The organism is Kingella oralis, assembly GCF_014054985.1.
Lineage (GTDB): Bacteria > Pseudomonadota > Gammaproteobacteria > Burkholderiales > Neisseriaceae > Kingella_B > Kingella_B oralis.
The window spans coordinates 448729-893814 of record NZ_CP059569.1 but is presented as its reverse complement, the minus strand read 5'-3'; the positions used below and the strand labels follow the sequence as shown (position 1 = coordinate 893814).

The window sequence follows — 445086 nt, the reverse complement described above, 5'->3', positions numbered from 1 at the left end:
TGCGCCCGTTAATCACGCGTTCTTTTTCCACCACGCCCACGGCAAAGCCCGCCAAATCGTATTCGCCCTCGGGATACATGCCGGGCATTTCCGCCGTTTCGCCACCGATGAGGGCGCAGCCTGATTGCTCGCAGCCGGCCGCAATGCCTTTGATGACATCGGTGGCGCGGGCAACGTCTAACTTGCCGCAGGCGAAATAGTCTAGGAAAAACAAGGGTTCTGCGCCTTGCACGAGGATGTCGTTTACGCTCATGGCAACGAGGTCTATGCCTACGGTGTCGTGTTGGTCCCATTCAAAGGCGAGTTTGAGCTTGGTGCCCACGCCGTCTGTGCCGCTCACCAGCACGGGATTTTGGTATTTTTTGCTGATTTCTACCAATGCGCCAAAGCCGCCTAAATCGCCCAACACTTCGGGGCGCATGGTGCGTTTGGCAAAGGGTTTGATGTTTTCAACCAGTTGGTCGCCTGCGTCTATATCTACGCCTGCATCGCGGTAGCTTAGGGAGGTTTGGGTCATGGTGGGGCTTTCGTGAGAAGGATTGGGAAAAGGGTTTCAGGCTGCCTGAAACGGCTGCCGAAGCGGAATTTTACGCAAGTTTACAGGGGTTGTATATGCGGGGGGCGGATGAGGCAGCCTGAAAATAGCGTAATTCAAAATAGGAAGTAAGGTGTTATGGAATGGCTATGGTTTATCGCAAAAAATAGTGCATTGGGTGGGGCTTCGCGGATTGCCACGATGTCGGCGAGCCGCCGACGCTCCATTGCTATGATGGTGAATTTTGCTGTTTCAGGCTGCCTTTGGTGAGCACAAGCAAGCGGGATTGAGTGAAGTCCGCGCATCGCCAAAGGCAACCTGAAAATGCGTTTACCCCTCCGCTGTAAACAAACTCCGCCCCATCAACCAACCCTCTCATCCCTCTTTCAAAAACATCCCCAACGCGCTGTTGCGGTGTTCGTTGTGGGCGCAGGCAGCCTGAAAACCGGCTTCGTCGCCCCAATACACAAATTGCTGTTTGGCGCGGGTGATGGCGGTGTAGAGCAAGGCGCGGCTGTATGGGGCTTGCGCGGGGGCGGCAAACCACACTTGCTCGTATTCCGAGCCTTGGCTTTTGTGGGTGGTGATGGCGTAGGCGGTTTCGTGTTCGGGCAGGCGGCTGAGCGGGATGCTGCGGTAGCCGCTGCCGTTTGCGCTTTCGCTGGGGAAGCAGGCGCGCAGGTCGTTGCCGTCGTTTTCAGGCTGCATGATGATGCCGATGTCGCCGTTGTAGAGCTGTTGGCTGGGGGCGTTGCGGGTAATCATGATGATTTGCCCCGCATACCACGGCGATTGGGGGCGGGTGTGCCCGTGTTGTTGCAGCAGGGTGCGGTAAAGGTTGTTGATGTGCTCGGCATCGTGGCGCAGCGCGGTGAGCACAATTAGGCGGCTTTGTTCGGCGAAGGCAGCGGCGAGATTGCCTGCGCGGATGGCTTGCCAATAGGCGGTATGGTGTTGATAAAGCTGGGCAACGAGCGCGGCGAGGTTGCGCGGCTGGGCGAAAAGTTCGTTGGGATGCTCGGCGATGGCGTGCCACGCGCTTGCGCTGCCTTGTTGCACGGCGCGGGCGAGGTTGCCGATGCCGCTTTGGGCGTGGAAACGGTGGCTGATGGTGAGCCGCGCGTGTTGTTCGGCAAGCGTGGGAAAGTGTTCCACATCGGGCAGCAGTTGGCGCAGCGCGGTGGTGGTTTCAGGCTGCATCTGATGATTGTGGCTCAGCGCATCCAGCACCGCGCCCGCGCCAACAGATGGCAGTTGGTCGGCATCGCCCAGCAAAATCACGCGGCAATGGCTAGGCAGCGCGGCGAGCAGTTGATACAGCAGGTGGTTGTCCATCATCGAGGCTTCGTCAATCAACACGCAATCCAGCGGCAGCGGGTTGTGGGCGTGGTATTCAGGCTGCATTTGCGGCGGCTTTAAGCCCAGCAGGCGGTGCACGGTTTGCCCTGTGAGGCTGGCGAGGTAGCGTTGCGCCTCGGCATCCAAATCGGGGATGGCGGCGCTGGCGCGGTGCAGCGATTCGGTTAGGCGGGCAGCGGCTTTGCCCGTGGGCGCGACAAGGGCGGTGCGCGGCGCAGGCTGGCGGTGCAGCAGGGCGAGCAGCTTGGCAACGGTGGTGGTTTTGCCTGTACCCGGCCCGCCGCTAATCAGCACGAAATTTTTCAGCAGGGCAAGCGCGGCGGCGGCACGTTGGTCGCGGCTGGTGTCGTCGGCAAACCAGTTGGCAAGCAATTCGGCTAGGGGTTTTTCAGGCTGCCTTGGCGTGTGCGCGGAGAGGCGTTGGATTTCGGCGGCGAGCTGTTTTTCCAGATGCCAGTATTTGGCGATGAACAGCCGCCTGCCGTGCAACACAACGGGGCTGCTGGCATCGCTGCCCACCAGCGGCGCGGCTTGGGCGAGCGCGTCGGCTTCCGCTTGGCTGATGTAGATAAACGTGTTGCCATGCGACAGCGCGGCAAACAGGCGCTCCACAAACGGCGCAACGGTTTCGGCGGCGGCAGGCGCGATTTGCGCGAACAGGCGGTTCACGGATTGGGCGGCGGGGATGGAATCGGTGTCGGGGGTGTCGGTGATGTTCATAATTTTAGATAAGATAGGCAGCCTGAAAACGAAAGGGCGAAGTGCCGTTTTCAGGCTGCCTGATGCGCGGTGCTTACCCTGCCAAGGCAGCCTGAAACGAAATTCAGCGTAGCGAAAACAAAAAACACCGCCATTTTAGCGGTGTTTTCGGAAAGGCTTATTTTTTCAACGAATCGCGGATTTCGCGCAGCAGCAACACTTCTTCGCTCGGCTCGGCGGGCGCTTCTTCAACCGCCTCGGGCGCTTTTTTCAGCGTGTTGATGGCTTTCACCACCACAAAAATCGCCGTTGCCACAATCAAAAAGCTGATGATGGTGTTGATAAACGAACCCACATTCATGGTTACCGCGCCATCGGCTTTGGCGGCGGCAAGCGTGGCGTATTCCATGCCTGCGGTTTTGCCGTGTTTGAGCGTGAGGAACAGGTTGGAAAAATCGATGCCGCCCAACACAATCCCAATCGGCGGCATAATCACATCGTCCACCAGCGATTTCACAATCCCAGAAAACGCGGTGCCGACCACCATACCGACTGCCAAGTCGATAACATTGCCGCGCATGATAAAGTCTTTGAATTCTTGTTTAATTGACATTTGAAATTTCCTCTCAGCAAGGTTGTAAAGCGCGGCATGATACTGATTTTTTTGAACATGGGAATTTTTAAAATACTATTGTTGTATATTTTTTTATTGCATTTGACTATTTAAAGGCAGCCTGAAACGGATTTCCCGTTTCAGGCTGCCTTTAAAAGCGGCTGATTACTTAGCCAGTTTGCTGATGGCAAATCCCAGCGCAAAGCCCACTACCGCAGGCAGCAACCAGCCCAAGCCCGAGCCGTACAGCGGCAGATTCGCGCTGAAAAAATTATCCAAATTGCTCACAAAGCCCGATTTCATCTCCATAAAGCTTTCAAACGTTTTCCAGCCGTCAAACAGCGCCATCACGCCTGTTGCCAGCATGGTGGTGATGTAAACCACGCGCTTGCCACCAAAGAGCGGATGCAAAAACGCCAGAATAATAATCGCCATGGTGAGCGGATAAAGCAGCATCAACGCAGGAATGGATAATTTGATGATCTCTTTTAGCCCGAAGTTGGCAAAGCCAAACGACACCAGCGTAAAAATCACCACCCATTTGTGATACGAAAGCTGCGGCATCAGGCGGTTAAAGTATTCGCCGCAAGCGGTAATCAAGCCCACCGATGTGGACAAACACGCCAGCAACACAATCACCGCCAGCAAAACCTTGCCGCCCAAGCCAAAGTAAAACTCTGCGCTTTTAGACAACACGCTCGCGCCGTTTTCTTGCATGCCCAAGCCTGCCACGCTGGTTGCGCCCATGTAGGCGATGAAAATGTACACCAGCGCCAAGCAGCCCGCTGCCACCAAGCCTGCGCGCGTGGTCAGGCTTAAAACGTGCTTGGTATCGGTAACGCCCATGCTGCGAATCGCGTCAATCACAATGATGGCGAACACCAGCGAAGCCAGCGCATCCATCGTGCCGTAGCCCTCGATGATGCCTTTGGTGAATGCGCCCGCCTGATAGGCTTCGGCAGGCGTTTGCAACGCGCCCATCGGTTTCGCCGCGGCGGTCAGCACCAACACCGCAATCGCCAGCAGCAAAGCCGGGGTTAAGATTTTGCCAATCCGATCCACCAGTTTGCCGGGGGAAATCGACAGCCAATACGACAAACCAAAAAACACCGCCGCAAAAACCGCCAAGCTGATTTGTTTGGCGCTTTCAGACACATCGCCCAAAAAGGGCACCACGCCGATTTCAAACGACACCGTTGCGGTGCGCGGGGTGGCAAAAAGCGGACCAATCGACAAATACAGCAACACCGAAAACGCCACGCCATACCACGGCGCAACACGCGAAGCCAAATCCTGCACATCGCGCGAGCCAGAATAGCCAATCGCAATCACGCCCATCAGGGGCAAGCCCACGCCGGTAATCAAAAAACCGCTCAGCGCAGGAAACACCGCGCTGCCCGATTGCTGCCCCATCAGGGCAGGGAAAATCAAATTGCCCGCACCAAAAAACAGCGCGAACAGCATCAAACCAGTGGCAACAAATGCCGATTTTTGTGTATTACTCATTTTTATTCATTCTAAAAACAGGGTTATCAAAACAAGAAAAAAGAAAGGCCGCATCACACAGTCTTAACGCAATATAACAGGATTTTAACAAAAGGCAAACATTTTCGTTTGGCGAAAACGGGTTTTCCACCCTTTTCAGGCTGCCTCAGCAGCATGAAAACAACAAAGGCAGCCCGCATGCAAAGCGGCGCGGTAACGCCCCAACCCGTTTTCAGGCTGCCGCAGCGCCTTTGCTTTGCACACCAGGCGCAATCCGCGCAATCCACCCCGCCCTACCACAACCACGCTGCGGCAGCCTGAAAACAAACCAAGCGAGTTTCAGCGAAGCCCAAACCCAAACAACCGCCCGCCCCGCCCAAAAACAACAAACGCAGCCTGAAACTTGCCCGCACACCGCCCAAATCACTATAATCCACCCCCTAAAAATCCCCTGCCCCCATCCCATGCACCACACCCGATTCCTCCCCGACGAAGCCGCCACCCTAGCCTTTGGCGAGCGCACCGCCAGCCTGTTTCGCCCCCCCGTTGTCATCCACCTGCAAGGCAACCTCGGCGCAGGCAAAACCACTTTCACGCGCGGCTTACTGCGCGGCTTGGGGCACACAGGCGCAGTCAAAAGCCCCACCTACGCCATCGTAGAAAGCTACGCCCTGCCGCAAACCACCGTCCATCATTTTGACCTATACCGCTTCACCAGCCCCGAAGAATGGCTGGACGCAGGGCTGGACGACCTGATTCCCAACAGCATCGTGCTGATTGAATGGGCCGGGCAAGGCGGCGAATACGCCCCCGCCCCCGACTACATCATCCAACTGGAACCCCGCGACAACGGGCGGCAATGCACCCTGCAAGCCTGCACCCCCGCCGCCCAAAAGGAACTTGACCAATGGCAAAAATAAGCCGCCGCGCCCTGCTCGCCCTCCTCGCCAACACCTACATCGTCCGCAACGCATGGGCGGCGGCCGCCAACAGCTTCCTATCAGGCAAAATCACCCCGAGCGGCAAAAACACCCGCATCACCCTAGAAAGCGCGCAACGGCTCAAATACACCTATTTCCTGCTGGACAAGCCCAACCGCCTCGTTATCGATATGGCAGACATCGCCAACAACAACGCCCTAGCCGCCCTGCCCAAATCCATCAAAACCAACGACCCCTACATCAGCAGCGCACGTATCGGGCAAAAAAACGCCACCACCACGCGCATCGTCTTCGACCTCAAACAAACCACCGTCCCCAAATTCATCGCTCTTCCCCCCTCAGGCAGCCTAAAACACCGATTGCAAATCGATTTGGGCAACGAAGCCATCGCCGCCCCGCCCAGCCCCGGCAAAACCCCGCCGCCCAAAGCCTCCGCGCCACGCCCGCCCGCCAACGAAGCCCCCGCATCCGCCATCGGCGACGACCCGCTGATGGACTTGCTCAACAGCAGACAGCAGCAAGCCCAAAGCGCGCAACCACCCGCCACGCCGCCGCAAACCGTTCAACCGCCCGCCACCGAACCCCAGCCAAGCGGCAACCCTAAAACCAACCGCAAACCCGTTATCGTGCTGGATGCCGGACACGGCGGCAAAGACCCTGGCACAACAGGCACCACAGGCATCCACGAAAAATCCGTAGTACTCGCCACCGCGCTGGAAACCAAACGCCAGCTTCAAGCCAAAGGCTACACCGTGCACATGACCCGCAGCGGCGACAACTTTATCAAGCTCGCCGAACGCCGCGCCGTTGCCCAGCGCACCAAAGCCGATTTATTCATCTCCATCCACGCCAACGCATCCGCATCTCCCGCCAGCCAAGGCGTAGATGTGTATGTGTGGGGCAAGGCAAACAGCGAACAAGCCCGCCAAATCGCCCTCGCCGAAAACGCCGCCGACAAAATTGACGGCTTGCCCGATGTCGGCAACAAAAATGTCAACGCCATCATCAGCGACATGATGCAAGCCCAAACCAGCACCGACAGCGCAAAATTCGGCAAACTGCTGCTCGCCCAATTCGGCAAGTTCACCAAGCTGCGCAAAGGCAGCGTGGAAACCGCCGATTTTGTGGTGCTGCGCTCGATTAACGTGCCGTCCGTGTTGATTGAACTGGGTTTCCTATCCAACGCCGACGAAGAAAAACAACTCAGCAACAGCAACCAGCGCCGTCGCTTCGCCATCGCCATCGCCGATGCCGTGCAGCAATATTGGAAAACCGCCGCGCGATAATGTAAGCAAAAAGATATACCGCCGCGCGATGAGGTGAGGCAGCCTGAAAATGCAGAAAACACGTTTTCAGGCTGCCTTAAAGCAGATTTTCATCAACCAACCGTCCCAAAAAGAGTCCTCAAAAATGCTACATTTAACAGAAGCCGAAAAAGCAGAAATGCGCGAAGCCATCAAGCAAGTGGATGCCCTATTTGCGCTTGAAGGATTTGAAAAAACAGAACAAAGCAGAAAGATAGATGAAGCGGTATTAGCAGGCAGGGTTTCTAATCACCAAGTGATAGATGAAATGATTGCCTATGTGAAGGAACACAAAACAACGGATGGCTTTATTGAAAGCCGAGAGTGGCAATAAAAGGCAGCCTGAAAACGCAAAAGCGCGTGGCACCGTTTGAACCGCCCGCCCCAATGCCTTATCGCCCTTTTCAGGCTGCCTCAATTTAATTTTCCCGCCATCATTCAACCCCCTCATTCCATACCCCCTTATCCCGCCCAAAGGACATCCCATGCCCAAACTCCCCCTAGCCTTAACCCTGTTCACCCTCGCCCTTACCGCCTGCGGCTTCAAAGGCGACCTTTATCTGCCCAAAGAAAACGACAAAAACAAATTCGGTGTCATCCAAACAGGCATAGACTTCCGCCGCAGCGCATCCGAGCCTGCCGCGCCCGCTGCCGACCCTAACGACTTTATCCGCACCCCAAGCGACCCTCAACCAGAAAGCACGCAACATGAACAACACTAACTACCCACGACTCGCCGCCCAATATGGCACTCCGCTTTACGTTTACCACCAAGCAGCGCTCACCGCCGCCTTTGCCGCCTACCAAACCGCGTTTTCAGGCTGCCAACCGCTGGTGTGCTACGCCGTCAAAGCCAACGGCAATTTAAGCGTGATACGCCATTTTGCCCAGCTTGGCAGCGGCTTTGACACCGTGTCCGCAGGCGAAATTGCCCGCGTGTTGGCAGCAGGCGGCGATGCCAGCAAAATCATCTTTTCAGGCGTAGGCAAAACCGAAGCCGAGATGGAATACGCGCTGAACGCAGGCATCAAATGCTTCAACGTGGAAAGCCTGCCCGAGCTAGAACGGCTCAACGATGTGGCAGGGCGGCTGGGCAAAATCGCGCCGATTTCCTTCCGCATCAACCCCGATGTGGACGCGAAAACCCACCCCTATATCTCCACGGGGCTGAAAGCCAACAAATTCGGCATTGCCATGCGCGATGCCGAGCAAGCCTATCAACGCGCCGCCAGCCTACCGCACATCAAAATCATCGGCGTGGATTGCCACATCGGCTCGCAGCTCACCGACCTATCGCCGCTGATTGCCGCCTGCGAGCGGCTGATTGCGCTGATTGACAAGCTGTCCGCGCAAGGCATCGCGCTGCAACATTTGGATTTGGGCGGCGGCGTGGGCATTGTCTATAAAGACGAACACACGCCCGATTTGCACGCCTACGCGCAAGCCGTTGAACCGCTGCTCAAAGCGCGTGGCTTGTCGCTGGTGTTAGAACCCGGCCGCAGCTTGGTGGGCAACGCAGGCGTGCTGCTCACGCGCGTGGAATATGTGAAACACGGCGAAGAGAAAAATTTTGTGGTGGTGGACGCGGCAATGAACGATTTGATGCGCCCCGCGCTGTATCAGGCGTATCACGCGGTGGAAAACGTATCCCGCCCCGATGCGCCCCAAATCACCGCCGATATTGTTGGACCGATTTGCGAAACGGGCGATTTTATCGGCAAGGAGCGGCAAATTGGCGCGGCGCAAGGCGATATTTTGGCGATTCGCAGCGCGGGCGCATACGCTTCCAGCATGGCGAGCAATTACAATGCACGTTGCCGCGCAGCGGAAGTGATGATTGACGAGCAAGGCAACAGCCGCTTGGTGCGCCGCCGTGAAACGATGGACGATTTGCTGGCAACAGAACGGGAATATTTGTAACCGCCCAAGGCAGCCTGAAAATGATATTTCAGGCTGCCTAAAATTTTGGGGAAACGGCTAGCAATGGTTGGCAATTACCGTTGGAACAATCAAGCAACCATCTCGCCAATGATGCAGCCTGAAACAGGGAGAACAGCGTTTCAGACTGCCTTGATGATTGCCGCCGATGGTAAAATGGCACGGGGGTGCAGGGGTTTGCCCCTGCTCGCGGTAGGCGGCGAAACGCCTGCCCGGGCAAAAATAGGGCAATGGGCAGCCTGAAACGCGCTTTTTTATTTTTACTGAGGAGAACGAAGCATGGAAATCATCGTAGACAAAAGCATGGCGGCGCTGGGCATCACCGATGTCGTTATCGGCATCGCGCGCCATCTCAACCCCAATGCGCCGCTAGGAGAAGCCTTTGAGCAAAAGTTGTGCGAAAAAGAACAATGGGCATTGCAAGCCGATGCGGACGACATCGCACGCAACCCCGTTGTGGCGGGATACACGGAGATGCTGGGCAAGGTGGGCAGAAGCGCGAAGAAAAACCCGCCCACCATTTTGGCGTTGCTGAAAAACATCCAGCGGCGCGGCAATATTCCGCGCGTGAACAGCATTGTGGATATTTACAATTTCGCCGCCCTGCAATCGCTGCTGGCGATTGGCGCGCACGATTTCCGCAAGGTCGCCTTTCCGCTCAGCTTTGCCGTGTGCGGCAAGGAAGACACTTTTTTTGCCGATTGCCTCCACCGCCAAACACGTTGCCGAAACCGATTTCATCTACCGCGACACGCAAGGCATCATGGCGTGGCTGGACGTGCGCGATTCCGAACACTACAAACTGGACGAACACACGCAAGATGTGTTGTTTGTGATTCAGGGCAATGCACAAACCAGCGTGGCAATGCGGCTGGACGCGCTTGCGTGTATTGAAGCGGATTTAAAAGCGTGTATGCCGCTGGCGACGTTTGAAACGCAGGTGGTTCATGTGGCGGGATAAGTTAAGCGGTTTTAAGGCAGCCTGAAAGCGAATTTATAAGGTTGTAGTTTTTTAGGTTTTGTAAAGATTTCAGGCTGCCTGAAACCGCGTGCGCAGCCAAGCTGCACACCCTACGGCTGGTTTTCAGGCTGCCTAAACCCTCGCCGCCAATGCGCGAACCAAAATCAACCAACCAAAATCCACTATAATCCCACCCCATTCAAGGCAGCCTGAAACGGCAAATCTCGCTTTCAGGCTGCCTTAACCTTTTGAATTTCAATCACAACAAGGAATAGCAATGTCTGCAACACAACATGGAATGGACGTGCCGCATATTGTCGCGCTGTTGGGCGCGGCGGTGGTGGCGGTGCCGCTGTTTAAACGGCTGGGGCTGGGCTCGGTGCTGGGCTATTTGGCGGCGGGGCTGGCGATTGGCAAATTTGGGCTGGGGCTGTTTTCGGACGGGCAAACGATTTTGCACGTTGCGGAGCTGGGGGTGGTGATTTTTCTGTTTGTGATTGGCTTGGAGATGAAGCCGTCGCATTTGTGGTATTTGCGGCGGCAGATTTTTGGGCTGGGCAGTTTGCAGGTGGTGATTGCGGCGGCGTTGCTCACGGCGGTGGGCATGGCGTTTGGCTTTTCGTGGCAGGTGTCGTTTGTGGGCGCGGCGGGCTTTGTGCTCACGTCCACGGCGATTGTGATGTCGGTGCTGGGCGAGCGCAACGAGCTGGGCACATCGTCTGGGCAGAAAATCGTGTCTATTTTGCTGTTTGAAGATTTGCTGATTGTGCCGCTCTTGGCGATTGTGGCGTTTTTGTCGCCCGTGCGCATTGAAAGCAGCACGCCGCTATGGCTGGACATTGGCAAGGCGTTGGGCAGCGTGGCGATTATTGTGGCGGCGGGACGTTGGCTGTTGAATCCGCTGTTTAGTGTGTTGGCGCGCAGCAAGGCGCGGGAAGTGATGACGGCGGCAGCGTTGCTGGTGGTATTGGGCGCGGGCGTGTTGATGGAAAAAGGCGGGCTGTCTATGGCGATGGGCGCGTTTTTGGCGGGCGTGATGCTGTCGGAATCGCATTTTCGCCACCAGCTTGAAGCCGATGTGGAGCCGTTTCGCGGGCTGCTGCTGGGGCTGTTTTTCCTTGCCGTGGGTATGTCGTTGGATTTGAATGTGGTGGCGCAAAATTGGGGCGTGATTGTGTCGAGCGTGCTGGCGTTGATGGCGGGCAAAGCGGTGTGCATTTACGCGGTGGCGCGGTTGGCAAAGAGCAGCCACGATGAAGCGTTGGAACGCGCGATGCTGATGGCGCAGGGCGGCGAATTTGCCTTTGTGTTGTTTGCCGATGCCAACGCGCAGGGCGTGATTAGCGATGCCAACAACGCCAATATGACGGCGATTGTGGTGCTGTCTATGGTGCTCACGCCGCTGCTGCTGATTGTGCACAGCAAGCTGCCGAAAAAAGCCGCCGCCACGCGCCCAGACGATGCGATAGACGAGCAACGCGCCGTGTTGCAAATTGGCTTTGGGCGATTTGGGCAGATAGTGTATTACATTTTGGACGCGGCAGGCTTCGCGCTCACGATTATTGATAAAGACGAAAACCTGATTGCGGGCATGGAAAAATACGGCGTGAAAACTTATTTTGGCGACGGCTCGCGCCCTGAATTGCTGCTCACGGCAGGCATTGAAAAAGCCACGGTGCTGGTGGTAGCGATTGATAACAAAGCGGAGGCGGTGCAGATTGTGCGCTTTGCCCGCGAAGCCAATCCGCAGATTAAAATCGTTGCCCGCGCGTACGATCGCATGCAAACATTTGAATTGCACCGCGCGGGCGCAGACGAAATTATCCGCGAAACGTTTGACTCGGGCGTGCGCGCGGGCAAGCGGGCGTTGGAATTTCTCGGCTTGCCGCGCGACACGGCAGAATGTGCGGGCAATATTTTCTACCGCATGGATAGAAACGGCATGAAAAAAATGGCGTTGCTCTACGACCCCGAGGCAGGGGCGTTCTCCAACAAGGCGATGATGGACGAAGCCAGACGACAAGATGCGCGGGTGAAAGAGGTGGTGCAGGCGATGTTGAATGGGGAGAAGGATTGGGACGAGCGGGTGTAGCGGGTGGGTTTTAGCTACGCTGAACTGCGTTTCAGGCTGCCTATATGGGCGGGATAAAAGGCAGCCTGAAAATGGGAAACATGATTTCAGGCTGCCTTGGCTTTATCAGCACAACCAAAGGCAGCCTGAAAACGGGATGAGGCGTTTTCAGGCTGCCTATTTATGTAATATCCGCCAACCAAGCGCAAAACAGCCGCAGCGGTGCAGATAATCTGCGTTGCTGCGGCTGTTTGGCTTGGCTTTATTCCTGCTGCGGGGGGAAAAACAAAGCCGTGCCTTCAAACGCGAGCCGCACGGTGTCGCCGCTGCAAACGGGCGGCGCGTGCACGGTGTCGAGCGTGAAGCAGACACCGTTGATGTTGAGGGCAACGGCGGTATAGCGGCCTTTGAACTCGATGCTTTCCACTTTCGCGCCGAACACGGGCTGCGTGCTGTGCGGCGGCACGTTGGCTGTTTCCGTCAAAACAAACTGTTCGGGGCGGACGAGCAGTTTGCCTTCAATGGGATGTTCGGACGGCGTTTGCGGCGCGGCGGCCAGCGGAAATGTGCCGAGGGCGCATTGCGCCTGCGTGCCATCGCTGCTGCGCTGTGCGTCCAGCACAATGCTGTCGCCGATAAACTGCGCGGCGGTGAGGCTGCTGGGCGACCAATAGAGGCGGCGCGGGGTGTCGGTTTGCAGGATGCGGCCGTCTGAAAGCACGGCGATGCGGTCGGCATGGCTGAGGGCTTCGTCGCGGTCGTGGGTAACGAAGATGGCGGACGTGCCGCTTTGGCGCAGGGCGTGCAGCATTTCGCGGCGGATTTTCTGCCGCAGGTGTTCGTCGAGCGCGCTGAACGGTTCGTCAAACAAAATCAGCTCGGGTTCAGGCGCGAGGGCGCGGGCGAGGGCGACGCGCTGCTGCTGACCGCCCGAAAGCTGGTGGGGGAAGCGGTTGGCGAGTTCGCCGATGCCGGTGAGCGACATCACGGCTTCGATGCGCTGCCTGTCCTGCGGGCTGCTGCCTTTGCCGTTGCCCAAGCCGTAGGCGATGTTGCGGTAAACCGAAAGGTGCGGGAACAGCACGCCCTCTTGCACCACATAGCCGATGCGCCGCTGTTGTGTCGGCAGGGAAAAGCGGCTGTTGAAAATGCAGCGGTCTTTGAGCCAAATTTCGCCGCTGTCGGGCTGCTCGAAGCCGGCGATGGCGCGCAACAGGGTGGTTTTGCCGCAGCCTGAAGGGCCGAGCAGAAACAGCATTTCGCCCTGCCGCAGTTCCAGATTGATGTCGCGCAGCGCGGCGGTGGTGCCGAAGGTTTTGTTCAGGTTTCGGATGTGCAGAACGGGATTCATGTTATTGGAAGGCATATTTTTTCAGTAGAAACACGGGGATGCCCGAAAACAGGATGAGCATGGCGGCGTAGGGTGCGGCGGCGGCGTATTGCGCGTCGCTGGTGTACGACCACACGGCGGTGGACAGGGTTTTGATGTCGTTGGGCGTGAGCAGCAGGGTGGCGGTGAGTTCCTTCATCAGGTTGAGAAACACCAGCGCAAACGCGGCGGTAATGCCCGGCAGCATGGCGGGGACAACCAGCGTGCGGAAAATATGAATGTTGCCGCGCCCCAAGCTCTGCCCGACTTTTTCCATGTTTTCGGGAAGCAGCTCAATCGGGCTGCGCAAAGCTGTCTGCGCCACCGGCAGGTAGAGGATGAAATAGGCGGCGATGATGACGGCAAAGGTTTGGTAGAGCGGATAGGCGTAGTTGATGGTGAAATAAATCAGCGACAGCGCGATAACCAACCCGGGCACGGCGTGCAGCAGAAAAGGCAGGCGATCGAGCCACAGGGTGAACCTGCTGCGGTAGCGCACCGCGCACCACACCAGCGGCAGGGCGGCGTCCACGGTTAGCAGCGCGCCGAGCGAAGACATCATCAGCGAGTTGCCGAAGGCTTCCGCGAAGTCGGACAGGCTGTCGAGGCTGTTTTTGGAATTGCCCTCAACCAGCCAATAAGCCAGCGTGCCGACCGGAACGCCGATGCTGACCGCAAACAACGCCGTTAAAAACAACACCGCGGCGGCCTGCTGCCAGCCTGTGAGCGTTTTCACGGGATAGGGGCGAATCACGCCTTTGCCGCTGTGAAACAGCTTGGCTTTGCCGCGAAACAGCATTTCGCCGCCCACCACGATAAAGCAGATAAGCATCAATACGGCCGAAAGCAACGCGGCGGTATTGTTGTCGAAAGACATATCGTATTCTTGGAAAATGGCGGTGGTGAAGGTTTGGTAGTTCAAAATTGCCACCGCGCCAAACTCCACCAGCATGTGCAGTGCAATCAGCAGAATGCTGCTGCCGATGGCGGGTTTGAGCTGGGGGAAAACGGCAAACCAAAATGTCTGCACAGGGCTTTTGCCCAGCGACAGGCTGACTTCCTGCAAGGAGCGGTCGAGCCGTTTGAGCGCGGCGGCAACGGGCAGATAGGCGAGCGGCGCGTAGCTGAGGCTCAAAATGGCAATCGTGCCGAACAGCCCTTCCATGCGAAAAGTCAGGCTAATCCAAGTAAAACAGCTCACAAAAGCGGGAATGCACAGCGGCAGGGCAACGGTCGTCTGAAAAAACGGTTTGCCCCAAAAACGGCAGCGTTCCAGCAGAAACGCACAAACCGTGCCGACGGTAACTGCCACGGCGGTTACGCCCACCATCAGGTAAAGCGTATTGAGCAGCAGCTCCGCCATGCGCGGCCGCCATAGCAATTCGATGCTGCGTTCCAGCCCGACTTCATAACTGCGGAATATCAGATACAGGAAAGGCAGCAGCAGCGGCAGGCTGATGAAAACTGCGGTCAGCATCAGCCACAGAGGGGGGCGGGGGTGTTTCAAATCGGGCTTTCTTTCAAAACGGGTTTCAAGGGCGGATAACGGCTGCCGCAAAAAATGCCCTTTTGCGGCAAAGGGCATTTCGGCTTACCGGCGGCAGGCTTATTTCAAACCGGCGGCCTCGATGAGTTTTTTCGCCAAGGCTTCGTCTTCGGCGGTGGTAGCCGATACGACGGGGGCTTCCAGTTTGGCGTAAGGCTCCAAATCAAAGCCTGATTTCACGCCTGCGTGCAGCGGATATTCGGCGCGGGCGGCAGCCAAGACTTCCTGTCCTTTTTTGCCTGCCATAAAGGCGATGAATTTTTGCGCTTCGGCTTGGTTTTTAGAAGATTTCAACACCGCCGCGCCCGAATAGGAAACCAATGCGCCGGGGTCTTGGTGGCGGATAAAGTGCAGGCGAGAATTGAGGTTGGCCGCGCCTTTTTCTTTCGCCAGCGAGTACCAGTAGTAGTTGTTAATCAACGCGGCAGGCACTTCGCCGCGTTCTACCGCCTGCAATGCCACGCTGTTTTTGGCATACAGTTTGCCATAGGCTTTCAAGCCTTTCAGCCAGTCAAGCGCGGCTTTCTGCCCTTTCATTTTCACAATGGCGACCACCTGTTCCAAAAACGCGCCCGAAGTCGGCACATAGCCGATTTTGTCTTTCCAAGCGGGGGTGGCGAAATCCAATACCGATTTGGGGAAGTCTTTTTCGCTTAATTTGGTGCGGTCGTAAACCACCACGCGCGCACGACCGCTCAACGCAATCCAGTCTTTTTTAGCGGCGGTCGGCACGCCTTTTTGCGCGGTTTGCGCAATCACATTGGCAGGAATCTGCGCCAGCAAACCCGCTTTGGACAAATCGGCAAACGCGGCGGTCTGCTCGGTATAGAAAACATCGGCAGGGCTTTTTGCTCCTTCTTCTTTAAGCTGCCCCGCCAACTGCGCGCCTTTGCCGCTGTTGAGCGTTACTTTGATGCCCGTGTCTTGGGTAAAGGCGGCAACGAGCGCTTTGGTGGCTTCGGGATGCTGGCCGTTGTAAACGGTGATGTCGGCGAAAGCGGGGACAGAGCAGAGCAATGCGGCTGCGAGGGAAGCCAGTTTCAATTTGGTTTTCATGTTTTTTCCTTTGTTGGGTTTTGTAGGGAAATGTTAATCGGTGCAACAATTACGGGCTGAATTGTAAAATAATTGCACGAGAAATACAAATTATTATTATTATTTATGCTAAGTTTGCAAGTTAATGTTAAGGCATCGGTTTGGAATGTTGCCGTTTGTTAAATATTTGTTTTTATGCGGAGTGCTCGGATGCAAAGCAAACTCGCACGCTTCGCAGGCTATCTAATCCGCCGTCAAGCAGAGCGAAGCCGCATGGCTCAGGATAATCTGCGCCAGCCGCCCAATGATCATACAGCGGAAAAATGACTGCTGAGGCAGCCTGAAAACGCACTTGCCGATAACCGCAGGCTCATGCACGGCTGATATAATGGCGGCGATACGCCCTACTCCGATTATTTTCAAACCGTTATTTTCAAACCGTTCAGTTAAAGGTTATGCCATGAAATTATTGATTGTTGCCGCGGTTGCCGCGCTCAGCCTTGCCGCATGCGGCAGCACACATACAGAACGAACTTGGGACAAATCGCAAGAACTTCGCGGCGCGGATTGGGGCAAAACCCAAGCCGATTTAAACGCTGCGGGCAAAGGCAAAGTGCAAGCCAATTGGCAGCAAATGCGCGATAATTTGCGCAACGGCAATGCGGGGAAACCCAACGCAGCCATTAAATAAAATATAAAATCAATAGGTTACAAAATGCTTTTATTTATCGACAACTACGACAGCTTCACCTACAACATCGTTCAATATCTCGGCGAGCTGGGGCAAGACGTATCCGTGCGCTTCAACGATGCCGTCAGCTTAGCCGAAATCGCCGCGCTGAACCCGCGCTATCTGGTGATTGGCCCGGGGCCTTGCACGCCCAAAGAAGCGGGGATTTCGGTGGCGGCGATGCGGCATTTCGCGGGCAAAATCCCCATTTTGGGCGTGTGCTTGGGGCATCAAACCATCGGCGAAGCGTTTGGCGGCAAGGTGGTTCGCGCCAACACCTTGATGCATGGCAAAACTTCGCCCGTGTTTCACGAAAATTTAGGCGTGTTCAAAGGCTTGCCCAACCCTGTGGTTTGCACGCGCTATCACAGCCTGGTGATTGACCGCGCCAGCCTGCCCGAGCATCTGCACATCACGGCGTGGACGGAAGACGGCACCATTATGGGCATCCGCCACCGCGATTACGCCATCGAAGGCGTGCAGTTCCACCCCGAGGGCTTGCTCACCGAACACGGGCATGAAATGTTGAAAAATTTTTTGGACGAATTTGCGGCATAACGGGCGCGACAAAAAAGGACGTATGGATTACGTCCTTTTTGTTTTATGGTGCGGTGTTTTATGTGCGAATTGGTTTCAACGGCATTTGCGTCATGCCAAACCTATTTTCAGGCTGCCTCAGACCATCAATACTGCTGCGCCGCTTGCCGAGGCAGCCTGAAAATCCATCATCGGCTTCCGCGCCTTTATCCGCTGCTTACGCTTCGTTTTCCAACCAGATAATGCTCGCCATGCGCCCTGTCGCGCCGTCGCGGCGGTAGGAAAAAAAGGTTTCGCGTTCCAACACGGTGCAATGCTCGCCGCCAAAAATCTGTGTTACGCCCTCGCGTTGCAAAATCAGCCGCGCCAAGCCGTAAATATCGGCCAAATATTTGCCGCCGCCAATCGGTGCAAACATCCGCTCTGCCGCGTGGTTGCCCGTGCAAAACGCGTCAAACACATCCTGCCCCACTTCAAACGATTCCGCGCCAATCGCGGGGGCAAAATACGCCATGATTTCCACCGCGGGCACGCCCATCGCGGCAACGGTGTTTTGCAACACGCCATCCGCCAAGCCGCGCCAGCCCGCGTGCGCCGCCGCCACCACCGTGCCCGCGCGGTCGCAAAACAACACGGGCAAGCAATCCGCCGTCATCACCGCGCAAGCCACCTTGCCGCTCGCGTCCACCGAGGCATCGGCGTTGAGCGGCGCGGCAATGCTGTCGGCAGCCTGAACCACAATAGTGCTGTGCGTTTGCTGCAAATAGGCAATGGGAACAGGCACTTGCGTTTGCACATACGCGCGGTTTTCGGCGACGTGTTCGGGCTTATCGCCCACGTGCGCGCCCACATTTAGACTGTGATACGCGCCGCTGCTGATGCCGCCGTTGCGCGTAGTCATCAGCGTTTTCACATGGCGCGGGGCTGTCCAATTGGCGGTAAAAAAGCTGCCCTCAATGGGGCTAGGCAAATGGATGATGGAAGAAAGGGAGTTGTGCATAAGATTCCTTTTAGGGCGAATAGGCAGCCTGAAAACCATTTTGGGCGCGCGTTTGGGCTTCGTTTGTTTTCAGGCTGCCTTGTGATCGGCGCAGGCATGGCAACATTTGAACCGCTAGCCGATCCATTGATGCTGGATCAGCCATGATTCCACTTCCGCCAAAAATGGCGGATTGATTTCTTTATCGCCATGCAAAGGCAGCCTGAAAATTGCATTCGCCGTTTTCAGGCTGCCTTTTGTCTGCCGCTTAATGGCGGAAATGACGCACGCCCGTTACCACCATGGCGATGCCGTGTTCATCCGCTGCGGCAAACACTTCTTCATCGCGCACCGAGCCTGCGGGGTGGATAATCGCTTTGATGCCCTGCTCGGCAATCACGTCCACGCCGTCGCGGAAGGGGAAGAAGGCGTCCGATGCCGCGCACGCGCCGTGCAAATCCAAGCCTGCGTCTTGCGCTTTGCGGGCGGCGATGCGGGTGCTGTCCACGCGGCTCATTTGCCCTGCGCCGATGCCGTAGGTTTGCCCGCCTTTGCCGAACACGATGGCGTTGGATTTCACAAATTTCGCCACGTTCCAAACAAACAGCAAATCCGCCCATTCCTGCTCGCTGGGCTGCCGTTGGGAGACGACTTTCAAATCTTCGCGGGCGATGCGGTGGATGTCGGGCGTTTGCACCAGCAAGCCGCCGCCCACGCGCTTCAATTCAAAGCGGTTTGCACCTGCGAGCAGCGGGATTTGCAGCACACGCACGTTTTTCTTGGCGGCTAAAATTGCCAGCGCATCGGCGGTGAACGCGGGCGACATAATCACTTCCATAAATTGGTTGTCGGTGATTTGCTGGGCAGTTGCGCCGTCCACTTCCCGGTTAAACGCAATGATGCCGCCGAACGCGCTGGTGGTGTCGGTGGCATAGGCGAGGCGGTAGGCGGCGAGCGGGCTGTCGGCAACCGCCACGCCGCAGGGGTTGGCGTGTTTCACAATCACGCAGGCGGGCGCGTCAAATGATTTGACGGCTTCCCAAGCGGCATCGGCATCGGCGATGTTGTTGTACGACAATTCTTTGCCTTGCAGCTGGGTGTAGTTGGAGAGGCAGCCTGAAAACGGATAAACGTCGCGGTAGAACGCGGCTTGCTGGTGCGGGTTTTCGCCGTAGCGCATTTCCTGCACTTTGAGCCAGCTTTGGTTGAACTGGGCGGGGAAGATGCTGATTTCCGGTTCGCCCGATAATTTTTCGTCCGACACGCTGGTGAGATAGTTGGAAATCATGCCGTCGTATTGCGCGGTGTGGCTGAATGCTTTGCGGGCAAGGTTGAAGCGGGTTTTGTCCGACAGGCAGCCTGAAAGTTTTAATTCGTTGATTACGCTGTCAAAATCGTTGTTGTCGGTAACGATGGCGACGTGTTTCCAGTTTTTGGCGGCGGAGCGCACCATGGTCGGGCCGCCGATGTCAATGTTTTCAATCGCGTCTTCCAGCGTGCAGCCTGCTTTGGCGATGGTGGCGGCAAAGGGGTAGAGATTGACGCACACAAGGTCAATATTGCCGATGCCGTGTTCCGCCATTTGCGCGGCGTGGTCGCTCAAATCGCGCCGCCCGAGTATGCCGCCGTGGATTTTCGGGTGCAGGGTTTTGACGCGGCCGTCCAGCATTTCGGGAAAGCCCGTGTAGTCCGCCACTTCAATCACGGGGATGCCGACATCGGCAAGCAGCTTGGCGGTGCCGCCGGTGGACAGGATTTCTACGCCCATTTCGTGCAGGGCTTGGGCAAAGGGGACGATGCCTGTTTTGTCGGACAGGCTGATAAGGGCGCGTTGGATGCGGGGCATGTTTTTTCCTTTAAAAAGGGTTGGGGGAAAGGGGGATTCAGGCTGCCTTTGGGGTTAATGGCGGTGGTTGAGCGATTGGATGTGTTGCGCTAATCGCTCGGGCGTAGCCTCCCATTCGGATTGGGATAGGATTTTGCAGATACGCTGAATTTGCTCGGGCACGATAATAGTTTTTGTAAACTGTTGAACATAGGGGATAAATTGCTTGGTTAAGCAAACATTGGCGGGCAGCTCGGTGCGTAGTTGGCAATCACGATGCGTGAACACAACAATGGAGTGAAATCGGTTTTCAGGCTGCCTAATCAGTTGCTCTAAGGCTTTGATGTGGGCGTAGTTTTGGTGCAAGGGGTTTGTGAACGGATATTTTTCGTAACGGGATTTGGTATGCCACCATGTTTTTTGCTGCTTTCCGCCAAAAATCCAGCCTTCATAATATTTGGCTTCTATCACAAACACGCCAAACGGCGATACGATGATGTTATCAATTTGCGTGGTTGCGCCATTGTGCGGGATGATGAGATTGTGAAAATAGTGATACTGGCTGCGGTCTAGTTTGCCCAATGCTTCCACTTTGATAATTTGCTCGCCTACCGCTCCTTTTTTGATGTTGATATTTGCGATTTCAGGCTGCTTTTTGTTGGCTGGCGACTGCTGAACATTTTGGCGCGTAGCCATATTTTCAGGCTGCCTTTTATTGGCTGGCGACGATTTGGATTTTCGGTGTTTAGTCGTATGTTTAGGCGCGTTTTCGCTGCTGATGGCTTGGATAATGGCAAACAGCAAAACAATGAACACAAGGGCGTAAGCAAATAATTCCATTTTCAGGCTGCCTTATCGCTGCCGATACGCTTGCAGGCGCAGCTTTTCGCCTGTTTCGGTTTTCACGCCTGTTTCCAAAACCGAGCAGGCGGCGAGCAGGGCAATCAGCGTTAGAATAATGATTTTATTCATGTTTACACAATATTAAAGGCAGCCTGAAAATCTGCGCGGGGCGTTTTCAGGCTGCCTTGGGTTTAGTCAATCAACTGGTGCTGCAACAGCTTTTTGCGTAGCGTGTTGCGGTTTAAGCCGAGCATGTCGGCGGCTTTGGATTGGTTGCCGCCGCATTCGCGCAGCACATATGCCAGCAGCGGTTTTTCCACTTGCACCAATACCATATCGTATACGCCGCAAGGGGTTTCGCCGTTTAGGTCGCGGAAGTATTGGGCGAGGTTCTGGTGGATGCAGTCGGCAATATCGGGAGCGGTGGGCATGATGTGAATTCGGGTTAAGATTTTGGGGCGTATTGTAAACGATTTTGCGCGCGGTTTGGGTTTCAGGCTGCCGTTGCGCGCGACAAAGCGCGGGGTGAGGCAGCCTGAAACGCGGTTTACTCTTGGCTGCCGCCGGCGCTAGGGTGGGTTAAATCGTCCAACGCTTCTTGCGCCAAGCGCGACACGGCTTCGTTGCCGGTTTGCGCGGCGGCTTTGCGGTACCACTGGGCGGCTTTGATGGCGCTGGGCGCGACACCTTCGCCGTCGTGGTACATCGTGCCGAGAATGTATTGCGCCTCGGGATAGCCTTGCTCGGCAAGCGGCTGCACTTTGGCAAACGCGGCTTCGGCACGCCCTTCTTGCAAATCGGCGCTGATTTGGCTCATGGTTTGACCGTATTGGGCGTTGTTGGCGGGCGCGGCGTTATCATCATCAGCAGGCGCGGCATAGGCGAATGCGGCGGATAGCGCTAGGGCGAGGAATAGGGATTTTTTCATGGCGGTTTACTGTCTTTGAATCGGGGGTGGTTTTCAGGCTGCCTTTGAAGGAGATTGATGCGCCGCATCGGAGGCAGCCTGAAAGCGAGTTTGCGAGCTTCTGCGAAGCTAAAATCCTTTATCGGACAACAAAACAGTCGGGCATCGCACCCAACTGTTTTTGTTTCAGGCTGCCTATTGCATCGGGCAACGGATTACTTCCAATAACGCCACCAAGGCATATCGTCGGGCTTCCATTCTTGTTGCAAATAGGGGCTTTGCGGGAAGTTTTGCTGCAACACGCGTTTGGTGTCGTTGGCGGATTGCTCGTTGCCCATTTTGCCGTAGGTGTACGCCATGATGGCCAGTGCCTCTTCCACAAAGCGCGTGTTTTGGAACTGCTTGATGACTTCCTGCGCGCGGTTGTTGGCGGCTAGGTATGCGCCGCGTTTGGCGTAGTATTTGGCGATGGCGATTTGATGCCCGCCCAAAGCGTCCACCAGCTGTGCCATGCGTTTGCGCGCGTCTTCGGCGTATTTGCTGTCGGGATAGCGGGTAACCAATTCGTTGAACACGCGATAGGCGCGGCGGTTGGCTTGCGGGTCGCGGTCCGACCAATCTTGCGAGGCGAGTTTGCGTAAAAACGATTGGTCCTCGTCAAACAGCACCAAACCGCGCAGATACAAGGCGTAGTCCATGTCAATGCTGGCGGGGTAGTTATGCTCAAAGCGCGACAGCAAGGCTAGGGCTTTGGCGGGCTCTTCGTTTTTGTAATGCGCGTAGGCGGCATCCAACAGCGATTGCTCGGTGTATCGCCCGGGGGCTTGGCGCGCGCGCAGGATTTCGTAGAGCTTGTTGGCGCGGTCGTAATTTTTAGCGTTGAGCTCGCTGCGGGCTTCATTGTAAAGCTGGTCGTTGGACCAATTTTGCGCGGCAATCGTATCGCTATCAATTTTGACCTTTTTGGCTTTGTCTTTAAACGCGCAGCCCGTTAAGGCAACGGCTAGGGCAATGAATAGCAAAGATTTTTTCATTAGATTATTCATCCTCGTTAATAAAAAGTTTCTGAACCCGCAGTTTTAGGAACCCGTTGTCTAAAATTGCTACGCGGGATGTCCGCCGATGCAGACGAGTTCAGAGCAAAACGCAAGCTGTGTAGCGATTTCAAACAGCTTTTCAGGCTGCCTCATCTTCGGCGCGGTCTGTATTATCGTTGTCGGCATCCTCGCGCGTACGCGGTCTAATCATGCGGCACACCAACAATCCGCCCTCATACAGCAAAATCATCGGAATGGCTAACATAATTTGCGACAACACATCGGGCGGCGTGAGCACGGCGGCGATGATAAACGACGCCACAATCAAATACGGGCGCGCCGCTTGCAGTTGCGCGAAAGTAATCACGCCCATGCGATAAAGCAAAACCACCACCACAGGGATTTCAAACGTCATGCCGAAGGCAACAAACATCCCCAGCACAAACGACAGGTATTTATCAATATCGGTTGCCATGGAAACGCCCGTGGGCGTCATGCCTGCGAAAAATTTGAACACCACGGGGAACACCAGAAAATAGCAAAACGCCATGCCTGCGGCAAACAGCATCAGGCTGGACAAAATCAGCGGCACAATCAGCCGTTTCTCGTGTTGGTACAGCGCAGGGGCAACGAACGCCCAAATTTGATACAGCGTATTGGGCAGCGAAACCAGAAAAGCCGCCATCAGCGCCACTTTAATCGGCACAAAAAAAGGTGCAATCACATCGGTGGCAATCATGCTGGTGGTGGCGGGCAGCACCGCCATCAAAGGCTTGGCAACAAACGCATACAACGGCTGCGCAAACGGCACAATCGCAAAGAAACACAGCGCAATGCCCAATAATGCCCACACCAAGCGGCGGCGCAATTCCAGCAAATGTTCCACCAACGGCTGCGCCTGCCCGCCGACTGGCTCGGTAACTTGGCTCATCGGCGGCTCCTTAATTTGGGTGTGGCGCGGTGGCGCGGACGCATATCGCGTTTGCGCGCCATAGCTTGTTTACGCAAAGATTTAGCGTTAAGCGCGGCAATGGGCTGTGGCTGCGGCGTGTAGTCAAACGCGGGCTGCGCGGTTTCGCTGATGCCGAAATCGGCAGGGGTTTTCTGTTCGGGCAGTCGCTCCCATGCGGGGCGCGTGTCTTGCTGCGTTTGCTGGGCAAGCTCTTGCGTGTGCTGGGCGATGGTTTGCGTTTCTTGCTCAACCTGTTTGCCGAAATCGTGCAATTCTTGTTTCAAATCGGCAACGGTGCTGGTGAAATCTTGCTTCACTTTGCTTAATTCGGCGTATTCGCCGTTGGCTGCCAATTCTTGTTTAACACCTGCTGCCAAGCGTTGAATTTTGCCTACCCATTCGCCTGCCTTGCGCGCCACTTTGGGCAGGCGCTCCGGCCCCAATACCACTAGGGCGACCACGCCTGACAACAGCATTTCGGTGAAGCTAAAATCAAACATGATTAGGCTTGTTTATCGGTTTTTTGTTCGATGACTTCTTCTTTTTTGGCGGCGGCTTCGCTGCTGCCTTTTTCTAAGCCTTCTTTAAAGTCGTGCACCGCGCCGCCGAGGTCTTTGCCGACGTTGCGCAGTTTTTTGGTGCCGAATACGAGTACGACAATCGCCAATACGATAAGCCAATGCCAGATTGAGGTTAATCCCATGATTGAGTTCCTTGTGAAAGTTTGGGGTTGGTGAAAAGGGTTAGGCAGCCTGAAAAGCGGCTGCGCGGGTATTTGGTTTTCAGGCTGCCTGATGAGGCTCGCGCTTGATGAGCTTGGTCCAGTTGTAATAGCCATAGAGCGAGTTGCAGAGGTATGCGCCGTACATCAGATACATGGCGGGGGTTTCTGCCCACAATACGATGGAGAGAATGTTGAGCGCTATCCACAGCAGCCATTGTTCGCGGTAGCGCAAAATCATCATGGCTTGGGCAACGAAGGTAATCACGGTGGTTGCGCCGTCTAGCCCTGTTGAGCTGCCACCTGCGGCGCGTAGGGCTTGGATAAAGCCGAATGTGCCAATGCCGATAATGGCGAGCATGATTGCCCAGCCTTGGGGGGTGAGCGCTTTGGCGACGACGGTTTCGCCGTCCGTATCGTGGGTGGTGTGACTTTTCCACATGAAATAGCCGATAAATTGCGAGGGCAGATAGATATACAGCACGGAATTCATTTCGCCGATAAAGTTGGCGCGCCATGCGACGTAGAAATAAGTGTAGGCGAAAATCAAGCCGAAAAAGTAGTTGCTGATTTTGCCTTTGCTGACCAGCACCACACAAATGATACCTGCGATGCCTGAAATCATCCCGAGTATGCTGGTGGGGTCTTGCACATAGGCATACACTTGGGCGGCGATAAAGGCGAGCAGCCAGATGACTTCAAAGGGCTTCCAGCCGCTCAGTTCTTCTTTGATGAACTGGATGTATTTCTCTTGCGTTGCCATTTTGCTGCTCCTTTGTAGAGGGATGGAAATGGGTTTTTCAGGCTGCTTGTTGTTATTGTGGATTGCCGAGGATATGGATGTGTAGATGGAAGACTTCTTGCCCGCCGCCTTTGCCTGTGTTGATTTGGGTTTTGAAGCCGTGGCTTAACCCTGCTTGCTGGGCGATTTGGGGCACGCGCAGCATCATTTTGCCCAGCAGTTCTTGGTGTTGGGGCTGGGCGTGGGCGAGGGAATCAAAATGGGTTTTGGGGATGAGCAGCAGATGCACGGGGGCGGCGGGGTGGATATCTTTGAAGCAGAGCATGTCGTCGTCTTCATACACGATGCCGCTGGGGATTTGTTTGGCGGCGATTTTGCAGAATAGGCAATCGGTCATGGTTTGGTCCTTTATGGCTTTTCAGGCTGCCTGAAAAGGTGGCATTTTAATAGAGTTTAGTCTTTTGGGCGAGATGCTTTTTCGGCTAATCCTGATAACCCTTGGCGGCGGGCGAGTTCGGCGAGTACGTCGTTGATGCTGAGGTTGTGGTGGGCGAGCAGGATGATGCTGTGAAACCAGAGGTCGGCGATTTCGTAAACGATGTGTTGGGCTTCGCCGTCTTTGCTTGCCATCAGCACTTCGCCTGCTTCTTCTATGATTTTTTTGAGGATTTTGTCTTGCCCTTGGTGCAATAGCTGGGCGGTGTAGGATGTTTCGGGGCTGGCGGTTTTGCGCTCGTTGATGGTGGCTTGCAGTTGGGCTAGGGTGGATTGGGGCATGGTGGAGTTCCTTTGTTGGGTTGGGGATGATGGGACAGCCTGAAAAGGGGTTTTTGGCTACGCTGAACGGCGTTTCAGGCTGCCTATGGGTTTTTGCCGTAGATTTGCTGTTCGTCTTTGATAACGTGGTCTTGGATTTGCCAGTCGTTGTGTTGCCATTGGCGGTAGAAGCAGCTTTCGCGCCCTGTGTGGCAGGCGATGCCGCCGTTTTGTTGGATTTGCAGCAGGATGGCGTCGCCGTCGCAATCGGTGCGGATTTCTAACACGCGCTGGGTGTGCCCTGATGTTTCGCCTTTTTTCCATTGTTGTTGGCGGCTGCGGCTGTAATAGTAGGCGTAGCCTGTTTGGATGGTTTGTTGCAGGGCTTCGGGGTTCATGTAGGCAACCATCAGCACGCGCCCTGTTTGGGCGTCTTGGGCGATGGCGACGATTAGGTTGTTGTCGTCCCATTTTAGGTTTTGGATGGCGGTGGGAATGGCTTGTGGCATGGTGTTTCTCGTTTTCAGGCTGCCTTAGGCGGCAGCGTTGGCAGGTTTATTGTTTACGCGCTGATTTCGCATGCGCCAATGTGTTGAATGTTGTTGGCGGGACTGGATGCGGCGCTGGGTGGCGTGGCGCGGGCGGTGCTGTAACACGAGAGGGCGGATAGGGAATTTTTGGGCGAGCCTTCTATGATTTTGTCGCTGTACACCATGTAGGCAAAGGCTTTGCGTTTGGGGTCGTAGTAGCGGACGATTTGCAGGCTTTTGAAGGCGAAGCTGGCGTTGCGTTTGAACACTTGGCGTGGTTTGCTGACGGCGTTTTCGCTGTATGTGATAACGGGGGCGGTTTGCACGCAGGACACGCTGGCATCAGATGCGTCTTCTTCTAGGTTGACGGTTTCTTTGAGCCCGCCTTTTTTGGCGTAGGACAAAAAGCAGGAAACGCCGCGCACGTCGGGGTCGTCGAAGGCTTCTATTTCTATGCGGTCGTTTTTGCCGAGGAGGTTGAACACAGTGGAGGCTTCGCCGATTTTATCGGCGTTTTTGCCGCAGGCGGTGAGCAGGGCGAGGGTGGTGAGTAAGATGATTTTGCGCATGGGGGTTCCTTGTGGTGGTTTCAGGCTGCCTTTGGGGATGGGGTTGAGGCAGCCTGAAAATGTTTACTGCGGGGTTAGAACAGGTCGCTGATGAGCAACGCGGGCATCATCACCATGCCGCTGGTGATGTCGGCGGCGAGGGCAAGCGGGGTGAACAGGACGTTGCGGGTGAGCTTGCGGCGGCTGATGCTGACTTTTTGTTGTTCAAACACGAGCTCGGCGGGGATGGGCTGGGGCAGCGTGTGGCTGGTGCTGTTGCTGGGCGGGGTGTGGTACACCGTGCCGGTGGTGGCGATGCATTTGCGGTAGTGGTTGGGTGTGGCTTGGGGTTGGAATTTGAGTTGGGCTAGGGTGGTTTGTTCGCTTGGCTCTGTTGGGTTGCTTTGGGCGATGTAGTCTAGGCAGAAGTTGCTGATAAAGTGGTTTTGGTCGGTAATCAGGATGCGTAGATTGGGCTGGGGGATGCCGCTGTATGGTTGGGTGATGCGGTAGGGCTGGGGCAGCGGGGCGCGTAGGGTGGCGGCGAGGTCTTGCGACACGCGGGGGTGGATGGCGTACCAATAGTGTTCGCCTTGCAGGATAAGGCTGCCTGAAAGCTGGGGGTTGGCGTGGCGGGGGATTTGGCTGATGGCGTGGATGGTGTCGCTTTGGGTGCGGGTGATTTGGCGTTGGGTTTGGATGGCGCGGTCGGCATCGTATATGCCGCCGTTCCATAGCACGGAGGTGCAGGCGGTTTGAGCGAGCAGAAACGGGATAAGGAATGGGCGGGGCATGGGGAGATGGGCTGTTTACGGGGTTACAAAATTATGGGTTTACAAATAGGCGTTTCAGGCTGCCTATTGGTGTGCATTATCAGAAAGTAGTCGGGAGGCAGCCTGAAAATGGATTGAGCATTGCTAATGGCGTGGGTTGTTGAGATGGCGGGTGATATGTTTTCAGGCTGCCTATTGGTTTGCGCTATCAGAGGCAGCCTGAAAACGAGTTTAGCATTGCCAACAGCGCGGATTGATTAGATAAAGCGGGCGATGCGTTTTCAGGCTGCCTTATGTTTCGCGCCATCAGAGGCAGCCTGAAAACAAGTTTACCCGTTTAAAGCGAAAACCAAACCTACAACCGCACTTCAATCCCCGCCTGCCGCATCGCCCGCTTGGCTTCGCGGATGCTCACTTCGCCAAAATGAAAAATGCTCGCCGCCAACACCGCATCCGCCCCGCCCTGCAACACGCCCTCCACCAAATGCTGCACGTTGCCCACGCCGCCCGATGCAATCACGGGCACATCCACCGCGTCCGACACCGCGCGGGTGAGCGGCAGGTTAAAACCGATTTTGGTGCCGTCCCTGTCCATGGAAGTCAAAAGGATTTCGCCCGCGCCGCGCCGCTGCATTTCGCGCGCCCAATCCAGCGCGTCCAAGCCCGTATCGTTGCGCCCGCCGTGGGTAAACACATTCCATTGGCTGTTATCCTCGTTTACCGCCTTGGCATCAATCGCCACCACAATCGCCTGCGAACCAAAAAACGCCGCCGCTTCGCTCACCAAATCGGGGTTAGCAACCGCCGCCGTGTTGATGCTCACCTTGTCCGCGCCCGCATTGAGCAAGCGGCGAATATCCGCCACGCTGCGCACGCCGCCGCCCACCGTGAGCGGGATAAACACGCGGCCGGCAACGTCTTCAATCACATTTAAAATCGTGTCGCGGTTGCTGCTGCTGGCGGTGATGTCTAGGAACGTGAGTTCGTCCGCGCCCTCGTCGTTGTAGCGCTGCGCCACGTCCACAGGGCTGCCCGCATCGCGCAGGCCTACAAAGTTCACGCCTTTGACCACGCGCCCGTTGTCCACGTCTAAACACGGGATGATTCGTTTTGCCAATGCCATTTTTGTTTTCCTAAAAATCGTTTCAGCTTTGCCCCGTTGCGTTTTCAGGCTGCCCAACCAACCCCAAGGCAGCCTGAAAACGGCTTGGCGCGCTCGGGCGGAACGGAACGCCCTCAGCGCAAATAATCGCGCGGGTTCACCGCCTTGCCATTTTCACGCACTTCAAAATGCAGCAAGCCCTCGTTAGACTGAAAACTGCTGCTCATCGTTGCAATCTGCTGCCCCGCCGCCACCCGCGCATTATTGCTTACTAGAACGCCCGCATTGTTGCTATACGCCGTAATCAGAGCCGCATTATGGCGGATTAAAATCAAATTCGGATAACCGCGCACCTCCGTGCCAATATACACCACCTGCCCCGCAGCCGCCGCCAACACAGGCGCGCCCGCCTCGCCCGCAATATCCACCCCGCGATTGCCGCCGCCAAACTCGCGCACAATCCGCCCGTTGGCAGGCATCTGCAACGCAATCGGCGGCACAGCAGGCGCAGGCGCGTAAACGCCCGAGCGGGCAGACGAAGCCCCGCGCCCCACGCGCAACTTCTGCCCCACCGCCACCCGGTCGCCGCGCAGATTGTTCCAGCTTTTCAACTGGTTCACGCTCACGCCAAAGCGCAAGCCGATGCGATACAGATTATCGCCCGCTTTCACGCAATAAAACCCCTTGGCAGGGCTGCACCGCGCGCCCTGCGATGTGCCGCTGCCGGAACACGCCGCCAAGCACAACGCCGCGCCCCAGCAAATCCATAAACGAATAGCGATTTTCATAAAACAACCCACAAGGCAGCCTGAAACCGCCGATTATAACAGCATCGCGCCCAGCCCCGCACTTAACCGCATTTTACAAGCGCAAAACTTGTATAATCGCGCCCAGCCCCTATTTTCCGCCCATCGCAACCCTTCCCGAAAGACCGCCATGCAATACCTCGGAATCGCCCTGCTTATTCTCATCTTTGCCGAAATCCTCTCCATCGTCTTCATCGCCAAACTCATCGGCACACTGGCTGCCCTCTGCCTGATGATACTCGCCTTTATGTTCGGCTCGTTTCTGATGAAACGCAGCGCAGGGCTCTCGCAGCTGATGCTGGCGGGCGGCATCTTGCGCACAGGCGGGCAAATCTCGCTCTACCAAATGCTCTACCCCATCCGCATCCCCATCGCCGCCTTTTTGTTGATGCTACCCGGTTTTTTCTCCGACCTTATCGCCCTACTCCTGCTGCTCCCCTTTGGCAGCGCGCCCAGCCCAAACAGCCAACAGCAAAGCCCATTTAGCAACTACGACCCGTTCACCCAATCCCCGTTTACACGCGGCAGCGGCGATGACGGCGACATTATCGAAGGCGATTTTGTGGTGCGGGATGGCAAAGGGCAAAGGCAGCCTGAAAACAAACACCAGCCCGATTTAATTGAATACCAAAACAACGCCACAGAAAAATAGTTTTCAGGCTGCCTCATGCTTACCTGTTTACAAAGCATAAAGGCAGCCTGAAACCCACTTCACCTTCACACACAAGGAACTTCCCATGACCGAAACCGAATTTATCGCCCACAGCGAAGCCCTGTTCACCCACATAGAAGACAGCCTAGATTGCTACGATTTTGACTGCACCCGCGCAGGCAACGTGCTCACCATAGAAGCCGACGACGGCACGCAAATCATCGTCAACCGCCACACACCCAACCAAGAGCTGTGGATAGCGGCCAAAAGCGGCGGCTACCACTTCTCCGAGCGCAACGGGCAATGGCTCGCCACCCGCGATGGGCGCGAATTTTTTGCCGTGTTAAACGAAGCATTAAGCGCGGCGGTGGGGGAAACGGTGGCGATTGAAGCGGTGTGAAACCGCATAATGCAGAGGCAGCCTGAAAACCACTTTACCCGTTTTCAGCCTGCCTTATCCCTTGCCAAATCCCCAATATCCGCTATAATGCGCGACTTCATTGGCGGGTCTCCTCGCATGGTGATTTTGAGCAACGGGTCAGGGGCGGAAGCCAGCAGCCCACTTGGAAAAACCAGTGCCGAGGGTCAGGCTCGCCACCCCATACACACAATCCTGTTTCCCCGCGAAACAGGATTTTTTTAGAACCTGTGTTCACTATTTGCATAGGCAGATTTGATGACATAAAAGATACCTATGAATGAAAATAGTGAATACAGGTTCTTAGTAGGCAGCCTGAAAATGCCCCCACTCCACCTCGCCATCGTTGGGCACACCAACACAGGCAAAACCTCCCTGCTGCGCACCCTGCTGCGCGACAGCCAGTTTGGCGACGTGCAAAACGCCGCCGCCACCACGCGCCATGTGGAAACCGCCAGCATCAACATCCAAGACCAGCCCCAAATCCAACTCTACGACACCCCCGGCTTGGAAGACGCAGGCGGCGTATTAGACTGGCTGGAAGCCCACACCACCGCCCAACAAGACGGCATCGACCGCATCAACCAATTTCTCGCCAGCCTCGCAGCCCAAAGCGACTACGCGCAAGAAGCCAAAGTGCTGCGCCAGCTCATCAACAGCGATACCGCGTTATATGTGATTGACGCACGCGAGCCCATCCTCCCCAAATACAAAGACGAACTCACCATCCTATCGTGGTGCGCCAAGCCCATCATGCCCGTGTTCAACTTCACGCAAGGCAGCGACCTTGCCGCATGGCAAGCCACCCTTGCCCGCCGCAATCTGCACGTTATCAGCAGCTTCGACACCGTCGCCTTCGATTTCAACGGCGAAATCCAGCTCTGGCACAACCTCGCCACCATGCTGCCCAGCCGCCAAACCATCGACCGGCTCATCGCCCACCGCCAACAAGAATGGCAGCAGCTCAACCAAACTGCCCACCAAATCATCGCCGAAAGCCTCATCAACATCGCCGCCTACGCCCACAGCAAGCCCGACAGCGAGCCACTAGAAACCGCCCAAGCCACCATGCAAAACACCGTTCGCCAACACGAACGCCACACCCAGCAGCGCCTCAGCCAGCTCTACCGCTTCTATCAAAGCGACTGGGCAAGCCCTACCCCCTCCGCCATCCAAGCATTCAGCCAAGACCCCTTTGATACCGAGCAACTCAAAGCCTACGGCATCCGCACCGGCAAAGGCGCAGCCGCAGGCGCACTCATCGGGCTGGGGCTAGACGCGCTCACCCTCGGCACATCGCTGGGGCTGGGCAGCGCGGTGGGCGGCATCATCGGCGGCATCGCCACCAACTGGCAAAGCCTGTACAACAAAATCAACGGCACCGACACCCTGCACATCGACAACCCCACGCTCACGCTGATTGCCGCCCGCGCCCTCGCCCTGCTTGCCCTGCTGCAAACCCGCGGGCACGCCAGCCAAAGCCCCATCGCCCTGCAACACCCCGCCGCCCCGCCGTGGCAGCCTGAAAACCTGCCCGACCCGCTCAAAAAAGCCCGCGCCCACCCGCGCTGGTCCAGCCTAAACGGCGAGTTCAACAGCAAAAGCAAAATCCCCGCCGTTGAAAGCCTAGCCCAACAGCTCAGCCGAATCAGCAGCCCAATCAGCCAAAGGCAGCCTGAAAATGAGCAAAGCGAATTTCAGCGAAGCTAAAACGAATGCAACGAACATGGAGCGGCGGCTCGCCACCCTATTCCGCCTTTTCAGGCTGCCCATGGTTTCGCCAACCGCGATGAATACATATTGATTAAAAGCAGCCTGAAAACCCTTCTCCCCCAACCATCGTCTTATTTTTGCCAGCGCAGGCGTTTCGCCGCCTACCACGAGCAGGGTAGGGGCTGTTTATATTGGGTTTGCGAAGCGGATTTTGTGTCAGAAAGCAGGCTATGCAAGGCGCATACCGCAGCAAGGTTGAACACCTTGCGAGGATAGGCAACGCAGCAGAGCCTGTTTTCTGGCACAAAAGCCACCGCAATACCCAATATAAATAGCCCCGCTACCCCTGCACCCCACGCGCAAACCATTTTCAGGCTGCCCTACCTCATCCCCAACCACCCCGCAGCAAACACCGCCATGCCCCACCTTATCGCCAACCTCCAAGCCATCCGAAACCAAATCGCCCAAGCCGAAGCCCAAGCCCGCCGCCCTGCTGGCAGCGTGCAACTGATTGCCGTCAGCAAAACCTTCCCCGCCGATAACATCCGCACGCTGTATCAACACGGGCAACGCCACTTCGGCGAAAACTACATCCAAGAATGGCACGACAAAACCCACCAGCTTGCCGACTGCCCACACATCATCTGGCACATCATCGGCAATGTGCAATCTAACAAAAGCCGCCTTGTCGCCGAACACGCCCATTGGCTGCACACGCTCAACAGCGAAAAACTCGCCCGCCGCCTCAGCAACCAACGCCCCGCCCACCTGCCCGATTTGCAAGTGCTGATAGAAATCAACATTTCAGGCGACCCAGCCAAACACGGCATCGCGCCCGAAGAACTGCCTGCGCTTGCCCAAGCCATCGCCCCCCTGCCCCGCCTCAATTTACGCGGACTAATGTGCGTCGCCAGCCACACCGACAACTCCGACCAACTGCGCCAACAATTCACCCAAATGCACAGCCTGCTCGCCCAACTGCGACCCCACGCCCCGCAAGCCGACACCCTATCCATGGGCATGAGCAGCGACATGAATCTCGCCATTGAATGCGGCGCAACCATGGTACGCATCGGCAGCGCGATTTTCGGCAAGCGCGATTACCCTAACGCAGCCTAAAAGCCCAAACCCATGCACACTATGCACACCTCACTTGGCAAACTCACCGCCCACCCCATCCCGCAAGATACCCAATCCATCCTGTTAGCAGGCGAATACCACGGGCAACCCTTCCACATCTATACCACGCAACCCGGCAACCCCAGCCAACTGGATTACCCGTTTTACATCCAAATTCTCAACAACCTCCCCCGCTTTATCGCCCAAGCCGAACAACAATTACGCACCAGCCTCAGGCAGCCTGAAAACGGGTTTCAGCAAAATCAGACCCCAATCCTCGCCTGCCCCACCGCCCAATTCACACAAAACACGCACCACTGGGCACTCCACTTTGCCGAATGCACACTCCCCATCGGCGAGCCCTACGGCATCCTCTTTACCTTTGAACAACAAAAAATCATCGGCTGGGAAGACCTGTCCCAATCCGATGAAATCTGCGATTAAACAGCCCATGCCCGCAAAAAGCAGCCTGCGTAGCGAAGCGGAGTTGCGAAGCTAAAACATCCCAGTCCACCACCAAACAGCTTTTTCAGGCTGCCTCAATCGTAGCAATCAACCGCCTAAACCATAGCACCAAAAATTCTAAACCCACCCCCGCCATTCCATTACAATCCCACCCTTTCAACACCACTCAACATCACAAGGAAAAACCATGTTTAAACAAACACTTTTAGGCTTCTCCGTTGCCGTACTCCTCGCCGCTTGCGGCAAAGGTGGCGACGCGCCCGCTGCATCCGCCGTTGCCCCGCAACCTGCCGCTTCTGCCGCAGGCGCATCAGGCGGCAACCTGCTGGACAAACTCAACAAAAAAGAAACCATTCTCGTGGGCACAATGGGCACCTACGCCCCGTTCACCTACCACGAAAAAGACGGCAAATTAACCGGTTACGACGTGGAAGTAACCCGCGCCGTCGCCGAAAAACTGGGCGTGCAGGTGGAATTCAAAGAAACGCCGTGGGATGCCATGATGGCAGGCTTAAAAGCAGGACGCTTTGACATCGTCGCCAACCAAGTCGCGCTCACTTCGCCCGAGCGCCAAGCCATGTTTGACAAAGCCACGCCATACAGTTGGAGCGGCAAAATGCTGGTTGCCCGCGCCGACCACGCCGATGTCACCAAGCTAGAAGACATCAAAGGCAAAAAAACCGCCGTGATGCTCGCCTCCAACTACGACGAAGTCGCCAAAAAAATGGGCGCAGACCTCGTCCACACCGACACCATGGCGCAAGGCTTGCTCATCGTGCAACAAAAACGCGCCGAGTTCACGCTAAACGACGAACTCTCCCTGCTGGACTACCTGAAAAAAGACCCCAACTCAGGCTTAAAATCCGTATGGCGCACCCCCGCCACCGAAAAACTGGGCGCAGGCTTGGTGATTAACAAAGGCAACGACGAAGCCCTCGCCAAAATCAACGGCGCGATGGAAGAGCTGAAAAAAGACGGCACGCTGAAAAAACTGGGCGAGCAATTCTTCGGCGAAGACGTCAGCGTGCATTGATTGCGCCGCCGGCCAAACCTAAACCGCCATGCAAAAGGCAGCCTGAAAACGTGTTGATGCGTTTTCAGGCTGCCTTTTTAGCGTGCGCCGTGTTTATTCGCACTTCAACGCGCTCACCCGCGCGGGGAAATCGCGCTCGGCGACTTTGCACATTTCTACGCGCTGCAACGGGGTGGCGGCGGGCAAGGCTTGCACCAAAAATTTCACCACTTCGCGTGCGGGCGTAGCTGCCGTTTGGTTGGCTTTGGCAAAACACGCATCGGCGCGTTTGAAATAATGCTGGCACTCGGCGGGCAGTTGGTCGTAGGTAAGCGGTTTGGCATGGCTGATGCCGTGGTAATGCGCTTGGGACAATGCGCTTGCGCTCAATAGCAGGGCGAAAAGCAGGGGTTTGTGGGTTTGCATTTGCATGATGTTGTTCTCGCGGGTAATGAAAGGCGCGAATTATACGCTGATGTGCGCATTATCGGCAGCATGAAAAACGATTGGGCGATGAGGCGTTGTTGACGTTTGTTCCATTTTGCAGTTTCAGGCTGCCTTTGGGATTGGGCAAACGTTTCCAACCGCGTGCGCAGCCAAGCTGCACACTCTACACGCATTTTTCAGGCTGCCTCTGTTTATCCGCAAAGGCAGCCTGAAACTAGGTTAGTGCTTTGTGGTTGGCTTTTGGTGTAGTTTTAACCATGCGCTTCGTGCCAGCGGGGCACTTACTTTTCTTTGCTTCGCCAAAGAAAAGTAAGCAAAAGAAAGGCGACCCCGACGTGCAGGTCTGCTTCGCAGACTCTCCTCTCTCCGCATCCTTTTTTCGGCGCGTGCGAACTAGCCGCGCTGCGCACGTCGTCGGACAAGCGCACGCTTTTTCCCGAAAAAAGAATGCTCCGTTCGGCTGAACGTAGGGGAGAGAGCGGCAGTAGTAAACGTTTGTGATGGATTAGGCAGCCTGAAAGCCAATCCATCCAGCAAAAAAAATCGTTTAGCAGAACATCAAGCGGTTTTGGGTTTCAGGCTGCCTTTGGGATGGGGCAAAAGTTTCCAACTGCGTGCGCAGCCAAGCTGCCCCCCCTTACACTCATTTTTCAGGCTGCCTCTGTTTATCCGCAAAGGCAGCCTGAAACACATTCCCCGCTCACATCAACGCCAACGCATTCAAACACTTCTCGCGCAGCCCGTTTTGCGGGGTGAGCGTGAGGCTGGGCAGTTCCAGCGTGTAAGGCGCGCCTGTTTTATCGGCTTGCAACACGCGGTGGGCAAGCAGGCTGGCGAGTTTGTCGGGGGGCGTGCCTACGGGGTAATCCTGATACGAAATGATTTCGCTGTGCACGGCGGGCGGCGGCTCGTCAAACACTTTGTCCATCAGCTCGCCGCGCTTGGCGTAGGTTTTCCATGCGATGTGTTGCAGCGATGCGCCGTTAATATGCGGCTTCAAAAAGGCGATGTCGTCGCCGTGCATCCCTGCGCGTTGTGGCGTTTGCTCGGGGTCGGGCTGGGCAAGTGTGCCAAAATCGCTGTGCGGCAACGGCGCGGGATAGACTACGGCTTCGGTGTACCATTCGGCGCGGCATTCGGCGTGAAACATCCCAAACGGGGCGGATGTTGCCAAGCGCAGCAACAGCGGGCGGGGGAAATAGCCGCGCCGTTGCACGGGGATGCGCCAGCGCATCGGTTCGCTTTTCAGGCTGCCTGAAAGCTGGCAACGCTGCCACGCGCTGTGGTCGGCTTCGCTGTCTTCGTCCACCTCTTCGCGCGATTCGCTGCGCCACCAAAACACGCGCGCGCGTTTGCCCGAATGCTCGGTGCTGATTTCGGCTTCGGCGGTGTCGCCTGCGAACACTTCGCCTTCATAGCGAATGGTTAGATGCAAGCCAAGCAGTTGGCGGCGCGTCATCAGCGCGGCAATGCCGATAAACGCCAGCACCCAAAAGCAAATCGCATACGCCACGTTCACTTGATAATTGACCGCGCCCACCCAAATCGCCACGCTCAACGCCAGCATGCTGACGCATAACTTGGTGGGGCGCAGCGAAACGTGTCGCCCTGCGATGCGGCGCTCCTCTGCCAGCAGCAGCGTTTCTTTGGGTTGGCGATTAAACAGCGACATTTTCAGCAATTTCCATTAAGGCGTGGCTGCTGTTTTGCTGTTGCAACGACTGCAATCTATGGTTGCCCACGGGCACCCACACCGCTTTTACATCTTCGGGCAACACAAAATCGCGCCCTTCCAAAAATGCCCACGCCTTTGCCGCGTTGGCAATCGCCAAACCCGCGCGTGGGCTTAATCCCACGGCAAACAGCCCCGCGCGGCGCGTTGCCGCCACCAAGCGGAAAATATAATCCGCCACCGCTTCCGATAACGTGATGGCTTGCACCTGCTCTTGCCATTGCAACAAGGTTTCGGGCGAGCCCACCGCTTGCAGTTTGTGCAGCAGTTTGCGTCTATCACCATGAAAATACAGTTGTTTTTCTGCCTCTGGCACGGGATAACCCATGCTCAGGCGCATCATAAAGCGGTCTAACTGGCTTTCGGGCAGCGGGAACGTGCCCAGTTGTTCAGACGGATTTTGCGTTGCCACCACCAAAAACGGCTTGGGCAAGCGGTAAGTGCGCCCGTCCACCGACACTTGCCGCTCCTCCATCGCTTCCAGCAGTGCCGATTGCACCTTGGGCGAGGCGCGGTTAATCTCGTCTGCCAATACAAATTGGTGGAACACAGGGCCGGGATGGAACTTGAAGCTGCCCTCGTTGGGCTGGAACACGTTGATGCCGAGCAAATCGGCGGGCAGCATGTCGTTGGTGAACTGCACGCGCTGGTATTTCAGCCCCAACACGGCGGCAAGGCTGGTGGCGAGCGTGGTTTTGCCCACGCCCGGCACGTCTTCCAGCAAAATATGTCCGCCGGCGAGAATGCAGGCGAGCAGCTGTTTGAGCACGGTTTGTTTGCCGAGAATGATGGCGTTGAGTTGTTTGAAAACGGGGTCAAAGGCGGGGTTGGGCATGGTGTTCCTTTTGGATGAGGGGTGGATGGAAAAATGGGGTTGGGGGGTTGGATGGCGTTTTCAGGCTGCCTTTGCAAAAACGGCAACCGATGGAGCGTCGGCGGCTCGCCGACACCTTGCCAGCCAACAAACTATGTTGAATGAACCATTTGGCGACAAGCCGTCGTCGCGCTATTTTTATTTTCAGGCTGCCTTTGGCGTATCACTTGGCGGTTGAGGCAGCCTGAAAAGCCTGCGCAGCAGCCATTTAAACAAAGCAAACAGCGGAAACGACAACATAAAACACAGCAACACCTGCCCCAAGCCACTCAACGTTTTAAACGACAGCGGCACCACTCGGTTATCCGCCGTAATGCGGTATCGCTGGGACGATTCAAACCATTCGTTGTTCACATACAGCTCAAACGTGTCAGGCGCAAGCGGCTGCAAACGGAAGTATTCGCCGTATTCATCGTTTGCCACATAAGCCTCGCGCACCAGCGTTTCATTGCTTTGCCAGCGATTAAGCGCAACAGGCAGCACCTCGCCCGCCGTGTTGCGCACCAAAACGGAAAAGCGCGGATGAATTTCGCTGCCCTGCGTGTATGGCTCGGCGGGCAAATGGCGGAAAACCAACACCAGCGCGAACATCAGCGCATACCATGTGATGATGTGGGCGGCGGCGTTGAGTAGTTTAAGCAGGGCGGTGGTAAGCAAAATGCGTGGGGGCATTTTCAGGCTGCCTTAACGGGGGCGACGGCGGTTTCGCTGGTGTTTGCCGCATGCAAAGCAGCGTGGGCACGGTTGATTTGCTGGATGATGCGCAGCAGGAGCAAGGCGCAGGCAATATGGCATATCACGCTCAATATCGCCATTTGGTTTGCCCATATTTGGATATTGATGGTGTTAAGCAAATCATGCGCGTTGTGCGCAATGTTAGCCTCTTGCTCGGCGGTTACGGCAAAAGAGCGTGCCACGCGTGCCACTATCCCGCCAATCAGCCATGTTGCCCACCAAAGCGGCAGCAATGCAGCAGATGGCTGGGATTGCACACGTTTCAGGCTGCCTTGATAAAGCTGCTTCATAGCAATATAAGGCGCAAAAAAATTCACCAACGGAATGAAAAAGCTGCCCAATGCCCATGCAGGCGAATCAGGTAAATTTGGGATGCGAAATGATTGGGCATTGGCATGAGCGCGGAGTATCCAGCAAGCGATAAAAATCATGGAAACGAGAAACACCACGGTTTCGGCATAGTTCATCAGGTTGAGCACGGTATCTGTGATAGGAATATTCAGCCCAGCTAAACTGCGCTGGTTTGCTAACGCGGTTTGCATCGGCTGATACACAGCAATCAGCATCAACACACCAACAGCAACAACGCTTATTTTCAGCAGCACAAACAGCCACACCGCCGCCGCAACCCATTTGCCCAACCCCGCTGCCGGTTTATAGGTATAAGTTCGTTTCATCCGTATTCTCTTTTTTCAGGCTGCCTAATTGCGCTATCCAAGGCAGCCTGAAAATCATTCAATCAATCTTGATGTATTCCACCGCCAAAATCTCAATCTGCTCGCGCCCCTCGGGCGTGTTCAGCCACACGCTGTCGCCCTCGCGCGCTTTAATCAGCGCGCGGGCAAGCGGCGATTTCCACGAGATTTTGTTGTGCGCGGCATCAATTTCATCCTCGCCCACAATGCGGACGGTTTGTTCCGCGCCGTTGCCGCGTTCCAGCGTAACCGTGGCGGCGAAGAATACTTGGTCGGTGGGCTCGCGCGTTTCGGGGTTCACCACCACCGCGTCTTGCAGGCGTTTGGTTAAAAAGCGGATGCGGCGGTCTATTTCGCGCATTCGGCGTTTGCCGTATAGATAGTCGCCGTTTTCGCTGCGGTCGCCATTGCTGGCTGCCCAGTTCACAATTTGCACGATTTCGGGGCGTTCTTTGTTGACCAACTGATAAAGCTCGTTTTGCAGGGCGGCGTGTCCTGCGGGGGTCATGTAGTTTTTGATTTCGGACATGATGATGCAAGGCGCAAAAGAAAGGGCGTATTTTAGCCCAAAACGGTTTCAGGCTGCCTTGGGGGAGGGCAATCGGCAGCCTGAAAGGGCGATGGCGTGGTTAAAAGGTTGCAGAATGGGGCAAACAATGGCGCGTCGGCGGCTTGCCGGCATTTTGGCTCATCAGCGGCGGGTTTAATGCGCTATTGGGCGGCGAGCCGTTGCCGTTCTATTTTGGGTTTCAGGCTGCCTTCCTGTTTGCACGGTTAGGCAGCCTGAAACGCCGTTCGGCGCAGCTGAAACCTATTCCCCATCCGCCAGCAGTTCAATCCGCCGTGCAAAGCGTTCGCGCAGCACGGCTTGATGCGTGGCGCACAGCACGGCGGTTTGGGGCAATTCTTGCCGCAACAGTTCAAACAAATACACGGCGGAGGCATCGTCCAGCGCGGCGGTGGGTTCGTCCATTGCCAAAATTTGCGGACGATGCAGCAACACGCGGGCGATGCCGATGCGCTGCTGTTCGCCGCCCGATAAACGCGCCTGCCAATCGGTTATCGTGTCCAATTCGTCGTTCAGCCGCGCCAAGCCCACCTTTTCCAACGCGGCGCGGATGGCGTCTTCGGGCAACGCGGTTGCGCTGGGGTAGCTCAACAGGTTTTTCAGGCTGCCTAATGCCAAATAGGGCTTTTGCGGCAAAAACAGCACGCTGCCCGAAAGCCGCACGCTGCCGCTATCGGGCGCGGTTAAGCCTGCCAACACGCGCAGCAAGCTGGTTTTGCCCGCGCCGCTTTTGCCATCCAGCAGCACATATTCGCCCGCGCCAATCTGCGCGTTAATCGGGCGATTTTGCCGCACAACCATTTGCTCAAACTGCACCGATGCGGCTGCGTCATCTTGGGGTTGGGGCAACTCAGTTTCAGGCAGCGTGGGCACATCATCCAAGGCAGCCTGAAAATCCGCCAGCCGCGACACCACCGCCGCCCATTCCATAATCCGCTTGTAGTAGTCCATAAACCAGCCGAAGCCGTCTTGCACGTTGCCAAAGGCGGAGCGTGCCTGCATCAGCCCGCCGAAGGTGAGCGTGTGCGCCAGATACAGCGGCAGCGCGGCGGCGATGGGGATGAACTGCGTGATGCGCAGATAGGTGGCGGAAAAGGTTTCCAGCCGCAGCTCGCGCTCGATGAGCGCATGCCAGTTTTCGCGCACGGCGGCAAAGCGGCGGCGCAGGCGCAGATGCTCGGTGTTTTCGCCGCGGTAAAAGGCGATTTGCTCGGCATGGTCGCGCACGCGCAGCAGGTTGGCACGGTAGTCGGCTTCGCGGTGCTGGCGATCTATATTCAGCGGATGCAGCTTGCGCCCGATTAGGTGCGTGGCGAGCGTGCACACCAGCGTGTAGCCCAGCGCCACCCACACCAGATAGCCGTGCAGCACCCATATTTTGCCGCCGATGTCTATTTTCAGGCTGCCTGAAAGCTGCCACAACACAATCACAAACGCGCCGAGCTTGGCGGCGTTCATAATGAAATATTTAAATAAATCAATGCTTTTATCGGCAAGCAAAAAGCAATCTTCGGCGATGCGCTGGTCGGGGTTATCAGGCTCGCCCTGTGGCTGGATTTGCAGGCGATAAGCGCGATGGCGCGCCAGCCACATTTGCGTGAATTGCTCGGTGAGCTGCTCGCGCCAGCGGAACACGAGGATTTTGCGCAGCCAGTTGCCCAGCACCACAAAGCCCACCGTGAACGCGATGTAGCCCAGATATTGCCACAGCAGCGTGTAGAGCAGCGGGCGGTTGAATTGTTCCAGCGCGTCGTAGAAATCTTTGTTCCATGCGGTGATGTAAACGCTCACGCGCACAATCGCCAGCGCAAAACCGATGACAGCAGCCAGCAGCAACCACGCTTTCAGGCTGCCTTTGCCGCCCCAAAACGGGCGGGCGAGTTGGTAGAAATGTTTTAGGGTATTCATGGTGTTTGACGTGAGTAAATAGTTTATTTTATGATAGACAATCGCATTTAGCGATGTTTGAATAGCTCAAATGCTTGTTTAAAAAGGCAGCCTGAAACAGCAATCGCCTTTTCAGGCTGCCTTACTGTGTGCCATTTTGTTTACAAAGAAAGGTTGATTGATGGCGAAAAAACATCCCTCTATCAGACCGCACGAGGGCAAGGAGTTGGAATTGATGCTGTCTGGTGAAAAACCATTAGCACTCTATTTTTCCTTTTATCCTATTCCTGAGGAATTTGAACCTTATCTCGCCAGCGGGCAATTATTTCGCACCGATATATGTTCTATTTTTAATTATCAAGGTAAGCCTTATGATTACCAAATCGTCTCGCATTCACCTGATGACCCCAATATTCAAAAATTGGTTACACTCAAACAATTGAATGGTTTTGATGACGATGTAGAACGCACAATCGGTAAATTGCTGGGCTATAAGGCGGAGGATGTGGAATACTATATTCAGCATCATCGTGCCAGCGTGGAAAAATATCCGATGGCGCGGATTGACCCAATTCCCAATGCCAAAGCAATTTTGCAAGAATTGGGCTTTTAATCATTAGGTAGCCTGAAACCGCTTTTTCAGGCTGCCCAAACCAAAACCTAAATAGGCAGCCTGAAATGGATGTTTTCAGGCTGCCTCTGTGTTTTATTTAAACTTCCAATCTACTTTGAGCGAGATATTGCGCGGTTCGCCCAGATAGTTGTTGATGCCGTTGTAACGCACTTTGTTGTTTTCAAAATAGCGTTTGTTAAACAGGTTGTCGGCAATCAGGCTAAATTGCAAGTTTTCGCTGGGCGTGTATTTCACGTTGGCGTGCCAAAGCGCGTAGCCGCCTTGTTTCACATAGCCTAGGCTGCTGGTTTTGCTTTGCGCGCTTACACCGCCGCCAACTGTCCATTTGCGGCCGCCCCAAGGCAAATCATAGCTGGTATGCAGCCTGAAAATGTGTTTGGGCGTGTGGCGGCTGTAATTTGCGCCTTGCAAATAAGGCGATACGCTGTTGCGCCCGTTTTCGCCGCGCATATATTTGCTGTTGTTGAGCGTGTAGCCTGCAAAGATTTTCCAGTTTTCGGTGAGGTTGCCTGAAATCTCCAAATCCAAGCCGCGGCTGCGAACGTGCCCTACGTTTTCGTTGTACCACTTGTTGCGCGTGGGGAAATAAACTTGCACCGAGCGGTTTTTCTGGTCAATTTGGAACAAGGCAACAGAGGTGTTGAGCTTGCGGTTAAACCATTCGCCTTTCCAGCCGATTTCGTAGTTGTTGCCCACCACGGGTTTTAGATAACGCTCGTTGATGTCTTTGGCGCTGTTGGGTTTGAAAATGCTGGTGTAGCTGGCATACACGCTTTGGCTGGGCGTGATGTCGTAGGTGATACCGAAGTAAGGCACAAAGCGATTTTTGCGACGGATGCTGTGTTCATCGGGGTCGGAGTCGGGGCGGTTGTTCCACCAATCGTAATCCACTACGCCGTTGGCTTTCCATTGGGTGTAGCGCGTGCCCACGATAACGTGCAGGTTGTCTAACACATTCACGCGTGTGCCCAGCATTAAGCTGTTGGATGTGATGCGGTTGTGGTAGAACGTGCGGTCGTTGTAGTTTGCCCAGTTTGGCTCGGCTTGCTCGCCGCCTGTAAACGTGCGCGGGTCGTAGGCGCGGCTGTTGCGGATGCGTCGCCATGTGGTGTCGTTGTTTTCACGCGAATAGGTGTAGCCCAAGAACACATCATGCTTGCTCCCAAACAGGTCGTATTTGCCGTTTAGGTTAAGCTGAACGGTGGCTTGATGCCCGTTGTTTTGATAGTTTTGGAAATTTTGCGTGTTCAGTTTGCCGCCTGCCGGCAAGCCTTTGTATGTGGTGCTAGCATCATAGATTGCGCCAAGACGGCTGTTGGATTTGCTGTAAATATAGTTAAACTTGGCGGTCGCCACCCAATCGTCGTTGAAATAATGTTCTAACTCGGCAAAGGCGTTGGTTTTACGGAATTTGGCGTGTGTCCAATCGTAGCCCAGATAGGTGTCGGTGTTGAAACCTGCATCGCCGCCGCCCACGCTCATGGGCACGCCAAAGTAATAGGCGTTTCGGTGTGGCGTTGGTGGAGCAAGCCTGCGGTTACTTTGGTGTTCTCGCCGATGTGTCCTTCTAACACGCCGTAGAACAAGCCCAAATCGCCTTTATCGTCGTCTTTAAAGCCGCGGCTACGCTCGCCCACAATCACGCTGCGCCCGCGCAGTGTTTTAGACGCATTCAGGCTGCCTGAAACGTCTAGCGTGGCGCGGGCTTTGCCAAAGCGATCCACCAGCAAATCACCTTGAATTTGCGTTTGCGCGGTGGGTTTTTTGCGCACCGCGTTTACCGTGCCGCCCGGTTCGCCGTTCACTTGGGTTAAACCTGTTGCCCCGCGCACCACTTCAACGTGGTCATAAATCGCCATGTCATACAGGCTTTGCGCATCGCGGTAAGGGTTGCCCGAAGAGCCTGCCACAGTGGTGGCGATGCCATCTTCTTCAATTTGGTCCACATAAAAACCGCGCGATTGGAAACGATAACGCCCTGATTCGCGTAGCACGTTTACGCCTGTGGTGGTTTTCATCGCGTCTTTCAGGCTGCTGATACCGCGGTCGTTGAGCTGGGTTTTGGTAATCACGCTCACCGATTGCGGCGTTTCCTTGGGTGACAACGCCAAGCCCGTGGTGGTTTTCATCGCCGAGGTGGTGTAGGTGTCTTTGTTTTCGGTGCGTGTGCTGCGGTTAACGCCGGAAACGATGATGTTTTGCAGGGTTTGCGTTTGCGCGCTGCTTTCGGCAGCCGCAGTGGAAGTGGTTTCGTCTGCGGCTTGCGCTGCCAAACTGAACAAAGCGGCGGACACGCTGGCGGCGAGCCATGTTTTGCGGATGGTCATGGGAATTCTTTCAAAAACAGGGTTAAAAAACAGGGAAATCAAACAAAAGCGCGGCATTGTAATTCAACTTAATTAACGAATGATAACTATTCGTAAAATATTTTTGCTTTGCGTATTTTCAGGCTGCCTGAAATTTACGTTTCGTTACAAATGGTGTAACATTCGCGCTCATTTCGCATTTTTATCGCACGACAACGGCACAACCGTTGCCCGATTTGATAAAGCCGCCGTTTCCAAACGAGACTGCCCCTTTGTCAGGTAGGTGAAAATCAACCCGTTCTCTAATCTTTTGAAAGCAAAGGAAACCTCATGAAAGTTTATTACGACAAAGATGCTGATTTATCCCTTATCAAAGGCAAAACCGTTGCCATTATTGGCTATGGCTCGCAAGGCCATGCGCACGCTGCCAACTTAAAAGACAGCGGCGTAAACGTGGTGGTGGGCTTGCGCCAAGGTGCATCTTGGAACAAAGCGGTGGCGGCAGGTTTTGACGTGCGCACCGTTGCCGAAGCCACCAAAGCGGCGGATGTAGTGATGATTCTGTTGCCCGATGAAAACCAACCGCTGGTTTACAAAAACGAAATCGCGCCCAATTTGAAAGACGGCGCAGCCTTGGCGTTTGCCCACGGCTTCAATATTCACTACAACCAAATCGTTGCGCCCAAAGGCGTGGATGTGATTATGATTGCGCCCAAAGGGCCAGGGCACACCGTGCGCAGCGAATTTTTGAAAGGCGGCGGCGTACCTTCGCTGATTGCGGTGCATCAAGACGCAACAGGCAAAGCGCGCGATGTGGCGTTGTCTTACGCGGCGGCTAACGGCGGCACCAAAGGTGGTGTGATTGAAACCGACTTCCGCCAAGAAACCGAAACCGATTTGTTCGGCGAGCAAGCGGTGTTGTGTGGCGGCTTGGTTGAGCTGATTAAAACAGGCTTTGAAACGCTTACCGAAGCGGGCTACGCGCCTGAAATGGCGTATTTTGAATGCCTGCACGAGATGAAGCTGATTGTGGATTTGATTTACGAAGGCGGCATCGCCAACATGAATTACTCCATTTCCAACAACGCGGAATTTGGCGAATACGTTACAGGCGGCGAAGTCATCAACCAACAATCGCGCGAGGCGATGCGCAATGCTTTGAAACGCATTCAATCGGGCGAATACGCCAAAATGTTTATTACCGAAGGCGCAACCAACTACGCCAGCATGACCGCGCGCCGCCGTCAAAACGCCGCGCATCCTGTGGAGCAAATCGGCGCGCAACTGCGCGGCATGATGCCTTGGATTAGCAAAAACAAATTGGTGGATCAAGATAAAAACTAATCTGCGTTAATCAATTAGGCAGCCTGAAAAGACAAAACCGTTTGGTGTTCTGCCAAACGGTTTTTTATTAGATAGGGTGGGTTTCAGGCTGCCAAATCTATCAGCTACGTTTGATGCTACTGCCTCTCCCCTACGTTCAGCCGAACGGAGCATTCTTTTTTCGGAAACAAGCGTGCGTTTGTCCGACGACGCGCAAAGCGCGGCTAGTTCGCACGCGCCGAAAAAAAGAATGCAGCCTTCGGGAAGTTTGGCGCAGCCAAACCTGCACGTCGGGTTCGCCTTTCTTTTGCTTACTTTTCTTTAGCGAAGCAAAGAAAAGTAAGTGCCCCGTCGGCACGAGACGCATGGTTAAAGCTGCGTTCAAAGCTAACCACAATGCACTAATCTCTTGTTTTAACTTCGCAACTCCGCTGCGCTGCCTCTGGGTTTCCCATTTTCAGGCTGCCTATCCTATTTCGTTATCCATATTCCGCGCATTTCACCCCATGCTAGACATCATCATCCCCTGCTATAACGCCGCCCACACCCTGCCCCGCGCCGTGCAAAGCTGCCTCAATCAACCCGAAGCCGAGCGCATTTGGCTGATAGACGACGCTTCAACAGACAACACTTGGCAAACGATTGAACAGCTAAAACAACAGTTCCCCCACAAAATCCAAGCGGTTAGGCAGCCTGAAAACGGTGGCGCAGCGATGGCGCGCAATTGGGGCGCGATGCAAAGCCAAGCCGAGCTGATTGCTTTTTTGGATGCAGACGATGAATACCAACAAGGCGCGCTGTCTGCCGCCTGTTTTGCGTTTGCAAAATTTGATTTTTTAGGGCTGATTCGCCTGCGCTTGCACGCCGTGGGGCTGCCCGAACACTATCGCCAGCATCCCAATTTTGCGCGGGCGTGGCACAGCGTGCAGATGACGGTGGGCGGCAATACCGTGTTTCGGCGCGTGTTTTTCTTGGCGTGCGGCGGCTTTCCGCATGATGATTTGTTTCGCCAATTTGGCGGCGAAGATGGCGCGTTGGGCTTGGCAACGGTGGGCAGCAGCGTGGTGGGCACGCTGTTTGACGAGCGCGAGCCTGCGGTTTTGCATTATTGGCGCGATGATATTCACGCCGCGCATTTGCTGGATGCGATTTTGTTTAACCAAAATCCGCGCCATGTGACGGCACATGATATACAGCGCGCCAACCAAGTTACCCAGCACATCCAGCAGCAATTAGGCAGCCTGAAAACCATTTTGGCTGCGCCGCAAGCGGGGATGATGCCTTTGCTGGTGAATCGGCAATAGGCAGCCTGAAACGGTTGCCCGCCTATTGATTTAATCAACATCGCCCCGTGCGGGGGGGCGGTATTTTTGTTTTCAGGCTGCCTCTATGAAACCCTCGTTGATTTTTACCCTCGTTATCCTGCTGTTGATTTTTGTTGTGCTGCCGATTTGTTTACTGCGCAGGCGCAACAAAAATCCTTTTTTGGCGAAACACCCCAAGCTGCCTTATCTGCGCCGAGCGCTGATGACGGCAACGGAAATGGACGTGTATAGCACGCTGCTGGAAGCCTTGCCCGATTACATGATATTCAGCCAAGTGCAGGCTTCGCGCGTGTTGGAAGTGCCCAAGAGCCGCGAGACGTATTATTGGTTTAATTTTGTGAGCCGTTTGAGCTATGACTTTGTGATTTGCCGCGCCGATAGCACGCCGATTGCGGTGATTGAGGTGGACGACCGAACGCACGAATTGCCCGAGCGGCAAGAGGCGGATAATCGCAAAAACAAGGCGACGCAAGCGGCGGGCGTGGCGGTAGTGCGCTGGCTGGTGGGCGAAACGCCGAGCCATGAAGAGATTGCGAAGCTGATTCGGCGGATTGACAGGAAGAGCGATTAGCGGGCGCGGCGCGGACGGTTGACGGGAGACAACACTACGCCAAACTGCGTTTCAGGCTGCCTGATGCGGAACACATTCGGCAGCCTGAAACGCAGTTGCGCGCAGCCCGAACGGCTTACGCCATCAAACCGAGGTGTTCCAACAGGATAAACGTGCCGATGCCGATGAGCACGATGCCGCCGAACAGCTCGGCGCGTTTGCCGATAACGCTGTCTAACACGCCGCCCAGCTTGATGCCGATGACCGCCATCAGCGTGGTTGACGAGCCGATGGCCAGCGCGGTGAGCCAGATGTTCACCTCCAAAAAGGCAAGGCTCACGCCCACAATCATCGAATCGATGCTGGTGGCGACGGCGGTGATGAGCAGCAGCCATTTGGAAGGCATGGCGGCTTGTTTGTCGGCTGCGCTGCCGTCCGCTTCGGCTTCGTCTGCGGGCGACAGGCTTTCGCGTATCATTTTGCCGCCCAACACCAGCAGCAAGCCGAATGCAATCCAGTGGTCAAAGGCTTCGATAAACGGGGCGGCGATGATGCCTGCGCCGTAGCCGATAAGGGGGGTGAGCGTTTCGACGATGCCGAAGGTGAGTGCGATTTGGGCGACTTGCGCGGTGCGGAGTTTGCCGCTGCTGGCACCGCGCGCAATGGCGGCGGCGAATGCGTCGGCAGACATGCTGAATGCGAGCAGGGCGGTGGCGAGTGGGTTCATGTTAAACGGTATGATTGTTTTGGCAAAAGGCGCGGATTATACCGTTTTTTGTAATGGGCAGCCTGAAAACGCTTGCGCCCTGCCCGCGTATATTGGAGCGGCAAGCCGTTGCCGCGCCATTCAGGTTTTCAGGCTGCCGATTGAAGTTTGTTAAATATCGCCCATTGTTTATTAAGCCTTGTAAACTGGGAGTGATTCGCGTATCGTTTGGGGTATTTTTCAGGCTGCTTGCGGGCGGCGCCTATTGAGGCAGCCTGAAAACCGCGGGCGCAAGTTGCATCCGGCCGCCCTATTCTATTATCAGCGCCTGTATTCATAAGCCGTGCGGACAGATTTTGCGGCGCAACAGCTGCCGCGTGAAAAGCAGATACGGGTTTTAATTTTCAGGCTGCCTGTGGGGCGTGTGCGCCATTAACCTGCCCTTGCCGCGCCATTTCAACTTCAACTTCTAAGGAAACCATCATGAGAATAGCCATCCCCAAAGAATCCCTAAAAGGCGAAACCCGCGTTGCGGCAACGCCTAACACGGTTGCCCAGTTGCAAAAATTGGGCTTTGAAGTGGCGGTAGAACGCGGCGCAGGTGTGGCGGCGGGCTTAACCGATGCGGCGTTTGAAGAAGCGGGCGCGGTGTTGGTAAACGCCAAAGATGCTTGGTCTGCGCCGTTGATTTATAAGGTAAACGCGCCCAACGACAAAGAAATCAACCGCCTGCACGAAGGGCAAACGCTGGTGAGCTTTTTGTATCCGCGCCAAAACGAAGAGCTGGTGCAAAAGCTGAACGATAAAAAAGTCAACGTGTTGGCGATGGACATGGTGCCGCGCATTTCGCGCGCGCAGGCTTTGGACGCGCTCTCTTCTATGGCAAATATTTCGGGCTATCGCGCGGTGATTGAAGCGGCAAACGCGTTTGGTCGCTTTTTCACAGGGCAAATCACCGCTGCGGGCAAAGTGCCGCCTGCACAAGTGTTGATTATTGGCGCGGGCGTGGCGGGCTTGGCGGCGATTGGCACGGCAAATTCGCTGGGCGCGGTGGTTCGCGCGTTTGACACGCGCTTGGAAGTTGCCGAGCAAATTGAATCCATGGGCGGCAAATTCCTGAAACTGGACTTTCCGCAAGAGAACGGCGGCTCGGGCGACGGCTATGCCAAAGTGATGAGCGAAGAATTTATCGCCGCCGAAATGAAGCTGTTTGCCGAGCAGGCGCGCGAAGTGGACATCATCATCACCACCGCCGCCATCCCTGGCAAACCTGCACCCAAGCTGATTACCGCCGATATGGTTGCCAGCATGAAAGCAGGCTCGGTGATTGTGGATTTGGCAGCGGCAACGGGCGGCAACTGCGAATTGACCAAACCGGGCGAATTGTTCGTTACCGACAACGGCGTGAAAATCATCGGCTACACCGATATGGCAAACCGCTTGGCGGGGCAATCCTCTCAACTTTACGCCACCAATTTGGTGAACCTGACCAAGCTGCTTTCGCCCAACAAAGACGGTGAAATTGAGCTGAATTTTGAAGATGTCATCATCCGCAACATGACGGTTGCGCGCGACGGCGAGGTTACTTTCCCGCCGCCAGCCATCCAAGTTTCCGCTGCGCCGCAAGCGGTTAAGCAGCCTGAAAAAGCGGTTGCCAAGCCCGAGCCTGCGCCCGCGCCTGCATGGAAGCGCATCGCGCCTGCCGCGATTGCCGCCGTGTTGGTGTTGTGGGTGGGCGCGGTTGCGCCGGAAGCCTTTTTGCAGCACTTTATCGTGTTCGTGCTCTCGTGTGTGATTGGCTATTATGTGGTGTGGAACGTGAGCCATTCGCTGCACACGCCCCTGATGGCGGTTACCAATGCCATTTCGGGGATTATTGTGGTGGGCGCGTTGCTGCAAATTGGCGCGGGCGGCGTGGTGTCGTTCTTGGCGTTTGTTGCCGTGCTGCTGGCAAGCATCAATATTTTCGGCGGCTTTTTTGTTACGCGCAGAATGTTGAATATGTTTAGAAAAGGGTAAATCGGCGTTTTCAGGCTGCCTTTGGCTTTTCAGGCTGCCGCAAACCTTAAACCCTTTTGATTACATCTATCCCTCAAATTTCGGAGAACTCAAAAAATGTCCACAGGATTAGTAACCGCAGCCTATATCGTTGCTGCCATCTTATTCATCTTCTCGCTGGCTGGCTTATCCAAGCAAGAAACCGCCAAGCAAGGCTGTTATTCAGGCATTGCAGGCATGGCGATTGCGCTCGTTGCCACCATTTTTGCCGACAACGTTTCAGGCTTGGGCTGGATTATCATCGCCATGCTCATCGGCGCGGCGGCGGGCATCTACAAAGCCAAAAAAGTGGAAATGACCGAAATGCCCGAGCTGATTGCGCTGCTGCACAGCTTTGTGGGCTTGGCGGCGGTGTTGGTGGGCTTTAACAGCTTTATCGACGCGGGCAACGTTGCCGAAGAAATGCACACCATCCATCTGGTGGAAGTGTTCCTCGGCATTTTCATCGGCGCGGTAACATTTACAGGCTCACTGGTTGCCTTTGGCAAACTCAACGGCAAAATCAGCAGCAAACCGCTTAAATTGCCACACAAACACAAGCTGAACCTCGCCGCGCTGTTGGTGTCGTTTGTGCTGATGTTGGTGTTTGTGAGCGCGAACGGCAGCTGGTTTGCCCTGATTGTGATGACTGCCATCGCGCTGGCGTTTGGCTGGCATTTGGTGGCTTCCATCGGCGGCGCGGATATGCCCGTGGTGGTGTCTATGCTGAACTCGTATTCAGGCTGGGCGGCTGCGGCAGCGGGTTTTATGCTGTCTAACGATTTGTTGATTGTTACCGGCGCGTTAGTGGGCAGCAGCGGCGCGATTTTGTCTTACATTATGTGCCAAGCGATGAACCGCTCGTTTATTTCTGTGATTGCAGGCGGCTTCGGTACCGACGGCGCGGCTGCGGCATCAGGCAGCGAAGAAGTGGGCGAGTACCGCGAAGTGAAGCCTGCCGATGTGGCAGCGATGCTTAAAGGCGCGGGCAGCGTGATTATCACCCCGGGTTACGGCATGGCGGTGGCGCAGGCGCAATATCCGGTTGCCGAAATCACCGATTTGCTGCGCAAACAAGGCGTGAACGTGCGCTTTGGCATTCACCCTGTGGCAGGTCGCCTGCCGGGGCACATGAATGTGTTACTCGCCGAAGCGAAAGTGCCCTACGACATCGTGTTGGAAATGGACGAAATCAACGACGATTTCCCCGACACCGATGTGGTGCTGGTCATCGGCGCGAACGACACGGTGAACCCCGCCGCGCAAACCGACCCCAATTCGCCCATCGCAGGCATGCCTGTGCTGGAAGTGTGGAAAGCGAAAGAAGTGGTGGTGTTCAAGCGTTCCATGAACACGGGCTACGCGGGCGTGCAAAATCCGCTGTTCTTCAATGAAAACACCGTGATGTGTTTTGGCGATGCCAAAGGCACGGTGGATGAGATTTTGGCAGAGTTGAAGAAATAACGCTGCGCCATCAGCCGCAAAAAGCAGCCTGAAAACGAGTGAAATGCGTTTTCAGGCTGCTTTTTTTAGTTGGGCGATTTTATTGCTTGGCATGACGATATGGGTTTGCGCATTAAGGTAGCCTGAAACCTTGGCAACGTTGCAGCAAACGGCGCGGCGAAGGTTTGCCACCAAGCGACGGATGAAATCAGGCTGCGTTTTCTATCGGGCAAACTGCGCCATTTTGTGTTTCAGGCTGCCGAAACGCGGGGGCAATGTTTGGGCAGCCTGAACGGGTTTTGCGCGTGTGGTGCAGGGGCTTGCCCCTGCTCGTGGCAGGCGGCGAAACGCCTGCGCGGGCAAAAGGTCAGCTCCGCTTAAAGGCAGCCTGAAAACGAGCAAAGCGCGTTTCTGCAAAGTAAAAACAGCCGCCAAACACGTTTTCAGGCTGCCTTTGGGCTTGGATGGCGTGGGGTGCGATTGGCTGTTGTTGCCATGATTGAAGCAGCCTGAAATCTTTGCCAAACCTGCAAGCCACGGAGCAGCGGCGGCTTGCCGACAGTTTGCCGAATAAACAGCACCGCCCTATTCCGTACAACCATTTGGCGAGCCGCCGCTCCATTTTAGATTTCAGGCTGCCTTTTTTTGCTTTAAAATCGCGCATCTATCTTCCATTCCCGTTTTCAGGCTGCCTCAACCGCCATCCAAAAGGAATCCCAGCAAATGCTCACCACCCAAAATCTCAATTTTCATTACGACAGCCACCAAGTGCTGTACAACATCAACGTAGAACTGCCCGCGGGCAGCATCACCGGCTTAATCGGGCCCAACGGCGCGGGCAAATCCACGCTGATGCGCTGCATGGCGGGGCTGGAATGCCCCAGCAGCGGCGAAGTGTTGCTCGGCGGCAAGCCTATCTTGGCAAACCCGCGCGCGAGCTTCGCCCAGCTCGGCTATCTGCCCGACATTTTCGGCTTGCCCGAAGGCCTATCCGTTATCCAATGCCTAACCTACGCGGCAAAATCGCGCGGCGTATCCGATGGCGATTTGGCGCAAGCGGTGGGCGGCACGGTGCAGCTTTTGGGGCTGTCGGACAAGCTGTATAGCCGCGTGAGCAATTTGTCGCGCGGGCAAAAGCAGCGCGTGGGAATCGGGCAGGTGATTATCCACCGCCCCCAATTTCTGCTGCTGGACGAGCCGGCCAGCGGGCTGGACCCTGAAGCGCGGCACGAGCTGTCGCTTTTGCTGTTGCAATTGCAACGCGAGGGCATGACGATTTTGGTGTCCAGCCATATTTTGTCGGAGCTGGACGAATATTGCAGCCACATGCTCGTCATCAAACAAGGGCAAATTCAGGCATTCCAAGCCTTGCATGGCGAGGCGCAGTCGGCAACGCAAACGGTACGGCTGCGTTTTGCCAACCGCGCGGCGGCAGAAATGGCGGCGGCGGTGCGCGAATTGGCAGCGGTGCAATCGGCAGAGGCCATCGGCGATGCCTTGCACGTTGTCTTGCCTGCGGGCAATTTGGCGTGCGCGGCTTTGTTGCGCGATTTGGTGCAGCGCGAATTGCCTGTGTGTGCGCTGGAACTGGTGCGCGCATCGCTGTTGGAAAGCTATCAAAACACGTTGAATATTCAAAGGGATAAACTATGAACACGCCAAACATCAAAACGCCCAAAATTTGGGTCAACGCCGAATTTCAACGCCTGCTGTGGCTCAATTTAAGCTGGGGCATGATAGCGGGCGTGGCGATTATTTACGCGCTGTTTGCCTTTGCCAAATACGAATACCGCGCTTGGCACGACCATTTGGCAAGCATTGGCGGCATAGGCTTAATGCTTTCTGCCGTCGCAGGCTTTGTGTTGGTGGAACGCAGTCTGAAAAACGATATTGCCGCCAACGCCTTTGACCAGCTGCGGATGTCGGCATTATCGCCCTGGCAAATGACGTATTCGCGCATCATCGCCGCGCCCACCGTGGCTTGGGCGGGGTTTGTTATCGGCTGGCTGATGGTGGGCTACGGCGTATTTTTAGACAACCATCGCAGCACAACGGCTACTGACGCGGTGTGTTTGCTGCTGATGATGCCGTTTTGCGCGTGGGCATTTGCCTGCGTGGTGGTTGCCAATGCGTTGCAGTTTGGGCGCAGCAATCGGCAATATTCGGGCACGGTGATTCAGCTGATTTTGGCGTTTGTGGTGTGGAGTGTATTTATGTCGGACAGTGTTGATGCGCTGCGCGCTGTTTTTCCGTATGACCTTGAAAGCCAGCAATACACCAACCCGTATTATTCTATTGACGATGTGAGCACGCCGTTTACGCTGCTGATTTCATCCGTTATCACGGCTTTGCTCGCCAGCATCGCGGTGCGCGCGATTATGGCGTGGAAACTGCATTTGCAATCGCCGCGCTTTACCCTGTTGCTGCTGGCGATGGTGTCGCCCATTGTGTATTTTTGGGCGGCGGCGGATAAAAATGTGCTGCTGTTTTTGCTGGCGCAGCACTATGCGCTGCTGGGCTTTTTGTCGCTGGTAACGCAAGACAACCGCTATTTTGGCAAATGGGCAAGCTGGCGCGAAATGCCCGTGTGGCTGGTGGCATTGCCGCTGGCGATGTTGGCTTCCGCTCTGCTGGGCGGCGGGGCGTTGCTGGCGCCGTTTATGCAGATTTTGCTGTTTGCGGCGATTGCCTTACTGTGCGGCAATATCCTGTCGCTGCGCTATAACGCGGTTACGCTGGCGTTGTCGGTGTTTTTGCTGCTGCGCGGGCTGTGGGCGATGTTGCATTAGCTGCCTACTCCGTTCGCCATAAACCATAAAGGCAGCCTGAAAGCAGGTTGTTAAAACGTTTTCAGGCTGCCTCTCGCGTTTATCAAAAGGCAGCCTGAAAACAAAATGGAGCATCGGCGGCTCGCCGACATCTTTCCAATCAGTAAAACCTTACTCAACACCGCCCTTTGGCAACAAGCCATCGCCACTTTAATTTTTAGGTTTCAGGCTGCCACTCATCCCCAACTCAACCCAAAGGAATCCCCATGCCCTCCCCCGTTATCCAAACCGCCCTCGCCCACCGCTCCATCCGCAAATTCAAACCGCAAGCCATCGCCGCCGACACCCTGCGCAGCGTGCTATCAGCGGGGCAAGCCGCGTCGTCGTCCAGCTTTATGCAAATCGTCAGCATCATCCGCGTGAGTGACCCCGCCATCCGCGCGCAAATCCGCCCCATCTGCGCCGCAGGCGGCAAAGGCGGGCAAAGCTATGTGGAAACCGCGCCCGAGTTCATCGTGTTCTGCGCCGACACCACGCGCTATGCCCACTTTGCCCCCGATGCCCAGCTAGACTGGATGGAAGTCTTAATGATTGGTGCGGTGGACGTGGGCATTTTCGCGCAAAACGTGCTGCTCGCCGCCGAAAGCATCGGGCTGGGCGGCGTGTTTATCGGCAGCATCCGCAACGATTTGGCGCAAGTGGGCGCGCTGTTGGGCTGCCCGCAAGGCGTGGTGCCGATTGTGGGGCTGTGCTTGGGTTACCCCGACCAAAACCCGATGCGCCGCGAACGCCTGCCGCTGGATGCGATTCTGTCGGAAAACCGTTTTCAAGCTGCCTCTGCTGCCGATTTGCAAGCCTATAACGACAACGTGCAAGCCTATTACCGCACGCGCGAGGGCGCGGCGCAAACGGACTGGGCGCAACAAATCCGCAACCAATTTTGCCGCGAAGTGCGCCCCGATTTGCTGCGCTATTTGCAAGCGCAGGGCTTTGCCAAACGATAGGCAGCCTGAAAAACAATATGAAGCGGCGATGCTCCATCGGTTTCAGGCTGCCTCATATAAAAAACCCAAACAAAAGCAGCCTGAAAACGTCTCCAACATCGTTTTCAGGCTGCCTTTTGCCGCGCAGCGCAATCACCCGCGCCGCACAGATCACATTCGGCGGTTAAACCTTACCGCCGCTGGCATCTCACCGCAGGCTCCACCGCCACAGGGGTCAATTCGCCTTGCGCCCCCACTTCAAACACGCTCACGCCGCAACTACGCCCCTTGCTGCCCACTATCTCATAATCATGCCCCGCCTGTGGCACAAACGAAGCCATATTGGATGAACACGATCCTTCGTGCTGGATAATCGTGTGCGTCTCGGTGTGCAGCGTGTTGGTTAAGCCGATGTAAAACGTTTGCGCGTTCACAGGCTTGCCCGCAGGAATCGCAAATTCGCGGAAAAACGCACGCGAAGCCAGCCCATTCATTTTGCCCACATTTTTGCTGATTTCCGTTTCAGGAATGCCCATGCTTTGGCTACTGGATGCGCCCACCAGCGAGCCAAACGCATCGCCCAGCGAGCCGCCCACGCCAATTTTTGTGCCTTTGCGGTTGGTGTCGCAATCAATGCCCGTGTAGGCATAGCTCGGTTTGCCGTTTTGCCCATACAGGCGAATCCGCGCTTGGCTTTGGCTGTCGTAGCCCGCAGACGATTTTTGGTGAACAGGCGCATTGCTGGTGCAAGCCGCCAGCAACACAAGACTGGATAGATAAAGCAATTTCATAAAATTCCCTTTGTTTACAAGGTTAAACATCATTTCAGGCTGCCTCATATACACGCACAGAGGCAGCCTGAAAACTTATTGCACAATATTTTCCACCACGCTCCCATCCGCCCGATACAACACAGGCGCGTGATTATTTTCCACCACATCACGCGTAACCACCACCTTCGCTACATCCTTCAAATCAGGCAACGCATACATCGTTTCCAACAACACGCGCTCCACAATGGAACGCAAGCCGCGCGCCCCCGTTTTGCGTTTCATCGCCAGCGCAGCAATTGCCGCAAGCGCATCGGGTTCAAATTGCAAATCCGCGTTTTCCATCGCAAACAAGGCTTGGAACTGCTTCACCAGCGCGTTTTTCGGCTCGGTCAAAATCCGCACCAACGCCGCCTCGTCCAATTCCGCCAAGCTCGCCAACACAGGCAAACGCCCAATCAATTCGGGAATCAAGCCGAATTTAATCAAATCCTCGGGCTCAACTTGGGCAAACAATTCGCTGATGTTCGCGTTGTCGTCTTTGCTGTGCACCTGCGCGCCAAAGCCGATGCCGCCCTGCTCCGTGCGCTGGCGGATGACCTTATCCAAGCCCGCAAACGCGCCGCCGCAAATAAACAAAATGTTAGACGTGTCCACGCTGATAAACTGCTGATTCGGATTGCGGCGCCCACCTTGCGGCGGCACGCTGGCAATCGTCCCCTCCACCAGTTTTAACAACGCCTGCTGCACGCCCTCGCCCGACACATCGCGCGTAATCGACGGGCTGTCGGACTTGCGCGAAATCTTGTCAATCTCGTCAATATACACAATGCCGCGCTGCGCCTTGTCCACATCAAAATCGCAGTTGCCCAGCAGCTTGGTGATAATCTGCTCCACATCCTCGCCCACATAGCCCGCCTCCGTGAGCGTGGTCGCATCCGCCATCGCAAACGGCACATTCAATTTGCGCGCCAACGATTGCGCCAACAGCGTTTTGCCCGAGCCCGTCGGACCAATCAGCAACACATTAGATTTAGACAACTCCACATTCGCCAGCTCCGCCTTGCCGTTTTCAGGCTGCCGCAAACGCTTGTAATGGTTGTACACCGCCACGGCAAGGGCTTTTTTCGCCGCATCCTGCCCGATAACATGCTCGTTCAACTGCGCCACCAACTCGGCAGGCGTGGGCAGCGGTGCGTTATCCGCCGCTTCTTTTTGGATGGTTTTCTCGCCCGAAGCAGGCGCATCCGCCAACATTGCCGCGCATTCGCTCACGCATTCGTTGCAAATAAAAGCGTTGTCCTCGCCCTCAATCAAATGTTGCACTTCGTCTTTGTGTTTGCCGCAAAAGGCGCATTTTGGGGTTTGTTCAGTCATAAGTTCAGTTAGATTGTGTTAAAAAATAGCCGCGCAGTATAGCAGCCCAACTCAAAAAAAACCATTTTATAGTCGCTCCACACAGCCTTATACCGCGTTGGCTCATCTTGCTGTACTAGTTGTACTATCTGCGGCTCGCCGCCTTGTCTAAGGCTGTGTGGAACGACTATAACTCCGCTTCGCTACACAGGCTGCCTTAATCCGCTTCCGCTGATTACATTGAGGCAGCCTGAAAAACAAAATCCTGCTACATCGCTGTAACAGGATTTTTCATCTATTCAACAAGCATTAAGCCATTGCTTTAACTTTTGCTGACAAACGGCTTTTGTGGCGAGCCGCTTTGTTTTTGTGGAACACACCTTTATCAGCGATGCGATCCAAAACTTTGGTGCTTTCACGGTAAACGGCTTGTGCCGCAGCTTTATCACCCGCTTCAACCGCTTTCAACACTTTTTTCACCGCAGTGCGAAAAGCAGTACGCAAACTTGCGTTGTGTGCACGATTTTTCAAAGATTGACGAGCACGTTTACGTGCTTGTGCGCTATTAGCCATGTAGTTACTCCTAAAATAAAATCAAAGGCAGATTGGTAAAACGCGCCATTTTAAACAGCAAGCCATGCAAATGCAAGCATTTTCACGCTCAGCAAAGCAAGGCGGCAGCCTGAAAATCCGCCCAAGCCACCCCGTGCAATCCGCGCCACTTGCGAACAAGCATTCTAATAATTTTCAACACAATGCAAAATACTGTTAAAATAACACACTACAATTTTAAAACACGTTTGCAAACGCAAAAACCATGTCTTACCAACAAGCCAGCATTCCCGTTCCCGAAAGCCTTGCCGAGCTATTGTCCGATGCACTGATGGAACACGGCGCGCTGTCCGCCGCCATTGAAGATGCCCTTGCCGGCACAGAAAACGAACAGCCTATTTTTGGCGAACCCGATATGCCGCAGCAGCAAGTGTGGCAACAAAGCCTGATTATCGCCTTGTTTGACGAACACGCCGATGTCGCCCGAATCATCGCCGATGCGGCGGTCGGCATCGCTACCCAGCAGCCTGAATACAGCGTGGAAACACTGGAAGAGCAAGACTGGGTGCGCCTTACCCAATCGCAGTTTGACCCGATTAAAATTTCCGACCGCCTGTGGATTACCCCCACATGGCACGATGCCCCCGATGCCCGTGCCATCAACCTGCGCCTAGACCCCGGTTTGGCGTTTGGAACGGGCAGCCACCCCACCACCCACCTTTGCTTGCAATGGCTGGACAACAATTTGCGCGGCGGCGAATCGGTGTTGGATTACGGCTGCGGCTCGGGCATCTTAACCATCGCAGCGTTGAAACTGGGCGCGGGCAGCGCAACAGGCGTGGATATTGATCCGCAAGCCATCAAAGCCAGCAACGACAACGCCGTGCAAAACGAAGTTCAGGCTGCCTTTTATCTGCCCGATGGCTTGCCGCAAGGGCAGTTTGATGTGGTTGTTGCCAATATTTTGGCGAACCCTTTGCGCATGCTGGGCGATATGTTGGCAGGTCGCACCCACACAGGCGGCAGAATTGTGTTATCCGGCATCTTAGAAGAACAGATTGACGAGATGAGCGCGATTTACGCTCAATGGTTTGACCTCGCCCCGGCTATTGTGAACAACGGCTGGGCGTACATCACCGGCACCAAACGCTAAATTCCCCTTTCAGAGTACATTTATGAGCGAAGTTAAAGTTAAATGCCCCAAATGCAACCATATTTCGGTGTTGGATAGTGTTGATTTGAACAAAACGCAAGGGCGTGCCGTGTGTTCGTCTTGCAACCATATTTTTCAGCTAGTGAAAAAAAGCAAAAAAGCGCAGCAACCGAATGGCAAGCTAGATGCCAAACCCACAGAAAAAGCTGCGCCACAAGCGCAAGCCAATACAACCAAACCCACCGCACCCAAAAAAGAAACAGAAAAAAAAGCGGCATTGCAAGGCGAAGTGTTAGCCAAAGAAAAATCGACAGCCGATAAACTGCGCGAGCAAACCGCCAAATCGTTGGATGCTTTTTTCAACGACCATGATAAAAAGGAAACCACCGCGCCCAAAATCGCCAAAACAGTTCACGAAATCAGCAAGCAACAACGCCATGAACAACGTCCACTGGAATACCGCGTGCCACGTGCCGATGGCATGGCACATACCTTTGCCGAAGTAGGCAACGGCACCGCTTTTTCCTTGCTTGACCGCGACAGCATCAGCAGCCAACTACCGCAAATCGCCATGAAACCCGCCGCCAAAAACAGCAAAACCACCGCCGTAAGCGAAATGCGCACCGACGGGCAACAAAACAATATCACCATCCACACCGACAGCCTTGTGTTTACCCTGCTGGGCGACGGGCAAGGCGGCACCGGCATAGCACCCGTTGCCGCGCCCAACACGCTTGCGCTCGGCAATCACGCGCCCACCATTCCGCCCACAAAAAACGATGTTACGCTTTCCCCCAGCAGCGAATTTAACTGGATGGCTGCGTCCATTGTCGCGCTGATGGTGTTGATTATGCAGCTGTTTTACTGGGTGCTGGATATTCGCTAGCCCTTTCACTATTCAAAGCAGCCTGAAAATCAACTTTCAGGCTGCTTATTTGCTTTTTTACTTTATCTCATCCTATTTTCAGGCTGCCTTATGACTGCGCGCAAACGTTATCTGATTCTTACCATACTGTTTTCATTGCTCTTTATCGCATTATTGCTAACCGGCAGCTATCTGGTTCACATCGGCAGCAAGCAATTTGGCGTGGCGGCATTTTTGTTTGCCTTTGGCGCGGTGATGGGGCAATTTACCAGCCTTGCGCTGTATATCCGCCAAATCTCGCGCGAGCAGCTGGCCAAACAAAATGCCAACAATAAGGCAGCCTGAAAATGATGGTGCGGCAGTAATTCGCCAATATCTTGCCAACCAGCAAAGCCCTGTTGAACACATCTGGGTTTCAGGCTGAAATCTTTGCAAAAACCCAACGGCAGACTAAGATTTAAAATGGAACGGTGGCGGCTCGCCACCAAATGGCTGATTAAACAGAGTATTACTGTTTTGCCAAGATGTCGGCGAGTCGCAGACGCTCCATCGGTTGTGGGTTTTGCAAAGGTTTCAGGCTGCCTATTGCATTGCGTTAAGGCAGCCTGAAAACGAGTACACCCCCCGCCATTCAACCGTTTTCAGGCTGCCTCATGCCGCCCAACAAGGAAAACCATGCTCTCCCAAATCGTTCTCGCCAGCAACAACGCAGGCAAACTGCGCGAATTCGCCGCCCTGTTTGCCGCGCACCGCATCCAAATCCTGCCACAATCCGCGTTCAACACGCCCGAATGCGCCGAGCCTTACGGCACCTTCGTTGAAAACGCGCTTGCCAAAGCCCGCCACGCCAGCCAACACAGCGGCTTGCCCGCCCTTGCCGACGACAGCGGCATCTGCATCAACGCGCTGGGCGGCGCACCGGGCGTGCATTCCGCGCGCTATGCAGGCTGCAACCCCAAATCCGATGCCGCCAACAACGCCAAAGCATCCGCCGAGCTCGCGCCCCATGCCGACAAATCCTGCTACTACGTTTGCGTACTGGTTTTGGTGCGCCATCCCAACGATCCGCAACCCATCATCGCCGAGGGCATTTGGCGCGGGCAATGGCAGCCTGAAAGCGCAGGCGAACACGGCTTCGGCTACGACCCGCATTTTTATCTGCCCAAACACGGCTGCACCGCCGCGCAGCTTGCGCCCGAAATCAAAAACCAAATCAGCCACCGCGCCCAAGCGTTGCAAATCTTGTTAGACAAGATTCGGGCAGCCTGAAAAACCATAGCGCAACGCCGAACAACAGGGCGGGCTTTGGCGCACACGGTTAGCAAACGACCGCGTAGCCCAAAGCCCGCCCTGTTTCTATTTTTCAGGCTGCCCGCCCGTTCTTAACAAAACTTGTTGCTTTGTAAATTTTTTGTTAATATTTTCCCAGCCGCTTAAAAGCAAAACCATTTATGGCGGCGTTTTTCATAATTTTTCAAATACATACACAGAGGGCACGCTTATGAACCCCATGTACATCACATTCGGCTTATATTTAGTTGCCGTGCTTGGAATCGGCTTGGTTGCCTATTTTTCCACCAAAAATTTTGATGATTACATCCTCGGCGGGCGCAGCTTGGGCGCGTTTGTCACCGCCATGTCGGCGGGCGCGAGCGATATGTCGGGCTGGCTGCTGATGGGCTTGCCGGGGGCGATTTACCTTTCGGGCTTTTCCGAGGCGTGGATTGCCATCGGCTTAACCGTCGGCGCGTATTTCAACTGGCTTTGGGTGGCGGGGCGGCTGCGCGTGCACACCGAATACAACAATAACGCGCTCACGCTGCCCGATTATTTCTACCACCGCTTCGGCGGCAAAAGCGTGGCGATTAAATTAAGCTCTGCTTTTATCATTTTGTTTTTCTTTACTATTTACTGCGCTTCGGGCGTAGTGGCGGGCGCACGCTTGTTCCAAAGCCTGTTTCCCGATATGACTTATATGCAAGCGATGTGGTTGGGCGCGGGCGCAACCATTGCCTACACCTTTATCGGCGGCTTCCTTGCCGTGAGCTGGACGGATACGGTGCAAGCCACGCTGATGATTTTCGCGCTGATTCTCACCCCCGTGATGGTGTATTTGGCGGTGGGCGGCGCAGACCAAGTGTCCGCCGCCATTGCGGCTGCCGCTGCCGCCAACGGCAAGCAATACAACAGCCTGTTCACGGGCACCACCTTTCTCGGCATCGTCTCCACCGCCGCTTGGGGCTTGGGCTACTTCGGGCAGCCGCACATTCTGGCGCGCTTTATGGCGGCGGAAAACGTGAAATCGCTGACCAACGCCCGCCGCATCGGTATGACGTGGATGATTGTATGCCTGCTGGGCGCGGTGATGGTGGGCTATTTCGGCATCGCCTATTTTGGCGCGCATCCCGAGCAGGTCACCAGCATGCAGGGCAACCCCGAGCGCGTGTTTATTGCGCTGACCACGCTGCTGTTCAACCCGTGGATTGCGGGCGTGATTTTGTCGGCAATTTTGGCGGCGGTGATGTCCACGCTGTCGGCGCAGCTTTTGCTGTGTTCCAGCGCGATTACCGAGGATTTCTACAAAGGCTTCTTCCGCCCTAATGCCACGCAGCAAGAACTGGTGTGGATTGGGCGCGGCATGGTGCTGGCGGTGGCGGGCATTTCCATCATCATCGCCGCCAACCCCGAAAACCGCGTGCTGGGCTTGGTTGCCTACGCTTGGGCGGGCTTTGGCGCGGCGTTTGGGCCGTTGGTAATTTTGTCGCTCACATGGCGACGTTTAACCCAACGCGGCGCGCTCGCCAGCATGATTACCGGCGCGGTGGTGGTGGTGCTGTGGGCGGAAGCGGTCAATCCGCTGCTCAAACGCGCCGAACTGCCCACGATGTATGAAATCGTGCCCGGTTTTATCCTTGCCACGCTTGCCGCATGGCTGGTGTCGCTGAACGACCAAACGCCCGAAGAGAACGTGTTGGCGCGGTTTGACCAAGCGCGCAATGCGTATGAAAAAGCCAAGTAGCGCACAGGCAGCCTGAAACGTGTTGATGCGGTTTTCAGGCTGCCTTAATTGTTGATGGATGCTTGTGGATGGCTTTGGATGATTGCAAATGAGAGACAAAGCATTTTCAGGCTGCCTTAACCGCCTGATGCAGCCTGAAACCCATCGTAGGGTGTGCCACTTTGTTGCGCACGCGGTTGGCAAGCAGTATAAACCCGCAAACAAAACGACAATAGCGCGTTATTCCAAGCAATCCAACCTTTAAACCAATATTTTCAGGCTGCCTTAACCGCCTGATGCAGCCTGAAATCAGCCGTTGCGATTGGCAAACAGCCTAATGCAGCCTGAAACGCAGGTATCGCGTTGCACCACTCAATAAGCATGGCTAAAACTATGAATGGAACAACAACGGCTCATGGCTAAACGCCAAGCCGCGCAAACAAACCCTTTTCAGGCTGCCTTAACCACCTGATGCAGCCTGAAACCCATCGTAGGATGTGCCACTTTGTTGCGTATGCGGTTGGCAAGACAACCAAACCGCAAACCAAACCACAACGGCTTATCGCCCCCAACCACCCTACCCTATTTTCAGGCTGCCTTACCCCATGACCCAAAACGTCCTGCTCCTACACGGCTTGCACATGACCGCCCTTGTGATGAAACCACTGGGCAACCGCCTCGCCGCCCACGGCTTCACGCCCCACTATTTCAGCTACCCCACCACCAAAGGCAGCCTGAAAACCCACGCCATCGCCCTTGCTCACCACATCCAGCGCGAAAACATCCTGCCCACCCACTTCGTTGCCCACAGCCTTGGCGGCTTGCTGCTGCGCCACCTTGCCGCCCTCCACCCCGAGCTGTTGCAAGCTCGCGCCGTAACCCTCGGCTCGCCGCATCAAGGCAGCCAAACCGCCCAGCGCGTCAAACAAATCATGCCGCGCATGCTCGGCGACTCATGGCAAAACGCGTTAGACGGCAGCCTGCCCAACCAACCGCTGCCCATCGAATGCGGCAGCATCGCCGGCACGCTCTCCGCAGGATTGGGGCGGCTGGTAACCCAATTCTCCGAACCCAACGACGGCACAGTCGCCCTCGCCGAAACCGCCCTGCCCGACAGCCAGCAGCTGGTGGTGCCGTGCAGCCATTCGGGCTTGCTGTTTGACGAAACCGTCGCCCAACAAGTCGCCTATTTCTTGCAACACGGGCGGTTCTTGCCAACGGCAGCCTGAAAAGCCAAAAGCCAAACCGCTCCGCCCGCCTTGCCGCCGCACCCTTTCAGGCTGCCCAACAGCCCACTGCGCGCCCAAGGCAGCCTGAAACGCAGTTCGGCATAGCCCAAACCATTATTCCACCCGATAAGGACACGCCACCATGTTCCAATTCGCCCACCCCACCCAATCCCCCCTGCGCCAAGCCATCACCCAAGCCTATCGCCGCGATGAAACCGAAGCCGTAACCGATATGCTAGAACGCGCCCAAATGACCGAAGCCGAACGCGCCGCCGCCAGCGAGCTTGCCCGCAAACTGGTAACCCAAGTGCGCGCCAACCGCACCAAAGCCAACGGCGTAGATGCCCTGATGCACGAATTCTCCCTATCCAGCGCCGAAGGCATCGCCCTGATGTGCCTTGCCGAAGCCCTGCTGCGCGTGCCCGATGCCGCCACCCGCAACGAACTCATCCAAGACAAACTATCAGGTGGCAACTGGCAATCCCATCTAGGCAACAGCCCATCGATGTTTGTCAACGCCTCCGCATGGGGCTTGCTGCTCACAGGCAAGCTCACATCCCACAGCAGCGACACCCTAGCAGGCAGCCTGAAAAGCGTGTTAGCCAAAGGCGGCGCCCCCCTTATCCGCAAAAGCATGGACTACGGCATGCGCCTGATGGGCAAACAATTTGTCAGCGGGCAAACCATAGAAGAAGCCCTTGCCAACGGCAAAGAGCGCGAAAAAATGGGCTACCGTTATTCCTTTGATATGCTGGGCGAAGCCGCCATGACCGCCGCCGATGCCGAACGCTATTATCAAGACTATGTGAACGCCATCCACGCCATCGGCAAAGATGCCCAAGGCGCAGGCGTATATGACGGCAACGGCATCTCCGTCAAACTCTCCGCCATCCACCCCCGTTATGTTCGCGCCCAACACCGCCGCGTGATGAGCGAACTGTTGCCCAAGCTCAAACAGCTTTTCCTGCTCGCCAAACAATACGACATCGGGCTGAACATTGATGCCGAAGAAGCCAATCGCTTGGAGCTTTCCCTAGACCTCGTCGCCGCGCTGGTTGCCGACCCCGATTTAGCAGGCTTTAACGGCATCGGCTTGGTAGTGCAAGCCTACCAAAAACGCTGCCCCTTTGTGATTGACTACCTGATAGACCTAGCCCGCCAGCACAAACAACGCCTGATGGTGCGTCTCGTTAAAGGCGCGTATTGGGACAGCGAAATCAAATGGGCGCAAGTAGAAGGGCTCAACGGCTACCCCGTTTACACCCGCAAAGTCCACACCGACATTTCCTATCTCGCCTGCGCGCGCAAGCTGTTGAGCGCGCAAGATGCCATCTTCCCCCAATTTGCTACCCACAATGCCTACACCCTTGCCGCCATCTACCAAATGGGGCAAGGCAAAGACTTTGAACACCAATGCCTATACGGCATGGGCGAAACCCTATACGACCAAGTCGTCGGCGCGCAAAACCTCGGCAAACGCTGCCGTATGTATGCCCCCGTGGGCACACACGAAACCCTGCTCGCCTATCTGGTGCGCCGCCTGCTGGAAAACGGCGCGAACACCTCGTTCGTCAGCCAAATTGTGGATGAACACATCAGCCTAGACGAACTCATCCGCAGCCCGTTTGACACCATTGAGCAAGACGGCATCCAAGCCAACAGCCACCTGCCGCTGCCTGAAAACCTATACGGCGAAGCCCGCAAAAACTCGCGCGGCATAGACTTTGCCAACGAAATAGAGTTGCAACAGCTAGAAGGCAGCCTGAAAACCGCCTGCGCCCAAAGCTACGCCGCCACATCGCTGATTAACGGCAAGCCCGTTGCCGAAGGCAAAGCGCAAGCCGTGCGCAACCCCGCCGACCACAGCGATACAGTCGGCAGCGTAGTCTTTGCCAACGCACAAACCGCCAGCGCCGCCATTGATGCCGCACTCGCCGCGCAAACCCAATGGGCCGCCACCCCAGCCGCCGAGCGCGCAGGCAGCCTGAAACGCTTTGCCGACCTGCTGGAACAACACACCCCCGCCCTGATGATGCTCGCCGAGCGCGAAGCAGGCAAAACCCTTGCCAACGCCCTCGCCGAAGTGCGCGAAGCCGTGGACTTCTGCCGCTACTACGCCCACGAAGCCGAGCACACCCTTGCCAACCACGCCAGCGGCAAAGGCGTGATGATTACCATCAGCCCGTGGAACTTCCCGCTCGCCATCTTCACAGGCGAAACCATTGCCGCGCTGGCAGCAGGCAACACCGTAGTCGCCAAGCCCGCCGAACAAACCAGCCTAATCGCCCACTACGCCGTGCAACTGATGCACCAAGCAGGCATCCCCGCCACCGCCTTGCAGCTCGTGCTGGGCGCGGGCGACGTGGGCGCAACGCTCACCCAAGACCCGCGCATCGCAGGGGTCATCTTCACAGGCTCAACCGAAGTTGCCCAGCTCATCAACCGCACCCTTGCCCAGCGCGAAGACTACCCCGTGCTGATTGCCGAAACAGGCGGGCAAAACGCCATGATTGTGGACAGCACCGCCCTGCCCGAGCAAGTGGTCGCCGATGTTATCCAATCCGCCTTTGACAGCGCAGGACAACGCTGTTCCGCGTTGCGCATTTTGTGTTTGCAAGACAGCATCGCCGACAAAACCCTTGCCATGATTAAAGGCGCGATGGACGAATTAAACGTAGGCAATCCCGTGCTGCTGGAAACCGACATCGGGCCTGTTATCGATGGCGAAGCCCAAGCCAACCTGCTTGCCCACATTGAAAAAATGAAAAGCGTGGCGAAGTCGTATCACGAAGTCAAAATGCAGCCTGAAACCACCGAGCGTGGCACATTTGTCGCCCCCATTTTGTTTGAACTCAACGATTTGAGCGAACTCAAACGCGAAGTGTTCGGGCCTGTATTGCACGTTGTCCGCTATCGCAGCGAAGAGCTAGACCAACTGGTTGAACACATCAACCGCACAGGCTACGCGCTCACCCACGGCATCCACAGCCGCATAGACAGCCGCATCAACCAAATCCGCAGCCGCGTGGAAGCAGGCAATGTGTATGTGAACCGCAATATTGTTGGCGCGGTGGTCGGCGTGCAGCCATTTGGCGGGCACGGCTTATCGGGCACAGGCCCCAAAGCAGGCGGCGCATTCTATTTGCAACGCCTAAGCAGCCTGAAAAACTGGATTGCCCCCACCACCGAGCAAGGCTTCGCCCACGAAACCGCGCTCTACACCATCCAAGAGCTGCTGCCGCACATCCCGCTCACGCAGCCTGAAAAACGCCAAATCGCCGAAACACTCGGCACCGCCCGCGTGTTCAGCCTTGTCGACAGCAGCCTAGATTTGCCCAGCTGCACAGGCGAAACCAACACCCTCACATGGCGCAGCCCCGCCGCCGTGTGGCTCTACGGCGGCACACTCGCCCAAGCCATCGCCGCGCTTGCCGAAATCGGCGCAATCGGCAGCACCGTTGTCGTAAGCCCCGAGCATCCACTTGCCGCCTACGCCAACCAGCTAATCGGCTGCCTGCGCGTGGACGACACGCCCGAGCAATCCGCCGACATAGATGCCGTTGTCGCGCTGGAAGCCCTGCCGATTGCCACCAAGCAAGCCCTCGCCGCACGGCAAGGCGCAATCGTCCGCCTGATCGACGCCCGCGAAACGCTCAACACCTTGCAGCTTTATCACGAAGTCTCATGCAGCGAAAACACCACCGCCGCAGGGGGCAACGCTAGTTTGATGGCGATGGGGGATAAATAGCGCGAGGTGGGCTTAACGCCGATTGTTGCGCGTATATGATTTTCAGGCTGCCTCTGTTTATCCAACAAAGGCAGCCTGAAAACTAACCCTAAGTAGGTCGGGCATTTATGCCCGATGTTTTTAGTTGTGGTGTATCTAAAAGATAAACAGGTTTGTGTTTGTCGGGCATAAATGCCCAACCTACAAACTTGCCACACCCACCAAAGGCAGCCTGAAAACCTAAAAATGGAGCGTCGGCAGCTCGCCGACATTTGCTGTTTACATCCTCGCATGGTTGATGACACCAGCAGCCGTAGGGTGTGCAGCTTCGCTGCGCACGCCGTTTACACACCTTGCCACATCCACCAAAGGCAGCCTGAAAAACAAAACCGCTTGGTATTGAGCCAAACGATTTTCTACTGGATAAATTGATTTTAGCTTCGCAACTCCGCTACGCTTCGCAGGCTGCCTAACGCCTCACAAACGTTTACTACTGCCACCCCCTCCCCTACGTCCAGCCGAACGCAGCATTCTTTTTTCGGAAAAAAGCGTGCGCTTGTCCGACGACGTGCGCAGCGCGGCTAGTTCGCACGCGCCGAAAAAAGGATGCGGAGTGAGGGTAGTTCGCGCAGCGAACCTGCACGTCGGGGTCGCCTTTCTTTTGCTTACTTCTCTTTGGCGAAGCAAAGAAAAGTAAGTGCCCCGCTGGCATGAAGCGCATGGTTAAAGCTACATCCCAAGCCAACCACAAAGCAGCAACCCCTTTTCAGGCTGCCTCTACCCATTCAATTAAAGGCAGCCTGAAACCCAATTCGCCCAACAAAAACCACTTGCCACAACACCCAACAGTTTTATTTTCCACCCCACCCCTGCCCTACTCCCCCCATCTGTTAAAATCCCCACCATCCCAACCCTCCATCACCCCACCTAAAATGCACGAAATCAAATGCCCCCACTGCCACACCGCCTTCACTATCAACGAAGCCAGCTACGCCGACATCCTCAACCAAGTCCGCACCCAAGAATTTCAAGCCGAAGTGCATGAACGCCTTGCCCAAGCCCAAGCGCAAGCCAAAAGCGAACTCGCCGTCCAGCAAGCCCAAGACAAGCAACGATACAGCCAAACCCTCGCGCAAAAAGAAGCCCAAATCGCCGAGCTTGCCCACCAACTCGCCAACCACGAAAAAGACAACCAACTCGCCCTCGCCAACCTATCAGGCAGCCTGAAAAGCGAATTAGCCGAAAAAACCCGCCAAATCACCGAGCTGCAAAGCCAAAACCAAGCCCTCGCCCAACGCATGAGCTTAGAACGCGAACTTGCCATCCGCGAAGCCCTCGCCGCCAAAGAACGCGAACTCACCGAGCTTGCCGCCCAGCTCCAACTGCGCGACAGCCAAAACCAACTCGCCCAAAACGCCCTGCGCGAACGCTACGAAATCCAGCTCAAACACAAAGACGAAGAAGTCGCGTTCTACAAAGACTTCAAAGCCCGCCAATCCACCAAAATGGTCGGCGAAAGCCTGGAAGCCCATTGCGAAACCGAGTTCAACCGCATCCGCGCCATGGCGTTCCCGCAAGCCCAGTTCGGCAAAGACAACGATGCCGCCGGCGGCAGCAAAGGCGACTACATCTTCCGCGAGCAAGACGGCGCAGGCAACGAAATCGTCTCCATCATGTTTGAAATGAAAAACGAAAACGACGAAACCGCCACCAAAAAGAAAAACGAACACTTTTTCAAAGAGCTGGACAAAGACCGCCGCGAAAAAAACTGCGAATACGCCGTGCTCGTCTCGCTGCTGGAAAGCGACAGCGAACTCTACAACGGCGGCATTGTGGACGTATCCCACGCCTACCCCAAAATGTACGTCGTGCGCCCCCAGTTTTTCATCCCCATCATCTCCCTGTTGCGCAACGCAGGGCTCAACGCCCTCAAATACAAACAAGAAGTCGCCGCCATGCGCGAGCAACACATCGACATCACCAACTTTGAAAACGAGCTCGACGACTTCCGCGAAAAATTCGGGCGCAACTACCGCCTCGCCAGCGAGAAGTTTCAGGCTGCCATCAAACACATCGACGACACCATCCGCCATCTGGAAAAAACCAAAGCCGACCTCTTGGGCACGGAAAACAACCTGCGCCTTGCCAACAACAAAGCCGAAGAGCTAACCGTCAAAAAACTCACGCGCAAAAATCCGACCATGAAAGCCAAGTTTGATGCGCTGAAAAACGGCGATTTGGAATAACGCCAAAGGCAGCCTGAAAACCTGTTTTTCCGTTTTCAGGCTGCCTAAACAGCGCAAAACCCAAAGGCAGCCTGAAAACGCTTTTTTAAATGTTTAAATGCCGTTTTAGCTTCGCCGAAACGCGCTACGCTCGTTTTCAGGCTGCCTAAATCCCAGATAAAACCATGAATACCACGCTTAAAATCGATATTTGGCTCGTTCTATTCTATTTAATTGTTTTCCTGCCAGTTGCTTATTTCAGCATTCTCGCCGCAGTGTGGCTTGTTATGAATTCTAGTTGGCGGATACTGCTCACACCGATAAGCTGGGTTTGTGCTTTTTCTTGTAACATCTCAATTCGGTTTTCCTTTAAATGCTTGCGCGCTATCCTAACGCCAAACTGGATAGAAATCGGCAAAGATGGCATCCACTACCACACCCTGTTTTCTTTGCACAAAACCTTTGTTGCTTGGCAGGATATTGACAATTTTTATATCCGCGCCGTTCGTAGTAATCGTACAACAAGCTATTTTTTATTTTATATTTTGAAACAAGACCCCCATCCGCCAGCCAAATACTTTTGGCAACGAGAGAAGAACAAAGCAATCCCCCTAACCGATATGCTTCGTGGAGGACTACGTGGCGTTATCGCAGCCATCCGCGAACACTGCCCGATTGAAAGGCTAACTTCTTATATGTCGCCAGACGATTACCTTTCTCGTATGTCGCAACACGATTACCTTTAAAGCAGCCTGAAAACGCTTTTTAAAATGCTGTTTTAGCTTCGCTGAAACTCGCTACGCTCGTTTTCAGGCTGCCTCCCCCCTTTCCTCAACCATTCCAACAAGGAGCATCTATGTCCCAACAATACGTCTATTCCATGCTGCGCGTGAGCAAAGTCGTGCCGCCGCAGAAAACCATCATCAAAGACATCTCCCTGTCGTTCTTTCCGGGCGCGAAAATCGGTCTTTTAGGGCTGAACGGCGCAGGCAAGTCCACCGTGTTACGCATTATGGCGGGCGTGGACAAAGAATTTGAAGGCGAAGCCGTGCCGATGGGCGGCATCAAAATCGGCTATCTGCCACAAGAGCCGGAGCTTGACCCCGAAAAAACCGTGCGCGAAGAAGTGGAAAGCGGCTTGGGCGAAGTGGCCGCCGCGCAGAAGCGTTTGGAAGAAGTGTATGCCGAATACGCCAATCCTGATGCCGATTTTGACGCGCTGGCGGAAGAGCAGGGCCGCTTGGAAGCGATTATCGCGGCGGGGTCGTCCACGGGCGGCGGTGCGGAACACGAATTGGAAATCGCCGCCGATGCGTTGAGGCTACCTGAATGGGATGCCAAAATCGGCAATCTGTCCGGCGGTGAAAAACGCCGCGTTGCCCTGTGCAAACTCTTGCTTTCCAAGCCCGACATGCTGCTGCTGGACGAGCCGACCAACCACTTGGACGCGGAATCGGTGGAATGGCTGGAACAATTCCTCGTGCGCTTCCCCGGCACGGTGGTCGCGGTAACACACGACCGCTATTTCTTGGACAACGCCGCCGAATGGATTTTGGAGCTCGACCGCGGCCACGGCATCCCGTGGAAAGGCAATTACTCATCGTGGCTGGAACAAAAAGAAAAACGCTTGGAAAACGAAGCCAAATCCGAAGCCGCGCGCGTGAAAGCCATGAAGCAGGAATTGGAATGGGTGCGCCAAAACGCCAAAGGCCGCCAAGCCAAATCCAAAGCCCGTTTGGCGCGTTTTGAAGAAATGTCCAATTACGAATACCAAAAACGCAACGAAACACAGGAAATTTTTATCCCCGTCGCCGAGCGTTTGGGCAACGAAGTGATTGAATTTGTGAATGTTTCCAAATCGTTTGGCGACAAAGTGCTGATTGACGATTTGAGCTTCAAAGTGCCTGCGGGCGCGATTGTCGGCATCATCGGCCCGAACGGCGCGGGTAAATCGACGCTGTTTAAAATGATTTCGGGCAAAGAGCAGCCCGATTCCGGCGAAGTGAAAATCGGCCAAACCGTCAAAATGTCGCTCATCGACCAAAGCCGCGACGGCCTGCAAAACGACAAAACCGTGTTTGACAACATCGCCGAAGGCCGCGATATTTTGCAGGTAGGCCAGTTTGAAATCCCCGCCCGCGCCTATTTGGGACGCTTCAACTTCAAAGGCAGCGACCAAAGCAAAATCGCAGGGCAACTTTCGGGCGGCGAACGCGGGCGTTTGCATTTGGCGAAAACCCTGCTCGCGGGCGGCAACGTGCTGCTTTTGGACGAACCCTCCAACGATTTGGACGTGGAAACCCTGCGCGCGCTGGAAGACGCGCTGCTCGAATTTGCCGGCAGCGTGATGGTGATTTCGCACGACCGCTGGTTCCTCGACCGCATCGCCACGCATATCTTGGCTTGTGAAGGCGATTCGAAATGGGTGTTCTTCGACGGCAACTATCAGGAATACGAAGCCGACAAGAAACGCCGTTTGGGCGAAGAGGGCGCGAAACCGAAACGGATTCGGTATAAACCGGTTACCCGATAGTTAGACGGACAGGCAGCCTGAAAATATGTTTCAGGCTGCCTAAACATACAGAGAGGTTGAAAAATGAAAATCAAGCGATTGGAAATCAAAGGCTATAAAAGTATTGGACATTTAGTGCTGGAAGATGTGCCTTCTTTGATGGTGCTGGCTGGGGCAAATGGGGCGGGGAAGAGTAATTTGGTGGAGGCGTTGGCGTTTTTTGGGGCGGTAATACGTTATGGGTTAGATAGTGCTATTAAAGATTTTGGTGGATTGAGTGATATTTTGCCAAAGAGAAACGATAGTGAAGTATCAAAAGAAATGCTGTTAAAAATAGAAGTAAATTTAAATAGCGCAATTTTTTCCTATTTATCAAAATTAAGATTTTCAGAAGATGGAAATTTTATTATTGAAGAAGAATTATCAAAAGATAATAATATTGTTTTTATTAGTAATATTGAAAATACAAAAGAAGCTGAGGCTATTCTTAGTGAATATAAAAGTAATATGAATGAATTGGCAAATAAAATTAAGGAAGCAAGGAGTGATGTTGCACAATATTTAAATAACCATGCTTATGAAACTTTAAAAGAATTTCGTTTAACCAGCTCTAAACCATCTAAGTTTTCTACATTATTAATGATTGAAGATTTTGACTATATTGAGCTATTTGATTTTGTAACTAATATAAAAATTTTCCGTATTGACCCATTCACCGCTAAATATCCCAGCCGCGACATCATCAATTCAGATGAACTTAACCCCAATGGCAACAACATCACTGCCGTACTCGCCAAACTAGAAAAGGACGATGATTTCCGCGAAACCCTGATGGAATGGCTGGAACTCATCGTTCCGCAAATGCAAGAAATCAATGCCTCTGCTAATCGCTTGGATGGTTCGGTAGGTTTATCCTTTACAGAAGCCAGCGGTAAACAATTCCCTGCACACCTGATTTCAGACGGCACAATTTATGTGATTTGTATCCTAACTGCCATTCTAAGCCGCTATAACGAGTACGGAATTACGATTATTGAAGAGCCCGAGCGCGGCATTCATCCCAAAGCCATTGGCGAGATTATCGGCTTTATCCGCAACAAAATGGCAGAATCAGGCAAACACACGGTTATTCTGACCACTCACAGCGAATCTGTGGTACGGAATAGCGAAGTGGAAGAACTGTTTTTTGTGCAGCAGGAAAATGGAGCAACACAAGTGAAAAGTTTGCGGGGTTCAAGCGTGGATAAAAACAAAATTCCCTTAGATACCGCTTGGCTAACCAATATTTTGGGTGGAGGCTCGCCATGGTAAAAATCGGCTTTATCGTGGAAGGAGCAAGCGAAAAGAAACTGCTGGAAACATCACAAAATTTCCGTGATTTCTTTGCCAAATGCGGTTTTGAGTTGGTCAAAGTACAAGATGCAAAAGGCGGGGGGAATCTGCTGCCTGAATATATGGATTCACATTTGGCGGAATTTGCCAATTTAGGTGTGGAGAAATTATTTGTTTTGACTGATTTGGAAGATGATCCTTGTGCCGAAAATGTGCGCAAACGCATATCACACGAGAAGATTGAATTTATATTTATCGCCATTAAAGCATTGGAAGCATGGTATTTGGCGGACTCGCAAGCCATGTGCAATTTTTTACAAATTAGTCAATTCCATGAAGAATATCCCGAGCAGACACAAGATAAACCTTGGGAGCGTATTCGTGAAATCATCAACGAAAAAAGCGTGCGCGGCGTGGGTTCAAAACTAATCTGCGCTAACCGTATGGCGAAATATTGGGATTTCTCCATTGAACGCGCTGCACAACACCCCAACTGCCCGAGCGCAAAAGAGTTTGTTCAGTATTTCAATCCATCTGCCCAGTGAAAAGAGGCAGCCTGAAAACGGAAAAATGCTTTTCAGGCTGCCCGCACATTCTCCACCGCCACAAAGGAAAAATCATGCCCTTCACTGAAACCCAAACCGCCAGCCTGCTCGCCGTAAAAGGCGTGGGCAAAACCGTGTTGCAGCGTTTGCAGCAAATGGGCTTGGACGATGTCGCCAAACTGGCAACGGCTGACCCCACCGATATTTTGCAGCAAGGCGCTTTGCTCACAGGTTCAAGCTGCTGGAAAAACAGCCCGCAGGCCAAAGCCGCCATTACCACCGCCGTGGCATGGGCGCAGGCGCAGCAAAGCGGTGAGGCAGCCTGAAAACAAGCCAAAAACAAGATTTCACGTTTTCAGGCTGCCTCAACCCTTTTAGCTTCGCAGAAACCCGCTGCGCTCGTTTTAGCTCCGCTGAAACTCACTCCGTTCGTTTTCAGGTAGCCCACCCCCTTTGCGAAAGGACAACCCATGAACCTAAAACACTTCGCCCGCCTGTTTCACCTGCAATACCTTCCCCAGCCGCGCGAACTGCTGCCGCTGCCATACTTCCCCAACGGCATCGGCTACGGCGCACACCGCGTGCCGCACAGCGAATTGCCGGCTATGGGCAGCCTGCCCGAAAACATGGACGCGCTGGGCGGGTTTTACCGCCATATCCGCATCGGCAGATTGGACGAAAGCAGCGGTTTTTTGCCGTTGTTGGACGGATTGGTGGAATGGTTGGACTACGAAGAGCTGGCAGACGCACCGGAGGGCTGGTCTATCGTTGCGGACAGCAAAACCCACGAGCTTGTGCCAAACCTGCAATGGCAGCCAAGCTGGGTGATTTTTGCGCGGCTGGTTGATGATTCGGTGCTGTTCGCCGACACTGTCCAGCCCGAATGCCCTGTATTCTGGCTGCCGACAGGCTACGGCACGGTGGAAAACCGCACGAGCGTTGCGCCGAGTTTGGCGGCTTTTATGGATACGCTGGCGGCGTTGCGCGAATTGGAAACCGCATACGAGGGCAGCGGGCGGAAAATTTTCTGCGATGTCGGTGATGGCGGGTTTGCCGAAGAATGGTCGCAAGACGCGCGAGCGGTGGTGGAAAAATATCTGCCCGAACACCGGCGGGGTTTTGCGAGGCGTTGGCGGTGTGCGGCGCGAGATGAGTAGGTCGGTCATTTATGCCCGATGGGCAGACACCCGAACATTTAAAAAAAATGTCGGGCATCAATACCCAACCCACCGCAAACCGCAGCAAGCCGCAGGGCGTGTAGCTCCGCTACGCACGCGGTTTAAGGCAGCCTGAAAACCATGCCATACACGTTTTCAGGCTGCCTTCAAATGAATATCGGCAAGCCAATACCTTCCAATCCGTTTTCAGGCTGCCCTACCCCCATTGACAGCCTGAAACCTTTGCAAAACCTGTAACCGATGGAGCGTTGGCGGCTTGCCGACATATTTTCAATTAGCAAAACTGCTTTAAATCAACTATTTGGCGACGAGCCGTCGCCGCTCCATTTTAAATTTCAGGCTGCCACTGGGGTTTTGCAAAGGTTTCAGCCTGAAAATCCGCAACACGCCAACCATCCGATTGCCGCGCCACAATCCATGCGCCCCGCTCACTAACCACCCGCTATGGCTTGCCGAACCAAGCCCGCCATCAAATACACATACGCCGCGATGTTTATCCAGCCCACATACCAGCCCAATCGCGCCAAAGCCAGCCCGCGCGCGGGCGTTTCGCGCAATTCCAGCAAGGCAATGCCGCCAAAAGTTGCTGCGCACACGCCGCCCACGCCGATAAAGCAAATAAACGGCGGATAAATCCACGACAACACCGCAGCCAACGCGCTGATAACTGCGGCCTCGTTCCAAGATAGTTGGTTCATCGTTCTCTCCTGTTATGCTCAAAAATATTTTCAGGCTGCCTCTGTCTCGCCGCAAAGGCAGTCTGAAAACCTACTCCGCGTTCATCACCGCATCACATTCGCCCAATCCTGCTCAAAATACGCCACCAATTTTTGGTTATTCAGATAATTCGGTTCAACCTCGCGCCGCGCCATGTCGGCGGGGAAGCGGAACATTTGCGCCATTTCCGCCGCGTTCAAAAAACGGGTAGGCACGTCCACGCGGATGGGCAGCCTGAAATCGGCTTCTGCGCCCGCCAACACATAACCCCATTCGCCGAAGCTGGGCACATACACATGATACGGCGCGGTTTTCAACCCTGCCGCTTCCAGCGTCGCCACCACCGACCAATACGCATGGGGCGCAAAATAAGGCGAGGTGGATTGCACCACCATCTTGCCGCCCGCTGCCAAATGCCGCGCCACCAGACGGTACATCGGCACGGAATACAGCTTGCCCAGCGCAAAATTGGAGGGGTCGGGCAGGTCAATGATGATGACATCAAACTGCGCGGCGGTGTGTTGCAGCCATTGCGCGGCATCGTCGTTGATGATGCGCAGCTTGGGATGGTTGAGTGCGTTTTGGTTCAGGGCAACCAGTTTGGCAGACGTTTGAAAAGTGCGCGTCATATCGGGGTCTAAATCCACTAGCGTAACTTGTTGAACTTGCGGATATTTCAACACTTCTCGCGCCGCCAAACCATCGCCGCCGCCCAAAATCAACACGCGCTTGTGCTGCGCGGCGGCTTGCATGGCGGGGATGACAAGGGCTTCGTGGTAACGGGCTTCGTCGCGCGAGGAGAATTGCAAATTGCCGTTAATATACAAGCGGGTATCGTCTTTCCATTGCGTTACCACCAGCCGCTGGTAGGGCGAATGGCTTTCAAACACCACGGGGTCGCCAAAATAACGCTGCTCGGCTTGGAACACCCAGCGGTTGGCAAAAACAAAGGCAACCAGCAGCAACAGCAGCACGGCGTAGCTGCGCCATTTCAGGCTGCGATAGCGCGGCAGATGCAGCCTGAAAACGCGCGCGGTGAGCAGGGCAACGGCGGCGTTGAGCAAGCCGAACAGCAGCGCGGAGCGTGCCATGCCGAGCTTGGGCGCAAGGAAAAGCGGAAACAGCAGCGACACGGCAAGCGCGCCCATGTAGTCAAAGGTGAGCACGCGGGCAACGGTGTCTTTGAATGCGAGCCGTTGCTCGTTGAGCACGCGCATCACCAGCGGGATTTCCATGCCGACCACCGTGCCGATAACGGCAACCAGCGCATACAGCAGCGTGCGAAACGGCGCGGCGGCGATGCCGAACGCGGTAAACAGAAACAGCGCGGAAATACCGCCAATCAACCCCACCAGCAGCTCGATTTCTATAAAGCGGTGCAACACGTCTTTATCGGCGATGTAGCGCGTGAGGTGCGCGCCGATGCCCATGGAAAACAGATACAGCCCGATGATGAGCGAGTATTGGAAAATGCTGTCGCCCAGCAGATAGCTTGCCAGCGCGGCGGTGATGAGTTCATACGCCAAGCCGCAGCTGGCAACGATAAACACGGAGATGATAAGGGTGCGGTGGGGTTTCATGGGGCAGCCTGAAAATGGTGTGAGGGCGATTTTCAGGCTGCCTTTAAATAGGCAACAAAGGCAGCCTGAAACGCAATGGAGTGGCGACGGCGCATCGCCAAATGGCGTATGACAACGTGTATGAATGCGCAATATGGATAATCTGCCGCGTCGCTGATGACAGTGTGTAGGGTGTGTGCCGCAGGCACGCACGCGGGCTTGGGTTGAGATTTTGCAAACCGCGTGCGTGGCAAAGCCACACACCCTACTTGTGTCGTTGTTATTTTGCCTCGCTATAATTTCGTTGAACTGGGTTTTCAGGCTGCCTTTGAATGGGCAACAAAGGCAGCCTGAAAACTATTCGGGCAAGCCGTGCGCGTGCACGCCGCGTTCGTCCAGCAGCAGATAGCCGCCTTTGCCGTCGTGCCAATCTTGCAGCACATAGCGGCTGATTTCGCGCTGGCAAAAGGTGTGCACATGATGGGCGGGGCGGTGGGTGTGCCCGTGGATAATGATTTGCGCGTGCGGGTGGCGGGCTAAGGCAGCCTGAACGCCTTGTTCGGTTACATCGGCGATGGCGTAGTTTTCAGGCTGCCTTTTGCGCTCGCGGCTGGCGGCGCGTAGCTTGGCGGCAATGTTTTTGCGCGTGCGAAACGGCAGCGACAGCAGGATTTTTTGCACAATTTTGTTGCGCATGATTTTGCGGTAGCGCAGATAGCCCACATCGTCGGTGCACATTTCATCGCCGTGGGTGAGCAAAATGGTCTTTCCAAAATATTCAACGATTTGGTTTTCGGGCAGCAGCGTCATGCGGCATTGGGCGGCGTAGCGTTTGCCCAGCAAAAAATCGCGATTGCCCGCGATGAAATACACGGGTGCATCGGCGGCGAAGTCGGCAAGCTGCTGCGCTACTTGGGCGGCGGTGGCGCTGTCGTCGTCATCGCCCGTCCACGCGTCAAACAAATCGCCCAAGATGTAGAGCGCGGCGGCTTTGCCCTGCCAATCGCGCAGAAATCGGGCAAACAGGGCGTTGAGGCCGGGCGTGTGGTCGGAGAGGTGCAAATCGGCAATGAACAAGATGGGCATGGGGGCGGGCATAGAGACAGACATAGTTTTGGGCTGCCTTTGGGTGGGGATTAAGAGGCAGCCTGAAACAGCGCGGCATAAGCATCTGCGTCAAAGCCAACGGTAATCTTGCCACCACACACCAGCACGGGGCGTTTGATGACGCTCGGTTGCGCCATCATTAGCGCAATCGCGCCCGCTTCGCTATTGGCTTGGGCTTGCTGCTCGGGCGTGAGCTTGCGCCATGTGGTGCCGCGTTTGTTGAGCAGCGTGTCCAGCGGGATTTGTTTGAGGCAGTCTGAAAGCCATTCGCGCGTGGGGGCTTGGGTTTTGAAGTTGATGAATTCGTGCGCGATGTGGTGTTCGTCTAGCCATGCGCGGGCTTTTTTCACGGTGGCGCAGTTGGGGATGCCGTAGAGCTGGATGGTCATGTTTACATTTCCTTGCAAATAAAGCCACATTGTACGAAATCATGCTATTTTTGTCTTGTCGCAGGCGGGTTTTGCCGTTATCCTTGGCTCTTTCGCAAACTTTTGTAAACACGGAGTGAATCATGAAAAAATTGTGGGTTTTGAGCAGCGTGTTGTTATTGGCAGCTTGCGGCGGCGGCGACAAATTGTCTAAATCTACCGTGCAAAAAGCGGTGAATGCGTCGGTAAAATTTCATTCGGTGTGCGTGCCGTTTCAGCTGACGGTGGACACGCGCAAAGCGGGCGATAATCCCACACTGGGCTCGCCCGAAGTGAAGCTGGTGAAACGTCAAGACAATGGCAAACGCGCCAATTTAACCGCGATTGACCAAATGGAAGTGCTCACCGATGCGGGCTTGTATCGCCGCGATAAGGAGCAACGCGAGGGCGAGGGCGACAACGCGGTGCGCTACATGGTTTACAGCCTCACCAAAAAAGGCGAAGACACCTTCCAAGCCTTGCCCAACCAAGAAGCCTTGATGTGCATTGGCAACGAAAAAGTAGAAAAAATCAATTTCTTCACCGCGCCCACCCCCAGTAACGGCGTAACCATCACCCAAGTGTCTTACGAGGCAAAAATCAACGCCGAACGCTGGGCGAAAAAGCTGTTGAAAGACAGCCCGTATTACAACGGCCTGAACCAAACGCAAACCAAACACGCCACTTTGGTGAAAACCAACGACGGCTGGCGCGACATTATGGATTTGCGTAACCAATAATCAAATCAGGGGGCTGTTAGCAATCAACAACCCCCATTAAGGCAGCCTGAAAACGCCAACACGGTTTCAGGCTGCATCTTTTGCTTTATCCATCGGGCAGCCTGAAACATCGGGCAACCGCAAACGCCGTTTCAGGCTGCTTCATCATCACCCCCCAAGGAACACCATGCTTGACTACACCTCCGTCCCCATCCCCCTGCGCATCATCGGCATCCAACAGCGCACCACGCTAGACAAAGCCCACGAAACGCTGGGCGAAATGTGGCAGCAATGGGAAGGCAACCACAAAGCCAACCGCCTGCCCTCGTTCACCATGACGATTTACTGCGTGTACCAATATTTTGACGACGCACCCAACGACGTGCTCATCACCATCGGGCGCATCACCGCCACCGATTTCCCGCTGCCCAGCTTCGCCAGCGAAACCCACATCCCCGCGCAAGACTACGCCCGCTTTATCGTGCCCGAGCCAAGCGCGCAAAGCGTGTACCAAACATGGGGCGAAATTGAAGACAACGGCAGCCTGAAACGCACCTTCACCACCGATTTTGAAACCTATATGCTGGACGGTTTGCCGCGCATCTATGTGGGCGTTGAACCGCCCGCAGCCGAATAAGGCAGCCTGAAAATGAAACTCGCCCAATTTTTGCACCAAGCCGCATCCGTGTTGCGCCGCCTAGACGCATGGCTGCCGCCCGAAGCCATCGCCCCCGATTGGCAAGCCAGCATCGCCTATCGCTGGACAAAAGCAGGCAACGCAGGCGTGTTGCAAGGCTTGCCACGCCCGCACACCTTTCCGCTAGCCCGCCTTGCCGCCGTAAACAGCCAAATGGCGCGGCTGGTGCGCAATACCGAGCAATTTTTAGCAGGGCGACCCGCCAACAACGTCTTACTCACAGGCGCGCGCGGCACAGGCAAATCATCGCTGGTAAAAGCCCTGCTGCACGAATACGCCGAGCGCGGCTTGCGGCTGATTGAAGTGGACAAAAACGACTTGGCAACGCTGCCCGCACTGCTGATTTTGCTGGAAAGCCGTCCCGAAAAATTCATCGTGTTCTGCGACGATTTATCGTTTGAAGAAGGCGAAGACGGCTACAAAGCCCTGAAAACCGCGCTGGATGGCAGCCTATCGCGCCGCGCAGACAACGTGTTGGTGTATGCCACTTCCAACCGCCGCCACCTGATGCCCGAATACATGGACGACAACGCCAACACGCACACAGGGCGCGGCGGCGAAATCCATGCCAAAGAAGCGGTGGAAGAAAAAGTATCGCTGTCCGACCGCTTTGGCTTGTGGTTGAGCTTTTATCCGTTTGACCAAAATGAATACTTGGCAGCGGTGGAAAACTGGCTAGCAGATTTCAGGCTGCCTTTGGACGAAACCGCGCGACACGCCGCGTTGAACTGGGCGCAAATGCGCGGCAGCCGCTCGGGGCGCACCGCATATCAGTTTGCTTGCGATTGGGCGGGGCGATTGCCTGATGAGCGGCGGGTGTTTGAGTAGATTGGGATGGTGGGGATGGAAAGGCAGCCTGAAAACGTGTTATGCGGTTTCAGGCTGCCTTTTTGGTGTTTTGCGTGCTGGTAAACGAATGAATATGGGGCAGCCTGAAAATGGGTTTGCGCTTTGCGCTCGGCTTCGGATGTAGCCCCAACCATGCGTCTCGTGCCAACAGGCGCTTCCTTTTCTTTGCTGCGCCAAAGCATGAGAGCCTGCAAAATGGAACGTCGGCAGCTCGCCGACAGCTTGCTAACCAGAAAGCCTTATTGAATAGGCCATTGGAACGAGCTGTCGCGTTGCCGTTTTGGATTTCAGGCTGCCTTTTGTTTGCCATACATAGAATAGAATATGCCGCCTTGCCGTGCGCTCGGTTGAAAATATTTGCCCTTCGAGGCAGCCTGAAATCAGGCCGCAAATGGTTGATGCGGCGGCGGGGTGCAGGGGCTTGCCCCTGCTCGTGGTAGGCGGCGAAACGCCTGCTCGGGCAAAAGATTAGGATGTTTAAAGGCAGCCTGCGGAGCGCAGCGGAGTTGCGAAGCCAAAACCCAATCTATCCGACAAAAAACCATTTGGCGGAACACCAAATGGTTTTGCTTTTCAGGCTGCCTATAAACCAAACGGCAAGGGTTGGAGCAAACGACGCGTGGAACGAAGCTGCCCCTGCGGCGGCGCATGGATGATTGGGCAGCCTGAAACCGTTTGCAAGCGATGGCTCAAACCAGCCGCAGCCGCTGCAATTCGCTTTCCACATCGTCGCGTGTCCAGCGGTTGGCGGCGGCGAGCATCATTAGGGCGATGGCGGTTTCTAGGTTGCAGCGCCCGCCGTTGATGGCGCCTGCTTGGCGCAGGGCGTTGCCTTGGGCGTACACGGCGGCGGCGTTGCCGTGCGGCACTTGGCTGATGTTGAGCAAATGTTTGCCTGCTTGGGTGTAGCGTTGGATGGCGGTGAGCAGGGCGGGATGGGCGGGGGCGTTGCCGTGTCCGTAGCTGAGTAATATGGCGGCATCGCTGTGGTCGGGATTAAGTTGGGCGGCGGCGTTATCCAGCATATTGCTGGGGGTGAGGAGGATGGGGACGACGCGCGTGCGGGGGTTGAATTGGCGTTGCAGCAGGCTGCCGCCGAAGGGGGCTGGGGCATTTTCAGGCTGCCCATTTTCTGTTTGCCATGTGCCGAAATGTGGGTTGGCAAAGCCGTTGTCGTGTTCGGTGCTGGTTTTGCTGCTGCCGACGGGCGGGATGAGTTTGCCGTTGAAGGCGAGCAGCACGCCGTGGGTGCTGGGGTTTTGGATGGCGGCGAGGGCAGTGTGGAGGTTGGCGGGGGCATCGCTGTGGGCTGCGCCGAGGGGTTTTTGCGCGCCTGTTAGGATGATGGGTTTGCCGTGGGGGTTGAGGGCGAGGGCGAGCAGGTTGGCGGTGTAGGCGAGAGTGTCGGTGCCGTGCAGGATGAGGATGGCATCGTGTTGCGGCAGGGCGGCTTGCAGCAACGTGAGCCAGTTTGCCCAGTGCTGGGGAGTGAGGGCGGAGCTGTCGATTAGGGGGTCGCAGATGTGCCATGTGGGGTCAATTTCACACAAACTCGCTGCGCTTGTTTTCAGGCTGCCTGTGTGGGGTTGTAGGGCGGTGGTAACGATGTCGCGGCTGGGTTGCAAGCCTTGCGGGGTTTGCGTCATGCCGATGGTGCCGCCTGTGTAGAGGATGTAGAGGGATTTCATGGGGTGTGGATTGGGGGATGGATGAGGCAGCCTGAAAATGCGTTTTTTGGTTTTCAGGCTGCCTTTGGGGTTGGGAGAATGGGTGGCTTGGGCGATGGCTGCGTGGCTTGCCTTGCACTTTGGGGTTGTGCTTGGCGATAAATAAGCTGATTTTATTTTCAGGCTGCCTTGGGTATATGAGGCAGCCTGAAACCTTGGCAAAGAGTGCAAGCGATGGAGCGTTGGTGGCTCGCCGACATCTTGATAAGCCAGCCATGCTCTGTTTAATCAGCTATTTGGCAACGAGCCGTCGTCGCTCCATTATAGATTTCAGGCTGCCTCTGATGGCTATTGGAGGCAGCCTGAAACCGTCTGCGCATGGTTTACACGGCTGTGGTTCTTACACCTTGCCTGCGAACTTACGCTTGCGGCTGCGTCGCCATTCCCATGCGTAGCCGCCGATGATGGGCAGGGCAACCAGCACGGCTTTGAATGTCCATGTGGCGTACCACGGCTTGTTGAGCACAATCATGCTGGCGGTATCGGCGGCTGCGGTGTGGCGCAGGGCAAACCAGTCCAGCCACGGACACCAGCAGGCAACCAGCAGGCCCAGCAACACGGGGTAGAACAAAAAGGCTTTTTCGTGTGTCCACAGCCAGAAGTAGGCGGCGAGCCAAAGCAGCGTGCAGCCTGTAATCATCAGCGTGTATTTGAGCGAGGCGGCGGTTGCCCAGCCTGCGAGAAAGTAGGTGAGGGCAAGAAAGGCGATGCCGACTAGGATAAGGAGGATTTCTTCGGGGCGTTTGAACATGGGGATTCCTTTTTGTGTGGGGATGAGAGAGGTTAGGCAGCCTGAAAAGCTAAAAGGGGACAGGGTGGTTGGTGGACAACGAATTGCCCACCCTACGGGTTAAACGCGGGAATGGCGTTTAGGCAGCCTGAAAAGGTTGTCGCGTGGGGTGCTGGGGCTTGCCCCTGCTCGTGGTAGGCGGCGAAACGCCTGCGCGGGCAAAAAATAAGCAAGAGTGGGGCAATGCAATTAACCGCCGCTCGGTTCTCCCCCGCTTTCAGGCTGCCCCAAATCCCGCGCCAGCGTTTCCAGCTTCGCCAAATGCTCGGGGAACTCGCGTGCCAATTCGCGTTCGCTGCGGGTGGCAGACATGGCAACGCGGGTGCTGCCATCGGGGAAAAACAGCAGCCAAGCGCGTTTTTCGCGGACGTAAAACATAAAAATCGTGCCCAGCACCAGCAGCACCGAGCCAATATACACCAAGCTCGCACCAGGCGATTTGGTCATCTGCAAACCCGACATATTCACTTGCTTAAACGTGTCCATTTGCAGCAGCACGGGCGATTGGAATTTGGTGAGCGCGGTGTAGCCATCCATGCTGTTTAAAATAAAGCGATTGCGCGCCTCGCCCGCAGCCATAGTCGGCAGCCTGAAATCGTTTAACGCCTGCGTGAGCGCCACATCCATGCTGCTATACAAAATCTGATACATGATTTCGCCCGTTTTTTTCTGCGCTTCGGCGGGCACATTCTGCTGAATATGCTCGTTAATCGCGATGTAGCCGCCCTCGGCAAACTGGCGCAGCAGGTTTTCCACCGCCAGCTTGAAATCGCCGCGCATATTCTCGTTCACATTGCTCACCGCCGTTTGCACAATCTGCGCGCGTTTTTCAGGCTGCATCAAGGTGGCGCGCAACGCCATAAAGCTGTCTAGCTTGTTGTTTTGGTCGGCGGGCAGCATCAGCCAGCGATACGGCGCGTTGATGTCGCTGCGCTCGCCCGTGGCAAAAAACTTCGCCCCCTCGCGCTCCAACGGCAGCATATAGTTCACATACTCATGCGCCTGCCCAGCCGCATCGCGCAGCTTGAAACTAATCGTTGGACCTACGTTTTGAAACTGCTTGGGCTGCGCCACGCTGCGCACATCGTGCTGGGCAGTTTCGCCCGCCGCCGTGTTTTCCACGTTAAACACGCGCAGTTCGCCCAGCTCAAACTGATATTTTTCCGTGCCCATATCCAGCGGGAAGCTGCGCTGCGACACCGCATCCAGCGACACGGGCGGGTTTGCCCCGCGCAAATCCCAGCTTTGGAAGCGCACATCCGAGCCGCCATCGCCATAGGTGGATTGATAAATCGTGATGCCGTTGATGGTGAGCGGATGGTTCACGCGAATGGTCTGCGCCACGCGCTTGCCGCTTGCCTTATCGGTTACCACAATATCGCTGGCAAAATCTTTGGGCATGCCCGTGTTGTAAAAATCAATGTGAAACTTTTTCAATTCCAGCGTAAACGGCAACTCTTGCAGCAGCAAGCCCTTGTCGGCATTGATAAACGCCGCTTCTATTGTTTGCCCTTCCATCACTTCGGCATTGGCGCGAAACGATAAATTGCTCGCCGACAAGCGCGATGCAGCCTGAAAATCACGCGCGTATTGGCTGCTGGTATCGGGCACAATCTTGCCCGTGAGCATGCCGATTTTTAGCAGCAAATTGCTGTCCACCAAGCCGCCCAAGCAAATCACAATAATCGCCGCGTGGGCAAAAATATAGCCCCATTTGTTCATCGCGCCTTTTTTTGCCGACAGCAACACGCTGCCATCCTCGCGCGGCGTGATGCGCGTTTGAAAGCCGTTTACCTGCCAATATTTCGCCGCGATTTCCGTTTTTAGGCTGCCTATATCGCGAGGCAACAGCGCGGTGTGTTTCATGTGCGCGAGCGATTTGACGGTGGTGTTGGTGCGAAACGAGCGCATTTCGCGCAAAAACGGCGGCACATTGCGCCATAAGCATAAGCTCGTGCTCAACACCAAAAACAGCATAATCAGCGTGAACCACGCCGAAGCATACACGTCAAACAGCCCCAAAAATTCAAAGATTTCCGTCCAAAACGCGCCAAATTTGACCACATAATTTTGCTTGGGCTGATTTTGCTGCAACACCGTGCCGACAACAGAAGCAATCGCCAACACCGAAAGCAGCGCCACCGCAAAGCGCATGGAGCTGAAAAAAGCAAACCACGGGCGGCGGATAAAAGGGATTTTGGGCGGAGACGATAAAGACATGGCAAGAATGTTTAAAAAAGGTTAAGACGGCTCAGGCAGCGATTATAGGCAGCCTGAAAAAGCAATGCAAAATACATTTCAGGCTGCCTAACGCTGTTTACCATTAGGCAGCCTGAAAAGCATAAAACGATTATTTCAAGCCTTGGATATAAGTGCTCACCGCGCGGATGTCGTCTTCGCTCATGCGCGAAGCGATGTCTTCCATGATGCTGTTGGGCGATTTGCGCTCGCCTTTGGCATACAGATGCAGTTGGTCGGCGATATAGCCCTCATGCTGCCCGCCTACGCGCGGAAAACCTGAAAACGTTGTGCCGCCCGCAGGATAGCCCGCACCCGCAGGCCCGTGGCACGACATGCACGCCGGGATGCTCTTGCCGGGCAGGCCCGAACGGAAAATGGTTTTGCCTAACTCGGGGTTGGCTTTAGGGTTGGCTTCGCCCGCTTTGGCCTGCTGCGTGGCGAAATAAGCGGCGATGTTGTGCATATCGGCTTCGCTCATGTTTTGCACGATGGGCGCCATCACCGCGGAATTGCCGGTTTTGCGCTCGCCTTTTTTGATGTCCAGCATTTGTTTGAAAATGTAATCCGAATGCTGCCCCGCGATTTTGGGATACATGGCGATGGTGCTGTTGCCATCCACCATGTGGCAGCCTGAACAAACCATAGCCGCCTGCTTGCCTTTGCTTAAATCAGGCGCTGCCGAAGCCAAGCCGCAAGCAGCAAAAATTGCCAACAGAGTTAAACGTTTCATGAAAAGTGCTCCTGAATTTTTTATATTGTGTAGCGGTTCAAAACCGAGAATCTTTCAAACGTGGTATTCTATACCAAATTCACAAATCTTTACAGCCATGAACAATCTATTCCAAAACGCCCAATTTTTCACCACCGTAAACCACTTAAAAGACCTGCCCGACACGCCCGCCGAAATCGCCTTCGTGGGGCGCAGCAATGCGGGCAAATCCAGCGCAATCAATACGTTATGCAGCCATGTGCGCTTGGCGTATGTGTCCAAAACCCCGGGGCGCACGCAGCACATCAATTTTTTTGAGCTGGCAAACGGCAACTTTATGGTGGATTTGCCCGGCTACGGCTACGCGCAAGTGCCCGAAGCCGTCCGCGCACATTGGGTGAAGCTGCTGGGCGATTATTTGCAAACGCGCAAACAGTTGATTGGCTTGGTGTTGATTATGGACGTGCGCCATCCGATGAAGCCGCTGGACATCCAAATGCTGGACTTTTTCGCGCTCACGGGCCGCCCCGTGCACATCCTGCTTTCCAAAGCCGACAAATTATCCAAAAACGAGCAAATCAAAACCCTTGCCGCCGTGCAAAAAGCCTTGAAGCCGTTTGCCGAACGGCAAAGCGTTTCGGTGCAACTATTTTCCAGCTTGAAAAAACAAGGCACGGACGAAGTCAACGAAGTGGTGGCAGGCTGGTTTGAGACTTTTCAGGCTGCCGATGCCGGGCGCGAAGAACACGATGCCACGGGCGCATAGCCTTGCCTTTGCCCGCCCGTTTTGCCAACCGAACCGCGCGCGCCGGCTTTCAGGCAGCCTAAAAATGCTTTAAAATCCGCCCCGTCATTCAACCGCAGCCTGAACCGTTTTCAGGCTGCCTTTTATTGGAAATCGGAAACTTATGAACCCCTTATTGCAAGACCTCCAAGCCCGCGGGCTGATTGCCCAAACCACCGACATCAACGAACTCTCCAAGCTGTTGGACAACGAAAAAATCGCGCTCTATTGCGGCTTTGACCCCACCGCCGATAGCTTGCACATCGGGCATTTGTTGCCCGTGTTGGTGTTGCGCCGCTTCCAAAACGCAGGGCACACGCCCGTGGCGCTGGTGGGCGGGGCAACGGGCATGATTGGCGACCCCAGCTTCAAAGCGGTAGAACGCAGCCTGAACACGCCCGAAACCGTGGCAGGCTGGGTGGAAAGCATCAAAAACCAGCTCACGCCGTTTTTAAAATTTGACAGCGAAAACCCCGCCATTATGGAAAACAACGCCAATTGGTTCGGCAGCATGAACTGCTTGGATTTTCTGCGCGACATCGGCAAGCATTTTTCCGTGAACGCCATGCTGGCAAAAGAATCGGTAAAACAACGCATTGAGCGCGAAGACCAAGGCATCTCGTTCACCGAATTTTCCTACGCGCTGCTGCAAGGCTACGACTTTGCCCAGCTCAACCTGCGCCACAACGTGCAACTGGAAATCGGCGGCTCCGACCAATGGGGCAACATCACATGGGGCACGGAAACCACCCGCCGCCTCAACCACAAAACCGTGCACGGCATGACGCTGCCGCTGGTTACCAAAGCCGACGGCACCAAATTCGGCAAAACCGAAGGCGGCGCGGTGTGGCTCAACGCCGCCAAAACCTCGCCCTACCAGTTCTACCAATTCTGGCTCAAAGTCGCCGATGCCGATGTGTATAAATTCTTGAAATATTTTACTTTCTTAACCCTAGAACAAATTGACGCGATTGAAGCGGCGGATAAAGCCAGCAGCGCCAAACCCGAAGCACAACGCATCCTCGCCGAAGAAATGACGCGCCTGATTCACGGCGAAGCCGCGCTGGAAGCCGCGCAACGCATCACGCAAAGCCTGTTTTCGGGCGACGAAAGCAGCCTCACCGAGCAGGATTACGCGCAACTGGCGCTGGACGGCTTGCCCGCGCTGCACGTTTCCCATTCAGGCAGCCTGAATGTGGTGGAAGCGTTGGTGCAAGCGGGTTTGGCAAAATCCAACAAGGAAGCGCGCGGCTTTGTGCAAAGCAACGCGGTGTTGATTAACGGCAGCCCCGCCGAAGCCAACAACCCCAACCACGCCGCCGAGAAACCCGATGATTTGTATCTGCTCACCGACGCGCACAAACGCTTTGGCAAATACACCATTATCAAACGCGGCAAGCGCAACCATGCCTTGCTGGTGTGGGCGTAATCCATCGTTGGTTTTCCGCCGCCGCTTTGATGTTTGGGCAGCCTGAAAACCGTTTGCCGTTTTCAGGCTGCCTTAGTCTGTTGAATGAATGTTCCCGCTTTCACCACCATGAACAAAATCCGCCTCCAACCCCACATCATCCTTATCGCCCTCAACGTCGCCATTTTCCTGCTGCAAGAATCGGGCTTCGATTGGCGGACAGAAGGCGCGCTATGGCAGCCTGAAAACCCGAATTACCATATCTGGCAATGGTTTACCCACATGTTTTTACACGAAAGCCTGATGCATTTGGGCTTTAATATGTTTGCGCTCGGCTCGTTTATGCCGCCGCTGCTGCGCGTGTGGACAGCCAAGCGCGTGTGGGCGTTGTATTTTGCTTCGGGCTTGGCGGGCGCGGCGGCGTATTTGCCGTTTATGGGCAGCAACGGCTCTATGCTGGGCGCATCGGGCGCGGTGTTTGGCGTGCTGGCGGCGTTTTCTGCCGTGTATCCCAAAGCGCCGCTGTCGCTGATGTTTATCCCCGTGCCCGTGCAGGCGCGTTATTTGGTGGGCGGCATGGTGTTATACGAAGTGTTCGCCCAAGTGTCGGGCGTTTCGCTGTTTGGCGACAACATCGCCCACATGGCGCACGGCGGCGGCGCGTTGATGGGCTGGGCGTTTGCTTGGCAATGGCAGCGGCAGTTGCAACGTTAAAAGGCAGCCTGAAACCTTTGCAGAACCTACAACCGATGGAGCGTCGACGGCTTGCCGACATCTTGGCAAACCAATAATGTTCTATTTCATCAGCCATTTGGCGGCGAGCCGCCACCGTTCCATTTTAGGTTTCAGCCTGAAAACGAGCGAAACGGGTTTCAGGCTGCCTATATCGCCCATGCATGCCCAATCATCATCTTGCTTCCCCCATTCAACCCGTTTTCAGGCTGCCTCTTCAACTGTTAAACCCTGTAAAGCAGCCTGAAAACACGCTATAATCGCCCCCGTTTTTCAGCCCATCAAAAGAGACAAAACCATGAATCTGCTCATCATCGACCACCCCCTCGTCCGCCACAAACTCACCCTTATGCGCGAAGCCGATTGCAGCACAGGCAAATTCCGCACGCTCACCAAAGAACTCGCCCGCCTGATGACCTACGAAGCCACGCGCGATTTTGAAACCGAACAACACGAAATCGACGGCTGGTGCGGCAAAATCCAAGGCGAGCGCATCAAAGGCAAAACCGTAACCGTGGTACCCATTTTGCGCGCAGGCTTGGGGATGCTGGATGGCGTGTTAGACCTAATCCCAGGGGCAAAAGTGAGCGTAGTCGGCTTGCAGCGCGACGAAGAAACCTTGCAGCCCGTGTCGTATTTTGAAAAATTGGTGGACAAAATGGACGAACGTCCCGCGCTGATTATTGACCCCATGCTGGCAACAGGCGGCTCTATGGTTGCCACGATTGACTTGCTCAAACAAAAAGGCTGCCGCAACATCAAAGCCCTTGTGCTGGTTGCCGCGCCCGAAGGCGTGAAAGCCGTGAACGCCGCGCATCCCGATGTGAAAATCTACACCGCCGCGCTAGACAGCCATCTCAACGAAAACGGCTACATCATCCCTGGTTTGGGCGATGCGGGCGACAAAATCTTCGGCACGAAGCATTAGCTTGCCCATTTATCCCACGCTAAGGCAGCCTGAAAACAGCAAACCCCGTTTCAGGCTGCCTCAACCGCTTTCAACATCAATCGTTTACAAAGGAACATCATGTCATTTCAAGCCAACCTCGCCCAAATGCCCAGCATCGATCACCTAAGCGGTTTAAACGTATGCGATGCCGCAGGCAACGTGGTGCACCATATCCCCGCTGCCGAAGGCAAATTAGGCAGCCTGAAAGTGTATAACGCGCTGGCCGCCGAGTTTAACGGCGAACTGAACCGCTACGCCGCCGAGCAAGGCTTGATTTGGTTCAACGAACACGTTTTGGACGCGCAAAAACACGCGGGCAAGCATCCCAACATTGACTTGCTGTTTAAAGTGCAAGACGAAAACCTCACCTACACGCTGCAACCCGTCGCCAAATAATCCGCCTGCCGCGGCAGCCCGCAAAGCGCAGCGCAGTTACGAAGCCAGACGGGGTTTGCACACGTTACGCGCCCCCCCCAACATCGCGGCCCGCCCGCCCAATCCATCATCAAAGCAAACAGAGGCGGGTTTCATATCCGCCTTTGCTGCGACTGCCCGATTTCAGGCTGCCCTCATCTTGCTGCGCCACCCGAAAGCCCCCATGAACATCCTCTTTATCGCCGACCCGCTCGCCAGCTTCAAAACCTACAAAGACACCACCTACGCCATGATGCGCGAAGCCGCCGCGCGCGGGCACACCCTATTCCACACCCTCGCCGCCCAGTTGAGCGTGCAAAACGGCAGCGTGGTTGCCCAAGCCAGCCAAATTCAATTTCTAGGCGCAAAGGACGACCACGACCACGCATGGTTTCAGGCTGCCCCCGCCCAAAGCCTCGCTTTAACCGAGTTCAACGCCATCATCATGCGCACCGACCCACCGTTTAATATGCAGTACTTTTATTCCACCCAACTGCTCACCCTCGCCGAGCAACAAGGCGCGCGCGTGTTCAACAGCGGGCAAGCCATGCGCGACTACAACGAAAAACTCGCCATTTTAAACTACCCCCAATTCACCGCCCCCACCATCGTAACCACCCGCGCCGCCAACGTGCGCCAATTCCTCGCCGAGCATGGCGACATCATCGTCAAACCACTAGACGGCATGGGCGGCATGGGCATTTTCAGGCTGCGTGAAAGCGACCCCAACATCGGCAGCATCCTAGAAACCCTGATGCAGCTAGATAGCCGCACCATCATGGCGCAACGCTACCTGCCCGCCATCGTGCATGGCGACAAACGCATTCTTATCATCGACGGCGAAGTCATCCCCTATGCCCTTGCCCGCATCCCACAAAACGGCGAAACGCGTGGCAACCTTGCCGCAGGCGGGCGTGGCGTGGCGCAAGAATTATCCGAGCGCGACCGCGAAATCGCCCAAACCCTTGCCCCGCAGCTCAAAGCGCACGGCATCTTGTTGGCAGGGCTGGATGTCATCGGCGACTGCCTCACCGAAATCAACGTAACCAGCCCCACCGGCTTCCAAGAAATCATGAAGCAAACCGGCTTTGACGTGGCCGCCCAGTTTGTGGATGCGGTGGAGCGCAATGCGCAAGCGGTGTAAACGTTTCCATTATTTTCAGGCTGCCTAATCAGCTGAGGCAGCCTGAAAACCAAATCAAGAGAAAAACCATGCAACAATATTTAGACCTCATGCGCCACGTCCTACAAAACGGCGTAACCAAATCCGACCGTACAGGCACAGGCACGCGCTCCGTATTCGGCTACCAAATGCGCTTTGACTTATCACAAGGCTTCCCCGCGCTCACCACCAAAAAACTGCACCTCAAATCCATTATCCACGAGCTGCTGTGGTTCTTATCGGGCGACACCAATATCCGCTACCTCAAAGAAAACGGCGTGCGCATTTGGGACGAATGGGCAGACGAAAACGGCGACCTCGGGCGCGTGTATGGCGCGCAATGGCGCAGTTGGCGCGGCGCAAACGGCGAAACCATAGACCAAATCCGCAACCTTGTGCAGCAAATCCAAACCAACCCCGACAGCCGCCGTCTCATCGTATCCGCATGGAACCCCGCCGAAGTGGACAGCATGGCGTTGCCCCCCTGCCACGCGCTGTTCCAGTTCTACGTTGCCAACGGCAAGCTCTCCTGCCAGCTCTACCAGCGCAGCGCCGATATTTTCCTCGGCGTGCCGTTCAACATCGCCAGCTACGCCCTGCTCACCATGATGCTCGCCCAAGTCTGCGGCTTGCAAGCGGGCGAATTCATCCACACGCTCGGCGACGCGCATTTGTATCTCAACCATTTGGAACAAGCCCAGTTGCAGCTTACGCGCGAACCGCGCCCGCTGCCCAAAATGCACATCAACCCCGATGTGCGCGACATTTTTGCCTTCCGATTCGACGATTTTGAATTGGCGGATTATGACCCGCACCCGCATATCAAAGCGCAAGTGTCGGTTTGATTGCCCCCGCGATTGAATAAAGGCAGCCTGAAAACCGGTTTTCCGTTTTCAGGCTGCCTGCGCCGCGCAGCGAAGCCGCAAACCAACCCTTCCACCCCCCCCCAAAGGACACCCCATGACAACCCCACAAAAAACTTGGTCGGGACGCTTCAACGAACCCGTATCCGAACTGGTCAAACAATACACCGGCTCCATCGGTTTTGACCAACGGCTCGCCCGATGGGACATCCAAGGCTCGCTCTCCCACGCCCAAATGCTGCACGAAGCGGGCGTGCTTTCCGCCGACGACCTTGCCGCCATCCAGCGCGGCATGGCGGAAATCGCCGCCGAAATCCAAGCAGGCAGCCTGAAATGGTCGCTCGATTTGGAAGACGTGCACATGAATATCGAACGCCGCCTCACCGACAAAATCGGCGACGCAGGCAAACGCCTGCACACAGGGCGCAGCCGCAACGACCAAGTCGCCACCGACATCCGCCTGTGGCTGCGCGACGAAATCTCCACCATCCGCCGCCTGATTAAAGACCTGCAAACCGCGCTGGTGGATTTGGCCGCTGAACACGCCGCCACCGTGATGCCGGGGTTCACCCACCTGCAAGTCGCCCAGCCCGTCAGCTTCGGGCACCATCTGCTTGCCTATGTGGAAATGCTGGGGCGCGACGACGAGCGCATGGCAGACTGCCGCCGCCGCGTGAACCGCATGCCCTTGGGTGCCGCCGCGCTGGCAGGCACAACCTTCCCCATCCGCCGCGAAACCACCGCCAAACTGCTTGATTTTGAACAAATTTGCCAAAACTCACTGGATGCCGTCTCCGACCGCGATTTCGCCATAGAGTTCACCGCTGCCGCTTCGCTGGTGATGGTGCATTTGAGCCGCCTGTCCGAAGAGCTGATTGTGTGGATGTCGCCGCGTTTCGGTTTCATTGACATCGCCGACCGCTTCTGCACGGGTTCCAGCATCATGCCGCAGAAAAAAAATCCCGATGTGCCTGAGCTCGTACGCGGCAAATCGGGGCGCGTGATTGGGCATTTGATGGGCTTGCTGATGCTGATGAAATCGCAGCCCTTGGCGTATAACAAAGACAACCAAGAAGACAAAGAGCCGCTGTTTGACACGGTAAACACGCTGGTGGACACGCTGCGGATTTACGCCGACATGATGCGCGGCATCACCGTGAAGCCCGAAAATATGCGCGCCGCCGTGCTGCAAGGCTTCGCCACCGCCACCGATTTGGCGGATTATCTGGTGAAAAAAGGCGTGCCGTTCCGCGACAGCCACGAAGTCGTTGCCCAAGCCGTGCGCCATGCCGACGCGCAAAAATGCGATCTTGCCGACTTGCCGCTGGCGGTGTTGCAAGGGTTTAGCCCATTGATTGAAAACGATGTTTACCAAATTCTCACCCCCGAAGGTAGCCTGAACGCGCGCAACCACATCGGTGGCACCGCGCCCGAACAGGTGAAGGCGCAAGTGGCGCGCTGGCGGGCGTTGCTGGCGCAATAAGTACAGATGGCGGCAGCCTGAAAACGGTTGATGGCGTGTCCATTCCCGTTTTCAGGCTGCCGCTATGTTTTCGCCCATGCCTGCTTATGGTGTTCAGGCTGCAACCTTTGCCAAACCTACGCCCAATGGAGCGGCGGCCCGCCGATGTTGCCAACCGGTAAAACCCTGTTGAATACGTCATTTCAGGTTTCAGGCTGCCTAAGGGAATACGCCCTAGGCAGCCTGAAAACGTTTGACGGCGCACCCATTGCGTTTTCAGGCTGCCGCAAACCTATCCCGCCTACCCCAGCCGCAACATCTCAATCTGCTCCAAGCTGCGCCCCAAAAACCGCTCGCCGATTGTTTGAAAGCGCAGCGGAATATCCGACACATAAAAGCGGTAATCGGGCGCGGCGGTTTGCGTGTTCAGCAAATCGGCGGTGGCAAGAGCCTGCGCGGCGGCTTCGGCGGTGGTGGTGGAGCTGTCCACCAGCTCAATGTGCGGCGCTTCCTGCTTGATAAGCGGCTTTAACAGCGGAAAATGCGTGCAGCCCAAAATCAGCGTGTCAATTTTGTCTGCCAGCAACGGGCGCAGGTATTCGCGCACGGTGAGCCGTGTTACTTCGTGTTCCAGCCAGCCTTCTTCCACCAACGGCACCAGTAAGGGCGCGGCTTGCGACAGAATGCGCGTGTCGGCGTTGCGTGCGCTGATGGCGCGGGCGTAGGCATTGCTGTTTACCGTGGTGCTGGTGGCAATCACGCCGATGTTGCCGTTGCGCGTGGTCGCCAGCGCGGCTTGTGCGCCCGCTTCAATCACGCTTAACACGGGCATATTGCCCGCCATCTGCTGCACGCGCTGATGCGCCACCGCCGCAATCGTGTTACACGCAATCACCAAGGCTTTCACTTGATTTTGCAGCAAAAAATCCACGATTTGCGCGGTAAAGGTTTCAATGGTGGAGCGCGATTTCACGCCATAGGGCACGCGCGCCGTGTCGCCAAAATAAACGATATTCTCGTTGGGCAGGCGTTCCATCAGGGCGCGGACAACGGTTAAACCGCCCACGCCCGAATCAAACACGCCGATGGGATTAGTATTCATGGTTGCACTCAAAACAAGATTTCAGGCTGCCGTAAATAGACAGAGCAAAGGCAGCCTGAAAAACAAAAACGCGCATTTTACCCGCAAAGCCGTTTTCAGGCAGCCTGAAACCCAAAGCGTGTTGATTGGCTTTTCCGCCCCGGCAAAACACCCGCACAAACCCGTGCAAAAACCAAACCGATAGCGTATCATTCAGCCATTTTTGCCGCCCGCCGCCCGTTATCAAAGCTAACACATTGATTAACAAGCGATAGAGCAAACACGCTATCCCCATTTTGCGAGACGAAACCATGAAACCCATCTATCTAGATTTTGAACAACCCATCGCCGAGCTGAACAACAAAATTGAAGAATTGCGCCTTGTGCAAGGCGATTCTGCCGTGGATATTTCCGATGAAATCAAACGTTTGCAGAAAAAAGCCGCCGATTTAACCAAATCCATTTTCGCCAAACTCACCCCCGCGCAAATCTCGCAAATCTCGCGCCATCCGCAACGCCCCTACACCCAAGACTACATCAACGCGCTGTGCACCGATTTTCAAGAGCTGCACGGCGACCGCCATTATGCCGACGACCACGCCATCATCGGCGGCGTAGCCCGTTTTAATGGGCACAGCGTGGTGGTGATTGGGCATCAAAAAGGGCGCGACACCAAAGAAAAACTGCACCGCAACTTCGGCATGCCCCGCCCCGAAGGCTACCGCAAAGCCCTGCGCCTGATGCACCTTGCCGAAAAATTCCGCATGCCCGTGCTCACCTTTGTGGACACCCCCGGCGCGTATCCGGGCATCGGCGCGGAAGAGCGCAACCAATCCGAAGCCATCGGCAAAAATCTTTACGAATTAACCAAATTGCACACCCCCGTTATCTGCACCATTATCGGCGAAGGCGGCTCGGGCGGCGCGCTGGCGATTGCGGTGGGCGATTACATCAATATGCTGCAATATTCCACCTATTCCGTGATTTCGCCCGAAGGCTGCGCGTCCATTTTGTGGAAAACCGCCGAAAAAGCCCCCGAAGCCGCCGCCGCACTGGGCATCACCGCCGACCGCCTGCACAAACTCGGCTTAGTGGATAACGTGATTAAAGAACCATTGGGCGGCGCACACCGCGATTACGCCGAGCTGATGAACACCGTGAAAACCACGCTAGAACAACAAATTACCCAAGCGCAAGGCATGCGTTTGGACGATTTACTCTCGCGCCGCTTTGACCGCATTATGAACTATGGGCAATTTATTGACAAAAACAAGTAAACCACCCAAGGCAGCCTGAAACCCAGCCGCTCCTAAAACCAAACCATGTGCAAACCCGTGTTCGCAAGATGATTGTTAATGCGGGTTTTCGGCTTGATGGGTTTTCAGGCTGCCTCACGATTGCCCGCCATCAAAGGCAGCCTGAAACAAACATCCCCCGACTGTGCCATGAATATTCTCAACCTCACCGCCCGCCCCATCACCCTAACCGATGCCGACACCAGCCGTCCCATCGCCCTCACCCTAAACCAAATCCAACAACAGCTCACCCACTACCCGCCCAGCGACTACGCATGGGGAACCGCCATCCAAACCGTTGAAGACGCGCTCTACCCGCTGCGCGACTGGCGGCAAAACACCCAGCCCCTCGCCGTCCAAGGCGCAGAATTATTGCTCACCCTGCCCCACCAAACCCATCCACACGGCGCAACCATCACGCGCGACACGCTGGAACACGCCTTTGTCGTAGTCGCAGGTTATCGCCCGCAACACAGCTTACCGTCGCTGCCGCAAACCACCGCCTTTTGCGCCGTGTTGCTGCTGTTGCGCGAATGGGCGCACCACTTGGACTACGAAACCCTGATTTTGCTCAACGAATCCCAAAAGGCAGCCTGAAAACGCAAAAGCGCGGCGATGACTTGCGGTTTAACAGCCGCCCAATCCTTTTCAGGCTGCCTCAACCATCCAATGCAGCCTGAAACCCAAAATGGAACGGCGGCGGCTCGCTGCCACAAATAACAAGTAGGGTGTGTAGCTTTGCCACGCACGCCGTTCCCAATACCACAACTCACCGCGTGCGTGCCTACGACACACACCCTACACCGCCAAATCAGATATTGTTTTATTTTGGTTCACTATAAAGCCAAAACGAAAACAGCCCATCCCCCACCAACTGCGACGTAGGGCGTGTAAACGTGTTCATGCCCTACGTTTGGCAAAGCCAAATAGCACAACGGCAACGCCCTACTTATCGTTTTATTTTACGTCCCCATAAACCCCACCCCAAAAGGCAGCCTGAAAACCCCTGCCAACCACCACCCCCACGCTTTTCAGGCTGTCTCCCCCCCACCATGAAAAAATCCCGCACACAACGCCCCCAATCCCCCCTTATCCGCCGCCTCCTCTACTTCTGGCTGCCCCTCGCCGCCCTACTGCTCGGCATGGGCTACTTCTCCCAAGCCCGCTACAACCCCGCCAAAGAAGCCAAAGCAGGGCTAGACCGCCTCAACTACTGGCGCACCCAAGCAGGCTTGCAACCCCTCGCCCCCAACCCCCAACTGCAAAAAGCCGCCCAAAACCACGCCAACTACCTCAGCCGCCACCCCGAAGGCCACAACGAAACCCAACGCAGCCACCCCAGCTACACAGGCGCAGCCCCCCAAACCCGCGCCGCCGCCGCAGGATACAGCGCAGGCGTCGCCGAAAACCTCACCATCAGCAACTTCGCCCGCTCAGGCAGAACCAGCACCGACAGCCTCATGACCGCCCTCTACCACCGCCTCGCCCTGCTCACCCCCACCCACAACGAAGCAGGCGCAGCATGGGTGCGCGGCAAATACACCGCCTTCGTCGTAGAACAAGGCAGTAGCCACGAGCGCGAACTCTGTGCCCAAGCCGACCAACTCGCCCAAAACCGCAGCCGCTACCTGCTCACCCTACCCTGCAACGGCGAACGCACCAGCATCCCACTCGACGAACTCCCCCCCGAACACCTTGCCCCCGTCAAATTCCCCATCGGCAACAACATCGACCCCAGCTACGACGGCAAAGAAAACCCCAACCCCATGCCCACCCGCAACCCCGTTGGCAACCCCGTCAGCATCGCCTTTTACGGCAACCAAGCCCCCATCACCCTACACCGCTTCACCCTACGCAGCAGCCACGGCGAAATCGCCAACCCCACCATCCTCACCGCCGCCAGCGACCCCAACCACCAACTGCAACCCAACGAATTTGCCCTCTTTGCCCCCAAGCCCCTAGACTACAACACCGAATACACCGCCCAATTCGTTTACAGCCAAAACGGCAAACAACACACCGAAACATGGACATTCCGCACCCGCAAAAAACGCCATTGGTTTGAATAACCGCGCCCCAAAGCAAAGGCAGCCTGAAAATCCTTTAACTACACTCACACCCCCACCACCATGACCCCAGAATCCCTAATCGAAGCCGCCCTGCTCACCCAAACCGAGCCCCTCAGCGAAAAAGCCATGCGCGAACTCTGCACCCCGCCCCTTTCCCCCGACAAACTCATCGACGTATTAGGCAGCCTGAAAGCCCGCTGGCAAAACCGCGCCCTAGAACTCGTGTACAGCGCAGAAGGCTGGCGCTTCCAAATCACCCCCGCCGCCTACCCACAACTCGCCAGCCTCAACGACACCCGCACCCCCCACTACTCCCGCGCCGTCATGGAAACCCTCGCCATCATCGCCTACCAACAGCCCGTAACCCGCGGCGACATAGAAAACATCCGCGGCGTCAGCGTATCGCAAAACGTCATGCAAACCCTGCAAGAGCGCGGCTGGATAGAAATCATCGGACAGCGCGACAGCATCGGCAAACCCTCACTGTGGGCGACCACCGACCAATTTCTCAGCGACCTGCAACTCACCAGCCTCGCCGAACTCCCCCCGCTCACCGAGCTGGGCGAACTTATCCTGCCCGAAATCCCCGAACTGTTTAGCCCAAACGAAGAAGCCAGCAGTACAGCCGAACCCGAGCCCGTATAACCCCGCCAAGCCCCATTTTCAGGCTACCTTTCCCCTTGTTTACCAGCCATCTTTCAGGCTGCCCATTGCCTATTTTTCGCCCGCGCAGGCGTTTCGCCGCCTACCACGAGCAGGGGCAAGCCCCTGCACCCCGCGCAACATCAACCGTTTAAGCAACCCATCACCCACCACGATGGAATAACCAACACAAGCGCAGCTTATTCAAACGCGCGATTTTGGCGACAGCCGTCGCCGTTCCATTTTCAGGCTGCCTCATTCTGCACACAAAAGGCAGCCTGAAACCTTTGCAAAACCTGCAACCAATGGAGCGTCGGCGGCTCGCCGACATCTTGGCAACCAGCAAAGTTTGTTTAATTCGCCATTTCGCAACAAGCCCTCCTACACCATTTTCAGGCTGCCCCATTATGCAAACAAAGGCAGCCTGAAAAACAAAACCGTTTGGTATTGCGCCAAACGGTTTTTTTACTGGATAGATTGGCTTTCAGGCTGCCTAACGCTTCACAACTGCTTGATACTACTGCCCTCTCCCCTACGTCCAGCCGAACGCAGCATTTTTTTTTCGGGAAAAAGCGTGCGCTTGTCCGACGACGCGCGTAGCGCGGCTAGTTCGCACGCGCCGAAAAAAGGATGCAGCCTTCGGAAAGTTTGGCGTGCCAAACCTGCACGTCAGGGTCGCCTTTCTTTTGCTTTGAACCTGTGTTCATTATCCGCGTGAATAGATTTTGCGGCATAAAAGCATGGATACAAGGCGCAAAGCGCAGCAAGGTTGGATACCTTGCGAGCATTTGCAACGCAGTAGCCATGTTTTTAGGACGCGAAAGCTATCGCGTGGATGATGAATACAGGTTCACACTTTGGCGAAGCAAAGAAAAGTAAGTGCCCCGTCGGCACGAGACGCATGGTTAAAATCACACCCAAAGCTAACCACAAAGCACAAACCATTTTCAGGCTGCCTCATTCTGCACACAAAAAGCAGCCTGAAAACGCATCTCAACACATTTTCAGGCTGCCTCAACCACCTCCATCACTTAAACAGCAACATCAACACCAACACCAGCGCAATCACCCCCAGCCAAAAATTCTGCCGCCGCTGACTGTGAATCAAATGCAGCGTTGCCTGCCGCATTTCATCCTGTTTTTTCTCGTCCACCAGCGCGGCAACTTTGCGCGGCAGGCTGGGCAGAATTTCCGCCCAATCAGGGGCTTCGTCCTTCAAATTTTTCAGCAGCGCGCGCACGCCAATTTGGCTGTCCATCCATTTCACCAAAAACGGTTTTGCCGTTTTCCATAAGTCTAAATCGGGGTCTAGCTGTCGCCCCAAGCCTTCAATGTTTAACAGCGTTTTTTGCAGCAACACGAGCTGCGGCTGAATTTCCACATTAAAACGGCGGCTGGTTTCAAACAGGCGCATCAACACCATGCCAAACGAAATCTGCGACAGCGGCTTGTTAAAAATCGGCTCGCACACCGTGCGCACCGCCGCTTCCAAATCTTCCGCCCGCGTATCAGGCGGCACCCAGCCGCTTTCAATGTGCGCCGTTGCCACTCGATGATAATCGCGGTTAAAAAACGCCAAAAAGTTAATCGCCAGATAACGCTTGTCATACTCCGTCAGGCTGCCCACGATGCCGAAATCCAGCGCGATATACCGCCCGTCTGCCGCCACCAAAATATTACCGGGGTGCATATCGGCGTGGAAAAAGCCGTTGTTGAACACCTGCGTGAAAAAAATCTCCACGCCGTAACGCGCCAGCTGTTTCAAATCGATGCCCTGCGCTTTCAGGCTGCCGATATCCGAAATCGGCGTGCCGTCCATCCATTCAATCGTCAGTACCTCGCGGCTGCAATAATCAAAAAACACCTGCGGCACAATCAACTTATCGCTGTCGGCAAACTGCCGCCCCAGCTGGCTGGCGTTCGCCGCCTCGCGCATCAAATCCAGTTCATCGTGCAAATATTTGTCAAACTCCGCCACCACCTCGCGCGGCTTCAAGCGCTTGCCATCGGCAAACACGCGCTCAATCCACGTCGCCGCAAAGCGCATCAACGCCAAGTCCTGTTCAATCACGCCCAGCAAATTGGGGCGCAACACCTTCACCGCCACCGCTTCGCCGCTAAACAGCCGCGCCCGATGCACCTGCGCAATGGACGCGCTTGCCACAGGCTCGTCGCCAAATTCTGCATACAATTCATCAATTTGCCGCCCCAGCGACGCTTCAATCTGCTGGCGCGACAACGCTGCAGCAAACGGCGGCACTTTATCCTGCAACTTCGCCAGCTCCGCCGCGTAATCAGGCGGCAGCAAATCGGGGCGCGTGGACAGCACCTGCCCCAGCTTCACAAAAATCGGCCCTAGGCTTTCCAACGCCAAGCGCAGCCGCACAGGCAATGGCTCGCCCGCAAACTGCTGCGATTTGGGCAGCCGCAACGCCAGTTTTTGCAACCAGCGCAAGCGAATATGCGGCGTAACCATATCGGCCAAACCATAGCGATACAGCGTTTTCAGGATAACGGCGGGGCGGGAAAACCATTTCATAGCGGGCAATCGTAAACAGTGAACAAGAAAACGCGATTATAAAGGTTTTGCGGCGGCGAGATGGTTTTCAGGCTGCCTATCCATCCCCGAATAGGCAGCCTGAAAATCAACTTCACACTACTGGCTCAACACATCCACGCCTTTGGGCGGAGTAAACGTAAACGCGCCGCGCGATAAATGGGCGTTGGTGTTCACGCCGCCAAAGCTGATGCTGGTTTGGTTGCCGAAGCTGTCTTTCAGCTCCATCGCCGCCAGCGTGTCGCCTTTAAAGCCGATGCGGATAAATTGATAGCCCGCGTTGTTTTTCTTCGGTGTGGCGAGCACATAATCCACGCCGTTTTTGCTGCCGTCTTCTTTAAGCGAATAGCTGGCATCCAGCGCGGTTTTGTTAGACAAAATAGCCGCGGGGCTGTCGCCAATGGCTTGGTTTTGGTCGGACTTGGTAACTTGTTTTAATTCAATATCATACAACCAAATGGTTTTGCCATCGCCCACAATGGTTTGCTGATAAGGCTTGGTGTATTCCCAGCGGAACAGCCCTGGCCGCAAGATTTTGAAACTGCCCGAGCTGATTTGCGTTTTCTTTTTGCTGCGCACGGTTTGCGTGAACGAGCCGCTGATGCCGTCTGCATCGTCGTTAAACTTTTTCAGCGCATCAATCGCGCCCGCTTGGGCTTGAGCGGCAAACGCGGTGAACAAGGCAGCGGCAAATAGGGTTTTCCAAGTTTTCATCATTTAGTCCTTATAGTAGTTGCGTTACAATACAAGAACCTGCATTCAATTTGCAGGTTCTAACAAGCAGCGCGGATATTAGATACTTTCAGGCAGCCTGAAAAGCCTTTCACGCTGTGTAAAATGCATGATGCGCGATAACCCATTCAATCCAAACAACAAAATTCATTTTGGTTTACCCAATTTTAAATCATGACTCATTTTTATACGCAACTGGAACACGCTCTGCGCGAAACCAACCCCACGCGCAAATGCAAGCAAACGCTGGCGTTGTATCAACAATATCAAACAGGCAGCCTGAAAATCGTGAACGACAGCCCTGTGCACGATATTCAAATCGCAGGCCGCCCCGCGCGCCCCGAGCTGGTACCTGCCACGGCGGTGGACAAGCGCAAAACCAGCACCGCCGAAGGCTACGCGGCGATGTTGCACGCGATTGCCCACATTGAATTTAACGCGATTAACCTTGCGCTGGATGCGGTGTATCGTTTTCGCACGCTGCCTGCGCCGTTTGCTGAAAACTGGCTGCAAGTGGCAAAGGAAGAATGCGAACATTTTGCGCTGATGCGCGCACGGCTGAACGCGCATGGCTACGACTACGGCGACTTCACCGCGCACGCGCATTTGTGGGACATGGCATACAAAACGGCGTATGACCCTTTGCTGCGGATGGCGTTGGTGCCGCGCGTGCTGGAAGCGCGTGGGCTGGATGTTACCCCCGCCATTCGCGCCAAGGTGGCGCAGCGCGGCGATGATGAAACTTGCGCGGTGCTGGATATTATTTACCGCGACGAGGTAGGACATGTGCGCTTTGGCAACCATTGGTATCAACACCTTTGCCGCGAGCGCAATCTTGACCCGCAAGAGCTGTTCCGCCGCTTGCTGCGCCGCTACGATATGTTTATTTTTCGCGGGCACGTTAATCTGGAAGCGCGGGAGCAGGCGGGGTTTAGTGCGTTTGAACTGGCGATGTTGGAACATTTTGAGGCGAGTTTGAAGGTGTAGCACACGCTATTCAACAATAGGAAATAGATAAAATGAATACAGAGAAAATAACATTTAATGTTATGGTTATGGATTTAAACATATTGGAACAAGCAGTAAAGGAGTATAACGAAAGCCCTCACGCTCATGTTTATTTTGAAATTATTTCTGAAATTGAAGATGAATTGAATCTTGCAACTATTCAAGCCAGCGAAAATAACATTGATGAGGTGTTTAGGCTGGGTTATAGATTAGCCGTTCTTGAAAACGATTTACGCGACAAAGGCGAGTTTGATTTCTAAAAGGCAGCCTGAAAATGCCCCAACCCTTCTACATCGCCGCAGGCGCAATCATCGGCGCGCTTATCCGCTGGCAGCTTGCCGCATGGTTCAACCCAAGCTGGGCAGCATTGCCGCTGGGCACGCTGCTCGCCAACCTGATTGGCTGCTTCGCCATCGGTGCTGCTCTCGCGCTCAATCTGCCCACCAACATCAAACTATTCCTAATCACAGGCTTGCTCGGCAGCTTGACCACGTTTTCCACCTTTGCCGCCGAATTGGTGCAACTGAGCCAACGCCAGCAATGGCACAATTTGCTTACTGCGCTGCTGCTGCATTTGGGCGGCGGCGTGGGCGCGGTGGTATTGGGCGCGTGGCTGGTGGGCAAGCTGGCGCGATAATTACGCAATAGCCTGTTTGGTTCAACGCAAAGGCAGCCTGAAAACAGAAAAACCGTTTTCAGGCTGCCTTTATTGGCGTTAATAGCCATGTTTACATCGCGCCGTAATTCGCCCCGCCCCCGCCTTCGGGGCAAGTCCATTCAATGTTTTGCGTGGGGTCTTTAATGTCGCAGGTTTTGCAGTGCACGCAGTTTGCCGCGTTAATCTGCAACCGCGCCGCGCCGCCCTTTTGCACGATTTCATACACACCAGCGGGGCAATAGCGCGTTTCGGGCGAGGCGTATTCCGCCGCGTTCACATCCAGCATCAGGCGCGGATGGCGCAGGCGCAGATGCACGGGCTGGTTTTCTTCATGCGCCACGTTCGCCAGCTGCACGCTGCTGAGTCGGTCAAACGTAATCTTGCCGTCGGGCTTCGGATAATCAATCGGCTGGCAGGCGGCGGCTTTTTTCAGGCTGCCGTGGTCGGTGCCGTGGTGCTTAATCGTCCACGGCGCGCGCCCTTTGAGCAGGTAAAACTCCAAGCCCGAATAAATCATCGCGGGAATTAAGCCCCATTTAAACGCGGGGCGGATATTGCGCGCCTGATGCAATTCTTGATACAGCCAACTGTTTTGAAACAATTTTTCGTATTCATCGGCTTGTTTACCGCTTTCAGGCTGCCTATCGCCCAAATCGTCCAACAAGGGGAAAATAGCTTCTGCCGCCAGCATTGCCGATTTCATCGCCGCGTGCGAGCCCTTAATGCGCGGTACATTCAAAAAACCCGCGCAATCGCCAATCAACGCGCCGCCTGCAAACGCCAAATGCGGCAAACTCTGCAAACCGCCTTCCACCAACGCCCGCGCTCCATACGCCACGCGCCGCCCGCCTTCCAGCATTTTGCGGATGGCAGGATGCAGCTTCCAGCGTTGCAATTCTTCAAAGGGCGAGAGATAGGGATTGGCGTAATCCAGCCCAATCACCATGCCCAGCGCAATTTGGTTGTTGTCCAGATGGTAAACAAACGCGCCGCCATAAGTGCGCTGATCCAGCGGATAACCCACCGTGTGCTGCACGCGCCCCGCGTGGCATTGCTCGGGCGACACTTCCCATATCTCTTTGATGCCCAAGCCATAAGTTTGCGGCTGGCAATCGCGGTTTAGCGCAAATTGCGCCATCACTTGCTGCGTGAGCGAGCCGCGCGCGCCCTCGGCAAACAGCGTTTGCTGCGCGTGCAATTCCATGCCCGCTTGGAAATTTGCCGTGGGCGCGCCGTCTTTGCCCACGCCCATATCGCCCGTTGCCACGCCTTTGATGCTGCCGTCGGCGTGGAACAGCAATTCGGTTGCGGCAAAGCCCGCGTAAATTTCCACGCCCAAGCCTTCCGCCTGCTCTGCTAGCCAGCGGCACAGCTGCCCCAAGCTGATGATGTAGTTGCCGTGGTTATCAAAATTTGGCGTAACAGGCAGCCTGAAAGATTGCTCGGTGGTTAAAAACAACACTTCGTCTTCGGTAACGGCACGCGAAAGCGGCGCATTCAGCTCGCGCCAATTGGGCAATAATTCATTCAGCGCAATCGGGTCAAACACCGCGCCCGACACAATATGCGCGCCCACTTCGCTGCCCTTTTCCAGCACGCACACGCTGATGTCGCGCCCAGCATCCGCCGCCAGCTGCTTCAATTTAATCGCGGCAGACAAGCCCGCTACACCCGCGCCCACAATTACCACATCGTATTGCATCGCATCGCGTTCAGTTTGGTTCATGGTTGGATTCCTTGTTGATTATGTTTTTTCAGGCTGCCTTTGCGCCGCATTCCAAGCGCGGCATGGTTTTATTTTGGATAACGGCAGCACAAATTGAATAAAACAGATTTCAGGCTGCCTTATTACGGATTAGGGCAGCCTGAATGGTTGGTTATGATGGGCGCGATTTTAACATTTTTTACCGCCGCCAACCTTTATGCCCGCGCCAAATACTGCCAAAATACGCCGTTTTTTTAACCCAAGCGCACATCATCATGAACAAAATCGCCTTATTGCTCTGCGCCGCCCTGCTCGCCGCCTGCGCCGCGCCCACGCCACACAAAACCAGCCACCACAAACCGCGCAACAGCAGCAAAACCAGCCGCCCCGCCACCCCCGCCATCAGCGAAGTGGACACGCTCGGGCTCTTGCTGCAAGCCGAACAAAACACATCAGGCAAAACCCGCAGCGTGTTATACGAAGCCCGCCGCGCCACCTTAGACCACGGCACCGTTGTGCGCGGCAGCTGCTGGGACTACCTTGACCACATCTTCACCAAAGCGGGCGTGCCGCGCATCCTGCGTCAAACCGCCTACCAAAGCAAAAAATCCGGCCCCTACGCCGCGCCCAACCAAATCCGCGCAGGCGATTGGCTGTATTACATCAACTACGACTACCACAACATAGAACACAGCGGTCTGTTTATCGGCTGGACGGACTACGCCAAAAAACAAGCGCTGGTGTTGAGCTATGCCGGCAGCGGGCGCAACGAAGCCGCGCGGTATAAAATTTACGATTTGTCGGGCGTTTACCAGATAACACGCGCGCAGTAAGCCGTATCCGCCATCCAATCACCAAAAGGCAGCCTGAAAACGGGTTTAACCGCTTTCAGGCTGCCTTTTTTGTTGCGCCCGATCTGACTTTGGCGGCATGGCATGGTGGCATCGCGTTGCCCAATCGCGCAGCGCATGATTGGAAAGCCGCCGACACCTTATCCGCCATTAGCCGCCAAGAAGCCCCGCAACGTTTTCAGGCTGCCTTTGCGCCGCGCATCAATTCGCTCAACGCCCAGCGCGGCTTCACGTCAAACGCGCCCGCGGCTTGGGCAGCCTGAATGCCGTGTTGCAAGCGCATCGCGCCGGCAAAGGCAATCATCGCGCCGTTGTCGGTGCAAAAGGCGAGCGGCGGGAAATAGGTGCGCACGGCTTCGGGCGCGGCTTTGGGGTGCGATTGGACTTTCAGGCTGCCTAAGGTTTCGCGCAGTTTCCAGTTTGCGCCCACGCCGCCTGCCACCACCAAACGGCGAAAGCCTGTTTGCAGCAGCGCGGTTTGCGCTTTGGCGGCAAGCACGTCCACCACCGCATCTTGAAAGGCGCGGCAGATGTCGTTGCGCGTGGCTTCGGGCAGCGGTGCATCATCGGGCAAGCCGAGTTCGGCGCTGGTTTTTTCTACGGCGGTTAAGATGGCGGTTTTTAAGCCTGAAAAGCTCATTTGCAGGTCTTTGGAATGCAGCATGGGGCGGGGGAAATGGAATTTTTCAGGCTGCCCCAGCTTGGCAAGCTGCGATAATTCTGCGCCTGCGGGATAGCGCAAACCCAATAGTTTTCCTGTTTTATCAAAGGCTTCGCCTACGGCATCGTCCACCGTTTCGCCCAAGAGTTCGTAATCACCAAAGCCGCGCACCGCCATAAATTGCGTATGCCCGCCCGACACCAAGAGCGCTACAAACGGAAACGCGGGCTTATCCTCCGCCAGCAGCGGCGAGAGCAGATGCCCTTCCAAATGATGCACGGGCAGCACGGGCTTGCCCAGCGCGAGTGCCAAGCCGTTGGCATACGCCGCGCCCGCCAGCAACGCGCCGCCCAAGCCCGGCCCTTGCGTGTAGGCGATGGCATCGATGTCGGCGTAATCGGCGTGGGCTTCGCCTAGCGCGGCTTGGGTGAGCGGCACTAGGCGGCGGATGTGGTCGCGGCTGGCAAGCTCGGGCACAACGCCGCCGTATTCGGCGTGCATCGCCATTTGCGTGTGCAGTTGGTTGGCAACGAGGCCGCGCTCGGTGTCATAGAGCGCGATGCCTGTTTCGTCGCAGGAGGATTCGATTCCGAGGATAAGCATGGTGGGGTCTTTCGTGTAGCGTGTTTCAGGCTGCCTTGGGAGATGCGGCAGCCTGAAAATGAAACAAGGTTGGTTGGCTGATGGCGGGGCAACGATTTCAGGCTGCCGTTGGCGGGCGTTTGGGCAGCCTGAAAATGGAAGGGCGCGGCGGCTTGGATGGCGGCGGTTATCGTGGCAATTATTTAGGTTGCGATGCATGACGTTGTTTTTCCATGTGCTGCCGTTCAAGGTGTTGGCGCAAATCAAACGGCTTGGGTTCGTTTATCCATGCAAAAACGTGATACCACATCACCGCCGCGCCAAACAGGCTGACCGCATAAAAAAGCACGCTGTGATTGTGTTCGTTGAGCCACAGCAGGACAAAGCCGTAAACCGCCGCAAAGCCCAAGCAGGCAAACAGGCGGGACCAGCTAAAATCATCAATCAAGATGGCAACAGCAAAAAAAGCCGCGAAAAGATTAAACCTGAGAATAATCGTGTCCATTTTGTCGCTCCTTGTTTGCCAAAGGCAGCCTGAAACCCATGGGGCGCGGCAAGCATGTTTACCCTTTCAGGCTGCCTATCCGCCGCATCCGTCTGAACATCATCCCGCCCAAAAGCAGCCTGAAACGCCGCCCTACTGATTCTTCCGAATCCACCCCAGCCATTTCTCAAACAATTCAGGCTGCACCGCCGCCACCGCCGAGCGTTTAAACGCGTGCAAGCCGCTCCAAAATTCGTCGCCTTCCAGCGTTGCCAGCAAGCCGCCCGCTTCTTCCAAAATCAACGCGCCTGCCGCGTAGTCCCACAAATTCTGCCCGCCGTGCACATACACATCCAGCCGCCCCGCCGCCAAATAGCACCAATCCAACGTGCTGCTGCCCAAGCAGCGCAGCGTGCCAAACGGCGCAAAATGGTTGATGCTGTTCGCCAGCCTTGCCGAGCGCAAGCGTTTCACATCCACGCCCGCCAAGGCTTCGTGCAGTTTTTTTGGCGCACAGCGCAGCGGCAAGCGCGTATCGTTTAAAAACGCCCCGCCGCCGCGTTCTGCCGAAAACAGCTCGCCGCTAACCGGATTGAAAATCGCGCCCAGCTGCGCCCGCCCCTGCGCCACATAAGCCACCGACACGGCAAAATGCGGCAGCCCGTTCACAAAATTGTTTGTGCCATCAATCGGGTCAATCACCCACAAGCCCGAATGCGCGTGCTGCGCCCACAAAGCCTGCTGCTCGGCGGCGGCCATTTCCTCGCCCAACACCGGCGCAGCAATGATTTGTGGCAGCCTGAAAACCAATTTCGCCTGCGCCGCCAAATCCGCCTGCGACAACACGCTGCCGTCTTCCTTTCGCGCACTTTGCACACGCAAAAAATACGGCATGATTTCGTTTGCCGCCACCTCGCGGATTAAGTCGTGCAACAAGTTCATCGGTTTCATAGCGGCTTTTGGTAAAATGCAGGGAACGCAATTTTAACATATCCTTACGTTATGCCACGCTTCTATCTCCCCGCCCCCCTAGCTCCGCACACCACGTTTAGCCTGCCCGATAACATCGTGCGCCACATCCACGTTTTGCGGCTTAACGCAGGCGACAACATCACCCTATTCAACGGCACGGGCAGCGATTTTGACGCCACCTTGCAAGAAATCGGCAAACGCCACGCCGAGTGCCACATCACCGCCCAAAGGCAGCCTGAAAACGAAAGCGCCCTAAACATCACGCTGGTGCAAGCCGTTTCCAGCGGCGAGCGCATGGATTTCACCCTGCAAAAAAGCGTGGAACTGGGCGTGCGCGCCATCCAGCCCATGATTAGCGAACGCTGCGTGGTGCGGCTTAGCGGCGATCGAGCCGACAAGCGCGTGCAACGCTGGCAAGACATCGTCATCGCCGCCTGCGAACAAAGCGGGCGCAGCATCGTGCCGACTGTGTTGCCGATTGTGTCGTTTAGCGACTATCTGCGCCAAATGCCACCAGAATTGCACCTGATGATGAGCCTGCGCCGCGCCCAAGCCCTGCGCGACATCGCCCCCGTGTCGCAATCGCTGCGCCTGATGATAGGTCCCGAAGGCGGCTGGACACCTGCCGAAGAACAAGCCGCGCTGGATGCAGGCGTGCAAACCATCACGCTGGGCAAACGCGTATTGCGCACCGAAACGGCGGCGATGGCGGCGATGGCGGCGATGCAAGTGTTGTGGGGGGATTTTTGAAACGGGTGAGATTGGATTTTAGCTTCGCTGAAACTCGCTTCGCTCGTTTTCAGGCTGCTTAATCGGCGGGCAATGTTTATGTTCATCCATCGCGCCGAACGTGTTTCAGGCTGCCTTGTTGTGCAAACAATGGGCAGCCTGAAAGAAAATAAACGAATAGTAGGCTGGGCATGAATGCCCGACCTAATCATCTCTCCCAGTTTAATCGGGAGCGTAAGGGTTTCTAAATTTATAATGCGGTTCGTTCTGGGGAAAACATCCATCATGCCCGCTGCGAATACCAAGCAATCTAGACGGACTTATCCAAGAAGCCTCATTTGAAGGCATCCAAGTATATTTATATAGTGCAGTTTTGGCTTCCCAATCATAGTAAAGAATGCTATTTAACTTTGTGTAACTATTAAAGTTATTATATGAATAATAAATTAAAACTCGCTTATAGGTTACATCATGTAAATTATATCTAACCCCTCCAAAAATTAGATAATCGGGATATTTTTGTCGTTCTTCCTTAGATATGTCATACAAAACAGATTTAGTTCCATATTTGGCAAGTTCTGCCAAAGCATCGCGCCCACCTATCATTTCAACCCATTTTTCATACGGCACATAAACGGTTACTTTGGCTTGCTTGCAGGCTTCTTTGCCTGCTAAATAAACTTTATAACCGTCAATAACCATATATAACCACCAGATACCAAATGTCAGCATAAAGCCGATAAAGGCAGTAATGCGTGCGGCTCCTTTATCTTTGATACGAATTAACGGCAAAAATGTAGCAAGGCAAACAATGATGAACCACAAAGCCAAACAGAACAAAATGGCAAAACCTAGCATGATTTTCTCCTATTGGATTGAATAGTTTTGTAAACAAGTAAGTAGGTAGCATTTTGCCCAACGTTTTTAAATTGCTCAATATTTTTCGGGCATCAATGCCCAACCTACTTACTTCGGTTAGCATCATTTATCTGCGCCCAACTTTATTTCAGGCTGCCTTTGGAATGCTGGCACGCGGGCGCAAATATTGGGCAGCCTGAAACCATCATCCGCGCCCCCTACGGCTTGCTGGCAAGCCGTGCGCTGGCTTAAATCATCGGCAGCCTGAAATCTAAAATGGAACGGCGACGGCTCGTCGCCAAAATCGTGCATTGAATAATCTGTGTGCTTGTATTTGGTACAAATGTCGGCGAGCCGCCGACGCGCCATCGGTTGTCGGTTTTGCCAAGATTTCAGTCTAAAAAACAAAAAGCAGCCTGAAAACAGTTCTACCCATTTTCAGGCTGCCTTTAAGCGACTTCAATCAATCCAATTTCTTAAAGTGGCGACGGCGTTCCAGCTCGCTCAAATAACGCTTACGCAAGCGGATGGATTGCGGCGTAATCTCCACCAGCTCATCATCGTCAATAAACTCCACCGCGCCTTCCAGCGTCAATTTAATCGGCGGCGTTAAGCGCACCGCTTCATCCGTGCCGCTGGCGCGCACGTTGGTGAGTTTTTTGCCTTTGAGCGGGTTCACCACCAAATCGTTGTCGCGGCTGTGGATGCCGATAATCATGCCCTCGTAAATCTTATCGTTGGGCGACACAAACATCCGCCCGCGGTCTTCCAGATTCCACAGCGCATAAGCCACCGCTTCGCCCTGCTCCTGCGACACCAGCACGCCATTGTGGCGGCCGGGCATATCGGGTTTAACGGGCGCGTAATCGTCAAACACATGGCTCATCAGGCCTGTGCCGCGCGTCAGCGTCATAAATTCGCCTTGGAAGCCAATCAAACCGCGCGCGGGGATATGGTATTCCAAGCGGGTGCGCCCGTTGCCATCGCTTTCCATATTGGTCAATTCGCCACGGCGGCGACCCAATTCCTCCATCACCGCGCCTTGGTTTTCATCGGGCACATCCACGGTTAAATTTTCATATGGCTCGCATTTTTGCCCGTCAATCTCACGGAACACCACGCGCGGCTTGCCCACTGCCAATTCAAAGCCCTCGCGGCGCATATTTTCCAGCAAAATGGTTAAATGCAACTCGCCGCGCCCCGACACGCGGAACACGTCGGCATCCGCCGTGTCTTCCACGCGCAGGGCAACGTTGGTGAGCAATTCGCGCGTTAAACGATCGCGGATTTGGCGGCTGGTAACAAATTTGCCTTCCGTGCCCGCCAATGGCGACGTGTTCACCATAAAGTCCATGGTCAAAGTCGGCTCGTCCACGCTCAACATCGGCACGCCCACGGGGTTTTCTTTGTCGCAAATGGTGACGCCGATGCCGATTTCGTCAATGCCCGAAATAATCACGATGTCGCCCGCTTCGGCTTCCTCTTGCGGCACGCGCTCCAAGCCTTTGAAGCCAAGCAGTTGATTGATGCGCCCTGTGGCGATTTGGGTTTCGTGGTTCATCACGGCAACTTGCATCCCTGGGCGGATTTTGCCGTTCAAAATGCGACCGATGCCAAGGCGACCGGTGTAGTTGTCGTAATCCAGCTGCGAAATTTGCAGTTGCAGGGGGGCGTTGGCATCGCCGCTTGGCTCGGGCGTATGTTTCAAAATGGTTTCAAACAGCACGCGCATATCGGTTTCGCTGCCGTCTTCTTCCAAACGGGCAAAGCCACTCAAACCCGATGCGTACACAATCGGGAAATCCAGTTGCTCATCGCTTGCGCCCAAGCTGTCAAACAATTCAAAGGTTTGGTCAATCACCCAGCTGGCGCGGGCGGAAGGTTTGTCAATTTTGTTGATGACCACAATCGGGCGCAAACCCAGCGCAAGGGCTTTTTTGGTAACGAAGCGGGTTTGCGGCATCGGGCCTTCTTGCGCGTCCACCAGCAGCACCACGCAGTCCACCATGCCGAGTACGCGCTCCACTTCGCCGCCAAAATCGGCGTGACCCGGGGTATCGACGATGTTGATGTGGTAGCCGTTGTATTCGATGGCGGTGTTTTTGGCGAGAATGGTGATACCGCGCTCTTTTTCTAGGTCGTTGCTGTCCATCACGCGCTCTTCTACTTGCTGATTGGCGCGGAATGTGCCTGATTGACGCAAAAGTTGGTCAACAAGGGTGGTTTTGCCGTGGTCCACGTGGGCGATGATGGCGATGTTGCGGATGTTTTTCATGGCGATTGTTTTGCCTTTTTGATTGGTTTGTACTGGTTTACCAAAACAAAAGCCGCTTGGGGGCGGTGTTTGCGTAAACGAGAGGGTTGAAATAAGAAAACCGCGCATTGTAGCACGATTGTGGTTTTCAGGCTGCCTTTGCGTGCGCTCGGATGGCTAAGGCAGCCTGAAAAAAGGGAAGCGGGGTTTCAGGCTGCCGAAATATGGAACGGCTCGCCGCCATGCGTTTTCAGGCTGCCTTCACTATAAACATAAACGCATGACAAACCTAAATACATGGCGCGAACGGTAAGGCAGCCTGAAAATGCGTTCCTCCGCTTTCAGGCTGCCTTTTATTATTTGCCTTCTTCCGCCTCTTCGGGCTTTTCATAATCCATCAGCGACAAACCGTCCAGCGAGCCGTCTTCGCCCGCCGTGCCGTTTTTCTTGCTGTTCAGCTTGATTTGCAAGCGCAAGTCGTTTTCCGAATCGGCGTTGCGCAGCGCGTCTTCGTAGGAAATCATGTCGGCTTCGTATAGGTCAAACAGGGCTTGGTCAAAGGTTTGCATGCCGATGTCGCGCGATTTTGCCATGATGTCTTTGATGCCGTGCACCTCGCCGTGCAAAATCAGCTCCGAAATCAAGGGCGAATTGAGCAAAATTTCCACCGCCGCGCTGCGCCCTTTGCCCGTTTTGCGCGGAATCAGGCGTTGCGAAATAAAGCCTTTCAAGTTGAGCGACAAATCGGTCAAAAGCTGGGTGCGGCGCTCTTCGGGGAAGAAGTTGATGATGCGGTCAAGCGCTTGGTTGGAATTATTGGCGTGCAGCGTTGCCATGCACAAATGCCCCGTTTCGGCAAACGCCAGCGCGTAGTCCATCGTTTCGCGGTCGCGGATTTCACCAATCAAAATCACATCGGGGGCTTGGCGCAAGGTGTTTTTCAGCGCGGCAAACCAGTTTTGCGTGTCCACGCCCACTTCGCGCTGCGAAATAATGCAGTTTTTGTGCGGGTGCACATATTCAATCGGGTCTTCAATGGTGATGATGTGTCCGTTGCTGTTTTCGTTGCGGTAGTCAATCATCGCCGCGAGCGAGGTGGATTTGCCCGAGCCTGTGCCGCCCACAAAAATCACCAAGCCGCGTTTTTCCATCACCACGTCTTTTAACACGGGCGGCAGTTTCAAATCGTCAAATTTGGGAATATCGCTGGTAATCACACGGCAAACCAACGTTGCCGCGCCGCGTTGAATCATGGCGTTAATCCGAAAGCGCGACACGCCCGCCAAGCTGATGGCGAAGTTGCATTCGTTGGTTTCGGCAAATTCGATGGCTTGTTTTTCGTCCATAATGGAGCGGGCGATTTGCGCGGTGTGCTCGGCGGATAGCGGTTTGTCGCTTAATTTGGTTACTTTTCCGTCCAGCTTCATGGCGGGCGGATAGCCTGCGGTGATGAATAAATCCGAACCTTTGTTTTTCACCATGTGGGTCAACAGGTTATGGATAAATTTCTTCATTTCTTCGTTTACGGGGGCGATGGTGGTTGTCATGGTTTCTCGCGTTATGTCGGGTTAAAAAATGTGAATTTTAGCGATTTTAGAACCTGTGTTCACTATTTTCATCGGTAGATTTGATGACATAAAAGCGCGGATACAAGGCAAAAAGCGCAGCAAGGTTGAACACCTTGCGAGCATTTTTAACGCAGTAGCCGCGTTTTTAGGGCATGAAAGATGCCTATGAAAAGAGTGAATACAAGGTTCTTAGTAGCATTTGTCGTGCCAAAGTACCACGCTTTTATTTGTGTTTGTAACAAAGTTTCGCGCTTTAAAATTCTAATAAAATAACTTTTTTCAAACTATTGTGTGTTAAGTTTCGTTGATTTAAGATAATGGTTGAATAATAAAAATAAAGCGAAATACAGCTTCACAAGTTTTTTGGCTTTATTTGAGTAAGGAAACCATGCTATGCAACAAGCGGTTGTGTTAGACAAAATCGATTTAAAAATCCTGCAAGTGCTACAAGAAAACGGGCGGTTGAGCAATGTGGAATTGTCAGAGCGGGTTGCGCTGTCGCCATCGCCTTGTTTGCGCCGTTTGAAACAGCTTGAAGACAACGGCATCATCCGCCGCTATGCCGCGCTTTTGTCGCCCATGTCGCTGGGTTTGGGCTTGCAAGTGATGATTCGCGTAACCACCGACAAATCGGCGCAGGCGCGCGGTGAATTTGAGGGCGCGGTGCGGACGTGGACGGAAGTGTTAAGCTGCTTTGCGCTCACGGGCGAATCGGATTATCTGCTGCACGCCTTTTTCACCAACATGGATGCATTTTCGCATTTTGTGCTGGATGTGTTGCTTTCGCACAATTGCGTGTTGGATGCCAAATCAAGCTTTGTTTTAAAAGAGATTAAAAGCACCACCGCGCTGCCGCTGGGGCATTTGGCATAATGGCGGCACGGGCGTTTTCAGGCTGCCTTAAAGGCGGGCAAACTGTGTATAATTGCGCCATTGCATTGTTTGACAGCCTGAAATCATGTTAATCGCGCTCAACAAACCCTATGGCTATATCTGCCAATTTTCGCCACACGAAAAACACCCCAATTTGAAAGAATTGGTAAACGTGCCCCGTGTTTACCCCGCCGGGCGGCTGGATACCGACAGCGAGGGCTTGCTGCTGCTCACCGACAACGGTCAACAACAAGCGCGGATTGCCAGCCCAAAATTCAAACTTATCAAAACCTACTGGGCGCAGCTGGAAGGCACGCCCAATCCCGAACAAATCGCGCAATTGGAACAGCCCATGGATTTGGGCGACTTCATTGCCCGCCCTGCAAAAACTCGCTTGCTTACCCCCGCCGAAACCGCCCGCATCTGGCCGCGCAATCCGCCCGTGCGCTATCGCAAAACCGTGCCCGATTTCTGGCTGGAAATTCAAATTGCCGAAGGCAAAAACAGGCAAGTCAGGCGGATGGCCGCCAAAGCACACTATCCCTGCTTGCGGCTGGTGCGAACAGGCATCGGGCGCATCAATTTATTTGATTTAGACTTGCCACTCGGACAGTGGCAACCCTTAACCACTCTACCCTAACGGAAACCATCATGAAACTACACCAAACCGTAGCCGCAGAAGTACAAAAAGCCTTTGACGCAGCCCAACTTTCAGGCTGCCCCATCGCCCTGCAACCCGCCAAAGATGCCAAATTTGGCGATTTCCAAATCAACGGCGTAATGGGCGCAGCCAAATCGCTGAAACAAAATCCGCGCGAACTGGCGCAAAAAATTGCCGGTTTGCTCGCCGCCAATCCTTTGTTTACCGCCGCCGAAGTCGCCGGCCCGGGCTTTATCAACCTGCGCCTGAACCCCGAATTTATCGCCGCGCAACTGAGCGCCGCCGACAGCCGCCTGGGCGTTGCCACCGTGGCAAAAAGCAAAACCGTGGTGATTGACTACTCATCACCCAATCTTGCCAAAGAAATGCACGTGGGGCATTTGCGTTCCAGCATCATTGGCGACAGCTTGGCGCGCGTGCTGGGCTTTTTGGGACACAAAGTCATCCGCCAAAACCATGTGGGCGACTGGGGTACGCAATTTGGCATGCTGGTTGCCTATTTGGCGGAGCAGCAGCAAGACGATGCCAACTTCCGTTTGGCGGATTTGGAACAGTTTTACCGCAACGCCAAAGTGCGTTTTGACGAAGACGAAAATTTCGCCAACACCGCGCGCGAATATGTGGTGAAACTGCAAGGCGGCGATGAAACTGTGTTGTCTTGGTGGCGCAAATTCGTGGACATTTCGCTGCAACACGCCGAAACCGTGTACGAAAAACTGGGCTTGCTGTTGGAGCGCGGCGATGTGGCGGGCGAATCGTCTTACAACGACGATTTGCAAAACGTGGTGGACGAGCTGCTGCAACACGGCTTGGCGGTGGACGACAACGGCACCAAAGTGATGTTCTTGGACGAATTGAAAAACCAAGACGGCGACCCGCAGCCCTTTATCATTCAAAAACAAGACGGCGGCTTCCTATACGCCACCACCGATTTGGCCTGCGTGCGCCACCGTGTGCGCAATTTGCACGCCGACCGCATTCTTTATGTGGTGGACACGCGCCAATCGCTGCATTTCCAACAGCTTTTTGCCGCCACGCGCAAAGCAGGCTGGCTGCCTGAAAACGTGGAAGCCGAATTTATCGGCTTTGGCACGATGATGGGCAAAGACGGCAAACCGTTCAAAACCCGCTCGGGCGACACCGTGAAACTGGTGGAATTGCTGGACGAAGCCACCGAACGCGCCACCGCTTTGGTGAAAGAGAAAAACCCCGAACTGCCTGCCGACACCGCCGCGCAAATCGGTCGCGCCGTGGGCATCGGCGCGGTGAAATACGCCGATTTGAGCAAAAACCGCAACAGCGATTACATCTTCGATTGGGAAAACATGCTTTCGTTTGAAGGCAACACCGCGCCTTATCTGCAATACGCCTACACGCGCGTGCAAAGCGTGCTGCGCCGCGCGGGGGCTTGGAACGAAACCGCCCCCTTGCAAATCAAAGAGCCGCTGGAACAACAGCTTGCCGTTGAATTGCTGAAATTTGAAGACGTGCTCAACAGCGTGGCGGAGACTTCGTTCCCGCATTATTTGGCGAATTATTTGTATCAGCTTGCCGCGCTGTTTAGCCGCTTCTACGAAGCCTGCCCGATTTTGAAAGCCGAAGGCGCAACCCGCGACACCCGCTTGCAGTTGGCAAAATTAACAGGCGAAACGCTGAAAACAGGGCTGGGGCTGCTGGGCATTGAAGTGTTGGATGTGATGTAAGCAGCATGGTTTTAGCTTGGCTGAAACTTTTGGTTTTCAGGCTGCCTAATAAGGCGGCTGTGTAAAATAGGCTTTAACCTGCGCGTTGATGATGCGTGGGTTAAAGCCTACTCTGCGTTTATCCCATCATCTGAACAGCAAGGCATTAGGCAGCCTGAAACCTTTGCAAAACCCCAGCAGCAGCCTGAAAATCAAATCAACAAAATCAAAACGCATACAGCGCGTTTCAGCACATTCCCACCCTAACCCCTTTTGGAAACCACACCATGAAAAACATCGTTATCCTGATTTCCGGGCGCGGCAGCAATATGCAGGCGATTGTGAACGCGAACATCGCCAAAGCCCGCATCGCCGCCGTGTTATCCAACAACCCCGAAGCCGCAGGCTTGGCATGGGCGGCGGAACGCGGCATCGCCACCGCCGCGCTGAACCATAAAGATTTCGCCAGCCGCACCGATTTTGACCGCGCCATGATGCAGCTCATCGACCGATATTCCCCCGATTTGGTTGTGCTGGCGGGCTTTATGCGGATTTTAACCGCCGAATTTTGCGCCCATTACGCCAACCGCTGCATCAACATCCACCCCTCGCTGCTGCCCGCGTTCACAGGGCTGCACACGCACCAGCGCGCCTTAGACGAAGGCTGCCGCGTTTCAGGCTGCACCATCCATTTTGTAACCGCAGTGTTGGACAACGGCGCGATTATCGCGCAAGGCGTTGTGCCGATTTTGGATGGCGACACGGCAGAGCGCATCGCCGCGCGGGTGTTGCAAGTGGAGCATCAACTCTTGCCGCAAGCGGTGGCGGATTTTGTTTCAGGCAGCCTGAAAATCGTGGGCAAGCGGGTGGAACGCCGCACGCCCCGCGCCAATGCCGCCGCGCAACTGTTGGCATAAGGAGCAAGCATGAACCGCCTCGCCCTACTCGCCCTACTCGCCGCCCCCGTATTGCACGCCGAAATCCCACAATCCGCCCACGCCCAATACAAAGCCAGCCTCGGCATCCCCGCCACGCTGTCGTTTGAACGCGAGGGCGAGGGCTATCGCATCGTCGCCAAAATCAACGTGCCGTTGTATAAAATGCGCTTTGAAAGCGGCGGCACGATTGACGGCGGGCAGCTCAAACCGAGCTACTACCGCGACATCCGCAACGGTAAAGAATACGCCTCCGCGCAATTTTCAGGCAGCCGCGTGTGGCTGGGCAAGCCCGATGGCAAACACACCGAAACCGCCCACGGCACGGTGATGGATTTGTTTTCGCTCACTTGGCAGCTGGCGTTCGGCAACGGCAAACTGCCCATGCCGCTGGTGATTACCAACGGCAAAAAACTCTACCCCATCAGCCGCCTAACACCCGCCGGCGGAAAAGAAATGACCATCGGCAGCCTGAAAACGCGCACCCAAACCTACACCCTGCGCCACGGCAACGACACCATCTTGCTCGCCCTCGCCCGCGATTTGAACAACATGCCCGCGCTGATTCGCTACAATGTGGGCGGCAAAAAATACAGCCTAACGCTCAAAGCGGTGGAAATAAACCCGCAAAACGTGCCATAGGCAGCCTGAAACCGCCCCCCATTCAACAAACCATTTAAACCACCCCAAGGAACACCATGCAAAGCCTATACCTCCCCATCAAACACACCCACATGTTTTTCGTGGCGATAACCATCATCCTGTTTAACCTGCGCTTTTGGCTGCGCACCATGCAGCCTGAAAAACCGCTGCCCGTTATCCTGCGCGTGCTGCCGCACATCAACGACTCCATGCTGTTGTTTACCGGCATGCTGATGATGCAGATTGTGCCGTGGCAGCCGTTTGGCGCAAGCAAATGGCTGGGCGTGAAACTGCTGCTGGTGCTCACCTATATTTTTGTGGGCGCGTTTTGCCTGCGCGCCACGCCCCGCAGCGGCAAATGGTTCGGGCTCTATGGCGCGGGGATGTTGATTGTGCTGACGATTATTTATTTGGCGCACTGGAAGCCGTTGTGAAACGGTTGCAACGGCGGCAGCCTGAAAATGGAAACGGCATAGGACAAAATAGAGGCTAAAAACTTCTGCAAAGCTATCGGTAAAAAATCACCGTATCGTTTGCACAACGCGGTGATTTCTAACATCTAGATGCCATGCCACAAACGCAAAAAAACCGCTGGCGAACCAGCGGTTTTTTGTAAGCGCACCCGACTGGGATCGAACCAGCGACCTTCGGCTTCGGAAACCGACACTCTTCCAACTGAGCTACGGGTACAAGAAAGTGCGCAAGGATACCCGAAAATCCGCCTTTGCGCAAAAAAATCTCTGCTATTTTGACTTGGAAACCCAGCCGCAAATTCAGTATAATCACGCAAAATCATGTTAAGTTAAATTAACACCCACTTTGAACACAAACCCCTAATGGCGAGAAATATCCCATGAATTCAAAAAACAAAACCCAAGGCTCCGCCTTGTTCACACTGGTTAGCGGCATCGTAATTGTGGTTGCTGTTGTTGTATTGTTAATCAAATTGGCAAGCAGCGGCTCTTACGCCGATGTGGATGCCACCACCAAAGAGGCAACAGAAACGCGCATTATGCCTACCGGTCAAGTGGCGGTGGGTGCGCCCAAAGACATTGCCCCTGCGCCTGCTGCCACTCCTGCGGCAAGCGGTGATGCCTCTGCGCCTACTTCCGATGCAGCCGGTGCCTCTGCGCCTGCGGCATCGGGCGGCGCGGGTGATGCCCAAGCGGCTCGCGGCGCGGAAATTTTTAATCAAACCTGCAAAGCCTGCCACGGCGCAACTTCGCCTATCCCCGGCGCGCCCAAAGTAACCAAAAACGAAGACTGGGCACCGCGCATCAAACAAGGCGAAGAGACTTTGGTGCAACACGCCATCAATGGCTTTAACGCCATGCCGCCCAAAGGGGGCAACACCGCATTGAGCGATGACGACATCAAAGCGACGGTGCATTACATGGTGAAACAATCGGGCGGCTGACCGCACGCGCAACCATAACCGCATGGGCATACGTTTCATGCGGTTTTTCGTTTTCAGGCTGCCTAAGAACCCATATTCACAAGCATCATCGCCATTTTTTATCCCTTTTGGCACGACTACGGCGTTGAGCTTCTGCGCCAATAGTCTCGCCATTGGCTTGAACCTCGTCTTGCATCCGCACCAAAATGAATAAAACTGGCTATGCTGCTTATGAACATGGGTTCTAATTCCGCTATAATCCGCGCTTTGCCTACACACACAACAAGGAAACACCATGCCCAAAATAACCGTTTTGCCCCATGCCGAGCTTTGCCCGGAGGGAAAAATCATTGAAACCGCGCCCGAAGGCGAGACCATTTGCGATGTGCTGTTGGATAACGGCATTGAGATTGACCATGCTTGCGAAAAATCTTGCGCCTGCACCACTTGCCATGTGATTGTGCGGCAGGGGTTTGACAGCCTGCCCGAGCCGAGCGAGATTGAGGAAGACTTGCTTGACCAAGCATGGGGCTTGGAGGCGGAATCGCGGTTGAGTTGCCAAGCGAAGGTGTGCGATGAAGATTTGGTGGTGGAAATTCCCAAATACACGATTAACCATGCGCGTGAGGAGCATTGACTACAAAAAGGCAGCCTGAAATGGGCTGCTTTAATGTTTTCAGGCTGCCTAAAATGTTCCAATGAGCATCTTAGGCAGCCTGAAAAGCTGTGTATCGCGGTTTACCAATTAGTGCGCGTGTTTGGCTTCGCCTGCGCCGTGGTCATGCGCGGGCATTGCGCCTGCTTGCATGGGTTTCACGGTTACGGTGATTTTTTGCGGTTTGGCGTTTTTGAATTTGAGATTTAGGTCAAATTTATCGCCTTCTTGCAAAGGTTTTTTCAAGCCGAAGAACATGATGTGGTAGCTGCCGCGTTTGAGTTCTTGGGTTTGGCCTGCGGGCAAGGGGATGCCGCCTTTTACTTCGCGCATACGCATCACGCCGTTGTCGTTCACATGGGTGTGCAGTTCGATTTTGTCGGCAAATTGTTTGCTGGCAGTTGCACCGATAAGTTTGTCGTCTTTTTTCTCGGTGTTGGTAAGGCTTACGAACGCGCCACCTTGGGTCATGCCTTGAACGGTGGGGTATGCGTAAGCTTCGCCTGCTTCAATGCCGTGGGCGAATGCGGTTGAACACAATAATGCTGTGGCAAGAGTTAATACGGTTTTTTTCATGGTTTTGAATCCTTTGAAAACGGTTTTCAGGCTGCCGATTATGAGACAAGGGCAGGCGTTTGGCGAATTGGCCAAAGCGGGAGCGATTATAGTCTGATTACACTATAACGGCAATTTAAATTCCTAAATTCAGTTGCTTACTTGGGGTTACAGGTTTTCAGGCTGCCCTATTCCGCTTCGTGCTGATACGCGCGTTGCACGGGGCGCACGGCATCGGCGCGGGCTTCGTCAATTTTGATGGGGATTTGCTGGGGCTGGTGGGCGTATTGTCGGGCGATTGCGCCGGTGTCCACGCTTTGCGCGGCAGCAAGCAGGGCAAGGCAATGGGCGCGCTGCGGGTAATCGGCTTCGGCTTTACCCAGCCTGCCTTGCCGGTCGCATTGGCACACGTTTAAGGCAGCCTGAAAACGCTCGCTGCGGCGGAAGGCATCCGTTTTTTTCAGCAGATTGATGATTTTGCCCGCGCTTTTGATGCTGCCGATGTTGTGGATTTGGATATGGTATGCGCACACCAGCTCGGCGAGTTCGGCGCATTGCTTAGGCACGCGCCAGCGTTGGTTGATTTGGCGGATGGGGGCGATGCCGCGCGTATCGTGTCCGATGTGTTTGGGCAGGATGTCGGCGGGGGTGAGGGCTTTGCCGACATCGTGCAGCAGCGCGGCGTAGCGTTCGGGCAGGGTTAAGCCGAGCGCGGCGGCGCGTTGCAACACCAGCAGCGTGTGTTCGCCTGTGTCAATTTCGGGGTGGTAATCGACGCGTTGTGGCACGCCAAACAAGGCGTTCACTTCGGGCAACAAGATGGCGAGTGCGCCGCAGTCGCGCAGGATTTCAATCATGCGGCGCGGGTTGGCTTCCATTAAGCCTTTGGCTAATTCTTGCCACACACGCTCGGCAACCAGCGCGTCTGCTTCGCCCGCCGCCACCATGTCGCGCATCAGCTGCATGGTTTCGGGCGCAACGGCAAAACCGTATCGCGCGGCAAAACGGGCGGTGCGCAAGATGCGCACGGGGTCTTCGGCAAAGGCGGGCGAAACGTGGCGCAGGATTTTGTGTTGCAAATCGCTCTGCCCGCCAAACGGGTCAATGAGGCAGCCTGAAACGTCTTGCGCCATCGCGTTGATGGTTAAATCGCGGCGCAGCAGGTCTTGTTCCAGCGTGATGCTTTTGTCGGCATAAAAGGCGAAGCCTGCGTAGCCCTTGGCGGTTTTGCGCTCGGTGCGGGCAAGGGCGTATTCTTCGCGGGTTTCGGGGTGCAAAAACACGGGGAAATCCTTGCCCACGGGCTGATAGCCTTGCCGCAGCAATTCATCGGCATCCGCGCCCACCACCACCCAATCGCGGTCTTTCACGGGCAAGCCGAGCAGTTGATCGCGCACCGCGCCGCCAACTAGGTAAATTTGCATTGAGGTTGCTCCAAAAAACGATTCAGGCTGCTTGTGATGGCAGCCTGAAAACATAAGAAACCGGCATCAGCCAACGCTTACGCTATGGCGTCTTTGCCTGTTGGCTTTTCAGGCTGCCTTTTGTGTATGGCAAAGGCAGCCTGAAAACGGATGCTACGGCTTACGATACTTGGTCAGATAAGCCACCGTCAAAATCCCGAACCACACGGGCATATACAGCAGGCCTTGCAGCGTATCGTCATCGCGCGAAAACAAATACAGCGCAAACACCAAAAACGCCAAGCACACCCACGCCATCACCACGCCGCCCGGCATTTTGTAAATAGAAGCCTGGTGCAGCTCGGGGCGCATTTTGCGGTATTTGATGTAAGAGAGCAGAATCATAATCCACACAAAAATAAAGCCGATGCTGGAAATGGTGGTAACCACCGTGAAAATTTCCATGATGCTGCCCTCTTGGTACAGCAAAATCGGGCCCAAACACAAAAACGCGCAGGAGAACAGCAACGCAGGCGCAGGCACGCCGTTGATGTTCAATTTGCCGAAAATGCGCGGCGCAACGTTGTTTCTGGACAAGCCAAACAGCATCCGCCCTGTGGAGAACATCCCGCCGTTGGCAGAGGACAACGCAGAAGCCAGCACCACCAAGTTAATCAGGCTGGCGGCAATCGGGATACCAATCATGGTAAACATGTTCACAAACGGGCTTACTTTGGGGTTAACCACATCCCACGGCGTAACCGTCATAATCACCGCCAAAGCCAGCACATAAAATACAATCACGCGGATGGGAATGCGGTTAATCGCCGCAGGCAAATTGGTGTAAGGGTCTTTGGTTTCTGCCGCCGCCGTGCCCACCAGTTCAATCCCCAAAAACGCGAAAAACGCAATTTGAAACGCCGAGAAAAAGCCGCTGATGCCGTTGGGGAAAAACCCGCCGGGGCGCGCCCACAAATGGCTCAACGAAGCCTTTTCACCCGAAACGGGATCAACAAAGCCGATTAAAATCAAATACGCGCCGGTTAAAACCAAACCGATGATGGCGATGATTTTGGTTAAGGCAAACCAAAACTCCATTTCGCCAAACAGTTTCACGGTCAGCATGTTCATGCTCGCCATCACGATGACGCAAAACAGCCCCGGCAGCCAAAGCGGGATGTCGGGCCACCAAAACTGCATATAACCCGTGATGCCGACAATATCGGCAATGCCGATTACCACCCAGCAAAACCAATACGTCCAGCCCACGAAAAAACCTGCGCCGGAACCCAAAATATCGTGGGTGAAATCGGTGAACGACTTGTATTCCAAGTTAGACAACAGCAATTCGCCCATCGCGCGCATGATGAAAAACATGAAAAAGCCAATCAGGATATAAGTCAGCAGCACCGACGGTCCTGCCAAGTGAATGGTTTTGCCCGAGCCCATGAATAAGCCCGTGCCAATGGCGCCGCCAATGGCAATCAGCTGCAAATGGCGGTTTTGCAGATTGCGTTGTAAGCCATCGTTTTGTTTGTTGTGGTGTTGCGTTTGCATGATGGTTGCTCTTTTTAGTGTGTGTTGCAAACCGTTCCGGCCTTTTCAGACTGCCGAACTTTGCTTACAACGGGTTGAAACAAAAAACACAGCCGTTACGCCGTGCCATAAACGATATAATTAACCGCAATATAACCGATGCCAAAGCAAGTAAGCAAGCGTTTGGCATAAAAAAATTAACATAGATTAACAAAAGGCAGCCTGAAAACGGATAAGCCGTTTCAGGCTGCCCATGCCGACAGCGCGCCGCTACGCCAACCCTTGCTGCAACACGCGCATGTTCGCCGCAATTACGCGCTTGGATTTCGCAATCAAATCAAACCGCTCAGGCTCGTCAATCCAAATTTTAATCAGGCCCACCAAGCTGCTTTCCAAATAAATCGCCGCCAGTTCGATATCCGTGTTTTCAGGCAGCCTGCCCTGCTCGCGGCTCAATTGCAGCGCGTAAGCAATCTGCTTTTGGAACAGGCGGTGATAGCGGCACGCCAGTTCGGTAATCGTTTCATTGCCGGCAGTTTGCTCGCATTTTGAAAACATCACATTGCAAAATTTGTGTTTGGATTCTCTGGTTGCCAAGGTTTCAAACATGGCGGTTAGATTGTGTTGCAGATGCGTCCATACGTCTTGGTTGTCGCGCAGGGTTTGGTCGTTAAACGCGGCAAAAAAATCCGCATATTGCTGTTCAAACAGCGTTTCAAACAAATCTTCCTTGTTTTTGAAATGCCAATACAACGCGCCGCGCGTAACGCCCGCCTCTTGGGCAATCGCCTGCAACGAAGCGCGGGTTACGCCGTCGCGCCAAAAAACTTCTAATGCCGCATCCAGCAAATGCTGGCGTGTTTTTTGCGCTTCGGTTTTGGTTTTTCGCATTCGGTTGCTCCCTATGGCTTGTTTTTAAAAATTTTAATCAACATTCATCAATGTATGTATAATACCGCGTTTTATCCATCCTTAAAAGACAGCCTGAAAACCATTGCGTTTTTTCAGGCTGCCTGAAAATGTTTCAATCATCAGTTAAACAGGAAAACAAAGTTATGACCATACAACCTTGGCGTATCGCCGTGTTAGCAGCGGCTACATCGTTGGCCCTTGCAGCATGCGGCGGCAAAGACGGCGCAAGCGCACAGCAGCAAGGCGCAGGCGCAAAACAGCAAATGCCCGCCCCCACCGTGAGCGTGCTGACGGTTCATCCCGAAAACGTATTGCTGGAAACGGATTTGCCCGGCCGCTTGGAAGCCGTGCGTTCTGCGCCGATTATTCCGCAAGTGTCTGGCATTGTGAAACGCCGCTTGTTCCAAGAGGGCGACACCGTTCGCGCGGGTCAGCCTTTGTATCAACTGGATGATGCCAGCTACGTTGCCAACCTAGAAAGCGCGCGCGCCAGCCTTGCCAGCGCACAAGCCGCGTTAGCCAAAGCCAACGCCGATGTGTCGCGCTATCAGCCTTTGGTAGCCGCCGATGCCATCAGCAAACAAGAATGGGATGCCGCCCTTGCCGCGCAACGCTCTGCCCAAGCGCAAGTGAAATCCGCCAATGCTGCGATTAAAGCCGCGCAAGTGAACGTGAACCATGCACACATCACCGCACCAATTTCAGGCGTAATCGGGCAATCGCTGGTAACCGAGGGCGCGTTGGTAAACGCCAACAGCACACAAATGGCGTTGATTACCGAAAACGACTATTTGTATGTGAACATCAAACAATCCGCCAGCGATATGCTGAAACTGCGCAAACAGCTTGCCTCGGGCGACCGCGTGGCAAACGAAAGCGTGGAAGCGAGCGTGATGCTGGAAGACGGCACAGAATATCCACACAAAGCGCGTTTGCTGTTTGCCGATTCAACGGTAGACGAAAGCACAGGGCAATTCACCATCCGCGCCATCGTGCCCAACCCCGAACACATTTTGATGAACGGCTTATACGTTCGCGTGAAATTGCCGCTGGCGGGCGTAACCAATGCCTTTGTTGTGCCGCAACAAGCCGTTACGCGCGGTCAAACCGATACCGTGATGGTGGTGAACGCGCAAGGCGGCATGGAGCCGCGCGTGGTGAAAGTAACTGGGCAAAAGGGCAGCAACTGGGTGATTAGCGAAGGCTTGAAAGCAGGCGACAAAGTGATTGTGGACGGCACCATGATTGCAGGGCAAATGATTGCGCGAACCGGTGCAAACAAGGTGCAAACCAAAGAATGGCAGCCTGAAAACGCATCTGCGCCGCAAGCAGCCGCATCGGGCGCAAATTCCGCCGCCCCAACGCCTGCCGCCGCATCGGCAGAAAAAGCCGCCGCATCCGAAATTCAGGCAGCCTCTGCCGCCAAATAAGGAATAAAACATGGCTAAGTTTTTTATTGATAGACCGATTTTCGCGTGGGTTATTGCGATTTTCATCATGATTGCGGGTGTCATCGGCATCCAAAATCTGCCCATTTCGCAATATCCGTCCGTTGCCGCACCCAATATCACGCTCACCGCCACCTACCCCGGCGCATCGGCAAAAGTGATGGAAGACAGCGTATTGGCGGTGATTGAGCGCAATATGTACGGCGTGGAAGGCTTGGATTACATGACCACTTCCGCCGATTCCAGCGGCAGGGGCAGCGTAACGCTCACGTTCACGCCCGAAACCAACGAAGACTTGGCGCAGATGAACGTGCAAAACAAGCTCTCGGAAGTAACCGCCTTGCTGCCTTCCACCGTGCAACAAAACGGGATTACCGTATCCAAAGCACGCTCCAACTTCCTGATGGTGGTATTTTTGAACTCTGATACCAAATCATCAGAAGAAATGGCGGACTACGCGCAACGCAACGTTGTGCCCGAGCTGCAACGCATTGACGGCGTGGGCAACGTGCGCTTGTTTGGCGCGCAGCGCGCCATGCGCGTGTGGGTAGACCCTGCCAAATTGAAAAATTACAACATTTCCTTTGCCGACGTAACCGCCGCCATTTCCGCGCAAAACGCGCAGTTATCGGTGGGCGCATTGGGCGATTTGCCCAGCAGCCAAGGGCAGCAAATCACCGCCACCATCAGCGCGGAAGGGCAAATGAAAACCGCCGAAGAATTCGGCAACATTTTGCTGCGCAGCGACATCAACGGCGCAAACGTTTATTTGAAAGACGTGGCGGAAATCGGTTTAGGCAGCCAATCTTACAACGCATCTTCTTTCTTGAACGGCAAAAAAGCCGCAGGTATGGCGGTTTCGCTGTCTAACACAGGTAACGCCTTGGCAGCCGCAACGGCAATTAAAGCCAAAATGAACGAGCTGCAAAACTTCTTCCCACAAGGCGTAACATGGTCAGCCCCTTACGACACCTCCACTTTCGTATCTTTGTCTATTGAAAAAGTGATTCACACGCTGGCAGAAGCGATTGTGCTGGTGTTTATCGTGATGTTTATCTTCCTGCAAAACTTCCGATACACGCTGATTCCCACCATTGTTGTGCCGATTTCCCTGCTGGGCGCGTTTGCCGCGATTTCGTATCTGGGCATGTCAATCAACGTGATGACCATGTTTGCCATGGTGCTGGTAATCGGCATTGTGGTGGACGATGCGATTGTGGTGGTGGAAAACGTGGAACGGATTATGGCGGAAGAAGGGTTAAGCCCGAAACAAGCCACCAAAAAAGCGATGGGACAAATCTCGGGCGCGGTGGTCGGCATTACCGCCGTGTTGGTTTCGGTATTCGTGCCGCTGTCGCTGTTGAGCGGCGCGGCGGGCAACATTTACCGCCAATTCTCGCTCACCATGGTGTTTGCGATTGGATTCTCGGCATTCTTGGCGTTAACGCTCACGCCCGCCTTGTGCGCCACCATGCTCAAACCCATTCCCAAAGGGCATAACCACACCAAAAAAGGCTTCTTCGGCTGGTTTAACCGCGTGTTTAACGCAGGCACGCGCACTTATTCGGGCTGGATTGGCAAAACCTTGCGCAAAGCTGGTGTGATGTTTGTGATTTACTTGGCGTTGGGCGCGGGCGCATTCGTGTTGATTAGCCGTTTGCCCAGCTCGTTCATCCCCAGCGAAGACCAAGGCTTCATCATGACCACCGTGCAGCTGCCTTCCGGCGCAACCGCCGAGCGCACGGAAAAAACTTTGTCAACGCTGAACCAAGTGGCGCATTCTATGCCCGAAGTCCAAGATGTGATTACCGTGTCTGGATTTAGCTTTACAGGCAGCGGTCAAAACATGGGTATGGGCTTTATCATGCTCAAAGACTGGAGCGAGCGCACCCAAGCGGGCAGCGATGCCACTTCTGTGGCAGGCAAAATCACCGGCGCGATGATGAGCGGTGCCATCCAAGACGGTTTCGCGCTGGCGTTGAACCCGCCGCCAATTATGGAATTGGGTAACGACTCGGGTTTCAGCTTCTATTTGCAAGCGCGTGGCACATACAACCACGAAGAATTGGTTGCCCGCCGCGATGAGTTAATCCAAAAAATGCGCCAAAACCCTGCCATGTTTGACCCATCAAACGTGCGTGCCAGCGGCTTGGAAGATGCGCCGCAATTAAAAATTGAGATTGACCGCATGAAAGCGGCTTCTAATGGCGTGAGCTTTGCCAGCATTCGCAGCGTATTGGGCACCGCCTTATCGTCCACTTATGTCAACGACTTCCCCAACGATGGGCGTTTGCAGCGCGTGATTGTGCAAGCATCAGCCAAATCGCGGATGCAGCCTGAAGACATCTTGGCGTTAACCGTGCCTGCAGGCAATGGCACGCTGATTCCGCTGTCGTCTTTTGCCACCGCCAAATGGGAAAAAGGCGTTGAGCAAAGCGAACGCTTCAACGGCTATCCTGCCATGCAGATTACAGGCGCACCTGCTGCGGGCAAATCCACAGGCGAAGCGATGGCAGAAGTGCAAAAAATGGTGAACGACTTGCAGGGCAATTACAGCTTGGAATGGGCAGGTCAATCCCGCGAAGAAGCCAAAGGCACATCGCAACAAAACATGATTTACGCGCTGGCAGCGGTTGCCGTGTTCTTGGCATTGGCGGCGTTGTATGAAAGCTGGTCTATTCCGTTTTCGGTGCTGTTGGTTGTGCCACTGGGGATTTTGGGCGTGGCTTTGGGCGCAAAAATCCGCAATTACAGCAATGACGTGTATTTCACCGTGGGCATGATTACGGTAATGGGTTTGAGCGCGAAAAACGCCATTCTGATTATCGAATTTGCCAAAGATTTGCACGAATCGGGCAAATCCGTCGCCGAATCGGCATTGCGCGCCGCCAAGCTGCGTTTCCGCCCCATTTTGATGACTTCGTTTGCGTTTATCTTGGGCGTGGTGCCGATGTATATCGCCACGGGCGCATCGTCTGCCAGCCAACGCGCAATTGGCACGGCGGTGTTCTGGGGTATGCTGGTGGGCACGTTCCTATCGGTGTTCCTTGTGCCGATGTTCTACATCATCGTGAACCTTGTGGTGCGTTTCTTCACAGGCGGCAAACAGCCCCCCGTTCAAGGCGAGCTGGATTTGTTTGACGACGAAGAAGACATGGATGCCCAAGCGTTTGGCAAGCATTAACGGTTTTCAGGCTGCCTCAAAATGCAATACCATAGGCAGCCTGAAAATCATCTATGGAAGGAAAATTATGAAACCTGTTTTAAACTATTCATTCACAGCGGTTGCCCTAAGCATTGCCCTATCGGCGTGCAACCTTGCGCCCAAATACGAAAAACCCAATGTTGAACTGCCGTCCGACACCTTCAAATACGATGCGCAGCGCAACGGCGAACAAGCCTTTCAGGCTGCATCATTGGGCTGGCAAGACTATTTTGCCGACCCCCGCTTGCACGCCTTGATTGAAATCGCTTTGAAAAACAACACCGATTTGCGCACCGCCAATTTGAATGTGGAACAAGTCCGCGCCCAATACGCGATTACGCGCTCATCGCAGTTCCCGAGCCTCGGGGCAAACGGCGGCGCAAGCCGCAGCCGTGGCGACGTGGAAAGCTACAACGCAGGCTTGGGCATTTCTGCGTTTGAGCTGGATTTGTGGGGGCGCGTGCGCAACAGCAGCCAAGCCGCGCTGCAACAATATTTCAGCACCGCCGCCAGCCGTGATGCCACGCATCTGAGCCTGATTGCCAGCGTTGCCAAAGCCTATTTCAACGAACAATACGCCACAGCCGCGATGGCGTTATCCGAAAAAACTTTGGCGAGCTACCAAAAAACCTACGATTTGGCGAAAGTGCGCCACAAAGCAGGCGTGATTTCCGCGCTGGATTTGCGCTCGCAAGAAGCGATGATTGAAAACGCCAAAGCCAGCTACGCCGCCGCCGTGCGCGCCCGCGAGCAAGCGCGCAATGCGTTGGAATTGCTGATTAGCCAAAAAATCCCCGACGATTTGCCCGCGCCTTTGGCGTTGAGCAAGCAGTTTAAAATCCGCAACTTGCCCGCAGGCTTGCCATCCGACTTGCTGCTCAACCGCCCCGACATCATCGCGGCAGAGCACACGCTTAAAGCCGCCAACGCCAATATCGGCGTGGCACGCGCCGCGTTCTTCCCCACCATCAGCCTCACCAGCACTTTGGGCTTTGGCAGCAGCCAGTTGAGCAATTTATTTAACTCGTCCAATAAAACATGGTCTTACGGCGGCAATCTGTCGCTGCCCATTTTTGACTGGGGGCAACGCCGCAACCAGTTGAAAGTGAGCAAAATTGAGCAGGAAAAAGCCGTAGTCGCCTACGAAGCCGCCGTTGAAGGCGCGTTCCGCGACGTGGCCGATGCGCTGGTTGCCCGCGCCGCCATGAACACGCAATACGATTCCAACCTGGCGCAACAAAAAGCCTACAACGAACGCCTGCGCTTAACCACCCTGCGCTACAAACACGGCGTTTCCAGCGCATTGGATTTGCTGGACGCGCAACGCAGCAGCTATTCGGCCGACACAACCGTGTTGTCCACCCAGCTGAGCCTGCTGGAAAACTTGGCGGATTTGTATAAAGCCTTGGGCGGCGGCTTGAAACGCTATTCCAGCGACGATGCCACCACGCAGCGGGAAATCAAGGCGGCAAAAACCGCCGTGCAAACAAGCAAACAGGCAACCGCCCAATAACCTTGCGAACCAAAAGGCAGCCTGAAAACGGGTTTGATGTTTTCAGGCTGCCTATTTCGTGTGGCGACATGGCTGTTGCGTTGTCTTGTTGTGCTGCAGGTTGAATAGCTGAAACCGATGTTTGGCGTTGCTTATATTCATTACTACGGCAGCCTGAAAAACACTACGGCAGCCTGAAAAGCGATTGAACGCAGCCATCCATTCGTTAAACAAACATCAGCCCGCTCCATAAGTAAGGCAGCCTGAAACATCAACCCCCTTTTCAGGCTGCCCCACCCTACTCCCTTGGCAATAGCCGAGTTCGCAGCGCGGTTGGCCGGTTCCGCGGATGATTGGGCGTTGGAGCAGGCGCACCTGTTCGGGCTGGCCGGGCACGGCATAAGTGCTGACAACGCCGATAACGTGCGCCAACGCAAAGCAGCCTGCACCCTAATGACAAGCAGCAGCATCACAACAAGGATAATACCAAGGGGGTTGGTTGGTCAGGCGGGCGGGCATATTGGGCATGGTGCTCATGAAATATTGCAGGCTGCCCGATAATACACGAATCTATCGCTTTCGGGCAGCCTGCATGGGATGTTATTTGTTATTTATAGTACAGCCGCACATAGTCAATCTGCGTGGTCTGCATCGGGAACGGCTCTTGGATCGACGGCGGATCCAGATTGTCTTCCCATTCCACATAATCGTTTAAAACGAAATGCCATTTGTCGTTGCGGAGCACTTGTTCGACCAAATCGGGGTCGATTTGCAGCTTGGTGTAGTCCTCGTCGGGCATGGTGGAAACGTATGTACCGTCCGGCGTGAAACTGTGGTAGTCGGTCACATCGACCGTGCTGGAATCGTTCACGCGGTAATGGTGCACGGGAATCAGCTTGCCGTCCATGTAATAACGGATTTTGGTGCCATCATATTCGATGGCCCAAACATGCCAATCGTGCGTCAGCCAAGCGGAACGGTTGCGGATACGGTTTTCCAAGCGATGCACGAATACGCGCGTGCGCCATTCTTTGCCCGCCGTGCTATAATAGCAGCTGATGCTGGATGCAGGGAAGGCATAATCCGGCATGGCGGAGAACCATTCCAGAATCAGCAGCGAACCATAAGGCGCACTACCGCCGCCAGGGGTTTTGCAGGTGCGGATGCTGTCTTCGTTTTTATGTTTGTTCAGCCAAAGCGCAGTGCGCATACCGCGCAGCCCGTTCCAATTCATTTTGGCGCGGACTTCGGCACGGAACGGGCGGCTTGCATCCACCATGCCGATGGTTTCCAGCCGGCCGCTGGAATATTGGGTGACTTTTCCCGCCGGACATACGCCAGAGGTGGCGTTGCTGTCGTTCAAGGGGTCTCCTTCTTTATCAACGCAGTGGCGGCGCGTGGTCAGTTGGGCATAATCGCCGGCCACGAAAGAGATGTTGTCCGGCAGGTAGGACAGATAACTGTGCAAATGATTGCGGATTTCTTTGCTTTCCCAATCGGCAGGCACGCGCCCTTCCTTGAATTCATAGCATTTCTCGCTTCGCCATTGACCGGATTCATCGGTCGGATGTTCGCAGCCGTTTTCGGAAGGTGCGGGCGTGGGAGCCGGTGTGGGTGCTGGCGCTGGGGACGGCGTCGGTGAAGGGGTGGGTACGGGACTTGGCGCCGGTGTCGGATTAGGTGTCGGCACTGGAGCAGGCGCAGGACTTGGGGCGGGTGTAGGCGTTTGTGCGGAAGTGTATTCCCTTCCTCTGATTTTCGCATAGTTATTGTTATTGGAAGATGAGCCGGAGGTTGAGTTGGCCGTGGCTAAGCCTTTTGCTGTGCCCAGACCTGATTTTTCGTCTTCATTGCAGCCTGCGGTAAGTGCTGCCAAGCACATCACCACCAATAATTTTCTCGCATACATTCATTTGAACTTTCTGGCAAAAATTGATTTATCGGCTGAATGAAAACTCAATATCTACACATTCTCATTCAACACCAATGCAAGCATGTCCATACGCGCAAATATGCCGTTTTGTGCTTGTTCAAAGTAATAAGCATGCGGCGTGCCATCTACGTCGGGCGCAATTTCGTCCACGCGCGGCAGGGGGTGCAGCACACGCAGATTGGGTTTGGCATTGGCCAAAGTGGCGGCATGCAGGTTGAATTTGCCTTGGATTTTGGCGAATTCCACGCCATCGAAGCGTTCGCGCTGCACGCGGGTCATATACAGGATATCTGCCCATTCCGCCGCACTTTCCAAATTGGGCAGTATCTGCCATTTTGCGCCGGCTTCGTCCAATTCTTCGGTAATGTATTCGGGCATGGCCAGGCTGGGCGACGACACAAATGCAAATTCGCAGCCGAAGCGTTTTAAGGCTTGCACCAGCGAAAACTACCATGCCCAAACTCATTCTCGCCCCCATGCAAGGGCTAACTGATGCCCCCATGCGCGACCTGCTCACACGCATCGGCGGCTACGACGAATGCGTGAGCGAATTCGTCCGCATCACCCACACCGTCCATTCCCGCGTCACATGGCTGCGCCACGTCCCCGAAATCGCCCGGCAAAACCGCACCCCGTCGGGCATCCCCTGCACCACCCAACTGCTCGGCAGCGATGCCGACATGATGGCAAAAAACGCGCTGGAAGCCGTGCGCCTCGGCGTGCAAACCATAGACCTCAACTTCGGCTGCCCCGCCCCCACCGTCAACAAACACCAAGGCGGCGCCATCCTGCTGCGCGAGCCCGAGCGCATCCACCAAATCGTGCACGAGCTGCGTTTCAGGCTGCCCGAACACATCAACCTCACCGCTAAAATGCGTTTGGGTTTTGAAAACACCGATTTGGCCGTCGCTAACGCCCAAGCCATCGCCGCAGGCGGCGCCAGCCAAATCACCATCCACGCCCGCACCAAAGTGCAAGGCTACGAACCGCCCGCCCATTGGCATTGGCTCAAAACCATCCGCGAGCACGTTAACATCCCCGTCATCGCCAACGGCGACGTGTTCACGCTGGACGACTACCTCGCCATCCGCCAAACCAGCGGCTGCGACGACGTGATGATTGGGCGCGGCGCGGTGATGCGCCCCGATTTGGCGCGCCAAATCAAGCAACACCTGCGCGGCGAGCCCGTTCAGGCTGCCGCATTCAACGCGGAAATCATGGATTGGATACGGCTGTTTTTTGATTTGTGCCTCGCGCACGAGCCGCAAGGCAAATACGCCGTCGCGCGGCTCAAACAATGGCTCGGCATGATGAAAAAAGCCTACCCCGAAACGGCGCAACTGTTTGCCGCCGTGCGCACCTTGCGCGAAGCGAGCGAAATCCAATGCGTGTTGCAGGATTTTCAGGCTGCCTGAACCGCCGCCTATGGCAGCCTGAAACAAAAAACCCAGCGTTCATCCGCTGGGTTTCGTTTACATCAAGCCAAGCCCATCAAAGCTGGCTCATCTTCATCCGAATAAACTGCCGGTTGCCCGAGTTTTCAGGCAATTTATCCAACGCCAGTTTATACGCCTCGCCCGCCTCTTTAGCTTTGCCTTGCGCCGCGAACACATCGCCTTTGGTTTCGTTAATCAACGGCTGATACGGCTCGCTCACAGGCATGGCAAGCGTTTTAAGCGCGTCGTCGTATTTTTTCTGCTGAATATACACATTCGCCAAATTCTGCATCGCGGCAGCCTGAAAAACGGGCGTTTTGTCGTTTGCCAGCACCCATTGATACGCCTTTGCCGCATCGTCCAGCTTGCCCGCTTGGAACAACGCCGCCGCCGTTTGCAAGCTCGCCTGCGTGGTTGCCGTGTCTTTCGGGAACTGCTGTTGCAACGCCGCCAATTTCGCCGCATCGCCTTTCACCTGCGCCGCCAGTTGCGCCGCTTGCGCGCTGCCTTGGTGCACGCGCCCTTTATACGCCACATAGCCCACATAGCCCAACGCGCCCGCCACCAGCACCGCCGCCACCCATTTGCCGCCGCTGTGCCAAATATGCTTCGCCGTGTTGATGTTTTCTTGTTCGTCGTGATAACCCGCCATTATTGCGTACTCCATTCGTTTAATTGTTGAACTAGCTCATCGGCAGCAACGGTTGTTTGCCCGCGCTCGCCGCGTAAGTCTTTAATGGTAACCGTATTTTGCGCCACTTCGTTTTCCGCAATAATCACGGCAAACGTCGCGCCCGATTGGTCGGCGCGTTTAAACTGGTTTTTCAGCTTGGTGCTGCCTGAAAACTGCGCCACGTTCAGCCCCGCACCGCGCAAAGTCTGCGCGTGTTTCATCGCGGCTAACGTTGCGCCCTCGCCCTGCTGCATCACAAACACATCGGGCGCGAAATCGGCTTTCAGGCTGCCGTAATCGCGCACCAGCAGCAGCAGCCGCTCGATGCCCATCGCAAAGCCGATGGATGGCGTGGCACGTCCGCCCAATTCTTCCATCAAGCCATCATAACGCCCGCCGCCGCACACGGTGGCCTGCGCGCCCAGCTTGTCGGTGGTCCATTCAAACACGGTGTGGTTGTAATAATCCAAGCCGCGCACCAAGCGTGGGTTTTCTATGTATTTGATTTGCAAGCCATCCAGCAGCGATTTAAACGTGTTGTAGTGTTGCAACGAGGCTTCGCCCAGATAATCCAACAGGCGCGGCGCGGCGTTGCAAATGTCTTGCAAGGCAGGGTTTTTGCTGTCTAACACGCGCAGCGGGTTGGTGTGCAAACGGCGTTTGCTGTCGTCGTCCAACTCGGCTTCGTGTTGCGACAAGTAAGCAACCAACGCAGCGCGGTGGGCGGCACGTTCTTCGCGGTTGCCCAAACTGTTGATTTCCAGCGTTAATTGCCCGCTGATGCCCAATTCGCGCCACAAATCGGCGCACATGGCGATGATTTCCGCGTCAATATCGGGGTCGGCAAAGCCCAGCGCTTCAATGCCCACTTGGTGAAACTGACGATAACGCCCTTTTTGCGGGCGTTCGGCGCGGAACATCGCCCCCATGTACCACAATTTTTGCGGCGCGGCGTAGGTTAAATCGTGTTCCACCACCGCGCGCAGGCAGCTTGCCGTGCCCTCGGGGCGCAGGCTGAGGCTGGTTTCGCCCGCGTTGTCGTTAAACGTGTACATTTCCTTGCCCACCACATCGGTTTCTTCGCCGATGGAGCGTACAAATAGATTTGTGTGTTCCACAATGGGCGTGCGGATTTGCTTGTAGCCAAATCGTTGCGTCCATTTTTGTACTTGGTTTTCAAAGGCTTGCCAGAAATCGGCAGTGAGCTTGAAGTCTTTTTGTTCAACGGGCAGAAGGTCGTTCATGCCTTTAACGGATTGGATTTTTTGCGACATTTTGCGGCTTTCGGATAATCTAACTGGGTTTTCAGGCTGCCTGAAAAAAGCGCGTATTGTAACCGATTTCAGGCTGCCTATTTTGCTAAAATATCGTTCATGAAACCCAGCCCCCTGCCCATGCTAAACGGCATCAAACCCAGCTACCTCAACCTACCGCACGACAAGCAATACATCGGCAAACCGCTGCTGTGCTATTTGCGCGCCCGCTTTCCGTTTATCGCCGAAAATATTTGGCGCGCGCGGCTCAACAGCGGCATGGTGGTGAACCAGCGCGGCGAGCCGTTGCACGAAAATGTGTTGTACCAAGCAGGAGAAAAGATTTTTTACTACCGCGAAATCAGCCGCGATGCCGAGCCGCGCATTCCGTTTGACGAAAAAATCTTGTGGTTAGACAACGATTTAATCGTGGTAGACAAGCCGCATTTTTTGCCCGTTACCCCCAGCGGGCGGTTTTTGCACGAAACGCTGCTCACGCGCCTGCGGCTGCATCCCGATTTGCAGTATCTGAATACCGCCGACATCACGCCGCTGCATCGTTTGGACAAAGACACCGCAGGCGTAATGCTGTTTTCGCATAATCCCGCCACCCGTGCGGCGTATCACACGCTGTTCCCCAGCCATGCCATCCAAAAAACCTACCACGCGCTCGCGCCCACGCGCTTGGATTTGGCATACCCGCTCATCGTGCGCACGCGCCTTGTGCCTAGCGAGCCGTTTTTCTTGATGCGCGAGGCGGCGGGCGAAGCGAATGCGGAAACGCGCGTCCGCCTGCTGGAACCGCGCGGCGAAGCGAGCCTATACGAATTGCAGCCGGTTACCGGCAAGAAACACCAGCTGCGGGTGCAGATGATGGGGCTGGGCATGCCGTTGCTGAACGACGCGCTGTATCCCGTGGTGCAGCCTGAAAACGGCGACGATTACAGCAAGCCGTTAAAACTGCTGGCAAAGCGGTTGGCGTTTATTGACCCGCTGACGGGCGCGGCACGGGCGTTTGAAAGCGGGCAGGATTTGTGATTGGCAAACGGGATTAAGGCAGCCTGAAAGGTGTCGGCGACGGCGTTTTCAGGCTGCATGGGATACGTAAAGGCAGCCTGAAACGGTATGGTGCGTTTCAGGCTGCCTTTGTTTTTAGCAGCGCACGGCTTGCGGGCAAGCCGTAGGGGCGCGGATTGGCTTTTCAGGCTGCCAAACATCGCGCCCGCGTTCAGCGAAAGCCCGAAGGCAGCCTGAAATCCATGGTTGAAAACCTTTGGAGCGGTCTGCGTTGCGAAGCTGAAAGGCGGGGCAACGGCAGAGGCAGCCTGAAAACAAGAAACGCCGTCATGCCCGCGTGGGCGGGAATTTTGTTTGATATTCAGGAATAACCGTAAAAACAAACTGTTGCCGTAGGTCAGGCATCAATGCCCGACCTGCTTGCGTTTTGCCCAGATTTCAGGCTGCCTTAATGCGTTTGGGCAGCCTGAAACGGCAAACCTGTATTTGTATGGATGACGGCGCACACGGCTTTTATTCGTCTGCATCCCCGTCATCCCACGCGTGTTTCACGGCATGGTTGGCGGTGTCCAAATCAAAGCCGCGATAGACCAGAAAGCGCAGTTGCTTTTGTTTTTCGGCGTAATCGGCGGGCGGCGCGGGGTATTTTTTGCGCAGCACTTGGTTGGCATGCGCTTGCTCGACGCGGGCATCGGGCAGGTGTTCGCGGATAAGCGCTTCGTCGATGCCTTGCGCGGCAAGGGCTTGTTTGAGCCGTTGCGTGCCGTGTTTTTGGCTTTTGCTGTGGATGTAGGCTTCGGTGTAGCGTTCGTCGGATTGCCAGTTGCGCCGGGCAAATTCGGCGAGCACGGCTTCTAACTCGTCGGGGTCTTCAGCGTAGGGGGCGAGTTTGCGGTAGAGCTGTTGGCGGCTCACTTCGCGGCGGGAGAGGATGTCTAGGGCGCGGGCGCGTAGGGATTTGGTGGGTCGCATGGTGGTGGGGGTGATGGGGGTTGAGGCAGCCTGAAAAAACATATATACGGGGGCGTGGCTTTGCGGCGTAGCGTGGCATTTTGCCAAACGTTGCGTGGGCAAGCGCATACACTCGACGGGTATCGTTGTCATTTTGGCTTGTTGTAAAACGGTATTCGGAAATCTGTTTTCAGGCTGCCTGATCGGGTGTGTAAACAAGATTAGGCAGCCTGAAATCTAAAATGGCGCGGCAACAGCTCGTCGCCAAATGGCGTATTCAATGGCGTTTTGCCGGTTGGCAAGAAAATGTCGGCGAGCCGCCGACGCGCCATTGGTTACAGCTTTTGTAAAGGTTTCAGGCTGCCTTATGCGGGCGGATTACTCTTCTTCGGGCTTTTGCGGGCGCAGATGGGCGTAAATATCGGGCAGGGCGTTAATCGTCCAATCGGGCTTGGTGGCGGGGTTTTGGCTCAGTTGCGCCATGTCGCCGTAGCCAAAGGTTACGCCCACGGCGATGCTGCCTGCGGCTTTGGCGGAGAGGATGTCGTTTTTGGAATCGCCCACCATGATGATGTTTGCCACGTTCACGCCGAGCACTTGGGCGACGTGGCGCAGCGGCTCGGGGCTGGGTTTTTTGTGCGGCAAGGTGTCGCCGCCAATGACGATGCTGAAATAGCCATCCAGCTTCAAGGCTTTGAGCAGTTTCACGGCGAGGATTTCGTTTTTGTTGGTGATAACGGCAAGCGGGATGCGCAGCGATTGCAGCAACCCCAAACCTGCTTCGGTTTCGGGGTAGGCGCGGGTGTGGTCGGCGATGTGGTCGGCATAATGTTGGATAAAGGCGGTGTAGCCTTGTTGCCATTGCGCGTCAGAAGCGGTGCCTTGCGGGTTGTCGGTGAGGGCGCGGTGCACCAGCACGCCGATGCCGTCGCCCACATAGCTTTGCACGGCGGCATCGGGCAGCGCTGCCATGCCGAGCGTTTGGCGCATGGCGTTGGCGGCAGCGGCAAGGTCGGGGATGGAGTCGCAGAGTGTGCCGTCTAGGTCAAAGGCAACGGCTTGGATTTGAGTAGTCATGATTTTTCCTTTTGTAAGCAAGCTGTTGGGACAGCCTGAAATTTAACTTCGTTGAAGCCTGCGGTTTTCAGGCTGCCTTGGGCGTATTCGCCACCGCCGAAACCTTAATCTCCACCAGCCATTCGCCGTTTGCCAGCTTCGCTTCCACGCAAGCGCGCGCAGGCGGGTTTGCCGCATCTACCCAAGCGTCCCATGCCGCGTTCATCCCCGCATAGTCCGCCATGTTGGCTAAAAAAATAGTCGCTTCCACAATATGCGCCTTGTCCGAGCCGCATTGCGCCAGCCAAGCGTCAATCTGGCGCAACACATCCGCCGTTTGCGCCGTGATGTCGCCGCCCGTCTCGGGCACCATGCCCGATAAAAACACAAAACCATTGGCAACCACCGCTTCCGACAAGCGCGCGCCGCAGCCAAACCGTTCAACAGCCATCGCAAACCCTTTCGTTTACATCGTTTAACAAGCCTCCATTCTACCACGCAGCCTGAAAACCGTAGGCTTCAACAGCGTTAAAACAGCGCGCGGCGGCAAAGCGAAAACGCCCGCGCATCATGCTATCATTGCGCCCGTTGTTTCCCCACCCCAACCCGTTTTCAGGCTACCCACATGACCACCCCCGCCCCGCTCAACCCGCTCACCATCCCCGTTCACGGCACCCACCTTATCGAAGCCAGCGCAGGCACAGGCAAAACATGGAACATCGCCGCCCTGTTCACCCGCCTTGTGCTGCTGGAACAGCAAAGCGTAGAAAAAATCCTTGTGGTAACGTTTACCAAGGCCGCCACCGCCGAGCTCAAAACCCGCCTGCGCGCCCGCCTGGACCAAGCCCTTACCGCGCTCAAACGCACGCCCAACGCCCAAACGCAGCCTGAAATCCTGCGCCAAAACAGTTTGGATGACAAAAACCGTCCCGACGACTTCCTCTTCAACCTGCTCAGCCAAGCCCTCGCCAGCGAAAGCCAAGACCGCCTGCAACTGCGCCTAACCGCCGCCATCAGCAATTTTGACAACGCCGCCATCTACACCATCCACGGCTTCTGCCAACGCATCCTGCAAGACTTCGCCTTCTACTGCCAAGCCCCCTTCAACATCCAGCTCAACGAAGACCCCAACGACAACCCCAATCTCACCGCCATCCAAGACTACTGGCGCACCCAAATCGCACCCAACCCCGTCCAGGCCCAGCTTGTCTATCAGCACAACCAAACCCCCGAAAAACAACTGCAAGCCCTATCCCCCTACCTAGCCCGCCCCTATCTCCAATTTCGGCAGCCTGAAAGCAGCCATATCGCCCAAACCCAGCAACAATTCCAACAAGCATGGCAACACGTTTGCGCCCAGCTTCCCCAAATCCAAGCCGCCTTCTGGCAACTGCATCCCCATCTCAACAAACAAAGCTACAACGCCGCCCGCTGCGAAGACCGCTTCGCCCAGCTCCACCAATTTTCAGGCTGCCCCAGCCCCGCCACCATCTGGCAACTGCTTACCGAAAGCAAACACACCCAAGCCATCTTCACCGCCGAATTTCTGCAAAGCAAAGCCAACCAAGACAAAAAATCCAAACAAAAAATCCAACTGCCCGCCGAGCCACTCGCCCTGATAAACAACACCCTAGGCGCGCTCGCCACCGCCGCCCAACGCTGCATCCAAGCCCAAGAGCAAGCCCTTATCCAGCTTGCCCACAACATCATCCACTACCTGCGCACGCAAAACGAAGCCAACAAAAAAACCAGCCCTAGCCGCCAATTTGACGACCTGCTGCTGGATGTTTACCACGCCCTCAGCCCCGAAAAACCCCACGCCCAAGCCCTTGCCCGCGCCCTATCCGCCAACTGGCAAACCGCCCTCATCGACGAATTTCAAGACACCGACCCCCTGCAATACGCCATCTTCCAAGCCGCCTTTATGCAACCCCCAAGGCAGCCTGAAAACAAGTGCAACCAAAATAAAACCGCCTTCTACATGGTCGGCGACCCCAAACAAGCCATCTACAGCTTCCGCGGCGCAGACATCTACGCCTACCTAGCCGCCGCCGAACACATCCCCCCCGCCAACCGCCACACCCTCAGCCAAAACCACCGCAGCCACGCCGCCCTTATCCACGCCATCAACGCCCTATTTTCCCGCCCCAACCCCTTTGCCCTAGATAAAATTCCCTACCACCCCGCCCGCGCCGCCCGCAGCCAAAGCAAGCTCCCCAGCGGCGAAGCCCCCCTGCGCCTCACCTGGCTCAACCAAGACCCCACCGCCGACGACAGCGACACCCTCACCCAACGTGCCGCCCAATGGTGCGCCCAAGAAATCGCCGTTACTTTACACGCCCACGCCCAAGGCAAAACCCCCATCAGCGCAGGGCAAATCGCCATCCTCGTGCGCACCCGCAAAGAAGGCACGCTGATGCAACGCCAGCTCAAAACGCACCACATCCAAAGCGTGCTCCTGAGCCGCGACAGCATCTACGCCGAAGAAGAAACCCAAGCCGTCTACGCCCTCATCAGCTTCATCCTCAACCCCCAACGCACCCAACACCTCATCTACCTGCTTTCAGGCTGCCTCTACAACCACACCGCCCTGCAAATCCAACAGCTCAACCAAAACGAAGCCCAGCTCACCCAATGGACCGATGCCGCCAACCAAGCCGCCCAAACATGGCAACAACACGGCGTTTACACCGCCCTACAACAATTTCTCCGCCAATTCCAAGCCGAAACCACCCTGCTGTCCCAACGCAACGACCGCACCCTCACCAACCTCCACCAAATCCTAGAAATCCTCGCCGCCCAAGACGAAAAAGGACAGCCCCCCAGCGCGCTGCAACAATGGCTCGGACAACAAATCCAAGCCAGCCAAAACCACGCCAACCCCCAAGACCACGCCCTGTTGCGCCTAGAAAGCGATGAAAATCTCGTCAAAATCGTAACCATGCACGCCGCCAAAGGGCTGCAATACCCCGTCGTATACTGCCCGTTCGTCTGGAAAGCCCGCAACCAACAGCCCCCCGAATGGCAAATCATCCACCAAAACCACCAAGCCCAGCTCATCCACAAAACCCAGCTCACCGACAGCGACCAACAACAAGCCCAAACCGAACAACGCTCCGAAGACCTCCGCCTGCTCTACGTCGCCCTCACCCGCGCTGAAGAACAGCTCAACATTTACATCGCCAGCTACCCCCAAACCGAAAACAGCCCCCTCGCCTACCTCATCCAACACCAGCAGCCTGAAAAAGGCAAAAGCAAAAAAGACGAATACGCCCACCTCCAAGCCCAAGCCTACCGCCAAAGCTGGCAAAACTTCATCGCGCAACACCCCGAGCACATCCAATGGCACGACACCCTCACCCTGCCCACCTACACAGGCAGCCTGAAAACCAGCGAACCCCAAACCAACGAACCCACCACCTACCGAGCCACCCCCATCCCCCCCCGCAGCTACCGCAGCCCCCAGCACACCAGCTTCACCGCCCTCAGCCGCCACAGCACCACCCAACCCACCGAACACACCCCCCTAGACCCCAGCGAACAAACCACCCAACCCCAAAACCCACAAGGCAGCCTGAAACCAGATGACCCCCCCACCATCGCCCAATTCCCCCAAGGCACAGCCGCAGGCATCTGCCTGCACAGCCTATTGGAACGCTACCCCTTCGCCCAACCCGGGCGGCAAAACCTCCCCCTCATCCAAACCACCCTAGACCAACACAACATCAACAGCCAACAATGGCAAGACACCATCGCCCAGCTGATTGAAGACACCCGCCACACCCCCCTCTTGCCCCGCACCAGCCTCAGCACCCTGCCCCCGCAAAACATCCTCACCGAATTCGGCTTCCTGCTGCACACCCGCAACTTCACCCTAGGCAGCCTGAAAACATGGTTTGCCCAACACAGCAAGCTCCCCCCCGAAATCACCGCCGCCGCGCAAAACCTCAGCTTCCGCGACGTACAAGGCTACATCAACGGCTACATAGATCTGCTCGCCCAAACCGAAACAGGCGACACCCTCATCCTAGACTACAAATCCAACTGGCTCGGCAACAGCCCCAGCGACTACACCCAAGCCGCGCTCAACCAAGCCATCGCCCAACACCACTACGCCCTACAAGCCCTGCTCTACGCCATCGCCACCGCCCGCTATCTCACCAGCCGCAACGCCCAGCCGCAAACCATCCACATCCGCTACCTCTTCCTGCGCGGTCTGGACGGTATCACCAGCAACGGCGTATGGCAATGGGACATCCCCACCAGCAGCCTGAAACAATGGTTGTAAACAAGAGGGTTGCGAACAAGCAGGGCAACGACCGCCAGCCCGACCACCGTTTTCAGGCTGCCGTTTAACCCGCCCCAAAAGGTAGCCTGAAACCCTTGCGAACCCAATGCCGACACGGAGCAGCGACGGCTCGCCAACATTTTGCCGACGCGCAACGCACGATTTAAACAGAAACGCACCATTCCAATTTCAGGCTGCCTTTAATGCAGCCTGAAAACACCCAACAGAGGGCAGACAACTCGCTTGCCCGCCAAAATACCCACCCCCACGGCAAACAAATTAACCGCCCCAAGTTTGAACGCGGGCGCAATAACAGGCAGCCTGAAAACCATCCCGCGTCCCCTACGGCTTGCCCGCAAGCCGTGCGCCGGCTAAAAATACCAAGGCAATTGCAGGTCGGGCATTTATGCCCAACCGACCGGGTTTTGCAAAAGTTTCAACCGACAAAAGGCAGCCTGAAAACGAATGCACACGTTTTCAGGCTGCCTTTTTCGCAGACAAACATTTGAATGCACTAGATTTGAATGCGCCCGCCAACCGATTTCGTTGGATGGGCGAACAACGCTTGGGCTTCATTGAAGCTACGGGTTTTCAGGCTGCCTCTTCACACCGGCGCCAACAGCATCAGCCGCTTACCAACCAATATGCCTCAATCCAATGCTCTGCAATTCAACCCTCTTTGGCGACGAGCCACCGCCGCTCCATGCCCCGCTTACCGCTCTAACATTTTCAGGCTGCCGCAACAGTTTCCAAACACAAATGCAGCCTGAAAACGCATCCAACACGTTTTCAGGCTGCCTCCTATCCCCATCCCAAGCACAACAAGCAACAAAGCATTGCCAACACACCAACAATCACGCCTCGCTACAAAGCGAGCATGTTTCAACACACAGCCTCCTGAAAGCGGCTGTCTGAAATGCGCTACGTCAGCCTGTGCAGCGGCGTGGTTTCAACACACAGCCGCCCGTAGGCGGCTGGAAAAGTCATGCTTGCGAAACGTCCCGTAACGCAAGTTTCAACACACAACCGCCCGAAGGCGGCTGCCCCGCGCGCTACCACGCCTCAATCCGACGCTCTGCAATTCAACCCTCTTTTGGCAACGCGCCCCCGCCGCTCCATACCCCGCCCATCGCACCAACATTTTCAGGCTGCCGCACAGATTGCCCGAAACCGCAAAGGCAGCCTGAAAAACGAATGCACACGTTTTTCAGGCTGCCTTTACATCACCCCACCCAATAAGCATCGCCAGCCCGCCAACCAAAGCCAATATTCCGCGCCATTCAAACACGCCTTTTGGCAATGGGCAATGAGCCGCCGCCGTTCCATGCCTTGCCAACCGCAGCACCGTTTTCAGGCTGCCTATTTTTTCTTGTCCTTGGCTTTTGCAGGCGGCTTGCTGTTGGGTTTCGCAGCGGATTTGTCGCCGGCTTGGGGTTTGGCTTTTTCAGGCTGCTTATTGCTCGGCTTGGCTTTTTCAGGCTGCCTTACCGGCTGGGCGGCGAGTTTCGCAGTGGATTTGACAGCAGGTTTGGCAACGGGCTTAACGGCGGGTTTAACAGGCTTGGCTTTGGGCAATGCGATGCGCGGTTCGTGTTTGGCTTCGTTGCGGCTTTCGGGTTTTTCGGGCGCGGGGGCAACCGCAGGGGCGGCTGGCCGGGCGACGGGTTTGGGCTTGGGCGCGGCTTGGGCTGGAGCGGGCGCGCTGTTGTCGTTTTCAGGCTGCGTGTCGGGCTGGGCGATAAACCATTGCCATTGCTGCTTCAAGGCGCTGCTGATGGCTTTTTGTTTTTCTTCAGCGGTGGTGCTGCCCGATGTGATTTGTTGGAAATTAAGGCTCACGCTGGGGTTGTCCATTTTGCCGCTGACGCGGATGGGCAGGGCTTGGCTTTCGGCGTTGCCTTTGAAGCGGATGTCTTCGGTGATTTCGTTGCTGGCAAGGTTGAGCTTGCCGCTGCTGGTCATGGTGGCGGCGGGCCAGGTAAACGCGGCTTGGGCGCTGTGGCTGCTGATGCCGTTTTGGATGTTGGCTTCCAGCACAAAATGGCTGAACGGCATGGCGGTGGCTTCGGCTTCGGGCGTGCTGTTGCCGATGCCGGCGAGCAGGTTGCGGATGCGGTTGAAGCTGATGCCCGACCATTCGCCGTCGTTAATATCCAGTTTCACGCTGCCGTTGAGGCTGGCGAGCATTTCGTCGGGGCTGCTGCCTTGCGCGGTGAGGGCGAATTCGGCGGTGCCTTTGCCGCTAATGCGGCTTTGTTTGAACAGGTCTTGCAGCATGGGGTGGATTTGCACGCCTTCGGCTTTTTGGTGGAGCTGGTAGGCGATGGGGGTGCGGTTTTGGATGATGAGGCTGCCGTCGGTGCGCCCGCTGTATAGGTCGGCGGTGAGCGGGGCGAGGATGATGGATTCGGCGCTGGCGTTGATGCCGGCGTGGATATTGTCGATTTGGGCGCGGGGGGTTTCCAGCGTGCCGATGTCGGCGTCGATTTGGTAGGTGAGCGGGGCGGTGGGGAAGATTTGGCTGATGTCGCTGGTGGTGGGGTTGCTTTTGATGAGCGTGGCGTAGTTTTTGGTGTTGAGTTTGGCGATTTTCAGGCTGCCGCTGATGTGGTTTTCGTTGCGCGCCAGCGCGATGTTGGCGGGTTGCTTGTCAAACAGCCCTTGCAGTTGGACGCGCCAACTGGCGGGGTGGGCGAAATTCAGGCTGCCTTCCATTTCGCTGGCGAAACGGGGCGTGCCTTGGGGTGTGGTTTGGGTGCTGATGAATTTGAGTTTGCCAAGCTGGATGCCGCTGCCGTTGCGCCATATCAGCTCGGATTTGGCGTTGATGTCTAGGTTGTCTTGTTGGGCGTTGCGGGTGTTGAGATCTAGGTTGATTTCGTCGCTGTGCAGTTCGTTGTCTTGCCATTGGGCTTGGGCGGCGGCAAGCGTGCCGGTGGGCTGGTTGGGGTGGCCGGGGGCGGTGAACACGGCGTTGATGCCTGTGAGCTTGGTGTCGCCATAGCGGCTGGCGAGCTTGGTGATGCTGATGTTGAAGGTGCTGTTGTGGCGATAGCTGGCGATTTCTAGCTTGCTGTTTTCGGCGATGAAGTCTTGTTCACGCCATGTGGCGTTGGTTTTCAGGCTGCCTGAAAAGGTGTAGCCGTTTTCTTTGCCGTTGAATTTGACGGCGAGCTTGGGGAACTGCTGGCTGTTGGGGCTGCTGATGGTGTCGCCCGCGGCGGCCAGTTGCAGGTTTTCCCAATAGGGCGATTGGGCTTGGGCTTCGAGCTGGTAGCCGATGGTGGTGTCGTTTTGGCGGGCGAGGGCGAGGCTGATTTGGCTGAATGCAAATTCGCCCTGCTCGGCATCGCGCACGATAAGCGTGCCGCGGTTGATTTGCACGCGGTTGAACACGGCGGGGCGTTGGTTGCGGGTTTGCCATAAATCGGCGATGTTCCAGCGCCCTTGGTTGTTGCGAATCAACAGCGCGTGCACGTCGTTGAGCACCAGTTTTTCAATGGTGGGCTCGCTAATCAGGCTGCTCCACCCGATGCCAATTTTGACTTCTTGCGCGCGCAGGGCGGGGGCTTTGCCGTCGGCTTCGCTCAATACCACGTTGTGCAGGATGATGGTGGGGCGCGGGAACAGGCTGCGCTCAATTTGCGCGTCAAATTGCACGGTGCGCTTTGTGCCTGCTAGGGCTTCGCGGGCGCGTTGCTGCAAGGCCTCGTGTTCGGATACGCGATACAACGCCGCCGAGCCGCCCAAATACACGCCCGCCACAATCAGGCACGCAACCAAAGCCATGCGGCTGATGCGCCAGTGTGCGGGGGAAAGGTGGAATCTGGGCAATGAAGACATGGGCTGCGCGTGCGGGAAACGAGAAAGATTGGCATTTTAGCAAATTTTGCCGGCGGGCGTGGGCGTAAGCTGTGTTGTGGTGGCGGCAGCCTGAAAAGCAAAGCTAAAAACCACAGCAAGCATGCCCGCTCTGCGCCGTTTGCCATTAAAATCCCGCCCGCAAACATACGCCCCAGAAAGCCCCCCCATGCAGCCTGAAACCCCCATCGCCGCCTACCGCGCCGCCCGCGCCGCCGCCGACCAATCCTTCCAGCAAAACCGCCGCCCCTATCTCTATTTCCGCCGCCACACCGCCGCCGCCGATGCCCTGCTGGTTGCCCTGTGGCAACAGCATTTTTCAGGCTGCCCACACCTTTGCCTGCTCGCCACCGGCGGCTACGGGCGCAGCGAACTCTACCCCCATTCCGATTTAGACATCGCCATACTTTCCCCCGCCGAACTCACCGAGCGCGAGCAAGACAGCCTCGCCCGATTCATCCAAACCCTGTGGGACGGCAAACTCGCCCCCGCACCGCAATCAGGCAGCCTGAAACAAATCCTCCAAGCCGCGCAAGACGACTTAACCGCCAGCACCGCCCTGCTGGAAGCCCGCCCCCTATGCGGCAACACCGCCCTCGCCCGACAAGCCATCCGCACCGCCCGGCAACAGCGCGAAATCGTCCCGTTCATTGAAAGCAAACTGCTGGAAATGCAGAAACGCCACGCCAAGCAGCCCAGCCAAACGCTGGAACCGCACATCAAAAACGGCATCGGCGGCCTGCGCGATTTGCACGTTATCAACTGGCTCGCCCGCGTGCAAAACCTCAATCTTGCCGCCCCCGCAGCCGCCCGGTCCGCCATCATTACACCCGCCGAAGCCAAGCTGCTGCGCCACAGCCACCGCACCCTCGCCCAACTGCGCATCGCCATGCACCTTGCCGCCCAACGCGAAGAAGACCGCCTCACCTTTGACCTGCAACACACCCTCGCCCAACAAAACCCGTTTTCAGGCTGCCCCACCCCCGTAAACACATCCCCCCAAGGCAGCCTGAAAACCGCAGGCTTCAACGAAGCCAAAACCGCCATAGAACACCTGATGCACCCCTACTACCGCACCACCAAAACCATCCAACAGCTCAGCGGCATCCTCATCCCCATGCTGCGCGAACGCATCTACTCCCCCTTACCCCGCATCGCCCGCCCCATCAACGAACACTACACCCAAATCAACCACACCCTCGCCGCCAACAACCCCGCCCTGTTCACCCAACAGCCCGAACACATCCTTATCCTCCCCCACATCCTGCAAACCCACCGCGACATCAACCAAATCGCCCCCAAAACCCTACGCGCATGGTGGGCGGCCGCGCAAAAACTAGACCCCAGCTTCAACCAACACCCCGCCCACCGCGCCCAATTTCTCCAATTCTTCCACACAGGCGAAGGGCTCACCCACACCCTGCGCCTGCTCAATCTTTACGGCATCCTCGCCCGCTACCTACCCCAATGGCACAACATCGTTGGGCTCTTGCAACACGACCTTTACCACATCTACCCCGTAGACGACCACATCCTCACCACCCTCGCCCACCTACGCCGCCTCGCCCAAGAAGAACACAGCCACGAAAACCCCGCCCTCTCCACCCTCATGCAACACCACCCCAAGCAACCCATCCTCTACCTTGCCGCCCTGTTCCACGACATCGCCAAAGGACGCGGCGGCGACCATGCCCAACTCGGCGCACAAGATGCCGCCCAATTCGCCCAAGCCCACCAACTTTCCCCCTACGACAGCGACCTGCTCATATGGCTCGTGCGCGAACACCTGCTCATGTCGCAAACCGCGCAAAAAGAAGACATCAGCGACCCCGCCGTCATCCAAAAATTCGCCCGGCGCGTGCAAAGCCAAGAAAAACTAGACTCGCTCTACCTGCTCACCGTCTGCGACATCCGTGCCACCAATCCCAAAATCTGGAACACATGGAAAGCCCAACTGCTAGACCAGCTCTACCACAGCACCCGCGCCCAGCTTTCAGGCAGCCTGAAAACCACCAGCATCCACGACCGCTACCAACACGCCAGCCAAATCCTCGCAGAGCAAAACCACAGCCCCCAAACCATCCGCCGCCTATTCAACACCCTCGGCGCAGCCTACTTCGCCCGCCACAACAGCCCAACCATCGCCCGCCAACTCCCCCAAATCGCCGCCCAGCCCCACCAACCCCACGCCAGCATCACCCCCGAGCCCAACGGCAACTGGCGCATCCTCGTCTATATGCCCAACCAAGACCGCCTGTTCACCCGCCTATGCCGCCTATTCGGGCAACACCAGTTTGACATCGTCGCCGCCCGCGCCTTCATCACCGCCCACGATTTCATTTTAGATAACTTCATCCTTACCCCCCCGCCCCACCACAGCAGCGAAGAACTGCACCAACTACGCACCACCCTGCAAGCCCAGCTTACCCAATTTGCCCACGGCAACATCCCCACCTTCGCCCCACACAAAACCCAACCCAGCCGCCGCGCCCGCCTGCTCCCCCTTGCCCCCAGCGTCAGCATCCAGCCCGAAGAAGAACCCCACCGCTACACCATCCAAATCATCGCCGCCAACCGCCCCCACCTGCTCGCCGACCTCACCGAAGTCTTCGCCCAGCACAACATCCGCCTGTTCTACGCCAAAATCGCCACCCTCGCCGACCGCGCCGAAGACAGCTTTCTCGTAGAAAACAGCGAACTCGCCAACCCCAGCAAAGAATTCGCCCTCAAACGCGACTTGCTCGCCGCAATGGAATAAGCCGCCCATGCCTCCGCCCATAGGCAGCCTGAAACCTGAATCCGAAATAAAACGGCAACAGCCCGCCGCGCCATTTCAAATTTCAGGCTGCCGCACGATTCTTGCCCAAGTTTCAGGCTGCCCCACCTTTTGGCAGCCCACTCTATTTTTGATATGATGCCGCCTGTTTTTTCTTAACCCGAAAGCCACAAAATGAAACAAACCGCCCTTGCCGCCTTCTGCGCCGCCCTAGTCCTCACCGCCTGCTCGCAAAGCGACCCCACCCAACCCGCCGCCTCCGCAGCGTCTGCCGCATCCGCCGTTGCCAATGCCGGCTGCGAAATCCCCGCGCTCGACAGCCAAGTGAAACAAATCGTGCAAGACACCATCGGCAACAACGCCAAACGCCTTGCCAACGCCAACGACTACATCGATGCCGACAAACTCATCGCCCTAGCCGCGCAATTAAACGTAACCACCAGCAACGCCCAAGCAGGGCAAATGCCCGAAACCTGCCAAGCGCAAGTCGCCATCGCTATCCCCGAAAACCTCATCAAGCAAGCCCAAACCAATGCCCCCCTGCTGCAAAGCGAAGCCCCGCAAGACATCATCAGCCGACACCTCACCGGCGGCAACGGCACATTCAGCAACCACACCCTCAGCTTCCCGCTGAACTATGCCGTCAAAAACAACCAATTCACCCCCACCGATAACAACCTCAGCGGCGCCGCCAACCTGCTTGCCGACGCTCTTGCCGCCTACGGCGTAAAAGACACGCTTAACGTAAACGGCAAAAACGTCAGCCGCGCCGAAGCCCTGAAACTACTCAAACAAAAAGACCAGCCCAAAGCCGAAGAAGCCTCCATTCCCGCGCCACAAGCCGTTCCCCCGATTGACAACATCCCCGAGCCGCCCAAGCCCGAAGACTTGCGCAAAGCCGTGCCCGCCCCCAAAACCGATGCCCTAGACAACAGCGCATCCGCCCCCGCCAAACCGCAGCCTGAAAAACTCACCCCGCCTGTAGAAAAACCAAACAACGTGAGCGACAAAGAGCTAAACGCCGCGCGCGAAGCCAACGACAAAGCCGACCAATCCATCAAATCCGCATGGCGCAAAATTGACCCCCAAGTGCAACAAGACCTTGTGGACGAACAGCGCGAATGGGAAAGCAAAAAACGCGCCAACTGCCGCAACGCCGCCGCCAAAGGCAAAAGCGCAACCGAAAGCCAATACCTGCAACTGCAATGCGACACCCGCATGACGCGCGAGCGCGTGCAATATTTAAAAGGGTACAGCATCGAATAACGCCGCACGCAACCGCAGCCTGAAACTTTCAGGCTGCCTTCTTGTGTACAGCCCTTTTTGTTTATCAAGTTGCCGCGCAAACCCTTATCTCCACAGCCACGCAGCCTGAAAATCAAACGCAATAGCGATGCGGCACCCCCAACCGCATTTTCAGGCTGCCTCAAAAGAGACCGCCCCATGACCGACATCCTAGCCAAAATCCTCGCCACCAAAGCCGAAGAAATCGCCGCGCAAAAAGCCGAAATCTCGTTAGAAAACATGAAAGTGCAAGCGCGCACCGCCGAGCCGCCGCGCGACTTCATCGCTGCCATCCGCGCCAAACACGCCGCCAATCAGCCTGCCATCATCGCCGAAATCAAAAAAGCCAGCCCATCCAAAGGGCTTATCCGCCCCGATTTCCACCCCGACGAACATGCCAAAGACTACGAAGCCGCAGGCGTCGCCTGCCTGTCCGTGCTCACCGACGAACCCTATTTCCAAGGCTCGCCCGTGTATTTGCGCCAAGCCCGCGCCGCCGTGTCCCTGCCCGTGCTGCGCAAAGACTTCATCATCGACGAATACCAAATCTACCAAGCCCGCGCATGGGGCGCAGATGCCGTGCTGCTCATCGCCGCCGCGCTGGACGAAACCGCGCTGCTGCATCTGGAAGGCGTGGCCCACAGCCTGAACATGGCGGTGCTGGTGGAGCTGCACGACGAGAGCGAAGTGCAAAAATGCGCCCGCATGACCACCCCCCTGCGCGGCGTAAACAACCGCAATTTGCACACCTTTGAAGTGGACTTGCAGCAAACCATCGCCCTGTTGCCGCAGCTGGGCGACAGCATCGTGGTAACCGAAAGCGGCATCACCAGCAAAGACGACGTGCAACGGATGCAGCAGCACGGCGTAAACACCTTTCTCATCGGCGAAACCTTTATGCGCGCCGATGACATCGTTGCCGAAGTACGGAAACTGTTTTGATGAAACGCCCGCCCGTTCAACTCAAACCCGAACACGCCCTGCCGCTGATATTGGTTGCCGTGGTGCTGTCGCTCACGTTTATTTTCAGCTTGCGCAGCAAATTGCGCCAACCGCCCGCGCCTGCTGTCGTTTCCGCGCCGCGCACAGCTTCCGATGTCGCCGCCAAAGATTATTCTTGGGTGCAAAACACCGAGCAAGACGACATTCTCAACGCCCGCCGCGAAGCCAAAGAGCAAGTGGGCGCATCCGACATCGCCGCATGGGCAAACACCCCGCCACCCGCCGACACCCCCGCCGCGTCGCCCGAAACCCTGCCCGATAACCTTCCGCCCCTGCCCGAAACCTGCGAACGCTATTATCAGCGCGTGGACCAATGCTTTGCCCGCCAAGGCGAAGATGCCGAAGCCCTGCGCGCCTCCAACCAAGATTTGCGCGTGGAACTGGCACGCAGCCGCCCCACCGAAAACGAATGCGCGGCGCTTGACCGCAGCTTTGACACCCTTGCGCCCACGTTGGGATGCCGTTGATTGCATCGTTTTCAGGCTGCCTTATCGCCAAAGGCAGCCTGAAACCATCTTGCCCACATCGCAGCCGCCCATTAGGCAGCCTGAAAGCCCCCACCATGAAACTCGCCTTCTTCATCCTCAAACTACTCGGCAAGCTCCCCCATTCCGCCCTGCGCGCGCTCGCCCGCCTGCTCGGTTGGCTGTGCTACTGGCTGGTCGCCCCGCGCCGCAAAGTCGGGCAAACCAACCTCGCGCTGTGTTTCCCCGAAAAAAGCCAAGCCGAGCGCGACCAAATCCTGCGCCAACACTTCTACCACATGGCGCTTTTGGTGCTGGAATACGGCAAATACTGGTACGCCCCCGCCGTCGAACTGCGCCAAATGGTGCGCTACCAAGACAAACACATCCTTGACGACGCCCTTGCCGCAGGCGAAAAAGTCATCCTGCTCTATCCCCATTTCACCGCCTTTGAAGCCGCCGTATACGCGCTCAACCAAGACGTGCCGCTGATTAGCGTCTATTCCCACCAAAAAAACCCCGCGCTCGACGCGCAAATCCTGCACGGGCGGCACCGCTACGACAACGTGTTCCTTGTCGGGCGCACCGAAGGCCTGCGCAGCATCATCAAACACATCCGCAGCGAAAACGCCCCCTTCCTCTACCTGCCCGACCAAGACTTCGGCGCAAAAGACTCCCTATTCATCCCCTTCTTTGGCATTCCCACTGCCACCATCGCAGGGTTGCCCCGTATCGCCCAAATGACCCACGCCAAAATCATCCCCGCCATCCCCACCCGCCAAGCCGACGGCAGCGTTGTCCTGCGCTTTTACCCCGCATGGGAACACTACCCCAGCCAAGACACCGCCGCCGACGTGCGCCGCATGAACGCCTTTATAGAAGAACGCATCCGCGAGCAAATCCCCCAGTATTACTGGCTGCACAAACGCTTCAAAACCCGCCCCCAAGGCGAGCCGTCGTTTTACGCCAAATAGGCAGCCTGCGTAGCGCAGCGGAGTTGCGAAGCTAAAACCAATGAAATGGCATTTCACGTTTTCAGGCTGCCTCAGCCATTTTGAAAACCAGTGCACGGCTTGCCGGCAAGCCGTAGAAACGCGCATCGGCATTCAAGCGTTCCAACATCGCGCCCGCGCCGCACGCTCCGCACCACACAGCCCGCCCAAATAACCAAATCGTCTAACAAACATAAACACAAAATCTTTTTCAGGCTGCCCAAACCCTCCTACAATCCACCCGTCTTTTTCACCTAAACATAAGGAACACAACATGGCACGTTTAACCGTACACACCGTAGAATCCGCCCCCGAAGCCGCCAAAGCCCGCGTAGAAGCCGCGCAAAAAGCCAACGGCTTCATCCCCAATCTCATCGGCGCACTCGCCAACTCCCCCCAAGCCCTCACCTTCTACCAAGAAGTCGGCAAACTCAACAACGAAAACTCACTCACAGGCGGCGAGCGCGAAGTCATCCAAATCATCGCCGCCCGCACCAACCAATGCGGCTTCTGCGTGGCAGGGCACACCAAACTCGCCACGCTGAAAAAACTGTTGTCCGAGCAAGCCATCAAAGCCTCGCGCGATGTGAACCCCGCCGAGTTCGACGATGCCAAACTCAAAGCCCTTGCCGATTTCACCATCGCCGTGATGGCAAACAAAGGCGCGGTTTCCGATGCCGAACTCGCCGCCTTCGTTGCCGCAGGCTACCGCAAAGAACAAGCGGTGGACGTGGTAATGGGCGTGGCGCTGGCAACCTTGTGCAACTACACCAACAACCTCGCGCAAACCGACATTAACCCCGAATTGCAAGCCTACGCCTAACGGCAAGCGGCGCAAACCAAAGGCAGCCTGAAAATGGGTTTATTCATTTTCAGGCTGCCTTTAAATGTAAATATGGTTACGGAGGGTTTTGCCGCAGGCGGTTTGTCGCTTAGATTTGCCGCATATCGCAAGCAAAGGCAAGATTTTACCCCGCGCAAGAAACGGTTTCAGGCTGCCTTTAAGTATTAAGGCAGCCTGAAATTTAAAATGGCGCGGCAAAGGTGCATGGCCAAATGGCGTATTCAATAGGGCTTTAAGAAGCGGCATGATGTCGGCGCGCCGCCAACACGCCATCGCGGTCGCAGGTTTCACAAAAGTTTCGTTTCAGGCTGCCGACCCACGCCTGCATTAAGGCAGCCTGAAACGCAGTTCAGCGCAGCTGAAACCACCCCGCCTAAACATCCGCGCAAACAACAAGATCCCTTGCTGCCCGCAACAAGGGATTTTTTCGCGCGGGTGATGCAAACGCCGCGGCGGGTTATACGTCAAATTCCAGATTATCAATCAAGCGCGTGTTGCCCAGCTTGGCGGCGGCAAGCGCCACCAGTTGCCTGTCGCCCGCTTGGGCGGTTTTCAGGCTGCCTCTTTGGCGGATTTCAACATAATCCACCGCCCAGCCGTGCGCGTGCAGTTCGTCGCGGGCGGCTTGGGCGAGCGCGGCGAAATCGCGGTTACCCGCTTGCGCGGCTTGGGCGATATTTTGCAAGGCGCGGTACAGGCGCGGGGCTTCAGCGCGTTCGGCGGCGTTTAAATATTGGTTGCGGCTGGACAATGCCAAGCCGTCGGCAGCGCGCCCCGTGTTCACGGCAACAATGCGCACGGGGATGTTCAAATCGGCGACCATGCCTTGGATGATGGCGACTTGCTGGTAGTCTTTTTTGCCGAAGCAGGCGACATCGGGCTGCACGATGTTGAACAGCTTGCTGACCACGGTTGCCACGCCGCGAAAATGGATGGGGCGCGACACGCCGCACAACTCGTGTTTGAGCGCGGGCGGTTCAACGAAATATTGCTGCTCGCCTGCGGGATAGAGTTCGGCTTCGTCGGGGGCGAAAACGGCGGCAACGCCTGCGGCGCGGAGCTTGTCGGCATCTTGCGCCAGCGTGCGCGGGTATTGGTCAAAATCTTCGCCTTGCCCGAATTGGATGCGGTTCACAAAAATGCTGACCACAACGTGTTCGGCTTCTTGCTTGGCGCGCTCCACAAGGGCGAGATGCCCGTCGTGCAGGTTGCCCATGGTAGGCACAAAGGCGATGTTGGCAACGGTTTTGCGCCATTGGCGCAGCTCGGCGATGGTGTGGAAGATGTGCATGGTGGTGTCCTTACGGGTGGGTTTTGGGAAAAGGGTTTTGGCTACGCTGAACGGCGTTTCAGGCTGCCTTGATGGAGGGCATAGGCAGCCTGAAACCTTTGTAAAACCTAAGTAGGTCGGGTATTGATGCCCGACCTGCTGATAAACAACAGTATTCCCGCCTGCGCAGGAATGACGGCGTTTCTTGTTTTAGCTTCGCAATTCCGCTGCGCTACGCGGGCTGCCTATTCGGCGTTCAAATCATCCAATTCGGATTGCAAAATCACGCCGTAATCAGCATCCAAAACATACCGCCCCGCTTCCAAATCCTGCACATAGTTTTGCAAAAATTCGCGCAGGGAGTTGGCGATTTTTTCGCGTGCCGCGTCGTCGTGCCACATTTGGATGATTTGCCCTGCCGTGCCGCTTGGCGCTGGGTCTAGGTCTATCATTTTGCCATTGCCGCCGCCGTCGGCGGAAAGCGGAATCCATTTGGGATTCCACCAAAAATCGGCTTTGATGCCTGCGTCTTCGGGTTCGCAGCCGTAGTCCGTGCCGTCGTCTTCTTGGAATGAGCCGTCGTCGTACAAATCTTTCCAAACCGCGTATTCGCTGATGATGCGGTCAATGCTCAACCATTCGTCGCTGGCAAACACACCGTCTATATCGGGTTCGCCGTTGGCAACGCGGTAGAGTTCTTTAAACTCTTCGGGCAGCGCGTAGCCGAGCGTTTGTTCCAGCTTGGCGAAATCGGCTTCTCTTGCGCCGGCGTTCAGCTCAAAGTTCATGCCCAGCTCTTCGGCGGCTGCGGGATATTTTTGCGCGAGGGCTTTGAGTTGGGCTTGCATGCGGGTAACAAGGTCTTTCATGGCGGTTTCCTTTACGGGTGGGTGGATGAAATGGATTTCAGGCTGCCTTGAAGCGCATCGGGCAGCGAAGCCTTGCAAAAATGGGCGGCTGATGGCTTTTCAGGCTGCCTCGAGCCAAGGCAGCCCGAAAACGGGGTGGAATTATTCGCCCGACACTTTCTCAATCCCCTGCTGGGTTTTGATGCTTGCCGCCAGCGATTCAATGTAGTTTTGAATCATGTTTTCGCCCATTTCTTGCGCCAGCGTTTGCTTGGCGTTGGCAAGGGCTTGGGGATTGCCGACGGTTTGGATGGATTGCACTTCCACCAGCTGCGGCGCGGCGGGCATATCCAGCACGGCGTAAGCAGGTTTGCCGTTTTTCGGGATGGCCTGCATAAAGGCAAAATAGGCATCGTCGCTCAGATTGGCGCGCACTTGCAGCGGCACAACCTGTTCCACGGTCGACCACGCCACCGCAGGGTTGTTGCCCGCCGCCAGCTCTTTTTGCAGGTTTTTGGCGTGTTCCAGCGCCAAGCGGCGGCTTTCGGCGAGCTTGAAGCGTTCCGCTACGCGCGGTTTGGCTTGCTCAAAGGTTTCGGTGCTCTCGGTGCGGGTTTCGGTGGGGCGCACAAACCATGTTTCGCCGTCCACATTGATGGCGGCAGAGTTGAGTTTTTTACTGAACACGTCGCCCGCCAGCAAGGCTTCCGCCACGGCGGCGGGTATTTTCAGGCTGCCTGCGTTGGCGCGGGTTGTCCACTCGTTTTGCGTTTGCACGGTTAAGCCGAATTGTTGCGCGGCAGGCTGCAATTTGTCGCGCGCGCTGAACACGGCTTCGCTCAATGCTTCGCGTTGCTTGTTGTATTCTTGCTGCGCTTTTTTGGCTTGCAGGCTGCTGCGGATGCTGTCTTTTTGCGCCGCCAGCGACACATCGGCAATGTCGGTTACGCGCAAAACATGGTAGCCAAAATCGCTTTCCACCACGCCGCTCACTTCGCCTTTGTTTAATGCAAATGCCGCGTCTTCCAAGGCTTTGCTGCCAATTTTGCCGTCTTGCGCAATCTCGCCCAAGTCGCCGCCGTTGGCTGCGCTGCCCACATCTTGCGAGGCGCGTTTGGCGATTTCAGCAAATTGCTCGGGATGGGCTTTGGCCTCGGCGGCGATTTTTTCGGCTTCGGCGCGGGCTTTTTCGCGCGTGGCGGCATCGGCGGATTTGGGCGCTTCAATCAAGATGTGCGACACGCGGCGTTTGGGTTTCAGGCTGCCTTTGCTTGCGTTGTAGGCTGCTTCGATTTCGGCATCGCTCACGCTTTGCTTGCCGGCGATGTCTTTGGGCGAAAGCACGATGTATTCGAATTTTGCGCCTTGCGGCAGCAGGTAGTCTTTTTTGTTGGCCTCATAGTATTTTTTCAGCGCGGCATCATCTGCTTTCACTTTGTCGGCAAAGGCTTGCGGGTTCAACACATAGGCGCGGGTGGAACGGGGGGCGAGCACGGCGTTGATGACTTGCTGCGCTTGGAAATCAGACACGGCGTTGCTGTTTAAGGTTTGCAACAGCGCCGCCACGCTCAGGTTTTCGCGCTGCGCCTGCATAAACGATTCTTCGCTTTGGCGGGTGTTGGTCAGGTAGGCTTGGAACAGTTTGGGGTCAAATTTGCCGCTGGTGTCGTGGAACTGGGGGTTGTCCACCACGATTTGTTTGATTTGCTCGTCGCTGACCACGATGCCGAGCTGTTTGGCGCCTTCCAGCAAATAGGCGCGTTGCAACAGGGTTTGGAACACGGCTTCGCGGCTGGCCGGCTCGCCTGCGGCTTCGGTGTTTTGCACGGCTTGGTCGAGCGCGTAGCGGGTGATGATTTGGTCGCCCACTTTGACGATGTAGTTGTCGCGGGAGATGCCTTGCAGGGAAACAAAGCCGTAGCCCATAAAAGAAACGGCAATCAGCGAGAGCAGGATGGTAACGGGGGTGCGGAATTTATTGACTGAATGGAACATGGTGTTAAGGGTTGTTGTGGTTGAAAGAAAGGGGAGGAGTAAACTGGTTTTCAGGCTGCCTGTGTTGCTTGGGCGCGCGGGAAAGGGTGGAAATTTTACCGTTTTGCGGGCGGCTTGTGTGGGGGATTTTTGCGGGCAACGGCAGCCTGAAAACGGGTTAGTTTTGTATTTTCAGGCTGCCTTGGGCGGCTTGTTTTGCGCTGCGCGTTTGCGCCGTGCTTCTTTGGGGTCGGCTTGCAGCGGGCGGTAGATTTCCACGCGGTCGCCTTCGCGCAGGATGTGGCTGTCTTTAACGGCTTTACCGAAAATGCCCAGCGGGGCGGTGTGCGGTTGGGCTTCGGGGAAGTCGTTTAACACGGGGGCGGCGAGCGCGGCTTGGCGGGCGGTGCTGTTGGCAGGAAGCCTGAAACGGTAGAGCCGTTGTTGCTCGGCGGTGCCGTAGGCGACTTCGATGGTGATTTCGTTATCGTTTGCCATAGCGTTGGTTCGCTTCTTTTACAAATGCGTCCACCAGTTTGCCGGATACGCTGTTGAACACGGGGGCGATGAGGCGGCTGAGGATGCCGGTGAGTTCGTAGTTGAGGGTGAAGGTGATTTGGCAGATGTCGTCGCCTAGGTCGTCAAACTGCCATGTGCCGTGCAGGGATTTGAATGGGCCTTCCAGCAGGGTCATGCGGATTTCGCGGTTGGGGATGTTGTGGTTGTGGGTGGCGAAGGATTGGGTGATGCCCATGTAGTCCATGTGTAGGCGGGCTTTGAGCTCGGTGTCGCTGCGGTAGAGCACTTCGCTGCGCCCGTACCACGGCAGGAAGCGGGGGTAGTCTTCAACTTTGTCTACCAGCTGATACATTTGCGCGGCGCTGTGGGGGACGAGGACGGTTTTGTGGATGCGGATTTCGGACATGGCGGGATAAAGGAATTGCGGTTGTGTTTTCAGGCTGCCTCAGACGGCTAAGGCAGCCTGAAAAAGGGTTGGAGGTGTCGGGCGGTTGCCGTTGCCGTTTGGCTTGCATTTCGGTTTTCAGGCTGCCTCATTCAAGTTGGCTTCTTGCGGTTTTGGTTCGCGATGCCCATCAGCAACGCCAAAATAAACATAATCGACAGCGTTGCCGTGCCGCCATAGCTCACCAACGGCAGCGGCACGCCCACCACGGGCAGGATGCCGCTCACCATGCCCATGTTCACAAAGGCGTAGCAGAAAAACGTCATCGTGAGCGCGCCCGCCAGCGTGCGGTTGTAGAGCGTTTTCGCCTGCCCCGCAATCACCAAGCCGCGCCCGAGTATCACCAAATACACAATCAACAACAAAATATTGCCGATTAAGCCAAATTCCTCACCATACACGGCAAAGATAAAGTCGGTGGTGGATTCGGGGATGTAGTCCAAATGCGTTTGCGTGCCGTTGAGCCAGCCCTTGCCCCACACGCCGCCCGAGCCGATGGCAATCATGGATTGCAAAATGTGGTAGCCCGCGCCTAGTGGGTCTTTGGAAGGGTCTAGCAGCGTGAGCACGCGCTGTTTTTGGTAATCGTGCATCCCATAATTCCACATCACGGGCAGCGCGGCGGCAAAGGCGATGATGGAGGCAAGCAAGGCTTTCCACGGCAGCCCCGCAAAGAAAATCACAAACAAGCCCGAAGCCATAATCAGCGTGGCGGTGCCCAAATCGGGCTGCTTCAAAATCAGGGCGACGGGCACGGCAATAATCGCCAGCGCGGCAAGATAATGGAACCACGAAAGGTTGTTTTCATAGCGCTGGAAAAACCACGCCACCGTCATCGGCAGCCCGATTTTCATGATTTCAGAAGGCTGCAAGCGCACAAAGCCGAGATTCAGCCAGCGCGTTGAGCCGTTTACCGTAACGCCAAAAAAATGCACGCCCAGCAGCAGCACCACGCCCAGCACATAAATCGGCAAGGCAAAATTGCTCAAAATGTTGGGGCGAATCCGCGCAAAAATCAGCAGCAAACCCATGCCCAAAATGGTGTGCAGGGTTTTGTTTTCCAGCCGCCCGATGTCTTGCCCATCGGCGGAGTAAAGCAAAAACATACTCATCAAATACACAGCCAGCATGGCGTAAAACAGCCATGGGTCTAGCGGATTCCAAAATAAGCGTTTGGCTTTGATGAGCAGGTTATCGTTGTGTTCTTGCATGGTTACGGTCTCTTGGCGGGCGCAGCGGTAGGCGCAGACGCTGGGGCAGAAGCAGGATTTGAGGCAGCCTGAAAATCGGGATGCGCGCGCGCCGCTTTTTCCTGCGCCGCGGCTTCAAAGGCAGCCTGAACATTGTTTTTCCGTTGCGCCATCGGCGCGGAAAGTTGCAGCAACGGATTGCTCGTGCGGCGCGCGCCCGTGATGTCTTTGCTCACTTTGTCTTGCTTCAATTGCAGCAGATAATAATCAATCAGATGGCGTGCCACGGGCGCGGCGTTCACGCCCCAGCCTGCGTTTTCCAAAATCACGGCAACGGCGATTTGCGGCTTGTCCACAGGCGCAAAGGCGATAAACCAAGCGTGGTCGCGGTGTTGCACGCGCAGCGCGGCGGCGTTATAGCTTTTGCCCTGCGCGATTTGCACCACTTGCGCCGTGCCCGTTTTGCCGCCCATGGTGTAGCGCAAGCCCGCGCCAATTTTGGCCGCCGTGCCGCCGCCTTGCAACACCAGTTGCATCCCACGTTTCACATAATTGAAATTGCTTTGTTTATACGGCAACACGCGCTCGGGCTTGGGGTCAATCACGGTGATTTGTTGATTTTCATGGTCCAGCAGCTCTTTCACCAAATGCGGGCGGTACACTGTGCCGTTGTTTGCCAGCGTGGCGGTGGCGTGCGCCATTTGCAGCGGCGTGAACGTGTTATAGCCCTGCCCGATGCTCACCGGCACCATCTCGGCGGGATTCCAACGCTTCTGCTTTTCCGAGCCTTTCGCCCAGCGTTTTGCCTTCCAAGCAGGGCTGGGCAAAATGCCGCGATACTCGCCCGGCAAATCAATGCCCGTGCGCTCGCCAAAGCCAAACGAAGCCAGATACGGAAAGGCTTTTTCTATCCCCAATTCATAGCCTAGGCGATAGAAAAAAGTATCAGACGACACTTGAATCGCCCGCAGCAGCGTAACCGAGCCATGCCCACCTCGCGCCGCATCGCGAAATTGGTGCTTCGTCCCTGGGATGCTCCATGCACCAGGGGCGGGAACGTATGTGCCCTGCCCTATTTTGCCGCTTTCCAGCAGTGTCATCGCCATAAACGGCTTAAAGGTTGAACCGGGGGGATACATCCCTTGCGTTACGCGGTTGATTAACGGGCGCTGCCAATCTTCGTTCAGCGATTTCCAAGTGTCGCTGTCGATGCCGTCGATAAACACATTGGGGTCAAAATTGGGCTTGGACACAAACGCCAACACGCCGCCTGTTTGCGGGTCTATCGCCACCAACGCGCCACGGCGGTTGCCCATCAAGCGGTCGGCTTCTTTTTGCAAACGAATATCCATCGCCAAACGCAGCGTTTGCCCCGTTTGCGAGGGGTCGGAACGAATCACGCGCACAATATTGCCCGCCGCGTCTTTTTCCACTTCTTGATAACCCGGTGCACCGTGTAGCTGCTCTTCGTAATACGCCTCCAAGCCTGATTTGCCGATGTGGGTGGTGCCGCGATAGGCGGTTTCGCGCTTGTTTTCCACCAGCTTTTCCATGTCTTTATCGCTGATGCGCCCGATATAGCCCAAAAAATGCGCGGTCAATGCGCCAAACGGATATTCGCGGAAGGTGCGCGCGTTGATTTCCACGCCTTTAAAGCGATACAACTGCGCGGCAAGCGTGGAGGCTTCATCGGGGGTGAGTTTTAATTTTAAAGGGACTTTTTCGTAAGAGCGGTAATCGGCGCGGAATTTTTTGAAGCGGCGCAAATCATCCTCGGTTAAATTCACATAGGCTTTGAGCGATTCAATTAAATCGTCTTCTTTGCCTTCCACTTGGTTGGGGATGATTTCCAGCGAGTAAGCAGGATAGTTTTGCGCCAACACCACGCCGTTTACATCGGTGATTTCGCCACGAATGGGCGGTGTGGGAATCAGCGTGATGCGGTTGGTGGTGGCTTGGGCAACGTATTCGTTGTGCTTATACACTTGCAAAAACACAAACCGCGCCGCCAGGATGCCGAAAAAGATAAGAACAAAAACGAACGCCGCCGCCAAACGCCAAATAAAATCGCGCTGGCGGTTGTGGGCGGGTTGCGGAAAGCTGCCTGAAAATTGACGAGGTGTTTTCATCGGCGAGAGTTCAGAAAATTCAAGAGAGAGACCATGATTTTATTCAACAACGGCCACAGCAAAGCGCCGACAACGGGCGAGAGAAAGACTGTCCAACCATAAAAATGATGCGTGTACCGCCAGCGCACTACCGTCAAAATCATTTCGCTGCACAGCAAGGCGGCAAAAATCACCACCGCCTGCACGCCGTAGTGGTACAACACAATCTGACGGCGGTTTTGGATAACGATATATGCGGCGATAACGTAGGCAAGCGCGTGCCCGCCCAGCGAAGCGTTGGTGCCGATATCCATCAACAAGCCGAGGATAAAAGCGGTGCCGATATCCACGTTTTGCGGACGGTTGATAATCCAATACATCAGCATCAACGCTGTAAATTCAGGCAGCCAATGAAACAGGCTGCCTGAAAGCGGGATGAAATCAATCAAAATAGCCAGCAAAAAGCTAATGTAAATCAAACGCTTTTGGATTTTGCTATACAGGGTTTCGGATTCGGTCATGGTTTTGCAGAAGATGAACCTGCCACCGCAGAGGCAGCCTGAATAAGGGTGGAATCGGTTTGCGGCAACACCAAAACATATTTGCTCACCCGCAGCGCAGCCACGGGTTTAAGCTCCGCGCGGTAAAAAGGCGTGCCCGCATTACGGCTGGTGAGCAAGACTTTGGCGACGGGAATACCTGCGGGATACACGCTATCCAAGCCCGAAGTCACCAAAACATCATTCGGCTGCAAATCGGCATCGGTGGGGAAATAGCGCAGCTCAATATTGCCGCCGCCACCATAAAGCAAGGTGCGAACGCCTGTTCTCGCCACCATAACGGGGATGGTGTTGGTGGTGTCGGTGAGCAAATGCACTTCGGCGGTCAGCGGATGCACTTGGGTTACTTGCCCCATCAAACCCGCATCGTCCACCACCGCATCGCCGGCGCGGATGTGGTCGTTTGTGCCTTTGTTGATGATGACTTTGCTGCCTATCGGCTCTTTGCCATTGGAAATGATTTCGGCGGCGGTGGTGATGGTTAAACCGTGGTTTTTCAATGCCAGCAACGACTGCAATTCTTCCAAGCGCTTGGTTTGCATATCCACTTGGCTGGCGTGCAAGCGCAGCTTGGCGTTTTCTTGCGTTAAGCGTTGGTTTTCGCTGAGCAGATAGGTTTGCGATTGCAGCAAGGCGTTGCTGTATTCATACCATTCAACAGGCTTGTTGGCTAACCATTGCAAGGGATAAAGCGAGGTGGCAACGTATTGCTTGGCGGTTTTCACGGCAGAAAAATGGTTATCCAGCATCAAAAGCGCGATGGATGCCAGCGACAAGCAAATCAGTTTATTAACTGGGCGAATGCCCCGTTGCGTAAAAGAAAGCGATTCAGACATTGGAACAGTTTTCAGGCAGCCTGAAAATCATTATGGGTTATTTACAAACACAGAATTCATTCTGCCAATCATTTCAAGTGCCTTGCCCGAGCCGCGTGCCACGCAAGTGAGTGCGTCTTCCGCAATCAACACGGGTAAGCCTGTTTCTTCGGCGAGCAAGCGGTCTAAACCTTTGAGCAATGCGCCGCCGCCTGTGAGCACCAAACCGCGTTCGGCGATGTCCGCGCCCAATTCGGGCGGGGTTTGCTCCAACGCGCTGCGAACGGCTTGCACAATTTGGCTTAATGGGTCGGCGAGAGCTTCCAGTACTTCGTTGGAGGTGATGGTGAACGAGCGCGGGATGCCCTCTGCCAAATTGCGCCCTTTTACGTCCATTTCGCTCACTTCGGTGCTGGGGAAAGCGGAGCCGATGCGTTTTTTGATTTCTTCGGCAGAGGCTTCGCCGATTAACATGCCGTAGTTGCGGCGAACGTATTGGATAATCGCTTCGTCAAACGTGTCGCCGCCCACGCGGATGGAATGCGAATACACCACGCCGTTCAGCGAAATCACACCCACTTCGGTGGTGCCGCCGCCAATATCCACCACCATAGAGCCTGTGGGTTCTTCAATGGGCAAGCCTGCGCCAATCGCGGCTGCCATCGGTTCTTCAATCAAATAAACGGCGGATGCGCCCGCTTCTTGCGCCGAATCGCGGATGGCTTTGCGCTCCACCTGCGTTGCGCCGCAAGGCACGCAAATCACAATGCGCGGCGCGGCTGCCCATTTGCTGCTGTTTACTTTGCGGATAAAAGCTTTGAGCATTTTGCCTGTAATCACAAAATCGGCAATCACGCCGTCTTTCATCGGGCGGATAGCTTGGATAGAACCCGGGGTGCGCCCCAGCATTTTTTTGGCTTCTGTGCCCACCGCCAGCGTTTCATTGCGCCCTGCGTTGTCCACCTGCACCGCTACGACAGAAGGTTCATCCAACACAATGCCTTTGCCTTTGATGTAAATCAGCGTATTGGCTGTGCCCAAGTCAATCGCAATATCGTTAGAAAAATAACGCGTAAAGAAGTGCAGCATAAGAAGTCCTGAAAATATGATATTAAACAATAATTAAAGCAGGGCAATCACGGCAGGCAGCCTGAAATCGCCATGCTTTGCAATAGGTTTTCGGTTATAATCGCGCGCTTTGGCGGATAAAATAAACGCGCAATCATACCTTAATTTCACGAATTACCAAACTAAATTTAAGGATTTTAACCATGTCTTTAACGCTTAACGACGTTGAAAAAATCGCAAAACTTTCGCGCTTAACTTTAAGCGACGACGAAAAAAACAGCACGCTGGAAAAACTGAACGCCGTGTTTGAATTGGTGGAAAAAATGCAGACGGTAAACACCGATGGCGTTGAGCCGATGGCGCATCCGCACGAAGTAGCTTTGCGCTTGCGCGAGGATACGGTTACGGAGAGCGATCACGCGACGGAATATTTGGCGGTTGCGCCTGAGGTGCGCAATCGGATGTATATCGTGCCGCATGTGATTGAAGAGTGAGTTTCAGGCTGCCTTTGCGCCATAGGCAGCCTGAAAACTATTTTTATACAGAAATATAGAAAGCATTAAAAATGACCACCTACACCCTCACCCAAGCCAGCAACCTGCTGCAAAGCAAAAAAATCTCCGCTGTTGAGCTGGCAACCGAATACCTTAACGCCATCAACGCGCGCAACCCATCCATCAACGGCTACATCACGCTCAACCCCGATGCCACCCTTGCCGAAGCCCGCGCTGCCGATGCGCGCATCGCGCAAGGCAACGCCCACGCGCTCACAGGCGTGCCGATTGCCTACAAAGACATCTTCTGCCAAACAGGCTGGCGCACCGCTTGCGCCTCCAAAATGCTGGACAATTTTGTCGCGCCCTACACCGCCACCGTGGTGCAAAATTTGTTGGACGCGGGCATGATAACGCTGGGGCGCACCAACATGGACGAATTTGCCATGGGTTCAAGCAACGAAACTTCGTTCTACGGTGCGGTGCACAATCCTTTTAACACGCAACACGTTGCGGGTGGCTCATCAGGCGGCTCGGCTGCCGTGGTGGCGGCGCGTCTTGCCCCTGCTGCGCTGGGCTCGGATACAGGCGGCTCCATCCGCCAGCCCGCTTCGCATTGCGGCATCACAGGCTTGAAGCCCACCTACGGCATCGTTTCGCGCTTTGGCATGATTGCCTACGCATCCAGCTTTGACCAAGCGGGCCCCATGGCGCAAACCGCCGAAGATTGCGCTCTGTTGCTCAACCAAATGGCGAGCTTTGACGAGCGCGACAGCACCAGCCTAGACCGCGCCCGCGAAGACTACACCAGCCAATTAAATCAACCGCTTAAAGGCATGAAAATTGGCTTGCCCAAAGAATATTTCACTCAAAACAACAGCGCAGACGTTCAGGCTGCCTTAGAAAACGCCAAAGCCCTGCTGCAAGCGCAAGGCGCGGAATTGATAGAAGTTTCGCTGCCGCAAACCGAGTTATCCATTCCTGCTTACTATGTGCTCGCATCTGCCGAAGCCAGCACCAACCTTTCGCGCTATGACGGCGTGCGCTATGGGCATCGCGCCAAAGAGTTTGCCAATCTGGACGAAATGTACAGCAACACGCGCGCCGAAGGCTTTGGCAGCGAAGTCAAACGCCGCATTATGATTGGCACTTATGTGTTGAGCCACGGCTACTACGATGCCTATTATCTCAAAGCGCAAAAACTGCGCCGCTTAGTTGCCAACGATTTTCAGGCTGCCTTTGCCCAATGCGACTTGATTTTAGCCCCCGCCGCGCCGACCGCCGCGCCGAAATTGGGCGAGCTAAACCAAGACCCTGTGCAAGCCTATCTTTCTGATATTTATACCATTGCCGTTAATCTGGCGGGCTTGCCTGCATTGAGCCTGCCTGCGGGATTGAGCGCAGAGGGCTTGCCGATTGGCGTGCAACTGATTGGCAATTATTTTGCCGAAGCCAAGATTTTAGGCGCAGCGCATCAAATGCAGTTGCACAGCGACTGGCATACCAAGCGACCCGCGTGATGGTTATTTTCAGGCTGCCTCCATCAATAGGCAGCCTGAAAACCATTTGCGCCCGCGATTCCGGCAAGCCCGTAAACAAAATTCGCCCTATCCACCGTTTCAGGCTGCCCCAACCCCGCAGATACCCGCAGATATTTGTAAACAAATTGTAAAGCTGCCATAATCGCCCTTCATTTTCTTCACCACGCAACAAAGGAAAAGTCATGGCAACACAAACCGCCAACGCGCTTCGTTTTCTTTCAATGGACACCGTGCAAGCCGCCAATTCTGGCCACCCCGGCGCACCCATGGGCATGGCAGACATGGCAGACGTGCTCTGGCGCGAATTTCTGCGCCACAACCCCAAAAATCCGAAATTCGCCAACCGCGACCGCTTTGTGCTGTCCAATGGACACGCTTCTGCGCTGCTGTATAGCCTGCTGCATTTGAGCGGCTACAATCTTTCTACCGATGATTTAAAAAACTTCCGCCAACTGCACAGCAAAACCCCCGGCCACCCCGAATACGGCTACACCGACGGTGTGGAAACCACCACCGGCCCGCTGGGGCAAGGCATCGCCAACGCAGTCGGCATGGCGTTGGCAGAAAAACTGCTCGCTGCCGAATTCAACCGCGACGGCTTTGCCATTGTGAACCACCACACCTATGTTTTCTTGGGCGACGGCTGCCTGATGGAAGGCATCTCGCACGAAGTCGCTTCGCTGGCGGGCACGCTGGGCTTGGGCAAACTGATTGTTTTGTATGACGACAACAATATTTCCATTGACGGCAAAGTGGATGGCTGGTTCACCGAAAACATCCCCGAGCGCTTCAAAAGCTACGGCTGGCACGTCGTGCCCAATGTGGACGGGCATAACCCCGAAGCCATCCGCGCCGCCATCGCCGCCGCGCAAGCCGAAACCGCCCAGCCATCCATCATCTGCTGCAAAACGCTAATCGGCAAAGGCGCTGCCACCAAAGAAGGCAGCCACAAAACCCACGGCGCACCATTGGGCGCGGAAGAAATCGCCGCCACGCGCCAGCATTTGGGCTGGAATCACGCGCCGTTTGAAGTGCCTGCCGATGTGTATGCCGCTTGGAACGCCGCCGAAAAAGGCGCAAAACTGGAAGCCGAATGGAACGCGCTGTTCGCGCAATACCAAGCGCAATATCCTGAATTGGCAGCAGAATTTGAACGCCGCATGGCAGGCAGGCTGCCTGAAAACTTTGAAAGCGCGGTGAAGGTTGCCATCAGCGAATTTGCCGAAAAAGCCGAAAAAATCGCCACGCGCAAAGCCAGCCAAAACAGCATTGAAGTGTTGGCGAAAGTGTTGCCCGAACTGGTGGGCGGCTCGGCGGATTTAACGCCGTCTAACCTAACCGATTGGTCGGGCAGCGTTTCGGTAACGAAAAACGGCGGCGGCAACTATATTCACTACGGCGTGCGCGAATTTGGCATGGCGGCGATTTTGAACGGCATGGCGCTGCACGGCGGCGTTCGCCCCTTTGGCGCAACGTTTTTGATGTTCAGCGAATACGCCCGCAACGCTTTGCGCATGGCGGCGTTGATGAAAATCAACCCTGTGTTTGTGTTCACGCATGACAGCATCGGCTTGGGCGAGGACGGCCCGACGCACCAACCCGTTGAGCAAACCGCCACACTGCGCCTGATTCCGAACATGGACGTTTGGCGGCCTTGCGACACCGCCGAAAGCCTGATTGCGTGGGCGGAAGCGGTGAAAGCGTCCGACCACCCCAGCTGCCTGATTTTCAGCCGCCAAAACCTGCCCTATATCCCGCGCAGCACAGACACCCTCGACAAAATTTGTCGCGGCGGCTATGTGATACAAGAGGCGGCAGGCAAGGCGCAGGCGGTGATTATCGCCACCGGCTCGGAAGTGGAATTGGCGTTGAACGCACAAAAAGCGTTAGCAGAACAAGGCATTGCGGTTAGCGTGGTTTCTATGCCGTGCACCAATGTGTTTGACCGCCAGCCTGCGGCGTATCGAGCGGTGGTGCTACCTGCCGATTTGCCCAAAGTGGCGGTGGAAGCGGGCGTGTCGGACGGCTGGTATAAATATGTGGGGCTGAACGGCAAGGTGGTTGGGCTGGATAGATTTGGCGAATCTGCGCCGGCAGACGATCTGTTTAAGCTGTTTGGCTTTACCGTGGACAATGTGGCGGCGGCGGTGAAAGCGGTGCTGTAAGCCGTGGTTGAATGTTGAATAGGCAGCCTGAAACGGATTTTCAGGCTGCCTTTTATCTTTTGAACGATTGGAAGTGCGATGAACAAAACCAAAGCGCTTGCTTTTTTGTGCCGACATCAGCCGTTGTCTGATAGCGTGCGCTATTGGGTTAGGCAGGCGGCGATGGCGTTTGCGGATGCTTCGTTGGTGGCGGGGCTGATGGTTTCGCTGCGCTCGGCAGATGGGGATATTAGTGAATGTGCGCGGGCGGCGTTGGCGCTTTGCTTGCGATAGATAGGCAGCCTGAAAATGGGGAGAATGGTTTTCAGGCTGCGTTGGGTGTAGGGTGTAGTTAATAACCTTAATAATTATTTCAATGGAGCTTCACCGAATCGATTAGCACCTTTTGTGCCTTTTGACATAAGGGTAAACATAAAAATGAAAACACCAATAAAAGGAACTAAGTTAATAAGAAACCACCATGCTGAATGATTGGTGTCGTGCAAACGACGCACGGTAAGTGCGAATAATGGTCGTATGCCAGCTAGGCAATAGATTAATAGTATTGTTCTAGCAAAACCACCACCAACTACTCTGGGTCTATCAGATGTAACCATACCGTAAAACATCATGATCGCAAGAATAAATGCTATCAACATGCCAATTAAATTAAATAGTAAATATTCTTTACGACTCGCTCGTCCATTCAATACATTGTATTTTTTCCAAGCTGATAGATACAAATCCACGTTTAAACTCCTTAAATTTTAGTTAAGAAAAAACGTGGGATTGTAATTGCGGGGGGGGGGGGAGTCAAGCACAGCGGTGGGATGAATCAAATAATCGTTCAATAGATGAGTCAAAAAAATCGCTTAATTAATAAAAATGGTGAGATTGTTTTTATGTTTTCAGGCTGTCTTGGGGCGCGAGTGCGATGTTTGGCAGCCTGAAAGAGTGGCTCGCACGGGGTGCAGGGGCTTGCCCCTGCTCGTGGTAGGCGGCGAAACGCCTGCACGGGCGAAAAACGGGCAATGGCAGCCTGAAACGGGAATGGGGTTTCAGGCTGCCTCTAAATCAATGATTTCCATGCCGAGCTGAGGCATAAGGCGGTAGAGATGCGCGTAGCTAGGGCGGCGGAACAGTTCGTCCGGCGGGCGGATGCTGTGGATGCGGACGTTGGGGAACCGGCTGACGTTGAACGCGGCGGTGCTGGCCAGATGATAGATGTGGACGGGGGTGCGCGGCTGCTGGCGGATGTGTTGCAGCAGCCAGTCTTCAAAGATGAGCGGGGTGCGGATGTAGTTGAGATTGGGGATGGGGTGGTGTTCGCGCGGGTGGGGGAAATAGTGGGTGATGGGGAAGCGCTCGGCGATGCGTTGCATCAGGGCGGTGTTGCGCGGGGCTTCGGGGTAGAGCGGCTGCCCGAGCAGGATGTGAATGGGGGCGGTTGGGGCGGGGCTGGGCTGGATTTCAGGCTGCCTTTGCCACAGTTGCAGGGGGCGGGTGGGCGCGGCGATGTTGGGCAGGTTGGGGTACAGCGTGTGATGCAGGCGGCTGAGTTGGCGCAGGCTTTGGGTGGTGCATCTGATGCCGCGCAGGGCGTTGAGCAGGCGGCGCTTGGGGCTGTCGTTTTGGTAGAGGAGGCTTTGCGGGTAGAGGTTGCCTGTGCCGTCGTCGAAGGTTTCAAGGCGGTCGAATGTCAGGCGGCTGGCGGGGTATTGCACGTTGGCGTTGTCGATGCTGGCGGCGTAAAGCGTGTGGTAATGGCTGTCTAGCCCGTCAAGCAGGCGCGATAGGGCGAAAGCGCGTTGCCACGGGCGGCGGGGGACGATGTGGTAGCGGCTGCGGCGGCATTGGGCGGCGGTTTGTTGGTAATAATGCTGGAATTTGGCGTTGTCGGCTTCGGGGTAACACACCATCAGCAGGTCGGCGGGTTGGGTGGTTTGGCGGATGAGCGCTTGGGCGATGAGGGCTTGCAGGGGGGTGAGGCAGATGAAGAGGTTGGGCATGGTGTGGGGTGGGATGAATGGGCGGGGGAGATGGGGCAGCCTGAAATGGGGTTTGGCGCTTGGGATACGTTGAACCGGGTTTCAGGCTGCCTTTTGGAGGTTGAACAACGCTTGGGGCTATGTTCGTTAGCAATGCGTTGGCATTTGTCGGCAAGCCGCCGACGCTCCATTTGGGGTTTTCAGGCTGCCTTTGGGGTGTGCGCTATGCGTTATCGGGCTGGATAAACCGCCATTCGCCTGCGGCTAAATCTTGGGTGTCCCAGTCGCCAAATTGTTGGCGGTGCAGCTGGGCAACGCGGTTGCCAGCGGCGGCTATCATGCGTTTGACTTGGTGGTATTTGCCTTCGCTGATGGTCATCAGCAGGGTGGTGGGGGTTTGCAAGATGGCTTCTTGCGCGGCAACGGTTTCGTTGTCGTCGTGCAGCAATACACCGTTTTTCAGGCTGCTGCATAGGGTGTCGCTGGCGGGGTGTTTGAGCGTGATGCGGTAGATTTTGGCGACTTTGTGTTTGGGGCTGGTCATGCGGTGGTTGAATTGCCCGTCGTTGGTGATGAGCAGCACGCCTGTGGTGTCGGCATCCAGCCGCCCGATGGCTTGGATGTCGGCGGCGCGGATTTGGTCGGGCAGCAGGGTGAACACGCTGGGGTAGTCGCGCGGTTTGTGGGAGACTTCGTAGTCGGCGGGTTTGTTGAGCAGGATGTAGAAATGCGGCAGCGGGATGATGAGCGCGTCTTCGCCTTCTATGCTTAGGCTGCGGACGTTTTCAGGCTGCACTTCGGCTTTGTCGCTGGCGATGGTGTCGCCGTTGATTTGCACGAGTTGGTGTTTGACAAGCCATTGGCAGCCTTTGCGGGTGTCTATGCCTTGGGCTTGCAGATATTTGATGATATTCATAAATGGTTTCCGATTGGGTTTTCAGGCTGCCTTTATTTGCCGGAGCAGCCTGAAAACATTGGTTTACACCGGCGGCTGCCCACTGTTGGCGCGTTGGATGATTTGGACGCGGCGTATGCGTTGGGGTTCGGCGGCAAGGGCGCGGACGAGGGTTTCCAGTTGGTCAGTGTCGCAGCGCAGGTGGTTCAACGGAAACGTCATCTCCTGCGTGCCGACAGACAAATCCAGCCATGTGCCGTATCTTGTCCGCCCTATACGGATATTGCCCAAATAGCCGACATCGCGCCATACCGCATTTTTTCCGTTGCGGCTGCGGATACCGTCCGCACTGATAATGATTTGCGGACGGCGGTCAAGCAGCATGGACAGACGGAATATCAGCGGGCAGGCAAGCAGTGCGTCTACAAGGAACAGTTGCAGATATTCCCGCCATTTGCCCGCCTGCCCTGTGCCGGCATCAAAACGGAGAAGGGTGTGGTTGGCGTAATACAGCAAAGCCGCCAGTATTGCCAACTGCAATAAAGCCGTAACACCGCACCGGTAATACAGTTTGAGTTCTGTTTCCATGGCTGCTCCGATGTTTTCAGGCTGCCTTTGCTGGGCGGTGGGCAGCCTGAAAGACAGATTTGTCTATGCAAAGGCAGCCCGTTGTTGGCGCGTTGGATGATTCGGATACGACGGACGGGCTGCAATACCGTATAAATTCGGCTTCCGCCACCATCCCCCGTCAAAGCAAGGCAGTCTGAAAACCCATAACACCGGTTTTCAGGCTGCCTTTTCCGCTTAGAAAATCTGGAACACAAAAAACACCAGTGTATGCAGGATAAACAGCGGAATCAAAATGCCAAACGACCAAGTCATGTAGCCAAAGAAGCTGGGCATTTTGACTTTGCGCTGCTCGGCGATGGCTTTCACCATAAAGTTGGGCGCGTTGCCGATGTAGCTGAGTGCGCCCATAAACACCGAGCCCATGGAAATTGCCAGCAGCGTGTGAAACAGCTCGCCGCGCATCAGCTCGTGCGGGTTGCCGCCTGCCATGTTGAAAAACACGAGATAGGTGGGGGCGTTGTCCAAGAAACCCGATAGCATGCCGCTCATCCAAAAATACATGGCGTTGATGGGTTTGCCCGCGGCATCGTGCACCAGCGCAATCACGCCTGAGAACGCGCCTTTTTCGCCCGCTTGCAGCATGGCAAGCACGGGGGCGATGGTGATGAAGATGCCTGCAAACAGTTTGGCGACTTCGGCGATGGGGTCAAAATTGAACTCGTTGCCCGCACGCACTTGCTTGGGCGTTACCCACAGCGAAATCAGGGCAAGCACAATCAGGATGGCATCGCGCGCCATGTTTTGTGGTTCTAGGTGCGCGCCAAGGATTTCAAAGCCGTGTGATTCGGGCTTCCATAGCCCTGATAACAACACCGCGCCAATCACGCCTGCTAACAGCAAGAAGTTGATTTTGCCGTAGATTTTGATGCCGTCCACCGCGGGGAAGGCAGCCTGAAAATGGCTGTCGGGGGTGGGGTCTTTGGGCAGGATTTCATCGGCTCGGGCAAAGTAGCGGCTGTCTAGGATGTAGAACACGGTGAGCAGCACGATGGTGCTAATCAACACGGGTGGGAACATGTGTACGACTGTCCAGCCAAAATCTACGCCTTTTAAAAAGCCCAGAAAGAGCGGTGGGTCGCCCAGCGGGGTTAAGCCGCCGCCGATATTGGCAACGAGAAAGATGAAGAAAACGACCACGTGCACATTATGCTTGCGGTTGTCGTTGGCTTTGAGCAGCGGGCGAATCATCAGCATCGCCGCGCCCGTGGTGCCCATAACGGAGGCAAGCGCGGTGCCGATGGCAAGCAGCGCGGTGTTGAGCTTGGCGGAGCCGTGCAAATTGCCCCACACGAGGATGCCGCCCGAGATGGTGTATAAGGCGAGCAGCAGCAGGATAAAGGGGATGTATTCGCCAATCATGGCATGGGCGATGAGGTGCAGGCTTTGGTGTGTGCCAAAGGTGAGCGTGAACGGGATAAGGAACAATAGCGTCCAGCCGAGGGTGATTTTGCCGAAGTGGTGATGCCAGATGTTGGCGAAAAACAAGGGCCCAAGGGCGATGGAAAGCAGGATAAGGGCGAAGGGGATGCCCCATGCGAGGCTAAGCTCGGCGGCGTTAAATTCGGCGGCTTGGGCGAGGGCGGGCGCAATCAGCGCAAGCAGGGGCGAGATGATTTGGATGGGTTTCATGGTTTTCCTGTATGGAGTGCTGCGGTACGCGCGGCTTGTTTGCTCGTGAAGCGGGGCGTGTGGCGGATTTTCGCGTGATTCGGTTGTGCCGATTCATGAAAAATCTAACGCGGCAAACGGGGGTGGAGCAAGGGTTTACCGCGTGGGGGAAACGCAGAAAGGAGTAAAACGAATAAGGCAGCCTGAAAAGCCGCCTTTGTTGAGACAGATGGATTGTAAAAAATTATTTACGAAAAGTCATCTTTTTGTGGGGATTTTTTGGATTGGGTTAAGAAATGTTGCGGCGGGCGGGGGAACGGCGGCGCGATGCGGCAGCCTGAAAGTTGCGGCAGCCTGAAAACAGCGGGCGGCGTTTTCTCTTATAATTCGCGCTTTTGCTTTTCAGGCTGCCGTTATGTTTAAAGTTACCACGCTGGATGCGGAATTTGAATTGCTGCCCGACGAGTCGCTGCTGGCGGGCTTGGAGCGCACGAACCATGCGGTGGAATACCAATGCCGCAGCGGCTATTGCGGCTCGTGCAGGGTGAAGCTGCTGGCGGGGCGGGTGTCGTATCGGGAGATGCCGATGGCGTTTATTGCCGAGGGGGAGGTTTTGGCGTGTTGTTGCGTGTTGGAATCGGATGTGGCGGTGGCGTGTTGTTTGCGGGCGGATGAGGCGGATGGTAAGGGTGGAGAATAGGCAGCCGAAACGAAATTTTGTAAAGCTCGAATGGTGTTGATTGTGCTTCGTCTGGCATTTCTGATGGATTTGCCTTTGCGCCTTATTGCGGCGCAGGCGACTTACTTTCTTTGCCTGAAACCCAAATCTATCCTACAAAAAACCGTTTAGCGCACACCAAACGGTTTTGTTTTTCAGGCTGCCTGTGCGCGTATCAATCGCGTATCAATTAAGCGGGCAAGGATAGGACTCACCCTTGAAACTTGGCGGGCAGCGCAACCGATTTGAACCACGGGCATTGCTGCAACGCGCTGATGTCGTGCAGCTTGCGGGCGTAGGCAATATCCAGCGTTTCCAATTGCAGTAACTCGGTTAAGCCGTTCAGCGTTTCTATGGCGGGCCGGATAAGGGTGAGCTGTTGCAGTTTTTTCAGGCTGCCTAACGCGCTGAGGTCTTTGTTTTTAAACGAAAACAGATACAGCCGTTGCAGCGATGCGGCTTGGCTTAGGTTGTGCGCGTTGCCTTTGCCTGCGCAGCTGAGTTCGCGCAGTTGGGGGAATTGGGCGAGGTCGATTTTGGGCTGGGATTGGTGCGGCAGGGTAAGATGGGTGAGGTGGCGCAGGGCGTAGAGCGCGGCAAGGTTGCTGTATTGGCGGGCGCGGTATTCGCTGAACGACAGGCGTTGCAGCGCGGGGCAATGGGCGAGCGCGGCGAAATTTAGGTTTTCGGCGCTTTGGTTTTCAGGCTGCCGCTGCTCAAACGGCAGAAAGGCGGTGGTGATGCGCAGGGCAACGGGGGTGGTGTCGCGGGCTTGGTAATAGGCGGCGGCTTGCGTACCGTGGGCACGATACTCGGGGGCGACGCAGATTTCCCGCGTGCCGTCGGGTTGCTGGTGCAGGTGGATGTGGGCAAGGTTGAGTTTGGGCATGGTTAGCTTTCGGTGGATTGGGTTGGGCGTGGTTTTCAGGCTGCCTTTGGGGTTTCAGACGGCATCAAGGCAGCCTGAAAACGGGGAAAACGGCTTTCAGGCTGCCTGCATGATGCGTTGTTTGATGGCTTGGTCAAACTCGTTGTTGCCGAAAATCAAATCGTGTTGGGAAAACAGTCTGTTTTCGTTGGCGGTTACTTTGTCGTCGAAGGCGAACAAGTCCTGCACCAGTTTGTTATCGGCGGTCAGATTGTGGCGGCGGACGATGTAATCGGCGGTCAGCGCTTTGAGTCGGAATGCGTTGGGATACGCTGCCAAGTATTTGAGTGTATCGGCGCTGCATTCGTGAATAGCGCGGATGATGGGGATATGGTACTGCTGCAAATGCTGCAACACGTCGGCGTAAATCAGCTCGGCTTCGGCTTCTGTTTCGGGCAGTTTGACGGCATCGCCGTGCGGATAGACGGTGAGCGGCGGGGCGTGGTAGTCTGCGCTGCTTTGAATGGGATTTTTCACGAAAACCACATCATTCGGCTTTAACGGCTGCGGGCAAAGGAGCGGGTTTTCCGTGGAAAAACGCGCCATTTCTTTGCTGTACACGGAAATATGCAGCGTTATCCCTTCGGCTATGCTTGAATGCTCAAAAGCCAAATAGGCGTACACGTATTTTCCCTGTTTGAATTTCAGCTCTTCTTTCAAAAACACGGCATCGGGGGTGTTGGTAATGCGCTTTGATGTATGCCATCAGCCCGCGGATAAATTCTTTGCTTTTCCTGGTTGGGGCTCCTGTTTGGGGTTTGGAATGGGGAGATGGCTTTTCAGGCTGCCTTTGGGGTTGGGTGCGACATCCGAGGCAGCCTGAAAAACGGCGGGCAACCTTGTTCACACGATTGCCCGCCTTATTCCACTACGCCTCGCTGCCGCCCACCGTCAGCCCCGCGTCAATCCGCAGCGTGGGCTGCCCCACGCCCACGGGCACGCTTTGCCCGTCTTTGCCGCACACGCCGATGCCTGTGTCTAAGCTGCTGTCGTTGCCAATCATGGAAACGTGTTTCAGCACTTCGGGGCCGTTGCCGATGATGGTTGCGCCTTTCACGGGGTATTGTAATTTGCCGTTTTCTACCCACCATGCTTCGCTGGCGGAGAAGACGAATTTGCCGCTGGTGATGTCCACTTGCCCGCCGCCAAAGTTTACGGCGTAGATGCCTTTATCGATGCTGGCGATGATTTCTTCGGCTTCGTGCGTGCCGTTTTCCATAAAGGTGTTGGTCATGCGCGGCATGGGGGCGGATGAATAGCTTTCGCGCCGCCCGTTGCCCGTGGGGCTTGCGCCCATCAGCCGCGCATTGGTTTCGTCTTGCATATAGCCTGTTAGGATGCCGTCTTCAATCAACACGGTGCGCTGCGTTTCGTTGCCTTCGTCGTCAATATTCAGGCTGCCACGACGCTCGGCGATGTTGCCTTGGTCAATCACGGTTACGCCTTTGGCGGCGACGCGCTGCCCGATGAGCCCTGAAAACGCGCTGGTTTGCTTGCGGTTGAAATCGCCTTCCAAACCATGCCCCACGGCTTCGTGCAGCAAAATGCCCGGCCAGCCGCTGCCGAGCACGACGGTCATCGCGCCGGCGGGGGCGGGGCGGGATTCCAGATTGGTGAGCGCTTGTTTGACGGCGTGGTTCACATATTCTTGGATTTTCGCGTCGTCAAAATACGCCAAATCAAAGCGTCCGCCGCCGCCTGCGCTGCCCTGCTCGCGCCGTTCGCCCTGCTTGGCGATGACGGTGAGGCTCAGGCGCACCAGCGGGCGGATGTCGGCGGCGTGTTTGCCGTCCAGCCGCGCGATGTAAACCATATCGTGTTCGCACGTTAAACCCGCCATCACTTGCACGATGCGCGGGTCGGCGGCGCGGGCGAGCGTTTCCACTTTTTGCAGCAGGGCGACTTTTTGCGGCGAATCCAGCGTGGCAATCGGGTTGAGCGCGCCGTATGCGTTGGGGCAGCCTGAAACCTGCGCTGGCACGCGCACAGGCGTTGCGTTGCCCGCTTCGCCAATCACGCGCACGGCTTGGGCGGCGCGGCGGATGGCATCTTCGCTTAGGCTGTCGGCATAGGCAAACGCGGTTTTCTCACCCGACACCGCGCGCACGCCCACGCCTTGGTTAATCTGATAACTGCCTGATTTCACAATGCCTTCATCCAAATGCCAGCTTTCAAACGCGGTGCGCTGGCAATAAATATCCGCGTAATCAACATGACGCACGCCGATAAGGGCGAGCGATTGAGCAAGATTTTCAGCGGAAAGATGGTTGGCATGGAGCAGATTTTGCGCGACGGTTTGAGAGATGGGGTGCATGGTTTTCAGGCTGCCTAAATAATCAAAAGAAGCGGATTATACTGGAAATTGAAGGGCGGGTTTCAGGCTGCCTTTGGGGGATGGGGCAGCCTGAAATAACGTTTAGCGAAACCCAAATGGAGCGGCGACAGCTCGTCGCCAAAATGGCAGATTGAGCAAAGGCAGCCTGAAACGGCAAAACGGGATGATTGCTTTTCAAGCTGCCCCAATCATTCGCGCAGTTTGAAACAGAACATGGCGTATCGCCGCCATACCCACTCTTGTTCCGTTGCTGTGGCGCAAGCGTTTCAGGCTGCCGTTGGGCGGTGCAAAGGCAGCCTGAAAATGCAAAATCGTTTGGTGTTCTGCCAAAAGGTTTTTTGCCGGATGGATTGGATTTCAGGCTGCCTAGTCTATCAGCTACGTTTAATACTATTGCCCCATTCCCAACAGGCAGCCTGAAACCGCTCCTTATGCTATCATCCGTTAAACTTTCTTAACATTCATCGTCCCAAAGGAAACCCATCATGCAAAACTACCAAGCCCCCAACGAACAAGGCTTTTTCGGCGAACACGGCGGCGTGTACGTTGCCGAAACGCTGATTCCCGCGCTGCAAGAACTCGCCCAAGCCTACGCCGCCGCCAAGCAAGACCCGCAATTTTGGGCAGATTTTGAGCGCGATTTGAAACACTATGTGGGCCGCCCCAGCCCCGTTTACCACGCCGAACGCCTGTCCAAGCATCTCGGCGGCGCGCAAATCTGGCTCAAACGCGAAGACCTGAACCACACAGGCGCACACAAAATCAACAACACCATCGGGCAAGCCCTACTCGCCCGCCGCATGGGCAAAAAGCGCGTGATTGCCGAAACAGGCGCAGGGCAACACGGCGTAGCCAGCGCCACCGTCGCCGCACGCTTTGGCATGGAATGCCATGTTTACATGGGCGCAGACGACATCATCCGCCAAGCCCCCAACGTGTTCCGCATGAAGCTGCTAGGCGCCAACGTCGTCAGCGTAGAAAGCGGCAGCCGCACGCTTAAAGACGCAATGAACGAAGCCATGCGCGAATGGGTTGCCCGCGTGGACGACACCTTCTACATCATCGGCACCGCCGCCGGTCCCGCGCCCTATCCCGAAATGGTGCGCGATTTTCAATGCGTCATCGGGCGCGAAGCCCAAGCGCAAATGCAAGAAGCCATCGGGCGGCAGCCTGATGTTGCCGTTGCCTGCGTGGGCGGCGGCTCCAACGCCATCGGGCTGTTCCACCCCTATATCGCCGAAACGCAAACCCGCCTAGTTGGCGTAGAAGCAGGCGGCTTGGGCATCCACACCGCCAGCCACGCCGCGCCCATCTCATCCCACGCCCCCATCGGCGTGCTGCACGGCTTTCGCAGTTATTTGATGCAAGACGACAACGGGCAAATCCTCGGCACGCACTCCGTATCCGCAGGCTTGGACTACCCTGGTATCGGCCCCGAACACAGCCATCTGCACGACATCAAGCGCGTGGAATACACCGTTGCCAACGACGAAGCCGCCTTGCAAGCCTTTGATTTACTATGCTTATACGAAGGCATCATCCCTGCACTGGAAAGCAGCCACGCGCTGGCATGGGCAGTAGAAAACGCGCCAAAAATGGGCAAAGACCAAGTGATTTTGGTGAACCTATCAGGGCGCGGAGATAAAGACATCAACACCGTGGCGAAGCTGAAAGGAATTGAGATTTAGTTTTGCGAACAATGAGGCAGCCTGAAAATGCGTTTTTCATATTTCAGGCTGCCTTATTCATAAACAGCCGCAGCCGCCAGCATATCGGCAACCGCTTGCCAACCGGCGGCTTCGGGGTCGGGCGCATCGGCAAGGCGGGCGCAAAAACCGTCATAATCCTCGGCAAAATTTGAACGCGGCAAGGTAATCAGGCAGCGTGTTGTTGGCAAATCCACCCGCTTGCTGCTCGGCAATCAACTGACTCAAAAAAGCGATAAATTCAACACGATTATTGATTGGGGAACGAATGGGCATGGTTTCCATCTCGCACAATAGGCAGCCTGAAAATAGGGTTGGCTTTTCAGGCTGCCGCAAGGTTTAACAAAATAATCAAGATTGATTTCAGGCTGCCTCATCCCCGATTAGGCAGCCTGAAAACCTAACGGCACAGCAAAATCAAAACCACCCCACCCCATAAAACAAACACCCCACCGCCGCCAACGCCAGCAGCACGCCCGCGATATTCAACGCGCTCAATTTTTCTTTAAACACGCCCGCACCCACCAGCGCGCCCAGCGCAATCACGCCCATGTTCATACCGGCGAACACCAGCGTGGGGTTGCCGCTGAATGCGCGATGGGCTTTCAAATAAAACAAAATATTCACAAAATTCAGGCTGCCTAAAACCATGCCGCCGATGATGTCGGCGCGTGTCCAGCGCGTTTTCTGCGCCAGCAAATACCCCGCCATCAACACGCCTGCCAGTGCAAACATCACCAACAAATTGCTGCCCGTGCCCGCCGTTTTGGAAAGCTGTTTAAACAAAATATCAATCACGCCGTAGCCCAGCCACACGCCGAGCAGGCAGGCAATCTGTTCTTTCAGGCTGCCTGAGCCAGAAAGTGCCGTTTTCTGCGGCTTAATCAACAAACACGCCAGCGCGGCAAACGCCAGCAGCAAGCCCGCCGCCCGATGCGGCGTGAGCGTTTCGCCAAACAACGTGAACGCCGCCAGCACAGGCAAAAACAGCGACAAGCGCTGCGCCGCATCCGATTTCACAATCCCCGCGTGTTGCACCGCCTTGCCCATAATCACAAACACGCTGGGCAGCAACACGCCCAGCAAGCCAAACAGCCATGCGTGCGGCAGCAGGGTTTGTTGCCAGTTGGCGAAGTTGGGTTCCAGCAGTGCGGCGGTAAGCAGCGTCGCCACCGCATAGTTCACACCAATGGCTTGCGCCAAACCGATTTGCTTTTGCCGCGCGATTTTGAGCAACACCGACACGGAAACGCTGGCTAATATACTGATTAACAAATAAAACATAACAAATCCTGCAAACGAAAAAACACGCATTCTAGTGGAATTTGGGTGGTTTGCGTAGCGGGATGGAGTGGGAAGTCTAAAATGCGGTGATTGTGGCAGCCTGAAAAAATAAAATCGCTTGGCGTTGAGCCAAACGGCTTTTTTACTGGATGGATTGGTTTTCAGGCTGCCTTGCCGCGAAATACAGTATCTAATCCATCACAACTGTTTGATACTACTGCCTTTCCCCCTACGTCCAGCCGAACGCAGCATTCTTTTCTTTGGCGAAGCAAAGAAAAGTAAGTGCCCCGTCGGCATGAGACGCATGGTTAAAGCTACGCCAAAAGCCAACCATAAAGCACCAACCCATTTTCAGGCTGCCTTTGTATTCCAGCCCAAGGCAGCCTGAAAATCTTTGCTAAACACATAATACAGCCACAATTTATCGCCCAATGGCACAGTTAATAACATTGCGCGTGTTGTCAAACAAAATGTCGGCGAGCCGCCGACGCTCCATAGGCTGCCGATGGATTTAACGACAACCGCGTTTTCAGGCTGCCTTTTACACCGCCAATGCTTGCCACAAAGCGCAAACCCATTTTCAGGCTGCCTTTGCATCATCAACAAAGGCAGCCTGAAACCCATAAACGCGCTAAAATAGCGCACTTTGATTCAACATCATCAAGAGTATTCCAAAATGAAAAAATCCCCCGAGCTTCTCCTTCCCGCCGGCGGCTTAGAGCGCATGCAGACCGCCTTCAATTTCGGTGCAGATGCCGTGTACGCAGGCAGCCCACGCTACTCCCTGCGCGCCCGCAACAACGAATTCGCCAAGCTGGACGTGCTACAACAAGGCATCAGCGAAGCCCACGCGCGCGGCAAAAAATTCTACCTCACCGTGAACACCCTGCCGCACAACAGCAAGCTCAAAACCTTCCACGCCGACATGCAGCCCCTTATCGCCATGAAGCCCGACGCGCTCATCATGGCCGACCCCGGTTTAATTATGGAAGTGCGCGACAAATACCCCGACATGCCCGTGCACCTGTCCGTGCAGGCCAACACCACCAACTATTGGGGCGTGAAATTTTGGCAAAACATCGGCGTGGAACGCATCATCCTGTCGCGCGAATTGAGCATGGACGAAATCGCCGAAATCCGCCAAGAATGCCCCGACATCGAACTGGAAGTGTTCGTGCACGGCGCATTGTGCATCGCCTATTCCGGCCGCTGCCTGCTTTCGGGCTACTTCAACCACCGCGACCCCAACCAAGGCACTTGCACCAATTCCTGCCGCTGGGACTACAAAGTCCACGACACGGAAACGGACGAAATGGGCGATGTAAAAGCACTCAGCGGCTTCAATTTTCAGGCCGCCCAAGAAGAAGCCAACGCCGCCTTTGAAGGCATCAACGGCCAGCAGCGCCACCCCGCCGCCAACAAAGTTTTCCTGATTGAAGAGAGCAACCGCCCCGGCGAACTCATGCCGATTATGGAAGACGAACACGGCACCTACATCATGAATTCCAAAGACCTGCGTGCCATCGAGCAGGTGGCCAAACTTGCCGAAATCGGCGTGGACAGCCTGAAAGTGGAAGGGCGCACCAAATCGGTTTACTACGTTGCCCGCGTCGCCCAGTCCTACCGCAAAGCGATTGACGATGCCGTGGCCGGCCGCCCCTTCGATTACAGCCTGCTCGCCGAATTGGAAGGGCTAGCCAACCGCGGCTACACCAGCGGCTTTTTGGAACGCCACCAAACGCAGGAATACCAAAATTATCTTTACGGGCATTCCATCGCCAAGCAAAGCCAGTTTGTCGGGCAAATCCGCGAAGTGGACGCCGACGGCTGGGCAACGGTGGACGTGAAAAACCGCTTTGCGCTGGGCGATACGCTGGAAATCATCCATCCGCGCGGTAATCAGCTGATTGTGTTAGACCAAATGAAACGCAAAAACGAGTTTGTGGACGTGGCGGCGGGCAACGGCATTCAGGTGCAGATTCCAAATATGCAGGGGCGAGAGAAAGCGTTGGTGGCAAGGGTGATTCAGAGTGATGGCAGCGTATCCGTGGCAACGAGTGGCTGCGGCGGATAGGCATAGCGCAGCAAAAGGCAGCCTGAAAATGGATAAATACCGTTTCAGGCTGCCTTTTAGCACGCCAATATTTTGCCAGAGCAGGCGTTTCGCCGCCTACCACGAGCAGGGGCAAGCCCCTGCACCCCACGCGCATAACTATTTCAGGCTGCCCACCATCGCGCCCGCGCCTGTAATGCGTGCCAACCCATTGCATCCATACAAGATGGTGCCCTAAAAAGAATGCTGGCTTGACTATTTATTGATAGCAAGCAGTACTGGTTAAAAACTACGCAATCTGTTCCCTCTCCCGCTGGCGGGGGAGGGGTTAGGGTGGGGGTGGCTGTTTAACCTACCACCCTAACCCTCACCCGCCAGCGGAGGAAGGAACAGCAGTGCAGCATACTTTTTAGGACGCTACCCCATACAAATGTCGGCGAGCCGCCGACGCTCCATCACGACCCTTTTCAGGCTGCCTTTACCCCACCCAAAGCAGCCTGAAAACCACCCCACAGCCCTTTGCCCCACTCCCACCCCTAGTATAAAATCCGCCCTTTCGCTAACCAGCCCCAAACCTATTTTCAGGCTGCCTTATCCCACATTCTCATTCACAAACCCACACCATGCCTTTCCCCAAAATCCCATCCCGCCAAGACCCGCGCTGGGCTGTGCTCGGCTTGCAACTCACTTTTCTCGCGTTCGGCATCCTATTTTGGGGCTTCAACCGCAGCCCGTGGCAAATCGCCGCCATCGTCGTCACCTCCGTGCTCACCGATTTAACCCTGCACACCATCCTACGCCGCACCACACCACTGTTCCCACTCAGCGCGGCGATTACAGGCACCAGCCTATCCATGCTCACCAATTTTGCGCACGGCATTTGGTTTGCCCTGCTGCCGCCGTTTTTCGCCATCGCCTCCAAATATTTGTTCACGGTAAACGGCAAGCATATTTACAACCCTTCGCTGTTTGGCATTGTTGCCGCGCTGTTTTTTGGTGGCGGCATGATAACGCCATCGCCCGCCTACCAATGGGGCGGCTCGGGCGTGGTCGCCTTTTTTGTCGCCACCGCCGCCATCATGCTGGTGCGCGTGAACATCCACCGCGCATGGCTAATTGGCTCGTTTTTGCTGTTCTACGCCGCCCAAGTGGGCTTTCGCGCCTATATTCTGCGCCACCACATCCCCGCCGAAACGCTGTTTATGGGCGCGTTCACTTCGCCCGCGTTTTATCTGTTTGTGTTCTTTATGCTGCCCGACCCGCCCACGTCGCCCAGCAGCAAAAAAGGGCAAATCGGCATGGCGGCGATTATCGTGGTGATAGACCTTGCGCTGCACAAATTCCAACAATTCTCCACCCTGTTCTACGCAGGCTTTGCCTATTTCACCCTGCGCGGCATCTATCTATTCTGGCAAACGCGCCAACAAATCAACTGGCGCAACGCCATCCAAACCCATTTTCAGGCTGCCTTAGCCATCGCCATCATCGGCGCAACAGGCATAGGCGCGTATAAAGCCAGCCATTCCTTTGCAGGTAGCCAAGACATCGGCTTCAAATTGGTGCAAATTCCCGCCAGCCAAAGCGGCTTAACGGGCGCGCAAGGCGATATTTTGGAGCGCACCGACCCGCAAATGCGCCACGTTGCCAAATGGCTGCTTTCGGTGGGCGATGCAGGCGCGGTGGCGGATGTAAACCAAGACGGCTTGCCCGATATTTTTCTCACCCAGCCGCTTAAAGCCGAAGCCGACCGCGCCCAGTTATACATCAACAAAGGCAATTTCCAATTTGAAAAATTCCCCCTGCCCCAGCTGGACCCCAACCGCAGGCAGCCTGAAAACCACGGCATCATCGCTTCTGCCACATGGCTGGATTTTGACAACGACGGCGACCAAGACTTGCTCTTGGGCGTAGGCTTTGGCAAAGGCATTCTGCTGCGCAACGAGTTGGCGCAAACAGGCAAACTCGGCTTCACTTCCATCGCCGAGCAAGCAGGCATCGCCCCCTATCAAATCAGCACCGCCGCCAATGTGCTGGACTACAACCAAGACGGGCTGGACGACATCATCATCGGCAACGTGATGCAACGCTATTTGCCCGATTACAACACCCCGCAGCCCTACAACATTTTCAGGCTGCCTAAACCGCAATACGCAGGCGACAGGCGGATGTTTAACGTGATGCACCGCTCATGGCACAACGCCGACAACGCCGATGAAAACTGGCTCTATCAAAACATGGGCAACGGCACGTTCCAGCTCGTCCCCGCCGCCGAAAGCGGTTTGCAAGGCAAGCATTGGACGATGGCGATTGGCGCAGGCGACCTAAATGCAGACGGCTACCCCGACCTATACATCGCCAACGATTTTGGCCCAGACGAGCTTTACATCAACCGCCAAGGCAAAGGCTTCCAAGCCATACGCGGCACGTTTTCAGGCAGCATCGGGCGCGACACCTACAAAGGCATGAACGCCACCCTCGGCGACATTTCAGGCGATGGCAAGCCCGATATTCACGTTTCCAATGTGCACGAAAAACTGCAAGCCGAAGGCAGCCTGCTGTGGGTAAACCAAAGCCAAGCAGGGCAAGCCGATGCCGCCATGTTTCAAGACCAAGCCGCCAAGCGCAACGCGCTCAACGAACAACGCTTTGGTTGGGGCGCAACCTACGCCGACTTCAACCGCGACGGCAAGCTAGACATGGCGCAAGCCAACGGCATGGCAGACGATGCCTACGACAAAAAAGAAGCCCAATGCCCCGACTATTGGTATTGGAACGCCCAAATCGCCCTCACCAACCCCGATGTGCACGGCTATGCCGACCGCTGGGCAGACGTGCGCGGACGCTGCGTGTTTGGCAACGAAGCCAACAGGCTCTATCTCAACCAAGGCGACTACTTTATTGATGTCGCCAAACAAGCAGGCGCAGACTACACAGGCACATCGCGCGGCATGATACACGCCGATTTTGACAACGACGGCGACCCCGACCTGCTGGTAACCCACATGACCGCGCCCCCCACCCTCTATCGCAACGACAGCCAACCCGCCGCATGGCTGGGGCTGGATTTGGTGGGCAACGGCAAAACCTGCGCCCGCAACGCCTACCACAGCAAAGTCATCGCCTACCCCGCCAACCAGCCGCCCATCGCCCGCGAAGTCTATGCCAACAACGGGCTGGCTGCGCAAAGCGACCGCCGCATCCTATTTGGCTTAGGCAGCCTGAACGCCAAAAAAATCCGCATCCAAATTCAATGGTGCGGACACGGCAAAGCGCAAGAGATGGAATTGGAAACAGGGCGTTATCATCGGGTGGAGCAACCATAGGTTTACCACCGTGGGTTTACCACCCCGTTGCAGGGCGTATGGCTTTACCACGCACATCGTTCAAGGCAGCCTGAAACCCTTGTTTTCCCTTTTCAGGCTGCCTACTCAATGGAGCGGCGACGGCTCATCGCCAAAACACATTTAACCCTTTTCGGGCTGCCTTTGTATGCTGGATTTTTAATCAAATATTTCTTTTACTATGGGGATACAAAAATGAGAATTTTATTTTGCAATATTGGTTGGATGGAAAAATATCAGGGGCTAACTGATAATGACCAAATTAGTGGTGGTGGCTCTTTTGTAAGTGAAAAAGGAATGGGACATGAAGTTTGTAACTTTCATTCCACAAATGAACGGGTATATGGGTATGTTCAACCAGCAAATGACCGAAGCATTAGTTTGGAACGCATTGATGAAAATAATCAGAATAATTTTTTAGATAACGTCTTGGTTATTTGGCTGGCTACACGACCAAAAGGGCTTGGTGGACATACAGTTATTGTTGGCTGGTATAAGAACGCCACTGTTTTTAAAGAGTTCCAACACTTCAAAAAAATACCAAACTTACAAAAAGAGAATGGTATTTCTCGTTATTTGATTGAAGCCGCCGCCAAAGACGCAGTTTTATTACCAGTTGACGCTCGCACATTTATTATTCCTCGCGCCAATACTAATCCAGACCAAGGAGGTATTGGACAGAGTAATATTTGGTATGCAGACCAAGAAAAAAATTTACCCATTATTCACAATGTCATAGAGTTTATTAAACAAAAAGAATCTTCTAACCATATAACCACTAAACACACAAACAAAGTTAATCAAGAACGAAAAGTGGAAGTTGAAAAAACTGCTATTCAAGTCTGTTGCGCACACTTTGAAAATTTGGGTTACGAAATAGAAAGTGTAGAAAAAGATAATCTTGGATGGGATTTGGTTGCTAAAAGTGGTAAACGTGAATTACGGATTGAAGTAAAAGGTTTATCAGGTTCAGTTTTCTCTGTTGAATTAACCCCGAATGAGTACAAAGCGTTTTCGGAAGAAAAAGAAGACTATCGTTTAGCGGTTGTAGTCAATGCTTTAAAGCAGCCTAAACTTTCTGTCTGTCGTTATAGCTCTGAACGCAAAGCGTGGATAGTTGAAACCGAAGATGAAGCAGACCGTCTATTAGAAATAAAAACCAAAGAAAGTGCTTCAATAAGTTGTCTTTAATCAAGCAAGGCAGCCTGAAAACACCCCAAACCCCATTTTCAGGCTGCCTCACTCCCCCAAAAACACACCATGAACACCCAAGAACCCCGCCCCCACCTCCGCTTCTGCCTCGCCACCCTTGCCCTCGCCCCCATCCTGTTCACCGCGCTGCACGACCTGATTGCCCTGCTGTTCAACCATCCCCGCGCCATCCTATACACCACCCAACATCAGCAACGCCAATGGCTCGCATGGGACGAACAATTCCTTTTCGCCCTGTTCATCATCTATCTGCTCAACGCCATCATCGCCTTTATTCTCGCCCGCGCCGCCCAGCAAAAAATGATGCGCCGCCAAATCCACTACGCCCTTTATCTCGCAGGCAGCGGCACCCTGCTCGCATGGCTATTTGGCGCCGCACTTGCCGCCGCCACAGGGCTAGGCGCACGCGCCGCCAACGGCGCATGGCTGCTCATCTACGCCGCCACCATCCTAATCATCGCGCTGACCACCCTGCCCAAACAGCTCACCCGCGCGCCCGTGCAAACCATCACTTTCCACAAAACCATCCGCCGCAAGCCCAAATGATTTTCAGGCTGCCTCAATGGGGCAGCGGCTCGTTGCCAATAAGCATCTAACCTGTCTTCAAGCTGCTTAATCCATCACAAACGTTTGATGCTGCTGCCTCTCCCCTACGTCCAGCCGAACGCAGCATCCTTTTTTCGGGAAAAAGCGTGCGCTTGTCCGACGACGCGCAAAGTGTGGCTAGTTCGCACGCGCCGAAAAAAGGATGCGGAGTAAGGGAAGTCTGTGAAGCAGAGCTGCACGTCGGGGTCGCCTTTCTTTGCTTACTTTCTTTGACGAAGCAAAGAAAGTAAGTCGCCCGCGCCGCGATAAGGCGCAAAGGTCAATCCATCAGAAACATTAACCGAAGCACTGCCAACGCCATTTGAGCGTCGCCAAACTTCATTTCAGGCTGCCTCATCCCTATATTCCAAAAGGCAGCCTGAAACCCACCTCATCCACAACGCCCACCCCAACACCATGCCCACCCTCCCATCCCTCCTCACCCCCGCCCACACCGCCTACCAAACCGCCCTGCGCCGCCCCCAACACACCCAAGCCCAAATCCTGCACACCATCCTGCGCAGCAACCAACACAGCCAATTCGGACAACAACACAACTTCGCCCAAATCCACAGCCCCGAAGACTACGCCCAGCGCGTCCCCATCCAAAGCTACGAATCCCTCGCCCCCCTTATCGCCCGCCATGCCCACGGCGAGCGCAACCTGCTCACCAGCAGCCCCATCATCCAATTTGAAGAAACAGGCGGCTCCACCGCAGGCGCAAAACTCATCCCCTACACCGCCCCCCTGCTCACCGCCTTTCAACACGGCATCCACGCATGGTTTGCCGACCTCATCGCCCAGCGCCCCCACGCCTTTTCAGGCTGCCTTTACTTCATCATCAGCCCCGCCGCCCGCAGCCGCAGCCACACCGCAAGCGGCATCCCCATCGGCACAGGCAACGACCTAAACTACCTAGGCAGCGCACTCGCCCAGCGCATCGCCCCGCAAATACTCCACCAACCCCAGCTTGCCCAAGCCCAAAGCCCCGCAGACTGGCAAATCCGCACCGCCACCCTACTCGCTCAAAGCCCCAGCCTAAGCCTGATTTCTGCATGGAGCCCCACCCTGCTGCTCAACATCGTCCACACCCTGCACCAACAACAAGACACCATCTTACGCCACATCCCCGATGCCCACCGCCGCCGCACCCTTGCCCAAGCCCTAGCCCCCGCCATCCCCCGCACCCAACAAATCTGGACACAGCTAGACACCATCAGCTGCTGGGACAGCCACACCGCCGCCGCACCCGCCGCGCAACTGCGCCAACTGTTCCCCCATGCCCATCTGCAAGGCAAAGGACTGCTCGCCACCGAAGGCATCACCACCCTGCCGTTTTCAGGCTGCCTGCTGCCCGCGCTCACCAGCCACTACTACGAATTCGCCGACGAACACGGCCAAATCCGCCCCCTGCACCAACTGCAACACGGCAACCGCTACCGCCTTATTCTCACCACCCAAGGCGGGCTATATCGCTACGACATCCAAGACTGGCTGCTCGCTCAAGCCTCGCCCTACGCCCATGTGCCCAGCCTGCACTTTATCGGGCGCAGCAGCCTCACCAGCGACCTCGTTGGCGAAAAACTCACCGAAGCCTTTGCCGCCCAAGCCATCCGCCAAGCCCTCGCCCCCGTTTCAGGCTGCCTTTTGCTGCAAGGCACAAGCACCCCCACGCCCCACTACATCCTTTGGCACGAACCCACGTTCACCCCATCCGAAAACGCTCTCGCCGCGCTCAACACCGCCCTATGCGCCAACCCCCAATACCACTACGCCCAACAAATCGGACAGCTCGGCAACCTCACCGCCCACCCCCATCCCCAACTACTCGCCTACGCCAGCCAACACGCCCGCAGCCGCGTACTCGGCACGCAAAAAATCCCCCTGCTGCTGCCGCCCATCGCAAAAGCAGCCTGAAAAACCCGCGCAATCCAGTTAAAATACCCCCCTTGCCGTTTTCAGGCTGCCTTATCACCGCGCAAAGCCATCCATTGCGTCTTGTGCCAGCCAAACCGCTCAGGCAGCCTGAAAACCGGTATAACAAATTGCAGCGAAGCCCCGAGCCCAGCCCCAATCCCTTTCCCGCCAACCCTTCCCGCCGCCCCCAAGGCAGCCTGAAACCGATTCCATGTCCACACACAAAACCCCACTGCTAGACAAACTCCTAGACCGCAACCTGCTCAAAAACGGCGAAACCTACGACAAAACCTTCGTTTGGCTTTTGCTGTGCCTGCTCTGCTTCGGCTTGGTGATGGTGTATTCCGCATCCGGCGCGCAAGCAGGGCTAAACAGCTACGACAACCGCGGCTTCTTTCTCATCAAACAAACCCAATTCGCCCTGCTCGGGCTGGCCGTCTCGTTCGGGCTGATGCGCGTGCCCCTATGGCGCTGGCAACGCTGGACCACCTATCTCTTGCTGCTCACTCTAGCGGTGATGGCGGTCGTCCCGTTCACCGGCGAAATCGTCAACGGCGCGCGCCGCTGGCTCGCCACCCCGTTCGGCTTCAAAATCCAGCCCAGCGAGCTGTTCAAATTCATCACCATCATGTATATGGCGAGCTTTTTCAAACGCCGCGTCGATGTGCTGCACGACTTTCGCCGCGTGATTATGGTGGGCATGCCCATCGGCATCGGCATCGCACTGGTGGCGCTCACGCGCGACTTAGGCTCCGCCATCGTTATCTTCGGTATCTTTATCTGCCTGCTTTATCTTGCCAACGTGCCGATGAAATGGTTTTGGGGCGCGGTTAGCGTCATGATTGCCGTTGCCACGCTGATGATTGTTACCTCCGAATTCCGCATGCGCCGCATGGAAGTGATGTGGCAGCCATGGAAAGACCCCACCGGCGCAGGCTACCAAGGCTTGGGCTCGCTGCTTTCCATGAACCAAGGCGACCTGCTGGGCACAGGCTTGGGCAACGCCATCATGAAACGCGGCTTTCTGCCCGAAGCCCACACCGACTTCATCCTCGCCGTTATCGGCGAAGAGCTTGGCTTAATCGCCGTTGCCGCGCTCTCTTTTGTGTATCTCTGGATTATTTGGCGCGCCTTTTCCATCGGCAAACAAGCGCGCGACTTAGATTTGCATTTCAATTCATTTATCGCCACAGGCGTAGGCGTGTGGGTGGCGGCGCAAAGTTTTGTGAACATCGGCGTAAACATCAGCCTCTTGCCCAACAAAGGGCTAACCCTGCCGCTGATTTCCTACGGCGGCTCATCGCTGGTGATTATGCTGATTGCCTTTACCATGCTGCTGCGCGTGGACTACGAAAACCGCCTGCGCATCCGTGGTTTCTCCGTTGCCGACCCGCGCGAGCGCAAGGCAAAACCCAACACAAAGCAGCCTGAAAACGCATAATGCACAAGCAGCAAAAGGCAGCCTGAAAAGTATTTAGCATCACACAAGCACCGCTTTATATAAGCAAAAACAATTTTCAGGCTGCCCATCGCTCCCGTTTAATAAACAGCCCAACCAGAAAGCCCAACCATGACTCCCAAAACCATTCTCCTGATGGCAGGCGGCACAGGCGGACACATCTTCCCCGCCCTCGCCGTTGCCCAATCGCTGCAAAAACAAGGACACAACGTTGTATGGCTTGGCAGCCACGACAGCATGGAACAGCGCCTTGTGCCGCAGCACAACATCCCGCTGGAACTCATCGCCATGAAAGGCGTGCGCGGCAAAGGCCTGCTGCGCAAACTCGCCCTGCCCCTGATGCTGCTGCGCTGCGTTCAGGCTGCCAAAGCCGTCATCCGCAAACACCACATCGATGCCGTCATCGGCTTCGGCGGCTTTGTTACCTTCCCCGGCGGGCTCGCCGCCAAGCTCCTGGGCGTGCCGATTTTTGTGCACGAGCAAAACGCCGTGGCGGGCATGGCAAATAAACGGCTCGCCAAATGGGCAGCGCGCGTGTTGTACGCCTTTCCCCAAGCCTTCCCGCAATACCCCGATGGCTTAGTGGGCAACCCCGTCCGCGCCGAAATCGCCGCCCTGCCCGCGCCCGAAAGCCGCTTTGCCGAACGCCAAGGCAGCCTGAAAATCGCCATTGTGGGCGGCAGCTTGGGCGCGCAAGTGCTCAACGAAACCGTGCCCGCCGCGCTTGCCCTGTTGCCCGAAGCGCAACGCCCCCGCATCACGCATCAATCGGGGCGCGGCAATCTAGCCACGCTGCAAGCCGCCTACCAACAAGCAGGCGTAGCAGCCCAATGCATTGAATTTGTGGACGACATGGTCGCGCTATACCGCGAAGCCGATGTGCTGATTTGCCGCGCAGGCGCGCTCACCATCGCCGAGCTCACCGCCGCCGGCGTGGGTGCGCTGCTCGTGCCCTTCCCCTACGCCGTGGACGACCACCAAACCGCCAACGCGCGCTATATGGTCGCCGCCGAAGCGGGCTTGCTGCTGCCCCAATCGCAGCTTACCGCGCAAAAGCTCGCCCAAATCATCGGCGGCTTAACGCGCGAGCAATGCCTTGCATGGGCAAGCCGCGCCCGCACGCTCGCCATGCCGCACAGCGCCGATAAAGTCGCCGAGATTGTGCTGGATACGATTGATACCAAATAGGCTGATACAAAATAGGCAGCCTGAAAACGCCTCTCCCCTGTTTTCAGGCTGCCTACCGATACACCCAAACCCCATCCCCGTTCACAAGGAACCCCCCATGGAAAATTGCGCCTCCCTCCTCGCCTCTGTCGATTTAGGCTCCAACAGCTTTCGCCTGCAAATCTGCCAAAACAACAACGGGCAGCCGCAGCTGGTGGAAAACATCAAACACATGGTGCGCTTTGCCGGCGGCTTGGATGCCAACAAAAACCTAGACGAAGAAAGCCAAACCCGCGCCTTGGAATGCCTTGCCCAATTTGGCGAGCGGTTGCGCGGCTTTGCGCCCGAGCAAGTGCGCGCGGTGGCCACCAACACCTTCCGCGTGGCGAAAAACATCGCCCAATTTCTGCCCAAAGCCGAAGCCGCGCTCGGCTTTCCGATTGAAGTCATCGCAGGGCGCGAAGAAGCGCGGCTCATCTACACGGGCGTCATCCACACCTATCCCAACCACGGGCAAAAGCTGCTGGTGATAGACATCGGCGGCGGCTCAACCGAATTCATCCTCGGCAGCCAATTGCAGCCCACCCACACCGAAAGCCTGCCGCTGGGCTGCGTAACCTATTCCAAGCGCTTCTTCCAAAACAAAATCAGCCAAAAGGATTTTCAGGCTGCCGTTACCGCCGCGCGCGGCGAAATCCAGCGCATCAGCAAAATCTACAAACAACAAGGCTGGGACATCGCGCTGGGCACATCGGGCAGCGCCAAATCCATCGCCACCGTCATCGCCGCGCAAGACATGGGCGAACGCATCACGCTGGATGCCATGCGCGTGCTGGCGCGCAAAATTGCCGATGCGGGCAGCGTGAAAAAAGCCAAGCTCGAGGGCATCAAACCCGAGCGCGTGGATGTGTTTGCCGGCGGGCTGGCGGTGATGATGGCGGCGTTTGAAGAGCTGGGCATCGCAGGCATGGCGTTCAACGAAGCGGGCTTGCGCGACGGCGTGTTTTTTGACACCGTGGGGCGCAATGTCAACGAAGATTTGCGCGAGCAGACCGTGCGCCAATTCCAAGAGCGTTACCACGTTAGCCGCAACCAAGCCGAGCGCGTGGCGCAGCTTGCCTTGCAACTGCTGCGCCATTTGGCGCAAACCGCCACCGTGCAAGAGCTGGATTATTGGTCAAACTATGTGCGCTGGGCGGCGCAGTTGCACGAAGTGGGCGTAGACATTGCCCACACCGCCTACCACAAACACACCGCCTATGTGCTGGCCAACGCCGATATGTCGGGCTTTTCGCGCCCCGAGCAAGAGCTGCTGTCGATGCTCGCGCTGGGACAACGCGGCGATTTGAAAAAAATGGCCGACACGCTCAACCGCAACGACATCATGCGCTGGCACGCCGTGCTCGCCCTGCGCCTTGCCGTGCTGTTCTGCCGCGCCCGCCTGCCGCTGCAACTGCCGCAAGGTCTGTCGCTGCAATACGACAACCCAACCAACAGCTACACGCTCAAAGCGCCGCAAGCATGGTTGGACAACAACCCGCTCACCTCTGCCGCGCTGCAAGAAGAAGCCGAGCAATGGCAAAAAATTGAGCACCGGTTCAACGTGGTAGCCCAATAATGCCCCGCCTGCGCCACGCCCTTTACCGCCGCATCCAACGCCAATGGGCGAAACACTATTTCCCCAACGCCACCCTGCCCGCGCATGATGTCAGCTGCCCCGAATGCGGCTTGCAAACGCATCTGCCCAAGCTGCGGCAAGGGCAAGAAGCCGAATGCCCGCGTTGCCATCATCATTTGGCGAGCATTGAACCCGAGCCTTATCCCATTGTGCTGGCTTGCGCCATCGCCGCTCTGATTCTGATGCTGCTGGTGTATAGCCAGCCTTTTGTGCGCGTGATGATGACGGGGATGTATTCACGCCTCACGCTGCCTGAAATGATGATAACGCTCATCGGCAGCGGCAGATGGAGCTTTCTGGGCATCGTGCTTACCCTGCTCACTTTTGGCACGCCCGTGGTGTTTTTGCTGTCGTGTATTTATGTTTACAGCGCGTTGATTTTTGAACGCAACGTGCGTTATCTACTCGGCGCGGCTCGCCTGCTTACCCGTTTGCAAGAATGGATTATGGTGGATGTGTTTTTCATCTCCATGCTGGTGGCGTATATCAAGCTCAGCGCGGTGGCATCGGTGAAATTTGGCACCGCCTTTTGGCTGATGCCCGTGCTTGCCCTGTTGCTGCTGCGCACCGCCGTTGCCACGCCCAGCCATTGGGTGTATTACCAAATCCGCCGCGCCAAACGCCAACCCTTTTTTCAGGCTGCCCCCGATACCCTGTGTTGCAAACGCTGCCTGTTTTACCGCCCTGCCAGCGAAACATTTTGTGGCGTGTGTGGCTCCGAGCTGTTTCGCCGCCGCCCCGGCAGCCTGAAAGTGTCCGCCTGCTTTTTGCTTGCCGCCATGATTTTGTACCTCCCCGCCAACCTGCTCACCATTATGATTTCCACCAACCCGATGGAAAAAGAAGTCAGCACCATTATGAGCGGCATCATTTTTATGTGGAACAAGGGCGACCGCTTCATCGCCTGCGTGATATTCAGCGCCAGCATCGCCGTGCCCACGCTCAAAATCATCTCCATGCTCATCCTGCTATACAGCGCCGCCGTGCGCCCCCTGCTGCCCATCCGCATCCTATCCGTGCAATACCGCCTCACCGAGCGCGTGGGACGCTGGTCGATGATAGATATCTTTGTCATCATCATCATGATGAGCACCTTTCACACCAACATCGCCCGCGTAACCCCCGGCCCCGCCGCCATTTATTTCTGCCTTGTCGTCATCCTTACCATGCTCTCGGCGCATTTTTTCGATGTGCGGATACTGTGGGACAAAGCAGGCGAAAACGGCGCCCTCAGGCAGCCTGAAAAAACGCGCCGCGATGCGGAAAAAATAGCATGAATAGGCAGCCTGAAAACCCGCAGCTTGATATAATCCGCCCTTTTTCAGGCAGCCCGAACAGGCACCCCATGCCCCAAACCGCCCGCGCCGCCATCACTTTCAACCCTTAACCCTTGTTTCGTTTGTTCCGCTTGTGTCATGACTCATCGCACTTTGTCTTTTCACTACCCCGATTTCAAACAGGTTTACACCGCATCACCGCGCTACACCTTGCGCCACGCCAAATTCGCGCTGCGCCGCCTGCTCATGAACCGCCAAATCACCCGTTTTGAACGCTATGTGAACGCCGCGCCGCACGCGCAATATTTTTTCCACCGGCACGAGCGCGAAGCCTATCCGCTTTTGCATCTATTTGCCGACAAACGCTTTGGCGCAACCCGCCGCCGGCAAATCATGCAATCGGATTTGGAAGCCGCGTTTAAACTGTTTGGCGCAAAAATCTTTAACCGAATCAGCCAGAAACCCTATTATTGCCTGCTGTCCGAATTGCCCGAAGGCTACCAGCTTTGGCTCAACCGCAACGACCAATTATCAGACGAAGGCTGGTGGGCCTTGTCGCTGCGCGACAATCAAGGCGAGCGCATCTACACCGCATTGTTTGCCTTTTTGCCGCCCAACGCCCTGCTCGTCTGCTCGGTGCAAGGCCCCAACACGGCAGACGCCAAAGACGTGGTGCGCCAAATGACCAAAACGCTGCACGGCTTGCGCCCGCAACAATTCATGATTAGCGCGCTGCAACTGTTTTCAGGCTGCCTGAAAACCACTCCGCTGTTGGGCATCGCGCAAGATAATCAGGTGAAACTGCGCTGGGCGTTGAAAAAACGCGTGCAGATTGATTACGACGAACTCTGGGCAAACGCGGGCGGCACACGCCATGAACAAGACGGCTATTGGCATCTGCCCGCTCGGCCCGAGCGCAGAGACGAAACGGAAATCAAAAGCCAAAAGCGCGCGATGTACCGCCGCCGCTATGCCATGCTGGATGAAATCGCCGCGCAAATGCAGCGCGTGTTTTCATCGTCCAATCATCATTCAACAAAAACAGAAAGCGAATAACCATGACCTGGGAAACCGTAATCGGATTGGAAATCCACGTCCAACTCAACACCAAATCCAAAATTTTCAGCGGCGCGAGTACCGCCTTTGGCGCCGAGCCGAACGCGCACGCCAGCGTGGTGGAATGCGCGCTGCCGGGTACGCTGCCGGTGATGAACCGCGAAGTGGTGGAAAAAGCGATTAAGCTCGGCTTGGCGCTGAACGCCACCATCAACCGCAAAAACGTGTTCGACCGCAAAAACTATTTCTATCCCGACCTGCCCAAAGGCTATCAAATCAGCCAGTTGGACTTGCCGATTGTGGAACACGGCAAGCTGGAAATCGTGGTGGGTGATGAAGTGAAAACCATCAACGTAACCCGCGCCCACATGGAGGAAGACGCGGGCAAATCGGTGCACGAAGGTTTGAACGGCGCCACCGGCATTGACCTGAACCGCGCCGGTACGCCGCTGTTGGAAGTAGTTTCCGAACCCGAAATGCACTCCGCCGCCGAAGCGGTCGCCTACGCCAAAGCCCTGCACGGGCTGGTAACTTGGCTGGATATTTGCGACGGCAATATGGCCGAAGGCTCGTTCCGCGTCGATGCCAACGTGTCCGTGCGCCCCAAAGGGCAGGCGGAGTTTGGTACGCGCCGTGAAATCAAAAACTTAAATTCTTTCCGCTTCTTAGAGCAGGCGATTAACTACGAAGTGGAAGCGCAAATCGAGATTTTGGAAGACGGCGGCAAGGTGCAGCAGGCAACCATGCTGTTTGACCCCGACAAGGGCGAAACCCGCGTGATGCGCCTGAAAGAAGACGCGCACGACTACCGCTATTTCCCCGACCCCGACCTGCTGCCCGTCATCATTTCCGACGAACAACTGCAAAAAGCCCGCGAGCAGATGCCCGAGCTGCCCAAAGAAATGGCGGCGCGCTTTGTCAACGAGTTTGGCGTAAGCGAATACGATGCCCGCCTGCTCACGGTTTCTCGTTTTCAGGCTGCCTATTTTGAAACAGCCGCAAAAATAAGCCAACAGGGCAAACTGGTTGCCAACTGGATGAACGGCGAATTGGCGGCGACGTTGAACAAAGAAGGCTTGGAGCTTTCAGGCTGCCCCATCGCCGCCGAACGCCTCGCCGCGCTGGTGGGCAAAATCGCCGACGGCACACTCAGCAGCAAGCTGGCGAAAAAAGCCTTTGAAGCGATGTGGGCGGAACCCGAAGCCACAATCGAACAAATCATTGAAAAACACGGCCTGGTGCAAATCACCGACACCGGCGCGATTGAAGCGATGGTAGACGAAGTGCTCGCCAACAACGCCAAAGCCGTGGAGCAGTTTAAAGCGGGCAACGAAAAAGCCCTCAACGCGATTGTGGGGCAGGTGATGAAAGCCAGCAAAGGCAAGGCGAATCCCGCGCAGGTGCAGGAGTTGGTGAAAGCCAAGCTGGGGTGATGCAGCAAACCTATTTTGGCTTCGCCGAAGCTGCGTTTTCAGGCTGCCTATTCGGATAAGGCAGCCTGAAAACACACAAAACCCATTTTCAGGCTGCCTTTGCCACAAAAGGAGACGGCAAATGAAAACAAACTGGAAAACCCCTGCTGCGCTACCTGCCGCTGGCGTTATGGCTGCTGATACTGGCAGCGAATACCGCCAATGTTTGCCTTAACGACTCATACTGGGCAGCGCAACCGCCGTCCGACTACACCGCGCAAATGCAGTTTGAAACGCGCTTGGCGTTTCTGCTCACGCTAACCGTATTCAGCTTCCCACTCGGCACCGCCGCCGTCTTTCTGCTCTCGTGGCTACCCGAATGGCTGCTGCCCCAGCACGGCATGCCCGACAACCTGTACCTTGCCATAGCGGCATCTGTTAGCACGCTGGGCTTTTATGCCCAATGGTACATCCTCCTCCCGCGCCTGCTGCGCCGTTGGAAAAACCGCCGCGATAAGGCAGCCTGAAAACCGTTTTCAGGCTGCCTCCCAATTCTCCGATGACAAACCAACGCCTTATCTGCCTCAGTCTCGCCGCCGTATCGCTCGGCTTATTGATGCTTGCCGCCGATATGTACCGCGACGATGCCGCCGTCCGCGATCGGATGGACTACCTGATTGCCGAAACTGAAGCCTACCGCCGCAGCCACCGGCTGCAATCCGACAACCTGGCCGACGCGCTGCGCCGAAAAAGATCAAGCGTTCCCGATGCCTCGTCCGAATGCGCATTCTACGACCCCAAGCTGCCCGGACGCGGCGACTGCTATTTCACGCCCTTACCCAACAACGGCTACGCGCTCACCGTAATCGGCCGCCATTACGGCGCAGTTTACGATTCCGAAACCGGCCGCATCCGCACCGGCAACGCCTATACGGCCGCATGGGGCGACTGACGGCAAAGCAGCCTGAAAGCCGCAAACCCCATTTTCAGGCTGCCTAAGCGCTCATCCAAACCACCCTGCTCACCACACACAGAAAGAATTCGCCATGAACCTACACTCCCCCGACCTCTGCCGCGTCCGCGCCGTTACCGCCTTTGTTTCGCTCACGCCCGATGCGGCAGGCTGGCAGAGCGCGCTGGCGGATGCCAAACGCCAGTGCGACCGCCTCGCCGCCGCCTTTGCCGCCGCGGACTACACCGTCCAATCCGTGCGCATCGTCGCCAATCCCTTCGGCGAATATTTAGACACCAGCAGCCCCGCCTCCGCCAAACAAGGCTTGGCGCGCATCCGCGACATCCTGTCCTCGCTCAACCAAAACGGGCTGCGCATCCGCTTTGCCGTAGGCGAAGCCCGCACCACCGCCGAAATCGCCCTGCTGCCCGAACTCATCCGCGACTTCGGCGACCTCGCCAACGCCTGCGTCAATGTCGCCGCCGACGCAAACGGCATTCCCGACCACGCGCAAATCGCCCGCTGCACCGCCGCCGTGCAGGAAATCGCCCGCATCACCCCGCGCGGCGAAGGCAACTTCAACTTCACCGTTAATTTCAACTGTGCCCCGCTGATTCCCTACTTCCCCGCCGGCTACCACCGCAACGCGCACGGCAGCATCGTCGTCGGCCTGGAAACGCCCGACCTGCTCGCCGCCGCCCTGCGCGCCTTGGACAACCGCCCCGCCGAGCAGTCCGCCTTTCTGCAGACGGCCTGCCAAGCCATGCACCACGCCCTGCAATATCACGCCGACGCCGTGCAGGCCGTGATTGCCGCCACGCCGCTGGACGCGGGCTGGCACTACGCCGGCATGGACACCTCTGCCGCGCCGTCCAAAAACTGCACCTCGATGGCGGAAATCTACCGCCTGCTGCGCGTGCCGCATTTCGGCGCCTCCGGCAGCATCGAAGCCTCCGCCCTGCTCACCCGCGTGTTCAAAACGCTGGACAACGTGTGCGCCGTCGGCTTTTCCGGGCTGATGCTCGCCGTAACCGAAGACAGCGGGCTGGCCGCCGCCAGCCGCGTGCCCACCTTCGACTTGCGCGCGCTTTTAACCTACAGCAGCGTGTGCGGCATCGGGTTGGACACCGTGCCCGTGCCCGGCGACACCCCCGCCGCCAAAATCAACGCCGTGATGGCCGACACCGCCGCCCTCGCCTTCCGCCTGAACAAACCGCTCACCGTGCGCCTGTTCCCCGTGCCCGGCCTGAAAGCCGGCGACAGCACCCGGTTTGAAAGCGACGATTTGTGCAACTGCGCCGTGCTGGCGGTGGCGTAGCGAGCAGGCAGCCTGAAAACCATTTTCCCGTTTTCAGGCTGCCTTTTTGCCGCGTAAACAAAATGAACATTGGTGTTTTCCATGCGGCAAAGCCCTCCCGCCCCCATCCCTGAAACGAAAAGGACACCCCATGCGAAACGACGACAACTACTACGGCTACCACAACGACTACGACAGCGGCATGCTGTATCTGATGGAGCAGCCCGCGCTGCGCCCGCTCGGCGACGCGCCGGTGTGGCTCAAACACGCGCTGCTGATGCTGGGCGGCAAGCTGCTGCAATGGGTTTTGGCGACGGTGTTGATGTTCGCCAGCATCATAGCGATGGGTTCTGTGCTGCTGTTTGCGCTGGGCGCATTGGGGATAAACCAAGCCGTGCAGCAAAAGGAAATGTGGGCGTGGGCGGTGGTGCTGATTGTGGTGTGGTTTATCAACATGCTGCCGATGGTTTTTTCGGCGGGCTTTGTGGCAATCGCGGCAGGCGTGGCGGAAGACGGCGAATTCGCGTTCAGGCGGCTGTTTGCAGGCTTTGGCGAACAATTTGGGCAGTTGGTCAAACTGGCTTTGTTTTGGATGCTGGCGGCGTTTGCGCTGGGCATGCTGCTGGGCATCGCCAAGCCGGGCAGCTCGCCGTGGGTTTTCCTGCCGATGGTATTGCTGTTTTTGCTGTGCAACTGGATGGTGCTGCCCTTGATTATGCTGCAAGGCGTGTCGCCCTTGGATGCCATTTGGATGAGCCTGGTAGGCAGCCTGAAAAACATCGTGCCGCTGGCGGGCTTTGTGGTGGTGATGCTGTCGCTTGTGTTTGGCGTTTGGATGGTCGCCATGACGGGGTTCGCTTCGTTTGCCCGGGATGGGTTCAGCTCGGTTTTTTTGCTTTTGATGCTGATTTTTTACACTGCGCTGTTCACCGTGTTTCCGATTATCAGCTATGTGTCGTACCGCAATATTTGGACGAGCGCGCTGCTGAAATAGGCAGCCTGAAAATGCAAAACCGCGTGGCATCAAACCAAGCGGTTTTTTGTTTTTCAGGCTGCCTATATAGCGCAGTGGCGGCTCGCCGGCATTTCGGCAACGAACAAACGCAGCCCGATGCCGCAAACCATTTGGCGGCATTCCGCCGCTGCTTCATTTTGGTTTTCAGGCTGCCTTAGCCCGCTGCGCCCAGCACCGCCGCAATCAATTCTTGCGCGCCGTCATCCGCCAGCTTTTTGGCAACGGCGCGACCGAGCGCGTCGGCGTATGCGGCGGGGGCTTGCGCTTGCGCGGTCAGAATCACCGAGCCGTCGGGATGCCCCACCAAGCCGCTGAGCGTGAGCAAGCCGTGGTCGTCTGCCGTGCAATAGGCGGCGAGCGGCACTTGGCAGCTGCCGCCCAAGGCGCGGGCAAGGGCGCGTTCGGCGGTTACGCAGGCGGCGGTTTTGGCATGGTTGAGCGGCAGCAACACGTCAATCAAATCGGTGCGGTGCGCGGCGATTTCTATGCCCAGCGCGCCTTGCCCTGCGGCGGGCAGGCTGTCGGCGGGGGGCAGCACAGCTCGGATGCGCTCGTGCAGTTCCAGCCGTTCCAGCCCTGCGGCGGCAAGGATGATGGCGTCGTAGTCGCCGTTATCCAGCTTGGCGAGGCGGGTTTGCACGTTACCGCGCAGCGGGCGGATGGTGAGATGCGGGAAGCGGGCGCGCAGTTGCGCTTCGCGGCGCAGGCTGGATGTGCCGACGATTGCGCCGTGTGGCAGCTCTTCCAGCCGCGTGTAGCGGTTGGAAACGAATGCGTCAAACGGGTTGGCGCGTTCGCCAATCGCCGCCAGCGTAAAGCCTTGCGGCAAATCCATCGGCACGTCTTTAATAGAATGCACCGCCAAATCGGCGCGGTTCTCTTGCAGCGCGGTTTCCAATTCTTTGATAAACAAGCCTTTTCCGCCGATTTTGGATAGGGTTTTGTCTAAAATCTGGTCACCTTGCGTGGTCATGCCGATGATGTGGATTTGGCATTGCGGATACAGGCTTTGCAGTTGGGCTTGGATATGGCGGGCTTGCCACATGGCGAGTGCGCTTTCGCGGCTGGCAATGGTGAGGGTTTGGGGTATAAGAGGATGGGACATAATATTCGGCGAGATTAAATAGGCAGCCTGAAAAAGGGAGCGTGGTTTCAGGCTGCGCTGGGGTGGAAGTATTAGCGGATATTGGGCGCTGTATTGCGGTGTTTCAGGCTGCCTGTCACGCTGGGTTGATGGGGATGTTGCTGCTGTTGCCTGCGGGCGGGCGCAAAATTTCGCAGGTGGGCGCGTTCACCAAATCCGCCAGCGTGTAGCCGTCCAAATGGTTGATAAAGGCGATTAAGCCGCTGTTTAAAATTTGGCTTAATCGGCAAGTGGGGGTAATCAAGCATTGGTTGTTATCGCCAAAGCACTCGGCAAGCTGCAACGGCTCGGTTACGCGCACCACCGTGCCCACGCGGATTTTTTCGGGCGGCTGGGCGAGCTTCAAGCCGCCGCCTTTGCCGCGAATGCTGGTTAAAAAACCGCCTTTTACCAGCGCGGTTACCACTTTCATCAGATGGCTTTTGGAGATGTTATACGTTTCGGCAATCGTGCCAATATTCACAAGGCTTTGGTCGTTTACCGCCGCGTAAATCAGCACGCGCAAGGCATAGTCGGTTTGTTGGGTTAAATACATATTGTTATTTTGTTGCAGGGTTAAGGGCAAAGTTTCATAATACGCGCATCTTATACATTAAGTTTTAACACAACACAACAAAACAATAAATAGGAAACGCAAATTATGAAACGCCATTCTGTTTTAATTGAGCTATCGCAAGAACATCATCACACCCTTGCCCTGTGCCTGCGCATTTTGCGCGCGCCCGAGCAAAACCATCAAACAGATATCACCGAGCATTATGTTGATTTAGAACAGCATTTTATCCACGAAGAAACGCTGTTCGCGCCCTTGTGGGACAAACTCAACCGCCCCGAATTGCGCCAACGCTTTGAACACGACCACGCCGAATTGCGCCGCCTGTTCCGCGAAGCGCAGTTTGACCGCGCCGAATGGAACACCACCTTCGCCACGCTGCTGCGCGACCATGCGCGGTTTGAAGAGCGCGAGCTGTTCCCCGCGATGGAACAAAACGCCTTGCCGCCCGAATGATTTTCAGGCTGCCTGATGCGGTAAACACAAAAGGCAGCCTGAAAACAAGATTGAACAACGCTAAAACAATCCATAACCACAAACCACCCCCAAGGACACCCAACCATGAGCCTAGAAAACATCGCCGAGCCCACCCCGCCGCAAATCCCCAAATCCACGCTTTCCTATCTCAACCCCAATCATCCTGTATGGGCGATGGCGTTTCGCCCGCTTTATTTGCTCACCGCGCTGTATGCCGTTATTTCCATTTTGCTGTGGGGCTTTGGCTACACCGGCACACGCGCCATGCCCGCCTTCTTGTGGCACGCGCACGAAATGGTGTGGGGCTACGGCGGCGCAGTCGTGGTCGCCTTTTTGCTCACCGCCGGCGCAACGTGGACGGGGCAGCCGCCCGTGCGCGGCAAGTTTCTGATGGCGATTGTGGGCTGCTACATCGCCGCCCGCATCACCGCCTTTTTGCCGTGGGGCTGGCTCACAGGACTTTTTGGCACAGCGTTCTACTGGCTCGCTAGCTACGGCATGGGCGAAGCCGTGTGGGTGAGCCGCAACCAGCGCAACTACATCGCCGTGGTCGCGCTATTCTTGCTCGGATGCAGCCACCTTGCGTTCCACATCGCGCTGGGCAGCCACCCCGCCGCGCTCACCAACGGCTTGCTGTCGGGCTTGATTTTGGTGGCGGGCTTTATTGGCTTGGTGGGCGGGCGCATCATTCCATTTTTCACGTCCACGCGGCTGAACACGCCCCGCATCAATAGCCCGCAATGGGCAATGGTCGGCTCGCTTGCCGCACCGATGGCCGCCGCCGCGCTGATGATGACGCAAACCGCCGTTGCCCTCGCGTTCTACTTTTTGCTGTTTACCGGCATTATGGGCTGCGTGCAAAGCAAACGCTGGTTTCATAAAGAAATTCTGGGCGAGCCAATGCTGTGGACGCTGCATTTGGGCTATGTGTTTACCTCCATCGGGCTGGTGGTGCTGGCGCTGGGCTTTATTAGCCCCAAACTCACCAGTTTGGGCACGCACCTCATCGCCGTGGGCGGCATCGGCTTGCTCACGCTCAGCATGATGACGCGCACCGCGCTGGGGCACACAGGGCGCACCATCTACCCCGCGCCCAAATACCTGCCCTACGCCTTTTGGCTGATGATTGCCGCCACCGTCATGCGCGTTGTCGCCGCGTTTGTGCTGCTGCTTGCGCCAAGCTGGTATCAACACGCTCTGGCTTGCTCGGCGCTGCTGTTTGCCGCCTCGCTGGCGATTTATTTCGTGCGCTATTATCCGTGGCTCACCCAGCCGCGCATTGATGGCAAAGCGGGCTAATCGCGCGAACAGAGGCAGCCTGAAAACCAAAATGGAGCGGCGACGGCTCGTCGCCAAATATGATTTTCTGACGGACAACATCAGCAAGCCGACAACGCTCTACTGGGTTACAGATTGAGCAAAAAATGCAGCCTGAAATGAACAAACGGGTTTAACCCCGCTCACTCGTTTTAGCTTCGCAACTCCGCTTCGCTACGCAGGCTGCCTTCATCCAATGACCACGCCCACTTCACACCCCCCCAAGGCAGCCTGAAATAAACACTCAATCCCATTTCAGGCTGCCTTATCACACGAGTCCCCCTCATGACCACCCTCACCCTCGCCGCCATCCAACTCACCAGCACCCCCCGCATCGCCGACAACATCGCCGCCATGCAAAAACTTGTCGCCCAAGCCGCCGCCGCAGGCGCAAACTGGGTGCTGCTGCCCGAATACTGGGCGATTATGGGACTGCGCGATGCCGACAAACTCGCCCACGCCGAACCCTACGGCGCAGGCATCTTGCAAACCGCGCTCGCCCAAGCCGGCCAGCAGCATCAAATCCACCTATTCGGCGGCACCATTCCGCTTGCCAGCAACACGCCGAGCAAAGTCCACAACAGCCTGCTGGTATACAGCCCCAGCGGCGAATGCCTGTCGCGCTACGACAAAATCCACCTGTTCAACTACCAAACCGCCAGCGAGCGCTATTGCGAAAGCGACACCCTGCTGGCAGGCGAAACCATCCCCCAACTTGAAATCAACGGCTGGCGTGTCGCCCAAGGCATCTGCTACGACCTGCGCTTCCCCGAGCTCTTCCGCGCCCAAGCCCCCACCGACCTCATCATGCTGCCCGCCGCGTTTACCTACGCCACAGGCAAAGCCCATTGGGAACTACTGCTGCGCGCCCGCGCCGTAGAAAACCAATGCTATGTTGTCGCCGCCGCGCAAACAGGCACCCACGAAAACGGACGGCGCACCTTCGGGCACAGCATGATTATCGACCCGTGGGGCGACATCATCGCCATGCAGCCTGAAAACGAAGGCATCGCGCTGGCAACCATTGATAAAGCCCGCATCCAAGCCATCCGCGCAAGCCTGCCCGCCTTGCAGCATCGCGTGTTGTAAGCAATAAACGGCTTTCAGGCTGCCTCTGATACATAACATCAAGGCAGCCTGAAATCCATTTTCAGGCTGCCTTCATTAATCCAACCGTACCGCCACACCCTTCGCCACCGCATTCTCACGGCTATCATAACGTTCAAAAACAATCTGCTTCTTTTTCTCGTCATACGACAATTGCCGCGCGGGGCTGCTGTGTTGCTGCAAAATCTGAGGTAACGCCTCGTGGCGTTCGGCTGCGGGCAGCTCGTATAACGCAAGGGCAGCCTGAAACGCGCGTTGCTGCATCAGCATATCCAGCAAGCGGTCATGATACGCCGCATAGCTCGGCATAGCATCCGTTGCCACGCAACCCACAAAATTGCCCCAACACGCAGGGCGCAAGGTAAAACTTTTGGTTTCGCGGGCAGGCTCGGCAACAGCTAATGGTTTATCTTGCTGAACGGCGACTTTGCCGGCATCCGTGCAAAATTGCGCCAAATTTTGGGCGTGCAAACCGCGCGTGTGTTCATACGAAAACAGCGCACGATGCAACGCAGGAACGCGCACCAACCGCGCCAAAAATGCCGATTTTTCATCCATTTTTGCCGCATCGCTCGCCATCCAACTTTGCAACATCTCATCAAAAAAACGAAATTCGTCCTGCATCGCCGCGCACAAATTGGCTTCACCGGGCACAATAGGCGCAAAAGCAAACGCGCAGTCTTCAGGAAACCGCATTGCCCATGCAGGCTCTTCTGCCAACATTTCCGCTGCTAACGCCGTATTCCGAGCCACAATGGCACTGCCCACCATCGTATCCAGCAAACCGCCGCGTGAGCGCAGCAACACGCGCCCTGTGTTCAGATTGCGGCACACGCGCGACAACGCAACCGCTTGGCGATGTTCCACCCAATCCAACGCCGCCGCCGTATGTTGCGTTGCCACCGCCGCAAAGGGTGGCAATGCGTCTGAACTTAAATTGTTGATACGGTAATCAAACACTGGATACTGCGACAATGCATCGGCGTTGGCTAATTGCTTGGCGGCTTGTTGCAAGCGTTCCCGATAAGCGGGCAACTCGTGGCGCATCGCGTCTAGGCAGCCTGAATCGCTATCGCGTGGCGGGCAAGCCAAGTCATCTTTGGGAATACTGGGCAATTTGGCGGCGCGAACGGCTGAGGGCAAGCGGTTAAACGCCGCTTCATCCGCACCTTGCAAGGCATTTGTGCCGTATTGCGTTATCCATTGGCGGCGCACTTTGGCATCGGCAACATCGTAATTGACCAAAAACAGCGCATCGCCGCCCGCGCTGGGCGCAAGTGGCGCGGTTTTCAGCAAGCGCAGGCTTTCATCGGCTTGGCGTTGCTCGTGCTGGCGCACAAAATAGGAAACCGTTAGCAATGCAGCGGGGAGAACAATGGGCTGGGCGAGCACAAACAAGATGATGAATAATTTTTTCATGATTGGCTTTCAAGATAAAGGCAGCCTGAAAACTAAGGCAGCCTGAAACGAGATAAAAATATGCCAGCATCAGCTGTGCCGAAATGCGGCAAAGTTTTGAAAACAGCTTGCAACCGCGCATCATGTCGCCAAAACATTTTCAGGCTGCCTCAATGAACGCGATACACGCATCAAGGCAGCCTGAAAATCATCTCAGCCGTGAGCCATCAAAAAACCATCCCTAACACCCAAAAACACCCCACCGACAACATCGCCGCCGCAGGCAAAGTAATCACCCACGCCAAGCCAATCGGCTTCATCATTTTCCAGTTCGCATTGCGGTTCACCATGCCGATGCCCAAAATAGCGCCCACCAAAATATGCGTGCTGGACACAGGCAAGCCCAGCGCGGAAGCCGCCATCACCACCGAAGCGGCGGATAGCTCGGCGGTGAAGCCTGACGATGGGTGCAGCTCCGCCAAATCCCTGCCCACGGTGTGTATCACTTCCTTGCCGATAAACCACAAGCCCACAATCAACGCCACGCCAAAGGTAAGCATCACAATCGGCTGCAACGGCTCGGAGGCGTTCACATCATTGGCGCGCAACACGTCCAAAATCACAGCAAAAGGCCCCAGCGCGTTAGAAATATCGTTCGCGCCGTGGCTAAACGCAAAGCCCGACGCGGTAAACACCTGCATCCACGAGAAAATCTGAAACGATGCCTTGCCGATGTCTTTGCGTTTCAGGTTTTTGGCGTATAAAAAGGTCGCCGCCCAAATGCCCGCGCCCAGCATCAAAATCAAAAACATGCTGGTCATCGGCGCGATGCCCAAATGCAGGTTTTTCAAGCCTTTGAAAATCAACATGGACGAAATCAGCATACAGCCCAAGCCCGAAATGGCGGGAATCCAAGTGTAAAACGCTTTAAATACATCAATTTGCTCTTTGCGCTGGTTGATTTCGTGCAAGCCTTTGTAGTAATTGGATTCCAGCTCGGCGGGGTCAAAATCGTCTTCGCCGTAGATTTGCGCGTCGCGTGCCATCGCGGTGGAAACTTCAATTTTTTGTTGCTCATCCAGCGCGTCAAAGCGCAGGCGGTGTTGTTCTTTATAGGCTTTTTTCTCGGCTTTGATGGCTTTGAGTTGCGCGGCGACGGTATCGTTGTAGTCCAGCACGTTTTTCTTGATGATGGTGTACAGCGTGTAGGACACGATGCCGCCGAGCATGGGCGAGAGCACCCAAGATGCGGCAATTCTGCCGATTTCATGCCATTTCACCAAAGCAAAAGGGCTGCCTTGCCCGTCAGACAACTGCCAGCCCAGCAGCACGGAGCTGCCCACAATGCCGCCGATGATGGCGTGCGTGGTGGAAACGGGCAGCCCTTTTTTGGTGGCGAACAGCAGCCACAACGCGGCTGCCAGCAGCGCCGACATCATAATTAGGATTAAATCCAGCGGCTGCATGGGCAGCGTGTTCAAATCCACAATGCCTGTGCGGATGGTGTCGGTTACTTCGCCGCCCGCAATCACCGCACCGCTCACTTCAAACACGGCGGCAATCAACAAGGCTTGCGGCACAGACAGCGTGCCTGCGCCCACGGATGTGCCAAACGAATTGGCAACGTCGTTGCCACCAATGTTAAACGCCATAAACACGCCAAACAGCGTTGCCAGCAAGAATAGGGGCACTTGGTGGTAATGCGTGTAGCCCAGCCCCCAAAAGATAAAATAGCCGACCATGCCAACGAGCAAGATGGCAAAGGCGGCGTTTACTTTGGGCATAGATTGTTGCTTGGGTGCCTGCGGCATGATTGTCCCTTTGGTGAAACGAAAAACGGGCGCATTGTAACGCGAGATGGGGATTTTTGTGTGATAAACGTCAAAATATGTTTACAAAACGGGGGGCATAAGATAACAAAGGCAGCCTGAAAATAGGGATAACCGCGCCACTCTGCTACAATGTGCGCGTTTTTTGCATCACTCCTCTTTCCCCAATTTCAGGCTGCCTTCGCGCCGCGCGTTTCAATCCGTAATAGGCAGCCTGAAAACACCCTCACCCCATTTTCAGGCCGCCTTATGAAACACCCCAATCCCAATATCTCGCTCACGCTTTACACGCTGCTGATGCTGCTCATCCCCATCGGCTTCTGGGCAACAGGCTACACATGGACACTCGCCCAAAGCAGCCAAACACCCGAACTCAACCGCGCCCTTATCCTGCTCACCGAAACAGGCGGCAGCCAGCCCTACGCCATCGGCTTTGCCATCGTGTTTACCCTTATCCTCGCCTATTTTGTGCGCAAGCAATATCGCCCGCTCACCGTCATCGCCGTGTGCATCTGCGCCGTTGTGGGCACGCAAGCCATTAAAACAGGCGCAAAAACCCTCTTCCAAGAACCGCGCCCCTATGTGGTGCAACTGGCGCAACAGCAACACATCACCCCCGCAGGCTTTTACGCCATGAAAAAACCGCAAAAACGCGCACTCATCGCCCAAACCGCGCACACTCCCGATGAGCAAATCCTCGCCGATTATCAACAAAGCGAGCTGGGCTACTCCTTCCCATCGGGGCATACCACCTTCTCCGTGGCGTGGCTTTTGCTGGTGGTCGGCTTCACGCAAAATTGGCGCAACCCTGCCCGCCTGATTGCCCGCGTACTCGTCGCCGCGTGGGCTGCGAGCGTGTTATACAGCCGCGTGAAACTGGGCGCGCATTTTCCTGTGGATTTGTTCGCCGCCACGCTGATGGTGTGGGCGTGGGTTATCGGTATCTTCCGCTACGCCCTGCCCTATTGGCACAGCCGCTTTGGACAGCCTAAACACGCCTAAATCCCTTTTCAGGCTGTCTTATAGTCTGTTTAAAATCCCCCAAGGCAGCCTGAGGCCTAAAATGGAGCGGCGATGGCTCGTCGCCAAATTGCTTATTAAACATAGCATTACTGATTTTTCAAAATGTCGGCGAGCCGCCGACGCTCCATCGGTTACAGATTTTGCAAAAATTTCAGGCTGCCTATCCCTTATGCCCCCAAGGCAGCCTGAAAACCCAATCTGCTATAACCAATTTGCTATAATTCGCCACCTTTTTCCATCTATATAACAAGGACACCCCATGAATTTCGCCTTCTTTTTCGCAGGACAAGGCTCACAAAGCCTCAATATGATGAACGGTTTTGACGGCATCGCCGAAGTGAAAGCCACGTTTGACGAAGCCTCCGCCGCGCTCAATCAAGACCTCTGGGCAATGATGAACGGCAGCGATGCCGACCTTATCAGCCAAACCGTAAACACCCAGCCCCTAATGCTCACCGCAGGCGTGGCAACCTATCGCGCCTATCTTGCCGCAGGCGGCAAAGCCCCCGGCGTGGTGGCGGGGCACAGCTTGGGCGAATACACCGCGCTGGTTGCCGCAGGCAGCCTGAATTTTGCCGATGCCGTTAAATTGGTGCGCCTGCGTGCCGAACTGATGCAAACCGCCGTGCCGCAAGGCGTGGGCGCGATGGCGGCGATTTTAGGCTTGGACGACGAACAAGTGCGCCAAATCTGCGCCGCCGCCGAGCAAGGCGACGTGTGCGAAGCCGTGAATTTCAATTCCGTGGGGCAAGTGGTGATTGCGGGCAACGCCGCCGCTGTGGAACGCGCGATGGCCGCCGCCAAAGAAGCGGGCGCAAAACGCGCCTTGCCGCTGCCCGTGTCTGTGCCCTCGCATTGCCGCCTGATGAAGCCCGCCGCCGAAAAACTCGCTGTCGCCCTGCAAGATGTGGCGTTGCGGCAGCCTGAAATCCGCGTGATTCACAACGCCGATGTCGCTGCTTACAACGATGTCGCCCAAATCAAAGACGCGCTGGTGCGCCAGCTATACAGCCCCGTGCGTTGGACAGAAACCGTGCAGCTTTTGGTGCGCGAAAGCATCACCCAATCTGCCGAATGCAGCCCAGGCAAAGTGCTGGCAGGGCTTGCCAAGCGCGCCGACAAAAACATGGAATGCGCCGCGCTGGTGTCGCAACAAGCCGTGCAAGACTTTATCGCCGCCCATTCATAAATATGAGGCAGCCTGAAAATGTCGTTTAAGCAACGCTTCAAACAACTCAAAACCGATTGGCGCAACGCGCGGCTGCTGGTGTGCAAAATGTGGCTAGACCGCGCACCCCAAGCCGCGCTCGCGCCCAATCCGCAAAATTTGCGCGCCATTTTGTTTTTGCGCCAAGACGGCAAAATCGGCGATTACATCGTTAGCTCGTTTGCCTTTCGCGAAATCAAAAAAGCCAATCCCGCCATTCAAATCGGCGTGATTTGCAGCGCGAAAAATCGGCAACTGTTTGAAAAAAATCCGCATATTGATGCGTTGCACGAAGTTCAGCCCAAATCCACGATCAGCTATTACCAAGTTGGCAAGTCGCTGGCTGGGCGATACGACGCCGTGATAGACCCCACGCTGTCGCTGCGTCCGCGCGATTTGCTGCTGCTGCGCACGTTAAACACGAAATACTACGTTGGGCTGAACAAAGCCGACTACCGACTGTTTACCCACAACATCCAAAACAGCCAACAACACTTCGCCGATGTCTATGCCCAAGCCCTGCGCCTGCTCGGCTTTGACCGCATCAACACCCAGCCCGAGCTGCCCACCAACCCCGCATCCGAAGCCGCCGTGCAAACATTCTTGCAGCAAAACGGTTGGCAAGACTACATCGCGCTCAACTTCTTCGGCGCAGCCAATTCGCGCCGATTCGGCTTGGATGCCATCGCGCGCGCGCTGACCGCTTTTCAGGCTGCCTTTCCCGCGCAAAAATTCATCCTGCTCACCTACCCCGAAATCACCCCCAGCCTAGCCACCCTTTGCCAACAACACCCCAACGCCACGCTCTATCCGCACACCCAAACCATCCACGACAGCATCGCCCTCATCCGCCACGCCCAAGCCGTTTTAACCCCCGACACCGCAATCATCCACATCGCCACCGCGCTGGACAAACCCATCATCGGCCTATACCGCCAAGACGCGCAAAACTACGCCAACTGGTATCCCAAAAGCGAAAACGCCCAAATCATCTGGTTTAACCAACACATCCAAGAAATCACCCCCGCGCAAATGATTGCCGCCTTGCAAAACATCATTTCTATATCAACAGAGGCAGCCTGAAATCATGAATACGCCCACCCAGCCCACCCTATTCCTCGGCATGATAAACGACGCAGGCATCGCCGAAATCGTCGCCCAATGCCTTGCCTACCACGGCTTCACCGTGATTGACCACTCGCTAGACACCCTAACCTTCCGCTATCCCAACCTATTAGCAAGACTGCGCGTACAAGCGCAAAAACTGCTCGGCAACCCACACGCCAAACGCGACTACATCATCGCGCAAAAACAACACCAAATCGCCGCCCTCCTTGCCCAACACCCCCGCTACGACCACGCCCTATTCATCCGCTCCGATATCTACCCCGAACACTTCCTGCGCCAAGTCAAACAAAAAAGCCGCCAAATGGTGAACTACCAATGGGACGGCATGGCACGCTTTGCCGCCGCCCAAAGCCAAATCGCCCTGTTTGACCGCTTCTACGCCTTTGACCCCAACGACATCGCCCAAAACCCCAAACTACTGCCCGCCACCAGCTTCTATTTTGATCACCTGCCCCCCGCGCAAACCACCCACCCCAGCATCTACTTTCTCGGCGCACACCGCAGCGACCGCATCGCCCCCATCGTCCAATTTTGCCAACACGCCCAGCAAGTAGGCTGGCCACTCAACTTCCAAATCGCCCGCGATGGCGCGCAAAACATAGAACAACACTACCCCGTGAACAACATCCAATTCCACAACGGCATCAGCTACCAACAAAACCTAGACTACGCCCGCAGCAGCCGCATCCTCGCCGACTTCGTCATCAGCACCCATAAAGGGCTGTCGCTGCGCACCTTTGAAGCCATCGGCTACCGCAAAAAACTCATCACCACCAACGCCGAAGTGAAAAAATACGACTTCTACCACCCCAGCAACATTTTTATCTGGGACGGCGAAACGCTTGACGGCTTGGACGAATTCATCGCTAGCCCCTACCAAGAAATAGACCCCGCCATCCACGAAAAATACAGCTTCGGCAACTGGATACGCTATGTGTTAAATATCCGCTCCCACCAACCCATCACCCTGCCCCAGCCCTAAAAGGCAGCCTGAAAACAAGTAACACGAACTTCAATAACACTAAACCCAAAAGGCAGCCTGAAAACGGAATGGTGGCAGCTCGCCGCCAAATGGCAGATTAAACCAAGCATTGCTTACTGGTTTACCAATATGTCGGTGAGCCGCCGACGCTCCATCGGTTGCAGATTTTGCAAAAATTTCAGCCTGAAAACATAAAAGGCAGCCTGAAAACCACTTCATCCCCCAAAAAACACCATGCAAGCCAAAAAAACCGTCCTCCTCGCCATGCCCCCCATTTTCAACATCTACCAAGTCGTCGCCGAAAACCTGCGCCACCACGGCTTTGAAGTCGTTGAATTTATCTACGAAGAACAAAAATTCGTCTATACCAGCCTCTGGCAACGCCTCAAAAAACTGTTCTACCGCAACCTCCTGCGCCAGCGCGAATACAAAAAAGAACAACTGTTCAAACCCTACCTGCCCGAGTTCCAACAAAAACTTAACCGCATCCAAGGGCAAGCCGACTACTGCTTTATGATTTGGCCTGGCGTATTCCCCAGCAGCTTCATGCAAACCCTGCGCGACAAAAGCCGCCTGATGGTGCACTACAACTGGGAAACCCTAGAATTTCTAGAACACGAATTTTACAAAATCCGCTATTTTGACAAATTCATGTTTTTTGACCCCTACGACATCGGCAAGCGTCCCGAATACGCCGAAAAACTCGTGCCCATCACCAGCTTCTATTTTGACTGCCTGCCCGAAAGCAACGAAAACAACCACAGCCTTTTTTTCATCGGCACCCACCACAAAGAACGCGTTGCCGACATCCGCGCCTTCTATCAAGCCGCCAAGCAACTCGGGCTGCCAATTGACTTTCGCATCGCCGCCAAAAATTTAGACCAAGCCCGCGCCGAGCTAGGGCTAACTGATATACAATACTTCCCCTACCAAGACGCCCTGCCCTACCGCGAAAACCTATTGCTCACCCAAAAAGCAGGCGTATTGGTTGATTTTTTGAACACCAAACACTACGGGCTATCGCTGCGCATCTTTGAAGCCATCGGCTTTGAAAAAAAGCTCATTACCACCAACCCCACCATCGTCCACTACGATTTCTACCACCCCGATAACATCCTCGTATGGACAGGCAACAACCACGCAGAACTGATAGAATTTCTAAAAAAACCCTATTTCAGGCTGCCTCAGCACATCAAACACCAATACAGCTTTGAAAACTGGATAAACTACGTTTTCAACATAGAACCCAATACACCAATCACCCTACCAAATCTCGCAAACCCATGAGCACGCTATTTCTCGCCATGCCCACCACCAACGGCATCTACAAACTTATCGCCCAGCATCTAGAAGCGCACGGCTTTACCGTGTGCGATTTAAGTTTCTCCGACAACAACGACATCTTCCGCCATCCCACCTTCCGCGAAAAAATCCACATCAAATACCGCAAAAAAATCCTGCGCGACAAAGAAGCCAAACTCCACGTTATCAGTGCCAACAACCTCAAACAAATTGAACACGACAAACAAGCCATCATCCAAATCATCCAACAAAACCACGCCGAACACGCCCTATTTATTCGCGGCGACATCTATGACGAAGCCACCTTGCAACTTATCCGCAGCAAAACACGCGGCAAAATGATTAACTACCAATGGGACGGGCTAGAACGCTTTGGCGAAATTCTCAACAAACTGCATTGCTTTGATATTAACTACGTTTTTGACCCCGCCGACGTGGGCGAACACAACGGCTTAACCACGCTGCCCGCCACCAATTTCTGGTTTGACAAAATGCCCGAAATCAGCGAAATCCAATCCGATGTTTATTTCACAGGCATCCACTGGCCGGGGCTAAACCGCAACAACGCTCTCGTGCGCTTTGCCCAATACGCTGAACAAAAAGGGCTAAAAACCGATTTTGCCATTTACCACATCCACGACGGCGGCGTGGCAGAACACAGCACGCTCTATCCTCATCCTTTCATCCACCCCATCCGCCAAAGCAAAGATTTCCGCGACAACCTGCTCGGCGTGATGCACAGCCGCATCCTGCTGGATTTCAAAAACCCGGACCACAAAGGCATGTCTTTTCGCCCATTTGAAGCGCTGGGCTACCGCAAAAAACTCATCACCACCAATCCCGAAACCACCAAATACGACTTCTACCACCCCAACAACATCTTTATCTGGGACGGCGAAACGTTTGACGGCTTAGACGAATTCATCGCCGCGCCCTATCAGGAAATCGACCCCGCCATCCGCGAAAAATACAGCTTCGGCAACTGGATACGCTATATGCTGGATATTGAACCGCATCAGAAAATCACCCTTCCCAACAGCAAACCATGAATACAAAACCCAAAATTATGCTTGCCATGCCAGCCGATGTAGAAATTTATCGCTTGGTGGAGCGCAACCTCGCGCATTATGGCTTTGAAGTCATCTATTTAAATTTTGCCCAGCAACGCGGCAAGTTCCGTTATCCCTCGCTATGGGCGCGGTTAAAAGCCAAATTTCACAAAATTATCTTGCGCGATAAAAATCGCTTTAAAGAACAATTAAAACAACAAGTTTTCAAAGCCAATTTTTTAAACCACATCCGCAACATCGGCAAAGTAGATTACGCGCTGTTTATTCGTGCCGATTTGCACGACCAAGACACCATAGCCGCCGTTAAAAACAACGTGCAAAAAAGCATGGTTGCCTACCAATGGGACGGCATGGCACGTTTCCCCGCCATTTGGCAGCGCACCGAGTTTTTTGACCGCTTTTTTGTGTTTGACACCGCCGATTGGCAAAACAACCCGCGCTTTTTGCCCACCACCAATTTCTATTTTGATTGCCTCGCCTTCCCACTTAACCCGCCGCAATACGATTGCTACTTTGTGGGCGCGCATTCTGCCGAGCGCGTGGCAATGATTACGAATTTTGTAGATTTTGCAGAACAGCATGGCTTAAAGCTGGATTTCAGCATTGCGCCCACCTCGCATCAGGAAAAAGAGCAGTTTCGTGAACACTATCCCAGCCCATCCATCAAGCTGTTGGCAATCGGGAAAACATTTTTAGAAAATTTAACGGCATTGCAAGATAGCCGCATGGTGTTGGATTTCTTAAACCCCATTCACAACGGCTTATCGTTTCGCCCGTTTGAAGCGATGATTTATCGCAAAAAGCTGATTACCACCAATCCCAAAATCAAGCTGTATGATTTTTATCGCCCCGAGAATATTTTTGTGTGGGACGGCATGAATTTTGATGGCATGCTGGAATGGATGCAGCAACCGTATCAGCCATTGCCCGACGATATTGTGCAAAAATACAGCTTCGGCAACTGGATACGCTATATGCTGGATATTGAACCGCATCAGAAAATCACGCTGCCCAAGCCATAATAGCAAGCAAATCCAAATAGGCAGCCTGAAACCCTTGTTTGCACCTTTTCAATGGTGCAGAAACCTATTTTAGTTTCGCAACTCCGCTTCGCGACACAGGCTGCCTCCGTTTTCCAACCAACCATAAGGACTTCCCCATGACTACATCACTTGCAGGAAAAATCGCCCTCGTAACAGGCGCGTCGCGCGGCATCGGCGCGGCGATTGCCGACACCCTCGCCCAAGCAGGTGCCACCGTTATCGGCACCGCCACCAGCGAAAGCGGCGCAAGCGCCATTGCCCAACGCCTCGCCCCGTGGAACGGCACAGGGCGCACGCTCAACGCCGCCACGCCCGACAGCGTGGAAGCGCTGATTGCCGACGTGGAAAAAGAATTCGGCAAACTGGATATTTTGGTGAACAACGCGGGCATCACGCGCGACAACCTGTTGATGCGCATGAAAGAAGAAGAATGGGACGAGATTATGAACGTGAACCTCAAATCCGTTTATCGCGCGTCCAAAGCCGTGTTGCGCGGCATGATGAAACAACGCGCGGGGCGCATCATTACCATCACCTCCGTGGTCGGCACAATGGGCAACGCAGGGCAAACTAACTACGCCGCCGCCAAAGCCGCCCTGCAAGGGTTTAGCAAATCGCTGGCGCGCGAAGTGGGCAGCCGTGGCATCACGGTGAACTGCGTTGCCCCCGGTTTCATTGACACCGATATGACCCGCGCCCTGCCCGAAGAAACGCGCAAGGCGTTTGAAGCGCAAACCGCGCTCGGCTGCTTTGGCACGCCACAAGATATCGCCGATGCCGTGCTGTTTTTGGCTTCCGACCAAGCGTGTTACATCACAGGGCAAACGCTGCATGTGAACGGCGGGATGCTGATGCCTTAATAACGCCATGATTTGAGACAAAAAAGCTAATCATTGCCCCAGCGCATCGCTACAATGCCCACCGTTTTCAGGCTGCCTTTGGATAACAATAGGCAGCCTGAAAATCCTATTCCCGCCATCTGCGCGGGTTTATCCCACTTTTTAACCGAAAGGAATTGCCATGAAAAAACTGCTCAACCTCGCGCTGATTGCCGCCGCCATTGCCGCGCCCTTTGCCAGCCAAGCCGCGCCTGCTAAAAAAGCTGTCCACGCCAAAAAAGCCGCGCCGATGAAAAAAGCCGCTGCCGCCGCAACGGCTGCCACCGCTGCCCAAACCGCCGCGCAGCAACCTGCCCGCGCTCAAGGCGTGTGGATTGACGTGCGCTCGCCCGAAGAATTTAACGAAGGGCATTTGCAAGGCGCGGTGAATGTGCCACACGAGCAAATCGCCAGCCAAATCACTCGCATCAGCCCCGATAAAAACGCCCCTGTAAACCTGTATTGCCGCTCGGGGCGACGCGCCGAAGTTGCGCTGCAAGAGTTGAAAAAATTGGGCTACACCAATGTAACCAACCACGGCGGTTATCAAGATTTGCTGAACAAGGGCGTGAAATAAATCGCGCGATAGAGGCAGCCTTGCCCCTTTGTCCAAATCTTGGATTTGGAAACAAAGGGGTATGCCGCAGCGCAACGCGCAAGGTAGAAAATGCTTACCCTCGTTTTCAGGCTGCCCACACAAGGAACAACCATGCTAAACAAAATCACCACCGCCGCCCTGCTCGCGGGCGCGCTGTCTGCCTGCCACTCCGCGCCCATGGTGGGCAACGATGCCGATGCGCACGGCTGCCGCGCCAGCGCGGGCGAAACCTTTTCGCGGTTGCAACAGCGTTGCGTGCGCGTGTTTGATGTGGCGGATATTCGTTTGCCCGACCCCGAAAACGCCACCTTGGCGGTGTATGCCATTGTGTCGGGCGACCGCCAAACGGCAGAATTGTTTTGGGCGAAGCTGCCGCAGCCGATTCTGATGGATACGGCAAAAGGCGGCTATGTGTCCCGAGACGGCAAGATTTGGCTGATTCACCATCTGGATAACCAATGGCTGCTGCGGCAAAGATAGCCCGCTGCACACAACGCCCCACAAGATTTCAGGCTGCCTTAACGCGATGTAGGGCAGCCTGAAATCTTGGTAGGTTGATTAAAATATTTTCAGGCTGCCTCATCCTACGCGGTTGAGGCAGCCTGAAACGCAGTGCACGGATTAGCCGAAGAACGCCATCATGCGGTCTAGGATGGCGGCGTTAATCAAGTCGATGAAGAACGCGCCCACCAGCGGCACAATCAAAAACGCTTTGTGCGACGGGCCAAACGTGCCCGTTACCGACTGCATGTTGGCAACGGCAGTGGGCGTTGCGCCCAGCCCAAAGCCGCAATGCCCTGCGGCCAGAATGGCGGCATCGTAGTCTTTGCCCATAAAGCGGAAGGTTACGAAGTAGGCATAGAAAATCATCACCACGGTTTGCACCAGCAGGATAATCATCATCGGGCCTGCCATGCCCGCCAGCTGCCAGAGCTTCATGCTCATCAACGCCATGGCAAGGAACAAGCTCAGCGAAGCGTTGCCGAACACATCGATGGCGCGGTCAAACATATTGAAGCGGAAAATGCCGGTGAGCGCGTTGCGTAGAATCACGCCGAAGCCCAATGCCCACACGAATTGCGGCAGTTTGAAATCAGGCGCGACTTCTTTCATGTAGCCCACCATAAACGATGAGAACGCAAGGCAGGCGGCGAACAACGCCATCGTTTCCACGGCGGATTCGGCGGTAATCAGGCGGCGGCGATGGGCTTTTTCAAAGGTTTTGTCGTCGTAGCTGTCGCTGCTGTTGTCGTCATCGCTGGTTTCGGCAATCGGCTGGCGGCCCATTTTGTTCACCAGTCGGCGGGCAACGGGGCCGCCAATCAAACCGCCCGACACCAAGCCGTAAGTGGCGGAAACCATCGCCATTTCCACTGCACCTTGGATGCCGTATTTGGTGGCAAGCGTGTCGCCGTAGGCTGCGCCTGTGCCGTGTCCGCCTGTGAGCGTGATGGAGCCTGTAATCAAGCCGATGAGCGGGTTTTGCCCCAGCGCGGTTGCCAAGCCGATGCCCACGAAGTTTTGCACCAAAATAAAGATGCTGACGATAATCAGAAAGGCAACCAGCGGGAAACCGCCTTGTTTGAGGCGGGAAAAGTCGGCGGATAAGCCGATGGACGAGAAAAACACCAGCATAAAGGTGGATTGTAATGATGCTTCAAAAGTGAAGGTGACGCCGGTGGTGTAATACAAGGTGGTAAACACGGCGGCCACCAGCAGACCGCCGACCACGGGGGCTGGGATATTGAAGTCTCTGAAAAATTTAACTTTTTGTACGATTAAACGCCCTATCAGCAACACGATGGTGGCGGCGATTAGAGTGTAATAAGCGTTGAGTTGGATGGGTTCCATAATGCTCCCTCTTATTATATGTGGTTGGACGCTGCGTTTTGGCGGCGCTTAGGCAGCCTGAAACGCATAGGAAAGGCGAAATAATAGGCGGTTTGTTAAAATTTGTCAAAATATGCGAAGAATGGTTTATTGCGAGGCTTGTTTGATTACGCCGTGCGGGGGCTAAATTTTAGCGTTTTGTTCTTTGATTACAGGACGGCAAAGCGAAATTTGATGAAATCGGCGGGATTTTTGGTTGAAAAACGCTGTTTCGCGCGGATAAGGGCAGCCTGAAAACGCAAGGCGGCGGTGTTCTTATGATGGGTTTGCTTTTCAGGCTGCCGCAGCAAACGCACCCTATTTTGCTGCGTTTTAAAACCGGTTTTTGAGTTCGCGCAGGGCAACGAAATAATCTTCGTCGCTGTCGTATGTTTGCTGAGTAAGCTGGCGGATGCGTTGTTGCACGGCGGGCAGGTGCACGCGCAAAAAGGGGTTGGTTTGCTTTTCGCGGGCTAGGGTTACGGGCAGCGTGGGAATCGTTTGCGCGCGTTGCTGCGCGGCGATGATGTGGGGGTTGTCGGGTTCTATGTGGGCGGCGAAGCGCAGGTTGGCGGCAGTGTATTCGTGGGCGGGATAGAGTCGGGTGGCATCGGGCAGCCTGAAAATGCGTTGCAGGCTGTGGTACAGCCATTGTGGGCGGCTGTCGGGGAACACGCGCCCGCAGCCTGCGGCAAACAGGGTGTCGCCGGTGAACAGGTGTTGGTTGTTGAGCAGATAGCAGCGGTGGCGGGCGGTGTGTCCTGCGGTGTGCCACACGTGGGCGCGGTGGTTTTGCCATGCGATGCTGTCGCCCTCGCGCACGATGCGGGTGGCTTGCGGGATGTCTTCCGCGCCGTAAACAGGGCAGCCTGAAAAGTGTTGTTTCAGCTCGGCGATGCCTGCGGTGTGGTCGCCGTGGGCGTGGGTTATCCAGATTTGGGCGAGGGTTACGCCGTGCGCGTGCAGATAATCCAGCACGGGGGCGGCTTCGCCGGGGTCGATGCAGACGGCTTGGTCGTGTTGCCGGATGAGCCAGATGTAGTTGTCGGTGTAGGCGGGAATGGGTGTAATGGTTGGGGTGATGGTTGGCATAAGTGGGATTTTGAAATCGGATGGGATGCGGCAGGCGGTTAAGGTTCGTACACCACCAGCGTGTGCTGTTCGCCTGCCAATTCTTCGTCAATGATTTGGGCGATGGTTGCCCAGTCGCCGCGTGCCAAGCCTGCGCCGATTTTGGGATAACCGATGCGCTTGCCTGCAAATTGCGCTTTCACTTGGCGCATGGCGGCGCGGATGGCGGCGTAATCGGCAAGGATGCCTTTGCCGCGCCAGTGGTTTTGTGTGTAGGCATTGACGATGATGAACGTGCGCCCATTGGCTTCCACTTGCGCGCTGCTGATTTGCCCGAGTTTGCTTGCGCCTTTGGGCGTGGCGCAATCGGCGGCGTAGGCGGCGGGGAAGTGGGCTTTGATTTGCTTGGCGATGCCTGCGCCCATGGTGTGCTGGCAGTTGCAGCCGTGGACGATGACATCAAATTCGCCTGCGAGGGCGAGGGCGATTAGGTCGCCTGAACGGGTTTGCATGGCGGGGCTCCTTGGATGAGGCAACCTGCATAGCGAAGCGGATTTGCGAAGCTAAAACCATATTGCCGGTTTCAGGCTGCCTTGGCGATGGGGGAAGCGTGTTTACGTTGGCGGGGTTGTCGTTTTGTGGATGTTTTGCCCGCCCGCGCGGTTTATTGGGATAGGTTGAGACGATGAGCCGTTGCCGCGCCATTAAGGCAGCCTGAAACCGGCAATATGGTTTTAGCTTCGCAAATCCGCTTCGCTACGCAGGCTGCCTATATTAAATGCGCGGCGGGCGGGCGTTTATTCCGCTTCGTTCAACAGCCAATATTGCAAGGCAATTAGGGTTTTGCCGTCTTTAAACGCGCCCTCGGCGAGCAGGCTGCGGATTTGCGCGCGGCTGTAAAGCTCGGTTTCCACCAGTTCGTCTTCGTCGGGTTGCAGGCTGCTGGTGGGCGTGATGTTGCGGGCGCGGTAGAGGTGCAGCACTTCGTCGCAGAAGCCTGGTGCGCTGAAAAAGTCTAGGATTTTTTCCACGCGCTCGGCGGTGTAAGGGGTTTCTTCGCCCAGTTCGCGCAAGGCGCACACGGCGGGGTCTTCGCCTTCGTCCAGCTTGCCGGCGGGGATTTCCAGCGTGGCTTGGTTGGCGGCGTATCGCCATTGGCGCACGAGCACCACGCGGTTATCGGGCGTGGTGGCAAGCACGCAGGCTGCCCCAGGGTGGCGCACCACGATGCGGGTGTGCACGTTGCCGTTGGGCAGCCGCACTTGGTCGCGGTTGATTTTGAGGAAGCTGCTGTGGTCAATCGGGGTGCTGCTGATGGGGGTTTCGGTGAGGTTCATGGTTGTTCCTTTGGGGTGGTTGGGGCAGCCTGAAATGCTAGGGCTGTGGGGCGTGGGTGTGGCGGCAAGACGCCACGTTCTGTTTGCGGCTGACAAGGCAGCCTGAAATCTTTGCAAAACGCACAACCGATGGAGCGTCGGCAGCCCGCCGACATTTTTTAATCAATCAAGTCCTGTCGGATAAAGCATTTGGCGACGAGCCATTGCCGCTGCATTTTGGATTTTAGGCTGCCTCAGGGCTTGCGCAAAGGTGGCAGCCTGAAAACGTTTCAGCAAACAACATCAATAGGCACGCTATTGAACGTTGCTAAACGGTGCGTGAACAAGTTTACACGCCCTACTATTGAGGCAGCCTGAAAACGGTATGACCGTAACCAAAAGGCAGCCTGAAATCAGATTGAGCTTAACACGCCTCACCCACTTGCACGCCGCTAGCGATGTCTTGCGGCGTGGCAAGTTGGGTGGCGAGCCGTTGGGCAGCCTGAAACTCGGCGGTTTGCATCGTGGCTTGGGCTTGCTCGGGCGTTTGGCTGGCGGCCATGTTTTGCCAACGCGCGGCAAGGTGGGGATTTTCAGGCTGCGTGAAGTCGGCGCGTAGCTCGTCCACTAAATCGGGGCGGTTGCACACAAGGGCGATGTCGCAGCCTGCGGCAAAGGCAAGTTGGCAGCGTTGGCTGATGCTGCCTGCGCTCACCGCGCCTTCCATGGTCATGTCGTCGGAAAAAATCACGCCATCAAAGCGCAGCTGCTCGCGCAACACGGTTTGCAGCCAATAGGCAGAAAAACCTGCGGGCTGGGGGTCAATATTTTGATAGACAACATGGGCGGGCATCACGGCCGCCATGCCTTGCGTCGCCAGCGCGGCAAAGGGGGCAAGGTCATCTTGCAGCGCGTCCCATGTGCGTTCGTCGCGCGGCAGGGTGAGATGGCTGTCACCCGACACAAAACCATGCCCGGGGAAATGCTTGCCGCAGCTTTTCATGCCGCCGCGGTTTAAGCCGCGTTGCAGCGCCAGCGCCAGCGCGGTAACGGTTTCAGGCTGCCTGTGCAGGCTGCGGTTGCCAATCACGGGGCAGCGTTCCCAATCCAAATCCAGTACGGGTGTGAACGACAAATCCACGCCACAGGCAACCAGCTCGGTGGCGAGCACCCAGCCGATTTGTTCGGCGGCTGATTGCGCGGCTTCGGGGCTTTGCGCGTCCCATATTTCGCCCAGCGTGCGCATGGCAGGCAGGCGGGTGAAACCGTTGATAAAGCGTTGCACGCGTCCGCCTTCGTGGTCGACGGCGATGATGAGTTCGGGCTGGCGCAGGGTTTTGATTTGGCGGCACAGCTCGGCGAGCTGCTCGGGGTTTTGGTAATTGCGGCGGAACAGGATGATGCCGCCGATGGCGGGGTCTAGCAGGCGTTGGCGGTCGTCGTCGCTGAGCGTGTGGGCGGCGATGTCTGCCATGATGGCGCCGCGCGGAATAGAAGGGGGCATGGTGGGACTTTCTGGTATGGGGTTAGGTTGGACGGTTTTTCAGGCTGCCTGAACGGGATTATTTTACCTGCGGCGTATGCTCGGGATGTTCGGCGCAGTAGTTTTCGTAGGCGGTGAAGGCTTCTTCGGCGCAGCCTTGCAGCAGGTAGTACAGCGTCTCTTCCATGATTTCCACCCATGCGGCGAGCGTGGCGGTTTGTTCGGGCGTGAGCAGGGCGTTCGTTTGCAGCATGCCTTGCGGACTCAGCCCCCATGCGCGGGCGCAATAGATGATGCTGTAAAACAGGCTCACGGTTTCGTGGCTGGGCTGCTGTGCGCCGAAGTCTGCCGCCAGCACGCGCACGGCGGCGATGATTTCATGGAAATGTTGTGTTTTCAGGCTGCCTGAAAACGGGCGCAGGCTGCGCAGGAAGCTGTTTTCGGCGGTGGTGGCTTGGTCTTCGCAGGCGTGGATGCGCAGGAGGGCGCGGGCTTGGGTGGGAGTCATATTATGCTTATGGGTATTTCTGGGTTTGGCAGACAGCCTGAAAACTTAATCCGCTGTCCAAATGGTTTGCTGGTCTGCGCCAAATTGGATGCGTTCAACAGGGTGGTCTAGCACGAAGCGGGCGTTAAGCTGCCCTGTGTGCTGGCTGCTGGCTAGTTTTTTTTGCACGATGATGCGGGCGGTTTGCTGTTGGCGGTCGCTGCTGATGCGTACATTGCGGATGCCGAGCGCGCTGTCGTTAAGCAGCCCCGTGAGCGTGATGATGCTGCCGTCGGGCGTGTTGGCAACTTGTACGCGCAATGCGCTGAAATTTTGCGGTTGCGCGGTTTGCGGGGCGATGCCGCAGGCGGCGAGCAGCGTGGCTAGGATGGGAGCGGGTTTCATTTTCAGGCTGCCTTTGTGGACTTGGATTGCGGATACTGGTTTGGGTATATTGAAGCAACGGCGTTTCAGGCTACCTTTTGGCAAAACATAAATGGCAGCCTGAAACACAGTAACGTAATCCAATCAAGCGGCAATGGCGTTGCCAATGAGTGTATTGAACAGGCTATGCGCCTAGCCCAATGCTGTCGCCGAGCCGACGACGCTCCATTTTCAGGCTGCCTCAATCGGCTTCACTTTGCTGAACAAGCGATAAAAATTCGCCGTGGTCGCCGCCGCGATGTTGTCCAGCGTGTCGCCGCGCAGTTGGGCGAGAAATTCGGCGGTGTGGCGCACATAGGCGGGCTGGTTTTGCTTGCCGCGATACGGCACGGGCGCAAGATACGGCGAATCGGTTTCCACCAAAATGCGATCCAGCGGGCAATATTGCGCGGCTGCCTGAATGGCTTTGGCGTTCTTAAACGTGAGTATGCCCGAAAACGAAATGTAGCCGCCCATATCCAGCACGGCTTGGGCAAAGGCGGTGTCTTCGGTAAAACAATGAATCAGGATTTTTTCGGCTTGCGTCTCGCGCAGAATGCGCAGCGTGTCGGCGGCGGCATCGCGCGTGTGCACAATCAGCGGCACTTGCGCGCGCTTGGCCGCCTGAATATGGGTGATAAAACGGTTGTGCTGCCACGCCAAATCGCCGCTGCACCAGTGGTAGTCCAGCCCCGTTTCGCCGATGCCGACCACTTTGGGATGCGTGGCGTGTTGCACCAATTCGTCTTCGGAAAACTCGGCGGCGGTTTCGCTATCGGGATGCACGCCCACGCTGGCGTAGATGTTGTCGTGCGTCTCGGCAAGCGCGAACACTTCGGCAAAGGTTTCGCGGCTCACACTGATGGCAAGGGCTTGGGCAACTTGGTTTTGCGCCATGTTCGCCAACAGCTCGGGGATGCGGTCGGCAAAGTCAGGGAAATTGATGTGGCAATGGGAATCTATCAGGTGCATGGTGTTTGGAATGATGGGAAAGTTTGCGCTGCGCTGAACTGTTGGGGTTGAGGCAGCCTGAAAAGGGGGAAGCCTAGTGTTGGTAACCACAAGGCGTGGGCGGTTGGGCTACACCAGCGTGGTACGCGGCGCAACGCGTTTGCGGGCGGATAAAGCAGTAGGTTGAGGCAGCCTGAAACCATGTTGGCGCAATCCACATAATTTTCAGGCTGCCTATTGATTGCATGGGCAGCCTGAAAATCTGTTTTACATCGTATAAGTGGGGCGTTCGTTGTGCAGCAAGCCTGTTAATATGTTTTCAAACAAGGTTTTGGCTTTTAAGCCCGATTCGTCCGAGCCAAACGCCAAGCCCACGCCTTTGGGGCGACCGCTGCCGCTGGGGTTGGCGTTAATCCAGCAAACATTGGTTTTAATAAACAATTTTTCGGTTTTGGCGGGACCCACCAATTCCAACACCAGCAGCACTTCTTCGCCCATGTGGAATTTATCATTGCTGGGTATAAACACGCCGCCGTATTCCAAGAACGACATATAGCTGGCGTAGATAATCGGTTTGCTTTCCAAGCGCAGTTGCAGTATGCGCCCCGGCGCGCCTTGCGTTGCGGCGGGTTGGGTAGAGGGTTGTGGAGCTGAACTCATGGTATTTCCTTAATCTGATTAACTTTTTTTGAGCGTGGCGGCAAGATAGTCGCACAGCAAAAATTCGGCTTGCATTTTAACATTTAAACTATGATAACCGTAAGGGTGCAGGCGTTTGAGGCAGCCTGAAAGGGCAAAAAGTGTGGCGGGATTGGTTTTGGCGGCGATTTGCGCGATGGGCGTTTTGTGTTGCGGATAATACAGTGGCGCGATGTTTTGCTGCGCCAGCGCAAGGTCTATCAGCCATTTTTGCAGCCAATCCAGCAAAAAAGCGAGCGGAAACTTGTGTTTGTCGTATTCTGCGGCGTAATCCAAAATCGCCAGCAGGCGCGGCGCGGCAAGCAGCGTGAGCAATTTTTGGCGCAGCGCATCTTGCTCGGGCGCGTGGGCAAACAACGGCGCGCCGCTGTGAAACGCCAGCAGGTTTTCAGGCTGCCCAATTTGCTGCCCGCGCAAATAATCCAGCGCGACTTCTTGACCGGGCGCGGGCAGCAGCATTTGACGGCAACGGCTTTTGATGGTGGGCAACAGTTGGTCGCGGTTGTGGGTAATCAGCAAGAAAATCACCGCTTCGGGCGGCTCTTCCAGCATTTTCAGCAGCGCGTTGGCAGCCTGAATATTCATGCTTTCGGCGGGGTTAATCAGCACCACGCGCCGCCCGCCGCGTATGGACGATTGCGTGAGCGGCTCCAAAATGGCGCGCACGGCATCAATTTTGATTTGTAACAGCTTGCGGCTGCCTGTGTCGTTTTCAGGCTGCTCAGGTTGCAGCGCGTAAAAATCGGGGTGCGTGCCTTGCAAAAACAGGTGGCAAGACGGGCATTGCCCGCACGCTTGGTGCTGCTCGCTGGGCGTTTCGCACAGCAGGGCTTGGGCAAAATGCCGCGCGAATGCGGTTTTGCCCGTGCCCGCCTTGCCGGTGAACAGCCATGCGTTGGGCTGGTTTTGCCAATGCTGCGTGAGTTGTTGCCATGCGGTTTCGTGCCATGGGTAAATCATTTTCAGGCTGCCTTATGCTTTGCGCGCGGTGATTTGGTCAGACAGCGGCACTTCGTGCGGATTGATGCGCGCGTTGTCTTCCTGCCCCAGATGCACCAGTTTTCGCAGTTTGGTCATATAGTTGTTCACATCCAGCCCGCGGTTGAACCGCTGCGCTTCCCACAGCGTTTCCGCCAGCGCGTCCATCATTTCGTGCTCGGCGGCCACCCAGTTGTCGCGGTGTTTGGCGCACAGGGTTGCGTGTATGGCGCGTATGCCGAAGGGCTGGTCTATGCCGACTTGCTCTTGTATGGATAGGTGCATGGACAGGTGCAAAAAGGGGTTGGTTTCGCCTTGCTCGGGTGTCCAGTTGTGGTCTAGATAGCGGTCGATGTGTTCCAGATAATGGGCGTATTCGGGGTGGGCTTCGATAATCCGCAGGGCTTTTTGTTGCAGCGCGTCTAATTGCAGCGGGGCGAAGCGGTGTTGCCAAACGTGGGCGAAAAAGCGGCGCACGTCGTGGGTGTTGACGTTGTACATGGGTGTTTCCTGTTGATGAATGGGCGGCATTATAAAGGGTTTTTGTTTTTAGGCTGCCTGATGTGCGAAAGCAATCGCAAGGGCAGCCTGAAAATAAAACCTATGCGCTCAATGCTTTTCAGGCTGCCTCAAACCGCGTATAATCGCGGCTTCTCATTTGGGGGCGACCTTGGTTTCGACGGGGGTTGCGAAGCAAATGCGGGCATACCGAGTTTTCAGTAACTCGTAAAACACTGAATCTAAATAGTCGCAAACGACGAAACTTACGCTCTGGCTGCTTAATGCCAGGCTGTTGCAGCAGCTCGCCAATGGGCTGTGCGGCGTAAAACCCGCGGCAACATCATTTCACATTGGCTGGTTTCCTGTCGGGTTGCTTGGCAGGGAATAAGATTAAAAGCAACTGGTTTCTTGAAAGCCTGTTGGTCGGCGCGATAGAAATAAGATTCCCAAATCGACACAACTAAGTATGTAGAACGCTTTGTAGAGGACTTTCGGACGGGGGTTCAATTCCCCCCGCCTCCACCAAACACTATTTCCCGGCAATTTTTAACTAACCGCGAGAAAACCACAAACCGCCCATCCATAAGGATTAGGGCGGTTTTTTACTACCTAACGTGCGCTATCGTGCGCTGTTGTATGCGCGATAATTTAGGTACAATTTTAGGTACAAAACCCAAAAAGCAGCCATAAGAGCAGCAAAATAACCCTTTTTTCCACAAGCGTTGTACCTAAATGAAACTTACCGATAATCAATGCAAGCACACGCCGCCCCCCGATAAAGGCGTAAAGCAGCTATCAGACGGCGGCGGCTTGTACCTACAAATTGATGCTAAAGGGCGGCGATACTGGCGCATCAAATACACCTACAACCAAAAACAGCACACCCAGCACCTAGGCATTTACCCCGCCATGCCGCTCAAAGCTGCACGCATGGAGCGGGACAAAATCAAACTGCTACTCTCGCAGGGCATTAACCCCAAGACACACCAAGAGCAGCAACAACGAGCAGAGCAAAAGCGCATCACAAACACATTTGAACACGTTGCCCGTAAATGGCACACCACCAAAGCAGAAAAGGGCGATTGGAAGCCCGCCCATGCTACTCGTGTATTGCGGCAAATAGAGTTGTACCTAATCCCCCCGCTTGGCAGCCTAAGCATCGCCGATATAGAGCCGCTGGATATATTGCACGCTATCCAAAACGTAGAGCACACAGGCAAGATTGCCACCGCCAATAAGGTTTACGACATCGCCCACGCCATTTTTTCCTTTGCTGCCCGTATGAAGCTATGCCCGTATAACGCCGCAGCGGAATTAAAGCCTGAATTGCAGCAAGCCAAAGCAACGCCCTATCGCCATGTTACCGACACCGGCGAGCTAACAGCCCTATTGCAAGCCATAGACGGCTACACAGGCAGCCCGCAAGTGAAAGTGTTGTTACAGCTTGCCCCTCTGGTGTTTGCCCGCCCGTCAGAATTGCGCTTGCTTAAATGGGCGGATATAGATTTTCAGGCTGCCTGCTACCACAAAGCCGCCCATGAAATGAAAAACGGTATTGCCCATATAGTCCCCCTATCCCGCCAAGCCCTAGCCCTACTGAGCAGCCTGAAACCCGTAACAGGGCATTATGAATACGTATTCCACAACAAGGCAGCAGGCAAGCCATTGAGTGAAGCCGCCGCCCGTAAAGCCTTATCGCGTATAGGCTGGCTGGATAAAGTAACCCTACATGGCTTCCGCCATACCGCTAGCACGCTGCTACACGAGCAGCAATACAGCAGCGATTGGATAGAACGGCAGCTTGCCCACAAAGACCCCAACACCACCCGCGCAAGCTATAACTTTGCCAAGCACCTAGAACAACGCCGCCAAATGATGCAGGAATGGGCAGATTTTCTAGACAGCTTGAAAGACTAACCGGCAGGAATGCTGGTTTTTTAATTGCCCTTTACTTGCGCCCCTATACGCGCGAGAAAACGTATTTTTGGTGGGAACGTGGGAACACTATATCTAAAATATTGATATACAAATAAAAAAGTGTTCCCACCATGTTCCCACTGTTCCCACCAAACTGTAAAAATATGCCTTAAACAATTGTTTATACAAGTGAAATCACTTTTTAGGGCTGGTGGGAACACTTTAAAATTTAATAAAAACAATGGTGTAGTCATATAACTACATCCATATCACATGGCAGCAAACAGCAAAAAAGGGCGAAACGCGCCCATTATTTGATTTACATCAAAAACACTTCCCCCTTATGGCAACAAGAAAGGCAACCATGCCCCCATTAAAACCCATCCGCAACGAAGCAGAATACCGCGCCGCTTTGGCAGTGTTATCACGCTTCTTTGACAGCAACCCCGACGCAGCAAGCCAAGAGAGCAGCGATTATCACGAAGCATTAGCCGCGCTGGTGGAGCAATACGAAGCGGCCCACTACCCCATAAACGACCGCCCATAAAAAAACACCAGCCGCAAAGCTGGTGTAATGGAGATATATTTAAAAACCGTGATTTTTTAAACATATTTCCTTGATATGTACACGCCATAAACATATACTTCAAACATCTTTAAATTTTGAGGATTTTTAAACATGGCAACATGGCAGCCTGAAACCCCATACAACGAACTGCCCGCGCTACCGCCCGCAAGCGATATGGAAAGCAAAGCTATTTTGAAGCAATGCATTCAAGCCCGCGCCGCCTTGGCAGAGCTAAAACAAGCGGCGGAGCTAATCCCCAATCAAGGCATGTTGATTAACACGCTGCCCGTTATGGAAGCACAGGCAAGTAGCGAAATAGAAAACATCGTAACCACCGCCGACAAGCTATTTCAATCGCTGCAAATGGATAGCGAAGCCGACCCCGCCACCAAAGAAGCCTTGCAATACCGCAGCGCATTGTTTTCAGGTGTGCAATCCTTGCAAAGCCGCCCCCTTTGCACCCAAACCGCCCTAGCTATTTGTAGCGAAATCAAAGGGCGCGACATGAATATCCGCCAAACTACAGGCACAGCATTAAGAGCCGGCAACAGCGGGCGCATCATTTACACCCCACCCGTAGGGGAAAGCGTGATTAGGGATAAGCTAGCCAACTGGGAGCGGTTTATTCACGAGAGCCAAGAGCTAGACCCCCTGATTATCATGGCAGTAGCCCACTACCAATTTGAAGCCATCCACCCCTTTTCAGATGGCAACGGGCGCACAGGGCGGGTATTAAACAGCTTGCTACTGATTGAACAAGGCTTACTCAATTTGCCCATACTCTATTTGAGCCGCTACATCATCCAAACCAAAGCAGACTACTACCGCCTACTGCTAGCCGTAACCGAACGGCAAGAGTGGGAGGGCTGGATTGTTTACATGCTTAAAGGGATTGAAGACACCGCCCGCTGGACAGTAGCCAAAATTGAAGCCATCCGCGCCCTAGCAGAACACACGCGCCAACACGTTAAAACCACCCTACCGCATCTATACAGCCGTGAACTGGTTGATTTGCTGTTTGAGCAGCCCTACACGCGCATAACCAACCTAGAAACAGCAGGCATCGCCAAACGGCAAACCGCATCCAAATACTTGCGCGAGCTGGTGGAGGCAGGCATCTTGAAAGAGGTTAGTGTAGGCAGGGATAAGCTATTTACCCATCCCAAATTGCTAGCACTGCTTAACGGCGAGCAACCCGCCCCCTATTTGTAAATTATGCATCGCGTACATAATTTTGCATAACATGAAAGCCCCTTCGCGCGCGCACGCGCGTAGGGGCGTTTTTACGGTTAGCGTTGGCGTTTACTTGCGCAGACGGTTAGGAGCGGCGACCCCCTTAATATTCCCGCTTACCCCCCCCCGCCCGCAAGCCTCATATTGAGACGAGATATGTTTAAAATTCCATCTTTTTAAACATATTCCCTTGATATGTACACGCCGTAAACATATACCGCAAATTTAAATTTTCAGGATTTTTATAGCAGCCTGAAAGCGTAAGTAACCCATTCAAAACACGCCATTTGTGGATTAACTGCCCTTGCCGGCGCAAATGAAGCAAAACGTTATTATTTGAATGTAAAACAATCGCTTACGATGCAAAGATTTTTGTCAATATGTTAAGCATTTGTATCATAAGAGATAATACCGCCTTGTAACGTTTCACACGTTCCACAAGGAAATAGCACCATGCAAATCATTGAAAGACAACAAGGCATCAACCTTGATAAACCGTATCTCGTTTTGCACGACATACAAGACGAGCTATTGCGCCTATACCAGCCCCAAAAGGAGCTAGACGCGCTGGAAAGCATCTTGCTTGCCTACCTGCCATCCCTTACCAGTAAACAACACATCAAGCTAACAGCAAGCCGGTTAATGGCATTGCGCTATCCCGCCGCCCGTAGCCGCGTAAGCAAACACGAGCGACGATTGAGCAAAATACTCAAAGACTACGCCAAAGCCATAGCCGACGACCACGCTCCCGCCGCATTAGCAGTCAAAAGCACGCTACACCAGCTAAACCAACACACCCGCCGCTTACTGGCAGAGCTGCCCCAACGAGAAAACCACAAAGGCGGCACAATCCTACGCAATGCCTATGCCCTGCTTTACCAGCAATTTGCCATTGATACCCCGCTACACATCATGCGCGAAATTGCCCCCTTGCTTGGCGTGAATATCCATGATGGGCAAATAGACAAGCACCTATCGCCCGACACCCGCCAAGCCCTACGCCATCAAGTAGATAAGGACAAGCAAGCCGCCCGTGAAGCCGCGACCGCTGCCGCCATCGCAGCCAACATTCCAATCACCATAGCAAGGCAGCCTGAAAGCCCCCAAAGCAATGCCGAGCGATACCAAACCGCCCGCCAAATACTTGCCCAAATCACCGAGCCTGAAATAGCCAACAGCCTGCTTTACGCCCTAGACGAGTGTATGCACGACAACGGCTTCACGCTTTAATCCCCACACACCAGCCCCGCGCTGGTGTGTTTTTTTTTCGCCTATGGATAACCACCCAAAAAAAGGGCAGTTACGCACGGAGCGCAAACCACCCTTTCTTGCCTATTTACCCACGTTGCTTAAACCACCTATTTTTGCCCCTTTGTGCACCGTGTCAAATCATCAAAAAATCATGTAGTTATCACGTTATCAAGTCTTACACCAGCTAATACAATGCCATGCAATCAACCACAAAGGAAACCACATGAATCCCAAAATCCTACGCCCCAAACAAGCCGCCGCCTATTGCGGCTTTTCCGTAGCAACCCTATGGGCGAAAACCAACCCCAACAACCGCCGCCATGATGCGAGCTTCCCCAAGCCCTTTAAGCTAGGCAATGGCAGAGCCGTAGGCATCTTGAAAGACGATTTAGACGCATGGATTGCCACCCAAAGGCAGCCTGAAAACGGAGAGACAAAACAATGCTAGACATCACCACCCTACCCCCAACCGCCCAAATCGCCATTTCCGAACTAGAAACCAGCAAGGCACGCAACCGCAGGGGCATCATCCCCCTATCCCGCAGCCAAATACGCCGCTTGGAAGCGCAAGGGCTATTCCCACCATCCCGCCGCATCGCAGGCACACGCGGCACGTTTTACCTAGCAGGCGAAGTCAAAAACTGGATAGAGCAGCAAGCAACCACCAAGGAGTAAAAACCATGAAACCCCAAACACCAGCCACCCAAAACACAAAACCCACCACGCCCAAAAAGCAACGCCCACCCAAACCCAACCTAACCATCATAGGGCTGCCCACCGCCGACAACACCTACACCTTTACCCCGCTAGGCTACTTTCCCACCAAAAAAGCCGCCCACCGCGCCATTGCCGAGCAGCAAAAAGATGCGCCCGACTTGATTTACTTCATGCTGGAAGACAAAGAAGCCCCGCTATACAAAAAAATGGCTGCCCTATTGGAAAAGGCAGCCTGAAAAGGGATTGCATGGGATTGAAGTTTCAAACCTTGCATGGGGTTGTTTTTTCAAACGCCCCTTTGCATGGGGTTAAAGTTTCAAACCTTACATGGGGTTGTTTTCGCAAATGGGCATTGCATGGGATTGTGTTTCAAACAGCCCTTTTTATATTGGAAAAAAACCACCACCCAAACAACAAAAAGCCCATTGTTACACGGCAACCCTTTTTTATAGCGTTCGGAAACCGAAAAAACTATGAATAAAGAACCACGAAAACTTGCCATCATCATCCACATCAGCCCCAGTAGCATCATCGCCTTGTTGCTGGTGTGTTGCCTACTGGCAGAATGCACCGCTAAAACTTGATTTAAATCAAAATCGCCATAAAGCCAACTAGGAAGCGCGTAGATTGCGATTGAGTGAAAAAGGTATAAGACGTAGCACTCATGCTTTTAAATGCAATCCTAGCGCATTCTAGGGCTACTGGCGCACGGTTTAATCCAATCCACCAGCTTTTTGACTTATCAAAATCTCAACCCAACGGGAGCAACACCATGAACACCCTAACCCTTAACTACAACGGCTTGCCCCTACATGCCAACCGTGAAGCATGGTTTAACGCCACCGAAATAGCCGCCATGTTTGGCAAGCGCCCCATTGACTGGTTAAGGCTGCCTGAAACAGAACGCTACATAGCCGCCTTATGCAAGCGCGAAGCTGAAAAACAGCAAATAGCCGAAGTGAGAAAATCCCACTTCATAAAAACCCGCAAAGGCGGCAACGACCTAACACAACAAGGTACATGGCTACATCCCAAACTAGCCGTAGCCTTTGCCCGCTGGTGTGATATTGACTTTGCCCTATGGTGTGACGAGCAGATAGAAACCCTAATCCGCGAAGGCAAAGACCACCAAAGCAGCCGCCAAGAAAGCAGTATTGCCTATCGCATTATGGGCGAAATCCTACAAGCCGCCCGCAAAGCAGAAGGCAAAGACACCCAACCCCACCACTACCGCAATGAAGCCTTGCTATGCAATGCCGCCTTAACAGGGCAATTTATCGCCATTGCCCGCGATAGCCTAGACAAGCCCGCCTTAAACATGCTCACCCGCCTACAAGCCCACAATGCCGCCCTTATAGGGCAGGGCATTCCCTATCCCAAACGAAAAAACATCCTATTCAAACTCGCCGCGCACCATAGAACCCGCCACTTAAATCCCGCCAAGCAAAATTAGCTTTGGAGTTTTCCGATTTGAAATCGGAAAATTCTGAAACGGAGCAACACCATGAACACCCTAATTTCCATTCCCTTCCACCACAAACCCCTTTGCTTGATAGATGCCGACGGAAAACCCTATGTAGCCATGCGCCCCATTGTAGACGGTATGGGCATAGACTGGAAAACACAAGAGCGCAAACTCAAAAGCCGCTTTGCTTCAACCGTGGTCATTATGCCCACAGTTGCCCTAGACGGCAAACAGCGTGAAATGCTTTGCCTACCGCTGGAAAAACTGCCCGCATGGCTGTTGAGCATCGACCCCCGCAAAGTAGCCCCCACCATCCGCGCCAACGTAGAACGCTATCAAGCAGAAAGCGAAGCCGCCCTATGGAACTACTGGACAACAGGCATTGCCAAGCAAGACGAAATCCGCCGCGAAATGGCAGAGCTAGCAGCAGACGAAGCCGCATCATTCCGGCGGGGCAGCCAAGCAGGCAAGAGCCTATACACCCGCAAGCTGGAAAAACAGCGCAACGAGCTTGCCCTAGCTGCCTTGCAACGTGAACTGCCCTTTGTATGGGGGAACGTGTGAACCTCACCCTTGCCCTTGTTGCCTTGCTGCTTTTCACGCTGGCGAGCATCAAGTAACAAAAAAGCCCGCCGAGCAGCGAGCCCCATTATGCAACAGCACACGATAGACAAAGCCTAGCAACATCTAGCAACGTATTAAGAGATATTTTTTCACAACCAAATCAACCCTATAACAGAACACCCCCAAAACCCATTTGACAATCCGAGAGCCGCAGAGATACAGTACAAGCCTCTCTCAACACATATACAGCGCACAAATGGCAGCGTAACCGCCATTTTTTCACGCCTATATCTTTCAGGCTGCCTGAAATGCAAATCATGCACCTATCAAAGTTAAAGGCGGTGTCCGCCAACCGTAAGGCGCGGGCTGGACTGTATACCAGAGAGAGCACCGCCACCCCATTTGGGGCAATCTCAAACACTCTCAAATTTATACAGGAGCATGAAAATGCAAAGTTCTACCCTTTCACAATCTCAACTTCAAACCGAAATCAAAACACACGCCCAAAACGCCGTAGATACGCTATGGCAATTTGAGAGCATCACCAATTTCCACCTGCTTAAACTACACCGCATCCAATCCCTGCTGCAAGACATCTTGCTGGAAAAAACAGGCATAGGCAGCCGCCCAACCCGCGCGCAAGACATCGCCCGCGCCTTGGAAGATTGCCAACACCTGCAAGGCGAGCTGTTTGAGCAAAGTTACAATCTCACCGCCCAAAACGAGCTATTCCACATCGACGAAGCATTCAACCGCCTGCAAAGCGCAGACATTTCCACCCAAAGCCCATACAGCAATTAACACCAGCCCAAGCCCACAAGGGCAGGGCTTTTTGCACCTTTCTCATTTATACAACCTATTGATTTAAAAGGATATGAACATGAAAGAAGTGAAATCACACGGCATTTTTGCCGCCGCCCGCTTGCTGGAAATCCAATCAAAAACCCTGATTGATATGCTGGTGTCTATGAACTGGATAGGCAAGGGCAACAAAGCCCAAGCCACCCGCCAAGCCATCGCCGCGGGCAACATGATTCAATTTCGCGGCGTAAACGAAGACGGCATATTCAGCCAAGCGCGGATAACCGAGCAGGGCATAGAAGCCCTACGCCAACGCATCGCCCAGCAACGCGAAGGCATCGCCAAACTACGCGCCATGCTGGCAGAGCGAAAAGGAGAGCAGCCATGAAATTCCCACCATTCACAGACAACAGCCAAAGCGGCGAAATTCTAAGCATTCTCACCGCGGGCGGCACACTCACCCACCGCGAAGCCATGCAGCTTGGCATTATGTGCTTTACCGCCCGCATCACCGAAATACGCGCCGCAGGCTACAACGTGATTTGCCACATGGAAACCAGCAAAAACAAACACGGCAAGCCCATCAAATATGGGCGATACAGCCTAATCAAAGGGGGCAGCCATGAATGATTTACGCGAACAAGCCCGCCATCACTGGCAAGGCATCCTAGGCAGTCTAGGCATTTCAGGCAGCCTGAAAAACAAACACCAGCCTTGCCCTTGTTGCGGCGGCAAAGACCGCTTCCGCTTTGACGACAAAGACGGCTACGGCACATTCATTTGCAACCAATGCGGCGCAGGCGACGGCTTCAAACTCATCATGAACTTGCTTCATTGCGATTTTAAGCACGCTGCGAGCATCGTAGAGGGCTATTTAGGCACAGGATGGGTAAACGCCCATCCCATCGCCCACCCCCCCATAAAAACGCAAGAGAAGCCCGAAAAACAGCAAGACAAGCAAGCCAAGCTGTTAAGCATCTTTGAGCAAGCCCAACCCCTTACCCCCGACAGCCCCGCCGTGCAATACCTACACCAGCGCGGCATCACCCTACGCGCGCGCGTATTGCTCCCGAAATTCCCCAAATGTTACGTTTTCAGGCTGCCCTGCCCTATTGGACGCACCACGACGGCGAGCCTATGCACATGGGCAACCGCCCCGCCATGATTGCCGCCATCACCACCCCCAACGGCGAACTGCAAGGCATCCATTGCACCTACTTACAGCAGCGCAACGACGCATGGCAAAAACTAGCCATAGTCCACCCGCAAACAGGCGAGCCACTGCCCGCCAAAAAGATGCAAACACGATACAGCGGCGCACTCACAGGCGCAGCCGTACAACTTTACCCCATACAAAATAATCGACTGGCAGTAGCAGAAGGCATAGAAACCGCCCTAGCCGCCCGCGAGCTACTGCCCAACTGCCCGCCCGTATGGGCAGCATTAAGCGCAAACGGTATGGCATCGCTGGTATTGCCCAACAGCCTAAACGAGCTATGGATAATCGCCGACAACGACACCCCACGCCCCATAGGGATGCAAGCCGCCGAAACCCTAGCCAACCGCGCCATAAAAGCAGGAATTGCCGTCAAGCTATGGCAGCCTGAAACGCAAGGATGGGATGCCCTAAACGAGCTAAACCACAGGAGCGAGCCATGAGCCAAGCCCAAAACAAACGGCAAGCGCAAGCGGAATGCATCATCGCCCAGTTTGCCCCGCTTACGGACAACCCCCACGACACGCGCCACGAAGCCATACGCCAACACCAGCGCAACACCTACCAACGCGCCCTAGCAGCTGCCAAACAACGCGGGTTAAACATCACCGCCGCCCACAAAGCCGCCCTGCAATGCCTGAAAAACAATCTAGCCGCCTACACCAGTAGCCAACAGCAAGCCCCTTTTTTGGAAAATCCCAAAAAACCGTTTTCGGAAATTCCCGAAATCGCTGCCTAAAACACCAGCCCAAATTTAACCAATCCAAATTTGGATGCGTTTTAACCACCCCAAATGTGGGGGCGTTAGCCGCCCCAAATGTGGGGACGCTAACCCATTGATTTTTCACGTAAGCCCAAAAATGGGCTGACGCCCTCAACTTTGAGGCGGTTTACTCAACTCAAATTTGAGGCTACTCAATCCACATTTGGGCGCAGCAAAGCAGCAAAAAATGAAGCCCTATTAAACAATCACTTAGGTTTGCTTAGGCATTTTCCGAAGCTTGGAAACCACCCCAAAACCCATTTACTAAAAACCCAGTAAACGCCCTACCCTATCGCCCCGCCCCTTGCCAACACACGCAAAAAGGGCAAAAGAGAGAGAAAACAGCGATAGGGCAGGGCAGAAAGGAAACCATGCTATTTGCCATCCTAACCGCCGCCATCCTATGGCTACTCTTTCGCCTTGCCGCCCATAAGCAACAAGAACAAGCGTTATACGAGCAAGAGCTAGACGAGCTACGGCAAGAGCTGCAACTTTTGCAACGCGAAAACGAATTTTTAGCCCAAATGGAAGCCCGCCTAATCCCTCGCCTGCTTGCCCACTTTTCCGACTATCAAGACTACTTAATCACGCAGCAAATACCCACCCGCAAAAAGCAGCCTATGCAAATCAAAATCGCCCGCCCCACCTACTGGCAGCCTGAAAACGAGCCTGAAAGCATAGAGCAGCCCGAAACATGGCAGCTTGAAAGCAACCCCGCCCAGTGGGAGCTAGAACTAGCCGCCTTGCGAGCCGCCCGCCAAGATGCCCCACAATGGGATGAATGGCAAAAAAAGAGGCAGCCTGAAAAAGCTGCCTATCCACAAGTTTCTACCTAATACAAGGATTCCAAAAAATGAAAGAGATGAAGCATTATACACCAGCCTACGAGCCAAAAGACTACAAGCCCCAAAACGGCTTTCACATCACCCCTAGCGGCATCTACTGGCGCGAATACAAAGCCAAAGACGAGCAACTAGAACCCCACGATATGCCCCTAGCCGATTGCATGGATATTGTAGGCACCGGCAAAGATGCGAGCGGCGCATACTATCGCATCATCCGCTATCAAGATGCCAACACCCGCAAATCCTACACCTTTTCCCTCCCCTGCGAGCAAATAGGCACAAATACAGGCTGGCAGATGCTACAAAAGCGCGGCATCACCATATTTTCAGGGCGACGCAAGCGCGAACTACTGGCGGACTACCTACAAACCCAAGGCGCAAAAACCCCCTACACCGTAACCAACAAAACAGGCTGGCATGGCAATGCCTACATTCTAGCCAACGGCGAAATCATCGCCCCCAACGCCCCCATCATCTACAACGGCGACACCAGCCGCGCCAAAGGCTACAACAGCGCAGGCAGCCTGAAAGACTGGCAGCAACACATCGCCCGCTATGCCGCAGGCAACAGCCGCCTATGCTTGGCCCTAGGCACAGCCCTAGCCGCCCCCCTATTGAGCAAGATACACGAAGCAGGCGGCGGCTTTCACATCTACGGCAATTCACGCGACGGCAAAACCACCGCCGCCCTAGTTGCCCTATCCGTATGGGGGCAGCCCGAAAGCCTCAAAATGGCATGGAAAGGCACAGGCTACGGCTTTGACAACATCGCCCTAGCAAGCAATGATAACTTGCTGGTATTAGACGAAATAGGGCAAGCCAAAGCCCATATAGTCAGCGATACCGCATACAGCGTACTGGATGGCAAAAGCAAAATACAAGGCGCAAAAGAAGGCGGCAACCGCGAAATTACAGACTGGCGCATACTGTTATTTTCCACAGGCGAATACGCCCTAGATGCTTACATGAACCGCCACGGCAAAGAATGGGAAGCAGGGCAAGCCGTAAGACTGCCCAGCATCGCCGCAGGCAAGCAATACGGCATCTATGAAACCCTACACGGCTTTCCCACCGGCGCGGCACTATCCGACTACCTACTGGACCACATGGCACAACAACACGGCACAGCAGGCAGGGCATGGCTGGCAAAAATCCAAAGCCTTGCCCCCGAAACCATCCGCGCCGCCCGCGATTCATTCCTACCGCCCAACCTAAACGGGCAAGCCCTTACCGTAGCCCGCCGCTTCGCCCTTGCCGCCGCCGCGCTGGAACTGGCAAGCGAAATAACAGGGCTGCCCGCTGGTGTAGGCGCAGCAGGCATACAGCAATGTTTTGAAGACTGGTTAGAGGAAAATGGCACAGGCAGCAAAGAGGAGAAACAAATCATTGCCAACTGTATAGACTTTATCCAGCGATACAGCGAAAGCCCCCGTTTTGCCAACTGGCACGACTACACCCAAACCGATAGGGACCACGCAGGCTTTAAACGAAAAAACGTGGATATGGCAGTAGGCGAAATTTGGGTTATCCGCCCCGTGTTTGCCAACGAAATCGCCAAAGGCAAAAACGAAACCCAAGCCGCCGCCATATTGCATCAAGCAGGCTTTCTTATCCCATCCCGCGAAAAAAACGGCAAACTACGCTATGGCCGCAAAAAGCGCGGCACAGATGGAGTGCTATATGTGATTGCCCTTACCCCATACGACGAGCCGCAAGAAGCCTAAACGCAAAGACACCAGCCCGAAAGCTGGTGTTTTTCATTTGCCGCACTACAATACTGTAAACCACAGCGATACACTAGGAGCAAACAAAATGCGTATGTACAACCCACCCCACCCCGCCGAAACCCTACGAGAGGACATACTGCCCGCACTTGGAATCAGCGTAACACAAGCCGCCAAACAGTTAGGCGTTTCCCGCGTAACCCTATCCCGCTTGCTTAACGGCAAAACAGGCATCAGCGCAGATATGGCAATTAGGCTTCATGCATGGCTAGGCGACAATGGCCCCAGCCCCGAAAGCTGGCTACATCAACAAGCAGATTATGATTTATGGCAGGCAGCCCAAAAAGAGCCGCCCAAAATCATTCCCGCTTACGCATAAAACCCCTTTAAGGCAGCCTGAAAATGGCTGCCTTTTATTTTGCACCAAAACAATAAAATTGCGTAAATAGCACAATATTTCATATTATACGCAATAAAATTGCACAAACCATACAATCCAAAACCACAAGCCACACGCAAAAACAGGGCATCATCCAGCGGCGAGCTGCCAACAAAAATCCCACCAGTGGGAATTGAGTAAGAATTTTCCCGCTTTTTTGGGGCAAAAAACAGCTATTTTTCGCATACATCTATTTGATTTTTATCATATTTATACTGTTCCCACCAATTTGTACTAAAATTTAACGTTTAAAAACAATAGATTATTGTAAATCTTTACAATTTGGTGGGAACAGTGGGAACATGGTGGGAACACTTTTATTGTTAAATATCATATAATTAACCAATTTGTTCCCACGTTCCCACCAAAATTCACGTTTTCGCGTTATATATAAGGGCAATGAAATTTTTCCCCCCTCATTTTCAAAAACACCCAAACAGGGAAATTAGCATAATATGCTTTTCAAAAAATCAAAATCACGTTTCAGGAAAAAGTTAGCAGAAGATGCCAAGAGTGGAACACCCCCCAAAGGGCAGCAAAAAGGTTTTTAGGTACAATTTTAGGTACAATTTGCCTATTTTTTAATCACGCATATATTAAAATCAACAACTTAAAGCGAGAGTTTGGTAGACCCCGCCTCCACCAAACTATGTTTTCCGGCAATTTTTAACTAACCGCGAGAAAACCACAAACCGCCCATCCATAAGGATTAGGGCGGTTTTTTACAACCTAACGTGTGCTAACCGTTGCTGTCGTGCGCAACATGAATTGGGGATATGTAGCCGTTTCAGGCAGCCTGAAAACATCAAACCCCATCAATGCCCCGCTTCCCCCTTCTCCCGCCATTCATTCGGCTGAATTTTCAACGCAAACAACACCGCCAGCGCTGCTACCACCAACGCGCACGCCATCGCCCAATGCACGCCGCCGAGCAACGCCTCTTGCGGCGTGCCCGCTTGCCCCGCTTTTTCGCCCATGCTGGCGATGCCGACAAAAAACGCTGCGCCCAATGCGCCCGCGATGGGGTTCAGCGTGGTAATCGTGCTGGCGCCGTGCGGGTTCAGCTCGCACGGCAGGGCGTTTAAGCCGTGCGTTTCGCCCGTGATGCAGGCGGAAACGGCAACCGCCATCGCGGTAAACAAGCAGCTTAAAATCAAGATGTTGGTGTGCAAGCCCAAAAACGCCCACATCGCGGCAATGGACAGCAGCAACACCGCCGCCGCGGGCAGCATTAAAAAGCGTCCGCCTTTTTTGTCCAGCAAAACGCCCAAAAACGGCGAGGCAACGGCTTGGGCGATGCTGGCAGGCATCAAAATCAGGCCCGTTGCCGTGCCCGTGAGCAGCAGCACTTGCTGCGTGTACATCGGCATCAAAATCTCCAAGCCCATAAACAGAAAATAGGCGCACACCAAAATCAGCACGGCATAGCGAAACTGCGGATAGGCGAACACGCGCAGGTTCAGCAGCGGCGTTTCCAGCGCAAACTGGCGGCGCACAAAAAACGCGATGATGCCCAGCGACAGCGCCAGCACGCCCCAAAACACGGGCAGCGGCAGATGTTCAAAATGGCTGGCGGCATACACCAGCCCGCCAAAACCGAGCACAGACGCGGCGGCGGAGGGCAGGTCTATTTTCGGGCGCGTAATGTCGCTGAGATTAACGGTCAGGTATTTGTTCACCAAAAACATGGCGACGAGCATAAAGGGAATGGTGAGCCCAAACAGATAATGCCAGCTCAGATAATCCACAATCACGCCCGAAATGGTGGGTCCGATGGCGGGCGCGGCGGTGAACATCATGGTGATGATGCCCATCGCGCTGCCGCGTTTGTGCGGCGGATAGATGGCGAGGATGCCGTTGAACAAAATCGGCACGAACAGCGCGGCGGCAATGGCTTGGAACAGCCGCCCAATCAGCAACGCGGCAAAATTGGGCGCGAGCATGCAAACCAGCGAGCCGATAAGGAACACGGCTTGCGTGATGAGCACCATGCGGCGCGTTTCCATCCATTGGATGAGGCCGGCGGTAATCGGCGTGAACGCGCCCATCACCAGCAAAAAGCCTGTGGTGAGCCATTGCACGGTGGTTTTGTCTATCTGGAAATCCGCCATGATTTTGGTGAGCGCGACATTGAGCAGGGTGTCGTTGAGGTAGCCGAAAAACGCGCCGATAAACAGCGTGAAGATGATGAGCTTGGCGGGGAAATCGGGGTTGTCGCTGTGGTATTGCGCGCGGGCGTTGGCTTGCGGTTCGGGGATGGCGTGAGACATGGTTTTGAATCAATTGGAAAAAACGAATGATAGGGAATGACGCGGAACGGGGCAAGGCAGCCTGAAAACCGTTGTGCAGTTGGGTTCAACTGCGTTTCAGGCTGCCTATTCGTTATACGCATCAACCGGCAGCCTGAAAACAGACGGGGCAAGCGTTTTCAGGCTGCCTCGGGCAACGGAATCGGCGCTTCCATAAAATCGTGTGCCAATTCGGTGCGCGGGAAAATGGTTTGTGCGGCGGCAAGCAGCTCTTGCGCGCGACCGCCTGAAAACTTGGCGCTGATGTGGCTGAGATACAGCGTTTTCACGCGGGCGAGTTTGGCGAGCTCGGCGGCTTGAGCGCAGGTGCTGTGCCCGAAACGGGCGGCGTTGGCGGCTTCGTCGGCGGCAAAGGTGGCTTCGTGCACCAGCGCGTCGGCATCGGCGCAAAAATCGGCAAAGGCAGCCTGAAAACGGGTGTCGCCAAACAATACCACTTCGCGCCCTTTGCGCGGCGGATGGATAAAATCTTTGCCGTTCAAGGTGTTGCCATTGGGCAGCGTTACCGTTTCGCCGCGTTTGAGCGCGCCGTATAACGCGCCTTTGGGCACGCCCAACGCTTCCAGCGCATCGGTTTTCAGGCTGCCCGGACGGTCGGCTTCGATGACGCGAAAGCCGAAAGAGGGCACGGCGTGGTCCAGCAGGCGGTATTTCACGCGGAAGGCGGCATCGCACGCGATTTCGCCGCCCGTTTCGGATAGTTCCACAAATTCAATCGGATAGCTCAGATAGCTGCGCGACAGGCGCAAGCCCGTTTCCACAAATTCGCGTAAACCTGCGCCGCCGTAGAGCGTGAGCGGACCGGGCTGTTCGCCCGACAAAAAGGAGCGGCTGCACAGCAAGCCGAGCAGCCCGAAAATATGGTCGCCATGCAGATGGGTGATGAAGATGCGGCGGATTTTGCCGGGGCGGATGCTGGTGCGCAAGATTTGGTGTTGCGTGGCTTCGCCGCAGTCAAACAGCCAGATTTCGCCGTTTTCGGGCAGCAGGTTGAGCGCGGTGCAGGAGACGTTGCGCTCAATGGCGGGCGAGCCTGATGAGGTGCCGAGAAAGTGTAAGTGCATGATTTTTTGATGTGGATGGGGTTAAAAAGACAAAAGGCAGCCTGAAACGCGGTGCGCTTCGGCGTGGATGCCGTTTTCAGGCTGCCTATGCGGCAAAGAGCTGCAAATCCGCCCGCTCCGCCTGCAAGCCCGCATGATTTTTCATCACGTTTAACAAAAATTCCAGCACCACGCGCACGCGCGGCGCAAGCAGGGTGCGGTGCGGATATAAGTTGCGGGTGATTTTAGCATTGTTGCGCCCAAAGCAATTGGGCAGGTTCCGCCTGCCGCCATAAAAAGCAAGCCGCCCGTTTTCAGGCTGCCGCAGCGTTTTATGTTATGATTAGCCCAATTTCGTTTTGCAACCCGCAGCCATCGCACATGAAAAAACTATTCATCGGCGGCACAGCAGCCGCCCTTATCGCCGCCGCCGGCATCAGCACCCCCTACTATCTCGGCAACCAAGCCAAACAAAGCCTAGAAACCCAACACCGCATTCTAGCCGACACCTTCTTTTTTGACATCGTATCCCGCCAATACCAAAGCGGCTGGCTAGAATCCACCGAAACCACCGTCTTGCGCTTTCATCCCACCGTGTTAGCCAATCTGGGCAACAACATCCCCGACAACATCCGCGCCGTGCTGGAAAAGCCCATCACCATGATAAACCATGTGCGCCACCAGCCCTTTGCCAACGGCATTGTGCCCGTGCGCGCCGTGGTAGAAACCGAATTTCAATACGACCCCGAAGTCAAAAAAACGCTCACCCGCTTCTTTGGCGAGCAAATCCCCGTTAAGCTGCATAATGTGATTCAGCTCAACGGCAGCGGCACGCTCACCATCGCCGTTGCCCCGTTTGACTACGAAGAACTATCGGGCATCAAAATCAACTGGCAAGGCTTAACAGGCAACATCAATTACCAAAAAGGCTACGCCAGCTACACCACCCAGCTTGCCATGCCCAGCTTTCAAGCCATTCTTGCCGATAAAGGCAGCCTGAAAATAGAAAACCTAACCCTAAACGCCAACAGCTACAACAGCAAAGACGGCAAAACCACACTCGGCTCATCCACCACCAACCTTGCCCATTTTGACGTAGCATGGAACGAGGGCATGGATTACAACATCAAAATCAACGATTTAATCAACACCGTAACCGACCTGCAAATCGGCGCCTTCATCAACCCGCGCGGCACCATCGCCCCCAACAAAATCAGCGTGGACAACCTAAGCTACGCCACCGAAACCAGCGAACCCGAAGCAGGCTACATCAACACCTCAGGCAAATTCAGCTTCGCCAAGCTCAACTACGGCGACACTGCCTACGGTCCTTTAAACATAGACATCGCCGCCAACCACCTGAACGCAGGCAGCCTGAACGCACTCAAAGCCCGCTGGCAACAAATCGCCACCGAAAAACAACTGTCGCCCGAAGAGCAGCAAAAACACATCCTCGCCGCCGTGCGCAACGAAGGCGCGGCGCTGTTCACCGACAACCCGCAGCTTGAAATCCGCACATTCAGCTTCACCACGCCCACAGGGCACGTGAACGCCAGCGGCAAGCTCAACTTCAACGGCTTAACCGCCGCCGATTTAAACGACATCAAACCCATGCTCGCCAAAATGCAAGCCGAGCTCAACCTAGACGTGTCGCAAAACATCATCGAAGACTTCGCCATCGCCCAAACGCGCGGGCTGTTTGCCATGGAAAACCCCAACAGCGTACAAGAGCAAAAAGAAGTGGACGACACCATCCGCCTGCTCACCAGCGAAAGCCTGAAAACCATGATTCAAGACGGCTACATCGCCAGCGAAAACGGCGCCATCAAAACCCAGCTTATCGTTGCCGACAATAAAATCAAGCTCAACGGCAAGCCGTTCCAACTGCAAGCCAACGAAGACGTGTTTGCAGGCTTGGAAAGCGATGCCAGCGCGCCCGCGCAAGCCGATTCCGCATCTGCACCGGCGGCATCCGCCGCATCCGCGCCGCAAGAATAACCGGCATAGCATTTTCAGGCTGCCTATTATGACTGCACACGATAGGCAGCCTGAAAACGGCAAACCCCATTCATAACCCACCCGCAGCCTAACAACCAACACACCTGCAACCCCATTTCAGGCTGCCTCAATATAAAAAGAAAGCCCACACCATGTCCCACCTACAAAACGACACCTTTATCCGCGCCCTGCTGCGCCAACCCACCGAATACACCCCCATCTGGCTGATGCGCCAAGCAGGGCGTTATCTACCCGAATACAAAACCACCCGCGCCTTCGCAGGCGATTTTATGTCGCTGTGCCGCAACAAAGACCTAGCCACCGAAGTAACCCTGCAACCGATAGACCGCTTCAACCTAGATGCCGCCATCCTGTTTTCCGACATCCTAACCATCCCCGATGCCATGGGGCTGGGCTTGCGCTTTGAAACAGGCGAAGGCCCCAAATTTGAACGCCCGCTGCAACACGAGCAAGACATAGAACTGCTTGCCGTGCCCGATATGAACAAGCTCAACTACGTCTTCGAAGCCGTTGCCGGCATCCGCAAAGCCCTAGATGGGCGCGTGCCGCTAATCGGCTTTTCAGGCAGCCCATTCACCCTTGCCTGCTACATGATAGAAGGCAGCGGCAGCCGCGATTGGCGCACCGTCAAAACCATGCTCTACACCCGCCCCGACCTGCTGCACCGCGTGTTAGACATTAACACCCAAGCCATCACCCAATACCTAAACCACCAAATAGAACACGGTGCGCAAGCCGTGCAAATCTTTGACACATGGGGCGGCACGCTCTCGCACGAAGCCTTCCAAACATTCAGCCTGCACTACATCAAACAAATCATCGGCAGCCTGAAACGCAACCACAACGGCGCAACCATCCCCGTTATCGTGTTCACCAAAGGCGGCGGACAATGGCTAGAACAGCTTGCCAACAGCGGCGCCGATGCCATCGGGCTGGACTGGACCACCGACATCGCCCAAGCCCGCGCGCACGTAAACGACCAAGTCGCCCTGCAAGGCAACCTAGACCCGCTCGCCCTGTTCGGCACGCCTAAAACCATCTGCACCGAAGCCGCCCACATCCTGGCCGGCTACGGACACGGACACGGACACGTCTTCAACCTCGGGCACGGCATCAACCAACACACCCCGCCCGAACACGTTGAAATCCTCGTGGAAACCGTGCACGAACTCTCCCGCCAATATCACCAATAAACCCATTTCAGGCTGCCTACTGCATCGCAACACCAGTAGGCAGCCTGAAACGCAGTTCGGTAGCCCGAAACCAACCCGCCGCCCCCGCCCTTGCTTTTTAACCAAACCTAACTAAAATACACACACTCCAAACAAAAGGCAGCCTGAAAATGCCCGCGCGCTACACCGTATTCGGCAACCCCATCGCCCACAGCCAGTCCCCGCAAATCCACCAGCTCTTCGCCGCCCAAGAAGGCGCGGTCATCGAATACACCCGCACGCTCGTGCCCGACAGTCCCAATGATTTTCAGGCTGCCGTCAAACAATTTTTCCGCCACGGCGGGCAAGGCGCAAACGTAACGCTGCCGTTCAAGCAACACGCCTATGAACTCGCCGACCAATGCACCGCGCGCGCCCACGACGCAGGCGCAGTCAACACCCTGATGCGCCAACCCGACGGCACGCTGCTGGGCGACAACACCGACGGCATCGGCTTGATGCGCGATTTAAACGAAAACCTGCGCGTGGATTTGGCCGGCAAGCGCGTGCTGGTTTTGGGCGCGGGCGGCGCGGCACGCGGCATTCTCACCCCCCTCTTGGATGCCAAACCCGCCGAAGTCGTTATCGCCAACCGCACCTTTGCCAAAGCGCAGGCATTAGCCCGAATCTTCGTTTTTGAAGTCAACGCGCAGCCGCTGAGCGCGCTTTCAGACGGCGGTTTTGACGTGATTTTCAACGCCACATCGGGCAGCGTGTCGGGCGACGTGCCCGATATTCCGCCCCAAGCGTTTTCAGGCTGCCTTTTGGCTTACGATTTGTTCTACGCCGCCCAGCCCACCGCCTTTATGCAATTTGCCGCCCGACACGGCGCAGCCCAAACCGCCGACGGCTTGGGCATGCTGGTTGGGCAGGCCGCCGCCGCCTACCAACTCTGGCGCGGCTACACCCCCAACATCGCCCCCGTTATCGCCGCCCTGCGCGCCAAACTCACCGCATGAAAACACTCAAATGGCTCATCGCCGCCCCCATTCTCGCTTTCATCCTGTTTAACGTGTACGCCTACGGCAACATCATCAGCTACCGCGCGCTCGCCCCCCACCACACCGCGTTTATGAATATGCGGATGAGCGAAATCGCGCAAGAAAAACCGCAAGTTGCCCTGAGCTACCAATGGGTGCCTTATAACCAAATCGCCGAAAACCTCAAAAAAGCCCTGATTGCCTCCGAAGATGCCAACTTCGCCGAACACGACGGCTTCGATTGGAACGGCATCAAAAACGCCATCAAGAAAAACGAAAAAAGCGGCAAAATCAAAGCAGGCGGCTCCACCATCAGCCAGCAGCTCGCCAAAAATCTGTTTCTCAACGAAAGCCGCAGCTATTGGCGCAAAGCCGAAGAAGCCGCGCTCACCGCCATGCTGGAAGCCACCACCGATAAAGACCGCATCTACACGCTGTATTTAAACGTAATCGAATGGGGCTACGGCGTGTACGGCGCAGAAGCCGCCAGCCAATATTTCTACCGGCAGCCCGCCGCCCAACTCAGCAAAATTCAGGCTGCCCAACTCGCCGCCCGCGTGCCCAAACCGCTGTTTTACATCGACCACCCCAACGACAAAAGTCTGCGCCACAAAACCAACATCATCCTGCGGCGCATGGGGTCGGCAACCTTGCCCGAATAACCGCCCCGCCAACAGGCAGCCTGAAACCCAATCGAGCCAAACCGCAAATCCCTTTTCAGGCTGCTGCAAACCCCTGATGCAGCCTGAAACAAAGTTCAGCGAAGCCAAAACCCTTTTTTCCCAACCCTAAAAGGAACAGACCATGTCTCCCAAAAAGCTCACCCTTTCCGTTCTGCTTCTCTCCGCCAGCCTCGCCGCCCACGCGTATGAGAAAGACAAAACCTACCGCTTCACCGTGCTGCACAGCAACGACACGCACGGGCGCTTCTGGAAAAACGACAAAGGCGAATACGGCTTCTCCGTGCTCAAAACCGCCATCGACAACGTGCGCAAAGAAGTGGAAGCCCAAGGCGGCACCGTTATCCTACTGCATGCCGGCGACTTCAACACCGGCGTGCCCGAATCCGACCTGCAAAACGCCAAGCCCGACATCGAAGGGCTGAACGCCATGAAATTCGATGCCCTTGCGCTGGGCAACCACGAATTCGACAACCCCTTGCAGCTGCTAGACAAACAAGAACGCTGGGCAAAATTCCCCTTCTTGTCTGCCAACGTGCGCTATAAAAACGGCAAATATCTGGTGAAACCCTACACCATCATCAAACGCGGCGGCTTGAAATTCGCCGTGGTCGGGCTCACCACCGAAGACACCGCCAAGCTCGGCAACCCCGAATACTTGGGCAACGTTACCTTCCAGCCCGTGATTGAAGCCGCACGCGACATACTGCCCCAAGTCAACAAAGCCCAACCCGACGTGCGCATCGCGCTCACCCACATCGGCTACTACAACGACGGCAAACACGGACACAGCGCCCCCGGCGACGTAACCCTTGCCCGCAGCCTGCCCGCCAAATCGTTTGACATGATTATCGGCGGACACTCGCACACCCCCGTTTGCATCAACGAAGACGGCAGCCTGAAAACGCCTTATGTGCCCAACACCCCCTGCCGTCCCGACGTGCAAAACGGCACGCCCATCATGCAAGCGTATGAGTGGGGCAAATTCCTCGGTCGCGCCGACTTTGAATTCAAAAACGGCGAAACCAAGCTGGTCAGCTACCAACTCATCCCCTCCAACCTGAAACGCAAAGACGGCAGCTTCTACACCAGCGAAATCCCCGCCGACCCCAAACTGCAAGCGCATCTGAAAAAATACCAAGATGAAGGCGACAGAAAACTGAACATCAAAGTGGGCGAAACCACCGCCGCATTCGACGGCACGCGCGAGCTGGTCCGCAGCCAACAAATGCCCATCGGGCAACTGATTAACCGCGCCCAGCTAGAACGCACCCAAGCCGACTTCTCGCTGATGCAGGGCGGCGGCATCCGCGACACCATCCCCGCAGGCACCATCACCTACAAAACCGTGCTGAAAGTGCAACCGTTTGGCAACTTGCTGAGCGTGGTGCCGCTCACAGGCAAAGAAACCTTTGATTATTTGCAAGAAATCGTGTTTAAAGACAAAGGCTCGGGCGGCTACCCCCACCTAGCAGGCGTGTCGCTCACCTATTGCCCTGCCGATAAAACCATCGCCAATGTGAAAATCCAAGGCAAGCCGCTCAACCCAACGGCTACCTACCGCTTTGTGTTGCCCGACTATATCGCCGCAGGCGGCGACGGCTACCCCGTGCTGAAAACCCACACAGGCTTTGTGAAAACAGGCTTTGTGGATGCCGACACCACCAAAGTCTATTTCAGCAAACACTCGCCCGTGAACCCCGCCGATTATTCGCCCGATGGTTTGTTGGTAGAACAATGCCCCGCGCAATAATGCGGTGAAGCGTTTTCAGGCTGCCTCAAATAGATTAGGCAGCCTGAAAATACCATTCCCACAAAATCCCACCCATCCGAAAGGACACACTATGAAACCCAAACTCATCCCCGCCCTAATTGCCAGCGTATTCGCCCTAGCTGCCTGCGACCAAGCCGCCAACAACGCCCCCGCGCCCAGCGCGCCCGCCACAGCCAGCAGCAACGCCAGCGCAGCCAGTCAAACCAGCGAAACCGCCAGCGCAGCCAGTTCAACCGCCGAAGCCGCCAGCCAAGCCAGCGCAACCGCGCCCAAAGCCGATGGCAGCATGAGCACCGACATCCGCAAAGACAACATCGGCGGCGACTTCACGCTCACCGATGGCGACGGCAAACCCTTCGCCCTCAGCAGCCTGAAAGGCAAAGTGGTCGTGCTGTCGTTTGGCTACACCCACTGCCCCGACATCTGCCCCACCGAGCTACTCACCTACAACGACACCCTCAAACAACTGGGTGATGAAGCCAAAAACGTTGCCGTGGTATTCGTAAGCGTTGACCCCGACCGCGACACGCCCGAACTGATGAAACAATACGTCAAACAATTCAACCCCGCCTTCATCGGCTTAACCGACACCCAAGGCGGCAACGAAATCGCCCTGGCCAAACAACAATGGCGCATCATCTCCGCCAAAGCCGACATCAAATCCGAAAAACTCTACAACGTGGACCACTCGTCCGGCACCTACCTGCTGGACAAACAAGGCAACGCCGCCTACTTTGAACGCTTCGGCGCAGAAGCCCCGCAAATCGCCGCCGACATCAAAAAACTGCTTGCCGAATAACCACAAGGGCGTTCACACACGCCCTTTTTGCCTGATTTCAGGCTGCCCAATCCCCGCCAAAGGCAGCCTGAAAACAAGAGCAACGGGTTTTAGCGAAGCTAAAACGAGCGTAACAAATTTCAGCGCAGCCAAAACGAATAAAGCGCATGGCAGCAAAACCCCAATCCATTTGCACGCCGCCATCAAGCCCCGAAAGACCACCATGCCGCAACAGCTCACCATCGCCCTATCCAAAGGCCGCATCTTCGAAGAAACCCTGCCCCTGCTCGCCGCCGCAGGCATTGTGCCTAGCGAAGCCCCCGAAAACTCGCGCAAACTCATCATCCCCACCAACCACCCCAACATCCGCCTCGTTATCGTGCGCGCCAGCGACGTGCCCACCTATGTGCAATACGGCGCGGCCGACTTGGGCATTGCCGGCAAAGACGTGCTGATTGAACACGGCGGCGAAGGTCTATGCCAACCGCTAGACCTCAACATCGCCCAATGCCGCATGATGGTTGCCGTGCAAAAAGGCTTTGATTACGCCCACGCCTCGCAAGCAGGCAAACGCCTGCGCGTCGCCACCAAATACCCCAGCATCGCCGCCGAACACTTCGCCGCCAAAGGCGTGCACGTGGACATCATCAAACTCTACGGCTCCATGGAACTCGCCCCGCTGGTGGGATTGAGCGACTGCATTGTCGATTTGGTTTCCACCGGCAACACGCTCAAAGCCAACAACCTGGAAGCCGTGGAACACATCGCAAACATATCCAGCCGCCTGATTGTGAACAAAGCCGCGCTCAAAACCAAATACGCCCTGCTCAACCCCATTGTGGAAACGTTTGCCCGCGCAGTTCAAAGCTAGCCGCGCGCAAATCCATTGAGGCAGCCTGAAAACCGTTGCCCAACGCCTAACGCGGCAACGGCTCCTCGCCCAATGGCGCATAAAACAGCATGGTGCCAATTAGTTAAACTGCGGTTTCAGGCTGCCTGACTGTCAAGCACAAAACCCCAACCCCTTTTCAGGCTGCCCACCCCCATACATCCCGATAAAGATTACCCCCCATAAACAAGGAGTCCCACCATGCCCCACCTCCTGCTAGACCTCGCCAAATCTCCCGCGCCCAAACGCAAAATCCCCTTTGCCCACGCCAAAGTCGGCTTATTCGCCACCTTCAAAGCCGCCAAACGCATGATTACCCCCGAAGAACCGCACGGCATCTACGTTCTGCCGCGCAAAAAAGCCGCCCGCAGCATCGCCCAAGCCGCCGCCGACATCCTGCAACACCAGCCGCAAGCGCAAATCGCCATCGTGTCCCCGCGCAAAAAACTGCGCCCCTATCTGCACCAACTGCAAATCAAATACCCCCAAGCCCGCCTGTTGCACAAGAAAAAGCTCGGCAAAGCCGTCCGCCGATTTCTCAAACAAGCAAGGCAGCCTGAAAACCCGTTCGGCGAGGCCCCAAGCGAACAACGGCTGATTGAATACACCGCCCAAACCGTGCAGCAGGCCGTTGCCCAAATCATCCCGAGCGCGCCGCCCGCCGGCGCAGAATCCGCCCTTATCGCCACCGCCCTCGCCCTGCTGAAAAAAAACCATCCCAAGAAAAAACAAGACCTCCTGCGCCTGCTCACCGAGCGCAGCAACCCTGAACTTGCACAAGAAATGCTTGCCGAACTGCAAAGCGCAGGCAAAATCCACATCGATGCCGCCGAAAACGTGCGCTATCGGTAAAAACATCGCGCGGCGTTGCACAATAATCGGCAGCCTGAAACCTAAAATGGAACGGCGGTGGCTCGCCGCCAAATGGCATCCAACATCGTATTACGGGTTTGCCAAAATGTTGGCGAGCCGCGCTCCATTAGTTGCAGGTTTTACAAAGATTGCAGCCTGAAACCCGTTTTCAGGCTGCTTCAGACAAACCACCGCCCCGCCCCAACCCCATCTATCCCAAAGGAAACCCATGAACAATTACTACAAATTTCTCTGCCTCCCCTCCACCGCCGGCCTCACCGAAATCCAAAACCAGCTCAAACTCGCCGCCCAAAGCGGCAAAGTGCCGATTGAAATCCTGCACGAAATCCGCGACACCCTATACAACAGCGAAAAACGCCGCGCCTACGATGCCGCCTTGCGCCAAGCCGACCCCGCATTTTTCCAACCCAAGCCCAAAGCCCCCGCGCAAGCCGCCAACCGTCAGCCTGCCCAATCGCAAGCCCAGCCGCCGCAACGTTCCACCCAACAACGCCCCGCGCAAAACCCCTCGCCCCGCCGGCCGCAAAAACAAGCGCAATCCGCCCGCCGCGCCCTCGCCCCGTCCAACCGCGCCCCGCTGCTGTCCACGCGCAACATCGTCCTCGCCCTCTGCGCCCTCGCCATCCTCACATGGCTGCTGCCGTGGGCGAACACCCCGCTCAAAAGCTATGTGGGCGCATCGCTCAGCTTCCGCCTGCTGGCATGGGTGAACACCATCATCTTCGCCGCCACCGCCGCCAAAGTCTGGCTCGACGACAAGCAGGAAAAACCCACCGCCTACACCGAGCTGATGCTGGCCGCCCTATTCGCCCTGCTGATACACGCGCAATACTACCTGCGCCTCAAACCCTACTTTGAACGGCTGGGCACGCCGCATGAAGTCCTTAGCTACGGCATCGGCTTATACGCGCAAATCATCGTTACCCTGCTGATGCTGGGCTATGTGCTGTTTGCCAAAAAACTTGACCAATAGTATTTCACGCGACCAATAGTATTTCAGGCTGCCTCAACCATCAGGCAGCCTGAAAACCCTTTGAACAACCTTGCTCAAAATTTAAGCAACGCCAAATCTTCCCGCCCAATCAACACGCTATATCACTTATCCACACATTATCCCTGTGGAAAAACACAAACCCTGTGGGCGATTGCGGCGTATCCACCAAACCATCCTGCCCATCATTAGGCAGCCTGAAAATGGAACGTCGGCGGCTCGCCGACATCTTGCCAATCCATAAAGCCCCGTTAAACACACCATTTGGCAACGAGCCGTCGCCGCTCCACTTGGTTTTCAGGCTGCCTCACCCCAACAAAATCCCATCCCCATGATTCCATCCAGCTTTATCGACGACCTGCTCGCCAAAACCGACATCGTAGACATCATCGACCACTACGTCCCGCTCAAAAAAAGCGGCGCAAACTACATGGCGTGCTGCCCGTTTCACAAAGAAAAATCCCCCAGCTTCTCCGTCAGCCCCAGCAAACAGTTTTACCACTGCTTCGGCTGCGGCGCACACGGCTCCGCCATCGGCTTCATCATGGAACACCAAGGGCTCACCTTCCCCGAAGCTGTGCAACAGCTTGCCGACCGCGTAGGCATGAGCGTGCCACACGACAGCAACACGCAGCCTGAAAACGCCGCCGAACGCGCCGCACGCAAACAGCAGCAGCAAACGCTGGAAACCGCCGTGCAAGCCGCCGCCACCTTTTACGCGCAACAGCTGCCGCTTTCCGCCGCCGCCCAAGCCTATGCCACAGGGCGCGGTCTGTCGCCCGAAATCATCGCCCGCTACGGCATCGGCTACGCCCCCGACGGCTGGACACCGCTCGCTCAAGTGTTCCAGCCCTATCCCAACGGCGAACTCATCGCCAGCGGCATGGTCATCGACCAAGACGGCAAGCAATACGACCGCTTCCGCCACCGCCTGATGTTCCCCATCCGCAACATTTCAGGCAGCATCATCGGCTTTGGCGGGCGCGTATTAGATGACAGCAAACCCAAGTACCTCAATTCCCCCGACACCCCCCTGTTTGACAAAGGCAAAAACCTATACGGGCTATACGAAGCCCGCCAAGCCATCAAAGACGCAGGGCGCATCCTCGTGGTGGAAGGCTACATGGACACCGTTGCCCTCGCCCAATACGGCATCGGATACGCCGTCGCCGCACTCGGCACCGCCACCACCGCCGAACACATCAAAATCCTGTTTCGCCAAACCGACAACATCTATTTCTGCTTTGACGGCGACGCAGCAGGGCAAAAAGCCGCATGGCGCGCGCTAGAAAACGCCCTGCCCCAGCTCAAAGACGGCAAAAGCCTACATTTTCTCTTCCTGCCCGCCGAACACGACCCCGACAGCTTCGTGCGCCAATTTGGCAAAGAACGCTTTGAAGAAGCACTGTTGCACCAAAGCCGCCCCCTGTCTCAATACTTTTGGGACGCGCTCACCGCTGGTTTGGACCTCACCAGCCAAGAAGGCAAAGCCGAGCTGGTCAAACGCGCCGCCCCTCATCTCGCCCAAATCACCCAAGCCCCCACCCTAGCCTACCTGCTCAAACAAAATCTCAGCGAGCAAACAGGCATAGACCCCACCAATCTCGCCTATCTGATGGGGCAAGCCGCCCCGCAACGCCATGTTGCCGCCAAACGCTACACCCTCCCGCGCGAAAGTTTCAGGCAGCCTGAAACCACCACCCTCGTGCAACGCCAAATCCGCACCCTACTGCTCAACCCCCAATGGGCGGAACACGTCGCCATCCCCGACTACCTGCCCGCAGGGGGCGACATCGCCTGCCTGCTCGCCCTCGCCCACAGCTACCGCAGCCACCCCAGCATGACCGCCGCCCAAGCCATAGAACACTTCCGCGCCACCCCCTTTGCCACCACCATAGACCACATCTTCCGCCACGCCCTACAAAACCAAGAAGACCTCACCGACAGCAGCCCCGAAAAACAACAAGAGTTTCAAGACGGCATCGCCAAACTCATCACCGAGCTCAAAAACCACCAAATCAGCCAACTCAAACACCGCCTCACCCAGCCCGACATCAGCCCAGACGAACGCAAACGCCTCTCCCTGTTGATTGTGCAACTGCTGGCAATCAAGTAGGCAGAGCGATTGAGGCAGCCTGAAAACGCTAAATTGTGTTTTCAGGCTGCCTTAGGCGTAGGGTGTGTACCGCAGGTACGCACGCAGTTGAAACGCAACAAACAGCGTGCGCAGCCAAGCTGCACACCCTACAACGGATGGCAAACAACCCCATCACAAATAATGGTTTTCAGGCTGCCTCTGCTGTTTCCCCAAAGGCAGCCTGAAACGAAGTTCAGCGAAGCTAAACCCAAAAAAAGACCGAGCAAACTCACTCGCTCGGTCTTTCTCAATTCCCAAAAACTCAACGGTTTTGCGCTTTCTCTTTATATTGCAGCAACGCGCGGTCTAATTTATCCGCCATATTGTCAATCGCCGCATACATATTGTCGCCGTTTTCCGATGCCTCCACATGAAAATCCTTACCGGCCAAATGCACTTGCGCGGCGGCTTTGCTTTGCACTTTCTCCACAGAAAGCGTAATCGTTGCCGAAATCATGCCGTCGGTGTGGCGGGCGATGCGTTCTAATTTCTCGGTTACGCGCGCTTTGATGGCTTCGGTAACATCAAAATTGAGACCAGTGATTTTCAGATTCATAATGCAACTCCTTATCCAGAGTGGTTAGAAAAGGCAGCCTGAAAACGCCGCTGGGGCGTTGCCAAGCGCAAAAGAAACTCAATTATTCTCGGCGTTGTTGCACGGTGGGGATGCCCAGTTGTTCACGGTATTTGGCAACCGTGCGCCGCGCGATGTTGATGCCTTGCTGTTGCAGCAAGCGATGCAGTGAGCAATCGCTGTGGGGCTTCGTTTTGTCTTCATGTTCAACGATTTGCGCAATCACGGATTTGATGGCGTTGGCGCTGATGGCGTTGCCTGTTTCGCTGTCGTTGATGGCTGCATTTTGGCTGAAAAAATAGCGCAGCGCAAATAATCCTTGCGGGCAAGCCAGATACTTGTTGCTCACGGCGCGGGAGATGGTGGATTCGGCGAGTTCAAGATGCTTGGCGCAGTCTTTAAGCAGCATGGGCACTAAGCCTATCTCGCCAAAATAGAAGAAGTCTTGTTGATGGGCAAGGATGTATTCGGCAACGCGCAAGATGGTGCTTTTGCGCTGTTGCAGCATATCTATTTTTTGTTTTGCGCCGTTGATTTTTTCGCGCCAAATCGGGTCTAGGTTGCTTTCTTCTTGTAGGGCTTCGATGATTTCGGTGTTGATTTTGATTTGCGGCAGCGATTCTTCGTTGCTGATGGCATACCACTCGCCCTTGTCGTTCTTTTGCACGAACACATCGGGGCGAACGTATTGGGTGGGTTCTTCGCTGGCAAAGCCGTAAGAGGGATAGGGACGCAGGTTGGTGATGATTTCCAGCGCGTCGCGCAACACGGTTTCGCTGTATTCGGGCAGCAATTTGCTGAATCGGTTGAGATTTTTGGGCGTGTTTTGGGTGATTTGGTCTAGATGGCGGGTGATGATTTGCGCGGCGCAACGGCGTGCTTCGGATAGCGGCAGGCGGTCAAGCTGATAGAGCAGCGATTGGGTTAAATCGGGGGTGGCGATGCCTGCGGGGTCAAACGCGCGCAGGTGTTCCAGCGCGATTTCCATGTCGTCTTCTTCCAGCATCCATTCCAGCGGGGTGTGTTCTATGATTTCTTCTATGGATTCGGTGAGATAGCCTTTGTCGTCCAAAAAATCAATCAGAATATGCACGCGGGCGGCTTCGGATGGGGTGAGCGGGTGTTCGGCAACTTGTTTATGCAGATAGGCGTTGAGCGTTTCTTCTTGGGCGAGGTTTTCCCACGCGCTGCTGTCGTCGTCATCCAAGCTCACGCCGCGTTTGGCGATGTCTGCGGTGGTTTGGGGCGGCTCGTAGGTTTTTTCAGGCTGCTCTACGCGGTCAAGCAAAGGGTTGTCCGCCAGCCAGTCTTCCACTTCGCGCTCGATTTCAATACCCGACATTTGCAAAACGCGCAGCGATTGCTGCATGTTTTGGCTAAGCTGCTGGGTTTGCCTGAGTTTGAGTTGGATGTTGGTGCTGCTCATAGCGGTTGTTATGGTTGTCAGTAATCAAAATTTTCGCCTAGGTAAACGGCGCGGACTTGTTCGTTGTTCACCAGCTCTTCGGGTTTGCCGGTGGCAAGCACGGTGCCGTCGCTGATGATGTAGGCGCGGTCGCAGATGCGCAGGGTTTCGCGCACGTTGTGGTCGGTAATCAGCACGCCGATGCCGCGCTCTTTGAGAAATTCGATGATTTTTTGGATGTCTATCACGGCGATGGGGTCCACGCCGGCAAACGGTTCGTCCAGCAGGATAAAGCGCGGCTGCATGGCGAGCACGCGGGCGATTTCTACGCGGCGGCGTTCCCCGCCCGATAGCGCGGGCGCGGGGCTGTGGCGCAGGCGTTCAATGTTTAAATCGGCGAGTAGTTTGTTGAGCTGGGTTTCAATTTGGTGTTTATCGCGCAGGCGGATTTCTAGGATGGCGCGGATGTTTTGTTCCACCGTCATCTTGCGGAAGATGGAGGCTTCTTGCGGCAGATAGCCGATGCCTGCTTGGGCGCGTTGGTGGATGGGGCTGTGGCGCAGTTCTTCGCCGTTGAGCGTGATGCTGCCTGCATCGGCGGCAATCAGCCCGACTATCATGTAGAAGCTGGTGGTTTTGCCTGCGCCGTTGGGCCCGAGCAAGCCGATGACTTCGCCGCTTTGGATGTCTAGTGAGAAGTTTTTTACCACTTGGCGTTTTTTGAAGGCTTTTTGCAAGCCTGATACATGGAGATGGGCGGTTTTTTGGGGCATGACTTTGGCTCGGTGTGGGTTTTAGGCTGCCTTTGGGGGATGCGATGGCTGAGGCAGCCTGAAAAGAGTGTGGGACAAATAAAGAAACGATGTAGGGTGTGCGGTATCACTCACGCACCATTAAATGCAACCTTGCTAAACGGTGCGCATCCTACTGGTTAAGGCAGCCTGAAAACCGATTTGGCAAGGCTATTTTCGTTTCGCACCAACGCGCTGAATTCGTTTTCAGGCTGCCTATGCTTAGAACCTGTATTCACTATTCGCATAGGCATCTTTTATGCCCTAAAAACGCGGCTACTGCGTTAAAAATGCTCGCAAGGTGTCCAACCTTGCTGCGCTTTTTGCCTTGTATCCACGCTTTTATGTCATCAAATCTATCTATGGAAATAGTGAATATAGGTTCTTATTTTTTATCCGTTTTGGCGGTGGAGGGCTGGATAACAATATGCACGCGCGGGTTGTTTTTGCTGCCTGTGGCGTTGCCGCCCAGCACGGTATACACCTCGGTTTGCGTGTTGTAGCTGATGGCGTTGCCGGTGGCAACATCGCCGCCACGGCGCACTTTGGCGTTGCCCACCAGTTTCACGGTGTGGTTGGCGGAGGCGTATTCGGCTCTATCGCCCCAGCCTTCGGCGATGCCTTTGTTGTTGTCTAGCTCTTGGCGGAAGTAAACGGGGCTGCCTTGGGCATTCATGGTTTGGTTGCCGTTTTGGTCTTGCACCACGCGCACGGTGTTGGCGCGCATATTGAGCGTGCCTTGCGTGATGATGACGTTGCCGGTGAACACGGTTACTTGGTTTTTTTGGTCCAACGAGCCTTGGTCGGCATCAATGGAGATGGGCTGCTGGCGGTCGCTTTCTAGGGCATGGGCGTTCAGGCTGCCTAGGGCAAGCGCGGCGGCAAGGAGTGTAGTTTTAAGGGCGTTTGAGGTCATAGATTTGTGCTTTCACTTTGGATTTTAGGTTGAGCAAGCCGTTTTTGTTGTCGTAGGTTAAGCCTGTTGCCGTGCCGTGGGAGCGTCCGTATTCGTATTGCACGGGGGCATCGGTTTCGGCGATTTCGGTTTGGGTGTCCACATTCAAATAATCGGTTACGACTTTGCCTGCGGGGCGTTCGGCATCGGGGGTTTTGGTGAGCACCACGTTTTGTTCAAAAAAGACTTTTTTGCTTTCTATTTCGTAGCGCGCGGTTTGGCTGGACACGGTGTATTGCTCGTTGTTTTCGCGGTAGGTTTTGAGCGTGGGTTGTTGGAAATAAACGTTTTTTTGGTCGGGCAACTGCCATGCCAGCGGGGCGGTTAGGTCTTGATTCAGGCTGCCTGAAATGTCGTAGCGCTTGCCGTGGATTTGCGTCATGGTGTATTGCGGCTTGGCGGGGTCCAGCTTCACGGCTTCAATCACCACTTCGCTCACGCGCCCGAGCCACGCGGTTAAGCCGCCCAAAATCAGGGCAAGCGCAAGGGGAAAGACAAGGCTGCGAAATCGGTTCATTTGGTGTACTCGGCGAGCGCATCGCTCAATGTGTTTTGGGCGTGCATAATCAGGTCGGTTACTTCGCGCACCGCGCCGAAACCACCGCTTTTCCGGGTGGTGTAGAGCGCGTGTTCTTTCACATAGCTGTGGGCGTTGGCAACGGCGAACGGGAAGCCGCAGCGGGTCATCACGGGCAGGTCAATCACGTCGTCGCCCACAAAGGCGCATTGTTGCGCGGCGATTTGGGTTTGGGCGCAGAGTTGTGCGAAGGCTTGCTGTTTGTTTTCCACGCCGTGCAGATAGTGGTTGATACCGAGCTGGGCAGCGCGGTGGGCGACGGCGGGGTCGTTGCGGGCGGTGATGATGGCGGTTTGCACGCCTGTTTGGTGCAACATTTTGATGCCGTGCCCGTCTAGCGTGTTGAATGCTTTGATGATTTCGCCGTTGCCGCCGATGAAGAGTTGCGCGCTGGTGAGCACGCCGTCCACGTCTAAGATAAGGAGTTTGATGTCGCGCAGGCGTTGTTGGCGTTCGGGAGAAAGGGGGGTAAACATGGTTTGAGGCAGCCTGAAAATGATATTTTGGACATTCTAACAGATTGGGGCGGGAATAAGCATTTTTTGTGCCAAACGTTGATGGGGGATGGTAAAGTTTTCAAGGGGGTCTTGGACAATGAGCCGTCGCTACGCCATTAAGGCAGCCTGAAAATGGGTTAGTGCATTATGGTTGGCTTTTGGGTGTGGTTTTAACCATGCGTCTCATGCCGACGGGGCACTTACTTTTCTTTGCTTCGCCAAAGAAAAGTAAGTAAAAGAAAGGCGACCCCGACGTGCAGGTTCGCTGCGCGAACTACCCTCACTCTGCATCCTTTTTTCGGCGCGTGCGAACTAGTCGCACTTCGTGCGCCGTCGAACAAGCGCACGCTTTTTCCCGAAAAAAGGATGCTGCGTTCGGCTGGACGTAGGGGAGAGTGGCAGCAGCATTAAACATTTGTGAAGCGTTAGGCAGCCTGAAATTCAATTCATCCAGTAAAAAACCGAGTGGCAGAACATCAAGCAATTTTGTGTTTTCAGTAAAACAGTATGCGCAACGAAGCTGCACACCCTACGGCTATTTCTCAAAGGCAGCCTGAAAATATGCAAACCGCAGCGTTACGCAATCTCCATCGGCGCAAACGATTTCACCACATCGTCCACGGCTTTCACGCGCGCGAGGAAGTCTTCCAGCTGGGCGAGCGGCAAGGCGGATGCACCGTCGCACTTGGCTTGGCTGGGATTGGCGTGGCTTTCTAAAAATAAGCCTGCTAAGCCTGTTGCCATGCCGGCCAGCGCAAGGTCTAGCACTTGGCTGCGCCGTCCGCCTGATGCGGCTGCGCCGCTTTCGCGCTGTTGCAGCGAGTGGGTTACGTCAAAAATAATGGGCAGGTTGCCACAGGTTTTTTTCATCACGCCAAAGCCGAGCATATCCACCACCAGATTGTCGTAGCCGAACTGCGCGCCGCGCTCGCATAGGATGACTTTATCGTTGCCGGCTTCGTGGAATTTTTCCACGATGTTTTTCATTTGGCTGGGGCTGAGAAATTGGGGTTTTTTGACGTTGATGACGCGATCTGTTTTTGCCATGGCGGTTACCAAATCGGTTTGGCGGGCGAGGAAGGCGGGCAGTTGCAGGATGTCGCACACTTCGGCAACGGGGGCGCATTGGTGCGGCTCGTGCACATCGGTAATGATGGGGCAGCCAAATTCTTGTTTGACTTTGGCGAAGATGCGCAAGCCTTCGTCTAGCCCCACGCCTCGATAGGAGTGGATGGACGAGCGGTTGGCTTTGTCAAACGATGCTTTGAAGATGAAGGGGATGCCGAGTTTTTGCGTTACTTGGATGTAGTGTTCGGCGGCGTGCAGCGTGCTGGTTAGGTCTTCTAGCACGTTGATGCCGCCAAAGAGTACAAATGGGGCTTGGTTGTTTAGGGTGATGTTGTGGTGGGAAAGCATGGGGTGTCCTTTGGGTTGGGTTTTGCGCTTGAAGCCGTTTTCAGGCTGCTTAATCGCTGTATGTGCCGGTTACGCTGGCTGTGGCGAGGATGTGCCCTTGCATGGCGTAGTGCAGGTCGTTGTAGCGGAAGCCTTGCGGCAGGTTGAGCTGGGTGTCCAGCGCGTACACGGTTAAGTCATAGCGGTGCGGGCAGTTGGGCGGTGTCATGCCGCCGTATGCGCTGGCTTCGGCGATACTGAGTTCGCCCAACACGCTTGCCCACGAGTTTGCGCCTTGGGTGTAGCCTTGCGCGGCGATGCTGTCGTTTTCAGGCACGCTGGTGGCGGTTAAATCGGCGATGAGCCAATGTATCCACACAAAGCCTACGGCAGTAACCGCGTCTTTGTCGTCCAGCACCACGGCATAGGATTGCGTGCCTGCGGGCGCGCCGCTGATGCTAAATGGGATGGAGCGGCTGGGCATGCCGTTGGGGCTGAAATCGCTGCCGCGTTTGCCAAAGCGGTCGTGGAATACGCCGTTTTCTATGGCGGTGGTGTGAACTTGCATGGTGGGTCTCCTTATGATGATTAGGCTGGACTGAATCGGTTTTCAGGCTGCCTTAAGGGAAATCATAGGCAGCCTGAAAACAGGAAAACGCGTTTCAGGCGGCCCTTGGCGGGGCAAGTTTAGCCGCGAATTTTCGCCAGCGTTTTGGTGGTGGACGTTTGATGCAAAAACGGAATGCTGTGTACGCTGCCGCCGCGCGCCAAAGTTTCCGCCGCGCCGACGATGTTTTCAGGCTGCCAATCGCCGCCTTTCACCAACACATCGGGCTGAACCAGCGCAATCAAATCGGCAGGCGTATCGCTGTCAAACCACGTTACCAAATCCACGCTGGCGAGCGCCGCCGCCACCGCCGCGCGGTTTGCCAGCGAATTGATGGGGCGGTCATCGCCCTTGCCCTGCCGTTTCACCGACGCATCGGTGTTCAACGCCAGCACCATGCTCGCCCCCAACGCGCGGGCTTGGGCAAGGTAAGTAACGTGTCCGCGATGCAGGATGTCAAAGCAGCCGTTAGTAAACACCAGCGGGCGCGGCAACTGCGCCAGCGCGGCGGATAATTGCTCGGGCGCGACGATTTTTTGTTCAAATTGGGGCGGGGCGTAAGCAGTCATGATGGCTCCTGATGAGGGGATGAAAAATAAAAGGCGTATTTTAGCGGCAGAACGGGGGTTTAGGCAGCCTGAAAGTTGGCTGCGCATTCAATCCGCAATCTTTGCGAAGCCCGTAAGCATTGGGGCAACTGTTGCTCTATATCGCGTTTCAGGCTGCCTTTCCGCCGCCACAAAACAAAAACCGCGCTACCCAAGCAACGCGGTTTTGTTCCGACTATTTAGCGGTTTCCACCTGAACCATTTCCACCGCAAGCACCGCGGTTTCCACGCGCGGCACATCGCTGCGGCGCAAACGGGGTTCGGGCGCGGGTTGCCCGCGTTCGGCTTCGGCTGCCAGCGCGGCGGCATCGGTTTCCACAAACTGCAAACCCGATGCGGCAACGATTTCGGCAAGGTTGAACGACGAAGCAGACCGGGCGGCAGCCACTTGTGCGGGCGAAACGGTTTCGGTTTCCGCCGCAACCGCTTGCGTTGCGCTTAGCTGCGTTTCATCCGCCGTATCCGCCGTTTTCAGGCTGCCCGATTCGGCTGCGCTGGAAACAGCATCCGCTGCCTCAACCGCTTGCGGCGCGGCGGCATCCGTTTCTGCCCCCGCTTCACCGCGTTCGGTTTTCAGGCTGCCGTGCAACACGGTGATTTGCGCCTGTTCCACATAAGCACTCGCTCGGGCAACCACGGCATCTTCTGTTGCCGCCATGCTTTCCGCCGCCATTTCGGCACTTTCGGTTTTCAGGCTGCCCACTTCGTCATCCGCAGCCAAACGGCTGGGCGGCACTTTGCCCGCTTCAATCGCCAACACATGCGCCACGGCTGCGCGCACGCGCTGGGCAATCGCGGCTACCGAATCAGGCGCAGGCGCAACGGTTACGCGCACGGCATCGCCTTGTTTTTGCGGACGGCGGCGGCGTTTGTTTCCACCCGCGTTGTCAGGGCTTTCGCTGCGTCCATCATCGCCCAAGCGCACCACCACAGGTTTTTGCTTGCGGTTACGGCTGGATTTTTTGCCGCTCTCTTTTTCAGGCTGCCCTTGTGCTTCGGCAACTTGGGCAACGTTGGCAACGCTGTTGTCTGCCGCTGCATCCGCCGCTTGGTTGGCGTTTGCTTGATTGCGGTTACGACTGCGCTGCTCGCCTTTGTTGCGGCTGTTGCGCGGTTCTTTTTCCGCTTTGGCGGTCGCGTTTTCAGGCTGCATCAAGGCTTTGGCTTCGGCGTTTTCCTCATTGGCAGCGGTGTTGGCATTGCGTCCACGCGAATTTTTGCGCTCGCCGTTGTTGCCATTGCTGCTGTTGCCATTGTTATTGGCATTGCCGTTGGCGGATTTTTCTTCGCTGCTTTCGCGGCGTTTATTGCGGCGGTTGCTGCGTTTATTGCTTGTACCGCCGCTGCGTTCGTTGCGGCTAGATGATTTTTTCGCGGGCGCGGCAGGTTCGCCTGCATCGCCGCCAAACAGTTTTTTCAGCCAGCCTTTAAAGCTCTCCCACCAAGATTGGCTGCTGCTTGCCACCACAGGCGGCGGCGAAGCGTGATGCACGCCTTTCACTGCGGGCTCGGGGTGCATGGCTTTTTCGCCTTTTTTGTTGGCAAAGGGCACGGTTTCGCTGCTTTCAGGCTGCGTTACGCGCTTGTAGCTGGGCGCGGCGTTGTCGTCCAAATCGTCCACGCGAATGCGCGAAATTTCGTAGTGCGGGTTTTCCAAATGCGGATTGGGAATCAGGAACACCGACACGTCCAGCCGCTCTTCCATGCCAAACAATTCGGCGCGTTTTTCGTTGAGCAAGAAAGTCGCCACATCAACAGGCACTTGTGCGTGCACTTCGCCCGTGTTTTCTTTCATCGCCGCGTCTTGAATCAGGCGCAAAACGTGCAGCGCGGTGGATTCGATGCTGCGAATCACGCCTGTGCCTGCGCAGCGTGGGCAAGCGATGTGGCTGGATTCTGCCAGCGCGGGCTGCAAGCGTTGGCGCGACAATTCCAGCAAGCCAAATTTGGACAATTTGCCCATTTGCACGCGCGCGCGGTCGCGTTTGAGCGCGTCTTTCAGCGTGTTTTCCACTTCGCGCTGGTGCTTGGCGTCTTCCATGTCAATGAAGTCAATCACCACCAAGCCGCCCAAGTCGCGCAGGCGCATTTGGCGGGCGACTTCTTCCGCCGCTTCCATGTTGGTGCGAAATGCGGTTTCTTCGATGTCTGCGCCGCGTGTGGAGCGGGCGGAGTTCACGTCCACCGACACCAAGGCTTCGGTGTGGTCAATCACAATCGCGCCGCCGCTGGGCAGCGTTACTTCGCGCGAGAACACGGTTTCAATTTGCTGCTCAATTTGCAAACGCGAAAAGAGCGGAATATGGTCGTCATACAGTTTCAGCCTGCCTAAATTATTGGGCATCACATAGCTCATAAATTCAGACACTTGCTCGTAAACTTCTGGGTTGTCCACCAGAATTTCGCCGATGTCGGGGCGGAAATAATCGCGGATGGCGCGAATCACCAACGAACTTTCCATAAACAGCAAATAAGGCTCGGGATGAGCAGCCGCGGCTTCTTCAATGGCACGCCAAAGTTGCAATAAATAGTTGAAATCCCAAGCCAATTCTTCGGATGTGCGCCCGATGCCTGCGGTGCGGGCAATCAGGCTCATGCCGTGTGGCACATCCAATTGCGCCATCGCTTCTTTCAACTCAGCGCGGTCTTCGCCTTCAATGCGGCGCGATACGCCACCGCCGCGCGGGTTGTTGGGCATCAACACCAAATAACGCCCTGCTAGGCTGATGTAGGTGGTCAGTGCCGCGCCTTTGTTGCCGCGCTCGTCTTTTTCCACTTGCACAATCACCTGCATGCCTTCTTTGAGCACGTCTTGGATGCGAACTTTGCCGCCTTCGTAGTCTTGAAAATAGGCGCGGGAGACTTCTTTAAACGGCAAAAAGCCGTGTCTGTCCATGCCGTAATCCACAAAGCAGGCTTCCAGCGATGGCTCAATGCGGGTGATGGTGCCTGTGTAAATATTGCCTTTACGTTGCTCTTTGCCGAGCGTTTCAATGTCTAGGTCAATCAGGGTTTGACCGTCCACAATCGCCACGCGCAATTCTTCTGCTTGGCGGGCGTTAAATAGCATTCTTTTCATTTGTTTTTAGTACCTTATAGATGGCGGCACTTTGAGATAATCAGTTTTGAACCGCCCTGCCGCGTGCTGCCGTAAGCAAAACGATACGGTGCGGCGTGTGGGCGTGAAGAGCGATATTAAAGAACTGTGATGGCGGCGCGGTTGAAATCGCTATTGGATTTTCAGGCTGCCTTTGGAAAGATTTGCTGCATATTTCATTCGCAAAACGAAATTCATGTTTTTTGAATGATGGGATTGATGTTGCAACAAATGGAAAATGGGTTAGCCGTCGTCTTCGGGCTGATTTAGGGCTCAACTTGATTATGTTTTTATTGGTTAGGCTGTTTGCCAATAAAGTGGAACGTCAAAGTGCGTTATTTTGTAAAATGGATGGCTACGGCTTTTTTATGCAATAAATTCATTTTCAGGCTGCCGATGTATTGGTTTCATTCATCATTATTTCAAAGCCGTGTGCGCTGAAAATGGCGTTTTAGGCAGCCTGAAACCGCCCAAAACAAGTTTCGGATTATAGAGAAAATGGCATCGTTTAGCAAAGAAATAGTCAATCATATCAGCGTGGCAGAACACGAAGCGGGGCAACGTCTTGATAACTATTTGATTAAAATTTTAAAAGGCGTTCCCAAAAGCCATATCCACCGCATTATTCGCGGCGGCGAGGTGCGCGTGAACAAGGGGCGCGCCAAGCCTGATTATCGCGTGGCGGCGGGCGATTGCGTGCGCATTCCGCCGATTCGTGTGGCAGAAAAAAACGTTTCAGACAGCCTGAAAACCGTGCCGCCGCGGGAATTTGAAATTATTTTTGAAGACGATGCGCTGTTGGTCATCAATAAACCCAGCGGCATTGCGGTGCATGGCGGCAGCGGCGTGAGCTTTGGTGTGATTGAGCAGCTGCGCCAAGCGCGCCCCGAGGCAAACTATTTGGAGCTGGTGCATCGGCTGGACAAGGACACCAGCGGTTTGCTGATGATTGCGAAAAAGCGCAGTGCATTGGTGAAGCTGCATGAGATGCTGCGCAACGACCACCCAAAGAAGATTTATCTGGCGCTGGGCGTGGGCGCGTGGCAGCCTGAAAACCGCCATGTGCGGCTGCCGCTGGTGAAATACACGGGCGCGGCGGGCGAAAAGATGGTGCGCGTGGGCGATGAGGGGCAGTCGGCGCACACGATTTTTCGCGTGCTAGACACGTTTTCAGGCTGCCTCACGCATTCGGTGGGCATTTCAGCGTTGAGCCTTGTGGAGGCGACGCTGAAAACGGGGCGCACGCATCAAATTCGCGTGCATATGCAGGCGAGTGGCTGCCCGATTGCGGGCGATGAACGCTATGGCGATTATCAGGCGAACAGGCGTTTGCAAAAGCTGGGCTTGAAGCGGATGTTTTTGCACGCGCATCGGCTGGTGTTGGCGCATCCGTTGTCGGGCGAAACGTTGGATTTAGTGGCGGGGTTGCCTGAGGAGTTGGAGCGGGTGTTGGGGCGGTTGGCGGCGGGGGGAGAGGCAGCCTGAAAACGGGAACATTGGTTTTCAGGCTGCCTTTGAGGACAAATGGCATAGAAATTGCTGGAAAATATGACCTGTTGCGCTTGATAGCAGGCGCATTTTGCAAACTAAGAGCGGTAATACCGCCTGATTTTTGTAAGGTGATTAATATGGAACCTACTTCTAAAAACACTCAATTTCAACAAGCTATGGCTGCTCACTACAAAGGTGATTATGCCCAAGCTTTTAAACTGCTTAAGCCAGTTGCAGAACAAGGCGAAGCCATAGCGCAATATTATTTAGGTTTAATGTATCGAGATGGTCAGGGCACAACAAAAAGTTATACACAAGCAATGATATGGTTTCAAAAAGCTGCTGACCAAAATTATGCAGAAGCTCAATATGACTTGGGTAATATGTATTTTACTGGGCGTGGTGTAAATCAGGATACTGAACAAGCATTTGAATGGTATCAAAAAGCCGCGAATCAAGGACTTGCCCATGCTCAATACACTTTAGGTTTTATGTATAGCAAAGGTAATGGTGTGAATCAGGATGATAAACAAGCATTTGAATGGTATCAAAAAGCTGCCAATCAAGGACTTGCTATAGCACAAAACAATTTAGGTTGGATGTACCATCAGGGACGCGGCGTAGAACAAGATTTCCAGCAAGCCAAAATATGCTATCAAAAAGTGCTAGCACAGCCTGATACACCAGAAAATCCCAATATTGCCAATATCAAAGCACTGGCTCGTGAAAATTTACAAGAATTAGAACGCATGGGCATTCGCTAATCCTCCCAATCCAACAGGCAGCCTGAAACCCCAAAAAACGGTTTTCAGGCTGCCTTATATATAACCGCCTACAACGCCACCCCCATTTCCCACTATAATTCGCCCTTTTATTTTCAGGCTGCCTCACGCCTCCAATCAACAAGGATTTTCCATGATACCCCTTTCTCCGCCACCCGAAATCGTCGCCCGCATCAATGCAAGCGCAGAAACACCCCTTGCGCCCAACGCGCAGTTTTACCTCACCCAAAACGGCTACTGGATTGCCTGGCAGCCTGAAACCGCCGCCGTGTTGCCACCCGATTTGCCCGCGGGCGAGCCTTGCGACTGGGTGGAGGGCGCGGAAAGTTTGGCGGAATTAGTGAGCCTGATTGAAAGCGGCGATTATGAAGCCTTGCTTGCCGAGGATGCCGACAACGCCAATAAACACGCGCAAGAAGGCGGCTGCGCTTGCGGATGCGCGCATGGTTAAGGCAGCCTGAAAATGAAGATGAATTTATGGCTGTTGGCAAGGCAGGCGGGCGCTGCGGCGGTTTTGCGCTTTCGCCCCGCGCGGTTTTATGCGTATGGCTTGCCCGTGTTTGTGTTGGTGTGGGCGGCGGTGGGCATGGTGAACGCGGTGGCGTTGAAGCCGTTTTTGGGCGCGGGCGATGCCGCCATCGGCTTTGGCTTTTTAACGGCGGTTACGCGCTATTTGGTGCTGACGCGCGTGTTTTGGGAGCTGCTGCGTGCGCCTGATGGCGAGCGCGTGCCGTTTTGGGGCTATGTGTTGGCCACCGAAGCCTTGGCGATTCCCACGCTGTTCACCCTGCCCTATCCCGAAATGCGCCCGTGGGTGGGCTTGTGGAACACTTGGTGTTTTTGGGCGCAGTTTGCAGGCGCGGTGGCAATCAGCGGGCAGCGACCTTTGCGCGTAGCGGGGGCTTATGTGGTGTATTGGCTGGTTTCTTCGCTGCTGTTGTTTGTGTTTTTGTTGATGTTTGTGTCTAGCGGCTGGCTGGATGCAAATGAACTGAATGCCAACGTGGTTAAGATGTTGGAAGCAATGCAGCAGGCGCGGTAGTGAGGCAGCCTGAAAACGTTGCACAGCCTGATAACCAGCAATAATCAATTCCCCCGTTATTAACGTCGCGCATCAATGCCCAACCTACTTGCCTTCCGTCATTCCTACTTACTCGGGAATGATGGCATTTCTTGTATTTCAGGCTATCTCAGGCGTTTTGCAAAGGTTTCAGCCTAACAACAAACAGAAGTTCGCAAACTTCGGCAGGTTAAAAAAATAAACAATTTGTCCAAAAATAAAATGTCGTTTTCGCCATTTTTGATTTTTCACTTGAAATTAATGTCCAAAAAGTCTAAAATGCCTGCCGTTTCACCCATTCATCCATAGAAAGACACAAACCATGACCCCGCAAACCCTATACGACAAACTCTGGAACAGCCACGTTGTCCGCGAGGAAGAAGACGGCACGGTGCTGCTGTATATTGACCGCCATTTGGTACACGAAGTAACCAGCCCGCAAGCCTTTGAAGGCTTGAAGATGGCGGGGCGCAAGCTCTGGCGCATTGACAGCGTGGTTTCCACCGCCGACCACAACACGCCCACAGGCGATTGGGACAAGGGCATCCAAGACTCGATTTCCAAGCTGCAAGTGGACACTTTGGACAAAAACATCAAAGAATTTGGCGCGCTGGCGTATTTTCCGTTTATGGACAAAGGCCAAGGCATTGTGCACGTGATGGGGCCCGAGCAAGGCGCAACGCTACCTGGCATGACCGTGGTCTGCGGCGACTCGCACACCAGCACCCACGGCGCATTCGGCGCATTGGCGCACGGCATCGGCACGTCCGAAGTGGAACACACGATGGCAACGCAATGTATTACCGCCAAAAAGTCCAAATCCATGCTGATTGAAGTTTCAGGCAGCCTGAAAGCAGGCGTAACCGCCAAAGACGTGGCACTCTATATTATTGGACAAATTGGCACGGCGGGCGGCACGGGTTACGCCATCGAGTTTGGCGGCGAAGCCATCCGCAGCCTGAGCATGGAAGGGCGCATGACGCTGTGCAACATGGCGATTGAAGCGGGCGCGCGCAGCGGCATGGTGGCGGTGGACGACACCACGATTGATTATGTGAAAGACCGCCCTTTCGCCCCCAAAGGCGCGGATTGGGACAAAGCCGTTGCCTATTGGAAAACATTGGTATCAGACGAAGGCGCGGCTTTTGACAAGGTTTACCGTTTTCAGGCTGCCGATATTGAGCCGCAGGTAACATGGGGCACATCGCCCGAAATGGTGTTGGACGTGAGCGGCAAAGTACCCAACCCCGCCGACGAAGCCGACCCCGTGAAACGCAGCGGCATGGAGCGCGCGCTGGAATACATGGGCTTGGAAGCAGGCACACCGCTCACCGACATTCCTGTGGATATTGTGTTCATCGGCTCGTGCACCAACAGCCGCATTGAAGATTTGCGCGAAGCCGCTGCCATCGCCAAAGGGCGCAAAAAGGCGGATAACGTGCAGCGTGTGCTCATCGTGCCTGGTTCGGGCTTGGTGAAACGCCAAGCCGAAGCCGAAGGCTTGGACAAAATCTTTATCGACGCGGGCTTTGAATGGCGCGAACCAGGGTGCTCCATGTGTCTCGCCATGAACGCCGACCGCTTGCAGCCGCAACAACGCTGCGCATCCACATCCAACCGCAATTTTGAAGGGCGGCAGGGCAATGGCGGCAGAACCCACCTCGTCAGCCCAGCGATGGCGGCGGCAGCGGCGGTGGCCGGGCATTTTGTGGACGTGCGGGAGTTGTAATCTGTAAAAAGGAAGTGCAGGCTGCTTTGAAGTGCTTTTCGGCGTTTCAGGCAGCCTGAAATGTCAATTTCAACAAATTTCCAATAGAACGCCCCCGCCATGACCGACCTTGAAAACCTATACCACCATGCCATCCAACGCATCCGCCTGTACCCTTGCTGTTTTTCCGGCGCCAAGCGCGACTACCCCGTATTCGCACTCTACCCACCCGAATACCAATACTATTCCCATCAAATCGCCGACTGCGGCGGCTGGTATCGCGGTACGGAAATGCGGCTAATCAGCTTGGACGGATGCGGGAATTTCTATGGTCTCCATTGCAGCGGCGAAGTGCGCTTCTACAAGCACGCAGATAAAAGCAGCACCACGCTGGCCAAAAGCGAGAAAGAATTTTTAGCCGGCATTCGGGAAATAGAAAACCAAACGATTTCTATGCCGAATGGCCGATAAACCGCACGGGCAAACAAGGGTTTTAGGTAGCCTGAAAGCCAGGGTGTAGGCTGCTGCTTTTCTGTTGCCCACCTCATATCCACCCACCGCTTTCAGGTAGCCTCAGCCCATGCAGATACCCTTTTTCCGACAAATCCAAAATAGCTCGCGCATCCTGATTGCGGGCTGCGGCGGCGGTTACGACCTCGCTTCCGGCATTCCGCTGCATCTGTATTTGCAGAGTTTGGGCAAATATACCGTTTTAGCAAACCTTTCCTTCTCGCAATTGGCCGAAAGCGGCTGCGAAGCAGTGTTTCCAAACTGCTATCTGATTGACGAGAACGCCGCCAATCTGCCCTATTTTCCGGAAAAGCACATTGCAGAATGGCTGGCCGGTTCAGGCTGCCGTGCGCCCGTTTATGCGTTTGCAAAAACAGGCGTGCGGCCACTGCGGGATGCCTATCGCCATCTACGCGAAAAACATAGGCTGGACACGGTTATTCTTGCCGACGGCGGCACCGACAGCCTGATGTTTGGCGACGAATGGGCAACCGGCACCATTGTTGAGGACAGCCTGTCGGTTATCGCTGCCAATGCGGCAGGCTTTGAACACCGTTATTTGGCCGCCGTCGGCTTTGGCGTGGAACACGATTTAGACCATTACACGCTGTTGCAGAACATGGCGGAACTGACCCGCGCACAAGCTTTTCTCGGCGCGCAATCAATCACCGCGCAAATGCCCGAGGGTGCAGGTTTTCTGAGCCTGACCGAATACCTAAACCACCAAAGCAGCCACCGCAGCATCGTTACCAACGGTATTGCCGCCGCCATGCGCGGCAGTTTCGGCGACATCCATTTCAGCCTGCGCACCGAAGGCTGCGAACAGTTTGTCAATCCGCTTATGCCGCTTTATTGGTTTTTCAGGCTAGATAAATTGGCCGAACGGTTGCCGTTCAAAGAACAGGTTTCTGACAGCGAAACCATGCAGGAATATTACCGACTCTACCGCATCCACCGCGCGATACACGGCCGGCGGGCAGGGCGGCGCGATTTGCCGATATAAGCCTTCAGGTTTCAGGCAATCTGAAAACTATCTCAGGGAGCCAATATTAGACCTTTTGCGAAAGTATCCTGAAGATTTACAATTTCCAAATGAAATACGAAAACCTCATCCAAAGAAGCGACAGGGAATTCAAACGGCTCACAGGTGTAACGCCCGTCCTTTTTCATGAAATGCTGCAAGTCACCACAGAAGCAGAAAGCCGGAAGATCAAGTCGGGCAGGCCGCATACACTCGGTTTGGCAGACCAACTGCTGTTTACCCTAAGTTATCTGCGCCATTACCATACCCAACTCGAATTGGCCGCCATCTACGGTCTTTCTGAAAGTAATGTCTGCCGCACCATCCGTAAAACCGAGGACGCCCTCATCCGTTGCAAACGCTTTTCCCTGCCAAAACCCGGGCGATCAAACGGTCATCATTGACGTTATAGTCGATTAAAATTGCGACGTTATAGTCGATTAAAATTGCAATGATACGGCGTTTGCTCGCCTTGACGTACTACCTGTACGCCTTGCGGCTCGCCGCCTTGTCTCATTTTTATTTTAATCCACTATAGTCATTGCGGATAAGGGTTATCAAGGATTGGCTAAAACCGGATTACAGACCCCAAAAAAGAAATCCAAACATCATCCGCTGAACAAACAGGATAAAGAGGCGAACAGGCGGTTAGGCAAACTCAGAACTGTCATCGAGCACATCAATAGGAAGCTGAAAATATTCAAAATATTGTCTCTACCTTACCGCAACAGGCGGAAACGGTTCGGGTTAAGGGCAAATCTGATTGCAGGACTGGTTAATGCGATGGGATGAATATTTTCGCAAGAGGTCTATCCATGCAATACGAAGCCCCAAAGTTCAACGAAAAAGACAATCCCAACATCCCACACGACACGCACCACGGGCGAGAAATCCGCGCCATGCTGATTTATCTTGCCATCACCGTTGTGGTGATTTGGGCGCTGGTGGAAGTCGCCGTGCGCGCCATGCCCTATGTCATCAGCCTGCCGCGCGAAAAGCAATGGTTCAGCTTTGTGGGCAAAGAGCTCATCGCCGATAAACACACCCAGCAAGACCCCCAAATCACCGCCCTTGCCGCGCGGCTGGGCAAACACATGAATCTGCCCGATAACTTGGTAACCGTGTACATCAGCGAGCAAGAAATTCCCAACGCCTATGCCACATTTGGCGGCAATGTGGTGTTGTATCGCGGGCTGCTCAAAGAATTGCCCAGCGAAGAGAGCGTTGCCGCCGTGTTGGCACACGAAATGGCGCACATCAAACACCGCGATCCCCTGCGCGGTATGTCGCGTGGTTTAATGTATAGCGTGATTGCCGCCATGCTCGGCAGCGAAACGCAAATAGATGCCCTTGTGAGCATCGGCAGCCTGAAATACAGCCGCGATATGGAGCGCGCCGCCGACAACGCCGCCATAGAAGCCATCGCCAAGGAATATGGCAACGTGGGCGGTGCCAGCCAATTGTTTGCAACGCTGGAAGAAATTGAACAAAAAGACCACAAAAACCACAACATCGCATGGCTCAGCACCCATCCCGACACCCGCGAGCGGCAACACAATGTTCAACAGATAGCCAGCCAGCTCGGCTATCAAAACAGCCCCGCCAAATTGCCCAATATCTGGCAAAGCAAATCGCCCCAAACACCTTAATCCGCAGCATTCACTCTATTTGCAAGCTGCCCAAATTTAAAATTTCAGTTAAAATACAGACACATTTTGTTAATCTACACGTTTATCAGAATGGTCTCTCGTGTATTTATTTAACCCCACCTTTATAAGGAAAATAGCATGAAAAAAGCTCTACTCATCACTCTCGCCGCGCTCACCCTAGCCGCTTGCACCGACACGCGCAGCCATGTGAGCGAAAACTCAACCAACTGGGAAACCGTGAAATATCAAGTGGGCGCAGAAAAAGCCCCCGCGCAGTAAGCCAATTAGGCAGTCTGAAAACCATTTACCTGTTTTCAGGCTGCCTATTCCAACTCCCCCAAACCACACAGAGACACCACCATGAAATCATTCACCCAAATCACCGCCATCGTTGCCCCGCTTGACCGCAGCAACGTGGACACCGATGCCATCATCCCCAAACAATTTCTCAAATCCATCAAACGCAGCGGCTTTGGCGTAAACTGCTTTGACGAATGGCGCTACCTAGACCACGGCGAACCTGGCATGGACAACAGCCGCCGCCCGCTCAACCCCGAATTTTCGCTCAACCAACCGCGCTATCAAGGCGCGCAAATTCTGCTCACGCGCAAAAACTTCGGCTGCGGTTCCAGCCGCGAACACGCCCCTTGGGCATTGGATGATTACGGCTTTCGCGCCGTTATCGCCCCCAGCTTTGCCGACATATTTTTCAACAACTGCTACAAAAACGGCTTGCTGCCCATCGTATTGAGCGAAGAGCAAGTGGAACAACTGTTCCAAGAAACCTACGCCAACGAAGGCTATCGGCTCACCATAGACCTTGCCCAGCAAACCGTAACCACCCCCAGCGGCGCCGCCTTCCATTTTGACATCACCGAACACCGTAAACACTGCCTGCTCAATGGTTTAGACGAAATCGGCTTAACCCTGCAACACGCCGATGAAATCAAACACTTTGAACAACAACGCCAAGCCAGCCAACCTTGGCTGTTCCACAACACATAAACCCATTTTCAGGCTGCCTCATCACACAAAGGCAGCCTGAAAACCTTTACACCATCCCACCCGAAAGCCCACCATGCCCATCGCCCTTGCCAAACAACTGCTCTCCCAACCCAGCATCACGCCCAACGACCACGGCTGCCAAGACATCATCGCCACACGGCTTGTCGCGCTCGGTTTCAAAATAGAATGGCACAACCACGGCAACACCAAAAATCTCTATGCCCGCATCGGCAGCCAATCCCCCGTGTTGTGCTTTGCGGGGCACACCGATGTCGTCCCCACAGGCGACACCGCCCAATGGACATTCCCCCCCTTTGAGCCAACCGAACACAACGGCAAACTCTACGCCCGCGGCGCAGCCGACATGAAAACCGCCATCGCCTGCTTTGTCGTAGCCGCCGAACGCTACCTCACCGCCCATCCCCAGTTTTCAGGCAGCCTCGCCCTGCTGATTACCTCCGACGAAGAAGGCGACGGCAAAGACGGCACCACCCGCGTGGTAGAAACCCTACGCGCACGCGGCGAAACCTTTGACTACTGCATCGTGGGCGAACCCACCGCGCAACACCAACTGGGCGATATGCTCAAAAACGGACGGCGCGGCAGCCTTTCAGGCAGCCTGAAAATCCACGGCAAGCAAGGACACATCGCCTATCCCCATCTCGCCGAAAACCCCATCCACCGCGCCGCCCCCGCGCTCGCCGAACTCATCAACACCCAATGGGACAACGGCAACGCCTACTTCCCCGCCACCAGCTTCCAAATCTCCAACATCCACAGCGGCACAGGCGCAACCAACGTTATCCCCGCCGACATCGCCGTGCAATTCAACTTCCGCTTCTCCACCGAGCAAACCGAAGGCAGCCTGAAAAGCCAAGTCCACCAAATCCTAGACGCGCACCAGCTGCGCTACGACCTAGACTGGCAACTATCAGGCAACCCCTTCCTAACCAAAGCAGGCACGCTCACCCAAATCGCCCAACGCGCCTGCCAACACATCTGCGGCATCACCCCCGAACTTTCCACCACTGGCGGCACATCCGACGGACGCTTTATCAAAGCCATCAGCCGCGAGCTGATTGAACTCGGTTTCGTCAACGCCACCATCCACCAAATCGACGAACACATCGCGTTAGACGACATCCCCAAACTCACCGCCATCTATCAAACCATCATGCAAGAATTGTTTGCCTAACACACCACATAGAGCGGACGACTCAGCGCTATTGTTTACCCCAAAGGCAGCCTGAAAGCGAGTTTATAAGCTTCTGCGAAGCTAAAACATTTCTCGCCAGCGCACGGCTTGCCAGCAAGCCGTCAAAATCGCGCAGACAGTTTTCAGGCTGCCCAACATTCCCCCCGCGCCCCACCATCATCAGGAGACCCACCATGAAAACCATCGGCATCATCGGCGGCATGAGCCCCGAAAGCACCGCCCTGTATTACCAAACCATCAACCGCGAAACCAACCACCGCCTAGGCGGCAACACCAGCGCAGAAATCATCATGCACAGCGTCAATTTTGAAACCGTGGTGCAACTGCAAAAGCAGGGCGATTGGGCAGCCGCAGGGCATTTGCTGGCAAACAGCGCAACCAAACTGGCAGGCGCAGGCGCAGATTTGCTGCTGCTGGCCACCAACACCATGCACAAAGTCACCCCCGCCATAGAACAAGCCGTCAGCATTCCGCTGCTGCATATTGTGGATGCCACCGCCTAAGCCATCAAACAGCAAGGCTTGCACACCGTCGGCCTGCTCGGCACGCGCTTCACCATGAGCGACGGCTTCTACACCGAGCGCATGGCAGCGCAAGGCGTAAACACCATCGTCCCCAACGAAGCCGAACAAAACGAAATCCACCGCATTATTTTTGAAGAATTGTGCGTCAATAAAATTCAGGCTGCCTCCGCACAATATTTCCAAAACGTTATCGGCAGCCTGAAAACGCAAGGCGCGCAAGGCGTTATCCTCGGCTGCACCGAAATTTGCCTGATTGTGAACGCGCAAAACAGCCCCTTGCCCGTGTTTGACAGCACCGCCCTTCACGCACAAGCAGCAGTCAATGCCGCGCTGGCGCAATAATTCCGTATAATCTCCCCTTTTCCAATTCCCATTAAAAAAACCATGTTAAGCAACTCCACCATTCTGATTACAGGCGGCACCGGCTCATTCGGCAACACCTTCGTCCCCATGACCCTAGCCCGTTACAACCCCAAAAAAATCATCATCCTCTCCCGCGACGAAATGAAGCAGTGGGACATGGCGAAAAAATACCAGGGCGACAAGCGCGTGCGCTTTTTTATCGGCGACGTGCGCGACAAAGACCGCCTGTACCGCGCGCTGGACGGCGTGGATTACGTGGTCCACGCCGCCGCCACCAAAATCGTCCCCACCGCCGAATACAACCCGTTTGAGTGCGTCAAAACCAACATCAACGGCGCGATGAACCTGATAGATGCCTGCATCGACAAAGGCGTGAAAAAAGTCGTCGCCCTCTCCACCGACAAAGCCAGCAGCCCCGTAAACCTTTACGGCGCCACCAAGCTCGCCAGCGACAAACTCTTCGTGGCCGGCAACGCCTATTCCGGCGAACACGGCACACGCTTTGCCGTCGTGCGCTACGGCAACGTGATGGGTTCGCGCGGCTCGGTGATTCCGTTTTTCCTATCCGTGCGCCACACGGGCGAGCTGCCCATCACCGACCCGCGCATGACGCGCTTTATGATTTCGCTGGAACAAGGCGTAGATCTGGTTTGGCACGCCTTTGACGACATGGTGGGCGGCGAAATTTATGTGAAAAAAATCCCGTCGATGAACATTTGCGACCTTGCCCGCGCCGTCGCCCCCGAATGCGCGCAAAAAACCGTCGGCATCCGCCCCGGCGAAAAACTACACGAGCAAATGATAGGCGCGGAAGATTCATGGCACACCTACGAATACCCCGAGCATTTCAAAATCCTGCCTGCCATCAACGGCTGGGACAAAACGCCCGAGCGCATCAAAGACGGCAAACCCGTGCCCGAAGGCTTTGTGTACGCCAGCGACAACAATAGCGAATGGATGTCGCAAGAAGAATTGCAAGCGTGGATTGCCGAGAACCAGCATAAAATTGGCAAGATTTGAGTTTTACGTTTTCAGGCTGCCTACGGCGTATTGAGGCAGCCTGAAAATCTAAAATGGCGCGGCGATGGCTTATCGCCAAATGACAGAGTTCAATGGACTTTACTGGTTAGTAAAATGTCGGCGAACCTTTGATTGCACCGTCGGTTGCAGGCTTCGCAAGGGTTTCAGGTTGCCTACAACGCAGCCCAGCCCCCCATTATCGCGGATACCGTTATTCCCATTACATCTTCTATCCAAACCATCAGACAGCCTGAAACATGATTACCCTAGACATCTACTTCAACAAACTGGCAGGCAACGGCATCACCCTCACCGCCAAGCAACCATTTAGCAACAGCCGAATGCTGGTGGCGAATTTTGCCTACTTAGCCCAAGCCATGAACGAATGGCAGCAAGCCGCCAAAATGGCGGGCGGCTATAAACCGCATAGCAAATGGACGGGCACGCTGTTTGTTACCCCTGTGCGCTTTAATGTGCGCGAAAATCTAGCCGACGGTTTGTCGCAAATTGAATGCAAATGTTTGCGAGACACAGGGATTGAATGCAACATGAAAGTTGTGGAAATTTGCTATCAGGGCAAACCTGTTGAATTTTAAGGCAGCCTGAAAACCGTTTTGCCGTTTTCAGGCTGCCTATTGCACAGACATTGAGGCAGCCTGAAACCCCTTCCCCACAACCGAAAGACAATCCATGAACCCAACCGAACCACGCTCCGAATACACCGTTATCGTCGATATTTCCCACGACGTATTGGCAGACGACGCAGGCAACGAAAGCAACGCCCTGTTCGTTGCCTGCACCTTTCCCGATGAAGCCGATGCCGTGAAATACGTTGCCGAAGAAATCGCCCCTGCCGTGCGCATCGAGCGTTTTCTCGCGGGCAGCACGCCGCTGGCTTTGCTGCTTATCACCATCATCGGACCGGTGAGCGCCGAAGATTTCCGCGCCGCATGGCAGGCATACTGCCAAACAGACCCGCTGCTTGCCGCCTATGTGCAAGCCACGGAGCAGGCGGTTGTGGTGTGGGGCAACGAGCAAGGCGAAACCTTGGGGCAGGCGAATTTGAAAGTCTAAACCCTTGTTTCAGGCTGCCTGCAAGCGCAGCAAAGTTGCGGCGCTAAAAATAAGAAATGTCGTCATCCCCGCGCAGGCGGGAATAACGGAGCATTGCGTGTTTCTTGTTTTATTTTAGATTTTGCAAAGTTTTCCATCCAGCCACAAACCGCTGCCCCCATTTTCATTTTCAGGCTGCCTATTGCGCGTAACCCAATAGGCAGCCTGAAAACCATCCCGCCCCGCCCAATTTGCTATAATCCGCCCCTTTTTGCCCCACCCGTTTCCCCCTTTTCAGGCTGCCCCATGCGTCTCACCCAAATCAAACTTGCCGGATTCAAATCCTTTATCGACCCCACCACCATCCACGTTCCCAGCCAACTTGTCGCCGTTATCGGGCCCAACGGCTGCGGCAAATCCAACGTCATCGATGCCGTGCGCTGGGTGTTGGGCGAATCGTCCGCCAAGCAGCTGCGCGGCGAATCCATGCAAGACGTTATTTCCAACGGCGCCGCCACCCGCCGCCCCGCGCCGCGCGCCTCGGTGGAGCTGGTGTTTGACAACAGCGACCACGTTTTGCAAGGCGCGTGGGGGCAATACGCCGAAATCGCCATCAAACGCCAGCTCACGCGCCAAGGTGATTCCAGCTATTTCATCAACAACCAAGCCGTGCGCCGCCGCGACATCACCGACCTATTCCTAGGCACAGGCGTGGGCACCAAAGGCTACGCCGTGATAGAGCAGGGCATGATTTCACGCATCATCGAAGCCCGCCCCGAAGAATTGCGCGTGTATATAGAAGAAGCCGCAGGCATTTCCAAATACAAAGAACGCCGCCGCGAAACCGCCACGCGGCTAGACGACACGCGCGACCACTTGCAACGCCTCGCCGACCTGCAAACCGAGCTTGCCCGCCAAGTGGAAAAACTGCACGCCCAAGCCGCCACCGCCGAGCAATACCGCAGCCTGAAAAGCGAATTGGCGCAAAATCAAAACCTATCCGACTACATCCAATGGCAAAACGCCCTTGCCCAAGCCGATGCCGCCCAAGCGCAGCACGCCGATGCCCAAGCGCAACAGGCGCACAACCAAGCCACTAGCGACAGCCTTAACCAACGCATCCAAGAGTTGCGCCTTGCCGAGCGCGAGCAACAGCAGCAACACGATGCCCTGCAACAGCAACACGCCCAATCGCGCGAACACATCGCCCGCCTAGAAGAACAAATCCGCGCCCAACACGCACAAAACGAACGCGCCGAGCGTGACCGCCAATCCGCCCAAGCCCAGTTGCACAAACTGCGCCAGCAACACGCCAACACCCTAGCCGAGCGCGAAGCCCTGCTGCAACAAGCGCAAGAAAAAAACAGCGAACTCGCCGAACTTGCCCTGATTGTTGCCGAACACGAAGCTCGCCTGCCCGAGCTAGAAGCCGCCGAGCAAACCAGCCAACACAATCACCAAAGCCAGCACGACCAAATCGGCAGCCTGAAACGCGAACACGCGCTCAAACAACAGCAGCAACAACACATCCAAGCCACCCTTGCCAACCACCGCAGCCGCCTGCAACGCCTAGCAGACGAACTCGCCCAGCTTGGCGCAGCCGACAACCCCGCCTTGCAACAAGCCAAAGATGCCGCCCAAACCCTGCAACACCAATGCCAAGCCGCCGAAATCCAATGGCAACACCGCCAAGCCCAATTAGGCAGCCTGAAAACGCAGCAGCAAAAAGCCCAAGCGCATTATCACACCCTCCATCAGCAACACATCGCCGCGCAAGCCCAGCAGCAAGCCATCGCCCAAATCCTGCACAGCAGCGCGCCCAACGACTTTTGGGCAAACACCGACTACGCCCAAACTCCCAGCCTGTGGCAACAGCTCACCGCCCCCGAAGCATGGCAACACGCCATCAGCGTGGTGCTTGCCGAACGCTTGCACGCCAAAAAGCTGCCCGCCGAAGCCGCCTTGCCCAGCCCCTTGCCGCAAGGCGCAGCCGCATGGCTCAACCAAACGCATCCCATCGGCAAGAAAACCCAGCCCGCCCAAGCCCTACTCAATCAAATCCAAGCGCATAAAGATTTTCAGGCTGCCTTACACGACTGGCTGGACGGCATCCTCTGCGCCCCCGATTTGGATTACGCCATCGCCCACCAAAGCGAACTTGCCCCGCAGCAAATATGGCTCACGCCGCAAGGGCATCGCGTGGACAAACACAGCATCACGCTGTACCACGCCGCCAGCGGTTCAAACCTTATCCAGCAAAAAGCCCAACACGACGAACTCACCGCGCAGCTTGCCACCCTCGCCCCCCAGCTTGCCGCTGCCCAACAGCAAGCCGAAGATGCACAAACCGCGCTTGCCCAAGCCGAAGAAGCGCACAGCCAAGCGCAAGAACACTACCGCGAATTGTTAAGCCAACTGCAACAAGCGCAAAACCACGCCAACCAGCTTACCGAGCGCAGCAACCAAGCCCAGCTTCGCCGCGAACACATCGCCCAAGAGCAAGCCCAGTTGCAAGACGAAATAGAACTGCTTGCCCAACAAAGCGACAGCCTAGCCGAAGACAGCGATACCCTTGCCCAATCGCTAGACGAGTTGGAACACCAATTTGACACGCTATCAGGCAGCCTGAAAACGCAGCAACACGCCCTCAAAACCGCCCAGCTCGCCCTGTTGGAAGCCAATCGCCAATACGGCGCAGCCGAATTGGAACAACACAAAATCCAACAACGCGCCGATAGCCTTGCCGAGCAAGCCGCGCAAATTTTGCTGCAACAGCAAGACTGGCAGCAGCGCATAGAAGAAGCCACGCTCGCCCAAGAAGCCGATGAAGCTGGCAGCGAGCTTGCCGAGCAGTTGCTCATCGCCCAAGAAGCCAGCGCCGAGCTTGCCGAGCGCATCGCCGCCGCGCAAGAAACGCTTGTTCACACCCAAGCGCAAGGGCAAGAGCTGTTTAACCAAGCCCAAGCGCTTGCCGCCGAGCTGCCGCAAATTCAGGCTGCCGTGCAAAACGCGCTGTTGCAACAGCAGCAAGCCGAGCTTAACGCCCAGCGTTACCACGAACAGCTTACCGAACGCGGCGCAGATTTAGCCGCCCTTGCCGTTGCCGAGCATTCAGGCAGCCTGAAAAGCCTATCGCAACACATCAACCGCCTGCTGGCGCAAATCGAAGCCTTGGGCGCGGTGAACCTTGCCGCGCTGGACGAGCTTGCCGAAGCCCAGCAGCGCAGCGATTACTACCGCAGCCAAAGCGAAGACGTGCAAAACGCCATCGCCCTGCTGAAAGAAGCCATCGCCCAAATTGACCACGAAACCCAAACCCGCTTCTTGGAAACCTTCCACGCCGTCAACACCAAAATGCAAAGCATCTTCCCCACGCTGTTTGGCGGCGGCGAAGCCACCTTGCAGCTTACCGACAGCGACCCGCTCAGCGCAGGCATCAGCATCATGGCGCGCCCCATCGGCAAGAAAAACAGCTCCATCCACCTATTGAGCGGCGGCGAAAAAGCCCTTACCGCCATGAGCCTCGTGTTTGCGCTGTTCAGCCTGAACCCCGCGCCATTTTGCCTGCTGGACGAAGTGGACGCGCCGCTGGACGATGCCAACACCAGCCGTTTTTGCCAGCTGGTGAAAGAAATGGCAGCGCAAACCCAGTTTCTCTATATCTCGCACAACCGCCTCACCATGGAAATGGCAGAGCAGCTCATCGGCGTAACCATGCAAGAAAAAGGCGTATCGCGCATTGTTGCCGTGGATATTAAACAAGCCATGCAAATGGCAGAGGCAGCCTGAAAACATGAAAACCCGCCTTTTACGATTATTCGCATGGCTTGCCGCACTCTACGCCGCCGTGTTATGCGTGCTCTATTTCCAACAAGAAAACCTGCTGTTCCACCCCAGCAAAATCTCCGCCCGCTACGCCTACGCTTTCAGGCTGCCACATGAAGAAATCGCCTTGCCCGTAAACGGCGCAGTGCTCAATGGGCTGCATTTTCGCCCGCCCCATGCTCATAGCAAAGGCGCGGTTTTGTTTTTCCACGGCAACGCAGGCGCACTGGATAGCTGGGGCGAAGTGGCGCAACGCTTTGCCGAGCTGGGCTACGACAGCTATGCGTTTGACTATCGTGGCTACGGCAAAAGCAGCGGGCAAATCCACAGCCAAGCCGATTTGCTCGCCGATGCCGAGCGCATGGCGCAATATGTGCGCCAACGTTTCCCCGCCGGGTCAATCATTGTGGTGGGCAATTCCATTGGCAACGGCATGGCGGCGCACGCTGCCGCGCAGTTGCGCACGCCCAAGCTGGTGTTGATTTCGCCCTATTTTCGCCTGCGCGATTTAATCTGCGAAAAAATGCCGTTTGTGCCGCCGTTTCTCATCAAATATCCGCTGCCCACCGCCGACTATCTCGCCACCACGCCCAACACGCAGGTGCTGATTTTCCACGGCACGCACGACACGCTGATTCCCGCTCTTCACGGGCAACGGCTGGCGCAAACCTTGGGCGCACGGGCGCAGTATCACGAATTGCCCGCCGGGCACAACGATATGTTTAGCCAAGCGGCGTTATGGCAAACGCTGGAACAAGCGTTGCCATGAAGCGTTGAGGCAGCCTGAAAACCGCTGTGTCTATTTTCAGGCTGCCTTTGTTTTATGAAAGACCATCAAAATGCTGGATAACCTTTACCCCGATGTCGTTTTGCTGGCGGGCGGCGGGCAAACGCCAAGCTGTCCCGTTCCCCCTATTTCCCCCGCGCCGCCGCCCGATTACCGCGCCTTGCTGCGCCATCCCGACGATTTTGAATTTTCGGTGAACGGCTGCTGTGTGCGGATTTGGAATGCGGCAGGCTGCCTAGGGTCTGTTGACAATCAACATTTTGGCGGCTTTCACGCCATAAAACGGCATCTGCCGCAAGCGTTGGCGATGGGCGACGATGGCGGCGGCGGGCTGTTTTTGCATATGGCAGGCGCGGCGGGCAAGGGGCTGTATTACTGCCGCGCGGCGGATTTGGACGCAGCCGAAGCGGTGAAAATCGCCGACAGCCTGCGCGGCTTGCTGGCGGAAGGTCAGGGCAGAGCGCAGCTCGCCGCATTATAAAAGGCAGCCTGAAAGCGAATTTTCAGGCTGCCTTTTGCGGCTTGCAAACCTTTCAGGCTGCCATCGGATTCAAACTCCAATGGCAGCCTGAAAAACAAAACCGTTCGGCGCGATGCCAAACGGTTTTTTGCGGGACGGATTGGATTTCAGGCTGCCCCATCAATCCTCATCCACCCAAGCCTTGCCGCTCATCGCGTCCACGTTCACCTCATACTTGCGCCCGCCGCTCAAAATCTCAAACTCATAGCGGCTGCCGCGTTTGCCGATGTCAAACTCCGCCTCGGTGATGATGCCGCCGTTGGTTACGCCGAACGCCGCCTGCGCCGCTTGCACCGCGGTGATGTTGCTCTGCCCCGTCATTTTGGGCAGATAATTCGCTCCGGCCGCCGCCGCAATGCCCAGCAGCAACGCCAACACGCCGCCTTTGAGCACCGTTTTGCGCGTGGGTTTCAGTTGCTTGATTTTTCGCCCCAGCCAGCGCACGGCGGTTTTGCCCTGCTGCGCCGATTTTTTCGCCGCCTCTTGCAGCTTCTCTTTGCCGTTGGGGTCTAATTGGATTTTTATCATTGTGAATGTCCTTTCAAGGGTAACAAGATTGCCCGCATCAGCGGTTCGCATTCAGCCAACCGCCGCGCCCGATAAGGCAGCCTGAAACGCCGTTTCGCCATCAATCGTCCAAATGGCTGGACAGCACCGCGCCCGTTTTGGCATCCACTTCCACTTCGTATTTCTGCCCGTTTGCCGTGCGCACGTCCACGTCAAAATGGTCGGGCTTGTTGCGGCTGCGGTCAAATTCCACCTCGGTTGCCTGCCCACTGCCCACTTTGGCAACGGCAATCTGCGCCGCTTTTTCGTGGGTGATGTAGCTGGCGCGGTTTTGCTCGTAGTGCAAATAATCGCCGCCCGCCAGCGCGGGCGTGGAAACGGCAGCAAACAATGCGGCAAATAAAACGGCAGCGGTTTTGTTGGTGTTGAATTTCATGGTATGACTCCTGTTAGTAGTTAAGAAAATGTGTGTCGCTTGACAACGCTGCGCAGTATAGAAAACGAAAATTAGGAGATAATTAGGAGTATGTTAAAATGAGTAAACAAAATAAACGCTGCAACAGAGGCAGCCTGAAACGCCGTTCAACGTAGCAAAAACCCAAAATGAAACGCCCCCTAATCCCGCCTTGCTCGCGCCTGCCCGCAAGGCGGCAAAGCCAATTTGCCGCGCCAAAGCGTCCGTTTAAACCGGCAGCCAAACGAACTCACCGCCACCGGTACGCGCAACCGGCAAACGCTCTTCCGCCTGCCATGCAGCCGCGCGCAATTTCACCCAATCGCCACATGGCAACGCCAAAACGCCACACAAACCGCCTTATCCACCAATAAACCATGAAACCCACCCCCTCGCTCACCCTGCGCCTGATAACAGGCATCCTACTCATCGCCGCCACCACCGCGCTATACCGCTGGCAAAAACCCCTGCCCCTCTCCGACATCAAAATCATCAACAGCGCCGCCATCAGCCTCGCGGGCTACGCGCTATCCGCCCTATCCATCAACAAACTGCTCTATTTCCCCGGCCGCCAAAGCTGGCTCAACATCCTGCCCACCGTAGGCATCGCATACAGCAGCGTGTTTGGCATCGCCGCCCTGTTTTTTGTTACCTTTTCCAACAGCTTTGTGTTAAGCAACGGCATTCTCACCGCCCTGTTTTTCCTTGCCGATTACCGCCGCCACAGCCGCCGCACCCCGCTGATGGCATACATCCCACTCGGGCGCGCCCGCGAAGCCGACCAAATCCCCCATGCCAACTGGCTGCGATTAGACCAAGCCCAACTGCCGCACAACAGCGTGCAAGCCATCGTTGCCGACCTACACAGCCCCGATTTGGGTGCAACATGGCAACGCTTTCTTGCCGACTGCACGCTGCACAACATCCCCGTTTACAACATCCGCCAAATAGAAGAATCGCTCACAGGGCGCGTGAAAATCCGCCATCTCTACGAAAACGACCTTGGCTCGCTGCTGCCCCCGCCCGCCTATATGCTGATTAAACGCATCATGGACATCGCCCTGATTACGCTCAGCCTGCCCATCACCCTGCCGCTAATGTGCCTCACCGCGCTGGCGGTGGTGCTGGAAAGCCGAGGCGGCGCGCTGTTCACCCAAAACCGCATCGGGCAAGGCGGGCGCGAATTTACCATCTACAAATTCCGCAGCATGGCAAAAAATTCCGAAGCGCACGGCGCGCAGCTTGCCCAGATTGGCGACGCACGAGTAACCCGCGTGGGCAAATTTATCCGCAAAACGCGGCTGGACGAGCTGCCCCAGTTTTGGAACATTTTGCGCGGCGACATGAGCCTCATCGGCCCGCGCCCCGAGCAGCGCGTGTTTGTAGAACAATTTAACCAGCGCATCCCGTTTTACAACTACCGCCACATCGTGAAACCGGGTTTATCGGGCTGGGCGCAAGTAACCCAAGGCTACGCAGGCAACGAAGACGAAACCCAAATCAAGCTGGAACACGATTTTTACTACATCAAACACTTCTCGCTTTCGCTGGACATCCTGATTATCTTCAAAACCATCAAAACCATTTTGACAGGCTTTGGCGCAAGGTAGCCTTTCGGCAGCCTGCGCAGCGAAGCGGAGTTGTGAAGCTAAAAAAACCATGCCTCACGTTTAAACCACGCCAAACAGTAAGCGTAGGTCGGGCATTTATGCCCGACAAACACTGCCCTATTTATCTTGATGCACCACAACTAAAAACATCGGGCATAAATGCCCGACCTACTAAGATTTCAGGCTGCCTCAAATAAAACGATAACAGCTTGCCCAAACCAACAACCCCAAAGGCAGCCTGAAAACCAATTCCCATTTTCAGGCTGCCCCATCCCCTCAACCAACCACAAAGGACTCCCCATGAACATCCTCATCACAGGCGGCGCAGGCTACATCGGCAGCCACACCGCCATAGAACTCATCAACGCAGGGCACACCGCCATCATCCTAGACAACTTGGACAACGCCTCGCCCAAAGTGCTGCAACGCATCCAAGAAATCACAGGCGTTGCCCCCATGTTCTACCAAGGCGACATCCGCGACCGCAGCATCCTGCAAAAAATCTTCGCCGAACACAAAATCCACAGCGTATTGCATTGCGCCGCGCTCAAAGCCGTGGGCGAAAGCGTGCGCCAACCTCTGCGCTATTACGACAACAACATCACAGGCAGCCTGATTTTGCTAGAAGAAATGCAAAAAGCAGGCGTGCACAGCATTGTGTTCAGCTCATCCGCCACCGTTTACGGCGACCCCGAAATCGTGCCCATCACCGAAAACAGCCCCACAGGCGCAACCACCAACCCCTACGGCACATCCAAACACATGATGGAACGCATGATGCAAGACCACCAACACGCCGAACCCGATTGGAGCGTTATCCTGCTGCGCTACTTCAACCCCATCGGTGCCCACCCCAGCGGCAAAATCGGCGAACAACCCAACGGCATCCCCAACAACCTACTGCCCTACGTCTGCCAAGTCGCCGCAGGCAAACTCAAACAACTCGCCGTATTCGGCAACGACTACCCCACCCCCGACGGCACCGGCGTGCGCGACTACATCCACGTTGTCGATTTAGCTATCGGACACCTCAAAGCCATAGAACAAAAATCCCAAACCGCAGGCACGCATATCTACAACCTTGGCACAGGGCAAGGCTATTCCGTGCTAGACATCGTGCACGCCTTTGAAGCCGCATCAGGACAACGCGTGCCCTACGCCATCAAACCGCGCCGCGCGGGCGACATCGCCACCTGCTATGCCGACCCCGCCAAAGCCCAAGCCGAGCTAGGCTGGAAAGCCGAACGCGACCTGCCCACCATGATGCAAGACGCATGGCGCTGGCAAAGCCAAAACCCCAACGGGTATGACGACTAAACCCCAAACGCATTTTCAGGCTGCCTCTATCGCATCAAGGCAGCCTGAAATCTTCACAAAATTCTAAAACATTAAAACTGCCGTCATTCCTAAAATCACCATGCAAACAGAAGCACTCCCCATCCACTTCCCCGCCAAACACCTCGCCCTCAGCAAAATAGAAGGCACACACCCCAGCCTGCTCATTATCATTCTGCCCGCCCTGTTGCTGATTGCCGTCGCCAGCATCGCAGGCACGGTTATCCTGTTTAACGACCTCGCAAGCGATTACAAGCATGGCATTATCCTGATGCTCGCGGTGGCAGCGTTTAGCCTAGGCTATTTTGCTCACCTGCTGCGCCAATATCAACGCAACCGCGCCATTTTGCACGCGCTCAACCGCGCCGATGCCCAACCGTGGAAACTGGTCGCGCTATGGGCAGACGTGGCATGGATAAGTGATAAATACAAGAAAATTACCTTTGGCTACACCGCCACCATCAACGGCATGCCACAGCAAATTACCTTCGCCGACCGCCCCAACCTTATCCGCTATCGCAACAAATTTCTCGCCATCGCCCCGCGCCACGGCGGCGCGCCCGCGTTGATAGACGACACATTAAGCACCATTCGCGGCTTAACCCGCGCCGAGCGGCAAGATTTAATCCGCCAAATCCAAGCGTTGCTTGATGCAGAGATGGATGAGGCAGCCTGAAAAACCCCAAAGTCGTCTGAAAACAGCATGAGAAGTTTTCAGACGGCCTTACAAATGCCAAAGAACGCGTGCGTGGCAGAGCCACACACCCTACGGCATGCAGGCTACGCTTGCTAATCTAGTACAGCCCCTTGTTTAAAGCGAAGTCAGAAAAGTCAGAAATCCCAATATCACGCCGACTGCGTTGGGTATAATCAGAATCCAGTCTTTCCGGGGTTCTTTGCTCCAACCGTACAAAACCCAAATCAGACAGGATGCTGCTGCAAACAGGGGTTGCCACGGCTGCGCCTTTGCCCCTTGCATATTGGCGATAATTTGGGGGATATAGGCGACAAATACGAAAATACCCATTGCCGCCCCTATGCTGCCGACAAAGGTATTGAATTTTGCCTTGCTTATCATGGTGGTAAGTCTCCTTTGGGGTTTAACGGTTCTGCCGTTGCCGAAACGGCGTTTCAGGCTGCCTTATTGTACCACAAAGGCAGCCCGAAAGACGGATTCCGAATCTATATCTCGTTTTGCACGGATGGTCTTGCCGGATATCTGCTGCACCTGTAAAAATCTGCCATTTCGAATAGAAAAACGGCATCGGCGGTTTTCAGACTGCCTGAAAACCTATCGGACACAGAAAGCAAGCGTAGCCTGCATTGTAGGGTGTGTCGCCCAAGCGACGCACGCGGTTTCCAATCCCCCAAAGGCAGCCTGAAAAAACCAAAACCGTTTGGCGTTTCCACCAAACGGTTTTTTCTCGGCAATCTACTTTTAACCTCGTTAAAATCTGCGGCTTTCAGGCTGCCATCCCTCCCCAGTCATCGCATCAAAAATCGTCGCATCAAAAATGATGCACAATCAATTTTTTCCCTTTGCAATCCAACACATCCACTTCCATATTAAACGCCGCCTGAATATTCGGCACAGTAAACACTTCATCAGGGCAGCCTGAAAACAACACCTGCCCCTGCTTCATGGCAACCACATGGTCGGCATAAGCCGCTGCCATATTGATGTCGTGCAACACCACAATAATCGTGCGCTGCTGGCTGTGCGCCAATTGACGCAGCAATTGCATCAGGTTGCGCGCGTAATACATATCCAAATTATTCAGCGGCTCATCCAACAGCACATATTCAGTGGATTGGCAAAACACCATCGCAATCAGGGCGCGTTGGCGCTGCCCGCCCGATAGCTCGGTTAAATAACGATGCGCCAAATCTTGCAGCTGAAATTCCACCAGCGCGTTGTCCACAATCGCTTGGTCTTCCGCGGTGGGCTGCCCTTGGTGATAAGGATAGCGCCCAAACAGCAGCAAATCGCGCACGGCGATGCGGCTGTGGATGCTGTTTTCTTGCGTCAAAATCGCCAGCATTTTTGCCACTTGGGCGGTGGGCGTGCCAGCAAGGTCGCGCCCGTTGTAGCTGATGCTGCCTGAAACCAGCGGTTTGAGCCGCGCCATAAACGACAGCAGCGTGGATTTGCCTGCGCCGTTTGCGCCGATGAGCGCGGTGATGCCGCCCTGCGGGATGTCCAAATTCACGTTGTTTAAAATGGTTTGATGGTGGATTTGATGCGATAAGTTTTGGATTTTAATCATATTTAGTTGCTTTAATAGGAAGGGTTAAAGGGTAACAAGCGGATGTTTTCAGGTTGAAATCTTTGTAAAACCTACTGAGGCAGCCTGAAAAAACAATAAACGCCGTCATTCCCGCGCAGGCGGGAATCTTGTTTGATATTCATAAACTGCTGTAAAAACAAAATATTGTTTAAGTTTAACCAAGATTCCCGCCTGCGCGGGAATGACGGCAGTTGTGTGGTTTGGGAGGTTTTTGCAAAGGTTTCAAACTGCCTTGCCCTTTTTCAACACCAACCACAAAAATACCAAGCCGCCCACAAATTCAATCACCACGCTCAACACCGCTTTCATGCCCAGCAAATGCTCAAACACGGTTTGCCCCAACACCAGCATCACCGCCGCGATTAAAAACGCCATCGGCAGGCGCACGCTGTGTTTCAGGCTGCCTGAAAACGCATTCACCAGCGCACACACCAGCAGCCCAAAAAAACTCACCACGCCCACCGTTGCCGTGGCAGAAGCCACCAGCAGCGCAATCCAAAACAAAATCCACAGCGTGTGGCGTTGGTAATGAATGCCCAAGTTAATCACTTGGGCGCGCCCGAGCAAATGCACATCCAAGCGATGCCGCTCGCGCCACAAAAACGGCACGCTAATCAGCATCAACACGCCGCTATACGCCAGCATCTGCGTGTTCACGCTGTTGAAGCTGGCAAAGGTGGCGGCTTGGGCGGCGGTAAATTCCTCGGGGTCTATCATCCGTTGCAGCAGGCTAGATAGGCTGCGAAACAGCACGCCAAACACCACGCCGATTAAAATCATCCGCGCCAAATCGCGCCCGCCTTGTTTGAGCAACAGGCTAAACAGCAGCAACGAGCCGCCCAGCATCGCCGCCAATTCCAGCGAAAACTTGCCCAACGGCGCCAGCTGCGCGTAGCCCAAACCGCCCAACGCCGCCACCAGCGCGGTTTGCAAAAACACATACAGCGCGTCAAAGCCCAAAATCGACGGCGTTAAGATGGGATTGTGGGTGATGGTTTGAAACAGCAAGGTGGACACGCCCACCGCGTAGGCAACCAGCAGCAAGGCGGCGAGCTTTTTCGCCCGCAGCGACAACACGAAATCCCACGCGCCTTGCGCGTTCCAAGTGAGAAACAGCGCGGCGGATAGGATAAGCAGGGCGGATAAAATCAGAATAATTTTTGTGGATTGAGACATGATATTCAGACGGATAATTTGTTTACTTGGGCCGGGCGGATAAAACCATTTTCAGGCTGCCTTATCGTTTCAAGCTGCTATCTTGGCAAAGCCCACCATCGTTGGAGCGGCGGCGGCTCGCCGACATCTTGGTAAAACAGCCATACTTTGTTGTAGCCATTTGGCGGCGAGCCGCCGCCGCTCCATTTTAGGTTTCAGGCTGCCTACCCCCGTTGCGGCGCACGCAGCAACAGCAAAAACAACACCGTCCCCACCACGCCGAACACCGTTGCCACGGGAATTTCAAACGGAAACACAATCAGCCGTCCAATCAAATCGCACATCAACACCAACGCCGCCCCCAGCAACGCCACCGCAGGCAAGCTCGCCCGCAGCTTATCGCCCAGCAGGCGGCTGGCGATATTGGGCACCACCAAGCCGATAAACGGAATGCTCCCCACCGTAACCACCACCAAAGCCATAATCAGCGACACAATCAGCAGCCCCGCCCACAGCACCGCATCGCGGTTCAGCCCCAAATTCGCCGCCACGCTGTCGCCCAAGCCCATAATCGTCAGCTGGTCGGCAATCACATAAGCAAACGCCGCCAACGCGCCCGTTGCCCACAGCAGCTCATACCGCCCCAGCAACACGCCCGAAAAATCGCCGCTTTGCCACACATTCAACATTTGCAGCATCTCGGTTTCATAAGCAATAAACGTCGCCACCGCATCAATCACGCCGCCAAAAATCATCCCCACCAGCGGCACCAGCAACTGCGCCGAAGGCGGCAACCGCCGCGACAACGCCATAAACAACAGCATCCCCACCAACGCCGCTGCCGCCGCCACGCTCATTTTCACCAACAACGCCGCCGAGGGCGCAAACAACGCCATCAGCAGCAGCCCCAACGCCGCCGATTGGCTCGCGCCCACCATAGAAGGCTCTACAAACCTGTTTTTCAACAAAATTTGCATAATCATCCCCGCCACCGCCATAGAAGCCCCCACCAACACAATGGCAAAGGTGCGCGGCAGGCGGCTAATCATCAGCACTTGGCTGCTGTCGTTCAGGCTGCCTGAAAGCAAATCCGCCCAATGAAAATTCGCTACGCCCACGGATAGGCTGGCAACAAACAACAGGGCAACGAGAAGCAGGGAGAGGAGATAGAGGATTTGGGGCGTTATTTTCGTGTTAAGCATATTTTTCTGTTTTCACGCTGAAATCTTGGCGAACCAGTAATACGGTGTTTGATTAAGCCATTTGGCGGCGAGCCGCCGCCGTTCCATTTTAGGTTTCAGGCTGCCTCATGTGTGTGATGGAGTTAGGGCAACGCGGCTCTTGATTGCCACGCGCTAAACGGCAGCCTGAAAACGCACTTCGTCCACGCGCCCCGTTCCCACGCATTTGCCCGCTTCCATAATGGCAAACGCCGCTCCACGCCGCAACAACGGCGAATAATCCACATCAAACAACGGCTTCACTTCAACCTGCGTGTCTTGGTTGGCTGCCGATGCTTCGCCACGGATAAATTCCACGCCCAAATATTCGCCCGAATTATCGGCAACAAAATGCGGGCGGTAACACGTTACGGCGTAGTCAATCGGCGGCAGCCTGAAACGAAGTTCAGCGGAGCTAAAACCTTGTGGGTGAAGCGGACGGTGCAAAGCAGGGTGAACGGTGGCATCGGGGTTATTGGGGCGTTTCGTCTAAAAATTCGTCTAAATAACGCTTGCCACTATCGTCTAGCGTGGTGCGCAGTTCGCGCAGTCGGGCGAATAGCGCGGCTTTTTCGGCGGCGGTGAGCGTGTGTCCGCTGTCGTCGGTTAGGCGGTTGTAATCGGTCGTGCCTTGGGCATCTAGGCTGCGCAGGCGCAGATAGCTGCGTTTTTTGCCTGATGCGGTTTGGGTTTGCAGCAGCATACTGCCGCCGTCTGCGGCGACGGGGCTTTCATCTATCAAAATGGCGGTGGGTAAAGTGTTTTTGGGCATGGCGTGGCTTTGGGGTGTTTGGGCGATTGCGCATGATACGGCTAGGGCGAGCAGTAGGGGGAATAAGGATTGCATGGTGGGCTTTTTCAGGCTGCCTTATTTTGTGTTCTGAATGGCGAGCTACATTTAGTCAAAATAAAAACAATATGGGTAGGACGTATGGCTTTGCCACGCACCCTACGTCGACTGTTTTTCAGGCTGCCTATTGGGTTGAGGCAGCCTGAAAACGGTTATTCAAACTGCAAACGGTTGATATTCACACGCCGCAAGCATGGGTATGGCGGCGCAACGCCATGCAAACGGCTGAACTCGCTGCAACCGTTTTTCAGGCTGCCTATTGGATTGAGACAGCCTGAAACCTTTGCAAAACCTGCAACCGATGGAGCGTCGGCGGCTCGCCGACATTTTGGCAAATCAGTAATACTATGTTTAATAAGCTATTTGACGACGAGCCGTCGCCACTCCATTTTAGATTTCAGGCTGCCTCAGGGGTTTGCAAATGTTTCAGCCTGAAAACGGTTATTCAAACTGCAAACGGCTGATATTCACGCGCCGTAAGCGTGGGTATGGCGGCGCAACGCCATGCAAACGGCTGAACCCGCAGCAACGTTTTTCAGGCTGCCTCTGTTGCGCTGAGGCAGCCTGAAAACCTTTATTTCGCCTTTTTAAACGCTTCTGCCGCCTGCTTAGCAACGGTTTGCAACTGCTGCGCGCCGCCTGCGGCAAGATACGCGCTGCTGTCCAGATACACCACCTGCCCTTTTTTCCATGCGGTGCTTTCGGCAACCAGCGGGTTATCCAACACGTCTTTTGCTGCTTTGCCCTCTTCGCCAATCGCGGCGCTGCGGTCTAGCACAAACAGCCAATCGGGGTTTTTCTCTTTAATGTATTCAAACGAAATCGGCATGCCGTGCGAGCCTTCTTTCATGTTGGGGTCCACGGGTTCTAGCCCGATGTCTTGGTGCAGCCAGCCGCCCAAGCGCGAATTGGGGCTTTGCGCGGATAGCTTGCCGCCGCTCACAATCAACACCAGCCCTTTGCCCTTGCCTTTTGCCGCTTCGCGCGCTGCGTCAAACGCTTTGTTGATGTCGGCTTTCAATTTATCCGCCTCGGCTTGTTTGCCGAAAATTTGCGCATAGGCATCTATGCGCTCTTCGGCGCTGGTACGCAGGTTTTTGCTGTCGGCGGTCATATCTATGGTGGGTGCCAACTCGTTCAACTGTTGCGCGGCTTTGCTGGTGCGGCTGCCGATGATGATGAGCTGCGGTTTGAACGCGCCCAAGGCTTCGTAGTTCGGCTCAAACAGCGTGCCGACGTGTTTCGCCTTGCCAAACGCGTCTTGCAAATAAGGCAGCATGGATTTGTCCACGGTTGCGCCCACGGGCACGCCCAATGCGGTGAGCGTGTCCAGCGCGCCCAAATCATACACGGCAACGTTTTGTGGATTTTTCGGCACCACCGCTTCGCCGCGCGCGGTTTGCACGGTTACTTTTTCACCTTGAATATCGTGCGCTTTCAGCGGGGCTTTGTCGTCTTTATCCGCTGCGCCGCCTTGCGCTTGCGATGCGGCAGAAGCTGAGTTTGCTTGGCTGGCGGCTTGGTTGCCTTGCTGTTGCGATGGGTTGCACGCGGTGAGCGCGGCGAGAGTGAACAGAGCGATAAGCGAATGTTTCATGGGGTTTCCTTGTTGTTAAAAAGATGGCGCGGTTTGAGGCAGCCTGAAACCGCGTATTCCGTTGATAACGGGTTGATAAAAATGGGTTACAAGTTTACAAAAACAAAAATGGATTCGGTTAAAACTTCTGTTTCAGGCTGCCTCAAACCGAAATTTTAACCGCAATCCCCAAGCGGAAGATAGGCAAAGCAGGGTTGGCACGCCATCGATGCTTTGCCTTCAATCGCCTACCAACGATAATTCACGCCCAAACGCACATCGCGCCCTGCTTCGGGCAAGGAACTGCCGTTGGTGCTTTCGCGTTGCGTGTGCGATTTGTAGTATTTGTTGCCCACGTTGTTGATGGCAAAGTTCACATTCAAATTGTCTTTGCCGGGCAGGGGTTTCCAGTTCAGATAAATATCGTTTACGCCGTAGCCTGGGCGTTCTGTGCCGCCGCCTGAGCCGCGTTGGTAGGCGGAGTGTTCGGTGCGTTGCACAAAGCGTCCGCGCCAGCCGATTTCCAAATTGGGATTTTCAAATTGGTAAGACAAGCCCGCTGTCCATGTGCGCCCCACGGGCACAAACGTTACCAGCGAGTCAATATTGGTGCTGTCAATTTTGGGCTTGTTGTAGGCAACCCCTGCGCGTGCGGTTAAACCGCGCCAGCGGTAGGAAGTGGAGATTTCGTAGCCTTTGTTTTTCAGCGTGCCGCCGTTGTACGCCATAAAGCGACCGCGCCCAAGGCTGCGCCAAGCCTGCACGTCTTTGATTTGTTGGTCAAAATAGCTGGCTTCAATTAACAGCGCGTCGTTGAGTTTGTATTTCACGCCCACTTCGGCATTGCGCGCGCGTTCTGCTTTTAAATTGGGGTCGGCCAGCGCGGTGCGGCTGCCTGAAAGCATCACTTCATACAAGCGTGGGCTGCGGCTGGCGTAGTTTAAATTGGCGTTGAAGGATAAATCGGGCGTAGCGTCCCAAATCACGCCAATGCTGGGGTTCACCTTGCTGCCTGAGCTTTTGCTGTTGCCAGAGAACAAGGTTTTGTAGTGGTCGTAGCGCACGCCTGTGGTCAGCGTTACGGGCGCAATATCCCAAATGCCTTCGGCGTAGATGCCGTAATCGGTTTTTTCTTCGCGCACACGCCCGCCGCTTAGGCTGTCGGGTTTGCTTTTTTCTTTGCGCCAGTTCACGCCGTATTTGAGCGTGTGTTTGTCAAACAGCGGCGTGTCAAAGCCCACGTTTGCGCCATTGGTTACGATTTTGTTGGTGGCGGTTTCGGTGGCGCTGGGTTCTTCGCGCTTGATGGTTTGGGTGTACACATTGGCTTTCAGGCTGCCTAATGCGCCCAGTTGCTTGCCCTCGTAAGCAAGGTTGGTGGTGTCTTGCGTGAGGATGCGATAGCGCGGGCTGTTGGTTGCACTTCTGCCTGCTTGGGCGAAGTCAAATTCTTCACGCAAATTGCGTGTGCCGTAGGTTTTTTCTTGGCGATGGCTTAATTCAACGCGGTGGCCGTCGTTGAAATTGTAGGCAAATTTGGCGAGCAAGCCGCGTTGTCCAATCGCGCTGCCGTTTACTTTGTTGCCTGTTGCGCTGCGGTAGCCGTTGCCTGCTTTGTAGTCTTTTTCGGTAACCCAGTTGCCTGTAATCAAGGCATCCAAGCCGCCCCAACGCCCGTAAACGGCTGCGCCACGGTTGTAGCCTTTATTGCTGCTTACGCCTGCGTTTAATTTGAAGCCCACGTTTTGCCCTTCGCGCAGCAAATCGGCGGCATCCACGGTTTTGGCGACAATCGCGCCGCTGGTGGCACCGATGCCCGCCGATGCCGAGCCTGTGCCTTTTTGCACGCCGACTACTTTCACCAAGCTGGGGTCTAACAAAAACCGCCCGTTGTGGTGGAAAATTTGTGAATCGGAATAGGTGTTGTCCACTTTCATGTCGATTTGGTCTTGCCCCATACCGCGGATGGACACCCATTGCGAAGTGGCGTTGCCGCCTCCGAAGTTGATGGACGGCTCGTTGAACAGCACGTCTTTCATGTCGGTGGAGGTGGATTCGTCCATTTTTTTGGTGGTCACGCGGCGGGTGGAGATGTCGCCTTTGACCGTGATGTTTTGCAATTCCTGCTTGTGCTCGGCGGGCAAATCCTCGGCTTGGGCGTAGCCCGCTGCCAATGCCAAGGTGAGCACGGAAAGTTTGAAAAAGGGTGTTTTCATGGTTTTCTCTCAGTCGGATTAAGGTTGAACAAAAATAAAATTCGTTCTCAATATTAACACGTTTTGACAAAACCATGAATAGAAAAACCGTATGAGTTGTGGGGATGGGAATGGGGCAGGCGGGGAAAAGGCAGCCTGAAAACAGGGGGATAGTGTTGTTTTACTCGTTTTCAGGCTGCCTTATGGGCTTTCTGATGGCGCGTTGGATTTAATGCGGCTGGCGTTGGTACGCAGCACAAAAGGCAGCCTGAAACGCGCTAAACAGCATTTTGGCTTCGCAACTCTGCTGCGCTACGCAGGCTGCCTTTCTATCCTCCTCAGCGAACCGTTCCCACCCGCTCGCCATCTGCCCTGATTTCCGCCGTTTTGCCGCCGCCTTTTGCTTCCCAAACCCAATGGTTGCCGTGCGATTGCGCGGGTTCGCCAAGGATAAACCACGCCTTATCCAGCGTGTCGCCTGCGCGGATGGTTTGGCATTGTTCGCGCGGCACAAACGCGCGTTCGCCGCAGTTGTGTTGCTGTCGGCAGTCGGGACGGATGCAGTAGTCCTGCGTGCTGTGCCAAATGCCGCCGCCCTGCCCGCATAGGGCGCAGTGAGTGCGGGGGAATAATGCCACCGCCGCTATGCCGCCGATTGCCAACAACGCGGCGGCGGTGAAATAACGGGTTTGGGGTTTCATTGTGAATTCCTTGTGGTAAGGCAGCCTGAAATGAGCAAACCTGTTTTCAGGCTGCCGCAATCAGCGCACCGCCTGCTCCCACCACACATTGCCGTGATAGGTGTCGCCGCATAGCTGATAACGCCGCCGGCAACGGGTGCATTCAAAATACAGCGATAGGCTGTCGTACCAGCCGAAGCGGTCGCGCCCGCTGCCTAAGGCGCGGCATTCCGCCAGCGATTCGCTCCATGCGGGGTCGATTTCTTTGCCCATATCGCGCAAAATGCCCAGCGACACGGCGTTTTCAACATGGCACAGCGTGCGCTGCAAATGCGCCGCGCCTTCCATTTTCACGCGTGTTTTAAACTCAGCGCATTGCGGGCAGTCTATGCCTTTGCGGGAAAAAACGGGCATGGTCGTCTCCTTGGAAAGTGGTTTTCAGGCTGCCGTTTAATTCACGAAGCGAATCGTTTGTACGCACGCGCCTTGCGCGGTGATTTCCACCAACGCGCCGCCACGCTGCCGATTGCCAACAGCGCAGCAGCGAAAAAATAAGGGGTTTTGGATTTCATCACAGATTTCCCGCATACGGTAGCCTGAAACGCACGCAAACGAATATTGCGCGCCCCTCAAAGCTGCAAACACACGATATTGCAGGTCAACCCGGCCGCGGTGCCCGACAGCAGCACTTTGTCGCCGGCTTTCAGACGGCCTTCTTCCAACACTTTGCACAGCATAAAAGGCACAGAGGCGGAAACCATGTTGCCGTATTCGGCAACGGCATCGACATACTGCCCTTTTTTGAAGCCCAGCGTTTTCATCATCACGGGCAGCGCGGGGCTGGCCTGGTGGGGAATCACCAGCGCGATGTCTTCGGGGCGCAAACCGTGCCGCGCCCAAAATTCGTCAAACAGGGCGGGGATTTTTTGCAGCGAGAGTTTGAGCACTTCGCGCCCTTGCATGTCAAACAAAAAATCGGCGTGGTTGCTTTCCGTGTAACGCTGCGGCGGCAGCGCGGTGAGGCCGCCGCGTATTTCGGTGCTGTGCGCGCCTTCCGACCAGGTGCGCTGTTCGGCGGCCAGCACGCCTTTTTCGACTTCGGTGCGGCGCACGACAATGGCCGCCGCGCCGTCGCCGAACAGTTTGAAACTCTCGCTCTGCTCGGGATTGAGGGCGCAGGAAGCCAGGTCGCCCGCCACAATCAGCACGGTATCGTAACGAGCTGCGGCAATCAGATAGGACACTGTGTCCAGCGCGGTGAGGAAGCTGGTGCAGGTGGAATTGATGTCCAGCGCGGGTATGGCTGTGCCGAGGGCGATTTGTTCGTGTATCAGCGCGGCGGTGCAGGGAATGGGCTGCACGCCGACGGCGGCGGCGCAGACGATGCAGTCCAACTCGGCGGCGGCAATGCCCGCTTTGTTTAAGGCGCGGCGTGCGGCCGTTACCAGCATTCCGAGCTGGCTTTCGCCTGCGCCTGCACGGTGGCGCGTCTGAGCGTTGAAGCAGACGGTGTGTTCGGGCAGGTAGCTGCCCCAGCCGATGATTTCCAGTTTGTTCATGTTTACCCTACGTCTTTCTCTCGATACGTTTCAATTTTCTTTTTTCAGGCTGCCTGTACGGCACAAAGCGGTACTCCGTGCCGGCTATGCCGTGTTGCGCCATCAGCTTTTCAAACTGCGCGACAATGGCGTTCTGCGTGCCGTCGGGGCAGCCTGAAACAGCGATTTCAATGGTTTTTCCGCCTGTTTGGCAGACTTGGTATTCGCGGATGCCGTCGATAAACAGGATGCAGCGGCGGATAAAGTCGGGATAGATTTCCACGGTTTCGCCCGCGCGATTTTGAAATTGGAAAACATCGTCTTCACGCCCTTCAATTTTTGCCAGAGCCAGATGCGGCGAGCCGCAGGGGCAGGGTTCGCGGCGGATGTGCAGGATGTCGTTGAGGTGGTAGCTTACAAATGCCTGCGAGCGGCGTTTGAGGTCGGTAATCACGGGGATGAAGCGTGTGTCGTCCAGCCATTCGGGTTCGACCATCACAATGTCTTCGTTCAGGTGCAGCGTGCCGCAGCGACAGGTGGCGGCGAGAAAGCCTTCGGTGGCTTGGTAGATTTGGTCAACGAAAGGCAGCCTGAAAACGGCGGCGATGTAGTCGGCATCGCGGTTTTCCAACACTTCGGCCACGGCGATGATTTTCTGCGGCGCAATGTTGAGTTTTCCCTGCTCCTGATACGCCGCCAGCCGCGCCAGCACAGATGCGGGCGCAACCAGTATGCTCGGCTGCGCGTTTTGCAGCGCGGCAAGGTGTTCGGCAAGCGGCGTTTCCATGTCAAAAAAGCGGAACGACAGCAGCGGCGAATCCAGCGTTTGATAGAGATTGTTGTTGGCACGCAGAAAAAACGCGATGTGCTGCCCGAAACATCTGCCGCGCGGCAGCATTTTTGCCAGCACCGCGCCTGCCCACATCGCCTGCTCTTCGGGCGATGTGAGAAACAGCCCGCGATGCCCCGATGTGCCCGACGACAAGCCCACGGAAATTCTACCGACGGTGGGGCTGAAATCGCGCGTGCGCTCGGCTTCAAGGGCAACTTTCATGGCTTGGTCTTTGCTGATGTCCACAGTGTTCAAGTCGTCAAAACGCGCCATCATCAGGGCTTTGTCCATTTTGATGTCTTCAAAGCTGCCGCCGTTTTGCAGATAAGGCAGATGCAGCCTGAAAAACGTTTTTTGCGCGGCAAGGGCTTTTTGCTGGCGGCGCAGCAGCGCGGCGCGGTTTTTGGCGGGAAACCAGCGGATGAGGATAAAGGTTTTGAGAAACAGCCACAGCGCGGTCATAAAATATCCCCGATGTATTCGGGCGTATCATGGCTCACCAGCACGCGGATGCCGTCGGCCTGCATGGTTTGCAGCAGCGCGGTGTTGCGGCGGTAGGCAGCGAAGTCGTCCTGAATCAGGCGCGGAATACGGCGCATTTGGTCGGTGAGCGGCAGTACGTCCTGCCCCCAGCAGGTATCGGCGGCGATAAAGATTTTGCGCTCGGGGATATACAGGCAGCCCTGCCCTTTGGCATGGCCGTCCAGCGCGGCGAGCAGCAATGAGCCGTCGCCGAACAAATCGGCGGTTTCGGCATGGGCAAAGGTCGTCTGAAAGGCGTTGATAGGTACGGTTTCGGCGCGTTCGGCAAAATCGTCGGGCAGAAATTCGGGGAAAATCAGCGAACGCAGACGGTTTTCGCGGTAGGTCTGCATCACGCCTGCGGTGGTGAGTATGCGGGCGCGGGGAAAGGATTTCAGTCCGCCGATGTGGTCGGGGTGCAGGTGCGACACAATCACCGTGCCGATGTCGTCTGAAACAATGCCTGCGGCGGCAAGCTGCGCGGCGATGGTATCTTCGGCGCGGACAAAAGTGGGATTGACGGCGCGGTAAATCTGGTATTTCCAGTACCGGCGGTTGAGTGCCGTGCCGTAGCCCGTGTCGTAAAGGATATGGCCGTGAACGCGGTGTTTGATGAGAAACACGCCTGCTTGGAACACGCGCGTTTGTTTGGGGTGGCGGCGGAAGATGTGTTGCAAGTGGTTCACGCAGTAGCCGCAGGCGAAATAGCGCACGGATTCAATCAAGGGCGGTATGGCGGACATAGTGTTCGATTCCTTGCGCGATGCTGATACGCGGTGCGTAGCCCAGTTCGCGCTGTGCTTTTTGGATATTAAGGGTTTGGCTGTAGGTGAGCAGGCAGGCGGTGTAGCGCGTAACGGGCGGCTCTTTTGCCATACTGAGCAGCCTGAAAACGGTTTCCAGCGCGTTTGCCGCCGCCCACAAGCCTTGTTTGGATACGCGGCGGGCGTTCATTTTCTGCCCTGCCGCTTGGAAAAACTGCGCGAGCAAATCAACAAACGGCTGCGGTTCGCCGTTGGTGATGTTGTAGGTCTGCCCGACGGCGGCTTCGGTTTGCAATGCCAGCCGCAGCGCGTAGGCGACGTTTTCCACGCAAGTCAAATCGGTGAGATGTTGTCCGCCCTTAACCAGCGGAATGCCGATGCTACGGTTGCGTGCGAGCAGGCGCGGAATAATGCTGGTGTCGCCCACGCCGAACAACCCGCGAGGGCGGATAATCACGCTCGGCACGCCGCTTTGGCGCACAAGGTTTTCTGCCAGAATTTTGCTGCGGATATAGTGGTTTAAGCGATTGTCGGCGGGCGCATCGCTTTCGGTAAGATTGATTTGGTCTCGCGGCGCGGTGTAAATGCTGGGCGACGACACGAACACCAGCCGTTTGATGCCGTGTTTCAGGCAGCCTGAAAGCACGTTTTGCGTGCCCTGCACATTGGCGGCGTAAAAATCGCGCCAATGCCCCCAAACGGTGGACAACGCACCGGCATGAATGCAGAAATCCGCTCCGTCGAGCGCGTGCGATACCGCGTTTTCGTCTGCCAAATCGCCGCGATGCACGGTTATCCCGCATTCGCCTTCCAACTGCGCCGCCTTCGCCGCATCGCGCCCGAAACCACGCACGGTATAGCCCGCGTCCAACATCTCGCGCACCGCATAGCCGCCGAGAAAACCCGTTACGCCTGTGATTAAGACTGTTGCCATGATGTGTTTTCCCTTTCGGAAGGCAGCCTGAAAAGTTTTCAGGCTGCCTTAAATCTTTGTTACCGTCATTCCCGCGCAGGCGGGAATCTTGGGGGAAGTGATGCAGTTGTCCGTTTTAAAGGCATGGCTGAATATCCAGACAAGATTCCCGCCTGCGCGGGAATGACGGCTCTTGTTATTTTCAGGCTGCCTTAAAGCTCATTCTCTTCCAAAATCTTCCGATACAGCCCGTTGCTCAATTTCACCAGCCCTGCCCAAATCATGCGCTGATAAAACGGCAGATGCCGCGTGTAAACCGCCGTGTATTCCAACTCGGCAACTGCACCGCGCGATTTTTTAAACTGCGCCGCGCCGCTGCTCCAATGCTGCCGCAACCCGCGCTCTGCGCAATATCGCGCGATAAACATCGACAGGCGGCGGTACAGTCCTTCGCTTTGCGGCAATGCCAAATCGTAGCCCAGCACCGGCGCGGTCAATACACCGTTTTCGCTGATAACACCGACACAACCCGCCGCCGCACCGTCTGCCGAGTGCTCCAGCAGAAACAAATCCAGCAAACCGCGCGACACCGCCTCGCGCAGAAACCGCGCGGTAAACTGCACATTGCCCTGCGAATATTTTCCCAAATAAAGCTGGTTGTAAAACAAATAGGCAGCCTGAAAATCGGCATCGGGGCACAGCGCGGTAAGGCGGCGGAAACGGTATCGCCCGTCGGCAAGCAGTTTCATATCGTTTTTACTGTCGCGGTGCGGGGCGATTTGCGCCCAACTGTCGCTCAAATACACCTGACGCATCAGCAGAAACTGCCAGCCGTATGCCGCCAAGTCATTCATAAAATCTTGATGATGCACGGCATTGAGCGAGCGAATGATGATTGCCGTGCGCGGGCGGACGGCGCAGGCGGCGGCGCGTAATCCGGCGGGGCGGCGCTGCAAAAACGCGGCATCGTATAAATTGGTGGTCAAACCGAAATTCTGCACGCCCACGGTTTTATCGATTCTGCCCAGCCGAAAAACCGCCGCCAGCAGGGCAATCAGCACGCGCAGCAGGGCAGCCTGAAAACGCGGCAGCTTTACCAGTTCGTCCCGCCCCGTCTGCACCAGCGCGGCATACAGCGACACCGTCCATGCCTGCGCCGCCGTGCCTTGCGTGCAGGCGAACAAAAGGCCGTCTGAAAACTGTTTTTCACTGCGGTCGTTGGCAACCAGCGCCTGCGCGGGAATCTCGCGGAACAGTTCGCGCAAGCCATCGTTCAGATTCATGGCGCGTCTCCGTTCCACTCAATATCGGCGGTGGACGCATCGCTCAATGCGATGCCTTTGCGCCACGCAATCCATGCCAACTCGCCCATTGATAACGCCAAATCCCGTGCAGAAATATCCGCCAGCACGTCCCGCGCCGCCGCGTAGTCTGCCCACACTTCGCGGCACGTTTTTTCCCTGCGCGCCTGCCATGCGAACAGCCGCCACATTTTTTTGGACACGGCGGCATTCGTTTGCACGCGCTCGGGATTGAACTGCCAGCTTTTCAGGCTGCCTGAATACGACAACGCGCCTGCCAGCAGATGGATGCCGCTGGTGGCGCGGGGGTTGCATTCGATCACGTAAATCCCGCGCCCGTCGTCGATAAAATCAAACGCTGCCTGCCCGTGAAACGTATTTTTCACGGCAAATTCGGTAACAAAATCATGGATGCGCGGCTCATCGGCACGACGGAAATAGGTGGAAGCCGAACCGTTTACCAGATACATCGGATCGTACACCACCTGCGCCGCCACCCGCCCGCGCTCGCAGACGGCGTAGCTGCACAGCGGTTTGCCGGCAATGCGCTGCTGCTGCACCCACGGTTCGGCGGCGGATATGTGCAGATTTTCCAAGGCATCAGGCCGGGGCGACACCAGCACCCGCCGCCCGAAGCGGCTGTAAACCGGTTTGAACACCGACCGGCCGGCCGCCGCCCAATCAATATCGTCCGCCGAAGCCAGCCGCCGCGTGTGCGGAAGCCGAACCGCCGTGTCGCGCGGCAGATAATCAAAAAAGCGCCACTTGTCGTGCAGCCCCAGCAGCAGAGTGCGCGGCGGCATAAACAGCTTTTCCCGCTCCGATTCGGACAGCGGCACATGGGCGAGATAAAAAATGTCTTCACAGGTGGGCACCACAAAATCCGCTTCGGCAACCAAACCGCGCATTGCCGCCGCATAGCCCGCAAAATCATAGCGCGGGGGAGGAATACGGCAGTACCGCACACGCGGATTGCTCCGCGCGGCAAACGCCGCCAGCGGAAAGCGCAGGCTGTCGCACAGCACGGTTTTGTCCGCATCCGCAAACACCCGCATCCAATCCAGCACCACCGGTGCGCGCGGCGAAGTGATGAGTATATTCATAATGTGAGTCCCGAACTTGCGTTATTTACCGTCCGCTCCCAGCACACATTGCCGTGATAAGTATTGCCGTGCAAATGATGGCGCAGATGGTAATGCCTGTATTCGCTGCACATGCACCCTATACGGGGCAAACCAGTCATAGCAATTTCCTTGGCAGCCTGAAAACGCGCCAACGCATTTTAGCCGCGCCCGTTCCGCTTTGCCAACTTAGCCGCACGGCTCGCTTTACTTTCCCTTACAATCGCCCCATGCTCTACGAATTCCATCTCACCACCCGCCCGCTCTCCGAAGCCGAAACCCACCATTTCGCCCGATGCTGCGCCAAGCTCGGCGGCAAAGCGGTGCTGATTGCCCTGCCCCACAGCGCGCACACCCGGCAGCCGATGCTGTCGTTTGTGTGCCGCGAACCCACTTGGGCGGCGGCGCGGCAACGCATGGCGCGTTTGGCGGACGTGCTGGCGGCGCAAGGCTTTGCCACCGCCCTAGACGCAGGCTGGATTGAGGCAGCCTGAAAGCAAGTTTGCGAGCCTCTGCAAAGCCAAAAATCCATCCCAAGGAAAAACCATGCCCCTCATCCAAGCCTACCGCCAAGCCTATCCCCAAGCCAGCGATGACGACTTGCAGCGGCTCATCGCCTGCGATGCCTTTATGCGCCGCGCCGCGCAAGTGCCGCATCCGCTTATCCTCAAAGGCAGCTACCTCACCCGCCAATATTTCCCCGACCCCGCGCAACGCCTGTTTGCCGATTTAGACTTCGTGTTGCAACCGCATTACGACGACATCCAAGCCGCCACCCGACTGCTCAGCCAATGGATGCAAGCCGTAACCACGTTCCATTATCCCGACGACGGCGTAACCTTCGCCCCCTTTGCCGAAAACACATTTTGGCGCAACGTGGATTACGCCATGAGCGACGACTTCCCCACCGTGAACACCGATTTTGAATGCCGCGCCGACGGCTGGGAATGCGAAGCCAATCTCGACGTTTCGCTGAACCTAGACATCGCCCACCCGCATCCGTTCACCTTCGCCACGCCCATAGACCGCTTCACCATGCCGCTCACCACGCCGCTGCATTACCAAATCGCATGGAAGCTGCACCAAACCATCGTGCGCCCGCGTTTCAAAGATTTATACGATTTAAGCCGCCTCGCCCCGGCCATCGACAGCCTGAAAGCCGCAGGCTGCAACGAAGTTAAAACGGGCAACGCGCGTTTCAGCGGAGCCAAAACCGCAACCGCCGACAAAGCGGATGCAAACCGGCACGACAACCCGCCCAGCGCCGCCAAAACCCTGCGCGACACCCTAGCCGTGCTGGCGGACGAATGCCGCCGCGACCACATCAAACCGCGGCGGATACTGGATTTGTTTGACTACGATTACAAAAAAACATTCGGCGGCATCAAAGCGCACGACATATGGAAATGGGAAAGATTAGGCGGCACAGCTTGGGCTTGCCCCGATATGCCAGACTCGCCCGAAGCCACGTTTGAACAATACGCCCAAGCCATGCGCGAAGCAGGGTTTACACGGCAGAACGCGGAAAAGCTGCTGGGGTAAGCGGCATGCGACAGGCAGCCTGAAAACGCCGTTATTCCCAGACAAAATGATGAAACCACGGCACGCCTTCAAAACGGCGGATTTCGCGCAAAATCTCAGGCTTGACGATGCCGCGCAATGCTGCCTGCTTTTACCGATTAACACAGAATTGAACAAGCAAACCCGCCCCGCCAAGCCCCGTCTGATACAATTTCGCCGCCCAACCCCCAACCGCTTATCCATTTTAATTTAACGTCCGTTGAAGCCTTCGGCTTTCAGGCTGCCCATGAAACTCCTAAAAGACAGTCTTATCTACCTTCTCGGCGAGCTTGCCGCCAAAGCCCTGCCCTTTTTGCTGCTGCCTTATCTCACGCGCAAATTCGGCGCGGCGGGCTACGGCGATTTGTCGTATTGGCAAACCCTGCTCTCCCTGCTGGTTATCGTATTCAGCCTCAGCCAAGACGGCGCGCTCACGCGCTATTTTTATGTGTACGGCAAACGCAACCTGCCCGGCGTGATGCTGGCGGGCTACGGCTACACCGCGCTGGTTACGCTTGCCGCGCTGGGGGTTGCCGCCACCGCGCAGTCCGTCAATCTTGCCGCGGTAACCTGCGCCGCCGCCGCGCAAAGCATCCTCGGCGTGCAGCTTGCCTACCGCCAATGCCAAAAACGCGCCCTGTCGTACACGCTTATCCAAACCGCCAGCGGCGTGCTCACCAGCCTGCTCACCGTCGCCCTGCTGGAAACCACGCACAACGCGCCCGTCGCCTTTCGCTTTGCCGCGCTGTTTGTCGGCAACGCCGCCGTTTCGCTCGCCGCCTACGCGCTGATGCCGCGCAACCGCCACCGCATCCGCCTGCGCCGCCTGTTTCAGGCTGCCCAATACATCTTCGCCTTTGGCCTGCCGCTTGTGCTGCACCACGCCAGCGGCTTTATTAAAGGACAGCTTGACCGCATCGTTATCTACCAACACTACCCCGCCGAACAGCTCGGCATCTACGCCGCAGGCTTGCAGCTTGCCAGCATCCTCAGCATTCTGCTGCTCGCCGCCAACAAAGCCACTGTGCCGCATTATTACCAAGCCGTGAAACAAGGCAGCCTGAACGCTGCCAAAATCCGCCGCCTCGCCCTCTCCGCCTTAGCCCTCAGCCCCCTCCCCGCCGCCATCGCATGGCTGCTGCCCAACGCGCTGTTCACATGGCTGCTGGGCGCGCAATATGCGGGCAGCCAGTATTACACCGTCCTGTTCCTGCTCGGCTTCGGGCTCACCCTGCCCTATTACCTGCTGGTGAACCACCTGTTCTACCACGGCAAAAACAAGCGCATCGCCGTCATCTCCGTGCTCTCCACGCTGGTTTACCTTGCCGCGCTGTTTGCTACCGCCCGCATCGGCATCCGCTGGATACCGCTGGCGATGATTGCCGGCAACGCCGCCATCCTGCCGATTTTGTGGACAAACGTGAACGACAAGGCAGCCTGAAAACAAAAACCCCGTTTTCAGGCTGCCTTGTCAGCTTCCCCATTCACCAACCGCAATCCCCACCCTCAATCCACCAAAACCATTAAAATATCCCCCATTCCCATCCCAACCGCATCCCCGTTTTCAGGCTGCCTCAACCGCAGCCCATCCTAACACCGCCGCACACCGCCCATGCTTATCGCCAACCCCACCTATCTCCACGCCGACCCCGACCTTAAAGCCATTCTCGCCAACCAACTCGCGCTATTTTGCGTGTCGCTGCCCATACTCAACGAGCTACCCTTTGTGGTGTCCGTTATCTTTATCCTGATGATGGCGGTGCGCATCCTGCTGCTGTTTTTTGGCGTGCGCAAAATGGCAACGTGGCAGCTTGTGTTGATGCTTGCGCTGGTGGTTGCCCTAGTGATGCTGCAAGTGGGTTCGTTTGTGGGGCTGCAAGGCGGCATGGCGTTGCTGCTGTTGCTGGGCGCGCTCAAATCCTACGAAGGGCGCACCCGCCGCGACTGGCAAGTCTCCGCGCTGGTGCAAATTTTCCTGCTCACAGGCGCGGTGTTGTTTAACCAAAGCATGCTGGTGGGCGCGTGGGTGCTGGTTTGCCTCACCCTCATCGCCGTCGCGCTCGCCATCCTCAACGAGCTAGACCCCAAAACCGCGCTCAAACAAAGCATTATCGGCTTCGCGCTCACCCTGCTGCCGATGATTTTGCTGTTTATCACCATGCCGCGCAAAGAATCGCCGCTGTGGGGCATTCCGCAAAACCCCAGCAACCAATCCACCACAGGCATTTCCGAAAGCATGAAACCGGGCAGCATCGGCAACTTGGTGCAAAGCAACGAACCCGCCTTCACCGCCACATTCAGCGACAACTATCGCCCCCGCCCGCAAGACTTATACTGGCGCGTGATGGTGATGATAGACCGCGACGAAACAGGCGAATGGCACGCCGCACGCGGCATGATGGACGACGCATCCCCCGCCCGTGGCAACCGCCCCACGCAAGACGTGCGCTATCAAATCGTGATTGAAGACACCAAAGGGCGCATCCCCGCGCTGGATTACCCCTCGCGTCGCCAAGACACAGGCATCCTGCAAGAGCTGGGCGACGTGCTGCGCGTGTACAGCCGCCAAGGCGTGCGCGGCATCACGCTGCGCGCCAACGCCACCGACGAGCTCACCCAAAAGCTAGACAACGCCGAGCTGCGCCTTTACACCCGCATTTCCGACGACAACCCACAAACCAAAGCCCTCGCCCAAGCGCTCTATCAACAAGCAGGCGGCGACACCGCAACCTTTATTCAGGCTGCCTATCAGTATTTCAACAAACAAAAATTCGTTTACACCCTCAAACCGCCCGTTCTACAAAGCGCTGCCCCCACCGATGAATTCCTATTCCAAACCAAACAAGGCTTTTGCGAACACTACGCCGATGCTTTTGTAACCCTAATGCGCTCCGTGGGCGTGCCCGCGCGCGTGGTAACAGGCTATCAAGGCGGCGAATGGAACGAGCAAGGCGGTTTCTGGCAAATTCGCAGCAAAGATGCCCACGCATGGGCAGAAGTATGGCTGCCCGAGCGCAACGTCTGGAAGCGCGTAGACCCCACCGCCGCCGTCTCCATCAGCCGCGTGGACAGCGGCGTGGACAGCGCATTACCCGCCGAGGAAATCAACGAATTAGTCAGCAACCTGAGCGCATGGAGCCGATTCACCAGCCAAAGCCAAATCTACTGGCAACGCTGGGTGGTGAACTTTGACAACGCCCAGCAAAACAGCCTGTTTTCATTGCTCGGCTTGGGCGGCGCCAGCACATTCAGCTCCCTGCTGTTGCTCATTATCGGCAGCGTGCCCGTGCTCATCCCCATCATTTGGTGGTGGCGACGCTCACGCAAGCAAGACATCTCGCCCTTGGCAGACGGCTTCATGCTGCTCAAACGCCGCCTGCTCGGCAACGCCTTCCCCAACCTCGCCGCGCTGGGCGCAACCGAATTGCAAGCCGAATTGGAACAAAGCGAACGCCTCACCCCCGATTTAGCCCGACTGCTGCAAGACTTTATCGCCCTCAACTACGCCAGCAACCAACCCCCCAGCAAACACGCTGCCCAAGCGTGGTATCGCCGCGCACGGAAGCTGTCCAATAAATATCGCTTGAAAAGCGAATGGGCAGCCTGAAAACAGGTTTTGCCGTAGGGTGTGCCGCTTCGCTGCGCACGCGGTTTACAAGGCAGCCTGAAAATGAACCGTAGGGTGGGCAACTCGTTGCACACGCCGTTTAAAGCAGCCTGAAAACAATTAGCGCAGACATTCCACAGGCAGCCTGAAACGCCTAACACAGACATCCCAACAGCCGTAGGGTGTGCAGCTTCGCTGCGCACGCGGTTTACAAAGCAGCCTGAAAAACAATTAACGTAGCCACCCCACAAGCAGCCTAAAAATCATCCCACATAAAAACCCACCACTCCCCCCCAAAAAAAAATTTAGCCCAACGCAACCCCCACCCATTTTTCAGGCTGCCCCAATCCAAATTAAGCTAAAATCCTCTCTTTCCCACAACTACAAAGGAAACCCCATGACCTACCTCGCCCAAGCCCAAAACTGGCTCGCCCAAGACCCCGACCCCGAAACCCGCGCCGAGCTAGAAGCCCTGATTCCCGCCGCCCAAGCAGGCGATGCCGCCGCACTCGCCGAGCTAGAAGCCCGCTTCAACGGCCGCCTGCAATTCGGCACCGCAGGCCTACGCGGCAAACAACAAGCCGGCAGCATGGGCATGAACCGTGTGTTGGTTGCCCAAGCCGCCAAAGGGCTGGCAGACTACATCCTGCAATTTGACCCGCAAAACCCCAGCATCGTCATCGGCTACGACGGGCGCAAAAATTCCGACATCTACGCCCGCGACACCGCCGAAATCATGGCAGGCGCAGGCATCCAAACCCGCCTGCTGCCGCGCACCCTGCCCACCCCCGTGCTTGCTTACGCCATCCAACACTTCGACACCAGCGCAGGCGTAATGGTAACCGCCAGCCACAACCCCCCCGCCGACAACGGCTACAAAGTCTATCTCGGCAAAAGCAACGGCGGCGGGCAAATCGTCTCTCCCGCCGATGAACAAATCGCCGCGCTGATTGACCAAGCCACGCAAACCCCCATCAACCAATATCCCCGCAGCAGCGACTACGAAACACTCGGCGAAGCCGTCATCGAAGCCTACATCGCCAAAACCGCCGCGCTGGCGCAAGAGCCCGAATGCAGTCTGAATTACGTTTACACCGCCATGCACGGCGTAGGCAAAGAAGTGCTGCTCAAAACCCTTGCCGCCGCCAAGCTGCCACTGCCGCACATCGTTGCTGAGCAAGCCGAACCCGACCCCACCTTCCACACCGTCGCTTTCCCCAATCCCGAAGAAAAAGGCGCGCTAGACCTCGCCATTGCGTTAGCCAAAAAAGAAAATGCCGAATTCATCATCGCCAACGACCCCGATGCCGACCGCCTTGCCGTTGCCATCCCCGATGAACAAGGCAACTGGAAATCGCTGCATGGCAATGTAGTCGGCTGCTATTTGGGCTGGTATCTGGCGCAAAAAAATCAAGGCAAAACAGGCACGCTCGCTTGCTCGCTCGTCTCCTCGCCCGCGCTGGCGCAAATTGCGCAAAAATACGGCTTTGCCAACGAAGAAACGCTCACCGGCTTCAAATACATCGCCAAAGCCCCCAACCTGCTCTACGGCTTTGAAGAAGCACTCGGCTACCTCGTAGACCCCGATAAAGTGCGCGACAAAGACGGCATTTCCGCCGCCATCGTGTTCCTAGACCTAGTACGCAGCCTGAAAGCGCAAAGCAAAACCCTGCTAGACCACGCCCGCGACTTCGCGCAAACATTCGGCGCATACACCAGCGGACAAATCTCCATCCGCGTCAGCGACCTTGCCGACATTGGCAAATTGATGAGCGCGCTGCGCCAAAATCCGCCCAGCCAAATCGGCGGGCACGCAGTAGAGCAAACCATTGACCACCTGCAAACCGAACGCCAAAACGATATTTTGGTGTACCACCTTACCAACGGCAGCCGCCTGATTGTGCGCCCATCGGGCACCGAGCCCAAAGTCAAATTCTATTTGGATGCAAAAGGCAGCAGCGAAGCCGATGCCCAAAATGTGTTGCAGGCGTTTGATGCCGCCGTGCGCGAACTGCTGCGCCAAGATGTTTACGGCAAGCAAAACTGCTAACCCATTTTCAGGCTGCCTATTTTGCCCAAGCATCGCGCAAGCATAGGCAGCCTGAAAACGGGTTTACGAGTTTCTACAAAATTAAATTTCTTCCAACCAACCACAAGGAGCCCATCATGGCAACCCCACATATTTCCGCCCCCGCAGGCGCATTCGCCGAAACCGTTTTGATGCCAGGCGACCCCCTGCGCGCCAAATACATCGCCGAAACCTTTTTGGAAAACGCCGAGCAAGTAACCGCCGTGCGCAATATGTATGGCTACACAGGCACATACAAAGGCAAACGCATCTCCATCATGGGACACGGCATGGGCATCCCATCTTGCTCCATCTACGCCAAAGAACTCATCACCGAATACGGCGTGAAAAACCTAATTCGCATCGGCTCATGCGGCGCAGTGTTGGACGACATCCATGTGCGCGACGTGGTCATCGGCATCGGCGCATCCACCGACAGCAATGTAAACCGCATCCGCTTCCACGGCTACGATTTTGCCGCCATCGCCGATTTCGGCATTGTGCAAGCCCTGTCTAACGCCGCCAAAGCGCGCGGCATTGATGCCAAAGTGGGCAACCTATTCTCATCCGATTTGTTCTACCACCCCGACACCAGCATGACCGAAACCCTGCGCAAATACGGCATCGTGGGCGTGGAAATGGAAGCCGCAGGCATCTACGGCGTGGCAGCCGAATTCGGCGCCAAAGCCGCCACCATCTGCACCGTGTCCGACCACATCGTGCGCGAAGAATACACCACCGCCGAAGAGCGCCAGCTCACGTTTAACGACATGATTACCATCGCCTTGGATGCCGCGATAACGCTGTAATCCACCCCAAAGGCAGCCTGAAAACAGATTGGGCGCAACACCCGACCGCCAACCGTTTTCAGGCTGCCTTGACACCCAACGCAATCGCCGTATAATCCGCGCCTTTCCGCGCCCATCGTCTAGAGGCCTAGGACACTGCCCTTTCACGGCGGCAACAGGGGTTCGAATCCCCTTGGGCGTGCTACAAAAAACCTTGCCGATAAGCAGCAAGGTTTTTTTGTTCGCGATAAAACCACCCCGTCGTTTTCAGGCTGCCCACTTCATCCAACCCGCCCCGCCAAAATGCTATAATCGCCCCATTTTCCACCCACCCCCAGAAAGCCCGACATGAACTTTGAACAAGCCCGTTTCAACATGGTAGAACAACAAATCCGCCCATGGGACGTACTGGATTTTGACGTGCTAGACGCGCTGCAAGACATCCCGCGCGAACTGTTTGTGCAGCCCAGCCAACAAGGCTACGCCTATGCCGACCTCGCCCTGCCCCTGCCCAACGGCAGCCAAATGCTTGAACCCAAAATCGTCGGGCGCATGGCGCAAGGCCTGGCGTTGAAAAAACACGAGCGCGTGCTGGAAATCGGCACAGGCTCGGGCTACGCCACTGCCGTTTTGGCTAAGCTGGCGCACGAAGTCACCACGTGCGACATCGACAGGCAGCAGCTAAACGCCGCCCAAGCCGTTCTGAAAGGCTTGCAGCTGGACAACATCCGCTACCAAGCCATCGACGGCTTAAACACCCTGCCCGCCAATGCCCGTTTTGACGCGATTTACATTGGCGGCAGCCTGAAAACCATTCCGCAACAGCTTTTCCCGCATCTGAACAACGGCGGGCGCATGGTGGTGGTGGTCGGCAGCGAGCCGGTTCAACGCTGCGTGCGCGTAACGCGCGACGGCGACACGTTTAGCGAAAAAGTCCTGTTTGACACGCTGATTACGCCGCTGCAAGACGGCAACAACGCCGGCTGGTATAAAGCGACGGGGAAATTTACATTTTGATGATGGCGTGATTGCCCCGCCCAATCGTGTTTCAGGCTGCCTTGGATAATTTCAAGGCAGCCTGAAATTTTTTATATGAGCTACTATCCGCCTTCCAAGCGCAACAATTGCAAAGGGGCTGAGAAAAGCGAAACATCTTTTCAAAACACGTTTTCAGGCTGCCTTTGCATCGCCATAAATACATTCTTAATCGTCGTCATCATCGCTGCGGTCTCTGCCCGCTTGGTAAAGAACGTAAACGACCACCGATGACAACACCAGCGAAAAGCCAAAATCGTCATCGTTCATTTTCAACCAAGCGGGGATGTTAATCAAAACAAACACGCCAATCATCAGCCAAACCATTTGCCGCGACACGGGGTCGGGCTGCATTTGCGCGGTGTAGCGCGGGGCGTTGCCGCCGTCAAATTGAAACCATGCGGCAAGCTGTTTGCGCGACACGGGGGTGTTTTTGCTCCATGCCAATTCGTTGCGCGTGCGCTGGGCGGAAAGTTTGCTGCCGCTTTGTTGGTAATCTTGGTAATAGGTGATGTCGCCTGCGCGGATGTGCCAGTAGAACGCGCCTGCGGCGTAGCTCACGCGCCCGCCGTAGTCGTAGAGTTTGTAGGCGTTTTTGGGAATGTTGTTTGGGGTTAGGGCGGGGAAGCGGGTGAGCGTTTCCGACAGCGCCCATTCGTTTTGCGCGGTTTCCACCAGCCATAAGAAACCTTCTTTGGGGTTGTACAGCAAATATTCGCGCCACCAATCAACGGGGACGAGGCTTAGTGGGCTGCCGTATAGCGCGGCGTGTGCGTCGTCGGGGCGGAGCTCTTCGTAGCGGGCGGCGCCGATAACGGTGTAGCTGTTGCCGTGGATTTTGCCTGTTTTGCCGATGGGCAGCGGCAGGGCTTCTTGCTGGGCTTGGCGCATTTCGTTGGCGGCGATGAGCTTGGCTTTTTCTTCGCTGGTGTCCAAATCGCTGCCGCAGCTGGGGCAAATCACGGTGGGGGTGATGCCGCGCAGCCAATGGATAGATGAACCGCAATGCGGGCAGTTTTCGCTTTGGCGTGTGCCTTTCAGGCTGCCTGCGCTTTGGCGGATTTGCTCTTCGCTGCGGGTGTTTTGCAGGAAAAGTTGGTTGAGCTGGACGGTGCTGCCGAGAAAGGCTTGCGGCGGGGTGTCGCCGTAATCCAGCGTGAGGAATGCGTTTTCGTTGCGCCAATCGGCAACGCGGTTTTGGTAGTTTTCAGGCAGCCTGAAAGGCAGTTCGCCTTGGGCGGCGGCGTTGGAGAGGGTGATTTCGCGCACATCGCTGGCGATAAAGGTTTTGCCGTAGTCCAGCGTGCTGATGCCTGCGCGGATTTCGTTGAAATCGGGGGCGTTGTCGGGCGTGGCGATGGGGTGGGTGATAACATAAATGTCGCCCGCTTCGGAGAGCCAGCCGTTTTCGCCGTCGTCAAACCGGACATACCATTCGTTCCACACGCCTGCGTCGTATTTGGCTTGCAGCCGCCCCACCACGGCGAAGCCCTGCCCGTTGTATGTGCCTGTGGTGCCGATTTGGATGGGGCTGAAATCTTGCAATAATGCGCTGTCGCGCCCCGTGTCTTTTAGCGTGCCGTCTTGCAACACGAGCATACTGTCGCAATAGCTGCATACAACGGTGATGGCGGTGGGGCTGTAAACTTGGACGGGTGCGCCGCAGCTGGGGCAGCCGGTGTGGAAAAATGGCTCAGACATGATGCAATGGATGGGATGGCAATGGGGAAATCATAGCATAAAGGCAGCCTGAAAACGTGTCGGATGCGGGTTGCCGCTGCGCGGGTTTTCAGGCTGCCTTGCGATCGGACAAGGGTTGCGATGCGTTTGGCGGGTTGCGCGCATGGCGTTGGCGTTGAACAAGGGCAGCCTGAAAACGCCCAACCGTATTTTCAGGCTGCCCGATGGACCGCAATCAATGCGGTCGTAATCAATGGGCTGCAATCAACAGCGCTGCGCCAGCTCAACCGCTTTGCCGATATAAGCGGCGGGCGTGAGCGCCAACAGCTCGGCTTTTGCGCCATCGGGAATCGCCAAGCCGTTGATAAACTGGCGCAAGGTTTCGGGCGTGATGCCGTCTTTGCCGCGCGTGAGCGCTTTAAGCTGCTCGTAGGCTTGCGGCACGGCGTAGCGGCGCATCACGGTTTGGATGGGCTCGGCAAGCAGCTCCCAAGTGGCGTTAAGGTCTGCCAACATGGCGGCGGGGTTGGCTTCCAGTTTGTTCAAACCGCGCAGGTGCGCCGCCCAGCCCAAGAGCGCGTAGCCCGCGCCCACGCCCATGTTGCGCAGCACGGTACTGTCGGTTAAATCGCGTTGCCAGCGGGATACGGGCAGTTTCTCGGCAAGAAAACCGAGTACGGCGTTTGCCATGCCCAGATTGCCCTCGGAGTTTTCAAAATCAATCGGGTTCACTTTATGCGGCATGGTGGAACTGCCCACTTCGCCCGCTTTCACTTTTTGTTTAAAGTAACCCATTGATATGTAACCCCAAATATCGCGGTTAAAATCAATCAAAATGGTGTTGATGCGGCTGACGGTTTGAAACAGCTCCGCCATGTAGTCGTGCGGTTCAATTTGGATGGTGTAGGGGTTAAAGGTCAAACCCAATGATTTTTCTACGAATTTTTGGCAATGCTGTTCCCAGTCCACATCGGGGTAGGCAACCAAATGGGCGTTGTAATTGCCGACTGCGCCGTTGATTTTGCCCAAAAATTCCTGCGCGGCAAGCTGCTGGATTTGGCGTTGCAAACGCGCCAGCACATTGGCGATTTCTTTGCCCAGCGTGGTGGGCGTGGCAGGCTGCCCGTGCGTGCGCGACATCATGGGCACGGCGGCCAGCGCGTGCGCCATCTGTTGCAGCTTGGCGGCGATTTCGCGCAATTGGGGCAGCAGCACTTCATCGCGCGCTTGGCGCAGCATCAGCGCGTGCGACAGGTTGTTGATGTCTTCGCTGGTGCAGGCAAAGTGGATGAATTCGCCCACGGCGTGCACTTCGGCGTTGTGCGCGAAGCGTTGTTTGAGCCAGTATTCAATCGCTTTCACGTCGTGGTTGGTGGTGGCTTCGATGGCTTTGACTTCGGCGGCGTTGCTCAGCGAAAAGCCGTTGATTACGCTGTCTATTTCGGCAAGCGTGGTGGCGGAAAACGGGGCGACTTCGCCGATTTTCGGCTCGGCAGCAAGAGCTTTGAGCCATTCCAGTTCCACGCGCACGCGCGCTTTCATTAAGCCGTATTCGGAAAAGATGGGGCGCAGCGGGTCGGTGGTAGCGGCGTAGCGTCCGTCTAGCGGGGAAAGGGCGGATAGGGGGTTTATCATGTTGAATCCTTGTTGATAAGGGGAAAGGCGTTTCAGGCTGCCTCAATCTAACCATAGCCAAAGGCAGCCTGAATTGGGGTTTTCAGGCTGCCTTTGGTGGATTTATTTGTTTGCTGATGCAGCCGATGCGCCGGCTACACCGCTTGCGCCGCTGGCTTGGTTAGACGGCGCACCAAACCATTGGGTGTGGATTTTGTCGTATGTGCCGTCTGATTTGATTTGAGCAAGCCCTTTGTTGATGGCTTCGCGCAAGCCGTCGCTGCGCCCTTTTTTGAACACAAAGCCGTAATGCTCTTGGATAAACGACGGGTCCACCACCACGTTTAACTTGGCATCGGGGTGCTGCTTCACATAAAACGCCACCACGCTGCTGTCGCCCACCACGGCATCCACGCCGCCTGTTTCCAGCTCTTTAAACGCCAAAGGCATGGTTTCAAAGCGTTTGATTTTGGTGCTATCTTTGCCTTGCAATTTTTGCAAAATCAAATCGCCCGATGTGGCAGCCTGAACCGATGCGGTGCGGTTTTTCAAATCAGCAAAGCTTTTTACCGCGTTGCTGTTTTTGTTTTCCGTGATAATCATCTGCGTGGCAGTAAAATAGGGGTCGGAAAAATCAAGCTGTTGTTTGCGCTCGTCATTGATGGTGATGCTCGCCAGCCCCACATCGCTGTCGCCCTTGTCCACATTGGCAAACAAGCCTTCAAATGGCGTGTTCACAAATTCCAGCTTCACATTTTGCGATTTGGCCGCCGCATCCAAAATATCATGCGAAAAACCCACCACATGGTCGTTGTCCATGTATTCCATCGGTGGATAAGACGCATCGGTGGCAACAATATATGTTTTGCTCACATCCAAACCTGCACTGCTGGCGGCAGAGGCGCCGGCGTTGCTGCTTGCGCCGCCATTGCCGCCCGAACACGCCGCGAGCAAAAAGGCAGAGCATAACGTTGCTGTAAGAATATGTTTTTTAAACATGATGTTATCCTTGTGTTGAAATTTCCATGCCGCCGCAAACACCACATCAGGCAGCCTGAAAAAGGTTTAGGTAGAGGTTTAAAAAAAACGTTAAAAAAACAAAAAACGGTTTGCAAATCACCAAGCCGAAGCCGCCGAAGCATCCGAAGCCGCATCCAAACCGCCCGGTTCGCTCGCCGCACCTGCCGCAGAGGCATCGTCCGCAGGCGCGGTCATACCCTTTTCTTGCGAAGCCGCCCGCCGCGCCGCCCGCTCTTCCGCCTGCGCTTCCGAATCGGGAATCACTCCCGTATCCGAAGCCGTCGGCGGTTCGGCGACCCGCATCGCCGCTTGTTCATGCCGGTTCACGCCATACGACAGCAACACAATCGCTACCGCCAGCGCAAAGCTGATTGCCACCACCCGCCGCATGTTAAACGGCTTGGGCGCAGGCGGCTGCTCGTTTTCAGGCTGCCCTTGCTGTTGCTGCTCCTGCGGCGCAGGATGCGGGCGATGCGGTTTTTTCTGATGACGACTCATGTAGTTTCCAAATAAAGCGCGCCAATCAAACAACCGCGCGACAACACATGCCATTATATACAAACTCGCCGCAGATTTCTTAACAAAAACACACAATCCGCATGCCGCATTTCAGGCAGCCTGAAAATACAGTAAAATGGCGCGTTTTCAAATTTCCCACCATTGAACCATCATGCTCACCTTCCAACAAATCATCTTCAAACTGCAACAATACTGGGCCAACCAAGGCTGCGCTATCATCCAACCCTTCGACATGGAAGTAGGCGCGGGTACGTCCCACCCCGCCACCTGCCTGCGCGCGCTCGGCCCCGAGCCGTGGAACGTTGCCTATGTGCAGCCCAGCCGCCGCCCCAAAGACGGCCGCTACGGCGACAACCCCAACCGCCTGCAACACTATTACCAGTTCCAAGTCGCACTCAAACCCGCGCCCGCCGACATCCAAGACCTGTATCTAGGCAGCCTGAAAGAGCTGGGCATCGACCCCACCGTGCACGACATCCGTTTCGTTGAAGACGACTGGGAAAACCCTACGCTCGGCGCATGGGGTTTAGGCTGGGAAGTATGGCTCAACGGCATGGAAGTAACCCAGTTCACCTATTTCCAACAAGTCGGTGGCATAGATTGCACGCCCGTGCTTGGCGAAATTACCTATGGCATTGAACGCCTTGCCATGTATCTGCAAGGCGTGGAAAACGTTTACGATTTGATGTGGACAACCACCCCCGCAGGCGACACGCTGACCTACGGCGACGTGTACCACCAAAACGAAGTCGAACAATCTACCTACAACTTTGAATACAGCGACGCGGCTTGGCTGCTCGAACAGTTTAACGGCTACGAAGCCCAAGCCAAACGCCTGCTCGCGCTCGAAGATGCATCGCTCGCGCTGCCCGCCTACGAATTGGTGCTCAAAGCCGGCCACACCTTCAACCTGCTGGACGCACGCGGTGCCATCTCCGTAACCGAACGCGCCACCTACATCGGGCGTATCCGCGCCTTGAGCCGCCAAGTGGCGCAAGAATTTGTCGCCAGCCGCGAAGCGTTGGGTTATCCGCTGCTGAAACAGGGCAAATAATGCTTGCCCGTACCAAGCAAACCGCGCGCAAGCCCCAAGGCAGCCTGAAAACAATAATGCGCTCAGTAACCATCAACGCGCAAAACATCGCCTCCCAAAAAGCAACAATAGGCAGCCTGAAAACCTGTTTGCGCTTGCGGTGAAACCTTCGGTTTTCAGGCTGCCTCCCCCATACCAACCCAAAGAAACACACATGATAGAAAAACTCACCTTTGGACTATTCTCCAAAAAAGACACCCAAAGTTTCATGCGCTTGCTGCGCTACATCAAACCCTACAAAGCCCGCATCATCTTCGCGCTGTTGGGCATCGTAGGCGTGGCCGCCACCGAAAGCTACCTTGCCGCCTTTATCGCCCCCCTGGTCAACCAAGGCTTTGCCATGCCCTCCGCTCCGCCCGCGCTGAACCCCGACACAGGCATCCTCACCACGCTCGCCAACTGGAAAGACCAGTTCAACTATCTGATTTGGGGCACGGCGGAAAAAGTGTGGATTGTGCCCGTGTTCTTCATCATCTTGGTGTTGATTCGCGGCGTTTGCCGCTTTGCCAGCACCTATTTGCTCACATGGGTTTCCGTGATGGCCATCAGCACGTTGCGCCGCGATATGTTCAACAAAATGCTGCTGCTGCCCACCGATTTTTTCAAAAAAACCCCATCGGGCACGGTGTTAATGAGCATTGTGCAAATGACCGAAGGCTCCATCAGCAACGCCAGCAATGTGTTTATCGTGCTCACGCGCGACACCATGATTGTGCTTGGCTTGGTATGCGTGTTGCTGTATCTCAACTGGCAGTTGAGCTTGGTGGTCGCCCTGATGTTTCCCGTACTTTCGCTGCTGTCGCGCTATTACCGCAATCGCCTCAAAAGCATCATTGCCAGCGCGCAACTTTCCATCGGCACGCTGAACAACGTGGTCAACGAAGTGCACCAAGGGCATCAGGTGGTCAAACTGTTCGGCGGGCAACAACAAGCCGCCGGCCGCTTTGCCGATGTGAATAACACCATCGTGCGGCTGGGCAAAAAAATCACCCAAGCAACCGCCGCGCGTTCGCCGTTTAGCGAACTCATCGCCTCGCTCGCCCTTGCCGTGGTGATTTTTATTGCCCTGTGGCAAAGCCAAAACGGCGTAACCACCATTGGCGAATTTATGGCGTTTATCGTTGCCATGCTGCAAATGCTCAGCCCCATCAAAAATTTAGCCAATATCAGCATCCCCATGCAAAGTATGTTTATCGCATCCGATGCCGTGTGCGATTTTTTGGATGAACCCACCGAACAAGACACAGGCAGCAAAACGCTCAACCACGTTTCAGGCAGCCTGAAATTTGAAAACATCGATGTGCAATACAACCAAGAAACGCGCAAAGCGCTAGACAACTTCAACCTAGAAATCCAAGCGGGCGAGCGCGTTGCCCTTGTGGGGCGGTCGGGCAGCGGCAAAACCACCGTGGTTAATTTGCTGCCGCGCTTCGTTATCCCCAGCCAAGGCAACGTGCTGATTGACGGCGAAAACATCAACAATTTAACCCTTGCCAACCTGCGCGAACAGTTCGCCCTTGTGTCGCAAGACGTTTTCCTCTTTGAAGGCAGCCTGAAAGACAACGTGCAATACAGCCGCCCCAACGCCAGTGAAGAAGAAATCCTCGCCGCGCTCAAAGCTGCCAACCTCGCCGAACTCGTTGCCAACCATCCCGATGGCTTAAACCAACCCATCGGCGCAAACGGCAGCCTGCTATCAGGTGGGCAACGCCAGCGCGTTTCCATCGCCCGTGCCATCCTAAAAGATGCGCCTATTTTGCTGCTCGACGAAGCCACCAGCGCGCTAGACAACGAATCCGAACACCTTGTGCAAGAAGCACTAGAACGCCTGATGCACGGGCGCACCAGCATCATCGTTGCCCACCGCCTCACCACCATTGAAAACGCCGACCGAATCATCGTGATGGACGAAGGGCATATTATTGAACAAGGCACGCACCAAGAATTACTGGAAAAACAAGGCTATTATGCGGCGTTGAACAATATGCCCAAGCTGCACAACCATAAGGCAGCCTGAAACCCGATTACCCCAATCTCCCCATAAGAAAGCAAAACATGACCCAAACCCTTCTAATTGAACTATTAACCGAAGAACTCCCCCCCAAAGCCCTAAACAACTTGGGCAACCACTTTGCCCAATCCATCGCCGAAGGCTTGGAAAAAGCACAACTGATTGACGGCACAACGCAATACACCGCCTACGCTTCGCCGCGCCGCCTTGCGGTTTCGGTGGCAAATGTGAAGCCTGTGCAGGCAGACCAACACGTTGTGCGCAAAGGCGTTTCCGTGGCAGCGGGCATGAAAGACGGCGTACCCACCAAGGCTTTGGAAGGTTTCGCCCGCTCGTGCGGCGTGGAAATCGGCAGCCTGAAAATCATCCACGACGGCAAGCAAGATGTGTACGCGCACGAATTTACCCAAGCGGGGCAAACGCTTGCCGCGCTTTTGGGCGAAATCATCAACACCGCCATCAAAAAACTGCCGATTCCCAAAGTAATGCGCTGGGGCAGCAGCACGCACACGTTTGTGCGCCCTGTGCATGGCTTGGTGGTGTTGCATGGCGCGGATGTGGTGCCTGTGAACGTGTTGGGCTTGGATAGCGGCCGCCAAACTTTGGGGCATCGCTTTTTGTCGCAGGGTGAGATTGTGTTGGCGCAAGCGGATGATTATGCGCAACAAATCGCCGAGCAGGGCAAGGTGATTGCTTCGTTTGCCAAACGTCGCGCCGCGATTAAAGCCGAGCTGGACAAGGTTTCAGGCAGCCTAAACGCCCGCGTTGCCGCCGATGATGCGCTGCTGGACGAAGTAACCGCGCTGGTGGAATACCCCGTTGTTTTGCAAGCGGAATTTGAAGCGCATTTCCTTGCCGTGCCGCAAGAATGCTTGATTTTGACCATGCAGCAAAACCAAAAATATTTCCCGCTGTTAGACCAAAACGGCAAGCTGATGAACCGCTTTTTGCTGGTGTCCAATTTGCAAACCGCCGACCCAAGCCACATTATCCATGGCAACGAGCGCGTGCTGCGCGCGCGGTTGAGCGATGCGGAATTTTTCTACAAGCAAGACCAAAAAGCGACGCTGGAAAGCCGCCTACCTAAGCTGGAACACGTTGTTTATCATAACAAAATCGGCAGCCAAGCCCAGCGCATCGACCGCTTGCAAACCATCGCCGCGCACATCGCGGAGCAGCTGGGCACAGACCGCGCCACCGCCGAACGCGCCGCACGCCTTGCCAAAGCCGATTTGGTTACCGAAATGGTGGGCGAATTCCCCGAGCTGCAAGGCACGATGGGCAAATATTATGCCGTGCTGGATGGTGAGCAGCCTGAAATCGCTGCCGCGATTGAACAGCACTACCAGCCACGTTTTGCCGGCGACAAGCTGCCCGAAAGTCCGATTGCCACCGCTGTGGCGCTGGCGGACAAGCTGGAAACGCTGGTGGGCATTTGGGGCATCGGGCTGATTCCCACGGGCGACAAAGACCCCTACGCACTGCGCCGTGCGGCATTGGGCGTGCTGCGGATGCTGATGAATAGTCCGTTGTCTATCAATGACTTGCTAACTACTGTTGCTGCGCAGTTCCCCAGAGATTTGCTGGCGGCTAACACCGTTACCGAAGTGGCGGATTTTATGCAGGCGCGTTTGGCGGTGCTGCTGCAAAACGATTACGCGCAAGACACGGTTGCCGCTGTGTTGGCGCAACGTCCCGACCGTTTGGATGATTTGGCGGATAAATTGCAAGCCGTTGAATCGTTTAAAAAACTGCCCGAAGCCGCCGCGCTTGCCGCTGCTAACAAGCGCGTGCAAAATCTGTTGAAAAAAGCCGATGCCCAGCTGGGTGCGGTGCAGGAAAATCTGTTGCAGGAAGACGCGGAACGCGCCCTGTTTGCCGCCACGCAAGCCCTGCGCCCCACCGTGCAAGCCGCGTTGGCGAAACACGATTTTCAGGCTGCCTTAACCGCGCTGGCGGCGGTGAAACCGCAAGTGGATGCGTTTTTTGATAATGTGATGGTGATGGCGGATGATGCCGCTGTGAAGCAGAACCGTTTGAATTTGTTGAACGAATTGTCGCAACTGATGAACGCGGTGGCGGATATTTCGCTTTTGGGCGAATGATGCCCGCTCGGCAACGTTTTCAGGCTGCCTCCATGCGCACCCGCAAGGCAGCCTGAAACAAACACCTCCAAAGGCAGCCTGAAATCTCTTTTTTCAGGCTGCCTGTTTTTGTTTACAATCTGGCATTCGCAACCCAAGGCAGCCTGAAAATGCACTACGACCACATCTCCTTTCACGCCGAAGCCCCCGACTACCCCGGCGACCTGCCCGAGCGCAACGCCGCCCACCACATCGGCTTTTACTACGCATGGGCGGTCTCGCAAAATCTCCACAGCCCCGCCGCCACGCGCCTGCCGCAATTTCACGACTTGCAAATCGGCTTGATTTCGGGCACCGAATTCGTGCTGGAACAGCTCAACGGCGGCATCGACGACGGCTGCTTCAACGAGCTCGGCAACCGCTTCACCCGCTTCTACTACGCCGACGAAGAAGAAGGCTACGGCGCATTTCTTGCCGACTACTTCGCCGCGCTCGGCATCCAAAACCAAACGCAGTTCTACCGCACCCACGACACCCCCGAAAACCAAGCCAAACTGAACGCCGCCTTTCAGGTTGCCTATGCAGTCTGGTTAGGCAGCCTGAAAAAATAGCCCCAAGCCATGCCCCGTCCCATCCGATGCCCGCAATGCCACAGCCCCAGCCATCGCCATATCCAAGGCGACCGCCACCAATGCAACCACTGCGGCAGCACCTTCCTCATCCCCGACACGCCCCCGCCCGCATCCATGCCCGAGCCGCCGCGCGCCAAGCTCAAAAACCTCATCATTATCCTCGCCATCCTGCTTGCCGCCGCATGGCTGTTAGAAATCATGTGGGCAGCCTGAAAATGCCCCGCCCATCATCCCTCAATTAAAAGGTACACCATGAAACTCATCATCCTAGACCGAGACGGCGTGATTAACCACGACAGCGACCAATTCATCAAAAGCCCCGAAGAATGGCAGCCGATAGACGGCAGCCTCGATGCCATCGCCTTTTTAACCCAAGCGGGCTACACCATCGCCGTCGCCACCAACCAATCAGGCATCGCGCGCGGCTATTTCAACGTGCAAACGCTCAACGAAATGCACGCCAAAATGCACAAACTCGTGCGCCAAGCAGGCGGCGAAATCAGCGGCGTATGGTTCTGCCCGCACACCGCCGACAGCCAATGCGACTGCCGCAAACCCAAACCCGGCATGGTTTTGGACATCCTAGACCGCTTCCAAGCCCAAGCCGCCGACACCTATCTGGTGGGCGACAGCCTGCGCGACTTGCAGGCCATCGCCGGCGCAGGCGGCAAGCCCATTCTCGTGCGCACGGGCAAAGGCATGAGAACGCTGGAAAAAGACGGTGGCAACCTGCCGCCAGGCACGCAGATTTTTGACAGCCTGTTAGACTTTGCCGTGCAACTGGTGCGCCCCAACCAACCCGGCGCAAGCGCAGCCTGAAAACCCAATCTGCCCCAAACGCAGCCTGAAACCATGAAACGCAAGGCCAAACGTCCTGCCCAATCCCCCAACACCATGCCGCCCGAACGGCTCGTGCCCATTTTGGACTACCTGTGCCAACACGCCCAAACTTGGGACGACGCACGCGAAACCGTCGCCATCCGCATCTGCCATGCCTTCGCCGAGACCACATTGGGCAATGGCATCGGCATCCTAGAAGCCGACTGCATAGACGATTATCTCAACGAAACCGCCCCCAAATACCGCCGCTGCCGCGCCCAAGACGAGCGCGAGCATTGGGAAAACGTCCTGTTCCAAGGGCATCTGGAAAACAGCCTGCCGCGTTTCAACCCCTTTTCCGCCATCAGCTTTATGGACGGCGCAGGCAGACGCTTCGCCCTGCCCTATTACCTGCTCTGGGCGTTGCAAAACCCCGATTGTTCCGCCCACGAAATCCTATCCTACGCCCTTGCCAACGACTTCCACACCAACAACCTGCCGCTCAACCCCGCCCAGCAGCGCGCCCTATACGCCGCCATCGCCTACCTCGCCGAAAGCGAAGCCGAAGAATACAACGATGGCTACTACGCCTGCCGCAGCAGCCCGTGGGACGACGCACTCACCCACCTCGCCCAAGCCCTGCCCGATTTAGAGGCAGCCTGAAACACAGTCCAACCAAACCCCCGCCATGACCACCTACCTTATCCTCTCCCACCAACCCCTGCCCCACATCGCCGCCCACGCCGCCCGCCACCCCCAAGCGCACTACTACATCCACCACGACGCCCAATCCCCCCGCCTGACAGGCAGCCTCACCACCCTGCCCAACGTCCACCTTATCAGCCACCGCATCCGCATCAACTGGGGCGGCTTCACCATGATAGAAGCCACCCTCGCCCTCATCCAAGCCGCGCTCGCCAACCCCGACACCCGCCACTACCACCTCATCAGCGGCAGCTGCGCCATGCTGCAAAGCCCCCAAACCCTCGCCGCCCAATGCCAAACGCAGCCTGAAAACACCCTCTGGCTATGCAGCCAACCCAGCCCCCACCTGCGCTACCGCACCCGCTTCAACGCCCCCCACGCCGACACCGCATGGCAACGCAGCCTGCCGGGCAAAATCCTCACCCGCAGCCTGAAAATCGCCGACCGCATCCTCCCCAGCCGCCAAATCTGCCTCGCAGGCAGCCAATGGTTTTCCGCCAACCGTGCCGCGCTGAAACTATTGTTTGACCACAGCCTCGGCGACAACGCCGCCCTGTTTGAAAAAAAACTCGTCCCCGACGAACACTTCTTCCAACACATCGCCCACCAACTTTCAGGCAGCCTCAACCATATTAACGACAACCACCGCTTTATCCGCTTCGCCCACGGCGCAAACCACCCCGACACCCTCTCGCTGGACGACCTCTGGGCAGCCAAAAAAAACGGCGCATGGTTCGCCCGCAAAGTCTCCGCCGAAAACCAAATGCGCTGGCTGCAATACGAGCAAAACGTGTAAACCGCCGCACCCAGCGTTTTCAGGCTGCCTCAACCCATCAACCCACCCACAGAAAGGCATCACCATGTCCCACCTTAACCCCCAATCCCGTTTCACCGAACTGTTCGCCATCCTCGGGCAGCCTGCGTAGCGAAGCGGAGTTGTGAAGCTAAAACGGCCGCCCCGTATCCGCCGCCACGCTAAACAAATATCGCGGCAAACTGCCCGACCGCCTGCTGGAATACTGGCAGGAATACGGTTTTTGCCACTTCGCCGACGGGCTGTTTTGGATTACCAACCCCGAAGACTACGAAGACATCCTTGCCGAATGGCTGCCTGAAAACGTGCAGTAGGACGGGCGTGATTATTATGTGATTGCCCGCTCGGGTTGGGGTGAGCTGTTTGTTTGGGAACCTACTTACGGCAACAAATACTGCATCATCCCGCATTTCGGCTTTATTACTGTTGGGCGCAGCCATGAAAAAATGATTAAAAAAGGTGATGCAGATTTTGCGCTGGAATTGTTTTTCTTAGTAAAAAATCCGGAATATTTGGACATGGAAGACGATAAAGGCAAACCGCTATTCCAGCGCGCCGTCAAAAAATTCGGCGCATTGGCAGAAGACGAAATGTTCAGCTTCGTGCCTGCGCTTGCTACGGGCGGCGAGCCGCAAATCGGCAATGTGGACAAGGTGGATTTGTTTGCCCAATTTGACCTGCTGCGCCAACTCGTCGAGCCGCGCGTGTTTGACGATAAAGACATGATTGCCCACGGCTGGGGCGGTAAGCCGTTGTGAGCCAAAATAACCAAAGGCAGCCTGAAAGCCGTGTTTTGCCGTTTCGGGCTGCCTCCAATACCGCCTGAAACCCCAAAGTCAGCCTGAAACCCCGTTCACCAACCCTCGCCCCCCCAATCTCATGCACTTCACCGCCCTGCTCTCCCTCTACGCCAAAGAACACCCCGACCACCTGCGCCAAAGCCTCGCCAGCCTTGCCGCGCAAACCCTCCCCGCCGCCGAAATCCTCATCGTGTTAGACGGCGCGATTACCCCCGCGCTCGAAGCCGTGCTCGCCGAATTCGCCGGCCGACTGCCGCTCAACATCATCAGGCTGCCCGAAAACGTCGGGCTCGGGCGCGCGCTCAACCACGGCGTGCAACACGCGCGGCACGAATGGATATTCCGCATGGACACCGACGACATCGCCACCCCCACCCGCTTCGCCGACCAATGCGCCTACCTCGCCGCCCATCCGCAAACCGCCCTGCTCGGCGGTCAAATCGCCGAATTTGCCAACACCCCCGGCCAAAGCCACGCCAGCCGCCAAGTCCCCCAAACGCAGCCTGAAATCCTCGCCTATGCCAAAAAGCGCAACCCGTTCAACCACATGACCGTTGCCTACAAAAAAACCGCCGTGCAACAAGCAGGCGGCTACCAACATCATCTGTATATGGAAGACTACAACCTCTGGCTGCGGATGCTCGCGCAAGGCGCAACCGCTGCCAACCTGCCGCAAACGCTGGTGCACGCCCGCACGGGCAACGCCATGCTGCAACGGCGGCGCGGCCGGGCATACATCAAAAGTGAATGGCAACTGATGCGGCTCAAACACCGCCTGCGTTTTCAGGCTGCCCTGCCCGCCTTGGCCATCTTTCTGTTGCGCAGTCTCCCGCGCCTGCTACCCGCCAAATGGCTGGGCAAGGTTTATGCCAAGCTGAGAACGTAATCGCGCAGATGCGTTTGCGAGCCAAGGTTTCTGCCCGCAAAGGCAGCCTGAAAGCGAATTTTCAGGCTGCCTTTGCCGTTATCCGCTACAATACGCCACCTTTTTATTAACCCATCCTGCCGTGTTCCGATACCGCAGAAGAACGGTTTGGTTGCGCAGAAATTCGTTTTCAGGCTGCCTTAATGTGCTTAGCAAAGGCAGCCTGAAAACCGAACCCAACAAGCCGACCCCATCCCGCCAAGCCAAATCGTTACGGAGAGCCACCATGTCCAAAAAAAACCAACGCGCCTATCTCGACGACATTTCCGCCAACAAGCCCGCGCGAAAATCCCCCCCATCCCGCCAAGCCAAAGGCAGCCTGAAAACGAGCAAAGCAAGTTTCAGCGAAGCTAAAACCCCCCCCCAAAAAAGGCAGCCTGAAAACGAGCGCAGCGCGTTTCGGCAAAGCCAAAACGAACGCGGTCAAAATGAGCGCAGCCCCAACGCCCAGCCCGCCAAACAGCGCGTAACCAAAGCCAAAAAACTCATCGTCCGCGCGCCCAACCAAAAAATCCAGCAACGCGCCGATTTCCTCAAAGAACAACGCGCCGACCTTTCGCGCCAAGAACCCGAACGCCTGCAAAAAATCCTCGCCGCATCAGGCGTAGGCTCGCGCCGCCAAATGGAAGAATGGATTGGCAACGGCTGGGTGCAGGTGAACGGCAAAACCGCGCAGCTGGGCGACAAAGTCTCGCCCGACGACCAAGTAACCGTGAAAGGCAGCGCCATCAAGCTCAAATGGGCCGACCGCCTGCCGCGCATCCTCTTGTATTACAAGCAAGAGGGCGAAATCGTCTCGCGCGACGACCCGCAAGGGCGCGTGAGCGTTTTTGACCGCCTGCCGCAAGCCGCCAGCAGCCGCTGGGTTGCCATCGGGCGGCTGGACATCAACACCAGCGGCCTGCTGATTCTGACCACCTCGGGTGAGCTGGTGCAGCGTTTCGCCCACCCCAAATTTGAAGTGCAGCGCGAATACGCCGTGCGCGTGCTGGGCGAAGTGAGCCGCGAGCAAATGCAGCAGCTCACGCAGGGCATCATGCTGGAAGACGGCTTGGCGCAGGTGGAGCGCATCAGCGAGCAAGGCGGCGAGGGCGCGAACAAATGGTACAACGTGGTCATCAAAGAAGGGCGCAACCGCGAAGTGCGCCGCATTTTTGAACACATCGGGCTCACCGTCAGCCGCCTTGTGCGCGTGGGCTTCGGTCCCATCGGGCTGCCCAACCGCCTCAAACGCGGGCAGTTCTACGAACTCAACCCCGCCGAAGTCGCCGCCATTTTGAAATGGGCGGATATGGCGTTGCCCAACAGCGGCAAACGGCGCAGATAGCAAGGCAACAGGCAGCCTGAAACTTGTTTGCTTTGCTTTCAGGCTGCCTCCATCCGCAACCCAATCAACCCGAAACCCAAAGGCAATCCCTATAACGAATGCAGCATATTAGGCAGCCTGAAAGTGAATCTATCCAACAAAAAACCGCTTGGCATCGCACCAAGCGGTTTTTGTTTTTCAGGCTGCCTAAACGCTGTAATCGTAGTCGATGACCAGAGGGGCGTGGTCGGAAAATTTGGTTTCTTTGTACACATGGGCGGCTTGGGCGGTGGCGGCGAGCGCGGGCGTGGTCATTTGGTAATCGATGCGCCAGCCTACGTCTTTGGCATAGGCTTGCCCGCGGTTGCTCCACCATGTGTAGCCCGCCACATCGGGATACAGCGTGCGCCAAGTGTCCACCCAGCCCAAATCGGCAATCACGCGCCCAATCCATGCGCGCTCTTCGGGCAAAAAGCCTGAGTTTTTTTGGTTGCCTTTCCAGTTTTTGATGTCGATGTTTTGGTGGGCGATGTTCCAGTCGCCGCAGACGACAATGTCGCGCCCTGTGGCGATGAGCTCGGCGAGTATGGGGTAAAACGCGTCTAAAAACTGGTATTTGTAGGCTTGGCGTTCTTCTGCGCTGGTGCCGCTGGGCAGGTAGAGGGAGATGACGCTGAGGTTGCCGAAATCGGCGCGGACGTATCGCCCTTCGCTGTCAAATTCGGGCTGCCCTAAGCCGATTTGCACGGCATCGGGCTGGCGTTTGCTGTATAGGGCGACGCCGCTGTATCCGCGTTTTTGGGCGCAATGCCATACGCCGTGCATGCCGTGGGGGGCTTGCATTTCGGGCGAGAGGTCGGCTTCTTGGGCTTTGAGTTCCTGCACGCAGATGATGTCGGCTTGGGATTGGGCGATGTAGTCTAAAAAGCCTTTTTTGTAGGCGGAGCGGATGCCGTTTACGTTGGCGGTGATAATGCGCATGGGGTGTCCTTTGTGTGTGGGGGTTGAGGCAGCCTGAAAAGCGGGTTTGGGTTTTAGCTTCGCAACTCCGCTTCGCTCCGCAGGCTGCCTATTGTGTTTAGGGCGAATAGGCAGCCTGAAAACGGGCAACGCTATTCGTGATACGGATTGTGCTGCGTTTCCAGCAGCAGCCGATATTGCAGGCGGATAAATTCGTCTAGCACGGCTTGTTGGATGTCCAGCCGCTGGGTGATGGGCGCGGCGAAGCGGACAACGAGCTTGTAGGTTTTGTCGTCGTGTGGCACGCGGTTGATGCGGGTGCGGGCAGCGGGGGTGAAGAAGAGTTGTTGCACTTGCACGGCTTCAAAGTATTGGATGATTTCGGGCGTGTAGGGCGCGCACCATTCGTCTAACACGGCGTGCAGCTTGGGCACGATGGCATCGGAATCCAGATGAATCGGCACGGGGATTTCAAAGGTGTGCACAACGTATTGCCCTAAGATGTGGTCGCGGTGCACGGTTTGGCTCAGCAGCAGGCTGTTGGGGAAGGAAACGGTGCGCCCTGATAAATGCCCAATCAGCGGGTTGTCCACGATTTGCATCATCAGGGTGTTGAACAGGTTGATGTCCACCACGCGCCCGCGGATGTGGGCGATTTCAATGTAGTCGCCCACGGAATATTGCCGCGTTACAAAGCGCAATAGGCTGCCTGAAAGGCACATAATCAGCTCTTTGGTGGCGACCACGGTGGCGGCAGCCAGCGCAACCATAGACAGGGCAAAGGTTTGGATTTGGCTGCCCCATACCATCAGCAGCCCGAGCAAAATGGCAATCAGCGACACATTGCGGCTCACCACAAGGGCGCGGCGTTTGTGTTCCAAATCCCAATCGGGGTGGCTTTTGAAATGGGCGTAGAGCCAGATTTCTTTGACCAGCCACACAAAGGGAAACAGCAGCAGGGTAAATATCCATTGCTCGGAGAGCGGGATTTTCGCGAGCCATTGGTGCAGGGTGTTGAGCATGGTGTGTCCTTAGTTTTTTGTTTTTCAGGCTGCCTTTGGCACGTTTAAAGGCAGCCTGAAACGCTTGTTGCCGCGTGGTGTGTTTCGCATCGTTTTCAGGCTGCCTCTACGGGCTTACCCGCATCACGCAAAGGCAGCCTGAAACGCCTGTTGCTGCGCGGCGGTAAGTTGGGCGATGCCTTGCTGCGCCAGCGCAATCAGCGCGTTCAATTCGGCAACGCTGAACGCCGCGCCTTCCGCCGTGCCTTGGATTTCAATGATGTTTTCCGCATTGAGCATCACAATGTTCACATCGCTGTCGCAGCCCGAATCTTCGGGGTAATCCAAATCCAGCAGCGGCACGCCGTTTACCATGCCTGCGGAAACGGCGGCAACGCTGCCGATTAGCGGGTTGGCGGGCAATGTGCCGTTATCCAGCAATTTTTGGATGGCGATTTGGAGTGCAACAAATGCGCCTGTGATGCTGGCGGTGCGCGTGCCGCCGTCGGCTTGGATGACATCGCAGTCAATCAAAATTTGGCGTTCGCCCAGCAAGGTTAAATCCACGCAGGCGCGCAGGCTGCGCCCGATGAGCCGCTGGATTTCTTGCGTGCGCCCCGATTGCTTGCCCGCCGCGGCTTCGCGTTTCATGCGCGATTGGGTGGAGGCGGGAAGCATGCCGTATTCCGCCGTTACCCAGCCTTGGTTTTTGCCGCGCAGAAACGGCGGCACGTTGTCGTCCACCGTGGCGGTGCAGATGACTTTGGTGTTGCCGCACACCATCAACACCGAGCCATCGGCATGGGGCAAAAAATTGGGCGTGATAGCGACGGGGCGCAGTTGGTGGGCGGCGCGGGCGGTGCGTTGGTAGCTCATGGCTCTCTTTCGGATGGGTTGAAATGGGCGAAATTATAGCGGGTTTGCTGGGTGGGCTAAACAGGCAGCGATGAGGCAGCCTGAAAATCATTTTAGCGGCATCCCACTTCGTTTCAGGCTGCCTATCCGCTTTGTGTTACCATAGCCCCGTTTTTCAACGTTACACAAAGGAAAAAACATGACCGTTCGCAGCATGACGGGCTTTGCCAACGCCCAAGGCGAAATCGCAGGCAAACGCATAGAACTGGAGCTTCGCGCCGTAAACCACCGCTTTTTAGACGTGCAATTCAAAATCCCCGACGATTTGCGTGTGCTGGAAGGCGCGATGCGCGAAATCATCAGCGGCAAAGTTTCGCGCGGCAAAATCGAATGCCGCATCCAGCTGGGCAACATCGCCAACGGCGCAGACAGCCTGCACATCAACCAAAATCTGGTGAACGAGCTTGCCGAGCTGAACAGCAAATGGCGCAAAAAGCACGGCGATTTGGGTAAGCTCGGCGTTGCCGATATTTTGAAGTTCCCCAATGTAATTGTCAGCGCCGATGTGGACAGCGATGCCTTGCAGGAAACGGTGTTGCGGCTGCTTTCGCAAGCGGTGGACGAATTTGTTGCCAGCCGCGAGCGCGAGGGCGAGAAACTGCAAGCGCATATTTTGGAGCGACTGGATTTGATGCAGGCCATCATCGGCGCGCTGGAAGAGCTGTTCCCGCAGCTGTTGCAAGAGCATTTGGCGCGCAGCCGCCGCCGTTTGCAGGAAGCGGTGGCGAGCATTGACGAAGACCGCCTGAAACAAGAATTTGCGCTGTATATGCAAAAAGCCGATGTGGACGAAGAGTTCAACCGCCTGCACACCCACATCACCGAAGTGCGCCGCATCGTTACCCAACACGACGGCACCATCGGCAAGCGGCTGGATTTTCTGATGCAGGAGCTCAACCGCGAAGCGAACACGCTGGGCAGCAAAGCCATTGCCAACGAATGCACGCAGGTTTCGGTGGAGCTGAAAGTGTTGATTGAGCAGATGCGCGAGCAGGTGCAGAATATTGAATAACGGCGCGGAATGGATAGGCAGCCTGAAAACGGGTATTCGTTTTCAGGCTGCTTTTTTGGTTGGGAGGCATTTCAGGCTGCCTTTGCGTTGAGCGGGCAGAGGCAGCCTGAAATCCAATCCGTCCGGCAAAAAACCGTTTGGCAGTTCGGACCGCCAAACGGTTTTGTTTTCAGGCTGCCTCATCACATCAAGGCAGCCTGAAACCCCATCCCCAAAAACTAAAATTCATCATCATCCCCCAAATCCGGGCAAATCCCATACAGCAAACACAGCGGCGTAAACACAATGTATTCCGTTGCCCGCGTAACCTTGCGCGCCGTTTCGCCCGAGCCGAACGCGCCCGAGCCCGTGCTGGCGCAAGATGCCAACAGCAAACAAAGCACGGCGGCCAATCCTGTTTTTCGCATCACACGATTCCCCATCGTTTTCAGGCTGCCCCAACCGTCAAGATTAAGGCAGCCTGAAAACCGCATTACGATTGATTGGTTTGTTCCGCTTTTGCCTGCTTATCGCGCTCAAACTTCGCCGCCCAATAAGTCGCCAGCAACGCGCCCGAGATGTTGTGCCACACGCTAAAAATCGCGCTGGGCACGGCAACCACAGGCAGCGCGGCAAAATGCAGCTTCGCCAGCGCCACGCCCAAGCCCGAGTTTTGCATCCCCACTTCCACCGCCAGCGTTTTTTGCGCGTCATACGGCAAGCCCATCACGCGCGCCGCCAAAAAGCCAAGCAGATAGCCCAAGCCGTTATGCAAAATCACCACCGCAAAAATCAGCGCGCCGCTTTCAATAATCCGCCCTTTGCTTGCGCCCACCACCGCCGCAATAATCAACACGATAGATACCACCGATACCAAAGGCAAAACTTCCACCGCCGCATCGGTTTGTTTGCGGAAAAACTTGTGCAGCAACACGCCCAACACAATCGGCAAAATCACAATCTGCGCGATGGAAATAAACATAGAACCCGCGTTGATTTGCAGCCATTGATTAGCAAACACATAAAACACCGCAGGCGTAAGCACGGGCGCGAGCAGCGTGGACACCGAAGTAACCGCCACGCTCAGCGGCACATTGCCCTTCGCCAGATAAGTAATCACGTTAGACGCCGTGCCCCCGGGGCAAGAACCAACCAGAATCACGCCCACCGCAATATCGGGCGGCAAGTCAAACGCCTTGGCCAGCGCAAAAGCAATGCTCGGCATAATGGCAAACTGCGCAATCACGCCCACAATCACCGCCTTGGGCTGCTGCCCCAAAATTTTAAAATCGTCGGGCGACAAGGTCAGCCCCATGCCAAACATAATAATGCCCAGCAAATAAGTAACCAGCGGCAACACCCACTTAAACGCATCGGGCGACATAAACCCGACAAACGCAAACAACGCCGCCCACAAGGCAAACGTTTTCCCTACAAATTGGCTTAATTTTCGGATGGCTTCCATGATGTATCACTTGTGTTAAGAAATTTAAAGGAGCGCAAGGATACTACAAAAACAGCGCAGCAAAAAGATTTCAGGCTGCCTTTTTATCTGCCGCATTTAAGCGATGCAAAAACCCATTTGCTGCCTTTTTCAGGCTGCCGCAGTAAAATCGCGCCATCTTGCAACGCAAAATCATGTAAAATGCCCCCGTTTTTCACAACCCAAAATCCAACAATGGACGACCTCCCCAGTAGCACGTTCACATTGCATCATTCAACCCCAATCAATTAAACCTGCCTAAATGCCGCCCGTCGCCATCAGGCAGGCGGAGCATTTATGGAAAATCCCATCCACGACCACAGCGATTCCGAGCAACTGGCTGCCGATATTGAGCACATCCACAAACTTGCCGCGCATCTGCTGGAACACTATTCCGAAATCAGCGAACAACTCACCCTGCCCGAGCTGCACGCCAATGCCAAGCTGCAAATGCTGATTGGCATTTTGCACGAATTGCACCCCGCCGACGTGGCGGCTGTGTTGGAAAGCCTGCCGCCCAAAGAGCGCGTGCTGGTGTGGAAACTCGCGTCGCCCGAAGAAGACGGCGATGTGTTGCTGGAAGTATCCGACAGCGTGCGCGAAAGCCTGATTGAAGCGATGGATAAATCCGAGCTGGTGGCGGCGGTGGAAGACATGGAAGCCGACGATTTGGCGGATTTGGCAGACGATTTGCCCACACACGTGGTGGACGAAGTGCTGCAAACGCGCGATGAAGAAGAGCGCGCCCAAGTTCAGGCTGCCATGTCGTATGAAGACAGCCAAGTGGGCGCGGTGATGAACTTTGAAATCGTGAGCATACGCGGCGATGTAACCTGCGAAGTGGTGCTGCGCTATTTGCGCCGCTTTGACAGCCTGCCCGACCACACCGACAAAATCTTTGTGGTGGACGACAACGACATCTTGCAAGGCGTGTTGCCCATCCGCAAGCTGCTGGTTGCCGACCCCGAAGAAATCGTAGAAAACATCATGGCAAAAGACGTGGTGAAATTTCGCCCCGAAGATGACGTGGAAGAGGCCGCCGCCGCGTTTGAACGCTACGACTTGGTAACCGCGCCCGTGGTGGACGAAAACAAAAAGCTCATCGCGCGGCTAACGGTGGACGAGATGGTGGACGTTATCCGCGAAGAAAGCGAGGCGGATATGTTGAGCATGGCGGGTTTGGATGAAGACGAAGATTTGTTTGCGCCCGTGTGGGATTCGGTAAAAAACCGCTGGGTTTGGTTGGCGGTGAATTTGGTAACGGCGTTTGTTTCCAGCCGCGTGATTGGCGTGTTTGAAGGCGCGATTGCGCAAATTGTGGCGCTGGCAACGCTGATGCCGATTGTGGCGGGCATCGGCGGCAATTCGGGCAACCAAACGATTACCATGATTGTGCGCTCGCTGGCTAGCTCGCAAATTTCCAATGCGCAGGCGTTCAGGCTGCTGAAAAAAGAGCTGGGCGTGGCTTTGGTGAACGGCTTGATTTGGGGCAGCGTGATGGGGCTGGTGTCGTTTGCGCTGTATCACAATGTGGGCATTGGCTTGGTGATGGTTGCCGCGATGACGCTGAACCTGCTGCTGGCGGCGTTTTTGGGCGTGATGATTCCCGTGTGCTTGGAAAAATGGGGCAAAGACCCCGCACGCGGCAGCTCGGTGTTGATTACCGCGTTTACCGATTCGGGTGGGTTTTTGATTTTCCTTGGGCTGGCGACGATATTTTTGTTGTAAACCTGCGGGATGGTTTTCAGGCTGCCTTAATGCTTAAAGGCAGCCTGAAACCGTTTCTTGTGCGGGGCAAAATCTTGCCTTGCTCGCGGTATGCGGCAAACCTAAGCGACAAACCGCCTGCGCGGGCAAAATCCTCCGTAACCATATTTACATTTAAAGGCAGCCTGAAAATGAATAAACCCATTTTCAGGCTGCCTCACAATTATCCCCGTCTCACGACCGCATCTCGGGGCTTTCCACCGCGCCGAAAGGATGCTTATAGCGATTGTATGCAAACAAATACTGGCTCGGAAACCGCCGCACCCAATACTCCACATTGCGGTTGATTACCCGCGCATCATGCGCCTTATCGCCGTTAAAGCAGCCTGAAACAGGCGCAACGTGCAACGCAAAGCCCCGCCCATTGGGCAACCGCTCCCCCACAAAAAACAACGCCCGCACGTTTTTCACCTGCGCCAGCTTGCCCGCCAGCGTCATCGTGTAAGCAGGCTTGCCGAAAAAGTCCACCCACACCCCCTCACCGCCTTCCAGCGGGTTGGGCACATGGTCGGGCAACACAATCGTCGCCTCCCCCGCGCGCAACGCCTTCATAATCTGCTTCACCCCTTGCAGGTTGGTCGGCGCAGTCCGCCCTTTGCCTCGCACACGCCCCGCCTGCATAATCGCGTCAAACATCTTGATTTTCGGCGGTTTATACATCGCCGTCAGCGCAAACGGCAGCTGCTCGCTGATATACCGCCCCGCCAAATCATAGCTGCCGATATGCGGCGTAATCAACAGCAAGCCCTCGCCCGCGTTTAAGGCAGCCTGAATATGCTGCCAGCCATGCACCTCGCGGAACAAAGCCACAATCTTTTCAGGCTGCCGAAAAAACGCCACCGGCAATTCCAAGCCGCTTTTCACTGTTTCTTGGCACACCCGCAGCACATCGCGCCAGCCATGCGGCAAACCCGCTTGGCGCAAATGCCGCCGAATCCGCCTGCGGTCTTCGCCCAACACGCCATACATCACCCACCCCAGCGCATTGCCCAAGCCATGCAACACAGGCAACGGCAACGCCGCCGCGATTTGAAAAAGCCATTTCAGCATGATTTCCATTTCAGCGTTGTTTATTGCGCGGCAGGACCGATGTAATCAACAGGCTCATTGGGTTCGACAACAGATTTTTTCTCCAACGGATATTTCTCGCGCAATTTATTAAAGCGCATGCATTTCGGGTCTTTGGGCTTGTTGGTGCAATAATCTTCCGTTTTCTTGCAACGCGCCGTTTCTTGCGCGCTCAAAGACTGGCAGCCTTTTGCCGCACGCAAAGGATTGCCCAAAGGTTGCGGCGCCGCCGAAACCGAAAACGCGGCAAACAAAGCCGCCGCAGCCAATGAAAGTTGAACGGTTTTCATCATAACGTCCTTAATTTAGAGTGGTTAAACAGGGGTTGCGAGTATAAGCGTTTTCAGGCTGCCTTGCCTAGCCCGTTGCAATTTGCTATCATCCGCACCGCATTAAGAGTTGGAAATTCCATGCCAACCTGTTGTTTACAAAACAATAAGGTGGACGGTTTATAACCGATGTGGCTTGTTACCCATAAACAAGCAATCCCAACCCGCTTTTAATGCGGGCATTTTTTTATCTGCCGCAAATGGAAACCCTTTTGCCTGCGGCAACGAACGCTGCCCTTTTTTATCCATCCCCCATAACAAGGAAATCCCATGAGCGAATACCTCTTCACCTCCGAATCCGTGTCCGAAGGGCATCCCGACAAAGTTGCCGACCAAATTTCCGATGCCATTTTGGATGCCATCTTCGCGCAAGACCCCCAATCGCGCGTTGCCGCTGAAACGCTGGTTGCCACCGATTTATGCGTGCTGGCAGGCGAAATCACCACCACCGCAAAAGTGGACTACGAACAAATCGCCCGCGACACCATCGCCCGCATCGGCTACACCGACCCAACCCTCGGCTTTGCCGCCGACACCTGCAAATTTTTAGTGAACTACGGCGTGCAATCGCCCGACATCGCCCAAGGCGTAAACGAAGGCGAAGGCATTGACCTGAACCAAGGCGCGGGCGACCAAGGCTTGATGTTCGGCTACGCCTGCGACGAAACCCCCACGCTGATGCCGTTTGCCATTTATTACAGCCACCGCCTGATGCAACGCCAAAGCGAAGTGCGCAAAAGCGGCTTGCTGCCTTGGCTGCGCCCCGATGCCAAAGCGCAATTAACCGTGGCCTACGACAGCGAAACGGGCAAAGTAACCCGCATCGACACCGTCGTCCTTTCCACCCAACACGCGCCCGAAATCGGCTACGAAGAGCTGTGCCACGCCGTGAAAGAACACATTATTTTGCCCGTGCTGCCCAAAGAATTGCTCACGCCCGAAACCAAATACCTGATTAACCCCACAGGCAAATTTGTCATCGGCGGCCCGCAAGGCGACTGCGGCTTGACCGGGCGCAAAATCATCGTGGACACCTACGGCGGCGCAGCTCCCCACGGCGGCGGCGCGTTCTCAGGCAAAGACCCCAGCAAGGTGGACCGCTCCGCCGCGTATGCAGGGCGTTATGTGGCAAAAAACATCGTTGCCGCAGGGCTCGCCAGCCAATGCCAAATCCAAATTTCCTACGCCATCGGCGTGGCAGAGCCCACCTCCATTTCGGTGGACACCTTTGGCACGGGCAAATTAAACGAAGCCCAGCTCATCAAACTGGTGCGCGAACACTTTGACCTGCGCCCCAAAGGCATCATCCAAATGCTGGACTTGCTGCGCCCCATCTACGGCAAAACCGCTGCCTACGGACACTTCGGGCGCGAAGAACCCGAGTTCACATGGGAGAAAACCGACAAAGCCGAAGCATTGAGAAAAGCGGCTGGCTTGTAATCGTTATTGGTAAACATAAGGCAGCCTGAAACGGATAAACCGTGTTTCAGGCTGCCTTATATTAGTTATTGAGGCAGCCTGAAACACCATTCCGCAAAACCAAAATCCACTTCAATCCTGTTAAAATTACTTCTTATATTCAACCCCTAACCCGCCAAAAGCAGCCTGAAAATGCTTATCAAAGAAATGGACGAACACGCCCGCGAACGCGACCTTGCAGAACTCAACGCCCTGCTTCAACTACCCTACGTTCCCGCATATACCAAAGAACAAATTAAAAAAACCATCCGCAACATTCAATCAGGCTTAAAAGGCGAAAAAGATGCCGCCTATCACATCAACTTTTATTATGAAAATCACAAAAATTGGGCGGTTATCCACGATTTGCGCCTAGAAGTGGATGGACATTCTGCCCAAATTGACCACTTGTTGATAGACCGCTTTTTAGAAATCTATGTTTGCGAAAGCAAGCGATTTAATGAAGGCATTGGCATCAACGAACATGGCGAGTTTTTTTCGGTCAATGCAGACCGAAAACACAAAGCCATTGAATCACCCATTGAGCAAAACAACCGCCATAAATTGCTTCTTAAACGACTGTTTGACAGCGATGAAATTATTTTGCCTACACGGCTTGGCTTAAAAATGAAACCATCATTGCACAGCCTGATTTTGATAGCCAACACATCCAAAATCTATCGTCCCAAAAATGGCAAAAACGTGGACGATTTAGACAGAGTGATTAAAGTGGAGCAACTGCGTAACCGTATAATGAAAGATGTTGATGACTACCGTCCATCCGTCTTAATACAGCAATTCACATCCGCCGCAAAAATCATTTCTTCCGAAACCTTGGAAGAATTTGCCGAAGATTTAGCCAGTTTGCATATACCATTAAGAATGGACTGGAAAAAGCGATTTGGCATTAGCGATAGGCAGCCTGAAATAACCGTTCGCGCATCTACCCCGCAAGCTGCTGCAACGATTGCGCCCAAGCCTACAAACGCCCCATCTGCACCAGCCATCACGCAACCTGCCGCGCCACAGCCCACACAGCCACAACGCCTATTCTGCGCCGCGTGCAAAAAAACCGTTAACCCAAACGTTGCCAATTATTGCTGGAACAACCAAGCCAGATTTCACGGCAAAGTGTACTGCTACGATTGCCAAAGAAATGTGGGCAAAACCTAATTAAAGGCAGCCTGAAACCTGCAACCAATGGAGCGTCAGCGGCTCGCCGACATCTTAATCAATCAGTAAAGTCTGATTGAATGCAGCATTTGGCAACGAGCCGTCGCCGCTCCATTTTGAATTTCAACTGTCCCTAGGGCTTGCGCAAAGGCAACCTGCGGAGCATAGCGAAGTTGCGAAGCTAAAAACGCAAAAAACGACTGAACGCCATCTGCATTCAATCGTTTATCTATTCAGCACGGTTAAACCCAAAAAGGCAGCCTGAAAACGGATAAACCGCATTTCAGGCTGCCTTATTGTTATGCTTTAACAATTACTTGCTCGCCGCATCAAACCGCCGTTGCGCCTCGTCCCAGTTGGCAACGTGCCAGAAGGCTTTGATGTAGTCGGGGCGGCGGTTTTGGTATTTCAAGTAATACGCGTGTTCCCAAACGTCCAGCGTGAGCAAGGGCGTGCCGCTGCAACCTGCGATGGCTGCGCCCATCAGCGGGCTGTCTTGGTTGGCAGTGGAAACCACTTTCAATTTGCCGTTTTCAACCACCAGCCATGCCCAGCCGCTGCCGAAGCGGGTTTGCGCGGCTTTTTCAAATTCGGCTTGGAAGGCTTCCACGCTGCCGAAATCGCGTTCAATCGCCGCTTTCAGGCTGCCTGAAAGCGTGGTGCCTGTTTTCAAAACTTGCCAAAACAGCGTGTGGTTGGCGTGTCCGCCCACGTTGTTGCGAACGGGGGTTTGTTTGTCGGCGGGCAATTCGGCGATGCGGGCGATGAGTTCTTCCGCGCTAAGCGTTTGATAGGCTTCGGGCAGCGTTTCCACAATCGCGTTGGCGTTGTTTACATAAGTCTGATGGTGCTTGCTGTGGTGGATTTCCATCGTCATTGCGTCAAAATGCGGTTCCAAGGCATCGTAGGCGTAGCCCAGTTGGGGGAGTGTGTAAGCCATTTTGTTTTCCTTTTGGCGTGGTTATGAAGCGGCGGATAATAGCCGTTCATACGCTATTGGGCAAGCATTCGGCGATTAAAGATTTTTATAGCGCAAACCGTCGCGCAGCCTGTTGATGCCAGTATTGATGCAAAGATGCCCACGCAGCCGCATCGCCCCTTGATTCTCCCGATAAAGCAACCATTTAGGCAAGCTGAAACCACTCTCCACGCGAGTATCCGCCATGAAAAAAACCTTCCGCGCCCTTATCCTGATTGCCCTTATCGCCAGCGCATGGCATTACCGCGCCCCATTGCTCACGCTGATTCACCGCATCACGCAGCCTGAAAGCCCGCATCAAATCATCAACCAAGCCAGCGTGTTGCGCCAAATCCAAGACCTAAACCGCCTAGAAAGCACCGCCTACCACATTGACACCATCATCAAAACCGAAAAACAAGGCAATTGGTATGCGCTGTGGCAAGACAGCCAAAAAGGCATTTTCACCGCGCGCGGCAGCGTGGTGGCGGGGCTGGATTTAAACCAGCTTAGCGAGCGCAACATCCAAATTTTGGACAACCAAACCCTAATCATCAATCTGCCGCCCGTGGAAATCCTATCCGTGCAGCTAGACAAAATAGACGTGTACGACATCCGCACAGGTGCGCTCAATCTCTACCAAGCCGATTTAAACGTGCTGGGCGAAGTGCAGTTCCATGCCAAGCAACAAATCTTGCGCCAAGCCTGTGCCGACCAAATCTTGCAACGCGCCAGCGAGCGCAGCAAAAGCCAGATTGAGCAACTCTTCGCGCTCACGCCGCTGAAAGTTTCCGTTTACACGCCCGCTGCCCTGCCCGAGTGCAAGATTCAAAACAAGGCGCAAAAATAGTTTTCAGGCTGCCTTCAATCATCATCCATCCGATTAAGGCAGCCTGAAAATGGTAAATCTAATTTGGGAAAAATATGTATGCAAAACGTTTTCAGGCTGCCTCAACAGCATTATTGAGGCAGCCTGAAAACATTGTTGCGCGGCTTAGTGAATGTTCACTTTCAGCCCTGTATCCAAGAATCCTGTTTTCAGATTCCATTGCACATTGCCTGAATCGGCGTTGGCAAAGCGTAGCGAGAAGCGTGTGTTGCTTGCCAAGCGGGCATCTGGATCGGGCGCGCCCAGCGAAACGCTGTATTCGCCTGCGCTCAAATTAGGCAGAGTGAGCGTGCCTTCCCATTGGGCGCTCGCGCCAGAATCCAGCGTGCGCAGGTTGGTGTTTTCCAACACCACGTCTTTGCTGCTGCCGCTGCTGGATGTGAAGCGCACTACGATATTGCGCGGATTGATGGGGCGCGCCCAGCCTTGGTTGCTCAGTTTCAATGCCCATTTCAGGCTGCCTGATGCGTTGGCTTGGCTGCTGATTTGGAATTGGCTCAGCTCTATGCGATAGCCGATATTTTTTTGCACATCTGCCATGCAGCCTTCTTTTGTCCAGCCGTCGATGAAGGTTTTGTGGTAGTCGTAATTCAGATACGCCAAGCGGAATTCTTTGCCTTCGCGCAAGATGTCGGAACAAGTGGTGCGGGCGTTGGCAATAGGCGCGCAGGTTTCGCCGCCAAACGAGGTATATTGAACGTGCTGGCGGGTGAACATGCGTTGCGCTTCAATGGTTTGATCGCGGCGCGGTTGGTAGGTACCTGTGTCGTCAATGCTGGCGAGATAGCAGTCGTTGTGGATGCCGATGCGCGCTTTTTCGCTGTTGTTGGCAAAATCTTCGGCGCTGGCGGGCGTGCCATACCATTTAATCAAATCATAGGGATAGCGCAGATTGAGCTGGCGATTGGCAGGCAAAGCGGCGAGCAAGGCTTGGGCGATTTCTTTTTTGTTGCTATCGCTGTTAAGCCCGTTGGCAGAAGAATGCCATTCGCCCCATGCGCCGATAAAGCCGCCTTGCCACACGGCGATTACATCGGCATTGCGATTGATAATGGGTTTGAGCTGCTCAATATGGCGCTTCACTTGGGCAAGATTGGTGTCTTTGCCCGATGCTTCGTAATCATAAGCAAAGCGCAACACGGCTTTCACGCCGGCTTGGCGCATGAGCTCAAAGCCTTCGTTGAGCGCGTTCAGATAGCTTTGCGGCAAATCTTGGTTACGCCATGCCGATAAATCGGCGGGGGTGTAAATCAGGCGGTAGCCGTCTTTGGCAACAGAATCGAGGTAATACGCGGTGAGCTTGGCGGGGTCGGCGGCGTATTTATAGAAACCGCGCTCGGGGTTGGGGAAATCCAGCGTGCTGGGGGCAAACTGCACGCTCAGCATGGGCGCGTTGTTGGGCGTGGGTGTTGGAGTGGGATTGGGAGTTGGCTGGGGCGTGGGTTGCGGCGTAGGGTTGGGCGCAGGCTGCTCGGGCGTAGGCGTGGGCTGGGGCTGCTCGGGCGTGGGCGCAATATTGGTGTTGCCGCCATTGTTTTGGCTGCCGTTGCCGCCCGAATGGTCGGGCGCGGGCTGGTTCGGCGTGGGTGCGGGGTCAGCCGAATCGTTGTTTTTATGCTTGCCCACCATGATGGCGGATTGGTTGGAGCCGGAACGGCCGGACGAATCGGTTGCCACGCGGTGGGACTTTTTGCAGCCTGAAACCGCGATGGCGCACACCAGCATGGCAATCAGCGTTTTATTCATCATGTTCTCCTGTCTGTAAAGTTGGGGTAAAAAATATTAAGTTATCATTCTACCGCAACCTTCGCCCGCCCGAAACAGGCAGCCTGAAAACGCCGTTTAGCGCGCCTTGGGCAGCCTGAAACCCGCTAAAATGCTATAATCCGCCCACTTAAATCAACCCAGTGCAACATTATGCCCCTTATCCAATCCCTTCCCGGTTGTCCGCTGGACATCATCGGCGACGTGCACGGGCAATTTGAAGCCCTGCAAAACCTGCTGCACTATCTGGGCTACTCGCCCGCCGGCAAACACCCGCAAGGACGCAAACTCGTTTTTGTGGGCGATTTGATTGACCGCGGCCCCGATTCCCCCGCCGTAGCCGACTGGGCGAAACAAGCCATCCACGCGGGCAACGCCTTCATGGTGCTGGGCAACCACGAAATCAACCTGCTCGCCCACGAACCCAAAGACGGCTCGGGCTGGTTTTTTGACTGCCGCGCCGGCAAAGACAGCCGCAACTACGCCCCGTGGCAAAGGCAGCCTGAAAACGGCAAAAAAGCCCTTGTGCAGTTTTTCGCCGAGCAGCCCCTCGTGTTGCAACGCCCCGACCTGCGCATCGTTCACGCCGCATGGCTGCCCGAATCCATCGCCAAGCTGCAAAACAACGCCACGCCGCTCATCCAGCTCATCCAAGAATGGGACGACGAGCTGCACTGCTGCATCAAACACGCCCCGTGGTACGACGACTACCTTGCCGAGCAACACCACCACGCCCACATTCTGGAAAACCCCGCCCAGCATCCCCCCATGCTGCGCGCCACCGCCGCCCACGACATCTACCGCAGCAGCCGCCACCCCATCCGCGCGCTCACCTGCGGCATAGAAAAAATCGCCCGCGAACCCTTTTTCGCAGGCGGGCGCTGGCGGTTTTCCATCCGCAATCCGTGGTGGGACGACTATCAAGACAACGCCGCCGTTGTAATCGGGCATTATTGGCGGCATTGGCACAGCAGCAACCAAGTCCCCAAACACCGCGAAGGCATGTTCACCGTTCCCGCCAATGGTTGGCACGGCGCGCGCAAAAACGTGTTCTGCGTGGATTTTTCCGTTGGCGCACGCTGGCGCGACCGCAAACGAGGCATCGCTCCCACCCAATCGCACTACCGCCTCGCCGCCCTGCGCTATCCCGAAAAAACCCTGATGTTTGACAACGGCGATAGTGTGAAGACTATTGCGTGATGCAAAACAGCCGCCGTTTGCTTAATCTGTTTTCAGGCTGCCGATTGCTGTGGTTGGCACACAAAAATAAACACCATTCCACGCATTCGCGCCATCCATTATTCGCCCGATAAGCCCAACAATAGGCAGCCTGAAAACGCCCCACGCAATTTTCCACCCAAAAACAACGCCCCCCATTTTCAGGCTGCCCACGCACCCCAAAGGCAGCCTGAAACCCAATCCAGCCCATCTCTAATACTATGCCCTTCTCCCCCGACCACCCCCTCCCCCCCAAATGGCTACGCGGCGGCAACCGCGAAACGCTCTACGCCAAAACCCTACAACGCCCCGCCCCCGCCTATCGCCGCGAACTCCTCCCCGACCGCTTCGGCGAAGACCTCGTTGCCTACGACTTCCTAGACGCGCCCAACCCGCAAGCCCCCTGCATCGTGCAACTGCATGGGCTAGAAGGCAGCAGCCGCAGCCACTACGCTGTAGAACTCGCCTGCGCCGCCCAAGAACACGGCTGGCACAGCGTAACCCCCCATTTTCGCAGCTGCGGCGGCGTATCCGCCAAACGCATGTACCACAGCGGCGACACGCCCGAACTCGCCCACATGCTCGCCCAACTCGCCGAGCGCTACGCCACCCTATACGTTGTCGGCGTATCGCTGGGCGGCAACGTGCTCGCCAAATACCTTGGCGAACAAGGCAACGCCGCCCTGCCCCGCGCCGCCGCCACCGTCTCCACCCCGTTCAAGCTCACCGCCTCCGCCCACACCCTGCAACACGGCATCCCCTATCTACTCTACACCCCCTATTTCCTGCACACCCTGCTCAAAAAAGTCCCGCCCGCCGACCACCCCATCCGCAGCCTCGGCGCATTTGACGATGCCTACACCGCCCCCATGCACGGCTACGCCGACCGCTTCGATTACTACCGCCGCGCCTCATCCCACCCCCAGCTCAAAAACATCACCATCCCCACCCTGCTGATTAACGCCCAAAACGACCCCTTCTACCCCGCCACCTACCTGCCGCAAAGCAGCGACGTTTCATCCAGCGTGCAACTCTTGCAACCGCAGCACGGCGGGCACGCAGGCTTTGTGAGCGGCAGTGGGCGCGGACACCTGCGCTGGCTGCCGCAAACCCTGCTGGCATGGTTTGAGCAGTTTCAGGCAGCCTGAAAGGCGAAGTTTCGGCGCAACCAAAACAAGCGCGCCCTTTTTCAGGCTGCCCATCCACACAAACCCCCACTACAAGCCACCAATGGCACGTCGGCGGCTCTCCGACAAAAAACGGCGCACATCAGAACAACCCAAATGGCAACCAGCCGTCGCCGCTCCATAACGCATGACGGCAGCAAAATCCTGCAAAACCCGATAGAACGATAACAGCTTGCTGCCAACAGATTGCCTGCCAAGCACAACGCAAACGGCAAACCCATTCGCTACGCCAAACAGCGTTTCAGGCTGCCCCAACCGACCAAAAGCAGCCTGAAAACCAAGAAACAAAGAAAAGCAAATACCCGTCGGCACGAGACGCATGGTTAAAACGACGCAACTGCCAACCATAATCCCCCAGCCCGTTTTCAGGCTTCCCTCTCCAACCCCAACACAAGGAATCTCCTCATGACCTTCTGGCACGGCTTCATCCTAATCACCGGCATCCACATCCTCGGCGCGATGTCCCCCGGCCCCGACTTCGTCTTTATCTCCCAGCAAGCCCTCGGGCAAGGCAGGCGCATCGGGCTGATTAGCAGCCTTGGCGTGGCACTCGGCTTGGGCATCCACATCGCCTATTCCGTGCTCGGCATGGCCGCCCTTATCGCATCCGCCGCATGGCTGCTCACCGCCGTCAAAATCATCGGCGGCGCATACCTTATCTACCTCGGCTACAAAGGCATCCGCGCCAAAGCCAAAGGCGAAATCACCGAAATCAGCGCCGCCAAAGCCGCCCCCCAATCCGCCCGCACCGCGCTGATTAAAGGCTTCCTGTGCAACGTGCTCAACCCCAAAGCCCCCGTGTACTTCGTCTCCATCTTCACCATCGTCCTCTCCCCCACCATGCCCACTTGGCAGCTTGCCGTATACGGCGCATGGATGATGGTGCTGCAATTTGCCTGGTTCGCCCTCGTAACCTTCCTGCTCTCCATGCCCGCCGTCAACCAACGCTTCCAAAAAGCAGGGCATTGGATAGACCGCGTACTCGGCGTTGCCATGACCGCGCTGGGCATCAAAGTCATCATCAGCTAACCCACTTTCAGACTGCCTCACTATGCCAAAGGCAGCCTGAAAAAACCCCACCCACATCAACCCAAGGAAACAAAATGGCACAACAAACCCTTATCCAAATCTACGGCCCCGTTGGCAACCTAGAAACCCTCTACCTCCCTGCCCAAGGCACAGAACGCGGCGTTGCCGTTATCAACCACCCCAACCCCACCCAAGGCGGCACCTTCACCAACAAAGTCATCCAAACCGCCGCCAAATGCCTCGCGCAAATGGGCTTTCACTGCTACCTGCCCAACCTGCGCGGCACAGGCAACAGCGCAGGGCAATACAGCGAGGGCAAAGGCGAAACCGACGACTGCATCGCCGTCATCGACCACGCCCGCGCCCAGCACCCGCAAGCCGCCCTGCTCGCCATCGCAGGCTTCTCGTTCGGCGGCTACGTTGCCAATTTCGCCGCCCAAGCGCGCCGTCCCGACCTCTTGCTGCTCATCGGCGCCGCCCTCAACCACTACGCCCTGCCCACGCCACCCACGCCCGACGTGCAAAAAACCCTCATCATCCACGGCGAAAAAGACGAAGTGGTGGACATCGCCAAACCCCTCGCATGGTGCGCCGCGCAAGACATCCCGCTCATCGTTATCCCCGAAAGCGGGCATTTCTTCCACGGCAAACTCATCGCCCTGCGCGACACCATCAACCGCTTTGCGCCCTGCATCATCGGCTAAATAAAAGGCAGCCTGAAAACGCATTCAACGTTTTCAGGCTGCCTAATATAGCCGTAGGGTGGGCAACTCGCTTGCCCACCAAATGTTTCCATTGACCACTTTCAGGCTGCATTGAAGCATCGCCAATCTTTTGCCAGAGCAGGCGTTTCGCCGCCTACCACGAGCAGGGGCAAGCCCCTGCACCCCACGCGGGCAAGTATTTCAAAATAATCAACCACCCCGCCCGCGCCCGTAGGGTGGGCAACTCGTTGCCCACCTTGTTTGATAACAACAACATGAGTAGTAGGGTGTGTGGCTTTGCCACGCACACGACCCCTAAACTTGGGTGGGTGCGGGTGGCGGCTGGGCGGTTGGTTGCTATGATACGGGAGTTCCGATATACAAGCGGGCGGGTTTCGTCATTCATAATTCACACTAAGGGAGGCTACCTGAAAAGTTCTAGCTAGCCTCCGGGGTTCAGGCGAAATATTTGAGGGATGCCTATTTGTCCAAAACTTTGGTATTGACCAACAAGCGCACCGTTGTACCTTCATAACGCTGGTTCAACCACGCCTGTAACCGTTCGCGGTCTTTGGCGGGCAGAGGTTGGTCGAATTCGAGGGAGACAACAACATTGTTACTTGCGTCCGCTTCTTCGCTTTGAACTCTCTCAGGCTGCTCCTGCGTAGCGGGTGCAGTTTGTGCTTTTTCCCAAACCAAACCGCGCCCAACAACGATTTTTTCGGCTTCCGGATATTGGGCTTTGATTTCCCTCAGTACTGCTACGTCTTCGGGACTGGTGGTTTTGCCCGCCAGCACGGTATCGATGTAGGCCTGCTGCTCTTCCAGCTTGTTCTGTAACTGCACCGAGTTGTTATGGCTTGCCAGCAGTTCTTCAATTCTGGTGTCACTGCCCCCCCGCATAGACTACTTTCACTTGCGGTTCTTTTATACCTGCCGCTTTCAGATTTGTGACCAGCAGAGTGGTAATTTTCTCGGCATTCCCTGTTCCGTTGACAATCAGCCCGACTGCACCTTCTTTGTAGTTCACCATTTTACGCAGCACGAAAAAACCTTCCTGCTGTTGTGCAGCGGCGATGGCATTGTTGGCTTTGGTATTAAACAGCTCCTGACGCACTAGTCCCGATGCCATATATCCGCTCGGAATCATCACTGCCAACACTACGGCTGTGATAATAATACGGTGCAGTCTGCGTTTGGTCTCACTTACCAGCCCCCTGCGCGGCAGCTTAAGTAGTTTGGAAAACAGTAGGGTGGAAAAAGCGATGAACACGCAGTTGATGGCAAACAGATAAAAAGCACCGAAAAAATAGTGCCAGTTACCGTGTGCTAGTCCATAGCCCGCCGTGCACAGAGGAGGCATCAGTGCAGTGGCAATTGCCACACCCGGGATGGCATTGCCTCCTTCTTTGCGCGTTAATGCCACAATGCCTGCACTACCGCCGAAGAAGGCAATTAACACGTCCCATAGGGTTGGCTGGGTACGTGCCAAAAGCTCGCTTTGTGCCTCTTTCAGCGGGGTTAGCAGGAAATACAGTGTAGCGGTAACCAAACTGATGGCGATGAACACAATAATATTGCGTGCTGCTTGGCGGATCAGTGCAGTATCGCCTACCGCGGCACCGTAACCCACACCGACGATCGGCCCCATCAACGGAGAAATCAACATCGCCCCAATCACTACCGCCGTGCTGTTTACATTCAAACCGATACTCGCCACGGCAATGGCAAACATCAATACCCACATGTTAGTTCCAGATACCCGCGTATTGGCACGGATGGCGGCATCGATTTTGTCAGGATGAGCTTGGTCATGTGCAAGGTTGAATACATCTTGCAGTTTGGTCATTGTGTGATTGTCTTGTACTTCCTGATTTTTACTATTTTCCTGTTCCTGCATTTTCTTATCCTCAAATTTTAACGATTGTTTTGAATGCTACCTCACAATTGTGATCAAGCGCCTGTAGGGTGGGCAACTCGTTGCCCACCTTGTTTGATAACAACAACATGAGTAGTAGGGTGTGTGGCTTTGCCACGCACGCGACCCCTAAACCCGCGTGCGTGCCTGCGGTACACACCCTACGCGCCGATTAAATCGGATATAGCTTCATGTATTCCACTACGTTTTCAGGCTGCTTCTTTGCCTACTCCAATAGGCAGCCTGAAAACGCATTTCAACGTTTTCAGGCTGCCTAACGCCATCCGTTTACAGCGAATAATACATCTCAAATTCCAGCGGATGCGGTGCCATTTGCATACGGCGCACGTCTTCCGCCTTAAACGCGATGTAGCTGTCAATCCACTCTTGGCTGAACACGCCGCCGCACAGCAAAAATTCGTGGTCATCTTGCAGCGCGGCAAGGGCTTCTGCCAGCGAAGCGCACACGGTGGGCACTTGCGCGTCTTCCTCGGGTGGCAAGTCGTAGAGGTTTTTGGTAGCGGGGTCGCCAGGGTGGATTTTGTTTTGAATGCCGTCCAAGCCCGCCATCAGCAAGGCGGCGAACGCCAGATATGGGTTTGCCATCGGGTCGGGGAAGCGCGCTTCAATCCGCACCGCTTTGCTGCTGTGCACCGCGGGGATGCGGATGGATGCCGAGCGGTTTTTGGCGGAATACGCCAGTTTCACAGGGGCTTCAAAATGTGGCACAAGGCGTTTGTAGGAATTGGTGGCGGGGTTGGTGATGGCGTTCAAAGCCTTGGCGTGGTGGATGATGCCGCCAATGTAATACAGCGCAAGGTCGCTCAACCCTGCGTAGCCGTCGCCCGCAAACAGGTTTTTGCCGTCTTTCCAGATGGATTGGTGAACGTGCATACCGCTGCCGTTATCGCCCATCAGCGGTTTGGGCATAAAGGTGGCGGTTTTGTTGAAATTGTGCGCCACGTTCCAAATCACATATTTCATGTCTTGCGTCCAGTCGGCGCGTTGCACTAAGGTGCTGAATTTTGTGCCAATTTCCATTTGGCTGCCTGTGCCCACTTCGCCGTGATGCACTTCTACGGGGATGCCGATTTCTTCCAACACGCGCACCATCGCCGAGCGCAAATCTTGCCCCGCATCCACTGGCGCAACGGGCGCGTAGCCGCCTTTTACCACGGCGCGATGCCCCGTGTTTTGCCCGTCGTAATGATAGCCGCTGCTCCATGCCGCGCTTTCGGAGGTGATTTCAAAGCGGGCTTTGTCCATGTGCGTTTCAAACGCCACGCCGTCAAACACGAAAAATTCGGGTTCGGGCCCAAAATACGCGGTGTCGCCGATGCCTGTCGATTTCAAATACGCTTCGGCGCGGCGGGCGATGCTGCGCGGGTCGCGGTCGTAGCCTTGCCCGTGGGCGGGGTCGATCACGTCGCAAATCAGCACCACGGTGGCATCGTCGAAAAAGGGGTCAATAAAGGCGGTGCTGGGGTCGGGGCGAAGCTGCATGTCGGAGGCTTGGATGCCTTTCCAGCCACCGATGGACGAGCCATCAAACGCTTGTCCTGTTTCAAACCATTCTTCGGGGTCTTCTAACACAACGTGGGCGGGGATGGTGAAATGGTGCTGCTTGCCTTTGGTGTCGGTGAAGCGCAAATCAACGAAGCGGGCTTCGTTTTCTTCAATTAGGTTGATGACGTTGTTGATGGCGTTAATGGACATGGCGTTGCTCCTTGCTGGGCAGAGTTATAGTTCAGAAAAATAACGCGAAAGATTGTGCCATTTTTGATGTTGCGCGACAACATTTATTTACAAAAGGCAGGGGGTTGTTTACAAATGGGTGCGGGGTGCGGTTTCAGGCTGCCTTTTGGTGTGGGTAAGATGAGGCAGCCTGAAAATGAGTTGGTGCTTTGTGGTTAGCGTTGGGTGTAGCTTTAACCATGCGTCTCGTGCCAGCGGGGCACTTACTTTTCTTTGCTTCACCAAAGAATGAGAACCTGCATTCGCTATCTGCACGGCTGCTTTTGCCTTCATTGAACACGCCTACCGCGTTGCCAAGCCAAGTTAATAGAACCACTATTAACTTGGCTTGTCGCCTTGTATTCGTATTCACTGAATACAAAATCCGATCGCGCAGATAACGAATACAGGTTCTGGCAAAAGAAAGGCGACCCCGACATGCAGGTTTGGCTGCGCCAAACTCCCCTCTCTCCGCATCCTTTTTTCGGCGCGTGCGAACTAGACGCGCTTTGCGCGTCGTCGAACAAGCGCACGCTTTTTCCCGAAAAAAGAATGCTGCGTTCTGCTGGACGTAGGGGAGGGGCAGCAGTATTAACCATTTATGAAGCATTAGGCAGCCTGCGGAGCGTAGCGGAGTTGCGAAGCTAAAATCAATCTATCTAGTAAGAAATCGCTTGGCTGAATATCAAGCGATTTTGTTTTTCAGGCTGCCTTCGATGATGAGATGGTCTGAGGCAGCCTGAAACTTGTGTAAACCGACACCCAATGGAGTTCGGTGGCTCGCCAATATTTTGCCAATTTGGCGACGAGCCGTCGCCGTTCCATTTTGGTTTTCAGCCTGCCTCTACCATTCCACAAAAATTTCAGGCTGCCTCCAATCCCCAAAGGCAGCCTGAAAACATCATTCCAAACTTCATTGCAACCTTTAACTTTCAGGCTGCCTCACCCCCTTCATTTCTTCCCACACTTCGCCTTCACCGCCGCCACCGCGCTATCCAGCTTCGCCCCGTCCACTTCGCCCAGCAAAGTCTGCTGCGCGCCGCATTTGGGTAAGCGCACCACCGTGTAAGGCAGGCCGCCCACCGTGTTGCCCAAATCGCGCATCATCGCGCGGCTGTTTGCGCCCGTATAACGCCAAATCGGATACGAAACAGGCGTGGCTTTTAAAAATTTGCTCACGTTTTCAGGCGAATCCACCGCAATGCCAACCAGCTCAATGCCTTGCTTTTTGCCTTTTTGTTGATACCATTGGCTCATCGCAGGCATTTCCTTGCGACAAGGTTTGCACCAAGTTGCCCACAAGTTCACAATCTGCACCTTATCGCCGCTGGCTAACTGCTGCGGCTTGTTATCCGCGTGCGACACAAAATCCGCCGCGCCCGCAGGCAACGCCGCGCACAACGCCAAAACGGCCAAACTTTTCAATATTTTCATTCCGGTCTCCTTCAACACATTATGGACAAAAACAAACCGCGCTATTCTACCGCCAAACCGTTCACCTGTTGGCTTTTTTGCACCGTTATCGACAACTTTGGCGACATCGGCGTGTCGTGGCGGCTCGCGCAAGAACTGCGCCAACGGATCGGCTGGCAGGTGCATCTGTGGCTGGACAACCTTGCCGCGCTGCAAGCCATTGCCCCCGATGCGCCCGCCGCCCTGCCCTGCGCCCATCAAGGCATCCGACTGCACGCATGGCAGGAAGCGCGGCATGCCGATTTGGATAACGCGCCCGCGCCCGATTTGCTGGTTGAAACCTTCGCCTGCGCCCTGCCGCCCAATGTGCACGCCATCATCCAAGCGCATCGCCCCGTGTGGCTCAACTGGGAATACCTGAGCGCGGAAGATTGGGCGATTCGCACCCACGCCATGCCCAGCCTGCAAGCCAACGGCTGCGAGAAATATTTTTGGCAAATGGGCTTTGTGCCCGAGAGCGGCGGCTTGCTGCGCGAGGCGGATTATGTTGAACAGATGGATGCGTTTAAACAGAGGCAGCCTGAAAATACGCCCAGCCTCAAAACCGCCGCCCTGCACATTTTCGCCTTTGGTTACGCTAGCGACATTTGGCAAAAATGGGCCGCTGCATTGGCAGAACAAGAGCGCGAAATCGTGTTGCACTGCGCAGGCAAACCGCTGCAAACCAGTTTATCCGCATGGGGCAACGTTTCAGGCAGCCTGAAAACAGCAAACAGCAACGATGCGCCACAAGCACGCACATTAGGCAGCCTGAAAATCATCAACCAAAACTTTGTGCCGCAAGCGCGGTTTGACCGCGCCCTATGGGCAGCCGATGTGCTGATTGTGCGCGGCGAAGACAGCTTTGTGCGCGCCCAGCTCGCCGGCAAACCTTTTTTCTGGCACATCTACCCCCAAGCCCAAGCCGCCCATTTAGACAAACTCGCCGCCTTTTGGCACACGCACCACCAACACGCCGCCCCCACAGCCGCCGTGCAACACGCCCACCAAGCCCTGTCGTGCGACCTCAACGGCGCAGCCGATTTAACCCACGCCCAACGCCGCCAACATTGGCACACCCTGCTAGACCACCTTGCCGACTGGCAACACAGCGCACGCGCATGGCAGCAATATTTGCTCACCCAAAGCGATGCCGTCAGCAGGTTGCGCGATTGGTTGCAAACCATCCAGCGCGTGTAGCCAAAGGCAACCTGAAAATCCCCCTTGCCATCATTTTCAGGCTGCCTTACATTCGCCTCCCCCATACACACCCCAAAGGAACCCCCATGTCCCAAGCCTACTGCGACTTCTGCGCCGCCCTCCCCGCCAACACCCCCAACCCCAACAAAGCCTACCACGACACCGAATACGGCGTGCCCGTGCAAGACGACAACCGCCTATTTGAACGACTGGTTTTAGAAATCAACCAAGCAGGGCTAAGCTGGACGACCATCCTCAACAAACGCCCCGCCTTTCAGGCTGCCTATGCCCAGTTCAACATCGCCGCCGTCGCCGCCTTTGGCGAAGCCGACATCGCCCGCCTGCTCGCCAACGCAGGCATCATCCGCAACCGCCGCAAAATCCAAGCCGCCATCCACAACGCCCAGCAAATCCAACGCCTGCAACAACAATACGGCAGCTTCAAAAACTGGCTAGATGCCCACCATCCGCGCAGCAAAGAAGCATGGGTTCGGCTGTTCAAACAGCAATTCAAATTTATGGGCAACGAAATCGTCAGCGAATTTTTGATGAGCACAGGCTATCTGGCAGGCGCACACGAAAAAAGCTGCCCACAATATCGGCAGCCTGAAAAAACCTAGCAAACCATGGAGCAGCGGTGGCTCGCTGCCAACCCGCATTACCACATTCAACCCAATCACACCCATTCCAGCGCACCCCAACCGCCCAAAAGCAGCCTGAAACCTTTGCCAAACCCCAGAGGTAGCCTGAAAAATAAGAAATGCCGTCATTCCCGCGCAGGCGAAAATCTTGTTTGATATTCAGAAATAATTGTAAAAACAATCCATTGCCGTAGGTCGGGCATTGATGTCCGACAAATTCTGACCTATTTATCTTAATCCACCACAACTAAAAACGTCGGGCATCAATGCCCGACCTACGGTTTTGCCAAAATTTCAGGCTGCCTCATCACACCAACCCCAGCTTCCGCAAAAACCCCGCCAATTGCTCCGCAAACAACCGATACCCCGCCGCATTCGCGTGCACCGCATCCGATTTCAAATCCTTATCCCCCAAAATATCCGCCCAAGCCCCTTTCAGCAACGGCACATCCAATTCATCCGCCAGCTCCGCATACAACGGATGCTCGCTCACCATACCCAGCAACGCCCCGGTCGTAAAATGCGGAATCGCCACCAACACCGCAGGCACACCCGTCGCCCGAATGTCCGCCACCATCTTGCGGATATTCTCCCGCGTGCCGCTTTCAGGCTGCCGCTGCAAAAAAATCATTGCCCCCAATGCTCACCACCACCAACTTCGGTTTTTGCACCAACAAATCAGGCAGCCGCGCCAACGCCTGCGCGCTCGTATCGCCCGACACCCCGCCGTTAATCACCTTGTGTCCCAGAATCTGCGCCAACTGCGCGGGATAATCCGCCCCCTTAGGTGCGCCGAAACCCGCCGTCAGCGAATCGCCCACCGCCAAAATCGCATCGCCTGCCACCAGCTTGCGAAACCGCCTGCGCCCGCACCCCGCCAACAGCGCGCAAGACAAAACCAACCAATCACGCCTTGAAATCATCGTTCTATACCTTTTCAGGCTGCCTATCGCAACACGGCAGCCTGAAAATCAAAAAATCGGCTTACTCAAAATACACAAAATACGGTTTATCACAATTCAAAACAAAAACAATTAAAGTAAAAGAGCTAAAAAAATACGCTGCGCCAACCAAGTCAGCCAGCATACTTTTTAGAGTGCCATCAAAATAACAAATATCATCACTAATTTAGTTGGAAACCTTGCTAAAAATTAAGAGACTTTCAGCAAAATACGCAACAAAATATAAAATCTTTAAACAAAACAACATGAAATTGCAAAATGCGATTTTTTGTAAATTAACGTATTGATTTGTTGCATTTTCTGATTTAGAGTAAAAGCGCATCTTAACTAGATTAAATCTAGGTATGGTGTGTTGTTTTTATACTTTCATCATTTTATAGGAGTGTGATTTATGAAAACCTTATCTACTTTTGTTGTCGCTCTTTCTTTGGCTGTTCTGAGTTCAACTGCAATGGCTTGGTCGTATAATGCAGCACCATCATCGCCAACTGAATATTATGGTAATTGGCGATACCATTCAGAACAATATTCTCCGTTTAATTTTTGGGTTAAAACTTGTCATTTTGAAAGAGTAATTAGCTCAGTTCCAACAAACGGTAATGCGGGTCATGCTTATGTAGGCAATCCTCCATCAAATAATTCAGTTAGTGGTTACTATACTTCAAGAACAGAATATAAATCCATTACCGTATCTCGTGCATTTAATTGCCAAAATGCAAGACCGTAAATCATATTGAGTAAAGGTATTTACCTATATCACTCAAACCTAAATAGGCAGCCTGAAAACCACTTTCAGGCTGCCTTATTGTGCAAAAGCAGCCTGAAAATCAATCCTCAACCGTTTCCGTATGCGCCGCAGCAGCCACTTCAACTGCCTCAACCGCCCCGCCCTGCCCCGCTTCTACTTGCGCCGCCTTAGCAGCCGCTGCTTCCGCACGACGCGCATCCTGTTTCTCAATCGCCTCGCGGATATTCGGCTGCGACAGCGCATACTGCTGCTCCTGCTCGCTCACTTCCCCTTGGAAACGGTTGTTCAAATTAAACCGCTTGCCCCCGCGCGCCACCGCTTTCAAATATTTCGGACGACGGCAATGGTTAGACAACACCCGATGAATCAACACCGCATCAAACTGCGGCAACGCCTCCACCAAATCCTTCTCAATACCAATCGCCAGCGGCTTAAACCGCTTAAACACGTCATATTTGCTATACAAATACTCCGCAATCATATCCGTTTGCTTCTTCTTGCTCATTGTTTGCACAGCCGATTTCAATGCCGCGCCCAAAGCCGTTTCTTGTGTCATAATCGTATTCCAAAAATATTAAGAACCGCGTAGCGCGAGCATCGCCCGCCCTGTTTACTACGCCAAATCCAATTTCAGGCTGCCTATTGTCTAAACAGCCGCTCCGTTCAATCAATCCAAAATAAAAGGCTGCAACGCATCCCGCAAAATCCGCACATCATCCAATGGCGTTAAAACCGCCCGCCCCAGCGCAGACAACGTAACAAACCGCATCATGCCACTTTCCACCTTTTTATCATGCCGCATATGCGCCAGCCAGCGTTCAAACGCAAACACAGGCGGCGCATCAGGTAGCTTCGCCTGCCGCATGATGGCGCGCACCCGCGCCGTATCTTTCGTTTTCAGGCTGCCTAACCGCTCCGACAGCAAACACGCCAACACACAGCCCGCCGCCACCGCCTCGCCATGCAGCCAATTGCCGTAGCCCATCTCCGCCTCAATCGCATGCCCAAAGGTATGCCCCAAATTCAGCAGCGCACGCATTCCCTGCTCCGTTTCATCCTGCGCCACAATCGCCGCTTTCATCCGGCAGCAATGCAGCACCGCCTGCGCCAGAAAAGCCTGATTGCGCCCCATCAACGCCGCCATATTCGCTTCCAGCCATCGCAAAAAATCCGAATCGCCCAGCAGCGCATATTTAATCACTTCCGCCATCCCCGCCGACAATTCGCGCTCGGGCAGCGTATCCAGCGTGTCCAAATCCGCAAACACCGCCTGCGGCTGGTAAAACGCCCCGATCATATTCTTGCCCAAAGGATGGTTGATGGCGGTTTTGCCGCCCACCGAAGAATCCACTTGGCTCAACAGCGTAGTCGGCACTTGCACAAACGGAATGCCGCGCTGATAAGTTGCCGCCGCAAAACCCGCCATATCGCCCACCACCCCGCCGCCCAGCGCGATAATCGTGGTTTTGCGGTCGGCATGATGGCGCAACAAACCATCGTAAATCGCGTTCAACGAAGCATGGTTTTTATGCTGCTCACCATCGGGCAACACAATCGCAAACGCCGCCACCCCATTATCGCGCAACGCATTTTGCAGCGTATCCAAATAAAGCGGCGCCACCACATCATTGGTAACAATCGCCACCTTTTTGCCAATATGCGCTTTAAGCAACGCAAAATCCGCAAAAATGCCGCTGCCAATATAAATCGGATAACGATGCGATGGCGCATCCACCATCAAATTATGCCAAACCTTTTTCATATTCCGATGCATACTTCAAAATCTGCTCAAACGTCGCTTGGCAATCATCCGCCCCCACCTCAATCACAATATGCGCCGTTTCCCGATAAATCGCATCCCGCGCCCGATACAAATCCCGAAATTTCGCCAACGCATCTTGCACCTGCAACAACGGGCGGTTTCTATCCTTGCCCACGCGCTCAAACAGCGTTTCAGGCTGCACATGCAAATAAACCACCAAGCCGCGTTGCCTTAAATAATCCCGATTCTGCTCGCGCAAAACCGCTCCGCCCCCTGTTGCCAACACGATATTCGGCAGCAAAGATAATTCGTTGATGATATTGCTTTCCCGATTGCGAAAACCCGCCTCCCCCTCCATTTCAAAAATGGTTGGGATGTCCACACCCGTGCGCTCGCAAATCACTTGGTCACTATCAAAAAAAGTGCGATTCAAATGCTGCGCCAGCCGTTTGCCTTGCGTGGTTTTCCCCGCTCCCATCAAGCCCACCAAAAATAAATTGCCTGCTATATGTTCCATAGCAGGCAATTTTAACTTAAATTTGCACAATATGCAGATTTTTTACATGATATTAGTAGCGCATCACGCTGGTTTCGCTGCCCATAATGCGAGGCGTAATAAAGAACAGCAATTCATTGCGGCTATTGTTGCGCGAACGTGTTTTAAACAAGTTACCCAACACAGGCAAATCACCCAGCATAGGCACTTTTTTCACGTTATTTTGAATCACTTCTTGATACACACCGCCCACAACCAAAGTGCCACCATCTTCAATCATGGCTTGTGTTTTCACCGATTGTGTACGAATGCTTGGCTCGCCTTCTGAGCTTTGGTAAGTGTTATCAGGCGTATCTTTGTTAATGGTAACATCCATAATAATCTTGTTATCAGGTGTAATACGTGGCAACACTTTCAAGCTCATCACCGCATCTTTAAACGAGGTTGTGGTGCTGCCATCGCTATCACGCGTGGTGTAAGGCACTTGATAACCTTGTTTAATTTCAGCTTCTTGGCGATCTTGTGTTAAAACGCGAGGTGTAGAAATGGTTTTGCTGCGACCTTCGGCTTCGGAAGCGGAAAGTTCTAAGCCAAGTGTAACAGAGCTAAATGATTTTACAACCGCAATTGAGCCAACCGCCGATGCAACGGGAACGTTAATATTAGGCTCAAACAAAACTCCACTACTACCATTTCTAACACCACGAGAATTTCGTTCAGTAGCCAGCCCCCAATTGTTAGCCCACGAAGTGCTACCAGCGCGAACACCACCAAATTTCACACCCAATTCACGAGATAATGTATCCGATGCTTCCACAATCCGTGCTTCCACCATCACTTGACGCGCAGGCACATCCAACTCTTCAATCAACGCATTGAATTTTTGGATAACAGATTTCACATCATTAACAATCAATGTGTTGGTGGCAGGGTCAATTAACGCGCTACCACGAGAAGTCAAGATAGAGTTATTGGAGCTACCCGAGCTGCTTCCAGTATCAGAGATGCGCAGAATTTTCTTAAATTCTTCAACATTTTTATATTTCAATTGGAAACTTTGAGAAATCAACGGACCCAAATCATCCAATTCTTTGCGCGCAGTTAATTCCGCTTTATCGCGTGCCAACATTTCAGCACGAGGCGCAACATTGATGATATTGCCCACGCGGCGCATATCCAATTCGCGCGCATCCAAAATCAAATCCAACGCTTGATCCCAAGGCACATCTTTCAACGAAAGTGTCATTTTGCCTTGCACGCTATCGCTAGCCACAATGTTCATGCCTGATTCTGTTGCCAAAATTTGCAAAACAGTTCGCACATCAACATTTTGGAAATCAAGAGAGATGCGTTTGCCTGTGAATTTTTGTTTGGTTTTATTTGCACCAATGCCCAATTCAGTAACATTTTTAGTTGGAGTAATTTGGATGCTTTGGCGACCATTTTTGCCTGTGATGGTATGTTTCCATGTGCCTTGGTTGCGCAGAGTGATTTGCGTATCGTTGCCCACACGGCGAACGCTAATCGTGCGAACAGGCGTAGAAAAATCTGTTACATCCAAATTGCGTTGCGCTTGCGCTGGCAATGGATAGTTTTTCAGTGTAATCACCAAACGATCGCTTTGTGAACGAACTTGGGGCTCGCCAGTGAAGTTTGATGAAAATTCAACTACGCCAGAATTATTGCCACCTTTGTGGAAATCAATATTAAAGGGAACTGAAGAAGAATAAGCACTTTGTGTTTGTACGCTTCTTGCAGCAGGAACGGCACTTACCGGCGCAGAGTTAGATGAACGCGCTTCGCTCAATTGCACCCACACTTCGTTGCCTTTTACCTGAACATTGTATTGACCTTCTTGCCCCAATCCCAACAAAACGCGAGTGTTACCTTCGCTTTGGGCTGTGACAATTTGATTAAGTAGATTATCATTGAATGTTAAAGTAGGTTGTTTTACTTTCAAATCTGTATTTGAAAAATCTAGCGTAATACGGGCAGGAGATGAAGTAATAAAACCAGTTGGCTCTACCGCATCTTTATTGAATTTAAACTTGATGACACGCTGTTTATTAGGCAAAACAGATACTTTAATATCGGTAATGCTGCCAGCATAAGCAACTTGTGCGAGCAAGCCAGCTACAAGTGCTGATAAAACTTTTACTGAATTCTTTTTCATAATTTAAGCCTCTTTAAAATTTACAATCTGATGATTTATTTACCCGAGTTACCAGAATCATTTAAAACTATTTCTGCTTCTCTGTTCGTCCAGTTGCCTGATGCATCTTCAACCACTTCCACAACTTTGATTACATCAGGAGTAATTCGAACAATGCGACCGAAGTTTTGCCCAACATGGTTACCAACATTAACGGTATAAACATGCCCTTCAACCTCAATCATCGCAGATAACGCCTTGCCCGCCCCAATTGAACCCACATAATTTAGATTCTCTAAACTATAATTTTCTAGTAATTCTTTAGGTCTATTCAAATCAGGTATTTGCGAATTTTGATAGGCCGCCCGCAATCTTTGTGTGCTAAACGCATTAGGACCAGATACTTCCGGAGGAAAGTATGCAACAGGTTCTAATTTAGCCGGCTCTTCAACAGGGCGCACCTTGGTTTTCGCCTCGGCTTTCTTTTGATTCATCCATTCTTGCAAATTTCCACCTTCTTCTGAACAAGCAGATAGCAAAATAATAGATGATAATAATAAAAGTTTTGCTTTCATTGTCATTTCCTATTCTTACACATTCATTATTCTGCTTGGCTAGCAGCAGAAGCAGCTTTTGCTTCTTTGGAAAGATCCATGGCTTTATATGTATTGGCAGTTGCCGAAAGCGTCAGCTTGCTACCATCATCTTTTGCAGATTTATTCGCGCTTGTAAGATTGATATTAGCCAATGTAACGATACGAGACATCTTGCCAACATCGCGAATAAATTGAGAAAGCTGCTCATAGCTACCCGAAACTGCAATAGCAATTGGCAAACGCTCAATCGGCTTCTCTGCCACAGCTTCGCCAGGTGTTACATTTGTCATGGTTAGATTATTTTTGGCAGCTGCTTGGTGTAATTCTTGGATAAGCGTTGGAATTTCAGCCGATGTTGGCAACTGTTTCAGCAACACATCTAAGGATGCCTCGATAAGTTCCAATTCTTTTTTCAGATTATCCAAACTGGCAGCCTGAACACTCTTGGCTTCAAAATCTGCTTTTAGCTTAACTTCTTCCTCTTGCTTTCCTTTGTATTCATCCCACTGACCTTGGAATAATACAAAATAACCTGCGACCACAATCACCAAAGCAATAACCGCCGCCAGTAAAAACTGTACTGCTTTACTTTGCAAATGGAGCTTATCCCATTGAATTTCATTTAAATTCATTATAATCACCTTATTCTGTTGTTGATGCCGCAGAAGCCGAGGCGGAAGTTGCCGTTGATTCAGCAGATACGGAAGATTGCGTTGCTGTTAGTTTTTTCTGCTCTAACAAGTTCGCAGTTATCTTAAATTCTTGTCCGTTATCCGTTTTATTGATGCTATCCAATTTAGGCGTATCAAACACACCTGTACTTGGCAATGCTGTCATAAACATAGCAACTTTATTATCACTAATTGCCTTGCCTACCAAAGTATAAGTATTGCTAATATTTGCATCACTGCCGCCAATATTTTGGATGCTTGTTAAATAAGCGCCATCTGGAACAAGTTGGTTCACAGTATCAACAATTCGAGCGCCCTCAAACCGTTTATTATCCAGCTCTTCAACTTTTTGCTTACGCTCCAAGAAACTTTGCTTTTGTGCTTGCAAATCTTTAACTTTTACAATTTGCGCATCAAGTTCTTTGATACCAGCATTCAGTTCTTCGTTTCTGCTTTCTTGATTTGTAATCAAGGCCGCCAGCGCACCCCAAATCAAGAATGCTGCAACACCACCCGCTATCACGCCAAAAGCCATAACCAACTGAAATTGTTTCTTTTGCTTTTGCTCTAATATCTCGCGATATGGCAATAAGTTAATTTTAATTAAGTTCATTTTATACTAACCCTCTCAAAGCTAAACCGAATGCTGTTGTTAATGATGCCGCATCTTTGTCAAATCGTGTGCCATCACCTTTTAGCTTGTTGATTGCAAAAGAAGCCGGATTCAATTGCTCTGTTGCAATATTTGTTTGCGCATACACCACTTCTGAAATACCTGGTGCCGCGCAACCACTGCCGCTAATGTAAATATGCTTAACATTGGACATGCTATCCATATTTTGTGTTGCATAGAAGAACTGCATTACACGTTGCACTTCTTGGGCAATTTGCGCATTAAAACCATCCACAACCATCGCTTTATAATCGTCAGGACGTTTCATTTCACCTGTAATCATAGCCAACGCTTCGCCATCCGTTACTTGATATGCGCGTTGCACAGATTGCACCAATTGCTCCAAACCAAAATTACTTTCTTGTTTGTAAAGAATCTGTCCATTTTCTACGATAAGCGCTTTCAATACGGTATCACCAATATCAAACAACGCGATGCGTTGACGACCAAAACTATCGCCGTTTTGCATATCTGCATAAGCAAAAGCATTAGCAACGGCAAAAATATCCACATCCACATTAGTAGCTTTGATGCCTACTTCATCCAGTAAATCTGTTGCGCGCTCAACCGCTTCTTTTTTGGCTGCAACCATTAGAACCGTTTGCTCGCCGCCTGGATTGCCTGACAAAACTTGCCAGTCGTAATTCATTTCATCAAGAGAACCGATATTTGCTACTTCCAGCTCAACAAACTCTTGCAGTGTCATATTGCTGCCCTCTGGAATGAAACGCAGACTCTCCTCAATAGTTACTGCACTTGCTGGCAAAGCGATATTGGCGTACTTGCAGTTTGTTTTCATTTTGCTGTAGCACTGTTGCAAATGAGAGACAAGCTGGTCAAAATCTACGACTTCACCGCCTGAAACCACGTTTGCAGGCAGGGGAGTAATCGCATATTTTTCAAGCTGAACTTGACTTAATTGGCGACCAGATAGTTGCACCATACGAATATGGCTTGGGCTAATATCTACACCAATCACGCTACGCCCTGATGTGGCCATAGCTTTCTTATTACTAGTTTTTTTCTCAGTTTTCTTTGAGCGCATGATTTTAAGTCCTTACCTAACGCATAAAACATTTATAATGTCATTTGTCGCTTTGATTTTCATCCAATAACAAATTCATGCGATATTTTACTTTATTTAAAAAAACACATGGCGATTTTGTGCATTATCGCTGCGAGAAATTTTATGATTAAGAAATTGATTACGACGTTTTTGGGGCTGTTATTAGGTTTATTCCTATTTGCAGTCGGTTTGGTGACTGTTGCAATTTTAGTCACATACCCGAAACTTCCGCCGCTTGATGCGGTGAAATATTACCAACCGCACGAGCCTTTAACGATTTATTCGTCTGAAGGTGTGGTGATTGGTTCTTATGGTGATGAAAAACGTGCCTTTACAACAATTGACCAATTTCCCGAGGTTTTGAAAAACGCAGTAATTGCGGCGGAAGACAAACGTTTCCGCGAGCATTGGGGTGTGGATGTCATCGGCGTGATTCGTGCGGCAATTAGCAATGCTTCTGGCGGCGCAAAACAAGGGGCAAGTACGATTACGCAGCAAGTGGCGCGTAATTTTTACTTAACCAATGAACGCACTATGACGCGCAAATTCAACGAAGCCTTATTGGCTTATAAAATTGAAAAAACGCTGACCAAAGACCAAATTTTGGAGCTGTATTTCAACCAAATTTATTTGGGTCAACGCGCTTATGGTTTTGCTTCGGCTGCAAAAGTGTATTTCAACAAGGAAGTGCGCGATTTAACGCTGGCGGAAGCCACCATTTTGGCGGGGCTGCCCAAAGCGCCTTCTACTTTTAACCCGATTGTGAACCCCGAGCGTGCGCGTTTGCGTCAAGAATATATTTTGAACAATATGGTGGAATTGAACATGATTTCGCCCGCCGAGCGCACGGCTGCTTTGAATGAGCAATTAACCTATGAGCGTTATCGCGTGGATGTGGATCAAAATTCTTTGTATGTTGCTGAAATGGCGCGTCAAGAGTTGTTTGAACGCTATGGCGAAGATGCCTACACCAAAGGCTTGAAAGTTTACACCACCGTGAGCGTTGCCAATCAAAAAGCGGCAACGACTGCGCTGCGCAACACTTTGCGCAGTTTGAGCGCGGGGCGTGCTTATGCGGGCGCGGAGCAGCAGTTGGATTTCAGCTCGGTTGAACCCGAAGACATCGAAGACGCGGCGGAGCAATTCCTTGCCAACACTTACACGGTGGAAGGCATGGTGCCTGCGGTGGTGATTGCGGCGGATAAACAGGGAATTACCGCTTATATGCAAGGGGGCAAAAAGGCGACTTTGAAAATAGGCGACATGGGCATCGCTCGCAACGCCATTGGCAATAAAAAGCTGGGCGACAAGGCGATTAAAGTAGGCTCGGTGATTCGTGTGATGAAGTTGAAAAACGGCAGTTGGACGGTTACACAGCAGCCTGAAATTCAAGGCGCGCTGGTTTCTATTGATGCGCAAACGGGCGCGGTGCAGGCTTTAGTGGGCGGTTATGATTTCCACAGCAAGACGTTTAACCGTGCAACGCAAAGTATGCGCCAGCCTGGTTCTACCTTTAAGCCGTTTGTTTACTCGGCGGCGCTGTCTAAAGGTTTTACTGCTTCTACGCTGGTGAACGATGCGCCGATTACGATTCGCGGCTGGTCGCCGCAAAACTCGGGCGGTTCTTATTCGGGCATGATTACGCTGCGCCAAGCCTTAACTTGGTCTAAAAATACGGTATCAGTGCGGATTGCGCAAGCGATGGGCGTGAGCTATTTGCGCGCTTATGTGCAACGCTTTGGCTTTACAGCAGACCAAATCCCGCCTGCGCTGTCTATCGCGCTGGGCACGGCTTCGGTTACACCGATGCAAATGGCGGAAGGCTATGCCGTGTTTGCCAATGGCGGCTACAAAGTTGCCCATTATGTGATTGATAAGATTTACGACAGCAAAGACAATTTGCGCGCCGAAATGCAGCCTTTGGTGGCGGGCAAAACCGCGCCGCAAGTGATTGACCCGCGCAATGCTTATGTGATGACTTCTATCTTGCACGACGTTGCCACCAAAGGCACGGGCGCGGCAACCAACGCGCTCGGTCGCAGCGACATCGCGGGCAAAACGGGTTCCACCAACGACTTTAAAGACGCTTGGTTTGTGGGCTACACGCCCAAAATCGTAACCGCTGTTTACATTGGCTACGACAAGCCGCGCACCATTGGCAAAGGCGCGTTTGGCGGCAAAATTGCTCTGCCTGTGTGGATAAACTATATGCGCTTTGCCCTTAAAGGCAAGCCTGTGAGCAAGTTTGTTGAACCAAAAGGCGTGGTGAAACGCGACGGCGAAGTGTACTTAAAAGAACGCCAAACCACCGATGAACACTTGCCATTGGACAACACCACCGACCAACCCGAAGCGGTGCGTCCGCTGAACCCGCCCAAAGCGCAAGAGCAAGAGCTACCGCCGGCAGATAACGGCAGCGCAGGCGAGCGCGAGTTGCGCCCCGTGCCAAGCAACGCGCCAAGCCGCAGCCGCGGCAACAGCGACGACGCAGCCAACGCGTTCTTTGAAGACTAAGCCGAAAACCATCGCCAAAGGCAGCCTGAAAACTGCTTTTGGCGATTTTTTTGCCCGCCCGTTTTCAGGCTGCCGAATATCGTTGGTTAAAATACCAGACGAGACAAGGCGACAACGAGAAATGCGCCATCGGCAGCCTGAAATCCATTGCCCGCCTTGCCCAACCTCGTTTCAGGCTGCCCAAACCTGCTAAACTCCCCATCCTCAAAACCCAACCCACAAAGGAATAATCCCGCCATGTCTTTCGCCATCCAAATCACCCCCGACACCATCCGAATCAGCCACGCCGAGCAATATCAAGTGGAAATCTACCCGTTCGGCGCGCTGCTCAACCGCTTCGCCATCCGCCAAGAAAACGGGCAATGGCACAACGCCATTGCCGCCTATTCCTCCCCGCAACACGCGCAAGAAACCCTCACCCAACTCTTTCGCAGCGCCAAACTCAGCCCATTCGTATGCCGACTAGACAACGCGCAATACACCCACCAAGGCAGCCTGAAAACGGTAAACAAATTCAAACTCGGCGACAGCGCCATCCACGGCTTAATCTTTGACGCGCCCTTTGCGCTGCAAAGCAGCCACAGCACCGCCACCCACGCCAGCATCACCCTCGCCCACGTTTACCGCAGCGAAGACAGCGGCTACCCCTTTGTTTACCGCATCCAAATCAGCTACACGCTAGACACCCACGGCAAGCTCCACATCCGCAGCCAAGTAACCAACCTAAGCGACAGCCCCCTCCCCCTCGCCGACGGCTGGCATCCCTATTTTGCCGTGGATGGCGACATGGCAAACTGGCAACTGAAAATCCGCAGCCAACAACAACTCGCCTTTAACGAGCGCATGCTGCCCACAGGCGAAACCATCAACAGCAACCCCTTTGCCCACAGCACGCCCATCGCCCAAACCGAGCTGGACAACTGCTTCGTGCTCACCGACGATTTCAGCCAACCCGCCGTTATCCTGCAAGGCGAACGCATCCAACTGAGCATCACGCCCGAAGCCTCCTACCCGTTCGTGCAGGCCTACACCCCGCCGCAACGCAACAGCATCGCGCTGGAAAACCTCAGCAGCGCGCCCAACGCGTTTAACAACCACATCGGCTTAATCCAGCTTGCGCCGCAGCAAGCGCAGGAGTTTGTTACTGTTTACCAATTAGAAAGCTGTTAAACCGTTTTCAGGCTGCCTCAACACCGTAGCCGTAGAGTGTGCAGCTTGCTGCGCACGCCGTTTGAGGCAGCCTGAAAATACAAAACCGTTTGGTATTCAGCCAAACGGTTTTTGTCGGATAGATTGAAACCTTTGCAAAGCCTGTAACCGATGGAGCGTTGGCAACTCGCCGACATTTCTTCAAGCCAATAACATCCTTTTTCAGGCTGCCCTTGCGTTTGGGGCGATGAAATGGTGAAGCAAGTTGAGTAAGATTGGGTGCGCATGGGGTGCAGGGGCTTGCCCCTGCTCGTGGTAGTCGGCGAAACGCCTGCGCTGGCGAAAAATTAACGATAGGCAGCCTGAAACCTCATTTTCGCCCCGCTTCAATCCACCGCACCACCCAAACCAGTTAAAATACCTCTCCTTTTTCAACCACCACCCCAAACAAAACCATGACCCCCACCCAGCTCAACCACACCGCCGCCGTGCTCGCCCAAATGCTCACCTTCGAGCAACCCGCCGATGTCGTCCTGTCCAACTACCTGCGCGACAACTGCAAACTCGGGCGCAACGACCGCCACGAAATCGCCGAAACCGCCTTTGCCGCCCTGCGCCATTATCAAAAAATCGCCGCCGTCCTGCGCCGCCCCGCCGTGCAATCGCGCAAAGCCGCGCTCGCCGCGCTGATACTCGGGCGCAGCGTTAGCATCAGCCAAATTGAAGATTTGCTGAACAACGCCGACAACGAAAAAGAATTGCTCAGCAGCCTCAAAGCCCGCAAAAACGAATTTTCAGGCTACCTCAACACCGCCGCCGAACTGCCCAGCTGGCTCATCGCCCGTTTGCAACAACACTACACCGATGAACAAATCCTCGCCTTCGGGCGCAGCGTCGCCCAGCCCGCCCCGCTGGATGTGCGCGTCAACACCCTCAACAGCAAGCGCGACAAAGCCCTCGCCCAACTGCAAACCGACTACCCGCAAGCCATCGCCACGCCCCTTGCCCCGCACGGCATCCGCTTCCCCAACAAGCCCGCGCTCAACCAACACCCCCTGTTTTTAGACGGCACAATAGAAGTGCAAGACGAAGGCAGCCAACTGCTGGTTCAACTGGTGGGCGCAAAACGCGGCGAAATCATCGTCGATTTTTGCGCGGGCGCAGGCGGCAAAACCCTTGCCATCGGCGCGCAAATGGCCAACAAAGGGCGCATCTACGCCTTTGACGTTTCCGAAAAACGCCTTGCCAACCTTAAACCGCGTATGACCCGCGCAGGCTTAACCAACATCCACCCCGAAAAAATCCACAGTGAAACCGACCCGCGCATCACAAGGCTGGCTGGCAAAGCCGACCGCGTGCTGGTGGACGCGCCCTGCTCGGGGCTGGGCACGCTGCGCCGCAACCCCGACCTCAAATACCGCCAATCGCCCGACACCCTCGCCAGCTTGCAAACCCAACAACAAAACATCCTACACGCCGCCGCAGAGCTTGTGCGCGCAGGCGGGCGACTGGTTTATGCCACTTGCAGCATCCTGCCCGAAGAAAACGAAAACCAAGCCGAGCACTTCCTGCAAACCCACCCCGATTTTGAACTACTGGATTGCAGTGAACTGCTCGCCGCGCAAAAAATCCCCCTCAACACGGGCAAATACCTGCGCCTAGACACCGCCACCCACCACACAGACGGCTTTTTCGCCGCCGTGTTCCAGCGCAAAAGCGCGTAAACATGATTTCAGGCTGCTTATTGTTCACCACATTCAGGCAGCCTGAAAATGGAGCGGCGGCAGCTCGCCGCCATAAACGCCAACCATCCAACCACTGTCTAACCACAAAGCGCCACCCCAAAGGCAGCCCGAAATCAACACTCGTAGGTCGGGCATTCATGCCCGACAAACAACCAGCGCACCAACATCAGTCGGGCAACAAGTGCCCAACCTACGCGCTGCAACAAAATTCAGCATAACCCGTAGGGTGTGCAACTTGCTGCGCACGCTGTTTGCTAACTCAAAGGCAGCCTTGCCCCTTTGTCCAAATCTTTGATTTGGGTATAAAGGGGTAGTCCGAAGCGCACCGCGCAAGGTAGAAAAACCTATTTCCCCACTTTCAAGCTGCCTCCCCCGAAAGCTCCCATGCCCCACACCACCAACAAAACCCTAGCCCAAGCCGAGCGCATCATGCTGGTTTCCGTGCTGCTGTCCAGCCAATACACAGGCAGCAACCAAACGCGCGAGCGCAGTTTTCAGACTGCCTGCGCCGAAGCTGCCGAGCTGGTGCGCGCCACAGGTGGCGAATTGGTTTGCAGCGAAACCAGCAAGCGCGACAAGCCGCACACCGCGCTATTCGTGGGCACGGGCAAAGCCGAAGAACTCGCCGATTTGGTCAAGCAACACGACATCCAGCTTGTGATTTTCAACCACGAGCTGTCGCCCACCCAAGAGCGCAATCTGGAACGCACCCTGCAATGCCGCGTGCTAGACCGCGTAGGGCTGATACTCGCCATCTTCGCCCAGCGCGCCCAATCGCAAGAAGGCAAATTGCAAGTGGAACTCGCCCAGCTCACGCACCTATCCAGCCGACTGGTGCGTGGCTACGGGCATCTGCAAAGCCAAAAAGGCGGCATCGGCTTGAAAGGCCCGGGCGAAACCCAGTTGGAAACCGACCGCCGCCTGATTCAAACCAAAATCACCGCGCTCAAACGCCAGCTTGCCAATGTAAAAAAACAGCGCGAAACGCGGCGCAAAGCCCGCCTTTCAGGCAGCCTGAAAACGATGGCGATTGTGGGCTACACCAACGCCGGCAAATCCACCCTGTTCAACCGCCTCACCAAATCCGACGTGTTCGCCAAAGACCAACTGTTCGCCACGCTCGACACCACCGCGCGGCGGCTCTACCTTGCCCCCGAAGCCAGCATCATCCTCAGCGACACGGTGGGCTTTGTGCAGGATTTGCCGCATCAGCTGGTTTCCGCCTTTTCCGCCACGCTGGAAGAAACCGCGCTGGCAGACGTGCTGCTGCATATCGTGGATGCGCACGACCCCGAACACGAACGCAAAATCCAAGATGTGAACGCGGTGTTAGCGGAAATCAAAGCCGATAAAATCCCGCAGATTATCGTGTACAACAAGATTGATCTGCTGCCCGAGGCGGAACAACACGCAGGCAGCCTGAAAAACCATGCGGGGCAAACCGTTGCCGTGCGCGTGTCGGCGGCCAGCGGCACGGGCTTGGCGGATTTGCGCGCCGCCTTGCTGGAATGGGCATAACCGGGCGCGGTTGTTGGATACGCCCCGCGCGTGTAAACTGCGCTTCGCCTTTTCAGGCTGCCCGATGCCTTGGCGCCAAGGCAGCCTGAAAACGCAAACCCTTTCCCAACCCCCAACGGAGTAAATACCATGAGCATTAAAATCGTTGCCATCCTTGCCGTAAAACCCGCCCACCGCGCCGAGCTGCTCGCCGTGTTCCGCGATTTGGTCGCCAAAAGCCGCGCCGAAGCGGGCAACCTGCGCTACGACCTGCACCAAGATTTGCAAAACGAAAACCGTTTTGTGTTTGTGGAAACATGGCAGGACCAAGCGGCGGTGGACAGCCACAACGCCAGCGGCCATTTTCAGGGCTTTTTGCAAGCGATTGACGGCAAAACCGACAGCGTGGAAATTGTGTTGATGACGGATGTGAGCGAAAACGGTAATTAACCGCCGCGCAAACCAAAGGCAGCCTGAAAACGAGCGAAGCGAGTTTCAGCGGAGCTAACAGCGAAGCTAAAACGTGCCTCTAAAAATGTTTTCAGACTGCCTTACATTTGCCATCCAACTGCCGTCATTCCCGCGCAGGCGGGAATCTTGGTTAATCTTAAACAACGACTTGTTTTACAACCATTTATGAATATCAAACAAGATTCCCGCCTGCGCGGGAATGACGGCATTTCTCGTTGTTCAGGCTGCTGCTAGGGTTTGCAAAGGGTTCAGATGGCATGAAAGGCAGCCTGAAAACGAATCACACCGTTTTCAGGCTGCCTCAATATAGCGCGTTGGCGGCTCGCCGACATTTTTGTTCACATCCAGCACGGTTGGTTTAATGCACCATTTGGCGGCGAGCCGCCGCCGCTCCATTGTGCGCCCACACCCCCATCTGTCGCTAGGTTTTGCAAAGCTGAGAACAGCATCAAGGCAGCCTGAAAACAAATCACACCATTTTCAGGCTGCCTATATGCTTGCCGCGCCGCCGTTAGCCCACGCGGTAAAACGCCAAGCTGCCGAGCAAGTTGGGCAGGATTTCTACGCGGTGGTTGCCCGTCATCACGGTGCGTTCCAGCACGCGGATTTGGTTTTTGGCGCACAGTTGGTCAAAATCTTGCAGCGTGCACCAATGGATGTTGGGCGTGTTATACCATTGGTAGGGCATCCGCTCGGACACGGGCATGTGCCCGCCCAGTGCGATTTGCAGGCGGTTGCGCCAGTAGCCAAAGTTGGGGAAGGTAACAATGGCCTGCTTGGCGACGCGGGTTAAATCGCGCAGGATGGTTTCGGTGTTTTGCATGGCTTGGATGGTTTGGCTGAGCACAATCACGTCAAAACTTTGGTCGCCGAAGGTGGTCAAGCCGCGTTCCAAGTCGGCTTGGATGACGTTGATGCCGCGTTCTATGGCGGCTTGCACGCTGACGGGGTTGATTTCTATGCCGTAACCCGTGCATTGTTTGCTTTGGGTGAGCGCGGATAGCAGCGCACCGTCGCCGCAGCCTAGGTCTAGCACATGGGATTTTTCGGGAATCCAGTCGTAGATGAGTTGTAGGTCGTTGCGTAGTGTCATGGTGGGGTCTCTTTTGTTTGGTTTCAGGCTGCCTTTTAGTAGCGCAATAGGCAGCCTGAAAAATGATTTAAGGATGGATGGTTCTCACTCCGCCAATTCCCAAACCTGCTTGCCCGATTGCCAGCGCAGATAGGGGGCAACATAGCCGTCTTGGTAGCGGATTTCGTATTCGCTGGGGCTGTGGCGGATGTAGTTGGGTTGCCAGCCTTGTTTGTTTTGCTTGAAGCCGAGCGGGATAAGTTCGGCTTCGGTGTTTTCAGGCAGCCTTTGGTGGGTGCGCTGAAATTGTTGGATTTGGGCGATGATTTGGTTGCCGAGTTGGATGTCTTTGTGTCGCCGCCATTGAACCGGCATGTTCAGATAGAGCATGCCGACGGCAATCAGCACAACCATGCCCAACAGGGTTTGAATAAAGGTTTTCATGGGTTTAGACGCTGATGTTGTTCATATAGGCGCGCACGGCGTTGTGGTATTGCGGGTCGTCGAGCAGGAAGGCATCGTGTCCGTGTTGGCTGGGCACTTCTACATATTGCACGTTTTTGCGGGCGGCAATTAGGGCGCGCACGAGTTCGCGCGAACGCTCGGGGGAAAACCGCCAATCGGTACTGAAACTGGCGATGAAATAATGGGCTTGGGTGTGTTGCAGGGCGGCTTGTAGGTTGTCGTTGTATTCGGCGGCGGGGTCAAAATAGTCTAGGGCTTTGGTCATCAGCAGATAGGTGTTGGCATCAAAGGTTTCGGCGAATTTGTCGCCTTGATGGCGCAGGTAGCTTTCTACTTCAAAATCAATATCATAATTGTAGTTGTAGTGTTCGTTGCGCAGTTGCCGCCCGAATTTGTTGCCCAGCCCGTGTTCGGCTAGGTAGGTGATGTGTCCCATCATGCGGGCGGTGCGCAGGCCGCGGCGGGGCTTGGTGTGGTGTTGGGCGTAGTTGCCGCCGTGGAAATCGGGGTCGGTGATGATGGCTTGGCGGGCAACGTCGTTAAAGGCGATGTTTTGGGTGGAGAGTTTGGGCGCGGAGGCAATCACAAGGGCATGGCGAACGCGGCCGGGGTAGTCTATCGTCCATTGCAGCGCCTGCATGCCGCCCAAGCTGCCGCCGACTACGGCTGCCCATTGTTCTATGCCGAAGTGGTCGGCAAGCTGGGCTTGGGTGTTCACCCAATCGCGCACGGTTACCAGCGGGAAGTCTGCGCCGTAGGGCTCGCCTGTGGCGGGGTTGATGCTGGTTGCTCCTGTGCTACCTGCGCAGCCGCCCAGATTGTTGAGCACGATAACGTGGAATTTATTGGTGTCTATGGGTTTGCCTGCGCCAATCATGTTGTCCCACCAGCCTGCGTATTTGTCGTTGGGGTGGTGTCGCCCTGCGGCGTGGTGGTTGCCCGATAGCGCGTGGCAAATCAGCACGGCGTTGCTTTTGCTTTCGTTGAGCTCGCCGTAGGTTTCTATGATGAGTTGGTAGCTGGGCAGGGTGCTGCCGTTTTGCAGGGTGATGGGGTGGGGGAACTCAATAATTTGCGGGGTGATGAGGGTGGTGCTGGTGATGGTCATGGCGGGGAGGGAGTGGATAAAAATAAGGCGCGATTATAGCGCGAGATAAGGGGGCAAAGGCAGCCTGAAAATGGAAAAGCGCGGGCGCGGCGGTAACCCTAGGCTTCAATTTACGCTACAATCTCGCCTTTTTCAGGCTGCCTTACAAGGAAACATCATGTCGCTTAAATTCAGCAAAATGCACGGCTTGGGCAACGATTTTATGGTAATAGACGGCATCAACCAAGTCTTCACGCCCAACTCTGCGCACATTGCGGCGTGGGCAAACCGCCATTTCGGCATCGGCTTTGACCAACTGCTGCTGGTGGAACGCGCCCAAACGCCCGCTGCCGATTTTCGCTATCGCATTTTCAACGCCGATGGCGGCGAGGTGCAACAATGCGGCAACGGCGCGCGCTGCTTTGCCAAATTTGTGTACGACAAGGGTTTAACCGACAAAACACACATCGCGGTGGAAACCGCAGCGGGCATCATCAAGCCGCAAATCCAGCCCAATGGCTTGGTAACGGTGGACATGGGTGCGCCGCGCGTGTTGCCCGACGACATCCCTTTCAGGCTACCTGCTGATGGCTCGGAAACGGCAGGCGCGCTCACGCATCAAATCGTGTGGGATAACCGCCAACCCGCGATTGCCGTCAGCCTAGTGAGCATGGGCAACCCGCACGCCGTGCTGCGCGTGGATGACACGAAAACCGCGCCCGTTGCCGAAATCGGCGCGGCGTTGCAGCAGCATCCGCAGTTCCCCGAGCGCGTGAACGTGGGCTTTATGCAGTTGCTTGACCCCACGCACATCGCGCTGCGCGTGTTTGAACGCGGCGCGGGCGAAACGCTGGCGTGCGGCACGGGCGCGTGCGCGGCGGTGGTGGCGGGGATGCGGCAGGGCTGGCTGGCGGCGGGCGAAACGGTGCAAGTGTCGTTGCGCGGAGGCGATTTGTTTGTCCAATGGCACAGCGGCAGCCATGTGATGATGACGGGCGAGGCGGTGTGGGTGTTTGACGGCGAATTGGCAGCCTGAAAACCGTTTCCGCTTCGCTGCGAGGCTGCCTATCCATCATAGAAAGCTCCCCATGATAAACGTTCACAAAGTTTGGTTTTACAGCGCGGCGATGGCGGTCGTTATCGCAGGCGTGTATTTCAACCTGCCCGATGCAGAGCAGCAAGCCAAAATGCAAGCCGCCGCTGCCAAGAAAAAAGCGGAACGCGCCGCCAAGCGGCAACAATCCGCCGCCCAACCGCCCGCCGCATCCGCACCCGCCGGCGCGGCACGGTCGCAGTAGTTTTCAGGCTGTCTCTGCTGGGTGCGGCAGATAAGCCCGCCCATATCGCAACCATTAGTAATGCAGCCTGAAAACCCATTCATCCCCATTTCCCCCTCCAAGCCGCTTACCCCTTTTTTCAGGCTGCCTCACCCAACCCACTCCATACCCACCCGCCATGTCCCAAATCAACCTCCTTACCGCCAGCCTATTTGTCGCCCTATTCATCTTCCAAACCCTGCGCCACCGCCAGTTTGCATGGCTCGCCCTCAGCACCGCGCTGTTTATCGCCGTGCAATGGTATTTTTTGCACGACCTTTCGCGCCCTGCCCTGCCCTTTGTGCAACCATACAGCATCGCCGCCCATCTCTACATCGCCCAAGCCTACATCCTCATCGGCAGCCTTGCCTACCGCCACCCGAGGCAGCCTGAAAACGGGCATCACGAGCATAACAAACTGGCACCCAGCGCCACCCCCAGCCTCTATCTCACCAGCCTCATCCACGCCAACCTTGCCATGCACCTTGCCTTTTTTATCCTGATTGGCTGCGCGTGGATTATCTACCCCTACGGCATCAGCCCGCATTTCATCGCCGACCTCTACCAAATCTACGCGCTCGACCCCACCACATGGCTCAGCTTCACCGCTTTTTTAATGCTGCTCACCACCCTCTATCTGGTTTTATTTCGGCAGCCTGAAAACTGCAAACCCGGCCGCCGCCAGCTTTCCGTCAGCGTGCTGCTTGCCCTTGCCATGCAGGCGCACTACATCCGCCAAACTCTGATAGACCTGTTCACCCAATTCCAATGACCCTCGCCGCCCTACACGCCGTCAAACTTGCCCTCGCCCCCATGGCGGGCATCACCGACCTGCCCTTCCGCCAGCTCACCCGCCAGTTCGGCGCACAATGGGCCGCCAGCGAAATGGTAACCGTGAACCCCGATTTGCAGCACACCGCCAAAACCCGCCACCGCCAAAACCACGCAGGCGAAAGCGGCGTCATCGCCGTGCAAATCGCCGGCAGCGACCCCGCCCAACTCGCCGCCGCCGCGCAACACAACGTCGCCCTCGGCGCGCAAGTCATCGACATCAACATGGGCTGCCCCGTTAAAAAAGTGTGCAACGTGCTCGCAGGCAGCGCATTGTTGCAAAACGAAAAACTCGTCGCGCAGATTCTCAACACCGTCGTGCGCGCCGTAAACGTGCCCGTAACCCTCAAAACACGGCTCGGCTGGGACGATGAACACCAAAACATCCCCACCATCGCCCAAATCGCCGAAGACGCAGGCATCGCCGCCCTTGCCATCCACGGGCGCACCCGCAGCCAAATGTATCGCGGCCAAGCGCAATACGAACTCATCGCCGCCGTCAAACAACAAAGCCGCCTGCCCATCTGGGCAAACGGCGACATCACCAGCCCGCAAAAAGCCGCCGCCGTGCTGGCGCAAACAGGCGCAGATGCCATTATGATAGGGCGCGGCGCACAAGGGCAGCCGTGGCTGTTTGCCGACATCCAACACTATTTACAACACGGCACGCTGCCCCCGCCCATGCCGTTTCAGGCTGCCTCTGCCACCATCCTGCGCCACCTTGCCGCCATGCACCACTTTTACGGCGACAACGCAGGCACCCGCATCGCCCGCAAACACATCGGCTGGTATCTCGCCCGCATCCCCAACAGCCAAACCGCCCGCCAGCACCTCAACCAAATCAACCACGCCAGCGAGCAATACGACTATTTAGCCGATTACCTCACCGCGCAAGCCCAGCAATATGAATACTGGCAACGCGATTACGAGGCAGCCTGAAACGGCAAACGCAAAGGGAATGACGACGGCTTGTTGTCAAAGGCAGCCTGAAACCTTTAACACAATAACAAATCTGAAACCTTTGCAAACCCAAGTAGGTCGGGCATTTATGCCCGACGTTTTTAGTTATGGCGTATAAAATAAATATGGCAGTTTTTGTCGGGCATAAATGCCCAACCTACAACAACTGCGCTATTTTATTTACCAAAATGTCGGCAAGCCGCCGACGCGCCATCGCGCATCTGGTTTCAGGCTGCCTCAGCAACGCAATTCCCAAAGACAGCCTGAAAAAGAAAAACCGTTTGGTATTCAGCCAAACGGTTTTTTGCTGAATGGATTGGCTTTCAGGCTGCCTAATCTCATCACAACCGTTTAATACTGCCACTCTCTCCCCTACGTCCAGCCGAACGCAGCATCTTTTTTTCGGGAAAAAGCGTGCGCTTGTTCGACGACGCGCGAAGCGCGGCTAGTTCGCACGCGCCGAAAAAAGGATGTGCAGTGAGGGAAGTTCGCGCAGCGAACCTGCACGTCGGGGTCGCCTTTCTTTTGCCAGAAACTGTATTCGTTATCTGCGCGAGCGGATTTTGTATTCAGTGAATACGAATACAAGGCGACAAGCCAAGTTAATAGTGGTTCTATTAACTTGGCTTGGCAACGCGGTAGGCGTGTTCAATGAAGGCAAAAGCAGCCGTGCAGATAGCGAATGCAAGTTCTCATTCTTTGGCGAAGCAAAGAAAGTAAGTGCCCCGCTGGCACGAAGCGCATGGTTAAAACCACACCCCAAACCAACCACAAAACAGCAACCTTTTTCAGGCTGCCTCACCATCCTGTAACCCAACAACACAACCACCCCCAGTCTTTACAAATTAACGAAACAAAGCAACACTTTATTTACACAAAATAACGGTTATAATGCGCGCGCTTCTGATTTCGGAGTAATCATACAACATGACCTTAACGCTTCTTTTCCGAGAATATTGCAGTTTGTGCCACCACATGCGCCAAGCCCTGCTGCCCTATCAGCAGCAATACGGGTTTGCGCTCAACGTGGTGGATGTGGATGAAGACGAAAATCTAGTCGCGCGCTATAACGAGCTGGTGCCCGTGTTGCTGCATGGCGAACACGAAATTTGCCATTGGCATCTCAACGAAGCCGCGTTATCGGCGTATCTCAATCAGGCGGCGGTTTAGGGGCTATTGACAATCAACAGCCCTAGGGCAGCCTGAAAATATCGCGTGAACACGCTTTTCATACAGCACAACGCCGTAGCCAAAGCCAAGCCGCGCGATGACAGGCAGCCTGAAAACCGCTTTTGTTTTACTTGTTGGAAGGAGACTGTCAAATGACAGCACTTGTTGAATATTTAACCGCCAATCCCTTGTTTGCATTGTTTGCAACGATTGCATTGGGCTACGCCGTGGGCATGATTAGCGTGCGCGGCTTATCGCTGGGCGCAGGCGCAGTGTTGTTCGTGGGCTTGGCAATGGGCGCGCTTGCGCCGCAATCCGCCTTGCCGGGGGTAGTGGGCACATTCGGCCTGCTGCTCTTTTTATACGGTGTGGGCGTTTCGTTTGGCGCGCAATTTTTCAAAGGCCTAACCAGCCCGCTGGGCATCAAGGCCAACATCGCCTCGGTAATCGGCGTGCTGCTGTCGCTGGGCTTGATGCTGCTGGCGATTAAATTTATCCCCGGCGTAAACTTTGCCGAAGCCATTGGCGCATGGGCAGGAGCAGGCACCAGCACCTCTGCCCTGCAAGCGGCAATGGTGGTAACGGGCGACAAAATCCCCGCCACAGGCTATTCCGTTGCCTACCCCTTTGGCGTGGCGGTGCCCATTTTGATTATTGGCTTGTACAACAGCTTCTTTAAGCCCAAATACACGCTGGAAGAGCGCACCTCATTGCGCGTATGCGCCGTGCGCGTGGAAAACCCCGAAATCTTCGGCAAAACCATGTCGGATGTAAACAGCACCCTGCCCGATGGCGTGAGCATCACCACCACCAACCGCGGCGGCAAAGCCGTTGCCTTGGGGCATTTGGGTGAATTGCAACACGGCGATATTGTGTTGATTACCGCGGTGGACAACGCCAAGCTAGACCAAGCCGTGCCCACCATCGGCACGCGCGTGGGCGACAAAATCAACTTGGTGCAAGGCGAAAAAGAATACCAACGCCTGTTTATTTCTAACCCCAACTTGGCGGGCAAAACCATCCCGCAAATCCGCCAACTGATGACGCTCAATGTCAGCATTTTGCACATTCGCCGTGGCGACACCGATATGCCGCTCACCCAATCGCTGCGCATGGAAATCGGCGACCAAATCGGCGTGCTTGCCGAAGTGGGGCACACCAAAGAATTGCAACGCTTCTTCGGCGACTCGGTGAAAGCGGGCGGCGAAGTGAACTATCTTTCTATGGGCGTGGGCGTGGCGTTGGGCTTGGCGGTGGGTTCTATTGCCTTCCCCATCCCAGGCTTGGGCAACGTGAAACTGGGCTTGGCAGGCTTGCTGCTGGTGGCGTTGTATCTGGGCAAAGCGCGTAACACATGGAAGTTCACATGGAGTATGCCGATTGCTGCTTCGCGCGTGTTCCGCGAATTTGGCTTGGCGTTGTTTCTGGCGCAAGTGGGCATGGCATCAGGTTCAACCTTTGTGGAAACCGTTGCCAAAAGCGGCATGACTTATCTGCTGCTGGGCGTGGCGCTGGTTGCGCTGCTTTCTATCAGCGTGTTGCTGATTACCGTGTATGTGTTCCGCATCCCTTACGACATGGCGGCGGGCATCATCTCGGGCGCAACGGGCAACCCCGCCATTTTGGCGTTCAGCAGCAAAACGCTGGCTTCCGATAAACCCGATGTGGGCTATGCGATGATTTTCCCGTCGATGACGGTGTTTAAAATCTTGCTGGTGCAGATTATCGGCGCGTTTATGTAGCGGCGGTTGCTCAACGATAAAACCCTTTGTGCTTGGTGCATAAAGGGTTTTTTGTTGGGAGGATGGGGTTTCAGGCTGCTCTATCGCTTGCCAACAATTAAGGCAGCCTGAAAACCAAAAAAGACGGCATTCACCGTCTTTCTCTCCATCCACCTAACCGCCCTACCCCGCTTCCCCCGTTTTCAGGCTGCCTATCCCTTCCAAAATACAACACGCCGCAGCATCGTCGCCCGCGCATTGGTTGTGCCATGCTTGCAGCGTGTCGCGCATGGTTTGCAGCGTGGCGATTTTTTGGTTGAGCTCGGCGATGTGTTCGCTCGTCAGTTGTTTGACATCGCGGCTGTGCCGTTCTGGGTCGTCTGCCAACGCCAGCAAGCGTTTAATCTGCGCCAGCGAAAAGCCCACTTCGCGCGCGTGGGCGATAAAGCGCAGCCGTTGCAAATCGACAGGCAAAAAACGGCGATAACCCGCTTCGCTGCGTGGCGCGGGCGGTAGCAAGCCTTGTTTTTCATAATCGCGGATTTGTTTGGCGGATAAGCCCGTTTGGGCGGCGGCTTGGCTAATGTTCATATTTGGCTTTCGTTAAGGCAGCCTGAAACTTGCTTTACTCGTTTTCAGGCTGCCTCTGATGGATAGTTTTACGCTTTCCCTGTTCTCGGCGAAATAGTCAAAATCTCGCAGCCCGTTTCAGTAACCAGCACTTCGTGTTCCCATTGCGCGGAGAGCTTGCGGTCTTTGGTTACCACCGTCCAGCCGTCGTCCAAGATGCGCAGATGGCGTTTGCCTTGGTTAATCATCGGCTCGATGGTGAAAATCATGCCCGCTTTGAGCACCATGCCTTGCCCTTTGCGCCCGTAGTGCAAAATTTGCGGCTCGCAATGGAAATCGCGCCCGATGCCGTGCCCACAAAATTCTTGCACCACCGAATAGCCTGCGTTTTCGGCAACGTTTTGGCAGGCGTAGCCAATGTCGCCCAGCGTTGCGCCCGCTTTCACGGCGGCGATGCCCGCCATCATGCTTTCGTGGGTAACGTCAATCAGGCGCTGCGCCTGCGGGCTCACTTTGCCCACGGTAAACATGCGGCTGCTGTCGCCGTGAAAACCGTCTTTTTTGATGGTTAAATCAATGTTGATAATATCGCCTTCTTTCAACGGTTTATCATCGGGGATGCCGTGGCAAATCACATGGTTCACCGAGGTGCAGCACGATTTGGGATAGGGCGGATTACCATAATGCAAGGGCGCAGGATAGCCGCCCTGCACGTTCACGTGATAGTCGTACACCAGCTTATCCAGCTCGTTGGTGGTGATGCCGGGTTTCACGAAATCGCCGATATAATCCAGCGCTTCGGCAACGAGCTTGCCCAGCTCGCGCATTTTTTCAATTTCTTCGGGGGTGTGGATGATTACTGCCATGATGGTCTTTCCGTTTATATAGTCGTTCCACACAACCTTATACTGCGTTGGCTCGCCTTGCTGTACTACTTGTACTATCTGCGGCTCGCCGCCTTGTCTAAGGCTGTGTGGAACGACTATAGTTGATAAAATATAGCGTTTTCAGGCTGCCTCATGCGATTAAGGCAGCCTGAAAGCAAGCGGGGCAAAATATAAAGAAAAACGCCCCCGATAGCAAATATTCTTATTTATAGGCGTGATTATGTTTGAAACCATCGTCAGCATCATCGTGGGCATCTTTGTTTTCGCGTTCAATGGGCTGATTTTTTCATCATCGTCCGCCAAATCCGCCGCGTGCCCAGTGTGCAGCACAACGGCGAAACCTTGCGCCCTATCAGCCGCTCGAAAGTGTGGAGCAACGAGCGGTATTACGTTGGCAGCAACGAGATTTTTCACTACAACGGCAACACGCTTATCAGCAGCCACCCCATCGCCCGCATCACGCGCGTGGAAAAAAGCAGCCTGAAAATCAACAACACCTATGTGTGGGACATCCACATCCAAGCCAACGGCAAATACTACATTTTCAGCTTCCGCCCCAACAATCAACACTTTGCCAACTGGCTCGCCCAATTTCGCCAAGCGTATCCCGATAGAGTGCATGGCAAATGGTCGCGCTGGGCGTAGAGCGTATAAACCCCGCCGATGATTTTAATTCTCTTAAAGAAATCAGTATAATCCGCGCTTTCCCTTTTCAGGCTGCCTATGCAAAACGTTAGGCAGCCTGAAAATCTTTTCTTAACATCAGCCCCGCAATTACGGGCAACCTGAAAGAACCAAGCCATGAAAAAAGTCTTTATCCGCACCTTCGGCTGCCAAATGAACGAATACGACAGCGAAAAAATGCTCGCCGTACTCGCCGAAGAACACGGTGGCATTGAACAAGTTTCCGAACCCGACAACGCCGACATCATTCTCTTCAACACCTGCTCCGTGCGCGAAAAAGCGCAGGAAAAAGTATTCTCCGACCTCGGGCGCGTGAAACCGCTGAAACAGAAAAACCCCAATCTCATCATCGGCGTGGCCGGCTGCGTTGCCTCGCAGGAAGGCGAAGCCATTATCGAACGCGCACCCTATGTGGATGTCGTCTTCGGCCCGCAAACCCTGCACCGCTTGCCCAAAATGATTGTGGATAAAGAAACCACCGGCCTCTCGCAGGTAGACATCTCCTTCCCCGAAATCGAAAAATTCGACCACCTGCCCCCCGCCCGCGTGGACGGCGGCAGCGCGTTTATTTCCATTATGGAAGGCTGTTCCAAATACTGCTCCTTCTGCGTCGTGCCCTACACGCGCGGCGAAGAATTCTCGCGCCCACTGAACGACGTACTCACCGAAATCGCCGGCTTGGCGCAACAAGGCGTGAAAGAAATCAACCTGTTGGGGCAAAACGTCAACGCCTATCGCGGCGAAATGGACGACGGTGGCATCTGCGACTTCGCCACCCTGCTGCGCATCGTGCACGAAATCCCTGGTATTGAACGGCTGCGCTTCACCACCAGCCACCCACGCGAGTTTACCGATGCCATCATCGAATGCTACCGCGACCTGCCCAAGCTGGTTTCCCATCTGCACCTGCCAATTCAAAGCGGCAGCGACCGCGTGTTAAGTGCCATGAAACGCGGCTACACCGCGCTGGAATACAAATCCATCATCCGCAAACTGCGCGCCATCCGCCCCGATTTGTGCCTCAGCTCCGACTTTATCGTTGGCTTTCCAGGAGAGACCGAGCGCGAGTTTGAGCAAACCTTAAAGCTGGTGAAAGACATCGCCTTTGATTTGAGCTTCGTGTTCATCTACAGCCCGCGCCCTGGTACGCCCGCCGCCAACCTGCCCGATGACACGCCGCATGAAGAAAAAGTGCGCCGCCTTGAAGCGCTGAACGAAGTGATCGAAGCCGAAACCGCCCGCATCAACCAAACCATGCTCGGCACGGTGCAACGCTGCTTGGTGGAAGGCATCTCCAAAAAAGACCCCGACCAGCTGCAGGCGCGCACCGCCAACAACCGTGTGGTGAACTTTTACGGCGATGTATCGCTGATTAATCAAATGGTGGAGATTGAAATCACCGATGCGCGAACCTTCTCGCTGAGCGGCGAACTGGTTTGACGGCATGGTTGAGGCAGCCTGAAAACGCGTTCACCCGCCTTATTTCCCATGCCAACAGCCCAAGCATTCGCCCTTTCCCTGCCCCATATCAAAGGCAGCCTGAATATCCCGTTTTCAGGCTGCCTTTGGTTTACGCTGTTGCGCCAAAAAGCTATAATTGAAAACGAGTTGCAACAAGCACTCAATAGAAACAATGGTTTACTTTTTCAACTAACCGCGCAGCCCTTTCAGGCTGCCGAAAGAGAGGTTCATCATGTCTGATAAAAAAGTCGCCGTCGTAACTGGTTCGGCCGCAGGTTTGGGCAAAGCCATCGCCACCCGCTTGGCGCAGGACGGTTTTGCCGTGGTGTTGCACGACATCAACGCCGACAATCTTGCCAAAGTCAAAGCCGAATTTGACCAAAAAGGCTGGCAAAACATCGCCGTGCAAGGCAACGTTGCCAACCGCGCCGACCAATTTCGCCTTGCCGAAGAAGCCGTTAAAGCGTTCGGACGCTTGGATGTGTGGGTGAACAACGCGGGCGTGGAATCGGTGGGCACATTCTTGTCGCTGGACGAAGCCGAAATTGACCGCGTGCTGGGCGTAAACATCAAAGGCGTGATTTTCGGCACGCAAGCGGCCGCCGAGCAAATGAAAAAACAAAAAACCATCAGCAAAATCATCAACGCGTGCAGCATCGCGGGGCACGAATCCTACGAAATGCTCAGCCTGTATTGCGCCACCAAACATGCCGTGCGCTCGTTCACGCATTCCACCGCCAAAGAATTGGCGCAATACAACATCCGCGTGAACGCCTATTGCCCCGGCGTTGCCGACACGCCGATGTGGGAGCGCATCGACGCGGCGTTCGTGCAACACAAAGGCTATAAACCCAAACAAGCGTGGACGGAATTCACCGCCGGCATTTTGGCGGGCCGCCCGCAACAGCCCGAAGACGTGGCTTGCCTGGTGTCGTTCCTATCGTCGCCCGATTCGGACTACATCACAGGGCAAACCATTTTGACCGACGGCGGCATGGTGTTCCGTTGATAAAATGATTTTCAGACTGCCGCTGACGGATGGCATGGGCAGCCTGAAACAACAAACCGAATGTTCAAGCATTCGGTTTTTTTATTGGCAACACGGTAAGCAAAATTACAGCCTCATCCTGCGCGGCAACAAACCCGCATCGGCGGGGTTGCGCAAAAAGCGTTGCAACACGCGTTTGAGCGCGGCATCTTCGTGTTGGTATTGCAGCTTTTGCGTGAAAAAATCGGCGATGATTTGCGCCTGCTGCTCCATGTTGAACTGCGCCAAATCGTGCCGGCCGGCGAGCAGGTGTTGGTAGCGGTAGGCGCGGTGGGCGATGTAGCCGCCTTGCAGCGCAAGCCAAACGCCGCAGCGGCGGACGGGGTAACCGAGGCGGTGTTGCCAGATGTGGCTGCATTCGTGGATAAACAGGTGGCGCTCTTGCCATGTGCCGTGGGCAAAATCGGTGCGGTATAGCGGGCGGGGGTAATAGCTGTGTCCGTTGGGCGACATGGCGGTGCAGGCGTTTTGCAGCGGCAGGTAGCGGCGCCCGTGGATATGGATGGCGGCGTAGTCCAGCGCGTGTCGGAAGATGGGGCGAATCAGGGCGATTTCGGCGGGGGTGAGATAACGGGGCATGGGGCAGCCTGAAAGGGGGTTGGGCGGCAGATAAAGGCAGCCTGAAAACGCGATTATCCGTTTTCAGGCTGCCTCATTTATGACGATGCTGTTACGCCAAGGCTTCTTTTACCGCGCGATACGCTTGGTCGATGGCGTCTTGCACATACGGCTTCCAAGCCACATCGCTGCCCGCCATCAAAATATTGCCCAAGCGTTTTTGCATTTGCGCGGTGGTGTCCGCCGCGTTGCGCTCGGTGTTGAACAAATCCAGCCGCTCGTAGCTGTAGCCGTGCGACCAGCGGTTGATGGAAACGTCCAGCAGGTTGTCGTCCAGATTTTCGCCCGCCAGCGCGTAGATGGCGCGAAGCTGTTTGAGCATTTCTTCTTTAATCGCGTCAAAGCTCATGCCCGCCAGTTTGCCGCGCCCTTTTTTATACATTTCCTGCGGCGTTTTGCCTTCGGTGGCGGTGGCGATGTGCGCCATGTGGATCACAATCGGCTCGTCTGGGCTTTGGGCAAATCGGTAATCGCCGATGCTCACGGGGTCGTCCAGCTTCACGTCGCAGAAGAACGCGGCGGGCGAATACAGGCGGTGCACGCCCAGTTTTTTGAAGGCGCGGGCGTTTTTCACCAGCGCGTTGGCGTAAACCATCGGCGTGCGCGAGTTGCTCAGTTCCGCCGTTTTTTGCGCTTCGGGCATTTCGGGCATGATTTTCGCCGCCAGCGCGCTGTGTCCCGCGAAAATGCATTTTGCAGCATCGGCGCGCGCCAAGTCTTGGCTGCTTGGGGTTTTGTAGGCAACCGCCACGCCGTTTGCCGTGTTCTGCACAATCAGCGCGGTGCTGTTGAGGCGGATGCGGACGTCGTTGGCGGGCAAGTCCAGTTTGCCGTAATCAAACTGCGCGGTAACGATGTCTTCCATGCTGTTGCCTGCGGCGATGCCGGGAATCAGCTTGCGCACCAACAGGCGGGCAATGGAGGCGTTGCCATCGGGGAAGTGGTAGATATACGGCTCTTCGGCGTGGGCTTTATGGCTCAATTTCAGGTTTTGCACGCCGGGGTAACCGTCTTCCAGCGCGGAATAAACGGAAATGGCGTGGATGGAAATGCCCCAGTATTCGCTGCTGATTTGGGTGAGGTAGTTCAGGGCGCTTTCGGGCAGCTTGGCGGTGTTTTTCAGGAAATCGTAGTAGCTCGTGCTGTGGGCAAGCTCGGTACGCTCGCGTTTGCTTTTGCCCTGCCAGTAGTCGGCGGGTTTGGTGTAAAGCGCGGTGAGCGCGGCGCGGGCATCTTCGGACAGGGGGAACTGCGCGATAACGGTGGCGGATTGGGCGTTGCCGGTTTCAGGCTGCCCTGCAACGACGGCGTTTTTGCCGAAGGTGGCTTCGTCGAAGAATACGCCTTCTTTCAAGCCCCATTTTTCGTATAGGGTTTGGTCAAAATAGCGGTTGAATTTGGTGTAATCGATGCCGAGGTCGCGCAGCAGCTGCTTGGCTTGCCGCGAATAGCCTGTTTTGGGCGAATCGATGGATTCGCTGCCGCCGTAGCCCAAGATGAGTTTGCCGTTGGCGCGGAATTCGTTGCGGATGGCGTGCCCGCCGAAATCTTGGTGCGCGTCCAGCAGCAGGATTTTGGCTTTGGGGCGCGATTTTTGGTAGAGATAGGCGGCGGTTAGACCGCTTAATCCTGCGCCGATAACGATTAAGTCGTATTGCTCGCTGACTTTTTCGGGCAGGGTTACGCTTTGTCCGCGCAGGGCAACGCCGTGGGCGGCGGCTTGGCTGCCGTCGTTGTCGCCCATCAGCGCGCGGATGAGCGCGGGCGGATAATACGCAGCGGCTTCTTCGGCGGCGAGGGCGCGGTAAACGGGGCCGGCAAAGGCAACCGCGCCTGCCGTGGCGGCGGTGCTTTTGAGAAAGCGACGGCGGGTGAGGTGTAAAGGCATGGTGTGTTCCTTTTGTTGTGGTGGATAAAGGGGGCGATTGTACCGAAAGATGGGGTGGGGTTAAATGTGGCAGCCTGAAAGAGGGTTTTTTGTTTGGGGAAAGACGGCGGGCGGAGTGGTTTGGGCTTCGTAAACCTGTTTTCAGGCTGCCTTCGGACGCTCGGATAACGTCAACAAAAGGCAGCCTGCGTAGCGAAACGATGCGGCTCAATCCAAATCAACGTGCAAAATATGCTGCCCGCAATGCAAACAGCGGAACAGGCAGCCGACCATTGAGCCACCGTTGCGGATGTATGGGCGGTCTTCGGGGTCGGGTTGGAAATCCAGCCATTCTATGCCCTCGGCGATGCCTTGCCGCTGCAAGTCTTCCCAGTTGGCATAGCCCACAAAGGCGCAGTAGTCGCCGCAATGGTCTGCCCATTGCGCTTCCTGCCAGCTTGAATAGGACGGGGTGCGCAGGCAGAGTTCGTCTTGCTGCGCTTTGCCGATTGCTTGCGAAACGTGGTGGCGGATAACAAATTCGCCCTCCAATTCTTTGGCGGCGCGTCCGCCCGCGATGCACTCGGGGCAGAGGGCGTTGATGTCGTCGTAGCTGTAAAACGGGTGGGTGTAGAACACGTGGGTGTCGCGGTGGCAGCAGTCGCAGGCGACGGCTTTTTCCTGCGTGCGGAAGATGCCCGAGGCGAGCGGGTCGGGGCAGTATTTGAACGCGGGCAGGGACGCTTTGAGCTCGGGGGTGATGGGCAGCGGGCGTTCGGCGCGTTGTTTGTCGTCGCCATAGCTTTGGGCGAGGTTTTGCAAATAGGCGAAATCGGCGCGCTCTTGCGGGTTTTGGCGGTTAGCGGCAGAATGAAAATGGGTGAACGCGCTTTGGTAACGCCCCAGCGCGGCATACACGCGGGCAAGGGCGCGGTGTTTTTCGGGGCTGTCTGGCTCGGCGGCGATAAGGGGTTCCAGTTCAAACATCCGCAGCAGGCGGCTGTTGCTGTCCAGCGCGTCGGCGGCTTCTACGAGGGGGATGAGGGTGTCGGGGTTCATGGTGGGTCTCCGTGGTAGGGTGGATTTTCAGGCTGCCTTTATCCGTTTAACAATGGAGCCAACGCCGTCTGCGTGATTCACAAACTGCGCCGCGCAAATCGCAGCGGTCAAACAATGTGTTTTCAAAATCGCAGCGCGTGAATACCGTGCCATCCCAATTCGCGCTTAATCATGCCCGCTCTGCAAGGCTTTGCAACGGTTTCAGGCTGCTTCATGCCGCTCAGGCAGCCTGAAAATCACGCCGCCATAAACCCTTCCCTGCTGCCGAGCCAGCGTTCCAAATGCGCCTGCACGATTTCAGGCTGCTGTTCAATCAACAGCGGGGCGAGTTGGCGTGCGTGTTCCAGCAGTTCCAAATCCTGCTCCAAATTGGCAAAGCGCAGCATCATCGCGCCGCTTTGGCGCACGCCCAAAAAGTCGCCCGCGCCGCGGATTTCCAAATCCTGCCGCGCGATTTCAAAGCCGTCGGTGTTTTCGTAAATCACTTTGAGCCGCTGTTTGCCCACTTGCCCCAAGGGTTCAGCAAACAGCAGCACGCAGGTGCTGGCTGCCGCGCCGCGCCCCACGCGCCCGCGCAGTTGATGCAGCTGCGCCAGCCCCATGCGTTCGGCGTGTTCAATCACCATCAGGCTGGCGTTGGGCACGTCCACGCCCACTTCAATCACGGTGGTTGCCACCAGCACGTTCAGGCTGCCTGCCACAAATTGCGCCATGATTTCGGCTTTTTCGGCGGGCTTCATGCGCCCATGCACCAAGCCAATATTGAGCTGCGGCAACGCGGCTTGCAGCTCGGCTAGCGTTTCGGTGGCGGCTTTCAGTTGCAGGCTGTCGCTTTCTTCAATCAGCGGGCACACCCAATAGGCTTGCTGCCCTTTTTGGCAGGTGTTGAGCACGAAGCCTTCCACCTCCGCGCGGCGCACGTTGTTCACCAATTTGGTTTTAATCGGCGTGCGGTTGGGGGGCAGCTCGTCGATGGTGGACACGTCCAAATCGGCGAAAAACGACATCGCCAGCGTGCGCGGGATGGGCGTGGCAGACATCATCAGCTGGTGCACATCTTGCCCTTTGTTTTTCAACGCGAGCCGTTGCGCCACGCCAAAGCGGTGTTGCTCGTCCACAATCACCAGCCCAAGATTGTGAAAGGCAACATCGTCTTGAAACAGCGCGTGCGTGCCAATGGCAAGGCGGATGCGCCCATCGGCAATCGCGGCGCGGGCTTGGTCTTTGTCGCGCTTTTTCAGGCTGCCTGAAAGCCATGCCACGCTGATGCCCAGCGGTTCTAGCCATTGTTTGAATTTGATGTAGTGTTGCTCGGCTAGGATTTCGGTGGGCGCCATCACGGCAGCCTGAAAACCGCCTGCGTCTTCCAGCGCAACCAACGCCGCCAGCGCAGCAACAATGGTTTTGCCGCTGCCCACATCGCCTTGCAGCAGGCGGTGCATGGGATGCGGCTGGGCTAAATCGGCGCGGATTTCGTTGAACACGCGCTGTTGGGCGCGGGTTAGGCCAAACGGCAGTTGGGCAATCAGCGCATCGGTTAAGCTGCCGTTGCCAATCAGTGGTTTCAGGCTGCCTGAACGGCGTTTTTGCTTGGCAAGGCGCATGGAGAGTTGCTGCGCCAGCAGTTCGTCAAATTTCAGCCGCTGCCATGCGGGCAACGCGCCGTTGCTGATTTGCGCCAAGTTGATGCTGGGCGGCGGGTTGTGCAGCAGGCGCAGGCTGTCGGCGAGCGTGGGCAGGTTGTATTGGCGCAGCACGCTTTCGGGCAGGATTTCGCGCAGGTCTAAATGTTGCAGCGCGGCGGCGATGGCTTTGCGCAGCGTGGGCTGGGTTAAGCCGTTGGTGGTGGGGTAAACGGGGGTAAGCGTTTGGGCGAGCTCGCTTTTTTCGGGCGATTTGATTTTGGGATGTATCATTTCCGCGCCGTAGTAACCCTGTTTGATTTCGCCGAGCGCGCGCACGCGCTGCCCTTTGGCAAGCTGCTGCTGTTGGCTGGGGTAGAAATGGATAAAGCGCAGGTTAAGCAGCCCGCCTGCGTTGTCTCGGATGCGGGCGATGAGCTGTTTGCGCGGCTTGAACTGGACTTCTTGCAGCACCACTTCGCCTTCCACTTGGCAGGTTTCGCCGATGGGCGCGGCGGCGATGGGGGTGATGTGGGTTTCGTCTTCGTAGCGCAGCGGCAGGTGTAGGGCTAAATCCCATGCGGTGTGGATGTGCAGCTTTTCCAGCTTTTGCGCGGTGGCATCGGTGAGTTTGAGGGCTTGGCAGAGGTTGGGGAGCATGGTTTTTTACACGATGATTTTCAGGCTACCTGAATTATAGGGAAATTTTGGGGGATGGATAATGGGGAATGGGCGCGGGGTTGGGGCAGCCTGAAACTGTGCTGCAACGGGGAATGCTGCGCCGTGGCTCGTGGCAGGAAGCGAAACGCCTGCGCGGGCGAAAGATAAGCAAAGGCAGCCTGAAAACAACGGGCATAAGCGCATGAACGCTTTTTCAGGCTGCCTATGGCGCAACAAAGGGCAGATTTTTATCTCATCTGCCCTTGCCGTTACCGAATCTTCAACGTGCTCAATCCAATCAGCACCAGCACAATGGTGATAATCCAAAAGCGCACCACCACTTGCGTTTCTTTCCAGCCTTTTTGCTCGTAGTGATGATGAATCGGTGCCATCAGGAAAATGCGTTTTTTGGTTTTTTTATACCAGCCCACTTGCAGCATCACGGAAATCGCTTCCATCACAAACAAGCCGCCCATAATCACCAACACAAATTCTTGGCGAATAATCACCGCCACCGTGCCCAATGCTGCGCCCAATGCCAACGCGCCCACGTCGCCCATAAACACTTGCGCGGGGTAGGCGTTGAACCACAAAAAGCCCAAACACGCGCCGCACATGGCGGTGCAGAAAATGGCGACTTCGTTTGCCCCCGCCACAAACGGCAGTTGCAAGTATTCGGCAAATTTGTAATGCCCTGTTACATAAGAAAAAACGCCCAAGCCGCCCGCCACCAGCACCACGGGGAACGCGGCCAGCCCGTCCAAGCCATCGGTTAGGTTTACTGCGTTGGATGTGCCCACGATGGTGAGATAGGTTAAAACGATGAAGCCGACCACGCCCAAGGGCAGGGCAACTTGTTTGAAAAACGGCACGATTAAGATGTTGTTGGCATCGTTTTTGGCTAGGAAAAACAGCGCGAAGCCCGCGCCCAGCGCAACGGTGGACTGCCACACCATTTTGAAGCGGGCGGATACGCCGTTGGGGTCTTTGTAAACCACTTTACGCCAGTCGTCATAAAAGCCGAGCGCGCCCGTGGCGAGCAGCACTATCAGCAGTATCCAAATATAGGGGTTGGCAAGGTTTGCCCACAGCAGGGTGGACAGGGTGATGGCGGTGAGAATCAGCGAGCCGCCCATGGTGGGCGTGCCGTTTTTGACCAGATGCGTTTGCGGGCCATCGCTGCGCACGGCTTGCCCAACTTTAAGCGCGGTGAGCTTGCGTATTGTCCACGGCCCGAGCAGCAGCGAAAACGCTAGGGCGGTGAGTGCCGCCATCACGGCGCGAAAGGTGGTGTATTGGAAAATATTTAGGGCGGAAATCCAGTTGCTCAAATGAGCGAGCCATAACAGCATGATGCTTCCTTGTTGCTTGGTGGCAGTTTTCAGGCTGCCGTTGTGAGAGTTTGAATTGTTGTTATCAAAACGCGCGGATTATAGTGGGAATGGGGCGCGGGGTGGGGGTTTAAATTCACTTAGCGTTTTCAGGCTACGACATGGTTTTCAGGCTACCTAATGCAGCAGCGATAACAGCAGCCTGAAAAGCTCGTTTACAGCCGCTTCAAAGTTTATTCCATATAAAATCATCACGATAACCACTGCCGCCAGCATAATCAGCGGCACAACCAGCAAGCCGATGTAGCCTATGATTAAGCCTGCCAACGCGATGCCCGCGCCGTCTTCATTTGGGTTTTGGCGGATTTGGCTGCGCGCCATGTGTCCCATCACAATGGCGGCGATGTTGATTACGCCTGCGGAGGGCAGCCCGCCCGCCAAGCCCAGCAGTCCGCAAATCAGGCTCACCACGGCTAGGATATTGGTGGTGCGGGGCGTAGGGTTGGGGGTGTTTGCCATAGCGCGTCCTTTGCAGTTTGCCGGGCCAAACGGCCGTTTCAGGCTGCCTTATCGCGCGTGCCGCTGCCGATAGGTTCCCACATCCAGCACGCAAATGGGAAACGATGCGCCTGCGTCCACATCCCCAGCCAAAAAGCAAACAACAGCGCGGCGAGTATCCCTATCCGCTTGGCGGTTTTCATTCTGTTTTTGTTGCTGTTTTCAGGCTGCAACCTTTGCCAACCCTGCAACTGATGGAGCGTCGGCGGCTCGCTGACATCTTGGCAAACCAGCCATGCCCTGTTTAATCAGCCATTTGGCGGCGAGCCACCGCCGTTCCATTTTGGTTTTCAGGCTGCCTCTGCGGCATAGGCAGCCTGAAAACTATGCCAACAACGCCGCCACCACTTCTTCCATCTGCATAAAGCGCGAACCTTTCACCAACACGCTGGCGCGTTCAGGCAAATCGTGCGCCAACACTTGAATCAGCGGGTCTTTATCGGCAAACCACAGCCCATTGCCACCAAATTTTTCGGCAGCCTGCACGCTGTTATCGCCCACAAAATAAGCGTATTCAATGCCCAAATCGCGGGCATAGATGCCGATTTCTTCGTGCATTTTTGGGGCTTCGTCTTCGCCCAGTTCGCCCATGTCGCCCATCACAAACACGCGCGGCGCGGGCAGCTTGGCAAGCACATCCAGCGCGGCTTTCATGCTGTCGGGGTTGGCGTTGTAGGTGTCGTCCAAAATCAGCGTTTGGCGGATGCCGTTTTTGCGTTGCAGCCGCCCTTTGATGTTGCTAAACGCCGCCAAGCCGCGGGCGATTTCAGGCTGCCTCAAGCCGCCTGCAATGGCGAGCGCAGCGGCGGCGCAAGCGTTGCTGATGTTGTGTTTGCCCGCCACAGGCAGTTGCACAGCTTGGCGGTTGCCGTTGTACACCAAATCAAACGTGCTGCTCAACGCTTCAAGCGCAATGTTTTCGGCGTGAACATCGCCTACGGTCGCGCCAAAAGTGAGCGTTTTGAACGCGCTTACGGTAGCCTGAAAAATGGCAAGGTGGTCATCCTCGGCAGGCAAGATGGCGATGCCGTTTTCAGGCAGCCCTTGGTAAATCTCGGCTTTGGCGCGGGCGATGTCGTCCACGCCGTTAAACCCGCAGCCGATGTGCGCGCGCATGGCGTTGTTTACCAGCGCAACATTGGGTGCGGCGATGCGCGTGAGCGTTGCCAACTCGCCCGCATGATTCATGCCCATTTCAATCACAGCGTGGCGATGCGGTTCGCGTAAATTGAGCAGCGTGAGCGGCAAGCCAATGTGGTTGTTGAGAAATTGCCCGCCGTTGCCAACACCGCATCCGCGCCGTGCGCCGTGCGCAAAATGCTCGCCAGCATTTCTTTCACCGTGGTTTTGCCGCTTGACCCCGTGATGCCGTACACAAATGGGTTGAGCTGCTTGCGCCATGCGGCGGCGAGCGTTTGCAGCGCGGCAAGGGTGTCGTCCACTTTGAGGCAGCCTGAAAACGAGGCGCAGTCGCCGCGCGAAACAACGGCGGTTGCGCCTTTGGCTAACACATCGGGCACAAAATCGTGCGCGTCATGGTTCTCGCCAACTAGGGCGAAGAACAGGTCGCCGCGCTGGGCGGTGCGGCTGTCGGTGGTGATTTGGTTGATGGGGCTGTCTGTGGCGATTTCAGGCAGCCTGAAAAGGCGGCGGACGAAGTTTTGGGTTAATGCAGTCATGGTTTACTCAAAAATATTGCTTATGGTTGTCGCAAAATCATTTTTTGGATAGCTTCTGGCGACATAAAAATAGAAACACGGCGTGGCGGGCGGCTGCCCATTGCGCTTGCACCCGAAATAGGCGTGCCGTCTTTCTGCAAAAAAATAATTTGAGGAATGGGATTAGGGGCTTTTTTCGTTTCCAACCATCGCCATTTTTGCCAACCCTTATTGGTTAATTCCAGCATACCTAACCGATGATCGTGGAGTAGCGCATCATCCATCACCACCTTATCATCAATGATTAAAGACTTCATATCATCCGAAGTAAGGCGCGAGGGCTGATGCACCCACGCTGGATAATCTCTCATGCCTTTTTGTCGCTTAATCTGTATTTCACGCACCGTCCGCAGCGACCAGCCCGATAACTTTTCATGGTTTTCGCTGGGTATCGCCAGAGCAAAAGCAATTTCTTGCCGCGCAACGGCTTCTTTGAATTGGGGAATGGTATCCAATGGCATGGTGGTTAATCTAAGCTTGCCACCATCTATGCGCTCCAACACATTTGCCCCCATCCACGACTCGTTTGTTTGATGATTGAATACCAAAACATAAGCATGATGTTTCATCGCATCAGCCGTCATTTGGCTCAATTTTTGCCCCGCCTGTTTTGAAAAAGTTATATCCAAATGCCCATCTTCAAGCATCTCATCCAGCCGTGGCGACATAGAAAGCACATCGCTTTTATCCAAAACCCACAACGGTTCTTTTACCCACCATGTGCGTATATCGCCCTTGCCTATCGCAGCGGAGTAACGCGGCAATCGCAACGTAATCGGCTGATAATCACGCTCCTGCCCGCGCGGAATATCTGCTTGCTCCAACACAATTCCCGCAATTTGGAAATTTAAATTTTCCGCAGGAAGGGTTATTGGCTCCGCTAAGGTGTATTTCATTGCGCATCCCAGTAAAGCCATTGCTAAAACAAATTTTTTCAACATACTTTAATTCCCTTTTCAGGCTGCCTCATCGCTCACGGCACAATCACCGTAAACACATACGCCGCCAAATTTACCAGCAAAACAATGCCATACAGCATATTGGTTTTGCCATAATGCAGCGACAGCATCACAGTAAACGTGCTCAACCCAAGCAGCAGCATGGATTTGGCGTCCAAGCCCAGCACCACGTCAATATCGTAAATCAAGCACACCAACGCCACGGCGGGAATGGTGAGCCCGATGCTGGCAAGGGCAGAGCCCAAAGCCAGATTGATGCTGGTTTGCAAGCGATTGCGGCGGGCGGCGGTGAGCGCGGCGAGGCTTTCGGGCATCAGCACCACGGCGGCGATAATCACGCCCACCAACGCCTTGGGCGCGCCCCACGACACCACCATGCTTTCAATGGCGGGCGACAGGGCTTTTGCCAACGCAATCACCACGCCCAAACACACCACCAAGCACACCAAGCTAGCCAGCGCGATTTGGGCGGAAGGCGGCTCGGCGTGATGGTTCACATCTTCATCATCGGCTAGAAAATAGTCGCGGTGGCGCACGGTTTGAGTCAGGATAAAGGAAAAATACAGCACAAAAGACGCAACGGCAATAAACAGCAGCTGCGCCGTGTTGTAGCTGCCCGATGGCGTGCTGGTGGTGAAATTGGGCAGCACCAGCGTGAGCACCAAAATGGAGATCAGCGTTACCAGCGCGGTACTCACCGATTTTTTATTGAAAAACTGCTCGCGGTGTTTCAAGCCACCAATTAGCAGGCACACGCCCAATAATCCCGTTAAAATCAACATGATAGCAGCAAACACAGTATCGCGCGCCAAATAGGCGGCGTTACTGCCCCCACCCATCATCATGGACACAATCAGCCCCACTTCCAGCACGGTAATCGCCAGCGCAAGAATAATCGTGCCAAACGGTTCGCCCACTTTGTGCGCCACCACTTCGGCATGGTGCACGGCGGATAACACGCTGCCAATCAGCATCGCGCCGCCAATCAACTGCAACGGTACGCTGCCTTTGATACCGATGAAATACACCAGCCATGCGGCAATAGGCAGGACGATAGACCAGATGGGGAGGGGGTTGTGGGTGGGTTTTGTCATGTTGGGATTGAAAGTAAGGTTGGTTTGGGTTTTCAGGCTGCCTACCATTGCCCTAAGGCATCTTGCGCCACTTCAAAATCAGAAAAATGATGTTTCACTCCTTGAACGTCCTGATACGTCTCATGCCCCTTGCCTGCAATCAGCACAATATCTTGCGCTTGCGCTTGGGCGATGGTTTGCTCAATCGCGGCTTTGCGGTCGGCTTCTACCAGCGCGGGATGAGGTACGGCGGGCAAAATATCGGCGATGATGGCTTGCGGGTCTTCGGTGCGCGGATTGTCGCTGGTAACGACAGCTTTGTCTGCCAGACGCGCCGCCACTTCGCCCATCAGCGGGCGTTTGCCGCGGTCTCGGTCGCCGCCGCAGCCGAACACGCACCAAAGCCGGCTTTCAGGCTGCTGGATTTCGCGCAGGGTGGTGAGGGCTTTTTCCAGCGCATCGGGCGTGTGGGCGTAATCCACCACCACCAGCGGTTTGTCGGGCTGGATAATGCAATCCATGCGCCCTGTGGCGGGACGGATGCGGGATAACGCGGTTAAGGCAGCCTGAAAATCGTAGCCCGCGGCGCAGAGTGCGCCCAGCGCGGCGGCGAAGTTTTGCGCGTTGAACCGCCCGAGCAGCCGGGTTTGCGCGCTGCCCTCGCCCCACGGCGTGGCCAGGCTGATGCTCATGCCCTCCCGGTTGGCGGCGAAACAGGTGATGCAGATGTCGGCTTGCTCATTGAAGCCGTAGGTGTAGGTTTTAACTTCGTTGCAGCCTTCGGTTTTCAGGCTGCCGCTGTGTTGTTTGAGCTCGGCGGCGAGTGCTGCGCCAAATGCGTCGTCGCTGTTGATGATGGCGTTTTGCAAGCCTTGCCAGTAAAACAGGCGCTCTTTGGCTGCGCCGTATTCCGCCATGCTACCGTGGTAGTCCAAATGGTCGCGCGTCAGGTTGGTGAACACGGCGGTGTGAAAGGGCACGCCGTTCACGCGGTATTGCGCCAAGCCGTGGCTGGACACTTCCATGGCGATGCTGCGTGCGCCTTGCTGTTTGAATTGGCGGATGAGCGTTTGCACGGCAACGGGGTCGGGCGTGGTGTGCGTGGTGGCTTGCAATTCGCCGAAAAAGCCGTTGCCCACCGTGCCGATGATGGCGCAGCTTGGGGCTTGTTCCAAATTATCTATCGCTTGGGCAAGCCATTGGGTGATGGAGGTTTTGCCGTTGGTGCCTGTTACGCCGATGATTTTCAGGCTGCCCGAAAGGTTGCCATAGGCTTGCGCCGCCACCATGCCCGCGCGTTGGCTCAAATCGCTGATGCCTTGGTTGGGCACGCGCCATTCGGGCTGCCATTGGAACGCGCCATCGTCGTCCCAATACACGAAACTTGCGCCGCGGGTGATGGCATCGGCGATGTAGTTTCTGCCGTCGGCATATTCGCCTTGGCAGGCGATGAAGACATCACCGGGCTGGATTTTGCGGCTATCGGCGTGCAGCAGTTGGCAGCCTGAAACGGTGTGTTGCAAGGCGGGGAGGACGGGCTGGGCGGGAGCGGCTTTTTGGCTGAACATGGGAAATCTCTACGGAACAAAATGGTTTTCAGGCTGCCTGCGAACGACGTTGGCGAATGCACGCATTCATCGCGGCGACAACACAAGACAGCCTGAAAAGCTTGCTGAACACGGGCGCAACCGTTTTCAGGCTGCCGATTAACAAAAAAACCTTTGCCGCACCCAAAGTGCCGCAAAGGTCGTTGCATGGGGCTATCGTTTTTTGGCAACGTTGGCTGCGGGTTCGGTGTTCACATAAGTGGGTTTCACGCCTAATTTTTTCAGCCCGCCCGCCATAATCTCGCGGAACGCAGGCCCCGCCACCGTGCCGCCGTAATAGCCTTTGCCGCGCGGCTCGTCGATGCTCACCGCCACAATCAAACGCGGATTTTGCGCGGGCGCGAAGCCCACGAAGCTGGCGCGGTATTTGTCGGCATAACCGCCTGCGCTGGCTTTGCGCGCCGTGCCTGTTTTGGCGGCGACATCATAGCCCGGCACTGCGCCGTCTTGCCCCGTGCCGCCCTTGCGCGTGATGCTCACCATCATTTCGCGCATTTGTTTGGCGGTTTCGGGTTTGATGACTTGCGTGCCTTTGGGCGTTTGCGTTTGCTTGTAGATGGTGGCAGGCATCAATTTGCCGCCTGCGGTGAAAATGGTGTAGCCCTGTGCCATTTGCAGCAAGTTCGCGGTAATCGCGTAGCCGTAAGACATCACGGCGCGATCCAGTTTGCTCCATTTGTCGGCGGGTTTAATCGCTTTGTTTTGCTCGCCGCTTACGCCCGAGCCTGTTTTGCGCCCAAAGCCCACATCGGAAAAATGCTGATACAAACTTTGGTTGTCATACAGCGCGGCGATGTGGCTGGTGCCCACGTTAGACGATTTTTGCAAAATGCCTTGCGTGGTGAGCGAAGGGTAGTCGTGCGTATCGCGGATGGTTTTATCGCCAATCGCATAAGGGCGCGTGTTGAAAGTGCTGTTGCGCCCGATTTTGCCGTCGTCCAAAGCTTTGGCGATGATAAAAGGCTTCATCACCGAACCAGGCTCCATCGTTTCGCTCACGGCGAAGTTGCGCAAGCTGGTGGCGGGGTATTCTTGGTAATAATTGGCATCGTAATCAGGCAAGCTGGTCATCGCCAAAATCTCGCCCGTTTGCGCATCCAAAACCACCACACCGCCCGCTTTGGCATTAAAGTTTTTCAACGTTGCCGCCAGTTGGTCGTGAGCCAATTGCTGCAAATCTTGGTCAACGGACAACACCAACGTTTCGCCTGATTTTGCCGCCGCGTTTTCGGGCGAATCAATCAGTTCCACAATATTGTTGTGGCGGTCGCGCAAGACTACTTGCCGCCCGTCTTCGCCCGTTAAACGCTGATTTGCCACGCGTTCCAGACCCTCCAAGCCTTCGCCTTTATCGTTGGCAAAGCCGACAATGTGCGAAAACAGATTGCCTGTGGGATAGGCGCGTTCGGTGCGTTCTTCAAAGCGCAAAGAAGGAATATTCAACGCTTTGAGCGCGTCGGCTTCTTCCAGCGAAAGCTCGGTTTTAAACTGCACATATTGGCTGGAGCGTTCTTGCAATTTCCGGCGCACTTCGTTTTCAGGCAGCCTTAAAATCGCCGCCAGCTTGGCAAACTGTTCATTGCTGATGGCGTTCCAGTTAATCTCATCGCCTTGGCGTTTGGGCGCGTAAATCGCTTTGGGGTTAAACGTTGCCACTTTCAAATAACGGCTCACCGCCAAAATCGCCCCGTTGCGGTCGGTAATCGTGCCGCGCAGCGCAGGGCTTTTGATGCTACGAACCACGCGGTTTTCGCTGAATTTGCTCAATTCGCTATGATGCTGCGCTTGCACGCGAAAGCTATGCCCCACCAGCACGCAAAACGCGCCGCCAATCGCCAGCATCAACCATGAAAGGCGTTTATTCCCCTCAACCACTTGGCGTTTGGTTTCTTCTTTTTTTGCCATGTATGGCTTAAATTCATTATGGATTAACATTGTTTTTTCTTCTTACTACTTAATAACCAACAGCCACCGTATTCTCTGATGTGGGTGCGCTCATATTCATTTTTGCCGCAGCTCGCGCCACTTGTTTAGAATCAGACAACTTGCTTTGCTCGTAAACCAGCTCGGCATGGTCTTGATTCAATCGAATTTTTTCTTCCTGCCCTTTGCCGTAAAGGTGCGTTTGCCGTTTAATTCCCATCCGCAAATCGGTTACATACAACGCCGACAGCGTAACGGAAACCAGCAAAATAAAATTTAACTTAGACATCTTCACCCCGTTAGGCAGCCTGAAAATCAAATCGCCCCGCCGTGCGCTCTGCCACACGAAGCACCGCAGAACGCGCACGCGGATTGGCGGCTACTTCCTCCGCGCTTGCCTTAATCGCCTTGCCGATTGCCCGCAAAGGCGGCTGCGGCAAATCCGCTTCGCGCACCATCGCCCATTTGGGCAACGGCGCATGAGTGGCATATTGACGGATAAACTGCTTCACCAGCCTATCTTCCAACGAATGAAACGCAATCACCGCCAATCGCCCACCCAAATTCAATCGTTCAACCGCTTGCGGCAAGACCGCTTGGATTTCGTCCAGCTCGCGGTTAATAAAGATGCGAATGGCTTGAAAGGTTCGCGTTGCAGGGTCTTGTCCTCGCTCACGAGTACGGACGCATTGCGCCGCGATTTTCGCCAACTTGCTGGTTGTATCAATGGGCGTTTCGCCTCGTTGCGCGACAATTGCACGCGCAATCGCGCGACTAAACCGCTCTTCACCATAATTCTTGATTACCTCGTTTATTTCATCTTCGCTGGCAACCGCCAACCAATCGGCAGCCGATTGCCCGCGCGTGGTATCCATGCGCATATCCAAGGGCGCATCAAAGCGAAAGCTAAACCCGCGCGACGCATCGTCAATTTGCGGCGAAGAAATGCCCAAATCAAACAACGCGCCATCAATTTTTGCCACGCCTAGTTCATCTAAGGCAGCCTGAAAATGGGAAAAGCCGTTGTGTACCACGCTTACACGCGCATCTTGCGCCGCCAAATCTCGTGCCACCGCAATCGCTTGCGGGTCTTTGTCAAACACTACCAACCGCCCTTTTTCGCCCAGCTTAGACAAAATCAAACGTGAATGCCCGCCGCGCCCAAATGTGCCGTCCACATAAATACCGTTTTCTTGAATATTCAGCGCATCAACAGCTTCATTCAATAAAACGGTTATGTGTTGAAATGATTTAGGTTTTGCAGCTAAGTTCATAATTGTAAATCGGTTTGGCTTAAATCAAAATCCAGCTCATCGGGGTCAATAGACAAGGCTTTTTCGGTTTCTGCCATTTTTTGTTCCAAGCCCCAAAGTTCAAGACGATTCACGCGCCCCACCAGCATCACATCTTTATCAAAATTCACCAAACGGCGCAGATTTTGCGGCAGCAACACGCGCCCCGCGCTATCTAATTCCAACGTTTCCGCATTGTGCAGCAGCAAATTTTGATAAAGCTGCAAATTTGGCTTGCCTTTTACGTTGAGCGACAATAATTGTTGCTCCACTTTCTCCCACTCGCCTTCGGGATAAAACAGCAAACGGTCGCGGCTATCCAGCGTGGCAACGATGCGTTGCGTGTCAAAATCGCGCGACAGGGCATCACGAAATTTGGCTGGAATCGCCAATCGTCCTTTGTTATCAAGGGTTAATTCGTGAGAGCCGCGAAACATATTCAAAAATTGGGTTGGTTTGGATAATTTGGGAAAGTTTTACCACTTGGCACCACTCCCCCCCACATGGCTACACTATAAGCAAAAAACGGGCTTCGGTCAAACTGTCCAATTAGAATTAACCCTTTAAAAACAGATTAAAAACTCGTTTTTAAACGCATTTCAGGCAGCCTGAAAACGCATTCAAGCTACCTGAAAAAATACGCAAAATTTTTTACCAATAAAAACAAAGCGCGTTCACAATCATATCGTTGCACGCGCCTAAACAAAGCCATTTATAATAGCTTTTTTGCTTGGCATTTTTACAAAACTTAACCTTATGAGTTCAACACAAATCCCACATTTGGATAGCAATCAACAGCAAGCCAGCGATGCGCTCACGCAAATCATCGCTGCCGAGATTGCCCGGCAGGGCGCCATCCCGTTTTCGCGCTTTATGGAGCTTGCGCTTTACGCGCCGCAATATGGTTATTACACGGGCGGGGCGCATAAGATTGGCGCGGCGGGCGATTTTGTTACCGCGCCCACGTTGTCGCCGTTGTTTGGGCAAACTCTGGCGCGGCAACTGACGCCGCTGCTGCCGCAAACGGCGGGCAATGTGTATGAATTCGGCGCGGGCACGGGCGCGTTGGCGGCAACCTTGCTGGATGCGCTTTCAGGCTGCCTGAACACTTATTATATTGTGGAGCTGTCGCCCGAATTGGCGGCGCGGCAACGCGAATACATCCAGCAACACGCGCCCGATTTGGCGCATAAAGTGAAGCACTTAACCGCCCTGCCCTGTTCTTTTGACGGCATCATCATCGGCAACGAGGTGTTGGATGCGATGCCGAGCGAGCGCGTTTGCCGCCACGAAAACGGCGATTTTTCGCGCGTGTGTGTGGGCTATGAAGCGGGGCGGTTTGCGCTGCGTTATCAATCGTTGCTTGACCCCGACCTTTTTCAGGCTGCCTTAAATTATTTTCCCGAGCCTGAATGCCTGCAACACGCGGGCGATTACACCAGCGAGCTGCATCCTACGCAACACGCCTTTATCCGCACGCTGGCGCAAAAGCTCACGCGCGGCGCGATGATTTGGCTGGATTATGGCTTTGATGCGGCGCAGTATTACCACCCCGAGCGCAGCGACGGCACGCTGATTGGGCATCATCGCCACCACACCATCCACGACCCGTTTTACCGCGTGGGGCTCACCGATTTAACGGTGCACGTTAATTTTAGCGACATCGCCGAGGCGGGCTGCGCAGCGGGTTTGGATTTAATTGGCTACACCAACCAAGCCACTTTTTTATACAATTTGGGCATTTTGGACTTGCTCGTGGCGCAGTTCCCCGAAACCGACACGCCCAGCTATTTTCAGGCTGCCCAAGCGGTCAATACGCTCACTGCGCAGCATGAGATGGGCGAATTGTTTAAAGTGATGGCTTTTGGCAGGGGCGTGGAAGTGGATTGGCCGGGGTTTGCGCGAGGGGATATGTGCCATAAGCTGTGAACGGGGGTTCAGGCTGCTGATATGTATTGCGGATTGCGCTTGCGCGGTTCAATAAAGGCAGCCTGAAACCTGCACCGAGCACGCAACCGATGCCGCGGCGGCTCGCCGACCTCTTGCCATCCCGTAAAACCCTGTTGAACACGACAATTTGGCGACGAGCCGTCGCCGCTCCATTTTAGATTTCAGGCTGCCTCAAACGCCTGATGCAGCCTGAAAAACAAAACGTTTAACCCGCGCCCGCGCTTATTACAAAACGCAAACCTTTTTTCAGGCTGCCTAGCGTAACCGTTTACCACAATGCCCTGCCCCATTTGGGCAGCCTGAAAACACCATCCGCAACAATCCCAACCAAGAGACCCGCCATGCCCCTCTGCATCATCCCCGCCCGCGGCGGCAGCAAACGCATCCCCCGCAAAAACATCAAACCTTTCAACGGCAAACCCATGATTGCCCACAGCATCGCCGCTGCCCAGCGCGCAGGCTGCTTTGCGCAAATCATCGTCTCCACCGACGACCCCGAAATCGCCGCCATCGCCCAGCAATACGGCGCAAGCGTCCCGTTCACGCGCCCGCGCGAACTCGCCAACGACTATGCCACCACAGGCGCAGTCATCGCCTACGCCGTGCAATGGATGCAGCAACACGGCTGGCAAGGCAACGCCGCCTGCTGCCTTTACGCCACCGCGCCCTTTGTGCAACCCCATGATTTGCAACAAGGTTTAACTGCACTCGCCCAAGCCCATGCCGACTACGCATTCAGCATCACTAGCTTCCCCTTCCCCATCCAACGCGCCCTCAAACTGCGCGAACACAACCAAGTTGCCATGTTCCAGCCCGAAAACTTCGCCGTCCGCAGCCAAGACCTAGAAGCCGCATGGCACGACGCAGGGCAGTTCTACTGGGGCACAACCGCCGCGTGGCTCGCGCAAAAACCCATTTTCAACAGCCACAGCATCGGCATCAAAATCCCCCGCCACCGCGTGCAAGACATTGACACACCCGAAGATTGGACACGCGCCGAAATTTTGTATCGCGTGCTGCAAGAGCAAGCAAGCGAATAAACCGTTTTCAGGCTGCATCTTTACTCAACGCCAATAAGCAGCCTGAAAAAATAAAACCGCTTGATGTTGAGCCAACTGAGTAAATCGGCTTTTCAGGCTGCCTAATCTATCGCAACAGGTTGATGCTACTGCTTTCTCCCCTACGTCCAGCCGAACAGAGCGTCCTTTTTTCGGGAAAAAGCGTGCGCTTGTTCGACGACGCACGAAGTGCGGCTAGTTCGCACGCGTCGAAAAAAGGATGTGGAGTGAGGGAAGTTCGCGCAGCGAACCTGCACGTCGGGGTCGCCTTTCTTTGCTTACTTTCTTTGGCGAAGCAAAGAAAGTAAGTCGCCTGCGCCGCGATAAGGCGCAAAGGCAAACGCATCACCAATGTTTACCGAAACACAGCTAATGCTATTCTGATTTCACAGAACTTCGTTTCAAACTGCTCCCCAAAAGGTCTCCCCATGCACTTCCTTATCCGCGCAGACGCATCGCTGCAAATCGGCAGCGGGCACATCATGCGCTGCCTCACCCTCGCCCACAAACTGCGCCAACAGCACCACCGCATCACATTCATCACCCGCGCCCATCAAGGACACCTTGCCGATACCATCCGCCAGCAAGGCTTTGACTGCATCCTGCTGCCCCTGCCCAACAGCGCAACCCCGTTCTCCCCCCCCCAAAGGCAGCCTTGCCCCTTTGTCCAAATCTTTGATTTGGGTATCAAGGGGTATGCCGCAGCGCAACGCGCAAGACTGAAAACACAAGCCCCCCCCCACGCCGCATGGCTCGCCACCAGCCAAGCGCAAGACCTTGCCGACTGCACCCCCCACATCCGCGCCCTCGCCCCCGACTGGATAATCTGCGACCACTACGCCCTATCCGCCCCGTGGCACACCGCCGCCCGCGCCATCAGCCGCAGCAAAATCATGGTCATCGACGACCTGCACGACCGCCCACACGATGCCGACCTGCTGCTGGACCAAAACCACGCCCACACCGCCCACGACTACGCCCCACTCGTCCCCCCAAGCTGCCACATCCTAGCAGGCACACGCTACGCCCTATTGCGCGACGAGTTCGCCCAACACCGCGCCACCAGCTTGCAACGCCACGCCGCATTGAGGCAGCCTGAAACCCAGTTGCCACAAAACCAAAACACCCAAACCATCCTCATCAACCTCGGCGGCGTGGACAAAGACAACTACACCCTCGCCGTGCTGCACGCCCTGTCCGATTACGTTTCAGGCAGCCTGAAAACCCATTCTCACCAACCGCCCCCCATCCGCGCCACCATCATCATGGGCGCCACCGCCCCCCACCTCGCCAGCGTGCAACGCTACGCCGCCACCGCCCCCTATCCCAGCCAAGTCATCGCCAACGCCCCCAACATGGCAGAATTCATGACCCAAGCCACATGGGCTATTGGCGCAGCAGGCAGCACCTCATGGGAACGCTGCGCCCTCGGCGTGCCCACCCTGCTCCTCACCATCGCCGACAACCAACGCCCCATCGCCGCCCAACTGCAAAGCGCAGGCGCAGCCCTCGCCCTAGAAGCCAACCAAATCCCCCGACCCACCTTCCAAGCCGCCCTCGCCCACCTGATGCAGCCTGAAAATCAACACCGCATCAGCCAAGCCGCCGCCCAACTGTGCGATGCCCGCGGCGCAGAACGCGTCGCCCAACACCTCGCCCAAATCACCACCGCCCCCCAAGCCCAACTGCGCCCCGCCACCGCTGCCGACTGCCACCTCATCCACACATGGCGCAACCACCCCAGCATCCGCCGCATGATGTTCCACCCCGACCCCATCCCCCTGCCCCAACACCAAACATGGTTCGCCGCGCAGCTCATCAACCCTAACTTCAAAATGTACATTTACACGCTGGGCAACACCCCACAAGGCTACGGCAGCCTGAAACGCATCGCCCCAAACGAATACGAATGGGGCTTCTACCTTGCCCCAAGCTGCCCGCGCGGCAACGGCAGTATCCTGTGCAACCTACTATTGCAACGCGCCTTTGGCGACCTTGGCGCAACCATCGTTCACGGGCAAGCCCTGCGCCACAACACCGCAAGCCTCGCCCTGCACCGCAAACTCAATTTCAAGCAGCCTGAAAACAGCCTGCACGACGACAACGTTGTCCAGTTTGAACTACACGCCAGCGAGGCTTGGCAATAATCTCGCTCACCGCCAACCAAAAGGCAGCCTGAAAACGGGATGACACACGTTTTCAGGCTGCCTTATCGCATCCCCTCACTTATTTAAACTGCTTAGACACATCCAAAAACACCCGATGATTGTCATACTTATAATAAAAATGGTTGCTGTCCACGTGCGACCACGTCCAGTTCAAACGCGGCTCAAACCCGCGCCACGCCAGCTTTTTATGCGACAGCGACAAGCGCGTGAAATACTCCTTCTCGTTGCGCTTGATATTGAAAAAATCCTCCGCGCGATACTTACGCTTTTGCACGCTACCATGCAGCGAAGTGGTCAAACTATGCTGGCTGCCCCATTGCCGATTCCAGCCCAAGCCCAAATTGCCAAAGCGATACGCCTCCGATTTATCCTTCGCCGAATTTTCCCCGCCGCCCCAGCTCACCACAAAATACTGATACGGCGACGTGCGATACAGCAGCGACACCGTGCCCAAATGCGATGCGCCATCTAAAAACGTGCGCTTATCATGCTTTTTATAGCCCGACTGCCACGCCGTAAACACCTGCCATTTGGGCGACAACACACGCGAATAACGCATCAATCCGCCCGTTGTGTAGGAATAAGCCTTGCCGCCATACCAGCGTTTCTCATAAAACGGCAACAACGAAACCTCCTGCTTCGCATCGCGCCATACAGGCCCCGCTTCCAGCCGTGTAACCAAATCATCATAATCGTGCGCATCCCAATAAAACTTACCATACGCCGATGCATTCACCCGCGCCGCCCAATGCCCCTTAATCGGCGTGGTTTTTTGCGCCGATAGCTCATAGCCCACGCCGTGCGCCGATTTAGGCTCGGCAAAACGCCAATAGCCATAAGTGCGCTGCTCGGGCGTGCGCCCCACATTGCTGTCTTGCAGATAATACGCATTGGCGTTGAACTGCCACGCCTTGCTTTTTTGCAAATGCGCGTCAAACTGGTCAATATATTGCGCCACAGGCGCAGGCAAATCAGGCGTTTGCTTCAAGGTTTTCAATTCATTTGCCGCCTCGCGCTGCTTGCCGTTTTGTGACTGGCTCAACGCCAACTGCAAGCGCACAGGCGCGTAATCAGGATGTTCCGCCAAAATTTCGTTAAATAATTTCTCCGCCGCCTCATGCTTATCATCCGCCAGCCACACCAGCCCTTCCGAATAGCGCGCCAGCACAGAATCCTGCTGCTCGGCAGGCAGCCTGCGATACAACGGCAGCAAAAAACGAATGTTTTCAATATTGTGCTGCGCATTTGCCGTGTCCAGCGCGTTTTTGAGCAAATCAGGGCGTTGCAACAGCTCTTCTTCTGTCATGGAAACCGATGTTTTTTCACCATTTTGCGCCGCTTGCTTTTGCTGATTTTGGCGTTCGGTTTGCTGGATTTGTTCCTCGGTTAAATCCGCCACGGGATTAAGCGGCGTAGCAACGGGCGCGGCTTGGGTGTAAAAGGTTACAGTCAGCAATAAAAAAGGCAGATATTTCATAAAACATTCCATAAGGCAGCCTGAAAAAGGCAGCCTGAAAATAAAAAAATGGGAAACCCACTCGGTTTAAAACCAAGTGGGTTTATTTACGCTAAATTATTATTTTTTCGCGCCAAATGAACCAATCCATTTGAAAGTACCGCCACCAACTGGTGCAGGAACTTCTCCATTGAATACTCCGCCCATTTCAGCTGCTTGTGGACCATAGAAGCGACCATCGGTATGAACTCCCTCTGCTGATGTACCAGAGAATTGGTTGCCGTTGATATTAGCAGTTAAAGGAATAGGATTGAAAGCGCCAATAGTAACTGAACCATCTAGTTTTTTCGCGCCAAAATCCACATTAAATGTTGATGTACCTTCTTGGAATGCACCACCACCAATTACGCTACCTACTGCCAAACCATTGTAAGTAGCTGTGCCTGATGTGGGAACATCGGCAACAGGCGTTACACTACCCAATGCAAACGTATAAGATGGGTTTGAATCGGGATTGTTGTTGTGGTTGAAATCAGCATATGCACCAAAACGCATATGGCTCAAATATGTACCACTAGCAATGGTGGTTTCTGTGTTTTTCTGATATTGGTAAATGTACGAGCAGTAATACCAGGTTGTTTTAAAGTGATGTTAATACCGTTTACAGTAACATTGTCTAGTGTGCTGCTACCAACTGCGCTAACGGGTGTATTAGCACCATTTTGGCTTTCTGCTGGAATAGCAACACCATTGAATGTTGCTGATGGAGCAGGGGCAGGGGCAGGTGCTGGATTTGGAGCTGGGTTAGGATTTGGAGTAGGCGCGGGGTTGGGTGCTGGTTTTGGATTAGGTGCTGGATTTGGGTTGGGTGCAGGAGGCGTAGGTCTTGCACTTGCCCCCCCACCAATCGTGCCACCATAACTTACGCCTGAATTACCACCGCTGCTACACGCAGTCAAACCAAACAATGCAGCACACGCCAATACGGTTAATTTCATTTTCATAGCTTTGTCCTTCTCATAAAAAAATTTAACAAATACCCTATTAGCCTTAACGACTAACTGCTCTATGATAGCAATTTTTAACAAAAATACAAGCTGTTATTTTGCCTAATTCCATCCAAAAAAAATAAAACAATATGTTACATCAAAATAAAAAGATAAGATTTTTTAAAAACTGTTGTTTTAATGATAAGAATAGAACATTTTGCAAAAAATTTTTTACGCTTCAAGCGCGATATATGTAACCGAAAATGCCCAAAAATCTGCAACAGCATAAGCAAGGTATACTGTTTAACCTGCAACGGCTGCGAGCGGGCAGGTTTATAAAAGGCAGCCTGAAACCCAAAAACACAAAACCCACCTCGCTTGCAACAAGGTGGGTTATTTCACGCTAAATTATTGTTTTTTCGCGCCAAACGAGCCAATCCATTTAAAATTCACGCCTGCATTGTTGCTGGGCACTTCACTATTGAACACGCCGCCCAGTTCGGCCGCTTTCGGGCCATAGAAGCGACCTGTGGTTTGATCCCCTCGGCGGATGTACCAGAGAATTGGTTGCCGTCGATTTTTGCCGTTAAAGAAACGGGATTCCAGCGACCCACGCTCACCGAGCCATTTAGTTTTTTCGTGCCAAAATCTACATTAAATGTGGATGTGCCTTCTTCATACACGCCGCCGCCGATGGGGCTGGCTAGGGCTAAACCTGCGTAGGTGGCTTTGCCTGATTTGGGCATATCGGCTTGGGGGGTAACGCTGCCGAGGGCGAACACATAGGCGGGGTTGGAATTGGGGTTGTTGTTGTGGTTTACATCGGTGTAGGAGCCAAAACGCATATGGCTGAGGTAGTTGCCGCTTACCACGGTGGTTTCGTCTCTTTGTGTGATGCGGGTAAACGTGCCTGCGGAAATGCCTTCTCGTTTTAGGTGATGTCAATGCCGTTTACGGTGATTTTGTCAAAATTGTTGCTGCTGATGGTTTGGGTGGGCGTTTTGCCGCCGTTGTCAATTTCCCAGGGATAACAACGCCATCGTAGCTTTGCGATGGGCTAGGGGCGGGCGCAGGCGCGGGGGCGATGCTGTTGTTATTTGAACCGCCGCCGTTGTTTAAATTTGAACCGCCTCCGATGTTTGAACCGCCGTTGTTATTGGCATTGCCATTGTTTGCACCGCCATTGTTTGAGCCGTTGTTGTTTGAACCATTGTTGTTTGCGCCGCTGTTGTTGTTTGAGCCGCCGTTGTAATTCAGCCCGCCCGAGCCGCCGCTGCCACCGCAAGCGGTTAAGCCCAATAATGCGGCGCAAGCCAATACGGTTAATTTCATTTCATAGAATCGTCCTTTTCATCAAGCTTTAAAACGTGTTTTTAGCCGAAACGGCTGGGACGGTATGATAACAATTTTTTACAAATAAACAAGTTGTTGTCTTTGATTCTAATCAGAAAATCAACGGAAACAATGTGTTGCAGCGATGAGAAATGGGGATTGAGGCAAGCCGAGCGGTTTGCTTTTCTTTAAGGCAGCCTGAAATCTAAAAATGAAGCGGCGATGGTTTGTTGCTTAATGGCGTGTTTAATAGGTTGATGAGTTGGCAATGTTGCGAGGCTGGGTGCGGCATTGGTTGCTGGTTTGCCAAAGTTTCAGGCTGCCTATTGGCGTGGTGCAAATGCTTCAAACTGCGCTACGTTTTGTTTAGCAAAAGGCAGCCTGAAAACGTGTGAAAATGCGTTTTCAGGCTGCCTTTGTTACCAAAAAATAGGGCGGAATGGCGAGCGATAAAATGGGCGAGGGAAAAACCAGTCATCGTCGTCGTAAAACATTTCTATGCGTTCTAGCCGCCGTTGGGCGAGGTAGTTTTGCCATGCCATTTTGTAGCAGGCTTGGAACATGGTGTTGTTGATTTTGGCTTGATAGCGTTGTTCAAAATCGCGCTTGACTTGTGCGCTGGGGTAGCTGCGCTGTTCGTATTGTTCGCGCATCAGCGCGGCGGTGTCGGCATCGCATTGGCTGGCGAGATGGACTTGCAGGGCTTGTTGCGCGCGCTGTTGCGCGGCGGCGCGGGCGGCTTGTTGCTCGGGGGTGAGCGCGCAGGCGGTGAGCATGAGGGCGAGCAGGATGGGGGCGGCGGTTTTGGTAAATGCAAACATCGCAAACTCCTGTGGGATGCGGTTTTAGGCTGGCTATTATTTCACAATTTGGGTGGAAGCAGCCTGAAAATGGGTTTGTATTTTGTGATTGGCATTTGAGGCAGCCTGAAAACGAGATAATTGTCTTTTCAGGTTGCCCTCAACCTTCGCGCAGCGGAAAACAGGGCATGGCGTATCGCTGCCATACCCACTTTTTCGGTTGCCGTGTAGCCCAAGCGTTTCAGGCTGCCTTTGTTTGGAATACAAAGGCAGCCTGAAAATGGGTTGCTGCTTTGTGGTTAGCTTTGGGTGTAGCTTTAACCATGCGCTTCATGCCAGCGGGACACTTACTTTTCTTTGCTTCGCCAAAAAAAGTAAGCAAAGAAAGGCGACCCCGACGTGCAGGTTTGGCTGCGCCAAACTTCCCGAAGGCTGCATCCTTTTTTCGGCGCGTGCGAACTAGTCGCACTTCGTGCGCCGTCGGACAAGCGTACGCTTGTTTCCGAAAAAAGAATGCTCCGTTCGGCTGGACGTAGGGGAGAGGGCAGCAGCATTAAACGTATCTGATGAATTAGGCAGCCTGAAATCTAAAAATGGAACGGCGGCGGCTCGCCGCCAAATGATTTATTCAATATGGCATGATTGGTTTGCCAAAATGTAGGCGAACCGCTGATGCTCCATCAGTTGTAGATTTTGCAAAGATTTCAGGCTGCCCTTTATCCCACGCAAAGGCAGCCTGAAACCGTTAAAACCGTTCTACCCTACCACTGCTCAAACAACCGCATCCTTTGTTTTTCAGCCTGTCTATTCACTCGCAAACTGCGCCGCTGGGGCAGCCTGAAAAGCGGCAATCAAGCGCAGCAATTCGGCGCGGCTGGTGGGATAAAGCCGCGTTTCGTTTTCCACAAAGCCGAATGTTTCGTTCACATCCAGCAGGGTTAAAACGAAGCATTGGGCGTTGTGGTCGTACACCACATCAAAAAGATAGCGGGCATCGGGCGATGCGCCTGCGATAAGCTGTGGCTGGCTGTATGCGGCGAAATTGGCGGCGTTGGGTTCGTCGCTTGGCAGGCGGGAAGTGATATGCCAAGTGTTCATGCGCGCTCCAAGATGTAGAGCGTGGTGATTTCGCGCTGGCGGGCAAAAGCGAGCGGGTCGCTGCGATCGCTGGCTTTGCGATGCTGCGGCGTGGTTTTCAGGCTGCCTACCACGCGCCAGCCGTATTGCGCGAACCAGTTTGCCAAATCGTGTGCGCCGCGCAAGCCGAGCAACTCGGCAAGGTTGGACATCACCAGCCACACTTGCCCGCCCTGCGCCAAATGTGCCGCCGCGCCGCGCAAAAAGGCGTGCAGCATGGCGTGCTTGAGGTCGTATAGCGCGGTTTCTACGGCGGAGGTGGGCTTGGCGGGCAGCCACGGCGGGTTGCAAACGATTAAATCTGCCGTGTGTTCGCCAAACAAATCTTGTTGCAACACGTTGATTTGTGGTGCAAACCCCAGCCGCGCGATATTGGCTTGGGCGCAGGCGATGGCGCGGGGATTGGTGTCGGTGGCGATGATATGTGCCACGCCGCGCTGGGCGAGCAAGGCGGCAATCACGCCGCTGCCCGTGCCAACATCCAGCGCGGTGTGGGCGTTTGCGGGCAGCTTGGCTTGGGCAATCAGCGATAAATATTCGCCGCGAATGGGCGAAAACACGCCAAACGGCACATGAATCACGCCGCCCAATTCGGGAATGGTTACGCCTTTTTTGTGCCACTCGTGCGCGCCGATAAAGCCGAGCAGTTGCGCCAGCGGCAAAACAAAAGGCTCTGTGTTTTCAACGCCATACACATCGCACAAGGCAGCCTGAACGTTGGGTGCGCGCGGCAAATCCAGCGCAAAGCCCGCACCAATTTCCACGCACAAGGCATTGGCTAAACGGCTGGCTTGCGATTGGGCAAGGCGGTGTTTGTGGAATGCGGTGGCGGGGTCGGCATCCGTTTCTGTTTTGGCTTGCGGCTTGGGTTTCACGCGCTTTTTGATTGCCGCCAGCACTTGCTTGGCGTTGTGAAAATCACCGCGCCACACGGTGGCGATGCTTTGCCGGGCAGCCTGAATGATGCGGCTGGCGGAGGCTTCGGCGACGAAGACAAAATCGCGCGGCGGGGATTGGGTGGATTCGTTGCGGTAGTTCATGGGAAATATCGTTGATAAGAAAGAGAAACAGGCAGCCTGAAAACCGGTTTAACCGAAGTGAAAACGGGAGTGCGTTTTGCGCGGGGCAGAATCGGTTTTCAGGCTGCCCTATCGTTGTGTTCGGCAATGCGGCCGGCTTAACGTTGCGCCATGAGCAAAAGCAAAACCGCCAAACGGTTTTCAGGCTGCCTCAACACATGGTGGCAGCCTGAAAATGTACGTCTGTCATACTATCGCGCCAACCGTTTTTCCAATGCCTCGGCGCGCGCGGTAATCATATCCAGCGCCAAGCCCGAACCGTTGAGCAAATCCATGGTGCCGCCTGTTCTGGTGTATTCCTTGCGGGTGGCGCGTTTCATTTTGCGCAGCCAGTCGGCTTGCTCTTTTTTGAGGCGGGCGGCTTTTTTGGGGTGCTTGGCGACAAGTTTGGCTAGGACGTTGTTCATGCGCGTTTCTTGGCGGTCGATTTCAGCGTTGGTGCAATTTAGCATGGCGGCGGTAACACCGTTTTGGGCTTCGGGTTGCTCAAAGCATTGGTCCATTTCGGGGTAGCTGTATTCCTTGGCAAACGCGGGCGCGGCAAATGCGCCGACAAGCAAGAATGCGGTAAACAATGTGCTGATGCGTTTCATCTGACGAGTTCCATAATTGAAAGAGGATTTGGTTGCGCCGCACATCGTTTGAGGCTGCCTGAAACTACTGGCAACTGCCCTGCCCTTGCCTTTGCGCGGCTTAATAAATAGCGCCCACAGCACGGTTTGAGGTTTTCAGGCTGCCTCACACAAACAGTTTAATCAACACGGTAAACACCAGCAGGGCAACCAGGGCGATGCCCGTGTAGAGCGCGAGTTTGCGCCATTGTTCGGCGAAAATGCCGTCGTCCTCTGCTTGCGGCAGGAACGGCACGTTTTCGGGCATGATGAGGATGTCGTCTTCCACGGTTTCAGTGTTGCCGCCGCGCAGCAGTTGCACGTCCAGCCAGTGCTTGATTTGGCGGTATTGCGGGGCGGGGTCGGTGTGGGGCAGCGCGCCCAGCGTGGTCAAGCCTTTGATGCGCTGTTCGGCGATAGGGCTGCCTTGTTCTTGCGCGGAGATGAGCTTGGCTTTGGCGGCGTATTTCATGGCGGCGGGGGTGTCGTAGAAACGGCGCAGGGCTTGTTCAATGCGTTTGGGGTCGGTTTTGGGCATTTCGGCGTGCCATTTTTCGGCATCGGCTTGGATTTCGTTGCCGATTAAATCGCGGGCGGCAAGCGGCGCGGCAACGAGCAGTTCCGCCCATAAATGGTTGGCGCGCCAGTCTTTTTTGCCGGCGGCAAAGCGCAAATAATGCGCGGTTTTTTGCAGCGAGGATTCGGTGTGGATGCCTTGGCTATATAGATAGGCGAGATACAGCGCGGCGGTGGTGTTGCCCTGCTCGGTGAATTGCTGCAACACGGTAAACATTTTTTCGCATTGCGCGGGGCTGAGTTTGAGCTGGATGGCGGCGGCGATTTTGGGCAGGGTGGGCTGGTTGAGCGCGGCGGCGTAGGCTTCGTTTTGCCAGTCGGCAAGCAGCGGGGCTAAATCGGCAAGGCGCAGCTGCGCGTATTTTTGCACGCTTTCGCCGTAGTTGCTTTTGCCTTTGCTGCGCAGTTGCTCGGCGCAATCGCGGATTTGCGCTTCGGTGGGGCGTTTTTCTATTTGGGACGGATTGAATGGCATATTGAATATAAAAGCATTTTTAAAGGTGTTATTCTAACGTAAAACATTTGCGGCGTTCTGAAAACATTTGCGGCGTTCTGAAAACATTTGCGGCAGCCTGAAAACATCAACGGCAGCCTGAAAACGTCAACGGCAGCCTGAAAACGTCAACGGCAGCCTGAAAACGTCAACGGCAGCCTGAAAACGTCAACGGCAGCCTGAAAACGTCAACGGCAGCCTGAAAACGTCAACGGCAGCCTGAAAACGTCAACGGCAGCCTGAAAACGTCAACGGCAGCCTGAAAACGTCAACGGCAGCCTGAAAACATCAACGGCAGCCTGAAAACATCAACGGCAGCCTGAAAAACTATTTTCAGGCTGCCTCTGTCGTATGCGCCAAATTATTCCACCGTTACCGATTTCGCCAGATTGCGCGGTTTGTCCACATCCGTGCCGCGTGCCAGCGCGGTGTGATACGCCAAAAGCTGCACGGGAACGGTGTGTACAATCGGCGACAACACGCCCACATGGCGCGGCGCACGAATAATGTGTACGTGCTCCGCCGGCTCAAAATCGCTGTCCAAATCGGTGAACACAAACAATTCGCCGCCACGCGCGCGCACTTCCTGCATATTGGCTTTCACCTTATCCAGCAAGCCGTCTTTGGGCGCAACCACCACCACAGGCATATTTTCGTCCACCAGAGCGAGTGGCCCGTGTTTCAACTCGCCTGCGGGGTAGGCTTCGGCGTGGATGTAGGTGATTTCTTTCAGCTTCAACGCACCTTCTAGCGCGATGGGGTAATGAATGCCACGCCCCAAAAATAACGCGCTGGTTTTCTTGGCAAATTTTTCCGACCACGCGGTGATTTGCGGTTCAAGGTTCAGCGCGTGTTGCACGCTGCCCGGTAAGGCGCGCAGTTCATCCAAATAAGCCTGCGCCTGCCCCTCGTTTACCCTGCCGCGCATTTTGCCCAGCGTAACCGCCAAGCCAAACAGCGCAACCAGTTGCGTGGTAAACGCTTTGGTGGATGCCACGCCAATTTCTGCCCCCGCGCGGGTGTAAAACACCAATTCGCTGGCGCGAGGCAGTGCCGATTCCATCACATTGCAAATGGACAAGCTGTGTTGATGCCCCAGCGATTGCGCGTATTTCAGGGCTTCCATCGTGTCCAGCGTTTCGCCCGATTGCGAGATGGTAATCACCAGTTGCTTGGGGTTGGCAATCACATCGCGGTAGCGGTATTCGCTGGCAATTTCCACATCGGTGGGGATTTTGGCGATGCTTTCCAGCCAATATTTGCTGGTGGCGGCGGCGTAAAACGATGTGCCGCACGCCAGTATTTTGATGCTGTCAATGTCTTGAAACACTTGCTCGGCGGTTGCGCCGAAATTGCTAGGGATAAAGCCGCTTTCAAGGAACACTTCGGCGGTGTCGGCAACGGCACGGGGCTGCTCGTGGATTTCTTTTTGCATGAAGTGGCTATAAGGCCCCAGCTCCAACGATGCCAGCGACAGCTCGGACGTTTTCACCGCGCGTTGGGCGGCTTTGCCTGTTTTGTCCACCAGCTTTTCAATGCCGTTTTCGCTCAGCAGGGCAACGTCGCCGTCTTCCAAATAGCTGATTTTGCGCGTGAACGAAATCACGGCGGAAACATCGGAGGCGATAAAGGTTTCGCGCTCGCCCAAGGCAACCAGCAGCGGGCAGCCCATGCGGGCGACCACCATGTTTTGCGCGTTGTCTTGCGCGATAACGGCGATGGCATACGCGCCGTGGAAGTTTTGGCAGGCAGCCTGAACGGCGGCAAACAAATCGCGCCCGTTGCGTTGGTATTCGTGGTTGACGGCGTGGGCGATGACTTCGGTGTCGGTTTGCGATTCAAACGCATAGCCCAAGCCTTGCAGGCGGCTGCGCTCGGCTTCAAAGTTTTCAATGATGCCGTTGTGCACCACGGCGATTGTGCCGCCCGAAATATGCGGATGGGCGTTGGGCTCGGTTACGCCGCCGTGGGTTGCCCAGCGGGTGTGCCCGATGCCGATGTTGCCGAACAAGCCTTTTTCTTGGGCGGCTTGCTCCATCAGGGCAACGCGCCCTACGCGGCGCACGCGTTTGATTTTGCCTTCACTGAGCACGGCGATGCCTGATGAGTCATAGCCGCGGTATTCAAGGCGTTTTAAGCCGTCGGTTAGAAAATCGACCACATTGTTTTGGGCGCGGATGGCGCCAACGATACCGCACATAGTTGTTCCTTAGTATCTTGTTTACAAAAATTCAGGCTGCCCGACTTTCAGGCTGCCTGAAACCAATCAGCGGCGGATTATACGCATGATGGTTTATCCGCGCGATAAGGTTTTCAGGCTGCCTCAATGTAGTTCGCAGGCAGCCTGAAAACGAGTTAGCTGTTGCAGGTTTTACAAAAATTTCAGGCTGCCTTGATATGGTTTCCCAAGGCAGCCTGAAAACGGATTCACCGCATCACAACGCCAGCGCGGCAAAACAGTAAACGGTAATCCCCGCAATCAACACATAAGCCGCGGCATAAGGCATGGCGGAGCGCAAAAACGCGCCTTCTTGCCCTTGCTGCTCGCACGCCGCAGCGGCGATGGCAATGCTTTGCGGCGAAATGATTTTGCCGCCTGTTGCGCCAGCGGTGTTTGCCGCCGCCAGCCATGCTTTGTTTACGCCAATTTTGTCGGCAACCGCCGCTTGCAGCTTGCCAAACAAGATGTTAGACGAAGTATCGCTACCTGTGGCAAACGTGCCGATTGCCCCCACCAAAGGCGCAAACAGCGGATAAAAATTGCCCGTGGCGTTTACCAAGCCGTCGGCAATCACCACAATCATGCTGCTGTGGCTCATAATCGCGCTCATGGCAACCAAGCTGATGATGGTGATGCCCGATGCTTTCATTTTTTTCAGCGTTGCGCCCAAAATTTGGAACTGTTTGCCCGCCGACACGCCTTGCACCAAGCCGCCGATAAACGCGCCGAGGAACAGCATCAAGCCCGCGTTAGACAGCCAGCCGAAGTTAAACGTTTTGCCTTCGGCGTAAATCGGCAAATGAATTTTGCTCACCAAAGTCGTTTTCAAAAACGTGCTAATCGGGCCAGACAGCGGGCTTGCCAACAAAATAAATACCAAAATAAAGCCGTACACCGCCCACGCTTTGCCCATTTGCCCAAGGGTAAGCGGTTTGGCATCGGGGTCTTTTTTCTCGGTCATTTTGGCGTATAACACGATGAACACGATGCAGGAAATGCTGCCCAAAATGGCCGGCGTTTCCGCGCCGATAAAATACGCCGCGCAAAATTGCACCGCCAGCGACAAGCCGCCCACCACCGCTGCCAGCATGATATTGGGCACGATGTATTTTTTAGACGTATCGGTGAGCAGCAAAATCACAAATGGCACCAAAAACATCAGCGCAAACAATTGAAAAATCACATTACCCGCCAAGGCTTGCGTTTGCTGCGCGGTAACTTCCGAGCCAAACACCTCTTTTGCCAAGGTAATCACCGGCACGCCCACCGCGCCAAAGCCCGTTGCCACGCTGTTGCCAATCAACGAAACCAGCGCCGAAAAGCGTGGTGAAAAGCCCAAGCCGATTAAAATAGCCGCAGGAATCGCCACCGCTGTGCCAAAGCCCGCCATACCTTCCAGCAAGCCACCAAAGCCCCACACAATCAGCAACACCTGAATGCGCTTATCGCTGGAAATATTGGTAAACTGTTGTTTAATCACTTCAATTTGCTTGCTTTCCAGCAAAATATTGTAGCTGAACAACGCCATCAAAATAATGATTAAAATGGGGAACACGGCTTTTAAAATGCCTTCCACAAACGCCCAGCCCACATAGCTTGCGCCGTAGCCTTGCGGCGGGGTGAAGCCGCTCACGTTTGGCACGGCAAAAATCGCAATCAGCACGGCAGACAAAACCGCCAGCACCGCGCTTTTGTCGCCCGGCAGCTTCACGCCTATCATCAAAACAATCAGTAATAAAATGGGGAAAATGGAGAGAAAAATGCTCATGGTTGTGTTTTCCTGAACTTTTGTTATCGTTATCTGCCTTATTTGAGGCAGCCTTGCCCCTTTGTCCAAATCTTTGATTTGGGTATAAAGGGGTATACCGCAGCGCAACGCGCAAGGTTGAAAATGATTAAGCCCACGTTTTGCAGCCACGCGGGCAAACTCCGCTGCGAAGTAGGCGCGTATTGTGTGTAATTACATGTAGTTTGTCAATTCATTTTGAAAAGTTTTGTTAAAATTGACTACCAAGCCAAAACTCAATTACAACACAACCATTCGCGCCACACAGCGCAGATTACCGCCTTATCCGCCCTATCGTTTCGCCCGCCCTATTCTGTTTACCCATTTCGTTTTAACAAAACATAACGAACGCAGTTTCATTAAATTACAACATTTCATTACAAAGGCAGCCTGAAAATGCCCACCGCCGATTTAAATGCCGATTTAGATTGCATCACCCGCCTGCTAGACCACCTTTGGCTGCAAGAGCGCCTATCGCAAAACACGCTGGATGCCTACCGCCGCGATTTGACCAAAATCGCCACGCGGCTGGCAAACGAACACAGCAGTCTGAAAACCACCGATGCCGTGCAACTGGCGGCCGCGATTTACGTTGCCCAAGAGCAGCCGCGCTCGCAAGCCCGCGCCCTATCCGCCTGCAAACGGCTCTACGCATGGCTGGAAGAAACCGGGCAGCGCAGCGACAACCCCTGCCGCGATTTGCGCACCGCCAAGCAAGCGCGCACCCTGCCGCCCATCATCACCGAGCAACACATCACCGACCTGCTCAACGCGCCCGACACCGAAACGCCGCACGGCCTGCGCGACAAAGCCCTGCTGGAACTCATCTACGCCACAGGTTTGCGCGTGAGCGAAGCGGTGGGGCTGCAATTAAACGAAATCAACCTGCAAAGCGGCATGGTGAACACCATCGGCAAGGGCGACAAACAGCGCATCGTGCCGATGGGCGAAGAAGCGGTTTACTGGCTGGAACACTATCTGCAACACGCCCGCCCCGCGTTGTTGAAAAACGCCCGCTGCGAAGCCGTATTCGTGTCACAAAAGAAAACGGGCATCAGCCGCCAACTGGCCTGGATGGCGGTTTCGCGCTACGCCGAGCAAGCAGGCATGCCGCATATTTCGCCGCACGATTTGCGCCACGCCTTTGCCACGCATTTGGTGAACCACGGCGCCGATTTGCGCGTGGTGCAAACACTGCTGGGGCACGCCGACATCGCCACCACGCAAATCTACACCCACGTTGCCAACGAACGCTTGAAGCAAGTGGTGGACAAATTTCATCCGCGCGCCAAAGGATAGGCAGCCTGAAAACGGGGTAGTGTGTTTTCAGGCTGCCTATTTACGTCTATGTTTTATAAGCGCGTTATACTTGACTAAATCACTCAGAAATAGCACAATCTCGCCCCACCAAGCCACAAGGAACACCCCATGAGATTAACCACCAAAGGACGTTTCGCCGTAACCGCCATGGTTGATTTGGCGATGAACGCGCAAAACAACGCCGTCAAACTCAACGCCATCAGCGAACGCCAAAAAATCTCACTTTCCTATTTGGAACAACTGTTCAGCAAGCTGCGGCGCGCAGGATTAGTGGAAAGCGTGCGCGGGCCGGGCGGCGGCTATGTGCTGGGCAAACCCGCCGGCCAAATCAACATCGCCCAAATCATCACCGCCGCCGAAGATAGGCTAGATGCCACCCAATGCAGCGGCAAAGCCGATTGCCACGGCGGCGCGCCCTGCATCACCCACAACCTATGGGAAAGCCTGAACCACACCATCCACAACCATTTAAGCAGCGTAACCCTCGCCCACCTCATCGCCCAAGACCAAACGCCCAAAGAACACGTGGTAACGCTCACCCATATCCACGTTTGAGGCAGCCTGAAAAGCGCAAAACCAACGCATCAGCCCCAAAGGCAGCCTGAAACGGCAACGCAACCAAACCAACAATCCCTTTTCACAACACAACCATAAGGAAACACATCATGACCACGCCCCAACGCCCCATCTACCTAGACTACGCCGCCACCACCCCGCTGGATCCGCGCGTGCTGGAAAAAATGCTGCCCTATCTCACCGATAAATTCGGCAACCCCGCATCCAGCAGCCACGCCTACGGCTGGGAAGCCGAAGAAGCGGTGGAAGAAGCCCGCGCCCACATCGCCGCGCTCATCAACGCCGACCCCAAAGAAATCATCTTCACCAGCGGCGCAACCGAATCCGACAACCTCGCCATCAAAGGCGCGGCCCAGTTCTACAAAACCAAAGGCAAGCACCTGATTACCGTTAAAACCGAACACAAAGCCGTGTTGGACACCATGCGCGAAATGGAACGCCAAGGCTTTGAAGTAACCTATCTGGGCGTAAAAGAAAACGGCCTGATTGATTTGGACGAACTCAAAGCCGCCATCCGCCCCGACACCATTCTGGTTTCCGTGATGTGGGTGAACAACGAAATCGGCGTGATTCAAGACATCCCCACCATCGGCAAAATCTGCCGTGAACACAAAATCGTGTTCCATGTGGATGCCGCCCAAGCCTGCGGCAAAACGCCCGTGGACGTAGAAGCAGGCAATATTGACCTGCTTTCCATGTCTGCCCACAAAATCTACGGTCCCAAAGGCATCGGCGCATTGTATGTGCGCCGCAAACCCCGCGTGCGCCTAGAAGCGCAAATGCACGGTGGCGGGCACGAGCGCGGCTTTCGCAGCGGCACCTTGCCCACCCACCAAATCGTTGGCATGGGCGAAGCCTTCCGCATCGCCAAACAAGATTTAGACAAAGACATCGCCCACGCGCTCAAACTGCGCCAAATTTTCTTGGACGGCATCGCGGGCATCGAAGAAGTGTATATCAACGGCGATTTGGAACACCGCGTCGCCACCAATTTGAACGTGAGCTTCAACTTTGTGGAAGGCGAAAGCCTGATTATGGCGGTGAAAGAAATCGCCGTATCCAGCGGCTCGGCTTGCACGTCCGCCAGCCTAGAACCCAGCTACGTTTTGCGCGCGTTGGGGCGCAACGACGAACTCGCCCATTCATCGCTACGCATCACATTCGGGCGCATGACCAGCGAAGAAGACATGAAATTTGCTGCCGAATTGATTAAATCCAAAATCGGCAAACTGCGCGAATTATCGCCGCTATGGGAGATGTTTAAAGAAGGGGTGGATTTGAACACGGTGGAATGGGCGGCACATTGATTCCGTAAGTTTCAGGCAGCCTGAAAACAAGCGAAGCGCATTTGACCGCAGCCAAAAGCAAAAACTTTATTCAACAACAAACCAAACAAGGAAACCAAAACCATGGCATACAGCAACAAAGTCATTGACCATTACGAAAACCCCCGCAACGTGGGCACATTCAACAAAGACGACAGCGATGTCGGCACCGGCATGGTGGGCGCGCCCGCCTGCGGCGACGTGATGCGCCTGCAAATCAAGGTAAACGATGCGGGTATCATTGAAGACGCCAAATTCAAAACCTACGGCTGCGGCTCGGCAATCGCCTCTTCCAGCCTGATTACCGAATGGGTGAAAGGCAAAAGTCTGGACGATGCGCTGGCGATTAAAAACAGCGAAATTGCCGAAGAATTGGAACTGCCGCCCGTGAAAATCCACTGCTCCATTTTGGCGGAAGACGCGGTGAAAGCGGCGGTGGCGGATTACCGCAAAAAGCAAGGCGCATGAGGTTTTCAGGCAGCCTGAAAGCTGAATTTTCGCGTTTCAGGCTGCCTTTTATCAGCCAAATTAAAGGATAAAACATGATTACCATCACCGAAAATGCGGTTAAACAAATCCGCAAATTTCTTACCAATCGTGGCAAAGGCGAGGGCATTCGCATCGGCGTGAAAACCAGCGGCTGCTCGGGCATGGCATACACGCTTGAATTTGTGGATGAAATCCAGCCCGAAGACCAAGTGTTTGAGCAAGACGGCGTGAAAGTGTTTATTGACCCCAAAAGCATGGTTTACTTGGACGGCACGCAAGTGGACTTTGCCAAAGAGGGCTTGCAAGAGGGGTTTAAGTTTGAAAACCCCAACGCCAAAGAAAGCTGCGGCTGCGGGGAAAGTTTCCACGTTTAAACGCAACGCGCTTTAAACATAATAAAGGCAGCCTGAAAACGCACTTAACGTTTTCAGGCTGCCTTTGTCATGCCTGCCGGTTACGCTTCTTTGCTCTCCGCCGCTTTCACGCGCAGGCGCAGGCTGAGTTCGCGCAACTGTTTCTCGTCCACGCTGTTGGGCGCGTCCACCAGCAAGTCTTGGGCACGTTGCGTTTTGGGGAAGGCAATCACATCGCGGATAGACTCTGCGCCCGCCATCAGCGTTACCAAGCGGTCTAAGCCAAATGCCAAACCGCCGTGTGGTGGCGCGCCGAATTTCAAATTATCCAGCAGGAAGCCAAATTTGTTTTGCTGCTCTTCGGGGGTGATTTTCAGCGCAGCGAACACTTTTTCCTGCACTTCGGCGCGGTGGATACGGATGGAGCCTCCGCCGATTTCCCAGCCGTTGAGCACCATGTCGTAGGCGCGGGCTAGGCAGTTTTCAGGCTGCGTTTCCATCAAATCTTCATGCCCCGCTTTGGGCGATGTGAACGGGTGGTGCATCGCGGTGTAGCGGTTTTCCTCTTCGTCGTATTCGAACATGGGAAAATCGACTACCCACAGCGGTTTCCATTCATCGACAAAATAGCCGTCGGCCGCGCCGTGTTCGTGTCCAACTTTAATCCGCAGTGCGCCAATCGCTTCGTTTACCACTTTGGCTTTGTCTGCGCCGAAGAAAATCAAATCGCCATTTTGCGCGCCTGTGCGCTCAATAATGGTTTTCAGGCAGCCTTCGGATAGGAATTTCACAATCGGCGATTGCAAGCCGCTGTCTTCGCCATTGCTCAAATTGTTCACATCGTTCACTTTGATGTACGCCAAGCCTTTTGCGCCGTAAATGCCGACAAATTTGGTGTATTCGTCAATGTCTTTGCGGCTCAATTTCGCGCCATTGGGCACGCGCAAGGCAACCACGCGACCGTTGGGCATATCGGCAGCGGCGCGGAATACTTTGAACTCTTCCGTTTTCATCACGTCTGTTAGCTCGGTGAATGCCAGCGACACGCGCATATCGGGCTTGTCTGAGCCGTATTTAAACATTGCTTCGCTGTACAGCATACGCGGGAAATCGCCCAAATCCACGTTCATGGTGTCGTGGAAAATTTGTTTCACCATGCCCTCGGTGATGTCCATGATTTCGTTTTCGTTGAGGAACGAGGTTTCCAAGTCAATTTGGGTAAATTCAGGCTGCCTATCGGCGCGTAAATCCTCATCGCGGAAGCATTTGGTGATTTGGTAATAGCGGTCAAAACCCGCCACCATCAGCAGTTGCTTGAACAGCTGGGGCGATTGCGGCAGCGCGAAAAATTCGCCCGCATGCACACGGCTGGGCACAAGGTAATCGCGCGCGCCTTCGGGGGTGGAGCGTGTGAGCATGGGCGTTTCAATGTCAATAAAGCCTTGCGCGTCCAAGTAACGGCGCACGCCCATTGCCACTTGGTAGCGCAGGCGCAAATTGCGCTGCATCACGGGGCGGCGCAGGTCAATCACGCGGTTTTGCAGGCGCACGGTTTCGCTGATGTTTTCATCGTCAATCATAAAGGGGGGCGTGGCGGCGGGGTTCAAAATCTCAATTTCTTTGGCGAGAATTTCAATTTTGCCTGACACCATTTTGTCGTTGGTGGTGCCTTCGGGGCGGTTGCGCACGCGCCCTGTGATGCTCAATACAAATTCGTTGCGCGCGGTATCGGCCAGCGCAAAGGCTTCGGGCGTGTCGGGGTCTATCACCACTTGCACGATGCCTTCGCGGTCGCGCAGGTCAATAAAAATAACCCCACCGTGGTCGCGGCGGCGGTGTACCCAGCCTTTTACGGTTACGGTTTGGTCTAGATAGGCTTCGTTGATTAAGCCGCAGTAGTTGGTACGCATGGTTTTCTTTCTAAATTAAGATAGATTGTTTGAATAAAACGGTTGCGCGTTTGCTTGAAACGAAAACGCGGATTTTAATGCTTTACTGTGTTTTCAGGTAGTCTATGCGACTATTTAATGGGTTTATTTGCATCATCAGGCATTTCGTCCCAAAAATCGCTGTCTAATTTTTTAATGGTAAAGGTTTGCTCGGTTTGCATACCAACATCATAGCGGTAGATATATTCAGCTAATTGCAAGCCGTCAATTAAGACCACTCGGGTAGATGAAAGATTTTGTGCATAATGAATGGCTTCGGCAGAATATCGTGCCGTAGTAATGAAAACACCTTTATCGGCGTGTTGTCCTTGTAATGCGCCAACAAATGCTTGAATGTAAGGGCGACCAATGGTGTCATCGGTTTGATAACGTTTGGCTTGAATAAAAATTCTGCCTAGCCCTAATACATCTTCGCGGATTTCGCCATCTATGCCACCATCGTGGCTTGGGCGCGTTACTTGGGCGGATTTTTCTAGCCTGCCGCCGTAGCCCATTTTTTGCAATAAATCAATGACTAGCTTTTCAAAAGCCTGCGATGTTTTGCTTAAAATGGTATCTAAAATTTCGCGGTAAACTTCTTGGCGAATGGCATGGAATGAGGCTTCAAGTTGTTCTTTGGGAGTAATGTTTACTTCTTCTGCGCCAACGGTTATTTCTTGGTTATCTAATTTTTGCGTTTGTTCGCGCTCTGCCATTTTTTGTTTGATGTAGGCAGTAATTTCCGCTTCACTTTTTGACACATATCTTTTGCCTAAATCGGTAATCGTGTAATGACCGCGTTTGGGGCGTGTGAGTAATCCGCTTAACGCGAGATAGCTCAATGCCCAAGAGATGCGGTCAGCCAATATCGCGCCGTTGCCTGATTCGTATTCTTGTGCGATGTCTTCGACACTCAAATTAAAATGTGCTGCAATCGGTTCAACTAATTGGGCTTTGCGCCATATTCCACCATTGGCTAAATGTTTGAGAATATATAAACGGAGATTTTCAAAAGATGGGACAGTCATATTGGGGAATGGATAGATTGAGCTTTATCAAATTCATTCTTTTAGGCAGCCTGAAAACGCTTAGGCAGCCTGAAATGGCTTATTCTGCTTTGCCAAATACTTGCGTCAAATGCTGCGCGTAATCGGCGAAATAGCGTTCAGGCTGCGGGTTTTTGATGACATCGTTGCAGATAAAGGTAGGCAGCGGGCGCATGCCTAAAAATTCGTTGGCTTTGTGAAAATGCAAATACACGCCGTCCACGCCTGCGCCGTCAAAAAAATCGCCCGCGCGGGTAAAGGCTTCAATGGGGGCGTTCCATGTGAGCGAGAGCATATGGTGTTTGCCGTGCAACAAGCCGCCTGTGCCGTAGCCTTCGGTGGGCGTGGCGCTGTGTCGCCCATCGCTGGCAAATAATTTGCCTGCACCTGCGGAAAATACTTTGTCCATGTATTCTTTAACTGTCCACGGCTCGCCCATCCACCAACCTGGCATTTGCCAAATGACGGCATCTGCCCATAGGATTTTTTCTACTTCTGCTTGGATATCGTAGCCGTTTTCTATCACGGTTTCTTGGGTGCGATGCCCAAGCGCGGTGAGTGTTTCTTGTGCGATTGTGTGTAGGCTGTGATTGAGTTTGCCTTGTGAATGTCCGAATGCTTTGCCGCCGTTGATGAGGAGGAGGTTCATGGGTGTCCTTAGTTTGATTTCAGGCTGCCTGAAATGGGTTATTTATCAGTATGATGCATTGGCATAATTTAGTGTGAAGTTACCCAATTTTCAAACCTTAGCCCCGCAACCCGCTCAAATTCACGTAAATTATTGCTCACTAAAACCAACCCTTCGCTGCGGGCATGAGCGGCGATGTGCATATTATTTTCGCCAATTAGTTGCCCTTGTTTTTGTAGTTCATAACGAATATTGCCAAAATGAGTGGCAGCTTTTATGCCATATGACAAAACTTGCAAGCGCGACATAAAATCTTCCGCACGTTGTAGATTGCGTTCAGGAAAGCTGCTTTTTTCTGCGCCATAATACAATTCTGCGGCAGTAATACTACTGATACAAAGATGCGCAGCATGGCGGTTAAATGTATCCAATACCTCAATCGGATTTTGTTTCATCACATAAATCACGATATTGGTATCAAGCATATATTTCAACATGGTTATAAACCATCTCGTTCAGGCTGCACTGCCGTTTCGCGCTCTGCCATAAAATCTGCGCTGGCGGTGTTGCCGCTTAAAAAGAAGCTGTCCCACACTTGATTAGCGGGGCTGATAATGCGCTCGTTGCCGACTACGCGCACATTGACATGAGTAACGTGTTCATCAAATCGGGCGGAATAAGGCAAATGAATGGTTTGCGGATTGTCTAATGGAATTTGTCCTTTAATCTCGTTTATAGACAGCCTGAAAACGCTTAATCATCGTGATGTTCCCACCACCATAAAACCAGCCCAATCGCAGCCAAGGCGGTTATCAATAATAGGGAGTTGATGCTATATAGGCTGGGGTTGGGCGGGGCGTAGCTGCTCATGATTCTTTCGCTTCTGCTTTTTCAGGCTGCGCTATCACGTGCGGGTCGTTGGGCATCACCATGCCGAGGGAAATAACGTATTTTAGGGCTTCGTCCACGCTCATGTTGAATTGGCGGATGTCGCTGCGCCGCACCATGATGTAGTAGCCGCCTGTGGGGTTGGGCGTGGTGGGGACGTACACGGAAACGTAGTCGGTTGGTTCGGGCAGGGCTTGGGCTACGGCTTGCGGCACTTCGCCCGACACAAACGCAATCGTCCAAATATTGGGCTGGGGAAAGGGTATCAGCACAGGGGTTTGGAACGAGCGGGCGTTGTCGGACAGCAGGCTTTCGGATACTTTTTTGACGCTGGAATAAATGGATTTGACCACGGGGATGCGTCCGAGCAGGCTGTCCCATGCTTCCAGGAATTTGCGCCCGAGCATATTGGCGGCGAGGATGCCTGTAATCAGCAAGACGATGATGGCGATGATGAAGCCTTGCCCTGGAATGTTAAAGCCGATGTAGTTTTCAGGCTGCCATTTTTGTGGGACAAGGTTGGCGAGCCAGTCAGTGGCGTTGATGATGTAGCCGATGAGCCAGATGGTTACGGCGATGGGCAGCCATACGAGTAGCCCTGCGATAAGGTATTTTTTGAGGTACTTGCCGATGCTCATGGTGCGCTTGTTGTGCGGGGGGATGAAGTGCGAAGGGCTGGATTATACGCGTTTTGCGGGTGGTTTGGTGGGCGATGTTGAGGCAGCCTGAAAGCGGGTTGGGCAATTTCAGGCTGCCTTGGAGTGGGTATTAAAGCGCGTCCCAGCCGTTGAACATCAGCCCTACGCCGATGCCTTTTTGTTTGTGGTTGTAGTCAATCAGGCTTTCGCCATAGCCGTAGAAGCCTTGCACATAGCCTTTCAGGTTGCCTTTGAGCGGGAAGGTGTAGTTGAGCTGCACCGCGCCTTTGTTGTGTTTGGGGTTGTAGCGCAGGGTGCCGGACAGGGCGTGTTTGTTGTCAAACTGGTAGGCGAGGCGCAAATCGCCGTAGCCCATGTAGCGCATGATGTCGGGGTTGTCGTCTTTATCGGCGCCGGGGTCTAGCCGCGCCCAGATGCGGGGAATGACCGACAGCTTGCCCCATTCCATGCCCGCCATGGCGTAGATGCGGTTCCATGAGCGCGACAGGGGCTGGCTTTGCCCGTTGGATTGGTGGATGTAGCCCACGCCGAGCATCCGCAGTTTGCCGCCGAAGGGGAGGTTGGCTTTGACGGGCTGGGTGATAAACAGCTCGGGGGCGTAGTCACTGTTGCGGAAGGGGGCGGATTTTTTGCCGCGGTTATAAACTTGCCAGTTGGATTGCTGGGTGTAGCCTGCCCAAAGGTCGGCATGGGTGCCGAACAGGTCTTCGGCGATTTTGGTTTTCAGGGAGATTTGCATCTTGGTTTCAATGCGTTTTTGCTGGGTGTGAACCGCATCGATGGCTACGCCGCGCGTGGGGGTGCTGGGGGTGTAGTTGGGCGAGCTGCGGTACCATGCGGGCATGATGTACATGGGTTCGTGTTCGCGGATGCTGAATACGCCGTTTTCGTTGTTTTTGTCGAGGTCGTATTGTTGCGACAGGGGGGAATAGATTTCGCCGGCGCTGGGTTCGGCAAAGACGATTTGCGGGCTTTGCGCGGCTTTGCTGGCGGCGTGGCTTTGGGCGATGTCTATGCTTTTGGGTTCGGCTTGGTTGGGGGCGGTGTAGGCGCGGTCGTAGCAGGCGAGACGGGTGGCGGGGTCGCTGATGGCAACGCAGGATTGGGCATCGCTGACGGGGATGGCGGGGCTGTTGGCGGGGGCGTTGGTGGGCAGCAGGGGGATTTCGTTTTGCGTTTCGGCTTGGGCAAGCGGGGCGAGGCTGATTATGGTGAGCAGGAGTGCTTTTTTCATTTGTTTACTGGGCATTAGGTTGTTTGAAACGGGGCGCATTTTAACTGATTTTGGATGGTCGGGCAGCCTGAAAATGGCGGATGGGGTGTTTTAGCTTCGCTCGTTTTCAGGCTGCCTTTATGCATGACAACAAGGGCAGCCTGAAAATCATTTGTGGCGGATTTCCCAGCATTGGTGGATTTTCTTGTTGCGGAAATCTTCGGGGATGGATTGGCGGGTGATGTTTTGGATGCGGTATTGCGCTTCAAGCTGGGGGTTGAGTTCAAAGCTGCGCAGGTTGTTGGAAAAATAGAGCGTGCCGCCTGCTGCTAGCAGTGCCATCGCGCCGTTAATCAGGGTGGTTTGGTCGCGCTGGATGTCTAGGATGTCTTGCATTTTTTTGCTGTTGGAAAAACTGGGCGGGTCTAAAACGATGAGGTCAAATTGTTTGCGCTGTTGGGCGGCTTGTTGCAGGTAGGGGAACACGTCGGCGCGGATGATTTGATGGAGGGTTAAATCTATGTTGTTAAGCGCGAAATTGCGCTCTGCCCATTCTAGGTAGGTGTTGGATAAATCAACGGTTTCGCTGCTGATGGCGCCGCCTGTGGCTGCGTAAACGGTGAAGCTGCCAGTGTAGGAAAATAGGTTGAGAAAGCGTTTGCCTGCGGCGATGCTGCCGACTTTTTGGCGGGTGTTGCGGTGGTCTAGAAATAGCCCTGTGTCTAGGTATTTGTCTAGGTTTACCCAAAATTGGCGGCCGTTTTCTTGGATGATGAAGTCTTCGCCTGTTTTGCCTGTTTTTTGGTATTGAGCGCTGCCTTTTTGGCGGGCGCGTTGTTTGAGATGGATGTTTTGCTGGGGGAAGCCTGTGATGTGTTCTATGGCTTCTAGGATTTCCAGCAGCCATGCTTTGCGCTCGGCGGGGCTTTGCTGCCAGCCTGTGTCGTATTCTTGCAGGTGGATGTGGTCGCGGTAAACATCGATGGCGAAGGGGTATTGCGGGATATCGCGGTCGTAGATGCGCCATGCTTCTAGGTTGTGGCGGCGCGCCCATTTGAGTTGGTGTTTGAGGGTTTTGCCGATGCGGTTGATAAGGTCGTTGATTTGGGTCATGGTGGGGATGGGGTAAATGGATTTTCAGGCTGCCTTGGGGGGCGGCAAGGGTTGGGCTGGGGCGTGGTACGCGGCAAGACGCGTGTTCTGGCGGATGATTGGCTGCGTGTGTTTTTGGGCTGAACCTTTTACAAATCCCAAGATGTCGTCATTCCTACGCGGGAATGACGGCATTTCTTGTTTTTCAGGCTGCCTCATGGGTTTTACAAAGGTTTCAGGCTGTCTATTCTTCGCTGATGTATTGCGCGGGAACGTGGTCGGTGAGCCAGACTTGGTTGTCGCTTAAATAAAAGGCGTGCCCTGCGGCGTGCATGGCGGCGGCGTTGATACGCAGCACGATGGGTTTGCCGTGCCGTTGTCCGACTTTTTGCGCGGTGGGGATGTCGGCGGAGAGGTGCACATGGTGGCGGCTGCCTGCGATTAGCCCTTGGCTGCGGATGCTGTCTAGAAAGCGGGTGGCGGTGCCGTGGTACAGCGTGTTGGGCGGGGCAACGGGGTTGTGGGCGATGGCGACTTGGGCGGTGCTATGCCCTTGCGCGGCGCGGATTTGGCTGCCGTCTGCGGAGAGCGTAAAGCGTTTTTTGGGGTTGGTGGCGACGATTTCCAGCAGTTGCGCGCGGCTGATGGGGCGGTTGTGTTGCGCTGCTTGGGCAAGCAGGGTGTCGATGTTTGCCCAGCCTTGGCTGTCTAGCGTGATGCCGATGCTTTCGGGGTGGTGGCGCAGGATGTAGCTGAGGAATTTGCTGGTTGGGGCGTGGGGGTCGGTCATGGTTTTCAGGCTGCCTTTGGATTGCGATTGGACGGATAAGGCAGCCTGAAAATGGGGTAAACGGGGTTTCTAGCTGCCCTACTCTCTTGCGTTGGTTATTCGGCTTTCGGCGTGGTTTCGGTTTTTTGACCGGGGCGCGTTGCCATCAGCGTGTGCAGGCGGCGGTTGTCGGCGCGGGCAACGTTAAACAGCAAATCGCCCAGTTGGACTTTCTCGCCGCGCACGGGCAGATGCCCCAGCTCGTGAATCACTAAGCCGCCGATGGTGTCGGCTTCTTCGTCGCTGAAATCCGTGCCGAAGTATTCGTTGATGGCGGCGATTTCAGTGGTGGCTTTGATGCGCCAACGCTCGGCGGACACGGGGAAGATGTTATCCGCGCTGTCGTCTTCGTCAAACTCGTCTTCAATTTTGCCCACAATCTGCTCAATCACGTCTTCAAACGTTACCAAGCCTGAGATGCCGCCGTATTCGTCCACCACAATCGCCATGTGGTTGCGCTGGGTTTGGAAGTCTTTGAGCAGGCTGTTGAGCGATTTGCTCTCGGGCACAAACACGGCGGGGCGCAGGATGTGTTCCAGCTTGAATTGCTCGGGGTTGAGCGTGCATTTGAGCAGGTCTTTGGCGTGCAGGATGCCGATGATGTGGTCTTTGTCTTCTTCTATCACGGGAAAGCGCGAATGGGCGGTGTCCACGGCGTAGGCGATGATGCGGTCTATGCCGTCTGTGGTTTTGATAACGTCCATTTGGGCGCGGGTCATCATGGCATCGCGCACGGATAGTTGGTTGAATTTGAACAGGTTTTCTAGGCGCAACAGCGTGTCGTCGTCCAAGCTGTTTTGCGCTTGGGCTTGGTGCAGCAAATCCAGCCATTGGGCGGGGGTTTCGGGGATGCCGATGCTGCCTGAAACGCGGTGGAACAGGCGGTTGAACAGGGTGGGTTTGGGTTGGGGGGTGGTGTCGTCCATAATTTTTGATTGCGGTGGTTAATGGGTTTCAGGCTGCCTATTGTTTCAGGCTGCCTGCAATTGGTCGCGCACTTTCATCAGCGCGAAGCCGAGCAGGTTCAAGCCTTGCCATTGCAACGGGTTTTCGGCGCGGGGGTCGTCTTGCGCCAAGCCGATGCCCCCAGATGCTGTCCACAGGGCTGGCTTCCACGAGAATGCGCTCACCCGTTTGCAGCAAAAAGGTTTTTAAATCGGGGTGTTGCGAAAATTTGGCGTGGTTGGCGCGGCACACAATATCAAAGCGGTGGGCGTTCCAAATATCGTCTTGAAAGCCGATGATTTGCCGCCCAAGGGCTTTGGCTTGCGCGGGGCTGCCCGCCTGCAAGATTTGGCAGCGGATGTCGTCTGCGCCAAACAGGCGGGCTTTTTCTGCCATCATGTAGTGCTCGGCGGTGGCGTAGCGCTCGCCGTCCAGTTCAAACGGGGCGGGATACCATTGGCTGAACACGGCTTCGTCGGCGATGCCTTTTTGCTTGGGCGTGTGCCCCCAGAAGTAAACGTATTTGAGCTTGGCTTTGCGCTTGAAGGCGTCTTGCAGGGCGGCGAGGTCGTAGAGAGCGGGCATGGGTTACTCCGTTGGGGGTGTTGGGGCGTTTGCTGAACGTTGCGGCAGCCTGAAAATAACGTGCATGCAAGGGGCGGTGCAAACTGCGCTGCTTGGGGCTTGGTTAAACGGCGCATGGCAAGCCGCGCCATCGCCGCTTACTTCAAAGGCAGCCTGAAAAGCATCCATGCGGTTGCCTGCGCAAATGCAATTCGGGTTGGCGGCTTTCTGGTTTGCCTACGTTATTTCAGGCTGAAATCTTTGCAAAACCTGCCACCGATGGCGCGGCGGCTCACCGACATCTTGGCAAACCCGCCATGCTCTGTTTTATCAGCCATTTGGCGGCGAGCCGCCGCCGCTCCATTTTAGGTTTCAGGCTGCCCTATTTTCAGGCTGCCTATTGCTTCCCCGCGCAGGCGCAACCGCAGCCGCAGCCGCCCTGTTCGTTTTCAGGCTGCCTTGTGGCTTCGCTTTCCGCTTCGCTACCTAGCGGATATAAATCCAATTTGGCGAGCAAGGCGCGGTCGCCGCTTTCTTCGGGGTTGGGCGAAGTGAGCAAGGTATCGCCATAGAAAATGGAATTTGCGCCCGCCATAAAACACATCGCTTGCATGGCTTCTGGCATATTGGCGCGCCCTGCGGATAGGCGCACATAGCTTTGCGGCATGGTAATCCGCGCCACGGCAATAGTGCGCACAAATTCTGTCCAATCCAAATCGGGCACATCGGCAAGCGGCGTGCCGTCTATTTTGATGAGCTGGTTAATCGGCACGCTTTCAGGCTGCGGGTCTAAATTAGCAAGGCTAGCGATTAAGCCTGCGCGTTCGGCACGGGTTTCGTTCATGCCCACAATGCCGCCGCAGCAAATTTTTAGCCCTGCTTCGCGCACTTTGCCCAACGTGTCCATGCGGTCTTCGTGGCGGCGGGTGTGGATGATGTCGTTGTAGCGGCTGGGGTCGGTGTCTAGGTTGTGGTTGTAGTAATCCAGCCCCGCGTCGTGCAGGCTTTGCGCCATGCCTTCGTCGAGCAGGCCGAATGTGCCGCAGGTTTCCAGCCCAATTTCTTTCACGGCGCGCACCATGTCGGCAAGCTGGGGGATGTCTTCGGGCTTGGGACTGCGCCACGCCGCGCCCATGCAAAAACGGCTCGCGCCGCGTTTTTTGGCGATTTTGGCGAGGGCAACCACGTCGTCCACTTCCATCAGCCCTGTTTTTTCCACGCCTGTGTGGTAGTGCGCGGATTGCGGGCAGTATTCGCAATCTTCGGTGCAGCCGCCTGTTTTCACCGACAACAGCGTGGAAAGCTGCACGGCGCGGGGGTCAAAGTGTTCACGGTGCACTTGGGCAGCCTGAAAAACCAGTTCCAAGAATGGCTGGTTAAACAGCCCTTCCACTTGGCATTTGCTCCAATATTGGGCGGTGGGGTGCGGCTTGGGCGCAACGGCGCGGCGCAGGGCAACGGGGCGTAGGTAAGTCATGGGGTTTCCTTGTAGATTGGGTTTTCAGGCTGCCTCTGGGGGCGGCTAGGGCAAAATTGGCATTTTGGCTTGGCTAAACGGCTTTCAGGCTGCCTATTCTGCCTATTTATTCATACGGATTGGCAATGCCCAACTGCGCCAGCAATCGGGTTTCCAACGCTTCCATTTCCTCGGCTTCGTCGTCGTTGATGTGGTCGTAGCCCATCAAATGCAACGTGCCATGCAGCACCAAATGCGCGTAGTGATGCGCCAGCAGCTTGCCCTGCTCGGTGGCTTCGCGGCGCACCACTTGCGGACAAATGATTAAATCGCCGCGCAGCGTATCATCTTGCGCGGGCAGCATCATTTCGCCCTCGTTCAGCGCAAAGCTCAACACATTGGTGGCATAGTCTTTTTGGCGATAGTCGCGGTTGTAGGCGCGGGCATCGGCTTCGTCTAGCAGCAGCAACGAGATTTCGGCGCGGTGGTATTCGTGTTTCAGCGCGTGCCAAATCCATTGGTAAAACTGGCGTTCGCTGGGAAGATTGCGCTCGCTGCTTTGGTTGTCAAAGGCAAAGGCAAAGCGTTGTTTTTGGATGGCGAGAAAGGGGAATTGTTTGGCTTGTTTCATGGTTTTGCGGATTGGGTTATGTGGATAAAAAGGGCTGGCGGTTAATAGCATAACGATGGGCAACAGCGCAAGGTGGTTTCAGGCTGCCTCTGGTTATTTTTTGCCAGCGCACAGCTTGCGAGCAAGCCGTAGGGGACGCGGGGAGGCTTTTCAGGCTGCCTTATAGTGCGCCCGCGTTGAGGCAGCCTGAAAAATTAAGAAATACCGTCATTTCCGCGCAGGCGGGAATCTTGTTTGATGTTCAGGAATTATTGTAAAAACAAAACGTTGTTGCAGTTTAACCAAGATTCCCGCCTGCGCGGGAATGACGGAGAATTTAACATTTCTGGTTTGATTTTAGGTTTGCAAAGGTTTTAGCCTGAAACCAGCCACGCCCAAACGCGGGCGCGAATGCTGAGGCAGCCTGAAAACCCCATCCGCGTTTTCAGGCTGCCTACCGCGCGATCATTCCTGCCCCAAAAGCTGCTCACGCGTGAGCAAAAACACAAACCCGTCGCCGCCGCTGGTTTCCAGCCACATAAACGGCAGTTCGGGATAGGCGGCTTCCAGCGCGTCGCGGTTATGCCCAATTTCCACCAGCAACACGCCTTTGGGGTTCAGAAACTTCGCCGCCTGCAACAAAATCTCGCGCGTGGCATCCAAGCCGTCTTCGCCGCTGCCCAACGCCAATTCAGGCTCGTGCAGATATTCGTTGGGCAACGCCGCCACGCTCTCGGCATCCACATACGGCGGGTTGGACACAATCAAATCGTATGTGCCTTCCAAGCCTTCAAACAAATCGGTGTGGATTAGGTTCACGCGCTCTTGCAGCCCGTAATCTTCCACGTTAACCGCCGCCACTTCCAGCGCGTCCAAGCTGATGTCCACTGCGTCCACTTGTGCGGCGGGGTAATGGTCGGCAATCTGAATCGCCAAACAACCGCTGCCCGTGCACAAATCCAGCGCGCGGTGCACCAGCTCGGGATACTCAATCCACGGCGCAAGCGGCTCGCCCAGCAGCTCATACACAAACGAGCGCGGCACAATCACCCGCTCGTCCACATAAAAATCATATTCGCCCTGCCAAGCCTGATTGGTCAGATACGCCACAGGCACGCGCTCTTCCACACGCCGCTGCACCAAAGCCAGCACCGCTTCGCGCTCGCTCGGTAGCAGCACCGCGTCCAAATAAGGTTCCAGCGTATCCAGCGGCAAATGCAGCGTGTGCAAAATCAAATACGCCGCCTCATCGTGCGCGTTGTCGCTGCCATGCCCGAAAAACAAACCCGCTTCGTTAAAACGGCTCACCGCAAAGCGCAACATATCGCGCACCGTTTTCAGGCTGCCTAAGGCTTCGTTAAACAAATCGGGCGCGTGTTGCCCGTTTTCAGGCTGCCATTGCGGGTTAGATGCTGTGTTAATCATTGTCAATAAAAATGTTAAGCAAACGAAAAGACCATTATAAACGAATGTGCCAACAAATAAAAAACCGCTATAATCGCGCCCTTTCAATCCAAGCAAAAAAGGCAACACAAATGAAAAAACACGCTCTTGTTTTAAGCATCATCGCCGCTTCGCTCGCTTTGACCGCCTGCAACCAAAACGCAGGGCAACCCAAAGCCGCATCAGGCGCAGCCGCCCCCGCCGCAGCGTCATCCGCATCAGGCGCAGCATCTGCGCCCGCTTCTGCCGCGCCCGTTGCCGGCTTAGAAACCGAAAGCAAACAGCTGGGCTACTTGCTGGGCTACCAATTTGCCATGAGCGCCCAGCTCGACACGCTGAAAAAAAGCGGCGTTGACGTGGATACCGAAGCCCTTATCAAAGGCATCAACGACCAAATGGCAGGCACGCCGTCGCAATTAAACGAACAGCAAATCCAAACCGCTATCGCAGGCGTGCAAAAGAAAATGGACGAATTCGCTAAAAAACAAGCCAGCGAAACCGCAGCCGCCGGCGAAAAATACCTGGCAGACAACAAAGCCAAAGAAGGCGTGAAAACCACCGAATCCGGCCTGCAATACAAAGTAACCAAAGAAGGCACCGGCGCGCAAGTTGCCAAAGGCGATTTGGTAACCGTGGAATACGAAGGCCGCCTCACCGACGGCACCGTGTTTGACAGCACCAAAAACCACAACAACCAACCCATGGACGCGCCCGTTGTGGACGGCGCGTTTATCCAAGGCTGGGTGGAAGGCTTGCAGCTGATGAAAGAAGGCGGCGAATACACGCTTTACGTTCCCGCCAAACTGGCTTACGGCGAACGCGGCCAAGGCAGCATCCCCGCCAACTCTGTTTTGGTGTTTGACATCAAAGTGAACAAAGTGCAAAAAGGCGAAGGCGAAAAATTGGTAAAACGCGCCCAAGAAGCACAAGCCAAACAAATGCAGCAACAAATGCAACAAGCGCAACAGCCTGCCAAAAAATAAGCGTTTTAACGGCAGCCAACCGCTTTTCATGCCACGAAAAGCGGTTTTTCTTTTAACCGCGCCGCAACTTTTCAGGCTGCCTTGTTTTCAGGCTGCCTTATGGCCGCGCAAAACCTTTGCAAAACAGCACACCGCAGCAAAAGTTAAGCCACGCGGCAAGATGCTAACAAAACTTAAAAAACGCTTACATTACTTCCCAAACATCAGGTAAAATCCGCCAGTTGTTTTCCCGCCATCAACTCTCACAGGAATGCTTAACCAATGACCACAAAAACATGGCTGTCTGCCGCTTTCTCATGCCTCACCCTATCGCTTGCCGCTTGCGGCGGACAAAGCAACGCCCCTGCCAACCACAGCGCATCCCATCCCGCACCCGCCGCCGCATCAGGCGCATCAGGCACAGCCGATGGCAACGGCAGAGTGCTGCGCGTGGCGGGCAATGCTACATTCGCCCCGTTTGAATCGCTGGACGAAAACAAAAAAGTAACAGGCTTTGATATTGACCTGATTAACGCCATGGGCGAAGCGGGCAATTTCAAAGTGGAATACAAAGACCAACCGTGGGAAAGCCTGTTCCCCGCATTAAGCAACGGCGACGCCGATGTGTTGGTGTCAGGCATCACCATCACCGACGAACGCAAAGCCACCATGGCGTTTAGCGAACCTTATTACCAAATCACCCAAGTGGTTTTGGTGCCGCCCAGCAAAAATGTGGCCAAGGTAGAAGATTTGAAAAAACTGCACAAAATCGGCGTGGTAACGGGCTACACAGGCGATTACGCCGCGCAAAAAATCTTCGGGCCGACCAGCGAGCAAGTAGTCCGCTTTGACAACGTAGGCCTGCTCACCAAAGAAGTGGAAAACGGCGGCGTGGACGCAGGCATTTTGGACAACGCCGTTGTCGCCCACTACATTAAAAACAACAGCAGCAAAGGCTTCAAAATGGTCGCCCTGCCCGACTTCCCCGCCGAACACTACGGCATGGCG

General features: G+C 55.2%; 472 protein-coding genes, 2 tRNA genes, 2 other RNA genes, 10 pseudogenes and 1 riboswitch (2 of these 487 cut by a window edge). Of the genes and pseudogenes, 257 read left to right on the top strand and 229 right to left on the bottom strand.

The genetic code is table 11. The features are described 5' to 3' along the window. The 4 genes from purM to brnQ all read right to left on the bottom strand — a co-directional run. Positions 1-517 carry the start of a phosphoribosylformylglycinamidine cyclo-ligase gene (gene purM / locus H3L93_RS04780; RefSeq protein ID WP_003796228.1) on the bottom strand. Its footprint begins 521 nt before the window's first position, so 517 of the gene's 1038 nt are visible here — the first part of the coding sequence; its start codon is at positions 515-517; its stop codon lies beyond the left edge, outside the window. 393 nt (positions 518-910) lie between these two features. Further along, a complete protein-coding gene (gene recD / locus H3L93_RS04775; RefSeq protein ID WP_003796232.1) occupies positions 911-2614 on the bottom strand; it encodes an exodeoxyribonuclease V subunit alpha in 1704 nt (567 codons plus the stop codon). A 157-nt stretch (positions 2615-2771) separates the two neighbouring features. Continuing rightward, a complete protein-coding gene (gene mscL / locus H3L93_RS04770) occupies positions 2772-3206 on the bottom strand; it encodes a large conductance mechanosensitive channel protein MscL (protein ID WP_003796234.1) in 435 nt (144 codons plus the stop codon). A 165-nt stretch (positions 3207-3371) separates the two neighbouring features. Beyond that, the gene (gene brnQ, locus H3L93_RS04765) at positions 3372-4712 is read right to left on the bottom strand and encodes a branched-chain amino acid transport system II carrier protein (RefSeq protein ID WP_182077706.1); all 1341 of its coding nucleotides are present in this window, start codon (positions 4710-4712) and stop codon (positions 3372-3374) included. Between the two features lie 443 nt (positions 4713-5155). Between brnQ and tsaE the strand changes: the two genes are divergently transcribed. The 7 genes and pseudogenes from tsaE (at position 5156) to H3L93_RS13115 (ending at position 9835) form a co-directional block, all read left to right on the top strand. Continuing rightward, the gene (gene tsaE / locus H3L93_RS04760; RefSeq protein ID WP_003796242.1) at positions 5156-5611 is read left to right on the top strand and encodes a tRNA (adenosine(37)-N6)-threonylcarbamoyltransferase complex ATPase subunit type 1 TsaE; all 456 of its coding nucleotides are present in this window, start codon (positions 5156-5158) and stop codon (positions 5609-5611) included. After that, positions 5599-6918 carry an N-acetylmuramoyl-L-alanine amidase gene (locus H3L93_RS04755; RefSeq protein ID WP_003796244.1) on the top strand — a complete coding sequence of 440 codons (1320 nt, stop codon included), beginning with the start codon at positions 5599-5601 and terminating at the stop codon, positions 6916-6918. The genes tsaE and H3L93_RS04755 overlap by 13 nt, the downstream gene beginning before the upstream one ends. Before the next feature lie 49 nt (positions 6919-6967). After that, entirely contained in the window at positions 6968-7270 is a 303-nt protein-coding gene (locus H3L93_RS04750) for an antitoxin VbhA family protein (RefSeq protein ID WP_003796246.1), read from the top strand. A 151-nt stretch (positions 7271-7421) separates the two neighbouring features. Continuing rightward, positions 7422-7658 (top strand): LPS translocon maturation chaperone LptM, encoded by a 237-nt coding sequence (gene lptM / locus H3L93_RS04745; protein ID WP_003796249.1) that lies wholly within the window; start codon positions 7422-7424, stop codon positions 7656-7658. Next, on the top strand, positions 7645-8856 hold the full coding sequence (gene lysA, locus H3L93_RS04740) for a diaminopimelate decarboxylase (RefSeq protein ID WP_003796252.1): 1212 nt from the start codon (positions 7645-7647) through the stop codon (positions 8854-8856). The genes lptM and lysA overlap by 14 nt, the downstream gene beginning before the upstream one ends. A gap of 297 nt (positions 8857-9153) precedes the next feature. Further along, positions 9154-9471 (top strand): annotated as a pseudogene (locus H3L93_RS13470) (B3/B4 domain-containing protein); the annotation flags it as partial. Between the two features lie 97 nt (positions 9472-9568). Further along, complete coding sequence (locus H3L93_RS13115) at positions 9569-9835, top strand: hypothetical protein (protein ID WP_246313998.1); 267 nt, start codon at positions 9569-9571, stop codon at positions 9833-9835. A 1-nt stretch (position 9836) separates the two neighbouring features. On the opposite strand, the gene H3L93_RS04730 is transcribed toward H3L93_RS13115, so the two are convergent. Beyond that, positions 9837-10034 carry a hypothetical protein gene (locus H3L93_RS04730; protein WP_003796257.1) on the bottom strand — a complete coding sequence of 66 codons (198 nt, stop codon included), beginning with the start codon at positions 10032-10034 and terminating at the stop codon, positions 9837-9839. 78 nt (positions 10035-10112) lie between these two features. On the opposite strand from H3L93_RS04730, the gene H3L93_RS04725 reads away from it, so the two are divergent. Continuing rightward, complete coding sequence (locus tag H3L93_RS04725) at positions 10113-11927, top strand: monovalent cation:proton antiporter-2 (CPA2) family protein (RefSeq protein WP_050755570.1); 1815 nt, start codon at positions 10113-10115, stop codon at positions 11925-11927. A gap of 241 nt (positions 11928-12168) precedes the next feature. On the opposite strand, the gene H3L93_RS04720 is transcribed toward H3L93_RS04725, so the two are convergent. The 3 genes from H3L93_RS04720 to H3L93_RS04710 form a co-directional block, all read right to left on the bottom strand. After that, positions 12169-13257: an ABC transporter ATP-binding protein gene (locus H3L93_RS04720; protein WP_211204738.1), complete on the bottom strand. Its 1089-nt coding sequence runs from the start codon at positions 13255-13257 to the stop codon at positions 12169-12171. A 1-nt stretch (position 13258) separates the two neighbouring features. Then, a complete protein-coding gene (locus tag H3L93_RS04715; RefSeq protein ID WP_211204734.1) occupies positions 13259-14782 on the bottom strand; it encodes an ABC transporter permease in 1524 nt (507 codons plus the stop codon). 99 nt (positions 14783-14881) lie between these two features. Further along, a complete protein-coding gene (locus tag H3L93_RS04710; protein WP_003796265.1) occupies positions 14882-15877 on the bottom strand; it encodes an iron ABC transporter substrate-binding protein in 996 nt (331 codons plus the stop codon). 439 nt (positions 15878-16316) lie between these two features. Here H3L93_RS04710 and H3L93_RS04705 point away from each other — a divergent pair, with 439 nt between their 5' ends. Further along, positions 16317-16547 (top strand): hypothetical protein, encoded by a 231-nt coding sequence (locus H3L93_RS04705; protein ID WP_040558633.1) that lies wholly within the window; start codon positions 16317-16319, stop codon positions 16545-16547. A gap of 24 nt (positions 16548-16571) precedes the next feature. Continuing rightward, positions 16572-17144, top strand: a complete 573-nt coding sequence (locus H3L93_RS04700; protein ID WP_003796272.1) for an aminodeoxychorismate/anthranilate synthase component II — start codon at positions 16572-16574, stop codon at positions 17142-17144. 196 nt (positions 17145-17340) lie between these two features. Here H3L93_RS04700 and pgeF read toward each other — a convergent pair whose 3' ends face one another. The 5 genes from pgeF to H3L93_RS04675 form a co-directional block, all read right to left on the bottom strand. Further along, a complete protein-coding gene (gene pgeF, locus H3L93_RS04695; protein ID WP_040558635.1) occupies positions 17341-18123 on the bottom strand; it encodes a peptidoglycan editing factor PgeF in 783 nt (260 codons plus the stop codon). 247 nt (positions 18124-18370) lie between these two features. Further along, positions 18371-19948 carry a bifunctional phosphoribosylaminoimidazolecarboxamide formyltransferase/IMP cyclohydrolase gene (purH, locus tag H3L93_RS04690; RefSeq protein WP_003796276.1) on the bottom strand — a complete coding sequence of 526 codons (1578 nt, stop codon included), beginning with the start codon at positions 19946-19948 and terminating at the stop codon, positions 18371-18373. 54 nt (positions 19949-20002) lie between these two features. Beyond that, on the bottom strand, positions 20003-20767 hold the full coding sequence (locus H3L93_RS04685) for a nuclease-related domain-containing protein (RefSeq protein WP_003796278.1): 765 nt from the start codon (positions 20765-20767) through the stop codon (positions 20003-20005). Positions 20768-20961: 194 nt separating this feature from the next. Next, positions 20962-21201, bottom strand: coding sequence for a Fis family transcriptional regulator (locus H3L93_RS04680; protein WP_003796283.1), 240 nt, complete (start codon positions 21199-21201; stop codon positions 20962-20964). Positions 21202-21317: 116 nt separating this feature from the next. After that, positions 21318-21698, bottom strand: coding sequence for an SEL1-like repeat protein (locus tag H3L93_RS04675; RefSeq protein ID WP_003796285.1), 381 nt, complete (start codon positions 21696-21698; stop codon positions 21318-21320). 57 nt (positions 21699-21755) lie between these two features. On the opposite strand from H3L93_RS04675, the gene H3L93_RS04670 reads away from it, so the two are divergent. Continuing rightward, a complete protein-coding gene (locus H3L93_RS04670) occupies positions 21756-21905 on the top strand; it encodes a hypothetical protein (protein WP_155803138.1) in 150 nt (49 codons plus the stop codon). On the opposite strand, the gene H3L93_RS04665 is transcribed toward H3L93_RS04670, so the two are convergent. From H3L93_RS04665 to H3L93_RS04610, 12 genes are all read right to left on the bottom strand, one after another. Continuing rightward, positions 21893-22711: an outer membrane protein assembly factor BamD gene (locus H3L93_RS04665; protein ID WP_040558637.1), complete on the bottom strand. Its 819-nt coding sequence runs from the start codon at positions 22709-22711 to the stop codon at positions 21893-21895. The two genes, H3L93_RS04670 and H3L93_RS04665, sit on opposite strands and share 13 nt — an antisense overlap. Before the next feature lie 142 nt (positions 22712-22853). Continuing rightward, positions 22854-23645 carry a twin-arginine translocase subunit TatC gene (tatC, locus tag H3L93_RS04660; RefSeq protein ID WP_003796290.1) on the bottom strand — a complete coding sequence of 264 codons (792 nt, stop codon included), beginning with the start codon at positions 23643-23645 and terminating at the stop codon, positions 22854-22856. Next, complete coding sequence (tatB, locus tag H3L93_RS04655; protein WP_003796293.1) at positions 23642-24166, bottom strand: Sec-independent protein translocase protein TatB; 525 nt, start codon at positions 24164-24166, stop codon at positions 23642-23644. Before tatB ends, tatC begins: the two co-directional genes overlap by 4 nt. A gap of 2 nt (positions 24167-24168) precedes the next feature. Then, positions 24169-24369: a Sec-independent protein translocase subunit TatA gene (tatA, locus tag H3L93_RS04650; protein WP_003796294.1), complete on the bottom strand. Its 201-nt coding sequence runs from the start codon at positions 24367-24369 to the stop codon at positions 24169-24171. 79 nt (positions 24370-24448) lie between these two features. Continuing rightward, positions 24449-25150: a nicotinamide riboside transporter PnuC gene (gene pnuC / locus H3L93_RS04645; RefSeq protein ID WP_003796296.1), complete on the bottom strand. Its 702-nt coding sequence runs from the start codon at positions 25148-25150 to the stop codon at positions 24449-24451. Positions 25151-25202: 52 nt separating this feature from the next. After that, on the bottom strand, positions 25203-25526 hold the full coding sequence (locus H3L93_RS04640) for a histidine triad nucleotide-binding protein (protein ID WP_003796299.1): 324 nt from the start codon (positions 25524-25526) through the stop codon (positions 25203-25205). Positions 25527-25582: 56 nt separating this feature from the next. Then, on the bottom strand, positions 25583-25906 hold the full coding sequence (locus H3L93_RS04635) for a phosphoribosyl-ATP diphosphatase (RefSeq protein ID WP_003796301.1): 324 nt from the start codon (positions 25904-25906) through the stop codon (positions 25583-25585). Positions 25907-25989: 83 nt separating this feature from the next. Further along, positions 25990-26394 (bottom strand): phosphoribosyl-AMP cyclohydrolase, encoded by a 405-nt coding sequence (gene hisI / locus H3L93_RS04630; protein ID WP_003796303.1) that lies wholly within the window; start codon positions 26392-26394, stop codon positions 25990-25992. 53 nt (positions 26395-26447) lie between these two features. Continuing rightward, positions 26448-26984 carry a CreA family protein gene (locus H3L93_RS04625; RefSeq protein WP_003796305.1) on the bottom strand — a complete coding sequence of 179 codons (537 nt, stop codon included), beginning with the start codon at positions 26982-26984 and terminating at the stop codon, positions 26448-26450. 74 nt (positions 26985-27058) lie between these two features. Beyond that, entirely contained in the window at positions 27059-27757 is a 699-nt protein-coding gene (locus H3L93_RS04620; protein ID WP_003796306.1) for a hypothetical protein, read from the bottom strand. A 334-nt stretch (positions 27758-28091) separates the two neighbouring features. Then, the gene (gene hisF, locus H3L93_RS04615; RefSeq protein WP_040558640.1) at positions 28092-28859 is read right to left on the bottom strand and encodes an imidazole glycerol phosphate synthase subunit HisF; all 768 of its coding nucleotides are present in this window, start codon (positions 28857-28859) and stop codon (positions 28092-28094) included. Between the two features lie 113 nt (positions 28860-28972). Beyond that, positions 28973-29626, bottom strand: a complete 654-nt coding sequence (locus H3L93_RS04610) for a peptidoglycan DD-metalloendopeptidase family protein (RefSeq protein WP_040558642.1) — start codon at positions 29624-29626, stop codon at positions 28973-28975. 148 nt (positions 29627-29774) lie between these two features. On the opposite strand from H3L93_RS04610, the gene H3L93_RS04605 reads away from it, so the two are divergent. From H3L93_RS04605 to H3L93_RS04575, 7 genes are all read left to right on the top strand, one after another. After that, positions 29775-30296: an FxsA family protein gene (locus H3L93_RS04605; protein ID WP_040558644.1), complete on the top strand. Its 522-nt coding sequence runs from the start codon at positions 29775-29777 to the stop codon at positions 30294-30296. 85 nt (positions 30297-30381) lie between these two features. Continuing rightward, positions 30382-30696, top strand: coding sequence for an iron donor protein CyaY (gene cyaY / locus H3L93_RS04600; protein WP_003796318.1), 315 nt, complete (start codon positions 30382-30384; stop codon positions 30694-30696). 102 nt (positions 30697-30798) lie between these two features. After that, positions 30799-30895: signal recognition particle sRNA small type (ffs, locus tag H3L93_RS04595), an RNA gene on the top strand. A gap of 134 nt (positions 30896-31029) precedes the next feature. Continuing rightward, positions 31030-32424 carry a GTPase/DUF3482 domain-containing protein gene (locus H3L93_RS04590; protein WP_182077720.1) on the top strand — a complete coding sequence of 465 codons (1395 nt, stop codon included), beginning with the start codon at positions 31030-31032 and terminating at the stop codon, positions 32422-32424. A 420-nt stretch (positions 32425-32844) separates the two neighbouring features. Continuing rightward, complete coding sequence (locus tag H3L93_RS04585) at positions 32845-33546, top strand: YggS family pyridoxal phosphate-dependent enzyme (protein ID WP_040558646.1); 702 nt, start codon at positions 32845-32847, stop codon at positions 33544-33546. Positions 33547-33558: 12 nt separating this feature from the next. Beyond that, a complete protein-coding gene (locus H3L93_RS04580) occupies positions 33559-33990 on the top strand; it encodes a hypothetical protein (RefSeq protein ID WP_003796327.1) in 432 nt (143 codons plus the stop codon). Between the two features lie 208 nt (positions 33991-34198). Beyond that, positions 34199-35044, top strand: a complete 846-nt coding sequence (locus H3L93_RS04575; RefSeq protein WP_003796328.1) for a transporter substrate-binding domain-containing protein — start codon at positions 34199-34201, stop codon at positions 35042-35044. Between the two features lie 93 nt (positions 35045-35137). On the opposite strand, the gene H3L93_RS04570 is transcribed toward H3L93_RS04575, so the two are convergent. Beyond that, complete coding sequence (locus H3L93_RS04570; protein WP_003796330.1) at positions 35138-35455, bottom strand: hypothetical protein; 318 nt, start codon at positions 35453-35455, stop codon at positions 35138-35140. Positions 35456-35554: 99 nt separating this feature from the next. On the opposite strand from H3L93_RS04570, the gene H3L93_RS04565 reads away from it, so the two are divergent. Further along, positions 35555-35719 carry a hypothetical protein gene (locus H3L93_RS04565; RefSeq protein ID WP_003796332.1) on the top strand — a complete coding sequence of 55 codons (165 nt, stop codon included), beginning with the start codon at positions 35555-35557 and terminating at the stop codon, positions 35717-35719. 451 nt (positions 35720-36170) lie between these two features. Here H3L93_RS04565 and H3L93_RS04560 read toward each other — a convergent pair whose 3' ends face one another. Next, a complete protein-coding gene (locus H3L93_RS04560; RefSeq protein WP_003796338.1) occupies positions 36171-37142 on the bottom strand; it encodes a DUF58 domain-containing protein in 972 nt (323 codons plus the stop codon). Beyond that, positions 37129-38037, bottom strand: coding sequence for an AAA family ATPase (locus H3L93_RS04555; protein WP_003796340.1), 909 nt, complete (start codon positions 38035-38037; stop codon positions 37129-37131). Before H3L93_RS04555 ends, H3L93_RS04560 begins: the two co-directional genes overlap by 14 nt. Here H3L93_RS04555 and H3L93_RS04550 point away from each other — a divergent pair. Then, entirely contained in the window at positions 38036-38254 is a 219-nt protein-coding gene (locus tag H3L93_RS04550; RefSeq protein ID WP_040558650.1) for a hypothetical protein, read from the top strand. The two genes, H3L93_RS04555 and H3L93_RS04550, sit on opposite strands and share 2 nt — an antisense overlap. On the opposite strand, the gene H3L93_RS04545 is transcribed toward H3L93_RS04550, so the two are convergent. The 4 genes from H3L93_RS04545 to H3L93_RS04530 form a co-directional block, all read right to left on the bottom strand. Further along, positions 38221-38748 carry a hypothetical protein gene (locus tag H3L93_RS04545; protein ID WP_003796344.1) on the bottom strand — a complete coding sequence of 176 codons (528 nt, stop codon included), beginning with the start codon at positions 38746-38748 and terminating at the stop codon, positions 38221-38223. The two genes, H3L93_RS04550 and H3L93_RS04545, sit on opposite strands and share 34 nt — an antisense overlap. Positions 38749-38750: 2 nt before the next feature. Beyond that, on the bottom strand, positions 38751-39488 hold the full coding sequence (locus H3L93_RS04540) for a DUF4328 domain-containing protein (protein ID WP_003796346.1): 738 nt from the start codon (positions 39486-39488) through the stop codon (positions 38751-38753). 58 nt (positions 39489-39546) lie between these two features. Then, the gene (gene greB, locus H3L93_RS04535; protein ID WP_003796348.1) at positions 39547-40035 is read right to left on the bottom strand and encodes a transcription elongation factor GreB; all 489 of its coding nucleotides are present in this window, start codon (positions 40033-40035) and stop codon (positions 39547-39549) included. A gap of 282 nt (positions 40036-40317) precedes the next feature. Then, complete coding sequence (locus H3L93_RS04530) at positions 40318-41982, bottom strand: ABC transporter ATP-binding protein/permease (protein ID WP_003796354.1); 1665 nt, start codon at positions 41980-41982, stop codon at positions 40318-40320. A gap of 157 nt (positions 41983-42139) precedes the next feature. On the opposite strand from H3L93_RS04530, the gene H3L93_RS04525 reads away from it, so the two are divergent. After that, positions 42140-42574 carry a hypothetical protein gene (locus tag H3L93_RS04525; RefSeq protein ID WP_155803141.1) on the top strand — a complete coding sequence of 145 codons (435 nt, stop codon included), beginning with the start codon at positions 42140-42142 and terminating at the stop codon, positions 42572-42574. Positions 42575-42667: 93 nt separating this feature from the next. Here the strand turns inward: H3L93_RS04525 and H3L93_RS04520 are convergent, their stop codons facing one another. Both H3L93_RS04520 and H3L93_RS04515 read right to left on the bottom strand, forming a co-directional pair. Further along, complete coding sequence (locus H3L93_RS04520; protein WP_003796360.1) at positions 42668-44077, bottom strand: TonB-dependent siderophore receptor; 1410 nt, start codon at positions 44075-44077, stop codon at positions 42668-42670. Continuing rightward, positions 44074-44922 carry a TonB-dependent siderophore receptor gene (locus H3L93_RS04515; protein WP_003796363.1) on the bottom strand — a complete coding sequence of 283 codons (849 nt, stop codon included), beginning with the start codon at positions 44920-44922 and terminating at the stop codon, positions 44074-44076. The genes H3L93_RS04520 and H3L93_RS04515 overlap by 4 nt, the downstream gene beginning before the upstream one ends. Positions 44923-45231: 309 nt before the next feature. Between H3L93_RS04515 and ilvC the strand changes: the two genes are divergently transcribed. The 3 genes from ilvC (at position 45232) to H3L93_RS04500 (ending at position 48120) form a co-directional block, all read left to right on the top strand. Further along, complete coding sequence (gene ilvC, locus H3L93_RS04510) at positions 45232-46245, top strand: ketol-acid reductoisomerase (protein WP_003796367.1); 1014 nt, start codon at positions 45232-45234, stop codon at positions 46243-46245. Positions 46246-46589: 344 nt separating this feature from the next. Further along, the gene (locus H3L93_RS04505) at positions 46590-47528 is read left to right on the top strand and encodes a glycosyltransferase family 2 protein (RefSeq protein WP_003796373.1); all 939 of its coding nucleotides are present in this window, start codon (positions 46590-46592) and stop codon (positions 47526-47528) included. Positions 47529-47613: 85 nt separating this feature from the next. Beyond that, positions 47614-48120, top strand: a complete 507-nt coding sequence (locus tag H3L93_RS04500) for a DUF2726 domain-containing protein (RefSeq protein ID WP_003796375.1) — start codon at positions 47614-47616, stop codon at positions 48118-48120. Between the two features lie 115 nt (positions 48121-48235). Here H3L93_RS04500 and H3L93_RS04495 read toward each other — a convergent pair whose 3' ends face one another. Continuing rightward, positions 48236-48826: a manganese efflux pump MntP gene (locus H3L93_RS04495; protein WP_003796377.1), complete on the bottom strand. Its 591-nt coding sequence runs from the start codon at positions 48824-48826 to the stop codon at positions 48236-48238. Between the two features lie 462 nt (positions 48827-49288). On the opposite strand from H3L93_RS04495, the gene H3L93_RS04490 reads away from it, so the two are divergent. Both H3L93_RS04490 and pntB read left to right on the top strand, forming a co-directional pair. Then, positions 49289-50824 (top strand): Re/Si-specific NAD(P)(+) transhydrogenase subunit alpha, encoded by a 1536-nt coding sequence (locus H3L93_RS04490; RefSeq protein WP_003796383.1) that lies wholly within the window; start codon positions 49289-49291, stop codon positions 50822-50824. 96 nt (positions 50825-50920) lie between these two features. Then, positions 50921-52306, top strand: a complete 1386-nt coding sequence (gene pntB / locus H3L93_RS04485) for a Re/Si-specific NAD(P)(+) transhydrogenase subunit beta (protein WP_003796385.1) — start codon at positions 50921-50923, stop codon at positions 52304-52306. Positions 52307-52652: 346 nt separating this feature from the next. Here pntB and H3L93_RS04480 read toward each other — a convergent pair whose 3' ends face one another. Beyond that, entirely contained in the window at positions 52653-52949 is a 297-nt protein-coding gene (locus H3L93_RS04480; RefSeq protein ID WP_003796394.1) for a hypothetical protein, read from the bottom strand. A gap of 59 nt (positions 52950-53008) precedes the next feature. Here H3L93_RS04480 and H3L93_RS04475 point away from each other — a divergent pair, with 59 nt between their 5' ends. The 3 genes from H3L93_RS04475 (at position 53009) to nfsA (ending at position 56057) form a co-directional block, all read left to right on the top strand. Continuing rightward, a complete protein-coding gene (locus tag H3L93_RS04475; RefSeq protein WP_003796396.1) occupies positions 53009-53938 on the top strand; it encodes an ABC transporter ATP-binding protein in 930 nt (309 codons plus the stop codon). Beyond that, positions 53935-55074, top strand: a complete 1140-nt coding sequence (locus tag H3L93_RS04470) for a hypothetical protein (protein ID WP_003796398.1) — start codon at positions 53935-53937, stop codon at positions 55072-55074. Before H3L93_RS04475 ends, H3L93_RS04470 begins: the two co-directional genes overlap by 4 nt. 245 nt (positions 55075-55319) lie before the next feature. Beyond that, positions 55320-56057 carry an oxygen-insensitive NADPH nitroreductase gene (gene nfsA / locus H3L93_RS04465; RefSeq protein ID WP_003796400.1) on the top strand — a complete coding sequence of 246 codons (738 nt, stop codon included), beginning with the start codon at positions 55320-55322 and terminating at the stop codon, positions 56055-56057. A 170-nt stretch (positions 56058-56227) separates the two neighbouring features. Here the strand turns inward: nfsA and H3L93_RS04460 are convergent, their stop codons facing one another. From H3L93_RS04460 to rpsT, 3 genes are all read right to left on the bottom strand, one after another. Next, positions 56228-56827 (bottom strand): hypothetical protein, encoded by a 600-nt coding sequence (locus H3L93_RS04460; RefSeq protein ID WP_040558860.1) that lies wholly within the window; start codon positions 56825-56827, stop codon positions 56228-56230. A gap of 75 nt (positions 56828-56902) precedes the next feature. After that, on the bottom strand, positions 56903-58183 hold the full coding sequence (gene clpX, locus H3L93_RS04455) for an ATP-dependent Clp protease ATP-binding subunit ClpX (RefSeq protein ID WP_003796405.1): 1281 nt from the start codon (positions 58181-58183) through the stop codon (positions 56903-56905). Between the two features lie 288 nt (positions 58184-58471). Further along, entirely contained in the window at positions 58472-58735 is a 264-nt protein-coding gene (gene rpsT / locus H3L93_RS04450) for a 30S ribosomal protein S20 (protein ID WP_003796408.1), read from the bottom strand. 244 nt (positions 58736-58979) lie between these two features. Between rpsT and prmA the strand changes: the two genes are divergently transcribed. The 17 genes from prmA to H3L93_RS04365 all read left to right on the top strand — a co-directional run bounded on the left by prmA (position 58980) and on the right by H3L93_RS04365 (position 76913). Then, positions 58980-59867, top strand: a complete 888-nt coding sequence (prmA, locus tag H3L93_RS04445) for a 50S ribosomal protein L11 methyltransferase (RefSeq protein ID WP_003796412.1) — start codon at positions 58980-58982, stop codon at positions 59865-59867. Positions 59868-59889: 22 nt separating this feature from the next. Continuing rightward, positions 59890-60753 carry a hypothetical protein gene (locus H3L93_RS04440; protein ID WP_003796415.1) on the top strand — a complete coding sequence of 288 codons (864 nt, stop codon included), beginning with the start codon at positions 59890-59892 and terminating at the stop codon, positions 60751-60753. Positions 60754-60843: 90 nt separating this feature from the next. Continuing rightward, a complete protein-coding gene (locus H3L93_RS04435; RefSeq protein ID WP_003796416.1) occupies positions 60844-61077 on the top strand; it encodes an NGO_0222 family membrane protein in 234 nt (77 codons plus the stop codon). Between the two features lie 330 nt (positions 61078-61407). Then, entirely contained in the window at positions 61408-62001 is a 594-nt protein-coding gene (rdgB, locus tag H3L93_RS04430) for an RdgB/HAM1 family non-canonical purine NTP pyrophosphatase (protein WP_003796421.1), read from the top strand. Positions 62002-62233: 232 nt separating this feature from the next. Continuing rightward, on the top strand, positions 62234-63751 hold the full coding sequence (gene putP / locus H3L93_RS04425) for a sodium/proline symporter PutP (RefSeq protein ID WP_003796423.1): 1518 nt from the start codon (positions 62234-62236) through the stop codon (positions 63749-63751). Positions 63752-63839: 88 nt separating this feature from the next. Then, a complete protein-coding gene (locus tag H3L93_RS04420) occupies positions 63840-63995 on the top strand; it encodes a hypothetical protein (protein WP_003796425.1) in 156 nt (51 codons plus the stop codon). A 340-nt stretch (positions 63996-64335) separates the two neighbouring features. Then, positions 64336-64959, top strand: a complete 624-nt coding sequence (locus tag H3L93_RS04415) for a lipase family protein (RefSeq protein ID WP_040558655.1) — start codon at positions 64336-64338, stop codon at positions 64957-64959. Positions 64960-65101: 142 nt separating this feature from the next. Beyond that, positions 65102-68707 (top strand): bifunctional proline dehydrogenase/L-glutamate gamma-semialdehyde dehydrogenase PutA, encoded by a 3606-nt coding sequence (gene putA / locus H3L93_RS04410; protein WP_003796428.1) that lies wholly within the window; start codon positions 65102-65104, stop codon positions 68705-68707. A gap of 171 nt (positions 68708-68878) precedes the next feature. Continuing rightward, positions 68879-69118 carry a hypothetical protein gene (locus H3L93_RS04405; protein WP_003796430.1) on the top strand — a complete coding sequence of 80 codons (240 nt, stop codon included), beginning with the start codon at positions 68879-68881 and terminating at the stop codon, positions 69116-69118. Positions 69119-69618: 500 nt separating this feature from the next. Further along, positions 69619-70932, top strand: coding sequence for a DUF2130 domain-containing protein (locus H3L93_RS04400; protein WP_003796433.1), 1314 nt, complete (start codon positions 69619-69621; stop codon positions 70930-70932). Positions 70933-71096: 164 nt separating this feature from the next. Then, on the top strand, positions 71097-71657 hold the full coding sequence (locus H3L93_RS04395) for a hypothetical protein (protein ID WP_003796435.1): 561 nt from the start codon (positions 71097-71099) through the stop codon (positions 71655-71657). A gap of 110 nt (positions 71658-71767) precedes the next feature. After that, on the top strand, positions 71768-73444 hold the full coding sequence (ettA, locus tag H3L93_RS04390; protein WP_003796436.1) for an energy-dependent translational throttle protein EttA: 1677 nt from the start codon (positions 71768-71770) through the stop codon (positions 73442-73444). Between the two features lie 63 nt (positions 73445-73507). Beyond that, positions 73508-74734 (top strand): AAA family ATPase, encoded by a 1227-nt coding sequence (locus H3L93_RS04385; RefSeq protein WP_003796438.1) that lies wholly within the window; start codon positions 73508-73510, stop codon positions 74732-74734. Further along, entirely contained in the window at positions 74728-75300 is a 573-nt protein-coding gene (locus H3L93_RS04380) for a DUF4276 family protein (RefSeq protein WP_003796439.1), read from the top strand. Before H3L93_RS04385 ends, H3L93_RS04380 begins: the two co-directional genes overlap by 7 nt. 74 nt (positions 75301-75374) lie before the next feature. Continuing rightward, positions 75375-75626: a hypothetical protein gene (locus H3L93_RS04375; protein ID WP_003796441.1), complete on the top strand. Its 252-nt coding sequence runs from the start codon at positions 75375-75377 to the stop codon at positions 75624-75626. 144 nt (positions 75627-75770) lie between these two features. Beyond that, complete coding sequence (locus H3L93_RS04370) at positions 75771-76457, top strand: hypothetical protein (protein ID WP_003796443.1); 687 nt, start codon at positions 75771-75773, stop codon at positions 76455-76457. Positions 76458-76718: 261 nt separating this feature from the next. After that, on the top strand, positions 76719-76913 hold the full coding sequence (locus H3L93_RS04365) for a hypothetical protein (protein WP_003796446.1): 195 nt from the start codon (positions 76719-76721) through the stop codon (positions 76911-76913). Here H3L93_RS04365 and H3L93_RS04360 read toward each other — a convergent pair. Further along, positions 76910-77176, bottom strand: coding sequence for a hypothetical protein (locus H3L93_RS04360; RefSeq protein WP_003796450.1), 267 nt, complete (start codon positions 77174-77176; stop codon positions 76910-76912). The two genes, H3L93_RS04365 and H3L93_RS04360, sit on opposite strands and share 4 nt — an antisense overlap. An 84-nt stretch (positions 77177-77260) precedes the next feature. Then, positions 77261-78775 (bottom strand): polyamine aminopropyltransferase, encoded by a 1515-nt coding sequence (locus tag H3L93_RS04355; protein WP_003796452.1) that lies wholly within the window; start codon positions 78773-78775, stop codon positions 77261-77263. Here H3L93_RS04355 and H3L93_RS13305 point away from each other — a divergent pair. Further along, positions 78759-78887: a hypothetical protein gene (locus H3L93_RS13305; RefSeq protein ID WP_268884201.1), complete on the top strand. Its 129-nt coding sequence runs from the start codon at positions 78759-78761 to the stop codon at positions 78885-78887. The genes H3L93_RS04355 and H3L93_RS13305 overlap by 17 nt on opposite strands. A 224-nt stretch (positions 78888-79111) precedes the next feature. Here H3L93_RS13305 and H3L93_RS04350 read toward each other — a convergent pair whose 3' ends face one another. Next, entirely contained in the window at positions 79112-79864 is a 753-nt protein-coding gene (locus H3L93_RS04350) for a UDP-2,3-diacylglucosamine diphosphatase (RefSeq protein WP_246313997.1), read from the bottom strand. Positions 79865-79890: 26 nt separating this feature from the next. After that, positions 79891-80250 (bottom strand): arsenate reductase, encoded by a 360-nt coding sequence (locus tag H3L93_RS04345; protein ID WP_040558657.1) that lies wholly within the window; start codon positions 80248-80250, stop codon positions 79891-79893. Positions 80251-80372: 122 nt separating this feature from the next. On the opposite strand from H3L93_RS04345, the gene H3L93_RS04340 reads away from it, so the two are divergent. From H3L93_RS04340 to H3L93_RS04330, 3 genes are all read left to right on the top strand, one after another. Further along, positions 80373-81008: a hypothetical protein gene (locus H3L93_RS04340; RefSeq protein WP_003796458.1), complete on the top strand. Its 636-nt coding sequence runs from the start codon at positions 80373-80375 to the stop codon at positions 81006-81008. Between the two features lie 166 nt (positions 81009-81174). Beyond that, positions 81175-81624 carry a GyrI-like domain-containing protein gene (locus tag H3L93_RS04335; RefSeq protein WP_003796460.1) on the top strand — a complete coding sequence of 150 codons (450 nt, stop codon included), beginning with the start codon at positions 81175-81177 and terminating at the stop codon, positions 81622-81624. 12 nt (positions 81625-81636) lie between these two features. Next, entirely contained in the window at positions 81637-82512 is an 876-nt protein-coding gene (locus tag H3L93_RS04330; protein WP_003796462.1) for an ATP-binding protein, read from the top strand. Here H3L93_RS04330 and H3L93_RS04325 read toward each other — a convergent pair. The 5 genes from H3L93_RS04325 to H3L93_RS04305 form a co-directional block, all read right to left on the bottom strand. Then, the gene (locus H3L93_RS04325; RefSeq protein ID WP_182077705.1) at positions 82455-82667 is read right to left on the bottom strand and encodes a hypothetical protein; all 213 of its coding nucleotides are present in this window, start codon (positions 82665-82667) and stop codon (positions 82455-82457) included. The genes H3L93_RS04330 and H3L93_RS04325 overlap by 58 nt on opposite strands. Before the next feature lie 555 nt (positions 82668-83222). Continuing rightward, positions 83223-84221: an asparaginase gene (locus tag H3L93_RS04320; protein WP_003796471.1), complete on the bottom strand. Its 999-nt coding sequence runs from the start codon at positions 84219-84221 to the stop codon at positions 83223-83225. 379 nt (positions 84222-84600) lie between these two features. Beyond that, a complete protein-coding gene (locus tag H3L93_RS04315; RefSeq protein WP_003796473.1) occupies positions 84601-85011 on the bottom strand; it encodes a hypothetical protein in 411 nt (136 codons plus the stop codon). Positions 85012-85239: 228 nt separating this feature from the next. Continuing rightward, the gene (locus tag H3L93_RS04310; RefSeq protein WP_040558662.1) at positions 85240-87270 is read right to left on the bottom strand and encodes a cytochrome c biogenesis protein ResB; all 2031 of its coding nucleotides are present in this window, start codon (positions 87268-87270) and stop codon (positions 85240-85242) included. A gap of 130 nt (positions 87271-87400) precedes the next feature. Beyond that, entirely contained in the window at positions 87401-88021 is a 621-nt protein-coding gene (locus H3L93_RS04305) for a c-type cytochrome (RefSeq protein ID WP_040558665.1), read from the bottom strand. Positions 88022-88118: 97 nt separating this feature from the next. On the opposite strand from H3L93_RS04305, the gene yihA reads away from it, so the two are divergent. The 8 genes from yihA (at position 88119) to argH (ending at position 95795) form a co-directional block, all read left to right on the top strand. After that, the gene (gene yihA / locus H3L93_RS04300; RefSeq protein ID WP_040558667.1) at positions 88119-88766 is read left to right on the top strand and encodes a ribosome biogenesis GTP-binding protein YihA/YsxC; all 648 of its coding nucleotides are present in this window, start codon (positions 88119-88121) and stop codon (positions 88764-88766) included. Between the two features lie 142 nt (positions 88767-88908). Then, positions 88909-90213: a tyrosine--tRNA ligase gene (tyrS, locus tag H3L93_RS04295; protein ID WP_003796483.1), complete on the top strand. Its 1305-nt coding sequence runs from the start codon at positions 88909-88911 to the stop codon at positions 90211-90213. A gap of 84 nt (positions 90214-90297) precedes the next feature. Beyond that, positions 90298-90906, top strand: a complete 609-nt coding sequence (locus H3L93_RS04290; RefSeq protein WP_003796485.1) for a rhomboid family intramembrane serine protease — start codon at positions 90298-90300, stop codon at positions 90904-90906. Positions 90907-91222: 316 nt separating this feature from the next. Next, complete coding sequence (gene upp, locus H3L93_RS04280) at positions 91223-91852, top strand: uracil phosphoribosyltransferase (RefSeq protein ID WP_003796489.1); 630 nt, start codon at positions 91223-91225, stop codon at positions 91850-91852. 99 nt (positions 91853-91951) lie between these two features. Continuing rightward, positions 91952-92269 carry a DUF2322 family protein gene (locus H3L93_RS04275; protein WP_003796493.1) on the top strand — a complete coding sequence of 106 codons (318 nt, stop codon included), beginning with the start codon at positions 91952-91954 and terminating at the stop codon, positions 92267-92269. Between the two features lie 202 nt (positions 92270-92471). Further along, positions 92472-93431, top strand: coding sequence for a glutathione synthase (gene gshB / locus H3L93_RS04270; RefSeq protein WP_040558669.1), 960 nt, complete (start codon positions 92472-92474; stop codon positions 93429-93431). 68 nt (positions 93432-93499) lie between these two features. Further along, complete coding sequence (locus H3L93_RS04265) at positions 93500-94294, top strand: thymidylate synthase (RefSeq protein WP_003796496.1); 795 nt, start codon at positions 93500-93502, stop codon at positions 94292-94294. A gap of 115 nt (positions 94295-94409) precedes the next feature. Continuing rightward, positions 94410-95795 carry an argininosuccinate lyase gene (argH, locus tag H3L93_RS04260; RefSeq protein ID WP_182077704.1) on the top strand — a complete coding sequence of 462 codons (1386 nt, stop codon included), beginning with the start codon at positions 94410-94412 and terminating at the stop codon, positions 95793-95795. A 280-nt stretch (positions 95796-96075) separates the two neighbouring features. Here the strand turns inward: argH and murI are convergent, their stop codons facing one another. After that, on the bottom strand, positions 96076-96876 hold the full coding sequence (murI, locus tag H3L93_RS04255) for a glutamate racemase (RefSeq protein WP_003796501.1): 801 nt from the start codon (positions 96874-96876) through the stop codon (positions 96076-96078). Here murI and H3L93_RS04250 point away from each other — a divergent pair. The 5 genes from H3L93_RS04250 to scpB all read left to right on the top strand — a co-directional run bounded on the left by H3L93_RS04250 (position 96875) and on the right by scpB (position 100864). Next, positions 96875-97060, top strand: a complete 186-nt coding sequence (locus tag H3L93_RS04250; RefSeq protein ID WP_040558671.1) for a hypothetical protein — start codon at positions 96875-96877, stop codon at positions 97058-97060. The two genes, murI and H3L93_RS04250, sit on opposite strands and share 2 nt — an antisense overlap. Positions 97061-97166: 106 nt before the next feature. Next, positions 97167-98132 carry an acetyl-CoA carboxylase carboxyltransferase subunit alpha gene (locus tag H3L93_RS04245; protein ID WP_003796505.1) on the top strand — a complete coding sequence of 322 codons (966 nt, stop codon included), beginning with the start codon at positions 97167-97169 and terminating at the stop codon, positions 98130-98132. A 72-nt stretch (positions 98133-98204) separates the two neighbouring features. Next, positions 98205-98747, top strand: coding sequence for a hypothetical protein (locus tag H3L93_RS04240; RefSeq protein ID WP_155803142.1), 543 nt, complete (start codon positions 98205-98207; stop codon positions 98745-98747). 305 nt (positions 98748-99052) lie between these two features. Beyond that, positions 99053-100219 carry a CAP domain-containing protein gene (locus H3L93_RS04235; protein ID WP_246313996.1) on the top strand — a complete coding sequence of 389 codons (1167 nt, stop codon included), beginning with the start codon at positions 99053-99055 and terminating at the stop codon, positions 100217-100219. 60 nt (positions 100220-100279) lie between these two features. Further along, positions 100280-100864 carry an SMC-Scp complex subunit ScpB gene (gene scpB, locus H3L93_RS04230; protein WP_003796511.1) on the top strand — a complete coding sequence of 195 codons (585 nt, stop codon included), beginning with the start codon at positions 100280-100282 and terminating at the stop codon, positions 100862-100864. 1024 nt (positions 100865-101888) lie between these two features. Here the strand turns inward: scpB and ubiB are convergent. Continuing rightward, complete coding sequence (gene ubiB / locus H3L93_RS04225; RefSeq protein WP_003796516.1) at positions 101889-103400, bottom strand: ubiquinone biosynthesis regulatory protein kinase UbiB; 1512 nt, start codon at positions 103398-103400, stop codon at positions 101889-101891. A gap of 117 nt (positions 103401-103517) precedes the next feature. Continuing rightward, complete coding sequence (gene lolA, locus H3L93_RS04220) at positions 103518-104132, bottom strand: outer membrane lipoprotein periplasmic chaperone LolA (protein WP_155803200.1); 615 nt, start codon at positions 104130-104132, stop codon at positions 103518-103520. Positions 104133-104324: 192 nt separating this feature from the next. Here lolA and H3L93_RS04215 point away from each other — a divergent pair, with 192 nt between their 5' ends. The 3 genes from H3L93_RS04215 to crcB are packed head-to-tail and all read left to right on the top strand — an operon-like array spanning position 104325 to position 105795. Continuing rightward, positions 104325-105137 carry a ferritin-like domain-containing protein gene (locus H3L93_RS04215; RefSeq protein WP_003796521.1) on the top strand — a complete coding sequence of 271 codons (813 nt, stop codon included), beginning with the start codon at positions 104325-104327 and terminating at the stop codon, positions 105135-105137. Positions 105138-105169: 32 nt separating this feature from the next. After that, positions 105170-105418 carry a hypothetical protein gene (locus tag H3L93_RS04210; RefSeq protein ID WP_003796523.1) on the top strand — a complete coding sequence of 83 codons (249 nt, stop codon included), beginning with the start codon at positions 105170-105172 and terminating at the stop codon, positions 105416-105418. Between the two features lie 14 nt (positions 105419-105432). Beyond that, entirely contained in the window at positions 105433-105795 is a 363-nt protein-coding gene (crcB, locus tag H3L93_RS04205; protein WP_003796525.1) for a fluoride efflux transporter CrcB, read from the top strand. Positions 105796-105886: 91 nt separating this feature from the next. Here crcB and H3L93_RS04200 read toward each other — a convergent pair whose 3' ends face one another. Further along, entirely contained in the window at positions 105887-107542 is a 1656-nt protein-coding gene (locus tag H3L93_RS04200) for an electron transfer flavoprotein-ubiquinone oxidoreductase (RefSeq protein ID WP_003796527.1), read from the bottom strand. Positions 107543-107635: 93 nt separating this feature from the next. Here H3L93_RS04200 and H3L93_RS04195 point away from each other — a divergent pair, with 93 nt between their 5' ends. Together H3L93_RS04195 and H3L93_RS04190 are read left to right on the top strand one after the other, a co-directional pair. Then, positions 107636-107779, top strand: a complete 144-nt coding sequence (locus H3L93_RS04195; protein WP_155803143.1) for a hypothetical protein — start codon at positions 107636-107638, stop codon at positions 107777-107779. 17 nt (positions 107780-107796) lie between these two features. Further along, entirely contained in the window at positions 107797-108354 is a 558-nt protein-coding gene (locus H3L93_RS04190; RefSeq protein ID WP_040558867.1) for a hypothetical protein, read from the top strand. On the opposite strand, the gene H3L93_RS04185 is transcribed toward H3L93_RS04190, so the two are convergent. The 3 genes from H3L93_RS04185 to H3L93_RS04175 all read right to left on the bottom strand — a co-directional run bounded on the left by H3L93_RS04185 (position 108330) and on the right by H3L93_RS04175 (position 110120). Continuing rightward, the gene (locus H3L93_RS04185) at positions 108330-108491 is read right to left on the bottom strand and encodes a hypothetical protein (protein WP_003796532.1); all 162 of its coding nucleotides are present in this window, start codon (positions 108489-108491) and stop codon (positions 108330-108332) included. The two genes, H3L93_RS04190 and H3L93_RS04185, sit on opposite strands and share 25 nt — an antisense overlap. Before the next feature lie 59 nt (positions 108492-108550). Then, complete coding sequence (tsaD, locus tag H3L93_RS04180; protein ID WP_003796533.1) at positions 108551-109636, bottom strand: tRNA (adenosine(37)-N6)-threonylcarbamoyltransferase complex transferase subunit TsaD; 1086 nt, start codon at positions 109634-109636, stop codon at positions 108551-108553. Between the two features lie 178 nt (positions 109637-109814). Further along, entirely contained in the window at positions 109815-110120 is a 306-nt protein-coding gene (locus H3L93_RS04175) for a hypothetical protein (protein WP_003796535.1), read from the bottom strand. 1 nt (position 110121) lies between these two features. Here H3L93_RS04175 and H3L93_RS04170 point away from each other — a divergent pair, with 1 nt between their 5' ends. Further along, a complete protein-coding gene (locus tag H3L93_RS04170; protein ID WP_155803144.1) occupies positions 110122-110259 on the top strand; it encodes a hypothetical protein in 138 nt (45 codons plus the stop codon). Here the strand turns inward: H3L93_RS04170 and H3L93_RS04165 are convergent. Beyond that, the gene (locus tag H3L93_RS04165; RefSeq protein WP_003796538.1) at positions 110253-111050 is read right to left on the bottom strand and encodes an inositol monophosphatase family protein; all 798 of its coding nucleotides are present in this window, start codon (positions 111048-111050) and stop codon (positions 110253-110255) included. The genes H3L93_RS04170 and H3L93_RS04165 overlap by 7 nt on opposite strands. Positions 111051-111101: 51 nt before the next feature. Between H3L93_RS04165 and H3L93_RS04160 the strand changes: the two genes are divergently transcribed. Continuing rightward, positions 111102-111821 carry a 16S rRNA (uracil(1498)-N(3))-methyltransferase gene (locus H3L93_RS04160; RefSeq protein WP_003796540.1) on the top strand — a complete coding sequence of 240 codons (720 nt, stop codon included), beginning with the start codon at positions 111102-111104 and terminating at the stop codon, positions 111819-111821. A gap of 201 nt (positions 111822-112022) precedes the next feature. On the opposite strand, the gene H3L93_RS04155 is transcribed toward H3L93_RS04160, so the two are convergent. The 4 genes from H3L93_RS04155 to H3L93_RS04140 all read right to left on the bottom strand — a co-directional run bounded on the left by H3L93_RS04155 (position 112023) and on the right by H3L93_RS04140 (position 116459). After that, positions 112023-112658 carry a hypothetical protein gene (locus H3L93_RS04155; RefSeq protein WP_003796543.1) on the bottom strand — a complete coding sequence of 212 codons (636 nt, stop codon included), beginning with the start codon at positions 112656-112658 and terminating at the stop codon, positions 112023-112025. Between the two features lie 123 nt (positions 112659-112781). Then, positions 112782-113066: a hypothetical protein gene (locus H3L93_RS04150; protein WP_155803145.1), complete on the bottom strand. Its 285-nt coding sequence runs from the start codon at positions 113064-113066 to the stop codon at positions 112782-112784. A gap of 55 nt (positions 113067-113121) precedes the next feature. Continuing rightward, positions 113122-114933 carry a translational GTPase TypA gene (gene typA, locus H3L93_RS04145; RefSeq protein ID WP_003796547.1) on the bottom strand — a complete coding sequence of 604 codons (1812 nt, stop codon included), beginning with the start codon at positions 114931-114933 and terminating at the stop codon, positions 113122-113124. 335 nt (positions 114934-115268) lie between these two features. After that, a complete protein-coding gene (locus H3L93_RS04140; RefSeq protein WP_003796552.1) occupies positions 115269-116459 on the bottom strand; it encodes a PilT/PilU family type 4a pilus ATPase in 1191 nt (396 codons plus the stop codon). Between the two features lie 414 nt (positions 116460-116873). Here H3L93_RS04140 and H3L93_RS04135 point away from each other — a divergent pair, with 414 nt between their 5' ends. The 6 genes from H3L93_RS04135 to H3L93_RS04110 all read left to right on the top strand — a co-directional run bounded on the left by H3L93_RS04135 (position 116874) and on the right by H3L93_RS04110 (position 121707). Then, positions 116874-117353 carry an Lrp/AsnC family transcriptional regulator gene (locus H3L93_RS04135; RefSeq protein WP_003796556.1) on the top strand — a complete coding sequence of 160 codons (480 nt, stop codon included), beginning with the start codon at positions 116874-116876 and terminating at the stop codon, positions 117351-117353. 85 nt (positions 117354-117438) lie between these two features. After that, a complete protein-coding gene (locus H3L93_RS04130) occupies positions 117439-117993 on the top strand; it encodes a pseudouridine synthase (protein WP_003796557.1) in 555 nt (184 codons plus the stop codon). Between the two features lie 11 nt (positions 117994-118004). Next, positions 118005-119717 (top strand): arginine--tRNA ligase, encoded by a 1713-nt coding sequence (gene argS, locus H3L93_RS04125; RefSeq protein WP_003796559.1) that lies wholly within the window; start codon positions 118005-118007, stop codon positions 119715-119717. A gap of 266 nt (positions 119718-119983) precedes the next feature. Then, positions 119984-120613, top strand: coding sequence for a phosphoribosylglycinamide formyltransferase (purN, locus tag H3L93_RS04120; protein WP_003796561.1), 630 nt, complete (start codon positions 119984-119986; stop codon positions 120611-120613). Positions 120614-120622: 9 nt separating this feature from the next. Then, a complete protein-coding gene (locus H3L93_RS04115) occupies positions 120623-121273 on the top strand; it encodes a DUF3108 domain-containing protein (RefSeq protein ID WP_003796563.1) in 651 nt (216 codons plus the stop codon). Between the two features lie 56 nt (positions 121274-121329). Continuing rightward, the gene (locus H3L93_RS04110; protein WP_003796565.1) at positions 121330-121707 is read left to right on the top strand and encodes a SirB2 family protein; all 378 of its coding nucleotides are present in this window, start codon (positions 121330-121332) and stop codon (positions 121705-121707) included. A 183-nt stretch (positions 121708-121890) separates the two neighbouring features. On the opposite strand, the gene H3L93_RS04105 is transcribed toward H3L93_RS04110, so the two are convergent. Then, positions 121891-121963, bottom strand: a tRNA-Arg gene (locus H3L93_RS04105). 163 nt (positions 121964-122126) lie between these two features. Here H3L93_RS04105 and H3L93_RS04100 point away from each other — a divergent pair. After that, positions 122127-122690, top strand: coding sequence for a c-type cytochrome (locus tag H3L93_RS04100; RefSeq protein ID WP_003796569.1), 564 nt, complete (start codon positions 122127-122129; stop codon positions 122688-122690). 274 nt (positions 122691-122964) lie between these two features. Next, positions 122965-123306 (top strand): ISC system 2Fe-2S type ferredoxin, encoded by a 342-nt coding sequence (fdx, locus tag H3L93_RS04095; protein ID WP_003796574.1) that lies wholly within the window; start codon positions 122965-122967, stop codon positions 123304-123306. A 108-nt stretch (positions 123307-123414) separates the two neighbouring features. Here the strand turns inward: fdx and H3L93_RS04090 are convergent, their stop codons facing one another. The 4 genes from H3L93_RS04090 to mtrR all read right to left on the bottom strand — a co-directional run bounded on the left by H3L93_RS04090 (position 123415) and on the right by mtrR (position 127709). Further along, a complete protein-coding gene (locus H3L93_RS04090) occupies positions 123415-123900 on the bottom strand; it encodes a copper chaperone PCu(A)C (RefSeq protein ID WP_003796576.1) in 486 nt (161 codons plus the stop codon). 167 nt (positions 123901-124067) lie between these two features. After that, positions 124068-125303 (bottom strand): multifunctional CCA addition/repair protein, encoded by a 1236-nt coding sequence (locus H3L93_RS04085; protein WP_003796577.1) that lies wholly within the window; start codon positions 125301-125303, stop codon positions 124068-124070. Positions 125304-125456: 153 nt separating this feature from the next. After that, the gene (locus H3L93_RS04080) at positions 125457-126839 is read right to left on the bottom strand and encodes an amino acid permease (RefSeq protein ID WP_003796579.1); all 1383 of its coding nucleotides are present in this window, start codon (positions 126837-126839) and stop codon (positions 125457-125459) included. Positions 126840-127088: 249 nt separating this feature from the next. Further along, positions 127089-127709 (bottom strand): multidrug efflux system transcriptional repressor MtrR, encoded by a 621-nt coding sequence (mtrR, locus tag H3L93_RS04075; protein ID WP_003796583.1) that lies wholly within the window; start codon positions 127707-127709, stop codon positions 127089-127091. Positions 127710-127873: 164 nt separating this feature from the next. On the opposite strand from mtrR, the gene H3L93_RS04070 reads away from it, so the two are divergent. From H3L93_RS04070 to H3L93_RS04060, 3 genes are all read left to right on the top strand, one after another. Continuing rightward, positions 127874-129160 carry an efflux RND transporter periplasmic adaptor subunit gene (locus H3L93_RS04070; protein WP_040558677.1) on the top strand — a complete coding sequence of 429 codons (1287 nt, stop codon included), beginning with the start codon at positions 127874-127876 and terminating at the stop codon, positions 129158-129160. A gap of 10 nt (positions 129161-129170) precedes the next feature. After that, entirely contained in the window at positions 129171-132362 is a 3192-nt protein-coding gene (locus H3L93_RS04065) for an efflux RND transporter permease subunit (RefSeq protein ID WP_003796588.1), read from the top strand. A 67-nt stretch (positions 132363-132429) separates the two neighbouring features. Then, entirely contained in the window at positions 132430-133896 is a 1467-nt protein-coding gene (locus H3L93_RS04060; RefSeq protein ID WP_155803146.1) for an efflux transporter outer membrane subunit, read from the top strand. 216 nt (positions 133897-134112) lie between these two features. On the opposite strand, the gene H3L93_RS04055 is transcribed toward H3L93_RS04060, so the two are convergent. After that, entirely contained in the window at positions 134113-134307 is a 195-nt protein-coding gene (locus tag H3L93_RS04055; protein WP_155803147.1) for a hypothetical protein, read from the bottom strand. A 175-nt stretch (positions 134308-134482) separates the two neighbouring features. Then, on the bottom strand, positions 134483-135382 hold the full coding sequence (locus H3L93_RS04050) for a LamG domain-containing protein (RefSeq protein ID WP_050755572.1): 900 nt from the start codon (positions 135380-135382) through the stop codon (positions 134483-134485). A 262-nt stretch (positions 135383-135644) separates the two neighbouring features. Here H3L93_RS04050 and H3L93_RS04045 point away from each other — a divergent pair, with 262 nt between their 5' ends. After that, positions 135645-135827, top strand: coding sequence for a hypothetical protein (locus H3L93_RS04045; RefSeq protein WP_155803148.1), 183 nt, complete (start codon positions 135645-135647; stop codon positions 135825-135827). A gap of 11 nt (positions 135828-135838) precedes the next feature. On the opposite strand, the pseudogene H3L93_RS04040 reads toward H3L93_RS04045, so the two are convergent. Beyond that, positions 135839-136252: pseudogene (locus H3L93_RS04040) on the bottom strand (aspartate carbamoyltransferase); the annotation flags it as partial. 8 nt (positions 136253-136260) lie between these two features. Here H3L93_RS04040 and H3L93_RS04035 point away from each other — a divergent pair. Beyond that, positions 136261-137223: a tRNA dihydrouridine synthase gene (locus H3L93_RS04035; RefSeq protein WP_003796603.1), complete on the top strand. Its 963-nt coding sequence runs from the start codon at positions 136261-136263 to the stop codon at positions 137221-137223. Between the two features lie 76 nt (positions 137224-137299). On the opposite strand, the gene H3L93_RS04030 is transcribed toward H3L93_RS04035, so the two are convergent. Together H3L93_RS04030 and hisS are read right to left on the bottom strand one after the other, a co-directional pair. Then, a complete protein-coding gene (locus tag H3L93_RS04030; RefSeq protein ID WP_003796604.1) occupies positions 137300-137911 on the bottom strand; it encodes a YfgM family protein in 612 nt (203 codons plus the stop codon). Then, on the bottom strand, positions 137896-139191 hold the full coding sequence (hisS, locus tag H3L93_RS04025; RefSeq protein WP_003796607.1) for a histidine--tRNA ligase: 1296 nt from the start codon (positions 139189-139191) through the stop codon (positions 137896-137898). The genes H3L93_RS04030 and hisS overlap by 16 nt, the downstream gene beginning before the upstream one ends. A gap of 99 nt (positions 139192-139290) precedes the next feature. Here hisS and H3L93_RS04020 point away from each other — a divergent pair, with 99 nt between their 5' ends. Then, entirely contained in the window at positions 139291-140208 is a 918-nt protein-coding gene (locus H3L93_RS04020) for a pseudouridine synthase (protein WP_003796610.1), read from the top strand. Here the strand turns inward: H3L93_RS04020 and H3L93_RS04015 are convergent. The 4 genes from H3L93_RS04015 to H3L93_RS04000 form a co-directional block, all read right to left on the bottom strand. Beyond that, entirely contained in the window at positions 140112-140570 is a 459-nt protein-coding gene (locus H3L93_RS04015; RefSeq protein WP_155803149.1) for a hypothetical protein, read from the bottom strand. The two genes, H3L93_RS04020 and H3L93_RS04015, sit on opposite strands and share 97 nt — an antisense overlap. A gap of 130 nt (positions 140571-140700) precedes the next feature. Then, positions 140701-141159, bottom strand: a complete 459-nt coding sequence (recX, locus tag H3L93_RS04010; protein ID WP_040558871.1) for a recombination regulator RecX — start codon at positions 141157-141159, stop codon at positions 140701-140703. Positions 141160-141516: 357 nt separating this feature from the next. Then, on the bottom strand, positions 141517-142215 hold the full coding sequence (locus H3L93_RS04005) for a phosphoglycolate phosphatase (protein ID WP_003796618.1): 699 nt from the start codon (positions 142213-142215) through the stop codon (positions 141517-141519). Positions 142216-142282: 67 nt separating this feature from the next. Further along, positions 142283-142645, bottom strand: a complete 363-nt coding sequence (locus H3L93_RS04000) for a RidA family protein (RefSeq protein WP_003796620.1) — start codon at positions 142643-142645, stop codon at positions 142283-142285. A 174-nt stretch (positions 142646-142819) separates the two neighbouring features. Between H3L93_RS04000 and recB the strand changes: the two genes are divergently transcribed. The 3 genes from recB (at position 142820) to H3L93_RS03990 (ending at position 147206) form a co-directional block, all read left to right on the top strand. Then, positions 142820-146482: an exodeoxyribonuclease V subunit beta gene (gene recB, locus H3L93_RS03995; protein ID WP_003796622.1), complete on the top strand. Its 3663-nt coding sequence runs from the start codon at positions 142820-142822 to the stop codon at positions 146480-146482. Between the two features lie 243 nt (positions 146483-146725). Continuing rightward, positions 146726-146857, top strand: coding sequence for a hypothetical protein (locus H3L93_RS13300; RefSeq protein ID WP_268884199.1), 132 nt, complete (start codon positions 146726-146728; stop codon positions 146855-146857). A gap of 31 nt (positions 146858-146888) precedes the next feature. Then, entirely contained in the window at positions 146889-147206 is a 318-nt protein-coding gene (locus tag H3L93_RS03990; RefSeq protein WP_040558682.1) for a hypothetical protein, read from the top strand. A gap of 635 nt (positions 147207-147841) precedes the next feature. On the opposite strand, the gene H3L93_RS03985 is transcribed toward H3L93_RS03990, so the two are convergent. Next, on the bottom strand, positions 147842-150325 hold the full coding sequence (locus H3L93_RS03985; RefSeq protein WP_081446106.1) for an AsmA family protein: 2484 nt from the start codon (positions 150323-150325) through the stop codon (positions 147842-147844). Positions 150326-150446: 121 nt separating this feature from the next. Between H3L93_RS03985 and glnD the strand changes: the two genes are divergently transcribed. The 8 genes from glnD to H3L93_RS03945 all read left to right on the top strand — a co-directional run bounded on the left by glnD (position 150447) and on the right by H3L93_RS03945 (position 157684). Beyond that, a complete protein-coding gene (glnD, locus tag H3L93_RS03980; protein WP_155803150.1) occupies positions 150447-153101 on the top strand; it encodes a [protein-PII] uridylyltransferase in 2655 nt (884 codons plus the stop codon). 7 nt (positions 153102-153108) lie between these two features. After that, on the top strand, positions 153109-153258 hold the full coding sequence (locus H3L93_RS03975; protein ID WP_003796634.1) for a hypothetical protein: 150 nt from the start codon (positions 153109-153111) through the stop codon (positions 153256-153258). A 35-nt stretch (positions 153259-153293) separates the two neighbouring features. Beyond that, positions 153294-154385, top strand: coding sequence for a lysozyme inhibitor LprI family protein (locus H3L93_RS03970; protein WP_003796636.1), 1092 nt, complete (start codon positions 153294-153296; stop codon positions 154383-154385). 177 nt (positions 154386-154562) lie between these two features. Next, positions 154563-155345, top strand: a complete 783-nt coding sequence (gene trpC, locus H3L93_RS03965) for an indole-3-glycerol phosphate synthase TrpC (RefSeq protein WP_003796638.1) — start codon at positions 154563-154565, stop codon at positions 155343-155345. Next, the gene (locus tag H3L93_RS03960; RefSeq protein WP_003796640.1) at positions 155345-155872 is read left to right on the top strand and encodes a hypothetical protein; all 528 of its coding nucleotides are present in this window, start codon (positions 155345-155347) and stop codon (positions 155870-155872) included. The genes trpC and H3L93_RS03960 overlap by 1 nt, the downstream gene beginning before the upstream one ends. Before the next feature lie 95 nt (positions 155873-155967). Then, entirely contained in the window at positions 155968-156843 is an 876-nt protein-coding gene (locus tag H3L93_RS03955) for a lipid A biosynthesis lauroyl acyltransferase (RefSeq protein WP_003796641.1), read from the top strand. Positions 156844-156883: 40 nt separating this feature from the next. Beyond that, positions 156884-157036, top strand: coding sequence for a hypothetical protein (locus H3L93_RS03950; RefSeq protein ID WP_003796643.1), 153 nt, complete (start codon positions 156884-156886; stop codon positions 157034-157036). A 99-nt stretch (positions 157037-157135) separates the two neighbouring features. Further along, complete coding sequence (locus tag H3L93_RS03945; RefSeq protein ID WP_003796645.1) at positions 157136-157684, top strand: carboxymuconolactone decarboxylase family protein; 549 nt, start codon at positions 157136-157138, stop codon at positions 157682-157684. 60 nt (positions 157685-157744) lie between these two features. Here the strand turns inward: H3L93_RS03945 and H3L93_RS03940 are convergent, their stop codons facing one another. From H3L93_RS03940 to H3L93_RS03885, 12 genes are all read right to left on the bottom strand, one after another. Beyond that, positions 157745-157996, bottom strand: a complete 252-nt coding sequence (locus tag H3L93_RS03940; protein ID WP_003796647.1) for a hypothetical protein — start codon at positions 157994-157996, stop codon at positions 157745-157747. Positions 157997-158162: 166 nt separating this feature from the next. Beyond that, positions 158163-158996, bottom strand: a complete 834-nt coding sequence (panC, locus tag H3L93_RS03935; protein WP_003796648.1) for a pantoate--beta-alanine ligase — start codon at positions 158994-158996, stop codon at positions 158163-158165. A 224-nt stretch (positions 158997-159220) separates the two neighbouring features. Next, positions 159221-159844: an SMI1/KNR4 family protein gene (locus H3L93_RS03930; protein ID WP_003796650.1), complete on the bottom strand. Its 624-nt coding sequence runs from the start codon at positions 159842-159844 to the stop codon at positions 159221-159223. 11 nt (positions 159845-159855) lie between these two features. Continuing rightward, positions 159856-160008 carry a hypothetical protein gene (locus H3L93_RS03925; RefSeq protein ID WP_003796652.1) on the bottom strand — a complete coding sequence of 51 codons (153 nt, stop codon included), beginning with the start codon at positions 160006-160008 and terminating at the stop codon, positions 159856-159858. Next, positions 159986-161818: a SurA N-terminal domain-containing protein gene (locus tag H3L93_RS03920; protein ID WP_003796654.1), complete on the bottom strand. Its 1833-nt coding sequence runs from the start codon at positions 161816-161818 to the stop codon at positions 159986-159988. Before H3L93_RS03920 ends, H3L93_RS03925 begins: the two co-directional genes overlap by 23 nt. A gap of 171 nt (positions 161819-161989) precedes the next feature. Then, the gene (locus H3L93_RS03915; protein WP_003796658.1) at positions 161990-162295 is read right to left on the bottom strand and encodes an RnfH family protein; all 306 of its coding nucleotides are present in this window, start codon (positions 162293-162295) and stop codon (positions 161990-161992) included. Continuing rightward, a complete protein-coding gene (locus H3L93_RS03910) occupies positions 162282-162722 on the bottom strand; it encodes a type II toxin-antitoxin system RatA family toxin (protein ID WP_003796660.1) in 441 nt (146 codons plus the stop codon). The genes H3L93_RS03915 and H3L93_RS03910 overlap by 14 nt, the downstream gene beginning before the upstream one ends. 131 nt (positions 162723-162853) lie before the next feature. Continuing rightward, positions 162854-163972 (bottom strand): rod shape-determining protein RodA, encoded by a 1119-nt coding sequence (rodA, locus tag H3L93_RS03905; protein ID WP_003796662.1) that lies wholly within the window; start codon positions 163970-163972, stop codon positions 162854-162856. A 2-nt stretch (positions 163973-163974) separates the two neighbouring features. Further along, on the bottom strand, positions 163975-166080 hold the full coding sequence (mrdA, locus tag H3L93_RS03900; RefSeq protein WP_003796664.1) for a penicillin-binding protein 2: 2106 nt from the start codon (positions 166078-166080) through the stop codon (positions 163975-163977). Next, positions 166077-166580, bottom strand: coding sequence for a rod shape-determining protein MreD (mreD, locus tag H3L93_RS03895; RefSeq protein WP_003796666.1), 504 nt, complete (start codon positions 166578-166580; stop codon positions 166077-166079). The genes mrdA and mreD overlap by 4 nt, the downstream gene beginning before the upstream one ends. After that, positions 166577-167455, bottom strand: a complete 879-nt coding sequence (mreC, locus tag H3L93_RS03890; protein WP_003796667.1) for a rod shape-determining protein MreC — start codon at positions 167453-167455, stop codon at positions 166577-166579. The genes mreD and mreC overlap by 4 nt, the downstream gene beginning before the upstream one ends. A 30-nt stretch (positions 167456-167485) precedes the next feature. Then, positions 167486-168523, bottom strand: a complete 1038-nt coding sequence (locus tag H3L93_RS03885) for a rod shape-determining protein (protein ID WP_003796669.1) — start codon at positions 168521-168523, stop codon at positions 167486-167488. A gap of 182 nt (positions 168524-168705) precedes the next feature. On the opposite strand from H3L93_RS03885, the gene gatC reads away from it, so the two are divergent. Continuing rightward, the gene (gatC, locus tag H3L93_RS03880; protein ID WP_003796672.1) at positions 168706-168996 is read left to right on the top strand and encodes an Asp-tRNA(Asn)/Glu-tRNA(Gln) amidotransferase subunit GatC; all 291 of its coding nucleotides are present in this window, start codon (positions 168706-168708) and stop codon (positions 168994-168996) included. A gap of 71 nt (positions 168997-169067) precedes the next feature. After that, complete coding sequence (gene gatA / locus H3L93_RS03875) at positions 169068-170516, top strand: Asp-tRNA(Asn)/Glu-tRNA(Gln) amidotransferase subunit GatA (protein ID WP_003796676.1); 1449 nt, start codon at positions 169068-169070, stop codon at positions 170514-170516. A gap of 23 nt (positions 170517-170539) precedes the next feature. Here the strand turns inward: gatA and H3L93_RS03870 are convergent, their stop codons facing one another. Then, positions 170540-170677, bottom strand: coding sequence for a hypothetical protein (locus H3L93_RS03870; protein ID WP_003796678.1), 138 nt, complete (start codon positions 170675-170677; stop codon positions 170540-170542). Positions 170678-170719: 42 nt separating this feature from the next. Between H3L93_RS03870 and tkt the strand changes: the two genes are divergently transcribed. Further along, positions 170720-172702, top strand: coding sequence for a transketolase (gene tkt, locus H3L93_RS03865; protein WP_003796680.1), 1983 nt, complete (start codon positions 170720-170722; stop codon positions 172700-172702). A gap of 78 nt (positions 172703-172780) precedes the next feature. After that, positions 172781-172975: a hypothetical protein gene (locus tag H3L93_RS03860; protein WP_003796682.1), complete on the top strand. Its 195-nt coding sequence runs from the start codon at positions 172781-172783 to the stop codon at positions 172973-172975. 74 nt (positions 172976-173049) lie between these two features. Here H3L93_RS03860 and H3L93_RS03855 read toward each other — a convergent pair whose 3' ends face one another. Further along, on the bottom strand, positions 173050-173430 hold the full coding sequence (locus H3L93_RS03855; RefSeq protein ID WP_081446107.1) for a DUF805 domain-containing protein: 381 nt from the start codon (positions 173428-173430) through the stop codon (positions 173050-173052). 136 nt (positions 173431-173566) lie between these two features. Here H3L93_RS03855 and H3L93_RS03850 point away from each other — a divergent pair, with 136 nt between their 5' ends. After that, entirely contained in the window at positions 173567-173779 is a 213-nt protein-coding gene (locus tag H3L93_RS03850) for a hypothetical protein (protein WP_155803151.1), read from the top strand. On the opposite strand, the gene H3L93_RS03845 is transcribed toward H3L93_RS03850, so the two are convergent. The 4 genes from H3L93_RS03845 to H3L93_RS03830 form a co-directional block, all read right to left on the bottom strand. After that, complete coding sequence (locus H3L93_RS03845) at positions 173740-174690, bottom strand: glycosyltransferase family 52 (RefSeq protein ID WP_003796686.1); 951 nt, start codon at positions 174688-174690, stop codon at positions 173740-173742. The genes H3L93_RS03850 and H3L93_RS03845 overlap by 40 nt on opposite strands. A gap of 202 nt (positions 174691-174892) precedes the next feature. Further along, on the bottom strand, positions 174893-175585 hold the full coding sequence (locus H3L93_RS03840; protein ID WP_003796688.1) for a 16S rRNA pseudouridine(516) synthase: 693 nt from the start codon (positions 175583-175585) through the stop codon (positions 174893-174895). A gap of 63 nt (positions 175586-175648) precedes the next feature. Beyond that, entirely contained in the window at positions 175649-176152 is a 504-nt protein-coding gene (locus H3L93_RS03835; RefSeq protein WP_003796690.1) for a hypothetical protein, read from the bottom strand. Positions 176153-176368: 216 nt separating this feature from the next. Next, positions 176369-177823, bottom strand: coding sequence for a sodium:proton antiporter (locus tag H3L93_RS03830; RefSeq protein WP_003796695.1), 1455 nt, complete (start codon positions 177821-177823; stop codon positions 176369-176371). A 394-nt stretch (positions 177824-178217) separates the two neighbouring features. Between H3L93_RS03830 and yfaE the strand changes: the two genes are divergently transcribed. Next, positions 178218-178502, top strand: a complete 285-nt coding sequence (gene yfaE / locus H3L93_RS03825; RefSeq protein ID WP_003796701.1) for a class I ribonucleotide reductase maintenance protein YfaE — start codon at positions 178218-178220, stop codon at positions 178500-178502. Between the two features lie 229 nt (positions 178503-178731). On the opposite strand, the gene H3L93_RS03820 is transcribed toward yfaE, so the two are convergent. The 5 genes from H3L93_RS03820 to H3L93_RS03800 all read right to left on the bottom strand — a co-directional run bounded on the left by H3L93_RS03820 (position 178732) and on the right by H3L93_RS03800 (position 182113). After that, positions 178732-179409, bottom strand: coding sequence for a leucine-rich repeat domain-containing protein (locus H3L93_RS03820; RefSeq protein WP_003796705.1), 678 nt, complete (start codon positions 179407-179409; stop codon positions 178732-178734). Between the two features lie 96 nt (positions 179410-179505). Beyond that, complete coding sequence (locus H3L93_RS03815) at positions 179506-180072, bottom strand: growth inhibitor PemK (protein ID WP_211204735.1); 567 nt, start codon at positions 180070-180072, stop codon at positions 179506-179508. A gap of 244 nt (positions 180073-180316) precedes the next feature. Further along, positions 180317-181762 carry a metalloprotease TldD gene (tldD, locus tag H3L93_RS03810; RefSeq protein ID WP_040558684.1) on the bottom strand — a complete coding sequence of 482 codons (1446 nt, stop codon included), beginning with the start codon at positions 181760-181762 and terminating at the stop codon, positions 180317-180319. A gap of 22 nt (positions 181763-181784) precedes the next feature. Then, a complete protein-coding gene (locus tag H3L93_RS03805; protein WP_003796717.1) occupies positions 181785-181961 on the bottom strand; it encodes a hypothetical protein in 177 nt (58 codons plus the stop codon). After that, entirely contained in the window at positions 181958-182113 is a 156-nt protein-coding gene (locus H3L93_RS03800; RefSeq protein WP_155803152.1) for a hypothetical protein, read from the bottom strand. The genes H3L93_RS03805 and H3L93_RS03800 overlap by 4 nt, the downstream gene beginning before the upstream one ends. Positions 182114-182268: 155 nt before the next feature. Here H3L93_RS03800 and trpB point away from each other — a divergent pair, with 155 nt between their 5' ends. Next, positions 182269-183471: a tryptophan synthase subunit beta gene (gene trpB, locus H3L93_RS03795; protein ID WP_003796720.1), complete on the top strand. Its 1203-nt coding sequence runs from the start codon at positions 182269-182271 to the stop codon at positions 183469-183471. A 53-nt stretch (positions 183472-183524) separates the two neighbouring features. Here the strand turns inward: trpB and H3L93_RS03790 are convergent, their stop codons facing one another. Then, entirely contained in the window at positions 183525-183680 is a 156-nt protein-coding gene (locus H3L93_RS03790; protein ID WP_155803153.1) for a hypothetical protein, read from the bottom strand. A 66-nt stretch (positions 183681-183746) separates the two neighbouring features. On the opposite strand from H3L93_RS03790, the gene H3L93_RS03785 reads away from it, so the two are divergent. Next, positions 183747-183893, top strand: coding sequence for a hypothetical protein (locus tag H3L93_RS03785; protein ID WP_003796725.1), 147 nt, complete (start codon positions 183747-183749; stop codon positions 183891-183893). A 13-nt stretch (positions 183894-183906) separates the two neighbouring features. Here H3L93_RS03785 and H3L93_RS03780 read toward each other — a convergent pair whose 3' ends face one another. Further along, complete coding sequence (locus H3L93_RS03780) at positions 183907-184773, bottom strand: DMT family transporter (RefSeq protein WP_040558686.1); 867 nt, start codon at positions 184771-184773, stop codon at positions 183907-183909. 351 nt (positions 184774-185124) lie between these two features. Continuing rightward, positions 185125-185418, bottom strand: coding sequence for a hypothetical protein (locus H3L93_RS03775; protein WP_155803154.1), 294 nt, complete (start codon positions 185416-185418; stop codon positions 185125-185127). A gap of 31 nt (positions 185419-185449) precedes the next feature. Between H3L93_RS03775 and trhP the strand changes: the two genes are divergently transcribed. From trhP to H3L93_RS03690, 18 genes are all read left to right on the top strand, one after another. Then, a complete protein-coding gene (trhP, locus tag H3L93_RS03770; RefSeq protein ID WP_003796734.1) occupies positions 185450-186847 on the top strand; it encodes a prephenate-dependent tRNA uridine(34) hydroxylase TrhP in 1398 nt (465 codons plus the stop codon). 28 nt (positions 186848-186875) lie between these two features. Beyond that, positions 186876-187064: a hypothetical protein gene (locus H3L93_RS03765; protein ID WP_040558688.1), complete on the top strand. Its 189-nt coding sequence runs from the start codon at positions 186876-186878 to the stop codon at positions 187062-187064. 385 nt (positions 187065-187449) lie between these two features. Further along, positions 187450-190149, top strand: a complete 2700-nt coding sequence (locus tag H3L93_RS03760) for an FG-GAP-like repeat-containing protein (RefSeq protein WP_003796736.1) — start codon at positions 187450-187452, stop codon at positions 190147-190149. A 10-nt stretch (positions 190150-190159) separates the two neighbouring features. Then, entirely contained in the window at positions 190160-190294 is a 135-nt protein-coding gene (locus tag H3L93_RS13295) for a hypothetical protein (protein ID WP_281365038.1), read from the top strand. Positions 190295-190362: 68 nt separating this feature from the next. After that, on the top strand, positions 190363-191358 hold the full coding sequence (locus tag H3L93_RS03755) for a protein NO VEIN domain-containing protein (RefSeq protein ID WP_169303481.1): 996 nt from the start codon (positions 190363-190365) through the stop codon (positions 191356-191358). A gap of 69 nt (positions 191359-191427) precedes the next feature. Next, positions 191428-191925: a hypothetical protein gene (locus tag H3L93_RS03750; protein WP_003796739.1), complete on the top strand. Its 498-nt coding sequence runs from the start codon at positions 191428-191430 to the stop codon at positions 191923-191925. 456 nt (positions 191926-192381) lie between these two features. Beyond that, positions 192382-193881, top strand: a complete 1500-nt coding sequence (locus H3L93_RS03745; protein ID WP_003796740.1) for a GH3 family acyl-acid amido synthetase — start codon at positions 192382-192384, stop codon at positions 193879-193881. Positions 193882-194092: 211 nt separating this feature from the next. Then, the gene (ftsW, locus tag H3L93_RS03740) at positions 194093-195322 is read left to right on the top strand and encodes a putative lipid II flippase FtsW (protein ID WP_003796743.1); all 1230 of its coding nucleotides are present in this window, start codon (positions 194093-194095) and stop codon (positions 195320-195322) included. Between the two features lie 129 nt (positions 195323-195451). Continuing rightward, the gene (gene murG, locus H3L93_RS03735; protein WP_003796747.1) at positions 195452-196528 is read left to right on the top strand and encodes an undecaprenyldiphospho-muramoylpentapeptide beta-N-acetylglucosaminyltransferase; all 1077 of its coding nucleotides are present in this window, start codon (positions 195452-195454) and stop codon (positions 196526-196528) included. Positions 196529-196625: 97 nt separating this feature from the next. Beyond that, positions 196626-198125, top strand: coding sequence for an exopolyphosphatase (gene ppx, locus H3L93_RS03730; protein WP_003796749.1), 1500 nt, complete (start codon positions 196626-196628; stop codon positions 198123-198125). Beyond that, positions 198125-199462 carry a paraquat-inducible protein A gene (locus H3L93_RS03725; protein WP_003796752.1) on the top strand — a complete coding sequence of 446 codons (1338 nt, stop codon included), beginning with the start codon at positions 198125-198127 and terminating at the stop codon, positions 199460-199462. Before ppx ends, H3L93_RS03725 begins: the two co-directional genes overlap by 1 nt. 138 nt (positions 199463-199600) lie before the next feature. Beyond that, positions 199601-200518 carry a VirK/YbjX family protein gene (locus H3L93_RS03720; protein ID WP_003796755.1) on the top strand — a complete coding sequence of 306 codons (918 nt, stop codon included), beginning with the start codon at positions 199601-199603 and terminating at the stop codon, positions 200516-200518. Positions 200519-200520: 2 nt separating this feature from the next. Continuing rightward, positions 200521-201951, top strand: coding sequence for an Asp-tRNA(Asn)/Glu-tRNA(Gln) amidotransferase subunit GatB (gatB, locus tag H3L93_RS03715; RefSeq protein WP_003796757.1), 1431 nt, complete (start codon positions 200521-200523; stop codon positions 201949-201951). 260 nt (positions 201952-202211) lie between these two features. Continuing rightward, positions 202212-202457: a hypothetical protein gene (locus tag H3L93_RS03710; protein WP_003796759.1), complete on the top strand. Its 246-nt coding sequence runs from the start codon at positions 202212-202214 to the stop codon at positions 202455-202457. Positions 202458-202489: 32 nt separating this feature from the next. Beyond that, positions 202490-202882, top strand: coding sequence for a hypothetical protein (locus tag H3L93_RS03705; protein ID WP_003796761.1), 393 nt, complete (start codon positions 202490-202492; stop codon positions 202880-202882). 94 nt (positions 202883-202976) lie between these two features. Further along, positions 202977-204200, top strand: coding sequence for a DUF711 family protein (locus H3L93_RS03700; protein ID WP_003796762.1), 1224 nt, complete (start codon positions 202977-202979; stop codon positions 204198-204200). A gap of 130 nt (positions 204201-204330) precedes the next feature. After that, positions 204331-205173 carry a diguanylate cyclase family protein gene (locus H3L93_RS03695; RefSeq protein WP_003796764.1) on the top strand — a complete coding sequence of 281 codons (843 nt, stop codon included), beginning with the start codon at positions 204331-204333 and terminating at the stop codon, positions 205171-205173. A gap of 11 nt (positions 205174-205184) precedes the next feature. Beyond that, positions 205185-205352 carry a hypothetical protein gene (locus H3L93_RS03690; protein WP_155803155.1) on the top strand — a complete coding sequence of 56 codons (168 nt, stop codon included), beginning with the start codon at positions 205185-205187 and terminating at the stop codon, positions 205350-205352. Here H3L93_RS03690 and hemC read toward each other — a convergent pair. Both hemC and H3L93_RS03680 read right to left on the bottom strand, forming a co-directional pair. Beyond that, entirely contained in the window at positions 205349-206299 is a 951-nt protein-coding gene (gene hemC / locus H3L93_RS03685; RefSeq protein ID WP_003796767.1) for a hydroxymethylbilane synthase, read from the bottom strand. The genes H3L93_RS03690 and hemC overlap by 4 nt on opposite strands. A gap of 115 nt (positions 206300-206414) precedes the next feature. Beyond that, entirely contained in the window at positions 206415-206873 is a 459-nt protein-coding gene (locus H3L93_RS03680) for an RrF2 family transcriptional regulator (protein ID WP_003796769.1), read from the bottom strand. 105 nt (positions 206874-206978) lie between these two features. Here H3L93_RS03680 and H3L93_RS03675 point away from each other — a divergent pair, with 105 nt between their 5' ends. The 4 genes from H3L93_RS03675 (at position 206979) to H3L93_RS03665 (ending at position 209774) form a co-directional block, all read left to right on the top strand. Further along, on the top strand, positions 206979-207347 hold the full coding sequence (locus tag H3L93_RS03675; RefSeq protein WP_003796771.1) for a hemerythrin domain-containing protein: 369 nt from the start codon (positions 206979-206981) through the stop codon (positions 207345-207347). Between the two features lie 105 nt (positions 207348-207452). Next, positions 207453-208667 (top strand): NnrS family protein, encoded by a 1215-nt coding sequence (locus H3L93_RS03670; protein ID WP_003796773.1) that lies wholly within the window; start codon positions 207453-207455, stop codon positions 208665-208667. Beyond that, on the top strand, positions 208651-208785 hold the full coding sequence (locus H3L93_RS13290) for a hypothetical protein (RefSeq protein WP_281365036.1): 135 nt from the start codon (positions 208651-208653) through the stop codon (positions 208783-208785). The genes H3L93_RS03670 and H3L93_RS13290 overlap by 17 nt, the downstream gene beginning before the upstream one ends. A gap of 185 nt (positions 208786-208970) precedes the next feature. Continuing rightward, positions 208971-209774: a carbon-nitrogen hydrolase family protein gene (locus tag H3L93_RS03665; protein ID WP_003796779.1), complete on the top strand. Its 804-nt coding sequence runs from the start codon at positions 208971-208973 to the stop codon at positions 209772-209774. 75 nt (positions 209775-209849) lie between these two features. On the opposite strand, the gene H3L93_RS03660 is transcribed toward H3L93_RS03665, so the two are convergent. Together H3L93_RS03660 and H3L93_RS03655 are read right to left on the bottom strand one after the other, a co-directional pair. After that, on the bottom strand, positions 209850-211211 hold the full coding sequence (locus H3L93_RS03660; protein WP_003796781.1) for a hypothetical protein: 1362 nt from the start codon (positions 211209-211211) through the stop codon (positions 209850-209852). Between the two features lie 206 nt (positions 211212-211417). Continuing rightward, complete coding sequence (locus H3L93_RS03655) at positions 211418-213001, bottom strand: inorganic phosphate transporter (RefSeq protein ID WP_003796785.1); 1584 nt, start codon at positions 212999-213001, stop codon at positions 211418-211420. Positions 213002-213268: 267 nt separating this feature from the next. Here H3L93_RS03655 and H3L93_RS03650 point away from each other — a divergent pair, with 267 nt between their 5' ends. The 10 genes from H3L93_RS03650 to H3L93_RS03605 all read left to right on the top strand — a co-directional run bounded on the left by H3L93_RS03650 (position 213269) and on the right by H3L93_RS03605 (position 222730). After that, positions 213269-214021: a phosphatase PAP2 family protein gene (locus H3L93_RS03650; RefSeq protein ID WP_040558692.1), complete on the top strand. Its 753-nt coding sequence runs from the start codon at positions 213269-213271 to the stop codon at positions 214019-214021. 280 nt (positions 214022-214301) lie between these two features. After that, on the top strand, positions 214302-215231 hold the full coding sequence (gene fabD / locus H3L93_RS03645) for an ACP S-malonyltransferase (RefSeq protein ID WP_003796791.1): 930 nt from the start codon (positions 214302-214304) through the stop codon (positions 215229-215231). Positions 215232-215249: 18 nt separating this feature from the next. After that, the gene (locus tag H3L93_RS03640) at positions 215250-216332 is read left to right on the top strand and encodes a glycosyltransferase family 9 protein (RefSeq protein WP_003796793.1); all 1083 of its coding nucleotides are present in this window, start codon (positions 215250-215252) and stop codon (positions 216330-216332) included. A 4-nt stretch (positions 216333-216336) separates the two neighbouring features. Further along, on the top strand, positions 216337-217359 hold the full coding sequence (locus H3L93_RS03635; protein ID WP_003796795.1) for a WaaS/CpsH family glycosyltransferase: 1023 nt from the start codon (positions 216337-216339) through the stop codon (positions 217357-217359). A 234-nt stretch (positions 217360-217593) separates the two neighbouring features. Next, positions 217594-218646 carry a WaaS/CpsH family glycosyltransferase gene (locus tag H3L93_RS03630; RefSeq protein WP_040558693.1) on the top strand — a complete coding sequence of 351 codons (1053 nt, stop codon included), beginning with the start codon at positions 217594-217596 and terminating at the stop codon, positions 218644-218646. Beyond that, on the top strand, positions 218643-219710 hold the full coding sequence (locus H3L93_RS03625) for a WaaS/CpsH family glycosyltransferase (RefSeq protein ID WP_003796801.1): 1068 nt from the start codon (positions 218643-218645) through the stop codon (positions 219708-219710). The genes H3L93_RS03630 and H3L93_RS03625 overlap by 4 nt, the downstream gene beginning before the upstream one ends. Further along, positions 219707-220753 carry a WaaS/CpsH family glycosyltransferase gene (locus H3L93_RS03620; RefSeq protein ID WP_003796803.1) on the top strand — a complete coding sequence of 349 codons (1047 nt, stop codon included), beginning with the start codon at positions 219707-219709 and terminating at the stop codon, positions 220751-220753. The genes H3L93_RS03625 and H3L93_RS03620 overlap by 4 nt, the downstream gene beginning before the upstream one ends. 137 nt (positions 220754-220890) lie before the next feature. Continuing rightward, a complete protein-coding gene (gene fabG, locus H3L93_RS03615) occupies positions 220891-221634 on the top strand; it encodes a 3-oxoacyl-ACP reductase FabG (RefSeq protein ID WP_003796807.1) in 744 nt (247 codons plus the stop codon). A 268-nt stretch (positions 221635-221902) separates the two neighbouring features. Further along, positions 221903-222229 (top strand): rhodanese-like domain-containing protein, encoded by a 327-nt coding sequence (locus H3L93_RS03610; protein WP_246314012.1) that lies wholly within the window; start codon positions 221903-221905, stop codon positions 222227-222229. Between the two features lie 132 nt (positions 222230-222361). Continuing rightward, positions 222362-222730: a hypothetical protein gene (locus H3L93_RS03605; RefSeq protein WP_040558696.1), complete on the top strand. Its 369-nt coding sequence runs from the start codon at positions 222362-222364 to the stop codon at positions 222728-222730. 141 nt (positions 222731-222871) lie between these two features. Here the strand turns inward: H3L93_RS03605 and gltS are convergent, their stop codons facing one another. The 13 genes from gltS to H3L93_RS03540 all read right to left on the bottom strand — a co-directional run bounded on the left by gltS (position 222872) and on the right by H3L93_RS03540 (position 232028). Next, positions 222872-224101: a sodium/glutamate symporter gene (gene gltS / locus H3L93_RS03600; protein ID WP_003796814.1), complete on the bottom strand. Its 1230-nt coding sequence runs from the start codon at positions 224099-224101 to the stop codon at positions 222872-222874. A 188-nt stretch (positions 224102-224289) separates the two neighbouring features. Next, positions 224290-224436: a hypothetical protein gene (locus H3L93_RS03595; RefSeq protein ID WP_003796816.1), complete on the bottom strand. Its 147-nt coding sequence runs from the start codon at positions 224434-224436 to the stop codon at positions 224290-224292. Between the two features lie 16 nt (positions 224437-224452). Continuing rightward, on the bottom strand, positions 224453-225211 hold the full coding sequence (gene gloB, locus H3L93_RS03590; RefSeq protein ID WP_003796817.1) for a hydroxyacylglutathione hydrolase: 759 nt from the start codon (positions 225209-225211) through the stop codon (positions 224453-224455). 38 nt (positions 225212-225249) lie between these two features. After that, positions 225250-225702: a macro domain-containing protein gene (locus H3L93_RS03585; RefSeq protein WP_003796820.1), complete on the bottom strand. Its 453-nt coding sequence runs from the start codon at positions 225700-225702 to the stop codon at positions 225250-225252. 285 nt (positions 225703-225987) lie between these two features. Continuing rightward, positions 225988-226527, bottom strand: a complete 540-nt coding sequence (locus tag H3L93_RS03580) for an NUDIX hydrolase (protein WP_003796824.1) — start codon at positions 226525-226527, stop codon at positions 225988-225990. A 403-nt stretch (positions 226528-226930) separates the two neighbouring features. Further along, complete coding sequence (nagZ, locus tag H3L93_RS03575) at positions 226931-228010, bottom strand: beta-N-acetylhexosaminidase (protein WP_003796828.1); 1080 nt, start codon at positions 228008-228010, stop codon at positions 226931-226933. 58 nt (positions 228011-228068) lie between these two features. Next, on the bottom strand, positions 228069-228497 hold the full coding sequence (locus H3L93_RS03570) for a hypothetical protein (protein WP_003796830.1): 429 nt from the start codon (positions 228495-228497) through the stop codon (positions 228069-228071). Between the two features lie 45 nt (positions 228498-228542). After that, positions 228543-229004: a hypothetical protein gene (locus tag H3L93_RS03565; RefSeq protein WP_003796833.1), complete on the bottom strand. Its 462-nt coding sequence runs from the start codon at positions 229002-229004 to the stop codon at positions 228543-228545. Positions 229005-229091: 87 nt separating this feature from the next. Then, positions 229092-229871 (bottom strand): TatD family hydrolase, encoded by a 780-nt coding sequence (locus tag H3L93_RS03560; protein ID WP_003796835.1) that lies wholly within the window; start codon positions 229869-229871, stop codon positions 229092-229094. A 73-nt stretch (positions 229872-229944) separates the two neighbouring features. Next, on the bottom strand, positions 229945-230097 hold the full coding sequence (locus H3L93_RS03555; protein ID WP_003796836.1) for a hypothetical protein: 153 nt from the start codon (positions 230095-230097) through the stop codon (positions 229945-229947). 20 nt (positions 230098-230117) lie between these two features. Next, positions 230118-230510: a PilZ domain-containing protein gene (locus H3L93_RS03550; protein WP_003796837.1), complete on the bottom strand. Its 393-nt coding sequence runs from the start codon at positions 230508-230510 to the stop codon at positions 230118-230120. Positions 230511-230528: 18 nt separating this feature from the next. After that, entirely contained in the window at positions 230529-231509 is a 981-nt protein-coding gene (holB, locus tag H3L93_RS03545; protein ID WP_003796838.1) for a DNA polymerase III subunit delta', read from the bottom strand. A 12-nt stretch (positions 231510-231521) separates the two neighbouring features. Beyond that, positions 231522-232028, bottom strand: a complete 507-nt coding sequence (locus H3L93_RS03540; protein ID WP_040558700.1) for a DUF1841 family protein — start codon at positions 232026-232028, stop codon at positions 231522-231524. A gap of 159 nt (positions 232029-232187) precedes the next feature. On the opposite strand from H3L93_RS03540, the gene ssrA reads away from it, so the two are divergent. The 19 genes from ssrA to H3L93_RS03450 all read left to right on the top strand — a co-directional run bounded on the left by ssrA (position 232188) and on the right by H3L93_RS03450 (position 245471). After that, positions 232188-232553: a transfer-messenger RNA gene (gene ssrA, locus H3L93_RS03535) on the top strand. Between the two features lie 207 nt (positions 232554-232760). Next, on the top strand, positions 232761-233945 hold the full coding sequence (locus H3L93_RS03530; protein ID WP_003796840.1) for a tyrosine-type recombinase/integrase: 1185 nt from the start codon (positions 232761-232763) through the stop codon (positions 233943-233945). Between the two features lie 364 nt (positions 233946-234309). After that, positions 234310-234492, top strand: a complete 183-nt coding sequence (locus H3L93_RS03525; protein ID WP_040558702.1) for a hypothetical protein — start codon at positions 234310-234312, stop codon at positions 234490-234492. Between the two features lie 132 nt (positions 234493-234624). Then, a complete protein-coding gene (gene fic, locus H3L93_RS03520; RefSeq protein ID WP_182077703.1) occupies positions 234625-235725 on the top strand; it encodes a protein adenylyltransferase Fic in 1101 nt (366 codons plus the stop codon). 474 nt (positions 235726-236199) lie between these two features. Continuing rightward, positions 236200-236976: a hypothetical protein gene (locus H3L93_RS03515; RefSeq protein ID WP_003796844.1), complete on the top strand. Its 777-nt coding sequence runs from the start codon at positions 236200-236202 to the stop codon at positions 236974-236976. Positions 236977-237220: 244 nt separating this feature from the next. Continuing rightward, entirely contained in the window at positions 237221-237445 is a 225-nt protein-coding gene (locus H3L93_RS03510) for a helix-turn-helix transcriptional regulator (RefSeq protein WP_003796845.1), read from the top strand. Further along, complete coding sequence (locus H3L93_RS03505) at positions 237439-237672, top strand: AlpA family phage regulatory protein (protein ID WP_003796846.1); 234 nt, start codon at positions 237439-237441, stop codon at positions 237670-237672. Before H3L93_RS03510 ends, H3L93_RS03505 begins: the two co-directional genes overlap by 7 nt. A 5-nt stretch (positions 237673-237677) precedes the next feature. Continuing rightward, on the top strand, positions 237678-237950 hold the full coding sequence (locus H3L93_RS03500) for a hypothetical protein (protein WP_182077702.1): 273 nt from the start codon (positions 237678-237680) through the stop codon (positions 237948-237950). A 536-nt stretch (positions 237951-238486) separates the two neighbouring features. Further along, positions 238487-239167, top strand: coding sequence for a KilA-N domain-containing protein (locus H3L93_RS03495; RefSeq protein WP_040558704.1), 681 nt, complete (start codon positions 238487-238489; stop codon positions 239165-239167). Positions 239168-239218: 51 nt separating this feature from the next. After that, positions 239219-239743, top strand: a complete 525-nt coding sequence (locus tag H3L93_RS03490) for a phage antirepressor N-terminal domain-containing protein (RefSeq protein ID WP_003796849.1) — start codon at positions 239219-239221, stop codon at positions 239741-239743. A gap of 447 nt (positions 239744-240190) precedes the next feature. Then, positions 240191-240544, top strand: a complete 354-nt coding sequence (locus H3L93_RS03485; protein ID WP_155803158.1) for a hypothetical protein — start codon at positions 240191-240193, stop codon at positions 240542-240544. A 79-nt stretch (positions 240545-240623) separates the two neighbouring features. Then, a complete protein-coding gene (locus tag H3L93_RS03480) occupies positions 240624-240932 on the top strand; it encodes a hypothetical protein (RefSeq protein WP_040558706.1) in 309 nt (102 codons plus the stop codon). Then, positions 240929-241174 (top strand): helix-turn-helix domain-containing protein, encoded by a 246-nt coding sequence (locus H3L93_RS03475; RefSeq protein ID WP_003796853.1) that lies wholly within the window; start codon positions 240929-240931, stop codon positions 241172-241174. The genes H3L93_RS03480 and H3L93_RS03475 overlap by 4 nt, the downstream gene beginning before the upstream one ends. Beyond that, positions 241167-241709: a primase-helicase zinc-binding domain-containing protein gene (locus tag H3L93_RS13110; RefSeq protein WP_003796854.1), complete on the top strand. Its 543-nt coding sequence runs from the start codon at positions 241167-241169 to the stop codon at positions 241707-241709. The genes H3L93_RS03475 and H3L93_RS13110 overlap by 8 nt, the downstream gene beginning before the upstream one ends. After that, on the top strand, positions 241628-242203 hold the full coding sequence (locus H3L93_RS13105) for a toprim domain-containing protein (RefSeq protein WP_155803159.1): 576 nt from the start codon (positions 241628-241630) through the stop codon (positions 242201-242203). The genes H3L93_RS13110 and H3L93_RS13105 overlap by 82 nt, the downstream gene beginning before the upstream one ends. Then, on the top strand, positions 242200-242499 hold the full coding sequence (locus tag H3L93_RS03465) for a hypothetical protein (RefSeq protein WP_003796856.1): 300 nt from the start codon (positions 242200-242202) through the stop codon (positions 242497-242499). The genes H3L93_RS13105 and H3L93_RS03465 overlap by 4 nt, the downstream gene beginning before the upstream one ends. 395 nt (positions 242500-242894) lie before the next feature. Then, on the top strand, positions 242895-243359 hold the full coding sequence (locus H3L93_RS03460) for a hypothetical protein (protein ID WP_003796858.1): 465 nt from the start codon (positions 242895-242897) through the stop codon (positions 243357-243359). A 17-nt stretch (positions 243360-243376) separates the two neighbouring features. After that, positions 243377-245092 (top strand): DUF927 domain-containing protein, encoded by a 1716-nt coding sequence (locus H3L93_RS03455; RefSeq protein WP_003796859.1) that lies wholly within the window; start codon positions 243377-243379, stop codon positions 245090-245092. A gap of 88 nt (positions 245093-245180) precedes the next feature. Beyond that, complete coding sequence (locus H3L93_RS03450) at positions 245181-245471, top strand: HigA family addiction module antitoxin (protein WP_040558708.1); 291 nt, start codon at positions 245181-245183, stop codon at positions 245469-245471. Between the two features lie 875 nt (positions 245472-246346). Here the strand turns inward: H3L93_RS03450 and H3L93_RS03445 are convergent. Next, complete coding sequence (locus H3L93_RS03445) at positions 246347-247801, bottom strand: MFS transporter (protein ID WP_003796865.1); 1455 nt, start codon at positions 247799-247801, stop codon at positions 246347-246349. 158 nt (positions 247802-247959) lie between these two features. Then, a complete protein-coding gene (gene rnz, locus H3L93_RS03440; RefSeq protein ID WP_003796866.1) occupies positions 247960-248904 on the bottom strand; it encodes a ribonuclease Z in 945 nt (314 codons plus the stop codon). Between the two features lie 360 nt (positions 248905-249264). Here rnz and H3L93_RS03435 point away from each other — a divergent pair, with 360 nt between their 5' ends. From H3L93_RS03435 to dnaG, 11 genes are all read left to right on the top strand, one after another. Next, entirely contained in the window at positions 249265-250881 is a 1617-nt protein-coding gene (locus H3L93_RS03435; protein ID WP_003796871.1) for a YdgA family protein, read from the top strand. Positions 250882-251033: 152 nt separating this feature from the next. Then, positions 251034-252095 carry a uroporphyrinogen decarboxylase gene (gene hemE / locus H3L93_RS03430; RefSeq protein WP_003796875.1) on the top strand — a complete coding sequence of 354 codons (1062 nt, stop codon included), beginning with the start codon at positions 251034-251036 and terminating at the stop codon, positions 252093-252095. Between the two features lie 149 nt (positions 252096-252244). Beyond that, on the top strand, positions 252245-253072 hold the full coding sequence (aroE, locus tag H3L93_RS03425; RefSeq protein ID WP_003796877.1) for a shikimate dehydrogenase: 828 nt from the start codon (positions 252245-252247) through the stop codon (positions 253070-253072). Beyond that, positions 253069-253755, top strand: a complete 687-nt coding sequence (gene mtgA / locus H3L93_RS03420) for a monofunctional biosynthetic peptidoglycan transglycosylase (RefSeq protein WP_003796879.1) — start codon at positions 253069-253071, stop codon at positions 253753-253755. Before aroE ends, mtgA begins: the two co-directional genes overlap by 4 nt. Positions 253756-253897: 142 nt before the next feature. Next, complete coding sequence (ushA, locus tag H3L93_RS03415; RefSeq protein ID WP_003796881.1) at positions 253898-255526, top strand: bifunctional UDP-sugar hydrolase/5'-nucleotidase UshA; 1629 nt, start codon at positions 253898-253900, stop codon at positions 255524-255526. Between the two features lie 91 nt (positions 255527-255617). Continuing rightward, entirely contained in the window at positions 255618-256346 is a 729-nt protein-coding gene (locus H3L93_RS03410) for an SCO family protein (RefSeq protein ID WP_003796884.1), read from the top strand. Between the two features lie 202 nt (positions 256347-256548). Next, complete coding sequence (gene hisG, locus H3L93_RS03405; RefSeq protein ID WP_003796887.1) at positions 256549-257196, top strand: ATP phosphoribosyltransferase; 648 nt, start codon at positions 256549-256551, stop codon at positions 257194-257196. Positions 257197-257415: 219 nt separating this feature from the next. Continuing rightward, entirely contained in the window at positions 257416-258066 is a 651-nt protein-coding gene (locus H3L93_RS03400) for a hypothetical protein (RefSeq protein WP_003796889.1), read from the top strand. Between the two features lie 229 nt (positions 258067-258295). After that, on the top strand, positions 258296-259060 hold the full coding sequence (locus tag H3L93_RS03395) for a J domain-containing protein (protein WP_003796893.1): 765 nt from the start codon (positions 258296-258298) through the stop codon (positions 259058-259060). Positions 259061-259224: 164 nt separating this feature from the next. Beyond that, positions 259225-259413 (top strand): hypothetical protein, encoded by a 189-nt coding sequence (locus tag H3L93_RS03390; RefSeq protein ID WP_003796894.1) that lies wholly within the window; start codon positions 259225-259227, stop codon positions 259411-259413. After that, on the top strand, positions 259410-261194 hold the full coding sequence (gene dnaG / locus H3L93_RS03385; RefSeq protein ID WP_003796896.1) for a DNA primase: 1785 nt from the start codon (positions 259410-259412) through the stop codon (positions 261192-261194). The genes H3L93_RS03390 and dnaG overlap by 4 nt, the downstream gene beginning before the upstream one ends. Before the next feature lie 283 nt (positions 261195-261477). On the opposite strand, the gene hpf is transcribed toward dnaG, so the two are convergent. The 10 genes from hpf to H3L93_RS03335 all read right to left on the bottom strand — a co-directional run bounded on the left by hpf (position 261478) and on the right by H3L93_RS03335 (position 271703). Then, positions 261478-261771, bottom strand: a complete 294-nt coding sequence (gene hpf / locus H3L93_RS03380; RefSeq protein WP_003796899.1) for a ribosome hibernation-promoting factor, HPF/YfiA family — start codon at positions 261769-261771, stop codon at positions 261478-261480. Between the two features lie 82 nt (positions 261772-261853). Next, positions 261854-263215 carry an RNA polymerase factor sigma-54 gene (rpoN, locus tag H3L93_RS03375; RefSeq protein ID WP_003796901.1) on the bottom strand — a complete coding sequence of 454 codons (1362 nt, stop codon included), beginning with the start codon at positions 263213-263215 and terminating at the stop codon, positions 261854-261856. A gap of 17 nt (positions 263216-263232) precedes the next feature. Next, positions 263233-263967, bottom strand: coding sequence for an LPS export ABC transporter ATP-binding protein (lptB, locus tag H3L93_RS03370; RefSeq protein WP_003796903.1), 735 nt, complete (start codon positions 263965-263967; stop codon positions 263233-263235). 403 nt (positions 263968-264370) lie between these two features. Continuing rightward, positions 264371-264901, bottom strand: coding sequence for a lipopolysaccharide transport periplasmic protein LptA (gene lptA / locus H3L93_RS03365; protein WP_003796906.1), 531 nt, complete (start codon positions 264899-264901; stop codon positions 264371-264373). Further along, positions 264882-265457 carry an LPS export ABC transporter periplasmic protein LptC gene (lptC, locus tag H3L93_RS03360; protein ID WP_003796909.1) on the bottom strand — a complete coding sequence of 192 codons (576 nt, stop codon included), beginning with the start codon at positions 265455-265457 and terminating at the stop codon, positions 264882-264884. Before lptC ends, lptA begins: the two co-directional genes overlap by 20 nt. Beyond that, positions 265454-265993 carry a KdsC family phosphatase gene (locus tag H3L93_RS03355; RefSeq protein ID WP_003796912.1) on the bottom strand — a complete coding sequence of 180 codons (540 nt, stop codon included), beginning with the start codon at positions 265991-265993 and terminating at the stop codon, positions 265454-265456. The genes lptC and H3L93_RS03355 overlap by 4 nt, the downstream gene beginning before the upstream one ends. A 597-nt stretch (positions 265994-266590) precedes the next feature. Beyond that, entirely contained in the window at positions 266591-267430 is an 840-nt protein-coding gene (gene kdsA, locus H3L93_RS03350; RefSeq protein WP_003796918.1) for a 3-deoxy-8-phosphooctulonate synthase, read from the bottom strand. Between the two features lie 49 nt (positions 267431-267479). Next, a complete protein-coding gene (locus H3L93_RS03345; protein ID WP_003796921.1) occupies positions 267480-267977 on the bottom strand; it encodes a YbhB/YbcL family Raf kinase inhibitor-like protein in 498 nt (165 codons plus the stop codon). Positions 267978-268096: 119 nt separating this feature from the next. Then, on the bottom strand, positions 268097-268585 hold the full coding sequence (locus H3L93_RS03340; protein WP_003796923.1) for an adenylyltransferase/cytidyltransferase family protein: 489 nt from the start codon (positions 268583-268585) through the stop codon (positions 268097-268099). 214 nt (positions 268586-268799) lie between these two features. Then, positions 268800-271703, bottom strand: a complete 2904-nt coding sequence (locus H3L93_RS03335) for an Rne/Rng family ribonuclease (protein ID WP_003796926.1) — start codon at positions 271701-271703, stop codon at positions 268800-268802. A 516-nt stretch (positions 271704-272219) separates the two neighbouring features. Between H3L93_RS03335 and H3L93_RS03330 the strand changes: the two genes are divergently transcribed. From H3L93_RS03330 to dapE, 13 genes and pseudogenes are all read left to right on the top strand, one after another. Beyond that, a complete protein-coding gene (locus tag H3L93_RS03330; protein ID WP_003796929.1) occupies positions 272220-273206 on the top strand; it encodes an RluA family pseudouridine synthase in 987 nt (328 codons plus the stop codon). Between the two features lie 143 nt (positions 273207-273349). Further along, positions 273350-273976, top strand: coding sequence for a tetratricopeptide repeat protein (locus H3L93_RS03325; protein WP_081446116.1), 627 nt, complete (start codon positions 273350-273352; stop codon positions 273974-273976). Positions 273977-274127: 151 nt separating this feature from the next. Then, positions 274128-274445, top strand: coding sequence for a hypothetical protein (locus H3L93_RS03320; protein ID WP_003796933.1), 318 nt, complete (start codon positions 274128-274130; stop codon positions 274443-274445). Positions 274446-274457: 12 nt separating this feature from the next. Then, positions 274458-275036 (top strand): hypothetical protein, encoded by a 579-nt coding sequence (locus H3L93_RS03315; RefSeq protein WP_003796934.1) that lies wholly within the window; start codon positions 274458-274460, stop codon positions 275034-275036. Between the two features lie 340 nt (positions 275037-275376). Continuing rightward, positions 275377-276783, top strand: a complete 1407-nt coding sequence (gene leuC, locus H3L93_RS03310; protein ID WP_003796937.1) for a 3-isopropylmalate dehydratase large subunit — start codon at positions 275377-275379, stop codon at positions 276781-276783. A gap of 99 nt (positions 276784-276882) precedes the next feature. Beyond that, positions 276883-277233 carry a hypothetical protein gene (locus tag H3L93_RS03305; protein WP_003796939.1) on the top strand — a complete coding sequence of 117 codons (351 nt, stop codon included), beginning with the start codon at positions 276883-276885 and terminating at the stop codon, positions 277231-277233. Between the two features lie 109 nt (positions 277234-277342). Next, positions 277343-278275 carry a DUF1152 domain-containing protein gene (locus tag H3L93_RS03300; protein ID WP_003796942.1) on the top strand — a complete coding sequence of 311 codons (933 nt, stop codon included), beginning with the start codon at positions 277343-277345 and terminating at the stop codon, positions 278273-278275. A gap of 89 nt (positions 278276-278364) precedes the next feature. Next, positions 278365-278740: pseudogene (locus H3L93_RS13465) on the top strand (transposase family protein); the annotation flags it as partial. 81 nt (positions 278741-278821) lie between these two features. Beyond that, positions 278822-279085, top strand: a pseudogene (locus H3L93_RS13460) (transposase family protein); the annotation flags it as partial. Then, complete coding sequence (locus H3L93_RS03290) at positions 279082-279942, top strand: M48 family metallopeptidase (protein WP_003796947.1); 861 nt, start codon at positions 279082-279084, stop codon at positions 279940-279942. The pseudogene H3L93_RS13460 and the gene H3L93_RS03290, both read left to right, overlap by 4 nt. 138 nt (positions 279943-280080) lie before the next feature. Next, positions 280081-280221 carry a hypothetical protein gene (locus H3L93_RS03285; protein WP_003796949.1) on the top strand — a complete coding sequence of 47 codons (141 nt, stop codon included), beginning with the start codon at positions 280081-280083 and terminating at the stop codon, positions 280219-280221. An 81-nt stretch (positions 280222-280302) separates the two neighbouring features. Further along, the gene (leuD, locus tag H3L93_RS03280; RefSeq protein WP_003796951.1) at positions 280303-280947 is read left to right on the top strand and encodes a 3-isopropylmalate dehydratase small subunit; all 645 of its coding nucleotides are present in this window, start codon (positions 280303-280305) and stop codon (positions 280945-280947) included. A 73-nt stretch (positions 280948-281020) separates the two neighbouring features. Continuing rightward, positions 281021-282142, top strand: a complete 1122-nt coding sequence (gene dapE, locus H3L93_RS03275; RefSeq protein WP_003796953.1) for a succinyl-diaminopimelate desuccinylase — start codon at positions 281021-281023, stop codon at positions 282140-282142. 28 nt (positions 282143-282170) lie between these two features. Here dapE and H3L93_RS03270 read toward each other — a convergent pair whose 3' ends face one another. Beyond that, positions 282171-282338, bottom strand: a complete 168-nt coding sequence (locus H3L93_RS03270; protein WP_155803160.1) for a hypothetical protein — start codon at positions 282336-282338, stop codon at positions 282171-282173. Here H3L93_RS03270 and H3L93_RS03265 point away from each other — a divergent pair. The 7 genes and pseudogenes from H3L93_RS03265 to H3L93_RS03235 all read left to right on the top strand — a co-directional run bounded on the left by H3L93_RS03265 (position 282337) and on the right by H3L93_RS03235 (position 290216). Next, positions 282337-283029: pseudogene (locus H3L93_RS03265) on the top strand (aspartate/glutamate racemase family protein). The gene H3L93_RS03270 and the pseudogene H3L93_RS03265 overlap by 2 nt on opposite strands. 42 nt (positions 283030-283071) lie before the next feature. Then, on the top strand, positions 283072-284070 hold the full coding sequence (pseB, locus tag H3L93_RS03260) for a UDP-N-acetylglucosamine 4,6-dehydratase (inverting) (RefSeq protein WP_003796961.1): 999 nt from the start codon (positions 283072-283074) through the stop codon (positions 284068-284070). Between the two features lie 257 nt (positions 284071-284327). Then, complete coding sequence (locus H3L93_RS03255) at positions 284328-284666, top strand: hypothetical protein (protein ID WP_003796963.1); 339 nt, start codon at positions 284328-284330, stop codon at positions 284664-284666. Between the two features lie 94 nt (positions 284667-284760). Beyond that, the gene (locus H3L93_RS03250; RefSeq protein WP_003796965.1) at positions 284761-285144 is read left to right on the top strand and encodes a hypothetical protein; all 384 of its coding nucleotides are present in this window, start codon (positions 284761-284763) and stop codon (positions 285142-285144) included. A gap of 285 nt (positions 285145-285429) precedes the next feature. Beyond that, positions 285430-288912: a chromosome segregation protein SMC gene (gene smc, locus H3L93_RS03245; protein WP_003796967.1), complete on the top strand. Its 3483-nt coding sequence runs from the start codon at positions 285430-285432 to the stop codon at positions 288910-288912. 4 nt (positions 288913-288916) lie between these two features. After that, on the top strand, positions 288917-289717 hold the full coding sequence (locus tag H3L93_RS03240; RefSeq protein ID WP_003796970.1) for an alpha/beta hydrolase: 801 nt from the start codon (positions 288917-288919) through the stop codon (positions 289715-289717). Between the two features lie 70 nt (positions 289718-289787). Further along, positions 289788-290216 carry a hypothetical protein gene (locus H3L93_RS03235; RefSeq protein WP_003796972.1) on the top strand — a complete coding sequence of 143 codons (429 nt, stop codon included), beginning with the start codon at positions 289788-289790 and terminating at the stop codon, positions 290214-290216. A gap of 159 nt (positions 290217-290375) precedes the next feature. Here the strand turns inward: H3L93_RS03235 and H3L93_RS03230 are convergent, their stop codons facing one another. Together H3L93_RS03230 and H3L93_RS03225 are read right to left on the bottom strand one after the other, a co-directional pair. Then, a complete protein-coding gene (locus tag H3L93_RS03230; RefSeq protein ID WP_155803161.1) occupies positions 290376-290783 on the bottom strand; it encodes a PepSY domain-containing protein in 408 nt (135 codons plus the stop codon). 100 nt (positions 290784-290883) lie between these two features. Continuing rightward, positions 290884-291198, bottom strand: a complete 315-nt coding sequence (locus H3L93_RS03225) for a PepSY domain-containing protein (protein WP_003796977.1) — start codon at positions 291196-291198, stop codon at positions 290884-290886. A 225-nt stretch (positions 291199-291423) separates the two neighbouring features. Here H3L93_RS03225 and H3L93_RS03220 point away from each other — a divergent pair, with 225 nt between their 5' ends. The 4 genes from H3L93_RS03220 to H3L93_RS03205 all read left to right on the top strand — a co-directional run bounded on the left by H3L93_RS03220 (position 291424) and on the right by H3L93_RS03205 (position 294837). Further along, a complete protein-coding gene (locus tag H3L93_RS03220) occupies positions 291424-291597 on the top strand; it encodes a hypothetical protein (protein WP_155803162.1) in 174 nt (57 codons plus the stop codon). Beyond that, the gene (locus H3L93_RS03215) at positions 291594-292826 is read left to right on the top strand and encodes a sugar transferase (protein ID WP_003796983.1); all 1233 of its coding nucleotides are present in this window, start codon (positions 291594-291596) and stop codon (positions 292824-292826) included. Before H3L93_RS03220 ends, H3L93_RS03215 begins: the two co-directional genes overlap by 4 nt. A 300-nt stretch (positions 292827-293126) precedes the next feature. Beyond that, positions 293127-294143 carry a UDP-glucose 4-epimerase GalE gene (gene galE, locus H3L93_RS03210; protein ID WP_003796984.1) on the top strand — a complete coding sequence of 339 codons (1017 nt, stop codon included), beginning with the start codon at positions 293127-293129 and terminating at the stop codon, positions 294141-294143. 100 nt (positions 294144-294243) lie between these two features. Beyond that, positions 294244-294837, top strand: coding sequence for a hypothetical protein (locus H3L93_RS03205; RefSeq protein WP_003796987.1), 594 nt, complete (start codon positions 294244-294246; stop codon positions 294835-294837). A gap of 135 nt (positions 294838-294972) precedes the next feature. Here the strand turns inward: H3L93_RS03205 and H3L93_RS03200 are convergent, their stop codons facing one another. Beyond that, positions 294973-295188 carry a SemiSWEET family transporter gene (locus H3L93_RS03200; RefSeq protein ID WP_268884239.1) on the bottom strand — a complete coding sequence of 72 codons (216 nt, stop codon included), beginning with the start codon at positions 295186-295188 and terminating at the stop codon, positions 294973-294975. Between H3L93_RS03200 and H3L93_RS13455 the strand changes: the two genes are divergently transcribed. Next, complete coding sequence (locus H3L93_RS13455) at positions 295111-295395, top strand: hypothetical protein (RefSeq protein WP_281365084.1); 285 nt, start codon at positions 295111-295113, stop codon at positions 295393-295395. The two genes, H3L93_RS03200 and H3L93_RS13455, sit on opposite strands and share 78 nt — an antisense overlap. A gap of 274 nt (positions 295396-295669) precedes the next feature. On the opposite strand, the gene H3L93_RS03195 is transcribed toward H3L93_RS13455, so the two are convergent. Both H3L93_RS03195 and H3L93_RS03190 read right to left on the bottom strand, forming a co-directional pair. Then, on the bottom strand, positions 295670-296428 hold the full coding sequence (locus tag H3L93_RS03195) for an iron ABC transporter ATP-binding protein (protein ID WP_003796990.1): 759 nt from the start codon (positions 296426-296428) through the stop codon (positions 295670-295672). Positions 296429-296671: 243 nt separating this feature from the next. Then, on the bottom strand, positions 296672-297625 hold the full coding sequence (locus tag H3L93_RS03190; protein WP_003796992.1) for an iron chelate uptake ABC transporter family permease subunit: 954 nt from the start codon (positions 297623-297625) through the stop codon (positions 296672-296674). A 26-nt stretch (positions 297626-297651) separates the two neighbouring features. Between H3L93_RS03190 and H3L93_RS03185 the strand changes: the two genes are divergently transcribed. Continuing rightward, complete coding sequence (locus tag H3L93_RS03185) at positions 297652-297816, top strand: hypothetical protein (protein WP_003796994.1); 165 nt, start codon at positions 297652-297654, stop codon at positions 297814-297816. Between the two features lie 12 nt (positions 297817-297828). Here H3L93_RS03185 and H3L93_RS03180 read toward each other — a convergent pair whose 3' ends face one another. From H3L93_RS03180 to H3L93_RS03120, 13 genes are all read right to left on the bottom strand, one after another. Then, positions 297829-298806, bottom strand: coding sequence for an ABC transporter permease (locus tag H3L93_RS03180; RefSeq protein WP_003796998.1), 978 nt, complete (start codon positions 298804-298806; stop codon positions 297829-297831). A 153-nt stretch (positions 298807-298959) separates the two neighbouring features. After that, the gene (locus H3L93_RS03175; RefSeq protein ID WP_050755575.1) at positions 298960-299271 is read right to left on the bottom strand and encodes a hypothetical protein; all 312 of its coding nucleotides are present in this window, start codon (positions 299269-299271) and stop codon (positions 298960-298962) included. 25 nt (positions 299272-299296) lie between these two features. Beyond that, positions 299297-299671 (bottom strand): hypothetical protein, encoded by a 375-nt coding sequence (locus H3L93_RS03170; RefSeq protein WP_003797002.1) that lies wholly within the window; start codon positions 299669-299671, stop codon positions 299297-299299. A 577-nt stretch (positions 299672-300248) separates the two neighbouring features. Then, positions 300249-301271 carry a siderophore ABC transporter substrate-binding protein gene (locus tag H3L93_RS03165; RefSeq protein WP_003797007.1) on the bottom strand — a complete coding sequence of 341 codons (1023 nt, stop codon included), beginning with the start codon at positions 301269-301271 and terminating at the stop codon, positions 300249-300251. A 227-nt stretch (positions 301272-301498) separates the two neighbouring features. Then, a complete protein-coding gene (locus H3L93_RS03160; RefSeq protein ID WP_003797011.1) occupies positions 301499-303466 on the bottom strand; it encodes a TonB-dependent receptor plug domain-containing protein in 1968 nt (655 codons plus the stop codon). Between the two features lie 317 nt (positions 303467-303783). After that, a complete protein-coding gene (locus H3L93_RS03155) occupies positions 303784-304146 on the bottom strand; it encodes a hypothetical protein (RefSeq protein WP_050755576.1) in 363 nt (120 codons plus the stop codon). 60 nt (positions 304147-304206) lie between these two features. Continuing rightward, the gene (locus tag H3L93_RS03150) at positions 304207-304539 is read right to left on the bottom strand and encodes a hypothetical protein (protein ID WP_003797015.1); all 333 of its coding nucleotides are present in this window, start codon (positions 304537-304539) and stop codon (positions 304207-304209) included. A gap of 215 nt (positions 304540-304754) precedes the next feature. Beyond that, positions 304755-305684, bottom strand: coding sequence for a 3-oxoacyl-[acyl-carrier-protein] synthase III C-terminal domain-containing protein (locus H3L93_RS03145; RefSeq protein WP_003797017.1), 930 nt, complete (start codon positions 305682-305684; stop codon positions 304755-304757). A 7-nt stretch (positions 305685-305691) separates the two neighbouring features. After that, positions 305692-306957, bottom strand: a complete 1266-nt coding sequence (locus tag H3L93_RS03140) for a F390 synthetase-related protein (protein ID WP_003797020.1) — start codon at positions 306955-306957, stop codon at positions 305692-305694. After that, positions 306954-307760, bottom strand: coding sequence for an MBL fold metallo-hydrolase (locus tag H3L93_RS03135; RefSeq protein ID WP_003797022.1), 807 nt, complete (start codon positions 307758-307760; stop codon positions 306954-306956). The genes H3L93_RS03140 and H3L93_RS03135 overlap by 4 nt, the downstream gene beginning before the upstream one ends. After that, complete coding sequence (locus tag H3L93_RS03130) at positions 307735-308715, bottom strand: NAD-dependent epimerase/dehydratase family protein (protein WP_003797025.1); 981 nt, start codon at positions 308713-308715, stop codon at positions 307735-307737. Before H3L93_RS03130 ends, H3L93_RS03135 begins: the two co-directional genes overlap by 26 nt. Before the next feature lie 191 nt (positions 308716-308906). Beyond that, complete coding sequence (locus tag H3L93_RS03125; protein WP_003797029.1) at positions 308907-309977, bottom strand: GNAT family N-acetyltransferase; 1071 nt, start codon at positions 309975-309977, stop codon at positions 308907-308909. Beyond that, the gene (locus H3L93_RS03120; RefSeq protein WP_003797031.1) at positions 309974-311098 is read right to left on the bottom strand and encodes an ATP-grasp domain-containing protein; all 1125 of its coding nucleotides are present in this window, start codon (positions 311096-311098) and stop codon (positions 309974-309976) included. Before H3L93_RS03120 ends, H3L93_RS03125 begins: the two co-directional genes overlap by 4 nt. Positions 311099-311151: 53 nt before the next feature. On the opposite strand from H3L93_RS03120, the gene H3L93_RS03115 reads away from it, so the two are divergent. The 9 genes from H3L93_RS03115 to H3L93_RS03075 all read left to right on the top strand — a co-directional run bounded on the left by H3L93_RS03115 (position 311152) and on the right by H3L93_RS03075 (position 320156). Further along, complete coding sequence (locus H3L93_RS03115) at positions 311152-311610, top strand: hypothetical protein (RefSeq protein ID WP_155803163.1); 459 nt, start codon at positions 311152-311154, stop codon at positions 311608-311610. A gap of 52 nt (positions 311611-311662) precedes the next feature. Then, a complete protein-coding gene (locus H3L93_RS03110; RefSeq protein WP_003797033.1) occupies positions 311663-312658 on the top strand; it encodes a nucleotidyl transferase AbiEii/AbiGii toxin family protein in 996 nt (331 codons plus the stop codon). 46 nt (positions 312659-312704) lie between these two features. Continuing rightward, positions 312705-312890, top strand: coding sequence for a hypothetical protein (locus H3L93_RS03105; protein WP_003797036.1), 186 nt, complete (start codon positions 312705-312707; stop codon positions 312888-312890). A 33-nt stretch (positions 312891-312923) separates the two neighbouring features. Further along, positions 312924-314117, top strand: a complete 1194-nt coding sequence (locus H3L93_RS03100) for an oligosaccharide flippase family protein (RefSeq protein ID WP_003797038.1) — start codon at positions 312924-312926, stop codon at positions 314115-314117. Between the two features lie 171 nt (positions 314118-314288). Beyond that, positions 314289-316283, top strand: coding sequence for a transglutaminase TgpA family protein (locus tag H3L93_RS03095; RefSeq protein WP_003797043.1), 1995 nt, complete (start codon positions 314289-314291; stop codon positions 316281-316283). Positions 316284-316680: 397 nt separating this feature from the next. Next, positions 316681-318333: a phospho-sugar mutase gene (locus tag H3L93_RS03090; RefSeq protein ID WP_003797045.1), complete on the top strand. Its 1653-nt coding sequence runs from the start codon at positions 316681-316683 to the stop codon at positions 318331-318333. Between the two features lie 116 nt (positions 318334-318449). After that, complete coding sequence (gene deoD / locus H3L93_RS03085; protein ID WP_003797048.1) at positions 318450-319160, top strand: purine-nucleoside phosphorylase; 711 nt, start codon at positions 318450-318452, stop codon at positions 319158-319160. Between the two features lie 108 nt (positions 319161-319268). Further along, positions 319269-319341: transfer RNA gene (locus tag H3L93_RS03080), tRNA-Glu, on the top strand. Positions 319342-319487: 146 nt separating this feature from the next. Then, positions 319488-320156 (top strand): protein-L-isoaspartate O-methyltransferase family protein, encoded by a 669-nt coding sequence (locus H3L93_RS03075; RefSeq protein ID WP_003797049.1) that lies wholly within the window; start codon positions 319488-319490, stop codon positions 320154-320156. Positions 320157-320342: 186 nt separating this feature from the next. Here the strand turns inward: H3L93_RS03075 and H3L93_RS03070 are convergent, their stop codons facing one another. From H3L93_RS03070 to H3L93_RS03050, 5 genes are all read right to left on the bottom strand, one after another. After that, positions 320343-321875 (bottom strand): DUF4178 domain-containing protein, encoded by a 1533-nt coding sequence (locus tag H3L93_RS03070; RefSeq protein ID WP_081446109.1) that lies wholly within the window; start codon positions 321873-321875, stop codon positions 320343-320345. A gap of 30 nt (positions 321876-321905) precedes the next feature. Continuing rightward, a complete protein-coding gene (locus H3L93_RS03065) occupies positions 321906-322118 on the bottom strand; it encodes a hypothetical protein (RefSeq protein WP_003797053.1) in 213 nt (70 codons plus the stop codon). After that, the gene (purB, locus tag H3L93_RS03060; protein WP_003797055.1) at positions 322119-323489 is read right to left on the bottom strand and encodes an adenylosuccinate lyase; all 1371 of its coding nucleotides are present in this window, start codon (positions 323487-323489) and stop codon (positions 322119-322121) included. A gap of 102 nt (positions 323490-323591) precedes the next feature. Next, the gene (locus H3L93_RS03055) at positions 323592-324467 is read right to left on the bottom strand and encodes a basic amino acid ABC transporter substrate-binding protein (RefSeq protein WP_182077701.1); all 876 of its coding nucleotides are present in this window, start codon (positions 324465-324467) and stop codon (positions 323592-323594) included. A 117-nt stretch (positions 324468-324584) separates the two neighbouring features. Then, positions 324585-324986 carry a hypothetical protein gene (locus H3L93_RS03050; RefSeq protein WP_040558722.1) on the bottom strand — a complete coding sequence of 134 codons (402 nt, stop codon included), beginning with the start codon at positions 324984-324986 and terminating at the stop codon, positions 324585-324587. A 172-nt stretch (positions 324987-325158) separates the two neighbouring features. On the opposite strand from H3L93_RS03050, the gene glyQ reads away from it, so the two are divergent. The 13 genes from glyQ (at position 325159) to H3L93_RS02985 (ending at position 336217) form a co-directional block, all read left to right on the top strand. Beyond that, a complete protein-coding gene (glyQ, locus tag H3L93_RS03045) occupies positions 325159-326061 on the top strand; it encodes a glycine--tRNA ligase subunit alpha (protein ID WP_003797062.1) in 903 nt (300 codons plus the stop codon). Further along, positions 326061-326204 (top strand): hypothetical protein, encoded by a 144-nt coding sequence (locus H3L93_RS03040; RefSeq protein WP_003797064.1) that lies wholly within the window; start codon positions 326061-326063, stop codon positions 326202-326204. Before glyQ ends, H3L93_RS03040 begins: the two co-directional genes overlap by 1 nt. 50 nt (positions 326205-326254) lie before the next feature. After that, positions 326255-328117 carry a lipid A export permease/ATP-binding protein MsbA gene (gene msbA, locus H3L93_RS03035; protein ID WP_003797066.1) on the top strand — a complete coding sequence of 621 codons (1863 nt, stop codon included), beginning with the start codon at positions 326255-326257 and terminating at the stop codon, positions 328115-328117. A 38-nt stretch (positions 328118-328155) separates the two neighbouring features. Further along, positions 328156-330216: a glycine--tRNA ligase subunit beta gene (gene glyS / locus H3L93_RS03030; RefSeq protein ID WP_003797069.1), complete on the top strand. Its 2061-nt coding sequence runs from the start codon at positions 328156-328158 to the stop codon at positions 330214-330216. A gap of 149 nt (positions 330217-330365) precedes the next feature. After that, positions 330366-330806, top strand: a complete 441-nt coding sequence (locus tag H3L93_RS03025; protein ID WP_003797071.1) for a DUF7832 domain-containing protein — start codon at positions 330366-330368, stop codon at positions 330804-330806. Between the two features lie 9 nt (positions 330807-330815). Beyond that, positions 330816-331040 (top strand): hypothetical protein, encoded by a 225-nt coding sequence (locus H3L93_RS03020; RefSeq protein WP_040558724.1) that lies wholly within the window; start codon positions 330816-330818, stop codon positions 331038-331040. A 39-nt stretch (positions 331041-331079) separates the two neighbouring features. Further along, positions 331080-331646: a D-glycero-beta-D-manno-heptose 1,7-bisphosphate 7-phosphatase gene (gene gmhB / locus H3L93_RS03015; protein WP_003797074.1), complete on the top strand. Its 567-nt coding sequence runs from the start codon at positions 331080-331082 to the stop codon at positions 331644-331646. Between the two features lie 33 nt (positions 331647-331679). Further along, positions 331680-332309, top strand: coding sequence for a DUF6714 family protein (locus H3L93_RS03010; protein ID WP_003797077.1), 630 nt, complete (start codon positions 331680-331682; stop codon positions 332307-332309). Between the two features lie 25 nt (positions 332310-332334). Continuing rightward, entirely contained in the window at positions 332335-333147 is an 813-nt protein-coding gene (locus tag H3L93_RS03005) for a beta-1,6-N-acetylglucosaminyltransferase (RefSeq protein ID WP_003797078.1), read from the top strand. A 200-nt stretch (positions 333148-333347) separates the two neighbouring features. Beyond that, positions 333348-333479 carry a GAD-like domain-containing protein gene (locus H3L93_RS13450; protein ID WP_081446117.1) on the top strand — a complete coding sequence of 44 codons (132 nt, stop codon included), beginning with the start codon at positions 333348-333350 and terminating at the stop codon, positions 333477-333479. Positions 333480-333611: 132 nt separating this feature from the next. Beyond that, entirely contained in the window at positions 333612-333923 is a 312-nt protein-coding gene (locus H3L93_RS02995) for a T6SS immunity protein Tdi1 domain-containing protein (protein WP_003797082.1), read from the top strand. Between the two features lie 121 nt (positions 333924-334044). Continuing rightward, positions 334045-334851, top strand: a complete 807-nt coding sequence (locus H3L93_RS02990) for a glycosyltransferase (protein WP_003797085.1) — start codon at positions 334045-334047, stop codon at positions 334849-334851. A 265-nt stretch (positions 334852-335116) separates the two neighbouring features. Continuing rightward, positions 335117-336217 carry a pseudouridine synthase gene (locus H3L93_RS02985; RefSeq protein ID WP_040558904.1) on the top strand — a complete coding sequence of 367 codons (1101 nt, stop codon included), beginning with the start codon at positions 335117-335119 and terminating at the stop codon, positions 336215-336217. 186 nt (positions 336218-336403) lie between these two features. Here H3L93_RS02985 and H3L93_RS02980 read toward each other — a convergent pair whose 3' ends face one another. The 3 genes from H3L93_RS02980 to rph all read right to left on the bottom strand — a co-directional run bounded on the left by H3L93_RS02980 (position 336404) and on the right by rph (position 339033). After that, positions 336404-337177 carry an exodeoxyribonuclease III gene (locus H3L93_RS02980; RefSeq protein WP_003797089.1) on the bottom strand — a complete coding sequence of 258 codons (774 nt, stop codon included), beginning with the start codon at positions 337175-337177 and terminating at the stop codon, positions 336404-336406. Between the two features lie 131 nt (positions 337178-337308). Then, positions 337309-338178, bottom strand: coding sequence for a mechanosensitive ion channel family protein (locus tag H3L93_RS02975; protein WP_003797091.1), 870 nt, complete (start codon positions 338176-338178; stop codon positions 337309-337311). Positions 338179-338301: 123 nt separating this feature from the next. Further along, positions 338302-339033, bottom strand: coding sequence for a ribonuclease PH (rph, locus tag H3L93_RS02970; protein WP_003797094.1), 732 nt, complete (start codon positions 339031-339033; stop codon positions 338302-338304). A 178-nt stretch (positions 339034-339211) separates the two neighbouring features. Here rph and H3L93_RS02965 point away from each other — a divergent pair, with 178 nt between their 5' ends. Continuing rightward, on the top strand, positions 339212-340084 hold the full coding sequence (locus tag H3L93_RS02965; RefSeq protein ID WP_003797096.1) for a YicC/YloC family endoribonuclease: 873 nt from the start codon (positions 339212-339214) through the stop codon (positions 340082-340084). A gap of 9 nt (positions 340085-340093) precedes the next feature. Beyond that, positions 340094-340285: a hypothetical protein gene (locus H3L93_RS02960; RefSeq protein ID WP_003797098.1), complete on the top strand. Its 192-nt coding sequence runs from the start codon at positions 340094-340096 to the stop codon at positions 340283-340285. 17 nt (positions 340286-340302) lie between these two features. On the opposite strand, the gene H3L93_RS02955 is transcribed toward H3L93_RS02960, so the two are convergent. Both H3L93_RS02955 and H3L93_RS02950 read right to left on the bottom strand, forming a co-directional pair. Then, positions 340303-340491 carry a hypothetical protein gene (locus H3L93_RS02955; protein ID WP_155803164.1) on the bottom strand — a complete coding sequence of 63 codons (189 nt, stop codon included), beginning with the start codon at positions 340489-340491 and terminating at the stop codon, positions 340303-340305. Between the two features lie 65 nt (positions 340492-340556). Then, positions 340557-341528, bottom strand: coding sequence for a bile acid:sodium symporter family protein (locus H3L93_RS02950; protein ID WP_003797102.1), 972 nt, complete (start codon positions 341526-341528; stop codon positions 340557-340559). A gap of 315 nt (positions 341529-341843) precedes the next feature. Between H3L93_RS02950 and mgtE the strand changes: the two genes are divergently transcribed. Further along, the gene (gene mgtE / locus H3L93_RS02945; protein WP_003797106.1) at positions 341844-343274 is read left to right on the top strand and encodes a magnesium transporter; all 1431 of its coding nucleotides are present in this window, start codon (positions 341844-341846) and stop codon (positions 343272-343274) included. Between the two features lie 16 nt (positions 343275-343290). Here mgtE and H3L93_RS02940 read toward each other — a convergent pair whose 3' ends face one another. The 3 genes from H3L93_RS02940 to H3L93_RS02930 are packed head-to-tail and all read right to left on the bottom strand — an operon-like array spanning position 343291 to position 344674. Next, entirely contained in the window at positions 343291-343458 is a 168-nt protein-coding gene (locus H3L93_RS02940; protein ID WP_003797108.1) for a hypothetical protein, read from the bottom strand. Between the two features lie 29 nt (positions 343459-343487). Further along, positions 343488-344372, bottom strand: a complete 885-nt coding sequence (locus H3L93_RS02935) for a lysophospholipid acyltransferase family protein (RefSeq protein ID WP_003797110.1) — start codon at positions 344370-344372, stop codon at positions 343488-343490. An 11-nt stretch (positions 344373-344383) separates the two neighbouring features. Then, positions 344384-344674 (bottom strand): hypothetical protein, encoded by a 291-nt coding sequence (locus tag H3L93_RS02930; protein WP_003797112.1) that lies wholly within the window; start codon positions 344672-344674, stop codon positions 344384-344386. Between the two features lie 91 nt (positions 344675-344765). Further along, a riboswitch (SAM-I-IV-variant riboswitch) is annotated at positions 344766-344882 on the top strand. A 98-nt stretch (positions 344883-344980) separates the two neighbouring features. Here H3L93_RS02930 and metK point away from each other — a divergent pair. Together metK and H3L93_RS02920 are read left to right on the top strand one after the other, a co-directional pair. Next, positions 344981-346150 (top strand): methionine adenosyltransferase, encoded by a 1170-nt coding sequence (gene metK / locus H3L93_RS02925; RefSeq protein WP_003797117.1) that lies wholly within the window; start codon positions 344981-344983, stop codon positions 346148-346150. 171 nt (positions 346151-346321) lie between these two features. After that, a complete protein-coding gene (locus tag H3L93_RS02920) occupies positions 346322-347341 on the top strand; it encodes a nuclease-related domain-containing protein (protein ID WP_003797120.1) in 1020 nt (339 codons plus the stop codon). Between the two features lie 313 nt (positions 347342-347654). Here the strand turns inward: H3L93_RS02920 and sodA are convergent, their stop codons facing one another. After that, positions 347655-348281: a superoxide dismutase [Mn] gene (sodA, locus tag H3L93_RS02915; RefSeq protein ID WP_003797124.1), complete on the bottom strand. Its 627-nt coding sequence runs from the start codon at positions 348279-348281 to the stop codon at positions 347655-347657. A gap of 223 nt (positions 348282-348504) precedes the next feature. Here sodA and H3L93_RS02910 point away from each other — a divergent pair, with 223 nt between their 5' ends. After that, the gene (locus H3L93_RS02910; protein ID WP_003797127.1) at positions 348505-349149 is read left to right on the top strand and encodes a DUF4230 domain-containing protein; all 645 of its coding nucleotides are present in this window, start codon (positions 348505-348507) and stop codon (positions 349147-349149) included. Positions 349150-349293: 144 nt separating this feature from the next. Here the strand turns inward: H3L93_RS02910 and H3L93_RS02905 are convergent, their stop codons facing one another. Further along, positions 349294-350937, bottom strand: coding sequence for a DUF4832 domain-containing protein (locus H3L93_RS02905; RefSeq protein ID WP_155803165.1), 1644 nt, complete (start codon positions 350935-350937; stop codon positions 349294-349296). A 168-nt stretch (positions 350938-351105) separates the two neighbouring features. On the opposite strand from H3L93_RS02905, the gene H3L93_RS02900 reads away from it, so the two are divergent. Continuing rightward, complete coding sequence (locus tag H3L93_RS02900; protein ID WP_003797132.1) at positions 351106-352152, top strand: metallophosphoesterase; 1047 nt, start codon at positions 351106-351108, stop codon at positions 352150-352152. On the opposite strand, the gene H3L93_RS02895 is transcribed toward H3L93_RS02900, so the two are convergent. Continuing rightward, on the bottom strand, positions 352142-352381 hold the full coding sequence (locus H3L93_RS02895; RefSeq protein ID WP_003797135.1) for a hypothetical protein: 240 nt from the start codon (positions 352379-352381) through the stop codon (positions 352142-352144). The genes H3L93_RS02900 and H3L93_RS02895 overlap by 11 nt on opposite strands. 10 nt (positions 352382-352391) lie before the next feature. Here H3L93_RS02895 and H3L93_RS02890 point away from each other — a divergent pair, with 10 nt between their 5' ends. After that, positions 352392-353318 carry a YheT family hydrolase gene (locus H3L93_RS02890; RefSeq protein ID WP_003797139.1) on the top strand — a complete coding sequence of 309 codons (927 nt, stop codon included), beginning with the start codon at positions 352392-352394 and terminating at the stop codon, positions 353316-353318. Positions 353319-353387: 69 nt separating this feature from the next. Here the strand turns inward: H3L93_RS02890 and H3L93_RS02885 are convergent, their stop codons facing one another. Next, positions 353388-353777, bottom strand: coding sequence for a hypothetical protein (locus H3L93_RS02885; protein WP_040558730.1), 390 nt, complete (start codon positions 353775-353777; stop codon positions 353388-353390). Between H3L93_RS02885 and H3L93_RS02880 the strand changes: the two genes are divergently transcribed. Then, complete coding sequence (locus tag H3L93_RS02880; protein ID WP_003797146.1) at positions 353763-354386, top strand: LysE family transporter; 624 nt, start codon at positions 353763-353765, stop codon at positions 354384-354386. The genes H3L93_RS02885 and H3L93_RS02880 overlap by 15 nt on opposite strands. Positions 354387-354460: 74 nt before the next feature. Beyond that, entirely contained in the window at positions 354461-355090 is a 630-nt protein-coding gene (locus H3L93_RS02875; protein WP_003797149.1) for an alpha/beta hydrolase, read from the top strand. A gap of 480 nt (positions 355091-355570) precedes the next feature. On the opposite strand, the pseudogene H3L93_RS02870 reads toward H3L93_RS02875, so the two are convergent. From H3L93_RS02870 to H3L93_RS02855, 4 genes and pseudogenes are all read right to left on the bottom strand, one after another. Then, positions 355571-356990, bottom strand: a pseudogene (locus H3L93_RS02870) (TIGR00341 family protein). Between the two features lie 306 nt (positions 356991-357296). Beyond that, positions 357297-358724 (bottom strand): type I glutamate--ammonia ligase, encoded by a 1428-nt coding sequence (glnA, locus tag H3L93_RS02865; RefSeq protein WP_003797158.1) that lies wholly within the window; start codon positions 358722-358724, stop codon positions 357297-357299. A 108-nt stretch (positions 358725-358832) separates the two neighbouring features. Next, positions 358833-359036: a hypothetical protein gene (locus H3L93_RS02860; RefSeq protein ID WP_003797160.1), complete on the bottom strand. Its 204-nt coding sequence runs from the start codon at positions 359034-359036 to the stop codon at positions 358833-358835. 657 nt (positions 359037-359693) lie between these two features. Then, positions 359694-360176, bottom strand: coding sequence for a TlpA disulfide reductase family protein (locus H3L93_RS02855; protein WP_040558734.1), 483 nt, complete (start codon positions 360174-360176; stop codon positions 359694-359696). Between the two features lie 21 nt (positions 360177-360197). On the opposite strand from H3L93_RS02855, the gene earP reads away from it, so the two are divergent. The 3 genes from earP to H3L93_RS02840 all read left to right on the top strand — a co-directional run bounded on the left by earP (position 360198) and on the right by H3L93_RS02840 (position 362191). Then, a complete protein-coding gene (gene earP, locus H3L93_RS02850) occupies positions 360198-361394 on the top strand; it encodes an elongation factor P maturation arginine rhamnosyltransferase EarP (RefSeq protein ID WP_040558736.1) in 1197 nt (398 codons plus the stop codon). 86 nt (positions 361395-361480) lie between these two features. After that, entirely contained in the window at positions 361481-362014 is a 534-nt protein-coding gene (locus tag H3L93_RS02845; protein WP_003797169.1) for a DNA-3-methyladenine glycosylase I, read from the top strand. Positions 362015-362020: 6 nt separating this feature from the next. Next, complete coding sequence (locus tag H3L93_RS02840) at positions 362021-362191, top strand: hypothetical protein (protein ID WP_003797172.1); 171 nt, start codon at positions 362021-362023, stop codon at positions 362189-362191. A gap of 151 nt (positions 362192-362342) precedes the next feature. Here the strand turns inward: H3L93_RS02840 and H3L93_RS13280 are convergent. Then, a pseudogene (locus tag H3L93_RS13280) lies at positions 362343-362958 on the bottom strand (GDSL-type esterase/lipase family protein). A 430-nt stretch (positions 362959-363388) separates the two neighbouring features. Here H3L93_RS13280 and H3L93_RS02830 point away from each other — a divergent pair. Continuing rightward, positions 363389-363724, top strand: coding sequence for a hypothetical protein (locus H3L93_RS02830; protein ID WP_155803166.1), 336 nt, complete (start codon positions 363389-363391; stop codon positions 363722-363724). Between the two features lie 100 nt (positions 363725-363824). Here the strand turns inward: H3L93_RS02830 and H3L93_RS02825 are convergent, their stop codons facing one another. From H3L93_RS02825 to pilM, 8 genes are all read right to left on the bottom strand, one after another. Then, on the bottom strand, positions 363825-364301 hold the full coding sequence (locus tag H3L93_RS02825) for a ProQ/FINO family protein (RefSeq protein WP_003797177.1): 477 nt from the start codon (positions 364299-364301) through the stop codon (positions 363825-363827). A gap of 111 nt (positions 364302-364412) precedes the next feature. Beyond that, the gene (aroB, locus tag H3L93_RS02820) at positions 364413-365507 is read right to left on the bottom strand and encodes a 3-dehydroquinate synthase (protein WP_003797179.1); all 1095 of its coding nucleotides are present in this window, start codon (positions 365505-365507) and stop codon (positions 364413-364415) included. Next, a complete protein-coding gene (locus H3L93_RS02815) occupies positions 365488-366024 on the bottom strand; it encodes a shikimate kinase (protein WP_003797180.1) in 537 nt (178 codons plus the stop codon). Before H3L93_RS02815 ends, aroB begins: the two co-directional genes overlap by 20 nt. A gap of 52 nt (positions 366025-366076) precedes the next feature. Beyond that, on the bottom strand, positions 366077-368176 hold the full coding sequence (locus H3L93_RS02810) for a type IV pilus secretin PilQ (RefSeq protein WP_003797183.1): 2100 nt from the start codon (positions 368174-368176) through the stop codon (positions 366077-366079). Positions 368177-368211: 35 nt separating this feature from the next. Next, entirely contained in the window at positions 368212-368730 is a 519-nt protein-coding gene (locus H3L93_RS02805) for a pilus assembly protein PilP (RefSeq protein ID WP_040558738.1), read from the bottom strand. Positions 368731-368756: 26 nt separating this feature from the next. Further along, on the bottom strand, positions 368757-369383 hold the full coding sequence (locus H3L93_RS02800; protein ID WP_003797188.1) for a type IV pilus inner membrane component PilO: 627 nt from the start codon (positions 369381-369383) through the stop codon (positions 368757-368759). A gap of 10 nt (positions 369384-369393) precedes the next feature. After that, positions 369394-370035, bottom strand: coding sequence for a PilN domain-containing protein (locus tag H3L93_RS02795; RefSeq protein ID WP_003797190.1), 642 nt, complete (start codon positions 370033-370035; stop codon positions 369394-369396). Between the two features lies 1 nt (position 370036). Then, on the bottom strand, positions 370037-371140 hold the full coding sequence (gene pilM / locus H3L93_RS02790) for a type IV pilus biogenesis protein PilM (RefSeq protein ID WP_003797192.1): 1104 nt from the start codon (positions 371138-371140) through the stop codon (positions 370037-370039). Positions 371141-371284: 144 nt separating this feature from the next. Between pilM and H3L93_RS02785 the strand changes: the two genes are divergently transcribed. From H3L93_RS02785 to H3L93_RS02775, 3 genes are read left to right on the top strand one after another with little or no spacing between them, the layout of a single operon-like run. Then, the gene (locus H3L93_RS02785) at positions 371285-373675 is read left to right on the top strand and encodes a penicillin-binding protein 1A (protein WP_040558912.1); all 2391 of its coding nucleotides are present in this window, start codon (positions 371285-371287) and stop codon (positions 373673-373675) included. Between the two features lie 38 nt (positions 373676-373713). After that, on the top strand, positions 373714-373905 hold the full coding sequence (locus H3L93_RS02780) for a hypothetical protein (protein ID WP_040558740.1): 192 nt from the start codon (positions 373714-373716) through the stop codon (positions 373903-373905). Positions 373906-373912: 7 nt separating this feature from the next. Next, positions 373913-374845, top strand: coding sequence for an aldose 1-epimerase (locus H3L93_RS02775; protein ID WP_003797198.1), 933 nt, complete (start codon positions 373913-373915; stop codon positions 374843-374845). A gap of 17 nt (positions 374846-374862) precedes the next feature. Here H3L93_RS02775 and H3L93_RS02770 read toward each other — a convergent pair whose 3' ends face one another. Then, entirely contained in the window at positions 374863-375111 is a 249-nt protein-coding gene (locus H3L93_RS02770; protein ID WP_003797200.1) for a hypothetical protein, read from the bottom strand. Between the two features lie 168 nt (positions 375112-375279). Between H3L93_RS02770 and H3L93_RS02765 the strand changes: the two genes are divergently transcribed. Next, positions 375280-376548 carry an RsmB/NOP family class I SAM-dependent RNA methyltransferase gene (locus tag H3L93_RS02765; protein ID WP_003797204.1) on the top strand — a complete coding sequence of 423 codons (1269 nt, stop codon included), beginning with the start codon at positions 375280-375282 and terminating at the stop codon, positions 376546-376548. A 33-nt stretch (positions 376549-376581) separates the two neighbouring features. Here the strand turns inward: H3L93_RS02765 and H3L93_RS13275 are convergent, their stop codons facing one another. Beyond that, positions 376582-376704 carry a hypothetical protein gene (locus tag H3L93_RS13275; RefSeq protein ID WP_281365030.1) on the bottom strand — a complete coding sequence of 41 codons (123 nt, stop codon included), beginning with the start codon at positions 376702-376704 and terminating at the stop codon, positions 376582-376584. Positions 376705-376953: 249 nt separating this feature from the next. Between H3L93_RS13275 and hflX the strand changes: the two genes are divergently transcribed. Then, entirely contained in the window at positions 376954-378087 is a 1134-nt protein-coding gene (gene hflX / locus H3L93_RS02760; RefSeq protein WP_003797210.1) for a GTPase HflX, read from the top strand. Positions 378088-378216: 129 nt separating this feature from the next. Beyond that, positions 378217-378516, top strand: a complete 300-nt coding sequence (locus tag H3L93_RS02755) for a putative quinol monooxygenase (protein ID WP_003797212.1) — start codon at positions 378217-378219, stop codon at positions 378514-378516. Positions 378517-379048: 532 nt separating this feature from the next. On the opposite strand, the gene metW is transcribed toward H3L93_RS02755, so the two are convergent. The 3 genes from metW to metX form a co-directional block, all read right to left on the bottom strand. After that, entirely contained in the window at positions 379049-379630 is a 582-nt protein-coding gene (metW, locus tag H3L93_RS02750; RefSeq protein ID WP_003797217.1) for a methionine biosynthesis protein MetW, read from the bottom strand. Between the two features lie 84 nt (positions 379631-379714). After that, positions 379715-380053, bottom strand: a complete 339-nt coding sequence (locus H3L93_RS02745; protein ID WP_003797218.1) for a hypothetical protein — start codon at positions 380051-380053, stop codon at positions 379715-379717. 4 nt (positions 380054-380057) lie between these two features. After that, on the bottom strand, positions 380058-381182 hold the full coding sequence (metX, locus tag H3L93_RS02740) for a homoserine O-succinyltransferase MetX (RefSeq protein ID WP_003797220.1): 1125 nt from the start codon (positions 381180-381182) through the stop codon (positions 380058-380060). Positions 381183-381336: 154 nt separating this feature from the next. Here metX and dapF point away from each other — a divergent pair, with 154 nt between their 5' ends. From dapF to H3L93_RS02700, 8 genes are all read left to right on the top strand, one after another. Further along, positions 381337-382197 (top strand): diaminopimelate epimerase, encoded by an 861-nt coding sequence (dapF, locus tag H3L93_RS02735; RefSeq protein WP_182077719.1) that lies wholly within the window; start codon positions 381337-381339, stop codon positions 382195-382197. 52 nt (positions 382198-382249) lie between these two features. Further along, on the top strand, positions 382250-382459 hold the full coding sequence (locus H3L93_RS02730) for a hypothetical protein (protein ID WP_003797224.1): 210 nt from the start codon (positions 382250-382252) through the stop codon (positions 382457-382459). 157 nt (positions 382460-382616) lie between these two features. After that, positions 382617-383249 carry a hypothetical protein gene (locus H3L93_RS02725; RefSeq protein WP_003797226.1) on the top strand — a complete coding sequence of 211 codons (633 nt, stop codon included), beginning with the start codon at positions 382617-382619 and terminating at the stop codon, positions 383247-383249. After that, a complete protein-coding gene (dusB, locus tag H3L93_RS02720; protein WP_003797227.1) occupies positions 383246-384247 on the top strand; it encodes a tRNA dihydrouridine synthase DusB in 1002 nt (333 codons plus the stop codon). Before H3L93_RS02725 ends, dusB begins: the two co-directional genes overlap by 4 nt. A gap of 169 nt (positions 384248-384416) precedes the next feature. Beyond that, positions 384417-384623, top strand: a complete 207-nt coding sequence (locus H3L93_RS02715; protein WP_155803167.1) for a hypothetical protein — start codon at positions 384417-384419, stop codon at positions 384621-384623. Between the two features lie 387 nt (positions 384624-385010). Beyond that, a complete protein-coding gene (locus tag H3L93_RS02710) occupies positions 385011-385151 on the top strand; it encodes a hypothetical protein (RefSeq protein WP_182077700.1) in 141 nt (46 codons plus the stop codon). Between the two features lie 44 nt (positions 385152-385195). Further along, on the top strand, positions 385196-385438 hold the full coding sequence (locus H3L93_RS02705) for a glutaredoxin family protein (protein WP_040558746.1): 243 nt from the start codon (positions 385196-385198) through the stop codon (positions 385436-385438). Between the two features lie 152 nt (positions 385439-385590). Next, a complete protein-coding gene (locus H3L93_RS02700) occupies positions 385591-387180 on the top strand; it encodes an aspartate:alanine exchanger family transporter (RefSeq protein WP_003797238.1) in 1590 nt (529 codons plus the stop codon). Positions 387181-387342: 162 nt separating this feature from the next. Here the strand turns inward: H3L93_RS02700 and cueR are convergent, their stop codons facing one another. After that, positions 387343-387750, bottom strand: coding sequence for a Cu(I)-responsive transcriptional regulator (cueR, locus tag H3L93_RS02695; protein ID WP_003797240.1), 408 nt, complete (start codon positions 387748-387750; stop codon positions 387343-387345). 68 nt (positions 387751-387818) lie between these two features. Then, positions 387819-388595 carry a type I methionyl aminopeptidase gene (gene map, locus H3L93_RS02690; protein ID WP_040558749.1) on the bottom strand — a complete coding sequence of 259 codons (777 nt, stop codon included), beginning with the start codon at positions 388593-388595 and terminating at the stop codon, positions 387819-387821. Positions 388596-388958: 363 nt separating this feature from the next. Here map and H3L93_RS02685 point away from each other — a divergent pair, with 363 nt between their 5' ends. The 4 genes from H3L93_RS02685 to H3L93_RS02670 all read left to right on the top strand — a co-directional run bounded on the left by H3L93_RS02685 (position 388959) and on the right by H3L93_RS02670 (position 391770). After that, positions 388959-389261 (top strand): hypothetical protein, encoded by a 303-nt coding sequence (locus H3L93_RS02685; protein ID WP_155803168.1) that lies wholly within the window; start codon positions 388959-388961, stop codon positions 389259-389261. A 156-nt stretch (positions 389262-389417) separates the two neighbouring features. Further along, on the top strand, positions 389418-390740 hold the full coding sequence (miaB, locus tag H3L93_RS02680) for a tRNA (N6-isopentenyl adenosine(37)-C2)-methylthiotransferase MiaB (protein WP_040558753.1): 1323 nt from the start codon (positions 389418-389420) through the stop codon (positions 390738-390740). 48 nt (positions 390741-390788) lie between these two features. Then, positions 390789-391001: a hypothetical protein gene (locus H3L93_RS02675; RefSeq protein WP_003797250.1), complete on the top strand. Its 213-nt coding sequence runs from the start codon at positions 390789-390791 to the stop codon at positions 390999-391001. Next, the gene (locus tag H3L93_RS02670) at positions 390994-391770 is read left to right on the top strand and encodes an acetoin reductase (RefSeq protein ID WP_003797252.1); all 777 of its coding nucleotides are present in this window, start codon (positions 390994-390996) and stop codon (positions 391768-391770) included. The genes H3L93_RS02675 and H3L93_RS02670 overlap by 8 nt, the downstream gene beginning before the upstream one ends. Before the next feature lie 105 nt (positions 391771-391875). Here the strand turns inward: H3L93_RS02670 and H3L93_RS02665 are convergent, their stop codons facing one another. The 12 genes and pseudogenes from H3L93_RS02665 to H3L93_RS02610 all read right to left on the bottom strand — a co-directional run bounded on the left by H3L93_RS02665 (position 391876) and on the right by H3L93_RS02610 (position 404842). After that, complete coding sequence (locus tag H3L93_RS02665) at positions 391876-392388, bottom strand: hypothetical protein (protein ID WP_003797254.1); 513 nt, start codon at positions 392386-392388, stop codon at positions 391876-391878. A 91-nt stretch (positions 392389-392479) separates the two neighbouring features. Then, the gene (locus tag H3L93_RS02660; RefSeq protein ID WP_003797256.1) at positions 392480-394315 is read right to left on the bottom strand and encodes an NAD(P)-binding protein; all 1836 of its coding nucleotides are present in this window, start codon (positions 394313-394315) and stop codon (positions 392480-392482) included. 207 nt (positions 394316-394522) lie between these two features. After that, positions 394523-395353: a CbrC family protein gene (locus H3L93_RS02655; protein WP_050755578.1), complete on the bottom strand. Its 831-nt coding sequence runs from the start codon at positions 395351-395353 to the stop codon at positions 394523-394525. Positions 395354-395399: 46 nt separating this feature from the next. Beyond that, positions 395400-395483 (bottom strand): annotated as a pseudogene (locus H3L93_RS13445) (hypothetical protein); the annotation flags it as partial. A gap of 106 nt (positions 395484-395589) precedes the next feature. Then, positions 395590-397635 (bottom strand): ATP-dependent DNA helicase RecG, encoded by a 2046-nt coding sequence (gene recG / locus H3L93_RS02645; protein WP_003797262.1) that lies wholly within the window; start codon positions 397633-397635, stop codon positions 395590-395592. A gap of 269 nt (positions 397636-397904) precedes the next feature. Then, a complete protein-coding gene (mraY, locus tag H3L93_RS02640; RefSeq protein WP_003797266.1) occupies positions 397905-398987 on the bottom strand; it encodes a phospho-N-acetylmuramoyl-pentapeptide-transferase in 1083 nt (360 codons plus the stop codon). 156 nt (positions 398988-399143) lie between these two features. Next, positions 399144-399485, bottom strand: a complete 342-nt coding sequence (locus H3L93_RS02635) for a DUF4190 domain-containing protein (RefSeq protein WP_003797267.1) — start codon at positions 399483-399485, stop codon at positions 399144-399146. 38 nt (positions 399486-399523) lie between these two features. Beyond that, complete coding sequence (locus tag H3L93_RS02630; RefSeq protein WP_003797269.1) at positions 399524-399667, bottom strand: hypothetical protein; 144 nt, start codon at positions 399665-399667, stop codon at positions 399524-399526. Positions 399668-399848: 181 nt separating this feature from the next. Then, positions 399849-401203, bottom strand: a pseudogene (locus tag H3L93_RS02625) (UDP-N-acetylmuramoyl-tripeptide--D-alanyl-D-alanine ligase). A gap of 20 nt (positions 401204-401223) precedes the next feature. After that, a complete protein-coding gene (locus H3L93_RS02620) occupies positions 401224-402183 on the bottom strand; it encodes a hypothetical protein (RefSeq protein ID WP_003797275.1) in 960 nt (319 codons plus the stop codon). A gap of 32 nt (positions 402184-402215) precedes the next feature. Continuing rightward, positions 402216-403295, bottom strand: coding sequence for a calcium:cation antiporter (locus tag H3L93_RS02615; RefSeq protein WP_040558920.1), 1080 nt, complete (start codon positions 403293-403295; stop codon positions 402216-402218). A 41-nt stretch (positions 403296-403336) separates the two neighbouring features. Beyond that, complete coding sequence (locus H3L93_RS02610; RefSeq protein ID WP_003797280.1) at positions 403337-404842, bottom strand: UDP-N-acetylmuramoyl-L-alanyl-D-glutamate--2,6-diaminopimelate ligase; 1506 nt, start codon at positions 404840-404842, stop codon at positions 403337-403339. Here H3L93_RS02610 and H3L93_RS02605 point away from each other — a divergent pair. Continuing rightward, positions 404841-404984: a hypothetical protein gene (locus H3L93_RS02605; protein WP_003797282.1), complete on the top strand. Its 144-nt coding sequence runs from the start codon at positions 404841-404843 to the stop codon at positions 404982-404984. The two genes, H3L93_RS02610 and H3L93_RS02605, sit on opposite strands and share 2 nt — an antisense overlap. A gap of 50 nt (positions 404985-405034) precedes the next feature. Here H3L93_RS02605 and H3L93_RS02600 read toward each other — a convergent pair whose 3' ends face one another. Genes H3L93_RS02600 through mraZ form a run of 4 tightly spaced genes read right to left on the bottom strand, consistent with a single transcriptional unit; the run spans position 405035 to position 408533 of the window. Next, positions 405035-406786 (bottom strand): peptidoglycan D,D-transpeptidase FtsI family protein, encoded by a 1752-nt coding sequence (locus H3L93_RS02600; protein WP_155803169.1) that lies wholly within the window; start codon positions 406784-406786, stop codon positions 405035-405037. A gap of 49 nt (positions 406787-406835) precedes the next feature. Beyond that, on the bottom strand, positions 406836-407093 hold the full coding sequence (locus H3L93_RS02595) for a cell division protein FtsL (RefSeq protein ID WP_003797286.1): 258 nt from the start codon (positions 407091-407093) through the stop codon (positions 406836-406838). A 10-nt stretch (positions 407094-407103) separates the two neighbouring features. Continuing rightward, the gene (gene rsmH, locus H3L93_RS02590) at positions 407104-408078 is read right to left on the bottom strand and encodes a 16S rRNA (cytosine(1402)-N(4))-methyltransferase RsmH (protein WP_003797288.1); all 975 of its coding nucleotides are present in this window, start codon (positions 408076-408078) and stop codon (positions 407104-407106) included. Then, complete coding sequence (gene mraZ / locus H3L93_RS02585; RefSeq protein ID WP_003797290.1) at positions 408075-408533, bottom strand: division/cell wall cluster transcriptional repressor MraZ; 459 nt, start codon at positions 408531-408533, stop codon at positions 408075-408077. The genes rsmH and mraZ overlap by 4 nt, the downstream gene beginning before the upstream one ends. Positions 408534-408852: 319 nt before the next feature. On the opposite strand from mraZ, the gene H3L93_RS02580 reads away from it, so the two are divergent. From H3L93_RS02580 to pseG, 3 genes are all read left to right on the top strand, one after another. Beyond that, entirely contained in the window at positions 408853-410025 is a 1173-nt protein-coding gene (locus H3L93_RS02580) for a class I SAM-dependent methyltransferase (protein WP_003797292.1), read from the top strand. Between the two features lie 362 nt (positions 410026-410387). Next, entirely contained in the window at positions 410388-411086 is a 699-nt protein-coding gene (pseF, locus tag H3L93_RS02575) for a pseudaminic acid cytidylyltransferase (RefSeq protein ID WP_040558755.1), read from the top strand. 446 nt (positions 411087-411532) lie between these two features. Beyond that, positions 411533-413251 (top strand): UDP-2,4-diacetamido-2,4,6-trideoxy-beta-L-altropyranose hydrolase, encoded by a 1719-nt coding sequence (pseG, locus tag H3L93_RS02570; RefSeq protein WP_003797306.1) that lies wholly within the window; start codon positions 411533-411535, stop codon positions 413249-413251. A 79-nt stretch (positions 413252-413330) separates the two neighbouring features. On the opposite strand, the gene H3L93_RS02565 is transcribed toward pseG, so the two are convergent. The 13 genes and pseudogenes from H3L93_RS02565 to H3L93_RS02505 all read right to left on the bottom strand — a co-directional run bounded on the left by H3L93_RS02565 (position 413331) and on the right by H3L93_RS02505 (position 425734). Further along, entirely contained in the window at positions 413331-414749 is a 1419-nt protein-coding gene (locus H3L93_RS02565) for a porin family protein (protein WP_040558923.1), read from the bottom strand. A gap of 99 nt (positions 414750-414848) precedes the next feature. Beyond that, positions 414849-415283 (bottom strand): Slam-dependent surface lipoprotein, encoded by a 435-nt coding sequence (locus H3L93_RS02560; protein ID WP_246314011.1) that lies wholly within the window; start codon positions 415281-415283, stop codon positions 414849-414851. A gap of 5 nt (positions 415284-415288) precedes the next feature. After that, positions 415289-415816 carry a hypothetical protein gene (locus H3L93_RS02555; protein ID WP_182077698.1) on the bottom strand — a complete coding sequence of 176 codons (528 nt, stop codon included), beginning with the start codon at positions 415814-415816 and terminating at the stop codon, positions 415289-415291. Positions 415817-416125: 309 nt separating this feature from the next. Further along, a pseudogene (locus H3L93_RS02550) lies at positions 416126-416463 on the bottom strand (transferrin-binding protein-like solute binding protein). A 205-nt stretch (positions 416464-416668) separates the two neighbouring features. Further along, positions 416669-417049, bottom strand: a complete 381-nt coding sequence (locus H3L93_RS02545; protein WP_003797316.1) for a hypothetical protein — start codon at positions 417047-417049, stop codon at positions 416669-416671. 419 nt (positions 417050-417468) lie between these two features. After that, complete coding sequence (locus H3L93_RS02540) at positions 417469-417870, bottom strand: hypothetical protein (protein WP_003797320.1); 402 nt, start codon at positions 417868-417870, stop codon at positions 417469-417471. 36 nt (positions 417871-417906) lie between these two features. Next, positions 417907-418116 carry a hypothetical protein gene (locus H3L93_RS02535; protein WP_003797322.1) on the bottom strand — a complete coding sequence of 70 codons (210 nt, stop codon included), beginning with the start codon at positions 418114-418116 and terminating at the stop codon, positions 417907-417909. Positions 418117-418653: 537 nt separating this feature from the next. Next, entirely contained in the window at positions 418654-418947 is a 294-nt protein-coding gene (locus H3L93_RS02530; protein WP_003797328.1) for a hypothetical protein, read from the bottom strand. After that, a complete protein-coding gene (locus H3L93_RS02525) occupies positions 418944-420026 on the bottom strand; it encodes a methyltransferase (protein WP_003797330.1) in 1083 nt (360 codons plus the stop codon). The genes H3L93_RS02530 and H3L93_RS02525 overlap by 4 nt, the downstream gene beginning before the upstream one ends. A gap of 230 nt (positions 420027-420256) precedes the next feature. Continuing rightward, entirely contained in the window at positions 420257-420658 is a 402-nt protein-coding gene (locus tag H3L93_RS02520) for a lysozyme inhibitor LprI family protein (RefSeq protein WP_040558759.1), read from the bottom strand. Between the two features lie 145 nt (positions 420659-420803). Further along, positions 420804-421727 carry a hypothetical protein gene (locus H3L93_RS02515; RefSeq protein ID WP_003797337.1) on the bottom strand — a complete coding sequence of 308 codons (924 nt, stop codon included), beginning with the start codon at positions 421725-421727 and terminating at the stop codon, positions 420804-420806. Between the two features lie 379 nt (positions 421728-422106). Next, the gene (gene glmS, locus H3L93_RS02510) at positions 422107-423945 is read right to left on the bottom strand and encodes a glutamine--fructose-6-phosphate transaminase (isomerizing) (protein WP_003797341.1); all 1839 of its coding nucleotides are present in this window, start codon (positions 423943-423945) and stop codon (positions 422107-422109) included. Between the two features lie 235 nt (positions 423946-424180). Further along, positions 424181-425734 (bottom strand): L-lactate permease, encoded by a 1554-nt coding sequence (locus tag H3L93_RS02505; protein WP_040558761.1) that lies wholly within the window; start codon positions 425732-425734, stop codon positions 424181-424183. 414 nt (positions 425735-426148) lie between these two features. On the opposite strand from H3L93_RS02505, the gene xerD reads away from it, so the two are divergent. From xerD to iscA, 5 genes are all read left to right on the top strand, one after another. Further along, positions 426149-427051, top strand: a complete 903-nt coding sequence (gene xerD, locus H3L93_RS02500) for a site-specific tyrosine recombinase XerD (RefSeq protein ID WP_003797346.1) — start codon at positions 426149-426151, stop codon at positions 427049-427051. 129 nt (positions 427052-427180) lie between these two features. Next, positions 427181-427627 carry a Fe-S cluster assembly transcription factor gene (locus H3L93_RS02495; protein ID WP_003797347.1) on the top strand — a complete coding sequence of 149 codons (447 nt, stop codon included), beginning with the start codon at positions 427181-427183 and terminating at the stop codon, positions 427625-427627. 110 nt (positions 427628-427737) lie between these two features. After that, entirely contained in the window at positions 427738-428955 is a 1218-nt protein-coding gene (locus H3L93_RS02490; protein WP_003797349.1) for an IscS subfamily cysteine desulfurase, read from the top strand. A 102-nt stretch (positions 428956-429057) separates the two neighbouring features. Continuing rightward, entirely contained in the window at positions 429058-429441 is a 384-nt protein-coding gene (gene iscU / locus H3L93_RS02485; RefSeq protein WP_003797351.1) for a Fe-S cluster assembly scaffold IscU, read from the top strand. A gap of 74 nt (positions 429442-429515) precedes the next feature. Next, positions 429516-429836 carry an iron-sulfur cluster assembly protein IscA gene (gene iscA / locus H3L93_RS02480; RefSeq protein WP_003797353.1) on the top strand — a complete coding sequence of 107 codons (321 nt, stop codon included), beginning with the start codon at positions 429516-429518 and terminating at the stop codon, positions 429834-429836. An 80-nt stretch (positions 429837-429916) separates the two neighbouring features. Here iscA and aspS read toward each other — a convergent pair whose 3' ends face one another. From aspS to ybiA, 11 genes are all read right to left on the bottom strand, one after another. Beyond that, on the bottom strand, positions 429917-431725 hold the full coding sequence (aspS, locus tag H3L93_RS02475; RefSeq protein WP_003797356.1) for an aspartate--tRNA ligase: 1809 nt from the start codon (positions 431723-431725) through the stop codon (positions 429917-429919). 110 nt (positions 431726-431835) lie between these two features. After that, positions 431836-432771, bottom strand: coding sequence for a restriction endonuclease (locus H3L93_RS02470; protein WP_003797357.1), 936 nt, complete (start codon positions 432769-432771; stop codon positions 431836-431838). A gap of 79 nt (positions 432772-432850) precedes the next feature. Continuing rightward, complete coding sequence (locus H3L93_RS02465; RefSeq protein WP_003797358.1) at positions 432851-433438, bottom strand: NAD(P)H-dependent oxidoreductase; 588 nt, start codon at positions 433436-433438, stop codon at positions 432851-432853. A gap of 68 nt (positions 433439-433506) precedes the next feature. Then, the gene (gene vapC, locus H3L93_RS02460; protein ID WP_281365026.1) at positions 433507-433902 is read right to left on the bottom strand and encodes a type II toxin-antitoxin system tRNA(fMet)-specific endonuclease VapC; all 396 of its coding nucleotides are present in this window, start codon (positions 433900-433902) and stop codon (positions 433507-433509) included. Positions 433903-433916: 14 nt separating this feature from the next. Next, positions 433917-434102, bottom strand: a complete 186-nt coding sequence (gene vapB, locus H3L93_RS02455; RefSeq protein WP_003797363.1) for a type II toxin-antitoxin system VapB family antitoxin — start codon at positions 434100-434102, stop codon at positions 433917-433919. A gap of 181 nt (positions 434103-434283) precedes the next feature. Next, on the bottom strand, positions 434284-434943 hold the full coding sequence (locus H3L93_RS02450) for a DUF502 domain-containing protein (RefSeq protein ID WP_003797365.1): 660 nt from the start codon (positions 434941-434943) through the stop codon (positions 434284-434286). 130 nt (positions 434944-435073) lie between these two features. After that, positions 435074-436198: a phospholipase A gene (locus H3L93_RS02445; RefSeq protein ID WP_155803171.1), complete on the bottom strand. Its 1125-nt coding sequence runs from the start codon at positions 436196-436198 to the stop codon at positions 435074-435076. Positions 436199-436345: 147 nt separating this feature from the next. After that, on the bottom strand, positions 436346-437290 hold the full coding sequence (locus tag H3L93_RS02440) for a class I SAM-dependent methyltransferase (RefSeq protein ID WP_003797368.1): 945 nt from the start codon (positions 437288-437290) through the stop codon (positions 436346-436348). 223 nt (positions 437291-437513) lie between these two features. Next, positions 437514-438059, bottom strand: a complete 546-nt coding sequence (locus H3L93_RS02435) for an RNA 2'-phosphotransferase (RefSeq protein WP_003797373.1) — start codon at positions 438057-438059, stop codon at positions 437514-437516. Between the two features lie 95 nt (positions 438060-438154). Continuing rightward, on the bottom strand, positions 438155-439024 hold the full coding sequence (locus tag H3L93_RS02430) for a CorC family transporter (RefSeq protein ID WP_003797374.1): 870 nt from the start codon (positions 439022-439024) through the stop codon (positions 438155-438157). A 37-nt stretch (positions 439025-439061) separates the two neighbouring features. Beyond that, positions 439062-439628: a riboflavin biosynthesis intermediates N-glycosidase gene (gene ybiA, locus H3L93_RS02425; RefSeq protein WP_003797375.1), complete on the bottom strand. Its 567-nt coding sequence runs from the start codon at positions 439626-439628 to the stop codon at positions 439062-439064. A 99-nt stretch (positions 439629-439727) separates the two neighbouring features. On the opposite strand from ybiA, the gene H3L93_RS02420 reads away from it, so the two are divergent. Further along, complete coding sequence (locus tag H3L93_RS02420) at positions 439728-439976, top strand: hypothetical protein (RefSeq protein WP_155803172.1); 249 nt, start codon at positions 439728-439730, stop codon at positions 439974-439976. A 28-nt stretch (positions 439977-440004) separates the two neighbouring features. Here H3L93_RS02420 and bioB read toward each other — a convergent pair whose 3' ends face one another. The 3 genes from bioB to prmB form a co-directional block, all read right to left on the bottom strand. Then, the gene (bioB, locus tag H3L93_RS02415) at positions 440005-441084 is read right to left on the bottom strand and encodes a biotin synthase BioB (protein WP_003797377.1); all 1080 of its coding nucleotides are present in this window, start codon (positions 441082-441084) and stop codon (positions 440005-440007) included. A gap of 106 nt (positions 441085-441190) precedes the next feature. Next, positions 441191-441694 (bottom strand): rRNA maturation RNase YbeY, encoded by a 504-nt coding sequence (gene ybeY / locus H3L93_RS02410; RefSeq protein WP_003797378.1) that lies wholly within the window; start codon positions 441692-441694, stop codon positions 441191-441193. A gap of 444 nt (positions 441695-442138) precedes the next feature. Then, positions 442139-442996: a 50S ribosomal protein L3 N(5)-glutamine methyltransferase gene (prmB, locus tag H3L93_RS02405; RefSeq protein ID WP_425484985.1), complete on the bottom strand. Its 858-nt coding sequence runs from the start codon at positions 442994-442996 to the stop codon at positions 442139-442141. Between the two features lie 212 nt (positions 442997-443208). On the opposite strand from prmB, the gene bamJ reads away from it, so the two are divergent. Together bamJ and H3L93_RS02395 are read left to right on the top strand one after the other, a co-directional pair. Next, positions 443209-444099: a BamJ family beta-barrel-assembly machinery protein gene (gene bamJ, locus H3L93_RS02400; protein WP_040558766.1), complete on the top strand. Its 891-nt coding sequence runs from the start codon at positions 443209-443211 to the stop codon at positions 444097-444099. Between the two features lie 261 nt (positions 444100-444360). After that, on the top strand, positions 444361-445086 hold the 5' portion of the coding sequence (locus tag H3L93_RS02395) for a basic amino acid ABC transporter substrate-binding protein (protein WP_003797383.1). Its footprint extends 114 nt past the window's final position; the window shows 726 of its 840 coding nt (coding positions 1-726); its start codon is at positions 444361-444363; its stop codon lies beyond the right edge, outside the window.

What these genes read in the sequence shown, in the direction of transcription:
- H3L93_RS04345 (WP_040558657.1), bottom strand. Translation starts at nt 80,250, where the DNA reads ATGACCATCCAGCTCTACGGCATCCCCAACTGCGCCACCGTGAAAAAA.
- H3L93_RS02530 (WP_003797328.1), bottom strand. Translation starts at nt 418,947, where the DNA reads ATGAACACTTGGCATATCACTTCCCGCCTGCCAAGCGACGAACCCAAC.
- H3L93_RS04725 (WP_050755570.1), top strand. Translation starts at nt 10,113, where the DNA reads ATGTCTGCAACACAACATGGAATGGACGTGCCGCATATTGTCGCGCTG.
- H3L93_RS03670 (WP_003796773.1), top strand. Translation starts at nt 207,453, where the DNA reads ATGAGCCTAGAAAACATCGCCGAGCCCACCCCGCCGCAAATCCCCAAA.
- glmS (WP_003797341.1), bottom strand. Translation starts at nt 423,945, where the DNA reads ATGTGCGGTATCGTTGGCGCCATCCGCGCCCAAAACAATGTGGTCGAT.
- H3L93_RS02960 (WP_003797098.1), top strand. Translation starts at nt 340,094, where the DNA reads ATGGATAGGCAGCCTGAAAACGGGTATTCGTTTTCAGGCTGCTTTTTT.
- H3L93_RS03190 (WP_003796992.1), bottom strand. Translation starts at nt 297,625, where the DNA reads ATGTCTCAATCCACAAAAATTATTCTGATTTTATCCGCCCTGCTTATC.
- H3L93_RS03650 (WP_040558692.1), top strand. Translation starts at nt 213,269, where the DNA reads ATGAAACACCCCAATCCCAATATCTCGCTCACGCTTTACACGCTGCTG.
- H3L93_RS03620 (WP_003796803.1), top strand. Translation starts at nt 219,707, where the DNA reads ATGAATACAAAACCCAAAATTATGCTTGCCATGCCAGCCGATGTAGAA.
- H3L93_RS04680 (WP_003796283.1), bottom strand. Translation starts at nt 21,201, where the DNA reads ATGCCCACCGCTCCCGATATTGCCGACTGCATCCACCAGAACCTCGCC.
- ybeY (WP_003797378.1), bottom strand. Translation starts at nt 441,694, where the DNA reads ATGAAACAAGCCAAACAATTCCCCTTTCTCGCCATCCAAAAACAACGC.
- H3L93_RS03155 (WP_050755576.1), bottom strand. Translation starts at nt 304,146, where the DNA reads ATGAAACCCCAAACCCGTTATTTCACCGCCGCCGCGTTGTTGGCAATC.
- H3L93_RS02905 (WP_155803165.1), bottom strand. Translation starts at nt 350,937, where the DNA reads ATGATGAATAAAACGCTGATTGCCATGCTGGTGTGCGCCATCGCGGTT.
- H3L93_RS03750 (WP_003796739.1), top strand. Translation starts at nt 191,428, where the DNA reads ATGAACACCCAAGAACCCCGCCCCCACCTCCGCTTCTGCCTCGCCACC.
- H3L93_RS04505 (WP_003796373.1), top strand. Translation starts at nt 46,590, where the DNA reads ATGGTTAAAGCTGCGTTCAAAGCTAACCACAATGCACTAATCTCTTGT.
- H3L93_RS04475 (WP_003796396.1), top strand. Translation starts at nt 53,009, where the DNA reads ATGCTCACCACCCAAAATCTCAATTTTCATTACGACAGCCACCAAGTG.
- cueR (WP_003797240.1), bottom strand. Translation starts at nt 387,750, where the DNA reads ATGAACATTAGCCAAGCCGCCGCCCAAACGGGCTTATCCGCCAAACAA.
- H3L93_RS03095 (WP_003797043.1), top strand. Translation starts at nt 314,289, where the DNA reads ATGCTTATCGCCAACCCCACCTATCTCCACGCCGACCCCGACCTTAAA.
- H3L93_RS02775 (WP_003797198.1), top strand. Translation starts at nt 373,913, where the DNA reads ATGTCTTTCGCCATCCAAATCACCCCCGACACCATCCGAATCAGCCAC.
- cyaY (WP_003796318.1), top strand. Translation starts at nt 30,382, where the DNA reads ATGACCGAAACCGAATTTATCGCCCACAGCGAAGCCCTGTTCACCCAC.
- H3L93_RS04210 (WP_003796523.1), top strand. Translation starts at nt 105,170, where the DNA reads ATGAATACAGAGAAAATAACATTTAATGTTATGGTTATGGATTTAAAC.
- pnuC (WP_003796296.1), bottom strand. Translation starts at nt 25,150, where the DNA reads ATGGCAACGCAAGAGAAATACATCCAGTTCATCAAAGAAGAACTGAGC.
- H3L93_RS02465 (WP_003797358.1), bottom strand. Translation starts at nt 433,438, where the DNA reads ATGAACCTCCTCCTCATCAACGGCGGCAAAGCATTCGGACATTCACAA.
- H3L93_RS03205 (WP_003796987.1), top strand. Translation starts at nt 294,244, where the DNA reads ATGCAAACAGAAGCACTCCCCATCCACTTCCCCGCCAAACACCTCGCC.
- H3L93_RS04035 (WP_003796603.1), top strand. Translation starts at nt 136,261, where the DNA reads ATGCCCAAACTCATTCTCGCCCCCATGCAAGGGCTAACTGATGCCCCC.
- H3L93_RS02845 (WP_003797169.1), top strand. Translation starts at nt 361,481, where the DNA reads ATGTCCCAAGCCTACTGCGACTTCTGCGCCGCCCTCCCCGCCAACACC.
- tatB (WP_003796293.1), bottom strand. Translation starts at nt 24,166, where the DNA reads ATGTTTGATTTTAGCTTCACCGAAATGCTGTTGTCAGGCGTGGTCGCC.
- H3L93_RS02675 (WP_003797250.1), top strand. Translation starts at nt 390,789, where the DNA reads ATGCCAACAGCCCAAGCATTCGCCCTTTCCCTGCCCCATATCAAAGGC.
- H3L93_RS03655 (WP_003796785.1), bottom strand. Translation starts at nt 213,001, where the DNA reads ATGCCGCAGGCACCCAAGCAACAATCTATGCCCAAAGTAAACGCCGCC.
- H3L93_RS04305 (WP_040558665.1), bottom strand. Translation starts at nt 88,021, where the DNA reads ATGAAACGTTTAACTCTGTTGGCAATTTTTGCTGCTTGCGGCTTGGCT.
- H3L93_RS03140 (WP_003797020.1), bottom strand. Translation starts at nt 306,957, where the DNA reads ATGACCGCGCTGTGGCTGTTTCTCAAAACCTTTATCCTCATCCGCTGG.
- H3L93_RS02990 (WP_003797085.1), top strand. Translation starts at nt 334,045, where the DNA reads ATGCACTTCACCGCCCTGCTCTCCCTCTACGCCAAAGAACACCCCGAC.
- lptA (WP_003796906.1), bottom strand. Translation starts at nt 264,901, where the DNA reads ATGACCTCAAACGCCCTTAAAACTACACTCCTTGCCGCCGCGCTTGCC.
- H3L93_RS02795 (WP_003797190.1), bottom strand. Translation starts at nt 370,035, where the DNA reads ATGAACTTAATTAAAATTAACTTATTGCCATATCGCGAGATATTAGAG.
- fabD (WP_003796791.1), top strand. Translation starts at nt 214,302, where the DNA reads ATGAATTTCGCCTTCTTTTTCGCAGGACAAGGCTCACAAAGCCTCAAT.
- bamJ (WP_040558766.1), top strand. Translation starts at nt 443,209, where the DNA reads ATGAAAAAACACGCTCTTGTTTTAAGCATCATCGCCGCTTCGCTCGCT.
- H3L93_RS03400 (WP_003796889.1), top strand. Translation starts at nt 257,416, where the DNA reads ATGCCCCACCTCCTGCTAGACCTCGCCAAATCTCCCGCGCCCAAACGC.
- H3L93_RS04070 (WP_040558677.1), top strand. Translation starts at nt 127,874, where the DNA reads ATGACCATACAACCTTGGCGTATCGCCGTGTTAGCAGCGGCTACATCG.
- H3L93_RS04335 (WP_003796460.1), top strand. Translation starts at nt 81,175, where the DNA reads ATGCTTGACTACACCTCCGTCCCCATCCCCCTGCGCATCATCGGCATC.
- H3L93_RS04490 (WP_003796383.1), top strand. Translation starts at nt 49,289, where the DNA reads ATGAGAATAGCCATCCCCAAAGAATCCCTAAAAGGCGAAACCCGCGTT.
- H3L93_RS02435 (WP_003797373.1), bottom strand. Translation starts at nt 438,059, where the DNA reads ATGACCGACCCCCACGCCCCAACCAGCAAATTCCTCAGCTACATCCTG.
- H3L93_RS03145 (WP_003797017.1), bottom strand. Translation starts at nt 305,684, where the DNA reads ATGAACAAACTGGAAATCATCGGCTGGGGCAGCTACCTGCCCGAACAC.
- H3L93_RS03475 (WP_003796853.1), top strand. Translation starts at nt 240,929, where the DNA reads ATGAAATTCCCACCATTCACAGACAACAGCCAAAGCGGCGAAATTCTA.
- H3L93_RS04555 (WP_003796340.1), bottom strand. Translation starts at nt 38,037, where the DNA reads ATGCCCAACCCCGCCTTTGACCCCGTTTTCAAACAACTCAACGCCATC.
- H3L93_RS03840 (WP_003796688.1), bottom strand. Translation starts at nt 175,585, where the DNA reads ATGAATATCATCAAATATCTGCAAGCCCAAGGCATAGACACCCGCAAA.
- H3L93_RS04560 (WP_003796338.1), bottom strand. Translation starts at nt 37,142, where the DNA reads ATGTCGCTGTTTAATCGCCAACCCAAAGAAACGCTGCTGCTGGCAGAG.
- H3L93_RS02810 (WP_003797183.1), bottom strand. Translation starts at nt 368,176, where the DNA reads ATGAAAAAGAATTCAGTAAAAGTTTTATCAGCACTTGTAGCTGGCTTG.
- H3L93_RS03305 (WP_003796939.1), top strand. Translation starts at nt 276,883, where the DNA reads ATGACCGACCTTGAAAACCTATACCACCATGCCATCCAACGCATCCGC.
- H3L93_RS04135 (WP_003796556.1), top strand. Translation starts at nt 116,874, where the DNA reads ATGCAACAAGCGGTTGTGTTAGACAAAATCGATTTAAAAATCCTGCAA.
- H3L93_RS04520 (WP_003796360.1), bottom strand. Translation starts at nt 44,077, where the DNA reads ATGAGCGTGGGCGGCGGCGATGCAGGTTTCAACACCGACACCTATCTG.
- msbA (WP_003797066.1), top strand. Translation starts at nt 326,255, where the DNA reads ATGATAGAAAAACTCACCTTTGGACTATTCTCCAAAAAAGACACCCAA.
- H3L93_RS04470 (WP_003796398.1), top strand. Translation starts at nt 53,935, where the DNA reads ATGAACACGCCAAACATCAAAACGCCCAAAATTTGGGTCAACGCCGAA.
- H3L93_RS02505 (WP_040558761.1), bottom strand. Translation starts at nt 425,734, where the DNA reads ATGAGCATTTTTCTCTCCATTTTCCCCATTTTATTACTGATTGTTTTG.
- purH (WP_003796276.1), bottom strand. Translation starts at nt 19,948, where the DNA reads ATGCCCCGCATCCAACGCGCCCTTATCAGCCTGTCCGACAAAACAGGC.
- H3L93_RS04440 (WP_003796415.1), top strand. Translation starts at nt 59,890, where the DNA reads ATGAGCGAAGTTAAAGTTAAATGCCCCAAATGCAACCATATTTCGGTG.
- H3L93_RS02895 (WP_003797135.1), bottom strand. Translation starts at nt 352,381, where the DNA reads ATGGGCTGGATTGGGTTTCAGGCTGCCTTTGGGGTGCGTGGGCAGCCT.
- H3L93_RS02910 (WP_003797127.1), top strand. Translation starts at nt 348,505, where the DNA reads ATGAAAAAAACCTTCCGCGCCCTTATCCTGATTGCCCTTATCGCCAGC.
- kdsA (WP_003796918.1), bottom strand. Translation starts at nt 267,430, where the DNA reads ATGCTTTCCCACCACAACATCACCCTAAACAACCAAGCCCCATTTGTA.
- H3L93_RS04550 (WP_040558650.1), top strand. Translation starts at nt 38,036, where the DNA reads ATGGTGTTCCTTTTGGATGAGGGGTGGATGGAAAAATGGGGTTGGGGG.
- H3L93_RS02815 (WP_003797180.1), bottom strand. Translation starts at nt 366,024, where the DNA reads ATGGAACATATAGCAGGCAATTTATTTTTGGTGGGCTTGATGGGAGCG.
- H3L93_RS13110 (WP_003796854.1), top strand. Translation starts at nt 241,167, where the DNA reads ATGAATGATTTACGCGAACAAGCCCGCCATCACTGGCAAGGCATCCTA.
- H3L93_RS03950 (WP_003796643.1), top strand. Translation starts at nt 156,884, where the DNA reads ATGAAATGGCATTTCACGTTTTCAGGCTGCCTCAGCCATTTTGAAAAC.
- H3L93_RS03515 (WP_003796844.1), top strand. Translation starts at nt 236,200, where the DNA reads ATGCAAATCATTGAAAGACAACAAGGCATCAACCTTGATAAACCGTAT.
- fic (WP_182077703.1), top strand. Translation starts at nt 234,625, where the DNA reads ATGGCAACATGGCAGCCTGAAACCCCATACAACGAACTGCCCGCGCTA.
- putP (WP_003796423.1), top strand. Translation starts at nt 62,234, where the DNA reads ATGAACCCCATGTACATCACATTCGGCTTATATTTAGTTGCCGTGCTT.
- H3L93_RS04030 (WP_003796604.1), bottom strand. Translation starts at nt 137,911, where the DNA reads ATGGAGTACGCAATAATGGCGGGTTATCACGACGAACAAGAAAACATC.
- H3L93_RS04165 (WP_003796538.1), bottom strand. Translation starts at nt 111,050, where the DNA reads ATGAAACCGATGAACTTGTTGCACGACTTAATCCGCGAGGTGGCGGCA.
- H3L93_RS02995 (WP_003797082.1), top strand. Translation starts at nt 333,612, where the DNA reads ATGATTAAAAAAGGTGATGCAGATTTTGCGCTGGAATTGTTTTTCTTA.
- H3L93_RS03885 (WP_003796669.1), bottom strand. Translation starts at nt 168,523, where the DNA reads ATGCTGCACTTCTTTACGCGTTATTTTTCTAACGATATTGCGATTGAC.
- hflX (WP_003797210.1), top strand. Translation starts at nt 376,954, where the DNA reads ATGCCCCACACCACCAACAAAACCCTAGCCCAAGCCGAGCGCATCATG.
- mrdA (WP_003796664.1), bottom strand. Translation starts at nt 166,080, where the DNA reads ATGAAAACACCTCGTCAATTTTCAGGCAGCTTTCCGCAACCCGCCCAC.
- H3L93_RS03395 (WP_003796893.1), top strand. Translation starts at nt 258,296, where the DNA reads ATGAACAATTACTACAAATTTCTCTGCCTCCCCTCCACCGCCGGCCTC.
- H3L93_RS04700 (WP_003796272.1), top strand. Translation starts at nt 16,572, where the DNA reads ATGCTTTTATTTATCGACAACTACGACAGCTTCACCTACAACATCGTT.
- H3L93_RS03555 (WP_003796836.1), bottom strand. Translation starts at nt 230,097, where the DNA reads ATGCAATCAATAGGCAGCCTGAAAATTATGTGGATTGCGCCAACATGG.
- H3L93_RS03100 (WP_003797038.1), top strand. Translation starts at nt 312,924, where the DNA reads ATGAAACTCCTAAAAGACAGTCTTATCTACCTTCTCGGCGAGCTTGCC.
- H3L93_RS04175 (WP_003796535.1), bottom strand. Translation starts at nt 110,120, where the DNA reads ATGGACACGATTATTCTCAGGTTTAATCTTTTCGCGGCTTTTTTTGCT.
- H3L93_RS02445 (WP_155803171.1), bottom strand. Translation starts at nt 436,198, where the DNA reads ATGAAAAAAGCACTCCTGCTCACCATAATCAGCCTCGCCCCGCTTGCC.
- H3L93_RS03550 (WP_003796837.1), bottom strand. Translation starts at nt 230,510, where the DNA reads ATGAGTTCAGCTCCACAACCCTCTACCCAACCCGCCGCAACGCAAGGC.
- H3L93_RS03760 (WP_003796736.1), top strand. Translation starts at nt 187,450, where the DNA reads ATGCCTTTCCCCAAAATCCCATCCCGCCAAGACCCGCGCTGGGCTGTG.
- H3L93_RS02930 (WP_003797112.1), bottom strand. Translation starts at nt 344,674, where the DNA reads ATGATGAAAACCGTTCAACTTTCATTGGCTGCGGCGGCTTTGTTTGCC.
- tsaD (WP_003796533.1), bottom strand. Translation starts at nt 109,636, where the DNA reads ATGCTTATCCTCGGAATCGAATCCTCCTGCGACGAAACAGGCATCGCG.
- H3L93_RS03320 (WP_003796933.1), top strand. Translation starts at nt 274,128, where the DNA reads ATGATACCCCTTTCTCCGCCACCCGAAATCGTCGCCCGCATCAATGCA.
- H3L93_RS02715 (WP_155803167.1), top strand. Translation starts at nt 384,417, where the DNA reads ATGCCCAACCTACAACAACTGCGCTATTTTATTTACCAAAATGTCGGC.
- aroB (WP_003797179.1), bottom strand. Translation starts at nt 365,507, where the DNA reads ATGAAAAAGGTTTGGCATAATTTGATGGTGGATGCGCCATCGCATCGT.
- H3L93_RS04625 (WP_003796305.1), bottom strand. Translation starts at nt 26,984, where the DNA reads ATGCGCAAAATCATCTTACTCACCACCCTCGCCCTGCTCACCGCCTGC.
- H3L93_RS04495 (WP_003796377.1), bottom strand. Translation starts at nt 48,826, where the DNA reads ATGAACCCACTCGCCACCGCCCTGCTCGCATTCAGCATGTCTGCCGAC.
- H3L93_RS03780 (WP_040558686.1), bottom strand. Translation starts at nt 184,773, where the DNA reads ATGTTTTATTTGTTAATCAGTATATTAGCCAGCGTTTCCGTGTCGGTG.
- H3L93_RS04675 (WP_003796285.1), bottom strand. Translation starts at nt 21,698, where the DNA reads ATGAAAAAATCCCTATTCCTCGCCCTAGCGCTATCCGCCGCATTCGCC.
- H3L93_RS03485 (WP_155803158.1), top strand. Translation starts at nt 240,191, where the DNA reads ATGCAAAGTTCTACCCTTTCACAATCTCAACTTCAAACCGAAATCAAA.
- H3L93_RS02755 (WP_003797212.1), top strand. Translation starts at nt 378,217, where the DNA reads ATGAGCATTAAAATCGTTGCCATCCTTGCCGTAAAACCCGCCCACCGC.
- H3L93_RS03345 (WP_003796921.1), bottom strand. Translation starts at nt 267,977, where the DNA reads ATGCAAGTTCACACCACCGCCATAGAAAACGGCGTATTCCACGACCGC.
- H3L93_RS02745 (WP_003797218.1), bottom strand. Translation starts at nt 380,053, where the DNA reads ATGAAAACCTTTATTCAAACCCTGTTGGGCATGGTTGTGCTGATTGCC.
- recX (WP_040558871.1), bottom strand. Translation starts at nt 141,159, where the DNA reads ATGCGACCCACCAAATCCCTACGCGCCCGCGCCCTAGACATCCTCTCC.
- H3L93_RS04460 (WP_040558860.1), bottom strand. Translation starts at nt 56,827, where the DNA reads ATGAAATTGCTTTATCTATCCAGTCTTGTGTTGCTGGCGGCTTGCACC.
- ybiA (WP_003797375.1), bottom strand. Translation starts at nt 439,628, where the DNA reads ATGCCCGCTCTCTACGACCTCGCCGCCCTGCAAGACGCCTTCAAGCGC.
- pseF (WP_040558755.1), top strand. Translation starts at nt 410,388, where the DNA reads ATGCCCCTCTGCATCATCCCCGCCCGCGGCGGCAGCAAACGCATCCCC.
- trhP (WP_003796734.1), top strand. Translation starts at nt 185,450, where the DNA reads ATGAAAAAATCCCCCGAGCTTCTCCTTCCCGCCGGCGGCTTAGAGCGC.
- H3L93_RS03915 (WP_003796658.1), bottom strand. Translation starts at nt 162,295, where the DNA reads ATGGCAAACGATAACGAAATCACCATCGAAGTCGCCTACGGCACCGCC.
- glnA (WP_003797158.1), bottom strand. Translation starts at nt 358,724, where the DNA reads ATGTCCATTAACGCCATCAACAACGTCATCAACCTAATTGAAGAAAAC.
- rpsT (WP_003796408.1), bottom strand. Translation starts at nt 58,735, where the DNA reads ATGGCTAATAGCGCACAAGCACGTAAACGTGCTCGTCAATCTTTGAAA.
- H3L93_RS03255 (WP_003796963.1), top strand. Translation starts at nt 284,328, where the DNA reads ATGATTACCCTAGACATCTACTTCAACAAACTGGCAGGCAACGGCATC.
- mreC (WP_003796667.1), bottom strand. Translation starts at nt 167,455, where the DNA reads ATGTCTGAATCGCTTTCTTTTACGCAACGGGGCATTCGCCCAGTTAAT.
- H3L93_RS02830 (WP_155803166.1), top strand. Translation starts at nt 363,389, where the DNA reads ATGAAAACCTTATCTACTTTTGTTGTCGCTCTTTCTTTGGCTGTTCTG.
- H3L93_RS03055 (WP_182077701.1), bottom strand. Translation starts at nt 324,467, where the DNA reads ATGTTTAAAAAACATATTCTTACAGCAACGTTATGCTCTGCCTTTTTG.
- H3L93_RS04020 (WP_003796610.1), top strand. Translation starts at nt 139,291, where the DNA reads ATGAAACCCAGCCCCCTGCCCATGCTAAACGGCATCAAACCCAGCTAC.
- H3L93_RS02800 (WP_003797188.1), bottom strand. Translation starts at nt 369,383, where the DNA reads ATGAATTTAAATGAAATTCAATGGGATAAGCTCCATTTGCAAAGTAAA.
- H3L93_RS04160 (WP_003796540.1), top strand. Translation starts at nt 111,102, where the DNA reads ATGCCACGCTTCTATCTCCCCGCCCCCCTAGCTCCGCACACCACGTTT.
- H3L93_RS04250 (WP_040558671.1), top strand. Translation starts at nt 96,875, where the DNA reads ATGGTTGCACTCAAAACAAGATTTCAGGCTGCCGTAAATAGACAGAGC.
- H3L93_RS03170 (WP_003797002.1), bottom strand. Translation starts at nt 299,671, where the DNA reads ATGCAATCCTTATTCCCCCTACTGCTCGCCCTAGCCGTATCATGCGCA.
- tatC (WP_003796290.1), bottom strand. Translation starts at nt 23,645, where the DNA reads ATGAGCCAAGTTACCGAGCCAGTCGGCGGGCAGGCGCAGCCGTTGGTG.
- H3L93_RS04530 (WP_003796354.1), bottom strand. Translation starts at nt 41,982, where the DNA reads ATGAATACCCTAAAACATTTCTACCAACTCGCCCGCCCGTTTTGGGGC.
- H3L93_RS04730 (WP_003796257.1), bottom strand. Translation starts at nt 10,034, where the DNA reads ATGGGGTGGGATTATAGTGGATTTTGGTTGGTTGATTTTGGTTCGCGC.
- H3L93_RS03490 (WP_003796849.1), top strand. Translation starts at nt 239,219, where the DNA reads ATGAACACCCTAATTTCCATTCCCTTCCACCACAAACCCCTTTGCTTG.
- prmA (WP_003796412.1), top strand. Translation starts at nt 58,980, where the DNA reads ATGTCTTACCAACAAGCCAGCATTCCCGTTCCCGAAAGCCTTGCCGAG.
- H3L93_RS02610 (WP_003797280.1), bottom strand. Translation starts at nt 404,842, where the DNA reads ATGTTCAGCCAAAAAGCCGCTCCCGCCCAGCCCGTCCTCCCCGCCTTG.
- H3L93_RS03240 (WP_003796970.1), top strand. Translation starts at nt 288,917, where the DNA reads ATGAAAACCCGCCTTTTACGATTATTCGCATGGCTTGCCGCACTCTAC.
- H3L93_RS03235 (WP_003796972.1), top strand. Translation starts at nt 289,788, where the DNA reads ATGCTGGATAACCTTTACCCCGATGTCGTTTTGCTGGCGGGCGGCGGG.
- H3L93_RS03300 (WP_003796942.1), top strand. Translation starts at nt 277,343, where the DNA reads ATGCAGATACCCTTTTTCCGACAAATCCAAAATAGCTCGCGCATCCTG.
- gatB (WP_003796757.1), top strand. Translation starts at nt 200,521, where the DNA reads ATGACCTGGGAAACCGTAATCGGATTGGAAATCCACGTCCAACTCAAC.
- H3L93_RS03725 (WP_003796752.1), top strand. Translation starts at nt 198,125, where the DNA reads ATGCCCCGCCTGCGCCACGCCCTTTACCGCCGCATCCAACGCCAATGG.
- argS (WP_003796559.1), top strand. Translation starts at nt 118,005, where the DNA reads ATGAAACTACACCAAACCGTAGCCGCAGAAGTACAAAAAGCCTTTGAC.
- H3L93_RS03700 (WP_003796762.1), top strand. Translation starts at nt 202,977, where the DNA reads ATGAACCTACACTCCCCCGACCTCTGCCGCGTCCGCGCCGTTACCGCC.
- H3L93_RS03215 (WP_003796983.1), top strand. Translation starts at nt 291,594, where the DNA reads ATGAAACCCACCCCCTCGCTCACCCTGCGCCTGATAACAGGCATCCTA.
- H3L93_RS02545 (WP_003797316.1), bottom strand. Translation starts at nt 417,049, where the DNA reads ATGAAATTAACCGTATTGGCTTGCGCCGCATTATTGGGCTTAACCGCT.
- crcB (WP_003796525.1), top strand. Translation starts at nt 105,433, where the DNA reads ATGCCCCAACCCTTCTACATCGCCGCAGGCGCAATCATCGGCGCGCTT.
- H3L93_RS03410 (WP_003796884.1), top strand. Translation starts at nt 255,618, where the DNA reads ATGAAACCCAAACTCATCCCCGCCCTAATTGCCAGCGTATTCGCCCTA.
- trpC (WP_003796638.1), top strand. Translation starts at nt 154,563, where the DNA reads ATGACCGACATCCTAGCCAAAATCCTCGCCACCAAAGCCGAAGAAATC.
- metX (WP_003797220.1), bottom strand. Translation starts at nt 381,182, where the DNA reads ATGACCATCACCAGCACCACCCTCATCACCCCGCAAATTATTGAGTTC.
- H3L93_RS03630 (WP_040558693.1), top strand. Translation starts at nt 217,594, where the DNA reads ATGCAAGCCAAAAAAACCGTCCTCCTCGCCATGCCCCCCATTTTCAAC.
- hisF (WP_040558640.1), bottom strand. Translation starts at nt 28,859, where the DNA reads ATGGCATTGGCAAAACGAATCATCCCGTGTTTAGACGTGGACAACGGG.
- H3L93_RS02540 (WP_003797320.1), bottom strand. Translation starts at nt 417,870, where the DNA reads ATGTTTGCATTTACCAAAACCGCCGCCCCCATCCTGCTCGCCCTCATG.
- H3L93_RS02615 (WP_040558920.1), bottom strand. Translation starts at nt 403,295, where the DNA reads ATGACAAAACCCACCCACAACCCCCTCCCCATCTGGTCTATCGTCCTG.
- H3L93_RS03160 (WP_003797011.1), bottom strand. Translation starts at nt 303,466, where the DNA reads ATGAAAACACCCTTTTTCAAACTTTCCGTGCTCACCTTGGCATTGGCA.
- gatC (WP_003796672.1), top strand. Translation starts at nt 168,706, where the DNA reads ATGTCTTTAACGCTTAACGACGTTGAAAAAATCGCAAAACTTTCGCGC.
- H3L93_RS03250 (WP_003796965.1), top strand. Translation starts at nt 284,761, where the DNA reads ATGAACCCAACCGAACCACGCTCCGAATACACCGTTATCGTCGATATT.
- H3L93_RS02600 (WP_155803169.1), bottom strand. Translation starts at nt 406,786, where the DNA reads ATGGCAAAAAAAGAAGAAACCAAACGCCAAGTGGTTGAGGGGAATAAA.
- H3L93_RS02875 (WP_003797149.1), top strand. Translation starts at nt 354,461, where the DNA reads ATGGCACAACAAACCCTTATCCAAATCTACGGCCCCGTTGGCAACCTA.
- H3L93_RS03450 (WP_040558708.1), top strand. Translation starts at nt 245,181, where the DNA reads ATGCGTATGTACAACCCACCCCACCCCGCCGAAACCCTACGAGAGGAC.
- H3L93_RS02495 (WP_003797347.1), top strand. Translation starts at nt 427,181, where the DNA reads ATGAGATTAACCACCAAAGGACGTTTCGCCGTAACCGCCATGGTTGAT.
- putA (WP_003796428.1), top strand. Translation starts at nt 65,102, where the DNA reads ATGTTCCAATTCGCCCACCCCACCCAATCCCCCCTGCGCCAAGCCATC.
- glyQ (WP_003797062.1), top strand. Translation starts at nt 325,159, where the DNA reads ATGCTCACCTTCCAACAAATCATCTTCAAACTGCAACAATACTGGGCC.
- H3L93_RS02525 (WP_003797330.1), bottom strand. Translation starts at nt 420,026, where the DNA reads ATGAACTACCGCAACGAATCCACCCAATCCCCGCCGCGCGATTTTGTC.
- H3L93_RS02580 (WP_003797292.1), top strand. Translation starts at nt 408,853, where the DNA reads ATGAGTTCAACACAAATCCCACATTTGGATAGCAATCAACAGCAAGCC.
- H3L93_RS02950 (WP_003797102.1), bottom strand. Translation starts at nt 341,528, where the DNA reads ATGGAAGCCATCCGAAAATTAAGCCAATTTGTAGGGAAAACGTTTGCC.
- H3L93_RS03960 (WP_003796640.1), top strand. Translation starts at nt 155,345, where the DNA reads ATGAAACGCCCGCCCGTTCAACTCAAACCCGAACACGCCCTGCCGCTG.
- H3L93_RS03675 (WP_003796771.1), top strand. Translation starts at nt 206,979, where the DNA reads ATGAAACGCCATTCTGTTTTAATTGAGCTATCGCAAGAACATCATCAC.
- sodA (WP_003797124.1), bottom strand. Translation starts at nt 348,281, where the DNA reads ATGGCTTACACACTCCCCCAACTGGGCTACGCCTACGATGCCTTGGAA.
- dnaG (WP_003796896.1), top strand. Translation starts at nt 259,410, where the DNA reads ATGATTCCATCCAGCTTTATCGACGACCTGCTCGCCAAAACCGACATC.
- H3L93_RS02965 (WP_003797096.1), top strand. Translation starts at nt 339,212, where the DNA reads ATGACCGTTCGCAGCATGACGGGCTTTGCCAACGCCCAAGGCGAAATC.
- H3L93_RS03025 (WP_003797071.1), top strand. Translation starts at nt 330,366, where the DNA reads ATGCACTACGACCACATCTCCTTTCACGCCGAAGCCCCCGACTACCCC.
- H3L93_RS03285 (WP_003796949.1), top strand. Translation starts at nt 280,081, where the DNA reads ATGAAAAAAGCTCTACTCATCACTCTCGCCGCGCTCACCCTAGCCGCT.
- H3L93_RS03005 (WP_003797078.1), top strand. Translation starts at nt 332,335, where the DNA reads ATGACCACCTACCTTATCCTCTCCCACCAACCCCTGCCCCACATCGCC.
- H3L93_RS02730 (WP_003797224.1), top strand. Translation starts at nt 382,250, where the DNA reads ATGATAAACGTTCACAAAGTTTGGTTTTACAGCGCGGCGATGGCGGTC.
- pseG (WP_003797306.1), top strand. Translation starts at nt 411,533, where the DNA reads ATGCACTTCCTTATCCGCGCAGACGCATCGCTGCAAATCGGCAGCGGG.
- H3L93_RS04100 (WP_003796569.1), top strand. Translation starts at nt 122,127, where the DNA reads ATGAATTCAAAAAACAAAACCCAAGGCTCCGCCTTGTTCACACTGGTT.
- glnD (WP_155803150.1), top strand. Translation starts at nt 150,447, where the DNA reads ATGCCCGCTCTGCGCCGTTTGCCATTAAAATCCCGCCCGCAAACATAC.
- nfsA (WP_003796400.1), top strand. Translation starts at nt 55,320, where the DNA reads ATGCCCTCCCCCGTTATCCAAACCGCCCTCGCCCACCGCTCCATCCGC.
- H3L93_RS04215 (WP_003796521.1), top strand. Translation starts at nt 104,325, where the DNA reads ATGACTCATTTTTATACGCAACTGGAACACGCTCTGCGCGAAACCAAC.
- murG (WP_003796747.1), top strand. Translation starts at nt 195,452, where the DNA reads ATGACTCCCAAAACCATTCTCCTGATGGCAGGCGGCACAGGCGGACAC.
- aroE (WP_003796877.1), top strand. Translation starts at nt 252,245, where the DNA reads ATGCCCGCGCGCTACACCGTATTCGGCAACCCCATCGCCCACAGCCAG.
- H3L93_RS02520 (WP_040558759.1), bottom strand. Translation starts at nt 420,658, where the DNA reads ATGAAACGCATCAGCACATTGTTTACCGCATTCTTGCTTGTCGGCGCA.
- tatA (WP_003796294.1), bottom strand. Translation starts at nt 24,369, where the DNA reads ATGGGATTAACCTCAATCTGGCATTGGCTTATCGTATTGGCGATTGTC.
- H3L93_RS04605 (WP_040558644.1), top strand. Translation starts at nt 29,775, where the DNA reads ATGCAATACCTCGGAATCGCCCTGCTTATTCTCATCTTTGCCGAAATC.
- lptB (WP_003796903.1), bottom strand. Translation starts at nt 263,967, where the DNA reads ATGCCCCAAAAAACCGCCCATCTCCATGTATCAGGCTTGCAAAAAGCC.
- rodA (WP_003796662.1), bottom strand. Translation starts at nt 163,972, where the DNA reads ATGCAAGAACACAACGATAACCTGCTCATCAAAGCCAAACGCTTATTT.
- miaB (WP_040558753.1), top strand. Translation starts at nt 389,418, where the DNA reads ATGAAAAAAGTCTTTATCCGCACCTTCGGCTGCCAAATGAACGAATAC.
- ppx (WP_003796749.1), top strand. Translation starts at nt 196,626, where the DNA reads ATGGAAAATTGCGCCTCCCTCCTCGCCTCTGTCGATTTAGGCTCCAAC.
- H3L93_RS04000 (WP_003796620.1), bottom strand. Translation starts at nt 142,645, where the DNA reads ATGGCTGTTGAACGGTTTGGCTGCGGCGCGCGCTTGTCGGAAGCGGTG.
- recG (WP_003797262.1), bottom strand. Translation starts at nt 397,635, where the DNA reads ATGCTCCCCAACCTCTGCCAAGCCCTCAAACTCACCGATGCCACCGCG.
- H3L93_RS03720 (WP_003796755.1), top strand. Translation starts at nt 199,601, where the DNA reads ATGACTCATCGCACTTTGTCTTTTCACTACCCCGATTTCAAACAGGTT.
- H3L93_RS02620 (WP_003797275.1), bottom strand. Translation starts at nt 402,183, where the DNA reads ATGTTGAAAAAATTTGTTTTAGCAATGGCTTTACTGGGATGCGCAATG.
- hemC (WP_003796767.1), bottom strand. Translation starts at nt 206,299, where the DNA reads ATGTCCCATCCTCTTATACCCCAAACCCTCACCATTGCCAGCCGCGAA.
- H3L93_RS02595 (WP_003797286.1), bottom strand. Translation starts at nt 407,093, where the DNA reads ATGTCTAAGTTAAATTTTATTTTGCTGGTTTCCGTTACGCTGTCGGCG.
- H3L93_RS04665 (WP_040558637.1), bottom strand. Translation starts at nt 22,711, where the DNA reads ATGAAAAAATCTTTGCTATTCATTGCCCTAGCCGTTGCCTTAACGGGC.
- tkt (WP_003796680.1), top strand. Translation starts at nt 170,720, where the DNA reads ATGGCAACACAAACCGCCAACGCGCTTCGTTTTCTTTCAATGGACACC.
- H3L93_RS02450 (WP_003797365.1), bottom strand. Translation starts at nt 434,943, where the DNA reads ATGAGCATCGGCAAGTACCTCAAAAAATACCTTATCGCAGGGCTACTC.
- H3L93_RS03635 (WP_003796795.1), top strand. Translation starts at nt 216,337, where the DNA reads ATGAATACGCCCACCCAGCCCACCCTATTCCTCGGCATGATAAACGAC.
- H3L93_RS03975 (WP_003796634.1), top strand. Translation starts at nt 153,109, where the DNA reads ATGCCTCCGCCCATAGGCAGCCTGAAACCTGAATCCGAAATAAAACGG.
- H3L93_RS03330 (WP_003796929.1), top strand. Translation starts at nt 272,220, where the DNA reads ATGGCATCGTTTAGCAAAGAAATAGTCAATCATATCAGCGTGGCAGAA.
- H3L93_RS03860 (WP_003796682.1), top strand. Translation starts at nt 172,781, where the DNA reads ATGAACAAAACCAAAGCGCTTGCTTTTTTGTGCCGACATCAGCCGTTG.
- H3L93_RS04115 (WP_003796563.1), top strand. Translation starts at nt 120,623, where the DNA reads ATGAACCGCCTCGCCCTACTCGCCCTACTCGCCGCCCCCGTATTGCAC.
- H3L93_RS03710 (WP_003796759.1), top strand. Translation starts at nt 202,212, where the DNA reads ATGCAGTTTGAAACGCGCTTGGCGTTTCTGCTCACGCTAACCGTATTC.
- ushA (WP_003796881.1), top strand. Translation starts at nt 253,898, where the DNA reads ATGTCTCCCAAAAAGCTCACCCTTTCCGTTCTGCTTCTCTCCGCCAGC.
- H3L93_RS03530 (WP_003796840.1), top strand. Translation starts at nt 232,761, where the DNA reads ATGAAACTTACCGATAATCAATGCAAGCACACGCCGCCCCCCGATAAA.
- H3L93_RS03945 (WP_003796645.1), top strand. Translation starts at nt 157,136, where the DNA reads ATGGCACGTTTAACCGTACACACCGTAGAATCCGCCCCCGAAGCCGCC.
- H3L93_RS04570 (WP_003796330.1), bottom strand. Translation starts at nt 35,455, where the DNA reads ATGCAAATGCAAACCCACAAACCCCTGCTTTTCGCCCTGCTATTGAGC.
- H3L93_RS02920 (WP_003797120.1), top strand. Translation starts at nt 346,322, where the DNA reads ATGCTTATCAAAGAAATGGACGAACACGCCCGCGAACGCGACCTTGCA.
- argH (WP_182077704.1), top strand. Translation starts at nt 94,410, where the DNA reads ATGACAACCCCACAAAAAACTTGGTCGGGACGCTTCAACGAACCCGTA.
- metW (WP_003797217.1), bottom strand. Translation starts at nt 379,630, where the DNA reads ATGACACTACGCAACGACCTACAACTCATCTACGACTGGATTCCCGAA.
- fabG (WP_003796807.1), top strand. Translation starts at nt 220,891, where the DNA reads ATGACTACATCACTTGCAGGAAAAATCGCCCTCGTAACAGGCGCGTCG.
- H3L93_RS04080 (WP_003796579.1), bottom strand. Translation starts at nt 126,839, where the DNA reads ATGCAAACGCAACACCACAACAAACAAAACGATGGCTTACAACGCAAT.
- H3L93_RS03680 (WP_003796769.1), bottom strand. Translation starts at nt 206,873, where the DNA reads ATGTATTTAACCCAACAAACCGACTATGCCTTGCGCGTGCTGATTTAC.
- H3L93_RS03225 (WP_003796977.1), bottom strand. Translation starts at nt 291,198, where the DNA reads ATGAAATTCAACACCAACAAAACCGCTGCCGTTTTATTTGCCGCATTG.
- metK (WP_003797117.1), top strand. Translation starts at nt 344,981, where the DNA reads ATGAGCGAATACCTCTTCACCTCCGAATCCGTGTCCGAAGGGCATCCC.
- dusB (WP_003797227.1), top strand. Translation starts at nt 383,246, where the DNA reads ATGACCCTCGCCGCCCTACACGCCGTCAAACTTGCCCTCGCCCCCATG.
- H3L93_RS03050 (WP_040558722.1), bottom strand. Translation starts at nt 324,986, where the DNA reads ATGAGTCGTCATCAGAAAAAACCGCATCGCCCGCATCCTGCGCCGCAG.
- H3L93_RS03130 (WP_003797025.1), bottom strand. Translation starts at nt 308,715, where the DNA reads ATGGCAACAGTCTTAATCACAGGCGTAACGGGTTTTCTCGGCGGCTAT.
- purB (WP_003797055.1), bottom strand. Translation starts at nt 323,489, where the DNA reads ATGATAAACCCCCTATCCGCCCTTTCCCCGCTAGACGGACGCTACGCC.
- H3L93_RS03340 (WP_003796923.1), bottom strand. Translation starts at nt 268,585, where the DNA reads ATGACTGCTTACGCCCCGCCCCAATTTGAACAAAAAATCGTCGCGCCC.
- H3L93_RS03745 (WP_003796740.1), top strand. Translation starts at nt 192,382, where the DNA reads ATGCCCACCCTCCCATCCCTCCTCACCCCCGCCCACACCGCCTACCAA.
- H3L93_RS04380 (WP_003796439.1), top strand. Translation starts at nt 74,728, where the DNA reads ATGGTAAAAATCGGCTTTATCGTGGAAGGAGCAAGCGAAAAGAAACTG.
- H3L93_RS03640 (WP_003796793.1), top strand. Translation starts at nt 215,250, where the DNA reads ATGTCGTTTAAGCAACGCTTCAAACAACTCAAAACCGATTGGCGCAAC.
- H3L93_RS03585 (WP_003796820.1), bottom strand. Translation starts at nt 225,702, where the DNA reads ATGCAAACCCGTTCAGGCGACCTAATCGCCCTCGCCCTCGCAGGCGAA.
- H3L93_RS04585 (WP_040558646.1), top strand. Translation starts at nt 32,845, where the DNA reads ATGCCCCACCTTATCGCCAACCTCCAAGCCATCCGAAACCAAATCGCC.
- pgeF (WP_040558635.1), bottom strand. Translation starts at nt 18,123, where the DNA reads ATGCACAACTCCCTTTCTTCCATCATCCATTTGCCTAGCCCCATTGAG.
- H3L93_RS04385 (WP_003796438.1), top strand. Translation starts at nt 73,508, where the DNA reads ATGAAAATCAAGCGATTGGAAATCAAAGGCTATAAAAGTATTGGACAT.
- H3L93_RS04640 (WP_003796299.1), bottom strand. Translation starts at nt 25,526, where the DNA reads ATGACCGATTGCCTATTCTGCAAAATCGCCGCCAAACAAATCCCCAGC.
- H3L93_RS04545 (WP_003796344.1), bottom strand. Translation starts at nt 38,748, where the DNA reads ATGCCCCCACGCATTTTGCTTACCACCGCCCTGCTTAAACTACTCAAC.
- map (WP_040558749.1), bottom strand. Translation starts at nt 388,595, where the DNA reads ATGGCAGTAATCATCCACACCCCCGAAGAAATTGAAAAAATGCGCGAG.
- hisI (WP_003796303.1), bottom strand. Translation starts at nt 26,394, where the DNA reads ATGCCACAAGCCATTCCCACCGCCATCCAAAACCTAAAATGGGACGAC.
- H3L93_RS02490 (WP_003797349.1), top strand. Translation starts at nt 427,738, where the DNA reads ATGACCACGCCCCAACGCCCCATCTACCTAGACTACGCCGCCACCACC.
- H3L93_RS02560 (WP_246314011.1), bottom strand. Translation starts at nt 415,283, where the DNA reads ATGCGTTTTGGTGCATATGCTGATTTCAACCACAACAACAATCCCGAT.
- H3L93_RS04310 (WP_040558662.1), bottom strand. Translation starts at nt 87,270, where the DNA reads ATGTCTTTATCGTCTCCGCCCAAAATCCCTTTTATCCGCCGCCCGTGG.
- rpoN (WP_003796901.1), bottom strand. Translation starts at nt 263,215, where the DNA reads ATGAGCAGCACCAACATCCAACTCAAACTCAGGCAAACCCAGCAGCTT.
- H3L93_RS03605 (WP_040558696.1), top strand. Translation starts at nt 222,362, where the DNA reads ATGCTAAACAAAATCACCACCGCCGCCCTGCTCGCGGGCGCGCTGTCT.
- H3L93_RS02980 (WP_003797089.1), bottom strand. Translation starts at nt 337,177, where the DNA reads ATGCGCATTATCACCGCCAACGTAAACGGCATCCGCTCCGCCTACAAA.
- H3L93_RS03495 (WP_040558704.1), top strand. Translation starts at nt 238,487, where the DNA reads ATGAACACCCTAACCCTTAACTACAACGGCTTGCCCCTACATGCCAAC.
- H3L93_RS03090 (WP_003797045.1), top strand. Translation starts at nt 316,681, where the DNA reads ATGACCTACCTCGCCCAAGCCCAAAACTGGCTCGCCCAAGACCCCGAC.
- H3L93_RS03820 (WP_003796705.1), bottom strand. Translation starts at nt 179,409, where the DNA reads ATGCCCAAACTCAACCTTGCCCACATCCACCTGCACCAGCAACCCGAC.
- H3L93_RS03010 (WP_003797077.1), top strand. Translation starts at nt 331,680, where the DNA reads ATGAAACGCAAGGCCAAACGTCCTGCCCAATCCCCCAACACCATGCCG.
- H3L93_RS03525 (WP_040558702.1), top strand. Translation starts at nt 234,310, where the DNA reads ATGCCCCCATTAAAACCCATCCGCAACGAAGCAGAATACCGCGCCGCT.
- H3L93_RS02655 (WP_050755578.1), bottom strand. Translation starts at nt 395,353, where the DNA reads ATGAACCCCGACACCCTCATCCCCCTCGTAGAAGCCGCCGACGCGCTG.
- rdgB (WP_003796421.1), top strand. Translation starts at nt 61,408, where the DNA reads ATGCTCTCCCAAATCGTTCTCGCCAGCAACAACGCAGGCAAACTGCGC.
- H3L93_RS03830 (WP_003796695.1), bottom strand. Translation starts at nt 177,823, where the DNA reads ATGAAACCCATCCAAATCATCTCGCCCCTGCTTGCGCTGATTGCGCCC.
- H3L93_RS02440 (WP_003797368.1), bottom strand. Translation starts at nt 437,290, where the DNA reads ATGACCCAAATCAACGACCTTATCAACCGCATCGGCAAAACCCTCAAA.
- H3L93_RS03355 (WP_003796912.1), bottom strand. Translation starts at nt 265,993, where the DNA reads ATGTTTACCCCCCTTTCTCCCGAACGCCAACAACGCCTGCGCGACATC.
- nagZ (WP_003796828.1), bottom strand. Translation starts at nt 228,010, where the DNA reads ATGCCCCCTTCTATTCCGCGCGGCGCCATCATGGCAGACATCGCCGCC.
- lptM (WP_003796249.1), top strand. Translation starts at nt 7,422, where the DNA reads ATGCCCAAACTCCCCCTAGCCTTAACCCTGTTCACCCTCGCCCTTACC.
- H3L93_RS04480 (WP_003796394.1), bottom strand. Translation starts at nt 52,949, where the DNA reads ATGCGCGATTTTAAAGCAAAAAAAGGCAGCCTGAAATCTAAAATGGAG.
- hisG (WP_003796887.1), top strand. Translation starts at nt 256,549, where the DNA reads ATGCCGCAACAGCTCACCATCGCCCTATCCAAAGGCCGCATCTTCGAA.
- xerD (WP_003797346.1), top strand. Translation starts at nt 426,149, where the DNA reads ATGCCCACCGCCGATTTAAATGCCGATTTAGATTGCATCACCCGCCTG.
- gloB (WP_003796817.1), bottom strand. Translation starts at nt 225,211, where the DNA reads ATGCCAACCATCACCCCAACCATTACACCCATTCCCGCCTACACCGAC.
- iscU (WP_003797351.1), top strand. Translation starts at nt 429,058, where the DNA reads ATGGCATACAGCAACAAAGTCATTGACCATTACGAAAACCCCCGCAAC.
- H3L93_RS03500 (WP_182077702.1), top strand. Translation starts at nt 237,678, where the DNA reads ATGAAACCCCAAACACCAGCCACCCAAAACACAAAACCCACCACGCCC.
- H3L93_RS03580 (WP_003796824.1), bottom strand. Translation starts at nt 226,527, where the DNA reads ATGAACCTCACCGAAACCCCCATCAGCAGCACCCCGATTGACCACAGC.
- H3L93_RS02470 (WP_003797357.1), bottom strand. Translation starts at nt 432,771, where the DNA reads ATGACTGTCCCATCTTTTGAAAATCTCCGTTTATATATTCTCAAACAT.
- H3L93_RS04245 (WP_003796505.1), top strand. Translation starts at nt 97,167, where the DNA reads ATGAAACCCATCTATCTAGATTTTGAACAACCCATCGCCGAGCTGAAC.
- H3L93_RS02975 (WP_003797091.1), bottom strand. Translation starts at nt 338,178, where the DNA reads ATGCTCAACACCCTGCACCAATGGCTCGCGAAAATCCCGCTCTCCGAG.
- H3L93_RS03165 (WP_003797007.1), bottom strand. Translation starts at nt 301,271, where the DNA reads ATGAAACATTCGCTTATCGCTCTGTTCACTCTCGCCGCGCTCACCGCG.
- glyS (WP_003797069.1), top strand. Translation starts at nt 328,156, where the DNA reads ATGACCCAAACCCTTCTAATTGAACTATTAACCGAAGAACTCCCCCCC.
- H3L93_RS04140 (WP_003796552.1), bottom strand. Translation starts at nt 116,459, where the DNA reads ATGACAACCACCATCGCCCCCGTAAACGAAGAAATGAAGAAATTTATC.
- mscL (WP_003796234.1), bottom strand. Translation starts at nt 3,206, where the DNA reads ATGTCAATTAAACAAGAATTCAAAGACTTTATCATGCGCGGCAATGTT.
- H3L93_RS02770 (WP_003797200.1), bottom strand. Translation starts at nt 375,111, where the DNA reads ATGCGCACCCAATCTTACTCAACTTGCTTCACCATTTCATCGCCCCAA.
- murI (WP_003796501.1), bottom strand. Translation starts at nt 96,876, where the DNA reads ATGAATACTAATCCCATCGGCGTGTTTGATTCGGGCGTGGGCGGTTTA.
- vapC (WP_281365026.1), bottom strand. Translation starts at nt 433,902, where the DNA reads ATGCTTGATACCAATATCGTGATTTATGTGATGAAACAAAATCCGATT.
- H3L93_RS04670 (WP_155803138.1), top strand. Translation starts at nt 21,756, where the DNA reads ATGCGCCGCATCGGAGGCAGCCTGAAAGCGAGTTTGCGAGCTTCTGCG.
- H3L93_RS03990 (WP_040558682.1), top strand. Translation starts at nt 146,889, where the DNA reads ATGCCCAACCGACCGGGTTTTGCAAAAGTTTCAACCGACAAAAGGCAG.
- H3L93_RS03570 (WP_003796830.1), bottom strand. Translation starts at nt 228,497, where the DNA reads ATGACTCCCACCCAAGCCCGCGCCCTCCTGCGCATCCACGCCTGCGAA.
- H3L93_RS02660 (WP_003797256.1), bottom strand. Translation starts at nt 394,315, where the DNA reads ATGCCTTTACACCTCACCCGCCGTCGCTTTCTCAAAAGCACCGCCGCC.
- H3L93_RS03125 (WP_003797029.1), bottom strand. Translation starts at nt 309,977, where the DNA reads ATGAATCTGAACGATGGCTTGCGCGAACTGTTCCGCGAGATTCCCGCG.
- H3L93_RS04635 (WP_003796301.1), bottom strand. Translation starts at nt 25,906, where the DNA reads ATGCCCCAATCCACCCTAGCCCAACTGCAAGCCACCATCAACGAGCGC.
- recB (WP_003796622.1), top strand. Translation starts at nt 142,820, where the DNA reads ATGACCACCCCCGCCCCGCTCAACCCGCTCACCATCCCCGTTCACGGC.
- H3L93_RS03690 (WP_155803155.1), top strand. Translation starts at nt 205,185, where the DNA reads ATGCAAAACCGCGTGGCATCAAACCAAGCGGTTTTTTGTTTTTCAGGC.
- H3L93_RS04325 (WP_182077705.1), bottom strand. Translation starts at nt 82,667, where the DNA reads ATGGTTGGGGCTACATCCGAAGCCGAGCGCAAAGCGCAAACCCATTTT.
- H3L93_RS04290 (WP_003796485.1), top strand. Translation starts at nt 90,298, where the DNA reads ATGAATGTTCCCGCTTTCACCACCATGAACAAAATCCGCCTCCAACCC.
- H3L93_RS02705 (WP_040558746.1), top strand. Translation starts at nt 385,196, where the DNA reads ATGACCTTAACGCTTCTTTTCCGAGAATATTGCAGTTTGTGCCACCAC.
- H3L93_RS02725 (WP_003797226.1), top strand. Translation starts at nt 382,617, where the DNA reads ATGTCCCAAATCAACCTCCTTACCGCCAGCCTATTTGTCGCCCTATTC.
- H3L93_RS03955 (WP_003796641.1), top strand. Translation starts at nt 155,968, where the DNA reads ATGAAACTCGCCTTCTTCATCCTCAAACTACTCGGCAAGCTCCCCCAT.
- H3L93_RS03510 (WP_003796845.1), top strand. Translation starts at nt 237,221, where the DNA reads ATGAATCCCAAAATCCTACGCCCCAAACAAGCCGCCGCCTATTGCGGC.
- H3L93_RS03870 (WP_003796678.1), bottom strand. Translation starts at nt 170,677, where the DNA reads ATGGCAGCTTTACAATTTGTTTACAAATATCTGCGGGTATCTGCGGGG.
- H3L93_RS03105 (WP_003797036.1), top strand. Translation starts at nt 312,705, where the DNA reads ATGATGAAACCACGGCACGCCTTCAAAACGGCGGATTTCGCGCAAAAT.
- yfaE (WP_003796701.1), top strand. Translation starts at nt 178,218, where the DNA reads ATGTTTAAAGTTACCACGCTGGATGCGGAATTTGAATTGCTGCCCGAC.
- H3L93_RS03075 (WP_003797049.1), top strand. Translation starts at nt 319,488, where the DNA reads ATGAACTTTGAACAAGCCCGTTTCAACATGGTAGAACAACAAATCCGC.
- H3L93_RS04330 (WP_003796462.1), top strand. Translation starts at nt 81,637, where the DNA reads ATGAAACTCGCCCAATTTTTGCACCAAGCCGCATCCGTGTTGCGCCGC.
- H3L93_RS04685 (WP_003796278.1), bottom strand. Translation starts at nt 20,767, where the DNA reads ATGGAATTATTTGCTTACGCCCTTGTGTTCATTGTTTTGCTGTTTGCC.
- H3L93_RS03920 (WP_003796654.1), bottom strand. Translation starts at nt 161,818, where the DNA reads ATGTTCCATTCAGTCAATAAATTCCGCACCCCCGTTACCATCCTGCTC.
- H3L93_RS03200 (WP_268884239.1), bottom strand. Translation starts at nt 295,188, where the DNA reads ATGGGTATTTTCGTATTTGTCGCCTATATCCCCCAAATTATCGCCAAT.
- H3L93_RS04420 (WP_003796425.1), top strand. Translation starts at nt 63,840, where the DNA reads ATGAGAGACAAAGCATTTTCAGGCTGCCTTAACCGCCTGATGCAGCCT.
- H3L93_RS03120 (WP_003797031.1), bottom strand. Translation starts at nt 311,098, where the DNA reads ATGAATATACTCATCACTTCGCCGCGCGCACCGGTGGTGCTGGATTGG.
- H3L93_RS04400 (WP_003796433.1), top strand. Translation starts at nt 69,619, where the DNA reads ATGCACGAAATCAAATGCCCCCACTGCCACACCGCCTTCACTATCAAC.
- H3L93_RS04320 (WP_003796471.1), bottom strand. Translation starts at nt 84,221, where the DNA reads ATGAAATCCCTCTACATCCTCTACACAGGCGGCACCATCGGCATGACG.
- H3L93_RS04705 (WP_040558633.1), top strand. Translation starts at nt 16,317, where the DNA reads ATGAAATTATTGATTGTTGCCGCGGTTGCCGCGCTCAGCCTTGCCGCA.
- H3L93_RS04580 (WP_003796327.1), top strand. Translation starts at nt 33,559, where the DNA reads ATGCACACTATGCACACCTCACTTGGCAAACTCACCGCCCACCCCATC.
- H3L93_RS04275 (WP_003796493.1), top strand. Translation starts at nt 91,952, where the DNA reads ATGTCATTTCAAGCCAACCTCGCCCAAATGCCCAGCATCGATCACCTA.
- mraZ (WP_003797290.1), bottom strand. Translation starts at nt 408,533, where the DNA reads ATGTTTCGCGGCTCTCACGAATTAACCCTTGATAACAAAGGACGATTG.
- mtrR (WP_003796583.1), bottom strand. Translation starts at nt 127,709, where the DNA reads ATGCGAAAAACCAAAACCGAAGCGCAAAAAACACGCCAGCATTTGCTG.
- gatA (WP_003796676.1), top strand. Translation starts at nt 169,068, where the DNA reads ATGACCACCTACACCCTCACCCAAGCCAGCAACCTGCTGCAAAGCAAA.
- H3L93_RS02785 (WP_040558912.1), top strand. Translation starts at nt 371,285, where the DNA reads ATGATTAAGAAATTGATTACGACGTTTTTGGGGCTGTTATTAGGTTTA.
- H3L93_RS02900 (WP_003797132.1), top strand. Translation starts at nt 351,106, where the DNA reads ATGCCCCTTATCCAATCCCTTCCCGGTTGTCCGCTGGACATCATCGGC.
- H3L93_RS13105 (WP_155803159.1), top strand. Translation starts at nt 241,628, where the DNA reads ATGTTACGTTTTCAGGCTGCCCTGCCCTATTGGACGCACCACGACGGC.
- H3L93_RS04005 (WP_003796618.1), bottom strand. Translation starts at nt 142,215, where the DNA reads ATGACTACTCAAATCCAAGCCGTTGCCTTTGACCTAGACGGCACACTC.
- H3L93_RS04710 (WP_003796265.1), bottom strand. Translation starts at nt 15,877, where the DNA reads ATGAAAACCAAATTGAAACTGGCTTCCCTCGCAGCCGCATTGCTCTGC.
- H3L93_RS02955 (WP_155803164.1), bottom strand. Translation starts at nt 340,491, where the DNA reads ATGCGAAAAACAGGATTGGCCGCCGTGCTTTGTTTGCTGTTGGCATCT.
- panC (WP_003796648.1), bottom strand. Translation starts at nt 158,996, where the DNA reads ATGCACATCTTCCACACCATCGCCGAGCTGCGCCAATGGCGCAAAACC.
- rnz (WP_003796866.1), bottom strand. Translation starts at nt 248,904, where the DNA reads ATGCACTTACACTTTCTCGGCACCTCATCAGGCTCGCCCGCCATTGAG.
- ubiB (WP_003796516.1), bottom strand. Translation starts at nt 103,400, where the DNA reads ATGAAATGGTTTTCCCGCCCCGCCGTTATCCTGAAAACGCTGTATCGC.
- tldD (WP_040558684.1), bottom strand. Translation starts at nt 181,762, where the DNA reads ATGCACCCCATCTCTCAAACCGTCGCGCAAAATCTGCTCCATGCCAAC.
- H3L93_RS03835 (WP_003796690.1), bottom strand. Translation starts at nt 176,152, where the DNA reads ATGGAAACAGAACTCAAACTGTATTACCGGTGCGGTGTTACGGCTTTA.
- trpB (WP_003796720.1), top strand. Translation starts at nt 182,269, where the DNA reads ATGCAAAACTACCAAGCCCCCAACGAACAAGGCTTTTTCGGCGAACAC.
- pseB (WP_003796961.1), top strand. Translation starts at nt 283,072, where the DNA reads ATGTTAAGCAACTCCACCATTCTGATTACAGGCGGCACCGGCTCATTC.
- lptC (WP_003796909.1), bottom strand. Translation starts at nt 265,457, where the DNA reads ATGAACCGATTTCGCAGCCTTGTCTTTCCCCTTGCGCTTGCCCTGATT.
- H3L93_RS04620 (WP_003796306.1), bottom strand. Translation starts at nt 27,757, where the DNA reads ATGCCCCGCCCATTCCTTATCCCGTTTCTGCTCGCTCAAACCGCCTGC.
- H3L93_RS03070 (WP_081446109.1), bottom strand. Translation starts at nt 321,875, where the DNA reads ATGTCTGAGCCATTTTTCCACACCGGCTGCCCCAGCTGCGGCGCACCC.
- H3L93_RS02935 (WP_003797110.1), bottom strand. Translation starts at nt 344,372, where the DNA reads ATGGAAATCATGCTGAAATGGCTTTTTCAAATCGCGGCGGCGTTGCCG.
- H3L93_RS03195 (WP_003796990.1), bottom strand. Translation starts at nt 296,428, where the DNA reads ATGATTAAAATCCAAAACTTATCGCATCAAATCCACCATCAAACCATT.
- H3L93_RS03290 (WP_003796947.1), top strand. Translation starts at nt 279,082, where the DNA reads ATGAATATTTTCGCAAGAGGTCTATCCATGCAATACGAAGCCCCAAAG.
- recD (WP_003796232.1), bottom strand. Translation starts at nt 2,614, where the DNA reads ATGAACATCACCGACACCCCCGACACCGATTCCATCCCCGCCGCCCAA.
- H3L93_RS03020 (WP_040558724.1), top strand. Translation starts at nt 330,816, where the DNA reads ATGCCCCGTCCCATCCGATGCCCGCAATGCCACAGCCCCAGCCATCGC.
- H3L93_RS04405 (WP_003796430.1), top strand. Translation starts at nt 68,879, where the DNA reads ATGCCCAACCTACAAACTTGCCACACCCACCAAAGGCAGCCTGAAAAC.
- H3L93_RS03660 (WP_003796781.1), bottom strand. Translation starts at nt 211,211, where the DNA reads ATGAAAAAATTATTCATCATCTTGTTTGTGCTCGCCCAGCCCATTGTT.
- H3L93_RS03180 (WP_003796998.1), bottom strand. Translation starts at nt 298,806, where the DNA reads ATGCTTAACACGAAAATAACGCCCCAAATCCTCTATCTCCTCTCCCTG.
- deoD (WP_003797048.1), top strand. Translation starts at nt 318,450, where the DNA reads ATGGCAACCCCACATATTTCCGCCCCCGCAGGCGCATTCGCCGAAACC.
- hpf (WP_003796899.1), bottom strand. Translation starts at nt 261,771, where the DNA reads ATGAATCTGAAAATCACTGGTCTCAATTTTGATGTTACCGAAGCCATC.
- galE (WP_003796984.1), top strand. Translation starts at nt 293,127, where the DNA reads ATGAACATCCTCATCACAGGCGGCGCAGGCTACATCGGCAGCCACACC.
- H3L93_RS02805 (WP_040558738.1), bottom strand. Translation starts at nt 368,730, where the DNA reads ATGAAAGCAAAACTTTTATTATTATCATCTATTATTTTGCTATCTGCT.
- H3L93_RS04540 (WP_003796346.1), bottom strand. Translation starts at nt 39,488, where the DNA reads ATGAAACGAACTTATACCTATAAACCGGCAGCGGGGTTGGGCAAATGG.
- pilM (WP_003797192.1), bottom strand. Translation starts at nt 371,140, where the DNA reads ATGCGCTCAAAGAAAACTGAGAAAAAAACTAGTAATAAGAAAGCTATG.
- H3L93_RS04435 (WP_003796416.1), top strand. Translation starts at nt 60,844, where the DNA reads ATGACTGCGCGCAAACGTTATCTGATTCTTACCATACTGTTTTCATTG.
- H3L93_RS04575 (WP_003796328.1), top strand. Translation starts at nt 34,199, where the DNA reads ATGTTTAAACAAACACTTTTAGGCTTCTCCGTTGCCGTACTCCTCGCC.
- H3L93_RS02700 (WP_003797238.1), top strand. Translation starts at nt 385,591, where the DNA reads ATGACAGCACTTGTTGAATATTTAACCGCCAATCCCTTGTTTGCATTG.
- holB (WP_003796838.1), bottom strand. Translation starts at nt 231,509, where the DNA reads ATGATTTACCCATGGCACGAAACCGCATGGCAACAACTCACGCAGCAT.
- H3L93_RS04365 (WP_003796446.1), top strand. Translation starts at nt 76,719, where the DNA reads ATGGAGCGTTGGCGGCTTGCCGACATATTTTCAATTAGCAAAACTGCT.
- gmhB (WP_003797074.1), top strand. Translation starts at nt 331,080, where the DNA reads ATGAAACTCATCATCCTAGACCGAGACGGCGTGATTAACCACGACAGC.
- H3L93_RS04065 (WP_003796588.1), top strand. Translation starts at nt 129,171, where the DNA reads ATGGCTAAGTTTTTTATTGATAGACCGATTTTCGCGTGGGTTATTGCG.
- H3L93_RS03625 (WP_003796801.1), top strand. Translation starts at nt 218,643, where the DNA reads ATGAGCACGCTATTTCTCGCCATGCCCACCACCAACGGCATCTACAAA.
- H3L93_RS02880 (WP_003797146.1), top strand. Translation starts at nt 353,763, where the DNA reads ATGACCTTCTGGCACGGCTTCATCCTAATCACCGGCATCCACATCCTC.
- H3L93_RS03610 (WP_246314012.1), top strand. Translation starts at nt 221,903, where the DNA reads ATGAAAAAAGCCGCTGCCGCCGCAACGGCTGCCACCGCTGCCCAAACC.
- earP (WP_040558736.1), top strand. Translation starts at nt 360,198, where the DNA reads ATGGACAAAAACAAACCGCGCTATTCTACCGCCAAACCGTTCACCTGT.
- H3L93_RS03325 (WP_081446116.1), top strand. Translation starts at nt 273,350, where the DNA reads ATGGAACCTACTTCTAAAAACACTCAATTTCAACAAGCTATGGCTGCT.
- H3L93_RS04355 (WP_003796452.1), bottom strand. Translation starts at nt 78,775, where the DNA reads ATGAAACCCCACCGCACCCTTATCATCTCCGTGTTTATCGTTGCCAGC.
- yihA (WP_040558667.1), top strand. Translation starts at nt 88,119, where the DNA reads ATGAACAATCTATTCCAAAACGCCCAATTTTTCACCACCGTAAACCAC.
- scpB (WP_003796511.1), top strand. Translation starts at nt 100,280, where the DNA reads ATGACCCCAGAATCCCTAATCGAAGCCGCCCTGCTCACCCAAACCGAG.
- H3L93_RS03110 (WP_003797033.1), top strand. Translation starts at nt 311,663, where the DNA reads ATGCCCCTCATCCAAGCCTACCGCCAAGCCTATCCCCAAGCCAGCGAT.
- pntB (WP_003796385.1), top strand. Translation starts at nt 50,921, where the DNA reads ATGTCCACAGGATTAGTAACCGCAGCCTATATCGTTGCTGCCATCTTA.
- H3L93_RS03850 (WP_155803151.1), top strand. Translation starts at nt 173,567, where the DNA reads ATGGTGAGATTGTTTTTATGTTTTCAGGCTGTCTTGGGGCGCGAGTGC.
- hemE (WP_003796875.1), top strand. Translation starts at nt 251,034, where the DNA reads ATGTCCCACCTACAAAACGACACCTTTATCCGCGCCCTGCTGCGCCAA.
- H3L93_RS03445 (WP_003796865.1), bottom strand. Translation starts at nt 247,801, where the DNA reads ATGTCTCACGCCATCCCCGAACCGCAAGCCAACGCCCGCGCGCAATAC.
- greB (WP_003796348.1), bottom strand. Translation starts at nt 40,035, where the DNA reads ATGTCCGAAATCAAAAACTACATGACCCCCGCAGGACACGCCGCCCTG.
- H3L93_RS04500 (WP_003796375.1), top strand. Translation starts at nt 47,614, where the DNA reads ATGAAACCCTCGTTGATTTTTACCCTCGTTATCCTGCTGTTGATTTTT.
- H3L93_RS03230 (WP_155803161.1), bottom strand. Translation starts at nt 290,783, where the DNA reads ATGATAAAAATCCAATTAGACCCCAACGGCAAAGAGAAGCTGCAAGAG.
- H3L93_RS02855 (WP_040558734.1), bottom strand. Translation starts at nt 360,176, where the DNA reads ATGAAAATATTGAAAAGTTTGGCCGTTTTGGCGTTGTGCGCGGCGTTG.
- H3L93_RS04235 (WP_246313996.1), top strand. Translation starts at nt 99,053, where the DNA reads ATGCCCTACGTTTGGCAAAGCCAAATAGCACAACGGCAACGCCCTACT.
- H3L93_RS03540 (WP_040558700.1), bottom strand. Translation starts at nt 232,028, where the DNA reads ATGTACAACGTCAACACCCACGACGTGCGCCGCTTTTTCGCCCACGTT.
- H3L93_RS02860 (WP_003797160.1), bottom strand. Translation starts at nt 359,036, where the DNA reads ATGAAGGCAAAAGCAGCCGTGCAGATAGCGAATGCAGGTTCTCATTCT.
- H3L93_RS04200 (WP_003796527.1), bottom strand. Translation starts at nt 107,542, where the DNA reads ATGAACCAAACTGAACGCGATGCGATGCAATACGATGTGGTAATTGTG.
- H3L93_RS04340 (WP_003796458.1), top strand. Translation starts at nt 80,373, where the DNA reads ATGAAAAAATTGTGGGTTTTGAGCAGCGTGTTGTTATTGGCAGCTTGC.
- H3L93_RS02635 (WP_003797267.1), bottom strand. Translation starts at nt 399,485, where the DNA reads ATGGCAAACACCCCCAACCCTACGCCCCGCACCACCAATATCCTAGCC.
- H3L93_RS02515 (WP_003797337.1), bottom strand. Translation starts at nt 421,727, where the DNA reads ATGCCATTCAATCCGTCCCAAATAGAAAAACGCCCCACCGAAGCGCAA.
- H3L93_RS04720 (WP_211204738.1), bottom strand. Translation starts at nt 13,257, where the DNA reads ATGAATCCCGTTCTGCACATCCGAAACCTGAACAAAACCTTCGGCACC.
- gltS (WP_003796814.1), bottom strand. Translation starts at nt 224,101, where the DNA reads ATGGAACCCATCCAACTCAACGCTTATTACACTCTAATCGCCGCCACC.
- tsaE (WP_003796242.1), top strand. Translation starts at nt 5,156, where the DNA reads ATGCACCACACCCGATTCCTCCCCGACGAAGCCGCCACCCTAGCCTTT.
- mreD (WP_003796666.1), bottom strand. Translation starts at nt 166,580, where the DNA reads ATGACCGAATCCGAAACCCTGTATAGCAAAATCCAAAAGCGTTTGATT.
- H3L93_RS03695 (WP_003796764.1), top strand. Translation starts at nt 204,331, where the DNA reads ATGCGAAACGACGACAACTACTACGGCTACCACAACGACTACGACAGC.
- H3L93_RS03970 (WP_003796636.1), top strand. Translation starts at nt 153,294, where the DNA reads ATGAAACAAACCGCCCTTGCCGCCTTCTGCGCCGCCCTAGTCCTCACC.
- H3L93_RS03480 (WP_040558706.1), top strand. Translation starts at nt 240,624, where the DNA reads ATGAAAGAAGTGAAATCACACGGCATTTTTGCCGCCGCCCGCTTGCTG.
- H3L93_RS02985 (WP_040558904.1), top strand. Translation starts at nt 335,117, where the DNA reads ATGTCCAAAAAAAACCAACGCGCCTATCTCGACGACATTTCCGCCAAC.
- H3L93_RS03845 (WP_003796686.1), bottom strand. Translation starts at nt 174,690, where the DNA reads ATGCCCAACCTCTTCATCTGCCTCACCCCCCTGCAAGCCCTCATCGCC.
- iscA (WP_003797353.1), top strand. Translation starts at nt 429,516, where the DNA reads ATGATTACCATCACCGAAAATGCGGTTAAACAAATCCGCAAATTTCTT.
- H3L93_RS03270 (WP_155803160.1), bottom strand. Translation starts at nt 282,338, where the DNA reads ATGGTGGGTCTCCTGATGATGGTGGGGCGCGGGGGGAATGTTGGGCAG.
- H3L93_RS03930 (WP_003796650.1), bottom strand. Translation starts at nt 159,844, where the DNA reads ATGAAAGACCTTGTTACCCGCATGCAAGCCCAACTCAAAGCCCTCGCG.
- ilvC (WP_003796367.1), top strand. Translation starts at nt 45,232, where the DNA reads ATGAAAGTTTATTACGACAAAGATGCTGATTTATCCCTTATCAAAGGC.
- H3L93_RS04415 (WP_040558655.1), top strand. Translation starts at nt 64,336, where the DNA reads ATGACCCAAAACGTCCTGCTCCTACACGGCTTGCACATGACCGCCCTT.
- H3L93_RS03315 (WP_003796934.1), top strand. Translation starts at nt 274,458, where the DNA reads ATGAAGATGAATTTATGGCTGTTGGCAAGGCAGGCGGGCGCTGCGGCG.
- H3L93_RS13275 (WP_281365030.1), bottom strand. Translation starts at nt 376,704, where the DNA reads ATGCCCGACCTACGAGTGTTGATTTCGGGCTGCCTTTGGGGTGGCGCT.
- mtgA (WP_003796879.1), top strand. Translation starts at nt 253,069, where the DNA reads ATGAAAACACTCAAATGGCTCATCGCCGCCCCCATTCTCGCTTTCATC.
- H3L93_RS03135 (WP_003797022.1), bottom strand. Translation starts at nt 307,760, where the DNA reads ATGTCCGCCATACCGCCCTTGATTGAATCCGTGCGCTATTTCGCCTGC.
- hisS (WP_003796607.1), bottom strand. Translation starts at nt 139,191, where the DNA reads ATGTCGCAAAAAATCCAATCCGTTAAAGGCATGAACGACCTTCTGCCC.
- H3L93_RS04085 (WP_003796577.1), bottom strand. Translation starts at nt 125,303, where the DNA reads ATGCAAATTTACCTAGTTGGCGGCGCGGTGCGCGATCAACTGCTCGGC.
- H3L93_RS03040 (WP_003797064.1), top strand. Translation starts at nt 326,061, where the DNA reads ATGCTTGCCCGTACCAAGCAAACCGCGCGCAAGCCCCAAGGCAGCCTG.
- lysA (WP_003796252.1), top strand. Translation starts at nt 7,645, where the DNA reads ATGAACAACACTAACTACCCACGACTCGCCGCCCAATATGGCACTCCG.
- H3L93_RS04370 (WP_003796443.1), top strand. Translation starts at nt 75,771, where the DNA reads ATGAACCTAAAACACTTCGCCCGCCTGTTTCACCTGCAATACCTTCCC.
- ftsW (WP_003796743.1), top strand. Translation starts at nt 194,093, where the DNA reads ATGTCCACACACAAAACCCCACTGCTAGACAAACTCCTAGACCGCAAC.
- H3L93_RS04375 (WP_003796441.1), top strand. Translation starts at nt 75,375, where the DNA reads ATGCCCTTCACTGAAACCCAAACCGCCAGCCTGCTCGCCGTAAAAGGC.
- typA (WP_003796547.1), bottom strand. Translation starts at nt 114,933, where the DNA reads ATGAAAAACATCCGCAACATCGCCATCATCGCCCACGTGGACCACGGC.
- H3L93_RS02840 (WP_003797172.1), top strand. Translation starts at nt 362,021, where the DNA reads ATGGAGCAGCGGTGGCTCGCTGCCAACCCGCATTACCACATTCAACCC.
- H3L93_RS03455 (WP_003796859.1), top strand. Translation starts at nt 243,377, where the DNA reads ATGAAAGAGATGAAGCATTATACACCAGCCTACGAGCCAAAAGACTAC.
- H3L93_RS03505 (WP_003796846.1), top strand. Translation starts at nt 237,439, where the DNA reads ATGCTAGACATCACCACCCTACCCCCAACCGCCCAAATCGCCATTTCC.
- leuD (WP_003796951.1), top strand. Translation starts at nt 280,303, where the DNA reads ATGAAATCATTCACCCAAATCACCGCCATCGTTGCCCCGCTTGACCGC.
- tyrS (WP_003796483.1), top strand. Translation starts at nt 88,909, where the DNA reads ATGAACCCCTTATTGCAAGACCTCCAAGCCCGCGGGCTGATTGCCCAA.
- prmB (WP_425484985.1), bottom strand. Translation starts at nt 442,996, where the DNA reads ATGTTGCGCTTTGCGGTGAGCCGTTTTAACGAAGCGGGTTTGTTTTTC.
- H3L93_RS03705 (WP_003796761.1), top strand. Translation starts at nt 202,490, where the DNA reads ATGACAAACCAACGCCTTATCTGCCTCAGTCTCGCCGCCGTATCGCTC.
- H3L93_RS02710 (WP_182077700.1), top strand. Translation starts at nt 385,011, where the DNA reads ATGGTTAAAACCACACCCCAAACCAACCACAAAACAGCAACCTTTTTC.
- H3L93_RS02430 (WP_003797374.1), bottom strand. Translation starts at nt 439,024, where the DNA reads ATGGACGACACCACCCCCCAACCCAAACCCACCCTGTTCAACCGCCTG.
- H3L93_RS03765 (WP_040558688.1), top strand. Translation starts at nt 186,876, where the DNA reads ATGGATAAATACCGTTTCAGGCTGCCTTTTAGCACGCCAATATTTTGC.
- H3L93_RS02565 (WP_040558923.1), bottom strand. Translation starts at nt 414,749, where the DNA reads ATGAAATATCTGCCTTTTTTATTGCTGACTGTAACCTTTTACACCCAA.
- H3L93_RS04265 (WP_003796496.1), top strand. Translation starts at nt 93,500, where the DNA reads ATGCAACAATATTTAGACCTCATGCGCCACGTCCTACAAAACGGCGTA.
- mraY (WP_003797266.1), bottom strand. Translation starts at nt 398,987, where the DNA reads ATGCTGTTATGGCTCGCTCATTTGAGCAACTGGATTTCCGCCCTAAAT.
- H3L93_RS02665 (WP_003797254.1), bottom strand. Translation starts at nt 392,388, where the DNA reads ATGCCCCGTTATCTCACCCCCGCCGAAATCGCCCTGATTCGCCCCATC.
- H3L93_RS02670 (WP_003797252.1), top strand. Translation starts at nt 390,994, where the DNA reads ATGTCTGATAAAAAAGTCGCCGTCGTAACTGGTTCGGCCGCAGGTTTG.
- purN (WP_003796561.1), top strand. Translation starts at nt 119,984, where the DNA reads ATGAAAAACATCGTTATCCTGATTTCCGGGCGCGGCAGCAATATGCAG.
- H3L93_RS02890 (WP_003797139.1), top strand. Translation starts at nt 352,392, where the DNA reads ATGCCCTTCTCCCCCGACCACCCCCTCCCCCCCAAATGGCTACGCGGC.
- H3L93_RS04190 (WP_040558867.1), top strand. Translation starts at nt 107,797, where the DNA reads ATGAACAAAATCGCCTTATTGCTCTGCGCCGCCCTGCTCGCCGCCTGC.
- H3L93_RS04360 (WP_003796450.1), bottom strand. Translation starts at nt 77,176, where the DNA reads ATGAACCAACTATCTTGGAACGAGGCCGCAGTTATCAGCGCGTTGGCT.
- H3L93_RS04315 (WP_003796473.1), bottom strand. Translation starts at nt 85,011, where the DNA reads ATGTTCAAACGCCCCGAAGAAATCCTCCTTATCCTAGTCGGCATCGCC.
- H3L93_RS04155 (WP_003796543.1), bottom strand. Translation starts at nt 112,658, where the DNA reads ATGCTAGGTTTTGCCATTTTGTTCTGTTTGGCTTTGTGGTTCATCATT.
- H3L93_RS03335 (WP_003796926.1), bottom strand. Translation starts at nt 271,703, where the DNA reads ATGAAAAGAATGCTATTTAACGCCCGCCAAGCAGAAGAATTGCGCGTG.
- H3L93_RS02765 (WP_003797204.1), top strand. Translation starts at nt 375,280, where the DNA reads ATGACCCCCACCCAGCTCAACCACACCGCCGCCGTGCTCGCCCAAATG.
- H3L93_RS04185 (WP_003796532.1), bottom strand. Translation starts at nt 108,491, where the DNA reads ATGCGCTGCGCGATTGGGCAACGCGATGCCACCATGCCATGCCGCCAA.
- clpX (WP_003796405.1), bottom strand. Translation starts at nt 58,183, where the DNA reads ATGACTGAACAAACCCCAAAATGCGCCTTTTGCGGCAAACACAAAGAC.
- H3L93_RS04350 (WP_246313997.1), bottom strand. Translation starts at nt 79,864, where the DNA reads ATGTCTGTCTCTATGCCCGCCCCCATGCCCATCTTGTTCATTGCCGAT.
- H3L93_RS04750 (WP_003796246.1), top strand. Translation starts at nt 6,968, where the DNA reads ATGCAGAAAACACGTTTTCAGGCTGCCTTAAAGCAGATTTTCATCAAC.
- H3L93_RS13290 (WP_281365036.1), top strand. Translation starts at nt 208,651, where the DNA reads ATGGCAAAGCGGGCTAATCGCGCGAACAGAGGCAGCCTGAAAACCAAA.
- gshB (WP_040558669.1), top strand. Translation starts at nt 92,472, where the DNA reads ATGAACATCCTCTTTATCGCCGACCCGCTCGCCAGCTTCAAAACCTAC.
- H3L93_RS04060 (WP_155803146.1), top strand. Translation starts at nt 132,430, where the DNA reads ATGAAACCTGTTTTAAACTATTCATTCACAGCGGTTGCCCTAAGCATT.
- H3L93_RS03465 (WP_003796856.1), top strand. Translation starts at nt 242,200, where the DNA reads ATGAGCCAAGCCCAAAACAAACGGCAAGCGCAAGCGGAATGCATCATC.
- H3L93_RS03150 (WP_003797015.1), bottom strand. Translation starts at nt 304,539, where the DNA reads ATGCCCGTTTTTTCCCGCAAAGGCATAGACTGCCCGCAATGCGCTGAG.
- fdx (WP_003796574.1), top strand. Translation starts at nt 122,965, where the DNA reads ATGCCCAAAATAACCGTTTTGCCCCATGCCGAGCTTTGCCCGGAGGGA.
- rsmH (WP_003797288.1), bottom strand. Translation starts at nt 408,078, where the DNA reads ATGAACTTAGCTGCAAAACCTAAATCATTTCAACACATAACCGTTTTA.
- H3L93_RS04110 (WP_003796565.1), top strand. Translation starts at nt 121,330, where the DNA reads ATGCAAAGCCTATACCTCCCCATCAAACACACCCACATGTTTTTCGTG.
- H3L93_RS03985 (WP_081446106.1), bottom strand. Translation starts at nt 150,325, where the DNA reads ATGTCTTCATTGCCCAGATTCCACCTTTCCCCCGCACACTGGCGCATC.
- ettA (WP_003796436.1), top strand. Translation starts at nt 71,768, where the DNA reads ATGTCCCAACAATACGTCTATTCCATGCTGCGCGTGAGCAAAGTCGTG.
- H3L93_RS04395 (WP_003796435.1), top strand. Translation starts at nt 71,097, where the DNA reads ATGAATACCACGCTTAAAATCGATATTTGGCTCGTTCTATTCTATTTA.
- upp (WP_003796489.1), top strand. Translation starts at nt 91,223, where the DNA reads ATGAATCTGCTCATCATCGACCACCCCCTCGTCCGCCACAAACTCACC.
- leuC (WP_003796937.1), top strand. Translation starts at nt 275,377, where the DNA reads ATGACCCCGCAAACCCTATACGACAAACTCTGGAACAGCCACGTTGTC.
- H3L93_RS03435 (WP_003796871.1), top strand. Translation starts at nt 249,265, where the DNA reads ATGAAAAAACTATTCATCGGCGGCACAGCAGCCGCCCTTATCGCCGCC.
- H3L93_RS03910 (WP_003796660.1), bottom strand. Translation starts at nt 162,722, where the DNA reads ATGTCCGAAATCCGCATCCACAAAACCGTCCTCGTCCCCCACAGCGCC.
- H3L93_RS02630 (WP_003797269.1), bottom strand. Translation starts at nt 399,667, where the DNA reads ATGAAAACCGCCAAGCGGATAGGGATACTCGCCGCGCTGTTGTTTGCT.
- lolA (WP_155803200.1), bottom strand. Translation starts at nt 104,132, where the DNA reads ATGAAAACTTGGAAAACCCTATTTGCCGCTGCCTTGTTCACCGCGTTT.
- H3L93_RS02825 (WP_003797177.1), bottom strand. Translation starts at nt 364,301, where the DNA reads ATGACACAAGAAACGGCTTTGGGCGCGGCATTGAAATCGGCTGTGCAA.
- brnQ (WP_182077706.1), bottom strand. Translation starts at nt 4,712, where the DNA reads ATGAGTAATACACAAAAATCGGCATTTGTTGCCACTGGTTTGATGCTG.
- H3L93_RS03560 (WP_003796835.1), bottom strand. Translation starts at nt 229,871, where the DNA reads ATGCACCTGATAGATTCCCATTGCCACATCAATTTCCCTGACTTTGCC.
- rph (WP_003797094.1), bottom strand. Translation starts at nt 339,033, where the DNA reads ATGAGCTACCAACGCACCGCCCGCGCCGCCCACCAACTGCGCCCCGTC.
- bioB (WP_003797377.1), bottom strand. Translation starts at nt 441,084, where the DNA reads ATGACTTACCTACGCCCCGTTGCCCTGCGCCGCGCCGTTGCGCCCAAG.
- H3L93_RS04090 (WP_003796576.1), bottom strand. Translation starts at nt 123,900, where the DNA reads ATGAAAAAAACCGTATTAACTCTTGCCACAGCATTATTGTGTTCAACC.
- H3L93_RS04515 (WP_003796363.1), bottom strand. Translation starts at nt 44,922, where the DNA reads ATGACCATCCGCAAAACATGGCTCGCCGCCAGCGTGTCCGCCGCTTTG.
- dapE (WP_003796953.1), top strand. Translation starts at nt 281,021, where the DNA reads ATGCCCATCGCCCTTGCCAAACAACTGCTCTCCCAACCCAGCATCACG.
- H3L93_RS02605 (WP_003797282.1), top strand. Translation starts at nt 404,841, where the DNA reads ATGGGAAATCTCTACGGAACAAAATGGTTTTCAGGCTGCCTGCGAACG.
- H3L93_RS03755 (WP_169303481.1), top strand. Translation starts at nt 190,363, where the DNA reads ATGAGAATTTTATTTTGCAATATTGGTTGGATGGAAAAATATCAGGGG.
- mgtE (WP_003797106.1), top strand. Translation starts at nt 341,844, where the DNA reads ATGGAAAATCCCATCCACGACCACAGCGATTCCGAGCAACTGGCTGCC.
- H3L93_RS04610 (WP_040558642.1), bottom strand. Translation starts at nt 29,626, where the DNA reads ATGAAAATCGCTATTCGTTTATGGATTTGCTGGGGCGCGGCGTTGTGC.
- smc (WP_003796967.1), top strand. Translation starts at nt 285,430, where the DNA reads ATGCGTCTCACCCAAATCAAACTTGCCGGATTCAAATCCTTTATCGAC.
- H3L93_RS04130 (WP_003796557.1), top strand. Translation starts at nt 117,439, where the DNA reads ATGTTAATCGCGCTCAACAAACCCTATGGCTATATCTGCCAATTTTCG.
- H3L93_RS03665 (WP_003796779.1), top strand. Translation starts at nt 208,971, where the DNA reads ATGACCACCCTCACCCTCGCCGCCATCCAACTCACCAGCACCCCCCGC.
- H3L93_RS04755 (WP_003796244.1), top strand. Translation starts at nt 5,599, where the DNA reads ATGGCAAAAATAAGCCGCCGCGCCCTGCTCGCCCTCCTCGCCAACACC.
- H3L93_RS02940 (WP_003797108.1), bottom strand. Translation starts at nt 343,458, where the DNA reads ATGGGTTTATTCATTTTCAGGCTGCCTTTAAATGTAAATATGGTTACG.
- H3L93_RS03460 (WP_003796858.1), top strand. Translation starts at nt 242,895, where the DNA reads ATGCTATTTGCCATCCTAACCGCCGCCATCCTATGGCTACTCTTTCGC.
- aspS (WP_003797356.1), bottom strand. Translation starts at nt 431,725, where the DNA reads ATGCGTACCAACTACTGCGGCTTAATCAACGAAGCCTATCTAGACCAA.